Consider the following 442,989-nt stretch of genomic DNA (forward strand, 5'->3'; position numbering starts at 1 on the left):
TGTCGCCCACTAGTGTGTTGCCATCCCACACGACGCAAACGTGCTCTTCCTCGAACAGAAGCTGCGATGGGTGGCCTTCGATGAGGTAGCGCTCAGGCACGATCATCATGTCGGCCTCACCGCGCATCAGCATCTCGGTGGAGGTGTCGCCGGGGCCCAGCAGTTCGAAGGTGATGTGCGGGGCTTCCAGGGAGATCTTCTGGATCACCCGGGCAAACAGGACGCTGATCAGATAGTCCGAAGTGATCAAGCGAAAATGGCGTTTGCTGGTGGCTGGGTCGAACACCGGTTTTGCGGTAATCGAGGACTGGATCGTCAGCAGCACCTGGCGCACCGGTGCCGCCAGTTCACGGGCATAAGGCGTTGGCTGCATCTTGCGTCCCACCTGCGCCAGCAGCTCATCTTCGAAGTAGAGGCGCAGCCTGCCCAGTACGCCGCTGGTGGCGGATTGGGTCATGTGCAGGCGTTCAGCGGCGCGGGTAATGTTCTGCTCTTCCAGCAATACATCCAGCGCCACCAGGAGGTTGAGATCCAAGTGGTTAAAACGCATGGCGGTCTCGATTCTTGTATTTATTTTGTAAATACCTTCCGGCCTTCCTATCGCGGCGTCAAGTCCCGCGAGTGGGTGAATCGAACGATGACTGTCCGATTTTTCAGGCCATTTGCGCTGTGCAGCCAGGTATCGCGTTTGCCGATAGGTCGCATCCCGACAAGCGATTAGTCAGTGAGTTTGTCCCCCTTCAGTATCAGCCCACAGTCGGTTGGCGTGACGCTTGATCGACTCCAAGACCAGCCTCGGCAGCGCTCCGCCTGGCACGGCTCCTGTAAGCGGGGTGCTGGCCTGCGCTGAATAATTACAATGGAGTGGTAACTCAATGAACATCATTGGCCTTGATGCCTTGATTTTTGGCGTCGACGACATTCAAGCCTGTACCCATTGCCTGCGCGACTATGGTCTGCTGCCTGTCGATGTCGACAGCGAGGGTGGGCGTTTTGAAGCGCTCGACGGCACGGCGGTGATCATCCGTAGTGCGGACGATGCCCGTCTACCGGCGGCCATCGGGCCCGCCCCCTCGATTCGTGAAACCGTTTATGGCGTGGCTAGCGCAACTGATCTTGAGGCCATCGCCGATGAACTGGGGCGCGATCGCCCGGTGACCCGCGGTTCCGATGGTTCCGTGCACAGTGTGGACGACATGGGCTTTGCCATTGGTTTCCAGATCAGTGTGCGGCGTGCGTACAGCGCGCCAGCGGACCTGACCAATGCACCGGGCCATGCCCCCCAGCGCCCGGTCAACCAGCCGGGCATCAACCCCGATATGCAGGCTTTGCCTCGAACTTTGTCCCATGTGGTGTATTTCGTACCGGATGCGGCCAAGGCCGAGGCCTTTTACAAACGCCTGGGCTTCGTGACCACCGACACCTTTGTTGGCGCGGGCCCGTTCATGCGTCCCGCCGGTTCCGATGACCATCACTGCCTGTTCATGATCCAGACGCCACCGCACATGAAGGGTTGCGAGCACTTCACCTTTCACATGGGCAGCGGCACGGAAGTGCTGTTGGCCGGGCGTCGCTTCGAGCAACAAGGCTGGACCAGCTTCTGGGGGCCGGGGCGGCACCTCTTTGGCTCCAACTGGTTCTGGTACTTCAACAGTCCGTTGGGCTGCCACATCGAATACGACGCAGACATGGACAAGCACGATGACGCCTGGCAAGCGCGCCAGGCGCCGTTGTCGGCGGATAACTCGCAGTTGTTCCTGTTCACCTCCCGGGAAAAATGGTTCCCGAGCGGCCCGCCGCCCAAGCAGGCCTGAGTGCGGATGTCGTCCATGAGTCACGACGCTCATGTTCTCTGTCGACTGGATGAGTTGGTCGAAGGGCACGCACGCGGGTTCGATCCCCTGGGCACGGGGAAGGACAGTGTGTTCGCCCTGCGCCATGGCGGCGAGGTGCGGGTCTATCGCAACAGTTGCCCGCACCTGGAGGTGCGGCTGGAGTACCGCAAGGACCGTTTTCTCAGTGTCGATGGCAGCCAGATCGTCTGTTACGCCCATGGTGCCCGGTTCCTTCCGGACAGTGGCCTGTGCGTCTACGGGCCGTGCCTTGGGGAACGCCTGAGTGCGTTGCAGTGGCATGCAGAGGCCGATTGGCTGGTGCTCGGAGCGGGTCAGTTGGAAGCGTGTGGACCTTAGTTAACGTATCGCAGTTGCTGATACATCGTATCCCTACATGCGATTAGTCAAACGCCTGCTTTGCCGAGAAAGTGAACACAACGCGTAGCGAATGCGTGCAGAAACAGCCGGCAGTGCAGCCTGGGATCGCTCCGGCGGAGCGCTTGCGTGAATAACAAGAATAAGAGTGAGACGAGCATGAACGCAGTGAAAAAGGTGCTTATCGTCGGTGGTGGTATCGGTGGTCTGTGTGCCGCAATCGCTTTGCGTCGCAAAGGTATCGAAGTCGATCTTGTCGAGCTCAAGGCGCAGTGGACCGTCTACGGCGTTGGCATCATCCAGCAGAGTAACGTCGTGCGTGAAATGGCCAAGTTGGGTGTGTTGGACGGCTACCTGGACGCTGCCTACGCGTTCGAGGATTTGACCGTCAATACCACGGCCGGTGAACAGCTGGCGCGAATCCCCGGTCAGCGCCTGGCTGGCCCCGAGTATCCGGCCAACGTTGGCATCTCGCGCCTGGCCCTGCATCAAATCCTCAGCGAAACCACCATTGCCTTGGGCGCCTCGATTCGCTTGGGCCTGAGCGTCGAAACTCTGGAACAGGTGGGCGAGGGCGTTGATGTGCTGTTCACCGATGGCAGTCGCGGCCGTTACGACCTAGTCGTGGGCGCCGATGGCCTGTACTCGAAAACGCGCGGCTTGCTGTTCGGCGAGCAGTACTCGCCGCGCTTCACCGGCCAAGCGGTGTGGCGCTACAACTTCCCGCGCGCCGCCGGAATCGATCATCTGGCCACCTTCCAGGGACCTGCCGGCAACGCCGGGCTGGTGCCGCTGGGTCACGACCAGATGTACCTGTTCATGACTTCCCACGAGCCCGCCAACCCGAGGATGGAGGCTGCCACGCTGGCGACCCAGATGCGCCAGCGCCTGAGTGGCTTCACCGGGCTGATCGGCGAACTGCGCGAGCAAATAATCAACAGCGAACAGGTGGTCTACAAGCCGCTGGAGGTGGTGTTCGTCAGTGAGCCTTGGTACCGCGGCCGTGTCGTGTTGATCGGCGACGCGGTGCACTCCACGACGCCGCACCTGGGCCAGGGCGCCGGCATGGCCATTGAAGATGCCGTCGTGCTTGGCGAAGAGCTGGTCGCCGGCGGCAGCGTTGAGCAGCAGCTCGAACGCTTCATGACGCGCCGTTATGAGCGCTGCAAATTCATCAGCGAAAGCTCGGTGCTGGCCGGTGAAAAGGAAATGGCCCACGACAGCAGCTTCGACCGGATTGGTCTGGTCAGGCGGATGCTCGAGGTCACGGCACAGCCCATCTGAGGCGCCGACAGAACCGAATTCGCTCTCCCATGGATGCTTCATGCCTGTGCAGGCTTGGCCCGGTTCGACTGTGGGCGCCGTTTCACCAGAAGAGCTGACATACAACAACAATAAAGAGGGTTACTTCGATGGCTACTCGCAAGATCGCTGCGTCGCGGCGCGTCCCCTTCACCCTGACCCTTGCGGCCAGCCTGGGGCTTGGCGCTTCGGCTGCCCAAGCCTTTCAGATCGACACCGGCAACCCCGATCTCAGCTTGCGCTGGGACAACACGCTGAAGTACAGCGCGGCCTGGCGCCTGAAAGACCCCAGCAGCAAGCTCAGCGAGGGGCAAACGGCGTTGAATCAGAATGACGGCGATCACAACTTCGGCAAGGGGTTGATCTCCAATCGCCTGGATATTCTTTCCGAACTGGACATCGGTTATCACAACTTCGGTGCCCGCCTGAGCGGTGCGGCTTGGTACGACACCGTCTACCAGGACCGCAACGACAATAACGACGCGGCCAGTGCCAACCAGCGTTCGGTGGGCTTCGACGAATTCACCAGCGACACCCGCCATCTGCATGGCGGCGACGGCGAACTACTGGATGCCTTTGTCTACTGGAACGGTGAGCTGGCCGAGCGTGCCTTATCGGTTCGCGCGGGGCGCCACGGCCTGATCTGGGGTGAAAGCCTGTTCTTCGGCGGCAACGGCATTGCCGGTGCCATGGCCCCGGTGGACGTGGTCAAGGCGCAATCGGTGCCCAATACCCAGTTCAAGGAAATCACCCGGCCGGTCAATCAGCTCTCGACCGCCTACCAACTGACCGACGATGTGTCATTGGGCGCCTTCTACCAGTTGGAGTGGGAGGCCACCCGCTTGCCGGGCGCCGGCAGCTATTTCTCCACCAGCGATACCATCGGTGAAGGCAATGAACGGCTGATCACTGGCGGACCCTTCCCGGATTTCCTTGGCGGCAACGCCAACAGCCCGGCTGCGTTTTTCCATGGTAAGGACAAGAAAGCCAGGAGCTCCGGCCAAGGCGGCCTGCAGCTCAAGTACAACACCGGGACGACGGATTACGGTCTGTACGCGCTCCAATATCACGAGAAAACCCCAACGCTGTACTTGAAGCCGAATGCCACCGGGCCGAACTTCAGTACCGGGCAAGTCGGCGAATATTCCTGGATCTACCCGGAAGACATCCGCGTCCTGGGCGCCAGTTTTGCGACCTCCGTGGACGAGTACAGCTTTGCCGGCGAGGCATCGATGCGCTGGAACATGCCGCTGGTGTCCAACGCCCAGACCGTCCTGGCGGGTGTCGACGCGGACAACAACGATGACGCCCTCTATGCCGTCGGCCGTACGGCTCACGTCAACCTCAACGTCCTGGCATCGCTGGGCCCTTCCTTCGTCGCCAATGAAGCCAGCCTGTTAGGGGAAATCGCCTGGAACCGCCTGCTGGCCGTGACCAGGAACCGCGCAGCCCTCGACCCTAACGCCACCGATGACGGCCTGGGCCTGAAGCTGGTGTACACGCCCACCTATCGCCAGTTTTTCCCTGGCGTCGATATCAGCGTGCCGCTGGGCATCAGCTACTTCCCCATGGGCAAGTCGGCGGTGATCAGCGGGTTTGGCCCCGATAGAGGTGGGGACATGAACATCGGCGTCTCCGCCACCTACCTGGACCAAGTGACCGTAGGGCTGACCTACACCCACTTCTACGGTCCCGAGGACACCAGCCTCAACGCCGCCAACCAGTTCAACTACAAGCAGTCGTTGAAGGACCGGGACTACCTGGCTTTCTCCGTCAAGACCACGTTCTAAGAGGATTTGCGCATGACCATTCAGTTCACTCTAAAGGCCTTGTGCTTAACCCTGCTGGCCGCTGCCGCGCCGATGACCCTGGCCGCCAGCGCTGAACAAGCGGCCGCGCTGGGCAAGACCCTGACACCCTTGGGTGCCGAGAAAGCCGGCAATGCCGATGGCAGTATTCCGGCCTGGGATGGCGGCTACACCAAGGTCGATCCGGCCTACACTCCCGGTGGTAAGCGCGGCGATCCGTTTGCCGCGGACAAACCCTTGTACAGCATCACCGCCCAGAACCTGGCCAAGTACGCCGACAAGCTCAGCGACGGCACCAAGGAGCTGTTCAAGCGTTTCCCGGACACCTATCGCATCGATGTCTATCCGACCCGGCGCACGGCGGCCGCGCCGCAGTGGGTCTATGACAACACGCTCAAGAATGCGACCCGCGCCAAACTGGTCAACAGCAGCGCCGGCCTAATCCCTGAAGGTGCCTATGGCGGAATTCCGTTTCCGATTCCACAGAATGGTACCGAAGCTATCTGGAACCATGTGCTGAACTGGCGCGGCACTTCGGTGGCGGGGCACTTTCGCCACTATCTGATGACGGCCGATGGCAACCAGGTGATGACGAGCGATGGTCTATTGACTCAGGAAATGCCCTATTACTTCCAGGAGGGCGGCCCTGAAAACTACTCGGGCGACTACTGGCAGGTGCATTTTATCAATCTCGGCCCAGCGATTCGTGCCGGTGAGCAGATCCTGGGGCGTGAGAACATCAACGGTGACAAATCCCAGGCCCATGTCTATCTGAGCGGTCAACGCCGGGTACGCACGCTGCCCAACGCTTGCTGCGACACGCCGACGCCGTCCACCGCCGGGGTCATGTCCTTCGATGAGTTGAGTGTGTGGGGTGGGCGTACAGACCGGTTCGATTGGAAACTGGTGGGCAAGCAGGAGATGTATGTCCCCTACAACACCAACAAGGTGCAAAACGCTGCCCAGCCGCAGGACCTGCTCGGCAAGCACCATCTGAACCCGGAATACGTGCGCTGGGAATTGCACCGCGTCTGGGTGGTCGAGTCGACGTTGGCCGCCGGCAAGCGCCACCAGTTGCCCAAGGGCCGTTACTACCTCGACGAGGACACCTGGCAGGCCCTGCTCGGCGACCGTTGGGATGCCAGCGGCCAACTGGCCAAGACCCTCTGGTCGCTGCCTTCCGTATTGCCCGACCTGCCAGGCCTGGTGCAGCTGTCTGCCGGTTTTTATGACCTGACTTCGGGCGCGTGGTTTATCCAGAACCTCTATGCCGGATTGCCGGAACAGTATCACGCGGTTGATCGCTACAAGGCCTCGGAGTTCTCGCCGGCGGCGATGGCGGGGCGTGGCGTGCGTTAAATCTGGGCTGAGCGTGAAGGGCAGGCCTGTCGGTCTGCCCTTGGGGTGCGAGTGTTTTTCCGAGGTTAGGTTATGAACAGAATCAGTCAGGCGAGCGCTGTGCTCTTGGCCGTGTATTTGCCCTTCGCCACGAGCGAGTGCCTGGCAGGGCCGACTGCCGTGGGCGCACCGTTGAGCACCCCGGCCATGGCGGTGCCGGCGGCGCAGAAGAGCGTATTGATCGATCTGGCGCGGGCCGGCACACGTTTGGTGGCCGTGGGCGAGCGCGGCCTGGTGCTGCTCTCCGACGACAACGGGCAAAGCTGGCGTCAGGCCCCGGTACCGGTTTCGGTCAGCCTGACGGCGGTGCAGTTTGTCGATGCGCGCAATGGCTGGGCAGTGGGTCACGCTGGCGTGGTATTGGTCACCCGCGATGGTGGCGAGCACTGGACGCTGCAACTCGACGGTGCGCGTGCGGCTCAGCTCGAACTGGACGCCGCCAAGGCTGACCAGGCCACGGCTGCCAACCCGGATGACGCATTGGCACGTATACAAAATGCCGAGCGTCTCGTCGCCGATGGCGCCGACAAACCGTTCCTGGCGATCGAGTTCATCGACGCACAACACGGGCTGATCGTCGGTGCCTACGGCCTGGCGCTGTGGACCGCGGACGGCGGTGCCACGTGGCAGTCGCTGATGGGGCACATCGCCAACCCGAACGGGATGCACTTGTACGCCATCAGTCATCAGGGACCGCGCTGGTTCCTGGCTGGCGAGCAGGGTTACCTGGCGCGCTCGGATGACGACGCGGTGTCGTTCAGTCAGTTGGAAAGTCCCTATGAAGGCAGTTTTTTCACCTTGCAGAGCCGCGCCGATGGCGCCCTGTTGGTGGGTGGTCTGAGAGGCAATGCCTTTATCTCCAATGACGGTGGCGCAAGCTTCCAGCACCTGTCTGTCCCTATGCCGATTTCTTTCAACGACGCCACCCGCCTGGCCGGCGGCCAAGTGCTGCTGGTCAACCAGGGTGGCGCGCTGTTTCTCAACGGTGAGCAGAGCGGGGCGACGCTGCAGCAACTGGGCGAGCCCTTGGGCAAACCTGTTTCAAGTGTGATCGAGGCCGCCGATGGCAGCTTGATCGTTGCCGGTTTCACCGGGCTGCAGCGTCTTGCGCAGCCAGCCACTGCCGCTTCGGAGTGAGGTTATGACGTCCCCTGGTAATTTTTCCCAGTCCCCCGCGAATGCGTTCGAAGACTTTGATCCGCGTTCCGGTTCGGTGCTTGAGCGAGCCCTGTTCAACCATCGCCTGTGGGTGTTGCTACTGTGCCTGGCGACCACGCTGGTGCTGGGGTGGCAGTCCAGTCGTGTCGAGCTCAACGCCAGTTTCGAAAAAATGATTCCCACCCATCAGCCCTATATCGCCAACTACCTTGAGCACCAGAAGGAACTGAGCGGGCTGGGTAACTCGGTGCGCATCGCGGTGGTCAACAAGCGGGGCGACATCTACGACAGCGCCTACCTCAAGACGCTGCAGGCGTTGAGCGACAAGATCTATCTGCTGCCCGGTGTCGACCGAGCGTACATGAAGTCGCTCTGGACACCGGCTACCCGCTGGGTGGCGGTGACCGAAGCGGGCCTGGACGGCGGGCCGGTCATTCCAGACAACTACGATGGCGGTGCGGCGAGCCTTGCGGCATTGCGGCGCAATGTCCAACTGTCCAACGAAATTGGCCAGTTGGTGGCGTTCGACCAGGCCTCGAGCATCATCCAGGTACCGCTGCTGCAGCGCACCCCCGATGGCCAGCCGTTGGACTACACCCGGCTGTCGCAACAACTCGAATCGCTGCGCAGCCAGTACCAGAGCGACAGCATCGACATTCGTATCACCGGTTTCGCCAAGAAAGTCGGTGACCTGATCGCCGGCCTGCGGCAGATCCTGGGGTTCTTTGCCGTGGCGATCCTGATCACCACGGTGGTGCTCTATTGGTACACCCGCTGCATTCGCAGCACCTTGCTGGTGGTGTTCTGCTCATTGGTGGCGGTGGTCTGGCAGCTCGGCCTGCTGCCGCTACTGAATTATCAACTGGACCCCTATTCGGTGCTGGTGCCGTTCCTGGTGTTTGCCATTGGCATGAGCCATGGGGCGCAGAAGATGAACGGCATCATGCAGGACATCGGGCGGGGCATGCACCGGGTCGTCGCTGCGCGCTTTACCTTCCGCCGCCTGTTCCTTGCCGGTCTCACCGCGCTGCTCTGCGATGCGGTCGGTTTCGCGGTGCTGATGATCATCAAGATCCAGGTGATCCAGGACCTGGCGATGATTGCCAGTATCGGTGTGGCGGTGCTGATCTTCACTAATCTGATCTTGCTGCCGATATTGCTTTCCTATGTCGGGGTCAGCGGTCGCGCCGCGCGACTGAGCCTGAAAAGCGAGCACGCTGAACAGGCCGGTCAGAATCGCCACGGATTCTGGCGCTTTCTCGACCTGTTCACCCAGCGGCGCTGGGCGGCGTTGTGCATCGCCCTGAGCCTGGCGCTGGCGACGCTCGGCTTCATCGTCAGCCTGCAATTGAAGGTTGGGGATCTGGACGCAGGCGCGCCCGAGCTGCGGGCGGACTCGCGCTACAACCAGGATGACGCGTTCCTGACCCGTCATTATGGCGCCAGCAGCGATCTGTTCGCGGTCATGATCAAGACGCCAGCCAGCGCCTGTTCGCGGTACGACATCCTGCGCAAGGTCGATGCCCTCGACTGGCAGTTGCGCACCTTGCCAGGGGTTGATTCGACCAATTCCCTGGCGCTGCTTAACCGCCGAATGCTGGTGGGCCTCAGTGAAGGCAGCCCGAAGTGGTATGAGCTGCAGAACAACCAGGCGATGCTCAACATGGTCACCGCCGGAGCACCGCGCGGGTTGTACAACGAAGACTGCAGCCTGCTGACGCTGTACGTCTACCTCTCCGACCACAAGGCGCAGACCCTGACCCGCCTGGTGGATCACGTCGAACAGTTCGCCGCGGCGAACAATACCGACGAGGTCCAGTTCCTCCTGGCCGCTGGCAATGCCGGGATCGAGGCGGCGACCAACATCGTCGTCAAGCAGGCCAACCGCGAAATGCTGTTCTGGGTCTATGGCGCCGTGATCCTGCTCTGCCTGATCACCTTCCGTTCCTGGCGCGCCACGATTTGCGCGGTGATTCCGCTGATGCTCACGTCGATCCTCTGTGAGGCGCTGATGGTCTGGCTGAACATCGGCGTCAAGGTCGCGACCCTGCCGGTGATCGCCCTCGGCGTGGGAATCGGCGTCGACTACGCGCTGTATGTGATGAGCATCCTGCTCGCTCATATGCGCCAGGGCACCAGCCTGTCGCACGCGTATTACCGGGCACTGCTGTCCACCGGCAAGGTGGTGATGCTGACCGGTGTGACCCTGGCGATCGGCGTGGCCACCTGGATGTTTTCGCCGATCAAGTTCCAGGCCGACATGGGTGTGCTGCTGGCCTTCATGTTCGTTTGGAACATGGTCGGTGCGCTGGTTCTGTTGCCGGCCCTGGCTCACTTCCTGTTGCCGAGCGAACGTGTCAGCACGGGGCAGGCTGAGGCCAGCCCCAACCACCCGACGAGCCTGCCGCTGATGCCGGCCGTAGCCGAGGAGGGGGCCTGCATGAAGCACTCGCTGCGCCTGACTTCGGGACACGATCAAACGACAACAGCCGCCAATTCCGTCGCGTCATAACAACAAGAAAGGACTTTCCCATGCCTCGTGTGTCGCTGTTCCAGCAGTCTCTATGGCTTGACCTTATCGCCGGCCTGAGTGCCTTCGGCATGGCGTTTTGCGCGACCCAACCACCGGAGGTACGCGATGAACGTTGAACGCCAGGCAGGTTTGCCACAGTCGTTGTTGCTGCTACTCGGTAGTTGCCTGCCGGTGCTCGGTGCGGTGCTGCTGGCTCCCATCCTGCCGCGTATGCAGGAGCACTTCGCCGACACGCCGGGCGTAGCCGTGCTGGTGCCCATTGCCCTGACGCTACCGGCATTGATGATTGCGCTGTTGGCACCCGTGGCCGGGATTATCGCCGACCGGCTCGGGCGCAAGCCGTTGCTGATCGGCGCGATGTTTCTCTACACCGTCTGTGGGGTGCTGCCGCTATGGCTGGAGTCGCTAGAGGTCATCGTGATCAGCCGCGCCGGCATCGGCGTGGCCGAGGCAGCGATCATGACCTGTTGCACCACGATGATGGGCGACTACTACAGCGGCGCGCGGCGTGAACGCATGTTCGCCCTGCAAATGGTTGCGACCTCGTTGTCGGCGGCGATTTTCATTGCCGTCGGTGGCGTGCTCGGCGAGCACGGCTGGCGCACGCCGTTTGCCCTGTATGGGCTGGGGCTGGTGTTTCTACCGCTGATGGTCTGGTTGCTGTGGGAGCCGCGGGCGCAGGTCGTCACCGCGATAACAGCGGTGGGCAGGGCATTCCCCTGGCGCCCCCTGGCACCGTTGTATGCCCTGGCATTCCTGGCGGGCTTGAGCCTGTTCATCGTACCGGTACAAGTCGGTTACCTGCTCAACCTGCTGCATGTCGAAGGCTCGCAGCAGATCGGCATGACCATGGGCGCCAGTCAGTTTGGCGTCCTGGTCGGCGCCCTGAGTTTCCGTCTGTTGCGTGGTGTCCCTGCGCACCGGCAGATGCTCCTGGCTTTCGTCGCGGCCGGTATCGGTGGCGGGCTGCTGGCGGTGGCCGACAGTCATGGGCTGGTGGTGATCGCCGTCCTGATCAATGGCCTGGGCATCGGCCTGATGATGCCGACCCTGCTCACCTGGATCATGAGCCAGGTCGACTTCCAACAGCGCGGCCGCGCCGCCGGCGGCTTCACGGCGATGTTCTTTGCCGGTGAGTTCGCCAGCCCGCTGGTGGTGTTGGCGATTACCGGGGGAATGATCAGCGCTTTGCCAGCCGCACTGGGAATCGTCGCGGGCGTTCAACTGTTGGTGGCCCTGGCCTGCATTCGGTTGCGTGGCCGCAGGTCAGTTTTTCCCGCTGCGGTTGCCGCAGACACTGATCGCTGATCTGCCCATTCGACGTGTCATCAAAATAAGAAAAACGAGGAGAACATCATGAGTTATTTGCTCAACACCTGGTACATCGCTGGATGGGCGGACGAGCTGGCGCAAGGTGGGATGCTTGGCAGAACCATCGTCGAGCACCCCATCGTGTTCTTTCGCAATAGCCAGGGTGCGATCCAGGCGCTCGCCGATCGTTGCCCGCACCGTTTTGCCCCGCTGCACATGGGCAAGATTGTCGGCGACAGCGTTCAGTGTCCGTACCACGGCTTGCGTTTCGATGGCAGTGGCCAATGTACGCACAATCCCCACGGCGATGGGAGTATCCCCAAGGCTGCCTGTGTCCGCGCGTTCGCGGTCGCTGAGCGCCATGGGGCAATCTGGGTCTGGCCTGGCGATCCGAATGTGGCCAACGATGCGCTGATCCCTGATTTTTCCTTTTTCGAGCAGGCGCCAACCGACGCCAAAGGGCACGGCTATTTGCCGACGCGTGCGCACTACGAGCTGCTGGCCGACAACATCATGGACTTGAGCCACGTTGATTTCCTGCACCCCGATACGCTCGGTGGCGGAGCGTTGTCCCGCACGCGCGCCACCATCGAGGAGTTGCCCAACGATCGCGTGCGCATCAGTTGGTGGGCGCCGGATGATGTGCCTCCACCGGCCTTCGGCGCTCATCTTGAAGATCCGACTCGGGCGGACGTCTGGGCCGAGGTCATCTGGCACGCCCCCGGCCTGATGCTGCTGGGCAGTGGCGCCACGCCTCCAGGGTGCCCCAGGGAAGAGGGACCCGTGACATGGAACCTGCACCTGATGACACCGCAGGACGCGACCAATACCCATTACTTCTTCGCCAACACGCGCAGTTTCGAGCAGGACAATGCGCAGTTGAATGCCTTCGTCCAGGAGATGTTGATCGGTATTTTCGCCGGTGAGGACAAACCCATGGTCGAGGCTCAACAGCGCCAGATTGGCGAGGTTGAGCTGCTTGGCCTTAACCCGGTGTTGCTGCCGGTCGATGCAGGGGCTGTGCGTTGCCGACGTGTTCTGCGTCGGTTGATCGCCGCTGAACAGCCGATGGGTAGCCAGTGATGATCGATGTCGTTGTGACCCGCAAGCGCCGCGAAGCCGAAGGCATCTACAGCTTTGAACTGGCCGCGATTGATCGTCGCCCTCTGCCGGCTTTCAGCGCCGGCTCGCATATCGACGTGCACCTGCCCAATGGCCTGGTGCGGCAGTACTCGCTGTGCAATCACCCTGAAGAACGCCACCGCTACCTGCTGGGCGTGTTGCTCGACCCGGCGTCTCGCGGCGGCTCGCAGGCCATGCACGAGCAGGTGCACGAAGGCAGCCGGCTGCGGATCAGCGAGCCACGCAACCTGTTCCCGCTGGAGCATGCGGCCGGGGACAGCGTGCTGTTCGCAGGCGGTATCGGCATTACGCCGATCCTCTGCATGGCCGAGCGCCTGGCTCGGATTGGCGCGCTTTTCGAGCTGCACTACTGCGGTCGCTCGGCTGAACGCATGGCCTTTATCGACTACATCCGCCATTCGCCATTTGCCGACCGTGTGCATATCCATGTGGACGACGGTGAGGATTCCCAGCGTCTCGACACCGCCCGGGTTTTATCCATGCCCGCCGCCGATCGCCACCTGTACGTTTGTGGCCCTACTGGCTTCATGGAGCACGTGCTCGGCACTGCGCGCGAGCAGGGCTGGGCCGAGGCGCAACTGCACCGTGAGTACTTTACCGCCGCTGTCCCGACGGGTGAGGCGGGCGGCTTTGAGGTGCAGTTGGCCAGTTCGGGGCGGTGTCTGCAGGTGCCTGCCGATCGCAGCGTTGCCCAGGTGCTGCTGGAGGCCGGCATCGACATCCCGTTGTCTTGCGAACAGGGCATCTGTGGCACCTGCCTCACGCGCGTACTGGAAGGCGAGCCGGACCATCGCGACATGTTCTTGACCGATGCCGAGCGGGCCCGCAACGACCAGTTCACGCCTTGCTGCTCGCGTGCGAGGAGCGCGCGGCTGGTGCTCGATCTCTAAGGTTTTTACATGGATTCATCGTTACCCGCTGGCGCGTTTCGCCAACTGATTGAGGACTAGAACATGCAACAGCTTCCTGGTTTCAAACGCGTGGTCACCGGGCACGATGCCCAGGGCCAGGCGGTGGTCGCGCTCAGCGGACCAACGCCGAACAGTTTTCCGCTCAAGGCCGTACCCGGCACGGTCTTCCATGAGATCTGGAACAGTGGCGCCAGCCCGGCCGTGCTAGACAACGGCGACGACCCCACCCGCAAGCCGCTTCAATTGAGTCCAGCCCCACTGGGCAGTGTGATTCGCGTGGTGGATATTCCGCCTGACAGCGTGCAGAACCAGGTCAGCGCCGAGGACGCGGCGGCGGCTTTCGCCGAAATTGGCCAGGCCCATGCCGGCACGGGGCAGGCTGATTCCAAGCACAAGCTGATGCACCGCACCGAAACCCTCGATTACGGCGTGGTCACCGAGGGCGAGGTCTGGCTGGTGCTCGATGGCGAGGAGGTGCATCTCAAGCGCGGGGACATCGTCGTGCAGCGAGGCACCAACCACGCCTGGAGCAATCGCACCGAGCAGATGGCCCGCATGCTCTTCGTGCTGCTCGATGGCCGCTTCGCCCCCGAGCTGCAAGGAGAACCGGCATGAAGCTCAGTACCCTCAAGAATCACAACCGCGACGGTTGCCTGCTGGTGGTGTCCCGCGACTTGGCCTGGGCGGTGGATGCCAGCGATATTGCCGCGACGCTGCAGGATGCCATCGATCATTGGTCCAGCGTCGAGGCCGCTTTGCGCGTGCGGTATGAGGCCTTGAATGAGGGCACCCAGGCCGGTGCCTTTGCCTTCGATCCAGCGCAGGCCGCCGCACCCTTGCCGCGTGCCTGGCAGTGGTTGGATGCCTCGTCGTTCCTCAGCCACGGGGAGCGGATGCAAAAGGCGTTTGCGCTTGATCCGATCGAAGGCGTTGAACACACCCCGCTGATGTACCAGGGTTGCGGCGATGATTTCCTGGGCCCTCACGACGACATCGTTCTACCGAGTGAGGCCCACGGCATCGACTTTGAAGGCGAGTACGCGGTGTTGGTCGATGACGTGCCCATGGGCTGCTCGGCAGAGCAGGCCAGCCGTCATATTCGGCTCATTCTGCAAGTCAACGATATCAGCCTGCGTGCGCTCGCCCCCCGTGAAATGAAGACTGGCTTCGGTTTTATCCAAGCCAAATCCTCGTCCAGTTTTGCCCCGGTGGCGGTCACCCCCGATGAGTTGGGCGAGGCCTGGCGCGATGGGCGTGTGCACTTGCCGCTGAAGGTTGAATGGAATGGCAAGTGGTTTGGCCATGCCCATGGCGGTGCCATGCATTTCGGCTTTCATCAGTTGATTGCCCACGCGGCATTGACCCGGCGCCTCAGGGCGGGCTGCCTGATTGGTTCCGGCACCGTCTCCAATGCCGACCCCACGGTTGGCGCGGCCTGCATCGCCGAACGTCGTGCCGTCGAGATGATCGAGCAGGGCGCGCCACAGACACCCTTCATGCGCTTTGGCGATCGCGTGCGCATGGAAGTCTTCGACCAGCAAGGGCAGTCGGTTTTCGGGGCGATAGACCAGCGTGTCGTGCGCGGAGGTATCCCATGCGCGTGATGATTACCGGGGCCAATGGTTTTGTCGGGCGGGCGCTGGTGAAACGATTGCTCGAAACCAATGCGTTACAAGGCCGGTCGATCAGCGCGTTGATCCTGCTGGATAAAGAGTTGGTGGGCTTTGCTGACGATAAGCGCCTGCGCCGGCACTGCGGCAGTGTGACCGACGCCGCGTTATTGCGCCGTGCGTTGGCCGATGGCATTGATGTGGTTTTTCACTTGGTCAGCGTCCCGGGTGGCGCGGCCGAGCAGCACTATTCGCTGGGCTATCAGGTCAACCTGTTGGCAAGCCTGGAACTGCTTGATCAGTTGCGCGAACAGCCGGGCCGGCCAGTGCTGGTCTATGCCAGCAGCGTGGCGGTGTACGGTGGCGACCTGCCGGCCCGCATGGATGAGCGTGCGGTGCCGAGCCCGCAGCTGAGTTACGGTGCGCACAAGGTGATGGTGGAAATGGCCCTCAACGACCTTGCCCGACGAGGCGAGGTGGACGGTCGTGCCGTGCGCCTGCCCGGCATTGTCGCACGTCCACGTGAACCCAATGGACTGCGTTCGGCGTTCATGAGCGACCTGCTGCACGCCTTCGCCGAAGGCCAGCCATATTGCTGCCCGGTCTCACTGCAGGCGCAGGCATGGTGGATGTCCGTGCGGTGTTGCGTGGATAACCTGCTACGGGCTGCCGAACTGCCGGCTGCCGAGCTCGGTGAGTCACGCGTTTGGCAACTGCCGCTGTTGCACCTGTCCATTGCCCAGGTCATCGATGCCTTGGCCGCGGCCTATGGCCAGGAACGCCGCGCATTGATCAGCTTCGCACCGGATGCCGGGCTGCAAGCGTTGTTCGGCAATTTTCCGGCGATGAAAACCCCTCTGGCCCGCGCCCTTGGCTTTCGCCATGACGGCTCGGCAGCCGCCTTGATACGTAACAGTTTGAACACGGCTACCCCGACGCGTCGTGCGCGTGGGCGGGTGGCGCTTGGAGTGAGCGAAAATGCAATCAACTAAACGCCGCCTGGTGGACCTGTCCGTTACCCTGGACAACAACCCTTACACCGATCCACCGCCGTTGCTGCCGAAAATCGACTACATGGACCATCAGCAAGGCTGGCCGGAGATGGCCGCGATGTTTCCCGGCCTGTCCAAGGCGCAACTGCCCGGCGACGAGTCCTGGGCGGCTGAGCGCCTGCAGATCACGACGCACAGCGGTACGCATATGGACGCCCCTTGGCACTACGCCTCGACCACGGACGGTGGCAAGCCGGCGTTTGGCATCGACGAGTTGCCGTTGGAATGGTGCCTGCAACCGGGCGTGAAACTGGACTTTCGTCATTTGCCGGATGGCCATGTGGTCAGCGCTGCCGAAGTGCAAGCCGAGCTGGCGCGCATCGAACACGTCCTCCAGCCGTTGGACATTGTCTTGATCAACACCCGCGCCGGGGCGCTGTTTGGCCAGCCTGGGTATCTGGATGCCGGGGTTGGCATCGGTCGCGAGGCCACGTTGTATCTGCTTGAGCGCGGTGTGCGCGTGGTCGGCACCGATGCCTGGAGCTGGGATGCGCCGTTCAAGTACACGCGCGAACGCTTCGCCGCCACGGGTGACGCGTCGATCATCTGGGAAGGGCACAAGGCCGGACGTGACATCGGCTACGGCCAGATGGAGAAACTGACCAACCTGGAATGCCTGCCTGCCCATGGCTTCCAGGTGTCCTGCTTCCCCTACAAGATCAGGCACGCTTCGGCTGGTTTTGTCCGTGCCGTAGCGATTTTCGAGGAATGAGCGTGACTGCGGACGCTGCTTTGACGATTGTCGATCCCCGCTGGACATTGTTTGTGCGGGTCGCGGCGGCTGGAAGCCTCAGTAAAGCGGCTGTTTTACTGGATATGCCGCAGTCCATGGTGAGTCGAAACATTGCTCAGCTCGAATCGCAATGTGGCGAGCGGCTGTTTCATCGTACCGGCCGTGGGGTGCTCCTGACTGAGTTTGGGGAGCAGTTGCTGCCTTGCGTATCGAGTCTTCTCGCGGACGCCGAAGGCCTGGCCGATGACATTCGTACCCGGCGTGGAAAGCCGGTGGGAGAGGTGGTCGTGGGGATGCTGCCTTCGGCGGTCCGGCGGTTTGCCGGTACGCTTTTCGCGGCGGTGCAAGCACAGATGCCGGGTGTGAGATTGCACCTGATCGAGGGCGCGAGTGCGCAACTCGAAGAGCAGTTGCAGGATGGTCGTCTGGATATGGCGCTGGTCCTGCGCGAGAACGAAGCCAGCATCGGCGAGGCGTATCTACTGGCCAGGCTGGCGCTGCATTTGATAGGGCCAGCCCGCGATCCGCTCTTTGCCGAGCGAGACATTGCGTTAGAGCGGCTATCTGGATTGCCACTGGTCGTCCCGGGGCGTCCCCATCTGTTAAGGGCCAGGCTCGATCATCTGGCCGCCGAACAGTGCGTGGAGTTGTGCGTTGCCGTGGAAGCCGACTCCGTCCAGCTCCAGTACGAAGTCGTCGCGGCTGGCGGAGGTTATGCGATTGCCTCTGTGCTACCGGGCTCGCTGGATCAACGACTGATTTCATCGCGCATTATCGAGCCCGTGCTGGAGCGCTTTGTCGTGCTGGTCGAGTCGCCCCGTCGCCCCTTGACCCGTGCTTCCCGTGAAGTGCGACGGCTGATTTGCAATCTGTCCATGCCATCGATTTGAGCGATAGCTGCTTTCGATCCCAAGCAGTATCCGGTGGGGTGCGCGCCTCGTAGGGTGTCAGTCAATCAATGATTGATACCCGATTGCGAGGTTAGCGATATGCATCATGCCCAAGAGTCCCAAGTCATTACCCCGACGCTTTTTCTCAGCGACGCCGATGTTGCCTCGCTCGCCGACTGGAGCACAGCCGTTGCCGCGCTCGCGCAGGCGTATGCCTGCCCTACGACGGATGCCATGGTGCCGCCTCGTTCCATGGCCCGCGGCGACGGTATCTGGTTGCGCAGTTTGACTGCTGTACCTCCCGCTGGCGGCCAAATGGGCTGCAAGTTGATCGCGGCCTCCATGCGGGCACGCTGCGCCAGCTACCTGATCGCATTGTTCGACCAGCAAACCATGGCGCTTAGCGCTTTGATCGACGGCAATCGGGTGACGGGTTTGCGCACCGCTGCAACCGCTGCGCTGGCGGTCGATCTGCTGGCGCCTCAACGAGCGCTGCGGGTGGGCGTGATTGGTGCCGGGTTTGAAGCGCGTGGCGCACTTGACTGCCTCAAGGCCGTGCGCGATGTCGCCCATGTCCGGGTGTTCAGCCCTACGCCCGCGAGCCGCGAGCGGTTTGCCGAAAGCTTCAGGCCGGGGCTGGATATCCAAGCGGTGAACACTGCGCAAGAAGCCGTGAAGGACTGCGATGTGGTGATCTGTGCTGCACGCAGTCGTGACGAGTCTGCGGTGTTGCAAGGGGCATGGCTTTGCCCGGGCGTGACGGTCGTGTCGTTGGGTTCCACCTTGCCTGAGCAACGGGAGGTTGACCCGGTCACGATGGAGCGAGCCGTCTGCATCGTCGCCGATATGCCGCAAGAGGTACTTCACGATACCGGCGACGCCATTGCTGCGATCAGCGCCGGTGTTTATGTCGCCGACAAATTAGTCGCGCTGTCGGATCTGGTCGCGGGGCGCGTCAATCCGCGCCAGAAAGACAGCGACATCGTTCTCTACAAATCGGTTGGCTCGGCGCTGCAGGATGTCGTCATCGCACAAGCGTTGTACGAGCGCGCCAGGCAACAAGGCCTCGGCATCGAGCTGCCTGCCAGCATTGTCCCTGTCTCGAAATAATCCCCTCCACTGTTCGAAGGAAATCATCATGGCCACTTACAAGAAAGCTGATGCCCGCGCCTGGGCCCGTGAATACCTGGTGGGCTGCTCGGCTGTCACCATCCCCAGCTTCAGTGCTGACCTGAAGCGTCTCAATGAGCGTGGCATTCGCCACGACATCGAGCACACGGTTGGCCTGGGCTACAGCAGCACGTTGCTCTGCAGCGAACTGGCGATCTCTGCCCAGGACAACGCTCAATTCACCGCCTGGGCGCGGGAGTCGGGGAAAGACCTGATCCTGTTCTTCCACGCGGCTTTTGGCACGCTTGCCGAGAACATCGAGGCGGTGAAACTCGCTGAGAATGCCGGCGCCGATATCGTCCTGCTTTCCTATCCACCACAGTTCTGGCCGACCAGCGAGCAGGAAATCTACGACTACACCAAGGCATTCTGCGACGCGACGGACCTGGCCGTCATGCTCTTCCCGATTCCGCTCTGGGGCTTTGAGCGCGTGCATCCGGCGGGTATGTCGCTGGAATTGGTCCGTCGGCTGCTGGCCGATTGTCCGAACATCGCGGCGATCAAATCGGAGCAAGGGTTTCCGCTGCCGGCGGGCATTTGCGAGATGTATTACCACTTCCGTGATCAGGTGGTGATCAGTTGCCCGATTGAAGGTGACGCAATCCCGTTGATGAGCCTGATGAAGTTGCAGTTCTCCGGCACCAGCAACACCGCTTGGATGAGCGACTACTACCCGAAAGCTTTCGAACTGGCCCGCACGGGCCGCTTCGAAGAAGCGATGGAGTTGTATTGGAAGGTTAACCCGGCACGCAGTGCCAATGGCGCCGCCGCGCAAAGCTATGCCGGCGGTACCGGGGTGCTCAATCGCACGATGTGGAAATACCAGGACTGGCTCGCCGGCTTCAACGGCGGCCCACTGCGTGCCCCGGCGATGCGCGTGCCGGATCGTCTCATGAAATCTTTGCGCCAAGGGCTGGTTGCAGCGGGCCTGCCGGTGACTTCGGATCCGGATAGCGCGTTCATGATCGGGCGTCACCCTTGCTGATTAAGAGGATTGCAAAGTGAAGCATTTACTTAAGGATCCGACGCTGTGGCGCACCGGTGCCTACATCGCCGGCGAGTGGTTGAACGAGACGCCGCACGGTCGGTACACGCTGCGTAATCCGGTGGATCAAGCGGTGCTCATCGAGCTGCCGCGCTGCCGCGAAACTGAAGTTCGGCACGCTATCGATGCGGCGCATGCGGCCTTTGGTCCATGGCGACGCTTGACGGCTAAATGCCGGGGTGAGGTGTTGCGCCGTTGGTATGAGTTGATGGTTGAACATCGGGAGGACATTGCCACGCTGATTACCCTGGAGGAGGGCAAGCCCCTGGAGGAGGCGCGCGGTGAAGTCGATTACGCTGCGTCGTTTGTACGATGGTTTTCCGAAGAAGCCACACGGGTGCGCGGTGATTTGATTCCGGGCGTAAAGGACACTCAGCGTATTGTGGTACTGCGTGAACCCATCGGGGTTTGCGCCGCGATCACGCCCTGGAATTTCCCCGCTGCGATGATCACGCGCAAGGCAGCTCCGGCACTCGCGGCTGGTTGCACGATGGTGGTGAAACCGGCCAGTCAGACACCCCTGACCGCGCTGGCGCTCGCTGAACTTGCGCAGCGCGCGGGTGTGCCGGCCGGTGTTTTCAGTGTGATCACGGGGAATGACACCCGCGACATTGCCGGTGAACTCACGGCCAACCCGTTGGTGCGCAAACTCACCTTCACCGGGTCCACGGAAGTGGGCCGGTTGCTGTTGGCGCAAGCGGCCCAGACGGTCAAGAAATGCTCCATGGAGCTGGGCGGCAACGCGCCGTTTATTGTTTTCGACGATGCTGATCTTGATGCGGCGGCTGACGGGGTGATGCTGGCCAAGTTTCGCAATGGCGGGCAGTCCTGTATTGGCGCGAACCGGGTCCTAGTGCAGTCAGGGATTCACGACGCACTGGCCGAACGTATCGTCGAGCGCATGGCACGCTTGAAGGTGGGCAATGGCCTGGAGCCGGGTGTACAGGTCGGGCCGTTGATCGATGACGCGGCGGTACGCAAATCCCAGGCCCTTGTTGATGATGCGCTGGCGCAAGGTGCTCGACTGCTGTCCGGCGGCAAGCCTCATGCGCTGGGTGGGTGTTTCTTCCAGCCCACCTTGTTGGCTGATGTGACTCATGAAATGCGGGTCGCTCGCGAAGAGATCTTCGGCCCGGTCATGCCTCTGGTGCGTTTCGACAGTGACGACGAGGCCATTACGATGGCCAATGACAGCGAGTTTGGCTTGGCTGCGTATCTGTACAGCCGTGACGCGGCCCGCATCTGGCGCAACGCGGCTCGCATCGAATCGGGCATGGTGGGCATCAACTGTGGTTTGATTTCAAATGAAGTCGCCCCCTTCGGCGGTGTGAAGCAGAGCGGTCTTGGGCGAGAGGGATCGCACCTTGGGATCGACGAATTCCTTGAAGTTAAATACCTCTGCTGGGATGGCTTGGAAAGCGTTTGAACTAACGTCGTTAAAGGCCGATGGATAGCGGTTCGCATGAGCCGCAGTTCGCCGGCCCTTTTTATTTGTTCTGCCGCAAAGGCAGGCATCCCGATCAAGGCGTCCGGCTCATCTGCGAGACCCATCGCCGCCAGCGATACCTCGGATTGTGCAAAGCGATTTCAGCGCTGATATCCGATTCGATAGTCTCGTGGCTGATCCGGCATTTTCGTCGGCATTCCATGTTTCTGCGGCATTGACGCGATGACGCCGCAGCGCTTGTCGGTGCGCCATGCAATGTCTGCCCGAGTGAATAAGAATAATTAGGAGAGCGTGATGATTGCAGCAGTCAGTAAGGTCCTGGTGATCGGGGGAGGGTTCTCCGGTATGACCGCGGCTATCCAGCTCGCCCGTCAGGGCATCGAAGTGGACCTCGTCGAAATCGACCCTTTGTGGTGTCCTTTGGGAGCGGGAATTACGCTCAGTGGGCCCACTCTGCGAGCACTTGATACGGTTGGGATTCTGGAAAGGGTCGCTGGGGAAGGGTACCTGTCGACCAATTTCGACGTGTTTTCACCGGCGGGCGACCTGATCGTGCAATTGGCGCTTCGACCGCCGGTCAGCGATAAACCGATTCCCTGTGGTGGCGGTATCCTGCGCCCGGTGCTGGCTCGAATCTTTGCCGACAGGACGCGGGAAGTGGGTACCCGAGTACGCCTCGGCATCACCTATGACCGCGTCATCGAGCGTGACGATGGCGTTGAAGTGTCTTTCACCGACGGGACCACTGAACGCTATGATCTGGTCGTCGCCGCTGACGGTGTGCATTCGCGCACACGAAAGGACTTTTTCCCGGAAGCACCCTCGCCAAAACCCATTCATCAGAGCGTCTGGCGCGCGGTGCTGAAACGTCCGCCGGAAATCGTGCGTCCCAGTCACTGGCTGGGACGCACCAAGGTTGGCGTCAATCCGATTTCCGAAACGCACATGTATATGTTCCTCATGGAAAACCGCGAGTTTTCCGAGTGGATCGATCCGGCCAGCTGGCCGGGTGAAATGGCGCGCCTGCTGAGTGAGTTTCCAGCCCCGATCCTGCAAACGCTGGTGCCGCAACTGTACGAGGCGGGCGCCAATATCGACTATCGTCCGCTGGCCAATCTGTTGGTGCCGTTGCCCTGGCACAAGGGCCGTATCGTGCTGATCGGCGACACGGTGCATGCCACCACGCCGCATCTGGCTTCTGGGGCTGGCATTGGTATTGAGAGCGCCATCGTGCTTGCCGAAGAATTGCTCGCCAGTAGCAATCTACAGACGGCCCTGAGCCGGTTCGAAATGCGGCGCTGGGAGCGTTGCCAACTCGTGGTCGAGAATTCCGCGCGCCTGTGCGAGATAGAGAAAAGTGGTGGGGACAAGGAAGAGCATGCGCAGATCATGCGTGAGTCCACTGCGACGCTGGCTGAACCTATCTGAGTGATCGCGACCCTTCAGTTGGAGGGGAAGGGTCGCGATGCAGGCCTCTATGAGCAGTGATCGAAAATGACGACCTCTTTGACGTAAGCGAAAAAAGACGCTGAAGTCAGCGCCACGCCGCCCTCGGCAAGTTTTTGAAACAGCGCACGCTGATACTGCCGAAAGGTCGAAAAATCCGCTTCATTTTCAAACCACAGGCTAGAGGCACCTTCGTATACGGTAATGTTTGGCCCGAAATAGGCCGTCACCTTGTCACCCTCGGGTAGGTACCGGGAGCGAACATACCGACGTAGGGCGTTCTGGAAGTCGGGCTGTTCGCGGGTAATGGTCTCGTGAGCTGCGTCCCAAGCGCTGAGAAAACCATCGAGCGCCATCGCGGGATTCTTCTTCAGCAGGATCATCGCCTTCCATTGGAGGGGGGCTTTCGCGACGTTGGCGGTCTCTATTTCTTCATCCATCAATTGAGCGAGCTGCTCGGAAAGGTCAGCGAAGTTCTTTGCATCAGGGCCGACGGTTTGCTGGGTATAGGGGTCGCTGAAGGTGCGAATCAAACCTGGCACGTCTTCAAAAAACAGCTCCGTAATGGAGTCCTTGTGAAAGGACTGTGCGTATGCATTGTCGGCGTCAACCCCGAAAGCCGCGTCGATGACATGGTTCTGCACGTACCGTTTGACACCTAGCGGTTTGGCTTTAGCGATTGCTCCGTGGGTGTGCTCCACATAGTTTAAAAACTCGGCATGCGTCATTCCGGGTTTTCTGCGTACAGCGGCTAGGATTTTTATCATGAGGCGTTCTCGCTTTTGGCAGGGTTAACGGGGCTTGAACCTTAAATGCACTTCGTGCGGTTGGTATTCATCTGATTGTTTTTCAACACCAAATATAAGGCCAGGTTTGTCCCGCAAACCAATCGGTATTCATGCTGGTAGGTATCGCGCAATAACATGCCTGGTAAGCGCTGAGCTCGTTCCGCCATCGCTCATTGCCACATGCGAGTTGTCGTAGGAACTGCACACGAATCAATCGAGACGATTCTCAGAGAGCATTTGGATAACCATGGCTTCGGTGGCGTTGAGATTCATATGGCGGATTCCTCCGCCGCCACTCGACTAAACTCCAATGATCCTTGGGTAGACTTTGCGGTGGCTTCAATTTCTCGCTCGGTTGGACGTGCGCCGGTAGTTCTGCCCAATATCGGTGGGTCTATTCCTAACGATATGTTTGCCCATTCCCTTGGGTTACCGACGCCGTGGATACCTCATTCCTATGCAGCCTGTGCTCAGCGTGCGCCGGATGAGCACCTGTTGACCGGTATTGTTCAAGAGGGGCTGAGGATAATGGCAGGGCTGTGGTGGGACTTGGGAACGCTTGAATTCACATCGCGGACTCACGGAGTAACCACGTAGTGTTTCGCAGCTTCCTGTAGTGCCGCGACCCGTGATCATGCCAGCGTTGGTCTTTTGAGCGTTCACTCTGCGGCAACGATAAACAAAATTCTTGGTATTGGTTGGACGTTATACGGGCGACATACTCGAGGCAGGCTAGTGAGTCTGGTATTAAAAAATAAGTGATTCCTTATCTCGCCGCAGTACAGCGAGCTAGTGGGTCTCGCATAGACCTCGCGCTGCAACACAAAGCCGGCTTTACGTTTAATTATCGACTAGATCGATTTGCATCTGCCCTGGGTGTCGTCGACACCCCCTGAAAACACAATAACTCTTGATTCGGCCGCCACGGCCATCAGCAGGCGAGGGGAATAACATGCAATATACCCAAACCGTGACGCTCGGTGATAACCGAGCCGTGTCCGCTACAACAAAACTTTATATCTGGGCTGCCGTTATTCTCCTGTGTGCCGAACTGATCGGTTCGGTCAGCATTCCCTTGGGCCCCGGGAAGGTCGTGCTTCTTCCTATGGTATGGGCCTTGCTGCTCGGCGCTGCCGTAGGGATTGCCAGCAAGCGCATGCCCGGAACGATTGGTATCGATACCCGCGCTCAGGTGCGTTCCGCCTCAATTCTGCAGCCGGCTCTGTTGATTTTCATCGCCAAGCTCGGCTTGGTGGTGGGCGGGTCTCTGCCGGTGGTGTTTGCGTCCGGTTGGGCCCTGGTCTTTCAGGAGTTCGGCCACTTCGTCGGCACGGTGCTCTTAGGTTTGCCGGTGGCCCTGCTGCTTGGGATCAAGCGAGAGGCGGTAGGTGCGACGTTCTCCGTAGGGCGTGAGCCAAGCCTCGCAATCATTGGCGAACGCTACGGCATGGACTCGCCCGAAGGGCGTGGCGTGCTCGCTGAGTACCTGACCGGTACGCTGTTCGGGGCGTTGTTCATCGCCATCGTTGCCGGCTTCGTCACCAGCCTGGGCATCTTCCACCCGAACTCCCTGGCCATGGGCTCGGGTATCGGCTCAGGCAGCATGATGGCAGCGGCAGCAGGTGCCATCGCTGCCCAGCAAACCCCCGAGGTGGCCAAGGAAGTCATGACGCTGGCAGCAGCGTCTAACTTGATCACCACGACGATCGGCACCTATTTCACGCTATTCATTTCGCTGCCTTTGGCCGTGTGGGGTTACCGCGTCCTTGAGCCGATGATTGGGCGGACCACCAAGGCGTCTACTGCTCAGCATGGGCCGATGCATGATGAGGTCTCACTTGAGACTGTCGAGCTGGGTTGGCTTGGCAAGGTCAGCGCGTGGTTGGCTGCCTGCGCGCTGGCACTGATCGCCAACTACGTGGGCTACAAGACGCTGTCGGGGGACGCGTTCGTGGGCGTGGCACTCATGTTGTTTGCAGCATTTGTCGGTGAGGGGGTATGTAGCCTGCTGCGCCGCAAGATTCCTGCTGTATGCATCGTCTCGCTGGTGGCGATGTTCATGACCTCTCCGCTCTGCCCCTGGGCTACGGAGATTGCTCGCCTTGCCAGCTCGATCAACATCCTGGCCGTCATCACTCCGATGCTGACCTTCGCAGGGCTCTCGATTGCGAAAGATATCCCGGCTTTCCGCCGTTTGGGTTGGAGGATCGTGCTGGTGTCGTTCCTGGCCAACCTCGGGACTTTCATGGGAGCGGTGATGATCGCAGAATTTTTCCATTAGTAGCATCCGCTAGGCATGGCGTGGTGCTGCCTGGCGCCGCGCGCAGCCCTGGCGCTTTTCTAACGCAGCAACGTCGGCTGCTATTGGACCTCAACAACATTTCTTCGCCAAATCAGCGATCGCGTAGCCTAACGCCGCGTGATTCTGCCGCATGAATGCTGCGTAGCATTTGACCGATGGTGCTGGAGGATCTGTTATGAGTACCTCCAGTTTTCCTGAATCGATTTCTGACTGGAAAAGCTCCTTGGGCATGCCGCTCGTCCCTAAGCCGGCACAGACAAGTCCCTTCAGCGCAAATAGGCTGTTGCTTCCGTAAACTCGATCGAAATCCACACCGGCTTCGGCAAATATGGCCTCGCAGCGAATGGTCAACGCCGAGAGAGGCCCTTACAGGATCCGTTGGAGGGGATTGCATTTATCGCGGGTGTGTACCGCTTGATGGACGTGCCTACCACTGCGCTGAACGTTCTGGGTAACGCACTTGCACCGCTGGTGATTGCCAAGTGGGAAGAGAAAAAGGCTGAACCGCGACATTCAAGCACTCGCTCTGCTGCATACCAGCAGAACGAGTCAGCTTGATTGCATGGACACGCCGGCTTCTCCCGCCATGGTTACTGCATAATTAAACTGTCTACCGATGATCGTCGGCCATTGATCGAAATCAGTCAGGCGAAGGGGCAATGCCCGGCAGAGAATTAACTACCGGGCAAGTCAAGGTCAGCGTACAGGTGGAGCGTATTGGAGGCCGCCTTGGCTCCACAATGCGTTCAGCCCGCGTTTAATCTTCATGTCACTACCCGTCCCCAGATTGCGTTCAAAGGATTCGCCGTAGTTGCCGACCTGGGCAATAATTTTCGCCGCCCAGTCATTGGGCAAGTTCAGGTCTTTGCCGAGTGCACCTTCCGTTCCGAGTAACCGCGCGATGTCGGGATTCTTGGAAGATTTGACCATGTCGGCGACGTTCTTCGAGGTAATGCCCAACTCCTCGGCATTGAGCATCGCGGCGAGCGACCAGCGCACCACGGTGAACCAGTCTTCATCGCCTCTGCGTACCGCAGGGGTCAATGGCTCTTTTGAAATCACGTCGGGAAGAACCGCGAAGTCATCAGGGGTTGCGAGTTTAAGGCGCTGGCCGTAAAGCTGCGATTGATCCGTGGTCAGAACATCACAACGTCCTGACTCCAGTGCCTTGAAACTCTCATCAGACGTATCAAATGTGATGGGGGTGTACTTCATGCCGTTGCTACGGAAGTAGTCCGACAGATTCAGCTCGGTAACCGTACCGGCCTGGATGCAGAAGGTGGCGCCATCCAGTTCCCTCGCGCTTTTGACGCCGAGCTTTTTATTTACCAGGAAACCCTGGCCGTCATAATAAGCGACGTTGGTGAACTGGATGCCCATGGCTCCATCTCGGGACGACGTCCAGGTAGTGCTTCGAGAGAGCATGTCGACTTCTCCCGATTGCAGTGCGGTAAAGCGCTCCTTGGCGGTCAACTGAGTGTACTTGACCTTCTTTGCGTCGCCGAAAACGGCTGCTGCCACGGCACGACAGACATCGACGTCGAACCCATGAAATTCACCTTTGGCATCCGCATATGAAAACCCCGGAAGGCCGTCGCTGATGCCGCATTGTACGAACCCTTTCTTTTTAACGTTATCAAGCGTAGCACCCGCATGGGCATTGATTGCAAACACGGTGCCGAGGGTTAGGCACGCTACGGTTGAGGCCAATTTCAACAGCTTTTTTTCTTGTTTCATTATGATGCTCTCGTGTTTGGGGCGGGTAAGTTGCTAAATCCGCACGCAGCCAGGCCGTCGGCCTGGTGTTCTGGCGTAGCGTTCAACATCAAAATCTGGAGGGCAGAAACAAGAGCAGGGCGTCAGGGCACCCAGCAAGGACTGTATTTCTTTTTATTATTCGGCATGGTTGTCTTCTTCTTGTTGTTTCGGCTTTGAGTGCCGGTTTACGGTGGGACGGCAACGTTCCATCAGGTTAACGGTAGTGATTGCTCTACCAATTGGGTCCAAACAGCTACACCAGGCTCAATGACCTGATCGTTAAAGTCGTAGTAAGGGTTATGCAACGCGGCTGACGGTTTCTCTCCATCGACCCCCATCCACAAGTAAGCACCGGGGCAGGCCTGGAGCATGAAAGAGAAGTCTTCCGAGGCCATTGAAGGATTACATCCCCACTGGACTTTTGACTCGCCCACAGCCGCAACCGCCGCCCGGCGAACCATTGAGGCTGCTTGCGGATGGTTTTCCGTGACGGGATAACCAACGTGGTACGTCAACTGTCCCTTGACGTCGAAGGTCACCGGTAACTGTTCTACGAACTGACCTATCAGCGCTTGGACCTTGTCGCGAACCGGAGACTGCAAGCAGCGTACTGTTCCCTTGATCACCGCCGTTTCAGGAATGACATTGATCGCTTCGCCTGCGTTGATTTGGGTGATACTGATCACCGCACTGTCGAGCGGGGATAGCCGCCGAGAGGGGATCGTCTGCAAGGCGAGGATCAGCTGCGCCGCGGCAATGATGGGGTCCGCCCCTTTGTCCGGCATAGCGGCGTGACAGCCTTTGCCTGTCAGGGTGATTTCAAAGGTGTCCAGAGACGCCATCATGGGACCGGGATTGATCACCACGTGCCCAGCCGGGGCGCCCGGCCAGTTGTGCAGACCGTAGATGGCATCCATGGGAAATTGCTTGAACAGTCCGTCATCGATCATTTTTTTTGCCCCCGCGAGACCTTCCTCGGCGGGTTGAAAAACAAAGTGGACGGTTCCGCTGAAATGCCGGGTTTCACTTAGATGGCGAGCGGTGGCCAGCAGAATTGCCGTATGCCCATCATGCCCACAGGCATGCATGCAGCCTTGATGAGTCGATTTGTGGCTACAGTGCCCCAGCTCCTGGATGGGCAGGGCGTCCATGTCGGCTCGAATGCCGATGGTAGGGCCCTGGCCATTGCTCAAGGTGCCGATCACGCCGGTACCGCCCAACCCGCGATGGACTTCGACTCCAAAGCTTTCAAGAAGCTGTGCAACACGGTCAGAGGTCTGCAGTTCGTTGTAGCCGAGCTCGGGGGTTGCGTGAAAACCACGGCGCCAGGTAATGGCGTCTTCTATCAAGGCTTTGGAGATCGACATGGTGCTTACTCCAGGCTCGCGCCGTAGCCGAAGCTGGCGGCAGGTTTAGCAGCGGTTTCGACCCAAACACTTTTCACTTCGCTGTATTCGCGAAGAGCGTCCAGCCCGGAGGAACGACCATAGCCGCTCTCGCCGTAGCCGCCGAACGGTGAGCTGACGTGAATAGTCTTGTAGCCGTTGATCCAGAAGGTCCCCGCGCGGACTTGCTTGGCCACTCGGTGTGCACGACCGACATCTCTCGTCCATACACCGCCGGCCAACCCGAAGCGACTGTCGTTGGCGATGCGGATTGCATCGGCTTCGTCTTTGAACGGGATGGCGACCACCACCGGCCCGAAGATCTCCTCCTGTGCGCAGTACAGGTCGTTCGTTCCGGCCAATACGGTTGGGTTGATGTAGTACCCAGGCTTGTCCGGAATGGGATCTGCATCTTGGCCGACCAGTTTCGCGCCATCTTTCAACGCGCCTTCGACCATGGTTTTCACATGGTTGTACTGTTTGGCGTTGTTGATCGGGCCTATCTGCGTTTCAGGATCGCTCGGATCGCCGACCTTGAAGTTCGTGGCTGCCCGGGCAAGGGCTTGGGTGAATTTTCCAAAAATCGACTCCTGGACCAGCAAGCGAGAGCCTGATACACAACTCTGGCCAGCACCGGAGAAAATTGCTGCTTGAGCGCCGCGCAATGCGACGTCAAGATCGGCATCCTCGAACACGATGTTTGCCGATTTTCCACCCAATTCCAGCACCGCAGGGATGCAACGCTGCGCGGCTGCGACGGCGATGTGTCGGCCTGTTGCTGGCGAGCCCACAAAGACAACTTTGCGGATGTCAGCCTTGGCGATAAAGCCTTGGCCGATGGTGTGACCAAAGCCTGCGATGATATTGACCAGGCCCTTGGGGACACCGGCACGCTCGATCAATACGCCGACCACGAGCGAGGACAAGGCGGTCAGCTCAGAGGGTTTGAGGATGACCGCATTGCCCGCGGCGATGGCCGGTGCGATCTGCCAGCCGCATGTAAAGATCGGAGCGTTCCAGGGCGTAATTTGCAGGACAGTGCCCAGTGGCTCGTAAGTCACGTAGTTTAGATGCGAGGTCGGAACAGGAATGACTTCGCCGTGCAGTTTGTCTGCCCAACCTGCGTAGTATTCGAACATTTCCGCGACCTTGGACACCTCGACCTTGGCGTCACGAATGGGCTTGTTGCCCGTCAACGATTCGATCTGTGCGAGGCTGTCTGTGTTTTCGCGAATAAGCGTGCCGACCTGATACATCGCACGGCCACGCGCTTGGGCAGTGAGCGCCCACCATTGGGCCTGTGCTGCCTTTGCCACTTTGTCGGTCTGTGCAATCAACGTCTCATCAGCATCGGGGAAGGTAAGCAACACGCTGTCATCGTGAGCATTTCGTACTTCTACCGTGGAGCCGTGACCATCGATGAACTCGCCACCGACGAAGCTGCCGACCACACTGCGATCACCCCAGAATGGGCGCATCAGTTCAAGGATTTTTTGAGTGCTCATTGATTATTCTCACGGCCATAAAGTTTGGCGTCGGTGCGCTGGACAATCGCGCAGAAGTCTTCGTTATCTGGCAGCGATTCGCTGCTGGCTTCCCAAAGCAGGGCGACGATCCTGGACAGGGGAAGGTCGAGATCCAGGCTGTCGGCCAGGTCACTGGCAAGCCCAACGTCTTTGCGCATCAAACCCATGGTGAAACCCGAGTCATACGCCTTGTTCAGGACCCAGTTAGGGAACATGACCTGGGTAGCGCCACTGCGGCCCGAACCTGCGTTCAACCCTTGCAACAGCTTTTCAGGTTCCACACCTGCTTTAGCGGCCATCGAGACGGCTTCCGCGGTGCTGATCAAGTGACACGCGGCGAGCATGTTGTTGGCGATTTTTGCCACGTTGCCAGCGCCACATTTACCCACATGAACGCGCGTACCGCTCATGCCTTCCAGTACCGGCATGGCGCGAGCCAGATCCGCATCCTCTGCGCCGATGACCATCGACATGGTCCCGGTAGCGGCACCCTTGGGCCCGCCGGAGACTGGTGCATCGATGAAGGCGATACCCATTCTTGCCAGTGCAGCGGCGACCTTGCGGCTGGCTTCGGGGGTGGAGGTGGTGGTGTCCACCACGATTAGGCCTTCACGGCCGAACTCGATAATTCCACCCTGACCCAGGCACACCGCTTCCACATGTTCAGCTTTAGGCAGGGACAGGATCAAAACATCCGATTCTCTGATCAGCTGTTTACGGTCAGTGATCGGTTTGACGCCTTTCTCTTTAGCCTGGGCGAGCGCCGCTTCAGAAAGATCGAAGCCACTCACATCAAAGCCTTTGCCAGCGAGCGTTGCGGCCATGCCACCGCCCATGTTACCCAAACCAATGACGCCAACTTTCATAGTCATTTGAACAGTCTCAGTTAATAGTTCTGTACGAATTCGAGGATGACGTTGCCGGCCGCTTGCGGCTCAACGAAGACCCTACCGGGAAGGTCACGATGGGGAACTTCGTTGTGTTCGAGGATCGACCGCAATGTCATGAGGCTTTTTGTGTGCAGGCGAATGGAAATAGCGTGAGGGGATTGCTGAGCCCTCTTGGGCAGGTCCATGCCTGGAAACTCCTGGGCCGCTGTCGTAGCGTCGATGGCACGCAACACACCGCATTGGGTATCTGCTTCCAGGACGGCGCCTTTATATTTCACCGCATCGCCATAGATGGCGCGCCAGCGAGGTTCAAGCAGCTTGGGGTCTGCCAGATAGGTGATGGCGAGAATCCCGCCCGCGCCATTTGGATGGTTCTGCCAGCCTGGAACCCAGATCAGCTCAGGACGGTGTTGATGGCAGATAAAGTTGGAGGCGTCGGGCAGTGCTGGGTCGATAAAGAGCGCCAGCGACACCACCGCTTCATCGTGGCGACCATCGGGGAGGGTCATTCTGCGGCGGAAATCAATACGCCCCTGGCTGTCGAGTCCAGCCTCGACCATCCGCCCATGATCGGCATCGGCGTCCTTGCTGTGCAGCGCCACCAACGAGACACCTTCCTCGCCGCGGTCAAGGAACTGACCCAACTGGCGTCCGAAGCAGAAGCCGTTCACCGAGTTGGTACCGAACTTGGACGGGTCATCGACACCAATCAGCTCAATGAAGTTGCTGGGGAACATCATCAAGGACGTCACGCTTCCCCACGGGTGATAGCTGACCGGGGAAGGCGCGAATCCCATCCTGCGATAAAGCTCCAAAGCCTCGGCGTGATTTCGCACGGTGACCAGGGGGTGATCGATACCCTGCGGAAATTGAGCAACGGCTGTCATGGTGGTGGCTCCTGGTTAGCCTTGGGATTTTGTTGTGAAGGTGGCGAGAGACGTTGGGGTATTGCCGACAACCTTGGCCGGAGTCCCGGCGACAACCGTTCCAGCGGCCACGGATTTGAGCACTACCGAGTTGGCCGCCACGATCGCGTTGGTGCCAACTTCGATGTTTCCGAGCACGGTCGCTCCCGCGCAAATCAGTGCGCCTCGACGGATTTTCGGGTGTCGGTCGCCGGCTTCGTTGAGCGTGCTGCCCAGCGTCACCCCGTGCCACAGGCTGACCTCATCCTCGACTACGGCGGTTTCGCCAATGACGAGGCCAATGCCGTGATCGACAAATAGGGATCTGCCCAGGCGCGCGGCCGGATGGATATCGATAGCCCAGGTGTTTGCTGCCCAGTTCTGCACAAGCACGGCGCTTTGTACGTCACCCTCAGTCCATAGCACATGGGCAATGCGATAAGCCTGAACAGCCTGGATGCCACGGAACGTGAGGAAAGCCGTGAGGTGGTCCAGGCAGGCAGGATTGACGACTTCCAAATGGTTGATATCGGCGGCGGCGGCCTGCGCGATGGAGGGGGTGGCGGCGATGATCGACTTGAACCAGCTTTCCAATGCCACGTTGCTGGCTTGCGCTTGCAGCTGACGTGCAAGGTTCGCGGCGAGCGCAGCCTCGAAGGTGGAATAGGCCAGCAGGTGGCTTGTCGCATAGTCGCGTAGTGCCGGGTTGCGCTCGGTCAGTTGGTGGGCTTGATCGCGAAGGCGCTGCCAAAGGGGGCTCATATCCATCTCCTGTTGCTGATGGATCGAGTATGGACAGGCTGCGGAAGCTCCAGCAATATTCACAAATTCGAAATTTTGTTGCCTTTAGCGCAACACAGGAGATGTATGAGCTTGGTGCAGGATCGTCGAATCCTTTATTTCTTCGAGGCCGTAAGACTTGGCAGCGTGCGAGCTGCGGCTGATTTCCTGAACGTCGCGCCGTCCGCCGTAAGCCGGCAGATAAGCCAGCTCGAGCAGGAACTCGGTGCGCCACTGCTGGAGCGGCATCGGCGGGGTGTAAAACCTACCGAGGCCGGTGACCGCGTACTGGGCTATTACCGCCAGCGTCTGACGCATCAAGAGTTGTTGCTTGATTCCCTGCAGGCGTTGCGAGGGCTTCAGAGCGGATCCGTGGTGCTGGCGGTGGGAGAAGGATTCATCGATGGATTGGCAGGCCCGCTGAGCAACTTCTCAGCGCTCTACCCAAAGGTCGAGATTCAGGTGAATGTATGCGGTAGTAACGAAGTCATACGGCAGGTCGTAGAGGATGAAGCGCATTTAGGCTTGGTATTCAACCCGGCGGCTGATCCGAAAATACGCACCCACGCCTCCCAACCGCAGCCGGTCCGCGTGATCGTTAATCCACAGCACCCTTTGGCCCAAACCAAAAGCCCGATTCCGCTTGAAGGATTGGACTCGTACCGACTGGCGTTGCCAGGAGTCTCCTTTGGCATCAGACAGATTCTCACGCTCGCTGAGCATCAGTTGGGTGTCATGCTAAATCCGACCTTGACCTGCAACACCATCGCCATGCTCAAGCGTTACTCCATGCAAGGCGGAGTGACGCTCCTGCCCACGTTCGTGGTGGACGAAGAGGTGGAGGCCGGTCGCCTTTGTACTCTGGCTCTGCACAACGAAATTTTTGCCAGCCCGCGAGTGCATTTGATCAGCCGGTTGGGAAGGCAACTGAGTGTCGGCTCGAGTCGCTTGCTCACCATGTTGCTTCTGGACATGTCTGCGTTTAAATCGCGCTGATCCATCCGATTCTTGATCGACGTTCGTCGCGGGTAGTTGCCAGTCACCAAGGGCCGCTATCGACCCTGATTCGCAGCCCTGAACTGGCCCATCATGCTCAGCGACTGGGTGCGTGCTGCCGCTATAGCACTCGGCTGGAGTTGCGATTGACCGAACTCGCAACGAAGCGCTGCGTCAGCAAACATCGCCGCGATTCACCCGAGATGATGAACTGCTGGTTTATCGAGTGGGCAAGACGCTGTACGAGACTCGCCTTTTTCGACTTGGTCGACAACTGCCGATGTCCAAATGTTGTGCGTGACTTCACTGACCGCGGCCACTTGAACTGGGAGCACGTACGCCAGATCCGCAAGCAGTGGTCCGGCGCTAGCATCATCGAACTAACGAATTAAAGTTCACCTAAATCGCCATCTGCCTTCCAGTGGGTTCTAACTTCTAACAACGGCTTCAGGAAGGTATAAAGTAAAATGGCTGCAAGCGCGGCGGCCACTATCAACGTAAGCCACATAATGACCAACAGAGAGAGTGTGACACTATTATTTAACTCACGAAAAATGCCGAAGGCAAAAGCCGTGTACCAAGACACACCCGAAACTGCACCGGAGGCGAGAAACAAGGCTGCTTTTTTGCGGGACACGCCAAAGAGCAGGGGCCGACTCATGTCGCGTAGTACTTCTGGCAACACAAACGCGTGAATGATGATTCCATTTAGGGTCAGGACGCTCACCACAATGACCTTCGCCCAGAGTTTAGGATTTTCAAACTTTCCCGGTGACTCTATCGCGTAAAGGGCAAGGAAACCAAGGCCTGAGAGCCACAGGAGGCATAGTCCAAGAGTGACCGCGTCGCTGATGAAGTGAAAAGTGCGTCCGATTTCAACGGGGAGGCTGCCCCTGCGCATCCAACGCAAAATCCAGAGGTCGAGCATCGTCGCCCCGCCGAGACCGAAGCACATGCCGAGCAGATGTATGCCTATAAGAACCGTCAGAACCTTTATCTGCGGGAATGGCTCAGGCAATGGAACGCTAAACGCAAGTGTGTCCGCGAATAAGTGACCACTGCTGGAGAACGCAAGTAGGCCGCCGACAATCATGAGAGACGTTCGTATGTTCATTTATTACGACCTTAGGCCCGCGTTCTTGTTTGAACGCGTGCGCAGTTTGTTTACTGGAGAATAAGGTCCTTTAATTCTCAACGTTATGGGTATAAGTGATTGCCGCGATAAGTCTTTCAAACGTGCTTCGGTAAAGCTCTAGTAAGGCTGACTGCTATCTGCTTCGCTGAGGATGGGTTCAATGAGGCTAGCGACGATAGCCTCACATCAGCAGGTAGCACGGGCGTAGACCCTTAGGAAGGAACCGGTGCTTGAGCATCGATCAAGCTCTGGCTCTTCAGCTCTTCCCAAAAGGCTGCTGGGATACCGACCTTCATCGCCTGCACATTGGAAACGATCTGTCCCGGCGAGCGGGCACCTGGAATGATCGCAGACACTTGCGGATGTGCTGCCGCGAACTGCAGGGCGGCAGTATGAATGTCGATGCCATGTCGGCTGGCAACCGCCATGATTCGCGCGCGCTTTTCCACCGCTCCGGCAGGCAGATCCGGACTGAAGTTATAGCGGCTGCGTCCCCCCAGAAATCCATCGTTCAGTGGTGTTCCAACCACGGCGCTGGTTCCCTTCCTGCTCAACGCCGGAAAGGTGTTGCGCAACGCCTCGCCGTGGTCAAGGAGGGAATACTGGCAGGCAAGCAACACGATGTCGGGAGTCGGGTCATAACCGGCTACTGCCTGAACCACGGCATTCGGCGTATTGACTCCGAAGCCCCATGCCTTGATGAGCCCCTCATCGCGCATTTTTTCCAGCTCAACCATCGCCCCTGTGCGCGCAATTCGATACGCCGTTTCCCAACCGCCTTCCAGTTCGGTGTTATCTGGCGAGATGTCATGGATAAAGACGATATCGATACGCGGCAGCCCCAGCCGCTGCAGGCTGTCTTCCACGGAACGACGCGCGCCTGCCGCGGTGTAGTCATATCGGTAGTTGAAGGGCGCCGGCGACTTCCAGATAGCATGGTCCGCGCGCTGGCCACCAGCGGCCGTCAATATGCGGCCGACCTTGGTGGACACCACATAGTCGTCTGGATTCTTGCCGCGCAGGAAGCGGCCTAGACGATATTCACTCAAGCCAAACCCGTAGAACGGCGAGGTGTCGTAAAGCCTTACACCTGCCTCCCAAGCTGCCTGCAGAACCGAACCCGCCTGCTCGTCGCTGATCGGCGCAAAGATATTGCCGATCTGCGTCCCGCCCATGCCAAAGCGTTGAGGCGTCATGTACCTCATTGTATGCGAGGGTAAATTGACGGGCAGGTCTGCGCGCACGATCCGTCCTTCGGTACGCATCACGCTTCCAGGCTCCTTCAGCGAAGAGGGCACCGGGGCCGTAGCCAGCGAACTTGCGATGCTCGATGCGGGCAGCAAAGCGGCTGCAACAGTACCCACTGCCGAATAGGTAAGAAAATCTCGTCTGTCCATCCAACTTTCCTTTCGCGACCAAGGTTTCACGGGATCATCGAAGCCGGTACGCGTAAAAGTTAGAACAACGAGGGTTGGCCGGGTGACCCTAATGCGCCATATCTTTTGCACAATCCTGCCGATGCTCTTGTGCTGGTCACGCATTCTCAGCAGACTCGAACCTTCCGTAGATTGGGGGGCATGTGATGACGAGCGGTTCCTTCTCGCAGTTCGGTTTCAGCCGTGTGCATTCCCTGACCTTGCGCGATCCCGTGCAGTTCACCGAACGCTTCCAGGCGCTCCAACGGCTTATCGAAAAAGTCACCCTGCAGATTGGCTTGAGCGAGGTTTGCGAAACGTCGATTCCAGGCTTGAGCTTTTATCGAATAGCCGAGCTAGGTACGCCCACGTACTGCATTTATGAGCCTTGCGTGGCCATCATTCTGCAGGGGGCGAAGGAGATCTCGTTCGGCGAGGAAGCCTGTGATTTCGGGCAAGGGGCGTTTTTCGTCACATCGGTCGATATTCCCACACTGGCTCGCGTTACCGCGGCTAACGAGCAAACGCCCTATTTATCCGTTGTGTTGAAGCTCGATTTTTCCCTGCTCAATGAAGTGATCCTGACCCTCGAACCGCCAAAGCAGGAAATGGCTACTGAGGCGCGGGGCTTCGTATCCGGGGTGGCGACGAGCGAGATGCTCGATGCGTTCGCTCGACTCGCCACGCTGATCGAACGGCCGCTTGAAGCAGGCTTGATGTCGGGCCTTATCAAGCGGGAGATATACGGCAGGCTGCTGCTCAGTGAAGCGGGGGATTTGTTGCGTAGCGTCACTCGCGATGGTTACCGGGATAAGGGCATCGTGAGAGCCGTTGAATGGCTAAAATATCACTACGATAAACCGTTGCAGGTGGCCGACCTCGCCGAACGATCAGGCATGGCCAGCTCCACGCTGCATCACCGCTTTCGCAAGCTGACAGGCACAAGCCCCATTCAGTATCAAAAATCGCTACGGCTGCAAGCCGCGCGTAGCCTGATGTTGACCGAGCGGATAGACGTGAGCACCGCCGCGTTGCGAGTAGGTTATGAAAGCGTCGCCCAATTCAGCCGCGAATATGCCCGGCGCTTTGGAGCGCCTCCCTCGAGAGACATCAAGCGCGCACGGGAAAAATGAAAGGAACCCGGAGGTGACTGCCCCCGGGCCTTTCGTCTTACAGGTTAATCGGGTACTGAGTGATGAACCTGACGTCGTCGACGTCGCCACTGAACGAGTTGCGATAGGTCACCTGGCGCAGGCGGAATGACAGGTTTTTCAACGGTCCGTTCTGGATCATGAAATCCGCTAAGTTGCCATGAACGGCGCGTACTGGCACGTTCGGGCATGTCGCGTCACAGCACCTGAGCAAAGCATCTAGAGCACCCCATTAAGCATCATCGGTCCTCGGCCTCTGCGCCGAGGCTGTTCAAAAAGATCAGCAACCAACTCTCAGGCTGTATCGGAGATTTCGTACCGCTTAAGCATCGCGCGCTCCTGCTTTCTATGGGTACGAACTCTACCGAATACGGCGGGCAAGTGCTGCGACAGCGCCTTAAGGTGGTTAGCTGCAATATCCAATGCAAGCTCGCCACAGTTCTGAGTCCCAAGTGAGAAAGCATGTTGGCAATAGCTTGCGGTGGGATGAGAGTTAGCGGTTTAAGAGAGTAATCCTACGCGCAACTAAGTTACGCGTAGGATCTTCGTATTTCAGTACGCGGCCACCAGACCATCCTTCCGGGGATCAGTGCCACCCACATAACCATGAGTAGTGCGCTGGATAATCTGCGCGCCGCCAAAGGCGAATACGCCGTTAGGTTCTTCGACATCTATGTCGTGGCCTTTGGCACGTAAGGCTTCGACCACCTGTGGGTCGAATGCACGTTCCACTACGACTTTCAGGCCAGATTCGAGCCTCCAGCGCGGTGCGTCTGCGGCGGCTTGCGGGTTCTGTTTGTAGCGCAGGATGCGCATCATCATCTGCAAGTGACCCTGTGCCTGCATCGGGCCGCCCATCAGGCCGAAGGACATCAACGGCGTGCCGTCGGCGTTCATCACAAAGCCGGGGATGATGGTGTGGAACGGACGTTTGCGCGGTGTAACGTAGTTGACGTGCTGCGGATCCAAGGAGAAGGCCGCGCCACGGTTTTGCAGGCTGATACCGGTGCCAGGCACCACGACACCTGAGCCGAAGCCCATGTAATTGGACTGGATGAACGAGATCATCATGCCGCTTTCATCGGCCGCCGACAGGTAAACGGTGCCGCCCGGTTTAGGCGAGCCATGCCCCGGATTGGCGGCCTTGTCGGTGACGAGACCGGCGCGCTCCATCAGGTAGGTTTTGTCCAGCAGATGCTCGGAAGGCACGCGCATGTGGTCGTTATCCGCCACGTGTTCGTTCAGGTCGGCAAGGGCCAGCTTCATGGCTTCCAACACTGGGTGCACGGTTTCCAGGCTGTCCACTGGATGCTCGCCGACGCCCAATGCTTCGAGCATAGTCAGGCCGGACAGGGTAGCGATGCCCTGGCCATTAGGTGGCAATTCATGAACCACGGCGCCGGCGTAGGGCACCGACAGGGTGTCGATCCAGTCCACAGTGTGGGTCGCCAGATCGTCGAGGCTCATGACGCTGCCATTGGCGTTGGCATGGGCGATGATGGCTTGGGCCAGTTCGCCGCGATAGAACGCTTTGCCTTTGGTTTGGGCGATCAGCTCCAGGGTGCGGGCGTGATCCTTGAGCCGGATTTTCTCCCCAGCCTGTGGTGCTTGGCCGTCGGGCAGGAAGCACTCGGCAAAACCCGGCTGATCCTTGAGCAGTTCAGCGCCGAGCTTCCACAGCTGGGCTATGATCGGGGTGACTTGGTAGCCATCCCGAGCATAGCCGATGGCCGGTTCAGCCAGGGTGGCGAAAGGCAGTTTTCCGTAACGCTCGGACAGCTCGACCCAGGCCGAAACCGCGCCCGGCACAGTCACCGCTGGCCAGCCGCGCTGGGGCATTTTGCTCTGCCCGGCGAAAAACTCAGGGGTCCAGGCTTGCGGTGCGCGACCGGAAGCATTCAGGCCCTGCAACTTGTTGCCGTCCCAGACGATAGCGAAAGCGTCGCTGCCGATCCCGCAACCGGTGGGCTCGACCACGGTCAGGACCATGGCGGCTGCGATGGCCGCGTCGACGGCGTTGCCGCCCTTGCGCAGCATATCCAGCCCGGCCTGGGCGGCCAATGGCTGGGAGCAGGCGACCATGTTACTGCCCATCACTGGCGAGCGTGCCGAAGCGTAGGGGTGACTGTAATCCAGATCATCAAACATTAGCGTTTCTCTTTGGCAGAAAAAGTTAGCCCTTGGGGTCCAGCGCATCACGCAAACCATCCCCCAGCAGGTTGAAACACAGGACCGTGATGTAGATCGCCACGCCAGGCGCAATCGACATCCAGGGTGCCTGCTCCATAAAGTTTTTCGCGGTGTTGAGCATCGATCCCCAGGAAGGCGAGGGCGGTTGCTGGCCCAGGCCGAGGAACGACAGACTGGCTTCAGCCAGAATCGCCGAGGCGATGGTCAAGGTGGCTTGCACAACCAATGGCGACATCACGTTGGGCAGCACGTAGCGCAGGATGATCCAGCGATCCGGCAAGCCAATGGCACGAGCACCTTCCAGGTAATCTTCGTGTTTGATGGCCAGCACCTGACCACGGGTCAGTCGGGCAAAGATCGGCATGGCTGACAGGCCGATAGCGATCATTGCGTTGGTCAGGCTCGGGCCGAGGAAGGCGCCCAGCGCAATCGCCAATACCAGAAACGGGCAGGACAACAGCGCTTCCATGACACGGGATATCACCGCGTCGAGTTTGCCGCCGAAATAACCGCCCAACAGGCCCAAAGGCACGCCGATGGCCATGGCGATGACCACCGAAACACCACCGGCCAGCAACGAACTGCGTGCGCCCCAGAGCAGACGGGAAAACAGATCGCGACCCAGTTCGTCAGTACCCATCCAGTAGATCAGCGATGGTGCCTTGCGGACCGCGAGAAAGTTGGCTTTCAGCGGGTCATGGGGCGCAATCCAGGGCGCCAGCAAGGCCGCCAGGACAAACAGCAGCAACACCGCCGCGCCGAGTACCGCGCCTTTGTTGGCGAGGAATTTCTTCACGAACGGCGAGCGGCTGCGGGGGGCGATCGCGCTATGGGGGAGGCTGGAAATAGCGGTCATGAAGCAGTCCTCAGACGCGGATTAATCATCCGGTACAGCACATCGGCGAGCAGGTTCAGCAGCAGGAAGCCAATTGCGATGCACAGCACCACGCCTTGCACCACGGCGTAATCACGATTGAACACGGCGTCGACAATCATCTTGCCGAAGCCAGGTATGCTGAAGACTTGCTCGGTCAGCACCGCGCCGCCGAGCAGTTCACCAAACAGCAGGGTTGTCAGGGTCACAATAGGCATCAATGCATTGCGCAGGGCATGCTTGAGGATCACCGTGCGCGGGCGCAGGCCCTTGGCCCGGGCGGTGCGCACGTAGTCGGTGCGCAACACTTCAAGCATGGCGCTGCGGGTATGGCGCATGAGAATCCCCGACAACCCTGCACCGAGCACGAAGGCCGGCAGGATCAAGGTCTTCAGGTTTTGCCCGAAGTCCTCGCCCATGGGCACGAAACCCGAGGCCGGCAGCCATTGCAGTTTCACGGCGAAGACCATGATCAGCAGGATCCCCAGCCAGAAGTGCGGAATCGAGATCCCCGACAGCGCGATGACATTGGCTCCGTAATCCACGACGGTGCCTTTGCGTACGGCCGAGATAATTCCAGTGGGAATGCCGATCAGCAGTGCGATCAACAAGGCCAGCACCGCCAGCTCCACGGTCACCGGCAACTTGGACGCCAACAGCGTGGTCACCGGTTGTTCGGTGCGCAGCGAAGTGCCGAAGTCGCCGGTCAGCACATTGCCGACCCAGCTCAGGTACTGCACGGGGATCGGGTCGTTGAGTCGATATTTGTCGCGCAGGTATTCCATCACCGCCGGATCGCGCTCTTCACCAGCCATGGCCAGCACCGGGTCACCCGGCAACAGTTTCTGCAGGGTGAAGACGAAGAGCGAAACCAGGATCAGTGTCGGGATCGCACTAAGCAGGCGTCGCAGGATAAACATCAGCATACCGGCCCCTCGTTTTTGCGGCGATCATTCACAATCATGGCTTGAACGCGACGTTGTTCAGACGAATCAGGCCATCCGGGTTTGGCACGAAACCAGTCACGTTGTTACGCATGGCCATGATGCGCGGATCGAAATACAGGTACGCGGTCGGCACTTCGTCAGCCAGCAAACGCAGGGCTTCGTTGTACAGGGCCTGGCGCTGGGCAACATCGTTGACAGTGCGGGCCTTGTTCAACAACTCGTCGAGTTTGGCGTTGCAGTATTTGCCGTCGTTCTGGCCGCCCTTGCAGGTCACGAACTGGTGAATGTCTCCATCCGGATCAGGACGGCCCGACCAGGCGCTCATGCCGATCTGGAAGTTGCCGCTTTGCTGTTCGCTCAGCATGGTGGCGTATTCAGTGGCAATCAGATTGACCTTGAAACCCGCTTCTTCAGCCATGGCCTGAATGATCTGCCCGACCTGTTGTGCGATAGGGTTGTTGGCGACTTTCAGGTCCACTGCCAGTGGCAGCTTCACGCCTGCTTCGGCCAGCAAGGCCTTGCTCTTTTCCACATCGCGGGTCGGGATCGGCAGGTCCTTGTCGTAGTACGGGCTGTTTTTCGGAAACGGCTGGGCGCTCGGCGCATACAGGCCTTCGAACACCACCTGGTTGATCGCATCACGGTCGATGGACAGCTCGAATGCCTTGCGCACGCGCTTGTCTTTGCCCATCGGCGAGTTGGCCTTTTCGCCGTTGTTAATGTTGAACATCAACTGCATGTAGCCAAGTCCTGGCGTGTTATAGACCGCCAGCTTGCTGTCCGCCTTGGCGGTTTTCACGTCGGTGGGGGCAACCCGTTCGATGATGTCCAGGTCGCCGGAACGCAGGTTGGCCAGACGCACCGAGGTGTCCGGAATCGGCAGGAAAATCACCTTGTCGAAGTGATAAGCCTGCTTGTTCCAGTAGTTGTCGAAGCGCTCCAGCACAATGCGATCCTGCTGCACGCGCTGGACGAATTTGTAAGGGCCGGAGCACACCGGTTTGGAGGCGAACTCACCCTGGGCGGCCTTCGGCGCAAGCATCATTCCGGCGCGGTCCGAGAGTTGGGAGACCAGGGTGGCGTCCGCTTGCTTGAGTTTGATGGCAACGGTTTTGGCGTCGATCACTTCAACGCTGTCCACCGAGGCCAGCTCGCTCTTGCGCAGGGAGTCGGGCAGGGTGCGAGCGCGGTCCAGGTTGAACTTCACCGAGGCAGCATCGAACGCTTCGCCGTCGTGGTAAGTCACGCCTTCGCGCAGAGTCATGGTCAGGGTCTTGCCGTCTTCGCTCCAGTTCCAGGCAGTGGCCAGTTGTGGGACGTAGGTCAGGTCCGGGTTCACATCCACCAGCTTGTCGCACAGTGCGGTATAGACCAGACGGCCCGAATAGGTACGCGAACGATGCGGGTCGAGCCCATCAGGATCGTCCTGAATGCCGATGCGCAGGGTGGATTCGGCAAAGGCGGCGTTGGCGGCCAGCAATAACAAGGTTCCTGTCATGACGCGTGCAATTTTCATGGCTGGCTCTCCACTGCAAGGGATTGATGGTTCTTGAACAGATTCAGGCGCTGGGTGTAGGCAGCGCTGGGTGTCGGCAAAATCAGGGTGCCTGCACCGGCATGGGCGATTTCACGCCAGAAGTGGCACGCCACCTGACGCTCGGCCTCGACGGTTTCCATCACCGGCACCACTTCTTTGCACAGCGCCCGGGCGTGCGGGCAGCGGGTGTGGAAGCGGCAACCCGATGGCGGGCGACTCGGGCTCGGCATGTCGCCGCCCAGCAATGGGCGCGGCCGGCGCAGGTCCGGGTGGCTGACCGGCACGGCGGCCATAAGCGCCTGGGTGTAAGGGTGCAGAGGGTTTTCAAACAGGCCGTTGACCGGCGCCAGTTCGACGATTTCCCCCAAGTACATCACGGCTACCCGGTCGCTCATGTGGCGGATCACGGCCAGGCCGTGGGCGACAATCACCAGGGTCAGACCGAATTGATGCTTGAGGTCTTCCAGCAGGTTGACGACTTGCGCCTGCACCGAAACGTCCAGCGCGGACACGGGTTCGTCACCCAGAATCAAACGCGGGTTAGACGCCAGGGCCCTCGCAATGCCGATGCGCTGACGCTGGCCACCGGAGAACTCGTGAGGGTGGCGGCCGCCGTGCTCGGGGGCCAAGCCCACGGTGCGCAGCAACTCGGCGACTTTGGCCTGGCGGTCGCTGCGGCTGGCATCGCTGTGCAGCCAGATAGGCTCACCGACGATGGATTCCACAGTCATGCGCGGATTGAGCGAGGCAAACGGATCCTGAAAGATGATCTGCAAATTACGCCGCACCTGGCGCAGCTTCTCCGGGGTCAGATTGGCCAGGTTACGGCCTTCATAAATGACGTCGCCCGCCGTAGGTTTGAGCAGGTTGAGCAGCAGACGGCCGAGGGTTGATTTACCCGAGCCGGACTCGCCCACCAGCGCCAGGGTCTCCCCTTTGCGCACCGACAGATTGACCTGATTGACCGCTTGCACCGGCGGCTTCTTGCGCTGGAACAAGCCGCTTTCCACCTCGAAGTGTTTGCTCAGGTCGATGCCGTCGAGAATGATCTCGGGGCTTGCACGCTCAACTATTTGGCGTTCAGAAAGGCTCACGCGCTGACTCCCATATGCTGCTCCAGTGGCGCACGAATGCACGCGGCGAAATGTCCGGGGGAAAGCTCAAGCAGCGGCGGGCGCGCCTCGCGACATGCCTGAATCACAAAAGGGCAGCGCCCGGCGAATCGGCAACCGGTGGGCATTTGCGCAGGCGTCGGGACGCGACCATTGATGGTTGCCAGACGACCTTCACGCGGGCCAATCGATGGCATCGAACCCATCAGGCCGATGGTGTACGGGTGCTGCGGGTCATCGAACAGGGTTTTTACCGGACCGCTTTCCACCACTCGCCCGGCGTACATCACCATCACGTCGTCAGCGACCTCGGCGACCACGCCCAGATCATGGGTGATCAGGATCATGGCCGTGCCGGTTTCAGCCTGCAGATTGGCGATCAGCGACAGGATCTGCGCCTGAATGGTCACGTCCAGGGCGGTGGTGGGTTCGTCGGCAATGATCAGCGCCGGATCGTTGGCCAGGGCCATGGCAATCATTGCCCGCTGCCGCATGCCGCCGGACAGTTCATGGGGGTAGGCGTCCAGGCGTTGAACGGCGTCAGGCACGCGGACCTTTTCGAGCATTTGCAGGGCGCGCTGACGGGCGTCCTTGGCCGACAGCCCCTGATGGCGGATCACGCTTTCGGCGATCTGCTCGCCAATGGTGAAGACCGGGTTCAAGGAGGTCATGGGCTCCTGGAAAATCATCGCCATGCGGTTGCCGCGCACATCCAGCAAGCGCTCGTCGGGCATGCCCAGCAAGGCTTCATCGAGCAGGGCGGACGTACGGGCGGCGATCTTGGCGGTGTCGGGCAGCAAGCCCATCAGCGCCATGGACGTAACGCTTTTACCACACCCGGACTCTCCGACGATGGCCAGGGTCTTGCCGCGCTGGACCGCGAACGAGACGCCGTCCACGACATTGGCGGGTGCGCCTGCAAAGCACACGGTCAAGTTGCTGACACTCAATACCGTGTCGGTGGCCTGAGTTGTGGTGCTCATAAACTTGCCTCCAGATCTTGATTGATGACGTTGTCCAGCGCCTGTTGCAGCGCGCGCAAATGGCCACGCATGGCCGTGGCGGCCTTGATCGGATCACGGTTTTCGATAGCGTCGACAATGTCGTTGTGGTCGTGGCTGTAGGCGTCGAGGCGGTCGGCGTTGCGAGCCCGCTGACGCAGGTCACGCCAGGCCGGGTCGAGCCGGATCGCATCGAGCATTTCAAAGATATCCAGCATCAGGCGGTTACCTGCGGCCTCGGCGATCCCGCGATGCAGGGCGCTGTCCCACAGCTCAATGCCCTCGGCATCGGCAGGCTCGGCGGCCTGTTGGTGTCTGGTGCGTTCGGCAAGGCGGCGCAAAATTGCTATCTGGTCGCCGTTGGCTCGAACCGCCGCCAGGGACGCCAGTGCAGGCTCCAGATGCAGGCGCGCTTCCATAACCTCGCTGAAGTTAGTCCGCCCGGATAACCGGGCAAAGCTCATGGCCGCACTGGGCGGAGTAGGGCCGACGAAGGTTCCTTTGCCCTGACGCCGCCAGATCTGCCCTTCGGCTTCCAGCACCGCCAGCGCCCGCCGGATGGCCCGGCGACTGAGGCCAAAATCGGCGGCCAGGTCCCGCTCGGTCGGCAATGCCCGGTGCGGGAAGGCAGCATGTTGCGCAACCATCTGCCGCAAGGCATCCAGCGCTAGTTTCGAAGTGTTGTCGATGGGTGTGTCAGGGTCGAACCTTTGCATCGTGGTACTCGCGCCAGAGTATAAAAAACGGCTCCGAGCTGACTGTGGGCAGGAGATCGAGGCAAAAGGGTAAGTGCAAGCGCGATGCCAATTGAAATTGGTTCGCCTCGGGATTAGCGCTATGTGCTTAGCTATTACTCAGGAGCAGCGGCGGCGGGGGCCGATAAGCAAGGGTTCGTCGGGTTGGTTCAGGGGATTAAAGATGATTGGTTCGTGGATCATTGAACCAATTTCCGCTGCTTATGTAGATTGTGCATCGATTCGTGCGTAGTGCGCCGGGGTGGTGCTTGGTATTGATCTGTTAATACCTAAACATAGACTTCGCAATGCAACTGTCCGCCATGCACGTCCCCTTTTAAGCTTTCACACAATGCGCAAAAATTGTGCGAATGGGGATAGATCGACTTTCAACATCAACGTTTCCGGGGAGTGCTCAGCCGCGAAGGTAAGGTTTGGCTCGACACAGCAACGGGTGACCACACCAGTGAACACCAAATTAGTAATGCCCACTCGGCCGCTTGGGTTGGCCGCGAAAGGGGTGCCAATGTCTGGCCGGTATCGGGCTTAAACGATCAACGCTCGCACTGATGAGCGATCAATACCTCTTGAGGCATCTGCAATCCTGCCGGCGGTTATGTTCCAATGACGCCCCTCATTTGCTTACCGGAGCTTTACCATGGCCGACGCTACGGACCACGCCTTCTATGACCGCGCAGACGCCCATATTGAGTTGTCAAACGAACAGCTTAAAACCTATGGAAACCTCGGTGAGATCAGCGCCTCGATGATGTTTGGCACATCACGTTTCAACGCATGGGCCAGTGCGCAGAACTTCAATTCCGGTGCCGAAATGGCCGATGCGAGGGAGGCATTGCTGAAGTATTTCTGTGATCAGTATCGGATGATGCTTGAGGATAATTTGGATGATCACATCAATAATTTCGGTCAGTACAGGCTGGGCAAGTAGGCCGTCGGGACGGAAACCAATAACCATACGCTGTGGGTCTCCTGAATCCTTCCCGTCAGCCCCTGGAATCGATCAGTGCAACACACGGGTTAGGTGGGGTATGGCCAGAAAAATCGTTGGCCCATCGGGCGAGTAAACGAATTGTGCCCCTCGTCCGCAGGACAGCATCACTCGGTTTTCACCGCCATCAAAGCGTTCAATTCGCCGTATGTGTGGGCTTTCAAGGTTTGGGTGTCGAGTTGGCCATTGTCCAGGAAGCTGCGGACCAATGCTCCCATGGCACCGTGCAGAAACTCGGCGATGCTGGAGCCCGCGCTGAGTCGTCTGACGCCCAGGCGCTTCAATTCGTCAGGGGAGGGCAGTCCGTCCCGGGACAGCAGGTTGACGGGTAGTTTGGTCTCCTGACAGAGGGTGGCAATTTCGTTCGGATCGACCACGCCAGCGGCAAACAGGCCGTCCGCCCCGGCGCTGGCATACAGTGCGGTGCGCTTCAGGAGTTCCTCCAGGCGTTGTTCGGCGGGGAAAAGGTTCTTCAGGTAGACGTCGGTCCGTACGTTGATGAACAGCTTGACGCCCGCCTGGTTTGCCACCGTTCTCGCGACATCAATCTTGCGAACAAGCAGTTCTGGAGAGCCCAGGCCGTCTTCGATGTTGATCCCGACCGCCCCGGCGGCGATGACTGTGTTGATTACTCGGCCGACCTGCTCCAGGTCATCGGAGTAGCCGCCTTCGATATCCACCGTGAGCGGTACGCTGAGCACCCGTGCCATCGACTTGACGGTGGTGCTCAGGAGGTCGAGAGGCAACTTGTTGCCATCCTGATAACCGTGGGACCAGGCCATGGCCGCGCTGCTGGTCGCTACCGCCTTGCCGCCCAAGCTTTCGACGATGCGCGCACCGCCCGCATCGGCCACATTGGCCAAGACCAGCAGTCCGTTCTGATGCAGATTGTGAAAAGCGGTATCCAGTGCAGTCATGACAATCCAATTCCTTTGAAAGTTGTGCCTTTAGTGGCGAGGGACGGTGTGTTAGAGGCCGGTTGTGCAATGCACGTTGCTTAAGTATGGGGCATCTGTGACGTAAGCATGCCACTTCGGGGAGGGTTGGAGTTAAAAGCGCAAGGTCCGGCGGGGAGCGATCTACGACTCGCAGCTGCTTTCCAATACCTCAGCATTTCCTTGAGGTGATTTTCTGTAGGCGCAACAGCAGATTTACTCTCCATTGTGTCTTCTCCTCGGGTAACAACCGCATTGGGTCAGCAGGAGTAATAGTTCAATCGGTGGGCGCGCGCTTTTCTGGAGAGCGAAAGGAGCGCAAAAGGTCCCACGACCCTCGCCCTTGCCTCTGAGCAACCGCCATGCATTGGAACCAGCAATAGGGGGACTATTTGTAAGCGCACGGGCAAACCGTCTTGCACGACTAAGCCGGACGCCACTTATGCGGTAGCAGCGCTGCAATCTCACTCGCCCGCTGCGTAGCGACCCAGCAAAGAGCCAGTTCTTGCGCCCCAGCGCTCGAGGCTGTATCTGGTTGTCGGGTAGTCAGACGCGGTCACCCGCGGCTGTGAACAACATCCTGGGCAAGTGAGCAGGCAAGTAAGCTAGGCTGTTCGCACGACTGGCCGTTGGTATTCGACGGCCTGAAAACAAAGGCGCTATCAATGTCGAAACATTTGCTGTTGGGCTGGACCCGTTCCTTGTGCGTGCTTGCTGCCTTGAGCGGCGCGGTCACCATGGCAGTTGCCGCCGAGCCTGAAAAAACCGCTACGGCGGCATCGGACACGCAATCGGTGTCCCTGGCAGGCGGCAAGCTGAAGTTCGTGCTGAAAGGTGTCGAGGCCCGAACCTTGAACAGCGAGAACGGCGGCACGATGTACTTCGATCCGAAAAGCGAGCGGGCCATCATCGTTACTGAAGGTCCGGCGCCGACTGCGGGCACTACCCCGGACGCTGCGTTTCGCCTTGCCGTGGATACCTTGAACGAAAAGCAGCAGGCCGCGTCACCCAACTTTCGCATGACTAGCGAGAAGACCATTCAGGTGAACGGCTTGAAGATGTACCGCTTGGACGGCACCGACGATTTCAACGGCCTGAAACTACTGATGGCCTCGTTGATGACGATGAACGATCAGGAGATCACCATCATCGAAGTGATGTCCAGCGTAAACGACCCGGCCGGCCATACCGCTGCGTTGAAGAACATCCTGGGCAAGTAAACCGCAGGTTTCCGGATGGTAGGCTGTCGGCTCCCGACGGTCTGTCCATCACATGGAGCCCGCATGATCTCGTGCGCAAAGCTTGCCCAACTCGGTGTCGTGCTCCCCGACCCGCCCGCGCCGCGACTACGTACCCGACGTGGTGCACCGCGGGGTGGTCTACGTCAGTGGCCAGCTGCTGCGCAAAGGCAATCTCACGATCACCGGTCCGGTGACATCCGCCACCTCACAAGACGATCTCAAGCGTGCCGACCGTGCATGCTGCGCGCACTGAGCGCGATCGATCAAGCCCTCGGGCTGGAAAATGTGGAGGCACAGGGGAAGGCGTATGTTCTATAGCTGCAGTTGCAAGTAGCGGTTGCAGGCCTCGGGATGCTCGCGCAGCAGGTGCTCGACCACACCGCCAGTCGAAGAGCAAGGTCTTGTTGAGGCCGAGGAACACCGGCTGGATTCGCTCGTTGAAGTCGAGGATCGCCAGGGAGGTCAGGCCGATCTCATGAAACGGCGCCTCATCGTTCAGCGAAGCCGGGGCCAGTCCGGTGGCCTGCAGGAGCAGGTCGCGCACTAATTCCTTGAGCACCGGCTTGAGCACGGCGTCTTCCCTGGATTGGATCATGTTCACCCCTTGAACTGACCATGGCGCAGCGTTCGGCGGACACGGGGCCGCCGACGCGAAGGCGCCAGGCAATGCGGACTTTCAATGGGGTTGAACGGCGACCGGCAAACTTCCGACCGCGGTCCGGCGAAGGTTTACAGCGTGATGTTGGGGGTGGGGTAGAACAAAATATTGAGTACGAAGAGGATCATCCAGAAACCGATTTCCAGTGTTTCGGTAATAGGCTGGATCTTCTTGATTGCGCCGTAGACATGCACAACGAACATCAGCGTGAAGACGACGAAAAGTATATCGAAGGCATAGCTGAAACTGGTGCCTGTGGTGGCCGAGCGTAACATCGCTACTTCAACGACAAGGATGAATGCACCGAGGCAACGACCGAAATAGATAGCCAGGTGTTCGTGTTCGGGGACGGTCCAGCGCATGAGCCGGGCCCATTGGAGCGGGGCGAAAAAGATGGGTAAGGCAAAGAAGAAGGTGGTCACCACCATCAGGGTTGTGATGTATTCCTTGCTGTATTGCGCATAGTAACCAAGCATCTAAGAACTCCTTGTCTCATCGGCGCATCTAGGCGCCCGGCAGTAATTATTATTGTTGTGACTGGCTGGTTTTGCGGCGTGAAGTATTGGGAGGGCTGACCAGAAGCGTCAATTGTACAAAGGCGCCTACTACCAAAGGCGCGGAGGGGGGTAGTACCACTCATACACTAAGTTTCGACGGATGGAAGTGGTATCTGGGCGAAGCTCACTGCGGCGACGGCGACGGCGACTGGCGTTTGCGCGACGCGAAACAGGTAGTGTTGAGGATGAGCACAACTATGGCTTATAGGCGAAATGCCCCACGCAAGCCTGAGGATCGCTTCCTCTCCGGCATGCGTCGCCTCTATCGCGTCATTAAGCTTGAGCAAGTTCGTTTGGACGGTGGTGTGAGAGGTCGGCGATTCTTGAACTCGCACTGAGTCGTCTAACGCCCAGGCGCTTCAATTCTTCGGGGGAGGGCAGTCCGCCCGGGACAGCAGGTTGACTGGCTGTTTGGCTTCCTGGCAGGTGGTGGCCATTTCGTTCGAGTCGACCGCGCAGGCTGTCCAGCGTTACTCCTCCACGCGTGGCCCATGGTCCCGTTCGCGCCGGCGAGAAGGACGACCAGATTCTGGCTAAACAGGGCTGAACCAAGGCGCAGATCGAGATTCTGTGTTCGCAGGTCATGATCTGAAGAATGGGTCAGACTTTTCGAGCAGAGCGGTCATTGGCGCGCGTCACGCCAACAGCGGAGCAAGGAAATAGGGAACGAGGATGACGACGGCCACCAGCACCGTCCAGCTTTCGAACAAGAGCCGCACCCCCCAGGGGGCGTGATCCAGTTCCATGAAGTGGAGCAGGACCATACGCACCTTCCAGGCGGCAATCAATATCGTCGCGATCGTGGCGGTCGCTGCGGTGACGCTGTCTTTCGACAAGCCCCAGGTCGTGACGATCGTCGCGATGCTCAGCAACAACCACACGCTGGTCACCCATTGTTGTGCGCGGTCCATGTATTACCTCATGAGATAAAGTAGCGGGAAAAGGACGATCCAAAGCAAATCGACCATGTGCCAGTAGATTCCCATGCTCTCGATACCTACCAGGTTGCTGTCTCTGGCGTATGTCCCCGCCCGAGCGTGTGTCCAGAACACGGCAAGCGCCACGCAGCCGGCGACGACATGCAGGAGGTGGATGCCGGTCAGCGCGAAATAGAACATGAAGAAGTCGTTGGTCAGCATGGTGTAGCCGGCATGAATCTTCCCCATGTATTCAAAGATTTTCGAAATGCCAAACGCGATGCCGCTGGCGAGGGCGGCCGCCAGCCACGGACCGACCGCGGTGCGCCGGCGCGCCGCCTGGACGGCGCGGACCATGCACCAGGAACTGGTCAGTAAGATCAGCGTGTTGCCTCCTCCAAAGTGGAGGTTTAGAGCCTGACGTGAAGCCTCGAAGGTGTCGGGATTCTTTAGACGTTCGACCATGAATGAGCCGAACAGCAGCGCGAAGATCATCATGTCCAGGCCGACGAATACCCAGATACCTTCCAAACCCGGCAGGCGACGGACTTGTGGCGTGCACATGGGGGGCGAGATGAGCCAGGCGGTAACACGCTGCCGTGACGGAATTAACTTCAATTCTTCCCCCGATCTTCCGCTTCGAGTCGCAACAAAGCCTTCCGGGTCAACGGCACAAGGCAAAAGAGGTAGACGAAGAACGTCACGAACACGAGCCAGAAGGTGATCAGGCCGTGCCATGCAAAGATGCCGGTGGTCAGGAAAGGAATCAGTAGGACCGAGATGAAAGTTGCGCAGGTGAAGAAACCCAACCACGCGATCCAGGATGGAAATAGGGGCTGCTCCCGCTTGTCCATCAGCATGCAGATGCCAATGGCGCACCACTCGATCGCAAAGATCACAAAGGGTGGATCGAACATGAACCAGCCTAGGTCGTAGAGCATCTGGATCTCCCCATCGGAGCGGCTGTCGGGCCGAAAGGCGGCGGTCATCCAGTAGAGTGCAGGCAGCATCAAAGTCAACATGGCAGCTACGCCGCTAGTACGCACCACCTGCGAGAGAACGCTCATGGAGTCCGTCAGGATGCGTTCCATGATTTTGGCCATGACCGCAGTCCAGGTCAGGTAGAAGGGCATACAGACGAACATGACCATCATGCCCACTCGAATACCGAAACTATTATCTCGGAAATAGCTGCTGATTTCGCTTGCGCTGAGGTAGGCCGGAGGCGGAGGCCAGAAGCCCGCGAATACAGCAAACCCAAGTAGTCCACCAAGCGCGACGATCAGAACAGAGTAGTTGCACAGATGCAGGATTCGGTAACTTGCCGAGCGTTCGGTCGTCATCGCGAGAGGTCCTTTTTTATGGCGAATAGTCAGTTTTTCTTGTGTTGGCGAAAGCATCATAGAGTTTGTCCGATCAATTTCTCGAGGAGTTCGTTGGTTTAGGTGTAGGTCGGCCCGATTATTGGCGCTCGCTTTTCCACGTCCCGAACAGCTGCGGCGGGTAAGGCAGCAATTGTCGAACAGTCACCCGCTCGGTCGGTTGCGCCCAGCTCGCACCAGCGCTCCTGGTACGGCACAACCTGCTTCGTCCCGAAGCGGCGAGTAAGGTTGCGCAGGGATCGAGTTCGTCGTTCATCCGGTGGGGTCGGTAGGCGTCGAGCATGGGGTCTGGTTACGCGAGTGAGACTGCATCTAGTCGATACCACGAAAGCTAGCCATCTCCGCTGCGTGGCCAATCGTCGGTTACGACGATTTGGTGTAACAGCGCTGGATTGTTTGCTGATAGTTCGAAAATATGCGGCGCCAACACAGGTGGTTGACACGGTATCTGCTAACTACCCATGAAAAACCCACTATCCAGCGCTGGTAAGCATCCCCTTGTTGGGTGATCCTGCTGTTATGTGCAAAAACTCTATTTACAGCCCTGGTTCTTAGCTTTCGCTTTGACGCAGATAATCAAGATAAGCCTTCGACCAGCCCATTTCGACGTGACCTACACCTGGTTCACCATCAATCTCCACAATCATCGAACCCTCGTTAAGGGTGTACAGGGGGCTGACTTCGAACTCAAACAAGGCAAATAGCTTGGTACGCACGGTGGTGACGCGTCCGGCTGCATCTTCGATAACAAAGGCCATCTCGGTGTGATAAAACATCGGGTCTAGCGTGAAGTCGACCCGCACGTCCGTCACCTGCTCAATGCGTCCCTCTTTCTGGATGTATCCCATGAAGCCAGTGCGGCCAACAGCCATGTACTGAAAGACATTCAAGGCCACATCGGGGCCCGCCTGAGCTTCGAGCCACTTCGACTGCTGCACTTGCCCCCAATCACGCGTCCCCCACGAGTGGTCACGATGACCAAACGTCTCGAAGGGAATCGTGCGCTCGCCAAGGCGAAGCACGCCCTTTACGCGCCCACTTTGCTCAAAACGGTCTGTCGCCATCCAGGTCGGACATCCTTCCGGGCTGGAGCCGTAGTTGTAGGCTGGGTGCATCGCTTCGAACTGGTATTCGATACTGGCTTTCTGGCCGGAGTAGTGAACTTCCGCAGACTCAAGCGGTAAGCGATGGCGGACTTGGACATCACCCACGTGCCAATCGTCAAAATCCATATCACTGGGTACAAGAATACCGTCGCAAATCTCAAATATGGGCTCTTTGCCCACGCCGGAACCGTAAACGCTCAGGGCGGCGCCTGCTTTATTGTCCCCGCTCACCCAGGTGTAAATGAAAGCGGCGATGTTTTCCTCGGCAAGCTGCAACATGAAAACCAGCGACTCGCGCGCATGGGATTCGTTACCTAATTTATGACGGAGGTCGTGTTCCGGTCCTAGGGAAAATGCTGCTGTTGAAGACTTATTACCTACCTTGTTCATGTCCACTCCTGATTATTATCGTATTTACAGGGCAGCGCCTTGCTACAGAATGCTGCCTGTCCGGACGTATGACGCAGCTCTCGACGGATGCTCACTTCAGTTTTAGTTGAAGAGTGCTTCTGCATTCAGCTCGAGAACATGCGCGCCGTGACGCTCCAGCGAAGCTTTGTACATAGCTAAGCCGCGCTCATTCTGTTGAACTAGCATGGAAGTACCCACCGCCATGAAAAAGCCGTACAGGGCATGCAGGCGATAGCCATCCCAACAGGCTTGCCAAGAAAAGTCCCTTACTCCCATGGCAAGCAGCTGTTCGTGGTAGTCACGGATTAACTCTTGCTCATGGCGCTGGCGGAGTTTCGTGGAGAGGCCGGCTCCGAGATAAAACGCTGCGTCGACCATCGGTGACCCTAAGCGCACCGTCTGCCAGTCAACAACTATCAATGGCGAATGGTCGCTATCGTGACCGAAGAGCATATTGTCGAGCCTGTAATCACCATGCTGTATGACTCGGGGGCCGTCCAACCTACTAATGTATTCGACTGAGCGAGGCACTACGCGCTCCGCCAGGCGAATCAGCTCGGGGTCGATAAGGGGCGCGAAGGTTTTGGAAAACCCATCCAGAGTACCAGGGAAGAGAGAGAACAAGCCCACGGTGCGTCGCTGGTCCGCGAGCCATGGCAGATCCAGGAGCGATGGGTCGTTCCAGCGAGGTTCCTGTAACCTGACAAGTTGTTGTAGCGCGAGACGTGCTTGCTCGACGGTTCCTCCCTCAATGACATTGCCCACACTGTAGGCACCAAGATCCTCGAACAGCAAAGTGAACCAGCCTTCGGTCGCGTCGAACTCTGCGAACCAGCAACGTGGCGTTCTGATTTCAACGGTGCGACTGATTTGCTGATAAAAGCGTACTTCGGCTTCATACACTCCCATGGCAACGCCCGTTTGACGACTGGTCTCACTTACGGAAGCCAGTTTGGCAATAATGGTATTGGGGGCAAATTCATCGGCTCCCTCATAAGTAGGCGTCAGGCGTACGACAGAGCCCAATTGCCCTGTGCCAACGGTCTCCACCGTAAGATTGGACACATGTCCTTTTGTAAGCGCACCGGCCTTGGTAAGGGTGTCCGTTAACCAAGCTGGGGTAAACTCTGCAGGGTTGCGAATGATAGGTTTCATGTTGCCCCTTCAATTTGTGCGTGATCGGTTGGGTCGGTGAGGCGTATAAATAAACGCTTTGGATTGCTTTTTTTTACTGGGGTGTTGGAGGTGAAGTGTTTAATCTTGGCCTAGGCCGAGTCCAATAAATATGATTGTGGAAACAAGCAGCAGCCAGCCATCAAACGCTAATTTCCATGGCAGTGCCATGTTCTTGATCTGCATGAATTCCCGCATGACTAGCCTGCATTTAAATGCTGCAATAGCGATCATGATCAAGCGGCTCTCACTACTGGTGATCGCACTGCCAAGCGTGCTGCCCGAGAAATAAAAAGTCACTAGCGTGGCCATTATCAGAAGCAGCCAGACAAAAGTTTCGCGAGATGTGAATGAGTAAGTCATCTTTCTATCTCATGATGTAGAGCAGGGGGAAGATTATAATCCACAGTAAATCCACCATGTGCCAGAAGGTGGCGGAGCTTTCAAGTCCGTGAACGCCCGATGAGCCATTTTTTATGCGAAAAAACATGACGATTAGAACAATTGATCCAATGAGTACATGCATAAAATGCAGGCCGGTAATCATGTAGTAAAACATGAAAAAGTCGTTGGTGAGCATGCTTATGCCGGCAGACAGTTTTTCTTTGTACTCTAGGATCTTTGAAATCGTGAAAGCCAAGCTGCACGCTAGAGTCAGGAGAATAAACACCATGCAGGTGCGCCGGTTCAGCTTGGACAGGCTACGTATGGCCAATACGATAAACCATGAGCTGGTTAAGAGAATGAGCGTGTTGAAAATTCCCGCATTTACGGATAACGATGATTGAGATTGAATGAAGCTGTCAGGATTTTTGGCTCTTTCATAAAAGTAAGAGCAGAAAATAATCATAAATAACATCATGTCCATCAGGACAAGGATGAACACTCCTTCCTCGCCAGGGGCGTGCTTGTTTTCTGTTCGAGTAGGAATAGTTTCATGTTGCTCTGGGCGAGAGCTGTGTAGTGCTCCGAGCGGGTAGTTGGACTGTCTGTTTTTTACTTTCTCAATGCTGGCAACCATTTCAAATCGCTCTGTTATGGAAGTTTGAAGCCCAATTGCACGCCCGCGAGTGTGCAATAGGACGGTCGCTCTATCATTTTTTGCAGGGAATCAATGGTGCTCGGTAAACAATTGCAGTCAAGCGATGCCAATAGAATCCTGCTCGATGCGCTTAATGGCTTTCAGTACATAGTGAGTGGCGATGATGATCCATATAAAGAAATCAAACAGGCCAACGTAGTAGCAAAGAAGACCGTTCCACGCGAATGGGCCTGTCCGGAAGAACGGAATTAATACCGCCATAAGGAACGATAGGCCCATGGCAATCGAGAACCATCCCAGCCATTTGGGGAATAGCGGTCTTGGGTTTTTATCAATTAGGCACAGGCAGCCAAATGAAACAAACTGGGTGACGGATACCATGACTGTGGTGTCAAACCACAACCAAGAGTAATCGGCCAGCAATTTTATGTCTTGTGCTGTCTTCAGTTCGGGGTCATAGGCGGATGCCTCCCAGCCTACGCATGAGGCCCAGGTCGCCACTACAGTGCCGAAGGCCCCCATTAATTGTATGAGGGAAAGCGTGCCATTAGGGCCTTCGACATATTGCATGGTTCTGGAAACTGCACTGCCCCATATGTAATAGAGGGGGGTGGATAGAAGTATCATTAGCATGCCGATTCGGATGCGAAGGCTGTTGTCAATATAGTATTGATGGGTTTCATCTACGCTAAGGCTCTGTGCGGGAGGCGGTAAAAAGCCCGCAACTCCAGCCCAGGCTATAAGGACGATAATGCAGTATAGGTAACCTGCCCAGCCGCACCAGCGCCAACTTGTGAAGTGGGGGCGTTGGGGGATGTTGTATATGGATTTCATGGTTTTTCTCCGATGGCTATGCGCTTGTTGTATTTGTTTCATGAAATTCAGTATGCGGTCTGTCAGGGTGAATATAGTTTCGCGGAGTTTGCGTCGGTCGGAAGACGGTCTGCATCGTCAAAAAGTCCGGGCAACGAGATCGGCGCATTTCACTAAATTCGCTAAGTCTTCTTCAGGCGTTCCCTGAGCGATGAATCGTGAGCACTGTTACTTAGGTATTATCCTCTTCCCCTGACGTTCACCCGGCGTCGTCGAAATCGACGAATTAATGGGGGTCAGACCTTGAACTGATTAATGGCCTGGCGCAGGTCAGCAGCGGCACCGTCCAAACTGCGGGAGACCGCTGCGGCGTGTTCGCCGGTGCTGCAATTTTCCTGGCTCATCTGCGCCACCGCCTCGATCCGTTGGGCGATTATCTGGGTGGTGCGGTCCTGTTCGATCAGTGCCTGGGAAACCGCGCTGATTCCCTCCGATACCAGGCTGGCACTCTGCAGGATCTCGTTCATGCTGGCCGCCGCGTTTTCCGATAGCGCCTGGCTTTCGCGAGTGCGGCTGGTCACTATGGCCATTTCCGCGACGGCCTGGCGGGCGGAGGCCTGCATGGAACTGACCATATCGCGGATCTCCTCGGCCGAAGTGCGCGTGCGCTCGGCCAACTGGCGTACCTCATCGGCCACCACGGCGAAGCCACGGCCCTGCTCGCCGGCCCTTGCTGCTTCGATGGCGGCGTTAAGGGCGAGCAGGTTGGTCTGTTCGGCAACCGCCTTGATCACCTCGACGATGGTGGTGATGCGATCCGTTTCGTTGCCTAGTGCGCTGATAGTCTCGCTCGCTCGGCCGACCTGGCGCGTCACCTGGTCGGTTTCCTCTGCTGTGCGGCTGATTGCCTGCGCGCCACAACCGGCGGCGTCCGCAGCATCCTGGGCTCGGGCGTGAGCATCGCGGGTACTGGCATTGATCTGGCCGATGGACGCGCTCATCTGTTCGATCGCGCTGGCGATGTCTGTGGCTGCTTCGTTCTGCTGCACCGAACTCTTGGCCACCTGTTTAGCCATGGTGCTGGTCTGTTGGGCCGTTTGGTCGATGCGATTAGCGCCGACCATCACTTCGAGCAAGGCAGTCTGCACCCGTTCGAGCAAGGCGTTGAATGCGCTGGCGGCTTGCGCCACCTCGTCGCCGCCATGGTTAAGTGCACGGAGGGAAAAATCGTTGCTGCTGCGCACCTGTTCGAAGGTCGAGCGCAACTGATGCAGCGGATTGACCACGCTGCGTACGATCAGGGCGGCGAGAATACCGAGGATCAGCATGGTGGCCCCTAGTACGCTGGCGATCAGGCTGTTGGCGGTGGCGATTACCGACTCGCCGCCAGCCTGCGCCTGCGCGGCATCGGTGACTCCAAGCTTGAGCAGTTTCTCCAGCGGCTCACTGGAGGCGTGGATCGCCGCTGCCCAGGGTAGGGTGTTAGTTACCAGCTCCAACGAGCGAATATGTACGTCGTCCCAGCTCTTCGCTTGAGCGAGGGTCTCGCAGATTTCGGTCTGCACTTGGTCGGCGCTTTGGAATTCGTTCCACAGCGCGCTGAATTCCTGCCACAGGGCCTGCTCTTCACTGCTTTTGGTCTGGGTATCGTAGGCTTTGAACGCCAGCTCGGCCTGTGTCAAGGCTTGGCGGTGGCGCGTGAGGATGTCGTTGAACAGGTCGTGGGCCTCGGCCAGGGCGTCGCTCTTGTCGCTCATCGAGTCGAACGCCTCGGGGCGCCAACTGGCGCCCTCCTGCATGGCGGCGATGGAGATCAGTCGCGCGTGACGCAGAGATGCCAAGGCATCAACGGCACTTAGCGCGCCGCTGACCTCTTCCATGCTGTGGCCGGCATTGTGGATACCGAGCCGGCTGGCGGTCCCTACGACGGCGAGGCTTGTGATGAAGCAGAACATCAGAAAGTACAGCTTTGCACGCACGGACAGATTGCGCATATGACGCTCCTTGGCTTCTGGCGGATGCTTCTGGGCAGCTTGGAGGGCGTAGGGGAGTCTCATTCAACGCATTTGTGCAGGTACACCGGGCCAAAGTGGCCCGGGCGATGATGAGTCATACAATCTCGAAGTAGTCCGCCTTGCCGGCTCCGCAGTCCGGGCACATCCAGTCGTCAGGGAGGTCTTCCAGCGGGGTGCCGGGAGGGATGCCGTTGTCCGGATCACCAAGACGCTCATCGTAAATGTGTGAGCAGAAACTGCATTGCCAACGTTTCATGGTCGGCTCCTCTTCAGGTGGCCAGATGGATGACGGGTTGAATGGCGAAGCCATGCTGAATCTGCAGGTTGCGCTGTCGTAGCTCCGGCTCCAGCAGCTGCCAGGCCTTCACATGCTGATACGCGGGCATGGTCGGGAACAGGTGATGAATCAGGTGGTAGTTGTGGTACTGACACAGCGGCGTCAGCAACCACTCGTGGCCCAGGCGCATGGAAGTAGCCAGGGTCAAGTCCTGCGCGGATTCCACGTCGTCCTTAACATGGGGCAGCCAGAAGAACACGCAGCCCACCAAGATGAAGACCAGGCGCGAGGGGATGAACCACAACAGCAGCACATGCATGCCGTAACCCAGGTAGGTCAACGCCGCGGCTATGGTCAGGGTGATCGCGGCATTGAGCAGTGTGCCGCGCAGATGGCGCATGGCGATCGGATCCCGGTTTTTCATGATGAATAGCAGGTAACCAATTTCCAGCAGGGACCAGCGTGCCGGCAGGCTCCACCAGGGGCCGTGCATCCAGTTGTCAGGATCTTTCGGGCCATTGGTGAAACGGTGATGCTGGATGTGCGCCCAACGGAAAATTCCCAAGCTGATCTGCGGTGCGAAGGTGGCCATGCCGATATGGCCAAACAGGTCGTTGAGCTTCTGATTCTTCGCCGCTGAACGGTGAATCGAGTCATGGGCCACAGTGAACTGCCAGTACATCAGGAAGGTATTGAGCAGGCAGGTCCAGCCTAGGTTGAAGTAGCCGAGCACGGCCAGGATGTCGGCAACAATCACGCCGCCGGTGGAGGCGATCAGCAGTCCAAGCACCATGGGGGAAGCGCCGGGGACACGGCACAATTTTTCGAGGGCCGCGCGCTTTTCCAGGGGGACGGTAAAGCGAGCCAGGGCATTGATAGTCACAGGTCTTCTCCTCTACATCAGCTATGCGACGACTGGCTAGTCGGTGGCTGCGGGTTTTTTGTTGGGGGGGCGATATCGCCTGCGTGCAGAAAGCTGTCGATCAGCGGCCATGCCATTTCGCGCAGAGACAGGCCATGCACCAGCTGGTTAGCCGTGTGCAGAGAGAGCATCCCGTGCAGCAGGCTCCATAGACCGTGGGTAAGTAACAGGGCATTGCCATGCAGGCGTTTCTGGTCAATGGCGGTCTGTACCAGATCGACGCACGAGGCGAAAAACTCCCAGCGTTCTGTCAGCAGCGGTGGGTATTCGGTGAGATCCGGCTGAGTGTCAGAAAAAATGAGCCGGTATTTGGCTGGTTGGCTGCTGCCAAACGCCAGTAACTCCCGAAGGGTCGAGCGGATGCGTTCGATCGGATCTCTTTCGTCATCGTTGGCCGGCATTGCCGCGGCCTTCAGCTCCAAAAGGCATGCGCGACGCATCTCGGCGACCAGGGCTTCCTTATTGGCGAAGTAGCGGTAGCCGACGGTGTGGCTCAGTCCCACCCGCTTGGCAATCCGACGCAGGGTGACGTTGTCCATACCTTCTTCCAGGTACAACTCCAGGGCTCCTCGCACCAGGGTCTGGCGGAGGTTCTCGGTTTCATCGGCTGAGTAGACTGGGCGGGCCATGGATCATCGTGTTCAGTGGGGTGTGGGGCCAAATTAACAGCATTTTTCAGTATTGTTAACTGTGTAAAAATAACATTGTTAATCTTTAAAGGCCGCTGATCTGCTGCTATCTATCTGAATAAAAAAGTGATTTCGCCTGTTTGCCGATTTCGGCAGGTGGTTGAAAATCGTCGAATCCGACGAGCGGGAATGTGGGGTGTGCTCGACCCTGGCGCCCTTGGTTTTCGGGGCGAATGCAGGAGCGTGAGTCGTATTGAAGAGGTTAAGAAAAGGGTCGTTCAGTTGAGCAGTTAGTGGGCGGCGACTGGACTGTCTGGTGCGGGTGTTGGGGAATTCGTCGAAAGCGACGATCTGGGTTTTCGGGGGCATCGATACAGTGCCGGCTATCGAGTCTTCACTCCCCTTCAGAGGTTCGCGATGACGACATTAATTCCCACCCGTAACTGGGATGACCTGGTCCAGCATGACCGCGTGCATGGCTCGGTCTACACCGACGAAGAGCTCTTCCAGCTCGAGTTGGAACGGATCTGGTACCGCACCTGGGTTTACGTTGGCCATGTCAGCGAGGTTCCCAAACTCAACGATTTCGTGGTCAAGTCGATCGGCCCGCAGCCGGTGATCATGACCCGCGACGGGGAGGGGCAGGTCCATCTGCTACTCAACCGTTGCCCGCATCGAGGCAACCAGGTGTGCCTGGAGCATGCGGGTAATCGCAAGTCATTCACCTGCCCCTATCACGGTTGGACCTTCTCCAATACCGGTAGCTTGCGCGGTTATCCGTTCGCGGCCGGCTACGAAGGCACCGACCGAAGCACTCTGGGCTTGGGCAAGGTGGCGCGCATCGGCATTTACCAGGGCTTTGTGTTCGGCAGCATGGCCGTGGAGGGGCCGACGCTGGAGGAGCACCTGGGTGCGGCCCGTGGCGCGCTCGATGCGCTGGTGGTGACGTCGCCCGAGGGTGAGGTGGAAATCACTGCCGGCTTCCTGCAGCACAAAGCCAAGTCTAACTGGAAGTTCATCGTCGAGAACGAGACCGATGGTTACCACCCTCAGTTCGTTCATGCCTCGATCTTCGAGGTCGCCTCCAGCGGTATCGGCGATCTGTACAGTGCTGACTCCACTGCCGTGGCCCGGGACATGGGCGGTGGCCACACCGAGATCGACCTGCGACCAGAGTTCCGCCGCATCGGCCAGCCCATGGGCTGGTTTGGCACCACCGAAGCACGCCTGCCCGAGTACGTGAGCAAGATGCGTGAAGCATATGGCACCGAGCGCGCCAACGAAATCATGATCGATGGCACGCCACACATCATGATCTTCCCCAACCTGTTCATCGCCGAAATCCAGATTTTCGTGATCCAACCGCTGGCGGTCGACGAGACCGTGCAACACGTCACCGCGCTGCAGTTCAAGGGCGCGCCCGATCTCAATCGGCGCCTGCGCCAGCAGACAATGGGCTCGGTCGGGCCGGCTGGTTTCCTGCTCGCCGACGACTCGGAAATGTACGAGCGCACCCAGCGTGGGGTTCGCAGCCGCAATCCGGAGTGGAACTACCTCGGCCGCGGCCTGGCGCGTGAGCGCCGCGATGCTGACGGCTTCCTGATCGGTGACGCTACCGACGAAGTGACCACCCGTGGCATCTGGAGCCACTACCGCTCCCTGATGGAGGCGCAATAAATGGGCAGTGCAGTTATCCCGGAAAAAAACCTGATCGTCGAAGTTAGCCAGTTCCTCTACCGCGAAGCTCGCCTGCAGGATACTCACGAGTACGACGACTGGGAGGCTCTATGGACCACCGACGGTGTGTACTGGGTGCCGGCCAACGGCGATGACATCGACCCGGAAACGCAGATGTCGATTATCTATGACAACCGCTCGCGCATCGCCCTGCGGATCAAGCAGTTCCATACTGGCAAGCGCCACACTCAGTCTCCGCGCTCGCGCCTGGGGCGGGTGCTGTCCAACGTCGAGATCATCGAGGCCAGTGGTGACGAGATTCGGGTGGCGGCTAATGCCATGGTCTTTGAGTCCAACTTGCGCGCCGACACCGTGTGGTGCACCCGCAACGAATACCTGCTGCGTCGAGAAGAAGGCAGCCTGCGCATGGCGCGCAAGAAAGTGGTCTTGGTTAACAACGACAAGGCCCTTTTCACCCTGTCTTTCCTAATCTGAGTTCGTCTTCCATGAGCAGTATGGATTGGCGCAGGTGCTGGGGCTGTACGGCGGCGGGTTAAGGGCGGGTCGTCAATGTCGGTTACGAGGCCTGGGAGGCGTGCTGGGGCTGCTGCCAGTGCGTCATTCAGTTGCTGCTTGAGGCCCCTTCCTGTGCCGGGCAGAACCCGTTGTTCAAGCGGCTCGATCAGCCAGGCGTGAGCCCGTTGCTGACCCCTGGATGGCAGGTAAGGGAGCCGCCACGAGTTCGTCGCAAACGACGATGTGCGGCTTCCGGCAGCGGGCGAGCATGACTGAAAAATGCAAGCCATAGTCATCTCGAAGAGAGCCGCCCCATGTATCCACAGAACGAAACTGCCGTCATTGTCGGCGCCGGTCATGCAGCTGCCGAGCTGGTGGCTACGCTGCGTCAGAACGGCTATCCCGGCCGGATTATCCTGATCGGCGATGAGCCCGAGCTTCCTTATCGGCGCCCGCCGTTGTCCAAGACCTACCTTTCCGGTGAGGCGAGCCGCGAGTCGTTGCTGATTCGCAGTGCGGCCGCGTACGACAAGTTGCAGGTGGCGTGCTGGACCGGCGTGCAGGTCTGTGCCATCGACCGCGAGCGGCGGACCGTCACGCTCAGTGACGGCCGGACTCAGGCCTATGACAAGCTGGTGCTGGCCACCGGCGGGCGGCCGCGTCGTCTGGAGGAGCCGGCTGCGCAGAAGCCCAATGTCCATTACATTCGTAACCTGGCGGATATCGAACGGTTGCAGCCGGACTTCGTCGCGGGCAAGCGTCTGCTGGTGATCGGCGGCGGTTACATCGGTCTGGAGGCCGCCTCGGTCGGGATCAAGAACGGCCTGCAGGTCACCGTCCTGGAGGCGGCGCCACGGGTGCTTGCGCGGGTCGCGGCTCCGGAGATTTCCGCGTTCTACGAGGGCGTTCATCGCCGCCGGGGCGTGGATGTGCGCACGGAAACCAGCGTGCAGGTATTCCAGGGTGCCGAGCGAGTGGAGTCGGTGCAGCTAAGCGACGGCAGTGAGTTGCCGGTCGACTTGATCATTGTCGGCATCGGAATCTTGCCCAATGACCAACTGGCCCGTGACGCCGGTCTGGAGATCGACAACGGCATCGTCGTCGACTCTTACGCGCAGACCCTTGATCCAGACATCCTGGCGGTTGGCGACTGCGCCCGACACGTCAACGGTTTCCTCGGCTGTCTCATCCGCATCGAATCGGTGCCGAGTGCCCAGGAGCAGGCGCGCACGGCCGCTCATACGATCTGTGGCAAGAACCTGCCACACATCGCCGTACCCTGGTTCTGGTCCGACCAATTTGATCTCAAGCTGCAGATAGTCGGCCTGTCCCAGGGCTACGACCAACTGGTGCTGCGGGGCGATATGGCTGCTGAATCCTTCTGCGCCTTTTACCTGCGCAAGGGGGTGGTGTTGTCCGTCGACGCGGTCAACCGGCCGCAGGACTTCATGGTCGGCAAGCGTCTGGTTGCCGAGCGGGTTCAAGTCGATCCACAAGTGCTGGCGGACGAAAGTGTTGACCTCAAGTCGTTACTTGCCGCAGCGCTCTGACGCCGTTGCCAGAACAGTAGGAAGTAGAACTATGCCGAAAGTCATTTTTATCGAACATTCTGATGTGGTGCACAGCGTTGAGGCCGAGACAGGCCGCACGCTGATGCAGATCGCCGTCGACAATCTGGTGCCGGGCATCGACGGCGAATGCGGTGGGGCCTGCAGCTGTGCAACCTGCCATGTGTATGTCGATCCCGCCTGGCAGTCACTGTTGCCGGCACGCAGCAGCGACGAAACCTTCATGCTGGAAGGCGCCTTCGAGGTCAATGAGAGCAGTCGCCTGGGCTGCCAATTGAAAATGTGCGAGGAGTGGGATGGGCTGGTGGTCAGGATTCCAGTGAGCCAGGGTTGATTTGCAGACTTCCTGTAAGTCTGCCTCGGCAAGCGAGGCTACGAAGTTGAATGGATTGATCTAACACACTTCACGATCACGAAGACCGACGGCCTGGCGGTAACCATGGTTGCACCTAGATGGCATAGAGTGCGATTGCGGCACCGCCAGTCAGTCCGATCCAGGCCATGAAAATGCGGCGCAGTACCCGAGAAGCCCCGCGAAGCTCCATGAAGTCCATGCCGATGTAATAGACCTTGATGAAGGCGATGGCTATCGCAATGGAGGACGTCAGGTGTTCGCTGGTGGCGGAAAAAGGATGGCTGGTACTCAGCCACCAGGTAGCGCAGGTGGCCAATACCAGAGAGAGCCAGACGATCGTCGCATGTTGCTGCGAAGAAGCACTCATGCGATGCATACCAAATAGAGCAGTGTGTAGATGAGGATCCACAGCAGGTCGACCATATGCCAATAGACCGCCGAGATTTCGACAAAGGCGCGCTCATCGTTCCAGAAAGCTTGGCTGTGACATCTGCTCCACCAGAGGCTGAGCAGGCATACGCCAATCAGAACGTGCAATAAGTGGATGCCAGTCAGAACGAAGTAAAAGGTGAAGAACAAGGCGCTTGTAGGTGTATGCCCATTGGCTACTTCAATGCTGTATTCGATTGCCTTGAGGCTGGCGAATCCTAACGCGCAGACCAAAGCGCCTAGTATCAGGCGGCCGGCGCGGACGGTATGACCGCGACGCTGTGCGCCCACAGCGAGCACAACCAAGTATGAGCTGAGGAGTAGGATGAGTGTGTTGATACCGCCGATGCTCTGAAACAGACTGCCTGCATCGTTTGAAAAGGCACTACGATCTTGGCGGTTGTTCCAGAGGAACGTCAAAAAGAGGGCACCAAAAATCATCATGTCACCGAAGATGAATACCCAGATTCCCGCTTCGCCAGGGTGGTTGTTATCGGTGGCATGCGACGGTTTACCCTCTATGGGCATTGCGACGTCGTTGCAGAGAAAGTCCGGGACCTGAGAGGTCATGCAGAGGCGCTTTCCATTTTGGCGAGGGCAATGATTTGTGCATTGGCGTGTTTGATTGCAACGCCCATGCCTACCAGAAATACCGCGTAAGCCCCCAATGCCAACCAGAAGACGAAGATCCCGTTCCAGGCGAATGGTCCGCTCATGAAGAAGTAAGCGAGTACGTCAGGTACAAAGGCCAGTGCAACCCACAGATTGAGGAACCCTACCCAGCGTGGAAAGACTCTGTGGGGGGCGCTGAGCACTGCTGTGCCGATGGCAATGTTTTGGATCATGAAAGGTATGATCCCCGTGAACAGCAACAACCAAGCGATATCGTTCAGTGTTCGATACTCCTCGGGTGTTCGATCGGTACGAAAGGCGATGGTCGCCCACAGTAACTGGGGGAGGGTGTTAAGTATCACGGTAACTGCGCCGGCAATCATCTGGGTAAAACTGAGCAATGGGTAACGACCTTCCATGCGCAACATGTGCATTGAGATGGCAGCCAACATGGGAAGCATCAGTCCAACCCCTACGGAGGCAATGACAAAGCCCATCTTCGTCACCGTCGCATCGTCGATGAAGAACGCGGCGACTTCTATAGTGCTGGTTGAGGGGCCTAGGGGGAGTGGCAGTATTCCTGCGATCAGCCAGCCGACACAGGTGACAACTAATGCGGCAGTACCGCTCCAGGCGCTGATGCTGAAAACGCGCTGGTTCATAGTGCTTCCTTAGGACTATTGCTGGTGTGGTCAACAGCGTGGGATTGTGGGATGGGCTGTGATACGGCCTTTGCATGTTCTTGTTGTTGGGACTCGAGCGCCGCTTGTGCTGCTTGCCTGGGGTATGCTCGTCCAATCTTGGCCGCTACCAGAATGGCAGTTTCGGCACAGGCGGTCGTTGCCGCGCTACCCCATTCTTTGACGCCATCGCCGACGTTCCAGAGGTTCGCAATGGGGGTTTCATTCGGCAAGTCCGCGCCAGCCATGGCTCGTTGCGCGGGCCACTCGTCGCGGGTCACTACCACGTCCAAAATGCGTGCCTGCGCGAAGCCAGGGAACTCGTCTAGCAGGTCGGCTTTCAGGAGTTCTATTTCATTGGTTTCATTGAAGTCACCGGTGCAGGGTTGCGGTACGCTGGCTCCGGAGTAAAGATGCCAGTTTGGCGGCGAGTTTTCCGGACAGGTTGGCGTGAAACTCGTTGCGTAGCAGAGCCGCCGGGTGGAGCTGAAGCAGGCAAATCCTGGGAAACTGGCCAGGGGCGTAGTACTGGCAAAGTAAATCGTGATGATAGCGCTTGGTTGGCACTGGCGTTTTACCGTAGCGCTGTAGTCGGCGGGAAGGTTTGCGTCCCCGCACAGGCCAAGGGTTGCCTGTGGCCCTATGTCACTCACCGTCAGCTTGGTTGTCAGTTGCCGTGGGATTCCATCGCGATTGACCGTTGCACCGTTCACTGTGCCGTCGGCTGCAAAACTAAGTTGCTCTACTTGCGCGTTTAACCAAATCTCGCCGCCGTGACGTTTGTAGGCAGTGAGGAGTTCCTGCCATACCGTTACGGTTCCACCAGGAGGGAATCCGAATTGCTTGAATGCTCCTTTGGTCGTCAGGTAGTGCAAAAAAAGATCGGCGGGTAACAGGTGTGGCGTGGTGGCAAAGATTGATCCAATGAAGTTGTGAAGTAGACCCAGGGCCGTCGGATTGTTGGTGAAGCGTGTAACCCAGGCATGACTGGATTCACCTGGGCGCGGCTGGAGTGGTGGGATAACGTGGAGAGCAAGCCGCAGTAGCTTTATAGCGACACGGTTTGCCATGCCAGGAAGACCCGCCGAGATGTTTATATCCTTGCCTGAGACCCGGCAAACTATACCTGGCGAGGGTTGACGCACTATCAACCGTGCTCCAACTTCGTTGAAAACCTCTTCAGTTTCTGTACCTATTTCAATCCCGAGCGCCCCGGTATTCACGGCGAAGCCATCTTTGTAACGAGTCGATGCGCGGCCTCCGACTTCGCCGAGACGCTCCACGAGCAATGTGCGGTAGCCGCGCTTTGCCAGCAGTGCTGCGGTAAACAGACCACCGGCACCCGCGCCAATGACTAAGGCGTCAAATTCTAAGTTATCCGACATCATTGTCTCCTTGCGCCAAGGGGGCGTTACAGGCCGCGGCCGATGATTTCCCTGAGGATCTCGTTGGAGCCAGCGTAGATCGGTTCGATGCGTGCATCGATATACATGCGGGCAATCGGGTACTCGAGCATATAGCCGTGGCCGCCGAACAACTGCAGGCAGCGGCTGATGATTTCGCATTGCTGCTCGCTGATCCACCACTTGCTCATCGAGGCAATGTCGGCGGTGATGGTGCCATCTAGATAGCGTTCGACGGCGAAGTCGGAGAACACCCGGGCAATAGTGGCCACGGTCTTGATCTCGGCCAGTTCGAAGCGCGGGTGTTGTAGATCGATCAGGCGCTTGTCGAACATGGTGCGGTCGTGGGCATAGTCGCGGGTCACGCGGAAAGCGCGTTCCATGACGGCGGCGCAGTTGATGCCGGTCAAGGTGCGTTCGTAGGTGAGGTCCTGCATCATCTGGTAGAAACCGCGACCTTCGATGCCGCCGAGCAGCGCGCTTTCGGGCACCTCGCAGTCTTCGAAGAACAGCTCGCAGGTGTCAGAGCCGTGCAAGCCGATCTTCTTCAGGCGTTGGCCGACGCGAAAGCCCGGGTTGTTGGTTTCAAAGATGAACAGCGAGACGCCCTTGGCTTTTTGCTTGGGGTCTGTTTTTGCTGCCAGCACCAGGATGTCGGCAATGGAGCCGTTGGTGATAAAGGTCTTGGCACCGTTGATGATGTACTTGTCGCCCTGCTTGATGGCGCGGGTGCGCATGTTCTGCAGGTCGGTGCCTCCGCTGGGTTCGGTCATGCCCATGCCGGCAATCAGTTCGCCGCTGGCCAGGCCTGGCAGATAACGCTGTTTCTGCTCTTCGCTGCCGTAGCGTTCGATGTAGTGGGCGGCGATCACATGGATCTGCTGGCCACAGCGCCAACTGGTATCACCGGCCAAGCACAGTTCTTGGGCCAGTACCGCTTCGTGAGCAAAGGTGCCGTCGGAACCGCCGTACTCGCTGGAGATGTCCGGTAGCAGGATGCCGGCGGCACCGGCCTTGAGCCAGACTTCGCGGTCGGTGGCGCCCTGTTCGTACCAGCGCTCCTGATTGGGGGTAACTTCTTCGGCGGTGAAACGTCTGGCAAGATCTTGCAGCGCCAGAAGCTCTTCGTTCATCCAGCGCGGTTGGTAACTGTCGATCATAGGAATGTCCCTGCTTTGCTTTGGGCTGATGCCTGCATGCTAGGCAAGGGGGGATTGTTCAGTGTCGTCGTTTACGACGATTTCCATCTTCGAAGCGTTGGCGATGATGAGGGTCAGTCAGTCCTATACCAGAGAGTTGCGCCATGTCCGCTGCCCCGGCACCGATCTTCCCTACCGAGACACTGACGCCGCAGTTGGCGGCGGATATCCAGCGGATATTTGCGATTCAGCGCCAGACGGCACTAAGCCTGCGCAGCTCCACTGTCGAGCAGCGCATCGCCAAGCTGAGACGCTTGCGTGAGGTCCTGATGATGCATCGCGAAGCCATAGTCGAGGCCGCCGGGAAAGATTTCAAACGGCCACCGGTGGAGGTCGATTTCACCGAGCTGATGCCGGTGATCATGGATATCTCGGACTATTGCAGGCGCCTGAAGAAATGGCTAAAGCCACGCCGTGTGCGACAGTCGATGATGATGCTGGGAACTCGTGCTTGGGTTCGCTATGAGCCGCGGGGGCGCTGTCTGATTCTGGCGCCATGGAATTACCCGGTAACGCTGACCCTGGGGCCGCTGATCCCGGCCATTGCCAGTGGCAATACGGCGATGATCAAAACCTCGGAGATTGCACCAAACCTGTCGGCGGTATTGGTAAAGATCATTCGTGAAGTGTTCGATGAGTCCGAAGTGGCTGTGTTTGAGGGCGATGCCAGTGTGGCACAGGCGCTACTCGAGCTACCCTTCGACCATGTTTTCTTCACCGGATCGCCGTCGATTGGCAAGGTGGTGATGACCGCTGCAGCCAAGCATCTCACCAGTGTCACCCTGGAATTGGGCGGCAAGTCGCCGGTGGTGGTCGACCAGAGCGCTGACATCGAGCTTGCGGCCAAGACCATCGCCTGGGGCAAGTTCATCAATGCCGGGCAGACCTGCATCGCGCCAGACCACATTTATGTTCACAGCAGCATCCGTGCGCAGTTTGTGCAGCGCGTTTGCGCCCACCTTGACACCTGGTACGGCGAGGGACTGGCCGCCATGGATGCTGAACTGTCACGGGTTATCAACGTGCGTCACACCCAGCGTGTGGCCGACCTGATCGACGACGCCAAGACCCGCGGTGCGCGACTGATTTATGGCGGAGCAGTGGATGTCGGCGCGCATTTTGTTTCGCCGACGTTGTTGGGGGACGTACCTGATGACGCGCGGATCATGCAAGAAGAAATCTTCGGGCCAGTGTTGCCAATTATCGCTTTCAATCATCTGGATGAGGTGATCGAACGCATCAACGCAGCGCCCAAACCGCTGGCGTTGTATATCTGGAGTCGCGACCCGGCCAGTGCCGATGCGCTGATTGTCCGTACCAGTGCTGGCGGTACTTGTGTCAACCACATTGCCGCACACTTTCTGCACCATAACCTGCCGTTTGGTGGAGTCAATAACTCCGGCATCGGCAGTTACCATGGCGAATGGGGCATTCGCGCATTTTCCCATGAGCGCGCCATCGTCAAGACGCAGGTGCTTTTGGCGACTATGTTCTTTCCGCCTTACAAGCCACGAGTGCGCAAGATACTCGGCTGGATACTCAAGCATCTGTGAACCACTGCATAACAACCATAATCGTGTGCAGCCACACGAGCGTAAGCAATGCCAACTGTCAAGAGGCCGCTGCAATGAGCGACAAGCAACCCCAACTGTACCCAGGCGTGCATGCAATGCGTACGCCGGAAAAACCCGCCGTGATCATGGCTGAAACAGGCGCCACGCTGACCTACGCCGCACTGGATACCTATGCCAACCGGCTCGGCCGTCTTTACCAGTGGTTGGGTCTGAAGCCAGGTGACCACGTGGCCTACTGCCTGGAAAATCGCCTGGAGTGCCCAGCAGTACAGTGGGGAGCGCATTATGCTGGCTTGTATTACACCTTTATCAGTACGCGTCTGACTGCTCTCGAGGCGGCCTATATCGTGGCTGACTGCGAAGCCCAGGTACTACTGGTCAGTGCCAAGACAGCACCAGCGATCCTTGATGCCGTGCGCGCCTTGCCAAGGCCACCGCAGATCTACAGCCTCGACCCGGTGCCTGGCGTCAAGCTATTCGATGACGCGTTGTCAGCGTTCGATGGCAGCCCCATTCGTGATGCCGTGGAGGGTAGCGAAATGCTCTACTCCTCGGGTACTACCGGGCGGCCAAAGGGGGTGAAGCCGAACCTTACCGGTTTGCCTTTGGGTAGTACGGCGGTAATCGCAGGTCTTATGCAGCGCGGTTTTGGTGTTAACGAAGAGTCGGTGTATTTCTCTTCATCGCCTTACTATCACGCCGCGCCAATGAAGTGGGGGCAAGGCATGACCATCCTGGGCGGCATCTTGGTGCTGGCGGAGAAGTTCGACTCCGAAAACGCCCTCAAAGCCATTGAGCGCTACCTCGTCACCCACAGTCAGTGGGTGCCGACTATGTTCCACCGCCTGCTGGCGCTGCCGCAGGAAGTGCGTGAGCGCTATGACCTGTCGAGTCAGAAGGTTGCGGTGCATGCAGGGGCTCCATGTCCGGTACCGACCAAGCAGGCGATGATCGAATGGTGGGGCCCGATCCTCGCTGAGTTCTATTCCTGCACTGAAAGCATCGGTTCCACCATGGTCGATAGCAAGACCGCGCTGGCGCGTCCCGGCACTGTCGGTCGCGCCATTCTCGGCGAGCTGCATATCGTCGGTGAGGACGGTCAGGAGTTACCGGTGGGTCAGGATGGCTTGGTGTATTTTGCCAACGGCCCGCGCTTCAGCTACCACAAGGACCCGGAGAAAACCGCCGAGGCCTACAATGCGGCCGGCTGGGCCACGGTGGGCGATATCGGACATGTGGATGCCGATGGCTTCCTGTACCTCACCGACCGCAAAAACAACATGATCATTTCCGGTGGGGTCAACGTGTACCCGCAGGAGACCGAGAACGTACTGATCACTCACCCCAAGGTGTTCGACGTGGCGGTGATCGGCACGCCTCACCGTGACTTTGGTGAGGAGGTGCGCGCGGTGGTGCAACTGGAATCGGGCGTGGAACCTTCCCCTACGCTGGTCGATGAGCTTATTGCCTACTGCCGCGAGCACTTGTCGCCGATCAAGTGTCCGCGGGTGATTGACTTCGCCGAGAGCTTGCCGCGTGAGCCCAACGGCAAGCTGCTCAAGCGCCTGCTGCGTGACGAATACCGTGCCCGGTTAGCCTGAGCACCGTGCCATAACGAAAAAGGCCGCCCAAGGGCTAATGCCAGTCAGTCAAGGATCACATGACACAAAACCTGTGGGAGCAAAGCGTGCTCCCTCAGGTTTGAGGCTTAACTGATCGGGATTAGGCGCCAGGGCCGCTTTTGTGGCGAGGGAGCTTGCTCCCGCTGGACTGCGCAGCAGACCCAAGGCTGGCGACACCATTGTATCTGGCATAACCGGGATTCAGGTTTTAGGGCCGCTTCGCGCCCCAGCGGGAGCAAGCTCCCTCGCCACAGGGGGCTGTGGCGCTGCAACTGATTTTTTACCAGCCGCTACCAAGTGTTTGTATCCGGGTTGATTCATTCAGATAAATGAGGCGCACGGGCTAATGCCAGTCAGTCAAGGATCACATGACACAAAACCTGTGGGAGCAAGCTTGCTCCCTCAGGTTTGAGGCTTAACTGATCGGCATCAGGCGCCAGGGCCGCTTTTGTGGCGAGGGAGCTTGCTCCCGCTGGACTGCGCAGCAGCCCCAAGGCTGGCGACACCATTGATCGGCATTACACCCAAGGGCGGTCTTTTCGTTGGTGAGTGGTTTTGCGTTCAGGTGCACAGGCCCATGCGTCGCGCGATGGCGATGGCCTGGGTGCGGCTGCTGGCGTGCAGCTTGAGGTTTATGTTGCGCAGGTGGGTGCGCACGGTCGAGTCGGAGACGAACAGCTTTTCCGCCATCGCTGCATTGGACAATCCTTGGCCCAGCAGGTTGAGCACTTTCAGCTCTTTCTGCGTCAGCGGGTCGACCAGTGTGCCGTTGCTGCCGGCTGCGGGCTGAGCGGTGGCGCTGCTGCGCAGCCAGCGTTCGAGGCTGCTGTCATCCGTTGCGTCCTTGTCCTCGCGTTCGTTGTGCAGCTCGCGCAGCATGACCTGCACGGTCGCGCCTTCCTCCAGGAAGGTACGCACGAAGCCTTCGGTCTGGGCGAACTTCAGGGCCCGCTCCAAGGTGCGCAGGGCCATTTTCGCCTGGTTGTCGCGGTACAGCGCCTCGGCCAGCAGAATGCGCAGTTTCAGCGCCCGGCGCCCGCGTTGCAGGCGTTCGGCTTCGGCCAACTCGCTGCGCAGCGGCGCGATGGCCTTGCCGGACGCTCCACTGCGGATCATCCAGCGCAGGCGGCCGATGGTCGGGGTCAGGGTGTCGTTGGCGATGCCCCAGTGGGTCGCGGTCTCGGTCCAGGGAAAGGTCTGTTCGGCCAGGGCCAATTGTTCGAGGGCGCCGTTCTGGTCGCCATGGGCCAGCGTTTGCATGGCCCGTTCCAGGCGCGCACTGGCCGAGACGCGAGGCAGACCCAGGCGGTGGCCGACGTTTTCCAGTTCGCTGAGCATTTGCAGGGCGCGATCACGGTCGCCCTTGTCGTCGGCGATGCGGGCCAGCAGGGTATGGGCGGTGATTAGGCCGTCGGAGAGACCGAGATCTTGCACCAGGGGGGTATAGATCAGTAACAGGCGCAGGGCTTCCTCGCACTCGTCGCTTTCATAGAGCGTCTCGGCCAGCTGGACGGCGGCCAGGGCGTTGCCATTGCGATCACGTCGGCGCGAGCCTTCGAGCATGGTCGTGGCCAGGCGCAGGCGCGCGGTCGCTTGTTTGAGGCGGCCGGCCATCATGTCGAGCAGCGCTTCGGCCGATTCGGCGAGGACGAAACCGAACGCGCCAGCGGAATCGCTCTGCGCCCGACGTGCCTCATCGACGTATTGGTGCGCTTCCTGATGTCGGCCGAGGAGGATGCTGGCCTGCGTCAGCGCCTGGTTGAGCATGGCCCAGGCGAAGGGGTATGCGGTGGTCACCTGGGCCAGGGACTGCGTGCCCATCTCGTAGGCCTGTTCGGATTGGTCCATCATCACCAGCAGCATCGGGCGCAGGGCCAGCAGATAGGCTGCGGACTCGCCCGAGAGAGTGCTGCTGTCGATATCTGCCACCAGGGTCAGGGCCTCCTTGGGGCCCCAGGTGAAGGCCGTGCACCAGGCGCGGATCAATTGCAGTCGGGGGTGACGCTGAAGCTCTGTCTTCGGTAGTTGACCGATGCACTCGGCCAGCAGGCGCAGACGGCCCTGGCTGAGCAGCATGTCGACATGCTGGTGGAGCAGGTCGATGGCAATCTGTGTATTGCCGCACTGCAGAGCATGGCGGATGGCCGGAATGACCCGTCCTTGCGCAAGATAGGCATTGCAGGCGGCCAGGTGCAGGGCTGGCAGCTCTTCGTTGTAACGGCGTTGCATCTGGTGGCGGAGGAAGTCGAGAAACAGGCTGTGATAACGGTAAAGGTCGCGCTGCTCGTCGATCGGGACGAGGAACAGTTGGTGACGCTCCAGTTCGCGCAGCATGTCGAGGCTGTCGCTGCAGCCGCAGATCGCGTTGCACAAAGCCGGGCTCAACTCGTCGAGTAGGCTGCTGCGCAGCAGGAACAGGCGCAGTGGCTCGGGCAGGGCGGCCAGCACATCCTCGGCAAGGTAGGCGGCGATGGCCGCATTGGAACCGGAGAAGGAATCGAGGAACTTGTCGGTGTCGCCGTGGTTCTCCAGGGCCAGCGAGGCCAGCCAGAGGGCAGTGACCCAGCCTTCGGTGCTGCACTGCAGGCGCTCGACCTGGGTGCTGCTCAGGCCGACACCGCGGCGCTGAGTGAGGAAATCCTGGGTTTCCTCGACACTGAAGCGCAGGCTGGCGGCATCGATCTCGGTCAGGCTGCCACGTGCGCGCAGACGGGCCAGGCCTATATCCGGCAAGGTGCGGCTGCCTATGACTAGGCAGGTCTTGTGCGGAATCGCCTCGATGCCGCGAGCCACCAGGCCGAGGACGACAGGGTTGCGAATGGCCTCGAAGTCGTCGAAGAAAATGGCCAGCGGGGTCTGGTGTGTACCGATCTGGTCGAGGATCCAGGCAACCAGATCGGTGTTGCGTAACTGGCCCAGGTCCTGTTGCGGCGCGTCTGGCTGTAGGCCGGCGATGGCGGTGGCGAAACCGCTGAGGAAGCGCGAAACATCGTTGTCGCCAGCGTCAAGGGTAAGCCAGACGGTGGTCATGCGCTGTTGGCGATAGCGGGCCAGCAGCTGGGTCATGAAGGTGGTCTTGCCGAAGCCGGCTGGTGCATGCACCAGTACGGCACGGCTGGTCTCGGCTTGGCCCGCGCGGTCGAGCATGGCCTGACGCGGGACTTCGAAGTGCGAGGTGGCGGGAGGCGTCACCTTGGCTCGCGAGATGTAGGGCAAGGAGCGGTGATTCGACGACATCATGAGTCCTTCATGGAGGTGCGATGCCTCCGCCTGTTCTTATTGGTTTCTTAAACTATGGGGCAAGCGGTACCTGGCGCAAGCCCTTTCAACGCTTGTGACTAAAACCAGACAAGGTTAAAACAGCCGAGGAAGCGGAGTCTACGAGGTGTAAATGAGCATTTCGAAGCTGTTTCAAACGCCGTATGGCCGACGGCCAGGAGCTCGTGAACGGGTTCTGGGCTGGTTATCGGGCTACCGCCCGCGGTCGCACGGCACTGGCGGGGGATACGGGTTGGCATAGTCCGGTGCGGCAGTACTGCGGTGATCGTCGCTTCCGACGATGTGGTCGGTCAGGGAGGCTCATAGGCTTCGGTCATGTAACCGAAATCGTCAAGAGGAGCCTCCCAATGTCACAGGCAGTATTCATTTACGACGCCGTACGCACGCCGCGTGGTAAGGGCAAGAAAGATGGCGCGCTTTACAGCGTCAAACCCGTGCACATGGCCGCCGGGCTGCTGACCGAGCTGCAGCAGCGGTACGATCTGGATACCTCGCGTGTCGATGACGTGGTGCTCGGCTGTGGCCAGCCCGTGGGCGAGCAGGGTGGCGACGTTGCCAAATGCGTGGTTCAGTACGCCGGCTGGGACGAGAGCGTGCCCGGTGTACAGATCGACCGTTTCTGCGCCTCTGGCCTGGAGGCGGTGAATCAGGCGGCCAGTCGCATTGCCAGCGGTTGGGAGGACTTGATCGTGGCAGGTGGCGTTGAGTCGATGTCGCGCCTGCCAATGGGCGCCGCCGGCCAGGCCTGGATTCAGGATCCGGAAATCGCCTTCAAGCTGCAGTCGGTACCCCAGGGCATCGGGGCAGACCTGCTGGCCGCGCTCGACGGCTATTCGCGCGAGGATGTTGACCGCTTCGCCTTGGTTTCCCAGCAGCGTGCCGCTCATGCACGCGACAGTGGCTACTTCGATCGCTCGGTGGTGCCGGTGCGCGACCTTAATGGTCTGGTCGTTCTCGAGCGCGACGAGTTCATTAAACCAGCCACCACCCTGGAGGCCCTGAGCCAGCTCAAGCCTTCATTCGCGGCCATGGGTAAGCTCGGCTACAGCGACGTAGCCCTGCGCAAGTACCCTCAGGTGGCGCGCATCGAGCCCATCCATACGGCCGGCAATTCCTCGGGCATCGTCGACGGCGCCAGCGCCACGCTATTGGGCAGCGAACGTATTGGTCAGCAACTGGGGCTTACTCCGCGCGGACGGATCGTCGCCACCGCGGTGCTCTCCACCGAGCCGACGCTGATGCTGGCCGGCCCCGGTCCGGCTGCCAAGAAGGCCCTGGCCAAGGCGGGCCTGAGCGTGCAGGACATCGATCTGTTCGAGATCAACGAGGCCTTTGCTTCGGTGGTGCTGCGCTTCATGCGCGACCTCGATATCTCGCCGGAAGTCACCAACGTCAATGGCGGTGCCATTGCCCTCGGCCACCCGATCGGCGCCACCGGCGCGATGCTGGTCGGCACCGTGCTGGATGAGCTGGAGCGGCGCAACCTCAAGCGCGGCCTGATCGCCCTATGCGTCGGTGGCGGCATGGGTATCGCCACCATCATCGAACGCCTCTGAGCCACTTCAAAGCCGCTGCGAGTCTGTGCCGTGGCGGATCACTCTTTCTACGAGAAACAACCTATGAGCGCATTCAATTACGAGAAGGACGCCGACGGCATTGTCACTGTGACCATGGATATGCCGGGGCCGGTCAACGCGATGAACCAGTTGTACCGCGAAACCATGGCCGCGACCGTGAATCGCCTAGAGCAGGAAAACGGCCTGACCGGTGTCGTCATCGCCTCGGCGAAAAGCACTTTTTTTGCCGGTGGCGACCTTAACGAGCTGACCGATTTCAAGCCCGGTGACGAAGCCGATTTTCAGGCCAAGATCGAGCTGACGAAGAATGACCTGCGTCGTCTTGAGCGTTTGCCGGTGCCGGTGGTCGCCGCGATCAATGGCGCGGCCCTGGGTGGCGGCTTCGAGATCGCCCTGGCCTGTAACTACCGGGTGCTGCTCAACAGCCCTGCCGCGTTGGTCGGCCTGCCCGAAGTCTCCCTCGGTCTGCTCCCGGGGGGCGGAGGCATCGTTCGTCTGGTGCACCATCTGGGTCTGGAAAGAGCTCTGCCGTTGCTGCTTGAAGGCAAGCGCATGAAGCCAGTGGAGGCGCTGGCCCTGGGGCTGGTCAATGAACTGATCGAACAGGCTGATGCATTGGTGCCGGCGGCCAAGGCCTGGATAAAGGCGCAGGTCGGCGATGATGGCGTCAGCCTGCAGCCTTGGGATCACAAGGGGCACAAGATTCCCGGCGGAACTGCGCAGCAACCACATGTGGCGCAGATGATCGCCGGGGCTCAGGCGATGACAGCGAAGAACACCCGCGGCCTGCTGCCGGCGCCGGAGCGTATTCTCGCTGTGGCGGTGGAGGCTACCCTGCTGGACTTCGATGCCGCGCTGCTGGTGGAAACCCGTGGCCTTACCCACCTGGCCGCCAGCGTGCAGGCGAAGAACATCATCAACACCATGTTCTTCCAGATGAACGAAGTGAACGGTGGCTCCAGCCGGCCGACAGGTTTCGACAAGAGCAAGGTGAGCAAGCTCGGCATCATTGGCGCCGGCATGATGGGCAACGGCATCGCCCATGTGTCGGCCAAGGTCGGCATCGAGGTGATGCTGCTGGATGTCAGTCTGGAGGCCGCCGAGCGCGGCAAGGCCAATGTCGAGAAACTGCTGAGCAAGACGGTCAGCCAGGGGCGCCTGAGCGAAGCGAAGAAGGACGAGATTCTCGCCCTGATCAAGCCCACCGTGGACTATGCCGACCTGCAGGGCGTCGACTTCGTCGTCGAGGCCGTGTTCGAAAGCGTCGATCTGAAAGGCAAGGTCACCCAGCAGGCTGAAACGCAGATGCCTGAGTCTGCCGTGTTTGGCACCAATACCTCGACCCTGCCGATTTCCCTGTTGGCCAAGGCCTCCAAGCGCCCGGCCAATTTCATCGGTATCCATTTCTTCTCGCCGGTGGAGAGAATGCCGCTGGTGGAAATCATCTGTGGTGAGCAGACCAGTGACGCGGCCTTGGCCAAGGCCTTCGACTTTGCCCGGCAGATCGGCAAGACCGCCATCGTGGTCAACGATTCGCTGGGCTTCTTTACCTCGCGCACCTTCGGCAGCTACTTCGACGAAGGCTGCAAGCTGCTCCAGGAAGGTGTTGATCCACTGCTGATCGACAACCTAGGCAAGCAGATCGGCATGCCCGTAGGGCCATTGACCGTACTCGACGAAGTCAGCCTGGAGCTGATGCGTAAGGTCAACGAGACGCAGAAGGAGATGGGCGTGTTTGCCACCGTCTTCGACAACAGCCACAGCGACGCGGTCGGCAACATCCTGATCAAGGAGTACAACCGCCCGGGGCGTCACTATGGCGGTGGCTTCTACGACTACCCGGAAGGCGGCGAAAAGACCATCTGGCCGGGGCTCTACGAGCTGTTCGTCAGGCCGGAGGTGGTGCTGCCGGTCGAGGATATCAAGGAGCGTTTGTTGTTCCGTCAGGTTATCGAGGCGGTGAAGTGCCTGCAGGAGGGTGTGTTGCGCTCGGTGGCGGACGGTAACGTCGGCTCGATCCTCGGCATTGGTGCGCCGACCTGGACCGGTGGCTTCTTGCAGTTTGTCAACGGCTATGGCGTCGAGCGTTTTGTTCAGCGTGCCCGTGAGCTTGCACAGACTTATGGTGAACGCTTTGCGCCACCGGTGTTGCTGCTGGAGAAGGCCGCCAAGGGTGAAGAACTGCGTTAACCCTGGTGACGGCGCAATTCGTCGCTTTCGACGACCGAAACGGGAGGGGCTGAGCGTAAGTTAAATTCAACGACCCCCCGCGACCCGGGCGCGTAGCTTGGGGGCGGACGGATTGCACCAATGCCTGAAATGCTTGCGGGTACTGGGCGAAAGTCCTCAAGCCCGTTGACCCCTAGTCTGGTGCTGCCACGGTGGCGCCACCCGATGAATATAACAAGAGAGGGAAACATGAAGCGAAGCAACCTAGCCAGCGTATTGGCGCTTGCCGTCCTGGCCGGCGCCGTTCAATCAGCTTTCGCCAGCGAGGCCGGGCAATTGGGTGGGGCTGAGCTGACGGCGTTCGGTGCGCAGCGTAGCGGTAATGCCGACGGCAGCATCCCGGCGTACTCGGATGAGCCGCTCAGCCTGCCAGCCTGCTACGACAAGGACGAGCCGACCAACTTCTGTGATCCGTGGAACGATAAGCCGATATTTACCATCACGCCGCAGAACCTTTCCCAGTACGCCGAGCGCCTGACCGAGGGGCAAAAGGCGCTGTTCGCGCGCTACCCCGAGTACAAGATGAATGTGTACCAGACTCGGCGTACTGTGCGTTTCCCGCAAACCTATCAGGACAATACGCGCAAGAACGTGGACGCCTGTAAGACCGCCAACGCCGGGGTCAGTATCGAGGGCTGCTATGCGGGTCTGCCGTTCCCGCTGCCGAAGACCGGCAACGAAGTGATCTGGAACCACCAGTTGCAGTACTCCCCGCCCTTGCAAGCTAACGCCCGATCCTATCTGGTCGATGGTAGTGCTCGGCGGATTTTGCTGAATGCATTGAAGGTATTGGAATCCAGCGAGTTTCTGGATACCACCGACAACGGTCCGAAAGGCAGCGGTGCCGAGTTTTGGCGCGTACGCTTCTTCGTGTACGACCCGGCCCGGCGTAACGGCGAGCAGACGCTGGCACGCTACCAGGTTAGCGGCGAACAGCGCGCTTGGCAGTACCTTCCTGGCCAGCGTCGGGTCAAATTGGCCCCGGATCTGGCTTATGACACACCGTCGCCAGTGGCGGGCGGCATCACCACCATGGATCAGCAGCGTTTGATCCTGGGGAAACAGGATCGCTACGACTTCAAGTATCTGGGAGTGGAGGAGAAGCTGATCAACTACAACAACTTCGCCGTCTACGACTACAAGGCGTGCTCGGAAGACAAGCTGTTCACAAAGAGTTTCCCGAATCCGGAGTGCATCCGCTGGGAGCTGCACCGTGTGCGGGTGGTCGAGGCCACGCTGAAACCGGGCTTCCGTCATCTGCTACCCAAGCGGCGCTTCTACATCGATGAAGATGCGAGCGGGGCCGGTACTGCCGACAGCTACGATGTCACCGGCAAGCTGATTCGCATCGACAGCATGCTGACCATCCCGAACTATGTGTACGGCTATGGACTGATTCCGGACAATACGCTGACGTTCGATCTGGAGCGAGGTGCTTACATTCTGCCGTCCTTTACGGGTTTCAAGGGGGGCGGCTACGCAGCGATTGGCAAACCCCCGGAGTCCACCTGGTCCCCCGAAAACATGGGGCAGACGGGTATCCGTTGAATGAGTAACGGTACAGGCCGCAATTCGTTTCGGGGGCGGCCTGGTGCTATCTGCAAAAAGGATCGCTGGAGGCCGGAGGTGCCGCTCCCTAGGTGCAGATGCCTGCCTATCCGATGTATTTGGACGATGGATGGCTGCAGACAGGCCCGCTTCGGCGGGCCTTGTTGTTTCCGGGCTTCCTATGGCCACTTCTATCGACTCACGTCCCGCTAACTGGATTCGTCGGTTCCGACGACAGGGGTGGGGGCCGTGGAGCGTAACGTCGTCTGCCAGTAGTCATCGTACGGGGCATTCATGCTCCTCTGCCAGGAGTGTTCCGCCGCGATGTTCGGGATGTGCGAGTGGGCTAATAAATAACAAGAAGGAGCCAAGTCTATGAATATGGCAAGTCGATACCGGGCAGTGGGCGGCAACCTGCTGGTCGCGCCAATGATGGTTTTTTGTGTGGCTGGGCCGGCAAATGCGGTTACGGTCGATCTCGGCAATCCTGATATGTCGCTGCGCTGGGATAACACCGTGCGCTACAACGTGGGTTTTCGGGTGAATGACTGCGATAAGGATATTTGTGGAAACGACGCGGGCGCGGGCGATGTGACGGCCTACCAGTCCGACCGCAAGTTCTCTGATGCCGGCGACGTGGTCACCAATCGAGTTGATATCCTCACTGAGATGGACTTCATTTACAAAGACCGTCACGGTGCGCGTCTGAGTGCCAGCGGCTGGTACGATCAGGCCTATGACGGTGATGTCGAGGGCGACCGTGCACTCGATGCCAGTGGTGCTGGCAACGGTGCGGGACGTGACGGTGACAACTACAGCCGCTACACCGATCGCTGGAACAACGGCCCCTCTGGCGAGATCCTGGATGCCTTCGTGTTTACCGGCTTCGACCTGGGCAGCGTGCCGGTCAACCTCAAGGCCGGCCAACATAACGTGTATTGGGGCGAATCGCTGTTCTCCTTCGTCAACGGCGTGTCTTACCAGCAGGGCCCGGTGGATATCCGCAAGGCGCTCGCCACGCCGGGCACCGAGGCCAAGGAACTGTTCAAACCGCTCAACCAGATATCCATGATCGCCCAGTTGCAGCCGGATCTGACCGTTGCCGCGCAGTACCTCCTGGACTGGAAGCCGATGCTGGTCCCCAACGGCGGTACCTATTTTGGCGCGATCGATGGCCTGAGCTTGGGCAGTGGGGGCAGCGTCTTCGGCTTGCCCTTTGAGGTCACCGATGAGCCGGACAAGAAACACGGCGACTGGGGCGTTTCGGCCCGCTGGTCGCCGCAGTGGCTCGATGGCACCCTGGGTTTCTATTACCGCGAGTACACCAACCGCTTCCCACAGCTGGTGCTGACCAAGATGGTGGTCATTCCCGGTGTGGGTGCCTTTCCGGCGGGAGCGGGTATCGACTACTCCTCGAACAAGCGGGAGAAGTTATACGGCGTGAGCCTGTCCAAGCAGGTCTGGGGTATTTCCTGGGGTACCGACATTACTTACCGCGAGGATGCGGTGCTGGCTACTACGCCGCTTTCTAACTTTGTGCCGGAAGGTACCGCCCCGGATACTTGGGTGCCACGCGGCAAACTGTGGTCCGGCGTGTTCAACGGTGTGGCCTACTTCAGTAAGACGCCATTCTATGATGCTGCTTCCTTGACCGCTGAGCTGAACTACTCCTATCTGGACGAAGTCACCGAGAACGCGCAGACGTACAATGGTAAAGGCTACAATTGCGCCGACGACCATAACGCCACCAAGATTGCCTGCCAGACTCGCGATGCTCTAGGCGCGTCTCTGATGTTCCGGCCGACCTGGTACCAGGTAATGCCGGGAATCGATTTGTCCATGCCGTTGTTTGTCGATATCGGTTTGCACGGTAACTCGCCGGTCATGTTCGGTAGCAACGAAGGGCAGGGCACCTGGAGCATGGGTGTGTCTGCGGACATCTATGCCCAGTACAGCGTTGATCTGAAGTACAACGGTTTCATCTCCAAGCATTCGGACGATGAGCTCGGTGCTGGCAGCCTGAATAACTCCTCCCTGGGTAAGTACTGGGATCGTGACTGGGTATCTCTGACCTTCAAGACCACGTTCTGACAGGTCGAGTCGACTACCAGGAGCGATCGCCTGCGCGCGCGGACGGTCGTTCCTGATGGGTGTGCGTTTCGAAAGCCCTGAAGTGAGGTTTGTCATGCTTGCTGGAATACTGTTTTATTCTGCCCCTCTGCCTCGCTCGATTCTCGGGCGTCTGCTATTTGTCTGCTTGTCTCTGGCGACGCCCTTTGTGCACGCGTTCGAGCCTCCGCTACAGGTCGCTGCCGTGCATAGCGAGCGCATGGCTGCCGGTCCGATGCTGGCGATTACCCGCGCCGGTGAGCGTCTGGTCGCCGTTGGCTTGCGTGGAGCCATCCTGTTTTCCGACGATCAAGGGCGCAGCTGGAGTCAGGCGCAGGTTCCGGTAAGTGTGGATCTGGTCGCTGTTGCTTTTGCTAATGCGACCCAAGGGTGGGCCGTAGGGCACGGTGGGGTGATTCTGCACAGCGATGATGCTGGAGCCACCTGGCAGAAACAGCTCGATGGCCTGCAGGCCAGCCAGCTGGCCATCGATTTCTATACCGCGAGCGCCGCTCGAGTGGCGGATGCGGCGGGTTACCTGGAGAAGGAGAAGCGGCTGGCGGTCGATCATGAGACCCAGCCATTTCTCGACGTTTACTTTGCCGACGAGCTTCACGGCTATGTGGTCGGCACCTTCAATCGCATCCTCGCTACCGAGGATGGTGGGCGTAGCTGGCTTCCGCAGATGCATCTGACCAATAACCCACAGGAGTGGCACTTCTACGCTGTCACGGGACGCAATGGCCAGCTGTACCTGTCTGGAGAGCAGGGCCATGTCTGGCGTCGCGATGCACAGAGCGAGCATTTCGTCTCGATAGATACGCCCTACAACGGCACCTTGTTCGGCGTTACTGCGACCGAGGGCGAGGTCTATGCCTATGGGATGCGCGGTAGCTTCTTCCGCAGCGCGGATCAGGGGCAAAGCTGGAGTCGCACCACGTTGCCACTGGGCAGCAATCTGATGCGGGTACTGCCGCTCGGCGCGCAGCGTCTACTTGTAGTCGCGCAGAGTGGAGAGGCGCTGTTGAGTGACGACGGAGCCCAGATTTTCAAGCCGCTGCGTCTGAGCCAGCCGATGCCTTACTACGGTGCCGTTCTGCTGGGCGACAGCCGCCTGGCGCTTGTCGGTGCCTTGGGGATCAGGGTCGAAGACCTCTGATCGCTGCCTCTACAACAATGAGAAGAACCTGATGATCGACAGCAAGCATGAAGGCGCGGGACTGATGAGCGTCATCCGTGATCCCGCGCTATTCAACCGGCTTTCCGGCAACTTTTTCGAGCGCATGATCTTCAACCATCGGCTGCTCATCATTGCCTTTTGCGTCATCGCCACGCTGCTCTCAGCCTGGCAGGCACGTAACCTGACAGTGACCACCAGCTTCGACAAGATGCTGCCGCACAGTCATCCCTTCATTCGCAATTTTCTGGACAACCGCGAGCAGCTGCGCGGGCTCGGCGACTCCGTGCGCTTTGTGGTCGAGAACCGCAAGGGCGACGTGTTCGATGCCGAATACTTGAAGACGCTCGGCCAGATGAACGATGAACTCTTCCGTATCCCGGGCGTAGACAGGACCTGGGTCAAGTCGATCTGGACGCCTGTGGTGCGCTGGACCGAGGTCACCGAGGAGGGGTTTGTCGGCGGTCCTGTGATGCCGGGCAACTTCGATGGTTCTCCCGAGACTATCGAACAACTGCGTTTGAACATCGCCCGTGCGGGGGTGGTGGGCAGTCTTATCTCCAACGACTATCACTCCAGCATGATCGAGATTCCATTGCTGGCGACCGTGGACGGCCAGCCGCTGAGTTACCAGGACTTGTCCGAGGCCCTCGAACGCATTCGCGTCAAGTACGAGGGGGCTGATCTCGGCATCTACATCACCGGATTCGCCAAAATCTCCGGTGACATGATCGATGGCATCTACAAGGTTATGCTGTTCTTCATTGTCGCCGCGTTGGTGGCGGCGCTGATCATCTACTTCCACACCCGCTGTGTTCGCAGCACCGCCCTGGTGCTGCTCTGTTCGGTTATTGCGGTGCTTTGGCAGCAGGGGCTGGTGATCGCCTTCGGTGGTGTCCTGGACGCTTTCACCATCCTGATTCCCTTCCTGATATTTGCCATTGGCGTATCCCACGGCCTTCAGAAAATGAACGGCATTGCTCAGGATATCGCCCGTGGTACCCACCCCTGGGTCGCTGCCCGTTATACCTTCCGTCGCTTGTTCCTGCCGGGGCTGATCGCGCTGATTGCCGATGGCGTCGGTTTTGCCGTGCTGGTATTGGTGGATATTCCGATCATCCGCGAGTTGGCACTGTCGGCTAGCCTCGGTTTTGCCATGCTGGTGGTCACCAACTTGATCCTGCTGCCGGTGCTGCTGTCGTTTACCGGTATCAGCCAGGAAGCGGCGCGTCGACACATCATCGAGCACGATACGACTATCCATAAGCTGGGCATCGATCGGGTTTGGAACAGCCTCGACCGTTTCACCGAGCGCCGCTGGGCTGTCCTGGCGATTGCCGTGGCGCTGGGTCTTACGGTGTTGGCGTTGGTAGAGCGCAGCAAACTGCAGGTGGGCGATCTGCACGCCGGCAGTCCTGAGCTACGTCCCGACTCGCGTTACAACCGCGATAACGCCTTCATTACTTCGAGGTTCGGCGTCTCCAGCGATGTGTTTGCAGTCATGATAAAGACGCCCGCAGACCAGTGTGGCTCGTACGAGGCTCTCATCGAGGCTGACCGACTTGCCCGGCAGCTGTCCCAAGTACCTGGAGTCCAGGCCACCGCCTCGCTGGCCGATACGGTACGAGCCTACACCTCTGGTGGTTTCGAAGGCAGTCCGAAGTGGTTCACGATCAGCGACAATAAGGGGGTTCTCTGGCCGCAGGTCAATAATGCCTTGGTGTGGAACTCCCAGTTCCTCAACAGCGAGTGCTCACTGATGCCTGTTTTGGCCTACCTTTCAGACCATAAAGCCGCCACGCTGGATGCTGTGCTGAAGGTGGCAAGCGAGTTCGCGGAACAACACAGTGTGAAGGACCGCCAGTTCTTGCTGGCTGCTGGCAGTGCGGGCATCGAGGCGGCGACCAACATCGTTGTGAAAAGTGTGCAGTTGGAAATGTTGCTGGCCGTCTATTTCGCCGTTGCCTTGCTGTGCCTGATGACCTTCCGCAGCTGGCGTGCTGTAGTGGTGGCCCTCCTACCGCTGGTGCTCACTTCCCTGCTGGCCGAAGCGCTCATGGTGCAGTTGAACATCGGCCTTAAGGTGGCCACCTTGCCAGTGGTTGCACTCGGCGTTGGCGTCGGGGTGGACTACGCCCTGTATCTGCTCAGCGTCCAGTTGGAAGGCCAGCGTATGGGACTCTCCCTGCAGCAGGCATACCGTCGGGCCATTCAATTTACTGGCAAGATGGTAGCCCTGGTCGGCGTCACCTTGGCGGTGGGCGTAGTCACCTGGGTATGGTCCCCGATCAAATTCCAGGCCGATATGGGGATCCTGCTGGCGTTTATGTTCCTCTGGAACATGCTGGCTGCGCTGGTGCTGATTCCCGCGCTGTCGCACTTTTTGCTTAATGGCCGGCATTTTCATGTAGCCCAGGCGAAGGCTTTTGCCGAGCAAGGCAATTCTATGGGAAGGCTTCAGGCGACTGGCCATTCGACCCGTGCTGAGAGTGTGAGGGCATCTGTCTGACGTTTCCTGCACCTATGCTGTGGTGATGCAGCATGGGTGCGGAAGTCCGTTTACGCGCATCGACACGAGCTAGTCTGGTGCATGCGCGGAGCGAGATCGCCCGTCAGGGCAGGAGGGCAAGGTTGATACAGCAGACCGTAACCTAAGGTTCTGCCGCCGCTCGCGGGCAACCCGCCCATGTCGCGAAAACTTGATGCGCTGACGAGGTAGGGAGGCGAGCGGGGTCGCGCGGTTTACTCAGTCGTACCGGGTTTGTGAAACAGTACGGTTTCGGTGAATTCCACGACCTTTTCGCCACGCTGGTTTTTGGTAACGTGCAGCAGGTCGAGAATGGTAAAGCCGCTACTGCTGATGGCTTTGATCTTGGCTTCGCCTTCTACGTGCAAGGTGTCACCAGGGAATGCGGCGGAATGAATGCGTGCCTGCAGCCCCGTCATGCCTGCAAAGTTGCCCACGGCATGGCCTTCGAGGACGTCGGCGACAACCTTCATCAGAATCGGTGAGACTAAACCCATCGAGTAGGAGATGATCATTGGCCCCGGGGCAAAGCGGTTCTGGTGGGCGCCGGACATGTTGGCCTTCAGGTATTCCATGTCGATGAAATAGGGCTCATGAAAGCCCGTGAGGTTGACGAAATTGACGATGTCGGTCTCGGTGATGGTGCGCCGATGGGTGACAAACTTATGGGTGGGAAACTCTGCTGCATTGGTTTCGGACATCGATGGTGCTCCTTCGCTGTTTCAATAAAGGTCCGCAACGCCCATGCGTAGCGGCCTGGCAGCTATTGTGGAAACAGCGGGGAGCGGCGGTATCGTCGCATCCGACGAATCTGTGAGGGTGGTCGCGCTCCATGCATGGGGCTGTATGCACCAAGGCTATCAAGCGCAGACCGACGGATGCGCGAAGCGCACCCAACAGCTTTAGATTTTTTCGACCTGATGCACAGTCCACCACAGGATGTTGGGTATCCAGCGCCGCAGTCTCCAGGACATGGCAGTCATCGGTCCGGGAAACACCCACAATTTGTTGCCCTTGAGCACACGCTCAATCTTGTTCAGTACCACTTCGGCGGTAATAGGCGGAAACACGTCGAAGATCCTTGGCCATACCGTCGATTTGGCTTGATCCAGTAGCGGCGTGGCAACGATGGGTGGGCACACGCAGACGATGCGCACTCCGCTGTTGCGGGTCTCGTGGAACAGCACTTCGGTGTAGGCGGTGACTGCATGTTTGGCGGCGTTGTAGGCACCCATGTAGATGATCGGCCAATGACCCGCCATGGAGGCGTAGCTGACGAACTCCCCGCGGCCACGGGCGATCATCTTCGGCAGTGCGGCCTTCGACAGATTGACCATGCCGCCGAAGTTGATCGCCATGATGTTCTGAATGACCTCGCGCGGCTGTTCCATCAGCAGTCCCAGCGGCATGATTGCGGCGGCGTTGGTCAGTCGGGTGATGGGGCCCAGCTCGGTTTCGCAGCGCTCGACCGCTGCTTCCACAGCGGTGGGGTCGGTGATGTCAACTACCAGTTTCAGCAGCCTGGGTGAGGAGCCCAATTGGTTGAGGCCGGCTTCGTTGACGTCCATGGCCGCGACAGCCCAACCATCGGACAGCGCGCGCTTGGCGCTGAGTTGCCCGAGGCCACTACCGGCACCGGTAATGAACAGAACATTCTGATTCATGGAGCACTCCAGTTTGTTGTTCCCGGTTATCCGCCGCCGGGTTTTGTTTGGGTTATTTTCAATCTTCACGGCGGGTTACCTGTCGTCGTTTCCGACGAGATAGGGCCTCGGCCAGCCCATCGCTTTTATCGTCATCACTTTCGAGGCTTCCGGACGCCCGCTGGCACCGGCCTGCATCGCCGCCGGCGAGCTGGCGCAGCGACGAGCTAACTCAATGAATCAGTTAGTAATTTTTCATCGTGCCAATCCACTTTTGGAAATCCATGGGGGATTGCTTGTAAGCACCGTCCTCGAGCGATTATGCCCCTGGTCGGAGAATTTTCTTTACCCGCTGCAAAACCGTCGAAACCGACGAGTTGACCCAGACACCTCGCGCAGACTCTGAGCGCCCTCAGAAATCAGCAGAGGGCGTGAAAAATATGAGCAGGGTGGAAGAAGTCAAAAGACAGGCTGTGCGCCTGATGGCGGATAAGGGTTTCGAGGCCATGTCGTTGCGCCAGCTCGCGGCGGCGCTCGGGGTGCGCTCCGGTTCGGTGTACACCCACTACGAAAGTAAAGGTCAACTGCTCTTGGATGTGCACTGTGAGTTCTTGGAAGACCTACTTTCTACCTGGTTGGAACAACGCCCAAAGCGCTTGGACAGTGTGCGGATGTTGCAACGCTTTGTGAGCGTCTACGTCAGCTTTCATTACGCAAGGCGGGCTGAAAGCCGCATCGTTCAGCTGGATTTTCGTAGCCTTGATGAAGCGGGTAGGGCGCAGGTCAGCGAACTGAGATCGCAGTATGACGCTGAGCTGGAAACGATCCTGCAGACAGGTGAACAGCGAGGTTTTTTTCAGTTTGAGGACCTGCGTAACACGTGCTTGGCAATGTTCTGCGTGTTGCAGGGTGTTTGCGCTGGCGAGGCATTGCCCGAAGCGCGTGCCCTGGAGGTGTGTCTATCCAGCATTTCGCGGCTTGCCGGCATCCCTGCGCCACCTCAATCCCGCCTGCATGGCGAACTGTATGTCACGGGCCGAGTTGCCACCGCGCTTAAGGCCTCCATCCCCCAGGATCAAAAGCATCGAGGCTGAAGTCTCCGTACAGCGAATGCGCTTTGTCGTGGTCTGGATGGGGCGGTATTCCGATTCCGAAATTCGTCCAAAACGACGATTGGACGCGCGCCCTCCATCCCTAAAGTACGAAGCGTTGAAACCGGTGGCGACGAAATTCGCGTGACGGCCAACGCCAGGGTCTTCGAGCCCAACCTGCGGGCCGAAACAGTCTGGCGCGCCGCGAATCAGTTGGCCTGCGCATGGCCCGCAAAAAAAGGTGGTGTTGGTCAACACCGACAAAGCCCTCTACACCCTTTCATTCCTGATTTGAGTGCCCTTTGATGAGCCAGCCTGAACTGTTGATCACCTCCGGCGCCGTGCTGCTGAGCTTGCATGGCGGCGTTGCCCACTTGCACCTGAATCGCCCGGACGCCGCCAATGGTCTGGATATTCCCACGCTGCAAGACCTTATCGCCGCGCTGATGCGCTGTCATGGCGAACGGCGTGTGCGTGTGGTGTTGCTCACCGGGGCCGGCGCTAACTTCTGCGCCGGCGGCGATGTGCATACCTTTGTCGGCAAGGGTGACGATTTACCGGAGTACATCCGCCAAGCCACGGTGTATTTGCAGACTGCCATCAGCGCCATGATCCATTTGGATGCACCGGTAATTGCCGCTGTGCAGGGCTTTGCTGCGGGTGGCGGCGGCATGGGGCTGGTGTGTGCGGCAGATGTGGTGATCGCGGGTGAGTCAGCCAAGTTTCTTGCCGGCGCCACTCGCGTGGCCATGGCGCCGGACGCTGGTTTGTCGGTGACCTTGCCGCGCTTGGTAGGACCACGCAAAGCCACTGAAATGTTGCTCATGAACCCGGTGGTGAAAGCCCCGGAAGCGCTCGCAATGGGCTTGATCAACCAAGTCGTCGCAGATGCTGAGTTGCAGACTACCGCCATGGCCTACGCCCAGCAGATGACCGAGGCCGCTCCCCTGGCTTTGGCCGCGACTAAACGTTTGCTGTGGGCGGGCATTGGTCTTGGCGTCGATGCCGCGATGCCGGAAGAAAGCCGTACCGTTGCCGAGCTGTGCCGCACCCGTGATGTGCGTGAGGGGCTGGCGGCGGTGATTGAAAAGCGCACCGCGCAGTTCGAGGGCCAATGACCATGCGTGCATTGACCGGTCAACGGGCCTTTGTCACTGGCGGTTCCAAAGGTATTGGCGAAGCCATCGTTCGGCGTCTGGCAGCCGAGGGCGCCAAGGTAGTGATTGCCGCGCAGGACATGATCAGCGCCGAGCGGCTGGCCGATGAAGTGGGCGGCCTGGCCGTTCGTCTGGATGTCACCGACCTGCTCGAAGTAGAGCGTGTGGTGACCATGCTAGGTCCGTTCGAAATTTTGGTTAACAACGCTGGCTACGACCAGCATGACTTCTTCACCAAAACCACGGTGGAGCAGTGGCGCTACTTGTTGGCGGTCAACCTCGAAGGCGTATTTGCCTCAACTCACGCCGCGCTACCGGCGATGCAGGCGGCCGGTTACGGGCGAATCATTAATGTCGGGTCAGAGGCTGGCCGTCAGGGCTCCAAAGGTGGCGCCGTGTATGCCGCTGCCAAGGGCGGTGTGATCGCCTTCAGTAAATCCATTGCCCGGGAAAATGCCCGTTATGGCATCACTGTCAATGTGGTCGCGCCAGGACCAGTGGATACGCCTTTGCTGCGCAAAGCCCTCGACTGTGGCGGTGAAAAATTGTTGGCGGCCATGGAGGCCTCCACCCTGGTGGGGCGCTTGGGCGAGCCGAATGAAGTGGCGGCTGCCGTGGTGTTTCTCGCCAGTCGTGACGCCAGTTTTATTACCGGCGAAACCCTTGGTGTCTCTGGCGGGATGGGTTGCTGATGGGCGCTCAAAGCGAGGCGGTGGAACGGGTAATTGCCCGCATCCAGACCGTGTACGGCCGCTGGCGTCGGCACACGCCGATTGAAACCCTGCGCCGCGATTGGGATGACTTGTTTTGGGCCGATAAGCTGACGTGTGAAACCCAAGACGCCAGCGCCAACGGTGTGCCGGTGCGCTGGATCAAAACGCCCGGTGTCGCCGAGCAGCAGGTGTTGATTTATCTGCATGGCGGCGGATTCAAAATGGGCTCGCTCACCTCTCACCATGACCTGATGGTGCGCCTTTCTGTGGCCGCGGGTTGCAGGATCCTGGGTGTCGATTATCGCCTGCTGCCTGAGCATGGTTTTCCCGAACCCCTGCTTGATGTACTTGCGGTCTACGACTGGTTGGTGGCCCAGGGTTTTGAACCCGATCAACTGGCCATCGCGGGGGATTCCGCGGGTGGTGGGTTGGCCGCCGCGGCCTTGCTGGCCCTACGCGACAAAGGCCGCCCGCTGCCGGCCGCCGCTGTGTTGCTGTCGGCCTGGACCGACCTCAGCGCCAGTGGCGAAAGCTACCTGACCCGGGCCGAGTCTGACCCCATTCACCAACGCCCAATGATTGTTGCCCTGGCCGCGCAGTATCTGGGGAAGGATGGCGATCCGTTCAACCCCTTAGCTTCGCCGCTGCATGGCGATCTGACCGGTTTGCCGCCGTTGCTGCTCCAAGTCGGCGACTGCGAAACCGGTCTGGACGACAGCACGCTGTTTGCCGCCAAGGCCCGCGCAGCTGGGGTTGCGGTTGAGTTGCAGGTATGGCCGCAAATGTTCCACGTTTTCCAACAATTCGCCGCCGAGCTGGCGGAAGCACGCGAGGCCATCGCTTGCATCGGTGCGTTTTTACGCAAGCACTGGAACCTAAAATGAGGACTGCACTGTGAGTATCGGTATCACCGGATTCGGCGCCTATATCCCGCGCCTGCGTTTGAGCCGGCAAGCCGTGGTAGCGGCCAATGCCTGGTACGCCCCCGAGCTGAAAGGCAAAGCCCGTGGCCATCGCGCCATGGCCAACTGGGATGAGGACAGCATTACCATGGCGGTCGCGGCTGCACGCGATGCCTTGGGCGGACAGGACCTGCAGGGCCGAGTGCGCGAGGTGATTCTCGCTTCGTGCACCCTGCCGTTTGCCGAGCGCCTCAACGCGGCAGTGGTTGCCGAAGCGCTAAACCTGGGTGAGTACACTGGCGCCAGTGACGTCACCGGCTCGCAGTGCGCGGCCCTGGCCGGTTTTTCCCAAGCCTTGGCCAGTGCCGCTAGCGCCCCAGGCACTGTGTTGCTGACAGCCGCCGACAACCGCCGCACCCGCGCCGCCAGCGCGCAGGAGCTGGATTACGGTGATGGCGCTGCCGCGCTGTTGTTCGGTCGTGAACAGGTGATCGCAGAAGTGCTCGGCCAGGCGGCGTCGAGCGTCGACTTTATCGACCACTTCCGCCTCACTGGCCGCGAGATCGATTATTTCGGCGAAGAGCGTTGGGTGCGTGATGAAGGCGTTAGTCGCTGCATGCCCCAGGTGATCAAACGCGCCCTGAGCGACAGCGGCGTGGACGCCGAAGCGGTGGCACATTTCATCTTCCCCACCTCGCTGGCGAAGATGGATGCGCAACTGGCCCAGGCCTGTGGCATCCCTGCCGAAGCGGTGGTCGATGGCCTGGCGGCAGAAGTGGGTAACACTGGCGTCGGCCATGGCCTGTTGCTGCTGGCCAATGTCCTGGAAAGTGCCGAGCCGGGGCAGGTGATCGTGCTCGCCCAATTTGGCAGCGGTGCTCGCGCCGTGGTACTGCGGGTGACCGATGAAATCAAACACTTCACCGCTCGCCGTGGCGTGTCCGGCTGGCTGGCCCGTGGCCGTGAAGAGCTCAGTTATACGCGCTTTCTCACCTACAAGGGCCAGTTGCAACTGGAGCGCGGTGTGCGCGGTGAGCAAGACAAAAAGACCGCGCTGAGCACAGCCTATCGCCATCGTCGCGCCATTCTCGGCCTGGTGGCCGGGCGTTGCCGTGTGAGTGGTGACGTGCATTTCCCACCCTCACGGCTGACCTACACCCCCGATGCCGCCGCCCTGGATACGCAGGACGCCCATCCCCTGGCTGACCGCCTTGGCCGGGTGCTGAGCTGGTCCGCCGAGTCGCTGTCGTCCTATATGGCGCCGCCCCATCATTACGGGCAAATCGACTTCGAGGGGGGCGGTCGCATCCTGATGGAATTCACCGACGTCGCCAAGGGCGAAGTGCAGACCGCGCTCGAGGTGGAGATGGTCTTTCGCATCAAAGACATCGACGACCTGCGCGGTTTCAAGCGCTACTTCTGGAAAGCCACCCCCGTTCACACCCCCGCGCCGCAAGCGCCGTTGGAGTAATTCGTCATGCCCATTGGTATCAAAGACAAAGTTGCGATTCTCGGCATGGGCTGCTGCCGCTTCGGCGAACGCTGGGACGCCAGCCCGGAAGATTTGATGGTCGAGGCTTACAGTGAGGCCATGGCTGATGCAGGCATCTCCCCGGAGCAAATCGACGCCGCCTGGTTTTCCACCCATATGGAAGATGTGGGCACCGGCCGTGGCGGTACACCGATGAGCATTGCCTTGCGGTTGCCAAATATTGGTGTAACTCGGGTAGAAAATTTCTGTGCCGGCGGTTCGGAAGCCATTCGCGCGGCGGTGTATGCGGTGGCCTCTGGCGCCTGCGATATCGCCTTGGCCCTGGGCGTGGAAAAGCTGAAAGACACCGGCTACGGTGGCCTGCCGGTCGCAACAGTCGGTACCTATATTCCGCAGTGGTACCCCAGCGCCGTGGCCCCGGCCAATTTCGCTCAACTGGCCTCGGCTTACCAGGCGCGTTTTAACGTTGACCCGCAGCTACTCAAACGGGCCATCGCCCATGTGTCGGTCAAAAGCCACGCCAACGGTGCCAAAAACCCCAAGGCGCACCTGCGCAAAATCATCACTGAAGAGCAGTGCCTGAAGGCGCCGATCATCGCTGAGCCCCTGGGCTTGTTTGATTGCTGTGGCGTTTCCGATGGGGCAGCGGCAGTGATCGTCACCCGCCCGGACATTGCCAGGGCCATGGGCAAGACCGATCTGGTGACCTTCAAGGCCCTGCAAGTGGCAGTCTCCAATGGCTGGGAAATGCAGGGTAATGGCTGGGACGGGAGCTATGTGCACACCACCCGCATTGCCGCCAGGAAAGCCTACGCCGAAGCCGGCATCACCCGGCCACGCGAACAGATCAGTCTGACTGAGGTGCACGACTGCTTCTCCATCACCGAGTTGGTGACCATGGAGGATCTGTTCCTCTCTGAGCCAGGTATGGCGGTGCGCGACGTACTGGATGGCGACTTCGACGCTGAAGGCCGAGTGCCTTGCCAGATTGACGGCGGTCTCAAGTGCTTCGGTCACCCGGTCGGCGCCAGCGGGATCCGCATGCTCTACGAAATCTACTTGCAGCTACAGGGGCGCGCCGGTCCGCGACAGTTGCCAGACCCGCGTACTGGGTTGATTCACAACCTTGGCGGGCAGCCATCACAGAACGTTTGCTCGATTTCCATCATTGGTAGAGAAGAAGACTGATGGCCATCCTGATTGATGATCCCGCCCCCGGCGTCCGGCGGTTGCTGATTAACCGCCCCGAGAAGCGCAATGCGATAAACCATGACGTACGCCAGTCACTCATCGATGCGTTGACTGAGGCGCGTGAGCAGGCGGCTTGTCGAGCTATTATCTTGGGAGGTGTTGGAGGGATGTTCTCCGCTGGTGGCGACATCGCGACCATGGCTGATCTGGACGAGTCCGGTGCGCGTGAGCGAATGCAGCACATCCATCAGCTCTGCCGTTTGTTGGGGCAATTCCCGATGCCTGTCATATCGGCAGTAGAAGGCATCTGTGCAGGAGCGGGGGTTGGACTGGCGTTGCTGGGAGACGTTGTGCTCGCCGGCACCAAGACTCGGTTTCTGTTCCCTTTTCTGAAGCTGGGTCTCTCTCCCGATTGGGGATTGCTGCGAACACTACCTGCCCGAGTGGGTGTCGCCGAAGCAAAGCGCATGCTGACCCACGGCCAATACATATCCGCCGAGGAAGCCGTCGTCGCGGGTTTGGCGGATGAATGTGTTGGTCTAAATGTGATGGATTCAGCAGTCAGCCTGGCGAGCAGGATGAGTCGTTTACCGCGCGACGCGTTTTCTCGAATGAAAAATCGCCTGGATCACCCGTCGGCGAGCTTGGCCGAAGAGCTGCAGCGCGAGGAAGACGACCAGGCGGTGCTGTTGCTCGGTGCCGATTTTCGCGAAGGTTTTGCCGCTTTTGCAGAGAAGCGCGAGCCGCAGTTCACCAGCACCGTGGACTACCTCGTATGAGCACACCGGTGGTGGTAGAGCGCAATGGCGCGGTGGCTATCTTGCGGCTGAACCGTGTTGAAAAGCGCAATGCACTGGACCTCAGCATGCGTGTCGCCATCGCCAGCGCCATGCAGGAACTGGAGCATGACAACGGTGTGGCGGTGATCGTGATTACCGGCGGTGATAGCGTGTTTGCCGCTGGCGCCGATCTCAATCTACTGGTGGACAAGGGCGCCCAACAAGTGGCGGAGTTGGACCTGGGCCAGTACTGGGCGCCTGTGGCGAAAAGCCAGAAGCCGCTGATTGCGGCGGTCAGCGGCTTTGCCCTGGGGGCGGGCTGCGAGTTGGCGATGATGTGCGACATCCTGGTCGCCGACAACTCGGCGCGCTTCGGTCAGCCCGAAGCGAGGGTGGGCATTATGCCCGGCGCTGGCGGTACTCAGCGTTTGCTGCGTGCCGTGGGTAAACCAGTGGCCAGCCTGATGCTGTTGGCCGGTGAACTGCTCAGCGCCGAGCGCGCTAGCCAGTTGGGTTTGGTCAGCGAGTTGGTGACGGAGGGCAGCGCCTTGGCGCGCGCCATCGTCCTCGCCCAAGCCACGGCAACCATGCCGCCCAAGGCCTTGCGAGCAATCAAACGGGTGCTGGCGCTGGGCGCCGATCAATCGCTGGACCTTGCACTGGCCTTGGAACATCGCGAATTCCTACTGCTGTTCGACACGCAGGACAAAACCGAAGGCATGCGTGCATTCCTTGATAAACGCCCGCCGCGTTACACGGGAAACTAAATATGAGTATCCACAGTATCGCCGTGATCGGCGCCGGCACCATGGGCCGCGGAATCGTTCAGTTATTCGCCCAAGCCGGCCATTCGGTGCGTTGTTATGACGCTGTCGAGGGCGCCGCGCAGAGCGCCATCGAGTTTGTCCGTGACCTGATCGACAGGGCTGTTAGCAAAGAACGTTACAGCCGCGAGCAAGGCGACGCGATTATCGCGCGCATGTCCGCCTGCACACACATCGAAGACTTGGCCGGTTGCGACTTGGCTATTGAAGCGGTGGTGGAGGACCTCGGTATCAAGCGTGAGTTGTTCCGTGCCCTGGAAGCGGTGCTGGGTGATACGGCGATTCTGGCCAGCAATACGTCTTCGCTAATGATCGCTGATATCGCTGCCGGTTGCCGCCGTCCCGAACGCGTGGCCGGACTGCACTTTTTCAACCCGGTACCCTTGATGAAGGTTGCCGAAGTCATCGCCGCTGTGCGTACTGCGTCCGCCACAGTCGCTGCCTTGCAGTCAGTGGTAGTGGGGGCGGGTCACCGTGCGGTGGTGGCCGAAGACCAGCCGGGATTTCTGGTTAACCATGCCGGCCGTGGGCTATACACCGAAGGCTTGCGCATCCTCGAGGAGCAGGTGGCCTCGGTACAGGACATCGACACTTTGATGCGCGAAGCCGGTGGCTTTCGCATGGGCCCATTTGAGCTGCTCGACCTTACCGGGCTGGATGTTTCCGGCAAGGTGATGGAGTCCATCTACCAGCAGTTTTACCAAGAGCCGCGTTTTCGTCCATCGCCTCTGGTCGCGCCGCGCCTGGGTGCTGGCCTCTATGGACGCAAGACGGGTGAAGGCTGGTATCGCTACTGCGACAACCTCAAAAAACAGGTGGCACCTGCTCGGCCTGTTCCTGCGCTCAACCACGAGTTGTTGGTCTGGGTGGACCCGGCTGCCGACGACTACGAACGCCTGCAAGGTCTGGTGTTGGAGGTCGGCATGATGCTGCATCATCTACCTGATGAGGCGGATATATCGCTGGTGCAGTTCTGGGGCGATGACGTCTCGCGTTACTGCGCCGTGCACGGTCTCGACCCCACCCGAACGGTGGCCGTGGACCCGCTGCCTGGCCTGGAAAACCACCGTACCCTGATGCTCAGCAGCGTCACCCGTCCAGAGGTGCGCGATGCCGCCTGGGCGATGCTGGCCGCACAAGACACACCAGTGACGGTGATCAACGACAGCTGCGGGTTCGTTGTCCAGCGAGTGTTGGCGACTATCGTCAATATCGCTGCCGATATTGTTCAACGGGGTATCGCCAGCGTCGCTGACATCGAAGATGCGGTGCGCCTTGGTCTGGGTTACCCGCAAGGACCGCTAAGCCTTGGCGATGCCATTGGTGGCAAGCGGGTGATGAACATTCTTACTCGCATGCATGAGCTCAGCGGTGACCCGCGTTACCGCCCCAGCCCCTGGTTGGCCCGGCGCGCGGCATTGGGGCTCTCGTTACTCACCGCAGAGACAGCGCGCGATGACTGAAATTGATATCGACTACTTGCGTGGCTGGGTAGGCCGCGAGCGTGTGCGTGAAGAGCTGTTGGCGCCGTTCGCCGTCCAGGCGCTGAGCGCTACGCTGGATCGCGAACAGGTGCCTATGCAAGGCGAGACGCTGCCACCTACCTGGCAATGGCTGTACTTCAATGACTGCGCCCAGCGTACCAACCTGGGTGCTGACGGCCATGGCAGAACCGGAGGCTTCCTGCCACCGGTGCCCTTACCTCGACGTATGTGGGCGTCGGGTGAGTTCATGTGTGAGCGACCATTGCGCATCGGCGAACTGGCCGAACAGCGCTCGGTGGTCACTTCTGTAGAGCTGAAGCAGGGAAAAACCGGGGCCCTGGTGTTTGTCAGCCTGGAACATCAGATCAGCCAGCGGGGACGACGCTGTCTCGTGGAGAAACAACACTTGGTCTACCGGGAAATGGCCAACGGCCCCAGCCCGTCGCTGCCCGGCGAGCCCGCGCCAGATGAAGCGGATGTTAAGCAGCCATTTCAACCTGACCCGGTACTGCTCTTTCGCTACAGCGCGCTGACCTTCAACGGTCACCGCATTCACTACGATCGCGACTACGCCACGTGGCAGGAGCATTATCCGGCGCTGGTGGTACATGGCCCATTGTTGGCGACCTTACTGGCCGAGCAGGTGACGATACAAATGCCCGAGGTACGGGTAAGCAGTTTTGGTTTTCGCGCTGTGCGCCCGGTGTTCGACACTGACCATTTATTGCTGTGCAGCAAACGCAGTGGCGATCGTGTTGATCTGTGGACGCAGAACCAGGATGGCTTTGTCACCATGATCGCCACCGCCAACGTGGAGGTGCCGCAATGAGTCGTGCGTTCCCAATGTGGCGCTCGCTGCTGTTTGTTCCCGCACATATTGGCAAGTTCACTGAAAAAGCCCATGAGCGAAACGCTGATGCCTGCATCCTAGACCTCGAAGACAGTGTTGCTCCCGGGCAAAAGACACAAGCTCGCGACGCTGCCAGCAGCGCCGCACAGAACATCTCCAACCATGGCCTGGATGTATTGGTGCGTATCAATACGCTCGATAGCGGCGGGGTGTTGGATTTGCAGGCAATTGTCAGCCCAGCCGTTTGTGCCGTGGTGCTGCCCAAAGTGGCCTCTGCCGAGGTGGTGCGCCACGTGGCCTTGCAACTGGACCATTTGGAAACCGAGCGCGGTATGGTCGTGGGACAAACGCTGATCCTCGCGCAGATCGAAGACGTAGCGGCGTTGCCCTTACTGGATGAAATTGCCACGGCCTCGCCACGGCTGATGGGCATGAGCCTGGGCCCGGAAGATTTTTCCGTGTCCGCGGGAATGGAACCTGTGCCGGAAACGTTACTGTGGCCCAACCAGCAGGTGGCCTTTGCCTGCCGCCGCGCAGGAATTCTGCCCTTTGGTTTTCCAGGCTCGATTGCCGACTTCAGTGACATCCCACGTTTTCGTCAGGCCCTCGTACTGGGGCGGCAGCTGGGAATGATCGGCGCCTTCTGCATTCACCCTGAGCAAGTGGCAGTGCTTAACGAGGTGTTTTCTCCTGGCGATGCCGAGGTTGAATACTCCGTCGCTCTGCTGGCTGAGTATGCCTGTGCCGAAGCCGAGGGGCGAGGCGCCTTTGCCTTCCGCGGCAAGATGATCGATGCGCCGATCGTCGCCCGTGCCCGAGAGCTGCTGACCCGCCACATGTCTGCCATTCACTGCCAACGACTGCCAGCTAAATAATGTTTGGAGTTCGACCTATGCTGCCAATTACCGCTACCAACGATTTGCTGGGCCTGCTGTTACAGTTGCGCGGCGTACTGGAGCAGGCCACCAGTGCCTTGGCTTCACGCTGCACCAAGGGCCAGCAATTGGATGCTGACCTGCTGGACCTGATGCAAGTACCGACTTTCGAACTCGCTTGGGCCAGTGCCGAATTGTTGGCCGCCGAGCGTTCATTGCAGGCCATTGATGCCGGTACTAGCGCGGTGGATCGACGCCTGATTTTGGTGTTTGCTGTGGAGGCCATCACCTTGGTGCGCAATCGCTTGGAGGCAATTTGTGCAGAGCTGGATCTGGCTGATAGCGCCCTGCATGCCATCGCGGCAGACCCTAGACTGCGTGCATTGCGTCGTAGTGTTTTATCGAGTGCTGCCCTGCATGACAGTGCGCGTTTAATGGCAGAACGTCCAGAGCAGATCGGTCAGGTGGCGATGGGGGACGAACTGTCGATGATTGAGGATCAGTTCCGCCGCTTCGCTACTGACACCGTGGCACCACTTGCCGAGCACATTCATCGCGAAGACCTCACCATCCCCGACAGCTTGCTGGCAGCCTTGCGCGATATGGGCGTCTTCGGGCTGTCCATTCCCGAGCAGTACGGCGGCAGCGCTCCAGACGATCAGGAAGATCCGTTAACCATGATTGTGGTCACCGAGGCCCTGTCTCAGGCTTCACTGGCTGCAGCAGGCAGCCTGATCACTCGTCCGGAAATTCTCTCGAGAGCGCTACTCAGCGGCGGCACTGAGTCCCAGAAGCAGCACTGGCTTGCGCGACTGGCTGTGGGAGAGCCGTTGTGCGCGATTGCAATTACCGAACCTGATTATGGTTCCGATGTGGCCAACCTGACCCTGCGAGGAACTCCCTGCGAGGGCGGCTGGCGCCTGAATGGAGCGAAAACCTGGTGTACCTTTGCCGGAAAGGCAGGGGTGCTGATGGTGGTCGCCCGTACTCATCCCGACAAAAAACTGGGGCACCGCGGCCTCAGTTTGTTGCTGGCGGAGAAGCCTAGTTACGACGGCCATGACTTTGATTTTCGTCAACCGGGGGGAGGGCGCCTTACTGGGCGGGCAATTCCTACCATCGGCTACCGTGGCATGCATTCGTTCGATCTGTCGTTCGAGGACTTCTTTGTGCCCGACGGTAATGTGATTGGCGAGACTCAGGGCCTGGGCAGAGGTTTCTACTACACCATGGCGGGGATGACAGGCGGGCGTATGCAAACGGCCGGACGGGCCAGCGGCGTGATGCGGGCGGCTCTATTGGCGGGGCTGCAATATGCGACGGAGCGCAAGGTGTTCGGAGCCCCACTGGCGGATTATCCGCTGACCGGCGCCAAGCTGACAAAAATGGCTGCACGTTATGTCGCCAGCCGTTATCTCACCTATTCGGTGGGACGCATGCTGGCTCAGGGCGAGGGCCGAATGGAAGCAAGCCTGGTGAAGTTGTTTGCCTGCCGCAGCGCGGAAATGGTGACGCGCGAATCCCTGCAGATTCACGGGGGCATGGGCTATGCCGAGGAAGTGGCGGTGAGCCGCTACTTTGTTGACGCACGGGTGCTGTCAATTTTTGAGGGCGCCGAAGAAACCCTGGCGTTGAAAGTCATTGGCCGCAGCCTGCTGGAAGCCGCACTGAAAGCCGAGGTCGCCTGATGAGCGAGGCAATTCTCAAGGGCATGCGCGTAATTGAGGTATCGGCCTTTGTCGCCGCTCCGCTAGGTGGCATGACCCTGGCGCAGATGGGGGCCGATGTGATCCGCGTCGACGGTCTCGACGGCGGCCTGGACTATCGCCGCTGGCCGGTCACCGACGACGACACCAGCTTGTTCTGGGCCGGTCTCAATAAAGGCAAACGCTCGGTGGCTATTGATATCAATCGCCCCGAGGGCCGTGAGCTGGCCCAGGCTCTGATCACTGCGCCGGGCACGGATGCCGGCATGCTGCTGACCAACTTTCCGCCCCGAGGCTGGCTGGACTACGACACCCTGCGTGCCCAGCGCGCGGACCTGATTCAGTTGACCATTCAGGGCGATCGACATGGCGGCTCGGCGGTTGATTACACGATTAATCCGCGCATTGGTTTGCCCTATCTCACCGGCCCCCAAGACGTCGATGGCGCGGTCAACCATGTGCTGCCAGCCTGGGATTTGATCACTGGGCAAATGGCGGCCGTTGGGCTACTTGCTGCTGAGCGTCAGCGCAGCCGGCAGGGCATTGGTCAGCAGGTGAAGCTGGCTCTGGAAGATGTGGCGCTGGCAGTGATGGGCCATTTGGGCTTTCTTGCCGAAGCCCAGCGCGGCGTACAACGGCAACGCCACGGCAATGACTTGTTCGGCGCCTTTGGCCGCGACTTCGTGACCCGTGACGGGCAGCGCATTATGGTGGTTGGTCTGACCCTCAAACAGTGGCGCAGCCTCTGCGAGGTCACAGCTATCACCGAACAGGTGGAGGCCTTGGGTCGACACCTACAGGTCGATCTAAATCGCGAAGGTGAGCGTTTCCACGCCCGTGAGGCCTTGGCCTCATTGGTCAGCCCCTGGGTGGCGGAGCGCACCCTGGAAGAGATAACCGCCCTCTTTGAAGACAGCGGCGTGTGCTGGAGCCACTACCAGAGCATCAGCACACTGCTCGAAGAAGACCCGTCCTGCTCCGAGCAAAACCCCTTGTTCAAAATGCTGGAGCAACCCGGCATCGGCCAAATACTCACCCCCGGCATGCCCCTGCGTTTCAACGGCCACTACCGCACGCCGCAGCCGGCACCGCAATCGGGGGCTGATACCGAGGCGGTGTTGATGGACGTGCTGGGGTTGAGCAGTAGCGAATTCGGCGCGTTGCATGACCAGGGATTGGTGCGTATCGCACATCGGTAGGGATGTGCCCGCGTCAACGTCGGGCGAGGATAACTGCAGGAGATCCAAACGACCATCTTGCTCATGGTTGTCAGGTCGTGCAGTCGTAAGAGAGCCCCGCCAGTCATCGTCTGTCTTATTTCGCGCGCGTCGCATGCAGACGATGCGCCGAATTGCCGTAGGTATGGCGGCTGATCAAGCAATGGCTTGAGGTGACCACCGGGCTTTTGATAGGGATTGTTGATGCCGGCACCGATTGATTCAGGTGCTAACGCAACACTGACCCACCTCCAATCGGCACAAATCCAGCACAGACAGTAGTGCTGGTTTCAGGCTGTTTTCCGAGTGATTTATGGCAGCGACAGCTAATTCTGCTGTCACGCAGAGACAAGCCATGCCTCCCGATCCGGGCATACGATCACCTCCAAGCGAGCACACTTAAAAAAACGCTCGGCGTCGTGAACTTACCTTCCTGCCTCCAATAATTAAAATGGTGAAGTATGTCTTCGAAAAGCCGGATCACCTTGACTTACAAGAAGCCGGATGAACAGAAGGTTCGCTCCTTCAAGGTTCAGTTCGGCGCTGTTAATATTTTCCTCGGATTAGCGCTGGCTGTAGTGGATCACAGTGCTTCGGCTGCAACGATTTATAAAGACGACAACACGAAGCTTGACTTCACGGTACAGGCGATCTACGGGGCGTTTCACAGCAGTGAATCCTATAATCAGGGCGGTCCTATCAAGTCTGGTGCCGCCGGTTGGCAAGAAGGGGTACTCAGGGCTGGGTTTAAAGGCCAGACGCTATTGCCTGGGTTATATGACAGTTCGCTCTACGGAGAAACCACTTGGGTGGCTAGCGGTACCTGGGATGGTGGCGATGCTGCGGGATACACGGACGGCTCCGAGCGACGGGCATCAATCGATCGGGCTTATATCGGCTGGCGCTCGGGTAATCTGATGCATGACTGGGGAAAAGACTTTGTCGATCTATCTGTGGGCAGCCAGAAAATTCAGATAGGTGATGGATTCATCATCAACGGGGATGGCTTAAGTGTCGGCAACAATATTGCCGATGGTCAATTGGATAGAGGTGGCGCCTATTACCTCACCCCGCGCAATGCTTTTCATAATACGGTGAAGCTGCACCTTGGGGCGCAGGATCTATGGCGTGGCGATTTGATTTGGCTGAAATCGGATAATGAGATCAAAGCCAAACCAGAACTCGGGATTGCGGTACTGGAAAGGGGAGATGAGCATGCTACGTTCGGCCTCACTTATATAAAGGGTTTGGGGGTTGACGAAAGCTTGGCGAACAGTTTCAGCGCCCAGAGGGATGGTCTTGAAGTTGTCAGCCTTCGTGGGCAAGGTGACTTCGGTATCAAGGACCTGTTTTTATCGTTCGAATATGCCCATGAGGACAAGTCACAGGGGCAGGAACATGCCTGGTACGCGGAAGGCGCGTGGACCTTCTCCCAGTTACCATGGACGCCTCGCTTGGGCTATCGCTACAGTCGTTACTCCGAAGACTACGACCCCCTCTTCAGTGGTTACAGTCGTGGTTACGGCACTTGGTTTCAAGGCGAAGTCGCCTCTAACTACTCAGGGCCATTTCAGCGAAATGCTGGCATTCATATGGCGGAGCTCCAATTGCATCCGACCGCCAATCTGACCTTGGGCGCATTGGCTTACTCGTTTAGAAGTCTGGACAAAAGACAAGGCGACCTGGACGCCAGTGAAGTGGATGCATACCTGGATTGGTCGGTGGGAGAGAACTGGGTTATCAGTCCCTTGGTGGGGCTCTATAAACCTAAGAAAAGTGCAGAACAAGGCGGCTCCCAACTGGGGAACGATAATCTTAACGTCTACAGCCAGTTAGTCGTGGCTTTTCACTTCTAAAAAATGACAGAAAAGGTTCTGAAGAAATGAAAAAAAACTTGAACTGGCTCGCCTCTAGTGCCTTGCTCGTTGTGGCGTGTCTTGTCCCCCAGGCCTTCGCAGCCTCAGCGAAACCCAATATTTTGTTAATTGTTGCCGATGACTTGGGGTATTCAGATCTAGGAGCATTTGGCGGGGAAATTGACACCCCGAATCTGGATGAACTGAGTAAGCACGGTACCTTGCTTCAATCGCTTTACGTTGCCCCCACCTGTTCGCCGACCCGCTCCATGTTGATGTCGGGGACCGACAATCATCTCGCAGGTGTCGGTAATATGGCGGAAATGATGACGCCTCACCTCACACCTGAGCAGATGGGCAAGCCTGGCTACGAGGGTTATCTAAACCAGCGCGTAGCGGCCCTGCCAGAGTTGATGAAGGATGCTGGCTACCAGACCTTCATGGTCGGAAAATGGCACTTGGGTGGCGCTGATGGACTGCGTCCACAGCAGCGTGGGTTCGATAAGTCATATGTCCTTATGGGGGGTGGGGCCGCTCATTTTAAGCAAACGGCACCTATGCAAATAGCGTCAGACGCCCCGGAACCCGTCTACAGGGAGAATGACATCAAGGTAGAGTTGCCAGCGGACTTTTACTCGTCGACCAACTTTACGAACAAGTTGATTGAGTACGTCGATGCTGGCCTGGGAGAAAAAAAGCCCTTCTTTGCCTATGCGGCCTACACCGCCGCGCATTTACCTTCCCAGGCTCCCGACGCCTATCTGCGGAAATATCGGGGACGTTATGACCAAGGTTACGAAGTGACCGCGGCACGCAGAATCGAAAAACTCAAATCTCTTGGCCTGGTCGACGCAAAAGCTACACCAGTTCCGATGCCCAAGGGGGTAAAGCCATGGTCTGCACTCAGTGTCGAAGAGAAAGAATACTCGGCACGGACAATGGAAGCCTACGCAGCAATGGTCGATGCTTTTGACCATGAGATCGGCAGACTTATCAATCACCTCAAGGACAAAGGGCTTTATGACAACACCTTGATCGTGTTCTTGTCCGATAATGGACCAGAAGGTAATGATTGGAGCAAAGATGTTGAAAATGATCAATGGATCCCCAAACACTTTGACGTCTCGTTAAACAATATTGGACGTCCAAACTCTTTCGCTTATGAGGGACCCGCCTGGGGGCAAGTCAGCGCCCAACCATTCAGAATGTTCAAGGCCTATACCAATGAAGGGGGTGTTCGTTCTGCATCGTTCATGCGTCTTCCATTCAATGACAACCCTCAACGCACCGACGCCGTGGTGACTGCCATGGACGTCATGCCAACGATACTTGATGTGGCAGGTATCAAACATCCCGGTACGCAATACCAAGGCAAAACCGTTGAGCCGATGAAGGGGGCGAGTGCTTTATCCATGCTCCAAGGTAAAAGCCACGCAGTGCATGATTCCACCTATACCGTCGGCATTGAATTGATGGGGCGTAATGCTATCCGCAAGGGCAACTGGAAAATCGTTTACTCCTTTGATGATGGCAAGGGTACTTGGGCGCTGTACGACCTGGCGACCGACCGCGGTGAGTTACACGATCTTTCCAGTAAGCACCCAGACAAGTTGAATGAGCTGCTGACTGAGTGGGCGCAGTATGTGCGGCAGAACAATGTCATCAGTACGGGGCGTGATACAACCTACCCACGTCGTGACTATTGATACAGAGGGCCTCCCACGTGGAGAGGCCCCATTGATGAGTTATGAAAATGAATGACTACAGGCGTGCTCTGATAGCCGGGGTATTATTGAGCGTGATGGTGACCATTGATGATGTCAGTGCCGAACCTGTTTATTCATCTTTGGGAGACGTATCATCTTGCAAGCAGTATTCAGGCTTACCGCCCAAGGATGTGCCTATAGAACAGGTATGGGTGCCGGGGGGCACCTTTACTATGGGTTCCAATACGCACTATCCCGAAGAAGCGCAAGAGCGGAACGTTACGGTGGATGGGTTTTGGATTGATCGGCATGAAGTGACGAATGCGCAATTCCGAGCGTTCGTTGAGGCGACGGGATACAAGACACTGGCTGAGCGGGGGTTAGACCCTAAAGTATTTCCCGGTTTGCCCGATCAGATGTACCGTCCTGGATCAACAGTGTTCGAACCCCCTCGCGATCTGCAGGTCATCAACCTTCAGTGGTGGCACTTTATAGAAGGAGCGGATTGGCAACATCCTAGCGGTCCAGGCAGCTCCATCGACAACATGGATAATCATCCCGTTGTACAAATAGCCTTTGAAGATGCTCAGGCTTACGCGAAGTGGATGAACCGTGCATTACCGACCGAAGCTCAATTTGAGTACGCGGCTAAAGGTGCAAGCAGTACAACCTACCCCTGGGGCAAGAGTCTTCATTTGGACGGGAAGGAGATGGCCAATACCTGGACCGGCGTGTTTCCATTTCAGAATACCGCCACTGATGGTTTCATCGCGACAGCGCCTGTTGGCTGTTTTCCTCAGAATGCCTACCATCTTTTTGATATGGTGGGTAATGTTTGGGAGTGGGTAATGGATGACTGGACGCCTTATCACTCCATCGAGGAAGAGCCTCATCCAGAAATTGATCTTGAGGATTCACTCAGCGTCCAAGCGCGAACGCTTCTGCTGGGTACAATCAAAGGGGGATCCTTTCTTTGTTCACCCTCGTACTGCAAACGCTACCGTCCGAGTGCGCGACATGCTCAGGATCGAACCATGGGAACTAACCATATTGGCTTTCGCACGGTGAGCCTTCCTTGAAGACCTGAACGTGATTTGTTGAATGGTTTAGTTGACTTAATTAATGCCAGGGTTCGCAATCTTAGTTGCAGTCAGCTAGGGCCCAATGAACCCGTTAGAGGCGAGCCATTGATGGCAAGCACAGCGTTCGCGGCTGAGTAGGTAATTGGCGTAAATTACCTCGTGTTTCACCTCCATGCCTCGCAACTGCCCCCCAACTGTGGTCTCCAGGCGATTTCGAAGTCATGAATTTCAGTTATTCGGTATTCGTTTTGGAGCCGACGGCAATTGCGCCCCACGTTGAGCAAAATACTGTGCGGGCGTGCTCCCCAGGGCCTTTTTGAACATTGTGATAAAGGCGTTGACCGAGTTGTAGCCCAGCTCGGTTGCAACGTTCTGCACCTTCGCACCACTGGCCAATTCTCGCAGTGCAACAACAAGGTGCAACTGTTGCCGCCAGCGTCCAAACGTAAGGCCCGTCTCACGAATCATCAATCGAGACAGCGACCTGTCGCTCATCGCCACGCGTTTGGCCCATTCGGCTGACGTAGTGCGGTCGGAAGGGTCGAGCGTCAGTGCATCTGCTATCGCATGAATCTTTGGATGGCTGGAGATGGGTAGGTTGAAGCGCTCACGCGGCATTTCGACCAATTCGTCGAGGATCACTCTCGCAAGCCTGGCGGTATGGCCAACTGAAGGATAATCGGCAGGCTCCTGTGCTAGCCGGTCAATCATTTCCCGGATCATTGGGGAGATGGACAGCGTGCAGCAACCCTCGGGTAGCTTCGCCGCTCCGGGGTTCACGAAAAGATAATTGAGCCGAGCATTCGCTGTCGCCCGTGCGCTATGCGGCACGCCGCCCGGAATCCAGACGCCGCAGTAGGGCGGTACGATCCAGATCTCGTTGTCCGCAGTACAAGTGACCGCCCCGTGCAGCGCGAGGATCAGTTGGCCCTTGCGATGCACATGTGTCGGCACTTCCGCTTGGTGATCTGCAAAGTCGAGCTGCCGGGCCACCGCCGGCCGGTCCGTGAGGTCAGGGTCGAAGACGGAAACGGCTGATCGCGTGAGCGGCATACAATTGGCAGTTTTTAGGGATATTTTGGAAGAATACTGAATTTATTTGCGTTTGCAACGCCGCAATAATAGTTCGCATGAACATACTATCCGCTGTGAACAAACCACCAGGGAGCGCCGGCGTCGGCATAGCGCACGTGATGGTGTCCCTCCTGCAAACCCCTGCAATGAGGGCCGACGTGGATGCGTTGCTGTTTTCGGCGAAGAGCTTTGCCGCAGCGATGTTGGCCTACTATGTTTCGCTGCGTATAGGACTTGCCAATCCTTACTGGGCAATAGTGACCGTCTACATTGTCTCGCAAACCTCTGCTGGGGCGTCGCTCAGTCGCGGTGTCTATCGCTTCGTGGGAACCCTCGTCGGGGCGGCGGCAACGGTGGCAATCATTCCGAATTTCGTGAATGACCCTATCGTATGCAGCGTGGTGCTCGCCTGCTGGATCGGCCTGTGTCTTTATTTCTCGCTGCTTGATCGCACGCCAAGGGCCTATGCTTTCGTCCTTGCTGGTTATACCGCGAGCCTGATCGGATTTCCCAGCGTCCTCGATCCAGGCGCGGTGTTTGATACAGCCTCCGTGCGGGTCCAGGAAATCTCCATCGGAATACTGTGTGCCGTTCTAGTGCATCGCTACATCCTGCCCAAACGTATGACGGGTCAGTTCATCAGCAAGCTGTTGGCAGCGCTGCGGGACGCCCGTCGGCTGGCAACTGACGCCTTGAAGGGAACGCTGAGCGAGAATCGTTGCGACTGGACCCAGCTCGCGGCGGATCTTCTTGCCCTTCAGGGGCTTGCATCGCACCTGCCCTATGAACCGGCCCCTGCGCCGCGGCACGAGTCGGTACAACTGATCCATGACCGGCTGGCGCGATTGCTTGCGCTCGCTGCGGAGATTGAGGACCGGATCCATTCCCTGGGTATGGGAGGCTACAACTCGCCCGATGAACTGGTCGCTTTGCTCGATGATATCGCGACGTGGATTCCAGCTGTCGAGGCGGCAGACCGGGAGGACGTCGCAATGTGTTTAATCGCCCGCGCGCGGGCGATCAACAAACGTTGCGGTGTAGGCGCCGCAACGTCTGGCGCCAGGCTCGCCGCTAATCTCGCCGGTTATCTTGGCGAAATGATCGGCCTGCTCCAAGACTGCGACAACCTGGGGCGCCACATCGTGACTGCCGAGCAATCACACGAGGCGACAGTGCTTCATTGGCCCAAGTCCGCGAAGGGCTACATCTATCACCGCGATCGCTGGATGGCGGGCCGGGCCGCGTTGGGTGCCATCGTCGGCATCCTGATCAGTTGCGCTTTCTGGATCTGGTCGGCCTGGCCCGAGGGCGGGACGGCCGTATCCATTTTCGGCGTATGTTGCACGCTGTTCGGGAATGTCGATGAGCCAGTCCCTAACGTCATCAAATATATGCTCGGCTCGATCTATGGGGCGGTCATCAGCTTTGCCTACAGCTTCGTCATTCTTCCTCAGGTCACGGACTTCGTTCTCCTTGTTATGGTGCTGGCACCGGCGTTCCTGTTCGCGGGGTCCCTGCAAGCGCGTCCGCCGACGACGCTCATGGCGCTCGGTATCACCCTGACCATTCCGATCCTTTCGGGGCTGCGCGCCACCTACGCCGGCGACTTCGCGGCATCCCTCAATACCGTTGTTGCACTCTTCGCGGCGGTCGGATTCGGGGCGGTCAGCATGACCTTGTTCCAGAGCGTCCCGGTCGACGCGGCGATCAGTCGGCTGCTTCGATTGAGTCGCAGGGGCGTCAGCCGTCGAGCGCTGGGTGATGTACCCGATGACCGGTATTGGACGAACCTTTTGATCGATCGCACGGCGCTGCTGCTACCAAGGCTACGGGTGTCCAACAAAGGCTATCCAGATGTTCTCGACGATACCCTGCACCATCTGCGTGTCGGCCACGCTGTTGGATCGCTGCGCAAGATGATCCCGCAGGTCGACGGCGACATTGCCGAAAAACTGGGTGAAATGCTTTTCGCGATCGCGGCACGCTTCAGCGCCAGAGACCTTAAGGATCATGTTGACCCGATCGGTTTTGACCAGCGTATCGAGACCTTGCAGGTGATGATCGCTGACAGCTCGATCAACGACCGCTCGCGGATCGCCGAGCTGCTCATGGACCTTGGTTTTGCACTAGGTCCCCGTCATACGGCGAGCGCGCCTCATGATCGTTGATCTCGACGTCGGTGGCGTCCTCATCCCCGGTTTACTGGCGCTGGTATTCGTCGCTATTTTTGCCACCGTCGCGATGATCCGCGTTCTCTGCGTGGTGGGCATCTACCGCCTATTCGCTCGCCGGCCGCTCGTCGAACTCGCCATTTTCGCGCTCATCTACGGTCTGCTCGTGCAGCACCTGCCATCAATCGGACGCTAATCTTGAAGCCAGTTCTATCCTTGCTCAGCCGCTATGCCCTGACTCTTTGCCTCGTTGCTGGCGCCACGCTCATTGCGCTGGGGGCGTGGAACCATCACGAGCGAACGCCCTGGACTCGCGACGGGCGAGTGAGCGCGGATGTCGTGCAAATCGCACCGGAAGTCTCCGGCACTGTCAGTGCCGTCCCGATTGTTGATAACCAGTATGTTCATCGGGGTGACGTTCTGTATGTGATCGACCCGCAGCGGTACCGGCTCGCCTTGGCGGCGGCCGAAGCCGACGTCGAAGCCAAGCGTCAGGATAGGCTCGTTCGCCAAGCGGCGGCGCGGCGGCGCGGCCAACTCCGCGATATCGTGTCCCAAGAAGATGTTCAGCAAACAGGAGGCGCGGCCGCAGTGGCGGGCGCCACCTATCAAGCAGCGCTAGCGGCTCTGGACCTCGCCAAACTCAATCTCGCCCGCTCTACGATCCGCTCGCCGGTCGATGGCTATGTCACTAATCTGAGGTTGCGCCCGGGTGACTATGCGACGGCCGGTTCGGCAACGGTTGCTGTCCTCGACGCGGCGAGTTTCTGGGTTACTGGTTATTTCGAGGAGACGAAGATCCGGCAGATCCGCGTCGGCAAGCCGGCGCGGATCATGCTGATGGGCTTTGCTCAGCCTGTGTCGGGGCATGTCGAAAGCATCGGACGGGGTATCGAGAACAGTAACGATTCGCCTGGTCATCTCGGCCTGCCAAATGTGGCGGCGACATTTAGCTGGGTGCGTCTTGCGCAGCGGATCCCGGTTCGCATCCATATCGATAGAGTGCCAGCAGGCGTTGAATTGGCCGCAGGCATGACAGCGAGTGTTGAGATCATCCCGTCAGCTCGGCATCCAGTGTCGATTCCTTCGCAGGCCTCAAGGCAGCTTGACTGATCCCTGACATCAAGAGAGAAACGTTGTGCGGATTGCGGAAGTTTCTGTACATCTACATCAGCAAGACACAAATCCAATCCGACCCGCCGCACCTCCTTACCGTAAAGCTGCATTGAGCATTCGAGATCAGCAGTGCCTGATGCAGGTCGCACCGATCAAGGTGAGCGGTGGGGCCGGCCGATAGTGTTTCAGAAACTTCGGCCCGCGCCGACTCAGGTGGTGTCGGCTACAGTTCCTTGTAACCACAGGAATGTATCACGACCGCCACGGAATATTGATCATGACGAAACGCCCTCCGTTCCAATCGCTTGGCTGCGCCGAATGCCGCAACCACGAGGCGTTGGGGTTTGATTTCACTATGGCCTTCCAGCCTATTTTCAACGTCCGGACACACGCTGCGTTTGCTTATGAGGCATTGGTCAGAGGCGTCAATGGCGAATCGGCTGGCCACATCCTGGGGCTCGTGAACGACAGCAACCGCTACCGATTCGACCAGGCCTGCCGGGTGAAAGCCATCGAGGAAGCCGCAAGGCTGGGCCTGTTGGAGATTCCCGATTGCTTGCTGAGCATCAATTTCCTGCCCAACGCCGTATACCGGCCGGAGACATGTATCCGGGCCACCCTGGAAGCAGCACGCCTGACCCATTTTCCGCCAGAGAGGCTCATGTTCGAAGTGACCGAAGGCGAGAAGGTGGTAGACCCTGAGCACCTCAAGTCGATTTTCGTGGAGTACGAGCGCCAAGGTTTCATGACCGCCGTCGACGATTTTGGCGCGGGCTATTCGGGCCTTAACCTGCTGGCCATGTTCCAACCGCAGGTGCTGAAGATTGACATGGCACTGACCCGAGGCATCGATCAAGATTCGGTCAAACAAGCGATCGTCGAAGGCATCATCCTGGTCGCCAGGCGCTTGGATATCCTGGTCATCGCCGAAGGTGTCGAGACGCGTGAAGAAAGCTCGACGCTTCTAGGCATGGGGATCGAGCTCATGCAGGGATATTTGTATGCAAGGCCCGAGGTCGGTCATCTCCCGGCTGGATGCTTTGACTTGGGTTGATGTGTGCAGCGGATCCGGGATGTCCTGGGGCCGCTGGTCATCGACATGCTCTCGACGGGGGCTCCCGTGGTTCTCGATTTTCCTGCCAACACTCCAGCAGATCGTCATTGGCTACGCAGCCTGGCTGACGCTGCGAAAGTCCCTCACCGTGTTCACTACGTTGAGGTGGACGACGACACCTGCCGTCGCAGGCTGCACCGCAGGAATGCCCGTGCCGAGCATGACTTCGCAGCCACTGATGCTGAATTCGACCTGATCACGAGCTACTTTCGTGCACCCGACCAAGCGGAAGGGCTGGATGTTGTCATACACCGAGTTTGATCTGTTGAACATGTCGGGGCATTAAAGGTGGGTTTGCAGCTCGCGAAATACAGGGCATCGAATCCATAGGTTCGCTGCGGCAGGCGTGCTTCACGATGCCATCCACTTATCCAAGAAATCCGTGAGTATGTCTGTGGATAACCGAGCAGATGCCCGATAGGCAGGGCGTTTTAACGGGCGCTCAAAAAATGTACAGGCAGGTTGGCATCACCCTTCTGCCATAGGTCATTCAATCCTGCTAAACGTGAACTGCGCTGTGAGGCACTCAGTTGGCTGAAATCCCTCCATGGCCGCGCGCGAAGCGGGCACGTTGAGACTATGCTCATTGCCACTGCAGGCAATGTACTGTTTTCACTGGTCACCCACTAAGGAAAGGAGTCTGTATGTGTCTGATTATTCGTGCCTGGTTCTATTATCTGAATGGTCGAATGCGCAGTCTGGTAACGCGTGTCCATCGGCGTATTTCGAACACTCACCAAATCTTCTGGCGCTTGGCCGGCTGCGTGACTGGGCTGGCGCTGGTTGCTGTCAATCCAGCCCACGCCGCCGACGGTGGTATCGCCGGCGGCCCTACCGCGAGCTATAGCATTGCCTTCAGCAACTCCTACGCGGGCAGCGATTTCCGCAAGGTGATGGTGCGCAACTGGCAGGAGATTGCGGTCCAGGCGCAAAAGGATGGCTTGATCCGCGAGGCTCCGGTGGTCAGTGCCAATAACTCGGCCTCGGAACAAGCGGCCCATATCCAGGACATGATCGTCAAGGGTGCCAACGCCATCGTCATCCTGGCCGCGTCCGACACGGCCCTCAACGGCGTGATCCGCGATGCTTGCAACGCTGGCATCGTGGTAGTGGTCATGGCCAGCCTGGTCACCGAACCTTGCGTCTATACCGTGGACTATAACTGGTCCGCCATGGGGCGCGTGGAAATGGACTATATCGCCGGGCGCCTCAAGGGGAACGGAACGCTGCTGGAGATTCGCGGCATTGCCGGCGATGCCACCGATAAAAACATCAGCGACGGCATCCGCAAGGCCGCTAGCGACTATCCGGGCCTGAAGTTCGCCAAGACGGTATACGGGAACTGGACAGCTTCTGTCGCACGCAAGGAGGTGGCGTTGGCGCTGCCGTCGCTGCCCAGCATTGATGCCGTCGCGACTCAGGGGGGCGACGGTTATGGCGCGGCCATGGCCTTCAAGGCGGCGGGACGCCCTCTGCCAATCATCGTGATGGGGAACCGTCAGGACGAACTCGCCCTGTGGAAACAGGAGCGCGATGCCAATGGCTACGAGACCGTCTCTGTCTCCGCTTCCCCGAGCGTCTCCCAGGTGGGTTTCTGGGTGGCCCAGCAGATTCTGGCGGGCAAGCAGGTGCCGAAGTTCGTCGAAGTGCCGCTGGTGCGTATCGATGGGAAAGACCTGGACGCCTGGCTCGCCACGATGCCGGTGGGCGGCGCCGCCAATCCTTCCTATGACCAGGCTTCCGTTGCGGCGATGATTGACGCGGCCATCAGCAATACGGCGCCGCCGACGCCTTTGCCGGAGGTGACGAAGCAGTAGTGACAGGCGTGGAGCGGGGAGGCGAGGCGCCATGTTGACATTCAAATCCTCCACGGACAGGCCCATTGCCGTCAGGATTGGCCTGGCGGTCGCCGCGCTGGTGTTCCTGATGCTGGTGGTATCGCTCGTGAACCTCTATGGCCTGCGAGGCATGGTGCGTGCGGTGGATTCCGCCAGCCATTCCGCGGAAATTCTGGCCTCGGTCAACGGGGCCACCGGGCGGGTGGAAAACTTCATCGCCACCCGCGACCAGGAAAGCCTGTCCCAGGCCGAAGGTATGGTGGCGACGGCGATCGCCGGCCTCACCGCCATTCCGGTGGCAGAGGCGCAATCGCTCAAGGGCAGTCTGGAAAGGCTCGCCGCGGCAATCGCCGCCTTGCGGGGGGCGACCCTGACCATGGATGGCGAAACGGAGAACATGACAGCCCACTACGGGCGGATGCGAGAGGCGACGATCCTCGTCGAACAGGGCATCGCTGATGGGATGAAGGGGCTTGAGTCCCGCACCGCTGCGCACGAGGCGCGGGTGAGCAACATCGAAAGCGCCCATCGCATCCTGGATATCCTGCGCAACGGCGAACGGATCATCACCGCCAACGTGGCCAGGATGCTGGTGACCGGTGACGGGACGGCTGCCACCGCGGCACGGAACGCCAGCGCGGCACTCCGGCCCGTGGTCGAACAATTGCGCGAGTTGATGGGGGCACCGCAGGAGAGAGAGGCCCTGGACCAGTTGGCCACGGCGCTCGACGCTGCCGGCGTGGCGGTCGAGCATCTTGGCGAAGCACCCAAGCTCCGGGGAGGCGAGGCTTTGCGGTATCTCGCCGCCGTCGGGGATACGGTCGAGCGCCTCGAGACAATGTTGGAGGAAGTGCAAGGGCATGTTGACCATGACGCCAGCGACATTCAGGCAGCAACCGGTTTACTGCGAAATGCCGCCGCGTTGTCCAAGCGTTTCGCCGAGCGTGTGGCCACCCTGGAGGCGCAGACCTTGTCGTTTCGCCTGTCACCGTCGGCCGAGGTCGCTGGCTCTGTCGGCCTCATCCTGGACGAGCTCTCCCGGCTCGCTCGGGTTCTCCCTGCGTCTGTGGGGTTGCAAGCCAAGACGGCGCCCTTGACAGTCAGCGAACAGATCGCCGGCTACCGGGCGGCGTTCGCCAGGTTCCATCAGGCGAGCAACGCCTTGGGCGACGCGCGCGACCAGGTTCGCAACGAGGCACGCAGCGCCGGACTGTTAGTAGCGCGCTTCGCTGGTCAAGCGCGCTCCGACGCCTTGGTCCACAATGATCGCGGCATGCTTGCGACGATCGTTGCGGGTACCGTCGCCATCCTGCTGGCCGGCGCCATCGCCTGGAGCACATCGCGATTTGTCGCGCAGCCCATCGTGGCCCTGGCCTCGGTCATGCGCCGGCTTGCGGCTGGCGACCTGAACGCCGAGATCGCCAGCGCCGAACGCGGCGACGAGATTGGCATCATGACCCGCGCCGTACGGGTGTTCCAGGAGAATGCCCTGCGCATCCGGGTGTTGGAGGCCGAGGCCGAAGCCGAACGACAGCAAGTCCAGGCCTCTTTGGAGAGAATGGTCGCTGAACGGACCGACGCGCTGCACCACCAGACCGAGGTGCTGGAGGCGCAGGCCATCGAACTCATTCAGGCGCGCAACCAGGCCGAGACGGCTAACCAGGCAAAGAGCGATTTCGTGGCCACGGTCAGCCACGAACTGCGCACCCCCCTGACCCTCATTCTCGCTCCGTTGGAGCAACTCAGGGCGGCGACCACCCCGCCGGCGGACTGGCATGTGCAAGTCGACCGCGCCCAACGCAACGCGCTGCGCTTGATGAACCGAGTGAACGACATCCTCGATTTCTCCAAGGCCGAAGCGGGCAAGTTCGAGTTGTGTCCGATGCCCGTGGACTTGAACAAGACAGTGGGTGTGCTGGCCGAGGATGCCGCCATGGTGGCTGAGGGCAAAGGCTGCACCTTGACCTGCAGCATTGATCCCGCGCTCGGCACGGTGTTCCTGGACCCACGGCACTTCGAGAAGATTCTCCTCAACCTGGTGAGCAATGCCATCAAGTTCACGCCCGCTGGCGGCACCGTGCACGTGGCAGTGACCGCGATTGATGGCGAGCGATTCGAGCTCGCGGTGCAAGACTCGGGGATTGGCATTGCGCCTGACAAACTGCCGTTGCTGTTCCAGCGTTTTTCCCAGATCGACAATTCCGCCACGCGCCATTACAGCGGCACCGGCATCGGTCTGGCCCTGGTCAAGGATCTGGTCAAATTGATGGGGGGCGAAGTCGGCGTCAATAGCGAGCCCGGACGGGGTTCGTGCTTCTTTGTTCGACTTCCGCTGGGGGCCGAGCAAGACACTGTACCGGGCGAAACCAGCCATATGCACGAGCGATCGTCACTGAACACAGCAAGCACAACCGAGCAGCGCCACCTGCATTTCGACGACGGCCGCCATGGCAGTCGCAATGACCGGGCGCCGATGGAAGACGCGGTCGAGCAGCACTCGGAACACGCCTTGCGATCCAAAGTGCTCGTGGTAGACGACAGCCCGGAAATGCTTAGCTATCTGCGCGAGCTGTTGTGCGACGACTACAGCGTCGCCACCGCAACTGATGGAGAGCAGGCCTGGGCACTCCTGCAGCGTCGGCCCATCGATGTCGTCGTCTCGGATGTGATGATGCCGAAGCTCGACGGCTTTGGCTTGACGGCCAGAATCAAGGCCAGCGCCGGTTTCGCCCATTTGCCCGTGATCCTGGTGACCGCTCGCGGCGGTAGCGAGGCTTGCGTCTCCGGGCTGGAGAGTGGCGCCGATGACTATATCGCCAAACCCTTCTCGCCGTTGGAGCTCAAGGCTCGCGTACGCGCGGCGCTACGCATGGGCCAGGTGCAAACCGAACTGAATGCTAAATCTCGTCAGGCGGGCATGGCCGAAATCGCCACGACTGTGCTGCACAACGTCGGCAACGTCCTCAACAGCGTGAACGTATCGGCAGAACTGGTCAGCAGCCAGATGCGCACCTCCAAAGCCCAGGGGCTGGGCAAGGTGGCTCAACTGCTGAGCGAACACGTCCATGACCTGAGCGATTTTCTCACTAGGGACCACAAAGGGAAGATGCTGCCCGACTACCTGCTCAGGTTGGCGAAAGTGGTGACGGAGGAGCAACAGGGCATCATCGAAGAACTTGGGCAACTCACCAAGGGCATTGACCACATCAAAACCATTGTCGCTGCCCAGCAGTCCTATGCCGTCGCCGTCAGTATTGTCGAGACAGTGCCGGTCGCAGAGTTAATCGACGATGCCTTGCGCATGAGTGCTGGATTACTGGCGCGCCAGGAGGTGACGATGGTCAAGAACATTGCCGACTTGCCCCTGCTGGCGCTGGATCGGCACCGGGTGCTGCTGATTCTGGTGAACCTGATCGGCAATGCCAAGCAGGCGTTGGACGGCGTGATCGATCGCAGCCCATGCGTCACGTTCAGCGTGTCCCTCGTTGACGGGGCAGTATTGCGTATCACGGTGGCCGACAACGGCAATGGGATTGCGCCTGAGCACCTGAAGCGTATTTTTACCCATGGCTTCACGACGCGCAAAGACGGTCACGGTTTTGGCCTGCACAGCTGCGCGCTGGCCGCGCAGGAAATGGGTGGCAGCTTGACCGTGCACAGCGACGGGGTTGGACAGGGCGCAACCTTTACCCTCGATATTCCTCTTGATGCTTCGCTGAGTAAGCAATGAAGAGCTGCCCAGCCTGACTGGCGCCTCAAAGGGGAATGTGGGTGGTCGACAAGACCTGGCGCAACCCCATGAACGAGCGAATCTGGCGAACCCCGGGCAGGTAAAGCAGTTGCTCCGCGTGGAGCCGGTTGAAGCTGTTGCTGTCCTTGGTTCGTATCAACATGAAGTAGTCGAACTCCCCGGTCACCACATGGCATTCCATGCAGCCGGACACTTTTTGCGCGGCCGCCTCGAATGCGGCGAAGGACTCCGGTGTGGAACGGTCCAGCACCACGCCGATCAAGACCACCATCCCCGCATCCAGCGCTTCATTGTCCAGCAGTGCGACGATGTGCTTGATCAGGCCGGCCTGCTTGAGCCGTTCGACGCGTCGCAGGCAGGCTGGCGCGCTCAGTTTGACCTTCTCTGCCAGCGCCACATTGGAGATGGAGGCATCTCGCTGCAGGGCCTTGAGAATGGCGCGGTCGGTTCGATCCAGCGGCTGCGGCGTCGAGGCTGTTTCGGTCGGCTTCTTGCGAGTGTTTATTGCGCTCATATGTATTTCTACGCAGTAAAAGTATGTTTGATGGTTTTTGCTGAAAATTATGTTTCTTTAATTGCTAATAATTTGCAATACATATTTTTCGATTTCTTCTTAGTATTGAACTCATCGAAGCCCCCGTGGAAGAGCCTGGAATGCAGCCCTTTGCTTCTCGGCCTGGCGCTTGGATATTCAATAATCGAGGAGCAGAGTCATGAACCTGAATCGTTTTAAACGTTATCCGTTGACCTTCGGTCCTTCTCCCATCACGCCCTTGAAGCGTCTCAGTGAACACCTGGGTGGCAAGGTCGAGCTGTATGCCAAGCGTGAAGATTGCAACAGTGGCCTGGCTTTCGGAGGGAACAAGACCCGCAAGCTCGAGTACCTGATTCCCGAAGCGATCGAGCAAGGCTGCGATACGCTGGTCTCCATCGGCGGCATCCAGTCGAACCAGACCCGCCAGGTCGCTGCCGTCGCTGCCCACTTGGGCATGAAGTGCGTGCTGGTGCAGGAAAACTGGGTGAACTATTCCGACGCGGTGTATGACCGGGTGGGCAACATCGAGATGTCGCGCATCATGGGGGCTGACGTTCGACTGGACGCGGCAGGTTTCGATATTGGTATCCGGCCAAGTTGGGAAAAGGCCATGAGCGATGTCGTGGAGCAGGGTGGCAAGCCGTTCCCGATCCCGGCGGGTTGTTCCGAGCATCCCTATGGCGGCCTCGGGTTCGTCGGCTTTGCCGAGGAAGTGCGCGAGCAGGAAAAACAACTGGGGTTCAAGTTCGACTACATCGTGGTCTGTTCCGTGACCGGCAGTACCCAGGCCGGCATGGTCGTCGGTTTCGCCGCGGACGGCCGTTCGAAGAAGGTGATCGGCATCGACGCTTCGGCCAAGCCAGAGAAAACCAAGGCCCAGATTCTGCGTATCGCCCGGCATACCGCGGAACTGGTGGAGTTGGGCCGCGAAATTACCGAAGAGGACGTGGTGCTCGATACGCGGTTTGCCTATCCGGAATACGGTTTGCCTAACGACGGCACGCTGGAAGCGATTCGCCTGTGCGGCAGCCTGGAAGGTGTGCTGACCGATCCGGTGTACGAAGGAAAATCCATGCACGGGATGATTGAAATGGTCCGCCGTGGCGAGTTCCCCGAAGGCTCGAAAGTGCTTTACGCGCACTTGGGCGGGGCGCCGGCGCTGAATGCCTACAGCTTCCTGTTCCGCAACGGCTGATTCACGCCATTGACCTGTAGGCGAGCGCTTGCTCACGAGGCGGTGGCTTAGTCGGCATCAATGTTGAATGTCAGGATCGCCGCTCGGAGCAAGCCGCTGCAACCCAACCGCCGGGAGTACCGCCATGCATGGGATATCGCAATCCGCAGTCTGGATCAAGGAGCCTTCGGCGGATGCCGGAGTGGTCATCGTGACCAGCGCCGCGTTACCCAAATACATGATCGACAAGCTGCACGTGACGATAGATGACTGGGACCAGGTGGCTTATCTGGCCGTCACGCAATCCGAGGCGTTGTTGGTCGACTGGTTGCGGGTCGGGTCCAGTCCGGAGCCGTCTACCGGGGACGACGCGTGTTATGCCCGCCAACTGTTGCGCTGCGTCCCACACGGCAGCTTTTTACTGGAAGTCGGTACGGTGCCTGGCCTGACCTGGCTGGGATCCGTCTGCGGCCATCCGCTGCGCGTCCTCGAACTGGGAACGATAGCCTCATCCACTGCGGCGATGGATCGACAGGTGGAAGAAGTGTTATCGGCGACCCGGAGCCTGGCCAAAAGCGTGCTGCAGGCGCGTGGCGTCATTTAACCCAGTCCTCGTCAATTCGCCAGTTGAAACCAGAAAGGCAACGCTTATGAGCCGAACCGCCGAGGGTCGTATCCATGCAATGAAGTGGATGCGCGAGCCTTCCAGTTGTACGCGTATCGTGGTCATCGTGAGCGGACTCGATAGCGACCATATCGCTTTGATCCATCAGGGGTTCAGCTGTTTTGACAATGTTGCGCTGATCCATGTCGATACGGTGAATACCGTGAATGGCAAGCTGGTTGGCGTGCAAGTGGCCAAGAGTGACTACTGTTTTGTGGTGCTCGGTGAACTGGATGAGCGCTTCTTGCACGACCTTTCCATTGATCAGCCATGCCTCTATCCGGTCGCACCGGACGAGGCGGGCGAACGCTCCGTCATTGCGGCGGTAGAACAGGTAAAACGCCTCGCCCGAGTGAGCCACTCGCGCCACCTTGAAGCGATACCCGACACCAGCAGGAGTTGCCTATGAACCTGTCCAATCCCCATGCCCAGTGGCCGGCCCGGGCTGTCGAGGATGAAGAAATGGCCGAGTGGCGTGAGGCCTTGCTGTCGGTCGCCGCCCACGGCGGCACGGGCCGGGCCAAACAGATCCTCGACATGCTGCTGGCCGTGGCAAGCACTTCGGACATCGGCTGGCGACCCAGCCATGGTACCCCTTACATCAATACCATCAGCGTTGAGCAGCAACCGGCGTTTCCCGGGGATCTGGCCATGGAGGAGCGTCTGGCATCGATCATGCGCTGGAATGCCCTGGCGATGGTTGCCCGGGCCAATCACGCCTATGGCGAATTGGGCGGACACATCGCCAGTTATGCCAGTGCGGCGGATTTGTTTGAAGTGGGCTTCAATCACTTCTTCAAGGCGCGCACCCCAACCGGCGGCGGTGATCTGGTGTTCTACCAACCTCACTCGGCGCCAGGCGTCTATGCCCGGGCGTTCCTCGAGGGACGCCTGGAAGAAAAGGATCTGCAGCACTATCGACAAGAGATCGGCGCACGCGCCAATGACGCCCGGGGGTTGTCGAGTTATCCGCATCCCTGGTTGATGCCGGACTTCTGGCAGTTCCCGACGGGCTCCATGGGGATCGGTCCGATCAGCTCGATCTACCAGGCGCGTTTCATGCGGTACCTGGAGCACCGCGGCCTGCAAAAGACCTCGGGGAGAACTGTCTGGGGCGTGTTTGGGGACGGTGAAATGGATGAGCCGGAAAGCATGTCGGCGCTGACCCTGGCGGCGCGCGAAGGGCTGGATAACCTGGTCTGGGTGGTCAACTGCAACCTCCAGCGCCTGGACGGCCCGGTGCGTGGCAACGGTCGCATCATCGACGAGCTCGAGGCGTTGTTCGGCGGTGCGGGCTGGAACGTGATCAAGCTGGTCTGGGGTTCCGACTGGGACAGGTTGTTCGCCCGGGATAAGGATGGCGCATTGGTCCGGGCCTTGTCGGCTACGGTCGATGGCCAGTTCCAGACGTTCGCGGCCAAGGATGGGCGCTTCAACCGTGAGCATTTCTTCGGCCAGGACGAAGCCCTGGCGGATTTGGCCGAAGGCCTGACCGACGAGCAGATCGACCGCCTCAAACGCGGTGGTCATGACCTGGTGAAGATCTTTGCCGCGTATCAAAGCGCAATGCTCGAGGGCAAGAAACCGACGGTCATCCTGGCCCAGACCAAGAAGGGCTTCGGCATGGGTGACGCCGGGCAGGGCAAGATGACCGTGCACCAGCAGAAGAAACTCGACAGTGAGGCGTTGATCGCGTTCCGCAACCGTTTCAACCTGCCATTGACCGATGAACAGGCCACCTCGCTGAGCTTCTTCAAGCCGAGCGACGACAGCGCGGAAATGCGTTATCTGCATGCACGGCGCCGGGCATTGGGCGGCTACATGCCTGCTCGATCTTCGGCCTGCGCGTCATTGGCCGTGCCCGACGTAAACAGCTACGCCGGGTTTGCCATCGCCGCCCAAGGCAAGGAAATGTCCACCACCATGGCCTTCGTGCGGATGCTCAGCGGCTTGCTCCGGGACAAGCAACTGGGGCCGCGCATCGTGCCGATCGTGGCGGATGAAGCGCGTACCTTCGGCATGGCCAGCCTGTTCAAGCAGATCGGCATCTACTCCAGCGTGGGGCAGCGTTACGAGCCGGAGGACATCGGTTCGATCCTCAGTTATCGGGAAGCCCTGGACGGCCAGATTCTCGAAGAGGGCATCAGCGAGGCGGGGGCGATCAGTTCCTGGGTCGCCGCCGCGACCAGCTATTCGGTGCATGGCTTGCCGATGCTGCCGTTCTACATCTACTACTCGATGTTCGGCTTCCAGCGCATCGGCGACCTGATCTGGGCGGCGGCGGATCAACGGGCTCGTGGTTTTCTGCTGGGCGCTACCGCGGGGCGGACAACCCTGGGGGGCGAAGGCTTGCAGCACCAGGACGGTAACAGTCACGTGATGGCGTCGATGGTGCCCAACTGTCGCGCCTATGATCCCGCGTTCGCGGGTGAATTCGCGGTGATCCTGGATCACGGCATGCGCCAGATGCTGGAGCGCCAGGTCGACGAGTTTTACTACGTCACCTTGATGAACGAGAACTACCCGCAGCCCAACCTTCCTGAAGGTGTCGAACAGGCCATTATCCAGGGCATGTATCTGTTTGCCCGGCATGAAGTCGAGGATGCGCGTGGGCGTGTTCAGTTATTGGGTTCCGGCGCCATCCTGCGCGAAGTGATTGCCGCCGCCGAGTTGCTGGCGAGCGATTGGGGTATCGACAGTCAGGTCTGGAGCGTGACCAGCTTCACCGAGTTGGCCCGGGATGCGCGTGAAGTGGAGCGCTGGAATCGCCTGCACCCCGGACAACCTGCCAAATGCAGTCATGTTCAGGAATGCCTCCACGACTCGACGCCGATCATTGCCTGTACCGATTACGTGCGCGCCTTGCCCCAGTTGATCGCCAGTTATCTCGATGGCCATTACACCGTACTCGGCACCGACGGGTTTGGCCGCAGCGATACCCGCAGCCAACTGCGCAGGTTCTTCGAAGTGGACCGCCACCAGATCGTCCTGAGTGCGCTGACCTCGCTGGTGCATGAGGGGCGTCTGGACGCCAGTGTCTGTGCCGAGGCTATTGAACGCTACGCCATTGACGTTGACGCAGTGGCCCCATGGGACGCTTGAAACCGGGCCATCAACCGCTTTCACCGACAGCCAGGATGGTCGCCACCAATGCTTGGGCGCGAGGCACCAGCGTGTCCAGCTCCAGGTATTCACGATCGGTGTGGACCTTGCCCCCCACCGGCCCGAGGCCACACAGGGTTGGGATGCCCAGGCTGGCGGTGAATCCGGAGTCGGCACAACCGCCGGTGAACTCGCCTTCGACGCTGAAACCCAGCGCCAGGGCTTTTTGTTGGTAGATGTGCAGCAATCGTTCGCTGTAACGGGCCTCCATCGGCAGAAAGGTGGTCGCTTCCTTGAGGATGGCGTGGGTGCCGATCAGTTCTTCTTCGGCGACGATGGCCAGGATTGCGGTAAGGATTTGATCCCAGTGCTTGAGTTCGATGAAGCGCACGTCCAGCCGCGCGCAGGCGCTAGGCGCGACGGTGTTGCTGGACGTGCCTCCGGATATCAGGCCAACGTTAGTGGTGATGCCTGCCGAGTAATCGGTCAAGGCATGGAGCTTGACGATCTTGCGTGCCAGGGCCTCGATGGCGCTGGCGCCGTCGGCATGATTGACCCCGGCATGCGCCGCGCGCCCGCTGACTTCGATGATCAGCGTGGCGCCGCCTTTGCGGGCGCTGACCACGTTGCCGCTGGCTCGACCGGGTTCGGTATTGAGCACGGCGCGGGCGGCACGGGCGGCGTGTTCGATATGGGTTCTGGCGCTGCCGGAGCCGATTTCTTCGTCACCGGTGTACAGGACCTGCACCGGATAGGGCAACGCTCCGGCACGCTTGAGAGCCTTGAGCGCGAAGCAATTGAGCACCAGACCGCCTTTCATGTCGGCGACGCCGGGGCCAAAGGCGAGGTTGCCATCGCGGCTGTAGCCACGCGTCGTGGTGGTGCCTTTGGGGAACACCGTGTCGCGATGGCCCAGCAATAGCACTGGCTTGCCAGGTTCGCCTGGCACTTCGGCGAGCATCACGTCGCCAAAACCCTCCACCGGCATGCGCTTGAGCAGGATGCCGTCGGCTTCCAGTTCAGCCGCGAGCAGCGCCCCCACCGCGTCGACGCCGGCCTTGTCATAGCTGTTGGAATCGGTGTCGACGATACGCTGCAGCAGCGCTTCCATGGCTGGGCGCTGGTCAGCCAGCCAGTCCAGCGCCTGCTGTGCAGTGGCACTCATTGCGCCTGCTCCCGCAACTGATGTTCCTGGGTCAGGCGTGCTGCGTCGTTGCCCAAGTCCCAGAACAGCCCGGCCATGATTTGCAGGCTTTCCTTGACCACCGGTGCCAGCAAGTGCTCGTTCGGCGCATGTTGCGAGCAGGCCGGGTACGAGTGTGGCACCCACAAGGTTGGCAGGCCGAGCACGTCGGCGAACACATCGTTGGGCAGCGAGCCACCGAGGTTTGGCAGCAGTGCAGGTTTTTTGCCGGTGGTCTGTGCCAAGGAGCTGAGCGCCCAATTGACCCATGGGCTTTGCGGGTCCAGCCGAGTGGCATGCATCACGTCGATGCGGCTTTGCTTGACCTCGACATTGCTGAAACCATGGGCATCCAGGTGGGCACGCACCGCCGGGATAAAGGTCGTGTAGTCGCTGTTCACCACGAAACGGATATGGCAGTGGGCATTGGCCTTGCCGGGGATCGCATGCACGGGGGCGTCCGGGTTGCCGGTCTTGAAGGCGATGACATCGAGGGTGTTCCAGCCGAACACTTTTTCGCTCAGGGATAGCTCCGGGTTACCCCAGTTGGCGTCGATGTCCGGATCGCCCGGTCCGCCACCGACGTCAATATCGACCAGTGCCTGGCGAACCGGCTCAGGCAGTGATTCAGGCATCAGGCCCGCCACTTTCACCCGACCGTGTTCATCGACCATGCTCGCGATGGCATTGGCCAGGATGATGCCTGGGTTGGCCAGCAATCCGCCCCAGTTGCCGGAGTGATGAGCGCCTTCGCGCAGATTGACCACCAGCTCGAAGTTGAACACTCCGCGTGAACCGAGAAAAATCGTCGGTCGTGAGGCCGCCAGGCGCGGGCCGTCCGAGGCGATGAAAACATCCGCGGCGAGCTCTTTACTATGGGCGGCACAGAATGCATTCAAGCCCGGCGAGCCTTCTTCTTCGCCCATTTCCAGCAGCAGTTTGACGTTGAAACCCAGCTTGCCGTCGCGAGCCTTGAGCGTTTGCTCCAGCGCGGTCAGGTTGATCAGGTGCTGGCCTTTGTTATCCGCCGTGCCGCGGCCGTACCAGCGATCGCCTTCGGCAATGACTTGCCACGGCGACAGGCCTTCACGCCATTGCGCGTCATAGCCGCGTACCACATCACCGTGACCATAGCTGAGCACGGTCGGCAGTTCCGGATGTTCAATGCGCGTGGCGATCATGAAGGGGCCGCGCTCTGCCACTGGGTTGTCATAGATCTTGACGCTGAAGCCCATCGCCTCGACATGCGGGGTAATGAAGTCATGGAGGTAGCGATACAACTCGGGCCGGCTGTCTGTTGCCTGGCTTTCGGTGTGCAAGGCGACGCTGCGTTCGAGCAGGTTGAAAAATGCGCCGTTATCGAATTGTTCGGTGGTGTTGCTGATGGCCAGTGAACGACTCATGAGTGGACAAGCTCCAGTGTTTGGGCGGGACTGTCGTGGAGGTGGCAACGCACGTTGCCGCCGATAATCGGATCATTGGCCGGGTAGGCCGTTTTGCAGGGAGCGAAGCAGCTCGGGCAGCGTGGATGGAAGGCGCAACCGGAGGGCGGTGACATCGGATTGGGAAAGGTGCCGTGCAGGCCGATTTCGGGAATGCCCAGGCGCGGATCGGGCGTGAGCACCGAATCCAGCAAGGCACGGGTATAAGGATGGCCGGGTTTAGCGAACAACGATTCGCGCGTACGTTCTTCGACGATGCGCCCCAGGTACATCACCGCGACCCGGTCGGCGAGGTGTTCGATGACCGCCAGGTTATGGCTGATCAGCAGATAGGTCAGGCCGAATTCGCGCTTGAGGTCTTGCAGCAGGTTGAGAATCTGTGCCTGCACCGAAACGTCCAGTGCCGAGGTGGGTTCGTCGCAGATCAACACGTCAGGGCGCATGATCAACGCTCGGGCAATGGCCACCCGTTGCCGCTGGCCGCCGGACAGTTGGCTCGGATAGCTGTCGATGACCCGTTTGGGCAGGCCGACCACATCAAGCATCGCTTCGGTCTTCTTGCGCCGTTCGGCCGGGCTGCCGATGTCATGCACGATCAGCGGCAGGGTAATGATTTCGCGCAGTGTCTTGCGTGGGTTCAGCGAGGAATACGGGTCCTGGAATATCGGCTGGATGTGCCGGGACATTGCCTTGCGATCCGTCGCTGCCAGATGTTTGCCATTGATCAGCACATCGCCGCTGGTTGGCGCCAACAGACCGAGCAATAGTTTTGCCAGGGTGCTTTTTCCGCAACCGGACTCACCTACCAGACCGAGGGTCTCGCCACGCATCAGGCGCAGGGAAACACCATCCACGGCTTTCAGGGTGGCGGTGGGTTTGAAAAAGCCCTTGTTGATCCGAAACTCGCGACGGATGTCGCACAGCTCCAAGGCAATGTCTTTTTTCATGACCGAGCCCTCTCTTGAAGGCGAATCGGCGCCGGGGCCGCGAACAGGCAGCGCGCCATGTGGCCGTCCTGTTCGATTTCGGGGATGTCTTGCGCGCAGGCCGTTATCGCCTGGGCGCAACGATTGCGGAACGCACAACCTTGCTGTTCGCCCACCAGGCTCGGTACCAGCCCTGGAATCGAACCCAGTGCCTCACCCGGTTTGGTCCGGCCAGGGATTGGGATACTGGCCAGCAGACCACGGGTGTACGGATGCTGCGGATTCTCGAACAGTTGCAGGGCCGGGGCGGTTTCGACGATTTCCCCGGCATACATCACTGCGACCCGATCGGCGATCCGTGCCACCAGCCCAAGGTCGTGGGTGATGAAAATCACCGCCAGGCCGAACTCTTTCTGAATGTCGCGGATCAAGCGCAGGATCTGCGCCTGGATGGTCACGTCCAGGGCCGTGGTGGGTTCATCGGCGATGATCAGGTCCGGCTCGCACATCAACGCCATGGCGATGATCACCCGCTGGCGCAAACCGCCAGATAGTTGATGCGGGTACTGGCGCAAGCGTTCGGTGGCATTGCTGATGCCGACTTTCTCCAGCATCTGCGCGGCGCGCGCCAGGGCATCCTTGCGTGACACCTTGCGATGCTGGGTCAGTACTTCGCTGAGCTGATCGCCAATGCTGTAGGCCGGGTTCAGCGAGGTCATCGGTTCCTGGAAAATCATCGCCAGACGGTTGCCACGCAGGTCGCACATGCGCCGCTCGCTCTGGCCGAGCATGTCGATGCCGTCCAGCGTCAGCCGGGACGCGGTGCGTCTGGCCTTGCGTGGCAACAGGTCCATCAGCGCCAGCGAGGTCAGGGATTTACCGCAGCCGGATTCGCCGACGATACACAGCATTTCACCGCGCTCGACTTCAAAATCCAGACCGCGCACGGCATGCAGCATGTCATCCGGCGTCGGGCTGTTGCCCATGGGGATGTCCACGCGCAGGTTTTCAACATGGAGTAGTGCCATGTCCGGTACCCTCTATTAGTAAGGCCGTCTATCAGTTGCGACCGTCGGGCAGGATCAGATCGCGCAGGCCGTCGCCGACCAGGTTGATGCCCAGCACCAGAATCATCAGGGCGACGCCGGGAATGGCGATGACCCACGGGGAAAAGAACATGTAGGGTTTGCCTTCAGCGATCATCAAGCCCCAGGACGGCGTCGGCGGTTGCACGCCAACCCCGAGGAACGACAGGGCCGACTCCAGCAGGATCGCGTGGGCCATTTCCAGCGTCGCAACGACGATCAGCGCGCCGACCAGATTGGGCAGGATTTCACTGGCCAGAATGCGCAGGGTCGAGCAGCCAAGCGCCTGGGCCGAGGCCACATATTCAGCATCGCGAATCTGTTGCACCGAAGCCCTGACCACCACCGCGAAGCGATCCCATAACAGGCAGCCGAGCAGCACGATGACCACTTTCAGCGAGCCGCCCATCAAGGAGGCCGAGGCCAGCGCGACCATCACCACCGGCATCGCCAGCCGGGTGGTGATCAGGTAGCTGATAAATGCATCGACCTTGCCGCCGTAGTAACCCGCCAACAGCCCCATGACGGTGCCGATAAAGCCGGAAATCAGCGCCGCCGCGATGCCGATGAACAATGAAATACGTGCGCCGTAGAGCAAGCGCGACAGGTAATCACGGCCCAGCTTGTCGGTGCCGAGGATGTATTCCCAGGTGCCGTTGGCCATCCACACCGGCGGTTTCATGCGCAGCATCACGTCTTGCGCATAAGGGTCGTAAGGTGCCAGCCACGGGGCGAAGAGTGCACCGGCGAAGATGATCAGCAACAACACCGCGCCGATGGCGAAACCACGATGACGAAAGCTCTTGCCAAGGACTCGGCTCAGGCTGCTCGGGGGTGGCAGGTAGTCATTGATCGCGAGGGTCGTGGGGGTGCTCATGTAAGCCTCCTAGCGCACGCGGATGCGCGGGTCGAGCAGTGCGTTGAGCACATCGGCCAGCAGGGTGAGGATGATGTAGATCACCGCAATCAGCAGGACCACGGCCTGTACCACCGGAAAGTCGTCACGGGCGATGGCGTCCCAGGCGAGTTGTCCGATGCCTTGCAGAGAAAACACGGTTTCGATCACCACCGAACCGCCGAGCATGAAACCGAACTCCACCGCCGCCAGCGCGACGACCGGAATCAAGGCGTTGCGCAGTGCGTGCTTGAACAACACGCGGGCAGGGCGCAAGCCCTTGGCGCGGGCGGTGCGGATGTAATCGGAACTGAGCACGTCAAGCATGCCTGCACGGGTCAGGCGCATGATGGCCGGCGTCGCGTAGTAGCCCAAGGCAATGGCCGGCATGACGAAGTGCAGCAGGGTCGAATTGCCGGACACCGGTAGCCACTTGAGCGTCACCGCGAACACCACGATCAACATCAGCGCGAACCAGAAACTGGGCATCGCCTGGCCCAGCACCGCGATGCTCAAGGCCAACCGGTCAATCCAGGTGTCGCGTTTGACCGCCGCCAGCACGCCCAGTGGAATCGCCACCAGCAAGGCGATGCCCAGCGCCATGGCCCCTAACCCGAGGGTGATCGGCAAGCGGCTGGCGACGAGGTTGTAGACCGATTCCTGAAAGAAAAAAGAGTCGCCCAGGTCCAGCCGCAGCAAATCGCCCAGCCAGTTGAAGTACTGGGTCGGTAGCGGTTTGTCCAGGCCGTATTGCACGCGGATCTGTTCGATCTGTTCGCTGGTGGCTTCCGGTCCGCCAATGGCCGTGGCCAGGTCGCCGGACAGGTGCAACAGAGAAAAGCTGATCACCGACACGGTAATGGCCACGCAAATAGCAATGCCCAGCCGGCGCAGAAGGAATCCAAGCATGGCAAGTTTCCTCGTATCCAATGGATGACATGTCAGGTGGTGTCCGTGGTGCGGGTTGGTCCGCAAGCCACGGCACCTCTCGATCAATCCGCTGGGTGCGGATTATTTCCAACTGGACTGAACGAAACGCGGCAGCTCGTCCGGGTACGGCGTGAACGCGAGGTCGGCGGTGTAGGCGTAGTTCATCGAGTAGTTGAACATCGGCGCCCAGTACGCCTGTTCGCTGATGCGCTGCAGCGCCTTGCGGTAGTTCTCCTTGCGCACTTGCGGGTCGAGGGCGTTATCGGCGGTCTGCAGCCAGCCCTGGACTTGCGGATCCTTGATGTTGTCGTCCGGATTGCCCTTGAACCAGGTGCCGGCCGACGCCGAGGTGTCGAGGATCGAGAACGAGCCCCAGGCCTGAAACGACATGGGCACCTTGCCGCCACGCTGCTGATCGCGCAGGGCGGCGTACTTCAAGAAGCGCAGCTTGGCGTTGATGCCCACGGCGCGCAGGTTGCCGATGATGGCTTCGACGTAATCACGGTCGCGATAAGCGAAGATTTCGGTCTCGAAGCCATTGGGGTAACCGGCTTCGGCAAGCAGCGCCTTGGCCTTGGCCGGGTCATAGTCGTAGACCGTCGCCGCGGTGGTATCGCAGCCGAACTGGCCTGGATAACAGGCCACCTGCAAGGGCTTGGCTTCGCCACCGACCAATTGCGTGGCCAGCGCATTGCGGTTGATCGCATGGTTGATGGCCTGACGCACCTTGAGGTTTTTCATGGGCGAGTTTTCAGTGGAGGTGCCCCGGGCATCCAGAATCAGGAAACCGATGCGCATGGTTTCGCCGCTGGTCACGGTCAGGCTCTGCATACCTTTGAGGTCGACTGCCTGATCCGGGGTCACGCGCCACGTCCAGTCGACACCGTCGGTCATCAACTCGGCCAGGCGGGTTTCCGCATCCGGGATCACCCGGAACTTGAGGTGGCCGATATGGGGCTTGCCTTGCGGGCTGTCCGGGAAGTAGTCCTTGTTGATCTCCATCGTCACGCCTTCGCCAGCCACCACCGACACGGCTTTGTACGGCCCGGTACCGATTGGCTTGCGACTGAATTCGGCCAGGCCGACCTTCTCGAAATACTGCTTGGGGAACATCGGAACGGCGTTGGACAGGTATTCCAGTGCCGGAGGGAAAGGCTTCTTCAAATACAGGCGGACGCTGTAGTCACCGGTTTTTTCGGCGCTCTTGATCCAGTCGACGTTTTGCACGGTCACGACTTTCGCTTCGGGCGACACCACGTAGTTGAGGGTGAACACCACGTCGTCGGCGGTGAAGGCGTCGCCGTTGTGAAATTTGACGCCTTTACGCAGCTCAAAATCGATGGTGGTGTCGTCGACCTGTTTCCAGCCAGTGGCCAACATGGGTTGGTATTGGCCGCTTTTGGGGTCGCGGTAGATCAGGTTGTCCCAGATCAGCCGCCCGAGAATCACGCCTTCGCGTAGATCGTTGTGATAGGGGCTGATGTTTTCAGGCTCACTGTCGGAAGCGTAAACCAGGGTGTCGTTGGCTTTACCGGCATGAGCCGGAAAACTGCTGATGAAGCCCATCAGCGCAATAGTGCAGGCGAAACCTTTGATGCCCATGCCGTCGTCTCCGTTGGCGAGAGTGGTTGAATCAAAGGGCAGCGAATCGCAAAAGCGGAAAGGGGGTAAAAAGATCAGGCTGTATTTTTTTTGATCTGGACACGAATGTAGGGAAAGGCTATCAATGCCACAAGAATAATATTTCGATACTTCCTTTGCCGAAAAGGCAAACCTTGGGGGGCGCCGATGCAGCTGTATGGTGTGCAGTCCACGGCACTGCGCTATTTTCTTGAAGTGGCGCGATGCGGATCGATCAGCGAAGCCTCGGTACGGCTGAATGTCGCGGCGTCAGCGGTGAGCCGGCAGATTGCCAAGCTTGAATTGGCCCTGGATGCCAGCCTGTTCGAGCGTCGTGCCCGGGGCATGGTGCTGAGCGAGGCGGGGGCACGACTGGCGGCTTATGCGCGCAAGTCGCAGCTTGAGGCCGAGCAGGTGGTGCTGGAAATTACCGAGCTGCATGGCTTGCAACGAGGTCATGTGCATGTGGCCTGCTCGGAAGGCTTTGCACTGGAATACATGCCCAGGACCATCAGCGCGTTCCGGCGTGAGTATCAGGGTATTCATTTCACCTTGGAGGTCTGTGCGCCTGCCGAAGCGACCGAGAAGGTGCGTTCCGGTGAAGCCGATCTGGCGATGACCTTCAGCCTGACGCCGCAAAAGGAAATCAAGGTCGAACATGTCCTGAGCGGGGCGATTTTTGCCGTGGTCTCCAACGCTCATCCTTTGGCCGGGCGTGAAGCGGTCAGCCTCGCTGAGCTGCAACCCTGGCCCATTGCGTTACCCAAGGCCGACACCACGATACGGCAACTGTTCGACATCTGTTGCGGTGTACAGGGGCTGTTGTTCGACCCGGTGTTGACCACTAATTACGTTGCCTCGCTCTATAGCTTCGTCCGCGAAGAGGGGGGGATCAGCCTGGCCAGCGAAATGACCTTGCACAAGCAGGTGGCGGACAAGGCACTGCAATGTTTGCCGATCCTCGATGAAGGCATGCATGCGCGGCGCATCGAACTGCAAAGCATGGCTGGACGCAATTTACCGGCAGCGGTTTGTGCATTCAGGGATTTTCTGATTGCGGATCTGGCGAAAGCCAAGCTCTGAGCCGGGTGAGTGTGTTTTCAATGCTTGAATGACGTCATTCGATTTTCTTGACCATCAGCCGCCGCGCTGTATTTGCTCCAGGATCAGGCTATCGGTGATGTTCATGTCATCCAGCAACAGAAACATCTTGCTCAGCACCTCGGCCATTTTCCTGTCGGTGTCGGCGAACGGCAGGTAGAACTCCGTGACGCTGCTGCCTGCGGGCACGATGCACAGATAGTTGCCAGGTTCGATGTAGATGGCCGCGCTGCCCAAATGAATGCGGTAGTTCGCACGCTGGCCGGTCACGTGCAGAAAATGCCCTTCGCATTTAACGTTTTGCAACCCTAGCCCTCGAATCAGCTCGCCGACCAGTTCGGCGCGTCGTTGCAGGGTTTCTTGGCTGGTGCTGTAGTCGTCCGCGGCGTGGGCCACGGAGACCAGCAGGTCGGCGTCACGCATGACTTCCGAGAACAGCAGCGGCGGTACTTGCTCAAGGGGTAGGGCTTTGTGGTTGCGGTGGAACGCAATCGTGTCGAAGGTAAAGTGTTCTGTTTCCGAAAGGTAATGACCGGTATCCAGAAAGTTGAACAGGGCGTAAATGCCGTGCTCCTTGCTCTCGTAATAGATGTCCTCGACGCTGGAGGTCGACCAGTTGCGGACCTGTAGCAACCGGGCGGCGACTTTGGCTTTGAGGCGGTGGCCGGCAAAGCGGTTGGACCACAGGCCGGTGTCTCGCTCAGCAGGTGTCAGCAGGTACAGCTCGCGAAAGGCCTGTTTGAACGGCTGCACGCGGCGATGGGTCACCACTTCTTTCTGCCAGGCCGACAGTTGCCCTGCCGTGAACAGATGAAAAGGGTGAGCGATACGCAGAGTCTTTTCAGCGACGTGTTGGCGGCCTTCAAGGTCAGTCACCGTCAGCGTCGCGGCATCGAGCCAGCCCAGCGCAGCGTCGTCGGCCTGCACAATCAGTTGTTCGAGCAGCAGGCGAACGGCGGGCATTTTCAACAGCGGCTTCAGGTCGTCCAGGGCCAGGGTTTCGCCGCTGCTCATCATCGCTTCCAGGGTGCGGCAGAAGCGGGCGATCTGTTCCTTGAGCTGGGTTTGCTGCGTTTTGAGGGCGATGAAATCGGCGTTTTTGCGCACCGCAGGCGGCGCGGTTTTGAGTGTCTTTCCGGCTTTGCAGATGGTCAACGTGGGCGACAAGCCGTCGATGACGAGGGTAATGTCATAGCCATCGACGGTGGTGGCGGTCAGGGCGGACTCGGCGATCTCCGATTCCATGGCCCATTCCAAGCGAATCGCCGAGGGGTAACCGGCGACACGCGCCAGGTTTTCCAGGCCTGCCTGCACCGCTGCGTGGGAGTTGGCCTGGCGTTCAGCGCCGTACTTGCGCACCTCTTTGTGCAGTTTCTTGAGTGTCAGATAGCGTTGGCGTACGTCGTCCGCATCCTTGACGGGCAGTACACCATAGATGCGCATGGCCGCCTGTGCATGGCGGGTCAACTTCTTTTCCAGCGCCGCTCGACCGATGCCCTGGTAGGCGTCGAGCAGCACACGGGTCTCGGGGAATGCCCAGTGCGAGGGTTCGAGTGCCGCGAGGTACTCGCGCAGGTGGTCTGGGTCGGCCTCGGCCAGCGCCTTGTCCAGCAGGTAGCGATCCACCACACCCACGGTTTCATCCAGCGTATTGGGCAGGTCGGTGCCCCAGCCGGATCGAGGTGCCAGGGCAATGTTCAGGTATTCACGCTGGAACGCTTGCAGGTCACGCCAGCCGAGCGCGTCGAGCACCACCCGACTGGCTTGTCCGGCGTAGGGCAGGGCGGTCAGCAGGGTGTTTCTTGAAAAGCCGGACAACGCCGCGAGCAGCGCTGCCGATTGGTCTTTGGGCAAATCCTGGAGCAGCAGGAAGCATTGGAGTACCGCGGCCGTATCGCCGAAGCTGTCAAAGTCATCCGGCGCCATGCCCAGTCGCTCGATGACCGCCAAGGCCTGTAGCAACCAGCGAGTCTGATACACCTCTACCGAACGGAAGGTGTCAACCAGCTTCACGGCGTTGTCGGGTAATCCAGCCAGGGCGTCCTCGACGTAACGAGCGGTGAAGTTCGCCAGTTCCGAAGGCACTTCGGCGGGGGCGTCGTCAGGCTGAGATGACTCATCATCGATGTCTTGCGGGTCATCGTCGTTTGAGTCGTCTTCGTCGAAACCTTCATCAGCGTACCGATCCAGGTCCACATCATCGCTGTCCAGCCCGGCGTCGTCGGAATAGAACATCATGGCGCGGCCCCAGGTATTGGCCGCCCGGACGAAGCGCGGGTAATCGAGGCGGCCCGCTTCCATCAGGCCCAACGCGATGCGCCTGATTTCCTCGTGCCCGTAGATATACGCATCGGCGAGTGTCCTTTGTTCACCACCTGGCGTTGAAGGGGGCTGCTCGCGGTTCCAACTGCCGTCCAGCAACCATTCGGCGAAGGCCTGCCAGGCCGGGGTGGACGGGTAATGGCTCAGGCGATTGATGCACGCCGGGACGTCAGGGAAGGCCCAGGCCTGGTCCGGACGTCTTCGGTAATAGGCCGGGCCATCTTCGTCAGTGGGCAATGGATAGTCACTGTCCTCGAAGGCGAATTGCAGCATGTGCCGCAGTCGCGCGCAGATCTGCTCCAGCGCATAGGCGTCCGGGTGAGCCGTGATCCACGCATCGCAGAGTCGATATTGCAGGCCATAGCGCTGTTGATCGCGACGGTCCTCCAGATCATCCCAAACGGTCGGGAACACAAAACCATCCGCCAGCGCCTTGGGCCCCTCCTGGGGATGCTGCCTGACCCAGTCATCGGCTATGCGCAGGCAGTCGATGCCGTCCCAGAAATCGGGCTCGAATTCGTTATATTGGCTGAGCTCGGGATAGTCATCCAACGCGCTATCACAGAATGCTCGCAGCGCAGCGAGGCGTGTGGCTTGTTCGGGCACAGGACGGCGTGAATGCATGAGGGTATCCGAGGGAAGTGAACGACGAGGATCAACCGCCAATCAGCGGCACCAGGCGGATAAACGTGAGCGTGGAAGGGGGGCTCAATTCGATTGTCTCATCGAGACTTTGCAGCATGACGCCGTTGTGCAGAACGCGGAATGCACGGGCTTCAAACCCCTTCAGGGCTCGCTCGACCTCAACGCCGACATCCAGGTCTGGAGCCGCGCGGGCCTGAGGCATGACAACCGCGCCTTCACGGGCTTGCCGAAGAACGTCCCGCTCGTTCAGGTACTGGCGGTCGAGCATTTCACGCATCGACGCTTGTTCCAGCCAGTGCTGGACCGACAACGCGGCGATCTGTTCGGCCACGGTCAGGCGAATGAGCTCGGCGACCGTCAAGGTCAACGAACTCGGGGTCAGGGTGACTGGGGGCAGCAAAGGCTCCTGGCGTGCGCCTTTCAGGCAATAGCTATGAACCACGAACTCCATGACGCATTCCTTGCAGGCCAGGCCAGCCGGGCGGATGGCGCCTTAGCATATCCCGGTCTGCAATAAACTTCATCGCGCCGCGTGCTCTTTTCATCTTTACGATATTCGCCGGTCAGCCTCTCTCCGCCGAGCTGCCGATGAACCTCTGTTGTTGGCGAAAAAACCGTAATGCTAAGGCTGGACTGTGCTCTTGGTGGAGACGATTTTGCCGTAACCATCTATTGGCGACGTCTCGACCACCGACGTACGCTCGCTGCAACATTTGACGGGAACCTCTGTGGGAGCCGAGCTTGCTCGCGATAGCGTCGGATTGGACTCACTGATGCGTAATCCGGCAGTCAGGCTGTCACTGCACGATTCGTTGCAACAATTTGCTCATGGGTGAACTGACTGCCAGGAGTCATGAACTTGGCCAGAAGTGCGTCCCGGTTTTGAGGCGCCTTCGTTTTATCTGCCGCACATAAGGCCGATTTCAGCTCCGGCAACGTTAGTTCGGTGCAATACGCAGGCGTGCCTGGTTGCTGGCGCCATGAGTCCTCAAGGCGACCAGCGGCCAGCGGGGTGAAACCGGTATCCTCGACAAGGTCCTGCGCGATTGCCTCGGCATTGGCGTCATCCCCGGCTACAGGCAAGGCGATGCGTGTTGAAGACCCGCTGGGTTGGCCTTTGTCGGCAAGTGTCGCTGCGAGGACGGCGTTCCAGGCCTTGATGATCGGGCGGCCAATCTGCTCGCTTACCCAGACGCTCTCGGGCTTGCCGTCGTCTACTTCTTTGATTGACCCGTCCCGTCCTGGATAGTAATTGGATGTGTCAATGACGACGACTTTGTCGGGAACATTACTCAACGTCTGCTTGAGATCAGGGTATTTCGCGAAGGGGATCGAGAGAATGACAACGTCCACCTCGGACACGGCATCTTCCTTGGTCACCGCCTGTACACCGATTTCGTTGGCAAGGTTCTGAATGCTCCGAGGGGCCTTCGAGTTTGCCAGTTTAATCTCATGGCCGCACGCAGCGAGCTTACGGGCAAGGGTAGACCCGATGTTGCCCGCGCCGATAATTCCGATTTTCATTTCAATGACCTTTTCATATACCAACCACTATTCAGTTACCCGCTTGGCTGGGTGTGCGAATGAATTAAGCGTGTCGCGAAGAGCCAGTAATTCTTCAGGTGTCAGCTGACAAGCGGATTCAATCTTTTCAGTCACTCCCCAAAGCTCATGCCGAAGTGCCTCGCCTGAGCGAGTGAGCGCGATGAGCACGCGACGCTCATCTGCTCGGTCGCGCGTTCGAGTCACAACCCCAAGCAGCTCCAGCCTCTTCAAAAGCGGCGTGATGGTGCCGGTATCCATACCGAGCTTCGTACCGAGATCTCCCACGGTACGAGGCTCAGCAGTGTAAAGCTCCAGCATCACAAGGTACTGGGGGAATGTCAGGCCAAACGGCTCCAAAAGCGGCTTATGCAGCCGCGCCATTCGGTTCGCTGCGCCGTAGAGAGCAAAAGACAATTGCTGGCCCACCTCGCGTTTCTGGAAATCACCTTGTTCAGTCATTTGTCTAGTTGGCTATTATCTAGTGTGCTACATAAATTAGCGCACATGCCTCGACACATCAACCACACTGAGTAGGAATCTCCTTCAGACGCTATTCAAACAAGCGGTGCCCCATCGAGGCAGGTGCTACCGACACGGTTAACATCATTTAGCCGGTGGTTTGTATCCTGCCAGCATTTTCAATACCTCATCATGCGTCCCGTTCGCTTCAGCAAGCCGCAATGGCTTGGCACGTTCAACGACAAGTTCGCGTGGCGTCGGCGTGATCTCGAGCAGTTCGAAGATTTCATCCAAGAACTCATCCAAAGGCATGGCGTGCTCGTCATTTTCCTGCCCGAGCAAAGTGGTACGCACACCCGGTGGCGCAAGCTCGATAACCTCGACTGATGAATCCTCCAGCTGCACGCGAAGACTTTGGGTGAACGAATGAACGGCCGCTTTGGTTGCGCTATAGGTCGGTGTCGCAGGCAATGGGACGAATGCCAAAGCCGAACTGACATTCACGATCGTTGCACTGGGCTGCTTGATCAATTGGGGCGTGAAGGCATACACCATGCGAATCGTGCCAAGCAGGTTCGTTGTCACGATATCTTCGGCTGTGCCCAGGTAGTGGGAGTCAGTCAGATCCTCCCAATGCATGATGCCCGCGTTGTTTATCAGAACGTTCAGATTCGGGTGACTGATCGCAAGCGCATCGCGGGCGTGCTGGATGGATTGTGGATCGGCGACGTCCAGCAATACCGATTCAAGACCTGGATGTTCCGACACGATCTTGTCGAGCAGAGCCTTGCGACGTCCCGCGATGATGACATTGTTTCCCGCCTTGTGGAGCCTGAGCGCCAGGCCGAGGCCTATGCCTGAAGTGCTGCCGGTAACCAGGATCGTGTTGCCAGTGCTGTTCATAGTAAACTCCGGTAAGGGTAGGTAAGCGGACAGGTGTCCACTTGCTAAAAAAACTACCGGACAACTGTCCGCTTTGCAATGCAGCGAAGGAAAAAACTTTGCCCAGGAATGACGAGTTGGCGATGCGTTCTGACGCCAAGAAAAACCGAGAACGAATTCTGAAGGTCGCTGTGGCGGAGCTGACACTCGATCCTGCGGTCCCGTTGAGCGCGATTGCGAAGAAAGCTGGAGTGGGACAGGGCACGTTCTATCGCCATTTTGCCAACAGAGAGGAACTGGTATTCGAGGTTTATCAATTCGAAATGCAGCAAGTGGCCTCGTTGGCGGAACAGCTGCTCGCGACAAAACCCCCTAAGGAAGCCCTCCGAGAATGGATGGATTGCCTCGCTGAATATGCAATGACAAAGGCGGGACTTGCGACCGCGATACGACAAGCAGCTTCCACCTACACGTTCCCAGGGAAGTCGGGGTACGCCCCCGTCCAGGCAGCAGCCGAGTCGCTTTTGAGGGCAAATGAAAAGGCTGGAACGATTCGTAGCGGGGTTACCCACGACGATTTTTTTCTAGCCACTGCCGGAATATGGCAAATAGATTGCCAGGGTGAATGGCGCTCACGTCTTGCCAGATTGATGGACTTGGTCATGGATGGCCTGTGCGCTGGCAGCCCCGAAAGCCTGAAGGAGAGAAACCAATAGCGTTTAAGTCTGCGGTCGGCGAACAGCTGCCTACAACGACAGATGCAAAGGCGCTAGCATGAGCGTTTACTCATAGAAGGGACCATCATGCGAAACCTCCCTCCTTCTTCGAGCCTGCGCGCCTTTGAAGCCGCTACGCGGCACGCCACGTTCACCGCGGCAGCAGAGGAGTTGCATGTCACACAGAGCGCAGTGAGCCACCAGCTCAAGCATTTGGAACAGCTCTGGGGATTGCAACTGTTTCATCGCGGTAACTCGCAGCACCTGACCTCGGCAGGCGCAGCGCTTGCGCCCATCGTGCGGGAGTTCTTCATGAAGCTCGAGGCCACCTTGGCCGATCTGCGCGAGCAGAACGGGCGGCAGCGGCTGAGCGTGAGCACGACCTATTCTTTCGCCTTGAAGTGGTTGCTGCCCAGGCTGCCTGATCTGGCGCAAGCGCATCCGGAAATTCTGCTTACCTTGGACAGTACCGATAGCCCCATTAATTTCTCGACGACAGACCCGGACGTGGCTATCCGCCTGGGCAACGGGCATTTTCCTCCGCTGTTTTCAGAGTTTCTGTTCCGCGAGCAGATTTTCCCGGTTGCCAGCCCGACGTTGCTTGCACGCTTTGGTACGCCTCAAACGGCCGCCGAATTGCTGCGCTATCCGCTGCTTACGCGCGATGGTGCAGCGTTGGTGCCGAAATGGGAGCAGTGGTTTGCCCAGGTGGGCGTCGAGGTCACGAGCTTGAAGGAAAGCATTCGCTACGCAGATACCAATATGACCATCGAGGCGGCACTCCTGGGACAAGGGATCGCGCTGGCACGCAGCGGGCATGTCGAAGCCGAACTCAATGACGGCCGTCTTGAAAGGCTTTTCGAACTGCCGTGTGCATCGCCCCTGGCGTATTACTTCGTATGCCCCAAGGGGATCGAGACCCAGCCTCATATCACCCACTTTCGTCGTTGGCTGGTTACCCAGGCCCTGGACGCGCAGCACGCTTATGCATGAGGTTTTCTTCATGTCGGGATGAAGAGACTTTGCTTTTTTGGCGCTACTCGATCGGTCTAGGATGATGCATGCCTTTACACATCATCTGCCTCGTCTTGTTCGCCGCGCTGCTGCACGCCAGCTGGAATGCCATGCTGCGTGGGGGCACCGACCGTTTGTGGTCCATGACCATCATGTGCGTGGCGATAGCCTTGGCGAGCGTCATCGTGGCGGCGCTGCTGGCGCCGCCCGCCCGTGCCAGCTGGTTCTGCGTCGGACTCTCCGCTGTATTGCACGTGGGTTACAACCTGTTCCTGGTGCGCAGTTACAAGTCCGGCGACCTGGGCCAGACCTATCCAATCGCCCGCGGTGTATCCCCGATCCTGATCGTCCTGGCCGCTTCGCTGTTCGCGGGCGAGCGGGTGGCGCCGAGTGGACTGCTAGGTATTGCGTTGGTGTCGACCGGAATCCTCTCGCTGGCTTATACCGGGCGCCGGCGGGCGTTACCTGACTTGCGCTACGCACTGGGAACCGGTTTTTTCATTGCCGCTTACAGCGTCGTCGATGGCATGGGTGTTCGCCTCTCCGGGGCGCCAATGGCCTACACCGCCTGGATGTGCCTGTTGTGGGGCGTGATGATGCCCCTGGTTTATATCGGACTGCGAGATGCCAGCAGCCTCTTTGCCTGGCGGCCAGGTATCGCCGCAGCCTTCGCTGGCGGGTTGGTTTCATTGCTGGCCTACGGCGTCGTGATCTATGCCATGGCCCATGCCCCGATGGGAGCGGTGTCCGCCCTGCGGGAAACCAGTGTCATGTTCGCCGCTTTGATCGGGTACGCCTTTCTTGGCGAAGCATTGACCTTGCGCAAGCTGCTCGCATGCGCCGTTATTGCGCTCGGTACGCTGGTGATCGGTTGACGCCACTTTTTTCATTGGGCTGTGAGGATTGACCATGAATGACCGTTCGCAAAACCCTGTGATCCTGATCACCGGAGGCGGGCGCGGGATCGGGGCGGCGACGGCCCTGCTGGCCGCTGAGCAAGGTTACAACGTCGTGCTGACCTACATCGCCGATGAGGCGTCGGCGTTGGCGGTGGCAGCGCAAGTCGAGGCCAAGGGGAGCCGTGCCTTGGCGGTACGTGCCGATAACGCCGACCCAGCCCAGGTCGCCGAACTCTTCGCCACCCTTGACCTGCGCTTCGGACGAATCGATGTGCTGGTCAACAACGCTTCGATATTGGCACGCCAATCTCGCTTGGAAGATCTTGGCTTCGAGCGCATGCAGCGAATCTTTGCGGTCAACACCTTGGGCCCGATGCTCTGCGCGCAACACGCGACCCGGCGCATGGCCTACCGTTATGGCGGGCGTGGCGGTGCCGTCATCAATATCTCTTCGGCGTCAGCCCGCCTTGGTAGCCCGAATGAATACGTGGACTACGCAGCGTCCAAGGGGGCGGTTGAAACGTTCACGACCGGTTATGCCAAGGAAGTGGCTCGGGAGGGGATTCGGGTCAACTGTGTTCGCCCCGGGCATATCTACACCCAGATGCATGCCAGTGGCGGAGAGCCGGGCAGAGTCGACCGGGTGAAGGAGACGATCCCGATGGGGCGTGGCGGCCAGCCGGAGGAGGTGGCGCGGGCCATTCTCTGGTTGGCGGGGCCGCAGGCTTCGTTTGTGACGGGCACCTTTCTGGATGTGACCGGAGGGAAGTAGACCGGCTATCAGGTTCTTCTTTCAAAGCACAGCGTCCGATTATTGCCGTTGCACCACGACCGGTCATGCCGTGTTCGAAGCGACATGACCGGAGCGCTTTGCGGATTATTTTTGCGCCAGCAATGCCTTTCTTGCTGCCTTGTCATGTTTCATGGCGGCGATTTCACGCTCGCAGGCCTCGACATCGAACGAGTTGTCCCACTTGGCAATGGCGATGGTGCCGATGCCGTTGCCGATCAGGTTGGTCACGGCTCGCGCTTCGTTCAGGAACCGGTCAATGCCCAAGAGCAAAACCAGGCCTACCAGAGGAATGGAGTGAATGGTTGTCAGCGTTGCAGCCAGCGTCACAAACCCTGCACCCGCCACGCCAGCCGAGCCTTTTGAGGTCAGCAGGAATACGCCCAGCAGGATCATCTGATCCATGAAGGTCAGCGGTGTATTGGTCGCCTGGGCGATAAAGATGGCGGCCATGGTGAGATAGATACAGGTGCCGTCCGCATTGAAGGTGTACCCCGTTGGCAACACCATGCCCACGACGGATTTTTTGCAGCCAAGCTTTTCGAGCTTCACCATCATTCGCGGCAGTACGGCTTCGGTGGAGCAGGTCCCGAGCGTGATGAGAATTTCATCCTTGAAATAACGCAGGAATTGCATGAGTGGCATGCCCGACCATCTAGCCACCGTACCCAGCACGATCACGATGAAAATCAAGGTCGTGGTGTAGAGCGCGACCAGCAACTGGCCGAGTGACAGCAAGGTGCCAATGCCGTACTTACCAATGGTGAAAGCCATGCCTGCACCGGCACCAATCGGCGCCAAGCGCATGACCATTGCAACGACCTTGAAAAGTCCTTGCAGGAACAGGTCAATGGTGTTGATCAGCGGCTTGCTGGTTTCGCCCATTTGAACCAGGGCAACACCCATCAATACCGACAGCAGGATGACCTGGAGCATGACGCCATTGGAGAATGCGCCAAGGAAGGTCGGCGGGATGATATTGAGAAAGAAATCAATGATGCCGCCTTGCTCGCTGGCCGCTTGGCTGTATTTGCCAATGGCGCTTCCATCCAGTGCGCTGGCGTTGATGTTCATACCGACACCAGGTTTCACGACGTTGACCACAATGAGCCCAACGACCAAGGCGATGGTTGAAAGGATCTCGAAGTAGACCAGCGCTTTGACGCCAATCCGCCCGACCTCCTTGATGCTGCCCATCTTCGCGATACCCACGACGACGGTACCGAAAATAATGGGCGCCAACAGCATTTTGATCAGCTTGATGAAGCCGTCGGCAAAAGGTTGAAGCTTGGCTCCGACATCAGGTACGAAGTAACCGATTGCAGCACCGATCACGATGCCGATCAGCACTTGCACGTACAGCTGGCTGTACCAGCGAGACTTGGAAATTTCCACGGAAGCACCTCATTTTATTGTTGTGATGGGCATGTGGCTTGGCGTCAGTGGAGAACGCCTGATTCTGCGGTCTTTTCCAGAAAGACCGCAGAACGAGAGGGATCAGCCTTCGCCCAGCTCACGCATGACGGCGTACAAAGCGGACTTGGCTTCAAAGCCAACACCTGGAATATCCGGCAGACCGACATAACTATTTTCCACTCGGATGCCGTCAGCGAAGCCGCCAAAGGGCTGGAACACATCGGGGTACGATTCGTTGCCGCCCAGGTGCAGGCCCGCGGCGATGTTCAGGGACATCTGGTGACCACCGTGAGGCACTACGCGGCGGGAAGACCAACCCATTTCCTCCATCACCTTGAGGGTGCGCATGTACTCCACCAGCCCGTAGGACAGTGCACAGTCAAACTGCAGGTAGTCGCGATCAGGGCGCATGCCGCCGTGACGCAGAAGGTTACGGGCGTCCTGGTGGGAGAACAGGTTTTCCCCGGTGGCCATGGGCAGCTCATAGTGATTGGCGAGCTCAGCCTGCAAGGCGTAGTCCAGCGGGTCGCCGACCTCCTCGTACCAGAAGAGGTTGTACTGCTTGATGGCTTCCGCGTAGGCAATACCGGTCTGAAGATCGAAACGACCATTGGCATCGACCGCCAATCGACGACCGTCTCCAACCACTTCAAGTACCGCCTCGATACGACGGATATCCTCGTCCAGAGGTACCGCACCAATCTTCATCTTGACGACGTCGTAGCCGCGATCCAGATAGCTCTGCATTTCTGCCTTGAGCTTGGTCTGGTCTTTGCCAGGGTAGTAGTAGCCGCCCGCGGCATAGACCCAGACCTTGTCATCGGCCACACCGTTACGGTAACGATCGGCCAGCAGGCGATACAGCGGTTTGCCTTCGATCTTGGCAACGGCGTCCCATACCGCCATGTCGAGGGTGCCAACGGCGACCGAGCGCTCGCCGTGGCCGCCCGGCTTTTCGTTGGTCATCAAGGTCTTCCAGATGGCGAACGGATCCAGGTTGTTGTTTTCATGATCGACGAGCGTATCTGGATCCGCTTCGGTGATACGCGCCAGGAAACGATCACGCATCAGGGCGCCTTGGCCATAGCGACCATTGGAGTTGAAACCGTAGCCGATGACAGGCTTCCCCTCGCGAATCACGTCCGTGATGACAGCCACGACCGAGCAGGTCATTTTCGAAAAATCGATATAGGCATTGGCGATTGGGGAAGCAATCGAAACGGTTTTTTCACGAATGTCTACGATGCGCATGGCGGGTTCCTCTTGTTGTTGATGGCCCCACGTTATGCGTTGCGATGCCCCCCGCCCAATGCTATTAATGCCGCACCCTATGCACAGGAGGCATGGCCCTTGGAACTCGTTTGGCTTGAAGATTTTTCAGCACTTGCGGAGTACGGCAGCTTCGTTCGGGCGGCTGAGGCGCGGCATGTTACCCAGCCCGCATTCAGTCGCCGGGTGCGGTCATTGGAGACCTGGATGGGGGTGCAATTGTTCGTTCGGACACCTCAAGGCGCGACGCTTACAGAAGCAGGCAGGCAAATTCTGCCCAGTGCGCAGGAGGCGGCCAGGCGCCTATACAGAATGCGCAACGAGGCTCAAGAGATCGCAGGAATGGCCGCCAAGTCGCTTCAATTTGCGGCCACTCACTCCCTGTCGTTTACATTTTTTCCAAAGTGGCTTCGAGGCTTGGAGAGCGGGGCTCCCATCGAGGCCGTGCAACTGCACTCGGCCAGCATGGCCGCCTGTGAGCAGATGCTGATACATGGCCAGGTTCAGTTTCTGCTTTGCCATCGCCATCCCGACGTTCCACCGCTACTGGCTCCAGATCAGTTCATCGGCAAGAAGGTGGGGGAGGACGTTCTCGTACCGCTTGCGAGTGCTTCCGCTAACTTCGGCACCTCGCCTGCGGCGTTGCCCTACCTGGCTTACACCCATGAGTCCGGATTGGGGCGAATCGTCGCTCACAGATTGCGTGGCAAAGAGGATTACCTTCACCTCAAACCCCTGTTCAGCAGCCACCTTGCAGCGGTACTCATGTCCATGGCCCTGGAAAGCAAAGGTGTGGCCTGGCTGCCCAAGAGCCTTACCGAACAGGAAATACTGGATGGACGCTTGGTCCGGGCGCTCGATGAAAGCTGGGATATCCCCCTGGAAATTCATCTGACCCGTCCAACAGCGCCACTCAGCCAATCGGCTGAGGCGTTTTGGGGCAGGGTGGGCAGTGACCAGGCCCGCTTCTCACGTACAAGCCTGTCCGCTTCTACGCAGGATTAACACCGTGATCTCATACGCGAGGACGGCTTTTCCCGTTGTCGTAGCGACTTCCACATCGAACACAACCCAGCCTCGGTTTGGGTTTTTTGTGTGAATGAGTAATCGGAGGGCTTGAGCGCTAAGGTTGAGCCTGTCTCCTGGCACTACCGGAGCAATCAACCTGAACGCATCGATCTTCCCTCCCGCCACGAGGTTTGTTTGAAGAAACAACGCCTCGCACATCAAGCGCTGCGCAAAACCGAAGGTTTGCACCGCGCTGGCACAGTGCACCCCTAACGGGCTCGAATGGGCAAGGTCCGGATCGATATGCATATCCAGAGGATCGTACTCGATCGCAAAGGCAATAATTTGCTCCTCTGTGATGGCGGCAGACTGTGTGGCAGTCCATGTTCTGCCGGGTGTAAAGTCTTCCCAGAACAGTGCCTTTTCCATCGCGATGTCTCCATTTTTTGTGTCATGGCCATTGATGGTTCTGGAATGGATAGTGGCGGTGACCAGGGCACGCGGCAATGTTCAACCACCTCAGCCTGGCTGAGCGCTTTGGACAATGGGCGCCTGGCATCGAGGTCCTGACGGCGTTGTTAGCCAATTGATCTCAACCTGCACCACCTTCGGGTTGACACGCGTTGCGTTGGCGCGAGAACTTATTGAAGCCACCTCGACCGCGAGGCCACCCGCAGAGAGAACTACGCGTGCTCGCCCAAGACAAAGGGACTACTTCGATCAGCTTGGTGCATGAAGCCCTCGAGGGCGCAGTGCGGCGCCAGCTGGATACCGCTGTCGTCCTGCAGCAGGCACGCATCGATCCTGAGCTCCTTACCTCGCCCCAGGCGCGCGTTTCGGCAGCTGCATTTTCTCGTTTGTGGGTTGCGCTTTCAGACCTTCTCGATGATGAGTTTTTCGGCATCGATAGTCACCCCATGCGAAGAGGCAGCTTCCGACTGATGTGCCAGGCGTCGATGGGGTCCACGTCGCTGGAACAGGCGTTGCGTCGGATTTTGAAGTTTCTTCGGCTCGTACTCGACGACATCCACGGCGAACTGACGTTTGACGGCGACTGCGCTGTCATCGTCATTCATGATCACGGCGTTGAGCGACGCCTGTTCAGCTATGGAACCTGGCTGATCCTGGTTCATGGCTTGCTGTGCTGGCTGGGTAACAGGCGTATTCCAATTCAGGCGCTCTGCTTCAGGCCCCCCCGACCGGCTGACGACAGCGACTACCGCATGCGTTTTTGCGAAGACATTCAGTTCGGCGCCCCAGCCAGCTGGGTGCGATTTGATCGCAGTTATCTGAACCTGAAGGTGGTGCAGACCCACGCTACCCTGTCGACCTTCATGAAGGAATCGCCTGCCAGCCTGTTAGTCAAATACCGCAACGAAGACAGTATCAGCGTCCAGATCCGAATGAGATTAAGAGGTCTGGACCCGGAACAATGGCCAGAGCTCGACAAGCTGGCGAAGGTTCTGGGCATGTCCTATTCGACCCTTCAGCGAAGGCTGCAGGCCGAAGGCATCAGTTACCAGCGCCTGAAGGACAACTTGCGGCGGGATATGGCAATCAACCTGCTCTGCCAACCAGGCATGACGGTCATGGAGGTGGCGGCACTCACAGGCTTCCAGGAAAGCAGCGCCTTTCACCGGGCCTTCAAGAAATGGACGGGCGTCAGCCCAGGCGCCTATCGCCGATCTAACGCCGACGACTCGAGTGAAGGCTGAACAGCCTTGCACATGTTCGTACGCCCGCGAGTTTCCTTGAAGGCTGCAACTCGTTCCCCGACCTGAATCCTCGGTCCTTCCTCGCCAGCACCGCCCCGACGTGTCAGGCGTCCACGACTGTCCAAAACGGTCACGCAAAACGATGCCGTAGGGCATAGGTCACCACCAACCCAACGCCTACGATGCGAACCGGGTAGTCCCTGGCTGTGCGTCGATCAAGCAAGCCGCCGGTTGTTGCACCGGTGTGTTTTCTCCCCGACCGCAACCACGACCAAGCGCCTCGTGACGCAGGGACATGTGCACTTCACCAACAAAAACAAGATCGAAGGAGACACACTATGCAGCCGGTAAATGTTTATGCACTTGCGGTGGAGTCAACGTTCAACCGCTTCCATGGGCTCATACTTTTTTGGTGTGTGCTCATCCTGATCATCGATGGTTATGATCTCGCCGTCGTCGGCGCTGCGCTTCCGGCAATCATGAAAGACATGAACATCGATCCGACCAGCGCCGGCGTCATGGCCGGTGCTGCACTCTTTGGAACGATGCTAGGCGCAATTTTTCTTGGCACGCTGGCGGACCGCATTGGCCGCCCAAAAATGATCGCCATCTGCGTGGCGCTGTTCAGCATTTTTACCGCCGCGGCAGGGCTGACCAGCGACCCTATCAGTTTCAGCATCTCTCGCTTTATCGCCGGCCTTGGTATTGGCGGTGTACTGCCCATCTGCACAGCGCAGATGGGTGAGTTTTCCCCGCTCAAACTTCGCACGCGCCTGGTGACCCTGGTTTTCGCGGGCTACTCCGTAGGCGGTATTCTGGTGGCGCTCACTGGCAAGCAGCTCATTGAGAGCTACGGCTGGCAGTGGGTGTTTTATGTCGCGCTGCTGCCTGTACTGCTGATCCCACTGATCCTGAAGACCATGCCTGAGTCCATCGGTTATCTGCTCAAGACCGGGCGTCAGGAGGAACTGCGGGCTATCGCGGGCAAAATAGACCCGACGCTCCAGATCGACGAAAACACCGTGATGGTGGGCAACGCTGCGGTCCTGGATAAACAGCAGGCACCCGTTCGGCACCTGTTCAAGGAGGGCCGGGGTTTCAGCACGGTGATGATCTGGGCGGCGTTCATGACTGGCTTGTTTATGGTCTACGCCCTTAACTCGTGGCTGACCAAGCTCATGGCGATGGCAGGTTTCAGCCTGGGCTCGGCGTTGAATTTCGTGATCGTGTTCAACGTGGGCGCCATCGTGGGGGCTATTGGTGGTGGCTGGCTGAGCGACAAGCTCAACATCAAGCACGTGCTGGTGGGTTTCTACATCGTGGGCGCCGTTGCGCTGACGGTCTTGGGCTATACGCGCTCAACGACGCTACTGTTTCCGGTGGTATTCGTTGTCGGGGCGTCCACCTTGGGGACCCAGTTGCTGGCCTATGCCTATGCGGGTGACTTCTACCCCTCAACGATTCGTTCGACCGGCGTGGGCTTTGCGTCGGGTGTCGGTCGAATCGGCGCCATCGTTGCCCCGGTTCTTATCGGCTGGCTGGTGTCATTGAACCTGCCGCTCGAGAAAAACTTCATGGCCATCAGCCTGGCTGGCCTGATTGGCGCGGCCGCGGTCACCCTGATCAATCAGTCGCGCGCTGACTCTACACACGTTCGAAAGGCAACGGCCCTCACTCACTGACAAGCGTTGCGTATCCCCTTTACCCGAATCCGTAAGCCATAAGGCATGAAAATGAATCGCTTATCCCAACCGCCAGTACCCGCTGAGCTGCTTAGCCAGACGATTGATTGGGCGATCGCTTCACGACGCAGCATTCGGGCGTATCTGCCCACGCCTGTGCCACGGGAAGAAATCGAGGCGATCCTGGATGTCGCCCGTTTTTGCGCGACAGGCGTGAATATGCAGCCTTGGCGCGTTCATGTGATTACAGGAGCAGCCAAGGCCCGGGTTTCAAAGGCTATCGCTCAACTTGATAACGATCCGTCGCTCAGCGGTCACCTTGAAGACGCCTATGAATACTACCCACGGGAGTGGACATCGCCGTACGTGGACCGGCGCAGGAAAGTGGGCTGGGACCTCTATGGCCTGCTGGGCATTGCCAAAGGTGACAAACAGCGCATGCACGCTCAGCACGGACGTAACTACCGTTTCTTCGATGCCCCTGTCGGTTTGCTCTTCACCATTGACCGGGTGCTCAAGGAGGGGAGCCTACTGGACTATGGCATGTTTTTGCAGGCGGTGATGGTGGCGGCGCGAGGACGGGGGTTGCATACCTGCCCACAGGCAGCCTTTTTGAAGTACCACGAGGTTATTTCCAATGCGCTTGAGATTCCCGCCGAACAGATGCTGGTATGCGGGATGAGCCTTGGCTACGCCGACGAAAACAGCATTGAAAACACGTTGGTGACGGATCGTGAGCCAGTGAGCGCGTTCACTACGTTTCATCACAATAATAAGGAGTCAACACCATGAAGCCTGGTGCCTACGAGAATGGGTTGGAGCAATCCAAGGCCAACTATCTGCCCCTGACGCCCCTTGGTTTTCTGGATCGCGCGGCCCTTGTCCACCCGGACCGGGTCGCCGTGGTACATGGTGACCTGCGCAGAACGTGGCGCCAAACGCGCGAACGCTGCTATCGGCTCGCCAGTGCGCTTTCCAACGAGGGCATGGGGGCAGGGGACACGGTTTCGATCCTGTCCCCCAACACCCCAGCCATGCTCGAAGCCCATTTTGGCGTGCCGCTTTGCGGCGCGGTGCTCAATACCGTCAACTACCGCCTCGATGCGGAAGGCGTGGCTTTCATCCTGCGTCATGGGGAGTGCAAGCTTCTGTTGGTGGATCGTGAGTTTGCCGCGCTGGCTGTTGCCGCCCTTGAACGCCTCGAGCACCCACCCGTGGTCATCGACATCAATGATCACTTGGCGCCCCTGGGCAGCAGCATTGGCGATGTCGACTACGAAACCTTTATTGGCCGCGGCAGCCCGGATTTCCAAGGCGTGTGGCCCAGTGATGAGTGGCAGCCCATCGCACTCAATTACACGTCCGGCACCACAGGCGATCCGAAGGGGGTCGTGGCCAGCCATCGCGGTACCTATCTCATGAGCATGCTGCAGATGACCAACTGGCCCCTTTCCCGGGCACCGCGGTACCTGTGGACATTGCCTATGTTCCACGCCAACGGCTGGTGTTTTACCTGGGCTATCACGGCCGCTGCTGGCACCCACGTGTGTTTGCGAAAGGTCTCGGCAGAAGCGGTGTTCGATGCGATAGATACCCAGGGTGTCGATCACTTCTGCGCGGCACCGATTGTCATGGCCATGATCGCCAACTCCGCCGATCGTCCCCCGCTTGAAACGCCGGTTCGCGTGCTGACGGCGGGCTCTCCGCCTCCGGCAACCGTGCTGAATGCCGTCGTCTCCCTAGGCTTCGACGTTGACCACGTGTACGGCATTACCGAAGTATCCGGCACACCGATCAGCTGCGTCTGGCAGGACGGCTGGAACACGCTCACGCAAAGTGACCAAAGCGCCTTGCGCGTACGCCAGGGCGCTCGTGCAGCTGGGTTTGAGGGCTTGATGGTCGCTGACGCTGAAACCCTGCAGCCGGTTCCAAAAGACGGCCACACCACCGGAGAACTACTGCTCAAAGGCAACACCGTGATGATGGGCTATCTGAAAAACGAAAATGCGACGCACAAAGCCTTTGAAGGCGGCTGGTTCCACACCGGTGATGTCGCAGTGGTGCACCCTGACGGTTACATACAAATCACCGACCGCTGCAAGGACGTCATCATTTCCGGAGGAGAGAACATCTCGTCCGTCGAAATCGAAGAAACCATCCACTGTCACCCGGCTGTTTTGCATGCCGCCGTCGTCGCGCAGCCTGATGACATCTGGGGCGAAGTACCGTGCGCGTTTATCGAACTCAAAGGCGGCTCTGAGCGGCCTACCGAAGCCGACATGATCGCGTTCTGCCAGGCGCGTCTTGCCCGATTCAAATGTCCTCGCAGAGTCATCTTCATGGAACTGCCCAAGACCGCGACCGGGAAAATCCAGAAGTTTCTTCTGCGAGAACAAGCCGGCAGTCGTGATGCAATTGTGCGTTTAGCGTCGAGTGGCTGAACCGAATTCAGTTCGCCCAAGGCGGTAGGGCTCAATCGTTGATATTTCCACCGCATCGTCATCGAGCGTTTCGCATCCAACTCACACGCTGCCATCCATCAAGCAGTGAGCACTCATGCACATTCCAAAAACAAAGGGCGCCCACAATGTCGAACAAAAACAATAAACTGTGGTTGGTTTTAGCTATTGCTTCTCCAGCATCCGTCGTACACGCCGACCTTGTAAAGGATGCAAAAGGAAATCTAGAATTCCGTAATTTTTACTACAACCGCGATTACCGAAACGACGGCGCAACCCAATCGAAGCGGGATGAATGGGCCCAAGGTTTCATTCTTAATCTGCAGTCAGGCTTCACCGAAGGCAGGGTTGGCTTGGGTATCGATGCCCAAGGCCTTCTAGGTGTGAAGCTGGACTCTAGTTCGGATCGAACGGGTTCTGGACTCCTCGCCTACGATTCCCAGCGGAACGTCGAAGACGAATACGCAAAGATGACCTTGACCGCGAAAGCGCGTATGGGGCGAAGTGAATTGAAAATAGGCGGGCTCAGCCCGCTGATGCCCCTGCTATGGAGCAACAACAGCAGGCTGCTGCCGCAAGTGTTTCGCGGCGGCATGCTGGTATCTAATGACCTGGACCCACTCTCCATTACTGCGATAAGAGTCAACGCCGTCAGGCAGCGTAACTCCACAGACTTCGAGTCTCTAACCACATTTGGCTATCGGGCTATTGAAGCTGATCACTTCAACTATCTTGCGTTCGACTATAAGGCTCTACCCACGCTGACGTTCAGTGCGCATACCGCAGAGCTTGAGGATTTATATCGGTCGAACTTCTTTGGCATGAAGCTAAGCCAACCCATCACTCGCGGTAGCGTTATCGCAGACATTCGCCTGTTCGATGCGAGAGAAACCGGAGATAAGAACTTAGAGAAGGTGGACAATCGGACACTGAGTAGCTACTTCGCTTACAGCCTTCAAGGTCATACCTTAGGCGGTGGGTATCAAAAAGCATGGGGCGACACCCCGTTCGCCTTCGTTAACGGAACGGACACCTATCTGTTCGCTGAATCGCTCGCGAGCACATTTACAGCGCCCAATGAACGTATTTGGTTCGCGCGCTATGACTTCGACTTCGTAGCCGTTGGCGTTCCCGGACTTACCCTCGGCTTCAAGTATGTGAGCGGCCAAGACGTTGACCCAACGGTGCTGACGACACGCCAGGCGGCTGCGTTGAGAGCAGAAGACAAAGACGGGAAAGAGTGGGAGCGTGTGACTGACCTCACTTACGTTGTGCAAAGTGGCCCCGCGAAAGGTGTCGCCATGCAGTGGAGAAATTCAACCAATCGCTCGACCTATGCCGACAGCGCGAACGAAAACCGCCTCATCGTTCGTTATACGCTGAACTTCTAGTCGAGCATTGGGCGCTTTTCTCAGTCGGCTTCTTCAATAGTTTTTTCTGAGATGCCTGGCTTTTATCATCCCGTTCAGCAGCTTTGATGCGCACAACAAGAGGTTCATCCCGCAGCTGTTGCAATCGGTTCATACAACGATAAACGCCGCTGATCCCTGGAAGGACAGCGGCGTTATCGTTTAACGTTTGAGGCTATTTGTAATGTTGCTCAAACACCGCCAACTGCTCAGGCTTGATCAACTGAAAGGGCACCCAGACGTCCGTTTCCACCGGCTCCCCCTTGATCATTTTGAGCGCTGCCTGTACCGCGCTGGTCGCCTGGGCCTTGGGGTCCTGGAACACCGACGCAACCAGCATCCCGCGCTTGATCGCCGCGAGGCCGTCGGGCAAGCCGTCGATACCAACGATTGCGACTTCGCCCTTGGCTTTGCCGGCCTGCTGCAAAGCCATGGCTGCACCGATGGCCATCTCGTCGTTGTTGGCGACGATGGCGTCGAACCGACTGCCCGCCAGCAGCCAGTTGCTGGTCAGGTCCATCCCCTTGTTGCGCTGCCACTCGGCACTTTGCTGCTCGACAATCTTGATTCCGGGATAGTCCTTGAGCACCTGTTTGACGCCTTCGGTGCGGTCGTGGGTGGCGTTTTGTGCCAGGTCGCCCATGATGATCGCGAGGTTGCCCTTGCCGCCGAGCTTTTCGGCCAGGTAGCGCATCTGCAGCTGTCCGGCCTCGATGTCATTGGACGCGACCGTGACGACGCCCTTGGGCAAGGTGCGCTCGTCCGGGTGACGGTTGACATAGACCAGCGGCGTCTTCGCTTCGACCGCGGCGCGGGTGATATTGGCCGTGGCGGAGGTGTCCACCGGCAGGACAATGACCGCGTCCACTTTCTGGTTGATAAAGCCCTGGACCTGGTTGAGTTGGCGCACCACATCGCCTTGGGCGTCCTCGAACTGGATCTGCACGTTTTCCTTTTTCGCGGCCTCGTCCAGGCCGTTACGCACGTAGGTCATGAAGTTGTCGTCGACCCTGGCGATGCTGACGCCGATGCGGTAGTCGGCGGCGGCCCATTGGCTGAACAGCAATAGCAGGGTGGCGAAAAGCAGTGTGCAACGACGCATGATGATTGTCCTTTTGTTGTTATGAGTTGTACGTCACCAAGAGATGAAAATCTGCCGCACGTCTTGAACACGGCGCAGCTTTATCCATCAAGCGTGAAGGCCTGCCGGAAACGCTCCAGCGCGACCTCGCTGTCACCGCTGGCCCAGCCTTCGAGGCCGACGACACCGCTGTATCCCATGCCGAACAAGGCCTTGGCAATGGCGGGATAGTGGATTTCACCGGTGCCGGGCTCCATGCGCCCCGGCACATCGGCGACCTGGATTTCGCCGATGGCGTTGCCGGCGCGCTGGATCAGTTCGATCAGGTTTCCTTCGCCGATCTGTGCGTGATAGAGGTCCAGGTTCATCTTCAGGTGCGGGCTGCCCACGGCTTCGATCAGCGCCAGGGTATCGTCAGCGCGGGCGAACGGCGTACCCGGGTGGTCGACTGCGGTGTTGAGATTTTCCAGCAGGAACACCCGACCCGCGTCTTCGCCCAGGCGGGCAATTTTTTCCAGCGTCTTGCAGGCGTTCAACCACATGCGCCCGGTGGTCTGGGCCACGGGTTTGACCGGCAGGCCCTGGTCACCCAGGCCGGTGCCATGCAGGTTCAGGCTGGGGCAGCCCAATTGAGCGGCGACCGCCAAGGATTCCTGGGCGCTGTCGAGCAGTTGCTGGATGCCCTCGGGATCGGTCAGGTTGCCTGAGATGTAGCCAGTCATGGAGGTGAAGTCCGCGCCGCTCGCTACGAGGGCTTGGATGTCCTTGGTCGTCCAGTTCCATATCTCGACGCTGAAGCCCAGGGCATGAATGCGTTTGACACGCTCGATAAAGGGCAGGTCGAGGAAGACCATTTCGGCGCTGATCGCCAGTTTGAACGGGATGAAACTCATGACCGGGCTCCTTGCACGCGCACCGCTTTGCCCTGTTGGAAGGATTCGATACAGGCACGGGCAATGGCCAGTGCCGCCCGCGCGTCTTCACCGCTGGCAAGGGGTTTTTCACCGCTGCGCACGCAGTTGGCGAAGTGGTTGAGCTCGGCCACATAGGCATCCCGCAGCAGGTCGGTGTCCATGCGCTGGGTGTCGGCCTGGACCCCATTGGCCAGGTACCGCAGCAAGTCAGAGTCGTTGACGTTGCCCATGGTCAGCATGCCAGCGCTGCCGAATACTTCGCCGCGGACGTCGTAGCCATACACGGCCTGGAAATTGGCCTCGGCCGTGGCAATGGCGCCGTTATCGAAACGGATCGTGACCACCGCAGTGTCGAGAAACCCTTTGGCCTTGTAGGCCGGTGCGATCAGGGCATCGGCCATCACAAAAACCTCAACCGCCTCGGCGCCCGGATTCAGGTAGCGCAGGGTGTCGAAGTCATGGATCAGGGTTTCCAGGAAGATCACCCATTGTGGTGACGCAGCCGGGTTGTTCAGCGCTGGGTCGCGGGTCAACGAGCGCAGCAGTTGTGGCGTACCGATCCGGCCGGCGACCACGTCCAGGTGGGCGGTGCGGAAGCTTCTGGCGAAGCGCCGGTTGAAGCCGACTTGTAGCGTCACCCGTGCGTCGGCAGCGGCGGCGATGGCGCGGTCGGCCTCGTCGAGGGTGATGGCCATCGGCTTTTCGCAGAACACGCCTTTGCCGGCCCGGGCCGCACTGATCACCAACTCGGCATGGCTGCGTGCCGGGGCGGCGATCAGCACGGCGTCGATGTCCGGGTCATCGAGTAATTGCTGTGGGTCGGTATAGACCTTCTGCACGTCCAGTTCTGCCGCCAAGCGTGCGGCTTGGCCGGGCGTAGGGTCGGCGATGGCGGCGAGGCAGGCGCCGGGGATGTGCCGGGCGGCGGTCAGGCCGTGAAAACTGCCCATGCGGCCGGCGCCGATGAGGCCAAGGCGAAGGGTCTTGGATGTGCTCATGAACATGACTCCCTTTATTGTTTTAGCGACTCGGCGGTAAGAATGTCCTCGTCTGTGCAAGCAGGGAGCAAGCGCTGTGCCAATAATTAACTGATTGATATTAAAGGGGATTTATTTGGTTTTATTCAAAATCATGTTCATTTAAATGACATGTCTATACTGACATGTCGAAAATATGGACGTGGGGCCGAATAATGAACCAGCAACCTGCAGCATTGAGCGCCGAAGACCGTGACTACCTCACCACGCTGGGCCCCGCGTCGTTGAACCAAGGGCCAGGCACTGCGCTGGATGAGGCTTGGCGCGCGTGTTTGCAGGGGGCTATCGAACGGCCTGCGGGGATCCGTCGGGTGATTTGGGAATCCTGGTTGCGCAGCGTCCATGCCGGCCTCGACCCAGAAGACGGCGAGTACCGTTTTGTCGCGCCTGCCGACCTGACCGCGACACTGGCCGCCAACCGGGTGCTGATCGCCGCTGCGGCGCAAGTCATGCGCGGTTTGCTCGCCTATAACCCCAGGGGCCATATCAACCTGACCGATGCCGAAGGCACGACGTTGTATTTCTGTGGCCTGGACCTCACACCCATCGGCAGTCGATTGCTGGAGTCGGTACAGGGCACCAACTGCACCGGGCTGGCGATTGTCGAAGACCGTTTGGTGTATGTGCTGGCCGAGGAGAACTTCGGGCTTGGCCTGCGCCAGCGCCGGATGCATTGCGCCGCCGCGCCAATCCGCGATGCCCAAGGCCGGACGCTGGGTATGTTGACCTTGACGGCAGAGCCCGGCTGGTTTCATTTCCATACGTTGGGCACCGTCCAGGCTGCGGCCGAGGCGGTCTCCAGGCAGATGGCGCTGCAAGCCTTGCTGGAAGAACAACAGACAGTCCTTGAGGTGCTCAACGAGGGCTTGGTGGTTTTGGATGAGCAGGGCCGCATCAAGGCCCTCAACCATTACGCTCGACAGCTGTTCCGCGTCGGCCATGACCTGCTCGGCAGTCCGTTCAAGAGCCTGGGCCAGAGCGAATTGACCGATGCAGTCCTGCTCGCGGGCGGGGACGGCGTGCGCGACCTGGACTGCACCTTTGAATTGCCTGACCGCAGCCATCTGGCCTGCCTGGTGTCGGTCTGCCCGCTGGAGCAAGGCGGGCGGATTGTGTCGTTGCGCGAGAACCGACGCATCCGGGAAATCACCCGGCGGATCATTGGCACCCAGGCCAGCTACACCTTCGAAACCATCCTCGGCCGTTCACAGGCGATTGAGGATGCACTGCACCTGGCGCGGGTTGCCAGTCGCAGTGATTCGACCACGCTGATCCTCGGTGAGAGCGGCACTGGCAAGGAGCTGTTCGCCCAGGCCATCCATAATGGCAGTGACCGTTGTGGCGGGCCTTTTGTGGCGGTTAATTGCGGCGCCATTCCCCGTGAACTGGTGCAGAGCGAACTGTTTGGACATGTCGAAGGTGCTTTCACCGGCGCGGCGCGTGGTGGGTCGGCAGGCAAGTTCGAATTGGCCGATGGTGGGACGATCTTCCTCGATGAAATCGGTGACATGTCCTTTGATGCGCAGGTCAGCCTGTTGCGTGTCCTGCAGGAAGGCGAGGTGACACGGGTGGGGGCGAAAAAATCGCTACGGGTCAACGTGCGCATCATCGCCGCCACCCATCGCAACCTGAGCCAGGCCGTGGCCGAAGGCGCCTTTCGTGAGGACCTTTACTACCGGCTCAACGTGCTGAACCTGACGGTGCCGCCACTGCGGATGCGCCGCGAAGATGTACCGTTGCTCGCGCGGCATTTTCTCGCGCGATGCGCGCGGTCGCTACGCAAGTCGATGCAGGACCTTTCGCCCGCGGCGCTGGACATGCTTGGCGCCTATCACTGGCCAGGCAATGTCCGTGAGCTGGAAAATGTCATTGAGCGGGCGACCAACCTGGCGATGACTGAACTGATCGAGCCGAGCGATCTTGCCCTGGAAATCAGGCAGCGAGGGCGCCCATCGACATGGGGAAGTGCCCCTGGGCCGCGGATGGCGCCGGACCTGGGCACCCATGAGATGAATGCCATTATCGCCGCCCTTAAAGACACGCGCGGAAACATCCGCCTGGCTGCTCAACGGCTGAATGTGTCGCGTGGCGGGTTGTACAACAAGATGAGTCGGTTTGGGCTCAAGGTTGATGCGTTCCGTTCTTAGCGGGATGCTGTCGTAAATGCTCTGAAAATTGCCACGATCCCTCGCTGGGCTGCTGGTATAGAGCGTGCGCGATAACGCGTAAATGCCCGTGATGGGAAGCGTTAACGCGCAGTCCTGACGATGACCGATCAACGGGGAATGTAAATTTTTACGGTTTCTTTACGGTAGGTGTTATGGCCTGGAATGATACTGGCCGCGATTTTCAGATCGTCCGGGCGCCTTGCATTTCCAATGGCCTTGGCAAATCGTATTGCTCAAGGATGGCATACACTTCCCCCCGTAATTTTAGAGACGTAGCCCTTGAGCGAAGCAGCGATTCCCGCCCATGAAGACTCCCATACCAAAACATCAGGAGTGGGCTTGCTCGTCGCCGCGGTGGGCGTGGTTTATGGGGACATTGGCACCAGCCCGCTGTACACACTCAAAGAAGTGTTTGCCGGTCACTACGGCGTCCAGGCCAACCAGGACGGTGTACTGGGTATTCTGTCGTTGATCTTCTGGTCACTGATCTGGGTCGTCTCGATCAAGTACGTGCTGTTCATCCTTCGCGCCAACAACCAGGGCGAGGGGGGCATCATGGCCTTGACCGCATTGGCACGTCGGGCTGCGGCACCGTTTCCCAAAATGAGCAGGGTCTTGGTATTGCTCGGGCTGTTCGGCGCGGCACTGTTTTACGGGGACAGCATGATCACCCCGGCCATCTCGGTGCTCTCGGCGGTCGAAGGGCTGCAGCTTGCGTTCGATGGAATCGAACAGTGGGTCGTTCCGCTGTCCGTGGTCATCCTGGTAGCGCTGTTCCTGATCCAAAAACATGGCACGGCGCGTATCGGCATACTGTTCGGCCCGGTCATGGTGCTGTGGTTCATGGTGCTGGGTGCGCTCGGCATTTACGGCATCCTGCAACGACCGGAAGTTCTGCAGGCGCTCAATCCTGCATGGGCAGTGCAATTTTTTGTGGTGCATCCGGGGATTGGCGTGGCCATTCTGGGTGCCGTGGTGTTGGCATTGACCGGTGCTGAAGCACTGTATGCCGACATGGGCCACTTTGGCCGCAAGCCCATTGCTCGCGCCTGGTTCATTCTCGTGTTGCCCGGCTTGGCGCTCAATTATTTTGGCCAAGGCGCCCTGATCCTGGGTAACCCGGAGACTGTGCGCAACCCGTTCTATTTACTGGCGCCTGAATGGGCACTTTTACCGATGGTCGCGCTCTCCACACTAGCCACCATCATCGCCTCTCAAGCCGTGATCTCCGGAGCTTTTTCCCTGACTCGCCAAGCCATCCAGTTGGGTTACGTCCCACGCATGTTTATCCAGCATACCTCCAGCCAGGAACAGGGACAGATCTATATCGGTACGGTTAACTGGGCGTTGATGGTGGGTGTCGTGCTGTTGGTGATTGGTTTCGAGTCGTCCAGTGCCCTGGCCGCAGCTTATGGCGTCGCTGTGACGGGGACCATGTTGATCACGACAGTCTTGTCCTCGGCAGTCGTCCTGCTCCTGTGGAAAACGCCGCGCTGGCTGGCCGTCCCAATGCTGCTCGGATTCTTGCTGGTAGACGGTCTGTATTTCGCGGCCAATGCACCCAAAATCTTTCAGGGTGGGGCGTTCCCGGTGATTGCCGGCATCAGCCTGTTCATTTTGATGACGACCTGGAAGCGGGGCAGAAAGATTATTGTTGAGCGGCTGGATGAAACCGCACTTCCTCTACCGCTATTCATCGGCAGCATCCGTACGCAGCCTCCCCATCGGGTGCAAGGTACGGCAGTGTTTCTTACGGCCAGGACAGATGCTGTTCCTCATGCACTGCTGCACAACCTGCTGCATAACCAGGTTTTGCATGAGCAAGTGGTATTGCTCACAGTGGTGTCTGAAGACAGCCCTCGTGTGAGTGCTGACCGACGGTTTGAGATTGAAGCCTATGGAGAAGGGTTCTTCCGGGTCAGTCTGCACTTTGGCTTTATCGAGGAGCCCGATGTCCCCTTGGCCTTGAGTCTCTGTCACTTGGCTGAACTGGACTTCAGTCCGATGCGTACCACCTATTTCCTCAGCCGGGAGACGGTGATCCCGACCAAGCGCATCGGAATGGCCCGTTGGCGAGAAACCCTGTTCGCATTTTTGCTGAAGAACGCCAATAGCAACCTGAAGTACTTCAAGTTGCCTTTGAACCGGGTGATAGAGCTGGGCACACAGGTCGAGATGTAGACGAGTCATCGAGTACCCAGAGGGGCTCGTTCAATGCGGGCCATTTATGCTGGATGAACCACGCGTCAGACGCTTGAGCGCGATAACCATCAGGCCCCCGGCTACTACCATTCCAGTGAGAAAAAGCGGATAGGCAACCCACCAGGGAACGGCTGAGGTCATCATGCTGAACTCGGACATGCCACCAATGCTGGCGATCAGGTTGAGAGGCAGGAAAACCACATTGATCAGCGTCAGTTTGCGTAACAGGTTGTTCATGGTGTTGTTCATCAAATTGCCGCGTGCGTCGATCAAGCCGGCAAACACCCTGGAGTAGATTTCCGCCTGTTTGTTGCACTGGGTATTTTCAATGATCAAATCGTCGATAAGCGCAATTGCCTCGGCGCTGAAGTGCTCTTTTTCCGCATGGTTGCGCAGCCGAGTCAGGACAGCGCCATTGCTGTGAATCGCATTGATGTAGTAGATCAGGCTTTCGCTGAGGTTAAACATCTGGACCAGATGTCGATTCTCCATCGAGGCGTTGAACTTTTGCTGCAGCTCGCGAGCCACCATCTTGATCACCTTGAGGTGGCCCAGATAGTGGTGGAGGTTGTTGAACAGTATATCCAGCAGCACATCTTGCGTTGTGTGCAAGGGGTGCCGCTGCCCCAATCCACTCAACTGGGAGTCGTCAGTCGCGATTATCAGCAAGCGTGTTCTAGAGAAGAGCAAGCCGAACGACGAGACCTCAAAGGCCAGGCTATTTCCGCCCGAGTAACTTTCCGGACGCTTCCAGATCAAGAACAGGTTATCCGGATGGAATTCGATGCGTGAGACTTCGTCCGGATCCAGTGCCGAAGCCAGCGCGTGATCGTCCAGTTTGAACTCGCTGCGCAACAGATCTCGTTCTGCCGCATCGGGATTACTGAACAACATCACATCAGCATTGAGCTGTTCAACCGGTACCAGCGCCCCTTTGGCGAGCAGGAAACTCTTGATCACGTCTGACCTATGGCGTTGTTGACGGAGGAAGTCAGTGTCTTGCAGGTCGTGTAGCAGATCAAGTATTCACCAGGCCTGACCGCGACGCTTCAGCTCAAGGCGGCGAATGAACTCTTCCAGAACCAAGGAATACAGGTCGTCCTGCAAGTATGCGTCTTCGATGCCCGCGTCCATGTTCGGGTTGTCGTTAACCTCGATTACCACCACCTTATCCCCCGACTGTTTCAGGTCGACCCCGTATAAACCATCGCCAATGAGATTCGCGGTCTTCACCGCCAGTTCCACCACCGCCCGCGGTGCTTCGTGAACCGCCAAGGTGCGGCATTCCCCGTTAATGTCCTGGCCCTTGGCCTTGTGGTTGTAGATTTGCCAGTGACCTTTGGACATGAAGTACTGGCAGGCGAAAATCGGTTTGCGGTTGAGTACGCCGATGCGCCAGTCGTACTCGGTGTAGAAGAACTCCTGAGCCAGTAGCAATACCGAGTGCTCAAAGAGCTCAGAGGTGGCATCCAGCAGCGCCTGTTGGCTTTCGACCTTGATTACGCCGCGGGAAAAACAACCATCGGGAATCTTCAGCACTAATGGAAAACCCAGGCGTTCACCGACTCGCTCGAAGTCTTCCGGTCGCTCCTTGTAGAGAATCTCGGTTGCCGGCATACCCAATTGATGGCTTTTGAGCAGATCAGTCAGGTACACCTTGTTGGTACAGCGCAGGATTGAAGTGGGATCGTCCATCACCACCAGGCCTTCGCTTTCCGCCTTCTTGGCGAAGCGATAGGTGTGGTTATCCACGCTGGTGGTTTCGCGAATCAGCAGGGCGTCATACTCGGCTATTCGTGAGTAGTCTTTCTTTTCGATCAGATCGACATCAATGCCCAGACCTTTGCCCACCCTGATAAAATTTTCCAGTGCCTTGGCATTGGAAGGCGGCAGCGATTCTTGTGGGTCATGCAATATGGCCAGGTCGTAACGGGCCATGCGGGGTGACCGCGGTACTCGCCAGATCTTGCGGCTGAAACTGTCCAGCGAGTTGGCAAATTGATCCTCTTGGTCTTCGCGTAGCTTTTGCAAGACGCCAGGCTTTATTCCCTCAATGTGCCAACTATTGCTTTTACGGAACTCCACCAAGAGGATCGGACATGGGAATATTTCGAAAATTTGCCGAGCCAGTTCCTGCAAGGGCTCAAGGTTGGTTTTACCAAAGTAAAGAGTGAGCGTGAATCCTTCGGTATTACTATAAAGGTGGTGGTTCAGTGCTTTGTCCAGCGCCTTGTCCAAGTCATCCAGCGCAAGGCTGTACAGTGACTTTCGGGTCAACTCGCTGATGGTCCGTACAGACGGAATAACTTTATGGTCGCGTGCTTCTGCCAGCAATGAACAGTAATACCCGTGTCCTAGGTACTTGTAGCTCCGACACAGATTAATAACCTGAACACGCTTGCCAGCCTCGCTTTCAAGGGGTTGCTCGAGATATTCCTGGGCACTCATCACATCGTCTGATGGAAAATAAGACGCCCAGTCTTCTTTTCGCTCAACAATAATAACGACTTGGCTTTGCCGCCTGGGCGCACTCGATAAATAAGTAAGGTTTGATATTGCCGCTAGCCGATTTTGCTCTGATACTTCACGCAAATCACCCTGTGCCGCTGACATATGAGAAGGTCCGTTGGAGAACAAGTCCTTATCTATTAAGCACGAGACTTTTTAAAAGTCTCGTTTCGTTACGCAACTTTTACGGCGGCTATATGAATCTGGTATTTCGCAAGGCGACACACGATGACCTGAAGTCTCTGCTGGAATTGGAAAACCAGTGTTTTACTCATGACCGGCTCACGCCGCGCAGTTTCCAGTGGATGATCGGTCGAGCCCATGCCAGCCTGATCGTCGCGCAGGCCGAGAGCCAATTGATGGGCTACTGTCTGGTCTTGTTCCACCGGGGCACCTCGCTGGCGCGTCTGTACTCCATCGCCATTGCCACCCATAGTCGTGGCCTGGGCTTGGGGAAACAGCTACTGGATCAGGCGGAAGAGTGCGCACGCGCGAACGACTGCGCCTACCTGCGACTGGAAGTCCGACCGGATAACCCGGTTGCCATCAGTCTTTATGAGCGCAATGGGTACCGGCGCTTCGCTGTGGTAAACGACTACTACGAAGACCATTTGCATGCGCTGCGCTTGGAAAAGCGTGTTGTGCAGCATCGGGAAAACCGTGAGCTCCAGGTACCTTACTACCAACAGACCACTGAGTTTACCTGCGGTCCGGCTTGCCTCTTGATGGCCATGAAGGCATTGCAACCCGATCGTTTAATCGGGCGTAGGGACGAACTGCAGATCTGGCGTGAAGCCACCACGGTGTTCATGACTTCAGGGCACGGTGGTTGCAGTCCCCAAGGGTTGGCACTCGCGGCCTGGCGCCGGGGGTTTCGAGTACGCTTGCAGGTGAGTATCGCAGGTCCGCTATTTCTCGACGGCGTGCGCGACGAGCATAAAAAAGAAGTAATGCGCCTGGTACACGAAGCGTTCTGCAGTGAACTGGCGCAGAGTGACGTGGAGCAGGTGAGCAGCAACCAACTGGACCTGGCCCTCGCACTGAAGGAGGGCGGTCAACCCCTGGTGTTGATCAGCAGCTACCGACTGACGCGCTCAAAAGCCCCACACTGGGTCATTGTCACTGATTACGATGAGGACTTCGTCTACCTGCATGATCCAGACATTGATCATAGTCAGCACCGTCAGGTACTTGATTGCCAGCATCTTCCCGTCAGCCACAAGGCGTTCGATAAGATGTGTGTTTTCGGCGGCAATAAGCTACGCGCCTCCGTGACGATTTACCCTCGCCAATCTATGCCCAAGGTATGAAGCGATACCCAACCCCCGTTTCGGTAATGAAGTGTTGCGGTGGGAAGGGGCGGCTTTGATTTTTTTACGCAGGCTCCCAGCAAAGATGAACCAGCAGGTGGTACGGGTTGTACAACAAAAATGAGTCGGTTTGGGCCCAAGGTTGATACGTTCCGTTCTTAGTGGGTGACGCATAGTAGGAATATCCCTACACGACCCTCTGTATTCCCTAGTCCTAAATAAGATTGCTCCGATTATTCATGGGGTGGCACCTAGCTATTATTCAAGGGCTGGGGTGGCATCCTGGTGCGAATCCAAGACAACCGCGCCTCGGGCAGTTCAGGGTGAGCGGTTGCGGACAGAGGAGGATCTGCATCGTGTTGAAATATATCGGTGTGACCGATCTTTGCGTAGGAATGTATGTCCAGGAGCTGTCCGGTTCCTGCATAGAGCGTCCGTTCTGGAGCAAAGGCTTCCTGATTCAGAATGAGGAGGTGCTGGAGAAAGTCATTGCCTCGGACATTGATGGTGCATGGATCGACCTGTCCAAGGGAGTGGACGTACAAGCCTCTGCGCCTGCTGAACCCACTGTGCAGGCTCAGCAGTCCCCGCGCTTGCCGACCCGATCGTGCACCGAAGTACCCGGACCGCGTCCGAGGGTGGCAATGAGCGAAGAGTTGTTGAGGGCGGTCAACCTTTGCTCCAGTTCCAAGGCGGCTGTCATGGAGATGTTCGGCGATTTGCGCATGGGCCGGATCGTTCAACTGGATCGAGTCACGGACATGGTGGGTGAAATCTCCGACTCGCTGTTACGTCATCCTGATGCACTGCTCAGCCTGGTGCGCCTCAAGACCGTCGATGAATATACCTACATGCATTCGGTAGCCGTCTGTGGGTTGATGATTGGTTTGGCACGTCAGTTGGATTTACCGCCGCTGCTGGTACAAGAAGCCGGGCTGGCGGGCTTGCTGCACGACGTGGGCAAGATGGTGATACCCACGGCCATCCTGGCGAAACCATTGCCCTTGAATGACACCGAACACATGACGATGCGCAGGCACCCCGAGGAGGGTGCCAGGATGCTGGCGGACAGCAGGCATTTCACCTCCCGTGTGCAGGACGTTTGCTTGCATCACCATGAGAAGGTCGACGGCAGTGGCTATCCCCATAAGTTATGTGGCACCCAGATCAGTCTATTCGCGCGCATGGCCGCTGTCTGTGATGTGTATGACGCCGTGACGTCTGACCGTCCTTATCGGGATCGCTGGGGCCCCGCCGAATCGATTCGAAAAATGGCGGGATGGAGCGGGCATTTCGATCAGAAAGTGTTTCACGCCTTCGTCAAATGCATTGGTATCTATCCGGTTGGTGCTTTGGTTCGCCTTCAAAGTGGCAGGTTGGCGGTGGTGACGGAGCAACACGCCGATTATTTGCTCACGCCCAGGGTGAAGGTTTTCTACTCGGCGTCGAGTCGTGTGCCGCTGCCTCCCGAATGTATTGATCTGGCCTGTGGGCAGGACAGCATCGTCAGCATTGAGTCGGAGAAGACCTGGGGCTTCAAGAGTCTTGAAGCGCTCTGGGTGGCCACGGGGCAGGGCAGCGAGTCGCGATTTGGCTGACGCGTGCGAGGCCCAGTTTGTTTACCAGCGCCTGTCGCTGGTTTTTTTTTGCTGTCGTTTTGGGGGGCTGTCACCTTCGGGTAGGAATTCTCCTACCGCACCAACCGCAATCCTTAGGTGTAAATCAGGATGCTCCGATAGTTTCGCCGCCATCACTTGGCCATTATCTCTCCAAGTCAACAAAACCAGGCATCCCAAGGGTGGATGTCTTGCGCGGGGTCCCGTCGGATCCGCACTGAACTGGAGAGATGAAGGTGAAAGGACAGGCAATTTCTTCCCCCCTGATCTTGATGCTCCCCGCGGGACTGACGGGAGTGCTCGGGTGTGTCGCGATTCTGGTCAGCACGGACTTCAGTCTGCGCAATGCAGCCAGTTGTGCACTGGTCTTGCTCGGCGCGTTGCTGATGGGGGTGTGGAGCCTGCGTTTATTGAGCAATCGGCCGCACGCAGAGCAAGGCGACGATCAGCCACTTCACGTTGCGCTGACCGCTTCGCCGGATGAAGGATTGGGCGAGGTATGCGCGCAGGTACTGCCGATCTGGAGCCACCAGATCGATGCAGCGCGCATCCTCAGCGAGGAGTCGATCCTCAAGCTGAGTAGCCGCTTCGCGACGCTGTCGGGGGACATCAGTGCTTCTGCTTCCCACGGCGCGGACCAGAGTTCGGGCGCGCGGTTGCTGGAAATTCTTGAAGTCGGCCAGCGGGACCTGGACTCGATCATGGTTGCCCTTCGCGATGCGCTTTTGCGCAAGGAGTCGCAACTCAAGGAGGTAATGCTCCTTTCCGATTTCACCTCTCAATTGCAGGAGATGGCCAAGTTCGTCGGTGATATTGCCCAGCAGACCAATCTGTTGGCACTCAACGCCGCTATTGAAGCGGCGCGGGCAGGGGATGCCGGACGCGGCTTCGCGGTAGTGGCGGATGAGGTACGCAAACTGTCCAGTTTATCCGGGGGGACGGGGCAGAAAATCAGCGAAACGGTCAATGCCGTCAACGCTGCCATCTCTCGCACCGTCGAGCTATCCCAGCACCAGGCGCAGCAGGATTCGCAAACCCTGGCTCATTCAGAGCAATTGGTGTCCCAGGTGATCGAGCACTTCCGGCACAACGCCCAGGCCATCGTCGATACCAGCAGCAGTCTTCAGCAGCAGAGCGAAAACGTTGCCACCGAGATATCGGGGGTACTGGTCGCCCTGCAGTTCCAGGATCGAGTCGGCCAGATGCTTTCCCTGGTCAACAACGACCTTGGCAAGCTGCACGGGCATATCGTCGAACGCCAGCAATTCGCGCTCGCCGGCGGCACACCGGCCCCGATCATCGCGGATGCCTGGCTTGAGCAATTGGCAAGCACCTACACCATGCCTGAACAGCATGCGATCCATCACGGTAAGCCTGTGGTGAGCAGTACTTCATCCGAGATCACTTTTTTCTAGGGAGTTTCCCCATGAGCAAAACCATCCTGATTGTCGATGACTCTGCTTCCATTCGCCAAGTGGTGAGCATCACCTTGAAGGGCGCCGGATACGAGGTCATCGAAGGTGTCGACGGTCGTGACGCCCTGACCAAGCTCGACGGACGCAAGATCCACCTGATTGTCAGTGACGTGAACATGCCGAACATGGATGGCCTGAGCTTCATCAAGGCCGCTAAACAACTGCCGGCCTACAAGTTCACGCCCGTGATCATGCTGACCACCGAAACCGGAGAGGCCATGAAGCAACAGGGCCAGGCCGTCGGCGCCAAGGCTTGGATGGTCAAGCCCTTCCAGCCGGCGCAGATGCTCGGTGCCGTCTCCAAACTGATCATGCCGTAGCACCGCCCAGAGTCCCTGGAAAGGAGGTTGTCATGACAAACACCACGGCTTGTCTGCGTCGGATTCTGGTTCTCGAAGGGCCGCTGACCATTTACACCGCAGCCGAACGCAAAGACCTGTTGCTGGAGCTGTTTCCGTTGGCTCAGGAAGTCGAAATGGATCTGGGCGGCGTGGACGAAATGGATACCGCCGGGCTCCAGTTGTTGGTGCTGATCAAACAGGAGTCGCTGCGCCATGGTTCCAACCTGCTGCTGAGCAACCACAGTACGGCGGTGCTTGATGCACTGGACATGAGTGGGTTGCACAGCTTTTTCGACCAGTCGGCTCCGGCCCTTCAGCAGAGAGGTTGAAGCCATGAGTTCACCCATGAATCTGGATGACGTGCTACGAACGTTCATCGCCGAAAGCCAGGAGCTTTTGCTGCTGATGGAGGAGGCGTTGCTGCAGATCGAACAGGCGCCGGATGATGTCGACACCATCAACGCCCTGTTTCGCGTCGCCCATACCATCAAAGGTTCTGCCGGCCTGTTTGGCTTCACGCCGATCGTTGCCTTTACCCATGTGGCAGAAAGCGTGCTGGATCGGGTCCGTGGACATGAACTACGGGTGGACGAATCGCTGAGTGCCTTGTTCCTGGACGTGCGGGACCACTTGTGCACGCTGATTGAATTGCTGGCCAGCCACGGCGACCTGCAAGGCATGACCGCAGAGCACGAGCGGCTGGGAGCGGCATTGGTCGAGCGTCTCAACCGCTACCTGGAACCCAGTCCGGAACCGGTGCAGTCCCTGGCAACGTTCGAACCGCTGCAATCGACTTGCGTCATGCATTGGCATATCTCCCTTCGCCTGTGTCCCGACGTTTTGCGCAACGGTATGGACCCGCTGTCGTTGTTGCGTTACCTCAACAGTTTCGGCCAGATCAGCGCGGTCGTGTGCATCACCGAGGGCATGCCGGATATCTCGGCGATGGATCCGGAAACGTGTTACCTGGGATTTGAGCTGGGGTTTGTCAGTGATGCCGACCAGGCCACCATTGAAGGGGCCTTCGACTTCGTTCGTGAGGGCAGTCAGATCTGCGTGTTGCCGTGCAACGGTGACCTGACCGGCTTGCGGGCTTTGATCGGTCGTCTCGACGCCGAGCCCGATGCCATGGTCGAGGCCTTCATCGCCTGTGGTTCCGTCACCCGTGAAGCCTGGCTGGCCAGTCCTTCTTCTGGCGAGTCGACAGCCATTGCGGTTGCCCCCGTGGCATCAGACCAGTCAGCCCGCGAGGACGTCACCAAGAGCCGGGGGGCAAAAGAGGCCCGTCCGGCCGAAGGTAATCTGATTCGGGTCGACGCCGGAAAACTGGATCAATTGATCAACCTGGTGGGCGAGCTGATCATCGCCGGCGCTGGCGCCAATCTGGGGGCCATCCAAAGCGGCATTGGCGAGTTGATTGAAGCGACCAGCTCGCTCTCGCGTCTTGTCGAGGAGGTGCGCGACTGCGCCCTGACCCTGCGGATGGTGCAGATCGGCGGCACATTCAACCGCTTCCAGCGGGTGGTGCGCGACGTCTCCAAGGAACTGGGCAAGGACATCGCCTTGCAAGTACTCGGCGCCGAGACCGAGTTGGACAAGACGGTAGTCGAACGCATTGGCGATCCCCTGACCCACCTGGTGCGCAACGCCATGGACCACGGCATCGAATCTTCCCAATTGCGCCGAGACCGTGGCAAGCCGGAGCAGGGCACGGTTCGCCTCAACGCTTATCACGAGGCCAACAGCATCGTCATTGAAGTCAGCGACGACGGTGGTGGCCTGAACAAGCAACGCATCCTGGCCAAGGCGATGGAACGCGGTCTCGTCGCCGAAGGGCAATCGCTGACCGATGGCGACATTCTCAATCTGATTTTCGAGCCAGGCTTCTCCACTGCCGACCAGGTCAGCAACCTGTCCGGGCGCGGCGTGGGGATGGATGTCGTCAAACGGAACATCGTTGCCCTGCGCGGCTCGGTCAATCTGGAAAGCGAAGAGGGCGTAGGCACCACGGTGCGAATCCGCCTGCCGCTGACCCTGGCCATCATCGATGGCTTTCTGATCGGGGTAGGCAATGCCTCTTATGTCGTGCCGCTGGACCTGGTCGAGGAGTGCATCGAGCTGTCGACCGACGACGGCAGCAGTCAGGACTTCCTGGACTTGCGAGGCTCGGTTCTTCCAGTCCTGCGCCTGCGCGAGATGTTTGCCATCGACGAGCCTAACCATGGCCGTGAAAACATCGTGGTCGTGCATTACGCGGGGATGCGGGTGGGCCTGGTCGTCGATCAATTGCTGGGAGAGTTCCAGACGGTGATCAAGCCGCTGGGCAAGATTTTCGGTACGGCCCATGGATTGGGCGGCTTCACCATCCTGGGGAACGGAGCAGTAGCGTTGATCCTGGATATTCCCAAACTACTCGGGCAAGTCGCCAGCCGGCAGAAACACGGTATGACCCTCAGCCCTGAATTGACTCAATAGTTCTCCCTGGAGTACAGCATCATGACCGTCAAAAAAAATATCTCGCTGCTGGTCGCCTCAGCCCTGTTGGGCATCCTGATTCTGGTCAGCCTCAGTCTTTACCTGATGGGCGGGGTCAGGAGCACGGCCAGCTATGCGCAAGTCAACACAGTGCCCAGCCTGCAGTTGCTGGATCACGTGGCCCTGGCCCTGGCGGACAGCCACAGCCGGCAATGGCAGAGTCTGTCCGGAACCGCCGGAAGTCCCCAGCAAAGCGACAAGGAAACGGTGCTCCAGGCGCTGGATCGCTACCAGAAAGAGTTCGTCTCCGATGATCATGATGCGACGCTGCTCAGCGCCTTGCGCAGCACGGTCAATGAATACAACCGAGGCACGGAACGTTTCGATAATGCCCTCAAGAATGCCGTCCCTGAAGCCCGTAGTCTGCTGCTCGACCTGGAGGTGACGCGCGAAAAGGTCACTTCCGCCTTGAACGATATCCGTCAGTACAACCTGGACCTGGGGCGCAAGAATGCGGCGGTCGCGGCATCGACCGAACAGACGGCGATCTACAGCATCGCGTTGGTCGGCGGCGCCACCTTGCTGGTCATCTGCTTGCTCGGTTTCTTCCTGGTACGCCGGCTGCTCCACACATTGGGTGGCGAGCCCGATGATCTCCGGCGGGTGGCCGAGCGGTTGGTGGCCGGGCAACTGGATGTGCAGGGCGGCAACAATGGCCCTGAACGTACCGGGCTGATGGGCTCCCTGGACCGGCTGAGCGGGACCTTGAACCAACTGATCAGCGAAATGAATCACATGTCCGCAGAGCACGACAAAGGCGACATCGACGTGCAGATCGATGCGGCACGCTTTGCTGGCAGCTATGGACTGATGGCCCAAGGCATCAACGATATGGTCAGTGGGCATATCAGCGTCAAGAAGCAAGCCATGGCCTGCATCAAGTCGATCAGTGAGGGCGACCTGCAGGCGTCCCTGCAAGCGTTCCCCGGCAAGAAAGCCTTTATTAACGTCACCATCGAGCATCTTCGCAGCACCATCACGGCGTTGATCGAAGAGATGCATCACATGTCGGACGAGCACGAGAAAGGCGACATTGATGTGCAGATCGACGTACAGCGATTCCAAGGCTCGTACCGTCAGATTGCCCAGGGCATCAACGACATGGTCAATGGTCACATCAGCGTGAAGAAACAGGCCATGGCTTGCATACGTTCCTTCGGCGAAGGTGACCTGTCGGCACCCCTGGCCCAGTTCCCGGGCAAAAAAGCCTTTATCAACGACAACATCGAGCAACTGCGCCGCAACGTCCAGGCGCTGATCGAAGACACCCAGATGCTCAGCGAGAATGCGGTAGTCGGTCGGCTCGATACCCGTGCGGACAGTACTCGCCATCAAGGGGATTTCCGCCGCATCGTGGCGGGGATCAATAGCACGCTGGACTCCATCGTTGCCCCTCTCAACGAGGCGATGGAGGTCATGGTGGCCCTGTCCGGTGGTGACCTGACCCGCAGCGTCAAAGGTGATTACCAGGGCAGCCTGCAAGACCTGAAGCACGCGGTCAATGAAACGGTGAGCAAGCTTTCGCAGATCATTGGCGAGGTGCGCAGTTCCGCCGATTCGCTGTCCAGTGCCTCGGAAGAGATTTCCGCCACGGCCCAAAGCATCAGCCAGTCGGCTTCGGTACAGGCGGCGTCGGTTGAAGAGACGTCGGCGTCGATGGAACAGATGTCGGCGTCGATTTCCCAGAACACCGAGAATGCCAAAGTGACCGATGGCATGGCCGGCAAGGCGAGCAAGGAGGCAAGCGAAGGTGGACAGGCCGTCAAGGACACCGTCTCGGCCATGAAAACCATCGCCGAGAAGATAGGAATCGTTGATTCGATTGCCTACCAGACGAATCTGCTGGCGCTCAACGCGGCCATCGAAGCGGCCCGTGCCGGCGAGCATGGCAAGGGCTTCGCGGTTGTCGCCGCTGAGGTGCGCAAGCTCGCCGAACGCAGCCAGGTCGCGGCACAGGAAATCGGCCAGGTGGCCAAGAACAGTGTTGCCCTGGCTGAGCGGGCCGGCAACTTGCTTGATGAAATCGTGCCCTCGATTACCAAGACCTCTGATTTGGTTCAGGAGATTGCCGCTGCATCCGAAGAGCAGTCCATCGGCTCGGAGCAGATCAATACCGCCATGTCGCAGATGAGCCAGATCACTCAACAAAACGCCTCTGCGTCCGAAGAGCTGGCTGCTACCGCCGAGGAAATGAGTAGCCAGGCCGAGCAGTTGCAAGAGTTGATGGGCTTTTTCACCTTGCAGGGTCGGGTTGCGGTTTCCGCCGTTCCACGGGCCGCTTCCTCCAGTCTGGGCGGCATGCAAAGCAGTGAGCATGCCCAGGAAGGCGGTTTCATTCGCTTCGGGAGTTGAGACATGGAACCTGCAGTCTTGAGCCATTTCGAGCATGCGCAGCAGAATCCGTGTGACAGCGAATTCCTGCAATTCCTGACGTTTGTATCCGCCAGGGAGGTCTATGCGATCGATACCTTGTGCGTGCGAGAAATCATCGAGTACGGCCAGGTTACGAGCGTACCGATGATGCCGGATTTTATCCGCGGAGTGATCAATCTGCGCGGTTCGGTTGTGCCGGTGATCGATCTGCAGGCGCGCTTTAGCAAGGGCGCCACGCAGCAAGGCAACAGAACCTGCATCGTTATCCTGGAACTGGTTCAGGAAGACGAGCCGCAAGTGCTGGGTATCGTGGTCGACTCGGTGAGCGAGGTGATCGAAATCGAGTTGGCCGACATCAAGGCCGCTCCGGCGATCGGAAACCGGATCCGTGAAGACTTCATTCGAGGGATGGTCAAGGTGCGAGGTGCGTTCCTGACTGTGCTTCAGATCGACCAGGTGTTGTGTGTCAGTGAGATCGCTCGCCAGTTGCACTGAGTTGTAGCGCTCAGGCATGCCTACGTTGTCTTGAGATGGATGCTGCCGTCTACGGTGGATCCCTAGGAGTGAACCATGTCCATATCTGCCTCGCGCCTGCCTGTCCCGGGGACGGCAGCGCCACAGTACCTGACCTTCAGCGTGGGCCAGGAGATGTTCGCGGTAGGCACCCTGTGCGTACGGGAAATTGTCGAATACGGACCGATTACGCCGTTGCCGATGGCGCCAGCGAAGGTTCGCGGCATCACCAATCTGCGCGGAGCGGCCATTCCTGTGCTGGACCTCGGGCTGTGTTTTGGGGGCGTCCAGACCCTGGAAAACCCACGTACCTGCATCGTCATGCTGGAGGTCCACGGCAGCGGCGGCGCAGGCCTGGTGGGCATCATCGTGGATGCAGTCAGCGAAGTGCTGGAGATACCGGCCGAGCAGATCGAGCCGGCACCGGCACTCCAGGGCCGCCTTAGTCCTGCATTTGTGGTGGGAATCGGCAAGCTCAGTGACCGTTTCGTCTTGTTACTGGACATCGAGCACATGCTCAGTAGCGAGGACTGGTCGGCGCTGCTCCCTTCGAACATCAATGCCGACGGGCTAAGACCATGAACGTCGTGCTCTCCGACAACGAGTTCCAGCAGTTTCGAGCAATGATTCATGAAATCGCCGGGATCAGCCTATCCGTTGCCAAGAAACAGCTGGTCAGCGGCCGCCTGGCCAAGCGCTTGCAGTTTTTCAACTTGACCACCTACGGCAGCTATTACCGCCTGTTGATGAAGGACCGGACCGAGTTGCAAATGGCAGTGGACTTGCTGACCACCAACGAAACCTACTTTTTCCGCGAACCCAAGCATTTTGAGTTTCTGCGCGACGTGGTACTTCCCGAACTTCGTGGCAATGCCCCGGTACGTATCTGGAGTGGTGCCTGTTCCACGGGGGAAGAACCCTACACCCTGGCCATGGTGCTGGCCGACAGCCTGGGCACCCGGCCATGGGAGATCCTCGCTTCCGATATCAGTAGCCGGGTGTTGGAAAAAGCCCAAAGCGGACGCTACCCACTGGACGGTATCCGCGGCATTCCCGAGGCGTTGTTGAACAGGTACTGCCTGAGGGGTGTGGGCAGCAACAACGGCATTTTCATGGTCGACCGCGCGTTGGCGTCACGGATTACCTTCACTTCGATCAACTTGAACAATGCGCTGCCTTCGGTAGGGCAGTTCGACGTGATCTTCCTGCGCAATGTGATGATCTATTTCGATAACCAGACCAAGTCTGAAGTGGTGAGGCGCTTGAGCAAACACCTGCGGCCAGGTGGCTACTTCATCGTGAGTCATTCGGAAAGCCTGAATGGCATCAGCGATGAATTGCAGTTGGTCAAACCCTCTATCTACCGCAAACCGGACGCTTGAGATGGTTCAGGTGACCGAATATTTCCTGCAGCCCGGTGATGTGGCGTTCGGAGGACGCCAAATGCGCTTATGTACCGTGCTGGGGTCTTGTGTCGCCCTGGTGTTTTGGCATCCGCAACGCTTGTTGGGCGGCATGTGTCATTTCATGTTGCCTCGTCGGGGCGGGCGCGGCGCGGGACACCTGAACGGTCGTTACGCGACGGATGCGTTGTTGCTGTTGTTCGAGTGCATTCATCAGGCGGGCGCTCGGCCCGAGCAGTTTGAAGTGAGTCTTTTTGGCGGGGCTGACATGTTTCCCGGGGTGTATCGCGGTGACGCTACCGGGATCGGCCAACAGAACGTCAATGCCGCCAGGAGCCTGATCCAGGACCATGGGTTGCAGTGCCGGGCCTATCACGTCGGTGGCCAGGGGTATCGCCACCTGGTGTTCGATGTAGGCACTGGATGCCTTCAACTCAATCATGCCGACTCGGTACGCAAAGTATTCGAGTCGCCCAAGAGTAAAGCCATATGACGGATATCAAGGTCTTGATCGTGGATGATTCCGCCGTGGTGCGCCAGGTGCTGAGTGCAGCCCTGAACCAGGCCAGTGGAATCCAGGTTATCGACGTCGCCGCCGATCCGGTGTACGCCATGGAGAAGATGAGCAGGCAATGGCCTGACGTCATCGTGTTGGACGTCGAGATGCCACGAATGGACGGCATTACCTTCCTGAAAAAACTGATGGCGCAGAAGCCTACGCCGGTGGTGATCTGTTCGACGCTGACCGAGAAGGGCGCCAAGACCACCTTGCAGGCACTGGCGGCTGGTGCCGTCAGTATCGTCACCAAGCCGCAATCCAACCTTCGACAGTTCCTGACCGAAAGTGCGGACGATCTGATCCAGGCCGTCAGGGCCGCGGCAAAGGCCAACCTGCGGCGGGTAGCGGGCGCCCGGGCGCCTGTCGACGTACCGCCCCGGCTCAGTGCCGACTCGATTCTGCCCCCTGCGTCCGTGGCCATGGTGCGCACGACTGAAAGTATCGTTGCCATCGGTACTTCCACCGGCGGCACCCAGGCCCTGGAACAGGTACTCCAAGGATTGCCGCGGGTGTGTCCGGGCATTGTCGTGGTGCAGCACATGCCCGAGAAATTTACTGCCGCCTTCGCCGAGCGCCTCAATCACGTTTGCGAAATCGAGGTTCGCGAGGCGGTACAGGGTGATCGCATCATTCCCGGGCGGGCGCTGATCGCACCGGGTGGCACCCATATGCTGGTCAAGCGCAGTGGCGCCCAATACCAGGTGGATATTGTCCAGGGACCTCCCGTCAGCCGACATCGCCCCTCAGTGGATGTCCTGTTCCGATCGGTCGCACGCAGCGCCGGCAGCAATGCCCTTGGAATCATCATGACGGGCATGGGCGATGATGGTGCTCGTGGCCTCAAGGAAATGCGCGATGCCGGCGCCAGGACCCTGGGGCAGGATGAAGACTCTTGTGTGGTGTATGGCATGCCACGCGAGGCCTTCAAGCTGGGCGCGGTCGAGCGCGAGTTGCCACTGGAGCAGATTGCTTCGGCCATCCTTGGCGTTCGCGGACATCAGCCCTGAGATCGTGCCGTCGTTTCAGACCAGTCCTTCGTTCAAGGCGTAGCGCACCAGGTCTGTGCTGGTGGCAAAGCACATCTTCTCCATCAGCCGAGTCTTGTGGGTGCTGACGGTTTTATTGCTGATCACCAGTTGTTCGGCGATTTGGTTGACGCTCAGCCCTTGAGCCAGCATGCGCAGGATCTGGAATTCACGCGAGGTCAGGCTCTGCGAAGCGTTTTCGGGCGTTACGCCGCTGCTCTGAAGGGCGATCTGCTCGGCCAGTTGTGGATCGAGATAGCGCGCGCCGGTGCTCACCTTGCGGATCGCTGCCAGCAGCGCTTCCGGGTCGCGGTCCTTGGTCATGTAGCCCGAGGCGCCGGCGCGTAGCGCACGTTGGGCGATGTGGGCTTCATTGTGCATGCTCAAGATGAGCATCGGCAGCTTGGGGTAATGGGCGTGGATACGGCCGATCAGATCCTCGCCACTTGAACCGGGCATGGTCATGTCGAGCAGTAGCACGTCGATGTCTGTGTGGCGCAGCAACTCCAGGACCTGGGCACCATTTTCCGCCTCCGCCACTACGGCGATATCCTTTACCAGCGCGAACAATTGCTTGAGGCCTTCGCGCATGATCGTGTGATCGTCGGCCACCATTAAACGGATCATGAGTCGTGACTCCTTGAGACAGGTACGCGCAGTTGGACAGTGGTACCGCTGCCTGGGCTGCTGGATATGGTCGTGGTTCCCCCCAAGGTCAGGCCCCGTTCGCGCATGCCCAGCAAGCCGAGGGTCCTGGACGATTGTTCACGTTGCTCGAAGCCTTTGCCGTTGTCGGCGATTTCCAGCGACCAGCCATTGTCGCCTTGCTCAAACGTAATATTGACCCGGGTGGCTTCGGCGTGCCGGGCAATGTTGGTCAGCGACTCCTGGGCGATTCTAAATGCGGCGGTTGCGCTGGCATCGTCCAGGCGGATTGTCGGCGGATGAATCTGCAGGTTGCAGTCGATGCCCCATTGCTGCTTGAAGGTGTCGGTCAGCCATTCCAGTGACGCGGCGATACCCATGTTGAGGATGGAAGGGCGCAGGCTGGTGGAAATATTTCTCACCACCTGCACCGTCTGGTCGATCAGTTGCAGCAGGCGTGCGACTTGTTCACTGAGCTGGGGCAGTTGTTCGCCGTACTGGAAGCGCAGCAGCGAAGTGCCCATGCGGATTGCGGTCAGATGTTGCCCGAGCTCATCGTGGATCTCCTGGGCGATCAGCTTGCGTTCCTCTTCCCGCGCACTTTCGCGGCTGGACATCAATTGGCGCAGTTGCTTGTTGAGCGATGCCAGGCGCAGTTCGGCCAGGCGCAGCTGTGATATATCGCGAACGACCGCCAGCACGGTGGCAATTTTCCCCTGGATGTCCTGCTCGGGAACGAGGCTGATGTGATAGACGCGTTGCAGTCGATGCTGCTCGGTGAGCACATACTCATGCTCCAGGGGCTGGCCCTTTTCCACGGCTTCGATGACGGCTGCATGGAATAATTGGCTCTGCAGGTTTTTCGGCAGAATCTCGAGCAGGTCCTTGTGCAGCAAGTCGATTTGCGGGCGATCCAACCAGGTTTCCAGCGCCGGATTGATGAACAACAGTTCACCCGTTCGACTCAGGCGTGCAATACCATCTGGAGAGTTCTCAACCAGTGTGCCGATTTCCTGCTGCCGGGCCAGTTCGTTGCGCTGCGCTTCCCGGATATCGGTGATGTTGCGAGCAATGCATACCAGGCGACGCAAGTGCCCATTTGAATCGGCGACGGGCACCAGGTTGAAATGCACAACGAGTGAGCGCTGACCGCAAGGCAGATGCGCATCCAGCTCGATGGGCGCGCCCACGGCAATGCAGTGCAGACAGATAGCCTCGACAATACTTGCGGCTTCTTGCTCCAAGCATTGGCCCAACGGTTGGCCGATCATGTCCGAATGGCTCTTGGCGAGCATCTCGCACAGCTTCGGATTGGCCTCCAGGCAACTGAGTTGCTGGTCGGCATCCACCGCGAGCAGGCAAAGCATGTCTTGTGAATGGTCGAAAACTTCGCGGTAACGACGTTCGCTTTGGGCCAGGTGGCTGTGGGCTGAGCAGCGTTCCCAGGCGATGGCAGCGATATGACTGGCCATTTGCGCATGCTTGCGGTCCTGCTCGCTCAGTGGGGTGTCGTCACCGACGAACAACAGGATGGCGCCCAGCGTGACGCCGGTCTTATTGATCACCGGTTCTACCCAGCAACCCCGGTAGCCTGCCTGCAAGGCGGGCTGGCTGAAAGCGAAGCCCGAGGCATCGCTTCTCAAATCGGCGATGAAACGATGGTGTTCGAACAGCTCGGGATGTCGATCGAGATCTTCGGCCAGGCAGGTTGCAATCGAGGGCGTATCCGTAGGCGGCGCGCCAGGGGAGTCGTCGCCAGGGATAGCCTTGAACGCCATGGCGTTGTGAAACTCGGGTGTCAGAATATCCAGGTAGGCGCCGAGCAGGGGCAGCACCTCCAGGAGAGAGTCGTGGGTGACCATCTTCTGGAAAATGGCCGAGCGCGCATTCTCGGCGCGCTCCTGCCGGCGCAACGCACTGATATCCTGGGCGGTGACCAGCACCCCGCACAGCTTGCCTGTTTCGTCATGCTCCGGGGTCAGGTTGCACAGGAAATCCATGGAACGACGTGAATGCGAGTCCTTGTTTTCCAGCAGAAACGTGTTCGCTACGCCGGTTGATAACGTGAGTTCCACCTGCGTGCGAAAGTACTCGTCGAGCTGATTGGGCGTCGAGGCGCGTTCGGTGATATGAGTGTTGGGAAAACCTCGGGCGCGTTCAAGCTCTGGATTGGCATAGATCTGTTGTCCTAGCCGGTTGTAGCGAAGGATGATGTTTTGTGAGCTTTTGGCCAGTGAGAGGTACTTCTGTTCGTTATTGAACAATGCCTGGCGCAAGGCGAGATGTTCACTGATGTCTTCCAGCTGCGATACGAAGTAAAGCGCTTCAGCATCAGCGTTACGGGCGATGCCCACGGTCAGGCGTGCCCACAGCGTGCTGCCGTCCTTACGGATGTAGCGTTTTTCCAGTGTCAGGCTTGCGCGGTGTCCCTGGATGAGCCTGTGCAATTCTTCCTTATTGAGGTCGGCGTCGTCCGGATGCGTCAAACGCTGGAAAGAGGTGGCGCGAAGTTCTTCTTCGGTGTAGCCAAGCATCTGGCACAGCATTCGATTGGCCGCGATCCATTCACCGCTCATCCGCAACAAGGCCAGGCCCGTGCCGGCGGAGTCGAACGCCAAGCGATAATCCTGTTCGGCAAGATGGATGTGTTCGGCGCGGTGGATCTTTACCAGGTAGGTGGATTGTTGCGCTTTGTAGTCGAGCTTCACACTCAGCGTGTCGCCACCGGCCGACATGCCCTGGAAATGCCAGCTACCCTTGAGTCGGGCATGGGTGATGTGCTGTTCAAACATCAGCGGCTTGAGGGAAAACAGGGAAGGCAAGGGAACCAGGAATGCGGCGGTCTCGCTTAGCCCCAGCAATCCGCTGGCGCAGTCGTCCATAATGAGCAGGGCCCCCTGGGCATCCAGCAACAAGACACCCACGTCATCCGCACCCTGCGTGTCCGGTGTTGCTACCGCAATGGCTGAATCCATTCGTCCATCCTCTGGTAACCCGCTCTTGAGCATAGCTTAAAGTCTTGAGAGCAAAATCCAGTGTTCGACTATGGTCATAAGGCTGCTCACGGTTTTTTGTCCGCGGACGAAAGGAGCAGGGTTCCCTTGGACAGATATCAAGGATGAGACCACAATGATGTCATTGTGATATCGAGCGTGTGGCCAGCGCAACGAGCGTGCCTATGCAAGCAGCTTCAAAGAAGAGGGTCAGTTTGCGCAGATGGATCTGGCGGGCATTTGCCAGTACCAGCCTGTTGCCGCTCGTCTTGGTAGAAGGCGTGCTGATCACCACTTACTTCATCACGAACCAGTCCATTCGAAATTCCCAGATCGAGCACCTGCATCAAAGTGCAACTCGCGACATACAGGTATCGGTTCAGCAGAATGCGCTGTTGGTGCAAGGACAATTGGAGCAGGTTCACAAAGCGATCAGTCTTTATGCCAAGTCCACTGAGCATGAACTCACCGAAAACCAGCCTCCCGTGGCGGCATCGCTTGCAGTAAGTGCCGATGGTGTCCGCTACAGCGCAGCGAACGACGGGGCGTCCGCCTCGTATTATTCGAATGTCACCCCGCTGCAAAAGCAGGACCTCTACAAGATATCGCTGCTGGCGAACCAGGACTTCATGATGAAGCAGTTGAAGGACGGGGATCCTCTGATTGCCAGCATCTATTTCAATACGTGGGACAGCTATAACCGGATTTATCCCTGGTTTAATACGCTCGAGCAGTACCCACATGATATGGACATCACCCAATACAACTTCTACTACTTGGCCGATGCAAAACATAATCCTGATAAAAAAGTAGTCTGGACGGATGTCTACCTGGATCCCGCCGGCCAGGGGTGGATGATGTCTGCCATTGCGCCGGTCTACAGCGGCGACTTCCTGGAGGGCGTAGCCGGGATCGATGTAACGGTCGACGGGATCTTGAAGCAAATCGAGCAGTTGAAGATGCCTTGGGGTGGCTACCTGATGCTGGTCAACAATAAGCTCGATATCATGGCCGTGCCCAAGGCGGGGCAACGTGATTTTTCCCTGCGAGCCGCCGAGAACCAGCCCGCTGGAGAGCCTGTCGATCACGAGCGCTTGCAATCGCCGGATTTGAACCTCACTCGTTATCCGGACCTCGCCAGTCTCAATAAGAACTTGCCGGGCCATCCAGAGGGCATCGTTGCGCTGACGTTGAATGGACGGCCTCATCTGGTCGCCTGGAGTGGGATCCCCACCACCGGCTGGCTCTTGTTGGCGGTAGTGGACGAAGCCGCGGCCATGCAGGAAACCAATCTGCTGGCCAGTCATTACCGCGATGTGGGGTACTTGTTGATCGCGGGGCTGGTGGTGTTCTATGCCTTGTTCTTTGCCTTCATGTGGTGGCGTACGCGTGACCTCAGTCGCCAGTTGAGCACACCGGTGCAAGGGGTCTCACGCATGATGCGAGAGATCGGCCGGGGTAACTGGCAACCAGCGGCAAGTCCTTCCGATATCACCGAACTGTGGTCAATGTCCAACCAGGCACTGGGGATGGGCAGGCAGCTGGCCCAGGCCGAGTTCATTCGCAGCTCCACACAGCAACGTCTGGAGTTGGTCATGGAGAGTTTTGCCGAAGGGCTCTGGGAGTACTACCCGAAACGGCAGCGTTTTATTCTCAAGGGTGCCCTGTGCCAGCGCTTCGGTTTTGCCGCCAATGAAGTGCCCATGGCGACATTGCTGCAGAGCATTCCCATTGAGGATCGGCAAACCTTCACCCAGTTCCTGGAAGAGGCCAGGGGCAGTGCAAGCGTGGCGCCGGAAGTGGAGTTCCGGATCAGGGACGTGCATGGAAAGCTGATCTGGATCCTTTGCCGGGGCCGTACGCTGGAATCCTCCCGGCTGGAGGATTCCAGTGTCGTGGTCGTGGCGTGTGTCGACATCACGACACTCAAGCAGACCCAGTTGGATCTGCGGGAGAAAACCCTGGAGGCAGAGGCCGCCAGTACCGCCAAGTCCAAATTCATCTCCAGCATGAGCCATGAGCTGCGGACGCCATTGAATGCGATCTACGGGTTTGCCCAGTTGGGGCTCATGCAGTCGCCTGCCCCGGCATTGGAAGAGACGGCCAACCTGCAGGAGATCATCAAAGCCAGTGAGCACCTCATGCAGTTGGTGGACGATCTGCTTGATCTCTCCAGCTTGCAGGCCGAGAAACCCCTGCTCGATCTCAAGCCCGTACACGTGGCAAGCCTGTTATCCAGCTGCGCTGACCTGGTCCAGCAGCAAGTCGCAGCGCATGGCCAGACCTTGCACATCAATGCTCCTCTGGATACATGGCATGTCTGGGCGGATAAGCGCCGCCTCAAGCAGGTCCTGATCAATCTGTTATCCAATGCAATCAAGTACAACCGGCCAGGTGGAGACGTCACTCTGGGGGCTTCGGTTGTCGAGGACGGAGCCAGGCTTCGTCTTTATGTGACAGATACCGGGATGGGCATTTCCCCGGCTTTGCAGGGCGAGCTTTTCAGGCCCTTCCAGCGTTTGGGAAAAGAGAACTCGTCCATCCCGGGAACTGGCATTGGCTTGGTGTTGTGCCGAGACCTGGCGCTCCTGATGCACGGCACCATGGGCTTCGAAAGCGACGTCGAAGGGGGGACGACTTTCTGGATCGACATGTGCTCGGCGGCGCTTCCTGTGCCGGGGAACGCGTTCAAAGTGTCGACGATAGCCTTGCCACGCGTCCTGTTGGTGAGTAACGACCCTCAGGATGGTGACGTGGTTCGAGAGGCGTTGATCGGCGATTTTGAGTTGGATCGGGTCAATACCTTGGCCGATGCCAGTCTCGTGCTTGATGCCACGGCGGTCAGCGTATTGATCGTCGCCACTACCGACCCTGTACCCGTGCTGAACACTTTTTTCAGCGGCTTGCGCACGAGTATCCCAACGACTGCAATGTCGATCATCGTGGTCCGTGCGGCCGTCGATCACGCTTCGGTTGGCCACCTTGAATGCCAGGCCATCGTCGCTTCTCCATTGGAGAGGCAGAGTATTCGTAGTCTGGTCTTGACGCTCGCCACGGGGAGGGCGGATGTATGTTTGCCAAAGTAAATTCGCAAAGCAGGATCGTCATTATCGACGATGTGGCCACCAATCTCCGGCTTCTGGATTCATGCTTGCGAGCCGTGGGCCTGCAGAACATCACCACATTCAGCGACTCTGCCAAAGGACTGGACTGGTTGCTTGCGAACGCCTGGGACCTGCTGTTGTTGGACCTGGACATGCCCGCACCCGACGGCTTCGAGATCCTTGATCGCCTCAATACACGTGACCGCACGGAGTCACCGGTCATCATCGTGACGGCCTTGAGTGATCAGCAGAACAGGCGCAAAGGATTGGAAAGGGGCGCCAACGACTTCATCTCCAAACCCATTGATCTTCCTGAAGTGTTGCTCAGGGTGCGTAATTGCCTGGAGCTGGCGCAGGCGGCCAAGCTGCTGCGCGACGTCAATGCTGAACTTGAGCGCAAAGTGGAGCTGCGCACGGCCCAGCTGGCTTCCAGCTACAAGGCGATCAGCAGCAGCTTGAGTCGAGCAGCCAGCTATCGCGATGACGACACGGGGCAGCATATTATCCGTATTGGCGAGTCCGCGGCTTTGTTGGCCAAGGCTATCGGCATGCCCGCTCAATGGTGTGACCTCATGAGGATGGCTGCACCGATGCACGACGTTGGAAAAATTGGCATTGTAGATGCCATTCTGCAAAAGCCTGGAGCATTGACGCCGCAGGAGCGGGTGATCATGCAGGAGCATGCCCGCATTGGTTATGAAATCCTGCATGACCCAGAGGGTTCGCCGTTGACGGACCTGGCAGCGGAAATTGCCCTGTCGCATCATGAGCGTTGGGATGGCACCGGCTATCCAAAGGGATTGCGGGGCAAGGAAATCCCGTTATCGGCAAGGATTGTGTCGATATGCGATGTGTATGACGCCATAAGGATGCCTCGAGCCTATAAGCAGGCTTGGGATGTCGAGTGCTCAAGGCGTTTCATCACTGATCAAGCCGGTACCCAGTTCGATCCTTTCCTGGTGGACGTCTTTTGTAATCTCTTTGACGAAATAGATCGCTTGCGCCTGCCCGATGCGCGAGAGGGCTGATGAGACCCGGGAGATGTCGCCGATGATCCGGGTGTCTGCTTCATCGGCGACAGGTTTCATTGCCCGCTTTTAATCCGGCTCCAGACCCGTGTGCGCAGCCGGTCGTTCTCTAATGGCATTGCCTCCAGTACAAAGAGTTTTTTCATCACGCTGTCAGGCGGGTACACCATCGGGTCGTTGCGGATGGCCTTGTCGACCAGCCCCTCGGCGGCAGTGTTGCCGTTGGCATAGTGCACATGATTGCTGATGCCAGCCATGACCCTGGGGTCCAGCAGGTAGTTGAGAAATTCGTAGCCGGCGCCTTCATTCGGCGCATCGGCGGGCATGGCGACCATGTCGAACCACATCGGTGAGCCTTCCTTGGGGATGGCGTAGGCGATCTGCTGGCCATTCCCGGCCTCATTGGCTCGCGCTGCGGCCTGCATCACATCGCCGGAAAATCCTACGACCAGACACACGTCACCCGTCGCAAGGTCACTGGTGTACTTGGAGTTGTGGAAGTAACTCACATAGGGGCGCACCTTGAGTAGCAAGGCCTGCGCCTTCTCGTAGTCGGCCTTGTCCTTGCTGTGATGCGGCAGGCCAAGGTAGTTCAAGGCGATGGGAAGGATCTCGGGACCATTGTCGAGCATCGCCACGCCGCATCGGGCGAGTTTCTTCATGTTTTCCGGCTTGAACACAATGTCCCAAGAGTCTATCGGTACATCGCCCAGGACCGCCTTGACCTTGGCCACGTTGTAGCCGATGCCGGTGCTGCCCCACAGGTAGGGAAAACCGTAGCGGTTACCAGGGTCATTGGCCTCCAGAACCTTCATCAGCGTCGGGTTGAGGTTGTGCCAGTTCGGGAGCTTGCTGCGGTCCAGCGGTTGGAGTGCGCCGGCCGTGATTTGCCGGGCCATGAAGTGGTTGGACGGAAACACCATGTCATAGCCTGAATGGCCGGCCATCAGTTTGGCGTCGAGCACCTCGTTGCTGTCGTACAGGTCATATTGGGTCTGGTGCCCGGTCTGGGTGGTAAAGTTTTGCAGGGTATCTGGAGCGATGTAGCTGCTCCAGTTGTAGATCCTGACGGTGTCTGCTGCCTGAGCGGTAGACGCGATCAACAGTAACGGAAAGATCGACTTCAACATGCGAGACCTCAACCTTTGTTCTAGGCGTTATGGATGAAGGCAGTTCAGAAAATCAGTACGTAGCTCTTGCGAACGGTTTCTTGTACATCCCAGATTCCCGCCGTGTTCGCAGGGAACATCAACGCGTCGCCGGCCTGGATATGTAGGGCCTCACCACCGTCCGGGGTGAAGGTGCAACGCCCCTGAATGAAATGGCAGAACTCCTGTTGCACTATCTGGCGCCGCCAGCGGCCGGGGGTGCACTCCCACACGCCGGCCTCGACGCCGTCGTCGCGCTCGACGCATGCCGTGGCAACCTGTGAAAGCGGCTCGCCCAGCGGTACACCAACAGCGCCAGGCTCACCGAGAGGCAAACGGGCGGTGTCGCGAAAATGATCGATCTTCATGCAAACGGCTCCTTGGACTTCATCAGACGTTCCATGCAACCGGCCAGCCCTTCAGCCATCCGGCGACGCCAGCGTGGCGCATGGAGGTTGGCCAATACCTGATCCTCGTGAACGAAGCTCTGGATAATGGCGTTGTAACCCAGCCAGCGCAGAGGCTCGGGCTCCCATCGTGGCAACGAGACCAGGGGACGGTCATCCAGCACCCAGGGCTGGCGAGTCAGTTCGTTGTCCTGGCCAAGAATCAACGCCGCCACGGTTCGGCCACCCAGATTGCTGGCGCCTACACCTTCACCTCCGTAGCCACCCGCCAGTGCGATACGCTGGCGACGGTCGGCGAGCATGTGCGGGTGAAAAGACCGGGCAACCCCCAGATTGCCGCCCCAGGCATGGGTCAGGCGCACATTGCGCAAGATCGGAAAGAGTTCACTAAACAGGTGTTGCCGCAATGCTCGTTCGGCCTGAGTGAGGTTGAAGTCACTGCGCAGGCGACCGCCAAAGCGATAACCACCGCGGGCGCCAAACACCAGGCGATCGTCTCGGCTGCGCTGACCGTAGGTGACTTGTCGGCTGTTTTCGCTGAACGCCTGGCCACGGGTCAGGCCGATTTCGGCCCATACATCGGCCGGGAGCGGCTCAGTCGCAACGATCAGGCTTTGCGCGGCCAGTTGATGCTTGTTCAACGGGGGCAGGGTACTGGCATAACCTTCTACCGCCGGCACCACCCAATCGGCGCTCACCCGACCGTGCTCGGTTCGAACCTGGCCTGGCTTCCAGTCGAGCACCGGGCTTTGCTCGTAAATGCGTACACCCATCCGTTCGACGGCTTCGGCCAGGCCCCGTACCAACCGTGCAGGCTGGATGGTCGCGCAGTGAGGTGAGTACAGGGCGCCGTACGCCTGGGCCACATTTAACTGTTCACGCAAGGCCTGAGGGCTCAACCAGCGGTAGTCGTCTTCACCCAGGCCTTGCCCGCGGACTGCATCGAGCTGTTCGCGCAGGCGCCGTTCTTGCTCGGGATAACGCGCCGCGCAGTACAGCACGCCGCCTTTGCGCAGTTCGCAATCGATGCCTTCGAGGTGGCACACTCGCGCCACCTCGTCGGGGATTGCATGCAGCAGTTGGTAGCCTGCGTGACGTTGCGCGGCAGGTAGTGGGCCCAGGAGCCGGTCTTCGCCCAGCAGGTTGCCCATCAACCAGCCGCCATTGCGACCGGAGGCGCCGAAGCCGGCAATCTGTGCTTCAACGATGACGATGTTCAGGTGCGGTGCTTGCTGTTTAAGGTAATAGGCCGCCCAGAGGCCACTGTAACCGGCGCCGATAATCACAACGTCTGCTTGCAGATCCTGATGCAACGCCGGGCGCGGCGTCAGCGCCTCGCCGAGTTGCTCCATCCACAAACTCACACCACCCCAGCCAGACATCCCATGCTCCATCGGTTGATTGCCGACAGAGATTAATGCGCTGTGACGGGGGCTGTGTTATCTGCGGGCACGCGCGCAATTGGCTTTCAACCACGCCTTGGGTGTGCAACCGGTGTGACTGCGGAAGGCCTTGTAGAACGCCGAGGTGGAGTTGAATCCGGCACTCGCCGCAAGGGCATCGATGGGCGCGTTTTCACCGTGATTGACGAGGCGCTCAAGCAGGTAGGCCAACCGGGCTTGGGTCACGTAGCGATAGAAGCTTTGCCCCAGCACTTGATTCAGCAGGTAAGACAGCTGATTGCGACTGTACCCGGTGGCGCTGGCAATCCGTGCGAGGTCCAGATCCGGGTCGAGGAAGGGCTGCTGGCGCGTAAAATAGTCGGCCAAGTCTCGCGCCATGAACGTCAGCTGACGCGCCGAGAGACCCAGTTTACTGATGGCGGGCGCGTGGCGCCCAGTCTGGGGCTCGCTGTCGCGCACCAGTGAGGCATATTCGTTTATACGAAGGATCAGGCCATCACATACCGTGATGGCTTCACTGGTGCGAAAAACCACCCGCTCGCCACTGCCTTTCAGCGCTGTCTGGTACTGGATGAATGCGGTACAGCCATCTGCACGGATGCGGTCGTTGTGTTCAAGATACTCATCGGGATGACGCGGCAACGTGCTGGTGATGTAAGCGCGCAACTCGGCCAGGCCCATGCTGCGGTTCTGGAAGAAATCGTTGTACTGCACTTGCGGGTGATACATCGCCAGAATCGCCTCCAAATCGCGGCGTTTCCACGCCATGTGGTAACGCAGCACCACTTCGCGGGTCAACGTTGTCTGTTCGGCGGTATCTGGCGGAGGGAGAGGCATTGGTTGACCGGCGTAGAGACTGGGCTGGCGCCAGTCTAGCCCTGCAGTGGCTCACTGAACAAATACAGCCGCCTCATACCTGAGCCCGCCAAGGGCTAGGCAAGCAAGTGCACGTGCATTTCCATGGCGGCATGAAGGCGTCGGATAATCAAACTCATCACCCATGATGCCGATCACGGTCGCCTGACGCAGGGCCGCAATAAGGTGAACGCCCGTTAGCTTCAAGCCATAATCGGTAATTCGATAAGGTTGGGGCGACCTGAGCGAATGCCATCCTCGACCGCTTCAGCAATATCCCTGGCGCGCTCGACCCTGCGCGAAGCAACCCCCAGGGAGGAGGCGAGGGCCTGGAAGTCGATGGCCGGGTCCCGGATGTCCATGCCGATGAACTGGTTCGTACCGGCACTTCGGTAGTGCGCCTGGTTACGCGCGTAGTTTTTCAGGATGTTGTATTCGCCATTGTTCATGACCACAAAGGTGACGGGCAAACGCTCGTGTGCCGCTGTCCAAAGCGCTTGGGGTGAATACATCGCCGAGCCATCGCCGACCAGGCAGACCACCGGGGTGCGGTCCAGGCCAAGGGATGTACCGACAGCCGCCGGCATGCCCCAGCCGAGGATGGCGCTGCGCGTAAACAGGTACTGGCGGGCCGAATGCGAATCCAGGCACGCACGCACATGAGCGATGGTGACCGGCGCTTCGTCGACGATCCACACATCAGGGCCGATTGCCCGGACAGCTTCATGGGCCGCAACGAAAGGCGTTGTCACGGGCGTATGGAATTCGCGCTTCGCGCGCTCGGCCACTTCGATTCGGCGGGTGCTGCGCTCGTGCGCAGCGACATTTCGCAGCGTCGCGATTGCCTGGCTGTGCGGGGCCAGTGCCTGATCCAGTAACGGCAGCAACAACTGCAAGGACAGCTTGATGTCGCCTATCAATCCCAGCGCCGTTCCATGCACTCTGCCCAGTTGGTGGCCATCGCCGGTCAATTGAATGAGACGGCAATGAGAGGGGATCGCCGGGCCTTGCGAGTATTGATAACTGATCAGCGAATGGCCGCCGAGAAGCAAGACCGCATCGAAGTCAGCGAACGTTTCGCGGATATCGGCAGCTTTGGGTGGCAAGGCTCCGCGCCATTGAGGATGAGCGGTGGGGAAGGGGATATGCCCGGGCCAGGATGGCCCGAAGACCGGCGCGCCAAGTGCTTCGGCGAGGCTCACCGCTTCCACTTGGGCATTCGACTGGAAGACCTCCTCCCCGACGATAATCGCCAGACGGCCGGGGGTAACCGTCGATAAGGCGTCAGCCAACGGGTCAATCGCCGCGGTCACCGCACCTCGTTCGATTCGCGACGGCTGGCCAGCATCGGCATCGGTGTGCTGCTCCATCACGTTGATCGGTAGCGAAAGGAAAACCGGGCCGGTCGGCCCTGTGCGGCAATCTTGAAGAGCGCGACGCAACAGCATCGGGATATGTTGGGGGTGCTGGATTTCCTCCGCCCATTTGACGCTCGGTCGGGCCAGGCTGACCAGATCACCATGAAGCAGCGGGTCGGTCACGCCATGGCGGGTATCCTGTTGGCCCGCAGTGATCACCAGCGGCGTGTTCGCCATCTTCGCGTTCAGGATGGTGCCCATCGCATTGCCAAGGCCTCCTGCTGTATGGAGGTTGACGAAACCGGGGCGGCCGGAGGCCTGGGCATAACCGTCGGCCATCGCCACGACGGAGGCCTCCTGAAGGCCGAGCACGTAGTGAATATCGGAGACGCCCGAGAGCGCATCGAGCAAAGGCAACTCCGTTGTTCCCGGATTGCCGAACACATGGCGGACGCTTTCGCTGTGCAGTACTTCCACGAGCAGGTCCGCGCCGCGTTGCCCACGGATGCTGGACGGGACACCGGGAGTCGAAGGCATGGCGTGAAATCTCACTCAGTTGGAAGAAATACTTTACCCAGCTTTTGTGGCCATCGGATTGCCAAATGGTAATGAACCACCCGTGCGGCGCCGCTGAAAGCCCTGACGCTGGGGTTATTTGAAGCCGGCAGTGACTTAACGTCCGCCCATTCTTTCGAGGGATTGGCTTTTGAGTGGCAAATCGCTGGTACGCTTGTCCGAGGCTTTGCGAATCGCATTGCACAAGGCCCGGACGATGGGTACGTAGCTCAGCTGGCTGGGCTGGCAGGCCTGGAGCGCACCCGTAGGGTTGATCAAATGTACCGCGATGTGGCCTGGCAGCCATGAGACGAGTGGCCAGCGGGGGCGTTGGGCGATCGTCGGGCACAGATCCGCCGCCGTCATATCAAATTCAGAAGATGCCACGAATGCGACCCCCATCAGGCACGCGCCTTCAAGCTGGGCGCGTAGGCGACCGGGGTTTTCTACAGCGCCCAGGTCAGCGACAAATACCGTGTCATGCACAATCAAGCGCCCCTCGTCGCTCAGCTCGACATCAAGTACCGCGGCCATGCAAGTCTGCGCATCGTAGTGTGCGGCGATGCCCTGGGTTCGGCAACCGCCTGAGGGCTTGCCCCAATGGCTTCTCGTGGCCGCTTCAGTGATGACGCTACGCATTCGCCGGGCATCGAAACCTGAGCGTTGCGCGGCGCCGTCGGCCCGTGTTGATACCGAATCGATCAGGGAAAGCAGGTAGTCTTGTTGATCGAGCCTGCATGCAGGGTCCTGTGCGGCCATGAATCGCTGTTCGGCGCGCAGGCGAAGCAACAGGTCTTTGCGGTTCAGGATACCGCCTGGCGATGGCCAGATGAATTGATCAAGCGCGCTGTCGTGCCCGTCAGGGTGGTTCATTTGCGTTTCTCCTTCCGCCTGATGACAAGAGCTCCGGCAAAAAGCAACCAAGGGTGCGGAATCTCTGGTTAAGCCAGGTTCCTGCGGGAGCGGGCAGGCTCGCTCCCGCAGGTTCACGCTGTCGCCGCAGGAGCAATCCTGGCATTACTTTAGGCGCAACGATCTGACGTCAGGGTGACGGGAGGCTGACAGGAACATGTCAGGCAATAAAGGGGGCCGGGCAGGTGATGCATACAGTTGAGTCTGGCCTTCTTGTCGTCGGCTTGCATCACCCGCCCACGTTCAAGCCACGATCTGCGCTGCTGCGCGAGCCCAAGGGGTCGCTGTCCTTGCTGGCATCGAAGGAGACAAGCTGCTAACGGTGTCGAGCCGATGAATCTGCTCGGCTGACAGTTCAACCGACAGGGCAGCGAGGTTGTCGGCCAACTGCTCGACCGAGCGTGGCCCGATGATGGGCAACGACCCGTGCGTGCCGGACCAGGCGATGGCGACCTGACCGGGGCTGACGCCCAGTTCGTTGGCGATGGCGATCACCGTATCTAGGACCTGTGTACGCTGCTCGCTATTCTCTGCCTGGAACACCTTGCCACCGAGGCCCTCGGCGCGTCCTTTCTCGCCCTTGCGGTACTTACCGGTCAGCATGCCTCCGCCGAGTGGCGACCAAGTGACGATACCCAATCCCAACGCCTGCGAAGCCGGGAACAGATCAGCCTCGGGCTCGCGGTGGACCAGGCTATGCTCGAATTGCGCCGCAGCGATCGGCACCGAGTGGGTGAGCTCGGCAAGGGTGACGGCACGCGATAGCCGCCAAGCAGGGAAGTTGGAGAGGCCGGCATAAAGAATCTTACCCGCGCGGGCGAGATCCTCGAACCCACGGACGATTTCTTCGGTGGGCGTGACATCATCCGGCCAATGCGCCCAGTAGAGATCGATGCGATCGGTTCCGAGTCGCTTCAGGCTTGCCTCTACCGAGGCCACCATGGCTTTACGACTATTGCCGGTGACGAGGCGATCGGCATTTGGCTGCGCGCCTTTGGTGTACTTGGTCGCCAGGACGAAATTCTCGCGTCGGCCCTTCAGAAGGGTCCCGAGCAGCTCCTCGGATTGTCCGAACTGGTAGATATCGGCCCCATCGATGAAGTTGCCGCCGGCCTCCGCGTAGGCATTAAAGATTGCCGTGCTGACATCGGGATCCGCGCCGTAGCCCCAGCCTGTGCCAAAGTTGCCTGTCCCGAGCGCGACCTGGGACACACTCAGTCCTGTTTTGCCGAAGGATGCATATTTCATGTTTTCACCATTGATCAAGTCGGGATGGTATTTTCAGACAGTGCCGGCGCAAAGGCCTGGGCGTCGCGTGTTTCGCGGGTAACGGGTGCGCCAGGATCGGTCTCAACCTTGGCCATGAGAGATCCCCTGTGTGGCTGCGGGATGATCGAAGATCAGGCAGGTGGTCGTCGCGTGCGCGTACAGTTTGCCGTCGGGGCCAATGATCCGGCCCTCGGCCGTCGCCACTGTACGCCCCGCATGGATGACCTTGCCCTCGGCACGCACCAACGGGACCTGGTCGTTCAGGGGGCGCACCATGTTGACCTTCAGCTCCAGCGTGGTGTAGCCCTTGCCTGCGGGCAAGGTCGAGTGCACTGCGCAACCTACTGCCGAGTCGAGCAGCGTAGCGAACCATCCACCGTGGACGGTGCCCAGTGGGTTGTAGTGCCTGCGCTGTGGGCGACCTTGAAAGACGGCAATGCCGGGCTCCATGTGAATCGGCACGAAATCGAGCGTGTCGCCGATGGGTGGGGGAGGCAGTTCTCCAGCAAAGATCGCTTCGAACACTTCCATGCCTGTTCGACCGGCGATCTGATCCTGCGGCGCGGTATCGGCGACCAGCAAGCGCGCACGAACCGATTTTTCCTCCGCGTTCCAGTGAGCAACGACCTGATCGACTTCCATCGGCATTTCCTTCTCTCCAGACAATTGCATATGCAAATATTGCAGGTACAATATACCCCATGAAAAATACTATCAAGCCACAGGGCTGCACCAATCTGAAGCTGCGCCAGCTCAATCGCATGGTGACGCGTCACTACGACCGCTACGTCGCCGAGTCCGGCCTCAAGAACACGCAGTACGCACTGTTGTCGCATGTCGTCAGGCTGGGGCCTATTCGGCCGAGTGACCTGGCCAGGCAAATGCAGATGGATAATTCGACCCTGACCCGAAACATGCAGTCCCTGACCACTCAGGGGTGGCTGGAGATTGGTGCAGGAGGCGATGCCCGCAGTCGTCTTGTCGAAGCGACCGAGGCTGGACGCGTAAAGCAAGCCGAAGGCCAGCGGGCCTGGAAGGAGGCACAGCGCGCGCTCAATGGTCTACTCGGCGTGGAGCGCGTGGCTGTATTGCACGAATTGCTCGACGCATGCATTGCGAGCCTTGACGACGATCTTGATGAGTCCCCATCAGAATGACTCGCCGGCTTGCTTGAGCGATACACCCCATCTCGGGTGTGAGGATCCAATCACACCCAGTTCAGACCCGCATGAATTTCTTGATTCTCTCGCCGCACTGATCAGCTCGGATCATCCCAGGCTTCGCATCCAGTTTGACCAGGCCGTCCTCCATGAAAACCACCCTGTCGGAAATTGACATGGCGAAGTCCATTTCATGGGTCACGATCAACATGGTCATGCCTTCTTTTGCCAGGTCGCTGATCACCTTGAGCACATCGCCGACCAGTTCCGGGTCAAGGGCTGAAGTAGGCTCATCAAACAGCATGATGTGGGGATCCATCGCCAATGCGCGGGCGATTGCCACGCGTTGTTGCTGGCCGCCCGACAACTGATGCGGATACTTTTGCGCGTGAGCCAGCAGCCCGACCTTGTCCAGCAGGGCGTAGGCGCGCTGCTCGCTGATGGACTTGTCGCGGCCGTGATAGCGCGGCGCGAGGGTGACGTTGTCGAGAATGGTGCGATGGGGAAACAGGTTGAAGCTCTGAAACACCATGCCGATGCGCTGTACCCCGTGGCGTACTTGTTGCGTGTTGGTGTTGTCACCGGCGTGGATATAGCTTTCGCCGAACAGAATGATCTCGCCCTGGTCGATGCTTTCCAAGGCGTTGACGGTCCGAATCAGCGAGGTTTTTCCCGACCCCGACGGACCGATAATGGAAATCACCTGACCCACGTTGACGTCAAGGTTGATGCCCTTGAGCACGGCGTGCTGGCCGTAGCGCTTGTGAATGTTCACCAGTTGCAGGGCGGGTGCCGAGCCAGGCCCTGACGCTGTGTGAGCGTCTGCAGAAGAGGGCGTTGCCTGTGACGCGCGCAGACGCCGCAGGCTGATGTCATCCAGCGTTTGTGGTTTGCGGTTGTTGAGCTCCAGGTGTTGCTCCAGCCAATGAAACAGCCAGCCGAGCACGGTCACGATCAGCACGTAATACACCGCCACGGCCGACAGGGTTTCCATGACCAGGAAGTTTTGCGCGTAAAGGCGCTGGCCCACGGTCAACAGTTCGGTCAAGGAAATCACCGAGACCAGCGAGGTCAGTTTCACCACGGTGATGTATTCGTTGATCAGTGTCGGCAGGGAAATGCGGAACGCCTGTGGGATGACGATCAGGCGCTGCAGGCCGATCAGGCCGATGCCCAGTGCACGGCCGGCTTCTTTCTGGCCTTTGGCAACGGATATCAAGCCGCCACGATGAATTTCCGCCATGTACGCCGCCTCGGTCACCACCAGCGCGAACAGGCCGGAATAGAACGGGTTGGACAGTACGCCACGGGTGATCGGGAACATCTGCGGCAAGTTATAGACGAACACCACCAGTACCAGCAGCGGCACGCTGCGAAAGAACCAGATATAAATCGACGCCGGCACGCTGACCCAACGCGTGGCCGAAAGCTTGGCCGACGCCAGCAGGAAGCCCAGCAGCATGCCGATGAACCAGGCCAGCGTGCTGAGTTCCACCACCGTAATGCAGGCTTTCCAGAAGTCCGAGACCGAAAACAGAGAAAAAAAGTAGGGCCATTCAAATTGCATGTGTACCTCCAACTGCTGGCGTCGACGGAGGCTTCACCTATGCCGGGCAGTCAAGCGAACGCCGCCGACTGTGGGAGCGGCCTCGCTCCCACAGGGCTGCACTGAGTCAGTTAGTCGGTTCTTCCAGGTTGTATTTCTTCAACAGGGCGGCGTATTCACCTGACGCTTTCGTCGCGTCAAAGGCCTTGAGTAGCGCCTGATAGAGCGCGTCGTTGTCTTTTTTGACGTAAATACCCAGTGTCTGTTGATAGATCGAGTGCTCGGTGCTGATCACAACCCGGCCTTTGGTACGTTCCGCGATCATGCCGGCGGCGCCGTCGATCTCCACCTGAGCCTGCACGTTGCCGGAGAGCAGCGCTTGGGTCACTTCAGGGGCGGACGGAAATTCGCTGACCATGATCGCGCCCTTGTTATTCGGGGTGCAGTAATCGGTCGAGAGTTTGTTGAATTGCGTCACCCAAGTGGTGCCTTTTTCCAGGCCGACCTTCAGGCCGCAGAGGTCTTCCGGTACTTTCGGTTTCAGCGGGCTGTCCTTCAGCACCATGATCGCTGCGCCGGTCTTGGCGTATGGGATGGTTTGCGCTTGGGTCTGCCGTTGGGGCGTGATGTACATGCCCGAGATGATCGCGTCATAGTGACCGGCGTTCAGGCTCAGCAACAGGTTGGAAAATTTGGTGTCAACGAAGTCAGCCTTGAGGTCCAGATGTTTGGCGAGTAATCGCGCCAGTTCGGGGTCGGAGCCGACGACATTTTTTTGTTCGTCGTATGATTCGAAGGGCGGATAGGTGATTTCCATACCGACCTTGAGGGCGCCGGGTGTCACCGTCGTCGCTGCGTGGGCTCCTGCCGCACCGAGGATCGCGAAGGCCAGCAGGGACAAGCGGACAGCGATATTCATTGGATTGCGCATCATCGGTGACTCCACGTCGAAAAAGTAGGATTGGACTGGTTTTGAAACAGGGCTGTTTTGGAACGGGTCGGGGGCATCAGGACGCTCCCTGCGCCTGGTTCTTCAAGTGACCGAAGCTCGATGGCTTGCGTGCGCGCTCATACAGCTTGAGTTCGCCGCGTTCGACTTTGCGGCGCAGGTATTGATAGGTTTGCAACGCTTGACCAAACATGTGCTCACCGATGGTGATTTCCTCGTAATCCTTACCGCCTCCAAGAAACTGCGGCAGTGGCTTGATTTGCGTGTGGAAGTCACACGCATAGAAGAGTGGGAACGAGTAGCGCTCTTCGCTGACGCTTCGCACTCGGTGAGCCGTAGCGACGAATGTGCCTGCGGTCATGACCTCCAGCATGTCGCCGATGTTGACCACAAAAGTACCGTCCATGGGCGGCGCATCAATCCATTGCCCCTGGTCGTTCATCACCTCGAGGCCTGGCTTGTCGGCAAGCAAGATGGTGAAGCACTCGTAGTCGGTATGCGCACCAATGCCGGGCGCGTCTTGAGCTGCCAGGTCAAACGGGTAATGGATCAGGCGCAGCTTCGACGGTGGGCGAGTTACCAGTGCCTCGAAATAGTCTTCCTCCAGGCCCAAGGCGAGGGCGAAACCCTTGAACAAGCGACGACCTAATGCAAACACCGCGGCGTAGTAAGCTTCGACGGCGGGACGGAAACCCGGCAAGTCCGGCCATTCGTTGGCCCCGATCAATGGCGTGCCGGCAATGACCAGCGGATCGTCTTCGCTCACTTCGAAACCGATATCGAAAGCTTCCTTGTGATCCGGTTTGCCTTTGGCATAGACCTCTTCACCTTCAGGCACAAAACCCTTGTGGCTGCGTGAAGTACCGATGTAATGCTGCATTTTGTACTCAAGCGATTGGGCAAACAGGTCCTTCGCCGCTTGACGCAAACCGTCGATCAGTGACGACTCGATGCCGTGGTTCTTGATGTACAGGAAACCGACTGCGCGGGCGGCCTTACCCAGTGCTTCGGCCACTGCCTGGCGCTGAGTGATGTCGTCGCTGTACAGCCCGGCGATGTCCACCACCGGAATGCGATTGAAGTTGGCGGTCGTTGGTGTTTTGTCAGGCATGAGGCAGCGCTCCTTATCGGGTTGAGGTGCAGGCGAAACGCCGAAAATGCTCGCGCTCGGTGTTTGCCATCCACACGTTCAGCGACCACAGATCGGCCACCGGCACGTTGGTGAAGGGCAGGTGATGCAGATAGCCGTCGGCGCCGAACTCCGGTGTCAGCGTGCTGACCTGATACCCGCGTTTTTCCTGGGATCGCCAGATGGCCTCCCAATGTTGCTGATGGAAGGCAAGCGCTTGGCTGTACTCGGGGGCGGCGGGGTGAGGCACTTGCGGTCCCTGGTCATAACCGACTCGGGCCTGGATATGGTGAACGCGTTCGACGAAGGCGCTGAGGTCGTCTTCCGGATCGTTGAGCAGGCGTTCGCAGGTGACGACCCAATGACTGATGTCGCTGGTGAAGCGCAGGTCCGGCAGTTGACGAATCAGCTCGAGGGTGACCCAGGGATTGAATAACGAGCGAGCGCGATGGGTTTCAAAGGCGCACACCTGGCCATGCTTGCGCGCGACGTCCATCGCGCGGCCAAAGAAGTCGACTTGCTGTGCCAGTGGCCAGCGGTCGTTGCCAGCCAGCAGATTGACGAAGCGCGGTGCCAACTCAGCCGCCCAGCCGAGTTTTTTATCGAGGTCCAGAAGGTGTTCGTCGACGGTTGCCGACTGTTCCGGTAGAACGTCGTAGGCGCTGAAGACGGTGCTGATATAGCTGACTTTGTTGATGCGTAGAAAGGCTGCGAACTCGGCGCGTTCGCTGGCGGTCATGGGCAGGCGGGCTTCCATGCCATCGAACCCGGCTTCAAGCAACTCATCGAGCGCTTGTGCCTTGCTCGCGGTATAGCCCCACAACGTTCGGAATATTTCCAGCTTCATCGATCGACTCCAAAGGTTCCTTCGCATGATTGACACAGCGACGTTGCGGCGCTAACCGAAACGCACAACGAACGGCAGTGACAATCAGAAAAGGCAAGCTTCGGGCCGCATCTCTATGGAAAGGCTCCTTTGTTGCCGCAATAGTAGGGAGGGGCGGTTGGCGGAAAGAATAGGGAAGCGCAAAAAGATAGTTCAGAGATTTCTAAACTATTGGTCAATGGCCGCGACCCTGATCGTCTTCACGCCCATGATGTCGATTGAGGTCATTTTTGTGTCACGACAGGCGTGTCATTAAGCCGTGGGGAGCCGGATCACCGATAGCATGCGCCCTTGCAAAGATGAAGAGTCTTTTGCTCTAAGGATAAGGTCTGCTGAGTAAAGAGGTCCGGTCGAATTGATCATATAAATCAGCGAACATTTTTCCGTGCAAATAGTGTTTGTATCGCTCTCGATCGAATCGAAGTTGCCGCATTTCTTTTTCCTTGCTCGGTGGAAGAGCCAGGAATGCACCCTCTTGCAATGGACCTATAGCGTGGGCTTGTAGCAATTCATCTAGCCCATCGATACTGGTTTTTGAACCGACGAAGTCAGCACCTTGTTGGGAAAACAGATCGTAACGTTCGTGTAGCTGGAACATTCGCAGGGTATTGACTGACTTGGCGCAGGTAGGGTCATAGGTGATCCGAACTTTCAACTGATCTTTGATGTTTTCGAAGTCGCTTACAATGTCGACTATAGTACTACCTGGCTTCTCGCAACGAAAATGCAGGGATTCCGAGTCGAACAGAGGGTGCAAATAGGAATGGTCGCCTGTATCCTCGGCGCCCTTCAGGCGAGAGTTACAGATCGAGCAGCTGGGAATGAGATTGTGCAAAGCCAATGCAAGATACGGGTAGCGATGCTGAGGATAATAATGATCCAGGTCTGGCCTGATGCCTTTCTCTGCTTCCTTTGTGGTGAGCATGTAAGCGTGATGACAATAGGGGCATATTTTGTAAGTGCTGCTTTTGCACAGTTTGTATGCTGACCAGCAATGTACACGCTTGGAAGTGAATTTTTTGTAATCGAATGTCTTTCTTAGAAAGGAATCCAGTACGGAGCGTTCGTGTCGAGAAATCTTTCGCTTCAGTTTCTCATAATAACGGATGGAGGACTGCAGTCCGCTCGGACTCTTAGCGGTTAACTGGATTTTGAGGAAATTCAAAAATTGCGTGGCGGGTTTCTCGATAGATGTTTTTTTGAGCGACTTTATTCCTTCGTTGATACATTTTTCCAAGTAACGATTGTGCGAAGCGTATGCCGTTTTCCAGACGTCCGATATATTGATCAGCATTACGAGCGCTCCTTGTTCAGCAGATAATCAATTTCCCTTGAGATGATAGGGTCCTCGATGATGCTCCGGACATACCTGTCTCGCTCCGTCATTTGGCCTTGGGCGGCATTGTGCAGAGTCTTATTAATTTCTCGGATGGCAAATGCACCCATCGAACGGGCACCAAACGAGCGGTTTAATACTAATTGCATGGGGGCGCCGAAGGATGGCTGCGGTTCATCACTGTCAAAAGTCGCAACGAACTCTCTTGGCACATCAGTAGCCAGTAGAGGGGAGTGGGATGCCAGAATCAATTGTAGGCAATCGATCTGGAGCTCCTCCTTGCATTGGCTCAAGAAGTCGTTGATTTGATAGACATATTGCCGTTGCCACTCCAAATGTAAAAATGCGTCGCCTTCATCGATCATTACCAGTAACTTGCGGAACCCACGGGTTCGCAATTCCTTCAATGATTCGTACAAAGCGATGATTTGTTGCATGATCGCCCATTGTCCTGAGCTGATATGAGGATACCCAAGTCGACAAAGCTTGAACGCTTCCAATCGTTCGAGTCTGATACGTTGCTCTTGGGTAATCAGGGGCCGAGTGTAGATTAGAACATTGCTGCTACTGCCTGGTGCTGGTTCGAAGTGCTCATGCCTAAGCAGGTATTCGGTCATTTTGGCAAGTCGGTGCAATTCAGGCAGGCGTGGATCATCTTGCGGCGAAGGTAAGAACTCAAAATCCAGATATGTTTTGAGAAAGCTGATGACCAAAACGATACTGGCTTGGCGCTTCTCCAGTAGTTGGGTAACTACAGCAAGGCAAGCAAAAACCTGATGCGCCCTGGCGCTTTGGTGTAGCTTGCGTAGCAGTAACTCAACGAGGGTCTGAAATTGTTCGGTATAGCGGGAATCTGCAAGGTTGTATTCCGACTGGCTGGCTTCAAACTCCGAGACATTATCAAATATTCGCTTGCGCTCTTCGAGTTCGGCGAAATTAAAAGCATCGAGAATGGCAGCGGTACGAAACTGCCGGTTTTTCAACAATGCTTCAGCTAACAGTCGAGCAATTTTTCGGTATTCAGCTCGCAATGTAGCGGTCAACTCTACGTCGAGGCCGAAGGCAGCCAGAATGTTAGAGTAGCGGTCTAGATTATTGAGATTTTCCACTGGACGCTTTGAGGCGTTGATGAAGTTTTTGGTACTGCGAAGGCTTGGCCTGTTTTGTGCGGGCGTGTAGTACAGGATTCCCCAATCGTTTAGCTGCTCCGGTGTGGCCAGGCGTTCGGTGTTGAGGATAATCTTACAGGGTTCGTCCAGTGATTGATTGCGTCTTGTGCCGAAAGCTTCAGCGATTTCTTGCAAGGTTCGAGTCTTGCCGGATCCATTCTTGCCAATGAGCAGAGAGATCGAATCGATGTCAAACAGGTTGAGAGCGCTGCTTCTTAGGTTAAGGGTTTTTCGCCCGGTTAATATTGTCCTGATCATGTGCTGGAGTCCATTGCGAATGCCGTCGATTAGAAGCCGCTCAAACTGGCAGAATCGGCTATTGCCAATTCGTGAATAGCGCCTACCGCGCTACACCTGTGCCGCCACTGTAGCGCTACTCGCTACACCTGTAGCGTCTTTCATGGATGAATAGCGCTTCGCCCCATCCCTGAATCCCATCAAATCAAGCTGTCGGCCCTATTTCAAGTCAATGGCATGGTCATTGCTCCTTCACGGGTGCGCATCGATATGACCGCGCCACTAATAAGAAAAGGACTACGCCCATGAGACAGATTGGCCATGCCTCGTTTTCCGGTGTTCGATCTACCGTCGCCGGTATCCCTCTGAAATCCCTGGCCGGCGCTTTGCTGTTGAGCCTGGCCACTGCGTCCGCCTTGGCTGCTGAGACGCCAGCCAATGTCGACAGTCAGCGACTGATTGCGGCCGATAAAGAACCCGGCAACTGGATGAGCACCGGGCGGACCTATGATGAGCAGCGCTACAGCCCGCTCAAACGGATCAGCGACCAGAACGTCGGTCAGCTTGGGCTGGCCTGGAGCTACAAGCTCGATCTGGATCGTGGTGTCGAAGCCACGCCGATCGTGGTCGATGGCGTGATGTACACCACTGGGCCGTTTTCGGTGGTGTACGCGCTGGATGCCCGTAACGGTAAATTGATCTGGAAGTACGACCCGCAATCGGACCGTAACCGCGCGGGCGAAGCCTGCTGCGACGCGGTCAACCGTGGCGTGGCCGTGTGGAAGGGCAAGGTCTACGTGGGCGTGCTTGACGGGCGCCTGGAGGCCATCGATGCCAAGACCGGTCAACGCGCCTGGTCGGTCGATACCCGGGCCGATCACAAGCGCAGCTACACCATCACCGGCGCGCCCAGGGTGGTCAACGGCAAGGTGGTGATCGGCAACGGCGGCGCGGAGTTTGGCGTGCGCGGCTATGTCACCGCCTACGATGCCGAGACTGGCAAGCAGGCCTGGCGGTTCTATACCGTGCCCGGCGACCCCAAGCTACCACCGGAAGACAAGGGCATGGCCATTGCCGCCAAGACCTGGCATGGCGACGCGTTTGTCGAGCAGGGCGGTGGCGGGACGGCCTGGGATTCGTTTGCCTTCGACCCGGATTTGAATCTGCTGTACATCGGTGTCGGCAACGGTTCGCTGTGGGACCCGAAATGGCGCAGCCAGGCCAAGGGCGACAATCTGTTCCTGTCGTCGATTGTCGCGGTCAACGCCGATACCGGTGAGTACGTCTGGCACTACCAGACCACCCCGGGTGACGCGTGGGACTACACCGCGACCCAGCATATGATCCTCGCCGAACTGCCCATTGACGGGAAACCGCGCAAGGTGCTGATGCAGGCGCCCAAGAACGGTTTCTTCTATGTGATCGATCGCGCTACCGGCCAGTTGCTTTCGGCCAAGGGCATCGTGCCGCAAAGCTGGACCAAGGGCATGGATATGAAGACCGGTCGGCCAATCGTCGATGACGAGAACGCTGCCTATTGGAAGGACGGCAAGCGCAAGCTGGTGACGCCGGCCTTCTGGGGCGCGCATGACTGGCAGCCAATGTCCTACAACCCGAACACCGGGTTGGTGTATATCCCGGCCCACATCATGTCCGCCTACTACGAGCACATTCCCGAGGCGCCCAAGCGCAACCCTTTCAAGAGCATGTACCAGTTGGGCCTGCGGACCGGAATGATGCCGGAGAATGTCGACGGCCTGTTGGAAATGGCCAAGGGTTGGTCGGGCAAGCTGATCGCCTGGGACCCGGTCAAGCAGCAGCCGGCCTGGGAAGTGCCCTACGTGACCATCTTCAATGGCGGCACCTTGAGTACCGCCGGTAACCTGGTATTCGAAGGCAGCGCCGATGGCCGGGTGATCGCCTACGCGGCCGACACCGGTAAGAAACTCTGGGAGCAGCCTGCGGCCAGTGGGGTGATGGCAGCACCGATTACCTACAGCGTCGATGGCGAGCAGTACGTGACGTTCATGGCCGGTTGGGGCGGGGCATTTTCCACCTTTGCCGGCGCCCTGTCGCTGCGTGCCGGGGTGCAGCCCTTTTCCCAGGTGCTGACCTACAAGATTGGCGGCACCGCCAAGTTGCAGGAACCGGCGCCGCGTCCCGATACCCCGAAACCACCCGCGCTGAGCACCGACACAGCGGCTATCGAAGCCGGCGGCAAGCTCTATGACGGATATTGCTCGCAGTGCCATGGCATCCACGCGGTCAGCGGCGGCGTGTTGCCGGATCTTCGCAAGCTGACGCCGGAGAAACACCAGATGTTCCTCGGCATCCTGTTCGGTGGGCGTGTGCCCGATGGCATGCCGTCCTTTGCCGATGCCTTTACCCCAGAGCAGGTCGACCAGATCCATCAGTACCTGATCAAGCGGGCCCACGACCTTCAGGACGAAGGACTGGCCTGGAAAAAATTCAGCGCCAAGCAATAAGCCTCCGGCCGGCCGGTAGCCTTGCCGGTCGGTCGCACATCCTCGACAGGAGAGACGCGGATATGAGTGACATCATCTACCAGAACTACATCGCCAATGCCTTTATCGCCAGCGACGAGCATCTTGAGGTCCATAACCCGGCCAACGGCCAGTTGCTTGGGCGCGTGCCCCAAGGCAGCACCGCCGAAGTCGAGCAGGCCATCGCAGCCGCGCGCCAAGCCCAAAAGGCCTGGGCTGGCCGCCCGGCCATTGAACGTGCGGGCTATCTGCGCAAAATTGCCAGCAAGGTGCGCGAACACGGCGAGCGTTTGGCTCGGACCATTACTGCCGAACAGGGCAAGGTCCTGGAGTTGGCGCGGGTCGAAGTGAATTTCACGGCCGACTACCTCGACTACATGGCCGAGTGGGCGCGGCGCCTGGAAGGCGAAGTGCTGAGCAGCGACCGGGCCGGCGAGAGCATCTTTTTGCTGCGCAAACCCCTCGGCGTGGTCGCCGGGATTTTGCCGTGGAATTTCCCGTTCTTCCTGATCGCCCGCAAGATGGCGCCAGCGCTGTTGACCGGCAATACCATCGTCATCAAGCCGAGTGAAGAAACGCCGATCAACTGCTTCGAGTTCGCTCGCCTGGTGGCCGAGACGGATCTGCCCGCTGGCGTCTTCAACGTGGTGTGCGGCACCGGAGCTACGGTCGGCCATGCGCTGACCAGCCACCCAGGCATCGACTTGATCAGCTTCACCGGCAGCGTCGGCACCGGCTCGCGGATCATGGCCGCTGCGGCACCGAATATCACGAAACTCAATCTGGAACTGGGCGGCAAGGCCCCGGCCATTGTTCTGGCTGACGCTGACCTGGACCTGGCGATCAGGGCCATTACGGCCTCGCGGGTGATCAATACCGGGCAAGTGTGCAACTGCGCCGAGCGAGTCTACGTCGAGCGCAAGGTGGCCGATGCGTTTATCGAAGGTATTGCGGCGTCCATGGCGGCCACCCGGTATGGCGACCCTCTGGCCGAACATGGGTTGGACATGGGCCCGCTGATCAATCGCGCGGCGCTCGACAAGGTGGCGCAAATGGTCCGGACCGCGAGCGGGCAGGGTGCGCAGATTATCACCGGCGGCGCGGTGGCCGATCTAGGCCAGGGTTTCCACTACCAGCCAACCGTTTTGGCCGGGTGTTCCGCGAACATGGAAATCATGCGCAAGGAGATCTTTGGTCCGGTGCTGCCGATCCAGATTGTCGATGACCTTGACGAAGCGATTGCACTGGCCAATGACAGCGAATATGGCCTGACCTCGTCGATCTACACCGCGAGCCTGAGCGCTGCCATGCAGGCAACCCGCTTGCTGGATTTTGGTGAGACCTATATCAACCGCGAGAACTTCGAAGCCATGCAGGGCTTCCACGCCGGGACGCGCAAGTCAGGCATTGGCGGCGCCGATGGCAAGCACGGGTTGTACGAGTACACCCATACCCATGTGGTGTACATCCAGGCGTGACAGTTCCACTGCCATCAAAAAGCGCCCAGGCCGGATTCACGGTCTGGGCGTTTTGCATAGGGGATCAGAGACGGTCGTTGGGTTGCACTAAACGTTGCTTTTTCATCTGTCGATAGAGCGTCGAGCGAGCGACCCCCAACTCGGCGGCTGCCGCGCTGATATTCCACCGATGCCGGCGCAAGATTTCCAGCAGATTCGACGCGGGTGGTTCGCTGCCCACGGACGGGCTGGCCAGCCGGGCATACGCGTCGCCCTGCAGCAGTTCGGCGGGGAGGCAGTCGACATCGACATTGCCGTCCTCGGCCATCGCCACCGCGTAGCGCAGGGCATTGATCAGTTGGCGGATATTGCCAGGCCAGGGTGCTTCCAGCAGGCACCGGTGGGCTTGGGCGGAGAGTTGCAGGCCCTTGGCTTCGACCTGGCTGTCGAGCAGACGCTGGATCAGTTGCCCGCGGTCACTGCGCTCGCGCAAGGGTGGCAGACTGAGGTTCATGCCATTGAGGCGATAGAACAGATCCTCGCGAAAGTGTTTGTCGCGCAGCATGCCTTTCAGATCCTGGTGCGTGGCGCAAATCACCTGGATGTCCAGTGATACCGGCATTGGAGCACCGATGGGGCTGATCTCCCGTTCGGCCAGTACGCGTAGCAGACGGGTTTGCAGATGGGCTGGCATATCGCCGATTTCATCGAGAAACAGCGTGCCGCCATTGGCCAGTTCCAGCTTGCCCTTCATGCCTTTTTTATCGGCACCGGTGAAGCTACCGCCACGGTAGCCGAACAGTTCACTCTCGATCAGGCTCTCGGGGATTGCCGCGCAGTTGAGTGCGATAAAGGGCTCGTCCCGGCGCGCGCTGGCCTGGTGAATGGCTCGTGCAAAAGCCTCTTTGCCAGTGCCTGTCTCGCCGGTGATCAGGATGGCGATGTCTTTGTCGATGACCTTGTGCAAGCGGCGCACGGCCTGCTGTAGCGTCGGGTCATCACCGGCCAGTTGCTCCAGATCGGGGTGGCGGGGCCGCTGTGCCTTGGCCGGCGCTGGCGCCAGACGGTGATGGCTCGAGGGGATGCGCAGGCTCAGGTCCAGCAGCGCTTCGTCATGCCGCGCACGCAGGCGCAGGCCGCGGGCGCCGCCGTTGGTCAGGCGCAGTAGCTCGTCGACGCCCATGGGCAGCAGTTGGTCGATAGGGCCGCCCAGCAGATGTGGGCCATGGGCCTGGTCATGGGCAACAAAGGCCGCGTGATTGGCACCGATCACTCGACCACTGTCATCCAGCGCCAGCAATTGCTCGTTGGCGAGATCGGCAATCTCGTCAATGGGCTTGAGCGAGAGGGTCAGCCGATCGCGGTAGTTTTGGCGAAAGTGTGCGTTCTCGATCAAGCGGGCATACAGGATCACCAACTGCAGGGTCAGGTATTGGCTTTCCTTGGGTCCATTGCTGTTCAGGCAAGTAGCGTTCAAGCAACCCTGCAGAAGGCCCTGGGCGTTGAAAATCGGCGCAACGGAACAGCTCAGGCGAGCATTCGAGGTGAGGAAGTGCTCCTCGCGGTGGATGATCAACGGCTCGGCCGCAGCCAACGTGGTGCCGATGCCGTTGGTGCCGGCGATGGACTCGTCCCAGCGCGCCCCGACCACCAGGCCCGAGCGGACATAAGGAACAGGCTGGTCGGGCAGGCGGGCATCGAGGGTGATGCCGTGTTCATCGCTGAGCAACACCGCGAAGCCGGCCGGTACCACCCGCCGGGCCAAACCGCTGACGCCCTGGCTGGCGATATCGAGGTACTGCTGGTGTCGTTGCTGATGCTGGCGGATATCTTCGGCGCAAAGAACATCCAGGCGCGCGGACGAGGAGGGATCGAGTCGATGTTTTATGACGCTGCGATACCAGGACTGGGCAATCACCCGGTCCGGACTGATTCGCCGCTCAGGGAAATGCTCGTTGACGAAGGCAGCGAGTTCGCTCGGATGGGGCTGCGCGCTATGCCGAGTCATGGGAGGCTCCGTGTAGCGTGCCGCTTCAGAGGGCGGGCACGGCGTTATTGTTATAGGTGCGACGAGCCACGGCCGTCAGGGCTTTAAGATAGTCCCTGTTCGCGGTTGACGCTATGCCAGGCCACATCTCAAGCACCCGGAAGGATTAAGTGACGCCACCGCTTACATCCGGTGATGCTCCAGCAAGAAATCCACGAACAGCCGCACCCGCGCCGGCATTGCCGAGCCCCCCACGAACACCGCATGGATCGGTTCTCGGTCGCCTGGGTTCCAGGCTTCCAGCAGCGGTATCAGGTCACCGCGCTGCAGATCTTCGCTCACGGTGAATTCGCCGATACGGGCAATGCCGGCACCCACTCGCGCGAGTTGTGCCAGCGCTTCACCACTGCTGCATTCGATGTTGCCGCTGACCTTCAGGGAAAACTCCCTGGCGTCGCGGATGAACGGCCAGTTGGGTTCGGCACGCCGGAAGTTGAAGCGTAGGCAATTGTGTCGTAGCAGGTCTTCCGGCTCCTGGGGGATGCCGTGGCGCTGCAGGTACTCGGGCGATGCCACCACGACCTGGCCGGTGTCGCCGATCCTGCGCGCGGTCAGCGGGCTGTCCGGCAGATGGCCGAAGCGCACCGCCACGTCGGCCTGGCCACCGAGAATGTCGACCACTTCATCGCCCAGGGTGAGGTCGACGACGATGTTCGGGTAGCGGGCGCTGAAGGCTGCCACCAAGGGAACGATGGCCTGCCGCCCATGGCCAAGGGCGGCGCTGACCCGCAATCGGCCCCTGGGTACGCCCTGGTCGGCGATCGCTTCTTCGACCTCGTCCATGTCGGCCAGGATACGCCGGGCGCCGCGCAGGAACGCCTCGCCCTCGGCGGTGAAGGTGATCGCTCGGGTGGTGCGCAACAGCAGGCGGGTACCCAGGCGTTGTTCGGTACGCGCGATGATCCGACTGACCGCCGAGGGTGTCAGCCCCAATGCACGCGCGGCGGCTGACAGGCTGCCTTCCCGCGCCACGGTGGCGAACACGCTCATTTCACCTGACCTGCCGTTGAAGTCCATTTGTGCCTCTTGCGCAAAGGTGATTGCCAGAAATGCTATCTACCGCCTGAAAAGACGGGATCGTAGCATTCGCAGCATAGATGAGGAGCCTTCCATGCGTATCAATCCACCACTTGTTGCACTCGCCATTGGTGCCTTTGGCATCGGCGTGACCGAGTTCGCCCCCATGGGCATGTTGCCGGGCATCGCTGCGGACCTCGGCGTTTCCATTCCCGCCGCCGGTCTGTTGGTCAGTGCCTACGCCCTGGGCGTACTGCTCGGCGCGCCGTTGATGACCCTGACCACCGGCAGGATTCCCCGGCGCTATCTGCTGATCGGGCTCATGGCGATTTTTACCCTGGGTAATCTGATGTCAGCCCTGGCGACCGATTACTACAGCCTCATGGTCGCCAGGGTGGTGACCTCACTGAACCACGGTGCGTTCTTTGGCGTTGGCTCCATCGTCGCCGCCAGCGTGGTCGCTCCGGAGAAACGTGCCGGGGCGGTGGCGGCCATGTTCATGGGCCTGACCCTGGCGACCATCGGCGGCGTGCCGCTGGCCACCTGGTTTGGCGAACTGTTCGGCTGGCGCACGGCATTCTGGGGTATCACCGGCCTCGGCGGGGTGACCATGGCCGCGTTGTGGTTCGCCTTGCCCAACCTGCAAATGCCGCAAGGCGTCGGCGTGCTGGCTGAAATTCGGGTACTGGGCCGTGGTCCGGTGCTGGGGGCGTTGGCCCTGACCGTCGTCGGCTCGGGGGCAATGTTTACCGTCTTCACTTACATCGCACCGATCCTCAGCAACGAGACCCACGCATCCACCGCTTACATCACCGCCATGCTGGTGCTGTTCGGTGTGGGATTGACGCTGGGCAACATGTGGGGTGGCAAGGCCGCCGACCGCTCGATAGACCGTACCCTGATCGTTTCGCTGAGCGTGCTGATTCTCGTCTTGCTGGCGTTCACCGCGCTGATGCGTTGGCCACTGCCGGCCGCCGTGGCCATCCTGATATGGGGTATCGCCAGTTTCGCCCTGGTGCCGCCGCTACAGATGCGCGTCATGGAAGCCGCCAAGGACGCGCCCAATCTGGCCTCGGCGGTGAACATCGGTGCCTTCAATCTCGGCAACGCGATAGGTGCGGCGCTGGGCGGAGCGGTGATCAATGCCGGGTTGGGTTATCCGGCGATTTCCCTGGCCGGAGCGGCGATGGCGGGTCTGGGGCTGCTGATGGTGTTGGCTTTTGCCTGGCGTTCCAGAGCGGCTGCAACGGCGGTTGCATGACGATGATGTGAGGGGGACTGTTAGTCCCCTTCGCCTCACGCGCCTGCTTGGCCAGCGTGCGGCTAAACCCGCTGACGGATTTCCAGAGACAAAATCGAAGGCGGCTTGGGTGACGGCCGGCAGTGGGAAGCGATGCCGCGCACCGGGCTTGCACCCAATCCAAAGCGGGCTCATGAAGCCCGGGTGAGGAGACCGGGCATGACCCGAGAGCCTGAAGCCGGGCCACGGTTTGACTCCAGGCTATCTGGCGTTGCGGGAAAAGTGACAGACAAGAATCACTTCGCCACGGCCGACATCAGTAGCTTGCGAATCTCTCCGGTAATCGCACTTTTGGTGCCCTGTTCCAAGATCCCCACCCGACGTACGGCCAGGTCGCCCGGTAGTGGTAGCACCCGCAGGCTGGGGTCTTTGTGCCAGTCGAAGTTTTTCAGCAACGGCACGATTGCCACACCGACTTGTTGGCGAACCAGATCGGCGATGCCAATGATCGAGTTGAGCTCCAGGATCTCCAACGGCTCGACCGATTCGCTCTTGATGATCGACTGCACTTTTCGGCCCACTGCCGTGGATCTGTCGTAGCGAATGAACGGCTGCGTCCTGAGCAATTCCACGGCGTCGTCGATACCGGCGGTTTGTGTGGCATTGGCAAGCATGACGATCGGTTCGTTGTAGAGCAGGGTCCAGCTCAAGCCATCGAAGTTCTGCCGCGTGGTCTCGATCAGCAAGGCGGCGTCGAGCTTTGCGGCCTGTACGAGGTTGACCACTTCATCGGAGCGAGCGGTCATCAGATTGACCGATATCCGTGGGTGCAGCTTTTTCAGTTGCACCAGGCAATTGGCGAGCAAGCCCATACCGGAGGTAATGCCGCCGATGGACACTTCACCCTCCATGGCCATGTCATCGGGCGCTTCGGCGATCATTTGCTCGTAGTCCGCCAGCAAGCGCTTGGCTTTGGGCAGCAGCAACACGCCATCGCGATTCAGCTTGATCTGCCGCTGGCTGCGGTCGAACAGCGGCCGGCGCATCTCTTCCTCGAGTGCGCGCATTTGCTGGCCGACGGCGGCGTTGGTGAGGGCCACGCGTTCAGCCGCGGCGGCAAAGCTGCCGTACTCGGCAACGGCGATAAACGTCTTGAAAAAACGGATGTTGCTCATGGGGTGGTCCCGTAGCCGTGGGCAGGTCTTATTGTAAATATTTTGTTCAAGATCGATAAAGTTTAATTAGTTTTTCTTTTTGTGGCGCCCGGCCAATACTCAAACCCGAACTGACTTGGCGAATTTTCCACACATGAGCAATCCAGAGAACAATCCTATCGACGCCGCCTTGCGCGCTGCCAGGAGCGTCTATCACCTCGGTGTCACGACGGTGTACTCGCATCAGGAAGACAGCCGTTTTGCCTACACCCTCTATGTGCCCGAGAGCATCGAGGACAGCACTCGACCCGTGGACCTGGTGGTGTCGTTGCACGGTTCCACTCGTGCGATGGAGATTTATCGCAATGGCTTCGCGGAGTTCGGCCGCTGGAACGACTGCGTGGTTCTGTCTCCGCTGTTCCCGGTCGGTGTGCTGGGTGATGGCAATGGGGATGGTTATAAGCAGTTGGTCGAGGGCGACATTCGCTACGACAAGGTTCTGCTCGACATGATTGCCGCCGTGGGTAAGCGCTACGGGCGCTGCTTTGACACCTTCGCGCTGTTCGGTTACTCGGGCGGCGGGCAATTTGCCCATCGATTCTGCTATCTGCACCCGGAGAAACTTTGGGCAGTGTCTATCGGCGCGCCGGGTTCGGTCACCTTGCTGGATGCCGACCAGGACTGGTGGGTCGGGGTGCGGGACTTCGCGACGCGCTTCGGCAAACCACTGAACCTGCAAGCCTTGCAGCAACTGCCGGTGCACATGGTGGTGGGTGATGCGGACCTCGAAACGTGGGAAATCACCCACCGCGAAGGCGGCAAGCACTACATGGCAGGCGCCAACGCCGCCGGATGCACGCGCCCGGAACGCCTGGCGACCTTGAAGGCAAGTTTCGAAGCCGCCGGTGTCCAGGTGCACTTCGACCTGTTACCCAATGTGGCCCACCAGGGCATCAAGGCCATGCCGGCGGCCCAGGATTTCTTCGCCAGGGTATTGCGCCACAAACGCAGCCTTGGCTGATACAACGCTGGTAGATGCACTCAGAACAGACCGTATAACAATAACCAAGGATTCAACCATCCTGATGCCGGTCCTGCCTTGGCCCTCGCCATTGACCGGAATATTTCTTCAAGGAGTCTTTCTCCCGTGAACAGTTATGTGAAGGCGGCGCTGGTCGTCGCGATATCGGCGTGCACAATGTCCATGGCCGTGGCGCAAGACAAGGTCATCCGTGTTGGCCTCAATGGTGATATCCGTAGCACCGACCCGGGCGTCAACCGCGACGACAATACCGACGCAGTGATGATGCATATCGTCGAAGGGCTGGTGGCGTATCGCGAAGACACCAGCATCGCGCCAATGCTGGCCCGCACGGTCGACATTTCGCCGGATGGCCTGCGCTACACCTTCACCTTGCGCGACGGGGTGCACTTTCAAAATGGCCAGTTGATGACGGCCAGGGAGGTGCAATGGACTTGGCAGCGCTACCTTGATCCCAAGACCCAGTGGCGCTGTCTGGCGGAGTTCGATGGCCGTGGCGCAGCCAGGATTGTCGATGTCTCCACCCCCGATGCGAAAACCGTGGTGTTCCAGCTAGACCAGGCCAACGGCTTGTTCCTGGCGGCGATGGCCCGCCCGGATTGTGCCGGCAGCGGCATCCTGCACCCGGACTCGGTGGCGGCTGATGGCAGTTGGCGCACACCGATCGGCACCGGCCCGTTCGCCCTGGGCAAATGGCAGAAGGGCCAGTACGTCGAGCTGGATCGCTTCAAGGCGTACACCCCGCGCACCGAGGCAGAGGCGGACGGTTACACCGGCAACAAGCAGGCATTTATCGACAAGGTGCGTTTCGAGGTGATCCCCGATTCGGCGTCGGCCAAGGCCGCCTTGCTGTCTGGTGGCGTGGACTTGCTGCCGGACGTGACGGCGATGGACGCTGCACAACTCAAGCAGGTCAACAACCTGGAGATTCAGGTCAGCCCGATCATGACCATCAGCGGCTTGTTGTTCCAGACCCGCGACCCGTTGCTCAAGGACGTGCGTATTCGGCGTGCGGTGGCGCTGTCCCTGGATTACGCGCAGATGGTTGCAGCATTGTCCGATGGCTTGTCGGTGGTGAACAACTCGGTGATTCCTACCGCCAGCCCCTATTACGACGCCGCTGCGCACCAGGGTTACACCTACAACCTCGACGAAGCGCGGCGCCTGTTGAAAGAGGCGGGTTATGGCGGCGAAAAAATCCGCATGCTGGTCAACAAGCGTTACCCGCAGATGTTCGATATGGGCTTGCTCAGCCAGGCCATGACCCAGGCGGCGGGGCTCAATATCGAGATGGAAACCCTGGAGTGGGGCACGCAACTGGAGCGCTACCAGACCGGCAGCTACCAGATGATGTCGTTCTCTTATTCGGGACGGTTCGACGCGGCGCAAAGCTACGAGTCGGTGATTGGCGACAAACAAAAGGAACCACGCAAAGTCTGGGACAACCCTGAGGCCCTGGCGATATTGCGTGAAGCCCAGCGTGAGTTGGACCCCGCCAAGCGCCGGCCCCTATTCGACAAGCTGCATGCCTTGATGCTCAAGGATGTGCCGATGGTGGTGATCTACAACGGTACAGCCATCGGCGCCATGAACAAGCGCATTGAAGGTTACCGCTCCTGGCCCGTTGCCAAGCCACGCCTGTGGGGCGTGAAGCTGGCCGACACTACCCACTGAGGCATACGGCTATGTTTCGATTCATATTGCACAGGCTCGGCATGGCGGTGCCGACCCTGTTGCTGATCTCGGTCATTGTGTTTGCCTTGATCCGCCTGATCCCCGGTGACCCTGCGCTGCTGATGCTCGGCGACATGGCCGACCCGAAAAGCCTGGCCGATATGCGTAGAAGCCTGGGGCTGGATCATTCAGTGGTGACTCAGTATCTGGTCTGGCTCAAGTCGGTGCTCAGTGGCGACCTTGGAATATCCATCAGCAGTCGCCAGCCTGTGCTGGAGTTGCTGGTCGAGCGTTTCAGCGTCAGCGCCACGGTGGTGCTGGTGGCAGTGTTACTGGCGACCCTGCTCGCGGTGCCGGTGGGCTTGCTCGCGGCCTGGAAGCAAAACAGCGCGATGGACCTGGGCCTGGTGGCGACTGCGACGTTGCTGTTGTCGGTGCCGAGTTTCTGGCTGGGGTTGCTGTTGCTGTATGTCTTCGGCATTCAGTTGGGTTGGTTGCCGGTGATCGGCTACGTCGGCTTCGCCAGCGACCCTGTGAAGGCGCTGACGTATGTGGTGCTGCCGATCATCACCTTGACCCTCGTGGAGTTCGGCGCCATTGCGCGGATGGCGCGGGCCAGCACCATTGAAGTGCTCCGCCTGGAGTACATCGCCCATGCTCGGGCCAAGGGCTTGTCCGAGCGTGCGGTGCTGTGGAAGCACGCCTTGCGCAACGCGTTTGCGCCGACCTGGACGCTGATCGGTCTGATCCTCGGCAATTTGCTCGGCGGTATCGCAGTCCTGGAGACCGTATTCACCTTGCCGGGTATCGGCCGGTTGATGGTCGATGCGATTTTTTCCCGCGACTACCCGGTGCTGCAAGGCTGCCTGCTGCTGGTGACGTGCATCTACGTGGTGGTCAACCTGTTGGTGGATCTGCTGTATCCGTTGTTCGATCCAAGGGTGAAGCTATGAATCCCAAGACACCTGCTTTGCCGACCGGGCTGGTTACTCCGCCTCGGCGGTCCTGGCGTTACCCGCCGCTGAATGCATTGATCGGCGGCACGTTGCTCGCCGCCCTGGTATCGCTGGCTCTGCTGGGCGTGGTGTGGACGCCGTACGATCCACTCAAGCTGGACCTGTTGTCGCGCCTGCATGCGCCGAATGCAACGCACTGGCTAGGCACTGACGAATTCGGCCGCGACGTATTCAGCCGTTTGATCATCGGTGCGCGCACCAGTTTGTGGATCAGCCTGCTCTCGGTAAGCGTGGCGGTTGTCTGCGGCACGGTGATCGGCATGCTCGCCGGTTACCTGCGTGGTTGGACCGATCGCGTGCTGATGATGCTCAACGATGCACTGCTGGCGTTCCCCGGCATTCTCATGGCGCTGGGCATCATGGCGATCGTCGGCGCCAGTCAGTACGGCATCGTGCTCGCGCTGGGCATCGCTTACACCCCCTCGGTGGTGCGAGTGGTGCGGGGCAGCGTGTTGTCGCTGCGGGAGCTGGAGTTTATCGAGGCGTCGCGAGTGATTGGCAACTCGGAGTTGTACACCATGTTCCGGCACATCACCCCGAACTGTCTGGCGCCGCTGTGCGTGCTCGCCACCAGCATGTTCGGCTGGGCCTTGCTCTCGGAGAGTGCGCTGAGCTTCCTTGGCCTTGGGGTGCCACCGCCCGCCGCCACCTGGGGCAGTATGCTTTCGGCCAGCCGTACCTACATTTCGACTGCGCCGTGGTTGGGTATCTTCCCGGGCATCTTTATCAGCCTGACGTTGTTGGCTATCAATCTGTTCGGCGATGCCTTGCGTGATCGTCTCGACCCGCGCATGAGGAAATGAGCATGAGCGCTCCAGTTACGTTACTGGCTGTTGAAAATCTACAGATTCGTGTCGGCGCGGACGGTCCGCTGGCCGTCGATGACTTCAGTTTCACCATGGCCCCCGGTGAAATCGTCGCGTTGGTGGGCGAGTCGGGCAGCGGCAAGACCATGGCCGCCCGTGCTGCCATTGGCTTGCTGCCGGCGCCCATGCAGGTGTGTGGTGGTCGTATCCTCTTTCAGGGTGAGCCACTCGATAGCGGCAATGCCAAGGCAATGCGCAGCGTGCGCGGTGCACGGATCGGCATGGTCTTCCAGGAACCGATGGTTTCGCTCAACCCGGCCTTGACGATCGGCCGGCAGATGAGTGAGGCACTCAAGCTACACACCGCGCTCGACGCCGCGACTATCCGTCTGCGCTGTATCGCCATGCTGCAGCGCATCGGCATCAAGGACGCCGAGAAGTGCCTGGCGTCTTACCCGCACCAGTTCTCCGGCGGCATGCGCCAACGCATCATGCTCGCGTCGGTGATGTTGCTGCGCCCGGCACTGCTGATCGCCGATGAGCCGACCACCGCGCTGGATTGCCTGGCACAACTGGACGTGATCGAGCTGATGCTGGAACTGACGCGTGAGCAAGGCACTGCGATCTTGTTTATCAGCCACGACCTGTCCCTGGTGGCGCGTTATGCCCACAAGGTGGTGGTGATGCGCTCGGGTAGGGCGGTGGAGCAAGGCCGGATCGAAGACATCCTGTTCGCACCAAAGGCCGAGTACACCCGGCAGTTGCTGGAAGCGCTGCCACGCCGTGGCGAGCTGGTGCCATTGCCGTCGGCCGACCGCGCGCTGTTGCAGGTTCAGGATGTGTGCATCGAGCATCCCGGCCCGCGCAGTTTTTGGGGGCGCAGCGTGCCAAAGCGCGTGGTGCACTCGGTGAACCTGAGCATCGCTCCCGGCGAGACCCTGGCCCTGGTCGGTGGTAGCGGCTCGGGTAAGACGACCCTCGGCCGTGCGGTGGTCGGATTGGTCACGCCATGTGCCGGGTCGATCCTCTTCCAAGGCGTGGACATACTCAAGGCCGCCAACCGCACGCATCGCCTGCACTGCCAGATGATTTTCCAGGACCCGTATTCGTCCCTCGACCCACGCATGACCGTCGGCCAGATCATCGCCGAGCCGTTGCGCCATGAGCCAGGGCTGACACCCGCGCAAAAACGCCAACGGGTCACCGAGACCCTGGTCGACGTGGGCCTGCCTGAACAGTTCCGCGAGCGCTTTGCTCATCAACTCTCCGGTGGTCAACGCCAGCGCGTGGCGATTGGTCGGGCGCTGGTCAGGCGGCCCAAACTGGTGATCGCCGACGAGCCGATCTCGGCATTGGATATGACCATCCAGAAGCAGATCCTCGAACTGTTCGAGCGTCTGCAACGCCTATATGGGTTTGCCTGCCTGTTTATCTCCCACGATCTCTCGGCGGTGGAACGTATCGCCCATCGCGTGGCGGTGATGAATCAGGGCGAGGTGGTGGAGATGGGCTCGCGGGACATGATCTTCGACACCCCACAACACCCCTATACCCGCCGGCTGCTCGCGGCGGCCAGCCCCTTGGAGAAACGTGCGGATGGCAGTTATCGCCTCCGTGCCAGCGTGATTTAGCGACTGCTGTACCCCAGGCCACGGTTTGAACCCCGACCCTTCGTAAATCAGTGATTTGCGGAGCCGGCGAAGCCATGGCCGAAGAAAACAAAAACAAACCCACTCAACCTGTCTGCCAGGAACGTACACATGAATAACCGCATCACCAAAGTCGTTATCAGTGCTGGTGTCATGGGCGCCGGTTTCATGCCCCTGTTTGCCCAGGCTGACTTCGTCGCTGACAGCAAAGCTGCGCTTGAACTGAAAAACTATTACTTCAACCGCGACTACCGCGAATCCAGCGGGCAGAACAAGCGGGCGGAGTGGGCACAGGGGTTTATCCTCAACGTTGAATCGGGTTTCACCGAAGGTACCGTCGGTTTGGGTATCGACATGGTCGGCATGTTGGGGGTGAAACTCGATTCCAGCCCGGACAACTCAGGCACCGGGTTGCTGGCACGCTCAAGCGTGGCCGAGCCGGGCTCCCCCAGCTATGCCCGTCGCGCCCATGACAACTACGCCAAAGTCGGTATCACCGGCAAGGCGCGCCTGGCGCAGAGCGAGCTGCGCGTGGGCTACATGGTGCCGGACTTGCCAACCCTGCAACCGAACCTCAGCCGTCTTTTTCCACAGAGCTTCAGTGGTACGGCGCTGGTCTCCAAAGACATCGACAACCTGACGCTGAACGTGGGCCAACTGGATCAAGTCAAGCAACGTGACTCGACTCACTACGAGGACATGGGACTTACCAGCCAGTACGGTGCCTACAAAAGCAGCGCCAAAAGCGATGAGTTTCGCTACGCCGGCGGCGAGTACAAACTGACGCCCAGCACCGTGGTCACCTACCAGTTCGCGCAGCTGGAGAGCCTGTACCAGCAGCACTACCTGGGTCTCAAAAACAGCTTCAAGTGGGGCCCTGGTACGTTCAAGACCGACATCCGTTACTTCAACGCCAACGAAGACGCCGCGGCGCTGGCCGGCAAAGTCGATAACCGTGCATTGAGTACCCGTGTGGGCTACGGCCTCTATGGCCACAGCCTGAGTGGTGGGTACCAGGCGCAGTACGGTTCGACACCGTTCACTTATGTCGACGGCACCAACACTTACCTGTTCACCGAATACCAACTGGCCAACTTCTCCCAGACCGGCGAACGGGTATGGCATGCCCGCTATGACTATGACTTCGCCACGCTGGGCATGCCGGGGCTGTTGTTTTCGACGCGTTATGCCCGGGGGGACAACGCCAGGGTCATCGGCTTCAACGGGGAAGGGCGTGAGTGGGAGCGTGATTTCAGCCTGGGCTATGTGGTGCAGAACGGCACTTTCAAGAACGTGTCGCTGCGTTGGCAGAACGCCAACGCCACCAGCAACTTCGCCCGCGACACCAATGAAAACCGAGTGATCCTGGGCTACACCCTGGCGCTCTGGTAGCGGTAACGACGCGCAGCAGGGTGAGCCTCTTGCGCGTCCAAGCAGTGTAATGAGGGGATAGATCAGATGACGAGTTTGCCGTTGCGGCGGGCAGCGCCCAGTCAACAACGCGTATCGGCGCGTGGCGTGAGTGATTTCATCGATGCGGTGAATGCCGCGGGCCTGGAGCTGCACAGTTTCATGCTGTATCGCGAAGGCGCGGTGGTGGCCGAAGCATTCTGGACGCCTTACCGTGCCGACCGGCTCCACGTCCAGCACTCGGCGACCAAGAGCTGGGTGTCCATGGCCATCGGGTTGTTGGTCGACGATGGCGTGCTGTCGCTGGATGCCAAGGTCGTCGGTTTTTTTGCCGCCGATTGCCCGGCTCACATCAGCGAACACCTGGCGGCCATGACCGTGCGCGATTTGCTGACCATGCGTACCGGTCACCGGCGGGGCATCTCCGGCGGAGCCTGGCGCGGCCGCAGTGAAAGCTGGGTCAAATTGTTCCTTGATGAGCCGGTCGAAGACCCGCCAGGACAACGCTTCATCTACAGCAGCGCGTCGAGTTTCATGCTCTCGGCGATTGTCACGGCGGTCAGTGGCCAGACAGCCTTTGAACTGTGCAACGCACGTATCTTTCAACCCATGGGCATGGGCCGCATCGAGTGGGACCTCGCGCCCGGGGGCTATAACACCGGCGGTAATGGCTTGAGTTGCTGCACCGAGGATTTGCTCAAGCTCGGTGTGCTGCACTTGCAGCAAGGCCGCTGGGAAGGGCAGCAATTGCTGTCCAGCGAGTGGGTGGCCGAAGCCACGCGCGGGCATGTCGAGGATGTATGGATGGGGACCTTCGACGGCAAGCGCTACCTCGGGCGCGATGAATCAAGCGACGCCGGCATCACGCGCCGCGAGGGGTACGGTTATCAATGGTGGATGACCCTGCACGGTGGCTACTACGCCTCCGGGGTGTTTGGTCAGCAGTGCATTGTGCTGCCGAAGCAGAAGGCGGTGATTGCGTTTACGGCTGGGCTGCCTTTGGGCGAGCGGCGTTTGCACGGCCTGCTGTGGGAGCATCTGTTTCCTGCCCTGGACGTGTCGGCCGACAGCGGGGCCGATGAAGGGCTTGCCGCACTGTTGGCGCGCCAGCAACTGCCACCCCTGGCTGGCGCGTCGACCTCGCCGCGCCAAGCCGAGTTCAGCGGCACGTTCGAGATGGAGGCCAATGAAGACCAGGTCAGCCAGGTGCGCCTGGTGTTCGGCGCCGGCTACTGTGAGTTCTACCTCACGGATCCGCGTGGGACCCACTGCATTCGCGCCGGATTCGCCGACGCCATCGAAAGCCGCACCAGCATGACCGGCCACTACCTGCATCACCAGTACCAGGCGCCCATCACTCCAGTCGTGGCGCAAGCGGCCTGGATCGATGGGGCGTTGATCATGGCCTGGCAATTTGTCGAAACGGCGTTTTGTGATCGCGTCACCTGCCGGCTTGAGCACGGCACCTTGTCTGTAGACCGCAGCGTCAATGTCAACGCAGGCCCGTTGCAGCGCCCGACGCTGACCGGCCATCCGAGTAAAGCTCTGCAGGAGTCACTATGAACGATATTACCAACCCGACAGGTTCCGCGCGTGGCGCATTCTGGGCGCCGTTTACCCCGATGCGCCAGTTCTTGCAGCAACCGATGATGTTCACCAGCGCCGACGGTATGTACTACACCACCACCGATGGCCGGCGTGTACTCGATGCAATGGCGGGGTTGTGGTGCGTCAACGCCGGGCATGGCCAGCCCAGAATCGTCGAGGCCATTCGCGAAGCGGCGGGGCGCCTGGATTTCGTCTCGTCGTTCAAGATGAGTCACCCCCAGGCCCTGGAGATGGCCGAGCGCCTGATCGGCATCAGCCCGGCGGGCATGGAGCAGGTGTTCTTTACCAACTCGGGTTCCGAGGCGGTGGACACTGCGCTGAAGATCGCCCGGGCGTATCACCAGGCCCGGGGCGACAGCCGTCGCACCAAGTTTATCGGGCGGGCCAAGGGGTACCACGGCATGGGGTTCGGGGGCCTTTCGGTGTCGGGTATCGGCCGGCAGAAACGTGACTTTGGCCCGTTGCTGGGAGAGGTGTCACACCTGCCGCTGCCGTACGACGCGGGAATGCGTTTCAGCGTGGGGCAGCCGCAGCAGGGCGTGGCTTACGCCGAGGCACTGTCGCAACTGCTGGACATCCAGGACCCGGGCACCGTGGCCGCGGTCATCGTCGAGCCGGTAACCGGCTCCGGCGGCGTGTATCCACCGCCTCAGGGGTATTTGCAACGATTGCGCGAGATCTGCACCCGGCACGGCGTGCTGCTGATATTCGACGAAGTGATTACCGGCTTTGGTCGCGTCGGCGCCAGCTTTGCCGCCCAAGCGTTCGGCGTTACGCCGGACCTGATCACCACCGCCAAAGGCCTGACCAACGGCGCCGTGCCCATGGGGGGTGTGTTGGTCAGTGGCGCGGTGTATGACGCGTTCATGGCCGGGCCGGCGAACACCATCGAGCTGATGCACGGTTACACCTATTCGGCGCACCCGCTGGCGTGTGCGGCTGGGTTGGCGACCATCGAGGTGCATCGTGAATTGGGCATCAACCAACACGTCAATGCAGTCAGCGGCCTCTGGCAGTCTGCCGCGCTGACGCTGCAGGGCGTTGGTCCGGTGCTGGACGTTCGCGCCATCGGCTTGCTCTGTGCCGTGGAGCTGGAGCCGCGTCCCGGTGCCATCGGCGCGCGCGGCAGCGAAGTCGCACAGTGGTGCTTTGAGCATGGCGTACTGGTGCGCGGCTCGGGTGACACCATCGTGATCTCGCCGCCGTTGGTCATCAGCCCGCAAGAGATCGCCCAGGTGTTCGACACCTTGGCGCGTGCGTTGAGTCAGGTTGCCTGAGGGGAGTGGATCGCATGTCTGATTTGTTTGAGTTCTACATTGATGGCGACTGGGTCAAGCCGCACGGCGACACCGTCGAAACGGTGGTCGACCCGTCTACCGAGCAGGTGGTTGCGCGCATCATCCTGGGTGACGCCCATGATGTGGACCGCGCCGTCTGCGCGGCACGCCAGGCTTTCCCCGCGTTCGCCGCGAGTTCGCTTGAGTCGCGTATCGACCTGCTGCACAGCATTATCGAGGCCTACGAACGCCACAGCGAGGCTTTAATCGAAGCGGTCCACCTGGAGATGGGCGCACCACTTTCCCTGGCTCGCAATGCTCATGTGCCGGCGGGCCTGGGCCATCTGGTACAGGCGCTGCAAGTGCTGCGCGAGTACCGCTTCGAACGTCGCTTGGGCAATTCGCTGGTGGTGCGTGAGCCCATCGGCGTGAGTGCCCTGATCACGCCTTGGAACTGGCCGCTCAATCAACTCACCTGCAAGCTGGCGCCCGCCTTGGCGGTGGGCTGCACCGTGGTACTCAAGCCGAGCGAGCGCGCGCCGTTGTCAGCCCATATCCTCGCCCAGGTACTCCATGAGGCCGGAGTACCCAAAGGCGTGTTCAACCTGGTCAACGGCGACGGCCCTGGCGTGGGCGCCGCACTGGCACGTCACGCTGATGTGGATATGGTTTCTTTCACCGGCTCGACTCGCGCCGGTATCGCGGTGGCCAAGGCAGCGGCCGATACGGTCAAGCGTGTGTCCCAGGAACTGGGCGGGAAATCCGCGAATATCCTGCTCGATGACGCCTACCTGCCTGACGCGGTGCGGCACGGCGTGTTGGGTTGTATCCGCAACAGTGGCCAATCATGTAATGCACCGACGCGCCTGCTGGTGCCCCGTGCGCAACAACAGGCGGTGATCGATATCGCCAGAGAAGTGCTGGCACAGGTGTGCTTCGACGACAGTAACCCGACCTCGGCGATCGGTCCGGTGGCGAACGCCCAGCAGTTCGAGCGGGTACAGGCCATGATCGCGCGGGCCATTGCCGAGGATTCGCGGTTGATCGCCGGAGGGCTGGGACGGCCACAAGGGATTGAACGCGGCTACTATGTGCAACCGACGATATTTGCCGACATCACGCCGGATAAGTGGGTGGCACGCGAAGAAATCTTCGGCCCGGTCCTGGTGATCATGCCGTATGACAGTGAGGCCGAGGCGATAGCCATCGCAAACGACAGCCCTTACGGCTTGTCGGGTTACGTCACCTCGGCAAGCCTGGAGCGCAGCCGCACGGTTGCCCGCCAACTGCGCACGGGCATGGTCCACCTCAACGGCGCACGGGCTGACCAGGCCGCGCCGTTTGGTGGCTATAAGCAGTCGGGTAATGGACGTGAATGGGGTGAGCTGGGGTTTGACGAGTACCTGGAGATCAAGTCGCTGTTCGGGTATGAGCGGTTACAAACTGTCGGCTCATTGCCGTAGCGTGGTATTGCGCAGATAGCGCGGGGTCCGGCGGATTGCTCGACATGCTCATCATCCGGCGATCAGCGCCGGCCAGGCTCGGGGCCTATCATTTAGTGATCCGTTACCGAGACTTGGCTTGGCTGTTGGAGCAATACGCGAACGTTGGGCGTTCCCCTTTATTGAGTCAGAACCGCAGTCAGAAAACGGTTTTCTTGAAGGGGCGAGCGGATACGCCTCGATAGAACGACAAAATGGCCAGCACCTGCACGACGACCGCGCCTGTCACGACGGCGACGATCGCGTGATTCGGATCGGTGAAGGCGGAGCGTACCAGGCCGAAAAAGGCCGGGGCGAAGGCGTAGGTGGCCTGACTGATCGCGACCATCAGGGCGATCACCTTGGCGGTTTGTTCACGGCTGAACTCGGTCTGGGCTATCAGTGGCGGCAAGGAGGTGGCATTGCCAATGCCCGAACCGATCAACACCACGGCTATCCAGGCCACTGTCGGGTGAAGGTCCAGGCCGAGAAGCATCAGCGTGCCCAGCATCTGGATGGCATAACCGAGGCAGGCCAGTTGTCGGCGGTTCATGCCTTGGATCATCAAGCGTGCGGCGACGTATCGCCCGCCCATCGCACTGGCAGTGGCCAGGCCCATGGCGAATGAGGCCTCATGCGCTCCCATGCGACCCACCAGGATCGAGTACAGGTGCGCGATCAAGCCGATCTGGGCGAACAGCCCCAAGGACATGCCGGCTGCCAGGGTGCGGAAACTTGCCGAGCTGAGGGTCTGCTTGGCGGTCCACGGCGTGGCGCTGGCGCTGATCGGCACGGGTTCCGGTTGGTCTGCATTGTCGGGATGTTGCCCCAGGCTTTGTGGGCTTTTGTTGAAGACCAGGAAAGCGAAGGCGCCTATGAGCAGCACCGCGACAATGCTGATCACCAGCGCCGCCATGGCAAAGCCGAAACGCTCGATCAGCAACACCCACAGCGGCGAAAAGATCACGCCACCCAGGCTGGCGCCGTTGTAGGCCTTGCCCAGGGCCTTGGGTCTTTCCTTGACGTACCACGGCGCGATCAGGGTGTTGACGGCCGCGGCACCCAATGTCACCCAGCCAATACCCGAGCAGAGGGCGCCGCTATACAGCACCCATAATTGGTTGGCGTGAGCCCAGATGTTCACGCCGATGCCCAGGAGGACACTGCCCAGCAGGGTGATGACGGGTATCCCGAAGCGTGCGTAAAGGCGTGGCAGGTTGGCGATGACAAGCGTGCCGCTGAGAAAGTGCAAGGTCACGGCAGCCGAGACCTGGGCGATCGGCCAACCCGTGCGCTCCATGACCGCTTGCATATAAATCGGCGGGCCATAGAAGCCGACCCCCCAACCGATCATCGCCAGGATGAACGTGCAGGCCAGTACGGTTTTGCCAAAAAAGCGGGTGTGTGTCATCGCCATCTCCTCCAGGGTGGCTCACAGACTATGGGATCGACAGGTTCCTCAATTCGAGGTGCGTCGAACTATGGATGTCGAGCACGATTGCTTCCTGGATTTGGTTTTCGCGTCACTCCGGGACGCTGCTGCCGGCGGGTACGATGCACAGGCAGTTCAACTCACAGCCCTGGAGCATCCGCTACATTGAATGGAGCTGAGCTTCAATCGCTTCCTTGTCGATAATCGACCAGACCTCACGGATCCTGCCGTCCTCGAACGCGTAGAAGACGTTTTCCGTGAAGGCGATCCGTGCTCCATTAACAGCAAGCCCCAGGAACTCCCCAACCGGTGTGCAATTGAAGGCCAGGCGAGCCGCCAGCTTGGGTGGGTCGATCACCAGAAATTCGACTTCAAAGCGCAAGTCGGGAATGTCCCGATAGTTCGCTTCCAGCATGCTTTGATAGCCATGCAATCCTAATCGTCTCGCGTTGTGAACCACCTCCTGGTGCACAAAAAGGCCCAGGTTTTCCCAATCCTGTGCATTCAGGCAGGCAATGTAGTCGTTATAAATATCTGCAAGATTCGAGGTCATGGGGACCGATCTCCGCTACGTGTTTGTTCAAAAAGCATAGTCATGCTGCAGCTTCGGCCTGCTCGTCGTGACGTGGGCAGCTCCATTGAGTGTGCCAGCGGCATATCGAAAAATAATGGCGTCGATCTGTCGATTTCGGCCAATGCCATTCGATTAACCCATAGAGCCGCCACACGGACGGCCTAATCCATTCACTCTCAGGAGATCAGAGCATGCGATTTATGGTGATCGTCAAAGCCAGTCCGGAATCGGAAGCCGGAGAAATGCCTAGCGAGGAACTGCTGGCCGCCATGGGTGCCTACAACGAAGAACTGGTCAAGGCCGGGGTGATGCTCGCTGGTGAAGGCCTGCACCCCAGCGCCGAGGGCGTGCGCGTGCAGTTTTCCGGCAAGGACCGGACGGTGATCGATGGGCCCTTTGCTGAAACCAAGGAGTTGATCGCCGGTTTCTGGATCTTCAAGGTCCAGTCATTGCAGGAGGCCATCGACTGGGTCAAGCGCTGCCCCAACCCGATGGTCAGCGACAGTGAAATCGAGATCCGCCAGATCTTCGAGCTCGAGGAGTTCGGCGAGTCCTTAACCCCTGAGTTGCGCGAGCAGGAAGAACGCTTGCGGGTGCAGATGTCTGGCCAATCCTGAAACCGACTACAGGAGACCCTACCATGAGAATCATTCCTTACCTGACCTTCAACGGTAACTGCAAGCAAGCCTTCGCTTTGTATAAAGAGGTACTGGGCGGCGATCTGTTTTCCATGTCTTTTGCCGAGGCCCCCGAGGAAACCGGGATGCCCAAGGACCCCAACCTGATCATGCACGCTTGCCTGACCGTCGGCGCCTTCAGCCTGATGGCCTCCGATTGCCCGCCAGGCCAGCCGTTTCGCAAGCCGCAAGGCGTGTCGGTCTCCCTCAATGTCGACAGTGTGGAGGAGGCCGAGCGGCTGTTTAAAGGCTTGAGTGCAGGTGGCAGCGTGTACATGCCCTTGGAGAAGACCTTTTGGGCGGAACGCTTTGCCATGTTCGAAGACCGTTTCGGGATTGCCTGGATGGTCAATTGCGAGGGGGAAAAATAAGTCGAGCGCAGCCCATGGATGGACGACTCGGGTGAACCTTGCGCCAATACTGCGTTCACTTATTGAGGTGCCGTTTTAAGTGGTCCTGTGGGAGCGAGCAAGCTCGCTCCCACAGGGGGCCAGTCTGAATCTGGCGGCCGCCCTCCAGTGCCGATAAGGACTTCGCATGCATCCAACCTCGTCCACATTTCCCTTGACCACCGCCGTCGAACGCGAACTCAGTCCGCGTGCGGTCAGTACGGGAATCGTCCTCGGTATCCTGCTGACGCCTTCCAATGTCTATGCCGGGTTGAAGATCGGCTGGTCGTTCAATATGTCGATCATCGCCTTGCTGGTTGGCTATGGCATCTGGCAAGGCTTGGCGAGTCGATCGGTGGGGCGACTGCCCTGGACGCTGCACGAAAGCAATATCAACCAGACCGTGGCCTCTGCCGCTGCGTCGATCATTTCCGGTGGGTTGGTTGCTCCTATCCCGGCCTATACCTTGCTGACTGGCCAGCAGTTGGACGCCATCCCCATGGTGGCCTGGGTCTTTTCGGTGAGCTTCCTGGGGATCTGGATTGCCTGGTACTTGCGCCCGTCACTGCTCAATGACAAGGCGCTGAAATTTCCCGAGGGCATGGCGACCCTGGAAACCCTGCTGCATATCTATAACCACGGCCACGAAGCCGCGACGCGCTTGAAGGTGCTGCTCAGCGCCGCGTTACTGTCCGGGTTGGTCAAGGCGGTCGACACCTTCATGTGGGCCATCCCGCGCTGGTCTCCGAGCGCCCAACTGGAGCGCCTGACGTTTACCGCCGACCCTTCGCTGTTGTTAGTGGGGTTCGGCGGGATCATCGGTATTCGCGTGGGCCTGACCCTGCTGCTCGGTGCCTTGCTGGCGTGGGGCGGGTTGGCGCCGTGGCTGCTGGGGCAGGGCCTGGTGCGGTTGCCGCATGGCAGCAGTGGCCCGCAGTTCGCGGCGCTGGTGGAGTGGTTGCTCTGGCCGGGGGTGAGCCTGATGGTCTGCTCGACCCTGGCCTCGTTGGCGATTCGCTTGTGGGCATTGCACCGGTCCACCAAGGCGGGCGGCGGGGCGATCTGGACGATACCCAAGCCTGGGCCTGCCGTCGGTTTCATACTGTCGATCATCCTGGTGGTGAGCCTGCAAGTGCTGTTGTTCGGCATCAATCCGTGGATGGCCTTGTTGACCATCCCCTTGGCGATCTGCTTGGCGGCGGTGGCCGCCCGGGTGGTGGGCGCCACAGGCATTCCGCCGATCGGGGCCATCGGCCAATTGTCCCAGTTGAGTTTCGGCATCGTCGCCCCGGGGCAGGTGCCGATCAATCTGATGAGCGCCAACACCGCCGGTGGTTCGGCCGGGCAGTGCACCGACCTGATGAACGACTTCAAGGTCGGCCGGGCGATCGGCGCCACGCCGCGCAAACAACTGATCGCCCAGACCCTCGGCATTTTCGTCGGTAGCATCGTCGGGGTGTTGGCCTACCTGGCCCTGATCCCGGACCCGCCAACCATGCTGCTCACCGAAGAGTGGCCGGCCCCGGCGGTCGCCACCTGGAAGGCCGTGGCGCAAACCCTGACCCTGGGTCTGGATTCGTTGTCAGCGAGTATTCGCTGGGCGATTTTCATCGGCGGCCTGATCGGCTTGTTGTTGGGGATCCTCGACAGCCTGCTGCCGGCGCATCGGGCTCGCTACTTGCCAAGCACGGCGGCTTTGGGCCTGGCCTTTGTCTTGCCGGCCTCGGTGTCGCTGATGATGGCCCTTGGTGCGGTGCTGACGTGGCTGGTGAGCTGTCGCTGGCCGAGCCTCACGGAACGCTTCGCCATCACCGCGGCGGCGGGGTTGATTGCCGGGGAGAGCATTACCGGGGTGGGGGCGTCGTTGTGGCAGATGCTTACCAACGGCTCGTAGGTGCGGCGTGCCTACTTCAACGGCTAAGGCTGGCCTGCGGTCTTGGTGGAGACAATTTTGCCGTAGTTTTCTGCTGGCGGCGTCTCGACGACCAACATACGTCCTTTGCGACACTTGAACTTCACCCCTTTGCGCGGCGCCATGACTTTGGCCGTCTCCATGCACATTGCCTTGGAAGCAAAGGTTGGCCCTGGTTGTCGTTCCTCGACACAGCCTTCGAAGCCACTGCAGATCGTCATCACAACAAAATAAACAGTCATCATCTCGGTGTCGCTCCATTGAGAGATGCGATTAATTACTTCCTGTAGTCCAGGTCGGTGGCCTAAACGTTTTGCGGGGGTTGCCTGCGGATGATGAGCTTCGATCTGAACCCCCAGCAATGGCACAGGGGTACCGTGCGTCGGGAAACCGTCGCTGTATTAATTTATTTTTATTTGGTTGGTTTTTGTGCCAATAAGTTGGCGTCATCCGGGGTGAAGTGGGCGGGCTCGAGGTGGCTTGGGATGGCCGTCACCGGGCGGTGAAATGGCGCAGAGAAACGAAAAACCTGTGGGAGCGAGCTTGGTTGGTATTGTGCCGTCGGCCTGTTTCATGAGGACCTGGCAGTGCCCGTTTGGACAAGCTTGGCCTCGAGCCATTCCTTCAGCGCCAGTGTGGCGCAGGAGGCGAATTTCGCCGAGGGCCGGATAAGGTAGATCCCTCCTTTTGCCCCCAACTCCCAGTCCGGTAATACCCTGACCAGTTCTTTGTTTGCCAACGCACGGCTGAACAGCCACTCCCCCGCACCCAGGATGCCGGTACCCGCAATGGCTGCGCTCAAAAGCGCTTCACTGTCGTTGGACACCAGGGAGCCTTGGGGGCGTACGGTCACTTGTTCACTGGCGCTGATCAGCTTCCATTCAGGATATGACGCCAGCCCCGTGAACCCCAGGCAGTTATGATGGGTCAGCTCCGTGGGTGACGCTGGCCAGCCATATCGTTCGATATAACCAGGAGACGCGCAAAGAATGCGCCGATGATCGCCGAGGCGCTTGGCAATCAGGCGGCTATCGTTGAGTTCCCCCAGGCGTATCGCCACATCGAAGCCTTCGGCGATCACATCAACCAAGCGCTCGCTGTAGTTCACGGTGAGCGTCAAATGTGGATGGGCCGCCAGGAACTCCGGCAGTATCGGCGCCAACCAGAGCCTGCCCAGGGCGGCCGGCACCGCCAGCCGCAGATTGCCGCGCACCTCGGCAGCCCCTGACGCTGCCTCTTGTTCTGCTTCATCCATCAACTCGGTTGCCAACCGCAGGCGCTTGACCAGAAGGGTTCCTGCCTCTGTCAGGCGGATATGGCGGGTGCTGCGTTCTAGCAGCCTGACCCCCAGCCGGGCTTCCAGCGCCGCGAGGCGCTTGGAAATGATCGTGGGGTGGCGCTGCAAAAGCCGAGCGGCCGCCACAAATGAACCTTGCGATTCGAGCGCGAGCAACGCGGCAAATTCGTCTGTGTGGCGGCTATCCAGTGTGATCACGTGTCCACGGCCTCCAGGCTTCTCAAGGACATCTCAGGGAGTGAGCAGGAGAGTACCTGAAGCGCGGCCGCTTTCCAGGTCCGCGTGGGCTTGTGCGGCGTTCTCCAGCGGGTAGGTTTTCCAGACGGCGGGTTCGATGATCCCGGCCTGGAGTGCAGCCAGGACGTCATTGGCGCGCGCCTGATACTCCTCGACGCTGCTGGTGTGGGCGGCAATCGAAGGGCGGGTGAGGAACAGCGAACCCTTGGCATTCAGCAGGCCCACTTCGACCGCTTGTGGCGCGCCTGACGACGCGCCGAAAGACACCATCAGCCCGCGCGGGCGCAGGCAATCGAGCGATGCCGCGAACGAGAGACGTCCAATCGGGTCGTAAACCACATCGGCCTTCCTGCCGTCGGTGATTCGAGCCACCTCCTGCGCCAGTGTCTGTGCATCGAAAACCAGGACATCATCGCAGCCCAGTGCACGTGCCTTCTCGACGCTTTGCGCACGAGAGACGACACCGATCACGAAAGCGCCCAGGTGCTTGGCCCACTTGGCCATGATGGCGCCCACACCGCCGGCGACGCCATACAACACCATGACCGTTCCCGGCCCCACCGGATAAGTGCTCTTGAGCAGGTACTGGGCCGTGATGCCCTTGAACAGAACGGCGGCGGCATCCTGGAAACTGATCGAGTCGGGAAGGGGCACCAGTTTCCCGGCCGGAACCAATCGACCACTTGCGTAGGCACCCAACGGGCCGGTGGCATAAGCCACGCGATCACCCACTTTGACTTGAGTGACATCCGGCCCCACGGCAGCGACCACCCCGGCCCCCTCCAGACCCAACCCCGACGGCAGGGCGACGGGAACCGCGCCGTTGCGCTGGCTGACGTCGAGGTAGTTGATACCAATGGCATGCTGCTCGACCCACACTTCACCGAGGCCGGGCGCAGCATGATCGTTTTGTCGGACCTCTAGAACGTCCGGTCCACCTGTGGATGAAAAACCAACGACAGTGACCATCTCAGCGACTCCTCAGGGTTTGAAATAGATGTCACTGGAGGATGATTGCAGATCAGTGCATGGACAATACCTTGGATATGCATGGCATAGCTGCACCTTATGCAGCAATCCGCTTGCTCGAATCCGTGGTTGGGCTGACCCTGTCTTTGCTTGGATTCCTGTAATTTTTTATCACCTGCATCGCACTTTTACCCACAAAGGACTTGGTGGCAGCAGAACCGACTATTCTTTCGGAACACTGCCTTCTTGGCAAAAAGGGACGTCATGCCAGACATCGATCGCACCACCGGCCCCACACACGGCATTACATGCGTCGATCGAACCTGTTCGATTGGGCCCAGGTTTCCAGGATCCTCGTTACTCCGGATGGCTTTAATGACGGTGTCCTGCCTTTTCACGGCAACTTCCGCATACAGCCAGGACCTGTCAACCGTAGCGGGACTCGAAAACACCACGGTCACGGTGATGCAAGCGCAGGAGGTCGTTGCCAGGGCCACCCTTGGCGCCGCGCGCTGGAGCGGCCCTGTGTCCGGCCCGCAAGCCCAGCGGGGCAAGAGCATCGTGCTTGTCGCAGAAGATTTGCGTAACGGAGGCATTGTCGGTGTCGCGCAGGGTGCCCGGGAGGCCGCCAATGCGTTGGGCTGGACGCTGAAGATATTCGATGGTGCCGGCTCATCGGCCGGGCGCGCAAAAGCCTTTGCCGATGCCCTGGCCGCGAAGCCTGACGGCCTTATCCTGTGCGGCTCCGACGCTCTTGAGAACAAGGCCGCGCTGCTGCTCTTCGCCAACAAGGAGATACCGGTGGTTGGCTGGCACGCCGGGGCACGCCCGGGGCCGATTGACGGCACGCCGGTGGCCATGAATGTCACGACTGACCCGCTTGACGTGGCGCGTCTCACGGCCATGGCGGCAGTGGCGCAATCAAATGGACGCGCCGGCGTGGTCATCCTGACCGACTCCAAGTACAGCATTGCCATGGCGAAAGCCAAGGCCATGGAAGACGTCATTCGGGCCTGTCGTGAATGTACGTTGCTGGAGGTGCGCGATGTGGCGATCTCCGAAAGTGGCGAGAGGATGCCGGCGGTGACCAAGGAATTGCTTCAGCACTATGGCAAACGCTGGACCCATGCGTTGGCTATCAACGACATCTATTTTGACTATTCGATTGCCTCGCTGACCGCCGCCGCCATACCCAGTGACGGCATCAGTCTGTTGTCTGCCGGTGACGGCAGCGCTTCGGCTTTCCTGCGCATACAGGCAAAAACCTACCAGACCGTGACGGTGGCCGAGCCGCTCAACCAGCATGGCTGGCAAGTGATGGATGAGTTGAACCGGCTGTTTGCAGGTCAGCCAGTGAGCGGCTTCGTCGCGCCGATTCACTTGGTCAATAACGACAATATCGCCTTCGATGGCGGGAAAAAATTCCAGTACGATCCTGACAATGGCTATCGAGACATCTATCGCCACCAATGGAATCCCTGATGTTGGACGTGACTTCCCGGCTTGGACGCCAGCTATTGCCCCAATCGCTGCGCGCACAATTCACCCTGGCGTTCCTGACGCTGGCGCTGCTGATCCTGGCAGGTGGTGCTACAGCGGTCTACGCGCTGCGCACCTCGAACAGCGCGACTCGACAACTGACGGATGAACGACTGGTCCGCATGCAAAATGGGCAAGACATGGTGCAGCGCACCTTGCTGATCGAACGCCAGACTGACCAGCTTCTGACAACCCGTTCCTCCGACATCCTGCGTTCAAGCTATGCAGCGACCGTCGAACAGCTTGAAGCCCTCGATCAACTGGTGCAGCAACTGACTGCCGCAAACAGTGGCGTGGCGATACTCGACATGCATCAGTCGAGTCAGATGTTCCGCAATACCGCCAACATCGTGGCGCAACTGCGAGAAAGCCTGCTGCAAACCGAGGTCACCTTCGAGCAGGCCCTGGCGGATCACACTGCTCGATTAACGGCGGCCCAGACCCGGGCCAGCCTGGAGTTGGCGGTGCTGCTTTTCGATCTGCCGCAGGCCGTTGACAGTGAGGCCGTGCAACGGCTGCGGGCCCGATATGAGCGCCTGCCACGCACCGTCGGCGCGTTATCCGACGCTGAGGTGCAGATTCCGGATCTCTTCTCCCTGCGCCAGACGCTCATCAATCAACACAACGTCCTGCAGCGTTTCAACGAGCAACTCAAGAATGAGGCCGGGGTCCTGGTCGCGGTGGCCCGTACGCAATCGAATGCCTACACCCAAGACTATCGCGAAGCGGTACAGCGTCTGGTTGAGGCCTCGAATCGCAGCCAGCGATGGGTGCTGATCATGTTGGGCGCCAGCCTGGTGTTCGCCTGGTTCGTGACCCGGGTTTTCATGGGCCGTCATGTGCTCGTGCGCCTGAATGAAATAAGCCGGCAATTGCGTCAGGAACACACGGACAAAACGCATTTGATGATGGCCGACCATGGGAAGGACGAGATCGGCAACATGGCGCGGGCGGTGAATCAATTTCTCGAAGACCGACTTCAACTGGAGAAAAGAACGGCCCAACTGAGTATCGCCACAGAACGGCTCGCCGTGCAAAACGATCGATTGGAGCAGGAGGCCATCGTTCGTGCCGGACAAGGTCATGTCCTGGAACTGATCGCCAGGAGCACCGAGCTTACAGAAGTGCTCGATAGCCTGGCGCACCTGGTCGAGTCCCAACTGGAGGGCATGAAGGTCTCCATCCTGCTGCTGGATGAGGAGGGCAAACACTTGATGCACGGGACTGCACCCAGTTTGCCGAAAGCCTATAGCGAGCTCATCGACGGAATTGAAATCGGTCCGAACGTCGGTTCATGTGGTACCTCGGCGTATCGACGAGAGCCGGTCATTGTCACGGACATCGAGCAGGATCCACTGTGGGAAGCGTACCGTTCACTGGTGGCGCCCTATGGGTTTCGCGCCTGCTGGTCGACGCCGATCCTGTCCCATGAGCGAAAGGTCTTGGGTACCTTTGCCTTGTATGCCAACACCGTGCGCAGCCCCAGCGCGGCCGAGACGCAACTGATCGACATGGCCACACCGCTTGCCGGCATTGCGATAGAACGCCAACTGACCGAAAAGCGCATTCGCTTTATGGGCGACCATGACGCCCTGACCGGGCTGCCGAATCGCACGCTGCTCGAAGACCGCCTCAAGCAGGCGATGCTATATGCCCAGCGCTATAACCGGCTGGTGACAGTGGTGTTCCTCGACCTGGACAAATTCAAACTGGTGAATGACAGCCTTGGGCACAGTGCCGGGGACGAACTGCTGAAAACCGTCGCCCAGCGCATGCTGGGATGTGTACGGCGTACCGACACCGTGGTGCGACTGGGTGGCGACGAGTTTGTGATCATCCTGTTCGACCAGCCCTCGGACCTGGACGGCGTGACGCCCGTCCTGCACAAGATCCAGGAAGCCATCCTGCGGCCGATTCAACTCAGCGGCCATACGCTCCACGTCACCTGCAGCATGGGGTTGGCCACGTACCCTACCGATGGCACTGACACCGACACGTTGCTCAGCAATGCGGACGCCGCCATGTACCGTGCCAAGGAGCTGGGGCGCAACAGCTTCCAGTTCTATACGAGCGAGATGAATAACAAGGTCCAGGGCAAGCTCGCCATGCAAGACGGGCTGCGAAGCGCACTCAACAATGACGAGTTCCTGCTGTTGTACCAGCCACAAGTGGATTTGCAGTCAGGCCAGATCATCGGCGTGGAGGCATTGATCCGCTGGCAGCATCCCGAGCTCGGCATGGTCTCTCCCATCAAATTCATTCCCCAGGCCGAAGAGACCGGGCTGATCGTGCCCATCGGCGACTGGGTGATTCATAGCGCCTGCAGACAGAACAAGGCGTGGCAGGATGCCGGCTGGCCGCCGATCACCATGTCGGTGAACATCTCGGCTCGCCAGTTCATCGAAAGGGACCTGATCGACCGGGTGATGCATGCCTTGCAGGAATCCGGACTGGACCCGATGTACCTTGAGCTGGAGCTGACCGAAAGCCTGATCATGCAAGACCTTCAGCAAGCCATCAGCAAAATGAAGGCCCTGCAAGCCATGGGGATCAGCCTTTCGATCGACGACTTCGGCACCGGCTACTCCAGCCTCGCCGCATTGAAAAGCTTCCCGATCGCGAGGCTCAAGATCGATCAGTCTTTCGTGCGTGATCTGCCCGACAACGAGAACGACAAAGCCATCGCCACCGCCGTGATTTCGTTGGGGCACAAGCTGAATCTCAAGGTCATTGCCGAAGGGGTCGAAACCGAGGAGCAGCAAACCTTCTTGCGTGATAACGGCTGCGATGAAATCCAGGGGTATTTTTTCAGCAAGGCGGTCAGCGCGCAGGAGATCGGTCTGTTGTTGCGTATGCCCCGCCTGCCTCACGCGAGCCGTATTGCGAGCCCTGGTACGCCCAGGCAAAACAAACGTGATGTAAAACGCCCGAGCGGTCCAGTGTCTGGGCATTGATGATGCAGTTGGCTGCTGGGCTCGGCCAAGTGCATGGGTCGACCAGGCTGCGCATGAGCGCGACCCTCGCCTGGAATCAGGCGCGAACACCCACACGGGGGTGCAGGTGTTCGGCGTTATCCGGCCTCAGAACTGTTCGGGTTGCAGTTGCAGCAGTGACGGGCTGCCGGCGCGGATGCTTTGTTCCAGGCTGAGGATCCGCGGCAGCAGACGGCTGAAGTAGAAGCGCGCGGTGCCCAGCTTGGCGCCATAGAACGTAGGGTCTGTGGCGTGTTGGTGTTCGGCTGTCTGGGCCATGCGTGCCCACATGTACGCGTAAGCGACATAGCCGAACAGCTGCAGGTACTCGACGCACGCGCTGCCGATGGCGTGGGGATCGAGGCTGGCCTGGTGCTGCAGCCAGTCGCTGAGGTTTTCCAGGCGTTGCACGGCGTCCAGCAATTCAGCGGCATAGGCGGCGCCGGGCAGGTAAGCGAAGTCACGGATCTGAGTGGTGAACAGGCGCAGGGCCACGCCGCCATTGCCCACTACTTTGCGCCCCAGCAGGTCGAGTGCCTGGATGCCGTTGGTGCCTTCATAGATTTGCGCGATGCGCACGTCGCGTACCAGTTGTTCCTGGCCCCATTCGCGGATGTAGCCGTGGCCGCCGAATACCTGTTGGCCATGGACGCAACTGTCCAGGCCGGTGTCGGTGAAGAAGGCCTTGGCCACTGGCGTCAGCAGGGCCACCAGGGCTTCGGCATCAAGCCGCTCCTGGGGATGGTCGCAGAACTTGGCCAGGTCCAGCTGCTGGCCGACGTAGCAGGCGAAGGCCCGGCCGCCTTCGGTCATGGCCTTCATGCTGAGCAGCATGCGTCGCACGTCGGGATGGACGATGATCGGGTCGGCGATCTTGTCCTTGGCCTGGGCGCCTGCGGGGGACCGACTCTGGATACGCTCCTGGGCATAACGGCGGGCGTTCTGGTACGAGGCTTCGGCGCAGCCAATGCCCTGGATGCCAATGGACAGCCGCTCGTAGTTCATCATGGTGAACATCGCCGCCAACCCCTTGTTGGCCTCGCCGATCAGCCAGCCACTGGCACCGTCGAAATTCATCACGCATGTGGCCGAGGCCTTGATGCCCATCTTGTGTTCGATCGAACCGCAGCTGACGGCGTTGGCTTTTCCGAGCGTACCCTGCGCATCAACGCGGATTTTCGGCACCAGGAACAGCGAGATGCCCTTGGGGCCGGCGGGCGCATCCGGCAGCTTGGCCAGCACCAAGTGAATGATGTTTTCCGTCAGGTCCTGCTCGCCGCCGGTGATGAAAATCTTGCTGCCGGTGATCCGGTAGCTGCCATCCGCCTGGGGCTCGGCACGGGTGCGAATGATGCCCAGGTCGGTGCCGGCATGGGCTTCGGTCAGGCACATCGAGCCGGCCCAGCGCCCCTCGTACATCGGTGGCAAGTACAGGGCCTTGAGCGCTTCGCTGGCGTGGGCGTCGATGGCCAGGCAGGCGCCGGAACTCAGCGCCGAGTACAGGGCAAAGCTGGAGTTGGCGGCGTAGAGCATTTCTTCGAACTGTACGGCGAGCATCTTTGGCATCCCCATGCCGCCGTAGGCCGGGTTGCCGCTCAGGCCAACCCAGCCGCCGTCGATGTAGGTCGAGTACGCTGCCTTGAAACCGTTCGGCGTGCTGACCTGGCCGTCGTGCCACTGGGCACCTTCCTCGTCGCCGCTGCGGTTGAGTGGAAAGATCAGGTGATGGGTGACCTTGGCAGCTTCTTCGAGAATCGCATCGGCGGTGGCGGCGTCGACGGTATTCGCCAGTGCGGGCAGGCGCGCCCAGAGGTTCGGTGCGTTGAAGACTTCATGCAGGACAAAACGCATGTCGCGCAACGGGGCGTTGAATTCGGGCATTGCAATGAACCTCATGCAAGGAAAGGAGGTGGAATGGCGCAGTCGCGCGGTTCACGGACCACGATCCCAGGCACCGCTGACGCGCGGGTGCTCGCTTACCCACGAGACGGCCGGTGAGAAGCCGGGCTTGTCAGCGATGCCTGGGTTTTTTCAGCGGTCGGGCTAGAGATTCTTCGCCATGTCGCGCAATACGAACTTCTGGATCTTGCCGGTGGAAGTCTTGGGCAGTTGGGTGAAGACCACCGTGCGTGGCACCTTGAAACCTGCCAGGTGCTCGCGACAGAAGCTGATGATCTCGGCTTCGCGCACGTCTGTATGGTCGGATTTCAGGGTGATGAAGGCACAGGGTGTTTCACCCCATTTTTCGTCAGGACGGGCCACCACGGCCGCTTCCAGCACTGCCGGGTGCCGATAGAGCACGCCTTCCAGTTCGATGGTGGAGATGTTCTCGCCACCGGAAATGATGATGTCCTTGAGCCGGTCGCGGATTTCCACGTAGCCATCGGCATGGGTCACGGCCAAGTCGCCGGTGTGGAACCAGCCACCTTCAAAGGCTTCGGCGGTGGCGCTGGGGTTCTTGAGGTAGCCCTTCATCACGGTGTTGCCGCGCATGAAGATCTCGCCGATGGTCTGGCCGTCATGTGGGGTTGGTTCGAGCGTCCTTGGATCGGCCACCATCAGCCCTTCCAGGGTCGGGTAGCGTACACCTTGGCGAGCCTTGATCTGGGCTCGCTGCTCCAGTGGCAGCTCATCCCAGGCCGCGTGCCAGGCGCATAGGGTCACCGGCCCGTAGACCTCGGTCAGGCCGTAGACGTGGGTGACCTTGATGCCCATTTCCTCGACGGCGCCAATCACCTTGGCCGGTGGCGCCGCTCCTGCAACCATGGCACTGACCGGATGGTCGATCGCGGCCTTGGCCGAGTCGGGCATGTTCACCAGGGCATTGAGCACAATGGGCGCACCGCAAAGGTGGGTGATCTGATGTTCGCGAATCAGATTGAGGATTTTTTGCGGGTCGACCCGGCGCAGGAACACATGGACGCCGGCCAGGGCGGTCACGGTCCAGGGATAGCACCAACCGTTGCAGTGGAACATCGGCAAGGTCCAGAGATACACCGGATGATTGCCCATGGCCCATGTCATTTGGTTGCCGAGGGAGTTGAGGTAGGCGCCGCGGTGGTGATAGACCACGCCTTTGGGGTTGCCCGTGGTGCCAGAGGTGTAGTTCAGGGATATGGCCTGCCATTCATCGTCTGGCCACTGCCAGGCGAAGTTCGGGTCGCCCTCGGCAAGAAACGCCTCGTAGTCCAGTTCACTGACCGCCTGGCCTTCGCCATATTCCGGATCGTCGAGGTCGATCACCAGGGGCGGATGGTCGAGCATGCCGATGGCCGCTTGCACCACGTCATGGAACTCACGGTCGGCGATCAATACCTTGGCTTCGCCGTGAGCCAGCATGAAGGCGATGGCCTCGGCATCCAGGCGTACGTTGAGGGCATTGAGCACCGCTCCGATCATCGGCACACCGAAGTGCGCTTCAAGCATGGCCGGAATGTTCGGCAGCATGACCGCCACCGTGTCGTTTTTACCGATGCCGCGACCGGCCAGGGCTGAGGCCAGGCGCCGGCAGCGGCGGTAAGTGTCGGCCCAGGTGCGCCGGATCGAGCCGTGGATCACGGCTGGATAATCGGGATAGACGCTTGCGGTGCGCTCGATGAAGCTCAGGGGGGTAAGGGCGGTGTGGTTGACGCCGGTTGGCGCAAGACCTTGCTCGTAGATGGACATGGCTGGGGTACCCGGTGGCTGATTATTAGCTCTATTGGCCGAGGTTCTCGGGGGGGGCACGGGCTGCCGGTGCTAGCCCAATCGCAGTGCGATTGTCGACAGACGCGTTCACCACAGAAAAGCTCGGTGACTTATCCGGGGGAATTTATATACTGTTTGCCGATTGATATGGAAGTACTACCTGAGTTGTATAGTAAATGTACTATATGTTGCTCGCCCTATTTTCACGACAGGTTTCCTGATGATCTCCACCACCGTTCGCTTGCACGGCTGGTTGCGCCTGCAACGTGAAGGCATGGCCCTGGCGGCTTGTGCCGATGCCCTGTGCCGGGCCTTGCAGGATTGTGCGCAAATCCGCCGGGCGATCTACCTGAGCTGGCATGCGCCAAGTGGCATCTATCGGCATGAAGGCCGTGCCCGGCATTTGCCGCCGGGCTTTGGTGAAGCTTTGCAAAGCAGTGACCGGGCTCTTTTCCAGCGCTTGCAGGACGAGGAGCGGCTGGAACTGGCGCAGGTGCGTCAGCTCGATTGCTGGCTGGCCGGTCGTCTGCGCCGCGCGGCCCTCGAGCATGGTCAGGTCCTGGCGTTGGCCCTGCAGCCGGGGCAGCAAGGCTTGCTGCTGGTTGAGCTACAGCCCGAAGTGGGGCAGGACTGGCTGGTGGCGGTGCACGAATTACTGAGTCTGCTATTGGCCAGCGTCAGCGGCCAGTTGCGCGATTCGCCGCTGCTCGGCCATGACCCGCAGCCAAGTGCATTGCTTGATTCGCGAGGCCGACCGCTGGAGCTCAACGAGGCGCTGCTGGCGCTGCTCGAGCAACTGTCGTTGGTCGATGCCTCGAGCCTGTTACCGGTCAGCCACGCGCACCTGGTCCAGGCCTGTCTGACCCAGCAGCGAGCCATCGAGAACGTGGAGGTGCAGGTTGCCGAGCAGATCCTGGTCTGGACGTTCATCCCCGACCCCAAGGCCAATCGTGTGCTGGCCCGCTGTCGCCAGGCCACCGCGCAGATCCTCGCCGAGCGCGAGTCGGCCAAGGCGCGACGCCTGTACCGGCTGATCACCGAAAACACCACCGACCTGATTTCCCGCCATACCCCGGACGGCTGCTTTCTCGATGCGTCACTGGCTTCTTGGACCTTGCTCGGCTATTGGCCGCAGGAGCTGCACGGGCGTCAGGCCCACACGCTGTTTCATCGGCAGGACCAGGCCGGCCTGATGCAACGCACCCGCGACGCCCTGGAGCAGGACGGCTATCACACCATGACCTACCGCATTCGCCATCGCGACGGCCATTACCTGTGGTTCGAGACCGCGTGCCGAGCCATTCGCGAAACCTACACCGGCGCGGTGGTTGAAGTGGTCAGCGTGTCCCGGGACATTACCGCCCGGGTCCAGGCCGAAGAAAACAAGCGCCGTCTGGCAGAGGTGGTGGAGGCCAATACCGACCCGGTGCTGTTCATCCAGCCCGATGGCGCGGTGACCTACCTCAACCCGGCGGCGCGCCGCACCCTTGGGTTGGATGCGCAACACAGCCTGCCAACGCTGGATGCCTTTCTCAGCGCCGAGGTGCTGGTCAGCCTGGAGCAGGAGGGCTGGGATTATGCCGAGCGCAATGGCCGCTGGAGCATCGAGGCTCGCCTGCAACCGCCGGCCGGAGGGGCTTCGGTGCCGGTGTCGCTGATGCTTCTGGCCCATCGCGCGGCCAGTGGCGAGCGCTTCTATTCGCTGGTGGCCCATGACCAGTCCGAACGGGAGTTGCGTGAAGCCCAGCAGCGTCATCATCAGGACGAACTGGCTCATACGGCGCGCCTGGTGACCCTGGGTGAACTGGCCTCGGGCATTGCCCATGAGATGAATCAGCCACTGGCGGCGGTGGTCAATTATGCCAACGCCAGCCAGCGCTATTTGCAGGCCTTGGGCAGTCATTCCGAGGCCGCCGAGAAGGTGGCCCAAGGGCTGGAGCGAATCGCCGTGCACGCCAATCACGCATCGGAGGTGATCAAGCGTTTGCGCGCTTTCTTGCGCAAGGGCCGCCGCCGCATGGAGGCCCTGGATCTCAGTGACGTTGCCCGGGCAACCACGCGCCTGTGCCTCTGGGAAGCTAGCAGTTGTCAGGTAGAGATCGTGGAGCGGTTGCCGGATAATCTGCCGCTGGTCTATGCCGACCGGGTGCTGCTGGAGCAGGTGCTGCTCAACCTGCTGCGCAACGCCATCGAGGCCAATCGCGAGGCCCATCCCGGCCAGCCGTCGCAGATTGTCTTGGCGGTCGAGCCTGGGGCTGACGGCGGGGTGCAGGTCAGCGTCAGCGACCAGGGACACGGCGTGCCGACGGCGCAACTGGAGCAGATTTTCACCCCGTTCTATTCCAGCAAGGTCAATGGCCTGGGGTTGGGGTTGTCCATGAGCCGCAGCATCATCGAAGGTTTCGGGGGCGAGTTGCAGGCCTGGCCCTTGGCCGTGGGCTTGCAGATGCGCTGCAACTTGCCGGGGCCGACCCTGGCCGGCGTGGTCCGACAACAAGAGGAGTAGGGCAATGATGGATGTGGCGGAACAGGTGGTGTATGTGGTCGACGATGACCAAGGCATGCTCGACTCGACGGTCTGGCTGCTGGAGTCCGTGGGCCTCAGGGCCCTCTCGTTCACCAGTGGCCGGGAGTTTCTCGAGGCCTGCAACAACCCGCTCAATGGTTGCGTGCTGCTGGATGTGCGCATGCCAGGCATGGGGGGGCTCAACGTCCAGGAAGAGATGCGCAACCGTGGGCTGCGCCTGCCGGTGATCTTCGTCAGTGGGCATGCCGATGTGCCGATTGTGGTGCGGGCGTTCAAGGCCGGGGCCCATGATTTCATCGAAAAGCCCTACAACGAACAATTGCTGCTCGACAGCGTGCAGCAGGCCTTGAGCCTGGCCGACGACAGCCAGACCGTCAGCGCGGGCCAGGCGCGGGTGCAGGCGCGGCTTCAGAGCTTGACCCCGAGGGAAAATGACGTGTTGCTGCCTCTGGTCCAGGGCTACACCAATCGGGAAATCGCCGATCAGCTTGGGGTCAATGTCAGGACCATCGACCTCTATCGTTCCCGGGTCATGAAGCGCATGGGCGCCGAGAACTTGCCGCAGCTGGTGGGCATGGCGATTGTCGCAGGCCTGGTCGACCCCTTGCAGTTGCGCTGAGGGCTTGGCTCAGGCCGCGCTGACGCGCAATGTCGGTTCGGCGGCGACCTTGGACGCCAACAGCCGTTCTATGGCGCCAGCGAGCAGGTTCTCCAGCAACTCATCGTGTTCGTGCTGCTCCAGGGGTTGGTGCGCCAGCCAACTGGGCGCGCTGTTGAGCAGGGTGGCAATGGCGTGGCCGGCTGCGGCTATTGCCCGGGAGGGGAGGCGCCGAGGCGTTCCCAACATCAGCAACAGCCGCCGTTCGTATTGCTCGCGTAAATGCTGCACCCGCCGTTGTTGCTCGAGGTTGAGGCACCCGCTGTCGCGCTCCACCAGGCGAAAATGCCAGGGCATCTCCCGGTGCAGCTTGAGGTGGGCGCGGATCAACCGTTGCAGGTTGCCGCGCTTGTCCCGGGGTTGCTGTTCAATGCGTCCGAGCGTGGCCAGCAGTTCTTCGAAAAACTCCTCGATCAGGTCGGCCAGCAGGTGCTGTTTGCTTGGGTAGTGGTGATACAGCGAGCCGGGCGTCAGCCCCAGGTGGCTCGCCAGTTCCCGCATGCCGACCTGGCCGAAGCCCTTGCTGGCGAACAGTTCCAAGGCCTTGTCCCGGCTTTCGGCGAAGCGCGAGCAACGCTCAGCCATAGGCATGGAAACCCCGCCCGGACTTGCGTCCCAGGTAGCCGGCGGCGACCATTTCCTTGAGCAATGGAGCGGGGCGATATTTGCTGTCGTTGAAGCCTTCGTAGAAGGCCTCAAGGATTGCCAGCAAGGTGTCCAGGCCGATCAGGTCGGCCAGGGCCAACGGCCCGATGGGCTGGTTGCAGCCCAGGCGCATGCCCGCGTCGATATCTTCGGCGCTGGCCAGGCCTTCCTGGAAGACCAGGATGGCTTCGTTGATCATCGGCACCAGGATCCGGTTGACCACGAAGCCTGGGCGGTTGCCGGCGGTGATCGCGGTCTTGCCCAGTCGCCGGGCCATTTCCAGGGCCAGGGCGTGGGTCGCGTCGTGGGTCTGCAGGCCACGAATCACCTCGATCAGGCCCATCACCGGCACCGGGTTGAAGAAGTGCAGGCCGATAAAGCGCTCTGGATGACTGACGCCGGCGGCCAGTTGGGTGATCGAGAGCGAGGAAGTGTTGGACGCGATCACGCAGTCGCTGCCGACTTGAGAAGCGACCTGTTGCAGCAGTCGCAGTTTCAATTCCAGGTTCTCGGTGGCGGCCTCGATCACCAGTTGTGCGCCGGCCAGGCTGGCGTAGTCGGTGCTGGTGCGAATCTTGTCCAGGGCGAGGTTTTTCTGCGCTTGGCTCAGGGTCTGCTTGGCGATTTGCCGGTCGAGGTTCTTGGCCACGGCGGCCAGGGCTTTTTCCAGGGCGCTGGTGGAAATGTCCAGCAAGGTCACTTCGAAACCGGCCAGGGCGCAGACCTGTGCAATGCCGTTGCCCATGGTGCCGGCGCCGATTACGCCGATAGTGTGCAGATGCATGTGGGATGTTTCCTTTTTCAAGCGCGCCCAAGCGTGCAGCCACTGGCCGGCCCTGGACGCGATCCGCTGGTGGGGCTCGACAGATGGTGCGCCGTGGCCCCTTAATGCCGCCAGTCTAGAGGTCGCCGTTGGGTGGGCCTATGCCATAACTGTTCAGCGATACTGGCGTTTTTTGCCATCGAGGAAGTGGGGAAACTGGGTTTATGCGGGAAAAGGATTCGGTCGCGGTCTACTTCGTGCACACCATGATCCACGCGCTGCGGGACCAGCCTCAACGGCTGGCGGCGATACTGGCCGAGGCCGGCATCGACCCGGCGTTGCTGGGCCAGCCTGAGGCCCGGGTTCCAGCGAGCGCTTTTGCCGCTTTGTGGCTGATCCAGATTCGTGAACTGCAGGACGAGTTCTTCCAGCTGGATTCCCACGGCATGCCGGTCGGCAGTTTTGCCTTGATTTGCCGGGGGTTGATTCAGGAACCCGATCTGGGCAAGGCCCTGCGCCAGTGCCTGGGCAACTTCGGATTGTTCCTGCGGGATTTTCGCGGCAGTCTCAGCGTGCGCGGCAAGCGGGCGGTGATCAGTCTGCAGACGTGCTCGGTGGATCCCGATGCCCGCCGTTTTGGTGAGGAAACCTTCCTTGTGCTGATGATCAGCCTGCTGTGTTGGCTGGGCGGGCGGCGCATTCCCATCGATCGCGCGGACTTTCGTCAGTCGCGCCTGTCCCTCAGTGACGATGCGTTGCTCTGGGGGCCCAACCTCAGCTTTGGCGCCGAGCGCACGGAAATCGAATTTGCCAGCCGCTACCTGCGCTTGCCAGTCGTTCAAGACCTGGCCTCCCTCAAGGTATTTCTGCGCAGTGCGCCCCAATGGCTGGTGATCCGTTTTCGCAATCAGCATGGCCTGGCTACCCGGCTTCATCAGTGCCTGCGCCACAGCCATTACAGCCAGTGGCCCACCCTGGAAGCCTTCGCCAGTGACCTGCGGATGAGCCCCAGCACCTTGCGTCGACGCTTGGAGCGCGAAGGAAGTTCGTTCCAGGAAATCAAGGACGAGGTCCGCCGTGGGCTGGCCGTCGAGCTGCTGCGCCAGACCGGCAGCAGCATCAGTGACATCGCCGAGCAGACTGGCTTTCAGGAGCCCAGCGCCTTCCATCGTGCCTTCAAGAAATGGACCGGCGAAAGCCCCGGTCGCTATCGTGCACGCTTCCAACGGTCGGCATGACCAACCCACAAGCCACCGCAGCACTGACGGCCTGTTGGCGGCTTACCGAGCCCAGCTTGCGTCGCGCATTGAGCAGGTGGAAGTCGATGGTGCGTTCGGAGCAGGTCAGGATGTGGCTGATTTCCCAGGTGGTCTTGCCTTCGCTGGCCCAGTACAGGCAGTCCATTTCCTTGGGCGTCAGGTCCTGGCGCGGTTGGGCAGGCCGTTGCAATTGATGTCGTATCCCGGCGAGCAGGTAGGGGATGAGCATGAACAGTTGGTAGACGGCAGGGTTGGAAAAACCCTTCTGTTCGGTGATCTGTGTGTCGTCGAAGGCCACGCTCAAGGTTCCCCTGAGCATTTCGTAGCGCAGTGGGATGCTTACGCCGCTGCGCAGGCCGTGTAGCTCGCGTTGCTCCCAGAAATGCCGGGAGCGTCCCCGGGCGCGCCGTCGTTCGCTGTCCCAGAAAAGCGGCACCAGCTCGCGTCGACAGTGCCTGAGTATCGGGTCGATCTCGATCAACCCATCACAGCGGTAGTGTTCCAGCCAGCGTTTGGGAAAGGTGGTGATGAGGCCAGCGAGAGGGTCGGTATCCCTCGGCGTTGCCGGCCCGAGGCTGATGAGGTAGCTGCCGAAGCCGAGTTGGCGCAGCACTTTGTTCAGCAGGCGCTCCCAATCGCAACGGTTGGCATCCTTGGCGAGGCTCGTGAAGGCGGCCAGCGTAGCGGCACGCTCGGCCTGGGTCCGGCCGCAGGCGGGGGAGTGGTGTTTGTCCATAAACGGATCGCTCTCGTTGTAGCAGGAATGACGCAGTCGCAGTATGGGGAAGGAAGGGGCGCATGCCCCTTCCGGATGGATCACTTGTGCACGTGACACCGGATGAAGCTGCGGAACAGGTCCAGGCCGTTTTCGGTGAGGATGCTTTCAGGGTGGAACTGCACGCCTTCCACCGGCAGGTGGCGATGGCGCACGCCCATGACATAGCCGTCGTCCGTGGATCTGGATGTGATCTCCAGGCAGTCGGGTAATGGCTGCTCGCTGATCATCAACGAGTGGTAGCGGGTCGCCCGAATCGCCTGTGCCTGGGTGTGGTCATAGACGCCCTTGCCGTCGTTTTCGATCGTGCTCACCTTGCCGTGCATCACGTGTGGGGCCCGGCAAACCTGGGCACCGAAGGCCAGGCCGATGGCCTGGTGACCCAGGCACACACCCAGCAGCGGCAGGCGTCCCTGAAAGTGCCTGATCACTTCGATGTAGCCCACATCGGCCGGATGCCCAGGCCCAGGGCCCAGCACGCAGAAATCCGGTGAGAACGCTTCAATGCGCTGGATGAGGTCCGGTACGTCGTGACGCTCGACGTGGGTTTCCAGCCCCAGTTGTTCCAGGTATTGGCTGATGATGAAGACGAAGCTGTCATAGGCATCGATCAAGAATACTTTCACAGTGCGATCTCCTGCCCGGTCACTGCTCGATAGACGGACCCCATCTTGTACAGCGTCTCTTTCCACTCAAGCTCTGGCACCGAATCGGCCACCACTCCGGCGGATGCACGCAAGTGGTACGTACCCTCATCGAAGACCGTCGAGCGAATGCACAATGCGGTGTTGACGCTGCCATCGAAACCGACCAGGCCCAGGGCCCCGGCATAAATGCCCCGGCGGTTGCTTTCCATCCCTTCGATCAGCTCCATCGCCCTGACCTTGGGCGCGCCGGACATGGTGCCCGCGGGGAACGAGGCCTTGATCACGTCGAAGGCATCCAGGCCCGGGCGCAGCAAGCCGCGAACGTTCGACACCATGTGGTAGAGGTGCGAGTACTCTTCCACCAGCATGAACTCATCGACCTCCAGCGAGCCGGCCTGGCACACGCGACCGATATCGTTGCGACACAGGTCGATGAGCATCAGGTGTTCTGCGCGCTCCTTCTCGGAGCGGGTCAGCTCCAGGACCAACTGAGTCGGATCGACGCCAGGCTTCTTGCCCACGGTGCCGGCGATCGGGCGCATCTCGATCAAGTCGTCCTTGATCCTGACGAACAGCTCGGGGCTGGCGCCGATCAAGTCGATGCCGCCTACGTGGGCCAGGTACATGTAGGGGGAAGGGTTGCGCAGGCGCAGGTTCTGGTACACATCGAACGGCGAAACCTGCGAGCGGATGCGAATCTCATGACCGAGCTGGATCTGGTAGACGTCGCCGGCGCGGATGTGCTCCATCGCCACTTCGACTCGCTCGACGAATTGCTCCGGGGTCACCGTGCGCTCTTCCTCGAAGCCCTCGGGGTACGGTAGCGGGGCCAGCGCCTCGGATGCCGGGGTTGTGCTCAGGAAGGGGTAGTCCTCCAACGTGCGGGGCGACCAGAGATCGTGGTTATTGATCAAGGTTTCGACGATGCCATTGCTGTGGAAATAAACCAGGGTCTGATAGACCGACAGGGCAATGAGCGGGTAGTCGTAGGTCTGTTTGGCCAGATCGGGAAGTCGCTCGATCAGGCGAACGCAGTCGTAGGAGAAATAGCCGAAGAAGGCCAGGCTGGAAGGGGCATTGGACGCCGGTTGGAACGTTGCCTGGATCGCCCGGAGCAGGTTCCACGCAGCCTCGCTGTCGGGTAGATGGATCTTGTGTTCCGGATCGACCTGCATGCCCGCTTGCCGCAGGCTGGCGGACAAATGTTCGCACAGGGCGGCGCAGCCTCGCAGTTGGGCCTGGCCCTCATCGATACACACTTCGAAAAGCGGTTCGAGCCCGACGATCGTCGCCCGGCGATCACGGCTTGGGCCGGACAGTGATTCAAGAATGAAAACAGACTCGCGACCGAGTTGTTCCAGTGCATTTGCATATATGCCAAGTGCATCCGTAGGTCGACGTTCTTCACGGCGAAGAACATTCACGCCAATTAAATTTTTATTCACGGTTAATACCATATTCAAGGTGTAACGATTCAGGCGCTCGATTAAGAGAGCGCCACGGGAATATAAAGCGCGCAGGCACTTTAAATACGTGTTGACGGATATTCTGAATAGAGGGGACGGACGCTGTTCATGTCGCGCGCACTAAAAAGCTTGCAATGGATTGCAGCCAATTGTTGCGCAGGGCACAAGACGCGAGCGCCTTCGATTTCAGAGGGGAAAGATCAGGACGTTGCTGGCAGGCAGCAGACAGGCTCCGGTCTTCGCTAGATTAGCGACGCCAGATATTGCTTTTGAAGATGGCCAGAATGGCCCGGGAACAGCTGTCGGGATAGCTGTGGGAGGAACTGATAGCAGAAAGGTGATAGTACATTTTTAGACATCCCAGTCTTGGCTAAGCACTGCGGGAATAATTGGCAGTGCGGCGAAACTACCAGCGTGCCCTGGGGCCTGTCAACTGCTGAGGGCATATTAATCTTTCATTCTTTTCTGAATGTCGACAGAGCTATCCCTGCGCGTATGTAGCCGCGCGTGCTTTTAACAAGAAACTCGTGCGCGCACAACTGCGAGATAGCGCAGCTGGGTATTTATAAGTTCTGTTACTAACGTAGCGGCCGTTGAGTTCCAGTAACCCATCAAACCTGAGCGGCTGAAATGAAAGAGCATTTAGAGACATTCAAGAAGCGGTACGATCCGATTCATCATGCCTATTGGACCGACGTCCTCAGCGACACCGAGCTGGCGGCCTGGCACCAGGCACAGTTGCGGGAAGTGGTCGGCCACGTGAAGCGGTCCTCGCCGTTCTATTCCAGGCACCTTGCCCAGGTCGACGAGCGTTCGCTGACCTTGGATGACCTCGCCACCTTGCCATTCACGACCAAGGATGATCTGCGCGAAGCAGGCTTCGACATCTTGTCCGGCCCGCTGGAAGACAGCATCTTCTATTACGAGACCACGGGGACCACCGGGCCCGCCACGCCATGCCCGCGGGACCGCAAGGAGAGCTACGCGAGCAATCGCCAACTGGCCATGGCCTACCAGGCCGTGATCGAAAAGCATTTCCCGGGCGAAAAGACCGTGGTCGGCATCATGGGACCTACCGAGGTCCATTCCTTCGGTGACACCCTGGGCGATGTCTGCACCCAGCTCGACCTGTGCAATGCCAAGATCTGGCCGCACTCACCGGTGATCGGTTGGCCCAAGGCACTGCAACTGCTCAAGGACCTGCGGATCGGCGTGCTCGCATCGGCGCCGGGGCTCTTGCTGGCCATGGCCAAGGAAGCCGAGCGCCAAGGCTTGAACCCACGCGAGGACTTCGCCCTGCGCGCGTTCATGATGAGCGGCGAGCTGTGCACCCCTGCGTTGAAGAACAACCTCTACAGCCTGTGGGGCGCGCAGGCCTACAACAGTTTGTATGGCTCCCAGGAAGCGATGATCATCGCGGCCTGCAACGCCAACGACCAGTTGGTGCCGCATCGCCTCAACTACATCATCGAGGTGCTCGATCCCAAGTCCGGGGAAAGCCTGGGCTGCACCGGCGACGGTGAGTTGTGCGTGACCATGCTGATCCCTGGCAGCAAGCCGTTGATTCGCTACCGCACGGGCGATCTGGTCTCGATCCAGTCGCGCCCCGGCTATGCGCAATCGATGCGCCAGACCGTCAAGGTCGTCGGTCGGGTGAAGGATGCCGTGCAACTGAACGATCGCGCCTTCTCGGCCGCACAGATCGAGCAGGCGCTGCTTGAAGGCGTCGAACAATGCCTTGGTTACCAGATCATCCTCAGTCGCGCCAATGATCGCGACACCGTCATCGCCAAGTTGGAAATGTCGCGCTTCTTCGAAGGCGATCGTGGACGTCTGGTGCTGCTGATCAAGGAGCGCCTGCGCGAACGGCTGGGGGTCGATGCCACGGTCATGGTGGTGGGCGATCTGGCCGAGCATGTGAACCTTGGCAGTTGGTTCAGCTGGAAAGAAGCGCGCATCGTCGATCAGCGTCAAGGCCAGTGAGGTCAGCGATGAGCCTGTCTGTTCGTGTGATTGACAACGCCAATGAACTGTTCGAGTCCGTCAGGCAACTCAGGAGTCGCTACCTGGGGACCAACCCGGCACGGGAGGACGACTTCGAGCGAAGGGAGCAGGTGCGCGACGCCTTGTCCTATCACCTGGTCTACCTGGACAAGGACGAAGTGGTCGGGACGTTGCGCGTCACGCCGCTGGGTCATGGCCTGAGCTTTGTCGAGCGAGCGGTCGACGTGCAGGCCTATTTCGAACAATCGACGGATGCCTTCGATGCCAATCGCCTGGTGCTGGACGAGCGGTACCGCGGCGGTCGGCACCTGCGCATGTTTCTCCTGCAAGCGGCCATTTGGCTGAAAGCCAACACTCACCTGCGATTCATCTCGGCACTGTGCCGCGGCCAATTGGCTGCGCTCTATGTCGGCCTGGGCGGGCGCGTGCTGGTGGATGACGTTACCTGGACCGGGGAACAGGTCGAGCGGCGCTACAGCCTCGTCTACCTGGAACTCGAAAGTGTTTACCTCAATGTTAAAGGAGCCAATTGAAATGCAAGCATTCTTCAAGGAACTCGACGCTATCGTCGACGCGGGCTGGGCCCAGATCAAGCAGGGCGCCTACTGGAAATTCAGCCTGGACAACCCAACGCCGCCAGCCCTCTACCAACAGCTCATGCTGCAGGTCTACCACTACACCCGCTACAACTCGGTGAACCAGGCCGCCTGCGCCTTCAGTGCCGATCCAGAGGAAACGACGCTGTTGCGCTTCGTCTACAAGCACGCCTTGGAAGAGCTGGGCCACGAGCGCATGGTGCTGCGTGACCTGGAGTCGGTCGGGCTGTTGCCGCAAGCCATGCCGGCGCCCCTGGCGCCGACCCAGGCACTGATCGCCTTTCTCAACGATGTGGCCATCCGCAAGGGGCCGATCGCTCGCCTGGGCTACAGCTACTGGGCCGAGGACGTCTACGAGCACATCCAACCGATCCTGGAACGGTTCCGTGCCGACCTGGGCTTGAAGGATGAGCAGATGACTTTCTTCGTCGCCCACTCGACCATCGACGAGAAGCACGCCGAGGAAGTGCGTATGGCGATGCAGCGTGCGGTGAAGACCGAAGCAGATCGTCGTCAGATCAAGGAAGTGGCACGCGTCACGCTCTGGCTGACCGGGCAGTTGATGGAAGAGGCTTTGCGCGCCTACCTGGCTGGCGAAGAAGGGTTGCGGGAGGCGTCCTGAATCATGAATCTGACCATCATTGTCGGGTCAAGCCGACCTTGTGGTGTCAGTGCACGGGTGGTGGCGCTGGTGCGCCGCCACCTGGGCGAGGAGGTCGCGGTCGATGACATCTGGCTCAAGGATTACCGGATCGACTACTGCGACGCCGACAACGCCTGTTCCGACCAGGACTGCCAAGTGCAGGACGACGTCGGGCAGTTGGTGGCGCGGCTGGACCGCGCCGATGCGGTGCTCTATCTCCCCGTCATGCATGCCTATGGCACCAACAGTCGCTTCCAGGCGTTTCTGGAGCGAGTCGGCTATGGCTTCCTGCGGCCTCGGGAGCGTCCGCTGCGCGACAAACTCGCGGCAATTGCGGTCGTCGGCCGACGCTATGGTCACACGGCGGTTTTCTCCCAGGTCGCGCTGAACGTGCTGCTCAACAAAATGATTCTGGTCGGCTCGGGATTTCCGCCGTGCTTCCAGACCCAACTGGCCCACGATCCTGAAGCGGAGCAGGCCCTGCGCGAGACATTGGACCGGCTCTGCGAGCATCACTGTCGACTTAACCCCCCAGCCCTTGCGACAGGCAAGCCGGAAAGAATCCTGCGGCCCATTCAATTTCAGAAGGGATAACTGTCATGCCATTGAAAGATTCATTGCTCGCGTTACTGGTCGCGTTTCTCTGGGGCGCGCAGGTCACTGCAGTGAAAATCGGCGGCGCCGAGTTGCCGCCTATCCTCATGGTCGCCATGCGCTACGCGATCATGGCGCTGTTTCTCCTGCCGCTGCTCAAACGCGTCAAGCGTGAGCAGTTTGCGTCCGTGGCCCTGATCGCCACGATTACCGGGACCTTGCATTTCGGTTTGCTGTATTGCGGTATCGCCCGGGTAGACGCCTCTACCTCGGCGATCATTTATCAATTGGCGGCACCGTTTACCCTCGTCCTGGCATTCGCGTTATTGGGGGAAGTCCTGAAACTGCGGCTCCTGGCGGGCATCGTGCTGGCGTTCGCCGGTGTCCTGGTGCTACTGGCTACGCCATCGGCGGGCGGGACGTTCATCGGCATGTTGCTGGTGGCGCTGGCGGCCTTGGCATTCGCTGCCGGGTCAGTGTTGACCAAGCGTCTCGGACCACTGGACCCGCTGGCCTTGAGCGCCTGGACGGCGGTCATCGCCGCACCGCAACTGTTGCTGTGGTCGTTCGTCCAGGAAGGCGAGCAATGGACGCGCGTCTACACGGCCAGCGCCCAGGCGTGGTGGGCGGTGCTCTACACCGCACTCAGTGGTGGTCTGCTGGGGTTCGGTCTGTGGTTCTGGTTACTCGGTCGCAACTCGATGCAGCAACTGAGCCCGTACCTGCTTCTGGTGCCGGTGTTCGCGATCGCTGTCAGCCAGGTCATGCTCGCCGAAGGTTTCAGCCAGCGCCTGGTGATCGGCGCCGTGTTGACGCTGTCAGGCGTGGCGCTATGCCAACTGCGCCTGCCGGCAAGATTCTTCCTCAAGGCCGGTAGCAAAGGGCAAGGAGTGGCGGATGAACCGCGTTGATCGATTGCTGCTCGGCACTTTGCGCCTGGTCCACCGCTGGCAGTTCGGTTTGAAACTGCGCTGGCACACCGGTAAACATGGACGCCTGGCCTATCTGCAAAGCCTTGCACGGCAACAGCAGACGACGCTGGTCATGCTCCATGGCTTGGGCGCCAGCAAGGATCAGTGGGGCCCTGCGATGCTGGGCATGGCGCGCCATCACCACTGCGTTTTCGTCGACTTGCCGGGGCATGGCCAATCCGTATATGAGGCGGGTGCCGGCTTTGGTCCCCTGGCAATGCTGGCGGAACTCGAAGGCCTGCTGGATACCCTCGTCGAGGGTTCCTTCGTGCTGGTCGGCAGTTCTTTGGGCGGGTGCGTGGCCGGCCTTTATGCCGCCAAACACCCGCAGCGTGTCAGTCACTTGGTCTTGCTGGCGCCTGCCGGTCTGGGCGAGCAAGCGCTAAGCCCCACGTTGAAAGCCAGCCTGCAAGGGGCGGGAACGGTGTTTGGCTATCGTACGGTCGAAGAGATGAAGCGCTTCTGGAGCCTGGTGTTCCAGGCGCCGCCCGAGGTAGGAGGGCGCTTGGCCCAGGCCATGGCGGCCAGCGGCAAGTCGAGGTTTGCCGCTGTGCAGCGGGTCGTCGAGGATTTCCGTCGCGAAGGCCTGGACGTGCTGCTCGAACGGTTGCCCCAGATCGCTGCCAAGACGCTGGTGATCTGGGGCCGGCATGACCAGGTATTCCTGCCGGCGACCCTGGACAACCTGCTCCAGCAACTGCCCGATGCACGCGGCGAGTTCATCGAGGACGCCGGCCATGTGCCCTATCTTGAACGGGGCGCCGATGTGGTGGCGGCCATCACAGGGTTCATTGCAACGTCCAGGGTCTAGCAGGATTCGATCAAAGCCTGGCCGCCAAAGTCCCCTTTCTGACCTCCCATAGCCTCAACAGTCGGGTAGCGCTGCCGTAACGTGCACCTGACTGCGCACGCAGAGGGAGCGTCCTGATGAATCGTAGAACCTTTATGCTCGGCACCGCCGGAGTGGGTGCATTGATGGTCGGGGCGGGGGCGCTGTTGCGTCCGAGCGATCGGGGCAGCCCCTACAACGAGTACTTCCGCGCGTTGAACCAGGAGCTCAAGCGCCATGGGCCGATGCGCCCCGTGATGCTGATTGACCTGGACCTGCTCGATCACAATATCGATGTGGTCACGCAATCCGTTACACGCGCCGGTAAACATTTGCGTCTGGTGGAGAAATCCCTGCCATCACCGGGACTGTTGGCGTACATCGCCAAACGTACCGATACCCGGCGACTGATGTCGTTTCATCAGCCGTTTCTCAATCACGACGCGGTGACCTTTCCCGAGGCTGACATCTTGCTCGGCAAGCCTTTACCGGTACGCTCGGCCGAGGTGTTTTACCAAACCCACAAGGGCGCCTTCGATCCTTCCAGACAACTGCAATGGCTGCTCGATACCCCCCGGCGGCTGATGGATTACCAGGCATTGGCCCAAGGCCTGGGCATCCGGATGCGGGTCAATATCGAGCTGGATGTCGGCCTGCACCGTGGCGGAGTCGCTGACCACGCGGTGCTCGGCGAGATGCTGACGCTGATCAGTGCGCATCCGCAGCAGCTCGAATTTTCAGGCTTCATGGGGTATGACCCGTTTGTCGGCATGGGCGTGCCCAGGGTCCTCGCTTCGTCCCAGGCGTTGTTCGACAAGGTGATGGTCATTTACAACGGCCATGTGAATTACCTGCGTGAACACTTCCCTGCACTTTGGCACGAAGGGCTCACGCTCAATACCGCCGGTAGCCCCAGCTACGGTATACATGAGCAGGAACGCTTGAGCAGCGAGGTTTCGGTGGGAACGGCGTTTCTCAAGCCGACCCATTACGACCTGCCATCGCTGGTCGAGCATGTGCCGGCGGCCTTTATCGCAACGCCGGTGCTAAAGAGCACTGGCGCCGTCAATTTCCCAGCCCTGGATGACAAGTCCCGATTGTTCTCCTGGTGGGACCCTAACCAGCGTGCAACATTCTTTCTCTACGGCGGTAACTGGATGGCCGAGTTCGAGTCTCCCAAGGGGCTGCAAAGCAATGAGCTCTATGGTCGCAGCTCCAATCAGGAAATGGTCAACGGCTCCCTGGCCGTAGGGTTGAACGTGGAGGACCAGGTGTTTTTACGGCCGACCCAGACAGAGTCCGTGCTGCTGCAATTTGGTGATTTGCTGGCCGTGCGCGGTGGGAAGATTGTTGAAACCTGGCCGGTGTACTGATTGGCGCAGGGAGGCGAGCTTTTGGCTTGGCCGAGAAAGCGTCCTCAAAGACGCCCCCGCAACAGAAACAGCACCAGCGCCACTAGGCAGGCCATCGTCTGAATCCCACCCAGCGTCGTGACCGGCGCGAAGCTCAAGACCGAGGCCAGCCAGGTGCTCAGAGCAGCCGCACCCATGGAGAGAAAACCCAGCAATGCGGAGGCCATCCCGGCTTCCTTACCGAAAGGCCCCATGGTGATTGCCGTGCCCAGCGGATTGGCCAGGCCCATGCCCCACAGGAAGGTGATCATCGAGAGGGCATACCACCCAAGACCAGGCGCGGCTGGGCCGACGAGCAGCAGGCCGCCGCCGGCCATGGCGCAGGCAATGCCCACGAGTGTGGCGATTCGGGCGCCATGACGATGCGCCAGGCGCGGGGCCGCCATGCCGGCTGCGAACACGACGAATACCGTAGCGGCGAAATACAGGCCGGTTTGCAACGAGGTCAGGCCGATACCTTGCATCAGGATGGCGGGCGCCGCCGCGAAGGAGGCGAACAGGCCGCTCATCAGCAGGCTCATTGAAAGGGCAGGGAGGATGAAGCGCTTGTCCAGTGCCAATCTGCCATAGGCGAGCACCACGCTCTTGGCCGAGTGCGGCGCCCGGCGATCGGCGGGATGGGTCTCTCCGAGGTCGCGTACGTAGAAAAAGGCCAGTACCACGGCGGCCAGTCCCACCAGGATGAAGATGGCGCGCCAGCCGAGCGTGACGGACAGGACGCTGCCGGCCAGCGGCGAAAAACCCGGCGCCGCGGCAGTGGCGATCATCGTCAGCGACAGGGCGCGGGCCAGGGTCTCGCCTTCAAACAGATCCCGTGCGATGGCGCGCGACAGCACCGAGGCTGCGCACACGCCCAACGCCTGGACGACGCGTCCGGCGATCAGCACATCAAGGGTGGTGGCAAGGCCGGCGATGACGGTGCCGACCACGAACACTGAAAGGCCGCCGAGCACCAGTTTCTGGCGCCCGTAGCGGTCGGCCAGCGGCCCGACCACCAGCTGGCCCAAGGCGAACGTGATGAAGAAGCTGGACAGCGTCAGGCCGAGCTCGCGAGCGGTCACGCCCAGGTCTTTGCCGATCTCCGCGAACGCCGGGAGGATGATGTTGGTGGACAGCATGCTGATCGCCGCCAGGCCTGCAAGCAGCGCCACGACTTTGCCGGTCAATGGTTGTGTGGAGGCGTGCGGTTGCGTAGCGGTAATCGCCAATGAAGTTCTGGCTTCCATACATCCTCTCCTAGGCTTGGTTGGCGGGCAAAGGCATTGATGCCAAACGCCAAGACTGTGGTTCGCGAGCTCGGTGCAGTGATGGAGATTTACACATGACGCTCATAATATTTTCATGAATATGATGATCGTAATCTCTTGCGTCAAGTTAAATATCTGGAGTGCGCAGGCAGGATTTCACTGTTGCCTATAAGTAGGAGCGAGGGAGAGCGGATGGGGAGGGTGTGAGGTCGACGCTTTTCAAGCGTCGTGACCTCGGTATCTGGTAGGTCCGGATCGAAAGATGTCTCAAACGGCCGGTCGACGCATCGCCAGAATGGCCGCACCGAAGCCGATGAACGTCGAGCCGACGAGCCTGCTGATCCACACGGAAAACGCTGGCCGTTTCAGCACGCCTTTGGCCTGGGCCGCAATGGCGGCATACAGGCTCAAGGAAACCAGCGACAAGCCGGCGAATATCGAGGTAAGGAGCAGAAACTGCGGCAGCAGTGGGGCGCTCTGGTCGATGAATTGCGGGAACAGGGCGGTGAAGAACATCGTCGCCTTGGGGTTGGTGATGGCTGTCAGAAAGGCCGACTTGTATAGCTTCGAACGCGATGGCTTGCTGGTCTTGCCATCGGCTTGCACATCCTGCGCGAGTATCGGGCTCTTTTTGAACAGCTGCCTGGCGCCCAGGTAGAACAGATAACCCGCCCCGAGGACTTTCACGGCGTTGAACAGCCATTCGGAGCTGGCGAGCAACGCGCCGAGACCCAGCATCGCGGCGGCCGACAAGCAGAACAGCCCGCTGGCGTTGCCCACCGACGACCACACCGCGTAACGCGGGCCGTAGGCCAGGCTGTTATTGATCGCCATCAAGGTGGCAGGTCCAGGACTGGCGATGGCGATGGCCGCGACCAGGGTAAAGGCGAGAATTGAGTGCAGTTCCATTGTTCACATTCGCGACTGGTTGAGAGGATGTGCATCCTACAGGAGAACCTGGGGTTGTCTGAATACAGCCGCCATAACGTTTCTATCGGTGCAGCCGCCCTCGGGGTGTCCATCGAGTGGTTCGCGACCCCGCTGGGGCCTTGCCTTGGGCACTGAGCCGTTGGGGCGGCTTTAATGCTACAGTCCGGCCTTTCCTGGGGAGGGGCGCGTCATGCGGATCGTATTAATGGCTTTGACGATGGCGCTGCTGGGCGGATGCGCCACGGCCAACGAAACCTTTGGCATGGGACAGCTCTGCGGTCGCCATCCTTACTGCGGTGCGGCGACCGATATCGAGATCATCAAGGCCTCGACGAATGACAACGACGTGTATTCGCGCGCGCTGGCACCGTTTGCAGTTGTCGACCTTCCTTTTAGCATCGTGGCCGATACGCTGATCCTGCCTTATACGATTTTTCATATGAGGCCTGCCGAGGAGTAGGGGGAGTGCCTCGACCGGCTGAATGCGCCTGGCCGGGTCACCAACATTGGCAACCCCAAGTCCATGGCTTTCTATGCCGCTGTTTTTTCAGCCGCGGCTCCCGCCCACGTTTCGCCAGGCACGTTTTTGTCGATGCTGGCAGTTGTCGTGGTGGTTTCAATGGCTTGGTATGGAATGGTCGCAATTATGCTTTCGCAGCCCAGGATTGCTTGTGCCTATCAAGGTAGGAAAAAAGCAATTGATCGACTGTGTGGTGGTTTGATCTTGTCTCTGGGGGTTCGCCAGCTGGTTTAGCGAGTAGCCGTTGCTGGAGCAAGCCTTCGTCGTTATACGCCAGGTTGGTCTTGCGCTGACCGACCTGGCGCTGGACGAAGTGACTGTACCGCACTAGCGGTTGATCGTTCCCACGCTCCTGCGTGGGAATGTCGCCAGGGACGCTCCGCGTTCCGCTTCTGGATGTGACGCAGAGCGTCACCGGTTGCATTCCTACGTCTTGCTGCACCGAAGGTTCGCGCATTTGTCGATTTCATGTGCGCCAGGTACGCGGACATGTCTCTGGTGCTGAAGGGATAGGGACGATCAATATCACGCCGGGTTGTCGGCAATGAGCCTCACCCTGTGGCAATCGGCCGGTTCGAGTTTCTGACCGTTTGAGGAACGAACATCCATCGGCATGAGCGCCTGCCCGGACGTATTGTCCAGCAGCACGGAACGCGTTTCTCCTGGCTCGAACAGGAAGCGTTCGCCCCACTGTCGCAGGCTGACCACGACCGGAAAGATTTCCCGGCCTTTGTCCGTCAGGACGTACTCCTTGTAGGCGCTCCCATCGGATGCGGGTCGAACGTCGAACACACCGGCCTCGACCAACGCTTTGAGTCGCGAAGCCAGAATGTTCTTGGCCACGCCCAGGCTCTTCTGAAATTCGCTGAAGCGGCGAATGTCATCGAATGCGTCACGAATGATCATGAGCGACCAGCGATCGCCAATCACGTCCAGTGTCCTGGCTACCGGGCATTCGCTGTTTTGCGGTGAAGCGTTTTCCATTTTATTGACCTTCTGAAAAAAGGATCGCAAGTCCGGTCGATGGCTGTGGTTGCAAAATGAAACCTGATCGGGCAACAATACACTCAGGTTTTTAATTGAAACCAGTTTAGCGCCAAGGAGACGCGCATGACAGCCGATGTCGACTGTTTCACCCAGCAGCCTTCGGACAAACAGGGGGGCGAGGGAGCTTGCTCCCGCTTGAGTGCGAAGCGCTCACGGAAGGGGCCGCTTCGCAGCCCAGCGGGAGCAAGCTCCCTCGCCACAGGTTCTTTGAATGAGCAGCAGTGCCCGGGCCTTTCGCCGGCGCTCACGTTGTTGTTTTCCGTGACCTGCGCACTGGCCGTCGCCAATGTCTACTTCGCCCAGCCCTTGCTCGCTTCAATGGCCGAGAGCCTGGGCGTCGCGCCAGGATTGATCGGGGTGGTGGTGACGGCCACTCAGGTGGGTTACGCGCTGGGGTTACTGTTCATCGTCCCGCTGGGGGACAGAGTCAACCGTAAACGACTGGTTTGCGCGCAATTGGTGTTGTCCGCGCTTGTGCTGGCGGCCGTCGGTGCAGCCCAGCATTGGTTGGCTTTGCTGGGGGCGATGATCGTGATGGGCTTGCTGGCGGTGGTTGTCCAAGTGCTGGTGGCCTATGCCGCCGTGCTGTCCACGCCCTCCCAGCGGGGGCAGGCCGTGGGAACCGTCACCAGCGGCGTTGTCCTGGGTATTCTGCTGGCGCGGTTTACCTCTGGAGTGATCGCCGATCTGGCGGGCTGGCGCGGGGTTTATTTCGTTTCCGCGGGATTGATGCTGACCATCGCGGCAGTGTTTTGGGCGGTGGTGCCTGCCGCCGTGTCGTCACCAGACCGGCAGCCTTACCTGGCGCTTATCCGGTCGCTGTTCAAACTGTTCATGACCGAGCCGGTGCTACGGATCAGGGGGCTGCTGGCCTTGCTGATCTTTGCCGCGTTTTCGGTGTTATGGACCGCCATGGTGCTGCCGCTGAGCGCCGCGCCGCTGGCGCTTTCACACACGGCCATCGGCCTGTTTGGCCTGGCCGGCGTCGCCGGGGCCCTGGCAGCCAGAAGGGCCGGCCGGTGGGCGGATCAAGGCTTCGGAGAGCGCGTTACCGGCTGGTCGCTGGGGCTCCTGATGCTCTCCTGGCTGCCCATCACGTTTACCGAGACCTCCCTGATCGCACTGGTGTGCGGCGTGGTATTGCTCGACTTCGCGGTACAAGCCGTGCATGTCACTAATCAGAGCTTGATCTTCGCTGCACGGCCCGACGCCCAAAGTCGCATGGTCGGTGCTTATATGTGCTTCTACTCGGTGGGCAGCGCACTGGGCGCGGCGGCCGCGACCCAGGTTTATGCGCTGTGGGGCTGGATGGCGGTCAGCCTGCTAGGCGCCTTGATCAGCTTCGCCGCGCTGGCGGTGTGGAGGCTCTCGCTTCATTGCGGCCACTGCTCAAGCAGGATCGAGACAAACTTCTCCGCAGCCGGGGAAAGCGATGCGCCCCGGCGGTAGACCAGGCCCAGCGAGCGGTTTACCACCGGCTCGATCAGCGGCACGCTGACCAGCGTTGGATGATCCCCGGCCGGCATCGCCAGGCTGGGCATCGCCGACACGCCGAGGCCAGCCTCGACCAGTCCCAGCGACGTCGACAAGTGCTGCACTTCGTAAAACCACTGCGGGCGCCAGCTCAGGCCCGACAGTGCGTGGTCCAGCAGCATGCGGTTGCCGCTCAGGCGACCGACGCCGATCAGCCGATAATCACTGAGTTCCGACCAGGTAACCGCACTGCGTTCAGCCAGTTCATGATCGCGCCGGCAGGCCAGCACAAAGGGTTCGTTGACCAGGGGCACGAACTCGATGTCCGGGTGCTGGCCGCTCATCATGTTGATGCCGAAGTCGGCTTCACCACGCAGTACCGCTTCGAGTCCTTCGTTGGCGCTGAGGTCGAGCAGGCGGATGCGGATTTTCGGGTAGCGCTCGTTATAGAGGCGAATCACCGAAGGCAGGAAATAGAACGCCGCCGTGGGGATGCAAGCCAAGGTCACCCGGCCGATCTGCCGCTCCGCCAGCTCGCGGATGTTGAGAATCGAGTCATCGAAATCATCCAGCAGGCGCCGCGCCTTGGGCAGGAAATCACGGCCGACACTCGTCAGGCTGACCTTGCGGGTCGTGCGATCGAGCAAAGCGGTACCCAGACCCTCTTCGAGTTTTTTCATCCGTCGGCTCAGGGCCGGTTGTGACAGGTGCAGCGCATCGGCGGCTTCGTGGAAACTGCCCAATTCGGCGATTTTCACGAAAGATCGTATGTCCTGGAGTTCATATTCCATGTTCTACCTCACCGGAGAGGGGGATGCGCGGTGTAAATCATCGTAAAGTAATTCATTTGTGAAACGCAATAATCTCTCTGATCTTTGCATTGGAAACACTTTTCAAATTTTGCCACTCTTGTGTCCAGAGCATCAATTATCAAGATTGATCAACAAGAGTTAGTGATCATGCAGCGAATTCCTTGTGTGCTAATGCGCGGCGGTACGTCCAAAGGCCCGGTGTTTCTCGCCTGGGATCTGCCGGTCGCCATCGCCGAACGTGACGAGCTGCTGCTCAACCTGATGGGTTCCGGCCACGAGCTGGAAATCGACGGTATCGGTGGCGGCAGCCCACAAACCAGCAAAGTGGCGATCGTCAGCCCATCGCTGCACCCTGACGCGGATGTCGATTATTTGTTCGTCCAGGTCATGGTTTCCCAGCGTCGGGTCGATACCGCCCCCAACTGCGGCAACATGCTCTGCGCCGTCGGCCCCTTTGCCATCGAGCAGGGGCTGGTCAAGCCTTCCGGCGATCTGACCCGGGTGCGTATTCGCAACCTCAACACCGGGACTTTCGTGAATGCCCACGTGCAAACCCCGGAAGGCAAGGTCAGCTATGAAGGCGACACCGCTATCGACGGCGTGCCTGGCACAGCCGCTCCGGTACAGCTGACGTTTCTCGATGCGGCGGGCAGCAAGACGGGGAAACTCTTCCCGACCGGGCAGACCCAGGACCTGATCGACGGTATCCCGGTGACCTGCATCGACATGGCGATGCCGATGGTGATCGTTCAAGCCAGTCAGCTCGGCAAGCGCGGCGATGAAAGCCCCGCTGAGCTGGACGCCGATAAAACCTTCCTGCAGCGCCTGGAGTCCCTGCGTCTGAAAGCCGGCCTGGCCATGGGCTTGGGTGATGTCAGTGACAAGGTCATTCCCAAACCGGTGCTGGTGTCTCCGGCCAAGTCTGGCGGGACGGTCCAGGTGCGTTATTTCATGCCGCATAACTGTCACCGCGCCCTGGCAATCACCGGCTCCATAGGCTTGGCCACCGCGTGTGTGACCGAAGGCAGCGTCGTCGCACAGTTGCTTCGCACCGTCAGCGAGCCGCGCTTGCAACAGGTTCGGATTGAGCACCCAAGCGGCGGTATCGATGTCGTACTGTCCTACACCGGTGAAAAGGGTGAGACCATCCGGGCCTCGGTGGTGCGTACCGCGCGCCGGCTTTTCTCAGGTTACGTCTACGCCACGGCGTCCCAACGGTTGGCCGGATAGCCTAGGCAGCCAGGGTCTTTTGCATCAGAACAATTCTAAAAATGGGTGATGCCATGAAAGTTGTTAAATCGCTCTACTTCCAGATCATCTGCGCTGTGCTGCTGGGCGTGGTCGTCGGGCATTTCTGGTCGCAACAGGCGATTGCCTTGAAGCCGCTGGGTGATGCCTTCATCAAGTTGATCAAGATGATGATCGCGCCGGTGGTGTTCTGCACCATTGTCACCGGTATCGCCGGCATGAGCGACAAGCGCTCGCTGGGACGTTTGTTGAGCAAGACCATGCTGTTGTTCCTGGCGCTGACGGTGATCAGCCTGATCATCGGCCTGGTGTCGGTCTACCTGTTCAAGCCCGGCGCGGGCATGAACATCGACCCGACCCAGTTGAGCACCCAAGGATTGTCGCAGTACACCGAATCCGCCGCGAAACTGAGTGTGGTGGACTTCTTCATGCACATCATTCCCGACACCTTCATCGGCGCTTTCAATAAAGGCGAGGTGCTGCCGGTGCTGTTTATCGCGGTGCTCTGCGGTTTTGCCCTGTCGTCCCTGGGCGAGCGCGGCAAGCCTGTGCTGGAGGTACTGGAGTCAGCTTCGCACATGGTGTTCAAGATTTTCTCCTACCTGATGCGTTTCGCTCCGATTGGCGCTTTCGGGGCCTTGGCCTTCACGGTGGGGCAGTACGGCATCACGTCGCTGGGCTCGCTGGCCAAGCTGATCATGACCTTGTATATCGCCTGCGCCTTCTTCGTCTTCGTGGTGTTGGGCAGCCTTTGCCGCGCCCACGGTTTCAGCCTGTGGAAGCTGCTGCGTTATCTGCGTGAAGAATTCCTGGTGGTGCTGGGCACGTCCTCGACCGAACCGGTAATGCCACGGATGTTGGAAAAACTCCAGGCCCTGGGTTGCAAGAAAGGGGTCGTGGGGCTGGTGCTGCCGACGGGCTACTCGTTCAACCTCGACGGCACGGCGATCTATCTGTCGCTGGCGGCGATCTTCATTGCCCAGGCCTGCAACATCGACCTGACGCTGACCCAGGTCATCACCATGCTGGCGATCATGCTGCTGTCGTCAAAGGGTGCCGCGGGAGTGACCGGCAGTGGGTTTGTCGCCCTGGCCTCGACCTTGACGGTCATCCACGATATTCCCCTGGCGGGCCTGGCCCTGTTGATCGGGATCGACCGGTTCATGTCCGAAGCGCGGGCGTTGACCAGCCTGGCGAGCAACGCCGTTGCGACCGTGGTGATCTCCCTTTCGGAGAATGCCTGCGACCGCGAAGTCCTGTTGCGGACCCTGGATGGCAAACCGGCCCTGACGCAGACCTCGGCAACGGACTCTACCTGGGACGACACGAAGGTCGCCAAACACATCTAGCCGCTCGCGGCTGACTCGACGGCACCACATCCGCTCACTCACTACCTGCGCCAGGCACTTTTGCGTGTTGCCTGGCGGGTTGGGGGGCGTGCGCCTGAATGTCAGCCAAGCTACTCATAACAACAAGAGAACTGACATATGCTCGCTTTACTTGGCTTGGCCATGGTGGTGGTCTTCACCTTCCTGATAATGACCAAACGGTTGTCACCGATCGTCGCCCTGACGGTGGTCCCCATCGTCTTTGCCGTGCTCGGCGGCTTTGGCGGGACCACCGGCAAGATGATGTTGGACGGCCTGAAGATGGTCGCGCCGTCGGCGGCACTGTTGTTGTTCGCGATCCTGTTTTTCGGCCTGATGATCGACGCCGGTCTGTTCGACCCGTTGATCCGCAAGATCCTCAAGCGGGTCAATGGCGACCCGATGAAGATCGCCGTGGGCACTGCGCTGCTGTCGCTGTTGGTGGCGCTGGACGGTGACGGCACGACGACTTACATGATCACCTGTGCCGCGATGTTGCCGCTGTACAAACGCATCGGCATGAATCCGATGATCCTGGCGACTGTTTCCATGCTCTCCTTGAGCATCATGAGCGGCATGACCCCTTGGGGCGGCCCGGCGACCCGCGCGATCGCAGCGTTGGGCCTGGATGCCGGTGAGTATTTCGTGCCGTTGCTGCCGACCATGATCGGCGGTGCGATGTGGGTGGTGTTCACGGCCTTCCTGCTGGGCCGTGCCGAGCGCAAGCGCATCGGCAACGTCCAGCTGCAAAGCGGTGGCGGTGACTGCTACATCAACGCGATCATCGAGGACACGCCGCACAAGCGTCCGAAGCTGGCCTACGTCAACCTGCTGCTGGTAATTGCGGTGATGGTTGCGCTGGTGATGGGGCTGATGCACTCGGCGATCCTGTTCCTGATCGGTTTCGTCCTGGCGCTGATGATCAACTATCCGCAACTGGATATTCAGAAGGAGCGCATTCTCGCCCATTCGGGCAACGCCATGACCGTGGTCCTGCTGGTATTTGCCGCGGGCATCTTCGCCGGGATTTTCTCCGGGACGAAAATGGTCGATGCGTTGGCGCAAACCCTGGTCGACTGGATTCCGCCTTCCTGGGGCCATCTGTTCCCGCTGGTGGTGGCGATTACCAGCATGCCGTTGACCTTCGTATTGTCCAACGATGCCTACTACTTCGGGGTCGTGCCGATCCTGGCCAACGCCGCGGCTGCCTACGGGATCGATCCGGTGGAAATTGCCCGGGCCTCCATTCTCGGCCAGCCGGTGCACCTGATGAGCCCGCTGGTGGCCTCGACGCTGTTGCTGGTGGGCATGGTCGACCGCGACTTGGGCGACTTCCAGAAAGCCACCGTCAAATGGGCGGTGCTCACGTCCCTGGTGATTACCGCGCTGGCCCTGCTGACCGGGGCACTGACGCTGTTTTCCTGATTCCCCCGACAACCTTGTTTTCCTGCCTGACACGCCCCCCGCGAGGGGGGAGTGCGCAGGCGTGCATGCCCAATAACAACAACGAGTAGCCAGACATGACCATTTTGCTGACCCGCGGGGCTTTGTTTCCAATCCTTGGCCTGTTGCCCCTGGCCTCGGCCAGCGCCGAAGGTTTCATCGACGACAGCAAGCTGAAGCTGCAATTGCGCAACGTCTACTTCAACGAAAATTTCCGCGATGAGCACGGGATGAGCACGCGGGCGGCAAGGACTGCCAAGAGTGAGCGCACCGAATGGGCCCAGGGCTTCCTGCTGGATTACCAGTCAGGCTTTACACCAGGCACCCTCGGCTTCGGGGTCGATGCCCTGGGCCTGCTCGGGGTCAAGCTCGATTCCGGGCGTGGCCGCAGCGGCACCGGCCTGCTGCCGGTGCATGACGACGGTCGCGCCGCCGATGAGTTCGCCAGCGCGGGCATGACCGCCAAGGCCAGGATAGCCAAGACCACACTCAAATATGGCACCTTGCTGCCCAAGACTCCGGTGCTGGTCTACAACGATGCACGGCTGTTGCCCCAGACTTACCAGGGCGCTCAGATCAGTAGCACTGACATCGACAACCTCACCGTCACTGGCGGGTATCTGGAGCGTTTCAAGCTGCGCGATTCGAGCGACAGCATGCCCATCGTGCCCGATGGCTACGGCGGCGATAAGTCCGGTGATTTCAGTTATGCCGGTGCCGACTACAAGTTGGGCAAAAACATCCGCCTGAGCTATTTCTATGGCGAGCTGGAGAATTTCTATCGACAGAACTTTGTTGGCATCCAGCATGATCTGCCCCTGGGCGCCGGGGTATTGACCAGCGACCTGCGTTACTTCAACAGCGTCGATTCGGGTTCGGCCTACGGCGGCAAGATCGACAACGACATGCTCAGCGGGCTGCTGTCCTACGCCGTTGTCGGCCACACCCTGAGCGCCGGCTATCAAACCCTCAGCGGCGAGGCGGGCCTGCCTTATGTCAGCGGCGCCACGGTGTACTCCTTCAGCAACGTCGGGATCGGCAAGTTCATCGAGGAAGACGAGAAGACCTGGATGCTCGGTTACGGCTACGACTTCGCTCGCCTCGGTGTGCCTGGCCTGACATTTTCCACCCGCTACCTGAGCGGTAACGACGGCAAGTCCAACACCACGGTCAAAGAGTGGGAACGTGACGCAGAGATCGCCTACGTGGTGCAGCAGGGTACGTTCAAGGGGCTGGGGGTGAAGTTGCGCAACTACGTCTATCGCTCGGACTTTTCCCGTGGCCGTGACAGCAATCGTATCTACTTCAGCTACGACATCGCGCTTTGGTAGGTCATGCAGTTCACCTAAGAAACAACGATGGACCTGTGGCGAGGGAGCTTGCTCCCGCTCGGTTGCGACAGTCGTGAACCGGCGGGTGCGGTGTGTCTGTGTTACGCGTTCGGCAGGTTTTGGGGTCGCTTCGCGACCCAGCGGGAGCAAGCTCCCTCGCCACGGTTTTCTCAGTGGCCCCGCGCTCATCACAGTGGCCCGGTTCGATTCTTTGCGACATCATTGCGTCAATTTTCTTTGGGGCAATGCCCGTCGAGGCCGCTATGGATCGCAACCGAGACCGACGTAACAACCTTTCCCTGGATGGCCTGAATTTCTTCCTCGCGGATGTGCGTGATGGGTTGGGTCCTTACCTGGCGATCTACCTGCTGGCGGTGCATCGCTGGGACCCGGCGAGCATTGGCGTGGTGATGACGGTGGCGGCCATGGCCGGGCTCGTCGCCCAGGCACCCGCCGGCGCGTTGATCGACCGGGTGCGCAGCAAGCGTGCCGTGGTGGCTGTGGCGGCCTTGGCAGTGACGCTGGGATGCCTGGTGCTACCGTTCACGTCTTCCTTCGGCTTGGTGGCGCTGACCCAGGCGCTCGGCGCCGTGGCGGCATCGGTCTTCGCGCCGGCCATTGCGGCCATCTCTCTGGGCATTACCGGCGCCCGCGCCTTTACGCGGCGCACTGGGCGCAACGAAACATTCAATCACGCGGGCAATGCCTGCGCCGCGCTGCTGGCGGGTGGGTTTGCCTGGTTGTTCGGTCCCATCGCGGTGTTCTACCTGATGGCCGCCATGGCATTGGCCAGCATCGTCGCGGTCAGTTGCGTGTCCGACGAGGCCATCGACCATGACGTGGCCCGAGGCCTGGAGGCGGGGCAGTTGGTCCACGGCCCTGTACCCTCGACGCTGCGGGTCCTGCTGGATAACCGTACGCTGTTGTTGTTCGCCATTTGCTGCGGGCTGTTCCACCTGGCGAACGCGGCGATGCTCCCGCTGGTCAGCCAGAAGCTCGCCCAGGCCAATGTGCACCTGGCCACGCCGTTGACGTCGGCCTGTATCGTCGCGGCGCAACTGGTCATGGTGCCCATGGCGTGGCTGGTCGGCGTCAAGGCCGATGCCTGGGGACGCAAGCCGTTGTTGCTGGCCGGCTTCCTGATCCTGCCCATACGAGGTGTGTTGTACGTGCTCTCGAATGACCCCTATTGGTTGGTGGCGGTGCAGTTGCTCGATGGAATCGGTGCCGGGCTGTTTGGCGCGTTGTTTCCCTTGGTGGTCAAGGACCTTACCCAGGGCACCGGGCGTTTCAACGTCAGCCTCGGGGTGTTGTCGACGGTGTTCGGGATCGGCGCGGCGTTGAGTAACAGCCTGGCCGGCTTTGTGGTGCAAGGGGCTGGCTACAGCGCGGCATTCCTGACCCTGGCGGCGATTGCCGCGCTGGCATTCGGCCTGTTGCTGGCGATGCCTGAGACCTTCAGGCCAAGCCGCGTGACCCAGGCCGACACCCTTGCAGTGCCTGACGGCGGGGTCGCCTAGGTCCCGGGCCTTTGGCGCAAGGCCCGGGTGTGCGCTCAAACGATATCGTCGATCAGGATGTGGTGCTGTCCGCGGCTGCATCGTTCGATCCGCGCCTCGACCTTGTAGACCTTGCGAAGCATCGACTCGGTAATTACCTCAGCGCTCGGGCCGCTGCCCTGGGCGGTGCCGTCGGCAACCACCAGCACCTGATCGGCAAAGCGCAGCGCTTGGTTCAGGTCGTGGATGGCGATGAATACAATGACTTCGCGCTTGCGCGCCAGGGCACGCATGAAGCCCAGCACCTGGACCTGCCGGTGCATGTCCAGGGCGCTGGTCGGTTCATCCATCAACAGGATTTCCGGTTCGCGCACCAGGGTCTGGGCGATCGACACCAGTTGCTGCTGTCCGCCGCTGAGCTCTCCGAGGTTACGGAACGACAACTCAGTGATGCCCAGCGCGGCGAGAATGTCGTCCACCCGCTTCAGTTCATCATCATGGACGACCCAGCCCGGCGTGAGCTGCTTGCGCGCCAGCAGCACCGACTCGTACACCGTCAACCGGGCGCTGGCGTTCAAGCCCTGGGGCATATAGCTGATGCCCTGCGGTCCCTTTTTCGAGCCCTCCAGGACCACCTGTCCGGGGCCGTCGATCAACCCGGCCATGCGCTTGAACAAGGTGGATTTGCCCGCCGCGTTGGGGCCGACCACCGCCACCACCTGGCCGCCGACAAAAGCTGCCGTGGTCACGCCGTGAATGACCGTGCGCTGGCCATAGCGAGCTCCGAGGTTCTCCAGCCGGATCGTTACCATGAGTTTTTCTTCCCGCCGAGAATCAAGGAAATGAAGAAGGGCACGCCGATCAGCGACGTGACCACGCCGATGGGGAAAATGGCCCCAGGGATCAGGGTTTTGCTGATCACCGAACTGGCGGACAGAATCAATGCGCCGGTCAACAAGGACGCCGGCAGGAAGAACCGTTGGTCTTCACCGATCAGCATCCGCGCGATGTGCGGGCCGACCAGGCCGATGAAGCCGATCGTGCCGACAAACGCCACCGGGAACGAGGCGAGCAGGCTGACCATGATCAGCGTCTGAAAGCGCAGGCCGCGCACGTTGATGCCGAAACTCGCGGCCTTGTCGTCCCCCAGCCGCAGAGCGGTCAAGGCCCAGGCGCGCCGGGCGAAAATCGGCAGAGTGACGAGGATCACCAGGCAGATCACCCCCAGCTTGGGCCAGGTGGCTTTGGTCAGGCTGCCCATCGTCCAGAACACCACGGCGGCCACGGCTTGTTCGGTGGCGAAGAATTGCACCAGTGCCAGCAACGCGTTGAAGGTGAACACCAGGGCGATGCCGAGCAGCACGATGGTCTCGGCGGTGACGCCGCGGCGCAGGCTCAGGAAGTGGATCAGCAACGCCGACAGCATGGCCATGATGAACGCGTTCACCGGCACCATGTACTGCGCCGCCAACGGGAACAAGGCCACGCCAAACGCCAGCCCCATGGCCGCACCGAAACTGGCGGCGGCGGAAATGCCCAAGGTGAACGGGCTGGCCAGCGGGTTGTTGAGGATCGTCTGCATCTGCGCGCCGGCCAGTGACAACGCGGCGCCGACCGCAACGGCCATCAGCGCCACGGGCAGGCGGATGTCCCACATCACCACGCGGACCTGGGGCGATGCGCTCTCCGGTGAAAACAGCGCGCCGAGCACTTCGTCGAGGCTGTAGCGTGCCGGCCCGAGAGCCAGGTCGAGCAGGACGCTGCAGATCAGCAACAGCGTGAGCCCCCCGAGAATGAGCCGCTTGCGCAGCACCAGGCGCCGGTAGGTGTCACGCTGCATGACCAGGGTTTCGTTCAACGAAGTCATGGCTGGTCCTCAGTCTGGCGCAGGCTGACGGCGTAACCCGGCTCATAAGGGACCGGCAGGAACTGCTCGTGCAATTGGCGGAACGAGGCGTCCGGGTCCAGGTCGGCGAACAACGTCGGGTGAAACCACTTGGCCAATTGCTGGATGGCCACGAACTGATAGGGGCTGTTGTAGAACTGATGCCAAATGGCGTGGAACGCCTGGTCGTCCTGGGCCTTGATGCCGGCGTAGGCCGGCCGCTGGGTGTACCACGCCAATTTCTCCCTGGCTTGGGCCATGTCCGCCCCGGGGCCGACGCCGACCCAATGGCCACCGGGTGCAAAGGCTTCCCAGTTGGCACTGGTGACTACCACCTGCGCCGGGTTGGCGACCACTACTTGCTCGGCGTTCAACTGGCCGAACGTGGTGGGGATGATGCCTTTGGCGATGTTGTCGCCACCGGCCATTTCGACGAACAGGCCGAAGTTCTCGTTGCCGAAGCTCAGGCAACAATCATCGGTGTATCCGCCGATGCGTTCGATGAAGACCTTTGGCCGGGCAGGGTGGCGCGCTTCAATGACGTCGGTGACCCGTCGAATCTGTTGGTTGCGAAAATCGATGAAGGCTTCGGCACGGGCTTGCTTGCCGAACAGTTGGCCGAACAGGCGCATGGTCGGCTCGGTGTTCTGCATCGGGTTGTTGCGAAAGTCCACGTAGACCACCGGGATGCCCAAGGCGTCGAGCTTCTCGATGTAGCGCGCATCCTCGGTGGCGTGCTGGGCTTCGATATTGAGGATGATCACATCCGGACGCTGGGAGATGGCCTGTTCGATGTCAAAGGTGCCGTCCTCGAACCCGCCGAAGGTCGGGATCTTGGCAATGTCGGGAAATTTGCGCAGGTAGGCGCCGTAGGTGTCCGGGTCTGACTGGATCAGGTCCTTGCGCCAACCGACGATGCGTTCGATGGGATTTTGCGTGTCCAGCGCCGCCACCAGATACAACTGGCGGCCTTCGCCGAGGATCACCCGCCTGACGGGGAGGTGGACCTTGACCTGGCGCCCGAGCAGGTCGGTCACGCTGCCCAGGGCTGGATCCGCATCGGCGGCCAAGGCATTGCGGGGCGTCAGTGAGAGAAACGACACACCGAGCAGCCCGGCGAACAGCAGGGCGGCGAGGGTGTGAGGGCGGCGAAAAACAGTAACCATGGTTCAGGCCTTTACAAAAGCCGGGCCGGACAACGGCGCAAGTCGCCGCCCCGACCCGCAGGTTTCAGAAATCAACGGTGGCGGATAACAACAGCGTGCGCGGTGCGCCTTGGGAAAACGCGCCATAGGACGCGACCCCTGACCAGTAGGCACGGTCAAAGACGTTCTGCACCGTGGCGCGAAATGTCGTGGGCCGCTCGGCAATGCGTGTGGCATAGCGGGCACCGACATCGAAGCGGGTCCAGGCGTCCAGTTCCTGGGTGTTGGCCTGGTCGACGTACTGGCTGGCGGTGTAGATCGCGCCGCTGGTCAGGGTCAGCCCAGCGATGCCCGGGGTGTCCCACTCGGCCCAGAGGTTGGCCTGGACCTTGGGCACGCCCACCGGTGTATTGCCGCGGTTGGCGGCCACGCTGGTGCGGGTCAGTTCCCCGTCGAGTAGCGTCACGCCACCGAGCAGGCGCGTGCCCCGGGCAATCTCGCCGGACAGGTTCAGTTCCACGCCACGGTTGCGTTGCTGGGCCTGGACCGAAAACACCCTGGACGACAATTCGCCGCTGGGTTTCTTGATCTGGAACAGCGCCAGGGTGGCCATGAAGCGGTCGTAGTCGAGCTTGACCCCGATCTCCTGCTGGCGGGAGATGTAGGGAGAAAAAATTTCTTCGGCGTTCGTGGCGGCAGCCGGCGCGATGTCGCCCTTGCTCAGGCCTTCGATGTAGTTGTAGTACAGCGCGACATGGTCCCAGGGCTTGGCGACGATACCGAGCAGTGGGGTGGTCTTGCTTTTGTCGTAGGACGGGGTGGCAACGATGGTGTTGTAGTTGTCCGACTGGATGTTTTGTCGGCGCAACCCGAGGGTGACCTGGAGGCGCTCATTGAGTACCGACAAGGTGTCGGCCAGGGCGACGCCCGACAGCTCGCTTTCGGAGATTTTTGGCGTGTGAGGTTCGGCGATGTTGGGCCTGGGCCGGTCGACCGGGTGATAGATGTTCGAGAGGATGGTGGGGCCGGAAATAATGCCCCGGGACAACTCATCGCGATAACGGCTGACTTGCAGCACCGCGCGGTGGTTGACCGGCCCGGTGTCGAAGCCCAGGCGCGCGCCGGCGTCGACGGTGTAGCGCTGGACGTTGAATTTGTAATAACCGGGAACCGATGACGTGTCGCCGGCGGCGTTGATGATGGTCGGGGTCTGGTCGGACATGCGCTCGACCTCGGATTTTCCGCCGCCGGCGTGGGCAAACAGGGTCAGATGGTCGCTGAGGTCGTACGCGCCACTCAGTAACGCCGATTTGTCCCGGGCCCGGGAGCGCCCCCAGTCCTGGCTGACACTGGTGCGGCCGTTGGCGGCGGAGGGGATTTGCACGCCAGGGTCGATCAGGAAAGGGCGGGAGGCGGCGTCGAATTTTTCATCCTGGCTGATCAGGTCCAGGGTCATGCGCAGGCGATCCCCTTGGTAATCCAGGGACATGGCGCCGGTACCGACGTCTCGGGACTGCTTGTCGATGGCCGTATCACCCTGCTGCAGGCTACCGTTGAGCCTGATCCCGAACCGGCGTTCTTCACCAAAGCGCCGACTGACGTCGAGGTGGCCGCCCAGTTGCGAGTCGGTGGCGTAGCGGCTGGTGAATCGGGTCAGGTCCTCGTCGAGGGCGCGCTTGGGGACCACGTTGATCACACCGCCCACGGCGCTGTTGGGCGACATGCCATACAGCAGCGCGGCGGGGCCCTTGACCAGTTCGATTCGCTCGGCGTAATCGGTGAACACCCGGTAATTGGACGCCACGCCATACACACCGTCGAAAGCCAACTCACCGAGGTTGCCTTCCCCCAGCGGAAAACCGCGGATAAAGAACGAGTCGACGATGCCGCCCGCCTGGCCCGTGGAGCGCACCGAAGCATCGCGTTCCAGCAAGTCGCCCACCGTGGTCGCCTGTTGATCCCTGATCATCGTCGAGGTGTAGCTGCTGATGCTGAACGGCGCCTCCATCACATCGGTGTTGCCTAGCAGGCCGAGGCGTGCGCCGCGGGCGACCTGGCCGTTGGCGTCGGTAGGTGGCAGGTCGGTGCTGCTTCTGCCCGTGGCGTCGACGCTGATCTGCGGCAGGGACACCCGGCGCAGCACCAGTGTGTAGCTGCCATCGTCGCGGGCAACCATCTCCACGCCGCTGTCGGCCAGTAGCTGGGTGAGTGCTTGCGCTGCCGGATAAGTGCCGGAAAGTCCCGGGCTGACCAGGCCCTCAGTGATCGAAGGCTGGAACGACAAGGCAATGCCGGCGGTTATCGCAAAGCTCGACAGGGCAGGGCCGAGCGGCCCCGGGGCGATCTCATAGGCGCGGGGGGCGACGGCTTCCAGTTGCGCGGGCACGGTGGCGAAGGCGAACGACCCGGTGACCGTGCTCAACGCAAGGCCCAACAGCACACTGCGCATGACGGGTTTGGACGGACGATCCGGACGCAGGGGCCGTGCAACGAGCATGGATGGATGACCCTATGGACGAGATGAAATGGTTATTCCTTTCTTTGCCAGTTGAGATCAAAAAAAGTATCACCCGAGCAGCAAATATTTTTTGTGGGGTCAGGCCGGGGAGAGCGTCACCCAGTAACCGCTCAAATGACCGGTGACCAGGACCGGGTAGGTTTGCACCAGCATGTTGAGCGTGCGCTGGGTATCGCTGATGGGAAAAGCGCCGGACACCCGCAGCTCGGCAATGGCCGGGTCGCACCGCACGAAGCCCCGGCGATAGCGCGCCAGTTCGGCGACGAAATCCGCCAGGCGCATCCTGTCGGCCATCAGCATGCCTTGGGTCCAGGCGCTGGCGTTGCGATCGGTCGGGGTCAACGGGCCGAAGGCCTGGGACGAGAAGTCGGTGCGCTGTCCGGCGTTGACGATGAGCGGCGCGGCCTGGCGAGCCTCGGCCAATTCAATCCGCACCGCGCCTTCGAGTACCGCCAGATGGGTGCGCGATGGCAGTTGGCGCACGATGAACCGCGTACCCAGGGCCTGCATCCGGCCCTCGCGGGTGCTGACCAGGAACGGTCGGGCCTGTGGTGAGGCATCCGGCGCGGTCTGCACCAGGACTTCCCCTTCGCGCACATGGAGGAGCCGCTGTCGGGTGTCGAACAGCACGTCGATGGCCGTGCCGGTATTGAGGGTGAGGTGAGAGCCGTCGGCCAAGGTCAACTCGCGGCGCTCGCCGATGGCGGTGCGGTAATCGGCGGACCATTGCTGCGATTGCGCCAGTTTCCAGCTGCCCCAACCGACAGGCACCGCTGCCAGCAGCAACGCCAGTTTGCCAAGGGCCGCGCGTCGTTCGGGGCTGCTTGGGCGATCCAGCGCCGACATCGCCAATGCGCGTGGCAAGCCGCCGAGCTTGCTTTGCAGCAATTGCGCACGAGACCAGGCCCGACCGCGCTCGGGGCTGCTGGCCCTCCAGCATTCCCATTCGGCGCGCTCGGTGTCACTGAGGTCGCTTTCGCTCAGGCGCATCAGCCATTCGGCGGCTTCTTCGAGGACCTTGGGGTCGAGCGGCGGCTCACGGCGGCGGGTGAGCATTCATTCCACCAGCATCAAGCACTGCACGAATGCCTGCTTCATGTAGCGCTTGACCGTGATCAGCGAGACGTTCAGCTGTTGGGCGATGTCGTCGTATTTCAGGCCGCCGATCTGCGACAGCAGGAATGCCCGTTTGACCGGCGCCGGGAGGGTGTCGAGCATGGCGTCGATTTCGTGCAGGGTTTCCAGCACCAGAAAGCGCAACTCAGGGGACGGCACTTCCTGGGCCGGCAGATGCGCGAGCGCCTCCAGGTAGGCACGTTCCAGGGCCTTGCGCTGATACCAGTTGATGAGAATGCCCTTGGCCACGCAGCTCAGGTAGGCCCGGGGCTGGTCAATGGCCGTGACTTGGGAGGCGAGAATGCGCGTGAAGGTGTCTTGCGCCAGGTCCGCCGCATCCATGGCATTGCCCAGTTTCTTCTTCAGCGTGGCGTACAGCCAGCTGTGATGGCCGGCGTACAGATCTTCGATCACGCGCAGATGCTGGTCGTTGTTCGCGGGCAGGGTTTCGCTCATGGCTGCGTTTTTTTGCAATTGAGAAGTATTCCCAATGCTAAAGGACAACTTGCCCGCGACGCAAGCGGCATTCAGCAACCCTGTTTCAGCCACGCGCAAGGCCCTCGGGCCTATAACGCAATGCAATGATGGGGATCAGCGCCAGCACATAGGCCAGGCAAACGAACAGGTAGGTGTATTGCAACCCGTAGACCTGGCTGAGCAATCCACCGATCGAAATGCCCGCGATCGAAGCGAATTGCGTGGTGCCCTGGGCAATGCCCAGCACGTGGCCTTGTCGTGAGCTGTCGGCGGATTTCGAGATGAGGGCCATCAGCACTGGCGTGGTGGCACCCAGCAGCACGCCCCAGATGAAGTAGGCAATGACAAATACGATGACGTTGCGCGTGATCCCCGCCAGGGCGGTCAAGACGACACAACCGAGCACGATGTAGAGGATGCGCTGCAAGGTTTGCTGTTGGGTATGGTGCTCGAAATAGCGCGACCAGGCCGTGGCCGACAGAATGAAACCCAGCGCCAGCAAGCCGTAGCACAGGCCGACGAGCGAGTTGCTGACGACGAATACCGCGCTCACATACAAGGAGAATGATGTTTGCGGCAGCATCCGCGCCAACAGCAGAATGCCCATGACGCATAACAACGACAGCAACGACGATCCTTGCCAGATACTGTCGGTACGGCTCTTCGCTGCCGGGGCCTGGCTCGCCGAGGACCTCTTCACTGGCGGCACATCCGGCAAGGCCACGGCGGCCACCACCGTGCACACTGCGCACAACACCGAGGCGGTGAGGTTGATCCAGAAGAACGTGGCGTAGTCGAGGATCAGCCCCCCGACTATTGCGCCGAGCAATGAGCCGACATTGGTGGATATTTGCAGAATCGCGAACAGCCTCGCTCGCCGCGATGGGGCTTCGATACTGACGCCGTAGGCCTGCGCCGGGGCGATGTATCCGGCAAAGGCGCCCTGCAAGAAGCGCAGGACCAGAATGATCCAGATATCGCTGCACAGCGCCAGCCCGAGCTGGGTCAGCGACAAGCCTGCCAGGGCGCGGATCATCATCCACTTATGGCCGTAGCGATCACCGATACGGCCCCAAAAGGTGCTGGTCAGCATGATGCCCAGCATCGGCCCGACATACACGGCAATGCTGGCGAAGCTGAAAACCGACGCCGAGGACGTCAGCCCGCGCAGGTGAACCGGCCAAAATGGCCCGCTCATTTCCATCGCGCCCATCGAGATGAGCTGGATCGCGAACAGAAGATAAATCAGGACTCTGACGCTCGAACCCTGGACGACACCTGTGTGGGACATGATCAGCCTCGGTGCTTAAACGCCAGCAAGCGGGTAGGGTAGCGTGTGCTGCTGGCGATGACAGGGTCGGCAAGATGCCCGGCTGCACGAGAGGTTGCAAGGTGTCGATACCGCAGCAGCGTCGGTATGCGCGAGTGCTTTGGCGCAGTCTGAAAAAATAATCCCCGGGAGGTGATACTTTTCCGCAGGTCGACTGGCAATAGGAGTGATTACCATTTTCTCTCGTTGGAAAGGATCCTTAAGCCATGTCAGTTGCACGTCGACCTTGTGGTGAGTCTGCGTTATCCGTCGCGATTCGTAGCGCCACGCTGAGTTTCATTCTGGTCGCAGGAAGCGCCACCGCCTGGGCGGCAACCCCCGAACAGGCGCCTGCCGCCGATAAGACCCTGGACGCCTCCAAGGACAACGGCCAAGGCTTGACCCTTGACGCCACCACCATCAGCGGCACCCACAACGACCCAGGTGCACTGCCGCCCGTGTTGGCCGGTGGTCAAGTGGCGCGCGGCGCACGCTTGGGGATGATGGGCAACAAGGACGTGATGGACACGCCGTTCAGCGTGACCAGCTACACCGCCAAGACCCTGGCCGACCTGCAAACCGTGACCGTGGCCGACGCCCTGCAACGAGACCCTTCGGTGCGCTCGACGGGCCAGGTGGGCGGCATCGTCGATTCGTTTTTCATCCGTGGTTTTCCCATCGGCGAGGGTAACCTCGGCGAGTTGGCCTACGACGGCGTATACGGCGTGGCACCCAACTACCGGGTGTTCACCGACTACGCCGAACGGGTCGAAGTGCTCAAGGGACCGGGGGCGCTGATGTACGGCATGTCTCCGAACAGCGGGGTGGGCGGGGTGATCAATATCGTTCCCAAGCGTCCGTTGGACGAAGACCTGACGCGCTTTACCGGCAGCTACGCGTCCGACTCCCAAGTGGGCGGGCACCTGGATGTCAGCCGTCGATTCGGCTCGGAAAACCAGTTTGGCGTGCGCTTCAACGGCAGCCTCCAGGGTGGCGACACGGCCATCGACGACCAGGAACGCGAACTTGGTATCGGAGCTATCGCCCTGGATTATCGGGGCGAGCGTTTGCGCTTGAACCTCGACTTCATCAGCCAAAAAGAAAACTTTGACGGTGCCTCGCGGCCCTTCACCGTCGCGCGTGGCGTTGAAATTCCATCCGCCCCCAACGGTCGTACCAATGCATCACAGAAATGGGGCTGGTCGGACACCAAGGAGCAATCGGCGTTGCTGGGTGGCGAATACGACTTGACGGACGCGGTCACGGTGTTTGCCCACGCCGGTGGCGGTCGTTCGGACGTCAAGCGAATGTCCGACCAAGTGCCAGATATCATCAATAGTGCAGGCGATATCACCAACAGGCCGGGGTACTACAAATTCAATGTGGACCGTTCGACAGCCGACGTGGGGATCCGCGGGATATTCGATACCGGCCCTGTCAGCCACACGACCACGCTGATGGCGAGCACTTATCAGGATGAGCTGTCCCGGGGCATCAACCGGGGGGCCGATATCCCCTCGAACATTTATCACCCGGTGGACGTGCCCAAGCCGACCATCAATGCACCCAGGGTGTCACGGGTTTCCGAGTCGCAATTGTCCGGTTTCGCCTTGACCGACACCTTGTCGGTACTGGATGACCGTCTGCAACTGTCCCTGGGGTTGCGCCGGCAGAAGGTCGAATCACGCAATTACAGCGAGACGGGTTCGGTCAGTTCCCGTTATGACGACAGTGCCACGACCCCGATGGTCGGCGTGGTGGTCAAACCCTGGGAGGACGTGTCGCTGTACTACAACTATGTCGAAGGGCTGAGTAAAGGTGACGTTGCGCCAGCCAACGCGAACAATTCTCTAGAAACATTCGCACCTTATGAATCCAAGCAGCACGAGATGGGCGTCAAGTACGAGCACGGCACGTTCATGACCACCTTGGCGCTGTTCCAGATCGAGAAGCCCAGTGGCGAACTCGGTGCGAACAATGTTTTCTCGGTGCAGGCCGAACAGCGCAACCGTGGCGTGGAACTGAGCGTGTTCGGCGAAGTGGCCCCCGGCACCCGTTTGATGGGTGGCGTGACATTGCTCGATGGTGAGCTGACGGATTCCGCCACAGCGGCCAACCGTGGCAATAAGCCGGTGGGCGTGCCGGACGTGCAAGCCAACCTGTGGGCCGAATGGGACACCCCGTGGGTGGAAGGCTTTACCCTCACCAGTGGCGCGATCTACACCAGCAGCCAATACGTGAACCAGGCCAACACCCAGGAGCTGGATGCCTGGACCCGTTTCGATGCGGGCGCTCGCTACGCCACCAAGATCGAAGGTCGACCGACGACTTTCCGAGCCACGGTCCAAAATGTCTTTGACCGCGAATACTGGTCGGGTGTCGCCTCGTATGGGGCGTTCTCTCCAGGCTCTCCGCGCACATTGCAGCTCTCGGCCACGGTCGATTTCTAAGAAGCGGGCAAGGGTGGCTCAAACCAAGGGCCACCTCCTCGTTTATAGCGGTCGATCAGAACTTTTTCGGCACGGGCAGGGGCCGGTCGATACAGTCATGGTCAGGTGCGCGCCGCGCAGGCAAGGGCACCAGCGACACCAATTCCTCTTCGACGATTTGATTGCTCATGGCCAATTCCAGCTCGGGGCAGTCAATGCTGAGCCAGTCACCGTGCTGGAGCGGCACATTCGTGGTGCGATGGCTCAAGCTGTGAAACACGTAATGAACCAGCCCGGGCTCGAGAAACTGCTCGTGTTTCTCCAAGAACTCTTCCGAGTATCGGCGCAGACTCTGCCAGCGATGCAAACTCATCCGGTGGTGACTTGCCGTCAAGGGTTGGCCGTCGCGTTCTATCTGGACATTGATGGCCAAGTCAGCCTGCAATTCCCCCACGATCAATGCCGGGGCAATCGCACAGGTGCGCAAGTGCGCATGCGTTGAAGAAATGGCGTCGCGACTGTGCAATACATGATCGTGGATATCGTTACCCAGGGTAAAACCAATGAAGCGCAGCGCACCAAACGGGTCGACCCAATAGAGGCAGACAATGCACGGCTCGCTACTGATGCTTTGTGAATGATAGGGCACCTGCAAAGGGTCGCCGTCGGTCTTGAGCAGTCGGCCGTTACCTTTGTAATACCAGGCTTGTTCTGTCTTGGCGGTACAGAGCGTGATTTCGCTGATCTGGACCAACAAGTTGTTATCGGGCTTGAGCGGCGGTCGGTATTTCACCGCCGCAGGCGTAAGCGGGTAGGGCGTGGACGGCAGGTCCTTGAGATAGGACTCCCAGTCCATATTCCGATCCGCGCAATGGGCCAGGGCTTCATAAAGATTTCCCTGGGGTGGACGCACCTCCCGGCTTTGCCCGGACTTGAAGTCAAATACGCCAAGGCCTCCTCGCGGCACTGGAGAGTCCAGCAACATTACATAGTGGGTCATTACTTATCCTCCAGGGTCAAGCGTGCGGATAGGGGGGCGTAGTCCTTGAGTCCGTTGAACGCCGGGTTTGCCTCTTTGAGCCGTAAGGACAGCAAGCCCCCCGTGATACTTCCGGCCAGTGCCAGGAACAGAATCGCGGTAAGTCCCCACGTCATGGCGATGTAGCCGGCGACGACAGGGGCGACGCCCCCTCCAAGAATCTCTCCGCAGCCCACCACCAGGCCCGTCGCGGTGGCCAATAAACTGGGCGGCACTGATTCGCTGGTCAGTGGACCGACCGTCATGCAGATCAGGCTGAAGTTGATAAAGGACAAGAAAAATAATTGAAGGAACAGTAGCCAGGGCAACGGTGGGCTGACGATCAATAAACCCACCAACAGGGCGCTGATCATGAAGCAGATCGAGACCACGGGCTTGCGACCCAGTTGGTCGGACAAGCCGGGAATGACCAGTTGGCCAAAAAAACCACCCAGGCCAATTGCAGAAATGATCATGGCCATGGAGAAATTGCTCAGGTGCAGAATGTCTGTCAGGTAGCTAGGGAGCAGGGCGCACAGAACGAACTGGCACGTCAGTATGCAGAGCATCAAGGCAATATTGAGCCGCACATTCCCGCAGGACAGGGCCGCCCTCCACTGGCTTTTGGAGGTATGTGCAATCGACTCCGTGCTGGGCGCCTGGGTCGGTTGGTAGGTTCTATAGAGGTACCAGGCCACTAACAGGCCGGGTAACGAAATGATGGCGAATACGGCGCGCCAGGATCCGGACATTTCCAGCAATACGCCCGCCAGCAGCGGTCCGAGGCACAGGCCGATGATGGGGAACAAGGCCTGTTGAATCCCTAGATTGAGTCCGCGCCGGGAAGGCTGCGAGACTTCATCGGTGACAATGATACTGACCGGAGTGAAGGCCCCTTCGCAGACGCCCATCAAGGCGCGCAAGAGCACCAGGCCCACCAGGCCGGTGATCAATGCAGACGCACCGGCCAGAATCGATAGCAGGGTGATCGACAGCACCAGCAACTTCTTGGGGCCCAGTACCCTGATGGCGGCGCCCATGAACAGGGCAGAGCCTCCCCACGCAAATGCCAGGATGGCCGACAACATGCTCAAGTCCTGATAGTCCAGGGCCAAGTCACGCATGATCACCGGGAACAGCGGCATGATAATGAACCTGTCCAGTCCTACCAGCCCGAAGCTCAGCGACAGAAGCGTGATCATGCGTCTTTCATAGCCGCCCCAAGGTCGAGCGACCAGATACTTCATCTCCATGTTCTTTTCCTTCTTTCCCTAGCGCTTTCGAAGCCCTCTTGAGCGAGGTGAACGCCTGCGATTCATACTCCGGCAGCCAGGGGCAAGTGTGCCCCTGGCTGGGTGCCGGTGTTTTATCGGATCTGTCAGGCGACCCACTTGCCCACGGCCATTTCAGCGGTGAAACCGGGGCCGAAGGCCGCCAGCATGCCAGTCGCGCCATCGACAAGCCCGCTGTCAAACTGGCGCTTGAGCACGTCGAAGACCACCACGCTGGCGATGTTCCCGGCTTCGCTCAAACTGTCGCGAGACTGCGCGACCCGACCGGGTTCCAGGTCCAGTTGCAGGACCAGTTCATCAAGAATTTTCCGTCCGCCGGTATGGAAGATGAAAAAGTCGTTTTGTGCGCAATGTTGATTGAAGGTCTCGTAGTTCAATTCCTCCATCATTGGTGCGACATCTTTAATGGAGTTCATGACGGCCTTGTCCAGGGTAAAGTGAAAGCCACTGTCCTTAACGTCATATTTGATGTAGTGCTCGCTATCAGGCAGGAAGTAAGACCCGGTCTTGGCGATCTTGAAACCAGGCGCCTTGTCATCGGCGCGCATGACGCAGGCCGATACGGCATCGCCGAATAACGCCGCCGATATGAACGCGTGCAACTTGGTGTCCTGGGGTTGATAGCAGAGCGACGAGAACTCCAGGGAGACGATGAGGACATGGTTGTCCGGCGCCATGCTGGCAAAATCATTGGCTCGATTGATCGCCGCAGCGCCTGCCACGCAGCCCAATTGAGCGATGGGCAGTTGTACGGTCGACGTCCGCAGGCCCAGGTCATTGATCAAGTGGGCCGTGAGCGAGGGCATCATGAAACCGGTGCATGATGTCACCGCGACCATGCGAATGTCGTCGATGGTCAGCCCGGCATTTTCAATGGCTTGGCGCGCCGCGATGGATGACATGCGGCGGGCTTCGCGCTCATAAACGATGCTGCGGTGGGTGAAGCCAGTGTGCACCGCCAGTTCATCGATAGGCAGGACCAAGTGCCGTTCGTTCACCTGTGTGTTTTGAATCATTCGTTTGGCAAGTGCCATTCGTGGATGATCATCATGCAACTGCTCTAGATGCTCGATCATTTGTTGCTGGGTGATCTTGTATTGCGGAAACAACAGACTGGGTTTGCAAAGAGTAGACATGACAAGTCCTCGGCTAGAAGCCAATAAAGTTAGAAGCACATTTAAGGCAATGACTGCAAAGCAGGACTCTGAAAAACAGAATCAAAGCTGCGGGCTGGGGAGCCAAAAAACTTGACTGTTGTTATCGAAAAGAGCGGGTGTGGCGGACGCCTTGTTTGTTATTTCACCAATACAAACTTATAGGCATATTGCCAGGCCAAGTTGCTTTCCCGGACATGTTTGCGAATAACCATGCGCACGGGCGCACCGCTGACGACTTGCCGGGGATCGGTGACATCTACGATTTCCGAGGCAATCACCAAGCCATCATCCAGACGCACCATCGCCATGAAGCGGGGCACGGTTTCGCCATAGCCCATGGCTGCCAGTATCGGATTCTCGGCATGGGCGCTGACTTGGATCGTGCCGGTGCGTGCGCAGCGATACGGTTCCACATTCAACGAATTGCACGCGCCGCAGACGGTGCGCCGAGGGAAGAAAATTTCTTCGCAATCCTGGCAACGGCTGCCTTCGAGGCGGTATTTGCCGCCATGCTCGCGCCATTCGCGCAACATGCTGGCGGTGGTCATGCGGTGAATCTGTTCAGGGTAAAGGGACATGGTCGGCTCCTTAATCGTTGGAAAGCACAATGACACTGTTGTGCGCGGCGTAACCGCCCAGGTTTTGCGAGACACCAATACGGGCGCCTTTGACTTGGTTGTTGGACTCGCCGCGAAGCTGTCGGAACAATTCAGTAATGTGCAAAATCCCATCGCAACCGGAGGCGTGGCCGCGTCCGATGTTGCCGCCGTCAGTGTTCAGGGGAAGTTGCCCGTCAAGAGCTATGCCGCCTTCCAATACGAAGTCGCCTGCCTGGCCTGGACCACATACGCCCATGGACTCCATTTGAATCAACCCGGCGCCCAGCAAGTCGTAGACTTGCGCCACATCGATATCCTTTGCAGTGATGCCGGCTTTTTTGTAGGCGATTTCGGCGCAGGCCATCGAGTTGGCGGAAACTGCCATGCCTACATCTTTTGGCAGCCCCGGAAATTGCAACGTCGGGTTGTGATAACGCGTGCCGAAATAGTGCGATACACCGGTGTAGGCACAGCCGCGGATAAATACCGGTTGGGTCGTGTAACGGTGCGCAAGGTGTTCGGCAACCAGGATGGCGCAACCACTGGCTTCGCCCCAGGCCAACATCGAGCCACACGCTTCGCTACTCTTGAGCGCTTCAAGGGACGGAATCGGCACGCCGTAGCGGGTGGCGGTGGGGGTGTTATGGGCATAGATACGCATCTGCCGCCCAAAGGTTGCCAATACATCCGCTTCACGTCCTGCATAGCCGAACTTTTCAAAATACTCGGCGGTCGCCAGGGCGAAGGCGTCAGTGTGTGAGATGCCTAGAAAATAATCGTATTCACATTCGGTGCTGGAGCCAATGTACTCGGCGTAGTTGATGTGGTCGGTCATTTTTTCGAAACCGCCACACAGGACGATGTCGTATTCACCTGAGGCGACCATTTGGTGAGCCATCTGGAAAGACACCGAACTACTCGTGCAGTTGGCAGTACTCATGAACGTGGGGGCAGGGCTGATACCCAAGGCATCGGAAATGGTCGGGCCCAGGCCTCCGTATTCAGAAATGCCTTCACCGTGGTAGCCATAGGCAACAGCCTGGAGTTCGCGGGGATGCATCTTGATGGCGTTGAGCGCTTGGTAAGCGGACTCGACGATCATCTCCTTGAACGTCTGGCGAACTCTGGAACTGCCGGGTTTAGGGGTATAGGCAGCCGAAACGATAGCAACGCGTCGTGCGCTCATAAAAAGTGCTCCTTGCTGGATGAATTGGAATCAGAGATAGGCCGTCAGGGCGTAGTCGGGCCGCAAGTATTTGAACTCGTACTTGATCGACGTCCCGTAATCCACGTAGTACTTATCCTCCAGCAGCGTGCGCAGCGGAACGTTGGTCTTTTGATAGGCTTCGATGGCATCGGTGACGGTCAAGGCAATGGCGTCGCTGCCCGCACCAAACCCATAGGAAACCACCAGGATTCTTTCACCGGGACGCGCTTGATCGAGGACGTTGACCAAGCCCAGCAAAGGGCTTGCTGCCCCAGCATCGCCGACACTCTGGGCATAGATGCCAGGTTCGATTTGCGCCGTCGTGAATCCCAGGTGCTTGCCCAGAGAGTAGGGGGTTGAAACCAGGTTCTGTTGGAAGACGACATAATCGAAATCACCGGCCTGCGCATGGATCTTGGCCATCAATCCCGAGGCAGCACGGCGAGTCTGGTCTTCCAGGCCGATGCTGTTCTTGTCCGAGCCCAATCCCATTCCCGACCGGATATAGCGGTCCCCTTGAGGCCTGATGTTGTCAGCGACATCCGCCGCGCAAGAAAAACTTGCGTCAAAATGCGCGATCACATTTTCGGTACCCAACAGCAGGGCAGCGGCGCCCGCTCCGGCGTAGGACTCTGTCAAATCACCGGGGGCGGTGTTGCGGTTGATCGTATCGGCGCCCACTGCCAACGCATTGCCCACCATGCCCGATGCTACCAAGGCGTATGCAATCTGAAGGGCGCTGGTGCCGGATTTGCCGGCAAACTGCACGTCTGCGCAAAAGGCGTCATAGCCGCAGCCAAGCATTTCCAGGATGATCGCGGCCGAGGCCCGGGAGTCATATGGATTGGTGCAGGTGCCAAGATAAAGCGCTTCAAGGGGACAAGGCGGCGCTTTGTCCAGTGCGCGTTGGGCGGCGAGGACGCCCAAGGTAATGACGTCTTCATCAGGTTGCAGCACAGCCCTTTCAAGGACGCCCAATTGACCCTTTACCAAGCTCAAATCGGTGTTTTTCCACACCTGGATCACGTCGTCCACCTTGAGCCGGCAGACCGGGATGCCCGCGCCATAGCTCACAATTCCTACTTTATTCATGTGTACTTCCTCCAGATTCCGTTCTTTCACCTGCTGGCAGAAAGCCGTGACAGGCGCATGAAATATTTAGAAACTATCTATTGGTGCTCGCAAAGTGATGAATGGCGGTCCCATGCCCCATAAATCGGCGGGTCCAAGCAGCAGAACCTACCGGTCAACCTATGAACAATAGGTTTGTTTTCGTGCAATCATTATGTATGATACGAAACGTACCGTATCGTTAAGGTAGCGTTAAAAATTTATGACTTTCCTTCTCATGTCTCCCTATATAGAGGTAATAAGCGCTCAAGAGACCCCCTGCTAAGCCGAAGCTGAGATCATATAAATATACAAAACGAAACGATCCGTTTCATTGCTTTTCGAGAGAATCCTATACCCTGAGTCTCTTTTGTCAAGCGCCATATTGGAGATTTTGATTTATGGCCCGTAAACCATCTCGGAGCTCCATTGGCTCATTGAGGAGCCCTCACACGCACAAAGCGATCATCATTTCTGCCATAGAAACACTTAAAGAGTGCGGTTACTCGGGGTTGAGCATCGAGGCGGTGGCCCGCCGCGCTGGCGCGAGCAAACCGACAATCTACCGGTGGTGGGGTAACAAGGCAGCCTTGATCGCCGAGGTCTACGAGAGTGAAAGCGAGCAGATTCGCAAAGAGCCTGATAAAGGCACTTTCAAGGAGAACCTCAATTTCTTGCTGCTCAATCTCTGGAAGGTCTGGCGAGAAACGATTTGCGGGGAGGCTTTTCGATGCGTCATTGCTGAGGCCCAGCTCGATCCCAGCACGCTGCCCAAGCTGAAAGACGAGTTCATGGAGCGGCGTAGGGAGTTGCCTCGCAAGCTGGTGGAAAAAGCTATTCAGCAGGGCGAGTTGCCCAAGGATACATCGCGTGAATTGCTCTTGGACATGATCTTTGGGTTTTGCTGGTACCGGCTGTTGACCGAGCAGTTGGAGGTGGAGGCAGATATCAATGAGTTCACGACGCTGCTGATGAACGGGGTACTGCGCCCGACTTCGGCGGCGGTTCAAGACGCCGCCGAAGCCTGATTATCGGTGGGGTTGGGCTTATTTCGCGCCGCTGAATCGTGCATGAAGGCTCGGCAGGATGCTGGCCAGGTGGTTGAACTCACACAAGTCATGCACCGCAAATTCATAAGCCAGGGTTTCCAGCTCCACTTCTCCCAGGCCGTTTTCTTCCAGTAGCTGGGCGGCGCGCTCGGCGCCTGGAAAACGCTGCATGGCGGGGTGGCTGCCGACCCAGTAACGGCTCGTCAGGTACAAACCCTCCGGGCATTCCTTGAACAAGTGCGCCATCAACGACACCGGTACTTGCGGTTCGTGGGCCAGGCTCATCAAGGCGCTGACACTGCCGTCTATTTTGGATTCGCGGTAAAGATCCGGACAGAAGCCCAGTTCGCAGGGGTCTCTGAAATCAATGTGCAGGTGCATGAGGCGGTCACCGACGTACTCTGAGGCGCAAAAGGTATTGCCATACAAGCGCTCCTCGAAGGTCAGGGTATCGTCCAGGAGGCGCTCGTGATGAACGCAGGGGTTTTCCACGTGGGCATAAGGAAACCACAGGGTGTAGCGTTCAGCCTCCAGTGGATGCCACATGAACCACCACTTGAGCATCTGCGCGGTGCAGTTGGGAAAAAACTTGCGACTTTGCACATAGGCCATCGGCCCTGGCAGCAGGGCGTATCCGGCCTCTTCGCTGATGAAGTCAGCGGCGAGCATGCGGTTAAGGTCTTCAACGCTGGGCGTCAAGGCGTCAGCCAAGGGCATGGGGCCTTGCTGTATTTTTTCGACGGCACTGAGCGGCACGCTGATCTTCGAGCGGAAAAAGTCGGCGTAGGGTTTGCCTTGGATGGCCTGCTGATTGGCCAGGAACTGCTTCTGCATTGGCAATGAGAAGTAGGTGAAAGGTGTCATTACGCGCGCTTCCATGACGGTATTTCCTTGATAGTGCGCGAAAAGCCCGCAGCGTCGGCTGCGAAGTCCTCGCGCGGTGTTGTAAAGGGACAATGACGGGACCAAAATAGGTAGGCTGAAATAAAAAGTCAAATTTGAATTAGAACTATAAAGAGATGAGCTCATGGACAATGCCATTGGCAAGCCTTCCCTGCCTCGTGCTTCGCGGCTCGATGGGCAGGCAACGCGGCTGCAGATTCTGGAAAAAGCGGGTGAATTGTTTGCCGAACAGGGATTGGCCAACACCACCAGCAAGCAGATTTGCGAACGTTCGCAAGCCAACAGTGCGGCGGTGAATTATCACTTCGTCAACAAAGAGGGCCTGTACCGCGCGGTATTGCTCGAAGCCCACGCTCGGTTGGTGCGGATGGAAACTCTGGTTTCGCTTAACGAGCGGCCCGGCTCGCCGCAAGACAAATTACGCGCCCTCATCACCGTGTTGGTCGAGCGCCTGCACGACCATCCGGATGGCTGGGCGCTGAAAGTGCTCACGCGCGAAGTGCTTTCGCCTTCTCCCGAGTTTGAGGTGGTACTCAAGGAGCAGTCGTTTCCCAAGGCGCACATTCTGCGTGGCTTGCTTGGGCAAATCATGAACTTGCCAGCGGATCACCCGACAACGTTGCGCAGCGCCATCAGTGTCTTCGCCCCCTGTCTTTTCTTGCTTATAGCCCATCAGCCGTTAAAGCAGCATGTGCTGCAAGGGTTGAGTCTCGAGCCGCAGGGTTTGATCGACCACATGATGAGCTATGCCCTTGGTGGGCTCCAGGCAGTGGCCGCGACTGCGCTCGACGCTGCAAACTGACGCGGGGTCCATGGTTATGGGGGGCTACCGTTGGCGCGAGTCCAATGAGTAGGCACCGCCGCCGCGCGCGACGATGTAGAGGGCAAGAAACCCCATCAGCACAGGAAACTCGATGCCTCGATCTATCCAGGGCCATGTCGGCCCCAGCGCATAGCTGATCGCAACCATCTCAATGGCGATCAGCAGGGCGACGAGTCGGGTGCCGAGCCCTATCGCCAACATGAGCGCGCCGACCGTCTCCAGCAGCATGACCAGGAAGGCAAGCTGTGCCGCGAAAGGCAGCCCCATCACGTTCTGGATGAGGTTGATCGAGGCGGCCATTGGATCCGCCATCGAACCGTGGGAAATGCGCAGAACCTTTGGCAAACCGTGGGTCAGCAGGACCCCGGCGAAGATGATCCGCAGCAAGGCGTACAGGGGCGCTTCAACGCGGGCGACTCGTTCAGTCGCAGCGGCTAACACGCAGCGCAGCGACGATAAGACTTGAATGGTCATGGGGAATCCCTGGCAGGGTTGCTTGAAACGCTGACGCATGAATTCGATAACGACCCCTGCATTGTGCAAGGGGCGATACCTCTGCGAATACTCCCTGGGCGCTATTGCCCTTTGGCGGGCAGGCCCATCTTCGCCAGCGTCAGCGTTTCATCGGCGCGCCCCCATCCGCCGTCTGCAACCTCTTCGACAAGGACCATGGTGAACGGACGAACGCCCTCGCCGAAGTACTCGACGAACATCTCTGTGGTGCGATGGATGATCTCTTCTTTGCGGACGTGGTCCAGGATTCCTTCGGGGAATTTGTAGTTGGCAAATGGCATGGATCGACTCCGTGGTGTAGGAAAGATTCGGTAGGGTCAACAACCCAAGCGCATCTTTCCCCTTCAGGTCCATGGAATAAATCCCTCTGGATTGTCATCAGCATTCAACGTGCGTGAACAATCGGCCGCTCGGCTCAGTGCGAGTGACGCGGTTCACCACTGCGGGCAATCACGCGCAGATGCAACGTCGCCGGCTCCAGGCAGCCCCCTGTGGAAAGCTGTCCCACCAGTTGCCGGTACAGCTCCTGCCAAGGTGTTTGCGAGGGTGGGATATTCGGTATCCATTCGCGGCGGCGCTGGGCCATCTCGGCGTCGTCGATCAGCAGGTTCACGGTGCGTGTGTTCAGGTCCACTTTCAGCCGGTCGTTGGTTTTCAGCAACGCCAGGCCGCCGCCCACGGCCGCTTCCGGGGACATGTTGAGGATTGACGGGCTCGCCGAAGTGCCGCTCTGACGTCCATCGCCGAGGCAGGGCAGGGAGTCGATGCCTTGCTTGATCAGCGCCGCCGGCGGGGCCATGTTCACCACTTCGGCGCTGCCGGGGTAGCCTACGGTGCCAACGCCACGGACCACCAGGATGCAGCGCTCGTCGATGTCCAGCGCCGGGTCGTCGATCCGCGCGTGATAGTCCTCCGGTCCTTCGAATACGATGGCCCGGGCTTCAAAGCTATTCTCGGCGCCGGGCTCGGACAGGTAGGTCTTGCGAAACGCCTCGCCCACCACCGACATCTTCATGATCGCGCTGTCGAAGAAGTTGCCGCTGAGCACGATGAAGCCGGCCCGGTGCTTGAGCGGGGTGTCGAAGGGATGGATCACATCGGTGTTGCTGGTCAGGCTGTTGCTGACGATTTCGCCGATGGTCTTGCCGCTGACCGTGGCGCAGTCTTCATGCAGGCGCCCGGCTTTTTGCAGTTCATGCATGACCGAGGGCACGCCTCCGGCCCGATGGAAACCCTCGCCCAGGTACTTGCCCGCCGGCATGCAATTGACCAGCAGCGGCACGTCCTCGCCAATCCGTTGCCAGTCCTCCAGGCTCAGCTCGACGCCCATGTGCCGGGCGATGGCGATCAAGTGCGGCGGGCAGTTGCTCGAAGCGCCGAGTGCCGAGGCGACGGCGATGGCGTTCTCGAAGGCCTGGCGGGTCATGATCTGTGACGGACGAATGTCTTGCCGCACCAGGTCGCAGATGCGCTTGCCGGTGGCATAAGCCATTTGCCCGCGCTCGCGATAGGGCGCCGGAATGCTCGCGCAACCGGGCAGCGACATGCCCAGGGCTTCGGCCAGGGCGTTCATCGACAAGGCGGTGCCCATGGTATTGCAGTGACCCACCGACGGCGATGCCGCAGTGGTCATTTCCATGAAGCCTTCGTAGTCGATCTCGCCGGCGGCCATCAGGTTGCGTGCATGCCAGAGTACGGTGCCGGAGCCGATCAGTTCGCCCTTGTGGTGGCCGTCGAGCATCGGCCCGCCGGACAGGACAATGGCCGGCAGATCGGTGGTCGCCGCGGCCATCAGGCAGGCCGGGGTGGTCTTGTCGCAGCCGGTGGTGAGCACCACGCCGTCCAATGGGTAACCGTGAAGAATCTCAACCAGCCCCAGGTACGCCAGGTTGCGGTCCAGTGCGGCGGTGGGGCGACGCGACTGTTCGGCGATCGGGTGCACCGGGAATTCCATGGGAATGCCGCCGGCATCACGGATACCGGCCTTGACCCGTTGGGCCAGTTCCAAGTGATGACGGTTGCAAGGGGTCAGGTCGCTGCCGGTCTGGGCGATGCCGATGATCGGGCGTCCCGACTGCAGTTCTTCGCGGGTCATCCCGTAGTTCATGTAGCGTTCGACATACAGGGCGGTCATGTCCGCGTGAGCCGGGTCATTGAACCATTGCTCGCTGCGCAGGCGGTGTTTTGGCGTGTCACTCATGATTCATTTCTCTCTTGTAATTGGATGAATCGGTCACGGCGTTTTAGCGGTCCAGCAGTCCTCGGGCGGCAAGGTTACGCAGCAAGGCGCTGACACCAAAGGTCCAGGGGGCGGCGTCGCAGCTGTGGGTCACCTGGTTATGCAGGCTTCCGAGCAACGGACTGCTGATGCTGACCACATCACCGCGTTTGTGGGTGAAACCGCTGCCGGCATGATCGCGGTCTTCGGTGGGGGCGAACAGGGTACCGAGAAACAGCACAAAACCATCCGGGTATTGGTGATTGGCGTTGAGTGTCTGGCCTGCCAGGTCCTGCGGGTCGCGGCTGATCTGGTTCATGGAGCTGGAGCCGTGCAGGCGGTAGCCATCCTCGCCGTGTACCTGAAGATCGACCACGCACTCCCTGACATCATCCAGGCTGAAGTGTTCGTCAAACAGGCGAATGAACGGCCCGATGGCGCAGGAGGCGTTGTTGTCCTTGGCCTTGCTCAGCAACAGTGCGCTGCGGCCTTCGAAATCCCGCAGGTTGACGTCGTTGCCCAGGCTGGCGCCGAGGATCTGGCCCCGGCTGTTCACGGCCAGCACCACTTCGGGCTCCGGGTTGTTCCAGTGCGAGCCGGGGTGAATACCGATGCGGCTGCCGCTGCCCACGGCGGCCAGGACCGGTGCCTTAGTGAAGATCTCCGCATCCGGGCCGATGCCGACCTCCAGGTACTGCGACCACATGCCCTGTTCGATAAGCAACGCTTTGAGGCGCATGGCTTGCTCGGAGCCCGGCACGATCGTGCGCAGGTTATCGCCGATCACGCTGTGGACGGTGGCGCGTACGGCTTCGGCCTTCGCTGCGTCGCCGCCGGCCTGTTCCTCGATCACACGCTCGATCATGCTGGCGGCGAAGGTCACGCCGGCGGCCTTGATCACTTGCAAGTCCAGGGGCGGCAACAGCGACGGTTTGCTCGGGTCGGCATCTGGGCCGGTGTTGGCCAGCAGGGCTTCGACACTGGCGATGAAGGTGCCGGGCGTCTGTCGCACGGCGGCCAGCGGCGATTCTGTTTCCAGCAGATCACTCAATGTCGCAAAACGATCCGAGAGGTCGAATACACCGTCGCTGCGCAACGCAATGGGCGAAGGCCCGGCGATTCGGCCCGGCACCCAGGCACGACCAATCAGGGTTCCGGCCATACCATCGACCGGCAGGGTATTCTCGGGAGTAAGCAGTAGCGACATGGCAAGTCTTCCTGTTCGTAAAGCCTTCACGCTAGGGTGGCCGCTCGATAAACTCCAATGAGATATATTCAGTATTTGATAACGTCGGGTTATCGCCGGCCTGAGGAATAGCCATGTCAGATCTGTCCTTCTCCAGCTTCTGTGGCTGGCTCAAATTCCGCCACTTGCTGCTGATCGACACCTTGGGGCGCACCCGCAACATGCACCTGGCGGCGCAGCAGATGAACCTCAGCCAGCCGGCCATCAGCAAGATGCTCAAGGAAATCGAAAGCCTGCTCGGCTTTGCGCTGTTCGAACGGCTGCCACGGAGCATGCCGCCTACAGCTTTGGGCGAACACGTACTGCGGTATGCGCAGATTGCCTTGAATGATGCGCGCTCGTTCGTCGAGCAAATCAGCAGCTTGCGCGAGGGTGGCCACGGCTTTCTCAAGGTCGGCGGGATCTTTGCCGCCACTGCGGTGGCTCTGCCCGAGGCGATCTTGCAGATCAAGCAGCGCTGGCCGTTGCTGTCGATTGAAGTGGTGGAGCAGACCAGTAACCACCTGATGGAGATGCTTGAAGAGAAGACGCTCGACCTGGCGGTGGCCCGTTTTACCGATCAAAGCCAGCAGCAGCGCTATGACTTCCAGCCGTTGGCCCCGGAGCCGTTCTGCATCGTGGTCAACTATCGCCATCCGTTGGCCGGCGCGGGCCCGGTCTCCTTGCAGCAGTTGGTGGACTTGCCATGGATTCTCTACCCCGTCGGCACGCCGATTCGCGCACGCATGGAGCTGGCGTTCGCCGAGGCCGAGGTGGGAATGCCGCGCAACACCATCGACACCATTTCCATGCAGACCTTCCTCCAGGTGCTGCAACGCGGGCCCATGATCGGCATGCTGCCCCATGCGATGGTCGATCCGCTGCTCGAAAGCGGCCAGCTCAAGACCCTCGACACCCCGCTGCACCTGGTGCCGCAGGACTACGGCATTCTCACGCGCAAGGATGAGCCGTTGGTAGGCGCAGCGCTGGAGTTCGCCGAGATTCTCAAGGACAACGCCCGCCAGATGATTTGAAGACGCAATCGAAACTGTTTGGTCCGGGGACATGGTTAGCCTGTGGCGAGGGGATTTATCCCCGTTGGACTGCGCAGCAGTCCTAAACTCGGCCCCGCCTTCTGTCAGGTTGATTTCACGTTGAGCTTTTTGGGGCTGCTGCGCAGCCCAGCGGGGATAAATCCCCTCGCCACAAGTCATGCGCCTTGACTTAAATCCTCGTCCGGATTTCTAGAACCTTGATAACGGGCGGTTATCGACTAATCCAAAAATGCCATTGGGAAAGAATCGATCCCCGACAGTAGAGTCCTCGTTCAATCGCCGGATGATTCGCTCATTCGACGTGACCCAATAAAAACAATCAGGGGTTACCTCATGCAAACCATCTCCGAGCAGTTGCCCGCGCAGGCTCCCGCCTGCGAATTGGATTTCGAAGACCGGACCTACCGCAAGGTGATCTGGCGGATCCTGCCCGTGTTGCTGTTGTGCTACATGGCGGCGTACCTCGATCGGGTGAACATCGGGTTCGCCAAGCTCGACATGCTTAACGAGCTGCAATTCAGCAACACGGTGTATGCCTTGGGCGCCAGTATGTTTTTCTGGGGCTATTTCCTCTTCGAAGTCCCCAGCAACCTGTTGCTGCATCGCTTTGGCGCGCGGTTCTGGATTGCCCGGATCATGCTGTCCTGGGCGGTGATCTCCATGGCCGTGGCCTACACCGTGCCGCTGGCAGGTTTGTTCCACATCGAATCGAGCAGCATGTTCTATGTGTTGCGCTTCTTGTTGGGCATCTGTGAAGCGGGCTTTTTCCCCGGCGTGATCCTGTACCTCAACTACTGGTTCCCGACCCACCGGCAGAGCCGGGTGATGTCCGGGTTCCTGCTGGCATTGCCGGTCAGCCTGACCCTGGGCGGCATACTCTCCGGCTGGCTGATGAACAGCATGCAAGGGGTGCATGGCTTGTCTGGCTGGCAATGGATGTTGCTGATCGAAGGCATTCCTTCGATCATCATGGCGTTCGTGGTGATCGTCTGCCTGGCCGACAACATCGACAAAGCCAAATGGCTGTCTGTCGCGGAAAAAGCCCTGCTCAAGGCCAACCTGCAAACCGACAATCAGGGCAAGGCCACGCGCTTGAGTGAAGTGTTCTTCAACCCTCGGGTGTGGTTGCTGGTGTTGATCCTGCTGACCTTCAACACCGGCTTCTATGGCCTGGCGTTCTGGATGCCGTCGATCATCAAGAGCACCGGTATCACCAACAGCTTGCACATCGGTTTGCTGACCGCCATTCCTTACTCGGTGGCAGTGGTGGCGATGCTGCTCAACGCCCGGCACTCCAACCGCACCGGTGAGCGGCGCCTGCACGCGGCAATCCCGGCGTTCATTGGCGGAGCCGGCCTGATCCTCAGTGCGTTCTTCGCCGACAACCTGGTGTTGTCCGTGCTCTTTCTCAGTGTTTCCGCTTCCGGGATCCTCAGCCTGATGCCGATTTTCTGGACCCTGCCGGGCACCGTGCTGTCGGGGGTCGCCGCCGCAGCCGGCATCGGCATGATCAACGCCATCGGCAACCTGTCGGGCTTCACCGGTTCGATGATCACCGCTGTGGCGGAAACCCTCACGGGCAACATCAACAACGGCACCTATGTACTGGCCTTGTGTCTTTTGGTCAGTGGTGGACTGATCCTGGCCATTCCCGCCTCGATGCTCGGCAGGACACCCAAGCACGCCACCACGGCAGCGCAACTGGAGACCGCATGAACCTACAAAACAAGCGCGCACTGGTCACGGCAGCGGGGCAGGGCATTGGCTTGGCCAGCGCCGTTGCCTTCGCCCGGGCCGGTGCCGAGGTGTTCGCCACTGACATCGATATCCAGGCGCTGGCGGGGATCGAAGGGATCACCGCCATGCCCCTGGACGTCACGTCGCCCTCTGCCATCAGCGCCGCCTGTGAACGCATCGGTGGGCTCGACGTGTTGTTCAACTGCGCAGGCTACGTGCACAGCGGCAACATACTGCAATGCGATGAAGCGGCCTGGGCACGTTCGATGGACCTCAATGTCACGGCCATGTACCGGATGATCCATGCGTTCCTGCCGGGCATGCTGGCCCGTGGCGGCGGTTCGATCATCAACATGTCTTCGGTGGCCTCCAGCGTCAAGGGCGTGCCCAATCGCTTCGCCTATGCCACCAGCAAGGCCGCAGTCGTGGGTCTGACCAAGGCCGTCGCCATCGACTTCGTCAACCAGGGCATCCGCTGCAACGCGATCTGCCCGGGTACCGTGGACTCACCCTCGTTGCGCCAGCGCATCGCTGACCAGGCCGTGCAGCAGGGCGTGGATGAGGCGCAGGTCTACCGGCAATTTTTTGACCGCCAGCCCATGGGCCGCATCGGCCACACTGAAGAGATCGCGCAGTTGGCGCTGTACCTGGGCAGTGATGCGTCCGCCTACACCACGGGTGCCATCCACATCATCGACGGTGGCATGAGCATCTGAACCCCGGTCTTCACTTGAGCAGGAGCACGACATGAAACTATTGCGCTACGGCGAAAAAGGTTCGGAAAAACCCGGGCTGTTGGATGCCGACAATCAGATCCGTGACCTCTCGGCCCATGTGCCGGACATCGCCGGGCAGGCCCTCGGCCCGGACAGCCTGGCAGCGCTCGCCACCCTCGACCCGCGCAGCCTGCCGCTCGTGGCCGGCCAGTCGCGCATCGGTGCCTGTGTCGGGCAGGTCGGCAAATTCATCTGCATCGGCCTGAACTACGCCGACCATGCGGCCGAGTCGAACATGGAGGTGCCGAAAGAGCCGATCATCTTCAATAAATGGACCAGTGCCATCTGCGGGCCGAACGACGACATCCAGATCCCGCGCGGCTCGCTCAAGACCGACTGGGAAGTCGAGTTGGGCGTGGTCATCGGTAAAGGCGGACGCTACATCGACGAAGCCAATGCCATGGAGCATGTCGCCGGCTACTGCGTCATCAACGATGTGTCCGAGCGCGAGTGGCAACTGGAGCGCGGCGGCACCTGGGACAAGGGCAAGGGCTTCGACACCTTCGGCCCCCTTGGGCCGTGGCTGGTGACGCGGGACGAAATCGCCGACCCGCATACGCTGGACCTATGGCTGGAGGTCGACGGACACCGCTATCAGAACGGCAATACCCGTACGCTGATCTTCAGCGTGCCGCAACTGATTGCCTACCTGAGCCGGTGCATGAGCCTGCAACCCGGGGATGTGATCTCCACCGGCACGCCGCCCGGCGTCGGCTTGGGCATCAAGCCCAACCCGGTGTTCCTGCGGCCGGGCCAGACCATGCGCCTGGGGATCGAGGGTTTGGGCGAACAGCGCCAGGTCACGGTGCAGGCGGACTGAGGGCTGGGCCCGCTCCTACAGAACGATTCCGGATGCACGCGGATATGGTGTCCGCTGTAGACCCAATGTGGGAGCAAGCTTGCTCGCGCGATAGCGGTGCTCCGGCCTGGCCTCACTTGGGTTCAACACGCCTGACACGCTTCATCACCACCACAAAAAACACCGGCACGAACACCACCGCCAGTGTGGCGGTGATCATCCCGCCGATCACTCCGGTACCGATGGCCTGTTGGCTCGCCGAGCTGGCGCCCGTGGCAATCGCCAGCGGGACCACCCCAAGGATGAAGGCCAGCGAGGTCATGATGATCGGCCGCAGGCGCAGGCGTGCAGCCTGTAGCGTGGCGTCGATCAGGTCGTGACCTTCGTCGTACAGGCTCTTGGCGAACTCGATGATCAGGATCGCGTTTTTCGCCGACAGGCCGATGATGGTGATCAGCCCGATCTTGAAAAACACATCGTTAGGCATGCCGCGCAACGACACGGCCAATACCGCGCCGAGCACACCCAGCGGCACCACCAGCAACACCGAGGTCGGGATCGACCAGCTCTCGTACAGCGCCGCCAGGCACAGGAACACTACCAGCAGCGACAGGCCCAACAGAATGGGTGCCTGGCTGCCGGACAGGCGTTCCTGCAAGGACAACCCGGTCCATTCCTGGCCCAGGCCCGTCGGCCCCAGGGCCACCAGCCGTTCGATTTCGGCCATGGCTTGTCCGGTGCTGTAGCCCGGTGCCGGTTCGCCGGAAATGCTCACCGCCGGATAACCGTTATAGCGGGTCAATTGCGCCGGCCCCTGGGTCCAGCGGGCCTGGACGAATGCCGACAACGGGACCATTTTTCCGCTGTTGTTGCGCACGTGGATTTTCAGCAGATCCTCGACCTGGCTGCGTTGGTCGCCCTCGGCCTGGACCACCACCCGCTGCATTCGCCCCTGGTTGGGAAAGTCGTTGATGTAGGCCGAACCCACTGCCGTGGACAACACGCTGCCGACGTCGGCAAAGGAAATGCCCAGGGCATTGGCCTGCTTGCGGTCGACTTCCAATTGCACCTGCGGCGCCTCCGCCAGGGCGCTTTCACGCACATTCATCAGCATCGGGCTTTTGTCGGCGGCGGCGAGCAATTCGCTGCGGGACTGCATCAAGGTGGCATGGCCGAGGCCACCACGGTCCTGTAAACGGAACTCGAAACCGCTGGAAGTGCCCAGGCTGTCCACCGGCGGCGGCAGCACCGAGAACGCCATGGCATCCTTGATTTGACCCAGGGCCAGGTTGGCGCGGTCGGCGATGGACGCCGCCGAATCCTCGGCGCCGCGTTGCGACCAGTCCTTGAGGGTGGTGAAGGCCAGGGCCGCATTCTGGCCGCTGCCGGAAAAGCTGAAACCGAGAATGATCGTGCTGTCACCGACCCCCGGTTCGCCGGCGTTGTGGGCTTCGATCTGCTCGACCACCTGCACCGTACGATTCTTGCTGGCACCCGGTGGCAGCTGGATGTCGGTGATGGTGTAGCCCTGGTCTTCCACCGGCAGGAACGAGGAGGGCAGGCGGCTGAACAGCACGCCCATGCCCACCAGCAACACGCCGTAGATCAGCAGATAACGGCCGCTGCGTTTTACCGCATAGGCCACCCAACCTTGATAGCGCTCGCCGAATCGGTCGAAACCACGGTTGAACATGCCGAAGAATCCAGTCTTGGCGTGGTGATCACCTTTGGCGATCGGTTTGAGCAAGGTCGCGCAAAGCGCCGGGGTCAAGGTCAGGGCGAGAAAGGCCGAGAACAGGATCGATGTCGCCATCGACAGCGAGAACTGCTGGTAGATCACCCCCACCGAGCCCTGCATGAACGCCATCGGAATGAACACCGCCACCAGCACCAGGGTGATGCCGATGATCGCCCCGGTGATTTGCCCCATGGCCTTGCGTGTGGCCTCCTTGGGCGACAAGCCTTCCCGGGCCATGATCCGCTCGACGTTCTCCACCACCACGATGGCATCGTCCACCAGGATGCCGATGGCCAGCACCATGCCGAACATCGTCAGCACGTTGATCGAGAACCCCAGCGCGAGCATCGTCGCGAAGGTGCCCATCAGCGCCACCGGCACCACCAATGTCGGGATCAGGGTGTAGCGGATGTTCTGCAGGAACAGGAACATCACCGCGAACACCAGCAACATCGCCTCGCCGAGGGTGTAGATCACCTTGGTGATCGAGACCTTGACGAACGGCGACGTGTCGTAGGGAATCTTGTATTCCACGCCGGCCGGGAAGTAGCGCGACAGCTCGTCCATCTTGTTGCGCACCAGGGTCGCGGTGTTCAAGGCGTTGGCGCCCGGAGACAGTTGCACGGCCACGGCAGTGGACGGCTTGCCGTTCAGGCGCGTGGAAAACTGGTATTCCTGGCTGCCGATTTCTACCCGTGCCACGTCGGCGATGCGCACCGTCGAGCCATCGGGGTTGGCCTTGAGCACTATGTCGGCGAACTCTTGCGGTGTGTTGAGCTGGCCTTTGACGACGATGGTCGCGGTGATTTCCTGGGTGTTGCGGCTCGGCAAATCGCCCAGGCTACCGGCCGATACCTGGGCGTTCTGCGCCACGATGGCTGCGTTTACGTCGGCCGGAGTCAGGTTGAAGCCCACCAGTTTCTGCGGGTCGATCCAGATCCGCATGGCCCGTTCGGCCCCGTACAACTGGGCCTTGCCGACACCGTCCAGGCGCTTGATCTCGTTCATCACGTTGCGCGCCAGGTAGTCGCTGAGAGCCACGTCGTCGAGCTTGCCGTCGCTGGAGGTGAGGGTGATCAGCAGCAGGAAGCCAGCGGAGACTTTGTCCACTTGCAAGCCTTGCTGGGTCACCGCTTGCGGCAGGCGCGACTCCACGGCCTTGAGGCGGTTCTGCACATCGACCTGGGCCAGTTCCGGGTTGGTGCCGGGTTGGAAGGTCGCGGTGATGGTGGCGCTACCCAGGCTGCTCTGGGACTCGAAATACAGCAGGTTGTCGGCGCCGTTGAGTTCTTCCTCGATCAGGCTGACCACGCTTTCGTCCACGGTTTGCGCCGAAGCGCCCGGGTAGACGGTGTAGATCTCGATTTGGGGCGGGGCCACGACCGGGTATTGCGCCACCGGCAGTTGCGGGATGGCCAGGATTCCGGCCAACAGGATGAACAGCGCGACCACCCAGGCGAACACCGGACGGTCGATGAAGAACTGCGGCATGGCTTAGTGTCCTGCCTGTGGCCCGGGAACCTGGGCGAGGGGAAGTGGGGTGTCATCGACCTGGACCTGCTCACCGGGACGGGCGTGTTGCAGGCCTTCGATGACGATGCGGTCGCCGGGTTTCAAACCTTGCGTGACGACCCAGCGATCGTTTTGCGCGGCGCCCAGTTGCACAGGTTGCTGGCTGACCTTCTGTTCGGCGTCCAGCATCAGCACCTGGGCAACCCCGGCGCTGTCTCGCAGGACGGCCCGTTGCGGCACAGTGATGCCCTGGCTGTTGACCGCCTGTTCCAGGCGCACGCGGATGAAGCTGCCGGGCAGCAGGTCCAGGTCGGGGTTGGGGAATTCGCTGCGCAGGGTGATCTGGCCGGTGCTCGGGTCGACGCTGAGGTCGGTGAACAGCAATTTGCCGGGCAGCGGATAGGGGCTGCCATCGTCCTGAATCAACGTGGCCTTGGCCTGGTCCTGGCCGACCGCTTGCAAAAGCCCTGCGCGAAAGGCGCGGCGCAGGTCGTTGAGTTCGCGGGTCGATTGCGTGAGGTCGGCGTGGATCGGGTCCAGTTGCTGGATCAACGCCAACGGCGTGCTTTCGTTCTGCCCGACCAAGGCACCTTCCGTCACCAGGGCGCGACCGATACGTCCGGAAATCGGCGCGGTCACCGTGGCGTACCCCAGGTTCAGTTTCGCCCGTTCCACCGCGGCCTTGCTGGCAGCGACATCGGCGGCGGTCTGGCGCACGCTGGCCCGGGCGTTGTCGTAATCCTGGCCACTGATCGCCTTGTCGTCGATCAACTGGGCGTAACGTTGTGCCTGCAAACGGGCCTGGAACGCATTGGCCTCGGCCTTGCGCAACGCCGCCTCGGCACTGTCCAGGTCGGCCTTGAATGGCGCTGGATCGATGCGAAACAGTAGCTCGCCCTGTTTGACGTCGTGGCCTTCACGAAACACCTGTTGCAAGACGACCCCGGCCACCCGCGCCCGCACTTCGGCTACCCGCGGCGCGGCGATCCTGCCACTTAGCTCGTTGCTGATCGACAGTGGCCGGGCCTGAACGGTTTCGATACGCACGCTTGCCAGCGGGGAGGAGGCGTCTGGGGTCGAGGCGCTATCACAGCCACTGAGCAGCAGCGCGCCGACCAGCAGGCCCAGTGTGATGAAAGGATTCTTGGACATGGTGCTTCCCCAATAATGAACCCGTCAATGCTACGGACCGGGGTCAATGGCAGGGGTGAAGCTTTGTAGGGGGTGTGTGAAATTGTGTAAGGGGGACTGTCGAGGCGCGCGGCTCACCCGTCCAAACCCACCTCCGGAATTTCGCCCTTGGCCTTGCCTGATTGCAGCAGGGCCATGGCAGCACCGATGGCCATTTCGTCATTATTGGCGACGATGGCATCCATCAATGGCGCCTGGCGTTCGTCTTGCTGCAGGTATCAACGTTCTATCAAGAAATGGCCAAGGCCATCCGTCTCGCGGCGACGGATTCAAGCTGTTTGAAAGGCGAGCCGGAGATTCTGTTCCTGGAGCACGAATCTCCTCATCAAGTCGCCCAATTGCTGCTTGAACTGGCCATGATCGAGGCGATGGTCGAACATCTTCAGGGCGGGTCGGGCGGTGGCACTCAGGTGCACTTGTTGCCCTTTGAAATAGTGACGGTCGAAAGTCTCTAAGCGAGACCTGGCCAACGCCCTGGCACGATGATCCGCCGCTACCTGGGGTATCGGCAGATCTCGTTTGCCGCCTAAGCCTCAGTAAGGATTGCAGTACTGTGCGACAGCCCTGGCCTGGTCGACGTAAGGACGTGCCGGCTCAAGGTTCCACTCGGGCTTGTTCCTGACGGGTTTGCCATCGAAGGTGGCCGCCAGATGACACACTAGTTGCCGGCGGATGGATCCGCCATAGACGCTGTACTGCCGCCATTGCCCGTCGTCTTTGTGCTTGTTGTACAGCTCGGCAAACATCCTGTCGGTCTGGTCATCCTTGATCGCACGGCCGCAGGCCGTGGGCACGACCTGGAGCGACCAGGTATCGGGCCCAAGCTTGGGATCAGGGCGGCGGACCCAAGTGCTGGATTCGATGTAGCGTTCACAGAATTGTTGCGTGGGCGGCGTGGTTCGGGTGCAGGAGAACGTGGCCTTGCTGCCCGGCGTCCTGGGGAAGTCGATCTTGATGATGTTGCGATCCTTGCCGGTCTTGTCCTTGTAGTCCCGTTGGTTGGCCAGGGCATCGTTCAAGCCCCGTTGATCGCTGTAGAAAAACGCCAGGATCGGCAATGCATCGTCTTTCGGGTTCCCCAGGCGCAGTTCGGTCTGGGTTTGAAATTCGCGGGTATTGATGACTTTCCGGGCACCCATGAAGTTTCGAAACGCGTCGACCCGTTCCCGGCTGCTCATGGGGTTGCGCATATTGAATCCACATTGCAACTGGTCTTGCTTCCTGTCGTTGTTGAACCGGGTGAAATGCGCGACCCAGGCATTGGCGTTGAGGATAGGCGGCGCCATGGCCTGGCAGACAGCCTCTGTCTGGGCGGTGTTTTTGTTGTTGCCGCAGCCTCGGTCATCGCGAAAGTCGGTCCAGGCATCGTTCGGAAATGCGCAGTAGATGTGCACCGGGGTTTCCGGTTCGCGTACCTGGTCGATCGGTGTGATGATGTAGCCGTTCTGGGTGCTCATGCCAGGATCTTCATAGCTGATGCCATCGACCCGCATCCAGGAGGCGGCAAAGGTACCCAGTTCTTTCGCTTTCGGGCTCGGGTTCCAGACATCCCATTTCTCGCCCTTCGCCGGGTTGGCGCGGTGGGTGCCCCTGATCAGCAACCCCGAACAATCCGAGGCCGGGTCCTGCCGGCAACTGTCGACGGTGTTGTTATACAAACCTTCCACCCGTTTCAGCGTCTCTTCGCACGACTCGGCATTGGCCGCTGTCGTTTGCCAGAACAACGGGAGGACGAGCAAAGGCGTGATTCTTTTCAAACGTGTCTTCATGACGTGACTTCCTTGTGTTGGAGCCGGTAGCCGGCGCGGCATTCCATGCCGGGAAAGAGAAAACAGCAGGGTTCGTGATGCCGGCCGGCGGCTTTCATTGAGCCTGTCGCGGGCATTGGCAGTGTTATGGGCGAGGGCGACTCAACGCGAGAGCGAATGGCAACCAGCCGCCGCATCGAGTTCCTGGTGCGCGTCCTTGAGGATGTTGTAGTTGGGGTTGATGCGGGGCTTCAGCGGATCATGCGGCGACTGGGCAGCTACCGTATGGAATGCCAGGGGCAGGTTAAAAAACGCACGAGCAGTTGCGCGCATGTCGACACTCCTTGTCGAACGAGATGGGTGAGTTTCAAGGTAGTCAACCGATTCCCACAGGTCAAATCAGCGCTTTTGCTTCAGGTGGTACCGGCCTGACGCTCCTCATTGCTCAAGCATCAATGTGCGCCAGACTCTGCGGCGCCGATACGCTTTCACTCATCGGCCATTCCCGAGTGGATCTTGATGACGACCTTACCCTTCGATCGTCCTTGTTCGACATAGCTCAGGGCATCGGCTGTCGCGTCGAAGGGTAAGAATCGGTCAAGCACCGGCTTGATGCTGCCGGACTCGACGAGGGTGGTGATCTCCCGCAACTGAGGACCATTGGCACGCATGTACACGAAGGCGTAGCTCACTCCCTTTCGGTGGGCCTTGCGGCGTATACCGCTGCTCAACAGGCCCATGATCAGTCTCAGCACCCAGGAAAGTCCCTGGGCCTGGGCGAACTGTGGGGTGGGGGGGCCGGAGATGGAAATGAGTTGGCCGCCTGGTTTCAGGATCTTCAGCGATTTCTCCAGCTCATCGGCGCCCAGGCTGTTCAACACGACGTCATAGTCCTGCAGGACGCTGGCGAAATCCTGCTGCTTGTAATCGATGACAACGTCTGCGCCCAGGGCTTTGACCCACGGCACATTGGGGGTGCTGGTGCTGGTCGCAACGAAGGCGCCGAGGTGCTTGGCAAGCTGGATGGCGACGGTGCCGACGCCACCTGAACCGGCCTGAATGAAGACCTTTTGGCCTTTCTTCAGGCGGGCGGTTTCAACCAGTACCTGCCAGGCGGTCAGGGCGACCAAGGGCAGGGCGGCGGCTTCTTCCATGCTGATGTTTGCGGGTTTCACGGCCAGGGCATTTTCGTTCACTGAAATCTGCTCGGCGAAGGTGCCGATGTGCCCATCCGGGGCGCGGGCATAGACTTCATCGCCCGGCTTGAATTGCTCGACACGGGATCCCACGCGGACCACGACCCCGGCCAAGTCATGACCCAATGCCAAGGGAAAGGAGTAGGGCAGGATCAGCTTGAATTCGCCTTTGCTGATCTTTGAATCCAGCAAATTGACGCTGGCAGCCTGCACGCGGACCAGAACGTCGTGGTCACCCACGTCAGGGGCCGGTAGCTCGCCGATACGACCACTGTGCTTGCCGTAGCGGTCGATTAAAAATGCCTTCATGGTGCTTTGCTCTCATAAGGGATGCAGTGCAGTGATCACTTGGCCCGGCATCCGGAAATACCGGCGCTGTCCTTTGCGCCGGCACCTGCTAAACGATGATCACGCCGGGTCTTGATAGCGTTCGGCGACATGGGACTGCCGGATTTGCCCGAGCAGGCCTTGACGTGCGGCCTGCAAGGCATCCCAGCGTGCTTCTTCATGCAAGGGCGGGATGGTCACCGGCTCGCGACGATCAAAGCCGACCAGCGCGGCATCGACCAGGTCTCCGACTTCCATGATTTCATTCAGGGTGTTGATATCGATGCCCGCGCGTTCCCAGATCTCGGTACGGGTGGCCGCTGGCAGGACGGCTTGTACGTAGACGCCTTTCGGAGAGAGTTCCAGGCTGAGTCCCTGGGAGAGAAACAGCACGAACGCCTTGGTCGCGCCGTAGACCGACATACCGAACTCCGGTGCCAGGCCGACGACGGAGCCGATGTTGATGATCGCGCCGTCACCCGCTTCCACCAGGCGTGGGGCGATGGCGCTGGCCAGCCGGACCAGCGCGGTGGTATTGAGCGACACGAGGTGCGCGACACTGTCGGTCGACTGTTCGATGAAGGTCCCGGATTGGGCGGCGCCGGCGTTATTGACCAGGATGCCGATGTTGGCGTCGTCGCGCAGCCGGGCTTCGACGGTTGTCAGGTCGCCGAGCTGGGTCAGGTCGGCCTGGAGAATATCGACGGTAACGTTGTGCTCGCTGCGCAGCTTGGCGGCCAGCGCTTCCAGGCGCGCGCTGTCGCGGGCCACCAGGACGAGATCGTGTCCACGTTGCGCAAAGCGTTGAGCATAGACAGCGCCAATACCGGTGGAGGCGCCAGTGATGAGAACAGTTGTGCGAGTGTCCATGGAGATTCTCTTCTTCAAGGTATCGATGAGCGAGTCGCGCGCTGTTATTCAGGCGCGCAGTCGGGTCTGGCCAGTGTTACTGCGCGCTGGATTCAGCGAGCGTTGGATAGTCGATGTAGCCCGTCGCACCACCACCGTAGAGGGTAGCGGGATTGAATGCCGACAAAGGCGAACCGGTTCTGAGTCGCTCCACCAGGTCTGGATTGCCGATGAACGGCCGGCCGAAGGCGATCAGGTCAGCCTTGTCTTCGATGAGTTGTGAGGTCGCCAGGTCCCGGTCGTAGCCGTTGTTGGCGATGTAGGTGTTTTTGAAGCGCTGGCGCAAGGCACCGAAGTCGAAGGGCGCAACGTCGCGCGGCCCACCGGTCGCGCCTTCGACCACATGCAGGTACACGATGTCGAGGGTGTTGAGCTGGTCGATCAGGTAGTCGAACTGGGCTTGTGGCGCGCTGCTGGACACACCATTGGCCGGCGAGACCGGCGAGATGCGCAGGCCGGTGCGGTTGGCGCCGACTTCGTCCACCACTGCCGCCGTCACTTCCAGCAGCAGGCGAGCACGATTTTCAATCGAGCCGCCGTAGGCATCGGTGCGCACGTTGGCGCCGTCCTTGATGAACTGGTCCAACAGGTAGCCGTTCGCACCGTGGATCTCTACGCCGTCAAATCCTGCGGCGATGGCGTTCGCCGCGGCCTGGCGAAAATCGTTGACGATCCCGGGCAACTCGCTGATGTCCAGCGCTCGCGGTTCGGAAACGTCTTCGAAACGATTGTTGACGAATACCTTGGTCGCCGGACGCAGAGCAGAGGGGGCCACTGGCGCCGCACCGTTCGCTTGCAGGTCGACGTGGGAAACGCGGCCGACATGCCACAGTTGCAGGAAAATCCGCCCGCCTTTGGCATGCACGGCATCGGTGACCGTGCGCCAGCCGTCGATCTGGGCCTGGGTGTAGATCCCGGGGGTGTCCTGATAACCCTGGCCTTGCTGGGAGATCTGTGAGGCCTCGGAGATCAACAGGCCTGCCGACGCTCTCTGGCTGTAGTAAGTGGCAGCGAACTCGCTCGGCACAAAACCTTGCCCCGCACGGTTACGTGTCAGCGGCGCCAGGACCACTCGGTTGGAAAGCGTGAGATCACCCAACGTGTAGGGTGTGAACAGGATCTGGTCGGTCATGACGTCTTGTTTCCGTAGGTTTGGATAAAGGGGAGCGCGTGCAGCCTGGCGAGGTGAGCGCGCTTTTCATTAGGATGATGATCGAAATCTAAGATGTCAACGAATTTGATTATGCTCGACATCTATGTATGATGTGGGCATGAATTTCGAGCAGCACGAGGGAGTGAAAAATGAGGGTGACCAAGGCCCAGGCCCAGGCAAATCGGGAGCACATCGTCGAGACGGCCTCTGTCTTGTTTCGCGAGCGAGGCTTTGACGGTGTGGGTGTGGCGGACCTGATGGCGGCCGCCGGCTTCACCCATGGCGGGTTCTACAAGCATTTCGGCTCCAAGGCCGACCTGATGGCCGAAGCGGCGGCGAATAGCCTTGCGCAGTCGCTGACCGACAATGCGGGCATCGACATAGCTGGTTTCGTCGATCTTTACGTGTCCAGGGACCACCGTGACGGCCGGGGTAGCGGTTGCACCATGGCGGCACTGTGTGGCGACGCTGCCCGTCAATCGCCCGAGCTGAAGGCTACCTTTGCCAACGGCATCGAAGACATGCTGGCCGCGCTCGAAAGCCGGTACGAGGCCGGGCAAGACGCGCCGCAGGAAGCGATCAGGGCAAAAATGCTCGACATGTTGGCGCATGCCGTCGGTGCGATCGTGCTGTCACGGGCCTGCCCGGACGATTCCGCGCTGGCCGATGAAATCCTCGAGGTGTGCCGCGCCCGGATCATCGCGGCGCTGCCGTCGTCGCCTGCGAAGCAGCCTTAGTGATCAAAATGCTGTTCACTTAAGAAAAACGGTGCACCCGTGGCGAGGGAGCTTGCTCCCGCTGGGCTGCGAAGCGGCCTTTTTTGTGAGTGCTTTGCACTCAAGCGGGAGCAAGCTCCCTCGCCACGGGTTTGTCGGCGGTCTTATAGCGACGCCCTGACCACCAGGGGGCAATCCACCGGCTGGGCGCCCGATACCTCGAGGTTCTCGATCAGGTGCCGGGCCGCCTGGCGACCGATCTCGTAGTACGGCAGTTGTACCGTGGTCAGTGGCGGCATGAACAGTTCGGCGATGCCGATCATGTTGTCATAGCCGAGCACTGCGACATCGTCGGGAATTTTCAGGCCGCGCCCCAGCAACAACTGATAGGCGCAAAAGGCAATGCGGTCGTTGCCGCAGACCAGGATGTCGAATTGCGGACGGCCGTCAACGATATGCCGGTCGAGAATGGCGGCGGTTTCATCATAGGCGTCGTGATCGGACAGGTCGTACTGCAAGAGTGCTTCAGGTGCCAGCCCGACGGCCTGACAGGCGCGTTTCAGGCCTTGTTGACGCAGGCTCCAGGCAAGACTCTTCCTCGGCAAATTGATACACAGCGGGCGCCGATAGCCTTGGCTCAACGCATGCTGCATGGCTCGATGCTGCCCGGCTTCATCATCCGGCACATAACTGACCAAGTGGCTGTCATCGGCCAGGCAATTGGCGAGCACCAGCGGTTTGCTCTTGAGTCGTTCGGGAATGCTCACCTGGCGCAATCCCATGGCACTGAAGATCAACCCGTCGGGGCGGTGCGACAGCATCAGGTCGATGTTCTGGTCGGTGGGCGGGTTGCTCAACAGGTTAAGGATGAAGACGTTCCAGCCTGCCTGCTGCGCGGTCTGTTCGATGGACAGCAGCAACTCGACGGCAAACGGCGTGGTCGCGGTGTCCAGTGCGAACACACCGATGGTGCGCGCCTGCAGGTTGTCGCCGCGCATCCTGCGCGCCGACAGGCTCGGTACGAATTGCAGTTCCTCAATGGCGCGACGTACCCGCTGAAGGGTTTCGGGGCTCAGTTTTTCCGGCGTGTTGAGCGCGCGCGAAACCGTCATCAGGGATACGCCGGCCAGCTGTGCAACGTCTTTCACGGAAGTCATGCGAAGTGCGGCCAGTCAGGTTGACGCAGAATCATGACACAGGCCCTGGGCTTCTCGCGACTCGAATGACGGTACTCACAGCCAACCCGAGTCCAGCGGCCACGCCTTGGGAATGGCGACGCGCCCGCCAGTCCCGTTCGCCAATAGTTTCACTCCTAGGCTGTCGGGTCGCGGATAGAGGCGGCTGCTGAAGCTGAAGCGGCCGTTTTCCTCGAACACCTCGATGGACGAGCGATCGAGAAATACCCGCAGGTGCAGTTGTGTTTGCGAAGGCTCGATCGACACGCTGCGCTGACCGTTCACTTGCGCACCCGAGCGGCTGCGATCGAGTACCAGGCGTTGCAGTGACGCGTCGTAATAAAGCAGGGTTTGTTCCTGCTCATCGGCACTGCAGCGCAAGGCGATGCCCAGGTGGCCTTCGGTGCAGTCGAGCAGATCCAGATGCACATGGATTTCGAGCCTGTCGCCCTTCACTTGTGGCACCCAACGGCTGCCCGATTCGCCCCACGGCGCGACGCTCGGCAGCGGCGCCTGGCGCAGCGCGGTCAGTTCCCGTGCCGGAAACACGCCAAGGCGATCGCCGTGCAGTTCAAGCTCGCGAGGCAAACCGAGCATGCCGCACCAGTGATGGGCCTGGCTCGGCATCGGACTTTCCCACATGTCCAGCCAAGCCCACACCAGGCGCCGACCATCGGCGGTCTCCAAGGTTTGCGCGGCATAGAAATCGTGACCGTTATCCAGTTCGATGAACGGCCCGCCGGTGAAGTGCCATTCGCTGTCGAGCCGGCCAATGCGATAACCGGTCTGGTACTTGTTGAGGCGTTCGTAACCTTCGGGTTTCATCCCCTGGGGGGAGTAAAGCAGCACGTCACAGCCGTTGAGGCGAAACAGGTCCGGACATTCCCACATGTAGCCATCGCCCTCATTGCCACTGGACACGTAGTCGAGGAAGTCCCAGGTGTGCAGGTCGGTGGAGCGGTACAGCGGCAACAGCGGCTTGTCGCCCAGGCGCGCGCCGGCAATCAGGTACCAATAGCCATCCTCCCGCCAGACCTTGGGGTCGCGAAAGTGCATGATCGTTTCTTGCGGCGCGTTCTCGATGACGGCGCCATGCTTGACGAACCGGATGCCGTCGTCACTGGTGGCCAGGCACTGGACCTGGCGGATAAAGCGTTCGTCGCCCACTTCTCCCAGCCAGGTGTGCCCGGTGTAGATCAGCGCCAAGGTGTCGCCACACACCACCGCGCTACCGGAAAAACAGCCGTGGCGGTCGAAGTCATCGCCTGGCGCCAGGGCGAGGGGCAGATGCTGCCAATGGACCAGGTCGGTGCTCTTGGCGTGCCCCCAATACATCGGACCCCATTTGGCATCGAAAGGGTGGTGTTGGTAGAACACGTGATACTCGCCACGGAAAAACACCACCCCGTTAGGGTCGTTCATCCAGCCTGCGACAGGCGCCAGATGATAGGCCGGTCGATAATCGCCGATGAGACGAGACTGACCTTCACTCAGCGCCTGCTGCGCATGTTCAAGGGGGGAGGGCATGGGGGCGTTCATGGCATTCACAGACACAGTCATAGGGCGCCTGCTTTTGGCGAGCGCTGCGGGACGTCCTCCGGGAGGACTTCAATAACAGCAGGATGGCGTCTCAAGGCCGTGCCATCCGCGTCGAACAGATGCACGCTGCCGAACGCCAGTTGCAGTTCAACCCGATCGCCCACTCGCCATCCGGCGTTGACTTCGCAGCGACAGATCAACGGTTCATCCTCGCCTGACTCCAGGTGCACGTAGGTTTCGCTGCCCAGGTATTCGACCCCGACCACGCCGACCCCGGCGCTGCCTTGCGCCGCTTTGAGCGACATGTGTTCCGGGCGAATCCCCAGGGTCAGCGGACTGCCCGCCGCCAGGTGGGCGCTGTCGAAGGGAAGGGGCGTCATGCCCAATAAAGGGCTGTCGATCTGGCTGGTTTCACCTGGGGAGTGCAGGCGCGCCGGCAGAAAGTTCATCTTGGGCGAGCCGAGGAAACCGGCGACAAAGCGGCTGGCCGGGTGTTCATAGAGTTCGCGTGGCGAGCCGACCTGCTCGATGCGGCCGCCATTGAGCACGACAATCTTGTCGGCCAGGGTCATCGCTTCAACCTGGTCGTGGGTCACGTAGATCATGGTCGAGCCCAGTCGCCCATGCAGCCGAGCGATTTCGTTGCGCATCTGCACGCGCAGAGAGGCGTCGAGGTTGGACAGTGGCTCGTCGAACAACAGGATGTCCGGTTCCCGCGCCATGGCCCGGCCCATGGCCACTCGCTGGCGCTGGCCACCCGACAGTTCCCGTGGCTTGCGCTGCAGCAGTTTATCCAACTGCAGGATTTGCGCGGTTTTCAGCACTCGCTCGCGCAGGCTGGCCTTTTCGGTCTTGGCCAGTTTGAGGCCAAAGCTGATGTTGTCGTAGACGCTCATGTGCGGGTACAGCGCATAGGACTGGAACACCATGCCGACGCCACGCTCGCGCGGTTCCAGGTCATTGACCCGGCGTCCGTCGATCAGCAGGTCGCCGTCACAGATCGAATCCAGTCCGGCGATCAGCCGCAGCAAGGTCGACTTTCCGCAGCCCGAAGGGCCGACGAAAACCACGAATTCACCCGCCGAGATTTCCAGGCTGACGTCGCGAAGAATGCGTGCGCCGCCCAATTGTTTGTTCACGTTGTCCAGCTTCAACTTGATCACGATGCTGTTCCTTTCTTGTCTGTGTTGGGCCTCAACCCTTTAACGCACCGGCAGTGAGGCCGGAAACGATGCGGCGCTGGAAGATCAGCACCAGAATCACCAATGGGACCGTGACCAGCACCGACGCCGCCATCAACAAGCCCCAAGGCAATTCATGAGGGCTGCCGCCGGAAATCAGCGCGATGGCGACCGGGACCGTGCGTTGCGAGTCGGTCAGGGTGAAGGTCAGGGCAAACAGGAATTCGTTCCAGGCGGCGATGAAGGCCAGAAGCCCCGTGGTGACCAGTGCCGGCCAGAGCAACGGCAACAGCACGCGGGTCAGCGTGACCCAGGGTGACGCACCGTCCATGATCGCGGCCTCTTCCAGCTCATGAGGCAGTTGTCCCATAAAGGTGGTCAGCACCCAGACGGTGAAGGGCAAAGTGAAGATCGTGTAGCTCAGGATCAACGCCCAGGACGTGTTGTACAGGCCCAGGGCACGTATCACTTCGAACAATCCCGACAGCACCGCGACTTGTGGAAACATCGAGACGCCCAGGACCATCATCAACACCACGCCGCGTCCGCGAAACTTCACCCGGCCCAGGGCATAGGCGGCGGTCAGGCTGAGGAGCAACGCCAGCGCGACCACGCACAGCGCAACCACCAGCGAGTTGCCGATGGCCCGCAGGAACGAGGCCTGGCCCAGCACGGCGGCATAGTTGGAGAAGTCGGGGTTATCGATCCAGTAGCTCACCTGGAACAAGGCGCTGGACGGCTTCAGCGACGTCACGATGGCGTAGTAGAACGGGAAGACCGCGTACAGCAGCAAGATCCCGATCAGGCACCAGAACCCGGCGCGCAGCAGGGCCTTTTTCAGCAGGCGCGGGCTCATGAACGAACCTCCAGCTGACGGCGTCCGAGGTACAGGTACGCCATGGCGATTACCGCCACGACCAGAAACAGCAAGGTCGAAGCGGCGCTGCCGTAACCGACGTCCTGGAATTCCACCAGGTGCTGACGGGCATAGACCGACATGCTCATGGTGCTCGATGAGTTCGAGGTCAGCACATAGATGACATCGAACACCCGCAAGGAATCGAGGATGCGAAAGATCGCCGCCACCAGCAATGCCGGCATCAGCAGTGGCAGGGTGACCCACCAGAACACTTTCACCGGGTGAATGCCATCGACCCTGGCGGCTTCGTAGCAGTCGCTGGGCAACATCTGCAAGGCCGCCAACATCAGCAGCGTGACGAAAGGCACGGTCTTCCAGACGTCGACGATGATCACTGCCCACATCGACAGGTCCGCGTCGGCTGTCCAGGCCAGTGGCGCATCGATCAGGCCGAGGCCGAGCATCAGGTGATTGATGATGCCGAACTGGTCGTTGAGCATCCATGACCAGATTTTCGCCGAGACGATGGTCGGGATTGCCCAGGGGATCAGGATCAACGCCCGCACCAGCGCGCGTCCAGTGAACTTGACGTTCAGCAGCAACGCCACCATCAGCCCCAGTACGATTTCCAATCCCACTGACACCACGGTGAAATGCAGGGTGTTGCGCACCGCGTTCCACCACTGCGGATCGACCAGGATGCCGGACCAGCCCGCGCTGCTGTGAAACAGATAATTGCTCAAGCCGACAAAGGTTGCATCGCCCGTGTCGGCCAGGCTGGCGTCGGTCAGGCTGAACCAGAATGTGCGCAGCAGCGGCCAGGCCGCCACCAGGGCCAGGCATAGCAACATCGGGCTGAGGAACAGCCAGGCGGCGCGAACGCGACGGCGTTGTACCGGCGTTTCCCGATTGAGCAGGTACTCGTCGTCGCCGGGGGCGAGTGTAGTGGAGACAGACATGGTGATTTCCTTCCTTGTGGCTTACCAGTTCCGGCGTTTGATGCGCGTGAGTTCGCTTTCCAGTTCGGCCAACGCCTGATCGACCGGCCGTTCGTCTGCCAGCACGCCGTGCACTTGATCGAAGAAAGCATTGGAGACCCGTGGATAGCGGTCGGCGGTGATTGAAGCAGGGCGCATGACCCCATCATTGAGGATGCTGCGCAGTTGGCTGTAGTACGGCATGGCCGCGAGCAACTCGGGATCCTGGTATAGCGACTCGATCACCGGGTTGTAGGCACCCACCAGGGCGCGGTGTTTCTGTTGTTGGGCGCTGCTCAGGTAGCTCACCAGTTCTGCGGCGAGCTTGGGGTTGGCGCTGTAGCGCGACACCGCCAGGCCCCAGCCGCCGAGGGTGGACGCATGGGTGCCCGTCTCGCCGCCGCGGGGCAGGGGAGCGACGCCGACCTTGTCCTTCACGACGCTGTCCTGGCTTTGCACCAGGGCCCAGACATAAGGCCAGTTACGCATGAACAACGCATTGCCCGACTGGAAGACGCCGCGTCCTTCTTCCTCGGTGTAATTGAGTACGCCACGCGGGGAGATGTCTCCCACCCAGCTTTTGGCCAGGGTCAATGCGGCCCTTGAGGCCTGGCTGTTGACCACGATGTCGCCTTGCTGATTGACCAGCCCGCCTTGCGGCTGGCTGCTGATCCATTCCAGTGCGTTACACGTCAGGCCTTCGTAGGCGCGCCCTTGGAATACATAACCCCAGGCATTGGCGTTCCCGGCAGCGCGTTCGGCCTGTTGGACAGCCCTGGCAGTCGTGGTCATTTCTTCCCAGGTCTGGGGCACGGGCTTGTTGTACTTCTCGAGCAGGTCCTTGCGGTAATACAGCAGCCCCGAGTCCGTGAACCACGGCATGGTCACCAGGCGCCCGTTCACCGTAGCGTTGTCCACCTGGGCCTGGAAGTAACCCTGGGTCGCGTTGGCAGGAAGCACTTCGCGCAGGTCCATCAAGTGCTTGGCCAACATTCCCGGCCACACCATGTCGATCTGGATGATGTCGATGTCGCTGGATTGCGCACTGAGGATCTGTTGGTAGAACGACAACCGCTCGGTCGCCGAGTTAGGCGTGGAAACCACTTCGACGCTGTTGCCGGTCTGCTTCGACCACGCCTCGACGGCCTCCTTGCACAGTTGCAATTCAGCACCCACGGCACCGCAGGAAATCGTCAGGCTGGCGGCAGTGCAGAGGGATGGAAATCCGACGCACAGGCCGAGCAGTGCCGCTGGAAGGATCGATTTGAGCTGTTTCATAAAGCCCTCTTTATTTTTGTTTTTAGAAAAGTTAACGTTAACATCGCCAAATGTAGCAGTGTATTTGCGATGAGGCATCCTTTTTTTCCTTTGGTTTGACAATTCAGAACCTGGGCGAAAAAGGCCGGTCGCGGCAACAGAACAATAAAAACAAAACAGGGAAAATCCACATGCAGAAAGCATCAAGCTGGCTAATCGCAGGCGTGCTCGGCGCCGCGGCGACCACGTCTCAGGCCGCGACTCTGGAAGAGCGCATGGCCGCTTTCGAGGCCCGTGCCAGCGCAGCGGAAAAACGCGCAGCCGCCGCCGAACAGCAAACCCAGGCACTCGCCAGGGAGTTGCAGCAACTCAAACTCGCCACGCCCGCTGTGCAACCGGTGGCGTCCGCCGCTACGGTCCCCACGCTCGACGCTCGCCTGGCAAAACTCGAAGCCAGCCAGCAAAGCACGCAGAAACAGGGCAGTGGCGCACACCTTACCGACGGCTTCAGCTTCAAGGGCTACGCCCGCTCCGGGCTGCTGATCAATGATGGATTGGGCGGTGGTCGTGGCGGTCCGTACACCACTCCGGCCGGTTCTGTGGGTGGCGCGGTCGGGCGACTCGGCAACGAAGACGACACCTACATGCGCATCGACCTGTCGAAAGAGCAGTACGCGCAGAACGGCACCCACTCCAAGTTCACGGTTTCCATCGCCGATGGTGTGGAGAGCTCCAACGACTGGACCGCCGACGAAAGCAACCTGAACGTGCGCCAGGTGTTTACCGAACTCGATCACCTCGCGGCATTCAAGGGCAACTCGATGTTCGAAAACTCCACCCTGTGGGCCGGCAAGCGCTTCGACAGGGACAATTTCGACATCCACTGGCTGGACTCCGACGTTGTCTATCTGGCCGGCACCGGTGGCGGTATCTACGATATACAGATGAACAAGAACTGGCGCTCGAACTACTCATTGATCGGTCGCAACTACGGCGATTTCAGTGAGGGCGGCGTCAATGCCGATGTGGAAAGCTACATCCTGACGTCCAACCAGTTTTTCGACGGCGGGCAGTGGCAGTGGATGTTCAACGCCATCGGCTCGAAGAAAAACGACTTTGCTACCCGCACCAACGAAGCGGGGCTGACGCCGGCCGATTCCGGCTTGCACAGCATGATCGCCAATCACCAGAAAAACTTTTTCGGCCGCGAAGGCTTCTTCAAGACGGCGCTGCTCTATGGGCAGGGGTTGGGGGCCGAGGTCAAGAACGTTGGCTCGGACGGCGAACTGATCGATGACGCCCGCGCGGTGCGCCTGGCGCTGTACGGCGAAACGCCCTTGGCGTCCGACTGGCGCATTGGCCCGAGCCTGCTGGCTGAGCAAAGCAAGGACCGCTACGTCAAGGGCGACGATTACCGTTGGATGACCCTGAACGTGCGGTTGGCCAATGAAATCAACAGCAATTTCGAGATGGCCTACGAGATGAGCTGGCAAACCATGAAGCTGGACCCCAAGGGCTACCTGCAACGCAATGCGGTTGACGGCAACTTCTGGAAATTCACGGTCGCCCCGACCTTCAAGCCCGACCTGGGCGATCTGCTCACGCGTCCTGAGCTGCGCCTGTTCGCCAGCGTCATGAACTGGTCGTCGGACCTGGACAGGTACAGCACCACGGACTCCTTCGGCAAGACTGACTTCAACGCCGGCGGTGTCTGGCAGTACGGCATCCAGATGGAAACCTGGTTCTGATGCCAGTCAGTTGAAACGTGTGGAGCAAGCCCGCTCCCACGGGTAATGCGGCTCACTCAGGAAAAACGATGAACCTGTGGCGAGGGCGCTTGCTCCCGCTCGGCTGCGAAGCAGTCGTGAACCGGTGGGTGCGGTGTGTCTGATGCTCCGCATTCGGCAGGTTCTGGGGCTGCTTCGCGACCCAGCGGGAGCAAGCTCCCTCGCCACACAAGCCAAACCGCTGGTTTTGATCATTCCCACCACTGCGTGGGAATGACCGATTTCCCACAGATGCACTGAGTGCATTTCAGTGACCGACAGGGTGGACGGCTGCTTGGGCCTGTCATGACCGAATGCGGGTCGCCTTTGCTGGATCTACAACCGACGGGTTGCTTTTGGAAGGACTGGGGCTACTGTACTTAGGATCAACCTGCCGGCCCCGGGGCCGATTGATTCACCCAGCCAGCGCTCGGGTGCTGGGCCTGGTTCGTAGAGGCAACGTGATTTTCGTGTCCACCGCACAGCCAAGGAGGCGCCATGTCATTTCTTTACCATGTGACGAACAAGGCTAACCTGGCGAATATCAGCGCCGCCGGGCTGGCCCCCGCCGCCAAACGAAAGGCATCCGCGGCCCAGGCATTCGGTGCAACTCAAAAGAACCGGATTGAGATGCGCGAACACAATCGCCTTGCACGCTTCAAGATGCTCCTCAAGGACCTGGCGGTGGCAGGTTATTCACCGCGCACGATCCTTTTCAATGAGCGAGCGGCAACGGCGAGGGTGCAGATCGCTTTTTCCAACAAGGATTTTGCCGTCGTAGACGATATTCCCTATGTCGAGCAGGTCGGTGTCTATCCGCCCATTCCCGCAAAAAAAGGCGTTGTTGCGGCCGACGCGGACCTCAAAGAGATTCTGGCAAGGTACGTCGAGAAGCTGCGCAGCGTCTCGGCACCGTTGGACGAGGACTTGTTCGACGAGCGACAGGCCAAGGCCCATAGGGCGAAGAATTCCTTTTACGGCAAAGCAGTCCAAGAGATCGATAGGCTGGATCTGTCGTTGCACCACCAGCATTTTCTCAGCGAACTGGCCTATGCCTATGAAGAGCTGGTGGCCGACGACGAACAGGAAGTCACCCGTCACCGCGTATACTTGTTCCCTGAGAAGCATCTCAAGAGTCAGTACAGCACTTACGCCAAGCATATCGTCAGTGGTCAGTACGAGAACCTGGCGATATTGCGGGTGGATTCGGCGAATGTTTCCAATCCGATGTTCGATGCGGCGCAGGGCAACGGCGCGACAACGAAAGAAATCATCCAGGCCATCCACATCAACTATGTGGTCGGTGTTCCCTTGGCCTCGGTGCAGGATGGCAGTGTCTTCAACGGACAATGGAATGAGTTGAGTCAATACGAGTGAGGCTATCGAAGATTTTTTACTGAACCCGGGTCTATCCGGTCATGTCACTCGTTTGTCAGGAACGACAACATGATGGAGCAGCCGATGCGACCTATGCACTTCACCAGCCTTTCCTTTGCCGCGCTGCTGTGCGTAGCGTGTTCAAGCCAGCCGCCCGCGACATGGAGCTATGCAGACGCTCAAGGACGGGCCAATCTCCCTCCCGACCAAACCTACCCCGAACTCTTTGAAGCGGTGCAACGCGAGCAGGTGTTCACCGACCAGAAGCATTTCGTGGACGCACTGCCCAACCGTGAGCCGGCGCAGATCCGCGCCGATTACCTGGACCGACGCAACCGTGATGGCTTCGATATCAAGGCTTTCGTGAAAGACAACTTCATCGAATCCGGCGAAGTCGAAAGCCCGGCTCCCAAGCCCGGCGCTCCGATCAAGGAACATATCGACAGCCTTTGGCCGGTACTGAGTCGATCCTACCGCCAGGTGCCGGCCTACAGCAGTTTGTTGCCCCTGCCGCAGCCCTATGTGGTGCCCGGCGGACGCTTTCGCGAGATGTATTACTGGGATTCGTATTTCACTATGTTGGGACTTGAGCAGAGCGGTGATAAGGCCCAGGTTCGGCAGATGACCGACAACTTTGCCTACATGATCGACACCTACGGCCACATTCCCAACGGCAATCGCACCTACTACTTGAGCCGGTCGCAGCCTCCATTCTTCGCTTACATGGTGGAGTTGCAGGCGCGTATCGAAGGCGACCAGGCCTATGGACGATACCTGCCGCAATTGCAGAAGGAGTATGCCTATTGGATGGAGGGCGCCCAGTCACTCAAACCCGGTTCGGCCGCGCGACACGTGGTCAAACTCGCCGATGGCAGTGTGCTCAACCGCTATTGGGATGCCAGCCCGACGCCTCGACAGGAGTCCTGGTTGCAAGATGTCAGCACCGCCGAGCGAGCGCCGGACCGGCCCAAGGAAGAGGTCTGGCGTGACCTGCGTGCCGGCGCTGAAAGCGGTTGGGACTTCAGCTCGCGCTGGTTGGACGACGGCCAGAACCTGGCGAGCATACGCACCACGGCCATCGTGCCCGTGGACCTCAACAGCCTGATTTATCATCTCGAAAACACCATCGCCAAAGCTTGCGAGACGGTGCAGAACATCCCCTGTGTCCAGGCTTACGGCCGGCGCGCCGAGCTGCGCCAGCGTGCCATCGAGAAGCATTTGTGGAATGCCGACAAAGGTTTCTACGTGGACTACGACTGGCAACGCAACCAGCCACGCCAGCAGCTCACGGCCGCGACGCTTTTCCCGCTGTATACGGGGCTGGCGTCTGTCGAGCATGCCAATCGCACCGCCGATGCGGTACGTGACGGCCTGTTGCGCCCCGGCGGCATCGCCACCACCCAGGTCAGTAATGGCCAGCAGTGGGACGAACCCAATGGCTGGGCACCGTTGCAATGGGTCGCGGTGGAGGGGCTGGACCGATACCAGCAAACCGCCCTGGCGCAGCAAATTGGCAGCCGCTTCTTGCAGCAGGTCGAGAGCCTTTACCGCAAGGAAAACAAGCTGGTGGAGAAATACGATCTGTCCGGGCGCGGTGACGGCGGGGGAGGCGGTGAATATGAACTGCAGGACGGCTTCGGCTGGACAAATGGCGTGACGCTCAAGCTGCTGGGTAAATATGGCGCGACTCCCCCAACCCTAGTGGGTAAGTGAACGCCGTACACATCCCCTGTGGGTTCAAGCTCGCTCCCACAGGGGATGTGTGGTTGGCATCAAGTCTCACGATCACCTGGAAAAAATGTGGGATGTCTATTCATGCACCGTCACCCGATTGCGTCCGGTCTTTTTCGACGTATACAGCGCCTGGTCCGCCCTGGCGATCAGGTCGGCGTGGTCGTTCGAGGGCTGGCTCAGGTCGGCCACGCCCAGGCTGATGGTGAAACGGATGGTCTGGTCGTTGTACACCACCTCCAGCGCCTCCACTGAGTGCCGCATGCGTTCGGCGAACGCGTGTGCGCCGCTGCTGTCGGTATCCGAAAGCACCACGCCAAACTCTTCACCGCCATATCGCCCGACCACATCGGAGTCGCGCGCATGTTCGCGCAACAGCCTGGCGACTTGCTCGATGACCTTGTCGCCGGCCTGGTGACCGTAGTTGTCGTTGACCCGCTTGAAGTGATCGATATCGAGCATCACCAGGCTCAACGCATGGCCGTAGCGCTGGTGCCGGGCGTAGGCGGCTTTCAGGTTGCTTTCCCAATGACCGCGGTTGTAGAGCCCCGTCAGCCGATCGGTGCTGGAGAGTAGCTGCAGCTGCGCGTTGGCGGCCTGGAGTTGATGCCGGTTGGTGGCGACGTCGGTGACGTCATAGATCACCAGGCAGATGTGCTTGATGGTGTTGTCAGGCGAGCGCAGCGGCAGCAGCGTGGTGTTCTGGTACATGAACGCTTCCTGGCCGGTGATCGGCTGGTAGCTCTTGAATCGAATCAGGTACGGGCGCTGCTCCCAGACCGTGAACGCTGGCGTGCCCAGGGTCGCGACACTTTCCACCTTGCGGCTGAACCATTGGCGATCGATTTCAGGGAATAGGCTGAAAAAATGCTGATTGTGGGCATCCTTGGGCTGCACCCCCGAGCGGTTCTCCATGAAGGTGTTCCAGACCTGCACACGGTACTCTCGGTCGAGCACCACGACACCGACGTCGATGCTCTGAACGATGGCCAGCAACCAGTGAAACTCGTTCAGATCGATGGAATCGTTCATGGCTCAGCTCATCAGATAGGCGAGTTTGTGGGTCAACCGTTCGATGGAGTCTTCCGTGAACAGCAGCAACAGATCGAAGCGAATATCGTGCCCTTCCAGGCTGTAGCTGATTTCCACTGCCAGGGTCTTTTTCCAGTGCATGCGGTTGCCCTGGATCAGTTCCTCGATGGCCGCGTGCTGGCCGAGAATCTGCGGATGGCCCTGGGAAAACACCACATCGATCTGCTCGGCAATGCTGCTGAGACACGCGCCGATCAAGACGCTGGAAAGGTCCAGCAACATTTCCAGGTCCGAATAATCGGCGCTCTCGCGCTGCATCAATTGCGCGATGTCGGCGATTTCCGAGTCATGGAATATCAGCAGGGCCTCGCCGGCGATGCCGCTGCCGATGAAACCTTGGCAGATGGCCGTGAGTTGCTGGGAGCTGCCGACGTCGTTGAGCGCCATATGCAGTTCCCCGACCTCGAGGATGTTCACGTTCGGCACCGGCAACTGCACAAAGACCCCCAATACCTTGGCGATCAGGGCCGCCGCCCGGCCTATGGCCACGTTGACCGTCTCGCGGAACACATCGTGAAAACCGATGGCCGTGTTCGTGGCCGAACGATTCTGCAACGGCACCTGGTCGGATCGGGTCAGTAGCCCCACCCGGGTGAGGGTCTGGCGCAGTTCGTTTTCGTCAAAAGGCTTTTTCAGGAACGCCAGCGCGCCCAGCTCAAGCACGCGGCGCACCGCCTCGTCCTGGACGTCACCGGAAATCACGATGACTTGCGCCTTCAAGCCCTCTGCGCGCAATGCGCTCAACACCTGGTAGCCATCCATCTCCGGCATGGTCAGGTCGAGCAGCACCACTTGCCCCAGGCCTTGGCGTATGGCGTCCATCGCCTGGCACCCGTTGACCGCCTCGGTGACCGAAACCGGCCAGTCTGCAGGCAGCGCGCGCAACACCTGTTTGCGCGCCATGTTGGAGTCGTCACACACAACCAGGGGAATCAACGGCACAGGGGCATCCATTGGCGTTCAACGGCAGGGTAGGTCCTACGTACATCATTCATAGGCTGGCAGGGGCCCTTGATTAACGAACAGGATTTATCGGGCATTGCGTCCTGCATGAAAGACTTGCAGGGCACTATTGTATTAAAAACTGGACCAATAAGTCAGGGGAGTCAACTGCACTTCGTCATTACAACCAGTGCAAAGCCACGGTCGGCGTGCCGATTGGCATTGGCAGGCACAGTTTGTGGTCTATAGTTTTGTGCAGGTCCGGAATCCTTCAGTGCCGGCGGCCAGGAACCATGGACGCCTCGCAGCATTGCCGCGTCGGATATTCGCAGGCCGTCAGCAGTGAACAATGCAGGGAGCACACCATGGCGATCCAACGGGCGAGTGTACTGACGTCGGCCCAGGATGTTGCCCCTCGTGAAAACCCCTTGTCCGATGCGACGGGCGATCTGTTTCGGCGCCGCTTCGATCAGGTCAAGGAAGCCTACATTCTGTTCCCGCTGTTGGCGGCTCTCCTGTTGTCGGTCATCTGGGCGGGCACCCTGTACCTGATCAAGGTCGAACAGACCCGCGCGCAGCGGGGCATCGCCGAGGCGAGCCTGGAAATCGGCGCCACCTACGAAGCGCAGATCCTACGGGCCGTGCGTGAAATCGACCAGACCCTCAAACTCGTCAAGTACACCTACGAGTCCGAGCGCGAGACAAACCCGCTGCCCAAGCTCAAGGCACGCGCCTTGCTGCCTTCACCTTATTTATTTGATGTCAGCGTGGTGGATGCCAGGGGGCTGGTCGTGGCCAGTACCCAATCGAGTGAGGTCGGAAACCAGATTGCCAAGGATGAGCTGCAAACGGTGGGGCGTGACACTGCACTGTCGATCAGCCGCCCGTGGAAAAGCCCGGCGACGGGGGAGTGGAAGCTACGTTTCAGCCGGCGGCTCGACACGGGGGATGGCGCATTCGCCGGGATCGCCATGGTTGAAGTCGATGCGGCTTATTTCGTCAGCAGTTATGACACCTCGAAGCTTGGCAATCAGGGCTTGCTCGGCCTGCTGGGCATCGACGGCGTCTTTCGGGCACGGCGTAGTGGGGAAGCGATATCGGCCGGCAATGAGGTCGATTACGCCGCCGTGGTGCCGGACACCGAAAACACTGACGCCGTACGCTTGATCAACGGGACGGACGGCGTGCGGCGCTACACCAGCGCCCGTCAGCTCTACGATTTTCCGCTGGCGGTGATCGTCGGGTTGTCCGAAGAAGAACAACTGGCCACAGTGACGCGGCAAGCGCACACCTACCTCTGGCGCACGGCCGGCGGCAGCCTGTTGCTGGTGTTGTTGGCGGGGCTGCTCGCCCGGATGAGCTGGCAACTGGTGCAAAGCCGTCTGCGCGCAGGCGAAGCGAAAATTGCCTACGCCGAAAATGTCGAGTATCTGGCTTATCACGACGGCCTTACGGCGTTGCCCAATCGCAGTCTGTTCAGCAAGCTGTTGAGCCAGAGCATCGGTGAGGCAAGTCGTTATCATCGGCAACTGGCGGTGCTGTTCCTTGACCTCGACCGCTTCAAACAAGTCAACGATACGCTTGGGCACGATGCCGGCGATCAATTGCTCAAGGAGGTGGCGCTGCGACTCAAGGCGTGTCTGCGCAGCAGCGATACGGTGGCTCGATTGGGCGGCGACGAGTTCGTGATCCTGCTGCCAGAGCTGTCCGATGACAAGGACGTGGCAACCACTGCCCAGAAAATCCTTGGGGCCATTGCCCGGCCTTTCAACCTCCAGGGTCAGGAGTTCCGGGTGACCGCCAGCGTCGGCATCAGCGTTTTCCCACAGGATGGCCTGGACGAGCAGACCCTCAAGAAAAACGCCGATATCGCGATGTACCAGGCCAAGCAGTGCGGCAAGAACAATTTCCAGTTCTACTCCGCGAAGCTGAACGCGGACTCACTGGAACGGATGACGCTGGAGCTGAGCTTGCGCCACGCCCTGGAGCGCCACGAGTTCCAGCTTCACTACCAGGCCAAGCGAGATATTGGCAGTGGCCGCATTACCGGCATGGAAGCGCTGCTGCGCTGGAATCACCCGGACCTGGGTATCGTGGCACCGATGCAATTCATCCCGGTAGCGGAAGAGACCGGTTTGATCGTGCCGATCGGCAAGTGGGTGCTCAAGACCGCCTGCCAGCAAAACGTGGCCTGGCAGCAACAGGGATTACCATGCCTGGGGGTCGCCGTGAATCTCACGGCACGGCAGTTTGCCGATGAGAACCTGCTCACGGACCTGGCTGAGATATTGGCCGAAACCGGTATGGATGCACGTCTGCTGGAGCTGGAGATCGCCGAGAGCCTGCTCATGCAGGACGTCAAGAGAGCGTTGAACGTGTTGACCGGGCTCAAGCGCCTGCAGGTCCGCATCGCCATCGATGATTTCGGCATTGGCTATTCTTCGCTCTCTGCCCTCGAACAGTTTCCGCTGGATGTCATCAAGATCGACCGCTCGTGTATCTGCGATACCAGCAGCGTGTCGGAAGACAAAGCCCTGACCGAGGCCATTATTGCCATGGGCCGGACCCTCAGCCTGACCGTGGTGGCCCAGGGCGTGGAAACCAAGGCGCAGGCCGATTTCCTGCGCGACAATGCCTGCGACGAATTCCAGGGGTTCTACTTCAACAAACCGGTGCCCGCCGATCAGTTCAAGGTGTTGCTGCAAGCCCAGGCGGCTGGCACGGATCTCGATACCTGAGGCCCGCGCTTATTGCGGGTCAAGCGGCAGTGCCCTGACGCTGCCGTCTACCTCCTGAGCATCGATATAGCCAATGGTGCCGGGGTTCTCTGCAACACGCTTCTTGACCTCCGCACTGCTTGAAACAGCCTGGGGCGGTTGGCCTCTGCCGGTAAAGATGATTTTCGACCAGTGCGCCTTGAGCTGGGAGGCGGACTTGCTTGTGAACGTTGTGTAGAACTCGTCGCGGGTCGGCGAATCTTCCGTCAGGTCAATGGGCGTTGCCTGTCCTCCGTCGGGGAAACGACTGGTCTTGCCGAGGAAAATATCCGCCACCTGATTGCGCGTGAGCGTCTTCACCGGGCTGGACGCGGCGACGACCACCACCACCTCGGCCTTGACGGCAGCGCTGGCGGCGCACAGGGCGAGCCCCGCCATGGCGAATCCGATGAGTCTCACAACCCACATGGCCTGCTCCATCAGAAGACAAAATCAACAGCCAGGCTGATGACGTTGAGCGAACCCCCCGACGTGAAGTCCGGTTGGGGGTTGATCAACGGACCGACCGAGTTGCCCTTGAAACGTGTGTGATCGAATTGCACTTTGGCGTCCATGTTCTTGGTGAAGTCCCAGCGCACGCCCAAGGAAAGGGTCTGCTGGCCTTCGTTTGAGCCCAGGATGCTGTTGAGCGCACCGTTGAGCTCGGCGGCCGTGCCCGCCAGGGCCGGCGGCAAGGCCGATAGCGTCAGGCCCGGGCTGGAGACTTCTGTTTCGGTTCTGGAGCGCGCGTAGGTGACATAGGGGGTGAACGCTGCGATGCGGTACCCGCCGCTGATGTACCAGGCGCTGGTCCTGCCCAGGCCGGAACGGCTATCCAGACGCCCCCATTCACTCATGACGAACCAGTTGCCCGGATCGTAGCTGGCACCCAAGCCGATAAAGTCGACGGGGGTGTCATCGGAATCGTAGCGATCGGCGATGGCGACGCCTTCCGGACCGAACGCCCTGAAGGTATCGAAGAGTGAATTGAACGGCTCCAGGGTCAGGTCGGCCTTCATGTAGGTGATGCGTGTGGTGAGGACGCCAAGCTCGGTGGTGTTGGTGACCCCCCAGAGATTTCTCGTCAGCGCCTTGCCGGTCCCGTCGGAGTCGCGGCTGTCGGTCTGGCCGTAGTGGGCGTGCACTGTGTTGGTGATTTCATCGACTCGAAACCGGTAGCTGCCATCGATACCGTCGCTGCTGGAAATCGGCATCAGGCTGTAGACCTCCATGGGCGCTCGCACCCAATGCAGGGTATAGCCCACTTTGCGGGTGTCGGAGACCAGGAACGACGGCAACACGGTACGGCCAATGCGTGCGTTGAAGTCCGGCGTGAACTGGTACTTGATGTTGGCCCACTCGACAAAGGGTCGGTAACTGTTGTCGTAGCGCTGCTCGGAAATGACCTGCACCACAGCTGACAGCTGCGGGGTGAACGTGGCGGTCAGCTGGGCACCGATCAGGCTGTCGACGTCGGCGCTCCAGTTGCGCGAATGCCCCGCGCCGTTGGGCTTGAAGATACTGGATGTGAAGTCGGCTTTTTTCTCGCTGGAGTGAACGATCCCCACCGTGCCGAAGCTGCTCAACGAGAACATCGACGTATCGGCTGTATCGGCGCTGGAACCGCCGGCATACAGCGTCATGACGGCCAGGGCCAGTGTATTGGGTCTTGTCGCCATAGGGTCAACGTGACCTCGTTGCATGGAGCGCCATTCGTCTGTTCCTTGTAACGTTGGCTGAAACTGCGTGAAACCACCGAAGCGTAGCCTAGATCGCCAATTTGAGCGTAAAGGTCGCCCCTGTTCCCGGGCCATCGCTGTGGGCTTCCAGTGAACCGCCCATCTCCATGGCCGCCAGGACGCAGCTGTGCAGACCAAAACCATGACCGTCCTTGCGCGTGGTAAAGCCATGGGCAAAGATTCGCGTCAGGTTCTCGGGCGCGATGCCTTCGCCATTGTCGATGACCTTGATCACCAGGGTGTCTCCTTGGTGCATCTCACTCTGAAGGATGATCTGGTGAGCAAGCTCAGGCTTGTCATCCATCGCCCTGCTGGCGTTTTTTATCAAGTTGACCAGGATCAGCAGCACCCGGTGCTTGTCCAACAGCAACAAGGGCGTTTCGGCAAAGTTTCGTACCACGGTTATCTGGCGCGCCGCGATGATGCCGGCGTTCATGCGCAAGGCATCCTCGATCAGTTCCTTTATCTGCACGGTTTCGGCAATGGTAGAGGTGCCCGCATACGATTGCTGGGCGGAAACGATTTCCTTGATGTGGTCAACGCTTTTAGTCAGCTGGCCAAGTTCCTCGGCCATGCTCTGTTGCTCGATCGCAAGCGCGTCTACCAGTTGGTTCAGGTAGCCGGGCAGCAGCTTGCCTTTTTCGTCGTGGGAGATGAAGTCGCCGAGGTCCTCGGCATGCTCGTTCATCATTTGCACCGCTTTGCCGAGCCCCAAGGCCTTGCTGGTACGCAGCTTGCGGGTGACCAGGTCGGCGGAGATATTCACGCTGTTGAGCACATTGCCCACGTTGTGCAAGACGTTGGTGGCGATTTCGGCCATGCCGGCTTGACGGGCGGCCGCGGCCAGTTGCGTCTGGGCTTCGGCGGCGCGCAAACGGCTCTGCGCCAGTTGCCAGCTCATCCGGGCGAGCAGGCTCACCAACAACACCAGCACCAGGCTGCCGCCTGCGGCGCGCCAGAGATAGGTGCGCGCTTGCTGGTTCACCGCGGCCAGTTGCTCTTGCTCGGACAAGCCCACAATCACCGCCAACGGAAAGTCGTAGAGCTGGCGGGCACTGGTGTAGCGCCGCACCCCGTCCCATCCGTTGACCGAGAGCACGGTCTCGGTGTTTTCGGCGTCCGGCACCACGGCGCTGTAATTGACCGTATCGCCGGCCAGTACCGTTTCCCCGGTGCGCCGTACGCGGAAGATGCCGTCGGTGCCAAGGAGCCCGAGCGCACCCTGGTCGCCGAGTTTCGAGGCGTCGTAGCTGCTGACAAAATAGGCCGCATCGACCTCGACCCTGGCGATCCCGGAAAGCCTGCCATCCTTCGCGTCGAGTCGCCGGCTGAAACGCAGGCGCCATTCTCCGGTGACAGGGCTTTTCCACGGGTGGCTGATGGACAGTGAGTCGCTATGGCGCAGCGTTTGCTGCTCATCCGGGTCGGCGATATTTTCCCGCTCGTTGACCCGCGTGCTTGCCACGAGCCTGCCGTCCGGGCTGACCACACTGACGTCGAACACCAAGGCCGGCGGCAACAAGGCCCGCTCCTGGAGACGGCGCAAGGGATTAGGCTCACCTTCAGCTTCGTAGGTGTATTTGACCAGTTTGAGGGTTTGATCGATTTCGTGAATGGCGCGCAACATTTGCGCTTCATAGGTGGCGCCCATCTCCAGGCTTGCCGTCGCGGCGCTCTGCTGCGCGCGGGCATGTTCAACCTTGATCAGGTACAGGGTCGCGGTCCAGATGGCCAGCAACAGCAACGCGGCCAGCATCGGAAACAGAATGTAGGCTTCCTTGGCCTGGTCGATGCCAAACCGAAATACGCCGGCCTCGGTATCGCCATCAATCTCTGCATGATGGGCAGGGCCAGGGGCCAACCTCAGTGTCTCGGGCCGCTGGTTCGGCATAGTGTGCTCCCTGCATTTCACTATTGAAGGCGGGTGGTTATCCGACGCGGTTTATGGCTCGAGAGGATGTTGCTCCAGGTTGCACGAGCGAAAATATTTCGGATTTGCTAGGAACTATAGACCACAAACCGTACCTGCCAGTGCGCGGTGATACGGTCCGATAGCCTTGATTCCCCAGGCCTATGCCGCAATCCTGGTTAGCAATACCTGATTGGTCGATTGTCCTTGGGACGTGATCGGTTTTTTGTATGAACAGGCGCTTGATCGCCCTTGAGGGGGGTAGAAGCCAGTGTCACCCAGCTTCTATCTGGTGCTTGAATTTCTGCTGCGTTACATGGCTCGGTCGACCCCTGCCAGCGCCGACCGAGCCGATCTTACCACCTGAAATTAACGGAGGTTACCAACTCGCGCTCGTCGCCGTAGCGGCAGATGGCAAATTCACAGTAAGTGTATTTCTTGTTCGTCACGTTGTTTGCGTTGAGGGCGATGTCCCAGTTCTTGTCGATCTGGTAGCTGGCCATGGCATCGAACAGGGTATAGGCCGGCATCTGCGAGTCGATACCCGAGGCCTGGGTCGTTCCCTTGTAGCGAGCACCACCACCGACCTTCAACTGCGGCAAGCCGAACAAGGCGAAGTTGTAGTCTGCCCATATGGCGGCCTGATGGTAGGGCGTGTCTTCGCTGCGCTGGCCTACTTCGCTCTGAGTCAGGCTTTCGGTAATGCGGGCATCGGTGTAGGCGTAGGTCGCGATGACACTCAGTTGAGGCGTCACGTCGGCCTTGGCTTCCAACTCCAGGCCGCGGGAGCGCTGTTCGCCAATTTGAGAGGCATTACCACCGAGGTCAAACTTCAGCACGTTTTCTTGGGTCAGTTCATAAACCGCTGCACTCAGCAGAATGTTGCTGCCAGGGGGCTGGTAGCGAATGCCGATTTCGTACTGCTTGCCTTCAGTAGGGTCAAAAGTTTGCCCATCGGTCACTTCGGACACCGCGACCGGGAAGAACGATTCGCTGTAGCTGATGTACGGGGCCAGGCCGTTATCCGCCTGATACACAAGGCCGGCACGCCAAGTGGTGGCTTCGTTGCTTTGATGAACCGGAGACCGACCAGGGGCAAAGGCTTTTTGATCCTGGCTGGCCCAGTCGTGTCGGCCACCGAGCAACAGCAACCAGTGGTCGTCGAACTTGATCTGGTCTTGCAGGTAGATGCCTGTCTGCAGGGTATCGATCTGTGAGCCACGATCACGGCTCGGATCCTTGTCCACCACTACCGGTTGCCCGTAGTTGTAGTCACCGATATTGATAGAAGGTGCGTTGCCCCGGAAGTTATGCGAATCGTACGACGCATCGTAGGTATCAGCGCCCACCAGGAAGGTGTTTTCCACGCCGCCGATGTTCCAGCGTGTCTCGACGTTAGTGTCGCTGGCCAGGGCTCTGGAGCGCTCATGGCGATCACTGTACTGACGAGCCAGGAGGCCCGTGGTGGCTGCGGTATTGACTGGGGCCCCTGTCCGAACCTGCAGGTATTTCCATTTCACATCCGCTTCGTAGTAACGCAATTTGTTGCTGATGCGGGTGTGCTCGTCGAAACGGTGTTCAAACTCGTAGCCGATGGCGGACATTTCGCCATTCATATCGTCGTAGTCAGGCTCACCGATGAAATCGTGGCGGCCGATGGTGAAGGGGCCGTTGCCGACACCTTTGACGAGTTGATAGGGCAGGGGGGCGGAGAAGCGTGTGTCACTTTTTTGATAGAAGGACAGCAATGTCAGCGACGTGTCTTCGTTGGGACGCCAGGTCAGGGCCGGGGCGATGTAGGTCTTGTCGTCGTTGATGTAGTCCTGCTGGGTGTCACTGTCGCGCTTGAGCATGGTCAAGCGATAGCTAAGCGTCTCGCTGTCGCCCAGGGGGCCGCTGAAGTCCGCTGTCAGTTGCTTGCGATCGTGATTGCCATATTGCAGGCCCAACTCGTGCAGCGGCGCCTCCGTCGGGCGCTTGCTGACGCCGTTGACGAATCCACCCGGTGACAGCTGCCCGTACAGGACCGAGGCCGCGCCGCGGATCACTTCCACGCGCTCCAGGCCGAAGGGTTCTTGGACGCCGTCGTAGGAGTTGTTTTGCAGGCGCAGGCCGTCGCGCAGCGAGCCGCCGGTGGCGGACTCTACGTCGAAACCACGAATGCGGAACCGATCGGAGGTCCGGTTGAAGCTGCTGGGCTGGCTGGTGAAGCCCGGGGTGTAGCTCAGGGCGTCGGCCAGGGTGTCTGATTTGCGATCGCGCATTTCATCGGCGGTCACCACGGACAACGACTGCGGCGTCTCAGTGATGGCTGCGTTGGTTTTGGTGGCGCTGGTGTTGCGCAAGGCGACTTTGCCGTTGACCGGGCCTGTCGGGTTCTCCGGGGCGGCGGCGTTGATGTTGATTTCACCGAGTTGAACGGTTGTACCCTTATCGGATGTTTCATCCTGCGCGGCGATCGCCTGCGCTGAAAAAATGCTCCCCAAAGCCAGTGCAAGGGTGCTCAGGTGAAATGCGGAATGACGCATGACGTAACGTTTTTCGGTGCCAACTGTTGTTTTTTTTCCGAGCATCGAGGGAGTCCTTGAGTTTACATTTTGGCTTTGGGGGCCTTATGCCCTGATTCAGTTCGATCAATAGACCATCAGGGTTGGTGTCTACTGGCCATATGTTAGCTGTAAATGATAAGGGTTTGCATTAGTGTTGTCAGTCTTGTAGGCAATTATTTTATTTTCGACATATCCTGTCGCCCACTTATGCCCCCCGGCTGACTCCCTACGGTGTTACCGGACGAAAGAAATATCGCGGGGGCGTTGCTCGACGAATAATTCGATCAGGCCTTTTGGGCGTGGAGGGACGGTCATGCTGAAAGCCACCGATGTGCGGCTGAGCTATGGCGAACAGCAGATTCTCAACGGTGTCAGCCTGGATATTCCTGAAGGGCGTTTCACGGCGTTGATCGGGGCGAACGGGTGCGGCAAGACCACGTTGTTAAATGTGCTTGCGCATATGCTGCGGCCGAGCGCGGGCGACGTGCAGCTGTCGGGGAAGCGGCTGGGGCAGTATTCGCGTCGAACGCTGGCACAACACCTGGCGTTATTGCCGCAGCGCACGACATCGCCAGCGGGTATGAGTGTGCGCGAGCTGGTGATGCAGGGGCGTTTTCCCTGGCAGACCTGGTGGCGCCAATGGTCCGAACAGGATCAACAGGCAATTGACCGCGCCATTGACTTGGCGGGCATCAGTCCTTTGCTTGATCGTTCCTTGGCCACCCTGTCGGGTGGACAACTGCAACGCTGCTGGATTGCAATGACCCTGGCCCAGGATACGCCGGTGATCCTTCTGGATGAGCCAACGACATTTCTGGATATTGCGCATCAGATCACGCTGCTTGAGTTGCTGGTGGATCTTCGTGAGCAAGGCAAAACCATCGTGGCGGTCCTTCACGACCTGAACCAGGCCGCGCGTTATGCCGACCATTTGGTGATGATGCGCGAAGGGCGTGTGCTCGCCCAGGGCGCACCTGCCAAGGTGTTCACTCGGGACAATCTCAAAGCGGTGTTTGATCTGGATGCGCACATCATCACCGACCCTTATTCCGGTGATCCGTTATGCGTGCCGCAGACGAGCCGAAGCCAGCCATTGGCTGTGCGGGAGGCGATGTGAGTCAGGGTTTACGGTTGCCGGTCTGGTTGGGCTTGTTGATGGCAATTGCCTTGACCTCGCTGCTTCATCTGGCCGTCGGCGCAAAGGACATACCTTGGCAGGAAGCTTGGCAGGCCTTGGTCGCCTATGCGCCGGGCAACCCCGACCAGAGCGTCATTCGTGGCAGCCGCTTACCGCGTCTGCTGGTCGCGATGCTGGTGGGGGCCAGCCTCGGGCTTGCCGGTGCAATCATGCAGGCGGTGGGTGATAACCCGTTGGCCGATCCGGGCATTCTCGGCATCAACAGCGGTGCTGCGTTATTCGTCGTGTTCGGTTTGCTGGTGCTGCCGGGCAACGATATGTCGATGATTCCATTGTTTGCATTTGCGGGGGCATTGGTGGCCTCTGTCGGCGTCCTGCTGTTGGCGGGTCGGGGGCACAATCCGATTCGGCTGACACTGTCCGGAGCGATGATCGCGGCACTGTTCAGCGCCATTACCTCGATTTTGCTGCTGCTCGATCAACAGGGGCTCGACAGTCTGCGGCGCTGGCTTACCGGCTCCATCGGAGTGACCGGGGGCTCGATGCAGGCTTGGGTCTGGCCTTATGTCTTGCTCGGCATGTGCCTGTGCCTGGTGAACGTCCGTGCATTGAATGCCCATCGTCTTGGCCCGCAGGCTGCGGCCGGCATGGGTGTCAATCTGTTGAAAATGCGCGTGCTGGGCTTGGCGTCGGTGGTGCTGTTGTCTGGGGGGGCAGTGGCCTTGGCGGGGCCCATTGGCTTTGTCGGTCTGGTGGTGCCTCATGCGGCGCGACTGTTGTTCGGCGATGATTATCGTCGACTGTTGCTGGCCGCCCCGTTGCTGGGAGCGTTGCTGCTGATTCTGGCGGATATCGCGGCAAGAACCGTGGTGCGTCCGTTCGAACTCAATACCGGTATCGTGACGGCGCTTATCGGCGGCCCTATTTTTGTCGTGCTGGTATTGAGGAAGGTCAGATGATGCGAGCGGGATTGACCTTGCCCCGGGCGTATCCGTTGTTGCCTTGGATTGCGCGACCGATCGACTTGATTTCAGTGTTGTTGCTGATGGTTGCCGTTGTTGCATTGGCGCTGTACGCATTGACCGTCGGCAGCTACTCACTGAGTGTCGCCCAGGTCTGGCAAGCCTTGCTGGCACCTGAGCAAGTCAATTCGACAATGCGCAACCTGCTCTGGGAGCTGCGGCTGCCGCGTGTCTTGCTGGCGGTCCTGGCCGGTGCGGCCATGTCCCTTGCGGGTCTGTTGATGCAGTCGTTGACGCGTAACCCGCTGGCGGCGCCGGGCCTGGTGGGCGTGGAATCAGGCGCCAGCGTCACCATGTTGTTGATTATCGTGCTCTGGCCGGCGCTTTTACCTCTGGAATTCTATCCATTGGCGGCACTGGCCGGCGGGTTGGCGGTGGCTTTCTTCGTTGCGCTGCTGTCCTGGCGCCAGGGCATCTCGCCGTTGCGCTTGATCCTCGTCGGCGTCGGTCTCACCGCGATGCTTAGCGCGGTGGCCGACCTGCTCATCACTTACGGCAATATCGATCAGGTGGAGTCGGCCCTGATGTGGCTTGGCGGCAGTTTGCACCGAGCCAGTTGGCCGCAGGTTCATAGCCTCGGCCTTTGGCTATTGGTGGCTGGGGTGCCGTTGCTGTTCTGTCATCGCCAGTTGAATCTGTTGCAGTTGGGTGAAAAAGTCGCACTCAGTCGAGGGCTGAATGTCACGTGGATCATGGTTTCGTTGTTGCTGTGCAGCGTCATGTTAACGGCGGCTGCAGTGGCGAACGTGGGCACCATGACGTTTGTCGGGCTGGTGGCGCCTCATCTGGCGCGACAAATGGCGGGTGACCGTCATGGCGCCTTGATCCCCTTGTCGGCCTTGGTCGGTGCGTTGTTGGTGCTGGCCGGTGACACGCTGGGCAGGGGGCTTTTGCCGCCCCTGCAGTTGCCCGCAGGGCTGGTTGTCGCAATCATCGGCGCGCCGTATCTGATTGTTTTGCTGGCGCGTCAACGCAGTCGCTGAAAACACAGCGACGCTCATTGGAAATGTGTGGAGGTAAACGCGTGCGGGACCGGGTTAAAGGTTTTTTCCGAGGTGTGCTTGGCATGCTATGTGTGCCGTTGGCATTGGTAGCTGTACAGGCTGGCGCCGCTGAAACCAAAGTGTTCGAGAACAGTTTTGGCCGAGTCGAGGTTCCCGTGGCGCCGCATTGCATTGTGTCTTTGCATGACTTCAGCCTGACGGCCCAGTTGCTGGAGTTGGGGGGCAAACCCTGTGGTTCGACGGGGCGCAAAAAGCTGTTCTCGGACGTGTTGTTCCGCGGGACGCAGGAGCGGTTCGATGTGACGGGCATTCAGTATATCGGCTCGCACCAGGCGCCCGATCTGGAAGCCATTGCAGCCTTGAAGCCTGACTTGATCGTGGGTTTGTCCTATCACGCCGACCTCAAGGACAAGCTCAGCAAAATCGCCCCGGTCGTGCTGCTCCCCGCTCGGGAAAGCGATATCAAGACTTACGCTAAACAACTCGCCGACCTGGTCGGCAAGCAGCAGCGCTATGCGGAAATGCTCAACGAATATCAATGGGTCGTCAGCGAGTTCAAGAAGCGCGTGAAAGATCCTTCGCGCATTACCGTCACGACGCTGGAAGTCTACAGCGACGGCTTTCAACTGATCGGTCGCGGCGGCATGGACGACGTCATTGCCGACTTTGGCCTGGGGCGTGTCGCCGCGTACCGCGAGGCGCGGCAGAACGTGCCTTACAGCCTGGAACGCATCGGCGACTTCGACAGCGATTTCATTATTGACACGTATGAGGAGTTGCTCGACTCAGAAGCCAGCACAGCGGCGTTTCGTCAGTCCCCACAGTGGCAGAATCTGTTTGCAGTGAAGAATCGCCAATTCCTGTACCTCAATCGCAGCCGCTATGCCGATACGATGCAGGGCCTGGTGGGTTCTGCCTATCTGCTGATGTCGCATATCGCCGAGCGCGAGAGCGTGCTGCAGACCAAGTAAAACGTATCATCTGCAATACAATTGTCATTAATGACAATGATTCTCTATTGCAGGTGTTACTCGTTTGTATTAGTTTATGCTCTCGAAAAATACGCTGATCGCGATGGCGGGGGGCTTAAATGGAAAGCGGTTTGATGCGTGCACAGGTTCAATTCATGGATGTTGTACCGGGTAACGAGCAGACCCTGCCGTTCATATTCCAGGCTCCGCTTGCCGGCGATGCCTGGCAAGCCAGTCGAGCGCAGATCCAGCAGGTCGTAGAAACTGAGTTGCCGCGTGCGGGTGGCATTTTGTTTCGCGGTTTTGCGTTCAAGGGAGAGGCGGACTTCGAGGAATTTGCTCGTAGCTTCGGCCATGAACTGCTGACCTATGACTACGCTTCCACCCCGCGCACCAAGCTCAACAACCGGGTATACACCTCCACCGAGTACCCGGCCCATCAGGTTATCCCGCTGCACAATGAACAGTCCTATTCGCTGAATTGGCCGATGAAAATCTGGTTTCATTGTATGCAGGCCTCGCCGGTCGGCGGTGAAACCCCCATAGCCGACAGCCGCCTCGTTTACCAGCAACTCGATCCTGCTATCCGTCAGCGTTTTGCCGAGAAACGCCTGATGTACGTGCGCAATTACGGCAATGGCCTGGACTTGCCCTGGCAACAGGCTTTCAGCACCGAAGACCGTGCCCAGGTCGAGCGTTTCTGTCGCGCCAGCAACATCGAGTTCCAGTGGACGGACGATGGCGAGCTTTCCACTCGCCAGGTCTGCCAGGCCGTTGCCCAGCATCCGGTGACCCGGGAGTGGGTGTGGTTCAACCAGGCTCATCTGTTCCATATCTCCAACCTGGCAGCGTCGGTGCGCGAGACATTGATCTCCATCGTCGGGGAGCAGGGCGTGCCGCGTAACGTGTTTTATGGCGACGGCTCGCCAATTGAATTGGAGGCGTTGGAGCACATCCGCGAAGTGCTGCAGCGCTGTCAGGTGAGTTTTCCCTGGCAGGCGGGTGACGTCTTGATGCTCGACAACATGCTGGTCGCTCACGGTCGTTCGACCTTCCAGGGATCGCGCAAGGTCGTGGTCGCCATGGCAGAACCAGCCTCGGCAAGCTGATCGCCTCCCACTTTCAGAAAGCCGTCGTAATGGGCGGCCTATTTCGAACAAGTACAATCAAGGACATCAAATGCTCGATCGCCTGATGCATCGCTGCTGGCTGCGTGGAATTCGCCTATCGATAGCCCAAGGTCAATTGATCGTTACGCACGGATCGCCAGGTGCGCTGGATGATGAGCTCAATGCCGAGCTCCATGCACGCGACGCCGAAATTCTGCAGTGGCTGCAACAGCACCCCGATTATTTTGCTGCCCGGCCCCTGACGGATAACGAGCAGGCGCTCTGGTTCCTTCAGCGCCTGGAGCCTGACAGCTGCGCCTATAACATTGCCTATGCCGGACGGATCAAGCCGCAGTTCGTTACCCAAGACTTGCCTCAACGCCTGCAGGACGCCTGGGTGACGGTCCAGCGGCGCTATCCGATGTTGTGCACGGCCTATGCCGAGCGCAACGGCGAGTTGTTGCAGTGGAGCCGCCGCGAGCGGGTCCAGCCGTTGCAGTGTGTGGCCCTGCAAGACGCGGGCGCAGAGACGTTGCAGCAACGTATCACTGAGTCGGCCGATCTTCCCTTCAAGCTGGAAGAGGGTGACGTCAGTCGGGTCGTCCTTTTGAGCAATGCACGCGACGGCCATGTCGAGCACACCGTGCTATTGGTGATTCATCACATCGCGGCGGATCTGGCCACGTTCTACATTGTGCTCAATGAGCTGTTCGCATTGATCAACGATCAGCCGCTGCCCGCCGTGAATCCCGACGCCTATCGCAACTACTGCAGTGATCTGCACATCCGCAGCGAAGCGGCCGAACCCGTGGAACTGGCCTGGTGGCAGGCACAACTGGCCGAAGCGCCGACGCTGGAGTTGCCGACGGATTTTCCCTACGGCAGCAATCAGGCATTCAAAGGTGGGGAGTTGTCGGTCCGCTTCGATCCGGCCACCACGGCACGGTTTCGCGCCGTAGCCCGAGAGGTGGGAGTGACGCCGTATGTGCTGTGGTTCTCACTGTTCCAGCAATTTCTCGGCGTGCTGTCAGGCCAAGACGATTTCGTCCTGGGGACGCCCAGCGGTTGGCGCTTGCGACGCGAGCACGTCAATCTGCCGGGCTACCTGGTCAATCCGCTGCCGATTCGCTGCCGTCTGCGTCGGGATCTGTCCAGCGGCGACTGGGCCAGGCAGGTAGATGCCACCGTCAAGCAAGCCCTGCAGCACCGCCACTACCCATTCTCGCGCCTGGTCAAGCAACTGGATTTACCGCGCCAGGTGGGCAGGGCGCCGCTGTTCCAACATATGTTCACGCTGAACAAGGAACGCATCGCGCCTTTCGAGCAGTACGTCGACCGCTTGCTGTCGGAGCAGCGCGGCGCGGCGCACGAACTGAACATGGTGATCATCGACGAGGAGGAGGGGTTCCTCTGCCGCTGGCGTTACAGCAAGGCGTTGTACCGCCATGAAACGATTGAGCGCTATCGGGATCAGTTCGTCGCCTTGGCACTCGCGGCGATCGAACAGCCCAAAAGACCGTTTGCCGAACTCGACTGGTTAGTGCCCGAGCAGCAGTCATTCCTGCGCGGGGAGGATGCGTCGGTCGCCGTCAGCAACGCCTGGCAGGCGTTCACTGAGCAGTGTGAGCGCAAGCCGCAATCGATTGCTCTTCAGGATGAGCAGGGTACGCTCAGCTATGCCGAGCTGGGACGTGCTGTGGTCGCCCGCGGCGAACGCTTGCAGGAGGCTTCGAGCCTGGCCGGTGAGCGCATTGCCTTGTGCCTGCCGCGCAGTCGTGAGTTGGTGATGCATATGCTTGCAACCTGGCAGTGTGGCGCGACCTACCTGGCCCTCGATCCGCAGTGGCCGTCGTCGCGTTTGCAGGCTATCTGTCAGGATGCAATGCCCAAGGTGTGGATCAGTGAGGGCGCGCGCCCCGAGTGGTTGCCTGGGCAGGTTCGGTGGTTGGCGTTGCCGTCTGTGCAATTGTCCAGTGAGTCACCTTTGCGAGCGGCCCTGGCGGCCGATCTTGCGGCTTACGTGGTGTACACCTCGGGCTCCAGCGGCCGGCCAAAGGGCGTAAAGGTCAGCCAGGGCAATCTGATTCATTACGTGAGTGGATGCCTTGAACGCCTGAAGCTGCCGGCCGATGCGAGTCTGGCGAGTCTGGCCAGCTGTGCGACCGACCTGGGCCACACGGCCTTGTTCGGCGCACTGCTGAGCGGCCGCTGTCTGCGCCTGCTGGCCGAGGAACTGGCCTTCGACGCCGAGGAACTGGCTGCCGTGCTTGAGCACCAGCCCGTCGACCTGTTGAAAATCGTGCCGTCGCACCTCAACGCCTTGTTGATCGCCAAAGACCCGCAGCGGCTGTTGCCGCGTCGATGCCTGGTGGTGGGCGGCGAGGCCCTGAGTCACGAGTTGGTGACACGCTTGCGTGCCTTGAGCGCGGATTTGCGCATCGTCAACCACTATGGACCCAGCGAAACCACCGTCGGGGTGCTGACCCATGAGGTCGATGCCAGCGGTGCCGCACCGTTGGGGCGGCCACTGGCCAATGTCCAGGTCAGCGTGCGCTCGTTTGATGGCGCTCTGTTGCCGATCGGCGTCAGCGGTGAACTGTACGTTCAAGGGGCGACCGTCGCTCAGGGGTATCTCAGTGCCACCGATGCCGATCACGCACGCTTTGGTGAGCACGGTTATCGCACTGGGGACCGCGTGCGACTCAATCACCAGGGACAGGTGGAGTTTCTCGGTCGCCTCGATGAGCAGGTCAAGATCAGGGGCTACCGGGTGGAGCCGGCGGAGGTCGCGGCACAGTTACGCGCCATGCCTCATGTCAGCGATGTCAGGGTGCTCAACAGCCCCACGCCGTTGTCGGGCAATCGACTGGTAGCCTTCCTGGTCGCGCCGTCGGCCGCACTGGCCGAAATCCAGACGGCGCTGCAACGGCAATTGCCGGACTACATGCAACCGACTCAGTGGCATTGTCTCGACGGCTTCGCCTTGCTGCCCAACGGCAAGGTCGATCGTCAGGCATTGTTGCGCCTGGCTGAGCAAGCGACGGCGCCGCTGCATGGGGCAGGGCCGTTGGGCGATCAGCCCTTGAGCGCCGTGGAAGCCGCGTTGCTGGACATCTGGCGGGCGATGCTCGGCAACCCCGAGGTGGGGCCTGATGACAACTTCTTTGCCTTGGGTGGCGACTCCATTCTTGGCCTGCAAATCATTGCCCTGGCACGCCAGCAACAGATTCTGATGACACCCAAGCAGTTGTTTGCCGAGCAAAGCGTGCGAGCCTTGGCCCGGGTGGTGCAGACACCACGGCGGACCCTCGAGCAACGCCTTCTCGAAATCGCCCGGGAGATTCTCAATAACCCGGATTTGCGGGTAGACGACAATTTTTTCTCGGTCGGCGGCGACTCGATTCTGAGTTTGCAGATCATCGCCCGGGCCAAGCAACAGGGTCTGCAGCTCAAACCCAAGCAGATTTTCGAATACCCCACCGTGCGCGGCTGGGCCGAGCAGGTGGTGGACCTTGGCGCGATGAATGCGCAGCCTGCCAGCGACGGGCCTGAGCCCACCACGGCTTTCGCCTTGACGCCGATCCAGGATTGGTTCTTTGCCCAGCAGCAAAACCTGGCCGAACACTGGAACCAGTCGCTGTTGCTGGCTTTGGACGAGCCACTGGATCAGGAGCGGTTTACCCAGGCCCTGGGCTCGTTGCTTGAGCGCCACGCCAGCTTGCGCCTGACCTTTGAAACATCGGCGCAGGGCTGGCAACAACGCTATCAGCGCTTTTCCCAGGAACAGGTCAAAGCGCTGTTCCAGGTTGTGGAAGAACCCTTGACCGAAGCGCTGCTGCAACGCTCGCAGCAGGGCTGGAACCTGGCCCAGGCACCGCTGATCCGCTGGGTGTACTTCCCTCACAGCCGGGAATTGCTTTGCACGGCCCATCACCTGTTGGTCGATGCGGTGTCGTGGCAGGTTCTGCTGCAAGAGTTGGAAGGCCTGTACCTGCAACCGGACATGGTTCTGCCCGCCGTCACGGCAGGTTTCCATGTGTGGAGCCAAGCGTTGCAGCGCCACCGCGGTGAGCCTGATGTAGTGGCGCAGGTGGATTTCTGGCACGAGCAGCTGGCCGCCGAGGGCGTCGTACCTGCACAGGTCAGCTTGTACGGTGAGAGCCGGACGCTGGACACGCAATTGTCGGTTGAGCAGACGCAGGTGTTACTGGGCGATTGTCATGGGGCGTACGGCACCCAGGTCCAGGATCTGCTGGTGGCCGCGCTGGCCGGAACCATCGGCCAGTGGCAGGGGCGGGAGCGCGTCACCCTCGAATTGGAAAGCCACGGTCGCAGCGGTTGGGAGCAGAGCCCCGATCTGTCCCGCTCGATTGGTTGGCATACCAGCCGCTATCCGCTGGCCGTCGACACCTCATGGGATTGCGAACACTCGATCATCGCCGCCAAGGAAGCCCTGCGCCGCGTACCTGAACAAGGCATGGGTTACGGATTGCTGCGCCTCGACCCGGCCCATGGCCTGGGGGCGGCCTCGCTGCTGACCTTCAACTACCTGGGGCGGGTCGACCAATGGCTCGATGCGTCCAGCCTTTGGCGATTGGCTCGGCCGATCTGCCCGGGCATGCGCGCCGACAGCACCCGCCGTACGCACTTGCTGGATGTCACCGCGCTGGTGAACGAAGGTCGGCTGCATATCGAATGGCGTTATGCCCCGCAGGTCCACGAGCCAGCGTTGGTCCGCGAGTTGGCGCAGCAGTTCCAGCAGCGTATTGCGGCCTTGCTGGAGCACTGCCTGGCCCCCACGGCCGGTCGCGCCACGGCTTCGGACTTCGCCGACTCCGGCTTGTCCGACGATGAGTTCCTGGGGCTGCTCGAACAACTCGAGCAGTGACATCTATTGCGCCCCCCTACATTACAGGTTCGGATACCGTCAGCATGAACGACAAGGTCAAAGCACTTTCGCGCAATATCGAAGCGATTTACCCGCTGGCTCCCATGCAGCAGGGGCTGCTGTTTCATAGCCTGCTGCACCCTGGCAAGGGTATGTACCTGCTGCAATACCGTCATGTCATGGTCATGCCCAATCTCGATCTGGCCGCTTTTCGTCAGGCCTGGGCGCAGGTGGTGGAGCGCCATGAGTTGCTGCGCACCTCTTTTGTCTGGAAGCAGCAGAAGCGACCGATGCAGGTCGTGCACAAGCAGGTCGAATTGCCGATCACCTATGAGGACTGGTCGCATCTAAGCGAAGGCGAGCAGCAGGATCGCCTGGAGCAATTGCTCAGCGAAGAACGCGCCCAGGGACTGGATTTTACCAAGGCCCCCCTGATGCGAGTCAGGCTGTACAAGCTGGCGCCCGACACCTACCAGTTCGTGCGCAGCTATCACCACATTCTGATGGATGCCTGGTGCTTCTCGATCATCATGATGGACTTCCTCAACGGCTACCGCGCCGCCCAGGAAGGTCGCCGCCTGAATTTGCCGGCGCCGCGTCCGTACCGTGATTTCATTCGCTGGCTGGAAACCCAGAAGCCGGAAGATCATCAGGCGTTCTGGCAACAGCGCCTGGCGGGTTTCGACACGCCCAATGAATTTGGCTTCGGTCATGTCGGGCGCATTCAGGGCGCCGCCGAGCCCGTTGAGGACTGTGTCGAACATCTGGAGCTTGAGCAAACCCAGGCACTGCAAAGCGCGGCGGCCCAACACGGCATTACCCTGAACACCCTGGTGCAGGGGGCCTGGGCTTTGCTATTGGCGCGTTACAGCGGTGATCGCGACCTGGTGTTCGGTATCACGGTCGCCGGTCGCCCAGTGCACCTGCAAGGCATGGAAAGCATCGTCGGTCTGTTCATCAACAGTTTGCCGCTGCGCTGGCGCTGGCGCCCGGATGACGCGCTGGGTCCATGGCTGAAGGCCTTGCAGACCGAGAACCTGAGCCTGCGCGAACACGAGAGTGTGTCCCTGGCCGAGATCCAGCGCTGGAGCGAAGTACAGCGTCAGGATTTGTTCCAGAGCCTGTTCGTCTTTGAGAACGCCCCCATTGCCGCCGACTTGCGCCAGGGGCAACTGGACTACCTGATCAGCGACATGGCCAACCGCACCCATACGAACTATCCCATCACGGTGGTGATCGTCCCGGGTGAGCGGCTGCATTTGCAACTGACCTACCAGACCGACTGGTTCCTGCGCGAAGAAGTCGAGCAGATGCTGCGCCACTTCCGCACCTTGTTGCTGAACATCGGTGATGCCCTGCACACGAACGCCGAGACCCCTTTGCACCACTTGGCGATGCTCGATGAGCGTGAGATTGCCCACCAGCATCAAGTTTGGGCCGGGGGTGGTCTGGCGGCCAATGAACAACTGCTGCAACCGCTGTACATCGAGCGGTTTGAGCAACAGGTTCGCCAGACACCCGAGCGCATTGCCATGGTTCACGGCGAGCAAAGCCTGACCTTCGACCAGTTGAACCGCGCCGCCAACCGTCTGGCCCGGCACTTGCGGGCGCAGGGGGTCAAGTCCGACGATTTGGTCGCGGTGTTCGACGAGCGAGGCCTGGACCTGGTGGTGATGATTGTCGCCACCCTCAAGGCCGGTGCCGGTTGGCTGCCGCTCGACCCACGCAACCCGCCTCAGCGGCTGGCGCAGGTCCTGCGCCAGAGTCGAACGCCACTGCTGATTCACAGTGCAGGGCAGGGCGAGCTGGCGATGGAGGCTTTGGACTACCTTGAGCAGCGTCCCCAACCGGTGCTCTACGATCCGGCGGTGTTGAGCAGCTACAGCGATGACGCGTTGAACATCCCGGTTCACGACCGCTCGTTGGCCTATTGCATCTTCACTTCCGGTTCCACCGGCACGCCCAAAGGAGCCATGGTGGCGCATGCGGGCATGCTCAATAACATTCTCGGCAAACTGCCGGGGCTGGGGCTCGATGCGACCGACGTGATTGCCCAGACCGCGCCGCAGTGCTTCGACATTTCCGTCTGGCAAACCCTCGCCGGCCTGGTGCTGGGGGCGCGCACGGTGATCCTCGGCGATTGCGTCGTGCAGGATCCTGAGGCGCTGGCTTCAGCCATTGAACGGCACGGCATCAGTATTCTTGAGGCCGTGCCGTCGTTGATGCAGAGCCTGCTCGACGCGGGGCTCGAGCGTTCGTCCCTGCGCTGGGTGCTGGCCACCGGCGAGGCGTTGCCGCCGGCGTTGGCGCGTCGCTGGTTCGAGCGTTATCCCGCCATCCCGTTGATGAACGCCTATGGGCCGGCCGAATGCTCCGATGACGTGGCTTTTCATCCGTTGCTCGAGCGTTTGCCTGAGCAGCGCACCAATGTGCCGATCGGTCGCGCCACATTGAACAATCGCTTGTACCTGCTCAATGCCGACCTGCAGCCGATACCGGCCGGCGCGGTCGGGGAAATCTTCGTGGCCGGGGTGGGCGTCGGGCGCGGTTATATGGCCGACCCGGCGCGCACGGCGGCGGTGTTCCTGCCGGACCCGATTGCCAACGACGGTTCCCGTCTCTATCGCACTGGCGACCTGGCGCGCTTCCTGCCCAATGGTGATCTTGAATACGTCGGCCGTACCGACCACCAAGTCAAGATCCGCGGGCACCGTATTGAACTGGACGAAATCGAAGCCTGCCTGACCCGTTACCCCGGCGTACGGGAAGCCGTGGTGGTGGCTCGTGATGACCAGCAACGTTCCAAGGTCCTGGTGGCTTATGTGGTGGCGGATGCACAGGCAAGCATCGAGGCCCTGCGCGAGCATGTTCTGGGTAACCTGCCGCCGTACATGACCCCGGGCGCTTTTGTGTTTCTGGAGCGCTTTCCACTCAATGGCAATGGCAAGATCGACCGCAAGTCCTTGCCCGCGCCGGATTTCGCCGCGCAAAGTCAGGCCCGCTACGTTGCGCCCAGCAGCGAGTTGCAGGGGCAGATGGTCGAGGCTTGGCAAAGCGTGCTGGGGCTCGGTCAGGTCGGGGTCGAGGACAATTTCTTCGAGCTAGGCGGTCACTCGCTGCTGGCCACTCAACTGATTGGCCTGATCGGCAAACTCAGTGGCAAGGATTTGCCTCTGCGCGTGGTGTTCGAGCGCCCGACCATCGCCGCCATGGCCGATTGGCTGGAAAGTCGGGCCAGCACGGTCAAGTTGTCGCCAACGCTGTTGCCGCGCCCTGAAAAGTTGCCACTTTCGTTTGCCCAGCAGCGCCTGTGGTTTCTGCAGCAACTGGATCCGCAAAGTCCCGCCTACAACCTGGCCGGTGCCGTGCGCTTGACCGGCGAGCTGCATATCGCCGACCTGCAGGCTGCCCTGCAGGCCGTGGTCGATCAGCACGAAGTGTTGCGCACCGGGTTCATCGGCGAAGCTCAAGGGCCGAGCCAGGTGATCCTGGCCCGCACCGAGCTTGAGATGCCTTTGATCGAGGTGCAGAGCGAAGAGGCGCTGCACGACTTGCTGCGTCAGGATGCAATGACGCCTTTCTCTCTGGAAACGGCTCCGTTACTGCGTGCAAGACTCTATCGCCTGGCGCCGGATGCATTTGTCCTGTCGTTGAACTGCCATCACATCGTTGCCGATGGCTGGTCCCTGCAATTGATCATCGACGGTGTGTGCAAGCAGTACCGCAACTTGCGGCAAGGCCTGGTGACGGAGCAGTTAGCCTCGTCGATGCAATACGCCGACTATGCACTCTGGCAACGCCAATGGATGACCAGCAAGGCCTGTGAGCAGGAACTGGCCTATTGGCGCGAGCAGTTGGCCGGCGAGTTGCCGGTGCTGGAGCTGGCGGCCGATTTTCCTCGTCCTGCCCAGGCCACCCAGGCTGGCGGTCGTGTTGAACGGCGCGTGCCCGAGGCCCTGGCGGCACGCTTGCGCGCGTTCAGTGCTCACCATGGCTGGAGCAACTTCATCCCGATGCTGACCGCGTTTCAGCTGCTGTTGCGCAGCCGCAGCGGCGCGGACGACATTCTGGTCGGGGTTCCCGTTGCCAATCGGCACCATGGGGTCCTGCAGCCCCTGGTCGGTTGCTTCGTCAACACGCTGGTGTATCGCAAAAAACTGTCGGGCGAGCGGAGTCTGCTGCAACTGATGACCGAGTTGCAGGCGTTGTCGGTGTCGGCTCAGTCCCATCAGGACTTGCCCTTCGATTATCTGATCGAACAGCTTGGTGTGGTCCGGCAGGTAAGTTACAACCCCCTGTTCCAGGCCATGTTCAACTACTTTCCGGGCAACGCCCTGGAGCGTTTTGAGCTGACCGATGTGATCGCCGAGCCGTTGGACAATCGTCCGGACAGCGTAATGTGTGACCTGCACCTGGACGTGCGGGACAGCGAGCATGGCATCAGCCTGAGCCTTCAATACAGCAGCGATCTGTTCCGCGAACAGACCGTGCAAGCGATGGCCGAACAATATCTGGCATTGCTTGATGCGTTGCTAGAGCAGCCAGGGCAGGCCTTGGGTGAGCTGGCATGGCAACCCGCCGAACGGGGTCTTGCCCGAATCGAGGGGCACCGCGTGGCCGGTCATCAGGACGTCCTCCAGGCCTTTGCTCATCAGGTTGCCCGCCAACCCGACGCGGTCGCCGTACTGGCCGGCAATGAGCGCCTGAGCTATGGCGAACTCGATCAGGCCGCCGAACGACTGGCGACGGCTTTGCAGGCCCATGGCGTTGGCATCGAAGATCGAGTGGCCTTGAGCCTGCCTCGTGATGCCCGCCTGCCCATGGCCATGCTGGCGATCCTCAAGGCCGGCGCTGCCTATGTGCCGTTGGCCGAGGACACGCCACCGGAGCGTGGCCGTTACATTCTTGAGGCGGCGCAACCCAAGCTGTGCCTGGGCACTGCCGCGAGCCTGGCGGTGTTGGCGCAGTGGAACAGTGGCGTGCCGTTGCTTGATATCGATGCGATGAGCGCTGCCGACCGCTACAAGGCTCCGGTATTGGTGGCGGAGCAGCTCGCTTACGTGTTGTACACCTCCGGTTCCACCGGCCAGCCCAAAGGCGTGGCTATCAGCCGCGGCAACCTGATGAACCTGATGCTGGCCGTGGACCAGGTCTTGCCAATGACGGCCCGGGATCGGGTGCTGGCATTGACCACCGCGACCTTTGATATTGCCATTGTCGAATTGCTGCTGCCTCTGGCGCATGGCGCCAGCATCCTGTTGGCTGATCGCGAGCAGGCGCGTGATCCCCAAGCGATCGATCAGCTATTGATGACAGGACAACCAACGGTCATGCAGGCCACTCCGGCGACCTGGCGGATGCTGGTGGCGCACACCTCGCGCAGTTGGCAAGGCGTGCGTGCCGTTTCCGGTGGGGAGGCCTTGCCGTGTGCATTGGCCGAAGCCATCGAGGGCAGGGGCGCCAGGGTCATCAACGGTTACGGACCGACAGAAGCGACGGTCTACAGCACTTTTGAAGTACGCCGTGGTGGTGAGGCGGGTGTGGAAGTGCCAATCGGACAACCGGTGGCCAATACCGCGGCGTATGTCCTCGATGCTGATCTGCAGCCAGTGGCCGCAGGTGTACCGGGTGAACTGTATCTGGCCGGGGCCAACCTCGGTCGTGGTTACTTCGCGGCGGCGCGACTGACCGCGGCGGCTTTCCTGCCCGATCCTTTCGTGCCTGGCGCCCGTATGTACCGCACCGGTGACCGGGTTCGTCGCAACAGCCAGGGCGGCCTGGATTACCTGGGGCGTCTGGATTTCCAGGTCAAACTGCGCGGCTTCCGAATCGAGTTGGGTGAAATCGAAGCGCTGCTGGCGCGTATTCCCGGGGTTCGCGAAGCGGCTGTCGTGCTGCTGGGTGGCGGCGAAACAGCGAGTCTGGTGGCTTACTACGCAGGCGACCCGCTGGATGAAGCGCTCTTGCGTGAGACGCTCGGCGCGCAATTACCGGACTACATGTTGCCGAGCCAGTTCGTTCGCCTGGACACCCTGCCTTTGAGCCCCAGCGGCAAGGTTGACCGCAAGGCATTGCCGGCGCCGGTACAGCGTAACCGCCACAGTGGCGCGCTTTCGGGCGAATGGGAGCAGGCGTTGGCCAAGCTCTGGGAGGAGCTGTTGGGCTGCACCGATGTGGGTGCCGACGATAACTTCTTCGCCTTGGGCGGCCATTCTCTGCTGGCAGCGCGTCTGGTGGCGCGAATGGCCGAACAGCATGGCCGGCGCCTGCCTTTGCGCACGGTGTTCGAGCAGCCGGTCCTGCGGGATCTGGCGGCGCAGTTGGCGGCGACGGGCATTGAGGCCGAGGGCGTCTTGCGTCATTTTGCAGAACCCTTGGCACCGCTGCATTTCACCCAGCAGCGGCTGTGGTTCCTCGATCGTTTGCAGGGCGATACCCAGGCCTACCATTTGTCCCTCGCCTTGCGTCTGGAGGGGGCGCTGCAACCGTCGTTGCTGGAGCAGGCACTGACGCAACTGATCAGTCGCCAGCACAGTTTGCGCACGGTATTCAGCGAAACGTCCGAGGGCGCACGTCAGCAGGTCGAGGCGCTCACGGCGGTGCCGTTGAGCTTCGAGCCTCTGGAGATTGACGCGCATTCGCCAGTTTTTGCGCAGAAACTGAGTCAAGAGGCACAGCGTCCCTTCGACCTTTCGGCGCCCCCGCTGTGGCGAGTGCGTGTGTACCAGGGCCAAAGCCTGAGTGTGCTGCAGGTTACCTTGCACCACATCATCGCCGATGCCCGTTCGCTGGAAATCTTCTTCAATGAACTGCAACTGATCTACCAGGCGTTGCTGGAAGGGCGCGGCGCTTGCTTGCCGCCACTACCGCTGCAGTTTTCTGACATCGCCGCCAGTTGGCAGAGTCCTGCGGGGCAAGCGTGTATCGAATCGCAGCTTGAGTACTGGCGTCGGAGCCTGGCAGGGGAGCCGCCGGTGCTGAACCTGCCGACCGACATGCCACGCCCCGCGGAGCAAGGTTACAAAGGCCAGCGCCTGCGCTTCAGCCTGCCGGCAACCCTGGTCAAGGCGCTGCGCGAGACCGCGCAACGCCATGGGTTGACCGCGTTCGCGCCGTTGCTGGCAGCCTGGAAAGTTCTCCTGGCCCGACACTCGGGCCAGCGTGAAATCTGGATTGGCCTGCCGGTCGCCCATCGCCATCAGGCCCACACCGACAACCTGATTGGCTACTTCGCGACCACCCAGGTGCTGCGCAGTCACATTGATGCCCAGCAACCGGTCGAACAGTTCTGGCAGCAACTGCAAGCCACTCACCTGGCTGCACAGCAGCATGGGGACGTCCCTTTCGAGCGACTGGTGGAGGCGTTGCAAGTGCGCCGCGACCTTAGCCACACACCGCTGTTCCAGGCGTTGTTCAACCTGATCCAGCGCGATGTCGCCGCAAAGGATGAGCACCGTTTCGCCGGCTTGCCGGCGCAGCGACTGGATGTGGAAAGTGACAGCGCCCTGGTGGATATCGGCTTGCACATCGAGCAGCACGGTGACGATTGGCAATGTGTGCTGGAGTACAACACCGACCTGTTCCTGGCCCGGACGGCGCAACGTTATGCCGACGAATATCTGTATCTGCTCGAGGGCATGCTGAAAAATTCACAGGCGCGCCTATGGGACATCGACCTGGCCAACGCCGATCATGCCCTGGCTCAGCGGCCATGGAACCAGGCAGCCGAGGTGCTGCACCGCGAAGTGGACTTGATTGCCCGCTTCGAGCGTCAGGTGGCGTTGACGCCCCAGGCATTGGCGGTCGATTGCCAGGATCAGCAATTGAGTTATGCCCAGCTCAATGCCCTCAGCAATCGCCTGGCCCATTGGCTGCGTGCACAGGGTGTCGGCACCGATGAGCTGTTTGCCGTTTGCTTGAGTCGTGGCCCCTGGTTGCTGCCATCCCTGCTGGCTATTCACAAAGCTGGCGCGGCGTACTTGCCGCTGGATCCGCAACACCCGGCAGATCGCCTGCGCTTCATCATCGAGCACGCGCGGCCGGCCCTGGTGCTCAGCGAAAGTCAGTGTGGCGATGCCTTGAGCGGTGTCGACAACGTCTGGCTCGATCAGTTGTCGCTGGAGGCATGCAGCGCCGACAACCTGATGCTGGCGGTCAACCCACAGCAACGCGCTTATGTGATCTACACCTCGGGCTCGACCGGTACACCAAAAGGTGTGCAGGTCACACGCGAGAACCTGAGCAACCTATTGGCCGGTCTCGATCGGCAGTTGCCACTCAGCGCTGCGGATGTCTGGCTGGCCAGTACCACTTACGCGTTCGATATGTGCAAGCCGGAACTGTTCTTGCCGCTGGTCAACGGCGCAGCCATCTTGCTGGCCCGTCGCGAGCAGGTCGTCGATGGTCATCAACTGTTTGCCTTGCTGCGCCGGGCCACGGTGTTCCAGGCGACACCCGCCGGCTGGCAGATCCTGCTGGAAACCGGACAGGCCGACTGGCCGCCAGTGCGCGGGCTGATTGGTGGTGAGGCGGTTCCGGGCGAACTGGCGACCGAGCTGCGTAGCCGGGGCGTGGTACTGATCAACGCCTACGGCCCGACCGAAACCACCGTCTGGTCGACCACGCAGGCGTTGCAGGAGGTGCCGTCCGGCGTGGCTGATATTGGCTCGCCGCTGCTCAATACCCGCTGCTATGTGCTCGATGAAATGCTGCGTCCGGTGCCGCTGGGCACTACCGGAGAGCTGTATATCGCGGGCGCCGGGGTTACCCGGGGCTATCAGCATGCCGCCGCCGCAACGGCCGCGGTCTATCTGCCTGACCCCTATGCCGGCGAACCTGGCAGCCGCATGTACCGCACTGGCGACCTGGTACGCCGGCGCGGTGACGGTCGGTTGGCGTATGTCGGTCGCAGCGACTTCCAGGTCAAGGTGCGCGGGTTCCGCATCGAGCCCGGTGAGATCGAATCGCTGGTGCGTCGTTACCCGGGCGTGGAAGAGGCCGTGGTGATGATCGATCCGCGCAGTCAAAGCCTGTTCGCTTGGCTGCAGGCGCCCAGCCCCATTGATCAAGTGGCCCTGCGGCGGTATCTCGAAGGCCTGTTGCCGGGCTACATGGTCCCGGCCGGTTTTATCGAGCTACAGCGTTTTGCCCTCAATGCCAACGGCAAGATCGACCGCAAGGCCTTGCCGGCACCGCAGCCCATCGCTGTACAGGGCGTGGCGCCGCGTAACGAACTGGAGCAGCAACTGGCCGACATCTGGCAGAGCCTGCTTGAGGTGCCGCAAGTCGGGGTGTTCAACAGTTTCTTCGAGCTGGGCGGGCATTCGTTGTTGGCGATGCGCCTGATGACCCAGGTCGAGAGCCGTTTCGGCATCAGGATCGAGCTGCGCAGCCTGTTCCATAACCCGACGATCGCCGGTCTTGCCGAGCAGATCGAGAAACCCCAAGGGCCTTCGACCGACGAAGCACTGGACGAAATGCAGCGCCTGTTATCAGAGATGGAAGAGTAAGGATGAGTGCGATGACGCAACAAGCTTTCCTGGAGATTGCGCAGCGGCTGGCTTCCTTGCCCGCGGACAAGAAAAAAGTCTTTCGCCAGCGCCTGGCCGAGAAGGGCATCGATAGCTGGCGCCTGCCAATCGTTCCCGCCGTGCTTGGCGAAGGTGAGCATATGCCGTTGGCGCAGGCGCAGCGGCGCTTTCTGTCGGCGGAAGCCCTGAGCGGTCGTGCCCTTTACAATCTGTGCTCGGTACTGCGTTTCGACGGCCGCCTCGATGGCGAGCGTTTGCAGCAGGCCATGCAGCAGTTGACTGACCGTCATCAGATCCTGCGCACCCGTTACACCACCGACTCCCAAGGCCAGATGCAGCCCCATTGTGAGTCGCAACAAGTGCCGCTGCCATCCGTCGAACCGTTGACCCTGGCGGCTTCTGAATACGAGCAGTGGTGCGCCGATGAATATGCTCGCCAGCTCGCCGAGCCCTTCGATCTCGCTCAATCGGCGCCTTGGCGCTGGCAAGCCTTCAGCGACGCGCAAGAGCAATCGACCTGGTTGTTTTTCACCATTCACCATGTGGCCTACGATGCCTGGTCGGCTCAGCAACTGACCCTTGAACTGGCCGAGGCTTACCGGGCGCTGGCAATGAATGAGCCGGCCCGCCAACCCGAATTGAGTATCCAGTATGCCGATTACGCGGCTTGGGAACGCGAGTGGCTGGACAGCGAAAGCTGCCGGCAGCATATCGACTTCTGGCGCGGCCAACTGGCAGATGCGCCGGCGGCCTTGGCATTGCCCCTGGATCGGCCACGCCCTGCGCCCGCGCAACGCCGCCATAGCGGCGCGGTGCTTGCCCGGGAGCTTTCGCCGCAGCTGACGACGGCGGTAGAAGCCGCCATTCGTAGTCATGGGGTGACGCTGTACATTTACGGCCTGACGGCCTTCAGTTGCTTGCTGTCGCGCTACAGTAGCGAGAACGACCTGTGCCTGGGCACCTCGGCGGCACAACGTGATCGCCCAGAGTTGATGCCCTTGATAGGCCCGTTGCTCAATACCCTGGTGATCCGTCAGCGCCTGCATGGCAACCCGGACTTCGCCACCGCGCTGCTGCGCACCCGCGACACCGTCGCGGCCGCCTTCGATCATCAGTTGCTGCCTTTCGAAAATGTCCTCGAAAGCCTTGACCGTCCACGTTCGAACCCGCTGTTCCAGGTAATGTTCGTCCAGGTCGATTTACCCGAAAGCCGCACCCTGACATTGCCCGGTGTCGCGGTTGAAGTGCTCGACCCGCCGCAGCGTCATGCACGTTTCGACCTCACGCTGCGCCTGGTACGTACCGCTGACGCGCGCCTGCGCTGCGAGTTGGAATACAGCGACGAATTGTTCGACGCGGCCACGGTTGAGCAGATGCTGGATGACTTGCTGGCGATTTTCCAAGAGGCATCAAGCCATCCCCAGCGACGTCTGGCCGAACTGCAGCTGGTTTCGCCACCGAGTGAGCTGAGTGGCCCCGCGTTGGGCGCCATACCCTTGCCGCTGGATCAGCAAGTACTTCACTGGGCAACGCACACGCCGAACGCGGCAGCGTTGTGCAGCGCTGGGCAAACCGTCGACTATGCCACGCTCGGTGCCGCAACCGGCGCGCTGGCCGCGCGACTGGCCGGGCAGGGCATAGGCCCGGGCCAGGTGGTTGCACTGTGCATGCCCCGTTGCGCGGAACAACTGTTGGCGATGCTGGCCTGCTGGCAACGCGGTGCGGTGTGTCTGTTTCTTGACCCGGCACAGCCGCCACAGCGACTTGCGCAGTTGCTGCAGGACAGTGGCGCGAGGCTGTGGGTGACACTGGCCGAGGCCCCTGAAACGGACGTCGACATGGCGCGCCTGGTACTCAGTACCGCCGATTTGTCCGCGGTGGCCACCGAGGGGCTGGGCGAGAGCCTCAGTCAGCCGCACCTGCCTGCCTACCTCATTTATACCTCGGGTTCGACCGGTCAGCCCAAAGGTGTCCTGGTCACTCATGGCAACGTGGGACATTACGCGAGCGCGATCGGTCAACGCGTGCAAGCCAAGCCGGGTAGCCGCTGGGCGACGTTGGCGACCGTGGCCGCGGACCTGGGGCTGACCTGCGTGTTCGCCGGGCTGAATGCCGGCGATCCGCTGATTCTGCCGCCAGCGTCGTTGACCTTCGATCCGCCAGGCTGGGCTGACTTTCTCGACGAGCAGCCCGTGGATTGCCTGAAAATCGCGCCGTCGCATTTACGCGGGCTGTTGGCGCTGGACGATGCCCGACGCGTCTTGCCCAGGGATGTGTTGATCCTGGGCGGTGAGGGTTTCGATCAGGCCTTGTTTGCACGGGTGCGTGAATTGGCACCGCAACTGCGCATCTTCAACCATTACGGTCCTTCGGAGACCACGGTCGGCGTGATCTGCGGGGAAATCCAGACTCTCGACGCCCCTGACTCGGGTCTGTATCTGCCCTTGGGGCAGCCGTTATCGGATTGCCATTTGCGCATCGTAGACGGCAATGACGTATCGGTGCCGCTGGGTGTCGCCGGCGAGCTGCTGATCGCAGGCCCTCAGGTCGCCCAGGGCTACCTCGGTCAACCTGAGTTGACCGCCCAAGTATTTGGTTCCACTGCCCAGGGGCAACGCTTTTATCGCAGCGGCGACCGGGTTCGCCTGGATCGCAATGGGCAACTGGTGTTCCTGGGGCGTCAGGACGATCAGGTCAAGATCCGCGGTTTTCGCGTGGAACCGGGCGAAGTCAGCGCCTGGCTCACTGCTCAGCCCCAGGTTCGCGAAGGGGCGGTGCTGGCCTGCGAGGTGAAAGGGCGCACGCAACTGGTGGCGTATCTCAGCCCCGCCCTGGCAACCGAAGCGTTGGCGGCTCTGCAAGCCGAGGCCAAGCGTCAATTGCCGGAACACATGGTGCCCAGTCATTGGTGGGTGCTGGATACGTTGCCTCTGACGGCCAATGGCAAGCTGGATCGGCGGGCATTGCCTGAGCCGGCCGAGACCGAGTCGGCCGATGCATCCGACCGGCCACCGATCGGCGTCACGGAACAGCGCCTGGCGCAGCTGTGGTGTCAGATTCTCGATTGTGCGCACGTCGGACGCGACGATGATTTTTTCGCCCTCGGTGGCGATTCTATTCTCAGTCTGCAATTGATCGGCCTGGCCTCGCGCGAAGGACTCAAGTTGCAACCACGCGATGTCCTGCAGCATTCCACCTTGGCGACCATGGCCCTGTGCATCGATGGCCGGTTGAACCCCGTGTTGCTGACCGTCCTCACGGCTTTTCGCGAGTTGCTTGAGCAGCCTGGCCTGGGACCGGACGCCGACTTCTTTGCCGAAGGGGGGGATTCGATCCTCAGCCTGCAATTGATCGCGCGTCTGCGTCAGGCTGAACTGCGCCTGATGCCCCGGCAATTGCTGGAGAACCCCAGCGCCCGGCAACTGGCTGGGGTTCTGACCTCCTCAGCGTCGCCGGCGGTTGCACCGCAGCCGGCAACCGAAGCCTTGGCGCCGTCACGTGCACTGTCCCATGCCCAGCAACGGGTGTGGTTCATGCAACAACTCGATCCGGCTGCAACGGCTTACAACGTTACGCAATTGTTGGCCTTGCGCGGCGATCTGGACGTGCCGCGATTGCAGCGCGCTTGCCAGGTCCTTGTCTCGCGCCATGATGCATTGCGCTGCAGGTTTTTCGAAGAGCAAGGGCAAGTCTGGCAGCGCCTGGATGAGACGGCTGCTGCAATCTTCAATGTGCATGACCTCCAGGACCTGGATGAATCACAACAGGCAGTGGCCATTGCCGGGGCCGCCAAGCGGGTTTTTGACCTTGCGCAGGGGCCGTTGCTGGCAATCGATGTATTTTGTGTGGCGCCGGGTGACTATCGCTTGCTGTTCAATGTCCACCACATTGCCGTGGACGGCTGGTCCATGGGCTTGTTGGTCGAGGACTTTGCGCAGGTCTACCAGGACCGGGCCACGCCTGCGACTACCGGATTGTTGCCATTGATCGAAGCACAACGGCGAGGCCTGGAAGGGGAGCAGGGCAGCCAGTTGCTGGCCTACTGGCAACAACGCTTGCAAGGTCTGAGCAACGAACCGCTGGAGCTTCCCGACCACTGCACGCGACCGGCGCTGCAGGCATACGCCGGCGCCCGCAGTGAGCTGGCCTTGCCCGTTTCGTTGAGCGCGGCGGTCGAGGCCCGGGCCAGGGCACTGGGTGTCACGCCCTTTGTGCTGTATTTCGCCGCCTACCAGCTCCTGCTCTGGCGTCATGGTGGACGCAATGATTTCGCCATTGGCTTGCCAGTGGCAGGGCGCGAATCGGCCGAGAGCCAGGCATTGGTCGGTTTGTTCGTCAACACACTGGCGCACCGGGTGCAGATTGATCCCCGGCAAAGCCTGCAAGCCTTTATCCAGACCCTGAACGGGCAGTTGGCCGATGATTTGTCCCATCAGGCGCTGCCGTTCGAGCAACTGCTGGACATGCTGGATGTCGAGCGCAGCCTGGATCGCACGCCGGTGTTCCAGGCGATGTTCAACTACCAGGCCGACCATCGGGATTCGCGCCGCCTCAACTTGCCGGGCATCAGCGTGGAAACGCTGGCGTTGCCGGACGGCGTGGTGAGTGCCAAGTTCGACCTGACGTTCAATCTGTTCACCCAAGGCCGCGGGACTGATGCGCGTACCGGGTTGATTGTCGAATACGCGACTGCTCTGTTGCGCCCCGGTACCACCCAACGGCTGATGGAGGATTACCAGGGATTGCTCGCCAGCCTGGTCAGCCTCGATCTTCAGCAGCGCTTGCTGGAAATTCCCCTGGGTTCAGTCGCAACTTTGGCCGTGGCGGGCAAGTCCATGCATCTGCACAGCGAGGCCGATTTTGTCACGCGCTTTGAAGTACAGGCCGCCGTTCATCCTGAGCGTATCGCGGTGTGCTGCGCTGATCGCCGCTTGAGCTACGCGGCGCTGGATGCCCAGGCCAATCGCCTGGCCCATTGGCTGCTGGCGCAGGGTATAGGGCAGGAGTCGACGATTGCCTTCTGCCTGCCTCGGGACGAAAGACTGCTGGTGTGCCTGTTGGGGATCCAGAAGGCAGGTGCTTGCTACCTGCCGCTCGACCCAGCTCATCCACCGGCACGCCAGGCGCAGATTCTCACCCGCGCTCGACCGCAATTGCTGCTCTGCGACAAGCTGTTCGCGGACCTGCCCGAACACCTGCGCAGTTGCCTGTGGGCGGACCTGCCATTGGCTCGGTTCCCTGCACAAGCCCCGGCATTGGCGACGACGCTTGAACAGTTGGCCTACACGCTCTACACCTCCGGATCGACCGGGCAACCCAAGGGCGTGCAGATCAGTCGAGGGAATTTCGCCAACTTCCTGCTGGCCATGGAAGACGCGCTGCCACTGGAAAACGTGCAGCGTTATCTGGCCTTGACCACGGTGACCTTCGATATTTGCGGCCTGGAGCTGTGCCTGCCGCTGGTGCGCGGCGGCACCGTGGTATTGGCCGATGATGAAGAGCGACAGGACCCCATGTTGCTTGCGCGATTGATTCAGGACCAAGCCGTGGATCTCATCCAGGCTACACCGGCCACTTGGGCGATGTTGCTGCAAGGCGATCGCCAGGTGCTGGCCGGGCGTGTGGCCCTGGCCGGTGGTGAGGCGCTGGCGGCGGAAATGGCGACCGAGATCAGGCAATGCGTGGCTCACCTCGTCAACGTCTACGGCCCGACAGAAACCACGGTGTGGTCCACCCAGGCGCCGATCGGTGCCTTGCAGTTGCCCGTCGCACCCATTGGCCGGCCATTGCTCAATACCCGCTGCCACGTCCTTGATGAGCACTTGTGCGAAGTACCTCCCGGTTGTGTGGGCGAGCTTTACATTGCCGGTGATGGTCTGGCCCGCGGTTATGCCGGGCAGCCAGGGTTGACCGCCGAACGTTTCATTGCCGATCCGTTCAGCCGTGACGGTGGGCGTTTGTACCGCACCGGCGACCTGGCGCGCTGGCAGCCGGATGGGCAGCTGTATTACCTCGGTCGCACCGATGACCAGATCAAATTGCGTGGTTATCGTATCGAACTGGGAGAGATCGAGGCCGTGCTGCTCAGCCACCCCGAACTGCTGCAGGCGGTCGTGGCCGTGCAAGGCGAGCATCTGGCCGCCTTCTGGGTCGCCAATCCCGACAATCCACCCGACGCAGCCTCCATCCGTACCTACTTACAGGGGCGCTTGCCGGCCTACATGCTGCCGACGCATTTGCAGGCGCTGGAACAACTGCCCCTCAATACCAATGGCAAGGTGGATCGTAAACAGCTGCCACGCTTGCAGTTGGAAAACCGCGGCGAGGGGGACGTCCAGCGCCCGCTGACGGCCAGCGAGGCGTTGCTGGCCGAAGTCTGGGCAGCGGTGTTGAACCTGCAACAGATTCCTGCTGACGGTCATTTCTTCCAACTGGGCGGGCATTCTCTGATGGCGGCCCAGGTGCGTGCGCGCTTGCGGGAACAGGGCTTTGAAGTGCCTTTGCGCTGGCTGTTCGAAACGCCGGTACTGACGGACCTTGCGCAGCGCATCGAGGGTCTTGCGCAGCACCTGGATCTGGCTTCGTTGCAGATCCCTCAGGTCGATCGGCAGCTTGAGCAACCCTTGTCCTCGGCGCAGCAACGCGTCTGGTTGATGCAGCAGCTGGACCTGGCCGACAGCAGCTTCAACATGAGCAGCAATGTGCGCTTGCGCGGACAACTGGACCGTCATGCCCTGGAGCGTTCAGTGCACCGGCTGGTGGACCGTCATGCCATCTTGCGTACCACCTATCACCAGCGTAACGGCGAGTTGTACCAGCGGATTCACGGACAGATGTCGGTAGCGTTGCAAGTGATCGCCTCGAACGCCGCGCAGTGGCCGGTCGATGCCCGCGACATTGCGCTGCGACCGTTCGACCTCGCCAGCGAGGCACCGCTGCGGGCCGTCCTGTACCGCCTCGGTGAGCAGGAACATGTGCTGCAGTTGGTCATGCACCACATCGCCTCCGATGGCTGGTCCGGCGCTGTGCTGGTGGATGAACTGATCCAGGGTTATGAAGCGTACAGCACGGGCGCGCTGCCGCCCCAGAGCGAACTGGCGATCCAGTACGTCGACTATGCCGTATGGCAAGGTTCGGCGGCGGTACAGCTGCGTCAGCGTGAAGGCCTGGCGTTCTGGCGACAGACCCTGGCCGGCATTCCCGCGCAGGTGCCACTGCCGTTCGATTTTCCCCGTCCGGAGCGCGACAGCGGCACCGGGGCGGCCCTGGACTTCCAGTTGTCAGCGGCCACGGTTGGCCGGCTGAAGGCTTTCGCGCAGGACAGCGCAACGTCGCCGTTCATGGTGCTGCTGACGTGCTATGCCGCCGTGCTGCAGCGCGAAACGCAAGGCCGTGATCTGGTGATCGGAACGGACGTCGCCAACCGCGAGCATCCGGCCACTGAATCGCTGATCGGCTTTTTCGTCAATCTGCTGGCCTTGCGTATCCGCGTGCAACCGGAACTGAGTTTGCGTGAGCAAGCGCAGCAGGTCCGGGAGATTTGTCTGCAAGCATTCGCCTGGCAGGACACCCCGTTCGAGCGTGTCGTCGAGTGCCTGGAGCTGCCACGGGTGGCGAATGTCCACCCGTTGTTGCAGACGTTGTTTGTCCTCGACAACACGCCGCGCCAGCAACGCCAACTCGGCAATCTGCAGGTTGAACCACTGACGGGCGAGCAGCACCATTCCAAGTTCGACATGGCCCTGTTCGCCAGCGAAGACGGCGATGTGTTCAACCTGCGCTGGGTGTATCGCACCAGCCTGTTCCGCCCGGTCACGGTCGAACGCTTGCGTGATGCCTTCGAGTCCCTGCTGGACATGGCCCTCGGCGCACCGGACAACCCAATCGACACCCTGATTCCGACTCCAAAAGGAGCTGCTGCAATGTCCACGGACAATCCGCTGCAACGCAAAATGAGCAAATTGGGCAAGATGCGCCAGAGCGGATCGCCCGTTACCCGCGAGCCCTTTGAAGCCCGACCGTTGCGCGAAGGTTCGAAGTTCCCCCTGTTGATTCAACTGCGTGACCGCGAACTGGCACCGGCCATTTGGGCTGAGGCCAACCGTGAGAAGGTCGAAAGCTGGCTGCGCGAGCACGGTGGCATTCTCTTGCGTGGCTTTGATTTGCCGACGCCGGCGGCTTTCGAGGCTTTTTGCCAAGCCTTGTGCCCTCAGTTATATGGTCAGTACGGTGACCTGCCGAAGGAAGAGGGCGGCAAGAACATCTACAAGTCCACGCCCTATCCCAAGGATCGGATGATCCTGTTCCACAACGAGAGTGCTCATCAGCATCGCTGGCCGCGTCGCCAATGGTTCTACTGCCAGACGCCCGCCACTTCCGGTGGCGCGACCCCGATTGTCGACAGCCGCCAGGTTTACCGTGAACTGCCGGCCTGGCTGCAAGCGAACCTGCGTCGCAAGCAACTGATGTACGTGCGCAATTTCAGCACCAGCCTGGACGTCAGCTGGCAGCACTTTTTCCAGACCGAGGAGCGCGAGCAAGTCGAGCGGATCTGCCGTGAGAGCAACATCGATTTTGAGTGGCGCGGCGCCAACGATCTGCACACCCGTCAGGTTTGTCCTGCGGTGATCCTGCACCCGCTGACGGGAGAGGAGAGCTTCTTCAATCAGATCCAGCTCTATCACCCGGCCTTTCTCGATGCCGATGTGCGTGAGCAGTTCCTGCGCGACGGGACAACTGCGATGCCCAGACAAGTGTTCTACGGTGACGGTTCCGAGCTTGAGCCAAGTGCCATCGAGGCCATCAACGCTGCCTACGACCGTTGTGCCGTGCGCTTCGACTGGCAGCAGGGCGATGTGGTCATGCTCGATAACATGCTGGCTGCGCACGCCCGGGATCCGTTCGAAGGCGAGCGTAAAATTGTGGTGGCCATGGGTGAAATCTATGGTCGTGATCAGGTCATGGCTGCGCCGGCGCAGACCGAAGAGACACCCGCAGAGTTGAAACCATGATGGACCTTGGACTAACGCTTTCACCTCAACAAAAACAACTGGCCCAGGCCAATCCGCAGGCCTGGCGCTGGGTTCGGATGCAACTGTCGGGCGTGCCCGAGGCCACTGTCCAACAGCGACTGCGTGACGGCTTGCAGCAGCATCAAGCGTTGCGCTTGCGCTACCAGCGCCCGGTTGGCGCCACGGGACTGCGCCAGCGTGTGGTCGAGCCCCTCGACTTGCGCCTGAGCTGGCGTGAGGGACGTTCAGGTGACGGGCATGATGAGCAACAGTGGCTGCTTGAGGCCAAGGCGCATTGCCTTGCCGAACAACCCGATGTGTTGGCCTGGCTACTCGACGATTATCTGTTGTTGGCGGTCCCGGTTTATTCGCTGGATCAACGCAGCCTGATCCAGTTGCAGGAGCAATTGTTGGGACGTGCCGCGTCGTTTGACACTGAACCCATGCAGTACGGCGAATACGTCGAGTGGATCAATGGCCTGCAGTTGGACGAGGATGCCGAGCAAGGCACGCAGTTCTGGCGCAACCTGGCCTTGCAGGACGTACCGGGCATGCGCCTGATCGAGCGCTATGGCATCGCCAGCGGCAACCATGCCGTTGTTCGGCTAAGGCTTGCGCAGACATTGCCAGCGGCGTTGACGGCGCTGGCCGTGCGCGAAGGCGTGGCTGTCGAAGCGCTGGCCCTGGCCGCCTGGGGCTCATTGCTGGGCAGGCTCAATGGCCAGCAGCACGGCCAGTTGGGTCTGCAGCACGATCCTCGCGATGACTATGAAGAACTCTCGGGAGCCTATGGGCTGTTCGAGCAGACGCTGCCGATGGTGGTGCGGGTGTCCGAACACAGCACCTGGATCAACCTGGCCCGGCCATTGGCTCGGCAACTGGAAAACGCGGTGGCTTGGCAGGAATATGTCGGTCAGGCTCAGCTATTGCCCGAGTGGCGTGCCAGCTTTCAGACCGGGCTGCGTGTCGTGCATGCACCGCTGCTGGAGGGGCTGCAAGTCCTGTCCTTCGACACCCCGGTCGAACTGCAATTGCAACTGACGCTCGATGCCCAGGACAGTGGGGAACTGACACTGGCCTATGACCGTGGTCTGTACCGTGAAGAGCAGATGCAGGTCTTGCTCAAGCGCTTCGCCCATTGGCTCGAGCAATTGCTGCAGTCGCCCAATGGCCTCATCAACGGTGTCGATCCGCACTTGCCCGAGGAGTTGCTGGCGTTGCCGACGCGTCCCGCCCTGGCGCCGGATCTCGATATCGTCGCCACCGTGCGCGAGCACGCTCGGACACAACCGGATCGACCGGCGCTGCGCTATGCGGGGCAAATGTTCTCTTACGCCGAACTCGATGCCTTGAGCGATCGTGTTGCCGGCAGCCTGCGTCAGGCCGGTGTTGGCCATGAACACGTGGTCGGCCTGTATTTGCCCCGTGGGGCGCAGATGTTGATCGCGATGCTAGCCTGCTTCAAGATCGGTGCTGCGTACCTACCACTGGATCCCCAACAACCACCGCTGCGGCTGGCCGACATTATCGAGGATGCCCGACCGACCTTGTTGCTGTACGTAGAGGGGCTGCTGCCCGATACCTCGGTCGACACCCTGTGCTGGTCACAGGCATGCACGGGGCCGGTGTTCGATTCGCCGGTGCAGGGTTCGGCGCAAGACCTGGCCTACGTGCTCTATACCTCAGGCACCAGCGGCAAGCCCAAAGGTGTGCAAATCGAGCAAGGCCAATTGCGCCATTACGTCACGCAAGTGACCCGCGCGCTCCAGTTACCCGAGGCCGGGCATTATGGCCTGGTGTCTTCACTGCTCGCGGATCTGGGAAATACTGTGTTGTTTCCGGCCTGGTTGCAGGGCGGTTGTGTGCATGTGCTGGAGCAGTCCACCGTGACCGATGCCCGGGCGTTCGCCGAAGAGCTTCAGCGCTACCCGTTGGACGTGCTCAAAATCGTTCCTTCACACCTTGAAGCGCTGATGGGCGAGCACGCTCCCAACGGCATTCTTCCACGCCAGGTCCTGGTACTGGGCGGAGAGCCGCTCAGTGAGCATTTGCTGAGCCGTTTGGCCCAAGCGAAACCGGCCTGTCGCCTCTACAACCATTACGGACCGACAGAGACTACGGTTGGCGTGCTATGGCGTGCGATCGATGTCAGCCAGGGCGTGGGTGATAGCGCCTTGAATCAGGTATTGGGTGATAACCGCATCCACCTGCTCGACGACCAGCAACGCGCAGTGCCGTCAGGCCAGGCCGGGGAATTGTGCATCAGTGGCGCCAGTGTCGGGCGCGGTTATGTGGGTGGTGTCGGTGGCGGTGCCTTTGGTGTCGATCCACTCAGTGGCCACCGCCTGTATCGCACCGGTGATCTTGCTTTGCGCCAAGCCGATGGTGCCGTACGCATTCTGGGGCGCAATGATCAACAGGTGAAAATCCGTGGGTTTCGCCTGGAGTTGGCGGAAGTCGAACAGGCTTTGTTGGCCCAGCCGGGCGTGTTGCAGGCTGCGGTCTTGCTGGACGGCGAAGGCGACCATGGGCGCTTGCTGGCTTTCGTGGTCAAGGACGACGCCCTGTCGCAAACGACCGAGCAACTGTACGCCGCCCTGGCTCGCCAGCTACCGGACTACATGCTGCCCAGCGGTATCCTTGCACTCAAGACGCTGCCACTGAACAGCAATGGCAAGCTTGATCGCAAAAACCTGCTCGAACGCGCCAGGCAGCGTTTGCAGAACACTCGCGTGGCGCCCGTGGGCGAGCTCGAAACGGCCATTCTGGCGATTTGGTGCGAGGTGTTGGGTGTCGACGAGCTGGGGGTGACCGACAATTTCTTCAACGTCGGTGGGCACTCGCTGGCGGCGATCAAAGTGGTGTCGCTGATTCGCGAGCGCCTGTCTCTCGAATTGCCGACCAATCTGCTGTTCGAGCGGCATACCGTCCGTGACCTGGTTCATGGCCTGGGTAACGATCACAGCGGCGGCCCATGGCACGTCTTGAATGACGCGCATGAACATGCGCCGGCCCTGTTGCTGGTGCATGGCGCGCAAGGGCATCTGCAGGCGTATCAGCCGTTGGTAGAGAATCTAAACGGTAAAGCCGCTGTCTTTGGTCTGGCCGCCCTGGAAAAGGGCTGGGATGAGGACGACATGGACGTGCTGTTGCAGCAATATGTGGCGAGCATCCCTGTCCAGCTGAAACAGCGCCCGCTGGTGCTGCTGGGCTGGAGCCTGGCGTCGCGGCTGGCATTGATGCTGGTGCCCCATCTGCAAGCCCACGGCTTTAGCGTCGAAGGGCTTGTGGTGCTCGATCACGATGCGCAGCGCAGCCTGGCCGGCGAGGGCGACGAAGCCGGCCAGTTGATTGCCGATTTTGCTTTCTACTGCCGCACTCACGCCCAGCCAATCGGTGAGTCGCTGCGCGAACGTGTGACGGGCCTGTTGGCAGGTCTGGACTATGCCGAGGGCGTTGCCCGCTTGCTCAACGATGCCCAGGTGCGTGCGCATCTGCAATGGGGAGCCGCCGATGCTGATTTGCTCACGCTATTGGCGCAATATCGCTCGATCAAGATGCGCTTGTATGAGCAAGCCTTGCCCACCGTTGATGTGCCGCTGTGGCTCTGGCGCGGCAATGCCCATGCCGACTTGCGTGCTCAGTGGCAAGCGCATACCCACCAAGCTGTTCGCCAGTGGACGCTGGACGTGGGGCATCACGAGATGCTCGCAGAGCCTCGATTGGTCGAAAGCCTGTTGCCTTTACTGTTGCAAACCTCTGCCAAGGTGGTGTCTGTCTCATGATGTTATTGAAAGAACTGCTGCACGACGCTCGATGGCGCATTCTGCTGGCGATTCTGAGCAGCGCCTTGAGCGCGGCAACCAGTATCGGCCTGATCGGGTATATCAACCGCAGCCTGGAGCATGGGCTCGATGATATCGGCCGGGGCTTGTTGCTGTTCGGTGGTCTGCTGATCCTATTGTTCATCAGCGGTGTCACGTCGCAATGGCTGCTGGTGCAGATCGGGCATCGCCTGGTTTACCAATTGCGCCTGCGGCTGGTGGGAAAGGTGTTGGGCACAGCACTCGAACGCATCGAGCGGCTGGGCAGCCCGCGTATCTACAACGCGCTGACCAAGGACGTGACCACCGTCGCCACGGCGTTCAAGCAACTGCCGATTTCCTTGTACAACGGCTTGCTGTTGTTGGCGGGGCTCGCCTACATGGCCTGGTTGAGCATGCCGTTCTTTTTCCTGACCCTGGGGGTGATTGCCCTTGGGGTCGGTCTTGACGTGCTGCTGGGGCGCAAGGTCAAGACCCTGATGCAGGCCGTGCGGCAGCAGGATGACCAGTTGACCGAGCAGTTCGAGGCCGCCATCCAGGGGCGTTGCGAGTTGGGCCTGAGCCGGGAACGCCGGCACCTGCTCTACGAACACAAGCTCGAACCCATCGCGCGGGCCTCGCTGGAGGCGTCGGTACGTGCCGACACCTTGTGGGCGGTGAACCTGAACTGGACGACACTGCTGGTGTTCGTACTGATCGGTACGCTGTTCTTTCTCGGCCAGGGGCTGGGGTTGCTCAGTCAGCAGGTTGTGGTGGGTTACGTGCTGGCAATCATGTTTCTGCGCACGCCGATCTCGATGATCCTGGATGCCATTCCTGCGGTCATTCGCGGCCATGTTGCCTTGCAGGCCATCGATGCCCTGGCGTTGGGTGAGACGGTGCAGTTCAAGACCCCTGCACAAGCGGCGCAACCCTTCGGTGAGTTGCGCCTGTCAAACGTGCATTACCGCTATCCCGGGCAAAGTGACGAATTTGCGTTTGAGTTGGGGCCGATCGACCTGTCGATTCGTCGCGGCGAGTTGATTTTCATTGTCGGTGGCAATGGCAGTGGCAAGTCGACCCTGGCCAAGCTCCTGACGGGGCTCTACGTTCCCACCTCTGGGCAGGTTTCGCTGAACGGCGTGGTGCTCGATACCCGCACCAGCGAGTGGCACCGGGAGCATTTCGCCGCCATTTTTGCCGACTTCTATCTGTTCGCCGATGTGCTGGGCGAAGCCGGCAATCATGAGGGGCTTGAGGCCCGGGTGGATCATTACTTGGACCGCCTTGGGTTGGCCCATAAAGTCGAGTTCGCTGCCGGGCGCCTGTCGACCACGGCCCTGTCCCAGGGCCAGCGCAAGCGCCTGGCACTGTTACTGCTGATGATGGAGGGCAGGGAGGTGTTCCTGCTGGACGAATGGGCGGCGGATCAGGACCCGGTGTTCCGCCACGTGTTCTACAACGAACTGCTGCCCGAGCTGAAGGCGGCCGGCAAGACGGTGATTGCAATCACCCATGACGACCGCTATTTCGATGTTGCCGACCGGGTCTATCGTCTCGACTACGGCCATCTCGTGGACTACGACCGAGCGACAGAGAACCCTTTTCAACTGGCGAAATAGGTTGCAGTTAAACGGGCTGTTCCTGCCGTTTGCATTCATCGAGTGGGCAACTGCTGCAATAGCCGACGCCGGGCAGGCGGTAGCGAATGCAGCAGATGCGCCTCAGGCGCTGCGGCTCGTCCTCGCCGATATCGCGGTACTGCACGGGGGCGAACAAAGGATTACGCCGGCCGTTCGGGCGCAGGCGGGTATTCAGGATTTCTTTGGCCGGTGCGGTGCTGTACGCGTTGGCCAATGGGTGCAGGTCGATACGGCTGGTGACGAATTCGAACGTATTGCCGGCATTGCTCCAGAACAACCGGGGCGATGCTTGGGAGACACTGACCAAGGTTTCGATGACGGGCTCCAGATGATCCTCGACCAGGGTATGAAATCGCTCGAAGGCGGTGCAGGCTGGCAAAGGCTGGCCGGCATGAGGCAAGTGCAACGCCTGTGGCCTGGCGTCATTGCCCAGTTGTATCCCGGTGTCGGCAAGGGCAAGTGGCAGATCGCATTGCTGGAGCAGATTGGCGGCCATCACGGGTGCCAGGAAGGTGCTGAAGTACCATTTGGACCACAGTGACACCAGAGCCAGGCGCTCATCGGTTTTGTACCGTGCCTGCAGGTCGTCGACGAATGCGCCGAAATATTCATGCTGGAAGAACCTGTCCCCCGGTACGTCTGTACGGGGATGGCTGCGCAGTTGCAGCTTTTCACCATGGTCGGCAAGCGGACCGGTGAACAGCGGGGCAAGGCTGGGAATCATCGACTCATCCGTGGACCGCGAATTGAGAGCGGTTATCGTTCAGAGGGGCCCGAAGTATAAACAGGGCGTTGCCGTCTTGCGACTGTTCATCGTCGATAGGGAAATTTGAGAACAGTGTATGAATTTTTAAAAATTAATGAGAATCGCTACCATTAGTATTGTATCGTAGGCGTCTTTCCGCCATGTCAGTCAAGGAGCAAGCAATGAGTTTGGACAGTCCGGATACGCGCTTTCTGGTTGTAGTCAATGATGAGGAGCAGTACTCGATCTGGCCGGATTATCGAAGCGTGCCCAATGGCTGGCGCACGCTCGACATGAAAGGCAGCAAGCAAGAGTGTCTGGACTATATCGAAAAGGTCTGGACCGATATGCGCCCGCTGAGCCTGCGCCAGGCCATGCAAGTACAAGGACAGGGCTGATCGCCCGCGACAGAGTTTTTACCTCAGGGATTCAATATGGAAAGCGTCCAGCCCCGTCTATCATCCAGCGCAACCTTCACGCTGGAACAGTTTCGCCAGCAAGCACCGCGTGAACTGAACACCAACCCGTATCTTCAGCGCCAGGCGGCCCGTGAATCGAATGCCCGGTCTTATCCACGGCGTATTCCGTTGGCGCTGCAAGAGGCCCATGGCCTCTATGTTCGTGATACCCAAGGTCAGTTGTTCATGGATTGCCTGGCGGGGGCGGGAACTCTGGCGCTGGGGCACAACCACCCGGTAGCCATCGCGGCCATGCGCCAAACGCTCGACTCCGGCTTGCCCTTGCACACCCTGGATCTGACGACACCGGTCAAGGATCGCTTCGTCGAAGACCTGTTCAACGCGCTGCCGGAAAACTTTGCCCGTCATGCTCGCATCCAGTTTTGCGGGCCGACCGGTGCCGATGGCATTGAGGCGGCCTTGAAGCTGGCCAGGACGGCCACCGGGCGCAAACCGATTCTGTCGTTCTCTGGCGGCTACCACGGGATGACACTGGGCACGTTGAGCCTGATGGGCAACCTGGGGCCGAAACAGGCACTGGGCTCGCTGATGGCCGATGTGCAATTTCTGCCATATCCCTATGACTACCGTTGTCCGTTCGGCATCGGCGGCGAAGCCGGTGTCGATGCCGGGTTGCATTTTATCGAACAACTGCTCAGCGACCCGGAGTCGGGTGTGCTGCCACCCGCGGCGGTGGTGGTCGAAGTCGTGCAGGGCGAGGGCGGCGTGATCCCTGCGCCAATACGCTGGCTCCAAGGCTTGCGCCAATTGACCCGTAAGTTCGGCGTGGCGCTGATCATCGATGAAGTCCAGACCGGCCTGGGTCGGACCGGCAAACTGTTTGCGTTCGAACACGCGGATATCGAGCCCGATATCCTCGTACTCTCAAAAGCCATCGGTGGTGGCCTGCCGTTAGCCGTGATGGTGTACCGCGAAGAATTGGATACCTGGAAACCAGGTGCCCATGCCGGCACATTCCGCGGCAATCAAATGGCGATGGCTGCGGGGGCTGCGACGCTGCGCCATATCATCAGCGAAGACTTGCCGGAACATGCCGATGTCATGGGGCAACGACTCATGGCGGCTCTGCGCCAGTTGCAGGACCGCTATGCTTGCCTGGGCCAAGTACGCGGCCGAGGACTGATGGTGGGTGTGGAAATCGTCAGTGACACGGCGAGCGACAGTCGTGTCCCAGCAGCCGATACGGCATTGGCCCAGGCAATCCAGCGTCAATGCCTGCGCTTGGGCGTCATTCTGGAGCTCGGGGGGCGCCATGGTGCCGTTGTGCGGTTCCTGCCGCCATTGATCATCCGGGCCGAGGAGGTCGACGTGTTGGTCGAACTGTTCCAGGTTGCCCTGGCCAATGCTCTCGTGGAGGTCAAGGGCCGGACGTTGCATATCGCATGAAATGCTGCAATGTGGGAGCCAGGTTTGCTCGCGAAGACGGCGGCACATTCAACATCGATGCAAGCTGATCCACCGCTATCGCGAGCAAGCTTGCTCCCACAAAGGACTCCGGGAGCCCACAGCATCCAGATTCAACACCAAACCCTGCAACAGTTGCTCAGGCACTGGCGTGGGTCAGCCCGGTCAAGGTGTCCGCGATGGCCTTCGTGCGTTGTGCCGTGCCTTCGGTGGTGCGGCTCGAGTCTTCCAGGGCATCGAGCATCTCGCGCAGGGCGCTGACGGCGACGGACTGGTCTTCGATCTGTTGGGCGACGCCTTGGATCTCCGTCGAGAGCAGGTCAATGTCCACGCCAATTTCCGCAGCATTCTTGCGGGTGATTTCCGCGAGCTTGCGGACCTCATCCGCCACCACCGCAAACCCTCTGCCCATTTCACCTGCCCGCGCTGCTTCGATGGCGGCGTTAAGGGCCAGCAGGTTGGTCTGTCCGGCGATTTGCTGGATGACCTGTACGATCGACTGAATACGCAAGCTCGAACTGGCGAGCGCACGGGCGCCGACCACCGCTTCACCCGCTTGCGTGGCAAGCTGTTCGACGGTCGTGCCGGCCTGCTCGGCGACGCTGTTTTGCCGGTCAATCGTGCCCGTCAGGTCATCCATCGACAGGTGTAGCTCGCCTGAGTAGTGCTTGATTTGCGTCGCCATCTGCGCTTGCTGCTGGCTGGCCTGGGCCAATACCTGGCCCAGATCGGTCAGGCCGTCGAACACCGGCAGGATGGTGTTGTCCAGGCCGCGAGTGTCCAAGGCGCTGCTGAAGTCGTTCATCTTGAACGCCATGATCTGCTTGACCACGACGTGGTTCAGGCCGGCCAGTTTCTTGACCTGGCGGCGCAGGAAAAACGCCTTGAACTCACCATAGTGGGCGATGAAGTTATCGACGTACTCATCGACAAAGCTGGCGCCCTTGGTGACCCTGAAGAAGAAAATCGCCGTGAGTGTCTGGTTAAGGTTCAAACCGAGAATTTCACCAAACGTCGAGAAGCCGGCCAAAGGCACATCCCCGAAAATACCGGCCATGCTGCCCAGGTCGCTGCTGTTGTTGAGCCGGCGCAGGATGCAGTCATTGAGAATAGCGGCCACCGGACGGCCGCCCTTGCCCTTGAGGAATTTCTCGTAGTCGAGTCGGGTCGCCTCGCGAAGGGGCGTGCGCTTGACCATCACCAGCTCTTCGCCGGGCGCCACGTCGCAGAACAACTGGATGATCTGCTGCTGATAGTCGATACGGGCAATGGAGCGCACGAACAGCTCATCGCCCACACGGATGGCGAATGAATAATCGGCGAGCTTCTTTTCCAGCGCCTGGGCACTGCACTCGAATGCATCGCACAGCGCCTGGACCATGCTCTTGATGTTCCCCCGGCTGTCGATGACCTGGTCGATGGTGCGGTCTTCGACCGACGCGGTCAGCACGCTGAACGTCAGCCCGGCAGGTTGGAAGTTCTGGCTCTTGAACACCCCGAAGCGCACATCCGCCGCGGTTTTCAGGAAGACAATCTGCGCGTGGTTCTGATAACTGCGTTGCCCATCACTGATCAGGGTCTTTTTGAAATCCGTCTTGCCACCGGCCGAGCCGCCGACGAACAGGCAAGGAAAACGCCCCGACTCATAGAGCGCCTCCATAAAGAACGACTCGGAAGCTGAAAGACCATCGAACACCACGTAGGCCAGCGTATCGCGATGATCAATGGGTGTGCTCACTTGCGCCTGCTTGATGTTATTCACCAGCCTGGCGATGCGCTCACGCATGGCCAAGCGCTTGCCGCCTCCGCGAATGTCTTCGCACTCCAGCGGCACCATTACCACCTCGGCCGACACAATCACGCTGGCGTCAAAGAGCTGCAACACCACCCGATCCCAGCTCTCGCCGGTCTGGCAGTACAGCGTGTTCGCACCGTTGCACAGCTCACCCGACGTCGTGCACAAGCTGATGGCGCTTTGGGGAAAGCGCTGCTTGACCTTGGCGGCGACCCGGTCGATGTCCAGGTGAGGGGAGACGAACCCGGTGACCAACACAGGGGTGATACGTACGTTGGCCAGCGCCTGGTCCAATTCAGCAGAGGTGCAGGCCACACTTACAGCCCCTTGAGTGCGGGCTCGGGCAGTGTTGAAGAGGTTCAGTAGGTTCATGGCTGGACTCGGTTGAGCGCGACGTGACGCGTACGAGGTGTGCGTGCGGAGTCCTTTCTCTGTAGCGGTCACGGCTGGGGACTTGTATGGGCGTGAGCTTGTGCTATTTGCGGGGGCGGTCCATAGGGGCTTTTGGTTGGGGTTTGCTCCGTCTGTTGGATAGCGACTTTCGTACGAGTTCGGCAGATTCGCTGCATTACGTGGATGAGTCAGGGCTCAGGCGACACCATCCGATCAACGATTCCGTAGATGGCCTTCTCCAATGCCTGATCCTCCAGCATGGTTTCAGCGACTTTTTTTGAAATGCTGCCGAATTCGGGATGTTCCAGAATGCTTTCGCCAAACTCCCAGCGCAGGATTTCCTGCACGGTGATGACTGGGGCCGCCTCGTGGAAATCTTCAGTATTTCTTTTGAGGTCTCGAAGACGACTTTGCAAATGTACGCGCAGCACTTCGAGATCTTTTTCGCCCTTTTTGGCCTTGGCAGCGCTGGTGTTGTTTGTTGCGCTCGATGTTACTCGTTCCTTAGGCTTGGCCAGCGCAGCCAAGACCTGGGAGAGGCGAGTCGAATCGATCTTGCTCATCAGGGCGTCTCGAAGGCGTTGCGGTAGGCACCAAGAAATACCGCAGGTTCGGTAGGATCAGGAGTTATGTGGGCGGCGGTGTCTGAAAGACTGGCCAGCACTCGTTCCATATCTGCCTTTAATGCCGGATTAGGGCAATCTGTCAGACCCTGAGTCAGCCGGGTGATAGCGTTCGACGTACGTTCGTCGAGCAGTTCCAGATAGGCCCCGGAGAATTCCCTGAGGCTCATATCCTGCGATGTGTTCAGCAGTGAGTTGAAGGCGTTTCGGGCTTCGTCCAGCTTCGATAATTGCAGGCTGAGCAAACCCAATTGGAAGCGCGCAATATCCATCTCGGGATCTAGTTCAAGTGCCTCGATCATTTCCGCATGTGCACGCTCCAGCAGGCCGAGCTCGGCATGTTCGGCGGCGCGAAAGTAATGGACCGCTGCATTCTTCGGTTCTATTTCAAGTGCTGCGTTCAGGTAGTTAAGGGCGGCGTGGTGGTCACCGTTCTGGCTGGCATTGATGGCCAAGTGTAGATATTCCGATGCGTCCAGCATGTGGGGCTCCGCGTGCGATGGCTTAGTGTTGGTCCGGATGACGGTCGGGGATCTTGTTCTGGTGTGTTTGCAGCCAGTTCTCCATCAGGACCCTGCCAGTGTCGCTGCTATCGGGTCTCGTACGGTCAAGAACCTGATCGATCACTTGAGCTGCCTTTTCCGGGTGTCCGGCTTGCTGGAGGAGAAGGGCTTCAGCGTATCGAGCCGACAGACCGTCAGGTTTGAGTTTGAGTGCACGGCGAATACCTTTTTGGGCACGCTCTGTCATTCCCTCCAGGATGTCGACGATTGCCAATCCACCATGGGTTTCACCAAAGTTACGGTCCAGTGCGTAAGAGCAGTCGAGCGCCCGGCGGGCCTGAATGCTGTCCCCTCGCAAAATGTAGATCCAGGCCAAAAGATGCCAGGTACCGATGTGGTCCGGCATGAACTTGACCGCCGTCTTGAGATGCTCTTCAGCCGCGTCGAATTCCAGTTCGTTGAATTCCAGTCGCGCCAGCCCGGACCACGCCCGGCCGCATTCAGGATGCACAGCGATTGTATGAAGCCAGGCGTTGCGTGATGCAGTGATGTTGTGTTGGTGGAAGTGGACCGAGGCGCAGGCGATCAGCGCATCGAGTTGATCAGGGTTCTGCGCCAGTGTCTCGTGGGCAGTGATCAATGCTGGAGAGTAGTTGTCGTTCTCGTATTGCAGTAGAGCGAGTAGCCCGCGAATCTCGATGTTTGCCGGATCTTGCAACAATGCGCGCGCAACCAGTGCCTCGGCCTCTTCAGTCTCCTCCAGTTGATGCAGGGCACGTGCATGCATCACCAATAGCGCAGTAGGGCTTTGCGCTTCATGGCTCAGGCGCGAAAGCAATGTATGGGCAGTTGCGTAGTCGCCGCTGTAAAAGTGCCCTTGGGCGGTGTTGAAGATAACCGCTGGATGCTTGATTCCACCTTCGATTGCCTTATCCCCGAAAGCGCCCGCTTCTGCATATTGGCCGGCCTGCAAGGACACATGGGCAGCCAGTGCACAGATGTTGGGTTCTTCGATCGTCTGGGTCTTCATGTGGTCGATCAATTGTTGGCCATGAATGACGTCGCCAAGATCGATGGCCAATGCCAACGCGTCGGCCAACAGCGCCAGGTTGGTCGGATCATGCCCCAGGAAAGTGAGCAGGCGCGCCAGGCGATTCTGTTCAGCGGACGAGTTATCAATGGTCATGAATGGATTCTTTTTCGGCGATCGGAAGAAGGGGAAGGCGGTTCTCCCGGGCGATTATTGCCTTGATGGCTGCGGCCTGTCATGCGTTAAACAGCCAATTTCAACGCCTCATAAAATATTTTCCATTCCCCCTAAACTTTTTTCGAAAGCCGAGCATAAGCACTGACAGTAGCGCTGCTTGGCCGTTGGGCGGGCAGCTATGTTTCGGCCGCGTGGGCGGCTCAGCTTCGTCGGGGAGTTAAGGGAATCATGGTCGCCATCGTCGCCGGTAATGGATTAGGGCTGTTCAATGCTTCGGTGAATTCGTTGGGAGGCAGCGGTGTCGGCGGCCAAGGCAACCTGGGGCAGGCCGGGGGGCAGGCGTTGGTCAATGTCAGCAACGGCAACCTGGTGCTGCGCTTTACCGACGAGCAATTGTCTGGCCTGGGCCAGGATCTGCTGCACACCCGCACCTACAACACCCAGGGTGGCTTGAGCGATGGCGATGCCGATGGTTGGCGCTGGGATGGCGAACGCAGCCTGTTGTTGACCGGCACCGTGAACACTTCTGGCAGCCAGGTGACCCGTACCATGGGCGACGGTCATCAGACGGTCTACCAATGGAACGGCAGCCGCTATCAATCGACCGAGGGCGATGGCGCCCATGACACCGTTACCTGGGATGCCGGTGCCGGTCAGATGGTCTGGACGGATGGCTCTCGACGGACCGTCGAACGTTACGACGACAATGGCAGGCTGCTGTCGGTCACCGACGCCAACGGCACGCAGATCAGCTACGGCTACGATGCCAATGGACGCTTGAATTCGGTCCAGGACAGCTCCGGCCAGGAACTGGTGCTGAGCTACAACGCGTCCGGCAAGCTGGAGCGCGTCGACACGCGCAATGCTGCGGGCGGTGCGTTGACCCAGCAAGTGTATTACGGCTATGACGCTCAAGGCCGACTGATCAATGTCAGTACCGATCTGAGCCCGGAAGACAACAGCATTGCCGACGGCAAGGTCTACCGTACCGACTATACCTACGACGGGGCCAGCTTCCGTATCGCCAGTGTCGTGCAAAGTGACGGCACCTCGGCCAGCTTCACTTATCAGTTGCGCGATGGCGAATACCGGGTCAAGACGGTTTCCGACGGTTCGGGGACCACCACCTTCAGCTACGACATCGCCAGTAACCGTACAGATGTGCTCAATGGCTCAGGCCAGCAGTGGAGCTACTTCTACGATACCAACGACCGCTTGATAGAAGTGCGGACCCCGGCGGTGGATGGGCAGCGCCTTTCCACGCGCTATGCCTATGATTCGGACAGCAATGTCATCAAGGTCACGGATGGGCGCGGCAACGCCGTCACCTACCAGTACGATGCGAGCGGTAATGTGCTGTTGGAGCGCGATGCGACGGGTGCCACGGTAGCTCGTAGCTACAGTGCCGATAATCAGTTGCTCAATGAAATTCGCTACATCGCGACAGCGACCCTGAACGCTGTCACCGGGAGCTGGACAGAGCCGCCGGCCAGTACCGCCCAGGTCACCCGATTGGCCTACGACAGTAATAATCGGGTGCGTTTCATGGTCGATGGGCGTGGCCAGGTCACGGAGTATCGCTATAACGCCCAGGGGTTGAGAACCCAGGAAATCGCCTACGGTGATGCCTTGTTTGTGCTGACCGGGCTCACACCGCAGGATGTGTTGACCGAGTCGCAATTGATGACTTGGGCCGGTTCGCGAGACCGAACCCGTTCGACCCTCACCGAGCTGAGTTATGACTACCGCGGCAATTTGAGCCGTCGGGTCGTTTACGGCTCGGTCAATGCTGCCGGTACAGGTATCCAGGAGAGCAGCACCAGCGTAACCGAATACGTGTATAGCCAGCATGGTCAGCTTCTGCAGACGTTCGTAGTCCGTGCGGCAGACCGCAGTCGGAAGATTACCCTCAGCTCGGTTGTCTACGATGGTTTGGGGCGTGTGATCAGCCAGACCGACTCGGCTGGTACACGGACAACCGCCTATAACGGTACTGGCCGTACAGTGGCGGTGACCAATAGCGCCGGCATGACCATTACCCAAACCTACAACGACCGAGGCCAACTGCTTGGTCTGACACAGACGGCAGCCGGCCTGGCATCGCGCTCCACCTCGTATGTCTATGATGATGCTGGTCGGCAGGTCATGGTCCAGGATGCGACGGGCGTGCGCAGCTATACGTTTTACGACGAGGCCGGGCGGGTCAGTGCCCTGGTGGATGGCCTCGGTGCGGTGACCGAATACAGTTATAACGCCGCCGGGCAGCGTACCCAGGAAAAACGCTACGCAACCCTGGTCGACACCTCGGCCTGGTACGACGGCACCGCGGTGCTCAAGAAACAGGTTGATGAAGTTCGGCCGGTGAGCGCTTCTGCGGATCGGACTACCGTTTTGTCTTATGACAATGCCGGTCGACTGAGCGCCAGTACGGATGCCAGTGGTACGCTGACCACCTTCACTTATGACGGGCAAGGCCGGCTGATCAAGCAGCAGACCGGTGATCGCGCAACGCGATTTTTCTATGACGCCAGCGGGCATCAAATTGGTCAGTTGGATGCGGAAGGCTATCTGCGTGAAGACCGTCATGACGCCGCAGGTCGGCTGACACAGAGCATTCGTTATGCGAACGCGACTGTGCTTGCGAATCGGGCCACCGGCACCCTCGTTGGTTTGCGCCCACCTTCGGCGGGTGATCTGACGAGTTGGTATTTCTACGACACGGCCGGTCGGCAGATCGGCAGTGTCGATGAGAAACAGTTCGTCACTGAAACGGTATACGACGAAGCGGGCAATACGCAGAAAACCATTCGTTATGCCACGGCCTATACTGCTGCGATTTCCGCTGCGACAACCTTCGCCACCATCAAGAGCGGCGTGGCTGCGGGTGCGGCACAAACCGCGACCACCACCTTTGACGATCAGGGTCGCGTGGCCCTGCGTGTCGCCACCGATGGCACGGCCACGGCGTATGAGTACGATTCGGCCGGGCGCCTGGTGCGTGAAACCCAAGCCCAGGGCACCACTGAAGAGCGCAGTACCCGTACCCGTTACGATGCTTTTGGGCAAACCATTGGCAAGCTGCTCGGTGAAGCGTCGGGGCGCGTAACGACCGGTATGAGTGCCACCGAAGTGGCTGCGATCTATGCGCAGTACGGTTTGACCTATCAATATGACGCGGCCGGACGGGTGGCCAGCGCCACTGACGCGCTGGGTAACCGGACGTTGTCTTACTACGACGCGGCAGGGCGCCTGACTCACGTCGTCAACGCGATGGGCGAGGTCAGCGAAACGGTTTATAGCGCCTTTGGCGATGTTCGCGAGCGGACTGATTTCACGGGGCGGTTGGCCACGGCAGACACCGCCGCCTTGTCGGGCGGTGTGTTGAATGCGCAACTGAAGACCCTGGTACAAGCGATCCGCAATGCGACCAATGACAATCGGCGTGTGTATGGCTATGACAACCGTGGCCTGCTGACGTCTTCGACCGATGCCATGGGGTACGTGACCGGTTACGGGTATAACGCCTTCGGCAACCAGACATCCGTCACCCGCACAATCGCTACGGGGAACACGATTGTCAGCAGCATCACCTACAACAAGCGTGGCGAGCAGATAAGCCGCATCGACGATGTCGGCGGTTTGGCGCGCAGCAGTGCCACTGTTTATGACGCCTTTGGCCGGGTGATCAGCCAGGTTGATGGTCGGGGACTGACCAGCACCACGACCTATGCAAGCAATGGTCGAGTCATTGTTTCCCGGAACGCACTCAACCAGGGACAAATCAGCGAATACGACGCCTTCGGTCGAGTACTCAAGCAAACGGATGCACTGGGCAAGGTCACCACCTACGCCTACAACGACAGCACGCGCAGCCTGACGGTGACCACGCCCGACGGCGTCAGCGTGGTGACCCTCAAGAATCGTCACGGCCAGACTCTGACGGTCACCAATGGCACCGGTGCGGTGACCCGCTATAGCTACAACAAGGAAGGGCAGCTCGTCACCAGCCAGGATGCCCTGAACCGCACCACCACCAACGCTTATGACGAGGCCGGGCGGCTGCTCACCGTGACCGATGCCCTCGGCCGGATCAGTCGCTACGGCTACGACGCCGCCAACCGCGTGCTGACCCGTACCGATGCCAACAACAGCGTGACCCGCTACAGCTTTGACGGCCAGGGTCGCCAGGTGCGGGTCGTCGACGCCGAAGGGAAAACCGAGCAACGTATCACCGACTACGCCTACGACCGCAAAGGTCAGTTGCTAAGGGTGACCCAGGATCCCAACGGCCTGAAGCTCACCACCAGTTACAGCTATGATGGCGTGGGTCAGCAAGTGCAGGTGATGCGTGGCACGGTGGCCAGTCCCAGCCAGCAGGTCACCCTGTATGCATTTGACAAGCTGGGCCGGCGTACCAGTGAACGCCAAGACCCGAGCGGGCTGAACCTGACCACTCGATACAGTTACAACGAGAACGATCAGGTCACGCGCAAGATCGATGCGGCGGGCAACAGCACTTGGTATGTCTATGATGCTGCCGGTCGTGTGAGTGCCACTGTCGATGCCCTGGGGTATGTCAGCGAGAACAAGTACGACGCCAATGGCCGGGTGGTCGAGACGGTACGTCATGCCAAGCCGATTCAGGTGCCGACGGTGGGCAGTAGCGATGGCCAGACGCTTTCCCTGAGCGGCAACTCTCGCTTGTTGACCGCGTTGGATAAAATCGCCATCGATCCGGCCAAGACCTACACCGTGCGTGTCAAGCTGCGTCAGCTAACAGGTGAGGGGAGCGTCTATGCCGGCGTGGTGACTTACGACAGTGCGGGCAACAAACTCGCCAACGCATCCGGAGGAACCTTTTCCTATAACGCAGCTTCGGCAGTGAAGCTGACGCCGGAGATGGGTTGGCAGACCTTCGAAGGCACCATCAGCGGCACCAGCCCGAACAGCGGGGGGGCCAACCGCAACAAGTTCATCGAAGGCAGTGCAAGCGCCGTACCTCTGCTGTTGTACAACTACGGCGTCGACAGCAGCGGTGATCCCACTCGCTTGATTGAAGTGGATTCACTGGAACTGATCGATACGGCGACGGGCCAGGTACTCAACGCCAATGCCAAGGCTGACGCCGGCCAAGTGAACTGGTCCGTGGCCGGCCCCGTGGGTATACACGAGGGCAGCGATGCCCTCAGCGCCGAAAATCTTCAAGCGCTGCTGCGCCCTGACAGCGATGACCGGCACACCCAATTCGTCTACGACGCCGTAGGCCGTCAACGCTACGTGATCGACGCCCAGGGCGCGGTTACCGAGAACAAGTACGATGCCAACGGGCGACTTACCCAGACCGTCCAATACGCCACCCGCATTCAACGTCCCACGTATGGCAGCAGTGACGGCTCGACGCTCTCTTTGAGTGGCAACTCAGGTATTTTTACCGCGCTCGAAAAGATCGCCATCGACCCGGCCAAGACCTATACCGTACGCGTCAAGCTGCGTCAGGTAACGGGGGAGGGGCTCGTCTATGCCGGTGTGGTGACTTACGACAGTGCGGGCAACAAACTCGCCAACACATCCGGAGGAACCTTTTCCTATAACGCAGCTTCGGCAGTGAAGCTGACACCGGAGATGGGGTGGCAGACCTTCGAAGGCACCATCAGCGGCACCAGTCCGAACAGTGGAGGGGTCAACCGCAACAAATTCATCGAAGGCAGTGCCAGCGCAGTGCCTCTATTGTTGTACAACTATGGCGTTGACAGCAGCGGTGACCCCAGCCGCCTGATTGAAGTCGATTCGCTGGAACTGATCGATACGGCGACCGGCCAAGTACTGAACGTCAATGCCAATATCGATGCCGGCCAGGCGAATTGGTCCGTCGCCGGCGTCAACGGTGTGCATAGCGCGAGCGATGCCCTGAGCGTCGAACAGCTGCAAAAGCTGCTGCGCCCCGAGAGCGCCGGCGACCGCACCACCACCTACACCTACGACGCCGCCGGTCAACAAAAAACCGTGACCGACGCCGCTGGCAAGGTCGAGTCCTACACCTACGATGCGGTGGGCAACCGCAAGACCCTGACGAACAAAAACGGTCACGTCTGGACCTACAATTACGACGTGCTCAACCGTCTGGTGGAAGAAATCACACCAGCGGTCGCGGTGGCCAGTATCACCGAGGCTGGCGTGGTGTCGGCTGTGAACCGTTACCTCGTGACCCGCAATACCTATGACGCCCTCGGCAATGTCACCAGCCGTACCGAAGGCCGCCTGCGGGCCAGCGTTGCCGCCGATCCGTCACTGGACGAACTGACCGAGGCGCGCACCACCGCCTATGCCTACGACGCCATCGGCCGGCAGATCCGCATCACCAGCCCAGGCTGGTACAACAAGCTCAGCGGCCGGTACCAGCAGGCCTCGGATGGCACTGCCAATACCTTCCAGGTCAGCACCGAAGTCACCTACGATAGCCTCGGCAATGCGGTGCGCAACCGCGTGCGAGTCAACAACAGTGGGGTGGCGGCCACCGATTTCGTCGACAGCTATAAGGTCTACGACGTACTGGGACGGGTCAGTTATGACATCGGCGGGCTCAAGGGCGTAACCGCTTATTCGTATGACGGCCTGGGCCAGACCATTCGTACCGTTCGCTACGCCAATGCCTTGACCCAAGCCGTGCCGGCCAGGGGTTATTACCTCTCGACCGATGTCACCGCCACCACCCTGGTTCCCGACGCCACTCAGGACCGCACGCTGATCACCAGCTATGACGCCCTAGGGCGCAAGACCGCGGTGCAGAAAAATATCGTCAGCCTGTTCACCTTCACCGGTAACGTGGCGACCTCAACCCTGACCAACCTGGCACCCACTACGCTTTACAGCTACGACGCCTTCGGGCAACTGGTGCGCGAGACCCAGGTAGCGCGCAACGCCAGCGGCGCTACGGTGCAGACCGGCGCCAGCTCCGTGTACTACTACGACATGGGTGGCCAGCGCATCGGCAGTGTGGATGCCCTTGGTTACTACACCCGCATGGAGTACGACGCCCTCGGTCAATTGACCCGGCAGACCGATTACGCTACCAAGCTCGCCAGTTGGAACGAGAATGCATTGCCGGCGGTCCCGACGGCCAGCATTAACGACCGCCGTGTTCGCTTCAGCTACGACGCCATGGGGCGTCTGAGCCAGACCACAGTGGAAGGTGCGCGTTTCTGGCAGCAGAGCATCAACGCCACCACGGGAGCGGTCAGCGCCACGTTGGTGACCGCCGACCTGTCGCTCAGCCGTAGCACTTACGACGGCGTAGGTAACGTCAAGACGGTCACTGACGCCCAAGGCAACGTCGTCAGCACGGACTACAACGCCCTCGGCCAAGTGATCAAAGTCACCGAGCCCGCCAGGGCTACCGCCAAGAACGGCGCCGTCGATCCTTTTGCCAGTGCCGAAGTCATTGCATCGCCGACCACTACGCTCCTGCTCAACGCTTTTGGGCAGCAGATCCGCGAGGTCCGAGCGGTTGGCACCGACAGCGCTGGCAACGTACAGGCCGGTCTGGGCCAGATTACCCGCACCCGTTACGACGCTGTAGGGCATGAGATCCAGGAGATTGATGCGGCGGGTTCGGCGCAGAACTACAAGGTTGATGTGGCTGGCCGGCGCATTGAGGAAAGTCGCACAGTCAACGCCACGTTGAGTGCTTGGACCGCGGGTGGCGTAGCGGTCAGCTACAATCAGACCCTGAAGCGTACCTTTCAATACGACGCTCTTGGTCAGCAAACGGCGACCATCGATTGGTATACCGCCGCCAACGGTACTGCGCAAAATACCAGCGATAGCGTGATCTTCAACCGCTTCGGTGAAGTGACCCGCAAGCTACTGAATGGTAATACCGTAGAAATCTTCAATTATGATCAGGCCGGTCGGCTCGAGTCTCACGGCAGCTCGACCGATCTCTCCGCGTTCCAGTACGATCTTTCCGATAAGGTCAGCAAAAGCACGGCGACGGGAGATTGGAGCACGACCGCCGATGACCGTATCAATTATATGCGTAACGATTTGCTCGGCCGCACCTACGAGCAGCACCTGCCGGCCTTCGAGGCCAACCTCAATGCAGACACTCTGAATAATGTCACCCTGACGCTAAGCACGCCGATCATTCGGCAGACCCTCGATCGTTGGGGCAATGTACTCAGTCGTACCGATGCCCGGGGTTATATCACTACCTACACCTACGATCACAATAACAAGCAACTGACCGAAACCCTGCCGGTCACCGACATATTGCGCGAAAACGGTACCAGCTACCGCGGCAGTCTGATCCATGAGAAGCGCTATGATGCTCTTGGCCAGTTGATACAAGAGGTCGATCTGATCGGGCCTTATACCGGTGTGGTCACCAACACCTTGCTGCGCACACGTCAGCACGTCTACAACCAAATTGGCCAGTTGATTCGCGACATTGATGCCCTAGGTTACTCGCGAGACTACCGCGTCGATGCCAACGGCAATCGCATCGCTACCCGCGATGCCCTTGGCATCGTGATGGTAGACGGTTACGACGCGATGGATCGGCATATCAACCACGGCATTATCCGCAGCGGAGCGAAGGTAACCCTGCTGACAAATCAATACGATCAGGCCGGGCGACTGTATGGCGAAATTAGTGGGGCAGGTGCCGTCGAGGAGACTCTTCAAAGCGTCGCCAACACCAGCAACTGGACCAGCACCACCACCGGTGTGGCGGGCAATACCAAGTACAGCTTGTTCGACGAGCGCGGCAATGTCGTCAAGACCCGCAACGAGTCGAAAGTTGAAAGGACCATCGAATACGACGCCAATAACCGAAAAGTCAAAGAGACCGATGGGTTGAACGGAACATTGACTTGGACCTATGACATTGCGAGTTTGGGGCGCCTTAGCAGCCGTAAGGATTTGGGGGGGAGGGTATACAGCTTTACCTACAACGGTTTCGGGCAACTCATCAAGGAAACCTTGACTACCGCAAGCGGTGCCGGGCCGGACAAAACCTATAGTTATTACGCCAATGGTTTGACCAAAGCCATTGTCGAGGGCACCGTTACCAAGGATACAGCAGGTGCGGTGACGGCCGAAGATTCGCGTACTTCGACCTATACCTACGATCTGGGCGGAAATCGAGTTAATGAAATCAACAGTGGCCGTTACTTGAAGGGCACTGTTTCCCAAGCGAGCAGCAACGAAGTCCGGAGCAGGTTTGACGAGCAGAGCCGCTTGAAGGAAGTCAAGGCGCCTGCGGGTAATCAGCTTATGGGGGGGCTCGGTACTCAGTACGCCCTCGCCACTACTGCTCGATTGGATTCGTTGAAATATGACTACGATGAAGTGGGTAATCGTCGCAGGGTGTATATGGATACGACGAATCAATCGGGAGGTCGGACAATAAAGGATGACTGGTACAAGTATGATTTAGAAGGGCGGGCATTAATTGCTGAGGGCTTTATTAATGCCAAGGGACAAATAGTTGCGGGCGCGCTAGGGCCGGGGCTCACCGTCGCTACTGCTAATGCCAAGGGATACGCTTTGACATATAACGCAATTGGTCAGCGTGTTTCGTCAGAAAGTTGGAAAGAGTTTATATATCAGACAATATACAATCCTCTAATTCCTACAGGTCAGTTTGTTGTTCCTGCTGCCCATCGTTATGAGGTTGAAACCTATAGTTATAATAGTTTTGGTCAGTTGGAATCGGCTGTTGGGCGTGCTGTGGCGCGGCAGTACACAAACGGTAAATCAGATATCTCCGAGGTCGTTGTTGATCTGACAAAAGTAGCATCGTTCCCCGCGGCGGAGCTTTTACAAACCAAGTACTCAAAAGTTTATGACGAAAAAGGGAATTTGGTGTCCCAAAAAACTCATAAGTTCAACTTGAATTGGGTGGCGCTTACAAATCAATCTACAATAAATTATGTCTATCGTGGTGATGGTCAATTGATCTCTCAATCCACTTATGACAGTGCGCAACGCCTTGCGCAGGCAAACTACTTTAATGAAAGCGGTATGCTGGATGCCGCAGGCAACCAGCGAGCCTATCGCTATGTTTCTTACAATGCCAACGGCACGATTAACCATAGGGGGAGCTTTAGTGCCGGGCAGGTTTTGTTCGATGGCTATAAAGAAAGCCAATCCACAGTGACCCGTACCAATGGGGGCTCGCCAGGCACCACCACGTACACTTACTCTGCTCGCGGTGAACTGCTACAGGCCATAGGCACCGGTGGCAATGTCTTTACCCGTCGGCTCGCAACCAATGATGAGGGCCGGTTGATCACTCGCCAGGAGTCGTCCGGGAAGGCCCAGACTTACCTGTATTATCAAGGCGCCGCACTGGCAAACTTCGGCAATGCCTCCGCTCCGGAAATCAGCGACACCTTCACTCCGATCTCTACGGACTACCCGGAGCGCACCCCAAGTAACTACGTCGTCAACCAGGGCGATACCCTGGAAAGCATCGCCCAGAGCGTCTGGGGTGATTCGAAGATGTGGTACCTGATCGCCGACGCCAACGGCCTCGATCCCAGCAAGGCCCTCAACCCCGGCGATAATCTGAAAATACCCAACGTGGTCAGCAGCACGCATAACGACGCGACCACTTTCAAGCCATACAGCCCGGATGATGTTATCGGCAACACTGCGCCAACCCCGAAAGCACCGCCACCGCCCAAGCCAAAGAAAAAGAAAAGTGGTGGTCTGGCCAGTGTCGTCATGGTGGTTGTGGCGGTGGTTGCGACGGTGTTCACGGCGGGGGCCGCCACAGCGGTGATCAGCGGAGCAGCTTCAACCCTTGGCGGTGCGGCCGCCGCAGGTACTGCTGCACTGTCCGCCGCCGCGGCAGGAACGGCTGCCACTATTAGTCTTGGCGGTGCAATCGTCGGGGCCGCCGTGGGTAGCGCGGCTTCCCAGTTGGTTGGCATGGGCATGGGCGCGGTGGATAAATTCTCCTGGGGGCAAGTAGCCGCCAGCGGAATTACCGGGGGCCTTACTTACGGAATCACCTCCGGCATCGGTACATTGGCACAAGGCGCTCAGCCAGGCTCCTGGGCCCAAATCGCGGCCAGTGCCGCCAGAACCTATTCGGCTCAAGGCGTTTTTAACTACGCCGCCAGCCAAATGGCCTATCGCATCGTTGGCCTTGACACCTCCTTCAGTTGGAATCGCCTGGCATCCTCAGTGGTGGCTGCCAACGTCAGCGGCCAGTTGAATGGGCGCTTGGGCAACCAACTGTCCGGTCAGATCGTGAGCGGCCAAATTGGCGCATACGCCTCGGCGGCGATAAGCGATAAGTGGTTAGGGGGCTCACGACCTAATCACGGTCAGATCGCGGCGGATGCGTTTGGTAATACGCTGGGCAACTTCTTCGTAGATCAATTCGGTGAATCTTCGGCTGAGGCCGTGCAGCGGACAATGAAGCTGGCTGGGCTGCCGGATGACGACGTGTATAGGGACGCCGTCGGCCGGGGGCTTGCCAATGGAGTCCCTCCTGAGCAATTGGCGGAGTTCTTTACCCATCCTGGAACAAGAGAGGTTGCGCTTCACCCAATGCGACCTGGCGAGAATGGCGAGCTCCTGACTTATGAAGGCAACGGTGTGTGGGTAGGCGTCCCGCCTCCACAAGAGCCGATCACATACTCGATTGGTGATCTACAAGGTGCTGCGAGTATCAACGGAAACAGCACCTGGGTAGATTGGGCGAACGACTTCACTCCAGTCGTCCATGAAAGGTTGGTCGGCTTCGGTCAGTTCGCTGCTGAGCATGAGGGGGCGACCAAGCTGCTTAGTTTTGCGGCAGAGACGGTCAGCTATGCGTTGATGGGGTGGATGCGGGCTGGGCTCAGCATCGCGACCGAGGCGGTCCTTGGGGCAGCGAAAAGCCAGGTACGCGATTACGCGATAGAACGAGTTGGCGACTATTACCAGTCCAAGGGTGTTAGCACCGACAATGCTGGAATTCTTGCGAGTGGTACCGTATTTGGTGCCGAGGTTGCTATCGGCGAGGTCGGGTCCGCAGTGAAAGGAGCCCAGCGGTATGCGATGCGGATGGATGGTAAGATTGGTACAAATACGACAGATGGAATTGTATCGCCCGCGTCTATTATTTCTTCCGGTACGACTCGAACAGGTCTTGTACGTACGAACGCGGCGGACTGGCGAGCATTGCGTAATGACTGGGACGACCTTGGGTACGGCCAAATTTTAAGCACTGAAAATCGGGCTTCTATTGCTAAGGGACGTCCTCCGAAAGTTGACGATACATGGATTAAGGTTTTTCCGGAAGATGCAGGCTTGCTAGGTGAAAAAATTTCTATGCATCATATACAGGGTTTGCCGCTTACTGTGCCACTTCCTGCTACACGGCATTTGGATGCGCATATGCCTGGTGGGTTTAGATATAATCCGGGTGGCCCTGGGTCGGCTCTTCCAGCGTATCCCCCAAAGCAAGGAGTTAAGTAATGCACTCTATGTCATCAGAATTTGCGAAGCAAAAGTTGATTTTTTATGTGGCTCAGGATATGGATCAGTCCATCAGGAGCAATGTGCAACAGCTTGTGGATAGGCTTGCTGCATCAAGAATATGGAGCGTCTCACCGCCAAGCTTCATCGATGAGATAGACGAAAGTGGTTTGGAAGTGGTGGGCGGAATGTTAGAAGTGTATTCGGCTTTGCTGCCGAATATACTTCCTGTTGATGTGGACTCTAAAAATTTAGATGAAGTAGAAGGGTTAATTGAAGCTGTTAGGGATTTATCTGAAAGAGAAAGTATTGCCTTTGAGTTTCAGCTAGATGCTACTTATGTTGGCAGTGTTGAGGATGGTGTCATTGATCGAACCCTTCGGGAAGGCTTGCTTGTGCCATGGCGAGATAACCTCAACGGGAGGAGTTGAGAGAAACGGGACCCCTCAGGCAGTCTCTCAAGGGGCTCAGGGGCAGGGAAAAGAGGGAAAAACGGGGACAGACCCTGAGGGATCCCCACAAATCTACTCCAATGCCTGCACCTCTTGATTTACCCCTGCTCGCAACGCGCGCTCAAGCCTCTCAAAGGTGCTTCGAAAATTTGAGCCGCGTCCGCAAAACGTGTCTGTCCGTGATGGACAGCGAGCATTGGGGCCTCACGTAGGAAACTTCTGAAAATTCCACCAAAAGCACTATTCTGGCCCTAAGCCTCTCGCCGGAGGTTTTCTGTCGCGTTACGCTCTGGGTGTCGCTGCACATTCAGCGGCCGGGCTTGGTAACCCGGTGGAATAAGGTGTAACAGTGCACGGACAGGATTGCAGGCTTTCAGGCCTGCGATTTTGTTTTATGGCAGCTGTGCGTGGGACGTCTTCTGACGTGCCGGTTTCCTTGATTCCCCGGTTTACCAACCTGCGCACAGCTGCCACCCATTCGCTTGGTAACGGATGCGGCAGCTCTTCGAATCAAGGGAGTTGAACAATGCATATCGATAGATCAAGAAAACGGCCTCATCTGCTCCGCAACTCTGTATCGCGGTCCCGCTGCATCTCAGTCAGTGGAGATAGCAAATGACCGAACAAGCAGAAGCAAAAACTATCGGCTACACCCCATTCCATTATTGCTCCGACCGTCCGCTGTTCCGCGTTAACGGCGGTGTTCCGTTAACTGAAGCGTTGCAACAAGCGTCAGATCTCTTGCATCTCGCTTACAGGCTTGCAGAGGACGCCACTTTCGAAAGGAAAACGGACCGCCATGCCTGGGCCGCTCATTATTTAATGGAGATGAGCAAAGCAGTGATTGATGATGTAGTGAAAGTCATGACGGTTAGACCTGAGGGATCAAAACACTCCAATAGCTAACGGACACGTCGAGACAGCAAGCATTAGATTCGCCGGAACGGGGAAAAGCGGGGTAGACCACGATTATGGGGCGGACCGATTACAGAAGCTCTAAGCGTGGTCTTTCCTCGGTTCCTTTCCCGGATTTCTCTCGTTATTCAAGCCTACTCCCGCCACCATTCGTCCCTGCCACGTAACATCCTGTTGCATCCCATGACACTATATCGCTACCATGGCGATCTGCCATTCAGGCTATGGCGCGCCCAGAGTGCACCTTGGATCAAGTTCAGTTGGGGTTATGGATGACGCAGGATTTCATGCTCTACGCGCTCAAAGAAGCGCTTCTAACCTCCGCAATGGTGGCTGCTCCGTTACTCCTGGCCATTCTGATCGTCGGCCTTGCGGTCAGCATTCTGCAAGTCGCGACCCAGATCCAGGAAATGACCCTGACCTTCATCCCAAAACTGATCGTGACAGTTGTCATGTTGCTGGTCTTTGGAGGCTGGATGCTGACGGTCCTCAAACAATTCGCACTCAGTGCATTAACTCAGGCCGCTAGCTTCTAGCAGCGTTTTTGGTGTGAGTTTGTGCTGACATCCTTCTTCCTCAATGCGCTTCTCGTGTCGGTCAGGTTGATTCCGCTCGTGGTGGTTTCGCCGATCCTATTTTTTTCGCGCATTCCGTTGACTGTCAGGTTGATCTTGGCACTGGCGCTGTCCGCCGTGTTGGTCGGCAGCATGACGCTCACCCAGGCCCCTGTATTCACGCTGCCCGTGGTGTTGGGCGAGTTGCTGCTGGGTGTGTTGATGGCCTTCGGTTTTCATGCCGCTCATGCCGGTGTCGATATGGCGGGTAAGTTGATCGACACTCAAATCGGTTTGAATGCGGCCGGGGTGTTTGATCCGGGCACTTCTAACATGACCGGCCTGATGGCCGAGCTGTTGGTCTGGTCGTTGGGTGCGCTGTTTGTCGTGCTCAATCTGCATCACGATTTGCTCAGGGTGTTCGCTCAGTTGCTGGTGGCGGTTCCGCCCGGCAGTGTGTCGCTGAGCACGCTGTCCGTGTCTTTGGCGACGGTCATGACGCAGCAGTTTTTGCTGGCGTTCATGATTGTCGTGCCGGTGATTCTCGGGCTGTGGCTGATCGATGTGGCGTTTGCGTTCTTGTCCCGTTCCATGCCCCAGGCCAATGTCTATTTCCTGTCCTTGCCCCTCAAGTTGGGCGTGGGCATGTTCATTTTTATCCTGACCTTGCCGATGATCGTGCAGCGTCTGCCGCTGCTGATTGAAAACGCCTTGCGGTTTGCCTTGTCACCGGCAGGTGTGCAATGAGCGATCAGCAGGACAAGAGCGAAGAGGCCACGCCCTACAAACTCGAAGAGGCGCGCAAGAAAGGGCAGGTGCCTCGCAGCCCCGATCTGTTGTCCTTCATCATGTTGTTGACCTTCCTGATGGTTTTTTCGGCCATCGCCTACCCGTTAGCAAGTGTCATTGCTGCTCACACCCATTGGTGGCTGGGCAATGCCGGGCAGTTGGGGCAGGGCTTTGGTTACCTGGGCGAGCAGGGCGGCTATAGCCTGCGACAAGTGGTGTACGGATTGTTGCCGTTGATTGGTGCGCTGGTGCTGATGGCGATCCTGACGAACCTGTTGTTCAGTGGCCCGGTGTTTTCAATGACGGCCTTGAAGCCCGATTTCAAACGACTCCATCCGATCCAGGGCCTCAAGAAACTCTTTTCGCGACGCATGTTCGTTGAGCTGATCAAGGTGCTGGTCAAGGGCGCGTTGTTTTCGTTGGTCTTGTATTACCTGTTCCAAAGCGTGCTGCCGCAGTTGTTGGGCATGGCGACGATCTCTCCCCTGGAGTTGCCGCAGGCCGGCAAACAATTGCTGATGCAGTTGGGGTTTACGGTATTGGCGGTGATGGCGGCCGCGGCGCTGTTTGATATCTGGTATTCGCGGCGTGAGTTCGGGCGGCAGATGCGTATGAGTCGCCGGGAAACGAAGGACGAACATCGCCGCCGCGAAGGTGACCCTGAAGTACGTGCCAAGCGCAAAGGTATCCAGCAGGCGCTGTTGAAGAAGGCCGCTGCGCTGGGGCAGGTCAAGGATGCCGACGTCATCATTACCAACCCGACTCATTACGCGGTGGCTTTGCAATACCGACCGTCCAGCATGCTCGCGCCCAAGGTGCTCGCCATGGGACGCGGCCTGCATGCCCGACGTATCTGCCATGTTGCCAGGAAACACCAGGTACCGATTTTGCGTCGTCCGCCCTTGGCGCGGGCGCTGCATGCCTTGGCACGGGTCGATTCGGCGATTCCGGATTCGACGCAGGCCGACGTGGCGCGGATTTATCGCTGGGTCATCGCACTGCCAGGCAATAAGGTGCTTTCGCCATGAAGCCACTCTTGTCACGCCTGCTTTCCGAGGGCAGCGATCTGCTGCTGGCTGTGGCGGTTATCGGCATTTTGCTGGTGTTGTTCACGCCGATCCCTACCTGGCTGTTGGATTTGCTGCTGCTGACCAACTTTGCTGTTGCGTTGATGGTGTTGCTGGTGACCTTCGACATTGATAAGCCGTTGAGCTTTTCGACCTTTCCGTCGCTCTTGCTGATGACCACGTTGTTTCGCCTGGCCCTGAATATCTCCGCGACGCGGCTGATCCTCACCGATGGTGATGCGGGGCTGGTCATCGCGGCCGTGGGCACCCACGTGGTGGGTGGCAACTATGTCATTGGTTTCGTGATTTTCCTGATCCTGGTGGTGGTGCAGTACGTGGTCGTCACCAGCGGCGCCCAACGGGTGGCCGAGGTCGCCGCTCGTTTTACCCTGGACTCGTTGCCGGGTAAGCAGATGAGCATCGACGCGGACCTGAACATGGGCATCATCGACCAGGAAGAAGCCAAGCGCCGACGCAGCCAGTTGGAGCGTGAGTCGAACTTCTACGGGGCTATGGACGGCGCGTCCAAGTTCGTCAAGGGCGATGCAATTGCCGGCATTGTGATCATTGCGATCAATATCATCGGCGGCCTCTCGGTGGGTATCCTACAAAAGGGCCAGAGTTGGGGCGATGCGCTGCATCACTATACGTTGCTGACGGTTGGCGACGGCATTGTGACGCAGATTCCGTCACTGATTATTGCCGTGGCGGCGGGCATCATCATCACCCGCGCCGCGACGGATGCGCGCCTGGGCCCTGAATTGGGGCGACAGGTCTCGGCTTATCCCAAGACCCTGGTGGTGGTGGCGCTGGTCACCCTGTTCCTGGCGATGATGCCAGGATTGCCCTTGATTCCGCTGATGATGCTGTTTTGCGCGTTTGCCGCGGCGGCGTGGTTTTCCTACCGCAAGTTGCGGGACAAGGCCAGCGTTGGTGAGGACTCCCAGAAGGACGTGCTGACAGGGCAAGACAGCGAGTCCGATGATGTCTACGCATTGATGAACACCGATGCGTTTGAACTGCGGTTGAGCGCTGACCTCGCGACTCACGTCCTGGCAGCCACCAGTACCTTGAGCCTGCGTATCGAAAACCTGCGCAAGCAGTTCGCCAAGGATTATGGCTTTGCCTTGCCATCGCTCAACGTGCATGCCGATAAGAAATTGGCCAGTGGCACTTACCAGGTTTGTGTACAGGGCGCGGTGATTGCGGCAGGCGAGTTGGAGTTCGATAAGTTACTGGCGATCAACCCCGGTGGCGCAACGCTGGTGCTCGAAGGGCGTGCCACCAAAGAGCCTACCTACGGGCTCAAGGCGCTCTGGATCGAGGTGGCGCAACGGGCCCAGGCGCGCACGGCGGGGTACACCCTGGTCGAGCCCGACACCGTGCTGTTGACCCATTTGTCCGAGCTGGCCCGCCGCTATGCGCCGGAGTTTCTGACCCGTGCCGAGACCGAGCGGTTGATCGAGAAGAAGCGCGTCGGCTTGGGCAGCCTGGTGGACGAACTGGTGCCCCAAGTCCTCAGTTACTCGGATATCCAGCGGGTGCTGCAACTGTTGCTGCGCGAGCAGGTGTCTATCCGCAACCTTGAGACCATTCTCGAAGTGCTGGTGGATGCGGGGCGTAGCAACAAGAGCGCCGAAGACCTCGTCGAACGGGTGCGCGAGCGCCTGGGCGCGGCATTGTATGAGCGGTTGGTCGACAAGAACGGCGAGCTCAACGTGTTGACGATCGCACCGCAATTGGAAGGCTACATGCTGGCGGCCTCGCGTCCTCGCGAAGGCTTGCAATCGGCGTTGTTGCCGGCCCAGGAACTGGAGCGATTTGTCACCACCGTCGCCCGGGAAGCCGAACGCCAGCTCAGTGGCAACAAGCAACCGGTGCTGTTGTGTGCGGCGCCATTGCGACGGGTCTTGCGGGCCTTCATGGCGCGAGCCGTGCCGCACATGGCGGTGCTCTCGGTCAATGAAGTGGGGCAGCACGCCCGCGTGACCTCGGCAGGCATGATTGACCTGCCCGGTTTCCCCAGCCTGGAGTCCCCATGAGCGATTTGATCATGCAACTGGCTGGGGTCATCCAGCGCGATGTCGATCACCTGAAAGCCGTGTCGCAGAACGTCGCCAATGCCAATACCGTTGGCTACAAGGCCGAGCGCACCTTCAATGTCATGGCGTCGAACGTGGCCGGGCCGGGCGTTGCAGGTGGGCTAGACGACATTCAGGCGCAGACCTGGATCAGCACCGACGGCGGTGCGTTGCAACACACCGGGCGGGCCACCGACCTGGCGCTGTCAGGGGATGCCTGGTTTGCGATAAAGACGCCGGGCGGTGTGTTGTTGAGTCGTGACGGGCGTTTCCAGGTCGACAAGGCCGGTTATCTGGTCAGCAAGGCGGGTTATCCGGTATTGGCCGATGACGGTCCGCTGCAAGTGGCGGATGGGGTGCTCAAGATCGACGCGAGCGGGGAAGTCAGTGTCGCTGATCGACCGGTAGGGCGCCTGAGTATTGTGCGCGTCGACAATCCGCAGCAGCTATTGGCCGTTGGGGATGGGTTATACGCGGCCAGTACCGGGATCACACCCGCCAAGAGCTTCGTGGTGCATCAGGGGCTATTGGAGCGCTCGAACGCCGCCATGGGCGCCGACATGGTGAAGATGATGGAAGTGTCGCGGCATGTCGAAACCATGCAGCGAGCGCTGTCGGCCTACGACGGCATGCTCAACAGCGGTATCAACCAAATTGGCAAGAACTGATCAAGGGATGTGCTTGTGATTGACTCATTAAGTATTGCCAGCTCCGGGCTGACCGCGAACCAGGCATGGATCGACAGTATTTCGAACAATGTGGCGAACATGCAGACCATTGGCTACAAGCGCAGCCAGGTGGACTTTCACGACATGGTTCGCGAGGTTGGGACACGCGATGATGGCGGTGGCATGACCGAGAGCTTGCTGACTGGCGCAGGTATCCAGGCTTCGCAGCCGAGTCAGGTCTTCAGCCCGGGCACTGTCCGCGAAAGTGGCAACGCGCTGGACTTGGCCATCCAGGGCGATGGGTTCTTTGAAGTCGCGTTGCCGACGGGCGAGCTGGCCTACACCCGCGCGGGACGTTTCCATCTCGACAGCGAAGGGCAACTGGCAATGCCGGACGGGCAGACGCTGACGGCCGACCTGCGCGTACCGCCGGACGCACGCAACTTGGTGATCAAGCAGAACGGGGAAGTCCAGGCGACTATTACCGAGACAGGAGAAATCATCAGCGTTGGACAGGTGCAATTGGCCAAGTTCGCCAGCGCCGAAGCGTTGACGAAGCTCAGCGACGGCCTCTATCGACCGACGCAGGCCAGTGGCGAAGCCATTTATGCCGAGCCGGGTCGAGACGGTCAGGGTGTGTTGTTGCAAGGCTACGTCGAGATGTCCAACGTTAACCTGATCGACGAGATGAGCGGGCTGGTGCTGGCCCAGCGCGCTTATCAGATGAACGCGCGATTGCTGCAAGCCAGCGATCAGATCCTGGAAACCATCAACAACCTGCGTCGTTGAACCTCATGAATATCCATTGGTTGGCCGGACTCGGGCTGTGGCTCGCCAGCGCGGGTTATGCCCAGGCGGCGTCCGATGCCGCTTGCGATTCGGCGGCAAATCAAGCCTTGAGCATGGCCACCCAACGTATCCAGGCGCAGTTGGCCACGCCTGAGGTTGAGCTGCAGCTCACGCCCATGGGCGAGCTGCCGGCCATGGCGCATCCACAGATCCGGCTGTTGAGCCAGGGCATTCGCAGCCGGGTGTCCGTTGCTTTGAGCGGCACGGTGTGCGGACATGAGCGGCCGAGCGTGGTGACGGTGTGGTTCAAGGTCCAAGCCTGGAAACAGGCGTGGGTCTATGGCCGCAACGGGCGAGCCGACCAGATGGTGGCCGATGCTCAGCCCCGGTTGGAGCGGGTGGACCTGGCAGCGGCGCAAATGTCGCCCGGTGATCTGCCCAATGACCTTGCAGGGCAATGGCTGACGCAATCGGTCAATGCCGGCATGCCGGTGCTCAAGCGTCATCTCAAGGCCGAGCCTTTGGTGTACCGCGACGCCCCGGTGACCGTGGTGGTCTATGGCCCGGGCCTGATGCTGCGCACCGAAGGCAAGGCACTGCGTCCGGGTGTGTTGGGAGAACGCGTACCGGTGATGTTGGACGGCGCCGAGTCGAGCCTGTTGGCGGTGGTTGCCGGTAAAGGAGAGGTTCATGTCGACCCGTAACGTTCGCAAGGCTGGGCTGGTGATGCTGTTGCTGCCGGGGATGGCTTGCGCGCAGAGCCTGATCAACCCCGATGGCTATCGCTCACTGACGGGAGACCGCCGTGGCTACCATTTGGGCGATACCCTGACGGTGCTGGTGGTGGAATCGACCACGGCGCAAAGTGCGGCCGGCACCGGGGCCGAGAGCAATACCGATATTTCCGCGCGCACCGGCCTGGACAGCAATACGCATCAAGCGAACCTGGGCTTGAGAGGCGATACCAACGGCACGGGCCAGACCAACCGCAGCGGACAGATTCGTACCAACGTTTCGGTACGGATCATTGAACAACTGCCCGAGGGTTTGTTGCGCGTCAGCGGCGAGCAACGGGTGACGGTCAACGATGAAAAACAACAAGTGCGTATCACCGGTCTCGTTCGACCCGATGACATCGCCTACAACAACACGGTGCTTTCCTATCGCCTGGCAGACGCACAAATCGACATCGTCGGTGACGGTGTGGTGACCGATGCGCAGAAGCAGAACATCGTTTTCCGGGTGCTCAAGTGGCTGCGAATCTTATGAAAATGATTGCTCGACTGCTCTCGGGCCTGCTGCTCGCCCTTTGGCTGCAGCCGACGCTGGCTGATGTCCGGATCAAGGAACTGACGCGCATTCAAGGCGTGCGGGACTATTCCATCATCGGTTATGGGCTGGTGGTGGGCCTGGCCGGCACCGGCGATACCGACCGTAATCGGGCCACTCGCCAGTCATTGGTCAATACCCTGAAGAACTTCAACGTGAATGTCGCTGATGGAGACCTCAATACCCGCAACACGGCGGCGGTGATGGTCACCGGCAACCTGCGTTCGTTCAGCGAGTCCGGGGACAAGCTGGACGTCGAGGTCTCTTCCCTGGGCGATGCACGCAGTCTGCTGGGGGGCACCTTGTTGATGACCCCCCTGTATGGCCCGGATGAAAAGCTCTATGCCCTGGCCCAAGGGCCGATGTCGGTGGGCGGATATGTCTTCGAGGCCAACGAAAATTCCGTGCAGAAGAACCATCCGACCGTCGGGCGTATACCCCGCGGCGCCAGTGTCGAACGTTCGGCCTTTTCGGAAAACGATGAGGTTTCGAAAAAACTGGTGCTGATTCTCAACGAGCCGGACTACACCACCGCGCAACGTATTGCCGATGCCTTGAGTCGCGAGTTGGGTGTGGCCGGTGTGCGTGTCGTGCATGCCGCTAAAGTGGAAGTGCCCGTGTCAGCGGGCATGACCGTGCCGCGGTTGATTTCGCGGGTACAGAACGTTTCAGTCGCACCGGATTATGCCGCCCGGGTGGTGGTCAACGAACGCACCGGCACAGTGGTCGCGGGCGCCAATGTCCGATTGGGCGAGGTGAGCATTTCCCAGGGTTCGCTGAGTGTCGTGATCAGCACCAAGTTCCAGGTGTCGCAGCCCTCGTGGGTCGCCCGCACCGGGCCGAGTGTCGGTACCGTGGTCGTGCCTGACACCGAGCTGACGGTGAATGAAGAAGAACACGGCCCGGTGAAATTGGCCGAAGGCGCGACGGTGGGAGATCTGGTGAAAGCCCTCAATCAGGTTCGATTGAGCACGCGAGAAGTCATCACCGTGTTGCAAGCCATCAAACAGGCGGGCGCTCTGCACGCTGAACTCATCGTTCAATAAGGAAGATTGATGTCAACCGATATGAATCTTGCAATAGAGACCGTGCGCTTCGCCATGAGCCTGGAGCAATTGCGGGCGAAAGTCGCGGCTCACAACATCGCCATGGCCAACGTTCCGGGGGGTAAGGCCATGCGCCTCAACGGCTACGAGCCGATGGCCGCCTTGCGCGGTTTACACAACGACCCTGAGTTGTTCGCCCAATCGTTGCGTTCGCTGCAGGACAGCGAACTCACACCGTATTTGCAAAGCTATACGCCGGGCGCGCCATTGGCACTGGATGGTGAAGTGGCGCAGATGTCCGCCGCGAGCGGTCGCTACCAAGCCTTGGCAGACGGTGTATCACGCCAGTTCGCATTGATGCAGCTGGCTATCCGGGGAGGTCGCTGAAGATGCCTTTGGACAACATCAGCGAGATCGTTCGCGGGAGCATGGCTTATGAGCGTTCGCGGGCAGAAGTCGCCAGCTACAACCTGGCGATCGCCAACGTGGCAATAGGACCGGGCGAACGCTCACCGTTGCTCAGCGTATCGCCTCCGACCAGCTTTGCCGGCCAACTGGGGTTGCAGCAGCCCCGCGTTCACGCTCAAGCACGTAGCGACAGCCGCTTGGTCCATGAACCGAGCCATCCCATGGCTGACCAGAATGGGATGGTGCATTACCCCAACATCGAAGCCGCCAGGGAGATGGCGACCTTGGTATCGGCTACCCGTGCCTATGAAGCCAATATCCGCTCCTACAACAGCTTGCGTGAAATGACGCTCAAAGCCTTTGAAATTGGAAAGTGACATGACCGCCGCCATTGCGCCTATCGCATTGACCCCCGACCTTACACCGGCCGCTGCCTTGGCGGACGGACCGATGGGGCCTCAGGGCACCGACTTTGTCGAATTGCTGAAATCGGGTGCCACCCAACTGAATGCACAAACCGGCCAGGCCAGCGAGATGCTGTCGGCTTATGCGCTGGGCGACAACATTGCGCCTCACGATCTGGTCATGGCCATGGAGCAAGCGAAGCTGTCGCTGCAATTGGCCGTGGAGGTGCGCAACCGTCTGGTAGATGCCTACCAGGAACTCACGCGGTTGCAGATCTAAGCCATGGAGAATCAACCGGTGTCCTCGTTCCTGGCGGGTCGTACTCGCGTCTTTCTGATGGGTGCCTTGCTGATTGTCGGCCTGTTGGCCGTGTCGGCGTGGTGGGTGATCCGACCGCAATACGTGGCGTTGTACAGAAACGCCGACGAGGCGTCCCAGGCCCAGATCCTGGCTACATTGAGCCAACGGCATGTGCCCTATCGGATCAATACGCAGCAGGGTGCGATTGAAGTCCTGGCCGATCATGCGGCCTCTGCCCGTATGTATCTGGCTGAGGCGGGTATCCCGACCCGTGGCGGCACGGGGTTCGAGTTGTTCGACAAGGCCGACTACGGTATGTCGGAGTTCAGCCAGAAAATCAACTACCAACGGGCCATGGAAGGGGAACTGGCGCGCACGATCATGAGCATGTCCGAAGTCGAATATGCCCGTGTGCACCTGACGTTCAAGAAAACCAGCCTCTACCAACAGGCGGAAGAACCACCCAAGGCATCGGTGATCGTGCGTCTGCGTTCGGCGGGGACGTTGATGCCGCAGCGAGTCAGGGGTATTCAGCAACTGGTGTCGTCAGCGGTGGAGGGCATGACGCTTGAGCGCGTATCGGTGCTCAACGAAGACGGGCAGGTACTCAGTGCTTCCGATGGCGCAGCGGCGGCGCCGGAGCATCTGCAGTTGACGGCCCAGGTCGAGCAGGCGCTCAAACTGAAGGCCGAAGAATTGCTGGCGCGCCCGCTCGGTCATCGTGGCGTCGATGTGTCTGTGCGGGTGCTGATGAACTTTGACCGTGTCAAATCCATCAGCGAGCAACCGCTGACGAACAAAATGCGTCGTGAAAAACGCACGGAGTCCACCGAGAACTCCAGTGGCGAGTCCACGAGCAAGCGTTCCCAGAACAACCGGGAAATCGATTACGAAGTGGGTAAGGCGCGTGCTGAAACCGAGCATGCGGCTGGCAAAATCGAGCGCATTACCGTTGGTGTGGTGCTCAGCACACCGGTGTCGGACGCTCAAATGAAAGATATCCAGGCGTTGCTTGAAGCGGCGCTGGGGCTGGATCTCAAGCGGGGCGATCGCTTGGTAATGGTGTACATCCCCGATATGCCCGTGCCAGAAACAACGCCGGTAGCTGAGCCCTCGGTGCAGCCGGTGCCGGTGAGCAGCGCGCAGTTGCCTGCCCCCGTCGATGCTGAGCTGTCGTTGCCATGGGCGCGCTGGTTGGGTATCGGCTCGATGGCTGCCTTGGCGATCGCTCTGTTGCTGCTTTGGGTAAAAGGACGACGCAAGTCTGTTTCGGTCCCTGCCACGGTGCCGCGATTGACATCAGTCGAGCGCGAGCAATTGCTGGTGGACCTGCGCCGCTGGCTATTGGAGGGGCGTTAAGGTCATGGAATTCTCAGCGCTTCGTAAAGCGGCTATTCGCCTTGCCTGTTCTCATGCCGAAGACCGTGAGTGGATTCTGGCGCGGCTGGAACCTGAGGAGCGGCGCCAGGTTGAGGTGCTATTGGAAGAAATCAATCTTCTGGGATTGAGCAACGATCCTTCCGTTGTCGCGGCCTTGATGAGCGAGTTGGCAGTAGCGCCATCGGCAGCCCGCACGACGCTTGACACTGCACCTATCAAGGCCAGGCTTTCGAAAGCGACACATCCGTTTTGGAGCGCGTTGGTCCTTCAGTTGGAGACATCCACTGCACGCCGTGAAGTGTTGGGTGGCCTGGCCAACAGCAGTGAGATTCGTCGATGGGATGGCAAATTTGCCAAGCAGATCCTGCCTCCGGCACTGATGAATAGTTTGAAGACCCGGATGGATGCCCAGGAGGCAGGCGATGAGCACGCCTAAGCCGCCCCTGTCGTCGACGGTGTTGCGTCAACCTTCCCAGAACCTGGGGACTCGACGCCTGCCAACCCTTGGCGCCAATGTCCAGACGAACACCTCGCCCAATGAAGAGCGTCAACCGGATGTGAAGCAGGCGTTGCGCGAGACCTTCGCGCTGGAGCTCGCGGAAATAGAGCGAGAGAGTCTCGAGAGGGGGTTATTGGAAGGCAGCAAGCAGGCCCGTACGCAACTGAGCGCGGCCCTGGCGCATCAGGAGCAGCAGTGGCTGAAGAAGGAGGCGTCCTTGCGTACCGCGCTCGAAACGGAACGCCTTCAACTCGCACGCTTGATTGAAGCCTTGGGGGCGCAACGGAAACAGTTGATGGTAGCCATGGAGCCCTCGGTAGGACGGCTCGCGCTGGCGGTGGTAACACGCCTTTTAGACCTGCATGCCGAAACGCGTCCGTTAATCGCCGACCTGGCGAGGCGGGCCATCGAAGAATATCAACTGGTCGGTCCACTGCGGATTCGTGTTGCCCGTGGCGATTACGAAACGTTGCTTCGGCTGGCGCCGGATGACGCACTATTGGCGTCGTTTCAGGTCGATCCGCAGGCCTCTCCAGGTAGCTGCCTGATCGACTTCGGCGGCGGTCAATTGGATGTCAGTATGCAAACGCAACTGGCGAATGTCGCAGCCGTGTTGAACGGGGGAGATGGCCGTGTGGCAGGGGCTTGAGCATCGACTGTTGACGCAGCTTACCCAGGCCCGACTCTGTCGGCGGATGGGCCGTTTGAGTTCGATTCAGGGCATGGTGCTGCACGCCACCGGCCTGGATGTCCGGCTGGGTGAGTTGGTCGACATCCACCCGGCTCGTGGTGGCGAAGCCATCGCGGCTGAGGTGGTCGGCTTGCGCAGTGAATCTACCCTGTTGATGCCTTATGGCCCGGTGGATGGTTTATGCCTGGCTAGCGAAGTCCATGCCCGTGGAACCCCTTACACGGTTCCCGTGGGGGCCAGTCTGTTGGGACGTGTCCTGGATGCGACCTGCAACCCCCTGGATGATTTGCCGGCCCCTGAAGGGCTGACGCGGATGCCGCGATTCGTGGCGCCGATCAATCCTTTGCACCGTTCGCCGATCGACACCACGCTGCTCACCGGAGTGAAAGCCGTCGATGTCTTCACACCGCTTGGGCGCGGCCAGCGGATGGGTATTTTTGCCGGCAGTGGCGTGGGCAAAAGCACCTTGCTGGGCATGATGAGCAAATATGCAGAAGCCGATGTGATCGTGATCGCCTTGATCGGCGAGCGTGGTCGCGAGGTAGGGGATTTCATTCGCGACAGCCTGGGGCCGGAGGGTTTGAAAAAGGCTGTGGTGATCGCTGCGGCGGCCGAGCAACCGGCGGTTCTGCGACGCCAGGCAGCCTACACGGCGACGACAATCGCCGAATGGTTCCGGGCCCAAGGCAAGCATGTGCTGCTGATCATGGACTCGATCACCCGTTTTGCCCTGGCCCAGCGTGAAATCGGACTCTCGACGGGCGAACCCATGGGGAGCCGAGGCTATACACCTTCGGTATTTGCCCTGTTACCGCCGCTGATGGAGCGCGCTGGGGCGTTGTATGGGCAAGGCTCCATTACGGGGGTCTATACGGTACTGGTCGAGGGTGACGACATGAATGAGCCCGTGGCTGACCATATGCGTGCCATTCTCGACGGGCATATTGTCTTGAGTCGCAGTGTGGCGGCCCGTGGGCATTGGCCGGCCATCGATGTGTTGCACAGCATCAGTCGATTGGTGGGCACCCTGCATACCCAAGAGCGCAAAACCCAAGTCGAGCGCCTGCGGTCAGCCCTTGGCAATTATCAGAACAGCGTGGACCTGATCGAACTGGGCGCCTATGAAAAGGGCTCACAGCCGCTGCTGGACACCATGATCGACTTGAAGCCCGAGTTCGATGCGTTGTTGCAGCAAACCCCGCAAGAACATTTCTCCGCATCAAGCACCTGGCAAACGGTTCATCAGTTGTTCCAGCGGCTGGGCAAGGGGGTGAACGATGCAAGATGAGTGGCGCAAGTCGCGGCAATTGAATGCGGCCTCTCGTTTGCGTGCCATGCAGCGGGAAAGGGCGCAGCTCGCCTACAACCGCAGTCTCCGTGAGTTGGCCCAAGCCGAGCATCGGTTGAGGGTGGAGCAGGTACGCTACGACAGCGTCCAGGCGCACCATGAAGCGTCGGGATGCATTGGCGCCACGCTCGATCCCTCCCAGCACGAACAACGCCTATTGGCGCAGACAGCCGCTTTTCAGCGACTTGAAGCCGCGCATCAGCCCGTCATCGAGGCGCGAAGCCTGTCGCATTCGGCCATGTCACAGCTGCTCAAGTGCAAAGTGAACGAAGACCTGATCGACAAGGCCAAGGATCGACTGCAGGTGCTGCTGGATAAAGCGGCGCGCGAATACGAAGCCATCGACATTTTTGATGCACAGCAAGCTCAGGGGATGGGACATGGCCGTTAAAGTAGGGGCATCGTTGTGGACCATGGCGGCGGATCAGCAACGTCCTCCCGCTCGTGACACACAGGCCAAGGACTTCGAGCGAAAAATAGGCCTGCATGATCAATCACCCGCCTCAAACGAGAGCACAGGTCAGCAGCGCAACCCTCAGGTGATGTCAGAACAGCGACTGGTGCACTCCGCCATTGCTGACGCGGATCTGGCGCGGGTTGTGCAATTGCGTTCCATCGGCGCGTCAACGTCCATGACTGCCGAGGCGCTTGAGCTGTATGCGCTGGGTGCGCACGCCGGGCATCACCTGTCTTATCTGCCCGATACATTCCTGGCGGAGCCGGGAGTGCACAGCGTTGCTTCAATCGACACTGAGCAAGCCTATTCAGCCCCTTCCAGCGCTTTGTCGACGACCTCGGCGATTTCCTCCACGCCCGGTGCTGTCCTGGCACAAGGCTCCGATAGACCCCGGATCGAGCCCGTTACCATCGAGCAGCAGGGCACAGAGGACTCCACCGGTCAGCCGCTATTGAGCTATTTGAATGGGAAATGGCCGGATCGACATTTTCAGTTCCTGCCTCGAGGTAAAGGTCTTGAGTTGTTGGTACGTGACTACCGGCTCACCGCGCAAGAACGCGATGAGCTGATAGAAGAGCTCGCTCGCCGGGCCTCATCGATGTCTGAACGCCCGCAGCAGATCTGGCTCAACGGTCAGCAGGTCTGGCGCGCATCGCCTCTTTCGAACGATTACACAGGTGAATACGATGGCCGTTGAAGCGATCGGTAATGAGCTGAGTTCCACCACGTCGGAGTTGGCCCAGAGCCGTCTGGGGCAGGAAGATTTCATCAAGTTGTTTTTGACGGAGTTGACGTTTCAGGATCCGCTGGAGCCGATCAACAATCGTGAGTTCCTGGCGCAGATGGCTCAGTTCGCCAACCTCGAGCAAACCCGGATCACCAACGAAAACACCGACAACCTGGTGTCCATGAATGCCACTTCGCAGTCCCTGGGCCTGCTGGGGCGCCAAGTTGAAGTCAGCATCACCACGGGGGGAACGGCGATTGGCTCAGTGACGGCGATTGCGTTTTCATCGACCGGGCCGGTGCTGTCCGTCAAACGAACCGACGGTACGGTCCTCACTGACGTGCGGCTGTCACAAATCAAACTGGTCAGGCAGGGGGCGTAATGCTGCAAGCTTTCTTTAATGGAATGAGTGGCCTGTTTTCCTTCGCCAAGGGCTTGGATAACGTCTCCAACAACGTGTCGAACATGAACACGCCAGGCTACAGGGGCAGCGATACTTTTTTTCGCGCCGTCAACGGACAGGATGGCCAGAGTTTTGGTTCAGGCATCGCCGGTACCCAAGTCCGTATCAAGCCGGGTGAGAACCGCCAGACAGGCAATAACACCAACGTGGCGATCAATGGCGCCGGCTATTTCGTTCTTCGCGATGAGCAGGGAGCGCTGTCATACACCCGCGCCGGGCAATTCGAGGTGGATAAGGACGGCTATCTGGTCGATACCATCAGCCAGCAGCGCATTGCGGGTATCGACTCGTCCGGGAATCTGCGCGATATCAATATCCAGGGGCAGCGCACCTTGCCGCCGCAGGCGACCACCCGAGTCGAGATGGTGGGGGCCTTGGCTCGTACCGGTACTACGGAGGCGACCCATCAGATCAACGCTATCCAGGTGTTCGACTCGACCGGTGCGAGCCATACCCTGAGCGTAAAGTTCGAACCGAAAACGACGCCCGCCAATAGCTGGAGTGTCACGGTTTCCGACGCGAGCGGCGTTCAGTTGCAGACCGGCACCATCGCCTTCGGTATCGATGGCAGCCCCGCTACCGGTTTCAACACGTTGTCGGTCCCGTTGACGGTTAATGGCAAGATCCAGAGCATCGTGCTGGATTTCGGAACACCGGGTAGCTTCAACTTGGCCTCCCAGGTCGCCAGCGGACCGAGCCATACACTGGGTGCGCGTGTGGTCGACGGTAGCGCAGTCGCCGGCCTGAATAGCTTCGCATTCGATGAGAAGGGCATCCTTAAATTCACCTACGCCAACGGCGAGAAACGTGATGGCAGCCAATTGGCGCTGGCGGATTTCGCGGATGAAAGTGCCTTGATCGCGGGCGCCAATTCGCTCTACCACGCACCTTCTTCCATGAAGGCCGAGTTCGGCCGCGCGGGGGAGAAGCAGTTTGGGCGTGTCCAGGGTGGTTACCTGGAATTGTCCAATGTCGATCTGGCCCAGGAGTTTGGAGACATTCTGATTATCCAGCGCGGGTATCAGGCCAGCTCAAGGGTGATGACGGTCTCCAATGAAATGCTGGAGCAGTTGTACAACGGAACGAGAGGGGGCTGACCAATGAGGATGTTGGGTTTTGTCGGCACGACTCGTCTGCGCATGGCCTGCGAGCGATTACCGGCCGTGGCCAGGCACTGGTTTGAGCAGTGGTGCATGCCGGATGCACACCACACCTGCGAAGTGAGCTGTTCGGCCCTGGATGATTCAAGTGAGTGGGCATCGACACTGGCTTGGCAGAGCGCCAAATCCGTCAATGGCTCAATCAGCCTGGCAGGTGATGGGGCTTCGATGATCTTTGGTCCTTTCATGCATGACGCGCCCGAGGACGAAACCGCGAGCCATCTGGTACGCGAAGCACAATTGGCGCTGATCAATGATGTGCTTGAGGTCCTCGGGCAAAGCGGCGTCTCCCATTTAACCGCCGAGTCACCCCGGCCGTCCTGGGGTTTACTCAGTGCCCAGGTATTGCTGCAACTGCGCGTCGGTCAATCGACGCTGCATTTGTCGCTGGATGCGGCATTGTTCAATGCTGCGCTTGAGAAGCCCGTTGCGCGCACGTCGTTGATTGAGCGTAAGCACGCCTTGGGTAACGCTCGGGTGAAGTTGTCGGTGCATATCCCCTTGGCAAGCCTCTCCATCGGCGAGATGCAGGACTTGCGTCCTGGGGACACCTTACGGGCCAGTGCATTGCTGGCCGATCCGGTCTCGCTACAGCTGGCCGAAGGCCCAGCGATCGCGAGTGGCTACTTGGCTAAGCAGCAAGGTCAAGTCGCCGTGCAGTTGATTTCCCATGAATGAATCAGGAGTGTTGGTGTGACGGCAACGGTAGATGCGATTGAGCTGGAAGAAGCCCGGATGGCGGCCAACGACGGGCAGTCACCGCTGATCAAGCGAGACATGAATTTGATCAAGCATGTGGTCGTGGAATTGGTGGTGCAGCTCGGTCACGCCTCCATGAGCGTGGATGAGTTGTTCGCGCTGAAGGCTGGCGACGTGGTCAAGCTGTTGGAGCAGGTCCATGAACCGGCGTCGCTGTGCCTGGACGGTAAACCGGTTGCCCGGGGCAATCTGGTGGCAGTCGATGACAACTTTGGCATTCAGTTGACGGAAATACTGTGACGTCTGAAACCGTAGCCCAACCGCTTGGATTAGCGTTACGGCAGGATGATCCGCTGTCGTTTGTGTTGATGATCAAAGTGATGCTGATTACGGCTGTTTTATTGGCCGTGGTCTACGGCGTGATGCGTTGGTATGCGCGACGTCAAGTGGGCACCGGCAAACCTTTAGCGGATCTGACCGAGTTGCATTGTGTACGCGCTGTGCGATTGTCAACCAAGACCAAGGTGTATCTGCTCAAGACCGAAACGTCTGAGGTCCTGGTCACTGAATCTTCAAATGGAGCGACCGTGACCCTCTTGCCAGAACAACCCTCATCCTCTGCGTTGGATGTCTGCCCTTGAAGTATTCGATATGACTCGCCGCTTGCTGTTCCTGGTGCTCAGCGGCTTTGCTCCCTTGGCGGCAGCCGCGGATGACTTTTCTGAATGGGGAAGTTTGCACATCAATCAGATTCAATCGCCGGTCAGCGTTGTGGCCTTGTTGACGGCGCTGTCGTTCCTGCCGTTTTTGGTCATTTCCCTGACCACGTTCACGCGCAACATTGTGGTGTTGTCGTTGACCAGGCAGGCATTGGGGTTGCAGCAGACGCCGCCGAATATCGTGTTGATCGTACTGTCGATGTTCTTGACGTTGTTTGCCATGGCTCCAACCTTGGAAAAAGCCTATGACGCAGGCATCAAGCCATTCCTGGCGAACAAAGTAGGGCTTGACGGTGCCGCGTTGCAAGGTTGGGTGCCGATCCGCGATTTCATGATCAGGCAGACCCATGAAGAGGATTTGCGACTGATTTATGAATTGGCCAAGGATCCGCTGCCACAAGCACCGGAAGGGCTGTCCTCGGTGAAGCTGGTGCCGGCATTCATGTTGAGCGAGCTGAAACTGGCTTTTCAGATCGGCTTCATGATCTTCCTGCCGTTCTTGATCATCGACTTGGTGGTGGCGTCAATCCTGATGTCGCTGGGGATGATCATGGTGCCCCCCATCACGATTTCTTTGCCATTGAAGATCATGCTGTTTCTGTTGATCGACGGTTGGGGCCTGATTGCCCAGACGTTGATGCGCAATCTCGGCTAGGGCAAAGGTGCAGCCTTCCATGGTGACGGATGAGCCCAGCAATGAAGGCGATGACGAGCAGGCGTTGTGGCGCGACTGGCTGGACAGCAAAACAGAGGCGGCCAGGAGTCGGTTGTTCTTTTTTTATGGCCAGTGGCTTCGGATGATTGCCGGGCTTTTGTATTCTCGCTACCCGCATCCGTTGGCTGAGTGGGGGGATTATGTGAACCTGGCCTCGATTGGTCTTCTGCAGGCCATTGACCGGTTTAATCCGGGGTTGGGCACGCGTTTCCAGTCCTATGCCGAACCTTATGTGAGAGGTAGCGTTCTCAAGGGCTTGTCCTGTTACGTAAGTGATCGACGGCGCTATTACCGAGAGCGGTTGGAGAGTCTTTCCGGCATGCAAGAGGAGGGGCGAGCGGAGTCCGATCTGGAGCAGGTGGCGAACGTCGCTATTGGCTTGGCGTTCGGGCTGTTTTTGGAATCTGGGATCGTTGATCCGGAACCCAAGGACAATAACCCCCTAAGCCTCTACGAAGTTGAGCGTGAGAGCGACACGCTGGAGGCGTGCGTGAAGCTTCTTTCGGCGAACGAACAGCGGGTTATCCAAGCTCACTATCACCAGCATTTAAGTTTTACCGAGATCAGTGAACTCATGGGTGTTTCGAAGTCACGCGTTTCCCAATTGCACGCCCAGGCGTTGAAAAATATTCGGATAAGCCATGCAAGATTAATGGCCGGGGATAGTTGGTAGCATCGGTGGGGTGAAGTAGGAGGGGCGGGCAAAGTCGCAGCAGATGCCGTTGGATCGGCGAAACCTAAGAAAACACTATAAAAAAAGTAAGACAATTGACTCAGCAGCACTGCACGCAAATCAGGCGCACTTGGATTCCACGACGGTTTGCAAACCCAGACTTGGTCGCTGTGTTGTATTGCGTAGCAGGCGAGGCAATGAAGCCGTTGGGCAAGGCAGAGCCTTGAACCTCCTGCCTTTGCTGATCGGCGCATTGGCTTTTTTCATGGTCATCGGGCCGCGTGTGTCAGGCGAATTCGATGTTGACGGTCATGACGCTTTCGCGAGCAAGCCCGCTCCCACAGTAGCCACAGTGATCACAGAACCCCTGCAGTCAGCTCGCACGCCGCTCGTTCGTTGACATTCGGCCTTCCTCGACCATCATTAAATGCCTCCAGAGTCATCACTTCTCCAGAGGCACGAACATGGCGCAAACGGACATTCTCATTGTGGGAGCCGGTCCTACGGGATTGGTCCTGGCTTTGTGGCTCACCCGGCAGGGGCTTGCTGTCAGGATTGTCGACAAGAGCAGCGGGCCGGGGGAAACCTCGCGTGCCATGGCCGTCCAGGCCCGCACACTTGAGCTGTATCGCCAGCTCGGCATGGCCGATGCGGTTATCGGAGCGGGGTACAAGACCCCGGCCATGAACATGTGGGCCCGGGGCAAACGCAAGGCGCGGATTCCTCTGGTGGAGGCTGGCGGGGATGTATCGCCTTATCCTTTTGTCCTCATATACCCCCAGGATCGTCATGAGCGGTTGTTGGTCGAACAGCTTCAGTCCCTGGGCCTCGAAGTCGAGCGGCAGACCGAACTGCTGTCCTTCGAGGACCGTGGCGACTACGTTATCGCGCGCTTGAAACACGCCGATGGCCGCGAAGAAGTGCTGACGACTGCTTTCCTCGCAGGCTGCGATGGCGCGCGTTCGCTCGTGCGTCATCAGGTGGGAAGCGGCTTCGAGGGCGGCACCTATAAGCAGCTGTTCTATGTGGCGGACGTGTCTGCCAGCGGTTTCGAGCCTGCGGATGAGGCCCATATCGCTTTTGATAAATCCGAATTCGTGTTGGCGTTTTTCTATGGCGAAACTGGCCAATATCGCCTGATCGGTACGGTTCGCGACGAGCGCGCGGAACGTCCAGAGACGCTGACGTTCGAGGACGTTGGCCATGACGCGATCAACGGTCTGAACATCAGGATCAATGGCGTGAATTGGTTTTCCACCTACCGGGTCCATCATCGCGTCACGGATCAGTTCCGCTGGGGCAGGGCGTTTTTGCTGGGAGACGCTGCGCACGTCCACAGCCCGGCCGGTGGACAAGGCATGAACACAGGCATCCTCGACGCGATCAATCTGGCTTGGAAACTGGCGGCGGTCGTGAAGGGACAGGCACCAGACGCGTTACTCGACAGCTATCAGGCCGAACGCCAGGCGTTTGCGCAAAAGCTTGTGGAAACGACAGACCGGCTGTTCACCTTTGCAACCGCCCAAGGCAATTTTGCCGACTTCGTGCGCACGCGCATCGCACCGCTTTTTGCGAGTGTTGCCTACAAAAGCGAGAACGTGCGTGAGTACCTGTTCCGGATGGTGTCCCAAACCACCTTGAATTATCACGAGAGCCCGTTGAGTGCCGGCAAGGCCGGTGACGTACTGGGCGGTGACCGTTTGCCCTGGGTACCGGTGCCGGGCGCCGATAACTACGAACCGCTCGCCTCCATCGGCTGGCAGGTGCACGTCTACGGCGAGGCCCGGGCGGACCTGAAAGCCTGGAGCCGCCAGCAGCGGATCCCTCTGCACACGTTCACCTGGCAGGATGAGCATCATAAAGCCGGGCTGTGTCGGGACGCCGCCTATCTGCTGCGTCCCGACACCTACGTCGCCCTGGCGGATCCCCAAGCGTCTGCGGCAACGTTGAGCCGGTACTTCAGCGACCGGGGCCTGACGCTGCCGGCTTGAGCGCGTCAGGTGTGGCGATTGGCCCTTAGCCCAGATCCGCAGCCTCATGCCGCTCCGGCACCTGGCTCGCTTCGTCACCCCACGTGCGGTTGACCCGCTGCCCGCGCAGGACGGCCGGTCGTTTGGCAATCGCCTCTGCCCAGCGCTGCACATGGGTGTATTCGTGAGCACTCAGGAACTCGGCGGCGCCGTACACGTTGTTGCGCACCAGTTGGCCATACCAGGGCCAGACCGCGATGTCGGCAATGGTGTAGTCATCGCCTCCCAGGTATTGGCTTTCGCCGAGGCGGCGATCCAGTACGTCGAGTTGACGCTTGACCTCCATGGTGAAGCGATTGATCGGGTATTCGAGTTTCTCCGGCGCATACGCATAGAAATGCCCGAAGCCGCCACCCAGATACGGGGCAGAGCCCATCTGCCAGAACAGCCAGTTCAGTGTTTCGGTGCGGCCCGCCGGATCGGTGGGCAGGAAGGCGCCGAATTTTTCCGCCAGGTACAGCAGGATCGAGCCGGATTCGAAGACCCGAATGGCGGGTTCCACGCTGCGGTCCAGCAGGGCCGGGATCTTGGAGTTGGGGTTGACCTCGACAAAACCGCTGGAGAACTGGTCACCTTCGTTGATGCGGATCAGCCAGGCGTCGTATTCCGCACCCGTATGACCCAACGCCAGCAGTTCCTCCAGCAGGATGGTCACCTTCACGCCATTGGGCGTGGCCAGGGAATACAGCTGCAAAGGGTGTTTGCCAATCGGCAAGGTTTTTTCGTGAGTCGGCCCGGCGATAGGGCGGTTGATGCTGGCGAACTGGCCGCCAGACGGGGCGTCGTTTTTCCAGACCTTGGGCGGAACGTAGGACGCTTGGCTCATCGGGACATACCTCATCGTTTGCTTGTGATGTGATCCCCCAGAGTCTACCGCTGTTCGTTCATGATCCGCGCTACTTCACCGGAAGCCTTGAGCTGCTCGAAAGCGCGCTGGGCCTTGGCGACGACTTCGTCAGGTGTGCTCAGGCTGAACGCCAGGTGGACCCTGTGGGGTTGCTCGTCGAGGGTATAGACCTCTTGCAGGGAAGTGAAATCCACTTGGGCATCCTTGCTCATCAGGCGCGCGGTGTTCTCCGGCATCGGCAGCAGTTGGATCTGGTGATTCAGCAGCTTTTGAAAGTTGTCGTGGTTGTTGGCCGAGATGACCAGCCGGGTAAACCCACGCTGTTGCAGGTAAATCTGCTTGGCGTCATTTCGCACCACACCGATGCTGTACTGCTTGGCATCCTCGAGGTTGTTGACGGCGATGCCTTTACTGTCGCGCATCTTGTAGAGCCGGCTCGCCACCCGATGTATTTCACCGACCCATTTGAATAGCTGCTCGCGGGCCGGGGTGCGGTCCAGCGGGAAAATCAACACGTTAGGCTCGTGCAGCGCCTTTTCGTAGGCCCGGGCCCACGGGTACAGCGACAGGCTGTAGTCGGTGAGCTGCGCGTTTTTCAGCGTTTGTTCGGCGATGCGAATGCCCGGTCCGACGACCTTGTCGTCACGCTGGTAGGCATAGAGGGAATCTTCGGTCACGACTTCGATCGCCTCGGCGTGGCTTTGCAGGCTGATCGAGGTGAGTAGCAGGCACGAGCAGAGCATTAGGCGATAGTGCATATACAGACCTCATGGCACGTGATGGTTCACAGGGCGATGCAATCGCGCCCTTTATGTTTGGCCCGGTACAGCGCCTGGTCGGCGCGTTGCAGCAGTTGATCGAAATGGTCCATGGTCTCCGGGTCCAGCTCGGCGACGCCGATGCTTACGGTGACAAACGGCGATACCTTGGAGCCGCTGTGGGGCAGTTCACGTTCCGCCAGGCTTGCACGCAAACGTTGGGCGGCCTCGCAGGCCTGGGCGGCGTCGATGTTGGGCAGGACCACGACGAACTCTTCGCCACCCACGCGCGCAGTCAGTTCGCCAGAGCGGCCGAACACGCTGCGCAGGGTCTCGGCGATCTCTTTCAAGCACAAGTCGCCCTGCATGTGGCCGTAGGTGTCGTTGTAGATCTTGAAGAAATCGACATCGCACATGAGCACCGCCAGCGGGGTCTTGTGGCGGATCGCCCGGCGAAACTCGATCTCCTTCAACTCGTCGAAATAGCGACGGTTGGCCAGCCCCGTCAAATCATCGTGACGTGACAGTGCTTCGAGGGCCTGGTTGGCCGCCTTCAATTCTGCGGTGCGGGCCTCGACCAGTTCGGCCATTTGGTCGCGGCTGGCGGCAAGCGCCAGTTCGTCCGAATGTTGGCGCTCCAAATGGGCGCGCAGGTTGTCCTGGAGGGTATTCACCTGGCATTCGAGCAGGCTCAGCTCGTCTTGGCGCCGCACCGCCCGTTGCAGCTTGAGGTGACGCTTGAGGGTTTGCGGCGCCAGTTCGCCCAGGTGCCGGGCGATGTGCACCACATGCACGGTCACCAGGCGGTTGAACACGGTCATGATCAACCCGGCCAGCAGCAGGGACTGGATGAGTTGAGTGATGACGATGCTGCGTGCTTCGCCCCAGAGGCGCTCCCACAGCAGGTTATTGTCGCCTTCGATGGTCAGCTCGCCGACCTTTTCATGGGCCCCGGCGTAGGGCTGCGCGATGAGTTGGCGATGCAGCACCGGCACCACGCCCGATTGAGCGACGGGGTATCGATTGAGTTCGATGACTTCAGGCGCTTGCCCGGGGCGCAGGATGTTCAGCACCAGGCGTCCCACGGGTGCTGCCATGGCGACGCTGGCGATTTGCTGGTCGAGGGATTCACGGTCCAGTTCCCAAATGGCATGGGCCAGGGTGTTCTGGAACACTTGGTCGATCAGGGCCAGCTCCGAATTCATTTCCGCCAGGTTGTTTTCCCAGGCCATCCAGGTACGCCAGGTGACCATCACCAGGGTAAAAAGCAGGCAGAACAACAGCGTTGCCAGTACCAGGCGGCGTCCCAGGGAGCTGAACGCCTTGGTCTGTGGTTGTGAGGAGGCCGTACGAAAATTGGCATCCATGTCATAACCATTTGCGCAGGATGGCATCGTAGACGCCATTGCGTCGGATGGTCTCCAGGCCCGCACGGAATTTCGCCACCGTATCGGCAGGCGTATTGCGGCTGAACGCCATGCTCAAGCCGTCGGCGCTGCTTAGCTCGGGCAGCGCCAGCGAACGGATCAGCAACTTGTCCGGGTCTTCGCCATTCTGGCGCGTCAGGTACAGCGCGTTGAGCTCATTGGAAATCCACAGCTCCACGTGATCGACCTTGAGCTTGCGGTAGTTGTGTTCGTACTTGGTGCTCGACTGCAGTTCTTCGCCGATGCGAAAACCCTTCGATACCAGGTATTGCTCACCCACGTCCTGATTGACAGTGGCGATCTGGTGCCCATGGGCATCGGCCAGCGAGTCGAGTTTCACCGGCCGGTCCGCCAGCGAGTAGATGTACCACTGCGTCGGGCCGATGCTGCCGACCCACTGGAAAAGCGATTCGCGTGCAGGCGTGCGGACGATCGAGTAGATCAACACGTTGCTTTCATTGAGCGCCAGTTCGTAGGCCCGGGCCCACGGCATGGAATGGATAGGCGCGTCCATGCCGACCTCCTTGAGCACGGCTTGGACCACCTCGGTGCTCATGCCGGTCATTCGGCCGTTCTGCGTCATGTTGTAGGGCGGTAGTTCCTCGGTCACGATGCGCAGCGGCGCCTCTGCCGCACAAACACTTGCAGTGAGGAACATCAGGACGCCCCACACTAGCAGGCGATTCAGCGGCAAACCCATTGATCATTACCCTATGCAACTGGCAGAGCCCGGAGGTCTGGGAGCTATTATTGATAGGGTTATCGGCTGGGCTGGCGCCTGCTTGAATCCGGTCTGTCGAAACCGCCAGCCCAGCCGAAGGATCAACCGTTCAACAACGTCATTGTGTGCGCCTGGTATCGGTCGCCCGCCACGGCACCTTCGCCTGCGAAAATCCCATCCAGCCGGGCCAATTCACCAGCGCTCAACACCACCGAAGCCGCTGCCACGTTGCTTTCCAGGTACTTGCGTTGCTTGGTGCCCGGGATCGGGATCGGGATGACATGGTCACCCTGGGCCAATACCCAGGCCAAGGCCAATTGCGCAGCGCTGATGCCCTTGTCCAAGGCCAATGCCTTGACCTGCTCTACCAGCACCAGGTTGCGATTGAAGTTGTCGGCCTGGAAACGTGGGTTGAAGCGGCGATAGTCATCGGCGGCGAAATCCTCCGGTGATTTCAGCTCGCCGGTCAAAAAGCCCCGGCCCAAGGGACTGTAGGCGACGAATGCAATGCCCAGGCGTCGGCACGTATCGAGCACGCCATTGTGTTCGGGGTCACGGGACCACAGCGAGTATTCGCTTTGTACCGCTGCCAGGGGATGCACGGCGTGGGCGCGCTGGATGGTCTCGGCACTGGCTTCGGAGATCCCGATGTGGCGGACCTTGCCGGCCTTGACCAGCTCGGCCATGGCGCCGATGGTTTCTTCGACGGGCACTTCAGGATCGATGCGGTGCTGGTAGTAGAGGTCGAGGTAATCGGTATCGAGACGCTTGAGGCTGCCATCGACAGATTGCCGGACGTAGTCGGGGCGACCATTGACGCCGCGGGCATGGGGATCGCTGCTGCGCACCAGGCCGAACTTGCTCGCCAGGTACAGGTTTTCACGCTTGCCACGCAGGGCCCGTCCGAGCAGTTCTTCGTTGGTATGCGGCCCGTACATGTCGGCGGTGTCGAACAGCGTCACGCCCAACTCCACGGCGCGGTGCAGCGTGGCAATCGCTTCGCGCTCGTCCACGCCCGTGGTGTAGAAATCCGACATGCCCATGCAGCCCAGGCCGATGGAGGAAACGTGAGGGCCGTGATGGCCGAGTTGGCGAGTCTTCATGTTGATAGCTCCTGGAAATGAACGACCTGTGCAGTCTCTATCAAGGGGTTTCCTGGATAAATCCACGATTATTGGTTTAACTATTCGTGATATCTAAATAGTGAGGCGTGAGATTGGACCGATTACAGGCCATGCAGGTGTTCCGGCGCATCGTTGAACTGGGCGGTTTCGGCAAGGCGGCCGATGACCTTGGACTGCCCCGGGCCACCGTCAGCCTGCTGATCCAGCAGTTGGAAGCCCATCTGGGCGTGCAACTGCTGCAACGCACCACCCGCCAGGTGCGCGCAACGCTCGACGGGCACGCGTATTACCAGCGCAGCGGCCAGTTGCTGGACGACCTTGATGACCTGGAAAGTTCGCTGTCGGTGCAACGGAGCCAGCCGCGCGGCACCTTGAAGGTGGACATGCCCATTGCCTTTGGTTGCACCTGGATCCTGCCGCGCCTGCCGGATTTCTACCGGCGCTACCCGGCGTTGCAGTTGGACATCGGTTTCCACGATCGCCAGGTTCATCTGCAGCGCGAAGGCGTGGATTGTGCAATCCGCGCCGGCAATGTCGTCGACCAGGCGCTGGTGGCGCGCCCCATCGTGCGCCTGCATCAACTGACGTGTGCCAGCCCTGGCTATCTGGCCCGCGCCGGCACGCCCGGGCGGTTGGACGATTTGACGGCGCACCGGGCCATTGGTTTTGCGTCCGGCAATGGGCGGTTTTTCCCGTTTGAATTCGAGGTGGCGGGGCGGCTGCGCGAAATGCAATTGCCCAGTGACTTGAACGTCAACAATGCCGACGCCTATGTGACCGCCTGTGAAGCGGGATTCGGCTTGATTCAGGTGCCGCGTTATCACGTGCAACGGCAATTGGCCGAAGGCCGGCTGGTGCAAGTGCTCGGCCACTACAGCGTGCCGTCGTGGCCGATCTCAGCGGTGTACCCGCCCCATCGACAGTTGTCGCCCAGGGTGCGGGTCTTTATCGACTGGGTGATCGAGCTGTTGCAGGGAGACGCGGCTGCCCAGATGGCACTGATGGAGAGGGTGTAGAGCAGTGCCGAATCGCTGTGGGAGCGAGCCGCTATCAGAGATTCGATCGTTCCCGCGTGGGAATGCCGCTTCGGACGCTCCGCGTTCGGCTTTTGAGTGGACGCAGAGCGTCCATGGCTGCATTCCCACGCGGAGTGGGAACGATCGACAGGTTGTGTGGTTTCACGGAAAGTGTTGGTTTTGCCCAGGGCCTCAAGCCTTGACCCAGCGTTGACGGCTCCAGCTGCTCAACGTATCGACCGCCAGAACCAGCAACAGCATCGCCAGAATCACCGTACTGCCTTGGGCCTCCTGGAACAGGCTGAGGCTGACGTAGAGCATTTGCCCCAAGCCCCCGGCACCGACGAAGCCGAGCACGCTGGCCATGCGGATATTGTTTTCCCAGCGGTACAGGACATACGCCAGTAGCTGGGGCAAGAGGTTGGGCAGTGTGCCGTAGCAGAACGCCAATACCGCATTGCCACCTTGCAGGCGGATGGCGTCGGCAGGTTCCGAAGGGGTATTTTCCAGGGCTTCGGCGAACAGCCGGCCGAGCACGCCGGTGGTGTGCAGGGCCAAGGCAAGGGTGCCGGCATTGGGGCCGAGCCCGGCGGCCAGGACCATCAGCGCCGCCCACACCAGTTCCGGAACCGCGCGCAAGGCATTGAGCACCAGCCGCGAAGCACTCTGCAGGGGCCAGCCGAAGCGCCCGGCCGCAGGCAGGGCCAATAGCAGGCCGAACACCGCTGCGAGCAGGGTGCCGAGGGCGGACATGGCCAGGGTTTCCAAGGCGCCGTGACCGATGGCTTTCAGATGGCCCGGGCTCAGGTCCGGGCTGAGAAAGCGCTGCGCATAAGCGCCCATCTGGTGCAGGTTGCCGCTGTCGCCGAGTTCGCCCAAGTCGATGCCCAGGTAGACGAACGAGGCGATAACTGCCGCACCGATGCCCAGGACAATGACCGCGTTGATCAGGCGATTCATGCCAGCCTCCAGCGCAGCAGGCGGCTGAGTTGATCGGCGAGCAGCACCAGCACCAGGAACGTCAGCAGCAGGCTGGCGACTTCACCGCCGGCGAACATTCGCAGCGACAGGTCCATTTGCTGGCCCAGCCCTCCGGCACCGACGAAGCCCATCACTACCGAGGCGCGGATGGCGCATTCCCAGCGATACACCGTGTACGACAACAGTTCCGCCGCGACATTGGGCAGGATCCCGTAGCAGAAAGCGGCGAGCCGGCTGCTGCCAGATTGCAAGAGCGCGTGGGCCGGACGCTGGTCGACCGACTCGTAGATTTCCGCGTAGACCTTGCCCAGCATGCCGCTGTAGGTAATGGCGATCGCCAGTACGCCGGCCGTGGGACCGAGGCCGACAGCACGGACGAAGAGCAAGGCCCAGACGATTTCCGGGACGCTGCGCAGGAAGATCAGCAGGCCGCGCACAGGCCAGCGCAGCAGTTGGCCCCAATACCCCGGGTGCCCGGCACGGGAGGCCGCCGACAGCGACAAGGCGCGGCTGGCCAGCAGGCTCGCGGGCACCGCCAACAGCAGCGCCAAGGCCATGCCGGCCGTGGCGATCGCCAGCGTCTGCAAGGTGGCTTGCCACAGCAGTTCGACAAATTCGTCGCCATGGGCTGGAGGCCAGAAGGCCGCTAAAAACCGGCCCATTTCGCTCTGGCTGTCCCCCGCCACCAGCACGCGAAGGTCCAGTTCGCTGAACTGGATGCCCGGCCACAGCAACACGAGGGCCAGCAGACTGAGCAGCAGGCGAGGGCGGGTGGCGGGGTCTCGGGTATCGCGTGTCAGCATCGGGGGATCTGCACGCTCAAGGAAGAGGGGGGTGTTGGCGAAGACTGTAGCTGTTCGTTGGCGTAGAGCGTGTCGAGCAACGAACGGTCGACCGCCTCGGTTGGCAGGTCGAACAGGATCTGCCCGTCCCGCAGGCCAATGACCCGGGAAAAGTGCGCCAAGGCCAGATCCACCGCATGCAGGCTGGCGACCAGGGTGACGTTGTGTTCCCGGGCGTGGCGGCAAAGCACCGAAAGCGTGTGCTCGGCCAATACCGGGTCCATGGCCGAAACCGGTTCGTCGGCCAGCAGCACCTCTGGCGCCTGGTACAACACCCGGGCAATGCCCACGCGTTGCAGTTGGCCGCCGGACAGCTGCTGGCATTGCGCGAACAGTTTGTCGCCCAGGTCCAACTGGGCCAATGCCGCCCTGGCACCTGGAATATCCAGCGGGTGCAACAGGTTCAACAGGCTTTTGCCGACGCCCCACTGGCCGAGCTTTCCGGCCAGGACTGCCGTGACCACACGTTGGCGCGGCGGCAGAGGGGGCGATTGGTGGATCAGGCCGATGCGTGCGCGCAGGCGTTGACGCTGGCGGGCAGACAGCTGCCAGGCGCGTTCGCCGAGCAACTGCAGCTCGCCGTTACCCGGGCGCAGGGCGGTGGCCAGCAGGTTGAGCAGGCTCGACTTGCCCGCGCCGGACGGGCCGATGATGGCGACCTGCTCACCGGCGCCGATGTGCAGGTCAATGCCCCGCAGCGCCTGGACGCCGTTGGCATGGGTAACGCTGACCTGGGTCAGTTGCAGGGTCATTTGAGCAGTTCGGCGGCGCGTGCGGCTTCCTCGATGCCCTTGTAGTTCTCAGGCTTGGTTTCGATGAAGCGACTGGCGGCTTGCAGATCGAGGATTTCCTTGTCCTTCGGGTTGGCCGGATCGAGTGCCAGGAAGGCTGCCTTTATCTTGGCCGCCAACGCTGGGTCGAGGGTACCGCGCACCGTCCAGTTGTAGTCGAAGTAGGCAGGGGTGGTGGCGAAGACCTTGACCTTGGTCGTGTCGACCTTGCCGGCAGCGACCAGTTTTTCCCAGACACTGGCGTTCAGTACGCCAGCGTCCACCTTGCCGGCCTGGACCCAGGCGACGGTGGCGTCATGGGCGCCCGAGTAGCCCACGCGACTGAAGTAGCTTTCAGGCTTGATGCCGTCCTTGAGCATGAAATAGCGCGGCATGAGGCTACCGGACGTCGACGACACCGAACCGAAGGCAAAGGTCTTGCCCTTGAGGTCGGCGAGGGATTTAACGGCCGGATCGGCGGTGATGAATTTACTGGTGAACTGGGCGTCCTGTTCGCGCTGTACCAGGGGAATGGCATTGCCGGTTTTCAGGCGTGCCTGCACGAAGGTGAAGCCGCCCAGCCAGGCCATGTCGATGCGGTCGGTGGCCAGCGCTTCGACCACGGCGGGGTAGTCGCTGACGGGTACGAACTCGACTTTCATGCCGGTTTGCTGTTCCAGATAGGCACCCAGCGGCTTGAACTTGCGCAGCAGCTCGGTCGGGGCCTCATCGGGAATCGCACTGACTTTCAAGGTGTCAGCGGCCTGGGTCAGCAGGCTGCTAAAAGACAGGGCAACGCCGACGGCCAATGCCAGGGAACGCTTGAGCATGGAGGATCTCCGGTACATGAAGGCAAGGAATGGTGAAGCATCACGCCCACGGGGATGGCGGTACGCCGCTCTGTGAGGGTAGACGAAGGAGAGCGATATTAACCGTTTCTGGCCTTGAACTCACTCATTCCCCCGTGGCGAGGGAGCTTGCTCCCGCTGGCCTGCGCAGCAGGCCCCAGCATGCTGACAGGCAGACCGCATTGTCTGGTTTTGCGACTGCTGCGCAGCCGAGCGGGAGCAAGCTCCCTCGCCACAGGTTCTGGGTTGTCTGGGTTGACGCTATCGCGAGCAAGCTCGCCCCACAGGGGGGAGGCGGGCGGGAGAACCGGGGCCTCGTCGGGTGAGGCCTCGGCGAATGAGAGGTCAGAACAGCTTGGTGAACAACCAGTAGAGGCTGCCGGAAAGGAGGATGGCAGCAGGCAGCGTCAGTACCCAGGCCATCACCAGGTTGCGAATGGTGCGCATCTGCAAGCCCGAGCCGTTGGCGACCATGGTGCCGGCCACGCCGGAGGACAACACATGGGTCGTGGACACTGGCAAACCGAACATGTCGGCGGCGCCGATGGTCAGCATGGCGACGGTTTCGGCCGAGGCACCTTGGGCGTAGGTCAGGTGGGACTTGCCGATTTTCTCACCCACCGTCACCACGATGCGCTTCCAGCCGACCATGGTGCCCAGGCCGAGGGCGATGGCCACGGCGATTTTCACCCACAGTGGAATGAACCGCGTGGAATTGTCGATCTGCTGTTTGAACAATTGCAGCTGGGCGCTGGTGTCGGCGTCGAAGTTGCCGACCTTGTTCTTGTCCATCAGGCGAATGGTTTCGCTGGTCAGGTACATGTCGTTGCGCACGTTGCCCACGGTTTCGGCGGGGACCCTGGCCAGCGAGCCGTAACCCTTGACCTCGGCGCCAATGCTGCCGGTCATCGCAGCCAGGGCCGGAACCAATTGCGGCGTCGCCTCCTTGCTGCCCACGTAGGTGGAAAGGATCGCTCGCGGATTTTCCGGGGCCGGCAGCGGCGAGTGCTTGACCAGGGCTTGCTGGGTGACTTGCGCCACGGCGGCGAATTGCAGTGCCTGGTCGGCCGGCATGGTGCGGTTCAGCGCATACGCCATCGGCAGGGTGCCGACCAGAATCAGCATGATCAGGCCCATGCCTTTCTGACCGTCGTTGGAGCCGTGGGCGAATGACACGCCGGTGCAGGTCAGGATCAGCATGCCGCGTATCCACCAGGGCGGCGGAGTATTGCCTTCCGGGGCCTTGTACAGCGAGCGGTTCTTGACGAAGGCCCGCAGGGCCAGCAGCAGCAAGGCAGCGCAACCGAAACCCACTAGCGGCGACAGCAGCAACGCATAGCCAATCTTGGTCGCCTGGGCCCAGTCCACACCGCTGGTGCCGTCACGCCCGTGCATCAGGGCATTGGCGACGCCCACGCCGATGATCGAGCCGATCAGCGTGTGGGACGACGACGCCGGCAAGCCCAGCCACCAGGTGCCCAGGTTCCACAGGATGGCGGCGATCAGCAGGGCGAAGATCATGGCGAAGCCGGCAGAGGAACCGACTTGCAGGATCAGTTCCACCGGCAGCAGGGCGATGATGCCGAAGGCCACGGCGCCGCTGGAGAGCAGCACCCCGAGGAAGTTGAAGAAGCCCGACCAGGCCACGGCGAAGTTCGGCGCCATGGAGTTGGTATAAATGACGGTGGCCACGGCGTTGGCGGTGTCGTGGAAACCGTTGACGAATTCGAAGCCAAGGGCAATCAGCAGCGCCACGCCCAACAGCAGGAACGGTGTCCAGGTGGTCACCACGGTGCCCAGTTCGTTCATGTCGTGCATCAGGCTGTAGGCGGTAAACAGCAAACCGCAGCCCAGCACGGCGAAAAACACCACCAGGGTGATTACACTCGGCTTGTGGTTGAGCTGCGGTCTTGAACTGGGGGCGATGGAACTCGATGAGTCCATGACCAGGGTCTGGTTTGTCATGATGAAATCCGATTCGGTGAGCAGTGGGGTTGTAAGGCTCGGTGCCGGGCATCCCTGGCGGGCTGTGAAAGTCCCGGGGCACGATACGCGTCGGTGGCTTCGGACTGCGCAAGCATCTTCTTGTCGTCCCGCTGTGGCAGTTCGATGGCCGGCAATCGCACCGCTTCATCCACGCTAGTTGCAATTTGTTACATGGCGGTGACTGACATCTGTGCTTCACGCTCTTTCCCCTGGCTAAAACGTTTTTCCCAAGGGGATGTCGGCAAGATTGGGGTTATCGATTGCGCTCGACCGCGCAAGGGGCGCCCGGAGTTTCCCCAACAAGCGTCTGCTTGCATGGCAACGTGCAAGGTGTGTCATCCAGGTGTCATCGAAGCTATGGCAGGATCTTCGCAAACCATCGTGGGAAGTCCGGCAGCGCCTGTGCCTGCTGGCTGATGAAGCAAGGAACACCGCTATGAAAGGCGACGCCCCCCTGTTCGCGGCCATTGACTTGGGCTCTAACGCCTTCCGCTTGATGATCGGCCAGTCGGTCAAGCGCAATCGACGCCTGGTGATCCAGGAAGTGAAAACCCTGCGTGAGCCGGTCCGATTGGCCGAGGGCCTGCAGGCCGGGGCGTTGGACGAGCTGGCGCTGGATCGGGGCTGGCAGGCGCTCGCCCGATTTGGCAAGAAACTGCGTGGCTTTGAAGCCGCAAGGGTGCGGGCGGTGGCGACCAGTGCCGTGCGCGAAGCGGCGAATGCCCAGTTGTTCCTGGCCAGTGCCGAGCGGCACCTGGGGTTTCGGATCGACGTGCTGTCCGGGCATGAAGAGGCCCGGCTGGTGTATGCCGGTGTTGCCCATACCGTGCCCGGTGTCGAGCGCACGCGGCTAGTGGTGGACATCGGCGGTGGCTCGACCGAACTGATTCTGGGGCAGGGCGCTCAACCGCTGCTGACGGAAAGCATCGCCATCGGCAGTGGCACCTTTGGTGCGCGTTACTTTCGGGGTGGAAGCATCACCGCCCAGGCGCTGTTGGAGGCTGAGCGGGTGGCTGTCCTGCAGTTTGAACAAGTCGCGGCGGGTTATCGCGCCCAGGGCTGGCAGCAGGCAATCGGTTCTTCCGGTACGGCGCGGATGTTGGCCAAAGTGCTCAAGGCCAATGGTTTCAACGATGTTGGGCAAGGCGGCATTACCTACGGTGGATTGTTGCGTCTGTCGCTGCGGTTGCTGGAAGTCGGCCATGTCGACCGGCTCAGACTGGCCGGCTTGCAAAGCCATCGCCTGGGCATCCTGCCCGGTGGCCTGGCGATCATGCTGGCGGCATTCAAGGTCTTCGGTATCTCGCAAATGATTGCTTCCGAGCCGGGCCTGAGGTTCGGCGTTCTGCATGGCCTGATGCATCAGCACTGATCACTGACGGTTGTTGCCCATTGCCGTCTATCAGCAATGGCTCAATTTCGAGCATCGACGCTTCTTCGGCGACCCCTTCTTTACCAGATCATCCAGCATTTCATCGCCTGGGCAGTCGGTACGTCCGGTGATCGCAAAGCGTGGGCCTGGATCAGGATGATTGCGTGAACGGGGCTTTTCGCTCTTTCGATATGCAGTCAGTGAAGGCACAATGCGCATCCTTTTTTGGCTCGCCTTGCCCGGAGGCCTCGAAAATGATCAAAACGCCGTACTACCTCATCGACAAACAAAAGCTGCTGGCGAACATGCAGAAGATCGCCTATGTGCGTGAGCAGTCCGGGGCCAAGGCCTTGCTGGCGCTCAAGTGCTTCGCCACCTGGTCGGTGTTCGACCTGATGCAGCAGTACATGGACGGCACCACGTCGTCGTCGCTCTATGAGCTCAAGCTCGGCCGGCAGAAGTTCGCTGGCGAGACCCACGCCTACAGTGTCGCCTGGGCCGACGATGAGATCGAGGAGATGCTTGCCAACTGCGACAAGATCATCTTCAACTCCATCGGCCAGTTGCAGCGCTACACCGAGGCGTCGGCCGGTAAGGTCCGCGGCCTGCGGGTCAATCCGCAAGTGAGCAGCTCCGATTACCTGCTGGCCGACCCGGCGCGCCCCTTCAGCCGTTTGGGCGAATGGGATCCGGTGAAAATCGAGCAAGTCATCGAGCATATCTCCGGCTTCATGTTCCACAACAACTGCGAGAACGGCGATTTCGGTTTGTTCGACCAGATGCTGGGCACTATCGAAGAGCGCTTTGGTCACTTGCTGCATAAGGTCGAGTGGGTCAGCCTCGGTGGCGGCATTCACTTCACTGGCGAGGGCTACGCTCTGGACGCCTTCTGCGCACGGCTCAAGGCTTTCTCGCAGAAATATGGCGTGCAGGTCTACCTGGAGCCGGGCGAGGCCGCGATCACTCAGAGCGCGTCGCTGGAAGTTACCGTGCTCGACACGCTCTACAACGGCAAGCACCTGGCCGTGGTGGACAGCTCCATCGAGGCGCACATGCTCGATCTGCTGATCTATCGCCTGGACGCCAAGCTGGCGCCGAGCGAGGGCGAACACACCTACATGGTGTGCGGCAAGTCCTGCCTGGCCGGAGACATTTTCGGCGAGTACCAATTCGATCGTCCGCTGTCCATCGGCGATCGGCTGTCGTTCATCGACGCAGCGGGCTACACCATGGTCAAGAAAAACTGGTTCAACGGCCTGAAAATGCCGTCCATCGTAGTGAAGCAGCTCGACGGCAGCGTCGAGGTGGTTCGTGAGTTTGTTTACGACGACTATCTGTCCAGCCTGTCTTGAGCTGGCGGAAGGAGAAATGAAGAAATTGAAGAAGAACGTACTTATCATTGGTGCAGGAGGTGTCGCCAAGGTGGTGGCCCACAAGTGCGCGCAGCACAACGACGAACTCGGTCGTATTGCTATCGCGTCGCGCAACATCTCCAAATGCCAGGCCATCATCGACAGCGTCAAGGCCAAGGGTAGCCTCAAGCAACCCGCCGACATCAAGGCCTTTGCACTGAACGCTCTGGATGTCGAAGCGACCAAGGCGCTGATTCGCGAAACCGAGTCGCAGATCGTCATCAACGTCGGCTCTGCCTTTCTCAACATGTCGGTGCTGCGTGCCTGCATCGATACCGGCGTGGCCTACTTGGACACCGCCATCCACGAAGAACCGGGCAAGGTCTGCGAGACGCCGCCCTGGTACGGCAACTACGAGTGGAACCACCTCCAGGAGTGCCAGGAAAAGAACATCACCGCCATTCTCGGCGTGGGCTTCGACCCGGGCGTGGTCAATGCCTATGCGGCACTGGCGCAGCAACAGCATTTCGACCGCATTGATTCGATCGATATTCTCGACGTCAATGCCGGCTCCCATGGCAAATATTTCGCCACCAATTTCGACCCGGAAATCAATTTCCGCGAATTTACCGGACAGGTGTGGAGCTGGCAGGACAGCCAGTGGACCAGCAACACCATGTTCGAGGTCAAGCGCACCGACGACCTGCCGGTCGTAGGCTCGCAGAATCTGTACCTGACCGGCCACGACGAAGTGCACTCGCTGTCGAAGAACCTCGACGTGCCCAACGTGCGTTTCTGGATGAGCTTCGGCGAGCACTACATCAACGTGTTCACCGTACTGAGGAACCTCGGCCTGCTCTCCGAGCAACCGGTCAAGACCGCCGAAGGCCTGGAAGTCGTGCCGCTGAAAGTGGTCAAGGCCGTGCTGCCTGACCCGAGTTCGCTGGCGCCGGGCTACACCGGCAAGACCTGCATCGGCGACCTGGTCAAGGGCGTCAAGGATGGCCAGCCGCGCGAGATGTTCATCTACAACGTGGCCGACCACGAGGACGCCTACGCCGAAACCGACAGCCAGGGTATTTCCTATACCGCAGGTGTGCCTCCCGTGGCCGCAGCCTTGCTGGTGGCCCGTGGCGAGTGGGACGTGCAGCGCATGGTCAACGTCGAGGAGCTGCCTGCCGAGGCGTTCCTCGAGGCGTTGGATGTGATGGGCTTGCCGACGCGCATCAAGGACGAGCATGGAGACCGTCCCTGGAACCAAAACGCCTGAAGGACGCCAGGCAGGTTCCGTTCCGACTCTCCCGATAGGAACTCTTGAAGAAATGCTCCGTATCGAAAGGTACGGAGCATTTTTCGTTTATGACATTGATCGTTCCCACGCTCTGGTGGGAGTGCATCCCGTGACGCTCTGCGTCACCTTGCAGAAGCGGAACGCGGAGCGTCCCTGGCGGCGTTCCCACGCGGAGCGTGAGGAACGATCGTTCACAGTCCCGTCACCTGATCGTTCCCACGCTGCGTGGTAATGCATCCCGTGACGCTCTGCGTCACCCTCCAGAAGCGGAACGCGGAGCGTCCCTGGCGGCATTCCCACGCGGAGCGTGAGGAACGATCTTCCACCGCCTCCGCAACGTCGGCTCAAGGAAGGTCCTTGAGCGGTGCGGGTCGTGCCTGAAGCGCTGTCGGGTGGCGAGGAAATCGAGGGCGGAGGCCGTTTTGTGTTGTCGATCTAGAACGTTAATCCGCGCAGGACCGCCATTGGGCCACGTGTACTGCCAGCGTCCATGTTTCGTAATCAGACATTCCTGCTCTCCTGCTCCTTGAGCAGATCCAGTGTCCTTGAGTCGACCTCCAGCCCACCCTCCAACGCCAGGGCATACACGGATTGCCCGCCCGCAGCCGCTGCAAAAAGCGTCATGCAGGAGGCGAACTTCATGGCATCGATGGTCCCGAGGAGTTTCTCCAAAGCGGCTCCCGAGTCCAGTACGGCACGAGTCGCGCGTTCGAGTCGCGGTCCCAGAAGCGGGTGCTGCAAATAGTCACGCGCCTCGTCGATGCCGCGCAGGCCATAGTAAGTGGCGTTTTCGCTGACACCCAGGCCGCGTAATTGCGGAAATATGAACCACATCCAATGGCCTTCCTTGCGGCCACGCCGCAGCTCCAGCAAGGCATGGTCATAGGTAGACGCTTGCGCCTGGATAAAACGCTCCAGTGATTCGGTCATGCGAGCCTCCGGTAGGGTTTCAAGGCTGAAGAATGAACCAGACAAGAGCAGAACCTATAGCACACTTGCGCTATAGCGCCGTTCGGCAAAGGCGCCAGGCACTTTGCGTGAGTCGGGATGGGGATAGACGCCTGGCCAAGGCAAGGCGTCTATCCAGTTAGCGCTTACAGCCAGTACCGCAGGCCGAGCATCAAGGACTGGGCGTTGTATTCGGTTTTCACATCGGCTGGGACCAGGCCCTGGATTTTGCCGAAGTTCGCTTCGCCGGTCTTGAAGTAGCGGTAATCCAGGGACATGGACCAATGGTCGCTCAGCTCGTAAGCGACGCCTGCGCCGAGTTGCCAGGCCGAGACGGTGTCGCGATGGGTGCCGCCGAACTCGACGCCACCGGCCTCCAGGCCCTTGATGGTCAGCACCGCGTAGCCCAGGCCACCGCCCACATAAGGTGTGAACCGGCTCAAGGGGGCAGGCAGGTTCGGGATGTCATACCAGAGGTTGGCCATGAGGCTGCTGGCTTCCTCTTCGCCTTTGCCCTCGATGCTGCTCCCGCCCTCGTAGACCCGGTTATTGAATTGGTCCAGGGTGTTGCGGCGGTAGCTCAGCTCCACCTCGGGCCGTAGCCCGACCGGGAACCGCCAGCCCAGTGCCAGCCCGGTGGCGTAGCCCGAGTGCAGCGGTTGGTTGTATTCCATCTCGACGAAATCATTGTTGTTCTGGGTCAGGTCCTGTTTGGAGACCCAGTTCACGCCGCCCATGCCACTGATGTAGGGGCCGAGGTTATCGGCGAAACTCGATGCTGGGGCAATAGCCCCCAGGCCAACGATTGCCATGAGCAGATACTGGGTGTTTTTCTGTAGGTTCATGCTAGATCCGAAATGTGCTGTTATCGATAAGTAAGCAAAGCGAGCCCGGGAAGGCGCGTTCTGCACGCCTGCTTCCGGGAGGCATTCACACGAGGTGCAAAGGCGTCGCGGTTTTCTCGTGTCCTGGGGTGCCGATGGCCCGTTGTTCAGCCAGCGTGCACAGGTTGTCCAGTGCCGTGGTCATCGCTGCGGTCAACGCTTTGCGCAGCAGTGCGCGGTACAGGAAACTCAACGGCCCGGAAATTTTCGCGCTATGGATGACATGGGTTTCATCGGGAGAAAGCCTGCGCATCTGATGATCGAATTCGAGGTCGATCCACAGCAGCCGTGCACTGTTGCGATAGCTTTCGTGCAGGCTCACGGCTTCCAGTTTCAGTGGCATGTTCAAGCCATTCTTGAGCACACATTTGCCGCGTGTTCCCGCCTGGAAAGGACCGTCGAGTTGACACTGGCGAACGTCGGTATCCCATAACGGCGCTTCTGCAAAATTGCTCCAGATCTTCCAGATTTCAGAAGGGGGCGATTTGACTATGACTTGCACTTTGACATCGTTCACGGCGACACCTTGGTTGTGGGGGGCACGGTCATGCTGGAGGGCAGATCCATTCAATGCTCAGGCCGCCGGTGCGGATTGACTCAGCACCTGGGCGGTAATACTTGCTTGACCGATTTTTTCACCCCGGTTGAACAGGTCGATATAGATGCGGTTGGTCTTGAATGCCTGGAGCGCCGCATCAAAGCCGGCTTGCGGCGCCAATGACAACGGGCTGTTCCTGGGGATGGGGCGATCCAGGGTGAAGCTCAAGGCCAGCAGATTCATCGGGGTGTTGAGTGGAATCCGCAGATGGCTGTGGGCGATCTGCATGTAGCACTGGCGAGCGACTTCGAGGAAATACACCATCGAATAGTGCTCGGGATCACCTGCCTGGAAGAAGTGCTCCTGCGGCAGTTTCAGCGTGTCCACGCTCAGGCCCTGGGCGACACCGCTCATGTCACTGACGATGACGTTCTCTTCCCTGGCCTTGTGCAACAGGGCCTTGTTACGGCAGGGCGTGGCGGTGAATTCGCCGGCTGGCGATGTCTCGAACGCCGAGCTGTAGGCCATCCCGAGGACGCAGGTGCACATCACTTTCCCGGCCTGCATGACCTTGGCATTGAACACCTGGGGATCCTGGTCTTGCTCGACGTGCAGATCGATCACGCCTTGCTTCTGTACGTATTGCTGGAACTTGATCGTCAGGGTCTTGATGTAGGCGACCCGTCCGCTCAGAGGGGGCATCGCCAGTTCGATCAGTTGCAGCATGCCCTCGAGCAGCAAAATGCCCGGGACGTGATCCAGGGGGTGATCGAAGAAGTACGGGTGCGCTTCATCCACCACGAGCTGGGCGTGCAGCGACTGTGGGCTGCGCTGGGCATTGGCGATCACGATATGTTCCGCGCTGCGCTGCCAGCGTGTCGGGCGCTGGGATGTGTCGCCACGGTGCAGGGCGAACAGGCTTTCCATGGCGCGAACCCGCACCCGCAGCCCGGAGAGCAAGGTGCTGGTGAGCATGTCGCTGAGTTGCTGCACGTCGACGCCATCGTTCTGCGGTTCGCGAACCACACTGACAGGCCGGGCTGGCGTGATGACCTGCTGCAGTTCGTGGGATGACGAATGGGCAAAGCGCAACATGAAGGGATGCTTGATGGGCGAGCTGGCTTCGGCCGCCGCCGGGCTCCATTGGCGAAGTTTTTCGGTAAACAGCCACATCACCGTCTTGCCGGCATCGCGCACCTCGATCACCGAATGGGTCGTGCCCTTCAACATCACCGCCAACAGGGTCTCGATGCCACTGGCTTCAGCCAGGAAGCCGGTCATTTCCTGCAGCGATCCGCTGGCAGGCGTCGCAGCAGGCTGCAACTCACAGACGTCAACGTTCGGATAGTCGCTCGGCGCTTTGCCCAGCCGTTGGCAAGCCTCGTCCAACGAGTCGGCAGCGTGGGCGAGGACCGCCGCGCGGATCACCAGCAAGGGTTTTTCAGCGGCATCCGGTTGGTAACGACGCAGCGCGATCAGCCCCAGTCCTTCACCTTGCATGATTGTGCTGCTCCGGGCGCGCTCGACCTCGATTTCACCGCTGACAAAACGCCCTGCGCCGAGCAGCAGCGTGGTGATGCCGTCGTTGAACCATTGCGGCGAGGCCAGCAGGGTTTGCCAGAACAGTCCCGCCGTGCCGACCAGCGTCTGATGGAAACCCTTGAAGTCAAAAATCTGCGCCGGGTAGCCGGACAACATGTTCGGCAGCATGGTTGCCACGTCCGTCACCTCGACGCCCGGTGCCGTACCTTGCGCCCGGGAGTAGAAGTTGTGGGCGCTGCTGTAGGCATTGCTGAAGCGCTCGCCGCCCATGTTGCAGCACATGACCATCGCAGTGCCGGGCGAACCGGCCACGCCTGGCAAACGTCGCAGCAGATGATTGACGCGATCGGTGATCAACAGCTTGAACGGGTCGACATGAGCCAATGGCTTGGGACCCATGCCAAAGCCATCGATATCGATAACGTGGTCTTGGGCGAGGAATTTCCCCAGCAACGGTTGACCGGGCGCCGGGGTGTAATCAACGAAGCGCCCATAAGGGAACATGACCGAGGGGGCGGCGGGTTGATCGAGTTGCTGCTGGAATGACTGCAAGGAACGGTGGCTGCCCAGTGCTGCTTCAGCCTCGACAATGGCAAGGTCGAGCATTACCACGCCACTGGCGCTCGCGGGGGCGGTCAGGAGGGCGGCAGAGTGGTTGTCGGGAATGTATTCATCCACCACCAGGTGCGCGTTGGCGCCGCCGAAACCAAAACTGGAGATGCCGATCCGGAGTGCAGATTGATGATCCTCCAGGGGCTGTACCTGCTGGGTGGCGAGTCGCAGGCAGGTCTCGTCGACCTTGGTGCTGGGGCGGTAACCGGGCTGCGGGGGAATGCCTTTATGGCGCAGTATCATCAAGGCCTTGGCGAGCGAGGCCCCTCCGGCGGCGGCCAGGGGATGGCCGATGACCGACTTGATCGAACCGATGATGATTTTCTTGCCGTCCGGACGATGGGGGGCAAAGAAGCTGTTCAGCGAGGCCAGCTCCGTTGCGTCCCCAAGCGGTGTACCGGTGCCGTGGGTCTCGATGTAGTCCACATCGCGTGGATCGAGGCCGCGATAGGCACGTTGGTAGGCCGAGTACTGGGCCTGTTTGCCTGGCGCAAACACCGAGCCTTCGGCGCCGTCGGCGGACATGCCCAAGGCGCGCAGCACGCCCAGGGGACGACGCTGCGCTGTCAGGGCCTGGGCGAGCGGTTCGACCAGAAAGGCCACGGCACATTCGCCTGGCACGATGCCGTCGGCGTCCTGGCCGAACGCTTCCATCCGCGCGCGGGCGGAAAAAGCCGTCAACTGCGAGAAACCCAGGAACAGCGCGGGTGGCAGCACGGTGTTCAGGGCCATGACAATCGCGTTGTCAGCCTGACCACTGTTGACCAGCGCCTGGGCCATATCCAAGGCATAAGGGAACGAACTGCACGCGGTATCTACCGACAACGCCGGCCCACCCAAGGCAAAGGCTGCCGCCAGTTCCGCTACTTGCTCACCCGGTGTAAAGCCCGACGGCGTGTTGGTTTTTCCGGATGCGCCGGTGACGAAATAGCTCTCGTCGCTCCAGGAGGTCGCGACCACCAGTGCGGTGCGCTCCCTGCTCAGCGCCGAGCCTTGTCCGGCGAGTTGGGTGAGCAACGTCTGGAGCACTTTCTTGCCGATGGCGACCTGTCGTCCTTCGTGCCGTGACGGGGTCGAGGCGTCATCGGTCAGGCAAAAAGCGCTGTCCAGGTACGTGCGATCCTTCTCGCCGGCCTTGGTTGAATAGATCGACGCCTTGTCTAATTCCCAGCGCGTCGGCATGGATTCGATCGGTGCGATCTGCCCTTGCCAGAGCAACTGCCAAAGCGCATCCGTGGACGGCGCCCCCGGAAACTCGCCCGCCATCGCGGTGAAGCAGAAATCGCCCATTGTTGTTACTGCGCCACTCATACCTGTCTCCCTGATCGCCAAAATGCTGGGTGACCTGTTCGATCACCCGGATTCCATTCCTGTTGCTGCTGGGCTCAGCTCAACCTGGCCAGCAGCGACAAGGCATCTTGAGGAGTGCGACGGGACATCAGCGCTTCACCGGCAAACTCGCTGGCAGAGCACTGTTGCGCCATGGATTGGCAGAGCGCCTCGCGGGCAAAGCCGTTGAGGCCCAGTTGTGCGAACGGCGTCTGGATGTCGATCGACTGCGCTGCGTCCGGGATCAACGGAGACAGGGCGTTGAGCAGCAGGTTTTCTTCCTGCCCCTGAGTGTCCGTCGTGGCAGGTGAAGGCTCGACGCCAGGTGCTGCCTGCGGTGTTGGATCGGCCAGGGCGGCTTGAATCAGGGCAATGGTTGCCTGCGGGAGCTTGGCGTTGGCCAGCTCGGAACTGTGCGCCTTGAGTTGTGGCCACATGGCGACTCCCGACTCCAGGAAGTCCAACTGCACCAGCGAATCAAGGCCCAGGCTTTCATAGCTTTGTGACGGGTCGATCTGCTCAACCGTAAAGCCGGTGATGGCCGCGAGTTGGTCGAGCACCCATGCTTGGACATCCACCGTTGGTGCCTGCGGATCGGCTTCAAGCCGTGCCAGCAAAGCGGTCGGGGTAGGGGCATCGAAGAGCTGCGAGGTGAGGTCTTTCTTTTCCGGGAAGTGCTGGGCCAGGGATTCGAAAATATCGACCAGCCCCAGCGAGTCGATCCCCAGGCTCTCGAAGCTCTGATCGAAGTCGATCTGTTGCGGCTGGAAGCCGGTGACGGTGCTGATTTCGGCACGCAACCATTGCCCGTAGCTAAGTGCATCTGTCTCTTCGACGGCTTCGACGACAGGCGCCGGCGCCAGTATGGTCGGGTTCAAGTGCACCGGCTCCAGCACGGGAACACTCTGGTTGACAGCTGCTTCGGTCCCATTGGCATAAACGCCTTCAAGGACTTGTTGATGAGCATTGAAATAATGCGCAGTGACTGTTTCAGCCTGTTCCAGCAGTCGCAGCAATATTGCTTCTTTGGCGACATTGGATTCGCACAGTGAATCAATAATCTTTTCGGAAAGAGAGAAATAGCTATGGGCTATTCTCCCATTGGATACGATGAATTCCTGCACAACATCGTTAAGTTGCAAGCGCATAAAGTTCTCCTAACCAAGTCGGTCGATATTTCTATAAGTAAGAAAGATCAAAAATCATGGCCCAGGGCAGGGCCTTGTTTATATCAAATCATCAAACTGGCAGTAGCCATGGAGCGACTTAAAGTTGGAGTTCCACTGCGTCGGTCTCGCAAGTTATTGTTTTCCTGGCGCCCTTGAGCAACCCGGACCTTACGTTCAGATACGTCATCAGCGTTATTGCATCGGCGCCGAGGAAAGCGATATAGCCGTCAGGACGAATCAGCATCATCGTGCCTTCCTTGGCGTGATAGCGCTTATGCAGTCGCCAATCGGGGTCCAGCAACGTCGAATGCCAAGCCGGCAGGCCGGCGCTGCTCAGGGCGTCGATCACGCAGTAGGCCTTGATGCCTGGGTAGTCCTGTTCCACCGACTTGGCCAGCGTGTAGTAGCCTGGCAACAACGGCGAAAACTGATCGGCCGCGCTGAAAATCAACAGCGTGAATGTCCCGTGGAACAAGTCGATCAAGCGTTTTGTCGGCATCCCTTGCAGTTGCCACAGTTCGACATCGGGCGCCAGTTGCCCGGCGCGAGGCGCTGCGCTCTGGAACTCGGGTTTTTTCCCTTTCTTGCTCCAGTTCTTGCGCTGCTTCTTCGTCAGCGATTCTTGAATGTAGTCACTTTTCTCATAGTGATATTGATGACCGGAAATCATCGACGGCAGTTTGCGCTGGACCTTTTTGCGGTTGCTCAACAGCGGCAGGACGTTGTCGCGCAGCCACACCAGGGCGCGACGCCGGACCGTAATCAGCCCCGTCAGCCGGTGTGCGGTGTTCTCGACTTCCAGGGCAACCGGGTAGCGCTCTTCGTTGTAGCTGTCGAGCAAGGACGGATTCGCCAGGCCCTGATCGACATAAGCCATTTTCCAGGCCAGGTTATAGGCCTCGGAAACCCCCAGGTTCATCCACTGCCCACCGATGGGGCTGCCGATATGCGCCGAATCCCCCAGCAGAAATACGGAGCCTTGTTGCATCGATTGCACGCGGCGATGCTGGAAAGAGGCGATGGTGGTCGATGAAATGTTGGACAGCGTCATCTTTTGCCCGCGCCCTTCGCACAAGCGCTGGAAGTTCTCCAGGCTCAAGGACGGGCGCTCGCCTTCTGGTGGCAGGTTGTAGGGCATTTCGATGAACAGCCGATAACGCGATTGAGCGCTGATCGGTGCAACGGCCACGTAACCGTCCTGCGCACCCAGGAAGAATGCGCCCTCATCCTTGCTTCCGGACCACTCGATATCGGCATCGGCGAGCATGAAGAAGCGGTCGTAGGACGAGCCTTCGAACGTCATGTCCAGGCGTTTTCTGATGTTGCTGCGAGCACCGTCGCACGCGGCCACCCAACGACTGGTGAAGTGTTCGTCGGTGCCGTCGGCATGCTTGAGCGTCATGCGCACCGAACCCGGCTGGTTTTCGATGTCCACCAGTTCGGTGTTCCATTCCACCTCGGCGCCCAGCTCCCTGAGCCGCTCCAGGAGAATTTTCTCCGTTTGCGGCTGTGGCAGGCTCAGGAGCAGGGGATAGGGCGCGTCCAGGTAGGAGAAGTTGTAGTTCAGCACCCGCTTGGCGTTCGACTGCACCGAAAACTGGTTGATCGTGAAGCCGTCGTTGATGGCTTGCTCGGCAACGCCCAGGTCTCGAAAGATTTCCAGGGTCCGGGAATGGATAGCCATCGCCTTGGTCGCCGTCGAGGGGCCGGCGTTCCTTTCAATGATGCGGAACGACACGCCCCATTTCTTCAACAGGATTGCCAGGGACAGGCCAACAGGACCGGCTCCGACGATCATGACGGTCGGGGCGCTGCCAGGGCGCTTGAAATGATTGGGGGCCAACGTGCTCAGAGTGTTCATCGATCAGTACCAGTTTCTGTAGAAGGGAGAGTTGGCAATGCCGAGCAGGGCGTCGTCGCCCGATGAGTCGCCGTAGGCATAAATGTAAAAATCATCAAGGTTGCTCAAGCAGCCCTTGAGCCGCGTGACTTTCTCTCGCTCTACACAGTTGGTACCGGATATCCCGCCGGTCAGCTTGTTCTTTGCCGTTGCCAGGCGGGTGCCGCACACATAGTCAAAACCTGCGGCCTGGCCCCAGGGGATCAGGTAGTTTTCCGGCGAATTGCTCACCAGCGCGGTGACGTGCCCCATGGACTGATGCCATTGCAGCCGCCGCAACGCCTCGGGCCTGAGCCAGAGCGGCAGCAGCTCGCTGATGAAGTACTTGGCATGTTCGCGCTCTTGCTCCACTGACAGGCCGCCCAGGTAGCAGGCGATGAACGCCAGCCGTGCTTGCATCAGTGGGGTGATGCCGACGATCACGCTGAGCATCTTGGGCAGCAGGGGAATGATCCGCAGCCAGAACGAGCGGGTGCCCACGATAAAGCGCATGTAGCGCCAGAACGTGTGCCGGTCGGTCAATGTGCCGTCGAAGTCGAAAACGGCCAGGACCGGTTGTGTGCTGTTAGCGAGCATGGGCCTCTTCCTTGAGAGAAGTAATCTCGATGGTCTTGGGCAGCTTGAAGCCCGATAGGTAGCGCGAAAGCAGGGTGGACAGTGCGTTCTGGGTCAGCTCGCCGGTCCCTTCGACGCTCAGGTGCAGCACGTTGACTTCCTTGTGGTCCGGGACGATATAGGCCTTGGCGCGCACCACGTCGGGGTGCTTGAGGGCGACGGATTCGATTTCCACCAGATCGACCATCTGCGCCTTGATCTTCGAGATTCGCAGGCGCTGGCAATAGAAAAACACATGGCCATCGTCGTCCTGCCAGACCAGGTCACCGCTGTGGAACCAGCCATCGCGGAAGAACCGCGCATTGGTGTCCTCGGCATCGTTATAGCCGTCGATCACCATCGCGCCACGTATCAGCAATTCGCCGATACGCCCAGGCGCTACGTCCCGGCCCTGGGCATCGACGATGCGCAGTTCCACGCCGCTGATCGGCTGGCCCATGGCGCCACGGTGGACCGTACCAATCGAGCTCTGGACGATTACGGGCATGCTTTCGGTCAAGCCATAGCCCTGCAGCACCGGATTGCACCCCAGCAACTTCCCCAGCTTCTCGGCTTCATCGGCCGGCAGGTGGCTGCCCCCCGAGTAAATCATCAACTGCGGGTGCAACGGCAGGAGCGCACCTTTGCGTTTGGCCAGGCGCGTATTGAAGTAGCGAATGACATCGGGCACCAGGCAGGCAAAGGTGACGTGATGCTCGGACAGGACTTCAGCGAGGTCTCGGTTGAGCAGGGTGTTGGTCATCAGCAGGGTGGCGCCCACGCTCAAGGGAAACACCATCATCACGGACAGGCCGAAGATGGCATACAGTGGCAACGTCACCAGATGAACGGAGCCGACGCCTTGCAGATGAAAGTGCTCATGCAGCCCGTCGCTCGATTGCGTCAGGTCGAGATAACGGTGAGAAACAGCCAGGGGCCTGCCGATGCCCCGATAGGTGAATTGGACCGAGACGACCGGATTACCCTCGGGCAGCAACAAGGGTTCGACCTGGCAAGGCAGTTGAGAGGTGGCCGTTGCGTTGGCGGGCAGGGACGATGACGGTTCGCTCCCTCCGTCCAGCACCAGGGAGTGCCTGACACCGTTGTCAGCCTGGAACACCTCACTGTGTTGCACCCATAGCGTTTCGGTCGTGACCACGAGCGTCGGCCTGGCGAGGCTGACGACACTGGCCATTTCGAAAGGGGTCAACTTGTAGTTGAGGATGACCGGAATGGCGCCTCGCCCGATGATCGCCAAGTAGTAAGCGATGAATGCCACCCCATTGGGCAGCACCAGCGCTACTTTGTCGCCAGGCAATACACCAAGCGCTGTAAGAGCGCCATTGCATTGTTCAGCCTTGATGTGCAACTCGCGGTAAGTAACGGTATCTTCTTCCGTGTCCAGATGCCGAATAGCAACTTGCTCGGGAAACGATTCCGAAAAACCGACAAAGCGATGCAGAAAACCTTCTTTATATGAAAGGCTTTTCATTTACCAACCTCTCTCAATCCTTGGATATATGGCTAGTCAAAAAAAGTACTACAGAGGCAGGCTATATATGAATTGTTTCAATTAAGCATCTGTGTAGTTGTTATTCCGATACCAATCCAGGGTATCGGTCAGGGTTTCAGCAACAGGGCGGAACTTGCACTCCAATTCTCTTGAGCTTTTGTTATGGCTGAAATGAGTGCGGCCTTGTTCTTGCTCCATGAGCTTGACCGTGGAGGTACTGATGAGCACCGGCTTTTTTGTGATCCGGTAGTAACCTTCATAGATAAGCGCGATGATTCGCAGCATGAACAGAGGCACTTTTCGCTCTGGGGCTTTTATGCCACTGACGCTGGACAGCGCTTGGAAAATGCTCTTCATGTCCATGTGATTGCCGGCGGCCAGGTAGCGCTCTCCGGACCTGCCACGGGTGATGGCCGCGATTTGATGCTCGGCCACATCCCGGGCATCGACAACGGAAAAGCTTCCGGGGAGTACACCGGGCAATTTCTGTCCGACAAAGTCGAGCAGGAACTGTCCTGAGGAAGTAGGGCCGATATCGCCGGGGCCGAACATCCACCCTGGCAGGACCATGGCGATAAACATGTCCGGGTGCTGCGCCAGGAATTGCTGGACCTTCTGTTCGGACAATATTTTGCTCAAGTAATAATCGTCAGCCTCCAATTCACTGCGAGACATGGTTTCATCGATCACTTGATCCCGATTGCCCTTCAATACGGCAATGGAGGAGGTGTGGACCGCACGACGGATACCGGCGTCATAAGCGGCTTGCAACAAGCGCTCGGTGCCGGTCACATTGGTGTCATACAGTTTTTGCCAATGTTTCCCGCCTTTGTAACTGTCGCGGAAATAGGCCGCCGTATGAAACAGGGCGTCACAGCCTTGCAGGGCATGGGCGAAGGCCTCGACATTAAGCATGTCGCCTTCGACGAACTCCACAGGCAGGCTGCCGAACTGTTTCCTGGCTTTCTCTACGGAACGAACCAACGCTTTTACTTTGATGTTCCGCTTTAACAGCGCACGAACGACATTATTCCCGAGCAGGCCAGTAGCGCCTGTAACGAAGGCATATTCCATTAAAATCCCGCTCCTGTGAGGTGACCTGGCATTGCATCGAGAGCGGTGTCACTGACTCGATGCGCTGATCAGGCGTTGGGCTCCACCAACGGCGCAAGTAAAAACCATTCGGTATCTGAAAATCAAGTGGTATTTCGTCGGATTGACGAGCTGATGGCTCTGCATCGGGCTTCGTGCAGGTTTTTTCAGGTTCCGGTGCATGCTCGAGGGCAGGAAAATATCCGCTTTGAGCCGCTCAAAGGGACGGCAAGGGCTCATCGAGGGGCGCGAAACGAAGACTGTGAGTCACGCCTATCCGGCAAAAACTGGGGCCGGTAGCCCCATCTAGGGGGCCTTTGCGGCTGTTCCAACTACATGGCACATACATGGCATTTTTTGAAAGTTAAAATGTAAATGATTGAACAAGGCGCGTATAAGATATGATGGCGAAAACGGGTTCCGTACAGTGAGTAATCGATTCGTTGCATTCAGTCACACATAGCTATCTTGTTTGGCCAAAGGAGCCGAGGGCGTGATTAAAAAGAGACTAGGTCGAGAAGAGAGCCAGCAAGTAACAAGAGACAAATTGTTCGACACAGCCACTGAGCTGATGATCCGCAAGGGCTTTCATGCCGCCAGCGTCAACGTTATCGCCGAAGAGGCGGGCTTTTCCAAAGGCGCCTTTTTCTCAAATTTCTCAAGTAAATCGGACTTGCTGCTGCAATTGACTCAACGCTTCAAGCGAGTTGAGATCGAGCGACTGAGTACGACCCTGGCATCGGGATATTCGGCGGAACAGTTGAGCCACGGCTTGAATGCCTATATCGATACGCTGAAGAACAATACCCGCTGTGCGATCCTCGATGCCGAGTTGCAATTGATCGCCTTGCGCGATGAAGAATTCTCGCCGCATTACTACGACTTGCATGAGGAAAACAGCGAGGCCTTGGGCAAGTTGATTACCATCATATTCAATCATGCTGGCAAGAAGCCGCCGCTGGCCTACGCCGCGCTTGCCAAGACCTTCACCGCCCTGGCGGAAGGTCTGATATTGCAAGGGCATAAAGACCCAGCTGTTGAAATCAAGCTGGTGCTGAACTCGCTCATCCAGACCGCAGAGCCTCTATAAGTCCCTGGCGTTATCGTTATTGGCCCAGCAATCGGCAATGCCATGGGCCTGGAAGGTCTTGAAGTTATCCGGGATGCACCGCAAGGTTTGACTGAACGCATGGATGGGTCTTTAGTTGTGCAATACAACTAATGGCTCGTTGCGTCCGAGGTCCCCCCGTGAACCAGTGCCCACCAGACCTGATTGAAAAAATCCGTTCGGCGTCGCGTCTCATGGTGCGGGAGCTGGGGTTCATGCACGCCACGCTGGCTGCGACGGGTTATCCGCCGTCGTCGGTGCACACAATAGTCGAACTCGGCAATCGCCAATCCCTGACGGCGGGTGAGCTTGTCGAGCTGCTTGGCTTGGAAAAATCCAGCGTAAGCCGGATGGTTCGCAAGCTCGTCGAGGCCGGTGAGATTGAAGAAATTGCCCATGAACAGGATGCCCGAGCCAAGCGACTGCGGCTCACCGCGCAGGGGCAAAAGACCCTTCGAGCCATCGATGCTTTCGCCACCCAACAGGTTGTCGCGGCCATGTCTCACTTATCCAGCGAGCAATGTCAGACCGTGAGCGAGGGGGTTGCCAGCTATGCCGCTGCGCTGCACGCTCATCGACTCGGTACGGAGCCGCCTGCGCCGGTGCAGTTGGAGATTGCCCGGGGCTACCGTCCAGGCGTGATTGGCCGCATTGTGCAAATGCATGCGGACTATTACTCCAGGCATTCGAACTTCGGCCAGTTGTTCGAAAGCCTGGTGGCATCGGACATGGCGCAACTGATGGGGCGTTTGCACAACCCGCGCAATGAGGTCTGGTCGGCCCTGGATGGCGAACGCGTGGTCGGTTCGATTGCCATCGACGGAGAAGGAGAGGACGGCAGTGCGGTACTGCGTTGCTTCATCCTGGATGATTCGGCACGAGGCAAGGGCGCCGGCAGACGCCTGTTGGCTGAAGCGATGAAGTTCTGTGACGAGTGGGGCTTCAGTTCAACGAGCCTCTGGACGTTCCAGGGGCTCGATGCTGCCCGCAAGCTGTACGAGGATTTCGGTTTCAAGTTGGAACGGGAGCAAGAAGGACAGCAATGGGGGCGACCCGTCACGGAACAGTGTTTTGTACGACCGGGCCCAGCCGTCTCGCCAATTTGAAGTCGTATCAATCGGCGGTGTTGGATATGCCCTCACAAACAATCTGGGCGATTGCTACACGCCGTTGTCAGGCATGATCTAAGCTCCAGAGGAGGGTTACCCGAGCAGGGGGTTTCAATGCGAAGCGCACCTGAAAACAGCCTGAAAAAGGCACTGAAGGCCTGCCGGGACAGCTTCATCTCTGTCGGGTTTTTCAGCTTTTTCATTAATGCGCTGATGCTCGTACCCACGTTTTACATGCTCCAGGTCTATGGGCGAGTGATCACCAGCGGGAGTCTTACGACCCTGACCATGCTGACGCTGATCATGACCGCATTGCTGGTGACCCTCGGTTCGCTGGAATGGATCCGTTCGCGTGTCATGGTTCGGGTCAGCACCCGGCTGGATGTGCTGCTCAGTCGCCAGGTCTATAGGGCCAGTTTCAAACGTGCCCTGGAAAGTGGCGGCATGGATGCCTCGGCCCAGTCGCTCAATGACTTGACCGGCTTGCGGCAGTTCCTTTCGGGTAACGGCTTGTTCGCGTTTTTCGATGCGCCCTGGTTGCCGATCTATATCGCGGTGATGTTCCTGTTTCATCCCTGGTTTGGCTGGGTCGCGACGGGCAGCGCGCTGTTGTTGCTCGTGCTCGCCTTCGTCAACGAACGACTGACGGGGCCGGTACTGGCCCAGGCCAACAAGGAGCACATTGGCGCGACGCTCTACACCACCAAGAGCCTGCGCAACGCCGAAGTGATCGAATCCATGGGCATGCTTGAGACCCTGATGGATCGTTGGGGACGGCGCCAACGCAACGTGCTGTTGCTGCAATCGGCGGCGAGCGACAGCGGGGCGATCATCAGCACGCTGTCGCGTACCTTTCGCATCCTTGTGCAATCGCTGGTGCTGGGGCTGGGGGCGTACCTGGCCGTGGACCATCAGGTAGGGGCCGGCCTGGTGTTCGCCGGGTCCGTGTTACTGGGGCGGGCGCTGGCCCCCATCGACCTGATCATCGGCAGTTGGAAGGGATTTATCGCCGCTCGTTCTCAATACAGCCGTTTGAACGACATCCTCGATAAACAGCAGGCCCAACCCGAGCGCATGTCCTTGCCGGCGCCCCAGGGGCATGTCCAGGTCGAGAACCTGATTGTCGCGGCCCCCGGGTCCAGGGTGCCGATCCTCAAGAACATCAGTTTCAGCGCACCTGCCGGCTGCATGGTGGGCGTCATCGGTCCCAGTGCGGCGGGGAAGTCGACCCTGGCCAGGGCGCTGCTGGGTGTCTGGGCGGCGCAGCACGGGGTGGTTCGGCTCGATGGCGCCGACATCAGCACTTGGGACAAGCATGAGCTTGGGCCCTATATCGGTTACTTGCCCCAGGACATTGAATTGTTCGAAGGCACCCTCGGCGAAAACATCGCTCGCTTCGCCGGAGTCGATTCGGTGAAGGTGATCCAGGCGGCCAGGATCGCGGGTGTTCACGAGATGATCCTGCAGTTTCCCGATGGTTACGACACTGTCATCGGTAGCGAGGGCCTCATGCTTTCGGCAGGGCAGCGCCAGCGCATCGGACTGGCCCGGGCACTGTATGGCAGCCCACGGCTGATCGTTCTCGACGAGCCCAATTCCAATCTTGATGACGTCGGTGACCGCGCCCTGGCGGCAGCGATCCAGCAGCTCAGGCAGACCGGCGCGACGCTGTTTGTCATTACCCATCGGACCAACATCGTGTCGCAGCTTGATCGGCTCATGGTGATGAACGCCGGGATTATCAGTCTCTACGGGCCACGCGAGCATGTCCTGGCCGAACTTAACGCGCAGCGACAGCAGGCACAGATGCCAGCCGTGCCCGCAAGCACCGGCACGGCTTCGGTCGATACCGGCAAGGGTGATTCCGATGAATCCCATGGTGCCCAGTCGTCAAATTGAGAGCTTCGCTGACCTGCCGACATCCGATCACAAGATTCGTCGCCTGGGCGTTGTCATCATCGGCGTGATCTTCGGCGTGTTCGGCACCTGGGCGGCCATCGCGCCCCTCGACGGCGCCGCGTATGCGCCAGGCGTGGTCACCGTGCAGGCTTATCGAAAAACCGTCCAGCACCTTGAAGGCGGCATCGTCAAAGCGCTGCTTGCCCACGATGGCGACATCGTCAAGCGTGACGATCCGCTGATCATTCTCGATGACGCCCAGTTGCGCTTCGAATACGAGATGGCTCGCGGCCAACTGATCGCGGCCAGGGCCATGGAGGCGAGGCTTATCGCCGAGCGCGACAGTTTACCGATGATCGGTTTTGGTGACATCGCCGATCCCGACAGTGTGCGGGGCATGGAGGCGCGCCAGGGCGAGACCCGGGTATTCAGCGCTCGACAAGGTTCACGACTGGGCCAGATCGCGGTGCTGCGCGAGCGCGTTGGCCAGTTCCGCCAGCAGATCAAGGGGCTGGAATCGATGGTCGGTTCCAAGGTTCATCTGGAGAAATCCTACAGCGGTGAAATCGATGAGTTGACCGACCTTCTCAAACAGGGGTTCGTTGACAAGCAGCGCCTGCTCGAACAGGAGCGCAAGTTGGGGCTGCTGCGTTCAGAGGTTGCCGATCACCGCTCCACCATTGACCGGACGCGCCTGCAGATCAACGAAACACAACTGCAGATCCTGCAGGTCGACAAGGATTTCAATGCTGACGTCGTCAAGCAACTGGCCGAGGTCCAGACCCGGATCTACGACCTGAAGGAGAAAACCTCGGCGCTGGAAGACCGGCTCTCTCGTATCGTCATCCGGGCGCCCGAGGCGGGCATGGTGATCGACATGTCGGTGCACACCATTGGCGGGATCGTGCGTCCGGCGACGCCACTGCTCGATATCGTGCCCTCGGTGTCCGACCTTGTCATCGAGGCCCAGGTGGCACCGGTGGATATCGATCGCATCGCCATCGGCAAGCGTGCCGATATCCGTTTCGGCGCATTCAATAGCGCCACCACGCCGGTGATCGAAGGCGAGGTCAGCAGCGTGTCGGCAGACCGGATGACCAACGAAAAGACGGGGACGGCCTATTACCTGGCTCGGGTGCGGGTAACCGAGGCGGGTGCGCGCACCTTGGGTGAGCGCAAATTATTGCCGGGCATGCCGGCGGACGTTTTGATTATCACCGGGCAACGCACGTTGTTGCAGTATCTGATGCAGCCGGCTCGCAATGCCCTTTCTCAATCGATGATCGAGGAATGACCATGGTTGCGGCGGCAGCTCTGCTAGGCAGTGTATTGATGCTCGCCGCGGGTGCGGTCCTGGCACAAACCGAGGCTGCAACGCCCGCCGAGGTCAACGCCTCGACGTTTTCCACCGACCTCATGCAGCTTTATCGCGAGGCACGGCTGGAGGATCCGCAGATCGTGGCGTCCTATGCGCAAGCGAAGGCGGGCCAGGAGCATCAGCGCGAGGCCATGGGCGCGCTCTTGCCGCAGTTGTCGTTCAGCGCCGGGTCGAACCGGATTCACCAGGAAAGCGACCTGGTGCAGCGTAGTTTCGATAGCGAAAGCTACGGCCTGGTGCTGCGTCAGTACCTCTACAACAAAGCTGCGTGGGAGAACTATCAGAAGTTCAAGAGCCTGGCTCGGCAGTCCGAATCCCAGGCCCTGGAAATCCAGGCCGAAGCCTCGGTGGAGCTGGCCCAGCGTTACTTCACCGCGCTGGCGGCTGAGGATGAATTGCAGTTGGTGCGGGCAGAGCGTCGAACCACCCAGAGGAGCCTGGACCGGATCAATGCGTTGTACGAAAAGCAACTGGCATTGATCACCGATCAACTCGATCTCAAGGCCCGGGTGGATCTGCTCACGGCCCAGGAACTGGACGCTCGCAACCAGGTCAGCCTCAGTCGCGAGGCACTGGCGGAGATCGTTGGCCGGCCGGTCAAGGAGCGACTCAACCGGATTCGTGAAGACCTTCAGTTGCAAGTCTCGGCAAACAGCCTGGAGACCTGGGTTCGCGATGGCATGGCACTCAACCCGGCGCTCAAGGCCAACGAAAGCGGCGTCGAGGCGGCGGGGGCAGCGTTGCGCAGCGGCAAGGGTGGGCACTATCCGACGCTGAGCCTGAACCTGAGTGCCCAACAGACCAATGAGGGTTACAACAACTCCCTGGCCCCCCGCACCGACAGTTATGTCGCCGGGATAGGTCTCCAGGTGCCGCTGTACAGCGGTGGCTCGACCTCGGCGCGGGTCCGTGGACTCTACGAGGATCAAGTGGTTGCCGAGCAACAGTTGGAGGCGACCCGGCGCCGGGTGGTCAAGGAGATCACCAACGCCTACCTGACCGCCAATTCCAATGGCGAAAAAATCGGTGCGAACCGGCTGGCATTGGAATCGGCACAGTTATCGAGGGTGGCTGCCGAGAAAGCGCTGAGCTACGGGATGGTCAATTCCGTCGATGTCCTGGCCAGTGTACGCAATGAGTTCCGCGCTCGGCGCGACTTGCTAAAGACCCAATACGACTTTCTCAGCAACGTGCTGATCCTGAACCGCTGGGCGGGAAAACCACCGGCCGAGGGTATAGAGAATGTGAATGGCTGGTTGAGTTCCGGCAGCGTTGGCCAGGACTTTCGTTGATCGGGATAGGCCCATGCAGCACACCGTTGGCTGATTCGGAGCAGGTTTTTGACGGTATATTGACGTCATGTTTATTGAGATGTGTAAGTGCGTGCCGCTCGTCGATTAATTGACGATTGTCTCTCGGCGTCATACAGGCTGCCAATTCCTCGCTCCTGGCTTAACGAGCTGATTTAGCGAGTGTTTTTTCACTTTCGGGAAGTTTGGGCAGACGGGTCGGCGCCAAGCCTCGGCCGACGGCTGGCTGATGGGCCGCCAGTGGCGCGCTGGGCTGGCCTAGACTCAGCCTACGAGCTCGAAAGGGGCACATTATCATGTGTAAGTTGTTGATAATTATTCCTATTCAGGTTGTCTCGATGGTTTCTTCCGGCTTCTTGAAATGCACGCTACCCCCACCAGAACATCCAGTGGACATCCTGGTTTGTCTTGCGAGGGGGTTAACGATATGAGACCGGATCATAGAGCACCCATCCGCGTGATGTTGGTCGATTGTCGTCCCCTTGTCCTCCGGGGGCTTCATGACTTGATCAACGCCAGAAAGCCGCAGATGGAAGTGAGCGGTCAGGCTTCGACCTATACCCATGCACTGGACCTTGCCGATCAGTTGCGGCCCAACGTGATTTTCTTCAGTTTCTTTCCCGATGCACTCAACCCTCTGGAAGTGGTTGCCGGGCTGACCCGCAGCGCGCAGATGAAAGTGCTCGTGCTCAAGGGCTTGTATGAGGCCGTTCCTGTTGCCCAGGCGATAGAGGCGGGCGCACGCGGTATCGTGTTGGCCGAAGACCCGACGGAGTCGATCATCCAGGCCATCGTCAAGGTGCACCATCGCGATATCGGAATGGATAGGGCCTGGGCCGGTGGGCTTTCCGGCTATGCCGCCATCGGCCATGCAACCCCCCAATGCAATCTGGAGCAGGCGAAACAGGCTCGGTTGACGCTGCGTGAGAAGGAATTGATTCGTGCCATCGTGGGGGACCCGTCTGCCAAATACATCAGCATCGCTGAGCGCCTGGGTATCAGCGAGCACACGGTGCACAATCACCTCAGTAACATCTATCAGAAGCTTGATCTTATCAACCGCATCGACCTGTTGATGTATGCGCTCAAGCATGGGCTTACCAACAGTGAAGAGCCGCCGGAGTCCACTTGGGTGGAGTTGGATTGACCGGTCTGTGTGGGAGCGAGTTGGCGGCCTTGTAGTCGAGGCGTCTACAAGTGCCCGCCAACCCTTTCGATTTGGGGCGAGTTGTTAACGTGGATCGGCGATATCCAGCGCCCGATTCGCCAGCAGCTCACTCACTTCAATCACTTGCTGGATACCCATCGCAACATGCCGGCGAGAACCCTCAAGATCGAATGCCAGGTCGCTGATCATGGCGTTGGCTGAGGCCAGGTTTTCGCTGAGGTTGGCGAGCAGGCTTTCAGTGTCGATGCCATCGACAACGGTGAAGAGCTGAGGCGTTGGCCGGCCTTTCTTGGGTTTGGCCTGTTCCGGCTTCAAGTAATAATCGAGTGCCCGCTCGGTGGCTTCGTGGAATTTTTCCGGATCGAGGCTTGAGTAGGAAGAGGTGGGGTCTGATTCCGGTGGATTGGGTGTGGCTTTGAACATGATGACGCTCCTATGGGGAATGGGAGCCGCCAAGACCTGTCGCTAAACAGAATGGTGGCGACTGCACGCAGGTTAGCGAACCGGACATAGGCACCCGGCAGACCCGAAGGTCTCCTACATACAGCCGCCATGACGTAATTGCGGTTAGATCCCGCAATGAAGCATGGTTGCTTATGTGCCTATGGTTCGGGTCGCTAAACCCGACCGCTGATTCGTCAGCGACCAGGAAACGATAGAGTCTGGCCCCAAGGCGCACAAGCGGGCGGATTCTGGCTTAGTTGTAGGCAAAGGCGCAAGACGACGTAGCCTCAGGACTGGCGCTCCTTGTTACTGGGTATTTGTCTGTAAGACTCGATGCCTGCCGTCAAAGGGGTGAGCTGGTTTCGTCGTGATCAGGGAAGGTATGAAAAGTGATGCGAGGATGGTTTCCAGGCCATCCTCGCATCTTTTACGCACGCGATGCTTCAGGCGTTGCCAAAGACAACGTCGCTGCTCTGCAGGTCCACGCCCACCAACGTAATGGTCGTAATTTGCCCGCCAGACTCGGCGACCGTCACGATGCTGTCCGCGCCGGCGTTATCGATCGATTGGACAACGGCGCTCTGGTCACCATTGAGCACCAGCGTGTCCCGCAGGTTTTGGCTTACATCAAAGCCCGTGACCTGGTACTGGTTCTCGATGAATGTCAGATCGACGTTGAAGGCATCACGCTCGCCGCCCGTGCCCACCAGCGTGTAGTCGAAGAGTGCATCGGCTGCGTTGTTGGCGAACAGGTTGGCGTCGAACGCACTGGTCGCGGTATCGCCGTCCTTGTCCGTCAGCGTTGCGTTGAACGAGAGTTGCACATCGCTGGCCAGGTTCTCGGTTTCCTGGATGAACTGGATGACCGGAATCTTGATCGCGCCACGACCCATTGTGAGCTGGACGGCATCGATCATCGCCGTGCCCTCGCGCTCGATCTCGAAGGACACCTGGCCACCTGCTTCGGGCGTCAGGGTGTTGACCTCGGTGAGGTTGGAAAACGTGCCGTCTTCGTAATAGATCCGGAAGTACAAATCCTCGGTCGCGGTGTTGTAGCCGGCCACCGAGTTGTCGATGAAGATTTTCATGCCTGTTACCAGGCTCTCCGGGTTGATGACGAAGCTTTCATCGGCCGCGCCGATTGCCGCCAGGTTGTCCCCTTGCAGGAGGTTGTTGCCGACGCCGATGCCGGAGGTGCTGACGTTCATGGCCGTCGGGTCGATGTAGGACGGCAGTGGCGTGGTTTGCAGGGCAGCCTCGGTGGGGTCGGGGGCTCCTAGCCCGATGCCGGTCAGGATATCCGTGGTGGAGGCCAGTGCCTTCGCGGAGAAGAACACGATTTCTTCGGATGCCGAAGGAATGGCCGGATTGTTCGTCTCAGGGATCAACAAGGTGCGCACCGGATCCGGGCCACCGGCATCGAGCGAACCGTCGGCACTGCTACGTACGATGGTCGAGCTGAAGCCTTGCACCAGGTCCAATGCATAGCTGCCATTGGCATAGGCGGTCAGCGTGTAGTCGACGCTGGTATCGGCGGTGGCGGCGTTGTTGTCGAAGTCACCGGTCAACGTCCCGGCGAAATGGTACGCGCCATCGACGTCCGGCGAGGGTGCTTGCTCGACGAGCGTGCCGGTCCCGGTCGTGGTCGTGTCGTCGGGCCTGACCAGGGTGAACTGGCCATTGACCAGCGAGATATCCAGGCCCGCGGCTCCCAGCCCGTCGGCCCCGGCCGATTTCTCCCAGAATCCGTATTGCGCAAGCACGCTGCCGGTGCCGATCAGGTTGCCGAACGCAACCGAAGGGCCGTCGTCCTCGAACACTAGGTTCTGGCCGATGTTGAGCGTCGCCTGGACGCTGTCACCGTCCTTGTCGGTTTTGGTCGCGGTCAGCGTGACCAGGTTGTCCGAGGTCAGGCTCTTGGCGTCATCGGGATTGGTGGCGTCGGGATGCACCAGCGCCCGGATCTGGTCGAGCGTGACATCGCCATTGGCGGCCACGCTGACCGTGAATACCAGCAGGTTGGTGCTGGCCGTGCGGCCTTCTACCGTTGTGCCGTTGAGCGACAGATTGACCGCTTCACCCGTGGCCGTGTCGGTCAGCCCGGAAGCGC

Annotated in this window: 348 protein-coding genes and 12 pseudogenes (1 of these 360 cut by a window edge); 194 read left to right on the top strand and 166 right to left on the bottom strand. The window is 59.8% G+C overall.

Features of this window, described 5'->3' with window-relative positions; genetic code table 11:
- Positions 1–550, bottom strand: partial view of a LysR family transcriptional regulator gene (locus BLT00_RS01355; protein WP_003200355.1) — the 5' portion only. The gene continues 362 nt to the left of window position 1, outside the view; 550 of the gene's 912 nt are visible here — the first part of the coding sequence; its start codon is at positions 548–550; the stop codon falls past the left edge of the window.
- Between the two features lie 325 nt (positions 551–875).
- Here BLT00_RS01355 and BLT00_RS01360 point away from each other — a divergent pair, with 325 nt between their 5' ends.
- The 19 genes from BLT00_RS01360 to BLT00_RS01450 all read left to right on the top strand — a co-directional run bounded on the left by BLT00_RS01360 (position 876) and on the right by BLT00_RS01450 (position 23,149).
- The gene (locus BLT00_RS01360; protein ID WP_092142676.1) at positions 876–1,814 is read left to right on the top strand and encodes a VOC family protein; all 939 of its coding nucleotides are present in this window, start codon (positions 876–878) and stop codon (positions 1,812–1,814) included.
- A 15-nt stretch (positions 1,815–1,829) separates the two neighbouring features.
- Complete coding sequence (locus BLT00_RS01365) at positions 1,830–2,192, top strand: Rieske (2Fe-2S) protein (RefSeq protein ID WP_092142673.1); 363 nt, start codon at positions 1,830–1,832, stop codon at positions 2,190–2,192.
- Positions 2,193–2,369: 177 nt separating this feature from the next.
- On the top strand, positions 2,370–3,494 hold the full coding sequence (locus BLT00_RS01370) for an FAD-dependent oxidoreductase (protein ID WP_092142671.1): 1,125 nt from the start codon (positions 2,370–2,372) through the stop codon (positions 3,492–3,494).
- A 128-nt stretch (positions 3,495–3,622) separates the two neighbouring features.
- The gene (locus BLT00_RS01375) at positions 3,623–5,302 is read left to right on the top strand and encodes a DUF1302 domain-containing protein (RefSeq protein ID WP_092142668.1); all 1,680 of its coding nucleotides are present in this window, start codon (positions 3,623–3,625) and stop codon (positions 5,300–5,302) included.
- A gap of 12 nt (positions 5,303–5,314) precedes the next feature.
- On the top strand, positions 5,315–6,679 hold the full coding sequence (locus BLT00_RS01380) for a DUF1329 domain-containing protein (RefSeq protein WP_092142665.1): 1,365 nt from the start codon (positions 5,315–5,317) through the stop codon (positions 6,677–6,679).
- 72 nt (positions 6,680–6,751) lie between these two features.
- A complete protein-coding gene (locus BLT00_RS01385; protein ID WP_092142662.1) occupies positions 6,752–7,855 on the top strand; it encodes a WD40/YVTN/BNR-like repeat-containing protein in 1,104 nt (367 codons plus the stop codon).
- Positions 7,856–7,859: 4 nt separating this feature from the next.
- Positions 7,860–10,388, top strand: coding sequence for an efflux RND transporter permease subunit (locus BLT00_RS01390; RefSeq protein ID WP_092142659.1), 2,529 nt, complete (start codon positions 7,860–7,862; stop codon positions 10,386–10,388).
- A 126-nt stretch (positions 10,389–10,514) separates the two neighbouring features.
- Complete coding sequence (locus tag BLT00_RS01395) at positions 10,515–11,717, top strand: MFS transporter (RefSeq protein WP_092142656.1); 1,203 nt, start codon at positions 10,515–10,517, stop codon at positions 11,715–11,717.
- Between the two features lie 48 nt (positions 11,718–11,765).
- The gene (locus BLT00_RS01400) at positions 11,766–12,803 is read left to right on the top strand and encodes an aromatic ring-hydroxylating oxygenase subunit alpha (RefSeq protein WP_092142653.1); all 1,038 of its coding nucleotides are present in this window, start codon (positions 11,766–11,768) and stop codon (positions 12,801–12,803) included.
- Positions 12,803–13,753, top strand: a complete 951-nt coding sequence (locus tag BLT00_RS01405; RefSeq protein ID WP_092142650.1) for a PDR/VanB family oxidoreductase — start codon at positions 12,803–12,805, stop codon at positions 13,751–13,753. The genes BLT00_RS01400 and BLT00_RS01405 overlap by 1 nt, the downstream gene beginning before the upstream one ends.
- A gap of 63 nt (positions 13,754–13,816) precedes the next feature.
- The gene (locus BLT00_RS01410) at positions 13,817–14,389 is read left to right on the top strand and encodes a cupin domain-containing protein (RefSeq protein ID WP_092142647.1); all 573 of its coding nucleotides are present in this window, start codon (positions 13,817–13,819) and stop codon (positions 14,387–14,389) included.
- The gene (locus tag BLT00_RS01415) at positions 14,386–15,378 is read left to right on the top strand and encodes a fumarylacetoacetate hydrolase family protein (RefSeq protein WP_092142644.1); all 993 of its coding nucleotides are present in this window, start codon (positions 14,386–14,388) and stop codon (positions 15,376–15,378) included. The genes BLT00_RS01410 and BLT00_RS01415 overlap by 4 nt, the downstream gene beginning before the upstream one ends.
- Positions 15,369–16,376 (top strand): NAD-dependent epimerase/dehydratase family protein, encoded by a 1,008-nt coding sequence (locus BLT00_RS01420; protein ID WP_092142641.1) that lies wholly within the window; start codon positions 15,369–15,371, stop codon positions 16,374–16,376. Before BLT00_RS01415 ends, BLT00_RS01420 begins: the two co-directional genes overlap by 10 nt.
- Positions 16,363–17,148 (top strand): cyclase family protein, encoded by a 786-nt coding sequence (locus BLT00_RS01425; protein ID WP_092142639.1) that lies wholly within the window; start codon positions 16,363–16,365, stop codon positions 17,146–17,148. The genes BLT00_RS01420 and BLT00_RS01425 overlap by 14 nt, the downstream gene beginning before the upstream one ends.
- Complete coding sequence (locus tag BLT00_RS01430) at positions 17,145–18,059, top strand: LysR family transcriptional regulator (protein ID WP_256572739.1); 915 nt, start codon at positions 17,145–17,147, stop codon at positions 18,057–18,059. The genes BLT00_RS01425 and BLT00_RS01430 overlap by 4 nt, the downstream gene beginning before the upstream one ends.
- Before the next feature lie 99 nt (positions 18,060–18,158).
- Complete coding sequence (locus BLT00_RS01435; protein WP_092142636.1) at positions 18,159–19,169, top strand: ornithine cyclodeaminase family protein; 1,011 nt, start codon at positions 18,159–18,161, stop codon at positions 19,167–19,169.
- A 28-nt stretch (positions 19,170–19,197) separates the two neighbouring features.
- On the top strand, positions 19,198–20,214 hold the full coding sequence (locus BLT00_RS01440; RefSeq protein ID WP_092142633.1) for a dihydrodipicolinate synthase family protein: 1,017 nt from the start codon (positions 19,198–19,200) through the stop codon (positions 20,212–20,214).
- A gap of 16 nt (positions 20,215–20,230) precedes the next feature.
- Positions 20,231–21,700, top strand: coding sequence for an NAD-dependent succinate-semialdehyde dehydrogenase (locus BLT00_RS01445; RefSeq protein WP_092142631.1), 1,470 nt, complete (start codon positions 20,231–20,233; stop codon positions 21,698–21,700).
- Between the two features lie 315 nt (positions 21,701–22,015).
- Complete coding sequence (locus tag BLT00_RS01450) at positions 22,016–23,149, top strand: FAD-dependent oxidoreductase (RefSeq protein WP_092142628.1); 1,134 nt, start codon at positions 22,016–22,018, stop codon at positions 23,147–23,149.
- A gap of 47 nt (positions 23,150–23,196) precedes the next feature.
- On the opposite strand, the gene BLT00_RS01455 is transcribed toward BLT00_RS01450, so the two are convergent.
- On the bottom strand, positions 23,197–23,895 hold the full coding sequence (locus tag BLT00_RS01455; protein ID WP_256572740.1) for an EthD domain-containing protein: 699 nt from the start codon (positions 23,893–23,895) through the stop codon (positions 23,197–23,199).
- 1,012 nt (positions 23,896–24,907) lie between these two features.
- Between BLT00_RS01455 and BLT00_RS01465 the strand changes: the two genes are divergently transcribed.
- Positions 24,908–26,236 carry a DUF3100 domain-containing protein gene (locus tag BLT00_RS01465; RefSeq protein ID WP_092142619.1) on the top strand — a complete coding sequence of 443 codons (1,329 nt, stop codon included), beginning with the start codon at positions 24,908–24,910 and terminating at the stop codon, positions 26,234–26,236.
- 90 nt (positions 26,237–26,326) lie between these two features.
- Here the strand turns inward: BLT00_RS01465 and BLT00_RS32375 are convergent, their stop codons facing one another.
- Positions 26,327–26,608: a LysR substrate-binding domain-containing protein gene (locus BLT00_RS32375; protein ID WP_092142616.1), complete on the bottom strand. Its 282-nt coding sequence runs from the start codon at positions 26,606–26,608 to the stop codon at positions 26,327–26,329.
- Positions 26,609–26,632: 24 nt separating this feature from the next.
- On the opposite strand from BLT00_RS32375, the pseudogene BLT00_RS01475 reads away from it, so the two are divergent.
- Positions 26,633–26,815: pseudogene (locus BLT00_RS01475) on the top strand (cation:dicarboxylate symporter family transporter); the annotation flags it as partial.
- A 138-nt stretch (positions 26,816–26,953) separates the two neighbouring features.
- Here the strand turns inward: BLT00_RS01475 and BLT00_RS01480 are convergent.
- The 6 genes from BLT00_RS01480 to epsC form a co-directional block, all read right to left on the bottom strand.
- On the bottom strand, positions 26,954–27,994 hold the full coding sequence (locus BLT00_RS01480) for an amino acid ABC transporter substrate-binding protein (RefSeq protein WP_092142613.1): 1,041 nt from the start codon (positions 27,992–27,994) through the stop codon (positions 26,954–26,956).
- 230 nt (positions 27,995–28,224) lie between these two features.
- On the bottom strand, positions 28,225–29,382 hold the full coding sequence (locus BLT00_RS01485) for a M20 aminoacylase family protein (protein ID WP_092142610.1): 1,158 nt from the start codon (positions 29,380–29,382) through the stop codon (positions 28,225–28,227).
- Positions 29,383–29,387: 5 nt separating this feature from the next.
- Positions 29,388–30,905 carry an aldehyde dehydrogenase family protein gene (locus BLT00_RS01490; RefSeq protein WP_092142607.1) on the bottom strand — a complete coding sequence of 506 codons (1,518 nt, stop codon included), beginning with the start codon at positions 30,903–30,905 and terminating at the stop codon, positions 29,388–29,390.
- Entirely contained in the window at positions 30,902–31,798 is an 897-nt protein-coding gene (locus BLT00_RS01495) for an NAD(P)-dependent oxidoreductase (RefSeq protein WP_092142604.1), read from the bottom strand. Before BLT00_RS01495 ends, BLT00_RS01490 begins: the two co-directional genes overlap by 4 nt.
- 14 nt (positions 31,799–31,812) lie before the next feature.
- Positions 31,813–32,703 carry a VOC family protein gene (locus BLT00_RS01500; protein WP_092142601.1) on the bottom strand — a complete coding sequence of 297 codons (891 nt, stop codon included), beginning with the start codon at positions 32,701–32,703 and terminating at the stop codon, positions 31,813–31,815.
- Positions 32,704–32,718: 15 nt separating this feature from the next.
- Positions 32,719–33,483 carry a serine O-acetyltransferase EpsC gene (gene epsC / locus BLT00_RS01505; protein ID WP_092142599.1) on the bottom strand — a complete coding sequence of 255 codons (765 nt, stop codon included), beginning with the start codon at positions 33,481–33,483 and terminating at the stop codon, positions 32,719–32,721.
- Between the two features lie 105 nt (positions 33,484–33,588).
- Here epsC and BLT00_RS01510 point away from each other — a divergent pair, with 105 nt between their 5' ends.
- Positions 33,589–34,497, top strand: coding sequence for a LysR family transcriptional regulator (locus tag BLT00_RS01510; RefSeq protein ID WP_092142596.1), 909 nt, complete (start codon positions 33,589–33,591; stop codon positions 34,495–34,497).
- 388 nt (positions 34,498–34,885) lie between these two features.
- Here BLT00_RS01510 and BLT00_RS01520 read toward each other — a convergent pair whose 3' ends face one another.
- Both BLT00_RS01520 and BLT00_RS01525 read right to left on the bottom strand, forming a co-directional pair.
- A complete protein-coding gene (locus BLT00_RS01520) occupies positions 34,886–35,611 on the bottom strand; it encodes a hypothetical protein (RefSeq protein WP_170862002.1) in 726 nt (241 codons plus the stop codon).
- Positions 35,612–35,844: 233 nt separating this feature from the next.
- On the bottom strand, positions 35,845–37,029 hold the full coding sequence (locus BLT00_RS01525) for an aldo/keto reductase (RefSeq protein WP_092142593.1): 1,185 nt from the start codon (positions 37,027–37,029) through the stop codon (positions 35,845–35,847).
- A 185-nt stretch (positions 37,030–37,214) separates the two neighbouring features.
- Between BLT00_RS01525 and BLT00_RS01530 the strand changes: the two genes are divergently transcribed.
- Positions 37,215–38,180 carry an AraC family transcriptional regulator gene (locus BLT00_RS01530; protein WP_170867274.1) on the top strand — a complete coding sequence of 322 codons (966 nt, stop codon included), beginning with the start codon at positions 37,215–37,217 and terminating at the stop codon, positions 38,178–38,180.
- Between the two features lie 37 nt (positions 38,181–38,217).
- Here the strand turns inward: BLT00_RS01530 and BLT00_RS30665 are convergent, their stop codons facing one another.
- The 8 genes from BLT00_RS30665 to BLT00_RS01565 all read right to left on the bottom strand — a co-directional run bounded on the left by BLT00_RS30665 (position 38,218) and on the right by BLT00_RS01565 (position 46,575).
- Positions 38,218–38,340 (bottom strand): OprD family outer membrane porin, encoded by a 123-nt coding sequence (locus BLT00_RS30665; RefSeq protein WP_139197636.1) that lies wholly within the window; start codon positions 38,338–38,340, stop codon positions 38,218–38,220.
- Between the two features lie 410 nt (positions 38,341–38,750).
- Positions 38,751–40,346, bottom strand: coding sequence for a gamma-glutamyltransferase family protein (locus BLT00_RS01535; RefSeq protein WP_175456202.1), 1,596 nt, complete (start codon positions 40,344–40,346; stop codon positions 38,751–38,753).
- A gap of 25 nt (positions 40,347–40,371) precedes the next feature.
- Entirely contained in the window at positions 40,372–41,244 is an 873-nt protein-coding gene (locus BLT00_RS01540) for an ABC transporter permease (RefSeq protein ID WP_092142587.1), read from the bottom strand.
- Positions 41,241–42,188, bottom strand: a complete 948-nt coding sequence (locus tag BLT00_RS01545; protein ID WP_092142584.1) for an ABC transporter permease — start codon at positions 42,186–42,188, stop codon at positions 41,241–41,243. The genes BLT00_RS01540 and BLT00_RS01545 overlap by 4 nt, the downstream gene beginning before the upstream one ends.
- A gap of 34 nt (positions 42,189–42,222) precedes the next feature.
- Positions 42,223–43,725, bottom strand: coding sequence for an ABC transporter substrate-binding protein (locus tag BLT00_RS01550; RefSeq protein ID WP_092142581.1), 1,503 nt, complete (start codon positions 43,723–43,725; stop codon positions 42,223–42,225).
- On the bottom strand, positions 43,722–44,840 hold the full coding sequence (locus tag BLT00_RS01555) for an ABC transporter ATP-binding protein (protein ID WP_092142578.1): 1,119 nt from the start codon (positions 44,838–44,840) through the stop codon (positions 43,722–43,724). The genes BLT00_RS01550 and BLT00_RS01555 overlap by 4 nt, the downstream gene beginning before the upstream one ends.
- On the bottom strand, positions 44,837–45,841 hold the full coding sequence (locus tag BLT00_RS01560; protein ID WP_092142575.1) for an ABC transporter ATP-binding protein: 1,005 nt from the start codon (positions 45,839–45,841) through the stop codon (positions 44,837–44,839). Before BLT00_RS01560 ends, BLT00_RS01555 begins: the two co-directional genes overlap by 4 nt.
- Positions 45,838–46,575, bottom strand: coding sequence for a FadR/GntR family transcriptional regulator (locus BLT00_RS01565; RefSeq protein ID WP_092142572.1), 738 nt, complete (start codon positions 46,573–46,575; stop codon positions 45,838–45,840). The genes BLT00_RS01560 and BLT00_RS01565 overlap by 4 nt, the downstream gene beginning before the upstream one ends.
- 676 nt (positions 46,576–47,251) lie before the next feature.
- Between BLT00_RS01565 and BLT00_RS01570 the strand changes: the two genes are divergently transcribed.
- A complete protein-coding gene (locus BLT00_RS01570; protein ID WP_092142569.1) occupies positions 47,252–47,542 on the top strand; it encodes a DUF3144 domain-containing protein in 291 nt (96 codons plus the stop codon).
- A 167-nt stretch (positions 47,543–47,709) separates the two neighbouring features.
- Here BLT00_RS01570 and BLT00_RS01575 read toward each other — a convergent pair whose 3' ends face one another.
- Positions 47,710–48,519, bottom strand: coding sequence for an isocitrate lyase/PEP mutase family protein (locus tag BLT00_RS01575; protein WP_092142566.1), 810 nt, complete (start codon positions 48,517–48,519; stop codon positions 47,710–47,712).
- A gap of 683 nt (positions 48,520–49,202) precedes the next feature.
- Here BLT00_RS01575 and BLT00_RS01580 point away from each other — a divergent pair.
- Complete coding sequence (locus BLT00_RS01580) at positions 49,203–49,757, top strand: DcrB/PsbP domain-containing protein (protein WP_092142563.1); 555 nt, start codon at positions 49,203–49,205, stop codon at positions 49,755–49,757.
- Between the two features lie 226 nt (positions 49,758–49,983).
- On the opposite strand, the gene BLT00_RS01585 is transcribed toward BLT00_RS01580, so the two are convergent.
- From BLT00_RS01585 to BLT00_RS01645, 15 genes and pseudogenes are all read right to left on the bottom strand, one after another.
- Positions 49,984–50,373, bottom strand: coding sequence for an acyl carrier protein (locus tag BLT00_RS01585; RefSeq protein ID WP_092142560.1), 390 nt, complete (start codon positions 50,371–50,373; stop codon positions 49,984–49,986).
- Positions 50,374–50,507: 134 nt separating this feature from the next.
- A complete protein-coding gene (locus tag BLT00_RS01590) occupies positions 50,508–50,912 on the bottom strand; it encodes a hypothetical protein (protein ID WP_092142557.1) in 405 nt (134 codons plus the stop codon).
- Positions 50,913–51,628: 716 nt separating this feature from the next.
- The gene (locus tag BLT00_RS01595) at positions 51,629–51,904 is read right to left on the bottom strand and encodes a cytochrome C oxidase subunit IV family protein (RefSeq protein WP_092142555.1); all 276 of its coding nucleotides are present in this window, start codon (positions 51,902–51,904) and stop codon (positions 51,629–51,631) included.
- 3 nt (positions 51,905–51,907) lie between these two features.
- Complete coding sequence (locus BLT00_RS01600) at positions 51,908–52,528, bottom strand: cytochrome c oxidase subunit 3 family protein (RefSeq protein WP_158265799.1); 621 nt, start codon at positions 52,526–52,528, stop codon at positions 51,908–51,910.
- Positions 52,525–53,253, bottom strand: a complete 729-nt coding sequence (locus BLT00_RS31755) for a hypothetical protein (RefSeq protein WP_158265798.1) — start codon at positions 53,251–53,253, stop codon at positions 52,525–52,527. The genes BLT00_RS01600 and BLT00_RS31755 overlap by 4 nt, the downstream gene beginning before the upstream one ends.
- 590 nt (positions 53,254–53,843) lie before the next feature.
- A complete protein-coding gene (locus BLT00_RS01605; protein ID WP_092142549.1) occupies positions 53,844–54,788 on the bottom strand; it encodes a DUF7064 domain-containing protein in 945 nt (314 codons plus the stop codon).
- Positions 54,789–54,890: 102 nt separating this feature from the next.
- Entirely contained in the window at positions 54,891–55,964 is a 1,074-nt protein-coding gene (locus BLT00_RS01610) for a phosphotransferase (protein ID WP_092142545.1), read from the bottom strand.
- A gap of 99 nt (positions 55,965–56,063) precedes the next feature.
- Positions 56,064–56,345, bottom strand: a complete 282-nt coding sequence (locus tag BLT00_RS01615) for a cytochrome C oxidase subunit IV family protein (RefSeq protein WP_092142542.1) — start codon at positions 56,343–56,345, stop codon at positions 56,064–56,066.
- Between the two features lie 4 nt (positions 56,346–56,349).
- Positions 56,350–57,003, bottom strand: coding sequence for a cytochrome c oxidase subunit 3 family protein (locus tag BLT00_RS01620; protein WP_092142539.1), 654 nt, complete (start codon positions 57,001–57,003; stop codon positions 56,350–56,352).
- A 117-nt stretch (positions 57,004–57,120) separates the two neighbouring features.
- Positions 57,121–57,858, bottom strand: a complete 738-nt coding sequence (locus BLT00_RS01625) for a hypothetical protein (protein ID WP_092142536.1) — start codon at positions 57,856–57,858, stop codon at positions 57,121–57,123.
- A 275-nt stretch (positions 57,859–58,133) separates the two neighbouring features.
- Positions 58,134–58,961, bottom strand: a complete 828-nt coding sequence (locus tag BLT00_RS32380; protein ID WP_371914683.1) for a methyl-accepting chemotaxis protein — start codon at positions 58,959–58,961, stop codon at positions 58,134–58,136.
- Between the two features lie 30 nt (positions 58,962–58,991).
- Positions 58,992–59,894 (bottom strand): annotated as a pseudogene (locus BLT00_RS32385) (Tar ligand binding domain-containing protein); the annotation flags it as partial.
- 52 nt (positions 59,895–59,946) lie between these two features.
- On the bottom strand, positions 59,947–60,108 hold the full coding sequence (locus BLT00_RS01635) for a rubredoxin (RefSeq protein WP_063321856.1): 162 nt from the start codon (positions 60,106–60,108) through the stop codon (positions 59,947–59,949).
- A 13-nt stretch (positions 60,109–60,121) separates the two neighbouring features.
- Complete coding sequence (locus BLT00_RS01640) at positions 60,122–61,012, bottom strand: fatty acid desaturase (protein ID WP_092142529.1); 891 nt, start codon at positions 61,010–61,012, stop codon at positions 60,122–60,124.
- 17 nt (positions 61,013–61,029) lie between these two features.
- Entirely contained in the window at positions 61,030–61,680 is a 651-nt protein-coding gene (locus BLT00_RS01645) for a TetR/AcrR family transcriptional regulator (protein ID WP_063321854.1), read from the bottom strand.
- A gap of 417 nt (positions 61,681–62,097) precedes the next feature.
- Between BLT00_RS01645 and BLT00_RS01650 the strand changes: the two genes are divergently transcribed.
- The 4 genes from BLT00_RS01650 to BLT00_RS01665 all read left to right on the top strand — a co-directional run bounded on the left by BLT00_RS01650 (position 62,098) and on the right by BLT00_RS01665 (position 65,775).
- Positions 62,098–63,357 (top strand): aromatic ring-hydroxylating oxygenase subunit alpha, encoded by a 1,260-nt coding sequence (locus BLT00_RS01650; protein WP_092142526.1) that lies wholly within the window; start codon positions 62,098–62,100, stop codon positions 63,355–63,357.
- Entirely contained in the window at positions 63,358–63,852 is a 495-nt protein-coding gene (locus tag BLT00_RS01655) for an aromatic-ring-hydroxylating dioxygenase subunit beta (protein ID WP_063321852.1), read from the top strand.
- Positions 63,853–64,187: 335 nt separating this feature from the next.
- Positions 64,188–65,423 carry an NAD(P)/FAD-dependent oxidoreductase gene (locus tag BLT00_RS01660; RefSeq protein ID WP_092142523.1) on the top strand — a complete coding sequence of 412 codons (1,236 nt, stop codon included), beginning with the start codon at positions 64,188–64,190 and terminating at the stop codon, positions 65,421–65,423.
- A gap of 31 nt (positions 65,424–65,454) precedes the next feature.
- Positions 65,455–65,775: a 2Fe-2S iron-sulfur cluster-binding protein gene (locus tag BLT00_RS01665; protein WP_092142520.1), complete on the top strand. Its 321-nt coding sequence runs from the start codon at positions 65,455–65,457 to the stop codon at positions 65,773–65,775.
- A 115-nt stretch (positions 65,776–65,890) separates the two neighbouring features.
- Here the strand turns inward: BLT00_RS01665 and BLT00_RS01670 are convergent, their stop codons facing one another.
- From BLT00_RS01670 to BLT00_RS01690, 5 genes are read right to left on the bottom strand one after another with little or no spacing between them, the layout of a single operon-like run.
- Positions 65,891–66,163 (bottom strand): cytochrome C oxidase subunit IV family protein, encoded by a 273-nt coding sequence (locus BLT00_RS01670; RefSeq protein WP_158265796.1) that lies wholly within the window; start codon positions 66,161–66,163, stop codon positions 65,891–65,893.
- Positions 66,160–66,795 carry a cytochrome c oxidase subunit 3 gene (locus BLT00_RS01675; RefSeq protein WP_092142514.1) on the bottom strand — a complete coding sequence of 212 codons (636 nt, stop codon included), beginning with the start codon at positions 66,793–66,795 and terminating at the stop codon, positions 66,160–66,162. Before BLT00_RS01675 ends, BLT00_RS01670 begins: the two co-directional genes overlap by 4 nt.
- The gene (locus tag BLT00_RS01680) at positions 66,792–67,499 is read right to left on the bottom strand and encodes a hypothetical protein (protein WP_092142511.1); all 708 of its coding nucleotides are present in this window, start codon (positions 67,497–67,499) and stop codon (positions 66,792–66,794) included. The genes BLT00_RS01675 and BLT00_RS01680 overlap by 4 nt, the downstream gene beginning before the upstream one ends.
- Positions 67,496–68,902 (bottom strand): phytoene desaturase family protein, encoded by a 1,407-nt coding sequence (locus tag BLT00_RS01685; protein ID WP_092142508.1) that lies wholly within the window; start codon positions 68,900–68,902, stop codon positions 67,496–67,498. The genes BLT00_RS01680 and BLT00_RS01685 overlap by 4 nt, the downstream gene beginning before the upstream one ends.
- A 26-nt stretch (positions 68,903–68,928) precedes the next feature.
- Positions 68,929–70,080 (bottom strand): acyl-CoA dehydrogenase family protein, encoded by a 1,152-nt coding sequence (locus tag BLT00_RS01690; RefSeq protein WP_218189602.1) that lies wholly within the window; start codon positions 70,078–70,080, stop codon positions 68,929–68,931.
- 143 nt (positions 70,081–70,223) lie between these two features.
- Between BLT00_RS01690 and BLT00_RS01695 the strand changes: the two genes are divergently transcribed.
- A complete protein-coding gene (locus BLT00_RS01695; protein WP_092142505.1) occupies positions 70,224–71,672 on the top strand; it encodes an aldehyde dehydrogenase family protein in 1,449 nt (482 codons plus the stop codon).
- Between the two features lie 74 nt (positions 71,673–71,746).
- Positions 71,747–73,294 (top strand): acyl-CoA synthetase, encoded by a 1,548-nt coding sequence (locus tag BLT00_RS01700; RefSeq protein ID WP_092142502.1) that lies wholly within the window; start codon positions 71,747–71,749, stop codon positions 73,292–73,294.
- Positions 73,295–73,876: 582 nt separating this feature from the next.
- Here BLT00_RS01700 and BLT00_RS01705 read toward each other — a convergent pair.
- Complete coding sequence (locus BLT00_RS01705; protein WP_158265795.1) at positions 73,877–76,552, bottom strand: winged helix-turn-helix domain-containing protein; 2,676 nt, start codon at positions 76,550–76,552, stop codon at positions 73,877–73,879.
- 389 nt (positions 76,553–76,941) lie between these two features.
- Here BLT00_RS01705 and BLT00_RS01710 point away from each other — a divergent pair, with 389 nt between their 5' ends.
- From BLT00_RS01710 to BLT00_RS01735, 6 genes are all read left to right on the top strand, one after another.
- Positions 76,942–78,150 (top strand): acetyl-CoA C-acetyltransferase, encoded by a 1,209-nt coding sequence (locus BLT00_RS01710; protein WP_092142496.1) that lies wholly within the window; start codon positions 76,942–76,944, stop codon positions 78,148–78,150.
- A gap of 63 nt (positions 78,151–78,213) precedes the next feature.
- Positions 78,214–80,361, top strand: a complete 2,148-nt coding sequence (locus BLT00_RS01715) for a 3-hydroxyacyl-CoA dehydrogenase NAD-binding domain-containing protein (RefSeq protein WP_092142493.1) — start codon at positions 78,214–78,216, stop codon at positions 80,359–80,361.
- Between the two features lie 228 nt (positions 80,362–80,589).
- The gene (locus BLT00_RS01720; protein WP_072339390.1) at positions 80,590–81,948 is read left to right on the top strand and encodes a DUF1329 domain-containing protein; all 1,359 of its coding nucleotides are present in this window, start codon (positions 80,590–80,592) and stop codon (positions 81,946–81,948) included.
- Between the two features lie 375 nt (positions 81,949–82,323).
- The gene (locus BLT00_RS01725; protein ID WP_092142490.1) at positions 82,324–84,039 is read left to right on the top strand and encodes a DUF1302 domain-containing protein; all 1,716 of its coding nucleotides are present in this window, start codon (positions 82,324–82,326) and stop codon (positions 84,037–84,039) included.
- A 55-nt stretch (positions 84,040–84,094) separates the two neighbouring features.
- Positions 84,095–85,216: a WD40/YVTN/BNR-like repeat-containing protein gene (locus BLT00_RS01730; RefSeq protein WP_092142487.1), complete on the top strand. Its 1,122-nt coding sequence runs from the start codon at positions 84,095–84,097 to the stop codon at positions 85,214–85,216.
- Positions 85,217–85,247: 31 nt separating this feature from the next.
- A complete protein-coding gene (locus BLT00_RS01735) occupies positions 85,248–87,743 on the top strand; it encodes an efflux RND transporter permease subunit (RefSeq protein WP_218190038.1) in 2,496 nt (831 codons plus the stop codon).
- A 233-nt stretch (positions 87,744–87,976) separates the two neighbouring features.
- On the opposite strand, the gene BLT00_RS01740 is transcribed toward BLT00_RS01735, so the two are convergent.
- On the bottom strand, positions 87,977–88,462 hold the full coding sequence (locus BLT00_RS01740) for a MaoC family dehydratase (RefSeq protein ID WP_063321836.1): 486 nt from the start codon (positions 88,460–88,462) through the stop codon (positions 87,977–87,979).
- 201 nt (positions 88,463–88,663) lie between these two features.
- A complete protein-coding gene (locus BLT00_RS01745) occupies positions 88,664–89,425 on the bottom strand; it encodes an SDR family NAD(P)-dependent oxidoreductase (protein ID WP_092142484.1) in 762 nt (253 codons plus the stop codon).
- 419 nt (positions 89,426–89,844) lie between these two features.
- Here BLT00_RS01745 and BLT00_RS01750 point away from each other — a divergent pair, with 419 nt between their 5' ends.
- The 16 genes from BLT00_RS01750 to BLT00_RS01825 all read left to right on the top strand — a co-directional run bounded on the left by BLT00_RS01750 (position 89,845) and on the right by BLT00_RS01825 (position 108,326).
- Positions 89,845–90,498, top strand: a complete 654-nt coding sequence (locus BLT00_RS01750; protein WP_092142481.1) for a TetR/AcrR family transcriptional regulator — start codon at positions 89,845–89,847, stop codon at positions 90,496–90,498.
- Positions 90,499–90,800: 302 nt separating this feature from the next.
- Positions 90,801–91,613 (top strand): enoyl-CoA hydratase/isomerase family protein, encoded by an 813-nt coding sequence (locus BLT00_RS01755; protein ID WP_175456201.1) that lies wholly within the window; start codon positions 90,801–90,803, stop codon positions 91,611–91,613.
- Between the two features lie 2 nt (positions 91,614–91,615).
- The gene (locus BLT00_RS01760) at positions 91,616–92,344 is read left to right on the top strand and encodes an SDR family NAD(P)-dependent oxidoreductase (protein WP_092142753.1); all 729 of its coding nucleotides are present in this window, start codon (positions 91,616–91,618) and stop codon (positions 92,342–92,344) included.
- Positions 92,344–93,249: an alpha/beta hydrolase fold domain-containing protein gene (locus BLT00_RS01765; protein WP_092142478.1), complete on the top strand. Its 906-nt coding sequence runs from the start codon at positions 92,344–92,346 to the stop codon at positions 93,247–93,249. The genes BLT00_RS01760 and BLT00_RS01765 overlap by 1 nt, the downstream gene beginning before the upstream one ends.
- 10 nt (positions 93,250–93,259) lie before the next feature.
- Positions 93,260–94,738 (top strand): hydroxymethylglutaryl-CoA synthase family protein, encoded by a 1,479-nt coding sequence (locus BLT00_RS01770; protein ID WP_218157838.1) that lies wholly within the window; start codon positions 93,260–93,262, stop codon positions 94,736–94,738.
- 6 nt (positions 94,739–94,744) lie between these two features.
- On the top strand, positions 94,745–95,947 hold the full coding sequence (locus tag BLT00_RS01775) for an acetyl-CoA acetyltransferase (protein ID WP_092142475.1): 1,203 nt from the start codon (positions 94,745–94,747) through the stop codon (positions 95,945–95,947).
- The gene (locus tag BLT00_RS01780) at positions 95,947–96,729 is read left to right on the top strand and encodes an enoyl-CoA hydratase/isomerase family protein (RefSeq protein WP_092142472.1); all 783 of its coding nucleotides are present in this window, start codon (positions 95,947–95,949) and stop codon (positions 96,727–96,729) included. Before BLT00_RS01775 ends, BLT00_RS01780 begins: the two co-directional genes overlap by 1 nt.
- Complete coding sequence (locus tag BLT00_RS01785) at positions 96,726–97,496, top strand: enoyl-CoA hydratase-related protein (protein WP_092142469.1); 771 nt, start codon at positions 96,726–96,728, stop codon at positions 97,494–97,496. Before BLT00_RS01780 ends, BLT00_RS01785 begins: the two co-directional genes overlap by 4 nt.
- A gap of 2 nt (positions 97,497–97,498) precedes the next feature.
- The gene (locus BLT00_RS01790; RefSeq protein ID WP_092142466.1) at positions 97,499–99,016 is read left to right on the top strand and encodes a 3-hydroxyacyl-CoA dehydrogenase; all 1,518 of its coding nucleotides are present in this window, start codon (positions 97,499–97,501) and stop codon (positions 99,014–99,016) included.
- On the top strand, positions 99,009–99,866 hold the full coding sequence (locus BLT00_RS01795) for an HTD2 family dehydratase (RefSeq protein WP_092142463.1): 858 nt from the start codon (positions 99,009–99,011) through the stop codon (positions 99,864–99,866). Before BLT00_RS01790 ends, BLT00_RS01795 begins: the two co-directional genes overlap by 8 nt.
- Entirely contained in the window at positions 99,863–100,762 is a 900-nt protein-coding gene (locus BLT00_RS01800; protein ID WP_218190037.1) for an HpcH/HpaI aldolase/citrate lyase family protein, read from the top strand. Before BLT00_RS01795 ends, BLT00_RS01800 begins: the two co-directional genes overlap by 4 nt.
- Positions 100,763–100,779: 17 nt before the next feature.
- The gene (locus BLT00_RS01805) at positions 100,780–102,450 is read left to right on the top strand and encodes an acyl-CoA dehydrogenase family protein (protein WP_092142460.1); all 1,671 of its coding nucleotides are present in this window, start codon (positions 100,780–100,782) and stop codon (positions 102,448–102,450) included.
- Positions 102,450–103,667, top strand: a complete 1,218-nt coding sequence (locus BLT00_RS01810) for a CoA transferase (protein ID WP_092142456.1) — start codon at positions 102,450–102,452, stop codon at positions 103,665–103,667. The genes BLT00_RS01805 and BLT00_RS01810 overlap by 1 nt, the downstream gene beginning before the upstream one ends.
- 479 nt (positions 103,668–104,146) lie before the next feature.
- Entirely contained in the window at positions 104,147–105,541 is a 1,395-nt protein-coding gene (locus BLT00_RS01815) for an alginate export family protein (protein WP_238992609.1), read from the top strand.
- A gap of 26 nt (positions 105,542–105,567) precedes the next feature.
- Positions 105,568–107,247 (top strand): arylsulfatase, encoded by a 1,680-nt coding sequence (locus BLT00_RS01820; protein ID WP_092142452.1) that lies wholly within the window; start codon positions 105,568–105,570, stop codon positions 107,245–107,247.
- A 47-nt stretch (positions 107,248–107,294) separates the two neighbouring features.
- A complete protein-coding gene (locus BLT00_RS01825; protein WP_092142747.1) occupies positions 107,295–108,326 on the top strand; it encodes a formylglycine-generating enzyme family protein in 1,032 nt (343 codons plus the stop codon).
- Positions 108,327–108,557: 231 nt separating this feature from the next.
- On the opposite strand, the gene BLT00_RS01830 is transcribed toward BLT00_RS01825, so the two are convergent.
- Positions 108,558–109,382, bottom strand: a complete 825-nt coding sequence (locus BLT00_RS01830) for an AraC family transcriptional regulator (protein WP_092142449.1) — start codon at positions 109,380–109,382, stop codon at positions 108,558–108,560.
- Between the two features lie 179 nt (positions 109,383–109,561).
- Between BLT00_RS01830 and BLT00_RS01835 the strand changes: the two genes are divergently transcribed.
- The 9 genes and pseudogenes from BLT00_RS01835 to BLT00_RS32400 form a co-directional block, all read left to right on the top strand.
- On the top strand, positions 109,562–111,571 hold the full coding sequence (locus BLT00_RS01835; protein WP_256572741.1) for an FUSC family protein: 2,010 nt from the start codon (positions 109,562–109,564) through the stop codon (positions 111,569–111,571).
- Positions 111,561–111,770 (top strand): DUF1656 domain-containing protein, encoded by a 210-nt coding sequence (locus BLT00_RS01840; protein ID WP_092142443.1) that lies wholly within the window; start codon positions 111,561–111,563, stop codon positions 111,768–111,770. The genes BLT00_RS01835 and BLT00_RS01840 overlap by 11 nt, the downstream gene beginning before the upstream one ends.
- 2 nt (positions 111,771–111,772) lie before the next feature.
- Positions 111,773–112,687 carry an efflux RND transporter periplasmic adaptor subunit gene (locus BLT00_RS01845; RefSeq protein WP_092142440.1) on the top strand — a complete coding sequence of 305 codons (915 nt, stop codon included), beginning with the start codon at positions 111,773–111,775 and terminating at the stop codon, positions 112,685–112,687.
- Between the two features lie 280 nt (positions 112,688–112,967).
- Entirely contained in the window at positions 112,968–113,744 is a 777-nt protein-coding gene (locus tag BLT00_RS01850) for an EAL domain-containing protein (RefSeq protein ID WP_092142437.1), read from the top strand.
- 9 nt (positions 113,745–113,753) lie between these two features.
- Positions 113,754–114,065, top strand: a pseudogene (locus BLT00_RS01855) (AAA family ATPase); the annotation flags it as partial.
- Positions 114,066–114,448: 383 nt separating this feature from the next.
- The gene (locus BLT00_RS01860) at positions 114,449–115,621 is read left to right on the top strand and encodes an ABC transporter substrate-binding protein (RefSeq protein ID WP_092142434.1); all 1,173 of its coding nucleotides are present in this window, start codon (positions 114,449–114,451) and stop codon (positions 115,619–115,621) included.
- Positions 115,622–116,915: 1,294 nt separating this feature from the next.
- A pseudogene (locus BLT00_RS32390) lies at positions 116,916–117,965 on the top strand (sensor histidine kinase); the annotation flags it as partial.
- Positions 117,966–118,175: 210 nt separating this feature from the next.
- A pseudogene (locus BLT00_RS32395) lies at positions 118,176–118,511 on the top strand (response regulator transcription factor); the annotation flags it as partial.
- Positions 118,512–119,030: 519 nt separating this feature from the next.
- A pseudogene (locus tag BLT00_RS32400) lies at positions 119,031–119,372 on the top strand (ATP-binding protein); the annotation flags it as partial.
- Positions 119,373–119,397: 25 nt separating this feature from the next.
- Here BLT00_RS32400 and BLT00_RS01870 read toward each other — a convergent pair.
- On the bottom strand, positions 119,398–119,907 hold the full coding sequence (locus tag BLT00_RS01870) for an Lrp/AsnC family transcriptional regulator (RefSeq protein WP_063321819.1): 510 nt from the start codon (positions 119,905–119,907) through the stop codon (positions 119,398–119,400).
- Between the two features lie 199 nt (positions 119,908–120,106).
- On the opposite strand from BLT00_RS01870, the gene BLT00_RS01875 reads away from it, so the two are divergent.
- The 4 genes from BLT00_RS01875 (at position 120,107) to mdeB (ending at position 124,868) form a co-directional block, all read left to right on the top strand.
- Complete coding sequence (locus tag BLT00_RS01875) at positions 120,107–121,123, top strand: 1-aminocyclopropane-1-carboxylate deaminase (RefSeq protein WP_072405082.1); 1,017 nt, start codon at positions 120,107–120,109, stop codon at positions 121,121–121,123.
- 124 nt (positions 121,124–121,247) lie between these two features.
- Positions 121,248–121,706, top strand: coding sequence for a transketolase (locus BLT00_RS01880; protein WP_092142428.1), 459 nt, complete (start codon positions 121,248–121,250; stop codon positions 121,704–121,706).
- 46 nt (positions 121,707–121,752) lie between these two features.
- Complete coding sequence (locus tag BLT00_RS01885; protein ID WP_092142425.1) at positions 121,753–122,175, top strand: hypothetical protein; 423 nt, start codon at positions 121,753–121,755, stop codon at positions 122,173–122,175.
- A complete protein-coding gene (gene mdeB / locus BLT00_RS01890; RefSeq protein ID WP_092142422.1) occupies positions 122,172–124,868 on the top strand; it encodes an alpha-ketoglutarate dehydrogenase in 2,697 nt (898 codons plus the stop codon). The genes BLT00_RS01885 and mdeB overlap by 4 nt, the downstream gene beginning before the upstream one ends.
- A gap of 10 nt (positions 124,869–124,878) precedes the next feature.
- Here mdeB and BLT00_RS01895 read toward each other — a convergent pair whose 3' ends face one another.
- The 7 genes from BLT00_RS01895 to BLT00_RS01925 all read right to left on the bottom strand — a co-directional run bounded on the left by BLT00_RS01895 (position 124,879) and on the right by BLT00_RS01925 (position 132,931).
- Positions 124,879–126,033 (bottom strand): M20 family metallopeptidase, encoded by a 1,155-nt coding sequence (locus BLT00_RS01895; RefSeq protein WP_092142419.1) that lies wholly within the window; start codon positions 126,031–126,033, stop codon positions 124,879–124,881.
- Entirely contained in the window at positions 126,030–127,454 is a 1,425-nt protein-coding gene (locus BLT00_RS01900; protein WP_092142416.1) for a M20 family metallopeptidase, read from the bottom strand. Before BLT00_RS01900 ends, BLT00_RS01895 begins: the two co-directional genes overlap by 4 nt.
- Positions 127,451–128,440: an ABC transporter ATP-binding protein gene (locus tag BLT00_RS01905; protein ID WP_092142413.1), complete on the bottom strand. Its 990-nt coding sequence runs from the start codon at positions 128,438–128,440 to the stop codon at positions 127,451–127,453. The genes BLT00_RS01900 and BLT00_RS01905 overlap by 4 nt, the downstream gene beginning before the upstream one ends.
- Positions 128,437–129,447, bottom strand: a complete 1,011-nt coding sequence (locus tag BLT00_RS01910; RefSeq protein WP_092142409.1) for an ABC transporter ATP-binding protein — start codon at positions 129,445–129,447, stop codon at positions 128,437–128,439. The genes BLT00_RS01905 and BLT00_RS01910 overlap by 4 nt, the downstream gene beginning before the upstream one ends.
- 31 nt (positions 129,448–129,478) lie before the next feature.
- Entirely contained in the window at positions 129,479–130,381 is a 903-nt protein-coding gene (locus BLT00_RS01915) for an ABC transporter permease (protein WP_092142406.1), read from the bottom strand.
- Between the two features lie 9 nt (positions 130,382–130,390).
- A complete protein-coding gene (locus tag BLT00_RS01920; RefSeq protein ID WP_092142403.1) occupies positions 130,391–131,308 on the bottom strand; it encodes an ABC transporter permease in 918 nt (305 codons plus the stop codon).
- A 102-nt stretch (positions 131,309–131,410) separates the two neighbouring features.
- On the bottom strand, positions 131,411–132,931 hold the full coding sequence (locus tag BLT00_RS01925) for an ABC transporter substrate-binding protein (protein WP_092142400.1): 1,521 nt from the start codon (positions 132,929–132,931) through the stop codon (positions 131,411–131,413).
- A gap of 186 nt (positions 132,932–133,117) precedes the next feature.
- Between BLT00_RS01925 and BLT00_RS01930 the strand changes: the two genes are divergently transcribed.
- Positions 133,118–134,032, top strand: coding sequence for a LysR substrate-binding domain-containing protein (locus BLT00_RS01930; protein ID WP_092142397.1), 915 nt, complete (start codon positions 133,118–133,120; stop codon positions 134,030–134,032).
- Positions 134,033–134,086: 54 nt separating this feature from the next.
- Here BLT00_RS01930 and BLT00_RS01935 read toward each other — a convergent pair whose 3' ends face one another.
- The 5 genes from BLT00_RS01935 to BLT00_RS01955 form a co-directional block, all read right to left on the bottom strand.
- The gene (locus BLT00_RS01935) at positions 134,087–136,996 is read right to left on the bottom strand and encodes a DUF4132 domain-containing protein (protein WP_092142394.1); all 2,910 of its coding nucleotides are present in this window, start codon (positions 136,994–136,996) and stop codon (positions 134,087–134,089) included.
- Positions 136,997–137,027: 31 nt separating this feature from the next.
- On the bottom strand, positions 137,028–137,468 hold the full coding sequence (locus BLT00_RS01940) for a hypothetical protein (protein WP_092142391.1): 441 nt from the start codon (positions 137,466–137,468) through the stop codon (positions 137,028–137,030).
- A gap of 338 nt (positions 137,469–137,806) precedes the next feature.
- Entirely contained in the window at positions 137,807–138,541 is a 735-nt protein-coding gene (locus tag BLT00_RS01945) for an NADPH-dependent F420 reductase (protein ID WP_092142388.1), read from the bottom strand.
- Positions 138,542–138,568: 27 nt separating this feature from the next.
- Complete coding sequence (locus BLT00_RS01950; RefSeq protein ID WP_092142385.1) at positions 138,569–139,021, bottom strand: MarR family winged helix-turn-helix transcriptional regulator; 453 nt, start codon at positions 139,019–139,021, stop codon at positions 138,569–138,571.
- 144 nt (positions 139,022–139,165) lie between these two features.
- Positions 139,166–139,924 (bottom strand): SDR family oxidoreductase, encoded by a 759-nt coding sequence (locus tag BLT00_RS01955; RefSeq protein ID WP_092142382.1) that lies wholly within the window; start codon positions 139,922–139,924, stop codon positions 139,166–139,168.
- Between the two features lie 122 nt (positions 139,925–140,046).
- Here BLT00_RS01955 and BLT00_RS01960 point away from each other — a divergent pair, with 122 nt between their 5' ends.
- The 4 genes from BLT00_RS01960 to BLT00_RS01975 all read left to right on the top strand — a co-directional run bounded on the left by BLT00_RS01960 (position 140,047) and on the right by BLT00_RS01975 (position 143,304).
- Positions 140,047–140,619, top strand: coding sequence for a TetR/AcrR family transcriptional regulator (locus BLT00_RS01960; RefSeq protein WP_092142744.1), 573 nt, complete (start codon positions 140,047–140,049; stop codon positions 140,617–140,619).
- 87 nt (positions 140,620–140,706) lie between these two features.
- Positions 140,707–141,612 (top strand): transcriptional regulator GcvA, encoded by a 906-nt coding sequence (gene gcvA, locus BLT00_RS01965; RefSeq protein ID WP_092142379.1) that lies wholly within the window; start codon positions 140,707–140,709, stop codon positions 141,610–141,612.
- 68 nt (positions 141,613–141,680) lie between these two features.
- Positions 141,681–142,508 carry a DMT family transporter gene (locus tag BLT00_RS01970; RefSeq protein WP_092142376.1) on the top strand — a complete coding sequence of 276 codons (828 nt, stop codon included), beginning with the start codon at positions 141,681–141,683 and terminating at the stop codon, positions 142,506–142,508.
- A 34-nt stretch (positions 142,509–142,542) separates the two neighbouring features.
- Positions 142,543–143,304 (top strand): glucose 1-dehydrogenase, encoded by a 762-nt coding sequence (locus tag BLT00_RS01975; RefSeq protein WP_092142373.1) that lies wholly within the window; start codon positions 142,543–142,545, stop codon positions 143,302–143,304.
- Between the two features lie 105 nt (positions 143,305–143,409).
- On the opposite strand, the gene dctA is transcribed toward BLT00_RS01975, so the two are convergent.
- Entirely contained in the window at positions 143,410–144,717 is a 1,308-nt protein-coding gene (dctA, locus tag BLT00_RS01980) for a C4-dicarboxylate transporter DctA (RefSeq protein WP_092142370.1), read from the bottom strand.
- 102 nt (positions 144,718–144,819) lie between these two features.
- Positions 144,820–145,989, bottom strand: coding sequence for a mandelate racemase/muconate lactonizing enzyme family protein (locus tag BLT00_RS01985; RefSeq protein ID WP_092142367.1), 1,170 nt, complete (start codon positions 145,987–145,989; stop codon positions 144,820–144,822).
- Between the two features lie 99 nt (positions 145,990–146,088).
- On the opposite strand from BLT00_RS01985, the gene BLT00_RS01990 reads away from it, so the two are divergent.
- Positions 146,089–147,012 carry a LysR family transcriptional regulator gene (locus BLT00_RS01990; RefSeq protein ID WP_092142364.1) on the top strand — a complete coding sequence of 308 codons (924 nt, stop codon included), beginning with the start codon at positions 146,089–146,091 and terminating at the stop codon, positions 147,010–147,012.
- Here BLT00_RS01990 and BLT00_RS01995 read toward each other — a convergent pair.
- Positions 146,977–147,444, bottom strand: coding sequence for a MaoC/PaaZ C-terminal domain-containing protein (locus BLT00_RS01995; RefSeq protein ID WP_092142361.1), 468 nt, complete (start codon positions 147,442–147,444; stop codon positions 146,977–146,979). The genes BLT00_RS01990 and BLT00_RS01995 overlap by 36 nt on opposite strands.
- A gap of 260 nt (positions 147,445–147,704) precedes the next feature.
- On the opposite strand from BLT00_RS01995, the gene BLT00_RS02000 reads away from it, so the two are divergent.
- From BLT00_RS02000 to BLT00_RS02020, 5 genes are all read left to right on the top strand, one after another.
- The gene (locus BLT00_RS02000; protein ID WP_092142358.1) at positions 147,705–148,730 is read left to right on the top strand and encodes an AraC family transcriptional regulator; all 1,026 of its coding nucleotides are present in this window, start codon (positions 147,705–147,707) and stop codon (positions 148,728–148,730) included.
- Between the two features lie 338 nt (positions 148,731–149,068).
- Positions 149,069–150,412: an MFS transporter gene (locus BLT00_RS02005; protein ID WP_092142355.1), complete on the top strand. Its 1,344-nt coding sequence runs from the start codon at positions 149,069–149,071 to the stop codon at positions 150,410–150,412.
- Positions 150,413–150,463: 51 nt separating this feature from the next.
- Complete coding sequence (locus BLT00_RS02010; RefSeq protein WP_092142352.1) at positions 150,464–151,204, top strand: nitroreductase; 741 nt, start codon at positions 150,464–150,466, stop codon at positions 151,202–151,204.
- Positions 151,201–152,853 carry an AMP-binding protein gene (locus tag BLT00_RS02015; RefSeq protein ID WP_092142349.1) on the top strand — a complete coding sequence of 551 codons (1,653 nt, stop codon included), beginning with the start codon at positions 151,201–151,203 and terminating at the stop codon, positions 152,851–152,853. Before BLT00_RS02010 ends, BLT00_RS02015 begins: the two co-directional genes overlap by 4 nt.
- A gap of 146 nt (positions 152,854–152,999) precedes the next feature.
- Positions 153,000–154,262 carry an OprD family porin gene (locus BLT00_RS02020; protein WP_092142346.1) on the top strand — a complete coding sequence of 421 codons (1,263 nt, stop codon included), beginning with the start codon at positions 153,000–153,002 and terminating at the stop codon, positions 154,260–154,262.
- A gap of 193 nt (positions 154,263–154,455) precedes the next feature.
- Here BLT00_RS02020 and BLT00_RS02025 read toward each other — a convergent pair whose 3' ends face one another.
- From BLT00_RS02025 to BLT00_RS02035, 3 genes are all read right to left on the bottom strand, one after another.
- A complete protein-coding gene (locus tag BLT00_RS02025) occupies positions 154,456–155,382 on the bottom strand; it encodes a sugar ABC transporter substrate-binding protein (protein WP_092142343.1) in 927 nt (308 codons plus the stop codon).
- A gap of 80 nt (positions 155,383–155,462) precedes the next feature.
- Complete coding sequence (locus BLT00_RS02030; protein WP_092142340.1) at positions 155,463–156,254, bottom strand: TIM barrel protein; 792 nt, start codon at positions 156,252–156,254, stop codon at positions 155,463–155,465.
- Positions 156,251–157,273 (bottom strand): Gfo/Idh/MocA family oxidoreductase, encoded by a 1,023-nt coding sequence (locus tag BLT00_RS02035; protein WP_063321792.1) that lies wholly within the window; start codon positions 157,271–157,273, stop codon positions 156,251–156,253. The genes BLT00_RS02030 and BLT00_RS02035 overlap by 4 nt, the downstream gene beginning before the upstream one ends.
- 194 nt (positions 157,274–157,467) lie before the next feature.
- On the opposite strand from BLT00_RS02035, the gene BLT00_RS02040 reads away from it, so the two are divergent.
- Together BLT00_RS02040 and BLT00_RS02045 are read left to right on the top strand one after the other, a co-directional pair.
- Positions 157,468–159,459, top strand: a complete 1,992-nt coding sequence (locus BLT00_RS02040; RefSeq protein ID WP_092142337.1) for a sigma-54 interaction domain-containing protein — start codon at positions 157,468–157,470, stop codon at positions 159,457–159,459.
- A 300-nt stretch (positions 159,460–159,759) separates the two neighbouring features.
- Positions 159,760–161,661 carry a potassium transporter Kup gene (locus BLT00_RS02045; protein ID WP_092142334.1) on the top strand — a complete coding sequence of 634 codons (1,902 nt, stop codon included), beginning with the start codon at positions 159,760–159,762 and terminating at the stop codon, positions 161,659–161,661.
- Positions 161,662–161,691: 30 nt separating this feature from the next.
- Here BLT00_RS02045 and BLT00_RS02050 read toward each other — a convergent pair whose 3' ends face one another.
- Positions 161,692–162,642, bottom strand: a complete 951-nt coding sequence (locus tag BLT00_RS02050; protein WP_063321789.1) for a magnesium transporter CorA family protein — start codon at positions 162,640–162,642, stop codon at positions 161,692–161,694.
- Positions 162,643–162,708: 66 nt separating this feature from the next.
- On the bottom strand, positions 162,709–164,295 hold the full coding sequence (locus BLT00_RS02055) for a RimK family protein (protein WP_092142331.1): 1,587 nt from the start codon (positions 164,293–164,295) through the stop codon (positions 162,709–162,711).
- A 92-nt stretch (positions 164,296–164,387) separates the two neighbouring features.
- Here BLT00_RS02055 and BLT00_RS02060 point away from each other — a divergent pair, with 92 nt between their 5' ends.
- The 13 genes and pseudogenes from BLT00_RS02060 to BLT00_RS02115 all read left to right on the top strand — a co-directional run bounded on the left by BLT00_RS02060 (position 164,388) and on the right by BLT00_RS02115 (position 177,322).
- The gene (locus tag BLT00_RS02060; protein ID WP_063321787.1) at positions 164,388–165,500 is read left to right on the top strand and encodes a GNAT family N-acetyltransferase/peptidase C39 family protein; all 1,113 of its coding nucleotides are present in this window, start codon (positions 164,388–164,390) and stop codon (positions 165,498–165,500) included.
- 356 nt (positions 165,501–165,856) lie between these two features.
- The gene (locus BLT00_RS02065; protein WP_092142328.1) at positions 165,857–167,098 is read left to right on the top strand and encodes a cyclic di-GMP phosphodiesterase; all 1,242 of its coding nucleotides are present in this window, start codon (positions 165,857–165,859) and stop codon (positions 167,096–167,098) included.
- An 824-nt stretch (positions 167,099–167,922) separates the two neighbouring features.
- Positions 167,923–168,531 (top strand): annotated as a pseudogene (locus BLT00_RS32405) (methyl-accepting chemotaxis protein); the annotation flags it as partial.
- An 11-nt stretch (positions 168,532–168,542) separates the two neighbouring features.
- On the top strand, positions 168,543–168,911 hold the full coding sequence (locus BLT00_RS02075; RefSeq protein WP_013692986.1) for a response regulator: 369 nt from the start codon (positions 168,543–168,545) through the stop codon (positions 168,909–168,911).
- 32 nt (positions 168,912–168,943) lie between these two features.
- Positions 168,944–169,261 (top strand): STAS domain-containing protein, encoded by a 318-nt coding sequence (locus BLT00_RS02080; RefSeq protein ID WP_063321785.1) that lies wholly within the window; start codon positions 168,944–168,946, stop codon positions 169,259–169,261.
- Between the two features lie 16 nt (positions 169,262–169,277).
- Positions 169,278–171,407: a chemotaxis protein CheA gene (locus BLT00_RS02085; RefSeq protein ID WP_092142326.1), complete on the top strand. Its 2,130-nt coding sequence runs from the start codon at positions 169,278–169,280 to the stop codon at positions 171,405–171,407.
- Between the two features lie 891 nt (positions 171,408–172,298).
- Positions 172,299–172,970: pseudogene (locus tag BLT00_RS32410) on the top strand (HAMP domain-containing protein); the annotation flags it as partial.
- A 12-nt stretch (positions 172,971–172,982) separates the two neighbouring features.
- Positions 172,983–173,819: pseudogene (locus tag BLT00_RS32415) on the top strand (methyl-accepting chemotaxis protein); the annotation flags it as partial.
- 3 nt (positions 173,820–173,822) lie between these two features.
- Positions 173,823–174,335, top strand: coding sequence for a chemotaxis protein CheW (locus BLT00_RS02095; RefSeq protein ID WP_063321782.1), 513 nt, complete (start codon positions 173,823–173,825; stop codon positions 174,333–174,335).
- A gap of 75 nt (positions 174,336–174,410) precedes the next feature.
- Positions 174,411–174,935: a chemotaxis protein CheW gene (locus tag BLT00_RS02100; protein ID WP_092142320.1), complete on the top strand. Its 525-nt coding sequence runs from the start codon at positions 174,411–174,413 to the stop codon at positions 174,933–174,935.
- Complete coding sequence (locus BLT00_RS02105) at positions 174,932–175,735, top strand: CheR family methyltransferase (RefSeq protein WP_092142317.1); 804 nt, start codon at positions 174,932–174,934, stop codon at positions 175,733–175,735. The genes BLT00_RS02100 and BLT00_RS02105 overlap by 4 nt, the downstream gene beginning before the upstream one ends.
- Before the next feature lies 1 nt (position 175,736).
- Positions 175,737–176,249: a chemotaxis protein CheD gene (locus BLT00_RS02110; protein WP_063321779.1), complete on the top strand. Its 513-nt coding sequence runs from the start codon at positions 175,737–175,739 to the stop codon at positions 176,247–176,249.
- On the top strand, positions 176,246–177,322 hold the full coding sequence (locus tag BLT00_RS02115) for a protein-glutamate methylesterase/protein-glutamine glutaminase (RefSeq protein ID WP_092142314.1): 1,077 nt from the start codon (positions 176,246–176,248) through the stop codon (positions 177,320–177,322). Before BLT00_RS02110 ends, BLT00_RS02115 begins: the two co-directional genes overlap by 4 nt.
- A gap of 15 nt (positions 177,323–177,337) precedes the next feature.
- Here the strand turns inward: BLT00_RS02115 and BLT00_RS02120 are convergent, their stop codons facing one another.
- Positions 177,338–177,967, bottom strand: a complete 630-nt coding sequence (locus BLT00_RS02120; protein WP_092142311.1) for a response regulator — start codon at positions 177,965–177,967, stop codon at positions 177,338–177,340.
- A complete protein-coding gene (locus BLT00_RS02125) occupies positions 177,964–180,960 on the bottom strand; it encodes a sensor histidine kinase (RefSeq protein WP_256572742.1) in 2,997 nt (998 codons plus the stop codon). The genes BLT00_RS02120 and BLT00_RS02125 overlap by 4 nt, the downstream gene beginning before the upstream one ends.
- A 203-nt stretch (positions 180,961–181,163) precedes the next feature.
- Between BLT00_RS02125 and BLT00_RS02130 the strand changes: the two genes are divergently transcribed.
- Together BLT00_RS02130 and BLT00_RS02135 are read left to right on the top strand one after the other, a co-directional pair.
- Positions 181,164–184,064, top strand: coding sequence for a sensor histidine kinase (locus tag BLT00_RS02130; RefSeq protein WP_092142302.1), 2,901 nt, complete (start codon positions 181,164–181,166; stop codon positions 184,062–184,064).
- Positions 184,049–185,110 carry an HD-GYP domain-containing protein gene (locus BLT00_RS02135; protein WP_092142299.1) on the top strand — a complete coding sequence of 354 codons (1,062 nt, stop codon included), beginning with the start codon at positions 184,049–184,051 and terminating at the stop codon, positions 185,108–185,110. The genes BLT00_RS02130 and BLT00_RS02135 overlap by 16 nt, the downstream gene beginning before the upstream one ends.
- A gap of 56 nt (positions 185,111–185,166) precedes the next feature.
- Here the strand turns inward: BLT00_RS02135 and BLT00_RS02140 are convergent, their stop codons facing one another.
- The 8 genes from BLT00_RS02140 to BLT00_RS02175 form a co-directional block, all read right to left on the bottom strand.
- Entirely contained in the window at positions 185,167–186,240 is a 1,074-nt protein-coding gene (locus BLT00_RS02140) for a polyamine ABC transporter substrate-binding protein (RefSeq protein ID WP_092142296.1), read from the bottom strand.
- Between the two features lie 44 nt (positions 186,241–186,284).
- The gene (locus tag BLT00_RS02145; RefSeq protein WP_092142294.1) at positions 186,285–186,626 is read right to left on the bottom strand and encodes a cupin domain-containing protein; all 342 of its coding nucleotides are present in this window, start codon (positions 186,624–186,626) and stop codon (positions 186,285–186,287) included.
- Positions 186,623–188,047, bottom strand: a complete 1,425-nt coding sequence (locus tag BLT00_RS02150; protein WP_092142291.1) for an NAD(P)/FAD-dependent oxidoreductase — start codon at positions 188,045–188,047, stop codon at positions 186,623–186,625. The genes BLT00_RS02145 and BLT00_RS02150 overlap by 4 nt, the downstream gene beginning before the upstream one ends.
- A gap of 57 nt (positions 188,048–188,104) precedes the next feature.
- Positions 188,105–188,905 carry a helix-turn-helix domain-containing protein gene (locus BLT00_RS02155; RefSeq protein WP_092142288.1) on the bottom strand — a complete coding sequence of 267 codons (801 nt, stop codon included), beginning with the start codon at positions 188,903–188,905 and terminating at the stop codon, positions 188,105–188,107.
- A 221-nt stretch (positions 188,906–189,126) separates the two neighbouring features.
- Positions 189,127–190,818 (bottom strand): thiamine pyrophosphate-binding protein, encoded by a 1,692-nt coding sequence (locus BLT00_RS02160; RefSeq protein ID WP_092142285.1) that lies wholly within the window; start codon positions 190,816–190,818, stop codon positions 189,127–189,129.
- 135 nt (positions 190,819–190,953) lie between these two features.
- A complete protein-coding gene (locus BLT00_RS02165) occupies positions 190,954–191,709 on the bottom strand; it encodes a molybdopterin-dependent oxidoreductase (RefSeq protein ID WP_092142282.1) in 756 nt (251 codons plus the stop codon).
- Between the two features lie 282 nt (positions 191,710–191,991).
- Positions 191,992–192,996, bottom strand: coding sequence for an aldo/keto reductase (locus BLT00_RS02170; RefSeq protein WP_092142279.1), 1,005 nt, complete (start codon positions 192,994–192,996; stop codon positions 191,992–191,994).
- Between the two features lie 102 nt (positions 192,997–193,098).
- Complete coding sequence (locus BLT00_RS02175) at positions 193,099–193,659, bottom strand: PaaI family thioesterase (protein ID WP_092142276.1); 561 nt, start codon at positions 193,657–193,659, stop codon at positions 193,099–193,101.
- Between the two features lie 59 nt (positions 193,660–193,718).
- Between BLT00_RS02175 and BLT00_RS02180 the strand changes: the two genes are divergently transcribed.
- Complete coding sequence (locus BLT00_RS02180) at positions 193,719–194,174, top strand: MarR family winged helix-turn-helix transcriptional regulator (RefSeq protein WP_060742910.1); 456 nt, start codon at positions 193,719–193,721, stop codon at positions 194,172–194,174.
- Between the two features lie 61 nt (positions 194,175–194,235).
- Here BLT00_RS02180 and BLT00_RS02185 read toward each other — a convergent pair whose 3' ends face one another.
- The 6 genes from BLT00_RS02185 to BLT00_RS02210 all read right to left on the bottom strand — a co-directional run bounded on the left by BLT00_RS02185 (position 194,236) and on the right by BLT00_RS02210 (position 201,450).
- Positions 194,236–195,744, bottom strand: coding sequence for an amino acid ABC transporter permease/ATP-binding protein (locus tag BLT00_RS02185; protein ID WP_092142273.1), 1,509 nt, complete (start codon positions 195,742–195,744; stop codon positions 194,236–194,238).
- A 106-nt stretch (positions 195,745–195,850) separates the two neighbouring features.
- Complete coding sequence (locus BLT00_RS02190) at positions 195,851–196,657, bottom strand: ABC transporter substrate-binding protein (protein ID WP_371856932.1); 807 nt, start codon at positions 196,655–196,657, stop codon at positions 195,851–195,853.
- 73 nt (positions 196,658–196,730) lie between these two features.
- Complete coding sequence (locus tag BLT00_RS02195) at positions 196,731–197,783, bottom strand: isopenicillin N synthase family dioxygenase (protein WP_092142270.1); 1,053 nt, start codon at positions 197,781–197,783, stop codon at positions 196,731–196,733.
- 13 nt (positions 197,784–197,796) lie between these two features.
- Positions 197,797–198,648 carry a sugar phosphate isomerase/epimerase family protein gene (locus BLT00_RS02200; RefSeq protein WP_092142267.1) on the bottom strand — a complete coding sequence of 284 codons (852 nt, stop codon included), beginning with the start codon at positions 198,646–198,648 and terminating at the stop codon, positions 197,797–197,799.
- Positions 198,649–199,003: 355 nt separating this feature from the next.
- Complete coding sequence (locus BLT00_RS02205; RefSeq protein WP_092142264.1) at positions 199,004–199,981, bottom strand: hypothetical protein; 978 nt, start codon at positions 199,979–199,981, stop codon at positions 199,004–199,006.
- Positions 199,981–201,450 carry an AAA family ATPase gene (locus tag BLT00_RS02210; protein WP_092142261.1) on the bottom strand — a complete coding sequence of 490 codons (1,470 nt, stop codon included), beginning with the start codon at positions 201,448–201,450 and terminating at the stop codon, positions 199,981–199,983. The genes BLT00_RS02205 and BLT00_RS02210 overlap by 1 nt, the downstream gene beginning before the upstream one ends.
- A 284-nt stretch (positions 201,451–201,734) precedes the next feature.
- Here BLT00_RS02210 and BLT00_RS02215 point away from each other — a divergent pair, with 284 nt between their 5' ends.
- On the top strand, positions 201,735–203,915 hold the full coding sequence (locus BLT00_RS02215) for a PQQ-dependent dehydrogenase, methanol/ethanol family (RefSeq protein ID WP_092142258.1): 2,181 nt from the start codon (positions 201,735–201,737) through the stop codon (positions 203,913–203,915).
- Positions 203,916–203,977: 62 nt separating this feature from the next.
- A complete protein-coding gene (gene aldA / locus BLT00_RS02220; RefSeq protein WP_092142255.1) occupies positions 203,978–205,411 on the top strand; it encodes an aldehyde dehydrogenase in 1,434 nt (477 codons plus the stop codon).
- 64 nt (positions 205,412–205,475) lie between these two features.
- Here aldA and BLT00_RS02225 read toward each other — a convergent pair whose 3' ends face one another.
- Together BLT00_RS02225 and BLT00_RS02230 are read right to left on the bottom strand one after the other, a co-directional pair.
- A complete protein-coding gene (locus tag BLT00_RS02225; protein WP_092142252.1) occupies positions 205,476–207,398 on the bottom strand; it encodes a sigma-54-dependent Fis family transcriptional regulator in 1,923 nt (640 codons plus the stop codon).
- Between the two features lie 162 nt (positions 207,399–207,560).
- A complete protein-coding gene (locus BLT00_RS02230) occupies positions 207,561–208,454 on the bottom strand; it encodes a LysR family transcriptional regulator (RefSeq protein WP_092142248.1) in 894 nt (297 codons plus the stop codon).
- Between the two features lie 94 nt (positions 208,455–208,548).
- Here BLT00_RS02230 and BLT00_RS02235 point away from each other — a divergent pair, with 94 nt between their 5' ends.
- Complete coding sequence (locus tag BLT00_RS02235; RefSeq protein WP_092142245.1) at positions 208,549–209,715, top strand: MFS transporter; 1,167 nt, start codon at positions 208,549–208,551, stop codon at positions 209,713–209,715.
- A gap of 275 nt (positions 209,716–209,990) precedes the next feature.
- On the opposite strand, the gene BLT00_RS02240 is transcribed toward BLT00_RS02235, so the two are convergent.
- Positions 209,991–210,869 (bottom strand): LysR family transcriptional regulator, encoded by an 879-nt coding sequence (locus BLT00_RS02240; protein ID WP_092142241.1) that lies wholly within the window; start codon positions 210,867–210,869, stop codon positions 209,991–209,993.
- A 133-nt stretch (positions 210,870–211,002) separates the two neighbouring features.
- Here BLT00_RS02240 and BLT00_RS02245 point away from each other — a divergent pair, with 133 nt between their 5' ends.
- The 9 genes from BLT00_RS02245 to BLT00_RS02285 all read left to right on the top strand — a co-directional run bounded on the left by BLT00_RS02245 (position 211,003) and on the right by BLT00_RS02285 (position 222,793).
- Positions 211,003–211,869 (top strand): alpha/beta hydrolase family protein, encoded by an 867-nt coding sequence (locus tag BLT00_RS02245; protein WP_092142238.1) that lies wholly within the window; start codon positions 211,003–211,005, stop codon positions 211,867–211,869.
- 126 nt (positions 211,870–211,995) lie between these two features.
- Positions 211,996–213,564: an ABC transporter substrate-binding protein gene (locus BLT00_RS02250; RefSeq protein WP_092142235.1), complete on the top strand. Its 1,569-nt coding sequence runs from the start codon at positions 211,996–211,998 to the stop codon at positions 213,562–213,564.
- A gap of 11 nt (positions 213,565–213,575) precedes the next feature.
- Complete coding sequence (locus BLT00_RS02255) at positions 213,576–214,517, top strand: ABC transporter permease (protein ID WP_092142232.1); 942 nt, start codon at positions 213,576–213,578, stop codon at positions 214,515–214,517.
- Positions 214,514–215,383 carry an ABC transporter permease gene (locus BLT00_RS02260; RefSeq protein ID WP_092142229.1) on the top strand — a complete coding sequence of 290 codons (870 nt, stop codon included), beginning with the start codon at positions 214,514–214,516 and terminating at the stop codon, positions 215,381–215,383. Before BLT00_RS02255 ends, BLT00_RS02260 begins: the two co-directional genes overlap by 4 nt.
- Before the next feature lie 2 nt (positions 215,384–215,385).
- Complete coding sequence (locus BLT00_RS02265) at positions 215,386–217,017, top strand: ABC transporter ATP-binding protein (RefSeq protein WP_092142226.1); 1,632 nt, start codon at positions 215,386–215,388, stop codon at positions 217,015–217,017.
- 129 nt (positions 217,018–217,146) lie between these two features.
- A complete protein-coding gene (locus BLT00_RS02270; protein WP_092142223.1) occupies positions 217,147–218,427 on the top strand; it encodes an OprD family porin in 1,281 nt (426 codons plus the stop codon).
- Positions 218,428–218,493: 66 nt separating this feature from the next.
- Positions 218,494–220,008, top strand: coding sequence for a serine hydrolase domain-containing protein (locus tag BLT00_RS02275; protein WP_092142220.1), 1,515 nt, complete (start codon positions 218,494–218,496; stop codon positions 220,006–220,008).
- Entirely contained in the window at positions 220,005–221,330 is a 1,326-nt protein-coding gene (locus BLT00_RS02280) for an omega-aminotransferase AptA (RefSeq protein WP_092142217.1), read from the top strand. Before BLT00_RS02275 ends, BLT00_RS02280 begins: the two co-directional genes overlap by 4 nt.
- A 14-nt stretch (positions 221,331–221,344) precedes the next feature.
- The gene (locus BLT00_RS02285; RefSeq protein ID WP_092142214.1) at positions 221,345–222,793 is read left to right on the top strand and encodes an aldehyde dehydrogenase family protein; all 1,449 of its coding nucleotides are present in this window, start codon (positions 221,345–221,347) and stop codon (positions 222,791–222,793) included.
- Positions 222,794–222,971: 178 nt separating this feature from the next.
- Here BLT00_RS02285 and BLT00_RS02290 read toward each other — a convergent pair whose 3' ends face one another.
- The gene (locus BLT00_RS02290) at positions 222,972–224,222 is read right to left on the bottom strand and encodes an MFS transporter (protein WP_092142211.1); all 1,251 of its coding nucleotides are present in this window, start codon (positions 224,220–224,222) and stop codon (positions 222,972–222,974) included.
- 181 nt (positions 224,223–224,403) lie between these two features.
- A complete protein-coding gene (locus BLT00_RS02295) occupies positions 224,404–224,796 on the bottom strand; it encodes an ester cyclase (protein ID WP_092142208.1) in 393 nt (130 codons plus the stop codon).
- Positions 224,797–225,008: 212 nt separating this feature from the next.
- On the opposite strand from BLT00_RS02295, the gene BLT00_RS02300 reads away from it, so the two are divergent.
- The 3 genes from BLT00_RS02300 (at position 225,009) to BLT00_RS02310 (ending at position 227,777) form a co-directional block, all read left to right on the top strand.
- The gene (locus BLT00_RS02300) at positions 225,009–225,434 is read left to right on the top strand and encodes a YciI family protein (RefSeq protein WP_063321741.1); all 426 of its coding nucleotides are present in this window, start codon (positions 225,009–225,011) and stop codon (positions 225,432–225,434) included.
- A gap of 23 nt (positions 225,435–225,457) precedes the next feature.
- Complete coding sequence (locus BLT00_RS02305; RefSeq protein WP_063321740.1) at positions 225,458–225,865, top strand: VOC family protein; 408 nt, start codon at positions 225,458–225,460, stop codon at positions 225,863–225,865.
- Positions 225,866–226,031: 166 nt separating this feature from the next.
- Complete coding sequence (locus BLT00_RS02310; protein ID WP_092142205.1) at positions 226,032–227,777, top strand: OPT family oligopeptide transporter; 1,746 nt, start codon at positions 226,032–226,034, stop codon at positions 227,775–227,777.
- A gap of 23 nt (positions 227,778–227,800) precedes the next feature.
- Here the strand turns inward: BLT00_RS02310 and BLT00_RS02315 are convergent, their stop codons facing one another.
- The 3 genes from BLT00_RS02315 to BLT00_RS02325 all read right to left on the bottom strand — a co-directional run bounded on the left by BLT00_RS02315 (position 227,801) and on the right by BLT00_RS02325 (position 230,298).
- Positions 227,801–228,040, bottom strand: coding sequence for a hypothetical protein (locus BLT00_RS02315; RefSeq protein ID WP_063321738.1), 240 nt, complete (start codon positions 228,038–228,040; stop codon positions 227,801–227,803).
- A gap of 326 nt (positions 228,041–228,366) precedes the next feature.
- Positions 228,367–229,290: a LysR family transcriptional regulator gene (locus tag BLT00_RS02320; protein WP_092142202.1), complete on the bottom strand. Its 924-nt coding sequence runs from the start codon at positions 229,288–229,290 to the stop codon at positions 228,367–228,369.
- 33 nt (positions 229,291–229,323) lie between these two features.
- On the bottom strand, positions 229,324–230,298 hold the full coding sequence (locus BLT00_RS02325; RefSeq protein WP_092142199.1) for a quinone oxidoreductase family protein: 975 nt from the start codon (positions 230,296–230,298) through the stop codon (positions 229,324–229,326).
- 462 nt (positions 230,299–230,760) lie between these two features.
- Here BLT00_RS02325 and BLT00_RS02330 point away from each other — a divergent pair, with 462 nt between their 5' ends.
- Together BLT00_RS02330 and BLT00_RS02335 are read left to right on the top strand one after the other, a co-directional pair.
- On the top strand, positions 230,761–231,780 hold the full coding sequence (locus BLT00_RS02330; RefSeq protein WP_092142734.1) for a substrate-binding domain-containing protein: 1,020 nt from the start codon (positions 230,761–230,763) through the stop codon (positions 231,778–231,780).
- Positions 231,768–234,791 carry an EAL domain-containing protein gene (locus tag BLT00_RS02335; protein WP_092142196.1) on the top strand — a complete coding sequence of 1,008 codons (3,024 nt, stop codon included), beginning with the start codon at positions 231,768–231,770 and terminating at the stop codon, positions 234,789–234,791. Before BLT00_RS02330 ends, BLT00_RS02335 begins: the two co-directional genes overlap by 13 nt.
- 126 nt (positions 234,792–234,917) lie before the next feature.
- Here BLT00_RS02335 and BLT00_RS02340 read toward each other — a convergent pair whose 3' ends face one another.
- Both BLT00_RS02340 and BLT00_RS02345 read right to left on the bottom strand, forming a co-directional pair.
- A complete protein-coding gene (locus BLT00_RS02340) occupies positions 234,918–236,690 on the bottom strand; it encodes an acyl-CoA dehydrogenase C-terminal domain-containing protein (RefSeq protein ID WP_092142194.1) in 1,773 nt (590 codons plus the stop codon).
- Positions 236,691–236,852: 162 nt separating this feature from the next.
- Positions 236,853–238,475: an acyl-CoA synthetase gene (locus BLT00_RS02345; RefSeq protein WP_092142191.1), complete on the bottom strand. Its 1,623-nt coding sequence runs from the start codon at positions 238,473–238,475 to the stop codon at positions 236,853–236,855.
- Positions 238,476–238,716: 241 nt separating this feature from the next.
- Between BLT00_RS02345 and BLT00_RS02350 the strand changes: the two genes are divergently transcribed.
- Positions 238,717–241,002, top strand: coding sequence for a PAS domain-containing sensor histidine kinase (locus tag BLT00_RS02350; RefSeq protein WP_170867275.1), 2,286 nt, complete (start codon positions 238,717–238,719; stop codon positions 241,000–241,002).
- A 4-nt stretch (positions 241,003–241,006) separates the two neighbouring features.
- Entirely contained in the window at positions 241,007–241,642 is a 636-nt protein-coding gene (locus tag BLT00_RS02355) for a response regulator transcription factor (RefSeq protein ID WP_063321731.1), read from the top strand.
- A 9-nt stretch (positions 241,643–241,651) separates the two neighbouring features.
- Here BLT00_RS02355 and BLT00_RS02360 read toward each other — a convergent pair whose 3' ends face one another.
- A complete protein-coding gene (locus BLT00_RS02360; protein WP_092142188.1) occupies positions 241,652–242,266 on the bottom strand; it encodes a TetR/AcrR family transcriptional regulator in 615 nt (204 codons plus the stop codon).
- The gene (locus tag BLT00_RS02365; RefSeq protein ID WP_371914684.1) at positions 242,259–243,224 is read right to left on the bottom strand and encodes a 3-hydroxybutyryl-CoA dehydrogenase; all 966 of its coding nucleotides are present in this window, start codon (positions 243,222–243,224) and stop codon (positions 242,259–242,261) included. The genes BLT00_RS02360 and BLT00_RS02365 overlap by 8 nt, the downstream gene beginning before the upstream one ends.
- A gap of 89 nt (positions 243,225–243,313) precedes the next feature.
- Here BLT00_RS02365 and BLT00_RS02370 point away from each other — a divergent pair, with 89 nt between their 5' ends.
- Positions 243,314–244,327, top strand: coding sequence for an AraC family transcriptional regulator (locus BLT00_RS02370; RefSeq protein ID WP_063321728.1), 1,014 nt, complete (start codon positions 243,314–243,316; stop codon positions 244,325–244,327).
- Here BLT00_RS02370 and BLT00_RS02375 read toward each other — a convergent pair.
- The 3 genes from BLT00_RS02375 to BLT00_RS02385 all read right to left on the bottom strand — a co-directional run bounded on the left by BLT00_RS02375 (position 244,266) and on the right by BLT00_RS02385 (position 247,215).
- Entirely contained in the window at positions 244,266–245,084 is an 819-nt protein-coding gene (locus BLT00_RS02375) for an autoinducer binding domain-containing protein (RefSeq protein ID WP_063321727.1), read from the bottom strand. The two genes, BLT00_RS02370 and BLT00_RS02375, sit on opposite strands and share 62 nt — an antisense overlap.
- 80 nt (positions 245,085–245,164) lie before the next feature.
- Positions 245,165–245,749, bottom strand: coding sequence for an anthranilate synthase component II (locus tag BLT00_RS02380; protein ID WP_063321726.1), 585 nt, complete (start codon positions 245,747–245,749; stop codon positions 245,165–245,167).
- On the bottom strand, positions 245,746–247,215 hold the full coding sequence (locus BLT00_RS02385; RefSeq protein WP_092142182.1) for an anthranilate synthase component I family protein: 1,470 nt from the start codon (positions 247,213–247,215) through the stop codon (positions 245,746–245,748). Before BLT00_RS02385 ends, BLT00_RS02380 begins: the two co-directional genes overlap by 4 nt.
- Positions 247,216–247,866: 651 nt before the next feature.
- Between BLT00_RS02385 and BLT00_RS02390 the strand changes: the two genes are divergently transcribed.
- The 7 genes from BLT00_RS02390 (at position 247,867) to BLT00_RS02420 (ending at position 254,246) form a co-directional block, all read left to right on the top strand.
- Positions 247,867–249,219 carry a phenylacetate--CoA ligase family protein gene (locus BLT00_RS02390; RefSeq protein ID WP_092142179.1) on the top strand — a complete coding sequence of 451 codons (1,353 nt, stop codon included), beginning with the start codon at positions 247,867–247,869 and terminating at the stop codon, positions 249,217–249,219.
- Positions 249,220–249,227: 8 nt separating this feature from the next.
- Positions 249,228–249,773 (top strand): GNAT family N-acetyltransferase, encoded by a 546-nt coding sequence (locus BLT00_RS02395; RefSeq protein ID WP_003200646.1) that lies wholly within the window; start codon positions 249,228–249,230, stop codon positions 249,771–249,773.
- A gap of 1 nt (position 249,774) precedes the next feature.
- Complete coding sequence (locus BLT00_RS02400; protein WP_063321722.1) at positions 249,775–250,458, top strand: iron-containing redox enzyme family protein; 684 nt, start codon at positions 249,775–249,777, stop codon at positions 250,456–250,458.
- A gap of 3 nt (positions 250,459–250,461) precedes the next feature.
- The gene (locus tag BLT00_RS02405; protein WP_003200650.1) at positions 250,462–251,073 is read left to right on the top strand and encodes a flavodoxin family protein; all 612 of its coding nucleotides are present in this window, start codon (positions 250,462–250,464) and stop codon (positions 251,071–251,073) included.
- Positions 251,074–251,078: 5 nt separating this feature from the next.
- On the top strand, positions 251,079–251,984 hold the full coding sequence (locus tag BLT00_RS02410; protein WP_092142176.1) for a DMT family transporter: 906 nt from the start codon (positions 251,079–251,081) through the stop codon (positions 251,982–251,984).
- A complete protein-coding gene (locus BLT00_RS02415) occupies positions 251,971–252,855 on the top strand; it encodes an alpha/beta fold hydrolase (RefSeq protein WP_092142173.1) in 885 nt (294 codons plus the stop codon). Before BLT00_RS02410 ends, BLT00_RS02415 begins: the two co-directional genes overlap by 14 nt.
- Before the next feature lie 185 nt (positions 252,856–253,040).
- Entirely contained in the window at positions 253,041–254,246 is a 1,206-nt protein-coding gene (locus tag BLT00_RS02420; RefSeq protein WP_175456204.1) for a DSD1 family PLP-dependent enzyme, read from the top strand.
- Positions 254,247–254,290: 44 nt separating this feature from the next.
- Here the strand turns inward: BLT00_RS02420 and BLT00_RS02425 are convergent, their stop codons facing one another.
- Complete coding sequence (locus BLT00_RS02425) at positions 254,291–255,511, bottom strand: multidrug effflux MFS transporter (RefSeq protein ID WP_063321718.1); 1,221 nt, start codon at positions 255,509–255,511, stop codon at positions 254,291–254,293.
- 288 nt (positions 255,512–255,799) lie between these two features.
- On the bottom strand, positions 255,800–256,441 hold the full coding sequence (locus BLT00_RS02430; protein ID WP_092142167.1) for a LysE family translocator: 642 nt from the start codon (positions 256,439–256,441) through the stop codon (positions 255,800–255,802).
- Between the two features lie 211 nt (positions 256,442–256,652).
- Here BLT00_RS02430 and BLT00_RS02435 point away from each other — a divergent pair, with 211 nt between their 5' ends.
- Both BLT00_RS02435 and BLT00_RS02440 read left to right on the top strand, forming a co-directional pair.
- Positions 256,653–256,922: a YceK/YidQ family lipoprotein gene (locus BLT00_RS02435; RefSeq protein ID WP_028236548.1), complete on the top strand. Its 270-nt coding sequence runs from the start codon at positions 256,653–256,655 to the stop codon at positions 256,920–256,922.
- A 30-nt stretch (positions 256,923–256,952) separates the two neighbouring features.
- Positions 256,953–257,216, top strand: a pseudogene (locus BLT00_RS02440) (LysE family transporter); the annotation flags it as partial.
- Between the two features lie 291 nt (positions 257,217–257,507).
- Here the strand turns inward: BLT00_RS02440 and BLT00_RS02445 are convergent.
- Positions 257,508–257,966, bottom strand: a complete 459-nt coding sequence (locus BLT00_RS02445) for a winged helix-turn-helix transcriptional regulator (RefSeq protein ID WP_092142164.1) — start codon at positions 257,964–257,966, stop codon at positions 257,508–257,510.
- 126 nt (positions 257,967–258,092) lie between these two features.
- Between BLT00_RS02445 and BLT00_RS02450 the strand changes: the two genes are divergently transcribed.
- A complete protein-coding gene (locus BLT00_RS02450) occupies positions 258,093–259,478 on the top strand; it encodes an MFS transporter (protein WP_256574845.1) in 1,386 nt (461 codons plus the stop codon).
- On the opposite strand, the gene BLT00_RS02455 is transcribed toward BLT00_RS02450, so the two are convergent.
- Positions 259,403–260,293: a LysR family transcriptional regulator gene (locus BLT00_RS02455; RefSeq protein WP_003200706.1), complete on the bottom strand. Its 891-nt coding sequence runs from the start codon at positions 260,291–260,293 to the stop codon at positions 259,403–259,405. The two genes, BLT00_RS02450 and BLT00_RS02455, sit on opposite strands and share 76 nt — an antisense overlap.
- 168 nt (positions 260,294–260,461) lie before the next feature.
- Between BLT00_RS02455 and BLT00_RS02460 the strand changes: the two genes are divergently transcribed.
- From BLT00_RS02460 to BLT00_RS02480, 5 genes are all read left to right on the top strand, one after another.
- A complete protein-coding gene (locus BLT00_RS02460) occupies positions 260,462–261,544 on the top strand; it encodes a 4-oxalomesaconate tautomerase (RefSeq protein WP_092142157.1) in 1,083 nt (360 codons plus the stop codon).
- A 41-nt stretch (positions 261,545–261,585) separates the two neighbouring features.
- A complete protein-coding gene (locus tag BLT00_RS02465) occupies positions 261,586–262,911 on the top strand; it encodes a dicarboxylate/amino acid:cation symporter (RefSeq protein WP_092142154.1) in 1,326 nt (441 codons plus the stop codon).
- 138 nt (positions 262,912–263,049) lie between these two features.
- Complete coding sequence (locus tag BLT00_RS02470; protein WP_092142151.1) at positions 263,050–264,354, top strand: CitMHS family transporter; 1,305 nt, start codon at positions 263,050–263,052, stop codon at positions 264,352–264,354.
- Between the two features lie 95 nt (positions 264,355–264,449).
- On the top strand, positions 264,450–265,703 hold the full coding sequence (locus BLT00_RS02475) for an OprD family porin (protein WP_092142149.1): 1,254 nt from the start codon (positions 264,450–264,452) through the stop codon (positions 265,701–265,703).
- Between the two features lie 263 nt (positions 265,704–265,966).
- A complete protein-coding gene (locus BLT00_RS02480; RefSeq protein ID WP_092142146.1) occupies positions 265,967–267,223 on the top strand; it encodes an MFS transporter in 1,257 nt (418 codons plus the stop codon).
- 35 nt (positions 267,224–267,258) lie between these two features.
- Here BLT00_RS02480 and BLT00_RS02485 read toward each other — a convergent pair whose 3' ends face one another.
- From BLT00_RS02485 to BLT00_RS02515, 7 genes are all read right to left on the bottom strand, one after another.
- Positions 267,259–268,014, bottom strand: a complete 756-nt coding sequence (locus tag BLT00_RS02485; RefSeq protein ID WP_092142143.1) for an ABC transporter ATP-binding protein — start codon at positions 268,012–268,014, stop codon at positions 267,259–267,261.
- Positions 268,008–269,069: a FecCD family ABC transporter permease gene (locus BLT00_RS02490; RefSeq protein WP_092142140.1), complete on the bottom strand. Its 1,062-nt coding sequence runs from the start codon at positions 269,067–269,069 to the stop codon at positions 268,008–268,010. Before BLT00_RS02490 ends, BLT00_RS02485 begins: the two co-directional genes overlap by 7 nt.
- Positions 269,066–270,253, bottom strand: a complete 1,188-nt coding sequence (locus BLT00_RS02495) for an ABC transporter substrate-binding protein (RefSeq protein WP_092142137.1) — start codon at positions 270,251–270,253, stop codon at positions 269,066–269,068. The genes BLT00_RS02490 and BLT00_RS02495 overlap by 4 nt, the downstream gene beginning before the upstream one ends.
- Before the next feature lie 64 nt (positions 270,254–270,317).
- Positions 270,318–272,729 (bottom strand): TonB-dependent receptor, encoded by a 2,412-nt coding sequence (locus BLT00_RS02500; RefSeq protein WP_092142134.1) that lies wholly within the window; start codon positions 272,727–272,729, stop codon positions 270,318–270,320.
- Between the two features lie 99 nt (positions 272,730–272,828).
- Entirely contained in the window at positions 272,829–273,806 is a 978-nt protein-coding gene (locus BLT00_RS02505; RefSeq protein WP_092142131.1) for a FecR domain-containing protein, read from the bottom strand.
- Complete coding sequence (locus tag BLT00_RS02510; protein ID WP_092142127.1) at positions 273,807–274,322, bottom strand: sigma-70 family RNA polymerase sigma factor; 516 nt, start codon at positions 274,320–274,322, stop codon at positions 273,807–273,809. It abuts the gene before it with no gap.
- A gap of 85 nt (positions 274,323–274,407) precedes the next feature.
- On the bottom strand, positions 274,408–275,634 hold the full coding sequence (locus BLT00_RS02515) for an MFS transporter (protein ID WP_092142124.1): 1,227 nt from the start codon (positions 275,632–275,634) through the stop codon (positions 274,408–274,410).
- 245 nt (positions 275,635–275,879) lie between these two features.
- On the opposite strand from BLT00_RS02515, the gene BLT00_RS02520 reads away from it, so the two are divergent.
- Positions 275,880–278,102, top strand: a complete 2,223-nt coding sequence (locus BLT00_RS02520) for a TonB-dependent receptor (protein ID WP_092142121.1) — start codon at positions 275,880–275,882, stop codon at positions 278,100–278,102.
- Positions 278,103–278,157: 55 nt separating this feature from the next.
- Here the strand turns inward: BLT00_RS02520 and BLT00_RS02525 are convergent, their stop codons facing one another.
- The 6 genes from BLT00_RS02525 to BLT00_RS02550 form a co-directional block, all read right to left on the bottom strand.
- The gene (locus BLT00_RS02525) at positions 278,158–279,081 is read right to left on the bottom strand and encodes a fumarylacetoacetate hydrolase (RefSeq protein WP_092142118.1); all 924 of its coding nucleotides are present in this window, start codon (positions 279,079–279,081) and stop codon (positions 278,158–278,160) included.
- The gene (locus BLT00_RS02530; RefSeq protein ID WP_092142728.1) at positions 279,081–280,346 is read right to left on the bottom strand and encodes an MFS transporter; all 1,266 of its coding nucleotides are present in this window, start codon (positions 280,344–280,346) and stop codon (positions 279,081–279,083) included. The genes BLT00_RS02525 and BLT00_RS02530 overlap by 1 nt, the downstream gene beginning before the upstream one ends.
- Positions 280,347–280,477: 131 nt before the next feature.
- Positions 280,478–281,527, bottom strand: a complete 1,050-nt coding sequence (locus BLT00_RS02535) for a type III polyketide synthase (RefSeq protein WP_092142115.1) — start codon at positions 281,525–281,527, stop codon at positions 280,478–280,480.
- A gap of 158 nt (positions 281,528–281,685) precedes the next feature.
- The gene (locus BLT00_RS02540) at positions 281,686–282,126 is read right to left on the bottom strand and encodes a Zn-ribbon domain-containing OB-fold protein (RefSeq protein ID WP_013693033.1); all 441 of its coding nucleotides are present in this window, start codon (positions 282,124–282,126) and stop codon (positions 281,686–281,688) included.
- Between the two features lie 10 nt (positions 282,127–282,136).
- A complete protein-coding gene (locus BLT00_RS02545) occupies positions 282,137–283,333 on the bottom strand; it encodes a thiolase family protein (RefSeq protein WP_057447984.1) in 1,197 nt (398 codons plus the stop codon).
- Positions 283,334–283,363: 30 nt separating this feature from the next.
- Entirely contained in the window at positions 283,364–284,446 is a 1,083-nt protein-coding gene (locus tag BLT00_RS02550) for a hydroxymethylglutaryl-CoA synthase (protein ID WP_058542730.1), read from the bottom strand.
- A gap of 419 nt (positions 284,447–284,865) precedes the next feature.
- Here BLT00_RS02550 and BLT00_RS02555 point away from each other — a divergent pair, with 419 nt between their 5' ends.
- A complete protein-coding gene (locus tag BLT00_RS02555) occupies positions 284,866–285,492 on the top strand; it encodes a TetR/AcrR family transcriptional regulator (protein WP_063321691.1) in 627 nt (208 codons plus the stop codon).
- Between the two features lie 18 nt (positions 285,493–285,510).
- Here the strand turns inward: BLT00_RS02555 and BLT00_RS02560 are convergent, their stop codons facing one another.
- Positions 285,511–286,392: a 2,4-diacetylphloroglucinol hydrolase gene (locus BLT00_RS02560; protein WP_092142112.1), complete on the bottom strand. Its 882-nt coding sequence runs from the start codon at positions 286,390–286,392 to the stop codon at positions 285,511–285,513.
- Between the two features lie 148 nt (positions 286,393–286,540).
- On the opposite strand from BLT00_RS02560, the gene BLT00_RS02565 reads away from it, so the two are divergent.
- Entirely contained in the window at positions 286,541–287,218 is a 678-nt protein-coding gene (locus BLT00_RS02565) for a TetR/AcrR family transcriptional regulator (protein WP_092142109.1), read from the top strand.
- Between the two features lie 24 nt (positions 287,219–287,242).
- On the opposite strand, the gene BLT00_RS02570 is transcribed toward BLT00_RS02565, so the two are convergent.
- From BLT00_RS02570 to BLT00_RS02585, 4 genes are all read right to left on the bottom strand, one after another.
- Positions 287,243–287,713 (bottom strand): DoxX family protein, encoded by a 471-nt coding sequence (locus BLT00_RS02570; RefSeq protein WP_092142105.1) that lies wholly within the window; start codon positions 287,711–287,713, stop codon positions 287,243–287,245.
- 101 nt (positions 287,714–287,814) lie between these two features.
- On the bottom strand, positions 287,815–288,033 hold the full coding sequence (locus tag BLT00_RS02575; RefSeq protein ID WP_092142102.1) for a tautomerase family protein: 219 nt from the start codon (positions 288,031–288,033) through the stop codon (positions 287,815–287,817).
- Between the two features lie 134 nt (positions 288,034–288,167).
- Positions 288,168–289,952: an IlvD/Edd family dehydratase gene (locus BLT00_RS02580; protein WP_092142099.1), complete on the bottom strand. Its 1,785-nt coding sequence runs from the start codon at positions 289,950–289,952 to the stop codon at positions 288,168–288,170.
- 43 nt (positions 289,953–289,995) lie between these two features.
- Entirely contained in the window at positions 289,996–291,177 is a 1,182-nt protein-coding gene (locus tag BLT00_RS02585) for a fumarylacetoacetate hydrolase family protein (RefSeq protein WP_092142096.1), read from the bottom strand.
- 113 nt (positions 291,178–291,290) lie between these two features.
- On the opposite strand from BLT00_RS02585, the gene BLT00_RS02590 reads away from it, so the two are divergent.
- From BLT00_RS02590 to BLT00_RS02605, 4 genes are all read left to right on the top strand, one after another.
- Positions 291,291–292,229, top strand: a complete 939-nt coding sequence (locus tag BLT00_RS02590; RefSeq protein ID WP_092142093.1) for a LysR family transcriptional regulator — start codon at positions 291,291–291,293, stop codon at positions 292,227–292,229.
- A gap of 354 nt (positions 292,230–292,583) precedes the next feature.
- Complete coding sequence (locus BLT00_RS02595; protein ID WP_092142090.1) at positions 292,584–293,966, top strand: MFS transporter; 1,383 nt, start codon at positions 292,584–292,586, stop codon at positions 293,964–293,966.
- Positions 293,963–294,703, top strand: a complete 741-nt coding sequence (locus BLT00_RS02600; protein ID WP_092142087.1) for an SDR family oxidoreductase — start codon at positions 293,963–293,965, stop codon at positions 294,701–294,703. Before BLT00_RS02595 ends, BLT00_RS02600 begins: the two co-directional genes overlap by 4 nt.
- Positions 294,704–294,734: 31 nt before the next feature.
- Positions 294,735–295,583 carry an ureidoglycolate lyase gene (locus BLT00_RS02605; RefSeq protein WP_092142084.1) on the top strand — a complete coding sequence of 283 codons (849 nt, stop codon included), beginning with the start codon at positions 294,735–294,737 and terminating at the stop codon, positions 295,581–295,583.
- A gap of 112 nt (positions 295,584–295,695) precedes the next feature.
- Here BLT00_RS02605 and BLT00_RS02610 read toward each other — a convergent pair whose 3' ends face one another.
- From BLT00_RS02610 to BLT00_RS30690, 3 genes and pseudogenes are all read right to left on the bottom strand, one after another.
- Positions 295,696–298,791, bottom strand: coding sequence for an efflux RND transporter permease subunit (locus tag BLT00_RS02610; RefSeq protein ID WP_092142081.1), 3,096 nt, complete (start codon positions 298,789–298,791; stop codon positions 295,696–295,698).
- 3 nt (positions 298,792–298,794) lie between these two features.
- Positions 298,795–299,964, bottom strand: coding sequence for an efflux RND transporter periplasmic adaptor subunit (locus BLT00_RS02615; RefSeq protein ID WP_092142078.1), 1,170 nt, complete (start codon positions 299,962–299,964; stop codon positions 298,795–298,797).
- A 116-nt stretch (positions 299,965–300,080) separates the two neighbouring features.
- Positions 300,081–300,191, bottom strand: a pseudogene (locus tag BLT00_RS30690) (rhizopine-binding protein); the annotation flags it as partial.
- 18 nt (positions 300,192–300,209) lie between these two features.
- On the opposite strand from BLT00_RS30690, the gene BLT00_RS02620 reads away from it, so the two are divergent.
- Positions 300,210–300,458, top strand: a complete 249-nt coding sequence (locus tag BLT00_RS02620) for a hypothetical protein (protein ID WP_063321679.1) — start codon at positions 300,210–300,212, stop codon at positions 300,456–300,458.
- 78 nt (positions 300,459–300,536) lie between these two features.
- Here the strand turns inward: BLT00_RS02620 and BLT00_RS02625 are convergent, their stop codons facing one another.
- The 5 genes from BLT00_RS02625 to BLT00_RS02640 all read right to left on the bottom strand — a co-directional run bounded on the left by BLT00_RS02625 (position 300,537) and on the right by BLT00_RS02640 (position 305,315).
- Positions 300,537–301,772: a DUF2599 domain-containing protein gene (locus tag BLT00_RS02625; protein ID WP_092142074.1), complete on the bottom strand. Its 1,236-nt coding sequence runs from the start codon at positions 301,770–301,772 to the stop codon at positions 300,537–300,539.
- Positions 301,773–301,913: 141 nt separating this feature from the next.
- Positions 301,914–302,084 (bottom strand): hypothetical protein, encoded by a 171-nt coding sequence (locus BLT00_RS31760; RefSeq protein WP_170861994.1) that lies wholly within the window; start codon positions 302,082–302,084, stop codon positions 301,914–301,916.
- 155 nt (positions 302,085–302,239) lie between these two features.
- On the bottom strand, positions 302,240–303,256 hold the full coding sequence (locus BLT00_RS02630; protein WP_092142071.1) for an NADP-dependent oxidoreductase: 1,017 nt from the start codon (positions 303,254–303,256) through the stop codon (positions 302,240–302,242).
- Between the two features lie 99 nt (positions 303,257–303,355).
- Positions 303,356–304,144, bottom strand: a complete 789-nt coding sequence (locus tag BLT00_RS02635; protein ID WP_092142068.1) for an SDR family NAD(P)-dependent oxidoreductase — start codon at positions 304,142–304,144, stop codon at positions 303,356–303,358.
- A 76-nt stretch (positions 304,145–304,220) separates the two neighbouring features.
- Positions 304,221–305,315 (bottom strand): alkene reductase, encoded by a 1,095-nt coding sequence (locus BLT00_RS02640; protein ID WP_092142065.1) that lies wholly within the window; start codon positions 305,313–305,315, stop codon positions 304,221–304,223.
- Positions 305,316–305,485: 170 nt separating this feature from the next.
- On the opposite strand from BLT00_RS02640, the gene BLT00_RS02645 reads away from it, so the two are divergent.
- Entirely contained in the window at positions 305,486–306,073 is a 588-nt protein-coding gene (locus tag BLT00_RS02645; protein ID WP_092142062.1) for a TetR/AcrR family transcriptional regulator, read from the top strand.
- A 143-nt stretch (positions 306,074–306,216) separates the two neighbouring features.
- Here the strand turns inward: BLT00_RS02645 and BLT00_RS02650 are convergent, their stop codons facing one another.
- From BLT00_RS02650 to BLT00_RS02675, 6 genes are all read right to left on the bottom strand, one after another.
- On the bottom strand, positions 306,217–307,209 hold the full coding sequence (locus BLT00_RS02650) for a LacI family DNA-binding transcriptional regulator (RefSeq protein ID WP_092142059.1): 993 nt from the start codon (positions 307,207–307,209) through the stop codon (positions 306,217–306,219).
- 75 nt (positions 307,210–307,284) lie between these two features.
- The gene (locus tag BLT00_RS02655) at positions 307,285–308,787 is read right to left on the bottom strand and encodes a glycoside hydrolase family 32 protein (RefSeq protein WP_092142057.1); all 1,503 of its coding nucleotides are present in this window, start codon (positions 308,785–308,787) and stop codon (positions 307,285–307,287) included.
- The gene (locus tag BLT00_RS02660) at positions 308,784–309,929 is read right to left on the bottom strand and encodes an ABC transporter ATP-binding protein (RefSeq protein ID WP_072339074.1); all 1,146 of its coding nucleotides are present in this window, start codon (positions 309,927–309,929) and stop codon (positions 308,784–308,786) included. Before BLT00_RS02660 ends, BLT00_RS02655 begins: the two co-directional genes overlap by 4 nt.
- 31 nt (positions 309,930–309,960) lie before the next feature.
- Positions 309,961–310,803: a carbohydrate ABC transporter permease gene (locus BLT00_RS02665; protein WP_063321670.1), complete on the bottom strand. Its 843-nt coding sequence runs from the start codon at positions 310,801–310,803 to the stop codon at positions 309,961–309,963.
- Positions 310,800–311,765, bottom strand: a complete 966-nt coding sequence (locus tag BLT00_RS02670; RefSeq protein WP_063321669.1) for a carbohydrate ABC transporter permease — start codon at positions 311,763–311,765, stop codon at positions 310,800–310,802. The genes BLT00_RS02665 and BLT00_RS02670 overlap by 4 nt, the downstream gene beginning before the upstream one ends.
- 21 nt (positions 311,766–311,786) lie before the next feature.
- On the bottom strand, positions 311,787–313,061 hold the full coding sequence (locus BLT00_RS02675) for an ABC transporter substrate-binding protein (protein WP_063321668.1): 1,275 nt from the start codon (positions 313,059–313,061) through the stop codon (positions 311,787–311,789).
- A 170-nt stretch (positions 313,062–313,231) separates the two neighbouring features.
- Between BLT00_RS02675 and BLT00_RS02680 the strand changes: the two genes are divergently transcribed.
- The 3 genes from BLT00_RS02680 (at position 313,232) to treA (ending at position 317,896) form a co-directional block, all read left to right on the top strand.
- A complete protein-coding gene (locus BLT00_RS02680) occupies positions 313,232–314,788 on the top strand; it encodes a carbohydrate porin (RefSeq protein WP_092142055.1) in 1,557 nt (518 codons plus the stop codon).
- Positions 314,789–315,304: 516 nt separating this feature from the next.
- Positions 315,305–316,183 (top strand): hypothetical protein, encoded by an 879-nt coding sequence (locus BLT00_RS02685; protein WP_092142053.1) that lies wholly within the window; start codon positions 315,305–315,307, stop codon positions 316,181–316,183.
- An 84-nt stretch (positions 316,184–316,267) separates the two neighbouring features.
- Positions 316,268–317,896 (top strand): alpha,alpha-trehalase TreA, encoded by a 1,629-nt coding sequence (gene treA / locus BLT00_RS02690; protein WP_092142726.1) that lies wholly within the window; start codon positions 316,268–316,270, stop codon positions 317,894–317,896.
- Positions 317,897–317,992: 96 nt separating this feature from the next.
- On the opposite strand, the gene BLT00_RS02695 is transcribed toward treA, so the two are convergent.
- Together BLT00_RS02695 and BLT00_RS02700 are read right to left on the bottom strand one after the other, a co-directional pair.
- Positions 317,993–318,946: a GGDEF domain-containing protein gene (locus tag BLT00_RS02695; protein WP_092142051.1), complete on the bottom strand. Its 954-nt coding sequence runs from the start codon at positions 318,944–318,946 to the stop codon at positions 317,993–317,995.
- Positions 318,947–318,949: 3 nt separating this feature from the next.
- Positions 318,950–319,960 (bottom strand): response regulator, encoded by a 1,011-nt coding sequence (locus BLT00_RS02700; protein WP_092142049.1) that lies wholly within the window; start codon positions 319,958–319,960, stop codon positions 318,950–318,952.
- 353 nt (positions 319,961–320,313) lie between these two features.
- Between BLT00_RS02700 and BLT00_RS02705 the strand changes: the two genes are divergently transcribed.
- Positions 320,314–322,686 (top strand): putative bifunctional diguanylate cyclase/phosphodiesterase, encoded by a 2,373-nt coding sequence (locus tag BLT00_RS02705; RefSeq protein ID WP_092142047.1) that lies wholly within the window; start codon positions 320,314–320,316, stop codon positions 322,684–322,686.
- A gap of 9 nt (positions 322,687–322,695) precedes the next feature.
- Here the strand turns inward: BLT00_RS02705 and BLT00_RS02710 are convergent, their stop codons facing one another.
- From BLT00_RS02710 to BLT00_RS02725, 4 genes are all read right to left on the bottom strand, one after another.
- Positions 322,696–323,133 (bottom strand): substrate-binding domain-containing protein, encoded by a 438-nt coding sequence (locus tag BLT00_RS02710; RefSeq protein WP_092142045.1) that lies wholly within the window; start codon positions 323,131–323,133, stop codon positions 322,696–322,698.
- Positions 323,134–323,144: 11 nt separating this feature from the next.
- Entirely contained in the window at positions 323,145–324,383 is a 1,239-nt protein-coding gene (locus BLT00_RS02715) for a porin (RefSeq protein ID WP_092142043.1), read from the bottom strand.
- An 88-nt stretch (positions 324,384–324,471) separates the two neighbouring features.
- Positions 324,472–326,334, bottom strand: a complete 1,863-nt coding sequence (locus tag BLT00_RS02720) for an ATP-binding protein (protein WP_092142041.1) — start codon at positions 326,332–326,334, stop codon at positions 324,472–324,474.
- Positions 326,335–326,708: 374 nt separating this feature from the next.
- A complete protein-coding gene (locus tag BLT00_RS02725) occupies positions 326,709–328,925 on the bottom strand; it encodes a TonB-dependent siderophore receptor (RefSeq protein ID WP_092142038.1) in 2,217 nt (738 codons plus the stop codon).
- 289 nt (positions 328,926–329,214) lie between these two features.
- On the opposite strand from BLT00_RS02725, the gene BLT00_RS02730 reads away from it, so the two are divergent.
- The 10 genes from BLT00_RS02730 (at position 329,215) to BLT00_RS02775 (ending at position 362,999) form a co-directional block, all read left to right on the top strand.
- Entirely contained in the window at positions 329,215–330,018 is an 804-nt protein-coding gene (locus BLT00_RS02730; RefSeq protein WP_092142035.1) for an ABC transporter ATP-binding protein, read from the top strand.
- On the top strand, positions 330,015–330,998 hold the full coding sequence (locus BLT00_RS02735; RefSeq protein ID WP_063321657.1) for a FecCD family ABC transporter permease: 984 nt from the start codon (positions 330,015–330,017) through the stop codon (positions 330,996–330,998). The genes BLT00_RS02730 and BLT00_RS02735 overlap by 4 nt, the downstream gene beginning before the upstream one ends.
- Positions 330,995–332,044 (top strand): FecCD family ABC transporter permease, encoded by a 1,050-nt coding sequence (locus BLT00_RS02740; protein WP_063321656.1) that lies wholly within the window; start codon positions 330,995–330,997, stop codon positions 332,042–332,044. The genes BLT00_RS02735 and BLT00_RS02740 overlap by 4 nt, the downstream gene beginning before the upstream one ends.
- A gap of 83 nt (positions 332,045–332,127) precedes the next feature.
- On the top strand, positions 332,128–333,036 hold the full coding sequence (locus tag BLT00_RS02745; protein ID WP_092142032.1) for an ABC transporter substrate-binding protein: 909 nt from the start codon (positions 332,128–332,130) through the stop codon (positions 333,034–333,036).
- A gap of 134 nt (positions 333,037–333,170) precedes the next feature.
- Entirely contained in the window at positions 333,171–334,145 is a 975-nt protein-coding gene (locus tag BLT00_RS02750; RefSeq protein ID WP_072339908.1) for a TauD/TfdA family dioxygenase, read from the top strand.
- Between the two features lie 70 nt (positions 334,146–334,215).
- The gene (locus tag BLT00_RS02755) at positions 334,216–339,033 is read left to right on the top strand and encodes a non-ribosomal peptide synthetase (RefSeq protein ID WP_092142029.1); all 4,818 of its coding nucleotides are present in this window, start codon (positions 334,216–334,218) and stop codon (positions 339,031–339,033) included.
- 44 nt (positions 339,034–339,077) lie between these two features.
- Positions 339,078–348,542: a non-ribosomal peptide synthetase gene (locus tag BLT00_RS02760; protein ID WP_092142026.1), complete on the top strand. Its 9,465-nt coding sequence runs from the start codon at positions 339,078–339,080 to the stop codon at positions 348,540–348,542.
- Between the two features lie 11 nt (positions 348,543–348,553).
- A complete protein-coding gene (locus tag BLT00_RS02765) occupies positions 348,554–357,574 on the top strand; it encodes a non-ribosomal peptide synthetase (RefSeq protein WP_158265793.1) in 9,021 nt (3,006 codons plus the stop codon).
- Positions 357,574–361,359, top strand: coding sequence for a non-ribosomal peptide synthetase (locus BLT00_RS02770; protein WP_256572646.1), 3,786 nt, complete (start codon positions 357,574–357,576; stop codon positions 361,357–361,359). The genes BLT00_RS02765 and BLT00_RS02770 overlap by 1 nt, the downstream gene beginning before the upstream one ends.
- Positions 361,356–362,999: a cyclic peptide export ABC transporter gene (locus tag BLT00_RS02775; RefSeq protein WP_092142017.1), complete on the top strand. Its 1,644-nt coding sequence runs from the start codon at positions 361,356–361,358 to the stop codon at positions 362,997–362,999. The genes BLT00_RS02770 and BLT00_RS02775 overlap by 4 nt, the downstream gene beginning before the upstream one ends.
- 7 nt (positions 363,000–363,006) lie before the next feature.
- Here BLT00_RS02775 and fhuF read toward each other — a convergent pair whose 3' ends face one another.
- Positions 363,007–363,744: a siderophore-iron reductase FhuF gene (gene fhuF / locus BLT00_RS02780; protein WP_092142014.1), complete on the bottom strand. Its 738-nt coding sequence runs from the start codon at positions 363,742–363,744 to the stop codon at positions 363,007–363,009.
- Positions 363,745–363,947: 203 nt separating this feature from the next.
- On the opposite strand from fhuF, the gene BLT00_RS02785 reads away from it, so the two are divergent.
- Together BLT00_RS02785 and BLT00_RS02790 are read left to right on the top strand one after the other, a co-directional pair.
- Positions 363,948–364,163: an MbtH family protein gene (locus BLT00_RS02785; protein ID WP_018600641.1), complete on the top strand. Its 216-nt coding sequence runs from the start codon at positions 363,948–363,950 to the stop codon at positions 364,161–364,163.
- A gap of 36 nt (positions 364,164–364,199) precedes the next feature.
- Positions 364,200–365,630 carry a diaminobutyrate--2-oxoglutarate transaminase gene (locus BLT00_RS02790; protein ID WP_092142011.1) on the top strand — a complete coding sequence of 477 codons (1,431 nt, stop codon included), beginning with the start codon at positions 364,200–364,202 and terminating at the stop codon, positions 365,628–365,630.
- Positions 365,631–365,787: 157 nt separating this feature from the next.
- Here BLT00_RS02790 and BLT00_RS32420 read toward each other — a convergent pair whose 3' ends face one another.
- The 5 genes and pseudogenes from BLT00_RS32420 to BLT00_RS02810 form a co-directional block, all read right to left on the bottom strand.
- On the bottom strand, positions 365,788–366,465 hold the full coding sequence (locus BLT00_RS32420) for a methyl-accepting chemotaxis protein (protein WP_371914685.1): 678 nt from the start codon (positions 366,463–366,465) through the stop codon (positions 365,788–365,790).
- Positions 366,466–366,660: 195 nt separating this feature from the next.
- A pseudogene (locus tag BLT00_RS32425) lies at positions 366,661–367,815 on the bottom strand (FIST signal transduction protein); the annotation flags it as partial.
- A 209-nt stretch (positions 367,816–368,024) separates the two neighbouring features.
- Positions 368,025–368,399, bottom strand: coding sequence for a hypothetical protein (locus tag BLT00_RS02800; RefSeq protein ID WP_072339013.1), 375 nt, complete (start codon positions 368,397–368,399; stop codon positions 368,025–368,027).
- A complete protein-coding gene (locus tag BLT00_RS02805; RefSeq protein ID WP_072339011.1) occupies positions 368,399–368,941 on the bottom strand; it encodes a tetratricopeptide repeat protein in 543 nt (180 codons plus the stop codon). The genes BLT00_RS02800 and BLT00_RS02805 overlap by 1 nt, the downstream gene beginning before the upstream one ends.
- Positions 368,942–368,963: 22 nt before the next feature.
- Positions 368,964–370,148: a tetratricopeptide repeat protein gene (locus BLT00_RS02810; protein ID WP_092142005.1), complete on the bottom strand. Its 1,185-nt coding sequence runs from the start codon at positions 370,146–370,148 to the stop codon at positions 368,964–368,966.
- A 249-nt stretch (positions 370,149–370,397) separates the two neighbouring features.
- Between BLT00_RS02810 and BLT00_RS02815 the strand changes: the two genes are divergently transcribed.
- The 4 genes from BLT00_RS02815 to BLT00_RS02830 all read left to right on the top strand — a co-directional run bounded on the left by BLT00_RS02815 (position 370,398) and on the right by BLT00_RS02830 (position 384,546).
- Positions 370,398–382,643, top strand: a complete 12,246-nt coding sequence (locus BLT00_RS02815) for a LysM peptidoglycan-binding domain-containing protein (RefSeq protein WP_092142002.1) — start codon at positions 370,398–370,400, stop codon at positions 382,641–382,643.
- On the top strand, positions 382,643–383,074 hold the full coding sequence (locus BLT00_RS02820) for a hypothetical protein (protein WP_092141999.1): 432 nt from the start codon (positions 382,643–382,645) through the stop codon (positions 383,072–383,074). Before BLT00_RS02815 ends, BLT00_RS02820 begins: the two co-directional genes overlap by 1 nt.
- A gap of 636 nt (positions 383,075–383,710) precedes the next feature.
- The gene (locus BLT00_RS02825; RefSeq protein WP_072339003.1) at positions 383,711–384,001 is read left to right on the top strand and encodes a DUF3077 domain-containing protein; all 291 of its coding nucleotides are present in this window, start codon (positions 383,711–383,713) and stop codon (positions 383,999–384,001) included.
- 254 nt (positions 384,002–384,255) lie between these two features.
- Positions 384,256–384,546 carry a flagellar biosynthetic protein FliQ gene (locus BLT00_RS02830; protein ID WP_256572540.1) on the top strand — a complete coding sequence of 97 codons (291 nt, stop codon included), beginning with the start codon at positions 384,256–384,258 and terminating at the stop codon, positions 384,544–384,546.
- On the opposite strand, the gene BLT00_RS32035 is transcribed toward BLT00_RS02830, so the two are convergent.
- On the bottom strand, positions 384,543–384,719 hold the full coding sequence (locus BLT00_RS32035; protein WP_256572750.1) for a hypothetical protein: 177 nt from the start codon (positions 384,717–384,719) through the stop codon (positions 384,543–384,545). The genes BLT00_RS02830 and BLT00_RS32035 overlap by 4 nt on opposite strands.
- Between BLT00_RS32035 and BLT00_RS02835 the strand changes: the two genes are divergently transcribed.
- The 25 genes from BLT00_RS02835 to BLT00_RS02955 all read left to right on the top strand — a co-directional run bounded on the left by BLT00_RS02835 (position 384,640) and on the right by BLT00_RS02955 (position 404,968).
- Positions 384,640–385,311, top strand: a complete 672-nt coding sequence (locus tag BLT00_RS02835; RefSeq protein ID WP_256572748.1) for a flagellar biosynthetic protein FliR — start codon at positions 384,640–384,642, stop codon at positions 385,309–385,311. The genes BLT00_RS32035 and BLT00_RS02835 overlap by 80 nt on opposite strands.
- The gene (locus BLT00_RS02840; protein ID WP_092141993.1) at positions 385,308–386,381 is read left to right on the top strand and encodes an EscU/YscU/HrcU family type III secretion system export apparatus switch protein; all 1,074 of its coding nucleotides are present in this window, start codon (positions 385,308–385,310) and stop codon (positions 386,379–386,381) included. The genes BLT00_RS02835 and BLT00_RS02840 overlap by 4 nt, the downstream gene beginning before the upstream one ends.
- Positions 386,378–388,462, top strand: a complete 2,085-nt coding sequence (locus BLT00_RS02845; RefSeq protein ID WP_072338998.1) for a flagellar biosynthesis protein FlhA — start codon at positions 386,378–386,380, stop codon at positions 388,460–388,462. The genes BLT00_RS02840 and BLT00_RS02845 overlap by 4 nt, the downstream gene beginning before the upstream one ends.
- Positions 388,459–389,169, top strand: coding sequence for a flagellar hook-basal body protein (locus BLT00_RS02850; protein WP_072338996.1), 711 nt, complete (start codon positions 388,459–388,461; stop codon positions 389,167–389,169). Before BLT00_RS02845 ends, BLT00_RS02850 begins: the two co-directional genes overlap by 4 nt.
- 15 nt (positions 389,170–389,184) lie before the next feature.
- Complete coding sequence (locus tag BLT00_RS02855; protein WP_069970903.1) at positions 389,185–389,958, top strand: flagellar hook-basal body protein; 774 nt, start codon at positions 389,185–389,187, stop codon at positions 389,956–389,958.
- 5 nt (positions 389,959–389,963) lie between these two features.
- Positions 389,964–390,662, top strand: a complete 699-nt coding sequence (gene flgA / locus BLT00_RS02860) for a flagellar basal body P-ring formation chaperone FlgA (protein ID WP_092141990.1) — start codon at positions 389,964–389,966, stop codon at positions 390,660–390,662.
- Entirely contained in the window at positions 390,649–391,227 is a 579-nt protein-coding gene (locus tag BLT00_RS02865) for a flagellar basal body L-ring protein FlgH (protein WP_083569069.1), read from the top strand. Before flgA ends, BLT00_RS02865 begins: the two co-directional genes overlap by 14 nt.
- Positions 391,224–392,333, top strand: a complete 1,110-nt coding sequence (locus BLT00_RS02870; protein WP_072338992.1) for a flagellar basal body P-ring protein FlgI — start codon at positions 391,224–391,226, stop codon at positions 392,331–392,333. Before BLT00_RS02865 ends, BLT00_RS02870 begins: the two co-directional genes overlap by 4 nt.
- Before the next feature lie 9 nt (positions 392,334–392,342).
- Positions 392,343–392,720 (top strand): flagellar biosynthesis protein FlgB, encoded by a 378-nt coding sequence (locus BLT00_RS02875; protein WP_072338989.1) that lies wholly within the window; start codon positions 392,343–392,345, stop codon positions 392,718–392,720.
- A 2-nt stretch (positions 392,721–392,722) separates the two neighbouring features.
- Positions 392,723–393,118 carry a flagellar basal body rod protein FlgC gene (locus BLT00_RS02880; RefSeq protein WP_013693091.1) on the top strand — a complete coding sequence of 132 codons (396 nt, stop codon included), beginning with the start codon at positions 392,723–392,725 and terminating at the stop codon, positions 393,116–393,118.
- A gap of 1 nt (position 393,119) precedes the next feature.
- A complete protein-coding gene (gene fliE, locus BLT00_RS02885) occupies positions 393,120–393,425 on the top strand; it encodes a flagellar hook-basal body complex protein FliE (protein ID WP_072338987.1) in 306 nt (101 codons plus the stop codon).
- 3 nt (positions 393,426–393,428) lie between these two features.
- The gene (gene fliF / locus BLT00_RS02890; protein ID WP_092141987.1) at positions 393,429–394,805 is read left to right on the top strand and encodes a flagellar basal-body MS-ring/collar protein FliF; all 1,377 of its coding nucleotides are present in this window, start codon (positions 393,429–393,431) and stop codon (positions 394,803–394,805) included.
- 4 nt (positions 394,806–394,809) lie between these two features.
- Positions 394,810–395,262, top strand: a complete 453-nt coding sequence (locus BLT00_RS02895) for a hypothetical protein (protein ID WP_072338983.1) — start codon at positions 394,810–394,812, stop codon at positions 395,260–395,262.
- Positions 395,249–395,974, top strand: coding sequence for a FliH/SctL family protein (locus BLT00_RS02900; RefSeq protein WP_092141984.1), 726 nt, complete (start codon positions 395,249–395,251; stop codon positions 395,972–395,974). The genes BLT00_RS02895 and BLT00_RS02900 overlap by 14 nt, the downstream gene beginning before the upstream one ends.
- On the top strand, positions 395,952–397,304 hold the full coding sequence (locus BLT00_RS02905) for a FliI/YscN family ATPase (RefSeq protein WP_092141981.1): 1,353 nt from the start codon (positions 395,952–395,954) through the stop codon (positions 397,302–397,304). Before BLT00_RS02900 ends, BLT00_RS02905 begins: the two co-directional genes overlap by 23 nt.
- Positions 397,294–397,755 carry a hypothetical protein gene (locus BLT00_RS02910; RefSeq protein WP_092141978.1) on the top strand — a complete coding sequence of 154 codons (462 nt, stop codon included), beginning with the start codon at positions 397,294–397,296 and terminating at the stop codon, positions 397,753–397,755. Before BLT00_RS02905 ends, BLT00_RS02910 begins: the two co-directional genes overlap by 11 nt.
- Entirely contained in the window at positions 397,745–398,518 is a 774-nt protein-coding gene (locus tag BLT00_RS02915) for a hypothetical protein (protein WP_256572539.1), read from the top strand. The genes BLT00_RS02910 and BLT00_RS02915 overlap by 11 nt, the downstream gene beginning before the upstream one ends.
- Positions 398,508–398,930 (top strand): flagellar hook assembly protein FlgD, encoded by a 423-nt coding sequence (locus BLT00_RS02920; RefSeq protein ID WP_013693099.1) that lies wholly within the window; start codon positions 398,508–398,510, stop codon positions 398,928–398,930. Before BLT00_RS02915 ends, BLT00_RS02920 begins: the two co-directional genes overlap by 11 nt.
- Positions 398,930–400,108 (top strand): flagellar basal-body rod protein FlgF, encoded by a 1,179-nt coding sequence (gene flgF, locus BLT00_RS02925; protein WP_072338976.1) that lies wholly within the window; start codon positions 398,930–398,932, stop codon positions 400,106–400,108. Before BLT00_RS02920 ends, flgF begins: the two co-directional genes overlap by 1 nt.
- A gap of 3 nt (positions 400,109–400,111) precedes the next feature.
- Entirely contained in the window at positions 400,112–400,849 is a 738-nt protein-coding gene (locus BLT00_RS02930; protein ID WP_256572743.1) for a FliM/FliN family flagellar motor switch protein, read from the top strand.
- A gap of 15 nt (positions 400,850–400,864) precedes the next feature.
- Positions 400,865–401,170 (top strand): FliM/FliN family flagellar motor switch protein, encoded by a 306-nt coding sequence (locus BLT00_RS02935; RefSeq protein WP_072338974.1) that lies wholly within the window; start codon positions 400,865–400,867, stop codon positions 401,168–401,170.
- On the top strand, positions 401,167–401,511 hold the full coding sequence (locus tag BLT00_RS02940; RefSeq protein WP_092141972.1) for a hypothetical protein: 345 nt from the start codon (positions 401,167–401,169) through the stop codon (positions 401,509–401,511). The genes BLT00_RS02935 and BLT00_RS02940 overlap by 4 nt, the downstream gene beginning before the upstream one ends.
- Before the next feature lie 10 nt (positions 401,512–401,521).
- Complete coding sequence (gene fliP, locus BLT00_RS02945) at positions 401,522–402,244, top strand: flagellar type III secretion system pore protein FliP (RefSeq protein WP_175456199.1); 723 nt, start codon at positions 401,522–401,524, stop codon at positions 402,242–402,244.
- Between the two features lie 19 nt (positions 402,245–402,263).
- Entirely contained in the window at positions 402,264–402,977 is a 714-nt protein-coding gene (locus BLT00_RS02950; protein WP_092141966.1) for a sigma-70 family RNA polymerase sigma factor, read from the top strand.
- Positions 402,978–403,441: 464 nt separating this feature from the next.
- Positions 403,442–404,968, top strand: coding sequence for an FAD-dependent monooxygenase (locus BLT00_RS02955; RefSeq protein ID WP_092141963.1), 1,527 nt, complete (start codon positions 403,442–403,444; stop codon positions 404,966–404,968).
- A 25-nt stretch (positions 404,969–404,993) separates the two neighbouring features.
- On the opposite strand, the gene yghU is transcribed toward BLT00_RS02955, so the two are convergent.
- The 5 genes from yghU to BLT00_RS02980 form a co-directional block, all read right to left on the bottom strand.
- Positions 404,994–405,833, bottom strand: a complete 840-nt coding sequence (gene yghU / locus BLT00_RS02960; protein ID WP_092141960.1) for a glutathione-dependent disulfide-bond oxidoreductase — start codon at positions 405,831–405,833, stop codon at positions 404,994–404,996.
- Positions 405,834–405,877: 44 nt separating this feature from the next.
- Positions 405,878–406,612 carry a substrate-binding periplasmic protein gene (locus BLT00_RS02965; RefSeq protein WP_092141957.1) on the bottom strand — a complete coding sequence of 245 codons (735 nt, stop codon included), beginning with the start codon at positions 406,610–406,612 and terminating at the stop codon, positions 405,878–405,880.
- A gap of 26 nt (positions 406,613–406,638) precedes the next feature.
- Positions 406,639–407,979, bottom strand: coding sequence for a diguanylate cyclase (locus BLT00_RS02970; protein WP_092141954.1), 1,341 nt, complete (start codon positions 407,977–407,979; stop codon positions 406,639–406,641).
- A 1-nt stretch (position 407,980) separates the two neighbouring features.
- The gene (locus BLT00_RS02975; RefSeq protein ID WP_092141951.1) at positions 407,981–408,739 is read right to left on the bottom strand and encodes a substrate-binding periplasmic protein; all 759 of its coding nucleotides are present in this window, start codon (positions 408,737–408,739) and stop codon (positions 407,981–407,983) included.
- A 122-nt stretch (positions 408,740–408,861) separates the two neighbouring features.
- Complete coding sequence (locus tag BLT00_RS02980) at positions 408,862–409,863, bottom strand: aldo/keto reductase (RefSeq protein WP_092141948.1); 1,002 nt, start codon at positions 409,861–409,863, stop codon at positions 408,862–408,864.
- A 113-nt stretch (positions 409,864–409,976) separates the two neighbouring features.
- Between BLT00_RS02980 and BLT00_RS02985 the strand changes: the two genes are divergently transcribed.
- Positions 409,977–410,900, top strand: coding sequence for a LysR family transcriptional regulator (locus BLT00_RS02985; RefSeq protein ID WP_092141945.1), 924 nt, complete (start codon positions 409,977–409,979; stop codon positions 410,898–410,900).
- Positions 410,901–411,092: 192 nt separating this feature from the next.
- On the opposite strand, the gene phnE (BLT00_RS02990) is transcribed toward BLT00_RS02985, so the two are convergent.
- The 5 genes from phnE (BLT00_RS02990) to BLT00_RS03015 form a co-directional block, all read right to left on the bottom strand.
- Positions 411,093–411,860: a phosphonate ABC transporter, permease protein PhnE gene (gene phnE, locus BLT00_RS02990; protein WP_092141942.1), complete on the bottom strand. Its 768-nt coding sequence runs from the start codon at positions 411,858–411,860 to the stop codon at positions 411,093–411,095.
- Positions 411,857–412,684 (bottom strand): phosphonate ABC transporter, permease protein PhnE, encoded by an 828-nt coding sequence (gene phnE, locus BLT00_RS02995; protein WP_092141939.1) that lies wholly within the window; start codon positions 412,682–412,684, stop codon positions 411,857–411,859. Before phnE (BLT00_RS02995) ends, phnE (BLT00_RS02990) begins: the two co-directional genes overlap by 4 nt.
- Positions 412,678–413,475 carry a phosphonate ABC transporter ATP-binding protein gene (locus BLT00_RS03000; protein ID WP_092141936.1) on the bottom strand — a complete coding sequence of 266 codons (798 nt, stop codon included), beginning with the start codon at positions 413,473–413,475 and terminating at the stop codon, positions 412,678–412,680. The genes phnE (BLT00_RS02995) and BLT00_RS03000 overlap by 7 nt, the downstream gene beginning before the upstream one ends.
- Positions 413,472–414,323, bottom strand: coding sequence for a putative selenate ABC transporter substrate-binding protein (locus BLT00_RS03005; protein WP_014339226.1), 852 nt, complete (start codon positions 414,321–414,323; stop codon positions 413,472–413,474). Before BLT00_RS03005 ends, BLT00_RS03000 begins: the two co-directional genes overlap by 4 nt.
- 363 nt (positions 414,324–414,686) lie before the next feature.
- Complete coding sequence (locus tag BLT00_RS03015) at positions 414,687–416,306, bottom strand: inorganic phosphate transporter (protein WP_092141930.1); 1,620 nt, start codon at positions 416,304–416,306, stop codon at positions 414,687–414,689.
- Positions 416,307–416,763: 457 nt separating this feature from the next.
- Here BLT00_RS03015 and BLT00_RS03020 point away from each other — a divergent pair, with 457 nt between their 5' ends.
- From BLT00_RS03020 to BLT00_RS03030, 3 genes are all read left to right on the top strand, one after another.
- Positions 416,764–417,699 (top strand): Ppx/GppA family phosphatase, encoded by a 936-nt coding sequence (locus BLT00_RS03020; protein WP_092141927.1) that lies wholly within the window; start codon positions 416,764–416,766, stop codon positions 417,697–417,699.
- A 254-nt stretch (positions 417,700–417,953) separates the two neighbouring features.
- Positions 417,954–419,051, top strand: a complete 1,098-nt coding sequence (locus BLT00_RS03025; RefSeq protein WP_058545429.1) for a carboxynorspermidine decarboxylase — start codon at positions 417,954–417,956, stop codon at positions 419,049–419,051.
- A 25-nt stretch (positions 419,052–419,076) separates the two neighbouring features.
- Complete coding sequence (locus BLT00_RS03030) at positions 419,077–420,321, top strand: saccharopine dehydrogenase family protein (protein ID WP_092142723.1); 1,245 nt, start codon at positions 419,077–419,079, stop codon at positions 420,319–420,321.
- Between the two features lie 522 nt (positions 420,322–420,843).
- Here the strand turns inward: BLT00_RS03030 and BLT00_RS03035 are convergent.
- From BLT00_RS03035 to BLT00_RS03075, 9 genes are all read right to left on the bottom strand, one after another.
- Positions 420,844–421,272: a DUF1810 domain-containing protein gene (locus BLT00_RS03035; RefSeq protein WP_092141924.1), complete on the bottom strand. Its 429-nt coding sequence runs from the start codon at positions 421,270–421,272 to the stop codon at positions 420,844–420,846.
- Positions 421,273–421,436: 164 nt separating this feature from the next.
- On the bottom strand, positions 421,437–422,135 hold the full coding sequence (locus BLT00_RS03040; RefSeq protein ID WP_092141921.1) for an outer membrane protein: 699 nt from the start codon (positions 422,133–422,135) through the stop codon (positions 421,437–421,439).
- A gap of 85 nt (positions 422,136–422,220) precedes the next feature.
- Entirely contained in the window at positions 422,221–422,691 is a 471-nt protein-coding gene (locus tag BLT00_RS03045; RefSeq protein WP_092141918.1) for an SRPBCC family protein, read from the bottom strand.
- Positions 422,692–422,748: 57 nt separating this feature from the next.
- The gene (locus tag BLT00_RS03050; RefSeq protein WP_092141915.1) at positions 422,749–426,177 is read right to left on the bottom strand and encodes a beta-ketoacyl synthase N-terminal-like domain-containing protein; all 3,429 of its coding nucleotides are present in this window, start codon (positions 426,175–426,177) and stop codon (positions 422,749–422,751) included.
- Positions 426,178–426,251: 74 nt separating this feature from the next.
- Positions 426,252–427,343: a phosphopantetheine-binding protein gene (locus tag BLT00_RS03055; RefSeq protein WP_092141912.1), complete on the bottom strand. Its 1,092-nt coding sequence runs from the start codon at positions 427,341–427,343 to the stop codon at positions 426,252–426,254.
- A gap of 118 nt (positions 427,344–427,461) precedes the next feature.
- On the bottom strand, positions 427,462–429,225 hold the full coding sequence (locus BLT00_RS03060; RefSeq protein WP_092141909.1) for an FAD-dependent monooxygenase: 1,764 nt from the start codon (positions 429,223–429,225) through the stop codon (positions 427,462–427,464).
- Positions 429,226–429,228: 3 nt separating this feature from the next.
- Positions 429,229–429,840, bottom strand: a complete 612-nt coding sequence (locus BLT00_RS03065) for an HAD-IB family hydrolase (protein ID WP_092141906.1) — start codon at positions 429,838–429,840, stop codon at positions 429,229–429,231.
- Positions 429,830–431,350 (bottom strand): class I adenylate-forming enzyme family protein, encoded by a 1,521-nt coding sequence (locus BLT00_RS03070; RefSeq protein ID WP_092141903.1) that lies wholly within the window; start codon positions 431,348–431,350, stop codon positions 429,830–429,832. Before BLT00_RS03070 ends, BLT00_RS03065 begins: the two co-directional genes overlap by 11 nt.
- 81 nt (positions 431,351–431,431) lie before the next feature.
- Entirely contained in the window at positions 431,432–432,445 is a 1,014-nt protein-coding gene (locus BLT00_RS03075; RefSeq protein ID WP_072347767.1) for an SDR family oxidoreductase, read from the bottom strand.
- Between the two features lie 511 nt (positions 432,446–432,956).
- On the opposite strand from BLT00_RS03075, the gene BLT00_RS03080 reads away from it, so the two are divergent.
- The 6 genes from BLT00_RS03080 to BLT00_RS03105 all read left to right on the top strand — a co-directional run bounded on the left by BLT00_RS03080 (position 432,957) and on the right by BLT00_RS03105 (position 440,414).
- Entirely contained in the window at positions 432,957–433,553 is a 597-nt protein-coding gene (locus BLT00_RS03080; protein ID WP_063321617.1) for a TetR/AcrR family transcriptional regulator, read from the top strand.
- Positions 433,554–433,765: 212 nt separating this feature from the next.
- Positions 433,766–434,677: a bifunctional helix-turn-helix transcriptional regulator/GNAT family N-acetyltransferase gene (locus tag BLT00_RS03085; protein WP_092141900.1), complete on the top strand. Its 912-nt coding sequence runs from the start codon at positions 433,766–433,768 to the stop codon at positions 434,675–434,677.
- A 117-nt stretch (positions 434,678–434,794) separates the two neighbouring features.
- Positions 434,795–436,579, top strand: coding sequence for a type I secretion system permease/ATPase (locus BLT00_RS03090; RefSeq protein ID WP_092141897.1), 1,785 nt, complete (start codon positions 434,795–434,797; stop codon positions 436,577–436,579).
- Positions 436,548–437,873 (top strand): HlyD family type I secretion periplasmic adaptor subunit, encoded by a 1,326-nt coding sequence (locus tag BLT00_RS03095; protein ID WP_175456198.1) that lies wholly within the window; start codon positions 436,548–436,550, stop codon positions 437,871–437,873. Before BLT00_RS03090 ends, BLT00_RS03095 begins: the two co-directional genes overlap by 32 nt.
- Positions 437,874–437,875: 2 nt before the next feature.
- Positions 437,876–439,249 (top strand): TolC family outer membrane protein, encoded by a 1,374-nt coding sequence (locus tag BLT00_RS03100; RefSeq protein ID WP_092141894.1) that lies wholly within the window; start codon positions 437,876–437,878, stop codon positions 439,247–439,249.
- A 478-nt stretch (positions 439,250–439,727) separates the two neighbouring features.
- Positions 439,728–440,414, top strand: coding sequence for a response regulator transcription factor (locus BLT00_RS03105; RefSeq protein WP_086936599.1), 687 nt, complete (start codon positions 439,728–439,730; stop codon positions 440,412–440,414).
- An 84-nt stretch (positions 440,415–440,498) separates the two neighbouring features.
- Here the strand turns inward: BLT00_RS03105 and BLT00_RS03110 are convergent, their stop codons facing one another.
- Both BLT00_RS03110 and BLT00_RS03115 read right to left on the bottom strand, forming a co-directional pair.
- The gene (locus BLT00_RS03110; protein ID WP_063321612.1) at positions 440,499–440,858 is read right to left on the bottom strand and encodes a DUF6124 family protein; all 360 of its coding nucleotides are present in this window, start codon (positions 440,856–440,858) and stop codon (positions 440,499–440,501) included.
- A gap of 464 nt (positions 440,859–441,322) precedes the next feature.
- Positions 441,323–442,989, bottom strand: a 1,667-nt coding sequence (locus BLT00_RS03115; protein ID WP_256572744.1) for a DUF5801 repeats-in-toxin domain-containing protein, incomplete at its 5' end; no start/stop codon positions are given.

Origin of the sequence: Pseudomonas sp. NFACC51 (genome assembly GCF_900103575.1) — a bacterium.
Lineage (GTDB): Bacteria > Pseudomonadota > Gammaproteobacteria > Pseudomonadales > Pseudomonadaceae > Aquipseudomonas > Aquipseudomonas fluorescens_Q.

Coding starts and splice junctions, on each gene's coding strand:
- BLT00_RS02280 (WP_092142217.1), top strand. CDS start 220,005: ATGAACGATATTACCAACCCGACAGGTTCCGCGCGTGGCGCATTCTGG.
- fliE (WP_072338987.1), top strand. CDS start 393,120: ATGACCGCCGCCATTGCGCCTATCGCATTGACCCCCGACCTTACACCG.
- BLT00_RS02695 (WP_092142051.1), bottom strand. CDS start 318,946: ATGAACGATTCCATCGATCTGAACGAGTTTCACTGGTTGCTGGCCATC.
- flgA (WP_092141990.1), top strand. CDS start 389,964: ATGAATATCCATTGGTTGGCCGGACTCGGGCTGTGGCTCGCCAGCGCG.
- BLT00_RS02085 (WP_092142326.1), top strand. CDS start 169,278: ATGAATCTGGATGACGTGCTACGAACGTTCATCGCCGAAAGCCAGGAG.
- BLT00_RS02205 (WP_092142264.1), bottom strand. CDS start 199,981: ATGCTGATCAATATATCGGACGTCTGGAAAACGGCATACGCTTCGCAC.
- BLT00_RS03065 (WP_092141906.1), bottom strand. CDS start 429,840: ATGCTCGCTAACAGCACACAACCGGTCCTGGCCGTTTTCGACTTCGAC.
- BLT00_RS02490 (WP_092142140.1), bottom strand. CDS start 269,069: ATGACTTCGTTGAACGAAACCCTGGTCATGCAGCGTGACACCTACCGG.
- BLT00_RS02215 (WP_092142258.1), top strand. CDS start 201,735: ATGAGACAGATTGGCCATGCCTCGTTTTCCGGTGTTCGATCTACCGTC.
- BLT00_RS02345 (WP_092142191.1), bottom strand. CDS start 238,475: ATGTCCATCTACGAGCAAGGTCTTGCGCCAACCGGCGTCAACCACACC.
- BLT00_RS02015 (WP_092142349.1), top strand. CDS start 151,201: ATGAAGCCTGGTGCCTACGAGAATGGGTTGGAGCAATCCAAGGCCAAC.
- BLT00_RS02615 (WP_092142078.1), bottom strand. CDS start 299,964: ATGTCCAAGAATCCTTTCATCACACTGGGCCTGCTGGTCGGCGCGCTG.
- BLT00_RS02845 (WP_072338998.1), top strand. CDS start 386,378: ATGAAGCCACTCTTGTCACGCCTGCTTTCCGAGGGCAGCGATCTGCTG.
- BLT00_RS01685 (WP_092142508.1), bottom strand. CDS start 68,902: ATGTCGGATAACTTAGAATTTGACGCCTTAGTCATTGGCGCGGGTGCC.
- BLT00_RS02535 (WP_092142115.1), bottom strand. CDS start 281,527: ATGTCTACTCTTTGCAAACCCAGTCTGTTGTTTCCGCAATACAAGATC.
- BLT00_RS03095 (WP_175456198.1), top strand. CDS start 436,548: ATGAATCCCATGGTGCCCAGTCGTCAAATTGAGAGCTTCGCTGACCTG.
- BLT00_RS03105 (WP_086936599.1), top strand. CDS start 439,728: ATGTTGGTCGATTGTCGTCCCCTTGTCCTCCGGGGGCTTCATGACTTG.
- BLT00_RS02400 (WP_063321722.1), top strand. CDS start 249,775: ATGCAAGCATTCTTCAAGGAACTCGACGCTATCGTCGACGCGGGCTGG.
- BLT00_RS01755 (WP_175456201.1), top strand. CDS start 90,801: ATGAGCCAGCCTGAACTGTTGATCACCTCCGGCGCCGTGCTGCTGAGC.
- BLT00_RS02020 (WP_092142346.1), top strand. CDS start 153,000: ATGTCGAACAAAAACAATAAACTGTGGTTGGTTTTAGCTATTGCTTCT.
- BLT00_RS01795 (WP_092142463.1), top strand. CDS start 99,009: ATGACTGAAATTGATATCGACTACTTGCGTGGCTGGGTAGGCCGCGAG.
- BLT00_RS01450 (WP_092142628.1), top strand. CDS start 22,016: ATGATTGCAGCAGTCAGTAAGGTCCTGGTGATCGGGGGAGGGTTCTCC.
- BLT00_RS02705 (WP_092142047.1), top strand. CDS start 320,314: ATGGCGATCCAACGGGCGAGTGTACTGACGTCGGCCCAGGATGTTGCC.
- BLT00_RS02300 (WP_063321741.1), top strand. CDS start 225,009: ATGCGATTTATGGTGATCGTCAAAGCCAGTCCGGAATCGGAAGCCGGA.
- BLT00_RS02120 (WP_092142311.1), bottom strand. CDS start 177,967: ATGATCCGTTTAATGGTGGCCGACGATCACACGATCATGCGCGAAGGC.
- BLT00_RS02370 (WP_063321728.1), top strand. CDS start 243,314: ATGCGGGAAAAGGATTCGGTCGCGGTCTACTTCGTGCACACCATGATC.
- BLT00_RS01380 (WP_092142665.1), top strand. CDS start 5,315: ATGACCATTCAGTTCACTCTAAAGGCCTTGTGCTTAACCCTGCTGGCC.
- BLT00_RS01735 (WP_218190038.1), top strand. CDS start 85,248: ATGATCGACAGCAAGCATGAAGGCGCGGGACTGATGAGCGTCATCCGT.
- BLT00_RS01595 (WP_092142555.1), bottom strand. CDS start 51,904: ATGGACCGCGCACAACAATGGGTGACCAGCGTGTGGTTGTTGCTGAGC.
- BLT00_RS01960 (WP_092142744.1), top strand. CDS start 140,047: ATGCGTTCTGACGCCAAGAAAAACCGAGAACGAATTCTGAAGGTCGCT.
- BLT00_RS02160 (WP_092142285.1), bottom strand. CDS start 190,818: ATGCCTTCGACTCCCGGTGTCCCGTCCAGCATCCGTGGGCAACGCGGC.
- BLT00_RS02245 (WP_092142238.1), top strand. CDS start 211,003: ATGAGCAATCCAGAGAACAATCCTATCGACGCCGCCTTGCGCGCTGCC.
- BLT00_RS01955 (WP_092142382.1), bottom strand. CDS start 139,924: ATGAACAGCACTGGCAACACGATCCTGGTTACCGGCAGCACTTCAGGC.
- BLT00_RS02315 (WP_063321738.1), bottom strand. CDS start 228,040: ATGATGACTGTTTATTTTGTTGTGATGACGATCTGCAGTGGCTTCGAA.
- BLT00_RS02950 (WP_092141966.1), top strand. CDS start 402,264: ATGGTGACGGATGAGCCCAGCAATGAAGGCGATGACGAGCAGGCGTTG.
- BLT00_RS01760 (WP_092142753.1), top strand. CDS start 91,616: ATGCGTGCATTGACCGGTCAACGGGCCTTTGTCACTGGCGGTTCCAAA.
- BLT00_RS01850 (WP_092142437.1), top strand. CDS start 112,968: ATGACGAAACGCCCTCCGTTCCAATCGCTTGGCTGCGCCGAATGCCGC.
- BLT00_RS02740 (WP_063321656.1), top strand. CDS start 330,995: ATGATGCGAGCGGGATTGACCTTGCCCCGGGCGTATCCGTTGTTGCCT.
- BLT00_RS01950 (WP_092142385.1), bottom strand. CDS start 139,021: ATGACTGAACAAGGTGATTTCCAGAAACGCGAGGTGGGCCAGCAATTG.
- BLT00_RS02755 (WP_092142029.1), top strand. CDS start 334,216: ATGCTCGATCGCCTGATGCATCGCTGCTGGCTGCGTGGAATTCGCCTA.
- BLT00_RS01455 (WP_256572740.1), bottom strand. CDS start 23,895: ATGACGCATGCCGAGTTTTTAAACTATGTGGAGCACACCCACGGAGCA.
- BLT00_RS02875 (WP_072338989.1), top strand. CDS start 392,343: ATGTCAACCGATATGAATCTTGCAATAGAGACCGTGCGCTTCGCCATG.
- BLT00_RS03020 (WP_092141927.1), top strand. CDS start 416,764: ATGAAAGGCGACGCCCCCCTGTTCGCGGCCATTGACTTGGGCTCTAAC.
- BLT00_RS01875 (WP_072405082.1), top strand. CDS start 120,107: ATGAACCTGAATCGTTTTAAACGTTATCCGTTGACCTTCGGTCCTTCT.
- BLT00_RS01430 (WP_256572739.1), top strand. CDS start 17,145: ATGAGCGTGACTGCGGACGCTGCTTTGACGATTGTCGATCCCCGCTGG.
- BLT00_RS02200 (WP_092142267.1), bottom strand. CDS start 198,648: ATGAAGCTGGAAATATTCCGAACGTTGTGGGGCTATACCGCGAGCAAG.
- BLT00_RS01425 (WP_092142639.1), top strand. CDS start 16,363: ATGCAATCAACTAAACGCCGCCTGGTGGACCTGTCCGTTACCCTGGAC.
- BLT00_RS02915 (WP_256572539.1), top strand. CDS start 397,745: ATGGCCGTTAAAGTAGGGGCATCGTTGTGGACCATGGCGGCGGATCAG.
- BLT00_RS02465 (WP_092142154.1), top strand. CDS start 261,586: ATGGGTGATGCCATGAAAGTTGTTAAATCGCTCTACTTCCAGATCATC.
- BLT00_RS01495 (WP_092142604.1), bottom strand. CDS start 31,798: ATGACTATGAAAGTTGGCGTCATTGGTTTGGGTAACATGGGCGGTGGC.
- BLT00_RS01415 (WP_092142644.1), top strand. CDS start 14,386: ATGAAGCTCAGTACCCTCAAGAATCACAACCGCGACGGTTGCCTGCTG.
- BLT00_RS01870 (WP_063321819.1), bottom strand. CDS start 119,907: ATGAGCGCAATAAACACTCGCAAGAAGCCGACCGAAACAGCCTCGACG.
- BLT00_RS02075 (WP_013692986.1), top strand. CDS start 168,543: ATGAGCAAAACCATCCTGATTGTCGATGACTCTGCTTCCATTCGCCAA.
- BLT00_RS01580 (WP_092142563.1), top strand. CDS start 49,203: ATGTCGAAACATTTGCTGTTGGGCTGGACCCGTTCCTTGTGCGTGCTT.
- BLT00_RS02470 (WP_092142151.1), top strand. CDS start 263,050: ATGCTCGCTTTACTTGGCTTGGCCATGGTGGTGGTCTTCACCTTCCTG.
- BLT00_RS01390 (WP_092142659.1), top strand. CDS start 7,860: ATGACGTCCCCTGGTAATTTTTCCCAGTCCCCCGCGAATGCGTTCGAA.
- BLT00_RS02605 (WP_092142084.1), top strand. CDS start 294,735: ATGAAACTATTGCGCTACGGCGAAAAAGGTTCGGAAAAACCCGGGCTG.
- BLT00_RS02770 (WP_256572646.1), top strand. CDS start 357,574: ATGGACCTTGGACTAACGCTTTCACCTCAACAAAAACAACTGGCCCAG.
- BLT00_RS02520 (WP_092142121.1), top strand. CDS start 275,880: ATGTCAGTTGCACGTCGACCTTGTGGTGAGTCTGCGTTATCCGTCGCG.
- BLT00_RS02125 (WP_256572742.1), bottom strand. CDS start 180,960: ATGGATTCAGCCATTGCGGTAGCAACACCGGACACGCAGGGTGCGGAT.
- BLT00_RS02145 (WP_092142294.1), bottom strand. CDS start 186,626: ATGAAGATCGATCATTTTCGCGACACCGCCCGTTTGCCTCTCGGTGAG.
- BLT00_RS01935 (WP_092142394.1), bottom strand. CDS start 136,996: ATGCATTCACGCCGTCCTGTGCCCGAACAAGCCACACGCCTCGCTGCG.
- BLT00_RS01395 (WP_092142656.1), top strand. CDS start 10,515: ATGAACGTTGAACGCCAGGCAGGTTTGCCACAGTCGTTGTTGCTGCTA.
- BLT00_RS01420 (WP_092142641.1), top strand. CDS start 15,369: ATGCGCGTGATGATTACCGGGGCCAATGGTTTTGTCGGGCGGGCGCTG.
- BLT00_RS31760 (WP_170861994.1), bottom strand. CDS start 302,084: ATGCGCGCAACTGCTCGTGCGTTTTTTAACCTGCCCCTGGCATTCCAT.
- BLT00_RS02800 (WP_072339013.1), bottom strand. CDS start 368,399: ATGAGCAAGATCGATTCGACTCGCCTCTCCCAGGTCTTGGCTGCGCTG.
- phnE (WP_092141939.1), bottom strand. CDS start 412,684: ATGCTGACACGCGATACCCGAGACCCCGCCACCCGCCCTCGCCTGCTG.
- BLT00_RS02430 (WP_092142167.1), bottom strand. CDS start 256,441: ATGGAACTGCACTCAATTCTCGCCTTTACCCTGGTCGCGGCCATCGCC.
- BLT00_RS02970 (WP_092141954.1), bottom strand. CDS start 407,979: ATGGATGCCAATTTTCGTACGGCCTCCTCACAACCACAGACCAAGGCG.
- BLT00_RS02225 (WP_092142252.1), bottom strand. CDS start 207,398: ATGACTCGGCATAGCGCGCAGCCCCATCCGAGCGAACTCGCTGCCTTC.
- BLT00_RS02645 (WP_092142062.1), top strand. CDS start 305,486: ATGAGGGTGACCAAGGCCCAGGCCCAGGCAAATCGGGAGCACATCGTC.
- BLT00_RS02750 (WP_072339908.1), top strand. CDS start 333,171: ATGCGTGCACAGGTTCAATTCATGGATGTTGTACCGGGTAACGAGCAG.
- BLT00_RS02900 (WP_092141984.1), top strand. CDS start 395,249: ATGAGCACGCCTAAGCCGCCCCTGTCGTCGACGGTGTTGCGTCAACCT.
- BLT00_RS03000 (WP_092141936.1), bottom strand. CDS start 413,475: ATGACCCTGCAACTGACCCAGGTCAGCGTTACCCATGCCAACGGCGTC.
- BLT00_RS02625 (WP_092142074.1), bottom strand. CDS start 301,772: ATGAAGACACGTTTGAAAAGAATCACGCCTTTGCTCGTCCTCCCGTTG.
- BLT00_RS01565 (WP_092142572.1), bottom strand. CDS start 46,575: ATGCAAAGGTTCGACCCTGACACACCCATCGACAACACTTCGAAACTA.
- BLT00_RS02105 (WP_092142317.1), top strand. CDS start 174,932: ATGAACGTCGTGCTCTCCGACAACGAGTTCCAGCAGTTTCGAGCAATG.
- BLT00_RS02675 (WP_063321668.1), bottom strand. CDS start 313,061: ATGAAACAGCTCAAATCGATCCTTCCAGCGGCACTGCTCGGCCTGTGC.
- BLT00_RS02815 (WP_092142002.1), top strand. CDS start 370,398: ATGGTCGCCATCGTCGCCGGTAATGGATTAGGGCTGTTCAATGCTTCG.
- BLT00_RS02290 (WP_092142211.1), bottom strand. CDS start 224,222: ATGACACACACCCGCTTTTTTGGCAAAACCGTACTGGCCTGCACGTTC.
- BLT00_RS02485 (WP_092142143.1), bottom strand. CDS start 268,014: ATGGTAACGATCCGGCTGGAGAACCTCGGAGCTCGCTATGGCCAGCGC.
- BLT00_RS02425 (WP_063321718.1), bottom strand. CDS start 255,511: ATGGAAGCCAGAACTTCATTGGCGATTACCGCTACGCAACCGCACGCC.
- BLT00_RS02865 (WP_083569069.1), top strand. CDS start 390,649: ATGTCGACCCGTAACGTTCGCAAGGCTGGGCTGGTGATGCTGTTGCTG.
- BLT00_RS01585 (WP_092142560.1), bottom strand. CDS start 50,373: ATGATCCAATCCAGGGAAGACGCCGTGCTCAAGCCGGTGCTCAAGGAA.
- BLT00_RS02035 (WP_063321792.1), bottom strand. CDS start 157,273: ATGAGCACATCCAAGACCCTTCGCCTTGGCCTCATCGGCGCCGGCCGC.
- BLT00_RS02335 (WP_092142196.1), top strand. CDS start 231,768: ATGGAATCCCTGATGTTGGACGTGACTTCCCGGCTTGGACGCCAGCTA.
- BLT00_RS01790 (WP_092142466.1), top strand. CDS start 97,499: ATGAGTATCCACAGTATCGCCGTGATCGGCGCCGGCACCATGGGCCGC.
- BLT00_RS02510 (WP_092142127.1), bottom strand. CDS start 274,322: ATGAGCGAAACCCTGCCCGCGAACAACGACCAGCATCTGCGCGTGATC.
- BLT00_RS03050 (WP_092141915.1), bottom strand. CDS start 426,177: ATGAGTGGCGCAGTAACAACAATGGGCGATTTCTGCTTCACCGCGATG.
- BLT00_RS01945 (WP_092142388.1), bottom strand. CDS start 138,541: ATGAAAATCGGAATTATCGGCGCGGGCAACATCGGGTCTACCCTTGCC.
- BLT00_RS01485 (WP_092142610.1), bottom strand. CDS start 29,382: ATGTCGATCTCCAAAGCCTTGATAGAAGACGCCATTACCTGGCGCCGT.
- BLT00_RS02975 (WP_092141951.1), bottom strand. CDS start 408,739: ATGGGTTTGCCGCTGAATCGCCTGCTAGTGTGGGGCGTCCTGATGTTC.
- BLT00_RS02185 (WP_092142273.1), bottom strand. CDS start 195,744: ATGCAATTTGAATGGCCCTACTTTTTTTCTCTGTTTTCGGTCTCGGAC.
- BLT00_RS02580 (WP_092142099.1), bottom strand. CDS start 289,952: ATGAGTGACACGCCAAAACACCGCCTGCGCAGCGAGCAATGGTTCAAT.
- BLT00_RS02825 (WP_072339003.1), top strand. CDS start 383,711: ATGACCGAACAAGCAGAAGCAAAAACTATCGGCTACACCCCATTCCAT.
- BLT00_RS02260 (WP_092142229.1), top strand. CDS start 214,514: ATGAATCCCAAGACACCTGCTTTGCCGACCGGGCTGGTTACTCCGCCT.
- BLT00_RS02080 (WP_063321785.1), top strand. CDS start 168,944: ATGACAAACACCACGGCTTGTCTGCGTCGGATTCTGGTTCTCGAAGGG.
- BLT00_RS01620 (WP_092142539.1), bottom strand. CDS start 57,003: ATGGTTGCCAGCATTGAGAAAGTAAAAAACAGACAGTCCAACTACCCG.
- BLT00_RS02685 (WP_092142053.1), top strand. CDS start 315,305: ATGTCATTTCTTTACCATGTGACGAACAAGGCTAACCTGGCGAATATC.
- BLT00_RS01730 (WP_092142487.1), top strand. CDS start 84,095: ATGGGTGTGCGTTTCGAAAGCCCTGAAGTGAGGTTTGTCATGCTTGCT.
- BLT00_RS02460 (WP_092142157.1), top strand. CDS start 260,462: ATGCAGCGAATTCCTTGTGTGCTAATGCGCGGCGGTACGTCCAAAGGC.
- BLT00_RS01915 (WP_092142406.1), bottom strand. CDS start 130,381: ATGAGCACCCCCACGACCCTCGCGATCAATGACTACCTGCCACCCCCG.
- BLT00_RS02820 (WP_092141999.1), top strand. CDS start 382,643: ATGCACTCTATGTCATCAGAATTTGCGAAGCAAAAGTTGATTTTTTAT.
- BLT00_RS02550 (WP_058542730.1), bottom strand. CDS start 284,446: ATGAATAAAGTAGGAATTGTGAGCTATGGCGCGGGCATCCCGGTCTGC.
- BLT00_RS01575 (WP_092142566.1), bottom strand. CDS start 48,519: ATGACTGCACTGGATACCGCTTTTCACAATCTGCATCAGAACGGACTG.
- BLT00_RS02480 (WP_092142146.1), top strand. CDS start 265,967: ATGGATCGCAACCGAGACCGACGTAACAACCTTTCCCTGGATGGCCTG.
- BLT00_RS01715 (WP_092142493.1), top strand. CDS start 78,214: ATGAGCGCATTCAATTACGAGAAGGACGCCGACGGCATTGTCACTGTG.
- BLT00_RS01905 (WP_092142413.1), bottom strand. CDS start 128,440: ATGAAAAAAGACATTGCCTTGGAGCTGTGCGACATCCGTCGCGAGTTT.
- BLT00_RS02765 (WP_158265793.1), top strand. CDS start 348,554: ATGACGCAACAAGCTTTCCTGGAGATTGCGCAGCGGCTGGCTTCCTTG.
- BLT00_RS02700 (WP_092142049.1), bottom strand. CDS start 319,960: ATGGATGCCCCTGTGCCGTTGATTCCCCTGGTTGTGTGTGACGACTCC.
- BLT00_RS02715 (WP_092142043.1), bottom strand. CDS start 324,383: ATGGCGACAAGACCCAATACACTGGCCCTGGCCGTCATGACGCTGTAT.
- BLT00_RS02905 (WP_092141981.1), top strand. CDS start 395,952: ATGGCCGTGTGGCAGGGGCTTGAGCATCGACTGTTGACGCAGCTTACC.
- BLT00_RS01700 (WP_092142502.1), top strand. CDS start 71,747: ATGAGCGACAAGCAACCCCAACTGTACCCAGGCGTGCATGCAATGCGT.
- BLT00_RS01750 (WP_092142481.1), top strand. CDS start 89,845: ATGAGCAGGGTGGAAGAAGTCAAAAGACAGGCTGTGCGCCTGATGGCG.
- BLT00_RS01920 (WP_092142403.1), bottom strand. CDS start 131,308: ATGCTTGGATTCCTTCTGCGCCGGCTGGGCATTGCTATTTGCGTGGCC.
- BLT00_RS02095 (WP_063321782.1), top strand. CDS start 173,823: ATGGAACCTGCAGTCTTGAGCCATTTCGAGCATGCGCAGCAGAATCCG.
- BLT00_RS01880 (WP_092142428.1), top strand. CDS start 121,248: ATGCATGGGATATCGCAATCCGCAGTCTGGATCAAGGAGCCTTCGGCG.
- BLT00_RS01405 (WP_092142650.1), top strand. CDS start 12,803: ATGATCGATGTCGTTGTGACCCGCAAGCGCCGCGAAGCCGAAGGCATC.
- BLT00_RS02310 (WP_092142205.1), top strand. CDS start 226,032: ATGCATCCAACCTCGTCCACATTTCCCTTGACCACCGCCGTCGAACGC.
- BLT00_RS01665 (WP_092142520.1), top strand. CDS start 65,455: ATGCCGAAAGTCATTTTTATCGAACATTCTGATGTGGTGCACAGCGTT.
- BLT00_RS02180 (WP_060742910.1), top strand. CDS start 193,719: ATGAAAAATACTATCAAGCCACAGGGCTGCACCAATCTGAAGCTGCGC.
- BLT00_RS02275 (WP_092142220.1), top strand. CDS start 218,494: ATGACGAGTTTGCCGTTGCGGCGGGCAGCGCCCAGTCAACAACGCGTA.
- BLT00_RS01360 (WP_092142676.1), top strand. CDS start 876: ATGAACATCATTGGCCTTGATGCCTTGATTTTTGGCGTCGACGACATT.
- BLT00_RS01885 (WP_092142425.1), top strand. CDS start 121,753: ATGAGCCGAACCGCCGAGGGTCGTATCCATGCAATGAAGTGGATGCGC.
- BLT00_RS01525 (WP_092142593.1), bottom strand. CDS start 37,029: ATGGACAGACGAGATTTTCTTACCTATTCGGCAGTGGGTACTGTTGCA.
- BLT00_RS01925 (WP_092142400.1), bottom strand. CDS start 132,931: ATGGGCATCAAAGGTTTCGCCTGCACTATTGCGCTGATGGGCTTCATC.
- BLT00_RS31755 (WP_158265798.1), bottom strand. CDS start 53,253: ATGACGACCGAACGCTCGGCAAGTTACCGAATCCTGCATCTGTGCAAC.
- BLT00_RS02590 (WP_092142093.1), top strand. CDS start 291,291: ATGTCAGATCTGTCCTTCTCCAGCTTCTGTGGCTGGCTCAAATTCCGC.
- BLT00_RS01560 (WP_092142575.1), bottom strand. CDS start 45,841: ATGAGCACCACAACTCAGGCCACCGACACGGTATTGAGTGTCAGCAAC.
- BLT00_RS03100 (WP_092141894.1), top strand. CDS start 437,876: ATGGTTGCGGCGGCAGCTCTGCTAGGCAGTGTATTGATGCTCGCCGCG.
- epsC (WP_092142599.1), bottom strand. CDS start 33,483: ATGAGCCCCCTTTGGCAGCGCCTTCGCGATCAAGCCCACCAACTGACC.
- BLT00_RS01645 (WP_063321854.1), bottom strand. CDS start 61,680: ATGGCCCGCCCAGTCTACTCAGCCGATGAAACCGAGAACCTCCGCCAG.
- BLT00_RS01800 (WP_218190037.1), top strand. CDS start 99,863: ATGAGTCGTGCGTTCCCAATGTGGCGCTCGCTGCTGTTTGTTCCCGCA.
- BLT00_RS01490 (WP_092142607.1), bottom strand. CDS start 30,905: ATGAGCACTCAAAAAATCCTTGAACTGATGCGCCCATTCTGGGGTGAT.
- BLT00_RS02110 (WP_063321779.1), top strand. CDS start 175,737: ATGGTTCAGGTGACCGAATATTTCCTGCAGCCCGGTGATGTGGCGTTC.
- BLT00_RS01775 (WP_092142475.1), top strand. CDS start 94,745: ATGCCCATTGGTATCAAAGACAAAGTTGCGATTCTCGGCATGGGCTGC.
- BLT00_RS01615 (WP_092142542.1), bottom strand. CDS start 56,345: ATGACTTACTCATTCACATCTCGCGAAACTTTTGTCTGGCTGCTTCTG.
- BLT00_RS02505 (WP_092142131.1), bottom strand. CDS start 273,806: ATGCTCACCCGCCGCCGTGAGCCGCCGCTCGACCCCAAGGTCCTCGAA.
- BLT00_RS02265 (WP_092142226.1), top strand. CDS start 215,386: ATGAGCGCTCCAGTTACGTTACTGGCTGTTGAAAATCTACAGATTCGT.
- BLT00_RS02190 (WP_371856932.1), bottom strand. CDS start 196,657: ATGATGCGCAATCCAATGAATATCGCTGTCCGCTTGTCCCTGCTGGCC.
- BLT00_RS02665 (WP_063321670.1), bottom strand. CDS start 310,803: ATGAGCCCGCGCCTGCTGAAAAAGGCCCTGCTGCGCGCCGGGTTCTGG.
- BLT00_RS01375 (WP_092142668.1), top strand. CDS start 3,623: ATGGCTACTCGCAAGATCGCTGCGTCGCGGCGCGTCCCCTTCACCCTG.
- BLT00_RS01590 (WP_092142557.1), bottom strand. CDS start 50,912: ATGCTTGGTTACTATGCGCAATACAGCAAGGAATACATCACAACCCTG.
- BLT00_RS02165 (WP_092142282.1), bottom strand. CDS start 191,709: ATGAACCACCCTGACGGGCACGACAGCGCGCTTGATCAATTCATCTGG.
- BLT00_RS01720 (WP_072339390.1), top strand. CDS start 80,590: ATGAAGCGAAGCAACCTAGCCAGCGTATTGGCGCTTGCCGTCCTGGCC.
- BLT00_RS32420 (WP_371914685.1), bottom strand. CDS start 366,465: ATGGCGTTCAAGATGAACGACTTCAGCAGCGCCTTGGACACTCGCGGC.
- BLT00_RS01970 (WP_092142376.1), top strand. CDS start 141,681: ATGCCTTTACACATCATCTGCCTCGTCTTGTTCGCCGCGCTGCTGCAC.
- BLT00_RS02130 (WP_092142302.1), top strand. CDS start 181,164: ATGCAAGCAGCTTCAAAGAAGAGGGTCAGTTTGCGCAGATGGATCTGG.
- BLT00_RS02680 (WP_092142055.1), top strand. CDS start 313,232: ATGCAGAAAGCATCAAGCTGGCTAATCGCAGGCGTGCTCGGCGCCGCG.
- BLT00_RS01610 (WP_092142545.1), bottom strand. CDS start 55,964: ATGAAACCTATCATTCGCAACCCTGCAGAGTTTACCCCAGCTTGGTTA.
- BLT00_RS02530 (WP_092142728.1), bottom strand. CDS start 280,346: ATGAAGTATCTGGTCGCTCGACCTTGGGGCGGCTATGAAAGACGCATG.
- BLT00_RS02880 (WP_013693091.1), top strand. CDS start 392,723: ATGCCTTTGGACAACATCAGCGAGATCGTTCGCGGGAGCATGGCTTAT.
- BLT00_RS02710 (WP_092142045.1), bottom strand. CDS start 323,133: ATGTGGGTTGTGAGACTCATCGGATTCGCCATGGCGGGGCTCGCCCTG.
- BLT00_RS02965 (WP_092141957.1), bottom strand. CDS start 406,612: ATGCACTATCGCCTAATGCTCTGCTCGTGCCTGCTACTCACCTCGATC.
- BLT00_RS03040 (WP_092141921.1), bottom strand. CDS start 422,135: ATGAACCTACAGAAAAACACCCAGTATCTGCTCATGGCAATCGTTGGC.
- BLT00_RS02395 (WP_003200646.1), top strand. CDS start 249,228: ATGAGCCTGTCTGTTCGTGTGATTGACAACGCCAATGAACTGTTCGAG.
- BLT00_RS03005 (WP_014339226.1), bottom strand. CDS start 414,323: ATGCTCAAGCGTTCCCTGGCATTGGCCGTCGGCGTTGCCCTGTCTTTT.
- BLT00_RS02305 (WP_063321740.1), top strand. CDS start 225,458: ATGAGAATCATTCCTTACCTGACCTTCAACGGTAACTGCAAGCAAGCC.
- BLT00_RS01540 (WP_092142587.1), bottom strand. CDS start 41,244: ATGACCGCTATTTCCAGCCTCCCCCATAGCGCGATCGCCCCCCGCAGC.
- BLT00_RS01985 (WP_092142367.1), bottom strand. CDS start 145,989: ATGCGCATCGTAGACATTCGTGAAAAAACCGTTTCGATTGCTTCCCCA.
- BLT00_RS02570 (WP_092142105.1), bottom strand. CDS start 287,713: ATGACCATTCAAGTCTTATCGTCGCTGCGCTGCGTGTTAGCCGCTGCG.
- BLT00_RS02515 (WP_092142124.1), bottom strand. CDS start 275,634: ATGTCCCACACAGGTGTCGTCCAGGGTTCGAGCGTCAGAGTCCTGATT.
- BLT00_RS02195 (WP_092142270.1), bottom strand. CDS start 197,783: ATGCCTGACAAAACACCAACGACCGCCAACTTCAATCGCATTCCGGTG.
- BLT00_RS02760 (WP_092142026.1), top strand. CDS start 339,078: ATGAACGACAAGGTCAAAGCACTTTCGCGCAATATCGAAGCGATTTAC.
- BLT00_RS03015 (WP_092141930.1), bottom strand. CDS start 416,306: ATGACAAACCAGACCCTGGTCATGGACTCATCGAGTTCCATCGCCCCC.
- BLT00_RS02720 (WP_092142041.1), bottom strand. CDS start 326,334: ATGCCGAACCAGCGGCCCGAGACACTGAGGTTGGCCCCTGGCCCTGCC.
- yghU (WP_092141960.1), bottom strand. CDS start 405,833: ATGAGCCAAGCGTCCTACGTTCCGCCCAAGGTCTGGAAAAACGACGCC.
- treA (WP_092142726.1), top strand. CDS start 316,268: ATGCGACCTATGCACTTCACCAGCCTTTCCTTTGCCGCGCTGCTGTGC.
- BLT00_RS01895 (WP_092142419.1), bottom strand. CDS start 126,033: ATGAGTGCCACTGCACAGCAGGCGCTGGACTGGCTGGCTGACCAGCGC.
- BLT00_RS01440 (WP_092142633.1), top strand. CDS start 19,198: ATGGCCACTTACAAGAAAGCTGATGCCCGCGCCTGGGCCCGTGAATAC.
- BLT00_RS01545 (WP_092142584.1), bottom strand. CDS start 42,188: ATGCTGATGTTTATCCTGCGACGCCTGCTTAGTGCGATCCCGACACTG.
- BLT00_RS02655 (WP_092142057.1), bottom strand. CDS start 308,787: ATGACTGTGTCTGTGAATGCCATGAACGCCCCCATGCCCTCCCCCCTT.
- BLT00_RS01995 (WP_092142361.1), bottom strand. CDS start 147,444: ATGGAAAAGGCACTGTTCTGGGAAGACTTTACACCCGGCAGAACATGG.
- BLT00_RS03070 (WP_092141903.1), bottom strand. CDS start 431,350: ATGAAAAGCCTTTCATATAAAGAAGGTTTTCTGCATCGCTTTGTCGGT.
- BLT00_RS02790 (WP_092142011.1), top strand. CDS start 364,200: ATGGAAAGCGTCCAGCCCCGTCTATCATCCAGCGCAACCTTCACGCTG.
- BLT00_RS01480 (WP_092142613.1), bottom strand. CDS start 27,994: ATGAAACAAGAAAAAAAGCTGTTGAAATTGGCCTCAACCGTAGCGTGC.
- BLT00_RS02810 (WP_092142005.1), bottom strand. CDS start 370,148: ATGACCATTGATAACTCGTCCGCTGAACAGAATCGCCTGGCGCGCCTG.
- BLT00_RS02240 (WP_092142241.1), bottom strand. CDS start 210,869: ATGAGCAACATCCGTTTTTTCAAGACGTTTATCGCCGTTGCCGAGTAC.
- BLT00_RS02850 (WP_072338996.1), top strand. CDS start 388,459: ATGAGCGATTTGATCATGCAACTGGCTGGGGTCATCCAGCGCGATGTC.
- BLT00_RS02730 (WP_092142035.1), top strand. CDS start 329,215: ATGCTGAAAGCCACCGATGTGCGGCTGAGCTATGGCGAACAGCAGATT.
- BLT00_RS02410 (WP_092142176.1), top strand. CDS start 251,079: ATGCCATTGAAAGATTCATTGCTCGCGTTACTGGTCGCGTTTCTCTGG.
- BLT00_RS02475 (WP_092142149.1), top strand. CDS start 264,450: ATGACCATTTTGCTGACCCGCGGGGCTTTGTTTCCAATCCTTGGCCTG.
- BLT00_RS03090 (WP_092141897.1), top strand. CDS start 434,795: ATGCGAAGCGCACCTGAAAACAGCCTGAAAAAGGCACTGAAGGCCTGC.
- BLT00_RS02390 (WP_092142179.1), top strand. CDS start 247,867: ATGAAAGAGCATTTAGAGACATTCAAGAAGCGGTACGATCCGATTCAT.
- BLT00_RS02375 (WP_063321727.1), bottom strand. CDS start 245,084: ATGGACAAACACCACTCCCCCGCCTGCGGCCGGACCCAGGCCGAGCGT.
- BLT00_RS03025 (WP_058545429.1), top strand. CDS start 417,954: ATGATCAAAACGCCGTACTACCTCATCGACAAACAAAAGCTGCTGGCG.
- BLT00_RS02340 (WP_092142194.1), bottom strand. CDS start 236,690: ATGCCCGAATTCAACGCCCCGTTGCGCGACATGCGTTTTGTCCTGCAT.
- BLT00_RS01605 (WP_092142549.1), bottom strand. CDS start 54,788: ATGAACAAGGTAGGTAATAAGTCTTCAACAGCAGCATTTTCCCTAGGA.
- BLT00_RS02175 (WP_092142276.1), bottom strand. CDS start 193,659: ATGGAAGTCGATCAGGTCGTTGCTCACTGGAACGCGGAGGAAAAATCG.
- BLT00_RS01410 (WP_092142647.1), top strand. CDS start 13,817: ATGCAACAGCTTCCTGGTTTCAAACGCGTGGTCACCGGGCACGATGCC.
- BLT00_RS01975 (WP_092142373.1), top strand. CDS start 142,543: ATGAATGACCGTTCGCAAAACCCTGTGATCCTGATCACCGGAGGCGGG.
- BLT00_RS01910 (WP_092142409.1), bottom strand. CDS start 129,447: ATGGCACTACTCCATGTTGAAAACCTGCGCGTGGACATCCCCATGGGC.
- BLT00_RS02005 (WP_092142355.1), top strand. CDS start 149,069: ATGCAGCCGGTAAATGTTTATGCACTTGCGGTGGAGTCAACGTTCAAC.
- BLT00_RS02910 (WP_092141978.1), top strand. CDS start 397,294: ATGCAAGATGAGTGGCGCAAGTCGCGGCAATTGAATGCGGCCTCTCGT.
- BLT00_RS01805 (WP_092142460.1), top strand. CDS start 100,780: ATGCTGCCAATTACCGCTACCAACGATTTGCTGGGCCTGCTGTTACAG.
- BLT00_RS01820 (WP_092142452.1), top strand. CDS start 105,568: ATGAAAAAAAACTTGAACTGGCTCGCCTCTAGTGCCTTGCTCGTTGTG.
- BLT00_RS02455 (WP_003200706.1), bottom strand. CDS start 260,293: ATGGAATATGAACTCCAGGACATACGATCTTTCGTGAAAATCGCCGAA.
- BLT00_RS03035 (WP_092141924.1), bottom strand. CDS start 421,272: ATGACCGAATCACTGGAGCGTTTTATCCAGGCGCAAGCGTCTACCTAT.
- BLT00_RS02295 (WP_092142208.1), bottom strand. CDS start 224,796: ATGACCTCGAATCTTGCAGATATTTATAACGACTACATTGCCTGCCTG.
- BLT00_RS02930 (WP_256572743.1), top strand. CDS start 400,112: ATGAGGATGTTGGGTTTTGTCGGCACGACTCGTCTGCGCATGGCCTGC.
- BLT00_RS02585 (WP_092142096.1), bottom strand. CDS start 291,177: ATGTCGCTACTGCTTACTCCCGAGAATACCCTGCCGGTCGATGGTATG.
- BLT00_RS01675 (WP_092142514.1), bottom strand. CDS start 66,795: ATGACCTCTCAGGTCCCGGACTTTCTCTGCAACGACGTCGCAATGCCC.
- BLT00_RS01465 (WP_092142619.1), top strand. CDS start 24,908: ATGCAATATACCCAAACCGTGACGCTCGGTGATAACCGAGCCGTGTCC.
- BLT00_RS01900 (WP_092142416.1), bottom strand. CDS start 127,454: ATGAGTCGTTCACTGGCCATCAGCAACACCACCGAACAATTCGATAAC.
- BLT00_RS01725 (WP_092142490.1), top strand. CDS start 82,324: ATGAATATGGCAAGTCGATACCGGGCAGTGGGCGGCAACCTGCTGGTC.
- BLT00_RS03110 (WP_063321612.1), bottom strand. CDS start 440,858: ATGTTCAAAGCCACACCCAATCCACCGGAATCAGACCCCACCTCTTCC.
- BLT00_RS01745 (WP_092142484.1), bottom strand. CDS start 89,425: ATGAATCAGAATGTTCTGTTCATTACCGGTGCCGGTAGTGGCCTCGGG.
- BLT00_RS02565 (WP_092142109.1), top strand. CDS start 286,541: ATGGACAATGCCATTGGCAAGCCTTCCCTGCCTCGTGCTTCGCGGCTC.
- BLT00_RS02415 (WP_092142173.1), top strand. CDS start 251,971: ATGAACCGCGTTGATCGATTGCTGCTCGGCACTTTGCGCCTGGTCCAC.
- BLT00_RS02775 (WP_092142017.1), top strand. CDS start 361,356: ATGATGTTATTGAAAGAACTGCTGCACGACGCTCGATGGCGCATTCTG.
- BLT00_RS02650 (WP_092142059.1), bottom strand. CDS start 307,209: ATGACTTCCGTGAAAGACGTTGCACAGCTGGCCGGCGTATCCCTGATG.
- BLT00_RS01740 (WP_063321836.1), bottom strand. CDS start 88,462: ATGTCCGAAACCAATGCAGCAGAGTTTCCCACCCATAAGTTTGTCACC.
- BLT00_RS02725 (WP_092142038.1), bottom strand. CDS start 328,925: ATGCTCGGAAAAAAAACAACAGTTGGCACCGAAAAACGTTACGTCATG.
- BLT00_RS01785 (WP_092142469.1), top strand. CDS start 96,726: ATGAGCACACCGGTGGTGGTAGAGCGCAATGGCGCGGTGGCTATCTTG.
- BLT00_RS01625 (WP_092142536.1), bottom strand. CDS start 57,858: ATGAAATCCATATACAACATCCCCCAACGCCCCCACTTCACAAGTTGG.
- BLT00_RS03060 (WP_092141909.1), bottom strand. CDS start 429,225: ATGAACACTCTGAGCACGTTGGCCCCCAATCATTTCAAGCGCCCTGGC.
- BLT00_RS32380 (WP_371914683.1), bottom strand. CDS start 58,961: ATGGTCGGCGCTAATCGCATCGACCAAACGGCCCAACAGACCAGCACC.
- aldA (WP_092142255.1), top strand. CDS start 203,978: ATGAGTGACATCATCTACCAGAACTACATCGCCAATGCCTTTATCGCC.
- BLT00_RS01400 (WP_092142653.1), top strand. CDS start 11,766: ATGAGTTATTTGCTCAACACCTGGTACATCGCTGGATGGGCGGACGAG.
- BLT00_RS01765 (WP_092142478.1), top strand. CDS start 92,344: ATGGGCGCTCAAAGCGAGGCGGTGGAACGGGTAATTGCCCGCATCCAG.
- BLT00_RS30665 (WP_139197636.1), bottom strand. CDS start 38,340: ATGATCCAGAACGGACCGTTGAAAAACCTGTCATTCCGCCTGCGCCAG.
- mdeB (WP_092142422.1), top strand. CDS start 122,172: ATGAACCTGTCCAATCCCCATGCCCAGTGGCCGGCCCGGGCTGTCGAG.
- BLT00_RS02435 (WP_028236548.1), top strand. CDS start 256,653: ATGCGGATCGTATTAATGGCTTTGACGATGGCGCTGCTGGGCGGATGC.
- BLT00_RS01365 (WP_092142673.1), top strand. CDS start 1,830: ATGAGTCACGACGCTCATGTTCTCTGTCGACTGGATGAGTTGGTCGAA.
- BLT00_RS02575 (WP_092142102.1), bottom strand. CDS start 288,033: ATGCCATTTGCCAACTACAAATTCCCCGAAGGAATCCTGGACCACGTC.
- BLT00_RS02525 (WP_092142118.1), bottom strand. CDS start 279,081: ATGACCCACTATGTAATGTTGCTGGACTCTCCAGTGCCGCGAGGAGGC.
- BLT00_RS02980 (WP_092141948.1), bottom strand. CDS start 409,863: ATGAAGACTCGCCAACTCGGCCATCACGGCCCTCACGTTTCCTCCATC.
- BLT00_RS01535 (WP_175456202.1), bottom strand. CDS start 40,346: ATGTTTGATGATCTGGATTACAGTCACCCCTACGCTTCGGCACGCTCG.
- BLT00_RS02325 (WP_092142199.1), bottom strand. CDS start 230,298: ATGGTCACTGTCGTTGGTTTTTCATCCACAGGTGGACCGGACGTTCTA.
- BLT00_RS02635 (WP_092142068.1), bottom strand. CDS start 304,144: ATGGACACTCGCACAACTGTTCTCATCACTGGCGCCTCCACCGGTATT.
- BLT00_RS02100 (WP_092142320.1), top strand. CDS start 174,411: ATGTCCATATCTGCCTCGCGCCTGCCTGTCCCGGGGACGGCAGCGCCA.
- BLT00_RS02600 (WP_092142087.1), top strand. CDS start 293,963: ATGAACCTACAAAACAAGCGCGCACTGGTCACGGCAGCGGGGCAGGGC.
- BLT00_RS03085 (WP_092141900.1), top strand. CDS start 433,766: ATGGTGCGGGAGCTGGGGTTCATGCACGCCACGCTGGCTGCGACGGGT.
- BLT00_RS32035 (WP_256572750.1), bottom strand. CDS start 384,719: ATGCTGCCGACCAACACGGCGGACAGCGCCAGTGCCAAGATCAACCTG.
- BLT00_RS02235 (WP_092142245.1), top strand. CDS start 208,549: ATGCGTATCAATCCACCACTTGTTGCACTCGCCATTGGTGCCTTTGGC.
- BLT00_RS02150 (WP_092142291.1), bottom strand. CDS start 188,047: ATGTCTGGCTGGGGTGGTGTGAGTTTGTGGATGGAGCAACTCGGCGAG.
- BLT00_RS02500 (WP_092142134.1), bottom strand. CDS start 272,729: ATGCTCGTTGCACGGCCCCTGCGTCCGGATCGTCCGTCCAAACCCGTC.
- BLT00_RS02170 (WP_092142279.1), bottom strand. CDS start 192,996: ATGAAATATGCATCCTTCGGCAAAACAGGACTGAGTGTGTCCCAGGTC.
- BLT00_RS02670 (WP_063321669.1), bottom strand. CDS start 311,765: ATGTCTGTCTCCACTACACTCGCCCCCGGCGACGACGAGTACCTGCTC.
- BLT00_RS02540 (WP_013693033.1), bottom strand. CDS start 282,126: ATGTCCCTTTACCCTGAACAGATTCACCGCATGACCACCGCCAGCATG.
- BLT00_RS03075 (WP_072347767.1), bottom strand. CDS start 432,445: ATGGAATATGCCTTCGTTACAGGCGCTACTGGCCTGCTCGGGAATAAT.
- BLT00_RS02255 (WP_092142232.1), top strand. CDS start 213,576: ATGTTTCGATTCATATTGCACAGGCTCGGCATGGCGGTGCCGACCCTG.
- BLT00_RS02640 (WP_092142065.1), bottom strand. CDS start 305,315: ATGACCGACCAGATCCTGTTCACACCCTACACGTTGGGTGATCTCACG.
- BLT00_RS03055 (WP_092141912.1), bottom strand. CDS start 427,343: ATGCGCTTGCAACTTAACGATGTTGTGCAGGAATTCATCGTATCCAAT.
- BLT00_RS01705 (WP_158265795.1), bottom strand. CDS start 76,552: ATGTCGTCGAATCACCGCTCCTTGCCCTACATCTCGCGAGCCAAGGTG.
- BLT00_RS02285 (WP_092142214.1), top strand. CDS start 221,345: ATGTCTGATTTGTTTGAGTTCTACATTGATGGCGACTGGGTCAAGCCG.
- BLT00_RS01825 (WP_092142747.1), top strand. CDS start 107,295: ATGAATGACTACAGGCGTGCTCTGATAGCCGGGGTATTATTGAGCGTG.
- BLT00_RS01930 (WP_092142397.1), top strand. CDS start 133,118: ATGCAGCTGTATGGTGTGCAGTCCACGGCACTGCGCTATTTTCTTGAA.
- BLT00_RS01520 (WP_170862002.1), bottom strand. CDS start 35,611: ATGAACATACGAACGTCTCTCATGATTGTCGGCGGCCTACTTGCGTTC.
- BLT00_RS02350 (WP_170867275.1), top strand. CDS start 238,717: ATGATCTCCACCACCGTTCGCTTGCACGGCTGGTTGCGCCTGCAACGT.
- BLT00_RS02040 (WP_092142337.1), top strand. CDS start 157,468: ATGAACCAGCAACCTGCAGCATTGAGCGCCGAAGACCGTGACTACCTC.
- BLT00_RS01660 (WP_092142523.1), top strand. CDS start 64,188: ATGTATCCACAGAACGAAACTGCCGTCATTGTCGGCGCCGGTCATGCA.
- BLT00_RS02445 (WP_092142164.1), bottom strand. CDS start 257,966: ATGGAAAACGCTTCACCGCAAAACAGCGAATGCCCGGTAGCCAGGACA.
- BLT00_RS01810 (WP_092142456.1), top strand. CDS start 102,450: ATGAGCGAGGCAATTCTCAAGGGCATGCGCGTAATTGAGGTATCGGCC.
- BLT00_RS02155 (WP_092142288.1), bottom strand. CDS start 188,905: ATGCCTCTCCCTCCGCCAGATACCGCCGAACAGACAACGTTGACCCGC.
- BLT00_RS02805 (WP_072339011.1), bottom strand. CDS start 368,941: ATGCTGGACGCATCGGAATATCTACACTTGGCCATCAATGCCAGCCAG.
- BLT00_RS02630 (WP_092142071.1), bottom strand. CDS start 303,256: ATGAAGGCATTTTTAATCGACCGCTACGGCAAGCACAGTGGTCGTATC.
- BLT00_RS01710 (WP_092142496.1), top strand. CDS start 76,942: ATGTCACAGGCAGTATTCATTTACGACGCCGTACGCACGCCGCGTGGT.
- BLT00_RS02785 (WP_018600641.1), top strand. CDS start 363,948: ATGAGTTTGGACAGTCCGGATACGCGCTTTCTGGTTGTAGTCAATGAT.
- BLT00_RS01530 (WP_170867274.1), top strand. CDS start 37,215: ATGACGAGCGGTTCCTTCTCGCAGTTCGGTTTCAGCCGTGTGCATTCC.
- BLT00_RS02870 (WP_072338992.1), top strand. CDS start 391,224: ATGAAAATGATTGCTCGACTGCTCTCGGGCCTGCTGCTCGCCCTTTGG.
- BLT00_RS02140 (WP_092142296.1), bottom strand. CDS start 186,240: ATGTTGAAGTCGATCTTTCCGTTACTGTTGATCGCGTCTACCGCTCAG.
- BLT00_RS01815 (WP_238992609.1), top strand. CDS start 104,147: ATGTCTTCGAAAAGCCGGATCACCTTGACTTACAAGAAGCCGGATGAA.
- BLT00_RS01385 (WP_092142662.1), top strand. CDS start 6,752: ATGAACAGAATCAGTCAGGCGAGCGCTGTGCTCTTGGCCGTGTATTTG.
- BLT00_RS01370 (WP_092142671.1), top strand. CDS start 2,370: ATGAACGCAGTGAAAAAGGTGCTTATCGTCGGTGGTGGTATCGGTGGT.
- BLT00_RS01550 (WP_092142581.1), bottom strand. CDS start 43,725: ATGAAAATTGCACGCGTCATGACAGGAACCTTGTTATTGCTGGCCGCC.
- BLT00_RS02610 (WP_092142081.1), bottom strand. CDS start 298,791: ATGCCGCAGTTCTTCATCGACCGTCCGGTGTTCGCCTGGGTGGTCGCG.
- BLT00_RS02135 (WP_092142299.1), top strand. CDS start 184,049: ATGTTTGCCAAAGTAAATTCGCAAAGCAGGATCGTCATTATCGACGAT.
- BLT00_RS01690 (WP_218189602.1), bottom strand. CDS start 70,080: ATGATCGACAGTTACCAACCGCGCTGGATGAACGAAGAGCTTCTGGCG.
- phnE (WP_092141942.1), bottom strand. CDS start 411,860: ATGAATCGCCTGATCAACGCGGTCATTGTCCTGGGCATCGGTGCGGCA.
- BLT00_RS02495 (WP_092142137.1), bottom strand. CDS start 270,253: ATGGTTACTGTTTTTCGCCGCCCTCACACCCTCGCCGCCCTGCTGTTC.
- BLT00_RS02560 (WP_092142112.1), bottom strand. CDS start 286,392: ATGGAAGCGCGCGTAATGACACCTTTCACCTACTTCTCATTGCCAATG.
- BLT00_RS02270 (WP_092142223.1), top strand. CDS start 217,147: ATGAATAACCGCATCACCAAAGTCGTTATCAGTGCTGGTGTCATGGGC.
- BLT00_RS01940 (WP_092142391.1), bottom strand. CDS start 137,468: ATGGAGTTCGTGGTTCATAGCTATTGCCTGAAAGGCGCACGCCAGGAG.
- BLT00_RS02920 (WP_013693099.1), top strand. CDS start 398,508: ATGGCCGTTGAAGCGATCGGTAATGAGCTGAGTTCCACCACGTCGGAG.
- BLT00_RS02895 (WP_072338983.1), top strand. CDS start 394,810: ATGGAATTCTCAGCGCTTCGTAAAGCGGCTATTCGCCTTGCCTGTTCT.
- fliF (WP_092141987.1), top strand. CDS start 393,429: ATGGAGAATCAACCGGTGTCCTCGTTCCTGGCGGGTCGTACTCGCGTC.
- BLT00_RS01830 (WP_092142449.1), bottom strand. CDS start 109,382: ATGCCGCTCACGCGATCAGCCGTTTCCGTCTTCGACCCTGACCTCACG.
- BLT00_RS02210 (WP_092142261.1), bottom strand. CDS start 201,450: ATGATCAGGACAATATTAACCGGGCGAAAAACCCTTAACCTAAGAAGC.
- BLT00_RS02555 (WP_063321691.1), top strand. CDS start 284,866: ATGGCCCGTAAACCATCTCGGAGCTCCATTGGCTCATTGAGGAGCCCT.
- BLT00_RS02025 (WP_092142343.1), bottom strand. CDS start 155,382: ATGCGTCGTTGCACACTGCTTTTCGCCACCCTGCTATTGCTGTTCAGC.
- BLT00_RS01650 (WP_092142526.1), top strand. CDS start 62,098: ATGACGACATTAATTCCCACCCGTAACTGGGATGACCTGGTCCAGCAT.
- BLT00_RS01510 (WP_092142596.1), top strand. CDS start 33,589: ATGAGCTTGGTGCAGGATCGTCGAATCCTTTATTTCTTCGAGGCCGTA.
- BLT00_RS02115 (WP_092142314.1), top strand. CDS start 176,246: ATGACGGATATCAAGGTCTTGATCGTGGATGATTCCGCCGTGGTGCGC.
- BLT00_RS02030 (WP_092142340.1), bottom strand. CDS start 156,254: ATGAGTTTCATCCCGTTCAAACTGGCGATCAGCGCCGAAATGGTCTTC.
- BLT00_RS02450 (WP_256574845.1), top strand. CDS start 258,093: ATGACAGCCGATGTCGACTGTTTCACCCAGCAGCCTTCGGACAAACAG.
- BLT00_RS02230 (WP_092142248.1), bottom strand. CDS start 208,454: ATGGACTTCAACGGCAGGTCAGGTGAAATGAGCGTGTTCGCCACCGTG.
- fhuF (WP_092142014.1), bottom strand. CDS start 363,744: ATGATTCCCAGCCTTGCCCCGCTGTTCACCGGTCCGCTTGCCGACCAT.
- BLT00_RS02405 (WP_003200650.1), top strand. CDS start 250,462: ATGAATCTGACCATCATTGTCGGGTCAAGCCGACCTTGTGGTGTCAGT.
- BLT00_RS01840 (WP_092142443.1), top strand. CDS start 111,561: ATGATCGTTGATCTCGACGTCGGTGGCGTCCTCATCCCCGGTTTACTG.
- BLT00_RS02745 (WP_092142032.1), top strand. CDS start 332,128: ATGCTATGTGTGCCGTTGGCATTGGTAGCTGTACAGGCTGGCGCCGCT.
- BLT00_RS01670 (WP_158265796.1), bottom strand. CDS start 66,163: ATGAGTGCTTCTTCGCAGCAACATGCGACGATCGTCTGGCTCTCTCTG.
- BLT00_RS02055 (WP_092142331.1), bottom strand. CDS start 164,295: ATGTCAGCGGCACAGGGTGATTTGCGTGAAGTATCAGAGCAAAATCGG.
- fliP (WP_175456199.1), top strand. CDS start 401,522: ATGACTCGCCGCTTGCTGTTCCTGGTGCTCAGCGGCTTTGCTCCCTTG.
- BLT00_RS02360 (WP_092142188.1), bottom strand. CDS start 242,266: ATGGCTGAGCGTTGCTCGCGCTTCGCCGAAAGCCGGGACAAGGCCTTG.
- BLT00_RS01680 (WP_092142511.1), bottom strand. CDS start 67,499: ATGAACCAGCGCGTTTTCAGCATCAGCGCCTGGAGCGGTACTGCCGCA.
- BLT00_RS02060 (WP_063321787.1), top strand. CDS start 164,388: ATGAATCTGGTATTTCGCAAGGCGACACACGATGACCTGAAGTCTCTG.
- BLT00_RS01435 (WP_092142636.1), top strand. CDS start 18,159: ATGCATCATGCCCAAGAGTCCCAAGTCATTACCCCGACGCTTTTTCTC.
- BLT00_RS01570 (WP_092142569.1), top strand. CDS start 47,252: ATGGCCGACGCTACGGACCACGCCTTCTATGACCGCGCAGACGCCCAT.
- BLT00_RS02355 (WP_063321731.1), top strand. CDS start 241,007: ATGATGGATGTGGCGGAACAGGTGGTGTATGTGGTCGACGATGACCAA.
- BLT00_RS01655 (WP_063321852.1), top strand. CDS start 63,358: ATGGGCAGTGCAGTTATCCCGGAAAAAAACCTGATCGTCGAAGTTAGC.
- BLT00_RS01500 (WP_092142601.1), bottom strand. CDS start 32,703: ATGACAGCCGTTGCTCAATTTCCGCAGGGTATCGATCACCCCCTGGTC.
- flgF (WP_072338976.1), top strand. CDS start 398,930: ATGCTGCAAGCTTTCTTTAATGGAATGAGTGGCCTGTTTTCCTTCGCC.
- BLT00_RS01860 (WP_092142434.1), top strand. CDS start 114,449: ATGTGTCTGATTATTCGTGCCTGGTTCTATTATCTGAATGGTCGAATG.
- gcvA (WP_092142379.1), top strand. CDS start 140,707: ATGCGAAACCTCCCTCCTTCTTCGAGCCTGCGCGCCTTTGAAGCCGCT.
- BLT00_RS02010 (WP_092142352.1), top strand. CDS start 150,464: ATGAATCGCTTATCCCAACCGCCAGTACCCGCTGAGCTGCTTAGCCAG.
- BLT00_RS02955 (WP_092141963.1), top strand. CDS start 403,442: ATGGCGCAAACGGACATTCTCATTGTGGGAGCCGGTCCTACGGGATTG.
- BLT00_RS01695 (WP_092142505.1), top strand. CDS start 70,224: ATGTCCGCTGCCCCGGCACCGATCTTCCCTACCGAGACACTGACGCCG.
- BLT00_RS02545 (WP_057447984.1), bottom strand. CDS start 283,333: ATGAGCGCACGACGCGTTGCTATCGTTTCGGCTGCCTATACCCCTAAA.
- BLT00_RS02595 (WP_092142090.1), top strand. CDS start 292,584: ATGCAAACCATCTCCGAGCAGTTGCCCGCGCAGGCTCCCGCCTGCGAA.
- BLT00_RS02840 (WP_092141993.1), top strand. CDS start 385,308: ATGAGCGATCAGCAGGACAAGAGCGAAGAGGCCACGCCCTACAAACTC.
- BLT00_RS01635 (WP_063321856.1), bottom strand. CDS start 60,108: ATGAAACGTTGGCAATGCAGTTTCTGCTCACACATTTACGATGAGCGT.
- BLT00_RS01780 (WP_092142472.1), top strand. CDS start 95,947: ATGGCCATCCTGATTGATGATCCCGCCCCCGGCGTCCGGCGGTTGCTG.